Origin of the sequence: Variovorax boronicumulans (genome assembly GCF_030812215.1) — a bacterium.
GTDB lineage: Bacteria > Pseudomonadota > Gammaproteobacteria > Burkholderiales > Burkholderiaceae_C > Variovorax > Variovorax boronicumulans_C.
In genome coordinates this window covers 505,340-956,213 of record NZ_JAUSSG010000001.1, presented here as the reverse complement: position 1 = coordinate 956,213, position 450,874 = coordinate 505,340, and the positions used below count along the sequence as shown (strand labels likewise).

The following is a 450,874-nucleotide window of genomic DNA, read 5'->3' as shown; positions in this document are numbered from 1 at the left end:
TGGCCGGGGGAGCGGCCGGTGCCGCCGCTTTCTTGAGCTGACCCAGTTGCCATTTGCCGGCAAAGGCCTGCAGGTCGGACAACCGCTTGAGCAGGTCCTGCCCGCTCAAGGTGAGGCAATAGCCGTCGCTGCCGTGGCTCACGATGCCGGCTTCGCGCAACTCCTTGATGCGGGTGTTCAGGGTGTTGGGAGTGATGCCGCCCACGCTGTCCTGCAGCAGGCGGAAGGTCTGGGCGTGGCCGTCGCGCAGGGCCCAGAGCACACGCAGCGCATAGCGGGCTTCGAGCAGTGCGAGCAACTGGCTGACGGCTGCGTTTTCCTTGGTACTCATCGACATCATCTCCTCGAAGCTGGGCGGGCCGTGGGCCTGGGGCTGGCCGATGCCGCGCGCTCTTGTTTGTGATTGGTTATGGACCGTCCTGCTGGCCGGCGACTATAGCGCAAACGATGTGGATGCTACTAGTTTTATAGCTGTAAGGGCATGCTGCATGCGGGCTGTGAGACAAAGCCTCACAAATTCGTGTAGTTGGCCATGGCTTCGCCCAGACGGATCGCGCGGGCGGGCGACCAGTCGGGGTTGAACGCCAGCGGGGGCGCCGGGAACAGCATGACGACGGTGGAGCCCAGCAAGAAACGGCCCATCTCGTCGCCCTTCTTGATGTCGATCTGCTGGTCGTTGTAGCTCCACTCGCGCAGCTCGCCCACGCGCGGCGGATTGACCACGCCGTGCCACACGGTGGCCATGCTGCCGACGATGGTGGCGCCCACGAGCACCAGCACGAAGGGCCCGCGCGCCGATTCGAAGACGCACACCACGCGCTCGTTGCGCGCAAAGAGGCCCGGCACGCCGCGCGCGGTGGTCGGGTTGACCGAGAACAGGTCGCCGGGCACATGGATCATGCGCACGAGGCGGCCATCGCACGGCATGTGGATGCGGTGGTAGTCCTTGGGGCTCAGGTAGAGCGTGGCGAAGCTGCCATGCGCGAACTTCGCGGCCAGCGTCGCATCGCCGCCGACCAGCGCAGTGGTTGTGTAGTTGTGGCCCTTGGCCTGGAAGATCTGGTCGCCTTCGATCGCGCCGAACTGGCTGATGGCGCCGTCCACGGGGCACACCAGGTCGGCCTGCGCGAGCGGGCGCATGCCGGGCTTGAGTGCGCGCGTGAAGAACTGGTTAAAGCTTTTGTAGTGCTCGATATCGGACTCGAGCGCCTCGCCCATGTCGACGCCGTACTTGGCGACGAAGCGGCGAATGATCCATGTGGTGACGGCACCGCGTTCCTTCCCCGCGACCCAGCCGGCGAAATTGGTCAGGGCCTGCTTGGGAAACAGGTATTGGGGCAGAACTGCGGAGCGGTCGGACACGTTGGGGGAAGCCTCGAATGCGGATCGGAGGGGCATTCTATAAAGCGCCCTCCGCAAGAAGCGTAGGAAGCTTCCCTCGGTTGTGTGTGGGCGCCGGCCGGCGGCGAATTGCTTACTCCGCCTTGATGCCGGCAGCCTTGATCACCCCTGCCCATTTCTCCACCTCGGCCTTCTGGAACGCCGCAATCTGCGCCGTCGACAGATCGGCCGGCTCCATGCCGAAGCCCTTGAGCTTGTCCTGCATCTCGGGTGTCGCGAGGATCTTGCGGATCTCCGTGTGCAGCCGTTCGACGACCGGTGCCGGCGTGCCCGCGGGCACGAAGATCGCCTGCCACGACACGACTTCGAAATCCTTCAGCCCCTGGATGCCCGACTCGGCCACGGTCGGCACGTCGGGCATCGAGGCCAGGCGCTTGGCCGAGGTGACGGCAATGGCGCGCAGCTTGCCGCTCTGGATGTGCGGGCCCGCGACCACCGTGGTGTCGAACATCATGTCGACCTGCCCGCCGATCACGTCCTGGATTGCCGGGCCGCTGCCCTTGTAGGGAATGTGCGTGAACTTCACGCCCGACTTGAAGGCCAGCAACTCCAGCGCCAGGTGCTGCGAGGTGCCCGTGCCCGCCGAAGCCGACGAGAGCCCGCCCTGCTTGGCCTTGCTCGCGTCCAGCACGTCCTTGAGCGTCTTGTAGGGGCTCGCCTGGTTCACCACCAGCACCACCGGGTTGGTGCCGATCAGCGTCACCGGCGCGAACGACTTCTGCGGGTCGTAGCCGATCTTGGGGTACAGGCTCACGTTGATCGCGTGCGAGCTGATCGTGCCGCCCACCAGCGTGAAGCCGTCGGGCGCCGCGCGCGCACCGATCTCCGAGCCCACGCTGCCGCCGGCGCCGCCCTTGTTGTCGATGATCACGCTCGTGCCCAGCACGGTGCCGAGCTTCTGCCCGATCAGCCGGCCCAGCACGTCGGTGGTGCCGCCCGCGGGAAAGGGCACGAGGTAGGTGATGGCCTTGCCCGTGGGCCAGGTGTTGCTGCTCTGCGCGAACGCGGGCAGTGCCGCGGCAAGCGAAGAGGCGAGGGCGGTTTGAATCAGTGTGCGGCGTTGCATGTCGTTGATCTCCGATGGCCGGGTCATGGCTTGATGTTGAGCTTGGTGATCAGCTGCTTGAAATAGACGTTGTCCTTGGCCAGCGTCTCCTTGAACACGGCGCCGTCGGTGTAGACGTAGCCCAGGTTCTGCTTGTCCATCACCTCGTGCATCAGCGGCTCGGCGGCCGTCTTGGCGGTGATCTCGCGCAGCTTGGCCATCACTTCGGGCGGCGTGTTCTTCGGCGCGCCGATGCCGCGCCAGGTGCCGATCGACAGGTCGATGCCGCGCTCCTTGGCGGTCGGCACCTTCTCGAAGCCCTTCACGCGCTTGTCGGCCATCACCATCAGCACCTTGAGCTTGCCGCCCTGCACGTGCGTCGTCACTTCCGCCGGGCTCACGGCGACGGCTTCGATGTGACCGCCCAGCAGCGCCAGCACTGCGGGCGCGGCACCCTGGAACGGGATGTGGCCGAACTTCGTGCCGGTCTTGTCTTCGAGCGCGGCCGCCGCCAGGTGCCAGATCGAGCCGTTGCCCGAGTTGCCCACGCGGATGCTCTCGGGCGACTTCTTCGCGGCGGCGAGGAACTCCTCGATGGTGTTCCACGGCGCATCGGCCTTCACCGTGATCGCGGCCGGGTCGGCGTTGAGCTGCGCGATCGGCTGGAAGTCGTCGTAGTTGAATTTCGCGAGGCCCAGGTGCGGCAGCGTGAGCAGCTCGACCGTGAGCACCGCGAGCTTGTAGCCGTCGGGCTTGGCGTTGATCACCTCGGTCCAGCCGATGGCGCCGCCCGCGCCGGGGCGGTTGACGATCACGATGCTCTGCGAGATGTGCTTGCGGCTCGCTTCCGAGAAAGCGCGCGCGAGGCCATCGGTGCCGCCGCCCGGTTGGTAGGGCACCAGAAGTTCGATGGTGCGGTTCGGGAAGTCGCTGGCGGCCTGCGCGGAGGCCGTCGAGGCCAGTCCGAGCGAGAGCGCGGCGGTGGCCGAGAGGGCGGCGAGGCCGCGAACGAGGGTGCTTCTTTTCATGATGTCTCTTGTCTCCGTTGTTGATCCGATCCACGAACGACCCTGTGGCAAGGGCCGTTCCTCCAAAAGATGTCAGGGCATGTATTGCCCGCCATTCACTTCGATCACCTGGCCCGTCACATAGCCCGAGAGCTGTTCCGAGGCCAGGTAGAGAAACGCACCGACGCATTCCTCGGGCTCGCCGATGCGGCCCATCGGAATGCTCGCCCTGAAGTTCTCCAGCATCGCGGGCGTCGAGAAGCGGTCTTGAAACGGCGTCTGGATCACGCCTGGCGCAACCGCGTTCACGCGAATCCTGTCGCCCACCAGTTCCTTCGCGAGCCCGTGCGTCGCGGTGCTCACGAACCCCTTGGAGCCCGCATACAGGTACGCGGCCGGCCCGCCGCCGGTGCGTGCCGCGACCGAGGTCACGTTGATGATGTTGCCGCCGCCCTGCGTGCGCATCAGGGGAACCACCTCGCGGCAGAACGCGAGCACCGAGCGCGCGTTGATGTGCATCACCTCGTCGAACAGCGCATCGTCGAACTCGGCGATGGGCACGCGCTTGACCAGGCTGCCGGCGTTGTTCACCAGCACGTCGATGCGGCCGAGCTGCGCCGAGGTCTCCTTCACGCAGGCGCGGATCGCGGCGGTGTCGCGCACATCGGCCTTCACCGCGAACGCAGTGCCGCCGGCGGCGCGGATGGTTTCCACCACCTGGTTCGCGGCGTCGGCCGAGCTGTTGTAGTGCACGGCCAAGCGCATGCCGCGCGCGGCGAAGGCGATGGCCACCGCCGCGCCGATGCCGGTGCTGGCACCGGTCACGAGCGCGGTCTTGTCCTTGAGGTCTTCCATGAGGGGTTCCGTTGATGAGAGCGAAAGAAGGTCAGCGCGGCGATATGGACGCCACGCTGGGCGAGCGGTACTTCAGCACCCACTTGATCGTGAGCGGCGTGGCGAAACTGAAGGCAGGTGCACTGCAGCGGATGCTGGTCTTGAGCGCGCCGGTGGGCGTGTTGTAGTCCCTGTCGGCACTCACGTCGACCGGTGCGCAGTCCTGCAGGCCTTCGACCTCGAAGCCCTGCACGTCGCCGTTGGCGTAGCTGAACCTGTTGCCGCCGAGTGCCGTCACGCCATCGGAGTAGGAGCCGAATTCCAGCTCGACCTTGCCGATGTCGAGTGCGGCAGCGGGCGTGTAGGTGTCCACGCGGGTGATCTTTCCGGGCTCGAAGGTGTACGCGGTCGAAGAGGCGATGCGCGTGTCCTTGATCGGATCGTTGCCGCTGGTGGCCTTGTCCATCGCATCCTGGTCGTAGGTCACGGTGAGCACCTTGCCGGCTTCGGCGATCTTGAGGTTCTTCTGGTAAGTCGCGGGAATCAGCGGGTCCAGTGAGCCCGCGACCGTGAACCTCGGCTGCAGTTGCGGCCATTGCCTGTCGGCCACGCCGGAGAGCATGTTGTACGAGTGCGGGATGGCGAAGTAGGGGTTGGTGTAGTGATACGTCTTGGCGCCGTTCACCACCGGCAGGCTGACGATGCGCAGGCCGTCGCGGTAGGTGACGAGGCCGCGGTCGTAGGTGGCGGGCTGGCCGTCGAAGCCCGCGAACTTCGTGAGCGTGCTGCGCGGCAGCTTGTCGAGGTAGGCCAGGAAGGTCTGGGTCGAGACCGGCGGCTTTTGCGCGTAGCCAGCGGACTTCCAGAGGTTGTTGGTATAGATCAGCTGATGCGAGAGACTCAGGTTCTCGCCGAGGATGCGCTCCTTGCTGCGATAGTCATCGGTGTTGCGGCCCTTGTCCCACATGTTGAGCGATCCGGCTTCCGCGTCGTACCAGAATTCCACGTACTTGGCCGTGACGCGCGTGGCGAACGCGTAGGCGATGTCTTTCTCCTCGGCCGACAGCACATTCAGATGCTCGGCCGCCGAGAGCACTTCGACGAATGCGGTGTCCGCGTAGGCCGACAGGCTGCGGCCGTAGTCCACGCCGTTGCCCGCCGGATTGAGGCGCACCTTGATGACATCGACCGACTGGCGCAGCCAGCCCTTGAGCGAAGCCTCGTCCTCGGCGGACACCGTCATGCCGGTCTCGATCAGGCGCTGCATGATCTCTCCGATCAGCAGCACGCTGTAGCGGTCGAAGCGACCCCCGCCGTCGGTTTCGTCGGAGAAGCCGAAGGCCGAGAAGGTCTTGTAGTGCGTGATCATCTTCTGCAGCAGCGCCTCGCTGGCCTCGGGGCCTTCCCAGCCCATCAGGTAGCGCAGGCGAGCGATGCTGAAGGCTACGCCGTAGTAATTCGTGGGCAGGTTTTTCAACGAGTAGTCGGGATTGACGAAAGCGGTCCAGTCAAGCTTGGTCTTGAGCTTGACGAGCGTGTCGGCATCGATCGCCGGGCTCGCGCCGTCTAGCAAACCGGCTTTCTTGAGCTTCCACAAGGCCGACATGTAGTAGTAGATGCCCCAGCTGTCGTTGGTCGAGTTGATCGTCTCGACCGCGATCTCGCGGTAGCCGTCGAGGTAGCCCTGGTATTTCGGGTCGGACGGCGGGGTGTTGAGCAGGAGGTACGAAAACCCGATAGCGACCTTGCCCGGCAGGAACTTGTCCTTGCCGCCCTTCTTGAACACCTCCTGGCCCTGGATGATGGTGCCGAGCTTCTGCACGCGCACCTGCTCGAACAGCCGCTCGATCGTCGGCAGCAGGTTCTCCCGCACGATGTCGTCCATCGGCTTGTTCGACAGCTTCGGCTGCGCTGCAAGCACTTCGGGGTCTACCGGCGTCTCCGCTGGCGGCTGCGCCGGAGGGTTCACCGCCACGGGCGGAAAGAACGTGCCACTGCTGTCGCTCCCACCGCCGCACGCGGTGAGCAGGGCGGCGCCCGCGATCAGGCTCAATACCAGCTTGGGTTTCTGCATCCTCTGTCTCCTTCTGTTGTAGAAATAAGCTAGGCCCGGCCCCTCCGCCGTGCCATCCGGATCAGATTGCCGCCGTCACCACCTCCTCAGGTCACGGGCGCGGGGTTGAACAGCACGAGCGCGTTGTGCAGCTTCCAGTGCTCCGCCCAGGTCTTCTTCTTGCCGCTGGCCACATCGAGCATCAACCGGAACAGCTCCCAGCCCACGTCTTCGATGGAGGCGTCGCCGTCGGCGATGCGGCCCGCGTTCACGTCCATCAGGTCGTGCCAGCGGCGTGCGAGGTCGCTGCGCGTGGCGACCTTGATGACCGGCACTTCGGCCAACCCGTAGGGCGTGCCGCGGCCGGTGGTGAAGATGTGCAGGTTGATGCCCGCGGCCAGCTGCAGCGTGCCGCAGATGAAATCGCTGGCCGGCGTGGCGGCATAGATCAGGCCCTTCTGCCTGACTTTCTCGCCGGGCGAGAGCACGCCCGAGATCGGGGCCGAGCCCGACTTCACGATCGAGCCCATCGCCTTCTCGACGATGTTCGACAAGCCGCCCTTCTTGTTGCCCGGCGTGGTGTTGGCGCTGCGGTCGACACGGCCCTTCTGCAGGTAGGCGTCGTACCAGGCCATCTCGCGGATCATGGCCTCGGCCACTTCGGGCGACGACGCACGCGAGGTGAGCTGGTCGATGCCGTCGCGCACCTCGGTGGTCTCCGAGAACATCACGGTGGCGCCAGCGCGCACCAGGAGGTCGGTGGCAAAGCCCACGGCCGGGTTCGCGGTGACGCCCGAGAAAGCATCGCTGCCGCCGCACTGAACGCCCACCACCAGTTCGCTGGCGGGCACGGTCTCGCGCCGGCGCGCATTCAGCCGCGCGAGATGCACCTCGGCCTGGCGCATGACCGAGTCGATCATCGACATGAAGCCGACGTGCGCGTCGTCCTGCAGGCACACCACGTCGAGCGCCGCATCGGCGGCAGTGTTCTCGCCGCGCTGGTCGGCGATGGGAATGGTGCCGGGCGGCAGCAGGCGCTCGGGCTGCAGCTTCTCGCAGCCCAGGCTCACCACCATCACCTCGCCGCCGAAATTCGGATTGAGGCTGATGTTGCGCAGCGTGCGGATCGGCACGATGGCATCGGGCGCGTCGATGGCCACGCCGCAGCCGTAGCTGTGCTCCAGCGCCACCACGTCGTCGACGTTCGGAAATTTCGGCAGCAGTTCGGCCTTGATGCGCTGCACCGCGAACTCGGTGACGCCGGCCACGCACTGCACGGTTTGCGTGATGGCCAGGATGTTGCGGGAGCCCACCGAGCCGTCGGCGTTGCGGTAGCCCTCGAAGGTGTAGCCCTCCAGCGGCGGCAGCGCAGGGGGCTTGACCGTTGCGATGGGCAGGCCGTCGAGCTCGGGCGCCGTGGGCATGCGCATCACGCGTTCGTGCACCCAGCTGCCGCGCGGCAGCGCCTTCTGCGCATAGCCGATCACCACGTTGTAGCGAACGATGGCGTCGCCCTCGGCCAGGTCGGCCAGCGCCACCTTGTGGCCTTGCGGCACGTTGTCCACCAGCACGAGGCCGTCGGCGAACGTCGCACCCGCCTTCAGGCCACCGTCGTTCGCGACGATGGCAACGTTGTCGGCCGCGTGGATGCGGATGTAGAGCGGGGGGCGGGTGTTCGTCTCGGCCATCGCGGGGCCCTTTCTTTTCTTACTTCACCACCATGAAGAGGCCGGGGAGCCAGGTGGAGAACGCGGGGACAAAGGTGACCACGCCGAGGGCGAAGATCAGCGCGCCGTAGAACGGCCAGATGGTCTTCATCACCGTGCCCACCGAGACGCCGCCGATCGCGCAACCGACGAACTGCGTGGTGCCCACCGGCGGGGTGTTCAGGCCGAGCGCGCAATTGATCAGCATCACGACGCCGAACTGCACCGAGGTCATGCCGTAGTGCTGGGCGATCGGCAGGAAGATCGGCGTGCACAACAGGATCGTCGCGGCCATGTCCAGGAAGGTGCCCAGCACGAACAGGATGATGTTGATGAGCAGGAAGATCATCCACGGCGTGGTGGTCACCTGCGACAGCATCTGGCCCGTGAGTTCGGCCACGCCGTACAGGCTGATGAGATAGCCGAAGGTGCTGGAGATGCCGATCAGCAGCAGGATCACGCCGGTGGTCCGCACCGCCTTCGATGCCGCCTTGATGAAGTGCTCCCACTTCAGCGTGCGGTACACGAAGATCGTGAGGCCCAGTGCATAGAGCACCGCCACCGCAGCCGACTCGGTCGCGGTGAAGATGCCCGACAGAATGCCGCCGAGGATCAGCACCACGATGAAGAGGCCCGGCAGCGCGGCTGCGAACGAGCGCGCCACGATGGCCCAGCCCGGGAAGCTGCCGGCCGGGTAGCCGCGCTTCACCGCCACCAGGTAGGCGGCCGCAAGGTTGCTGATGGTGAGCACGGCCGCCGGCAGCAGCGCCGCCAGGATCAGCGCCGCGATCGACACCTTGCCGCCCGCTGCCAGCGAATAGATGATCAGGTTGTGGCTGGTGGGCATCAGTGCGCCGACGAGCGCCGCGTGGGTCGTCACGTTGACCGCGTAGTCGGCGTGATAGCCCTCCTTCTTCATCATCGGGATCATCACGGCGCCCATGGCCGAGACGTCCGCCACGGGCGAGCCCGAGACGCCGCCGAACAGCGTGCAGGCCACCACGTTCGACATGCCCAGGCCGCCGCGCACATGGCCCACGAGGTTGCGTGCGAAGTTGACGATGCGGTCCGCGATGCCGCCGTAGAGCATCAGCTCGCCGGCGAAGATGAAGAACGGAATCGCAAGGAACGAGAAGATGCCCATGCCCGAGGTCATCTGCTGGAAGCCCACCGCGAGCGGCAGGCCTTCATACAGCAGCGTGGCGAGCGCGGAAAGACCGATCGAGAAGGCGACCGGCACGCCCAGCAGCAGAAAGGCCGTGAACGAGAGACAGAGGATCAGAAGAGGTGTTGCCATGATTCGTTCAGCCCCAGGCGGGTTCGACTTCGCGGCCCTGGGCGAGCGCGATGATGTGTTCGATGGAGAACATCACGATGAGCACGCCGGCGATGGACGCGGGCACGTATTTCCAGCCTTCCGAAATCCACAGCGTGGGCAATCTGTAGTCCCACACCGACTCGGCGAGCGAGGCGCAATTCCAGGCCATGGCCAGGCCGAAGACGAGGATCAGCGCGTGAATCAGGTATTCCATCTTCAGGCGCAGCCAGTCGGGCGCGAGCACGAGGAACGACTCCAGGCCGATGTGGCCGGCATCGCGCACGCCCACGGCCACGCCGAACATCGTGACGTAGAGCACCAGCAGCAGGGCCAGGCTCTCGGCCCAGGTCGGGGTGTTGTTGAGCACGTAGCGGCCGAACACCTGCCAGCTCACCGCGCAGATCACCGCGACGAGACCGAGGATGCCCAACCACATGCAGGCACGGGCGAGGGTGCGGCAAAGTTTGGTGTACATGAAGGTTCTTCTTTCTTGTGAAGACAAGCGGCGTATCTGCTCCCGCGCCGCTTGCCCCCATCCCGACCTTCCCCCGGCAGGGAAAGGCGCTAATTCAACGGACTGACTTGCTTACTTCGTGTCCTGCACGCGTTTGACGAGATCTTTCAGCTTCGCGTCGGTGATGAACTTGTCGTACACCGGCTTCATCGCGGCCTGGAAGGGGGCCTTGTCGACTTCGATGATCTCGGCGCCGCCGGCCTTCACCGTGGCGAGCGACTTGATCTCGCGCTCTTCCCATTGCTTGCGCATGTAGGGCACCGACTCCTTGGCCGCCTGGCGGATCCAGCCCTGCTCTTCGGCCGACAGCTTGTCCCACACGCGCTTGGAGAACAGCAGCATCTCGGGCGCCATCGAGTGCTCGGTCTTGCTGTAGTACTTGGCCACTTCGAAGGCGCGGGCGCTTTCATAGGTGGGGTAGTTGTTTTCGGCGGCGTCGATCAGGCCGGTCTTCAGGCCCGTGTACACCTCGCCCATGGGCATCGGCGTGGCGTTGGCGCCCATGGCTTCGAGCATCGACACCCACAGGTCGGATTGCTGCACGCGGACCTTCAGGCCCTTCATGTCGGCGAAGGTGCGCACCGGCTTCTTGGCGGTGAACATCGAGCGCGCGCCGCTGTCGTAGTAGGCCAGGCCGATGAAGCCCTGCTTCTCGCAGGACTTGAGGATTTCCTCGCCGATCGGGCCGTCCAGCACCTTGTGCAGGTGGTCGACCGAGCGGAACAGGAACGGCATGGTCGGCACCTGCGTCTCGGCGCAGATGTTGTTCATCGGGGCGATGTTCACGCGCACCATCTGCAGCGCGCCGATCTTGGTCTGCTCGATGGTGTCCTTCTCGCTGCCCAGCGAGCTGTTGTTGAACACCTTGATGGAGTGCTTGCCACCCGACAACGCCTTCAGGCGTTCGCTCATGAACTTGACCGCGGTCACGGTCGGGTAGTCGTCGGGGTGGATGTCGGCCGAGCGGAACTCGGTGGCGCCGGCAGCCAGGCTGGACAGCGCGGCTGCGGCGCCCACGGCCAGTGCGATCAGGGTCTTGGTGAATTTCATTTGTCTCATCCTCTTGCTTGGTGGTTGTCGAAAAAGGGTCAGGCGCCGAAGGCCGGTTCGGGAACGCCCTGCACGCCGGGCCGCAGCGCGAACACGCCGCCGGCCAGCGGCTGGTCCGCGAGATCGATGCCGCCGGGGCGGATCGAGGTGACGAAGAGCGTGTCGAGCGACGCGCCGCCGAAGGCGCACATCGCGGGCTTCTTCACCGGCACTTCGAGCGAGCGGTCGAGCCGGCCATCGGGCGTGAAGCGGTGCACGAGGCCCGCGTCGTTGCCGCAGATCCAGTAGCAGCCATCGACGTCGATGGCCGCGCCGTCGGGGCGGCCGGGCAGGGGCTTCATGTCGACGAAGAGACGGCGGTTGCTGGGCGTGCCGATCTCGGTGTCGTAGTCGAAGGCCCAGATCGCCTGCACGCTCGGGTGCGAGTCCGAGAGGTACATCGTGCGGCCGTCGGGGCTGAAGGCCAGGCCGTTGGGCACGATGAAATCGTCAAGTTGTTGGGTAGCGCTTTCACTGCCCTTGCCGTAGCTGTAGAGGCGGCCGACGCGTGCGCCCGCGGTCATGTCCAGCAGCATCGTGCCGGCCCAGAAGCGGCCCTGGCGGTCGCAGCGGCCATCGTTGAAGCGCATGGCCGGCGCGGCGTGCACCACGGGTGCGAGCGACGTGGCGCGCAGCGTGCCATCGGCTTGCGGCAGCAGCGAGAAGAGCCCGCTTTCCATGCCGGCGATCCACGCACCGGCGACGTCGGCGCGTGGTGCGATGCAGGCAATCATTTCATCCGCCTGCCAATGCGCGTGGCCTTCGCGCGCATGCCAGCGGTTCAGCGTGCGCGCCGGGATGTCGACCCAGTAGAGCGCCTGCTCCGCGGCATGCCACACCGGGCTTTCGCCGGTGCCGTTGCGCGCATCGAGGACGAGCTCAGCTCGCATCGCCGAAAGGCCCTTGTGCGGTGAACGCGCCGCCCTGGTAGATGGCATTGGGGTCGGTCGGTGCAACGGGCGGCTGCGCCTCGACCTTGTCGCGGAACACCTCGGAGCTGTCCTGCGGCACGAAGCCCAGGTGCGCGGCGGCGCTGTTGTCCCACCACACGTCGCGGTTGGCCGACATGCCGTAGACGACGGTGTGCTTCACATCGGGCGTGAAGAGCGACTTTTCGATGAGCGTCGTCAGGTCGCGGTAGCTGAGCCAGGTGCTCATCATGCGGCGGTTGAGCGGCTCGGGGAACGAGGAGCCGATCCGGATGCTCACCGTCTCGATGCCCCAGCGGTCGAAGTAGAACTGCGCCATGTCCTCGCCGAAGGACTTCGACAGGCCGTAGTAGCCGTCGGGCCGGCGCGCCGCGTGCGCATCGATGTGCTCGGTCTGCTTGTAGAAGCCGATCACATGGTTGGAGCTCGCGAACACCACGCGCCGGATGCCATGGCGGCGCGCGGCTTCGTAGACGTTGAAGATGCCTTTGATGTTGGCTTCGAGAATCTCCTCGAACGGCCGCTCGACCGACACGCCGCCCAGGTGCACGATGGCGTCGCAGCCTTCGAGCAGCGCATGCACCGCGGCCTTGTCCGAGAGGTCGCAGGGCACGACCTCTTCGCTCGCATCGGCGGCCGGGGCCAGCGATGCGATGTCCGAGAGGCGCAGCACGTTCGCATAAGGCTTGAGCCGCTCGCGCAGCACCTTGCCGAGGCCGCCGGCCGCGCCGGTCAGCAGCAGCCGCGCGAGCTTGTGGTTGGAAGCTTGTTGGGACATCGACGTTTTTTCGGGTGTGATGAAGGGGTGAAGCGGTGGGGTGCTTTCGCCGGAGCCGCCGTTACGATGCCGGTGCAGCCAGGTCGGAATACGTCACGAAACGGCCGTCAGAGCAATTCCAGGTGATAAGTTATCTGTTGTCGTACAACTAATTGGAGATTATTATCGTGGCCATGGTCCAGACGACTGCGGGTAATCCCTTGGTAACCGATGCGGCGGCGGAAGTCGCCGGTGGCGCTTCCTTCGTGGGGCGGCCGCGCCAGCGTGCCCGCGGCCTGGCGCACGGGCTGGTGGAAGACCTGGGCGAGAAAATCCGCAGCCAGTCGCTGCGCCCGGGCGACAAGCTCCCGACCGAGTCGGCCATCATGCAGGCCTATGGCGTGAGCCGCACCGTGGTGCGCGAGGCGCTCTCCAAGCTGCAGGCTGGCGGACTGGTCGAAACGCTGCACGGCGTCGGCACTTTCGTTCTGCAGCCGCGGCCGGGTGGGGTGTTTCGTCTCGATCCGGGTGAGATCGCCGCTTCGGTCGACGTGCTGGCCGTGCTCGAGCTGCGCATCAGCCTCGAGACGGAATCCGCCGGGCTCGCCGCGAGCCGGCGTACCGAGGAGCAACTGGTCGCCATGCGCCAGGCGCTCGACGACTTCGAGCACAACGTGACGATCGCCGGCGACACCGTTGCGCCCGATTTCCGCTTTCACCTGCAGATCGCGCAGTCGACCGGCAACCCGTATTTCGCCGACATCATGCGGCACCTGGGCACCACGATCATCCCTCGCACGCGCATCAGCGCCATCCGCATCCAGGACGGCGGTGCGTACCTGAGCCGCGTGAACCGCGAGCACGAAGAGATCTATGCGGCCATCGCACGCCGCGATCCCGAGTCGGCCCGCGCCGCCATGCGCATCCACCTGACCAACAGCCGCGAGCGCCTGCGCATCGCGCAGGAGGCCGCGCAGCAGCAGAAGGCGAAAGCCGAAGGTGCCGGCGTGGCCGGCAAGGGCGGCGGCGCGGACGCCGCTTCGTCCGACAACTAGCTCCTTCGCTGAATTTTTTGGGTCCAAGTCTGGACAAGTTGTTTCTTAAGTTGTACGATGACTGATCTCTCGCTCTGATCACGGGCGAAGCCACGGCACACATCGAACAACTGGAGGCATCAGCATGACCATCAATCGACGCGGCGCACTGGGCGCCGCCCTTGCCACGACCCTGGCCGCCAGCCTGCCGGTGCGCGCCTTTGCGCAGGGCGGCGGCGGCAACTGGCCGTCCAAGCCGATCCGGCTCATCGTTCCGTACCCGCCGGGCGGCTCATCAGACATCATTGCGCGCTCGATCAGCCAGCCGCTGTCGGATGCGCTGGGCCAGCCCGTGGTGATCGAGAACCGCGCGGGCGCCAACGGCAACCTGGGCGCCGACATGCTGGCCAAGGCCCCGGCCGACGGCCATACCCTCATGCTGTGCGACCTCGGCGCGCTGGCCATCAGCCCGTCGCTGTACCCCAAGCTGCCTTTCGACCCGACCAAGGACCTGCGCAGCGTGGCCATGCTGGCTTACTCGCCGCACCTCTTGGTGGTGCATCCCTCGGTGCAGGCCAATACGCTGAAGGAACTGGTCGAACTGTCCAAGAAGAGCGATTTCAACTTCGCCGTTACCGCCAGCGGCAGCACCGCGCACCTGGCAGGCGTCGAGCTGCAGCGCAAGAGCGGCGCCAAGTGGGAATACGTGCCCTACAAGGGCGGCGTGCAGGCCGTGCTCGACACCGTCGCCGGCCAGACGCAGGTGCTGATGAACGGCATGCTCGCCACCTATCCGCATGTGCAGAGCGGCAAGCTCAAGCTGATCGCTGTGTCCAAGCCCACCCGCATGCCGTTGATCGGCAATGTGCCGACCATCTCGGAGCAGGGCGTGCCCGGCTACGAGTCGGGCACCTGGCAGGGCGTGGTCGCCGCGCGCGGCACGCCCGATGCGGTGATCGCCCGGTTCAACAAGGAACTGGTCCGCATCATCCGCACCCCCGACATCCGTGCCCGGCTGGCAGGCCAGGGCGCCGAGGTCGTGACCATGACCGCGCCCGAGCAGGACCAGTTCTTTGCCAAGGAGCGCGCGCGCTGGGCCCAGGTGATCAAGGAAGCCAACGTCAAGCTCGATTGACGACCGGCCATTCAAAACCCTCATTTTTCTTTCTCAAATCTTCACTGGACGTTTCCCGATGAACCCGCAAGAACTCAAGACCATCATGGGCTCCGGCCTGCTCTCGTTCCCGCTGACCGACTTCGACAGCAACGGCGACTTCAACAAGAAGGGCTACGTCGAGCGGCTCGAATGGCTGGCCCCCTACGGCGCGAGCGCGCTGTTCGCCGCAGGCGGCACGGGCGAGTTCTTCTCGCTGACCGGCGACGAGTACCCCGGCATCATCCAGACCGCCGTCGACACCTGCCGCGGCGTGGTGCCGATCATTGCTGGCGCCGGCGGCCCGACGCGCTTCGCCATCCAGTGCGCGCAAGCCGCCGAGAAGGCCGGCGCGCACGGCATCCTGCTGCTGCCGCACTACCTCACCGAAGCCGGCCAGGAAGGCCTGGCCGCGCACGTCGAGGCGGTGTGCAAGAGCGTGAAGTTCGGCGTGATCGTCTACAACCGTGCGTCGAGCCGCCTCAAGCCCGACACGCTGGCAGCGCTCGCCGAACGCAACCCGAACCTCGTCGGCTTCAAGGACGGCGTGGGCGACATCGAGGCGATGGTCGCGATCTACCAGAAGATGGGCGACCGCTTCGCCTATCTCGGCGGCCTGCCGACCGCCGAGGTCTATGCCGCCGCCTACAAGGCCATGGGCACGCCGGTGTACTCGTCGGCTGTCTTCAACTTCATCCCCAAGACGGCGATGGATTTCTATCACGCGGTCGCCAACGACGACTTCGCGACGCAGCACCGCCTGCTGAAGAACTTCTTCATGCCTTACCTCGAGCTGCGCAACCGCACGCCGGGCTACGCCGTGAGCATCGTCAAGGCCGGCGCCAAGATCGTCGGCCACGACGCGGGCCCGGTGCGCGCACCGCTCACGGACCTCAAGCCCGGCGAGATGGAAGAGCTGAAGGCGCTGATCGCCACGCTCGGCCCGCAGTAAGAAGCAAGCCTCTTTTTCGCAGTCGACAAGCATCAACACAACAACGGAGTCAACGACATGCTCATCAAGAAATTCTTTCTCATCGCCGCCTCGGTCGCCGTATTCACGGGCTGTGCGATGGCGCCCGCAGGCGGCGGCGCATCCGACCAGGCTTCGGTGGCCGCGGCCGCCGAGCGCCTGCGCATTGCCATGGTCGACCCGACCGCCGCCGCGCTCGGCGCGCTGGTGGCCGACGACCTGAGCTACGGCCACTCGGGTGGCAAGGTCGACACCAAGGCCAGCTTCATCAGCGACCTGCTCGACGGCAAATCGGACTTCGTGACCATCACGATCACCGAGCAGACCATCAAGGTGGTCGATGCCAACACGGCCATCGTGCGCCACACGCTCGCGGCCGACACCAACGACTCGGGCAAGCCCGGCAAGGTGGCGCTGAAGATCCTCGGTGTCTGGCAGAAGCAGGGCGGCAACTGGAAGCTGCTCGCGCGCCAGGCTGTTCGCGTCAACCCCTGATCGGGAGCACGCATGCAGAGACGAGAGCTTCTTGCAGCGGGCCTCGCGCTCGCCGCCACCGCCATGCTGCCCCTGCATGCCTCGGCCCAGGCCGATGCATGGCCCCAGCAAAAACCGGTGACCATCATCGTGCCGTTCCCCGCCGGCGGCTCCACCGACATGGTGGCGCGTGCGCTGGCGTTGCAACTGCAGACCAAACTCGGCGGCAGCTTCGTCGTCGACAACCGGCCCGGTGCCACGGGCACCATCGGCACCGGCTTCGTCAAGCGCGCACTGCCTGACGGCTACACGCTGCTGGTGTCGTCGCTCGGTGCGTTCGTCGTCACGCCGCACCTGCAGAAGAGCGTGCCCTACGACGCGACGAAAGACTTCGACTACATCAGCGTGCCCGTGCAGGCGCCCAACGTGCTCGTCGCCAACGTCGCGCGGCCCGAGCACACGGTGGCCGACGTGCTCGCGCTGCTGCGCAAGACGCCGGGCAAGGTCTCGTTCGCGAGCTCTGGCAACGGCTCGTCCGATCACCTGTCGGCCGAACTCTTCTGGCAGCAGACCAAGACCGAAGGCGTGCACGTTCCCTACAAGGGCGGCGCGCCCGCGGTGAACGACCTGCTGGGCAACCAGGTCGACTTCTCGTTCCAGAACGTCAATGCCGTGCTGCCGCACATCCGCGCGGGCAAGCTGCGCGCGATTGCCGTCACCGGCGACAAGCGCTCGCCCGTGCTGCCCGACGTGCCCACGCTGGCCGAGGCGGGCGTGAAGGGCGCCGAGGTCTATTCGTGGCAGGGCGTGGCCGCGCCGAAGGGCCTGCCGGCCGCATTGAAGAAGAAGCTGAGCGACGCGGTGATCGCAGCGATGCAGGACCCGGAAACGAAGAAGCGCATGCTCGACCAGGGCCTGGAAATCGTCGCCAGCACCCCCGAGGACTTCACCGCCTTCCAGTTGCGCGAGTGGACGCGATGGAAGACATTGATCGACACCCGCCACATCACCGCAGACTGAGGCACCGAGCCCGAAGATGACAAGTCCTGAATCCGTTTCCAACGTCGTGTCGGGCGCGCCCGTCGTCACCGGCATGCGCGTGGTCCCCGTCGCGGGCCACGACAGCATGCTGATGAACCTCAGCGGCGCCCATGGCCCGTTCTTCACGCGCAACCTCTTGATCCTGACCGACAGCGCCGGCCACACCGGCGTGGGCGAAGTGCCGGGCGGCGAGAAGATCCGCCAGACGCTCGAAGACGCGCGCGACCTGATCGTCGGCCAGCCCATCGGCCGCCACAACGCGGTGCTCAACAGCCTGCGCAGCGCCTTCGCCGGCCGCGACAGCGGCGGCCGCGGCCAGCAGACTTTCGACTTGCGCGTGACCATCCATGCGGTCACGGCCGTCGAGGCCGCGCTGCTCGACCTGCTGGGCCAGTTCCTCGAAGTGCCCGTTGCGGCCCTGCTCGGCGAAGGCCAGCAGCGTGATGCGGTGCAGATGCTCGGCTACCTCTTCTATGTGGGCGACCGCACGAAGACCGACCTGCCGTACGAGACCGACCCCGGTGCGGACAACGACTGGTTCCGCCTTCGCCACGAAGAGGCGATGACACCCGAATCCATCGTGCGCCTGGCCGAAGCCACGCATGCGCGCTACGGCTTCACCGACTTCAAGTTGAAGGGCGGTGTGCTGCGCGGCGAAGAAGAAGTCGAAGCCATTCGCGCGCTGCACGAGCGCTTTCCGAAGGCGCGCGTCACGCTCGATCCCAACGGCGGCTGGCTGCTGGCCGACGCGATCCGCCTGTGCCGCGACCTGCACGGCGTGATGGCCTATGCCGAAGACCCGTGCGGTGCCGAAGGCGTGTTCTCGGGCCGCGAGGTGATGGCCGAGTTCCGCCGCGCCACCGGCTTGCCGACGGCGACCAACATGGTCGCCACCGACTGGCGCGAGATGGTGCACAGCCTCTCGCTGCAGTCGGTCGACATTCCGCTGGCCGATCCGCATTTCTGGACCATGCAAGGCTCGGTGCGCGTGGCGCAGCTGTGCCAGGCCTGGGGCCTCACCTGGGGTTCGCACTCGAACAACCACTTCGACGTGTCGCTCGCGATGTTCACGCACGTGGCTGCTGCCGCACCCGGCAAGGTCACGGCCATCGACACGCACTGGATCTGGCAGGACGGCCAGCGCCTCACGAAGTCGCCGCTGCAGATCGAGGAGGGCTTCGTGAAGGTGCCGACGCGCGGCGGCCTGGGCATCGAGCTCGACATGGACGAAGTCGAGAAGGCGCACCAGCTGTACCTGAAGCACGGCCTGGGCGCGCGCAACGATGCGCAAGCCATGCAATACCTGATTCCCAACTGGACCTTCGACAACAAGCGGCCCTGCATGGTCCGCTGAGTGCCTGGCGCCTTTGCGCACCGGCGGCTTCGACACCCAAGGAGACTGCATGAACAACAACATCGATCGCCGCCGCCTGCTCCAGGCAGCCGCCGGCTCGGCGCTCGGCGCCGTGGCTGCTGCCGCGGGCGCCCAATCCTTCCCCTACAAGCCGCAGCAGCGCTACCCGGACCCGGCGGTGCTGGTCCTCGACCCCAGCTTCGCCAAGTACCGCCTCTACAGCAGCACGCTCGAGCAGGTCGGCACCGGCATGCGCTGGGCCGAAGGCCCGGTGTACCTGCCGCGCGAGGGCTACCTCGTGTGCAGCGACATCCCGAACAACCGGCTGATGCGCTATGAGGAAAAGACCGGCGAGTTCAAGGTCCACAAGTCGAACGTGAACCACTGCAACGGCAACACGCGCGACCGTCAGGGGCGCTTGATCAGTTGCGAGCATTCGGTGACGCGGCGGGTGGTGCGCACCGAGCATGACGGGCGCATGACCGTGCTGGCCGACCGCTTCCAGGGCAAGCGGCTGAATTCACCGAACGACGTGGTCGTGAAGTCGGACGACACCGTCTGGTTCACCGATCCGCTCTTCGGCATTTCGGGCACCTGGGAAGGCGACCGGGCCACGCCCGAGCAGCCCACGACCAACGTGTACCGCGTGACGCCCGATGGCCAGGTCACGGCCGTGATCACCGACCTCGTGAACCCGAACGGCCTGGCCTTCTCGCCGGACGAGAAGAAGCTCTACGTCATCGAGTGGAAGGGAACGCCCAACCGCAGCCTCTGGAGCTACGACGTGGCGGCCGATGGCAGCGTGTCGAACAAGGCCAAGCTGATCGACGGCGTGGGCGCGGCCGCGCTCGACGGCTTTCGCGTCGACCGCGACGGCAACCTCTGGATGGGCTGGGGCTGGAACGGCGCACTGGCCGCCGAGCCCACCGATGCCGGCAACGGCATGAAGGTCTATCAGCCGCTCGCGAAGTCCGAAGACCTCGATGGCGTCAAGATATTCAACTCGCAAGGCAAGCCCATCGGTTTCATCCGTCTGCCCGAACGTTGTGCGAACCTCACGTTCGGCGGCCCGAAGAACAATCGCCTCTACATGGCGGCCAGCCATTCGCTGTACGCCCTTTACGTGGAGTCCGAAGGCGCCACCTAGCCGCCGGACTCTTCAAACTCCATCACCGCAACAGGCAAACAAGGACATCGACGATGACTGAATTCAACAACCTCATCAATGGCGAATGGCTGGCTGGCAAGAGCTACAGCCCCAACGTCAACCCCAGCAACCTGGCCGATGTGCTGGGCCAGTACACCCAGGGCGACGCGGCGCATGTCGATGCCGCCGTGGCCGCTGCCACCGCCGCTTTCCCCGCTTGGGCCACGGGCAGCATCCAGGCACGCTCGGACGCGCTCGACAAGATCGGCACCGAGATCCTCGCGCGCAAGGAAGAGCTCGGTACGCTGCTCGCACGCGAGGAAGGCAAGACCAAGGCCGAAGGCATCGGCGAGGCCACGCGCGCGGGGCAGATCTTCAAGTTCTTCGCGGGCGAGTGCCTGCGCCTCTCGGGCGAGATCCTGCCTTCGGTGCGTCCGAACATCGGCGTGGAAATCACGCGCGAACCGGTTGGTGTGGTCGGCCTCATCACGCCGTGGAACTTCCCCATCGCCATTCCCGCCTGGAAGATCGCACCCGCGCTCGCCTTCGGCAACTGCGTGGTCCTGAAGCCCGCGGACCTCGTGCCGGGCAGCGCATGGGCGTTGAGTGAAATCATCAGCCGCTCGGGCATTCCGGCGGGTGTGTTCAACCTGGTGATGGGCCGCGGCAGCGTGATCGGCGAGGCGCTGGTCAAGCACCCCGGCATCCATGCGATCAGCTTCACCGGCTCGACGGGCGTGGGCCGCAACATCGCGATCCAGTGCGTGACGAGCAACAAGAAGGTCCAACTCGAAATGGGCGGCAAGAACCCGCAGGTGATCCTCGACGACGCCGACCTTGCGCAGGCCGTGGAGCTCAGCGTGCAGAGCGCGTTCTACTCGACCGGCCAGCGCTGCACCGCATCGAGCCGCCTGATCGTCACCGAAGGCATCTACCCGAAGTTCATCGAGGCGATGAAGACGCGCATGGCCAAGATCAAGGTTGGCGACGCGCTGGCGCAGGGCACCGACATGGGCCCGGTCTCGTCGAAGTCGCAACTGGACCAGGACATGGAGTACATCGCCATCGGCAAGGGCGAAGGCGCCACGCTGGCAGCCGGCGGCGAACTGCTGAAGCTGGAGACCGACGGCTACTACATGTCGCCCGCGCTGTTCAGCGAATCGGCGGCGACGATGCGCATCAACAAGGAAGAAATCTTCGGCCCGGTCGCGAGCGTGATCCGCGTGAAGAACTACGAGGAAGCGCTGGCCACCGCCAATGACACCGAGTTCGGCCTCTCCGCCGGCATTGCGACCACCTCGCTCAAGTACGCGGCGCACTTCAAGCGCCACAGCCAGGCCGGCATGGTGATGGTCAACCTGCCGACGGCGGGCGTCGACTACCACGTGCCCTTCGGCGGCCGCAAGGGTTCGAGCTACGGTCCGCGCGAGCAGGGCAAGTACGCGCAGGAGTTCTTCACCACGGTGAAGACGGCATACACGCTGGCTTGAGCCGCAAAACCGTTCGGGCTGAGCCTGTCGAAGCCTCGCTCGGCGCTTCGACAGGCTTCGCGTGAACGGCTACGGGGCGGCGCAACTGCTTCACGGCGGAAGCGAAGACGGCGGCGCACGGCGGCGGCGCCGCATCGCCCACTCGATCAGCTCGAAGATCCCTTCGCTGATCAGTGCCATCGCCGCGGCCGGCAGCGCGCCGGCCAGCAGCAGTTCGCGGTCGTTCAAAGCCAGGCCCGTCACGATGCGTTCGCCGAAGCCACCTGCGCCGATGAACGCCGCGATGGTCGCCGTGCCGATGGCAATGGCAGTCGCCGTGCGCACGCCCGCAAGCAGCGTGGGCAACGCCAGCGGCAAGAGCACGAGTTGCAGGCTCTGCGGCGGCGTCATGCCGAGCGCGGTGCCCGCGAGCCGCAGACCGTTGGGCACCTCGGCGAGACCCGTCACCGTGTTGCGCATGATCGGCAGCAGCGAGTAGAGCGTGAGCGCGATCAGTGCCGGCAGCGCACCGATCGCCCCCAGCATCGAGATCAGCACCGCCAGCAGCGCGAGCGACGGCACGGTCTGCATCAGGCTCGCGATGCCGAGCACCACGGCGCGCAGCCGCACATGCGAGAACACGAGGATCGCGATGGGCACGCCGATCAGGATCGCGATGCCCACCGACAGCGTCACCAGCAGCAGGTGCTGGCGCGCGAGCTTCCAGAGGTCGGGACCGAAGAGCTTGGCGGTGAAGCCGCGCCGGGTGTCCTGCACCGGCGCAGCCCCTGTCTTGCCGGTGCTGGCGATGAAGTCGCGCGCGATCACGTCGAAGGGCACGCTCTGCAATTCGGCGCGCGCATTCATCGCGATCATCGCGTGCTCGTCGACCTTGCCCTCCAGCGTCTGCAGCGCCGCCCAGGCCTTGGGCAGGCGGGTCGGCAGGTCGAGCTTGTAGAGCACCACCGCGTCGTAGCGCGGGAAGAACTTCCGGTCGTCTTCGAGCACGCGCAGGCCGAGATGGTCGATCTTCGCGTCGGTGGTGTAGATGTCGATCGCATCGATCTGCTTGGCGGCCACCGCTTCATACGCCAGGCCGTGGTCGAGACCGGTCGGCGTCTGCGTGAAGCCGTAGCGCGCGGCCAGACCCTTCCAGCCGTCGGCACGGCCGAGGAATTCGTTCGACAGGCCGAGCTTGAGTTCGGGGTGCTTTGCCAGATCGCTCAACGTGCGAAGCCCGAGCCGGTCCGCATCGGCCGCGCGCACGGCCAGCGCGTAGCCGTCGTTGAAGCCGAGCGGAATCGCCACGCCCAGCCCCATCGGGGCGAGCGCGGCGTTCATCGCCTCGCGTGTCTCCGCGGGCGAGCCCTTGAGGATTTCGAGTGCGATGGTGCCGGTGTACTCGGCATAGAGATCGATGGCGCCCGAGCGCAGCGCCTCGTAGACGATGGCCGTATTGCCCAGGCCTTGCCGCACGATGGGCGGCGACGCGGTGTGCGGCGCGGCCGTCTGCGCGAGCAGCTCGGCGAGGATGTACGACTCGGTGAAGCGCTTGGAGCCGACGCGCAGTGCGTCGTCCGCGGCCTGCGCGGGGGTGGCGGCAAGCCAGGCCATCGAGACCCACAGGAAGGCGCACCAGAGGCTGCGGAGCAAATGCATCCGGGCCAGTGTATAGACAACGCTTCGTTTGGCGCACCCGCCAATCTCCTACACGGCATGGTGCGCGGAGCCGATGCAAGCGGGCGGCGGCGAGGCCCATAGTCGATCGCCATGAAGTCCAAGCCCTCGAAGAAGAAATCCACTCCTTCCCTCAAGAACGGGTTGCCCGGCCCCGGAGTCCACGGCCTGCGCGAACTCCCCGGCCTGCAGGTCGATGGCTACAGCCTGCAGCTGCGCGACAAGGACGGCTTCGTCGGCGACCAGGCCAGCCAGACCGCCTTCAGGGAACTCCTCGAACGCTGGCGCAAGCGCCGCCGCAAGGAAGGCCGCGACCCGCTGGGCCTCTCGCATTCGCGCAACCTCAGCAAGAAGGAACTCGACCATGCGCTGCAGGCGAAGAAGGCGCCCGAAGCCGCCGACGTGATGCATGGCGCCATCGAGGAATTTGCCGAGGAACTGGCCTATGTGATCCAGCGTTTCACCCGCCAGCCCTCTTGGGAGAGGGTGCAGCGCATCGTGGTCGGCGGCGGCTTTCCCGAAAGCGACGTGGGCGAGCGCGCCATCCTGCAGGCGGGCGCCATCCTCGAGGAGATGGGCGTGCACGTGCAGCTGGGCCGCCTCTCGCACAACGTGGACGACGGCGGGCTGATCGGCTGGGTGCACCTCGCGCCGCCGGCCATGCTCAAGGGGCACGACGCCATTCTTGCGGTGGACATCGGCGGCACCAACATCCGCTGCGGCATCGTCAAGACACGCCACCGCAAGGCGCCTGACTTCTCGCTCGCGAAGGTGGTGCGGCGCGTGAAGTGGCGCCATGCCGACGACGGGCCGAACCGCGGCAGCATCGTCGAGCACATCGCGGAGATGCTGGAGGACATGGTGCTCTACAGCGAGCGCAAGAAGATCCGGCTCGCGCCTTTCATCGGCATCGGCTGCCCGGGGCTGATTCGCCAGGACGGTTCCATTTCGCGCGGCGCGCAGAACCTGCCGGGCGACTGGGAGAGCCATGCCTTCCACCTGCCGAGCGAAGTGTGGCGCCGCATGCCGATGATCGGCTCGGGCCCGACGCTGGTGCTGATGCACAACGATGCGGTGGTGCAGGGCCTGAGCGAGCTGCCCTTCATGCGCGAGGTGAAGCACTGGGGCGTGCTGACCATCGGCACCGGGCTCGGCAACGCGAGCTTCACGAACCTGGCCTGAGCCTTGCGCATTCACAGCACTGGTTGATCAGCTGACAAAGCAGCATGCCCAGGTGCATGCGCCACCGAACCATCGCATCACAGGTCTTCCGGCTGCATGCCCTCGATACGCACGTTGACGGAAGCGCTGGTAACGTTGCCCGCCGCATCGGCCGCACGCACTTCGATGTTCGCGGCACCGGCTCTCGCAGGCGTCCACGCGCAAGCGTACGGCGCTGCGCGCAGCGTGCACACTGTCTTGCCCTCGATGATGAACTTCACCTCCGAGACACCGACGTTATCGGATGCCGTAGCCGTGAGTCGCGTCGCGATGCCGGCCGAAGCCGGCGCGGCCAAGGCGACGGTCGGCGCCACGGCGTCCGCCGGCGGATTGACGATCACATTGGCGAAGGCGACGGCGGAGTTGCCGGCCATGTCGAGCGCGATCACTCGGATCGTCTGCGTGCCCGGCGCAGTCGGCGTCCACGTGCAGGTGTACGGCGGCGCCGTGAAGGTGCAGATCGGCAGGCTGTTGGCACCGACCACCTTGACGCCGAAGACGCCCACGTTGTCCACCGCCACCGGTGCGAGGGTCGTCGGCTGGCCCACCGTGGCCATGGCCGGTGCGGCCAGCGAAACGGTCGGCTTGTAGGCATCGGGAATGCCGAGCGGCAGGTCGATGGTGAGGGCCGCCTGGCCCTGCACCGCCTTCTGCTCGAACGCATCGAAGATGGTGAACCACGTCGCGCCCGGCGCACGGCCCGGCGCCTCTGCCTTCACGAGCAGGTTGGTCTTGCCGACCGTGAAACAGCTGAAGCCGCAGCGCCAGTCGAAGGTGAAGCGTCCGTTGGCATCGGCCACGCCTTGCGCGAGGGGCTCCAGCGGCTTCTGCGCACCCGGGTCGCGCCACACCGAAACCTGCGCGCCCGCGAGCGCGGCACCGGTCTCGCGGTCCGTCACGTGCACCTGCGTGGCGGTGGTCGGGGCCATGTACTTCGAGCTGCCGAGCTTGGGCCAGTCGCTCCAGTCGGTGTTGATGTTGGCCTTGGTGCCTTCGGTGAAGCGGATCATCTCCAGCGTGGCCACGCGGTTGGCGGCGGGGTCGAAGCGCTCTTCGAACACGGTCCCGAGCAGCGGGTCGAGGCGCCAGTGCTGGCGCTGCCACCAGTAGCGGTCGGTGAGCTTCGCGAGTTCGAGGTCGGCCTTGGGCGCGACCTCGGTGGTGTCGGTCACGGCGATGGCGTTGTAGTACTCGCCGGAGCCGGCGCCGAATACATGCTCCAGCTCGTGCAGCAGCGTCTTGAGCTGACGGCCGAGATAGTCCTTCTCGGTGGATTCGGGCGTGGCTGGCGTGATCGCGCGCGAGAGGTGCAGCGGGTCGTGGATCGCGGTCCAGTTGAGATTCCAGGTCACGCCCTTGGGCGGGAAGGTGGTGCTCGTGGTCAGGCCGCCGTGGCTGTAGCCGCGCTGCGACTTCGAGATGCACAGCACGACCTCCCGCTCGGCGACGCCGTTGAAGCCGCATTGCGGCGCCGACGTCGGCGAGACGATCTGCAGGTCCTTCGCCGGATCGAACGCGAAGCTGCGCACGGTCTCGCGCATGAACACGGTGTTGATGTCGGCCACGTACTGCGCGAGCCGGCGGCCCGCTTCGGGTGCGCCGATGTCGGCGGCCAGTTGTGGATCGACGAAGAGCTTCAGGCGGTGCACGCTCGGCGTTGCGTGGCCGACCTCGTCCATGGCGGCCCAGGTCCCGGAACTGAAAGAAAGCAGCAGCCATGCAAAAGCAAAAGGCATGGCTGCGCCCAGCCGGCGCGCGAGCGCCTGCGGCGAATAAACGGATCGCATCGATTTTTCCCCTGCAGAGGGGAGCCCAACAGTGATCAAAGGGAAACTGCTTCAGGCGACCCGATGGATCCGAACTGCAAGAAGCACCGTCTCCCCGCCCATGACCACCTTTGCCGGTCACGCTCCTGCATCGCATCGAGTTCGCCGAGGGCGATACGTCCTGAAGGGCGCCGATGCTTCTGAAGTGCGGGGACTGGTTGCGAATTTACGGAGGGAAGAGCAGACCGCTCATTCCCGAACACGAAACTGCGATAACCAGGAAGTGCTCAATTTTAATTTTCAGCCCCGTAGGATTGGGGCTTTCCCGGGTGTCGTCAGTGCCTGTTATTTGGGCACTAAATCACGGGGCGGATGACGGATTGCGCTGGGCTATCCCATCGTTGGGCAGCGTGCCGCCGGCCAGTGCCTTGTAGACCGTGACCAAGTTCACGGACAGGCGGCTCGTGCTCTGTGCGTGGTCGCGACGGGCCTGCAAGAGGGCACGGCGTGCGTCGAGCTCGACGCCGAAATCGGTGAGCCCGTTCGCATAGCGCGCATGCGCGAGCGTGAGCGCATCGCGGCTCTGGCGCTCGCGCTCGATGAGTTCGGCGTGCCGCTGGCGCTCGGCGCTGTAGGCGTTGAGGGCGGCGTCGATCTCATGCCAGGCCTTGAGCACCGTCTGCTGGAAGGCCACGGCCGCCTCCTGCTGCTGCAGCTCGCGCAGATCGACGGTGCTGCGGCGGCGGCCGTTGTCGAAGATCGGCAGGCTCAGGGATGGGCCGACATGCCACTGTCGGCTCCCCCAGTCACCGAAGCGATCGCTTCCGACCGACTCGTAGCCGAAGCCCGCGCCCAGCGTCACGCGCGGATAGAGATCGGCCACGGCCACGCCCACGCGTGCGGTGGCGGCGTGCAGCTGCGCTTCGGCGGCGGCGATGTCGGGGCGGCGCCGTGCGAGGTCTGCGGGGAGGCCGAGCGCGAGGTCGGGCAGCGGTGGCGCATCGCTCGCGCTGTCGGTGGCGGCATCGGCCAGTTCGGTGTTCAGCGCACCGGGCGGGGCGCCGATCAGCAGCGTGATGCGATTCATCGCATCGGCTTCCTGCTGCAGCAGCGAGGGGATGCGCGCGCGCAGTTCGGCCAGCAGGGTTCGCTGGCGCACCGGGTCGAGATCGGTGACGAGTCCGCCATCGGCGCGCGCCTGCACGAGTTCGAGCGATTCGGCGGCGGCGGCGATATCGGCGCGCGCGATGCGCAGCTCACGCTGCGTGCCGCGCAGCTCGAAGTAGTTGCGCGCGAGCTCGGCCTGAACGCTGAGTTCGGCCTGCTGCAGCATCGCGGCCGAGGCCGCCGCGTCGGCATCGGCCGCTTCCACTGCACGCCGCACGCGGCCCCAGAGGTCGATTTCCCACGAGGCATCGAAGCCGGCCTGGTAGAGGTTGTAGGGCTCGCTGAGCGTGCGGATCAGCTGCGCCTTGTTGGCGACGGAGGAGCCGAGCGCATCGATCATCCGCGTGGCCGCGCCGCTCTCGCTTTGGCGTTGCCGCGTGGCGCCCGCGCTGGCGTTGACCTGGGGGCCGCGCTGGGTCGCCGTGGTGGCGCGCTGCACGCGGCTCTGTGCGAAGCGCAGCGCTGCGGTCTGCAGGTCGGGGTTGGCGGCGAGCACCATCGCCTGCAGCCTGTCGAGCACCGGATCGTTGAAGGCCTTCCAGTCGCCGGGCGTGATGGATGCCTCGGGTGCGGCACGGCGTTCCGCGCCCAGCAATGCGGGCGAGCCGCCGTGCCAGGCCGACCAGTCGGCGGGCGCGCGCGGTGCCGAGGGGTTGTGGTCGGGGCCCACGGCGCAACCGCCGACGAAGAGCGCCAGCGCGGCAGCAGCCACTGCGTTGCATGTGAAATGGAGAGTGAGAGGCATGAAGTGCTCCCGTATCAGACAAGACGATTGCGAAAGAGCCACGCCGCCAGCGGCAGCGTGACGACCGCGATGATCGAAAGAGGAATCAGGTTGTGCCAGACCGTGGCGAGCCCCACGCCTTCGAGGTACACGCGCTGCACCAGGTCGATGGCAAAGCGCAGCGGATTGGCCATCGTGATCACCTGCAGCACATGCGGCATGTTGCGCACCGGCGTGGTCAGGCCCGACAGCAGCATCATCGGCATCAGCAGCACGAAGGTGTAGAGCATGGCCTGCTGCATGTTGGCCGACACGGCGGAGATGGAGAGCCCGATGCCCACGCTCGCCACAGTGAAGAAGACGAGACCGGTGTAGAGCGTGACCAGCGAGCCCGCCATCGGAATACCGAACCAGAAGACCGCCACCAGCAGGATCAGCGACGACTGCACAAGCCCGACCAGCACCGGCGGCAGCGCCTTGCCGATCATGATTTCGAGCGGTGACATCGGCGTCACCAGCAGCTGGTCGAAGGTGCCTTGCTCGCGCTCGCGCGCCACCGAGAGCGCGGTGAGCAGCAGCGTCTGCAGCATGCTGAGCGCGGCGATCAGGCCGGGCAGGAGGTTCCAGCGCGTCTCCAGGTTCGGGTTGAACCAGGCGCGCGATTCGATGACCAGCGGCACGGGCGGTGCGCCCGCACGCGTGCGCAGCTCGGCGTTATAGCGCTCGACCACCGCGCTCACATAGCCGGCGGCAGAACCCGCGGTGTTGGAGTTGCGTGCGTCGAGGATCAACTGGATCGCCGCAGGCTGCCCTGCGCTGAGCTGCCGCTCGAAGTCGGGCGCGATCTGGATCACCAGCAGCGCCTGCTCGGTGTCGATCACCTCCCGGATGTCGGCCTGCGTGCGCAGCGTGGCCACGCGGTGGAAGACGCCGGTGCTGTCCAGGTGCGCGATGAGCTCCGTCGCCGCGCCGGTGCGGCTCTGGTCGAGCAGCGCATAGGGCACGTTCGCCAGGTCGTAGGTGGCGCCGTAGCCAAAGATCAGGCTCTGCAGCAGCGCGGGCGCGAAGAGAATGGTGCGTGTGGCCGGGTCCTTCAGGATCGCGAGCAGCTCCTTCTTGCAAAGGTTGGCGATGCGCCGCAGGAAATCGATCATTTTTGTTTTCCTTCGCCGCTTTTCAATCGAGGCTCTTGCGCGTCACCGCGCGGGCCACTATCAGCAGGCCCACTGCGTACGCCAGCAGGATCAGGCAGTTGCGCCAGATGAGCGGCCAGACGTCGCCCGCGAGGAACAGTGTCTTGATCAGGTCCATGAAGTAGGTGGCTGGCAGCGCATGGCCGATGACGCGCACGGCCGTCGGCACGTTGCGCAGGTCGAACAGGAAGCCCGAGAGCATCATCGAAGGCATGAAGGTCGCGATCAGCGCGACCTGGCTCGCAAGGAACTGGTTGCGTGTGACCGACGAAATGACGAGGCCCAGGCTCACAGCCACGATCAGGTAGAGCATCGAGCTGAACACCACCACGAACAGCGAGCCGTACATCGGCACCGCAAACAGGAAGCGCGCGGCCAGCAGGCAGAGCGCGAGGCCCAGCATGCCGACGCCGAAGTACGGAATGATCTTGGCCAGCAGTATCTCGACCGGCCGCACCGGTGTGACGAACAGCGCCTCGAGCGTGCCGCGCTCCCATTCGCGCGCCATCACCAGCGCGGTGAGGAAGGCGCCGACCAGCGTCATGATGAGCACGATCAACCCCGGCACGAGGTACCAGGTGCTGGTGTTCGCGGCGTTGAACCACATGCGCTGCTCGACCGTGACGCTGCCCACGGGCGGTGCGTCCGCGCCCGAGGTGCTGCCCAGGCGATCCGCCTGCCGCACGGCCGCCTGGGCGAGGGCGCCGCTCACGTAGGCCTGGATGATGGTCGCGCGGCCCGCGTCGGCGCCGTGCACGATCAGTTGCACGCGCGCGTTGCCTGCGGCCAGCGCGCGCGAGAAGTCGCTCGGGATGCGCACGATGCCGTCGACCTTGCGCTCGCGCATCAGTTCTTCGGCGTCGTGCATCGAACCCAGCAGCACCGGCGCGATGGCGGGCGAGAGCTGCAGGCCGGCAATGGCTTCGTGCGCGGTCGGCGAGGCGTCTTCCATCACCACCGCCACCGGCGCATTCTTCACGTCCAGCGACATGCCGTAGCCGAAGATCAGGATCAGCACCATCGGCAGCAGGATGCCGATCACGAGGTTGCTGCGGTCGCGTAGCAACTGGCGGAATTCCTTGCGCGTGAGTGAGACGAGGCGTGACCAGAAGCCGTTCATCGGAACCCTCCCGCGCTACGCGCTGCGGTGCGAGCTTGCTTGGGGCGGCCTGGCGCGGCGCTCATGCCGCGGCTCCTTCGGGTTGCTTCGCGGTGGCTTCTTGCCCTTTGCGCCGTGCTTTCTCGACGATGCCGATGAAGGCTTGCTCCATGTCGATGCGCTTGCCGCTGTCTTGGCCGTCCAGCGCCTGCGTGCGCACTTCCTGCGGCGTGCCGATGGCAAGCACCTTTCCCGCGTCCTGGATCACGATGCGGTCGCAGTACTCGGCCTCTTCCATGAAGTGCGTGGTGATGACGATGGTGGTGCCGCCTTCGGCCAGCGCGGTGATGCGGCGCCAGAACTCGCGGCGCGCAAGCGGGTCGGCCCCGCTCGTGGGCTCGTCGAGAAACAGGATCTCGGGTTCGTGCAGCAGGCCGGTGGCCATGGCAAGCCGCTGCCGGTAGCCGCCGGGCAACTGGCCACTGGGTGTGTCGAGCTCGCGCTCGAGGTCGAACTGGCGCAGCACGATCTGCATGCGCGACTGCAACCGCTGCCCGCGCAGGCCGTAGGCGCCGCCGAAGAACGAGAGGTTCTCGCGCACCGTGAGGTTGCCGTAGAGCGCGAATTTCTGCGAAACGTAGCCGATGCGCTGGCGAGCCTGTGCGCGCGCATGGCGCAGGTCCACGCCAGCCACGCGCAGCTGGCCGCCGCTCGCGGGCAGGAGGCCGCAGAGCATGCGGAAGGTGGTGGTCTTGCCCGCACCGTTGGGGCCGAGCAGGCCGAAGATTTCGCCGCGCCGCACCGAGAAGCTGGTGCTCGCGACGGCGACGAAATCGCCGAAGCGGCGCACGAGGTCTTTCACTTCAATGACGACTTCGTCGGGGTCGCCTTTGGCGGAGGCGGGCGTCGCGACGGCGGTGTGGTTCGGTGCCGATGCCTGCTGCGTGCGCAGCAGCGTCATGAAGCCGTCTTCGAGCCGCGGCGGCACCGGCTCTGCGTGCGCACCGGCCAGCAGCGCGGCAAGCGCCGCATCGTCCGTATCCGGACGACGGATGAAGTGCACCTCGCCGCCTTGCGGCACGGCATCGACGATGTTCTGCCGGGCATCGAGCAGGCGAGCCTGCATCAGGCGCGGCGGTTCGCCGTCCGGCGGCGCGGAAACGAAGCACAGGCCCTTTGCGTGGTCGCGAATCTCGGCCGGGGCACCTTCCGCGAGCAGCTTGCCCTCGCGCAGAACGAACACATGGCTGCAGCGCTCGGCCTCGTCGAGGTACGCGGTGCTCACGATCACCGAGAGCTTTTCGTCCTCCACCAACTGCTGCACGATCTGCCAGAGCTCGCGCCGCGAGAGCGGATCGACGCCGACGGTCGGCTCGTCGAGCAGCAGCAGGTCGGGCGAGCGAACCAGCGTGCAGGCCAGACCCAGCTTCTGCTTCATGCCGCCCGAGAGCTTGCCCGCGGGGCGGTCGGTGAAGCGGCCGAGGTCGGTCATCTCCATCAGCCGGGCGTAGCGCTCGCGGCGCTTCTCGTTCGAGACACCATGCAGGTCGGCGTAGAGGTCGAGGTTCTCCTGCACGCTCAGGTCGTCGTAGAGGCCGAAGCGCTGCGGCATGTAGCTGATGCGGTCCTGCACTGCCTGCGGATCGGCCGACACGTCGATGCCGAGCACACGCAGTTCGCCTTCGTCGGCGCGCATCAGGCCCGCCATCAGGCGCAGCAGCGTGGTCTTGCCGGCGCCGTCCGGACCGACGAGTGCGGTGAGCGTCCCCGCGGGGATGTCGAGCGACACGCCATCGAGCGCATGCACCGGCTGCTTCGACGACTTGAGCGTGAAGCGCTTGTGCAGGGAGCGTCCGGCCACGGCCGGCTCGATGCCGGCCATCAGGACTTGCCGTTGGCGTCGGAGCGCTGCAGCCGCACGGTGGCCGGCATGCCCAGGCGCAGGCGGTCCTGCTTGTCGTCGACCATCACGCGGATCTCGTAGACGAGGCTGCTGCGCAGCTCCTCGGTCTGCACGGTCTTGGGCGTGAACTCCGCCACCGACGCGATGTAGCCGACCTTGCCGGCGATGGCTTCGCCGGGCTGGCTGTCGGTGCTCACGCGCGCGGCCTGGCCCGGCTTCACGCGGCCGAGGTCGGCTTCGGCCACATAGGCGCGCACCCACTTGGGATCGGTGATGGCAAGCGTGAAGGCCGGACGCTGCGGCGAGGCCATGTCGCCGGGTTCGAGCAGGCGGGCGCGCACGACGGCATCGATGGGCGCCTTCAGTTCGGCCTCGGTGAGCTGGTGGTTCATGAGCGCGAGGTCGGCACGCGCCGATTCGAGCTGGGCCTGCGCCTGCGCGATGTCTTCCTTGCGCGGACCGGTGACGACGAGTTGCTGCGCCTTGCGCGCGCTGTCGAGCTGCGCGAGCGCGACCTTGCGTTTCGCCTGTGCGCTGTCCAGGTCCTGCTGGCTCACCGCGCGGCCGGCGGTGGTCTGGCTGATGCCTTGAAGGCGCGCGAGCTGCTGCTGCGCAAGATCGGCATCGGCCTGCGCGGCGGCGACCTGCGCGCCGGCCTGCGCCACTTCTTCAGGTCGGCTGCCGGTCTTCAGGCGCAGCAGGGCCTGCTCCTGCACGCCGATGCGCGCCTGCGACTGCGCCACGCGCAACACCAGCGTGCGGGTGTCGAGCTTGCCGAGCAGTTGTCCGGCCCGGACGTGGTCGCCTTCGCGCACCGCGAGCTCGGCCACCCGGTCGTTGGCGTTGAAGGCGAGCGAGACCTGGCGCACATCGACATTGCCGTAGAGCACGAGCTGGTCGGACGGTGCGGCCGATCGGTTGAAGTACCACCAGCCGCCCGCCACGGCGAGCAACGCGACGACGGCAATGGCGATGAGTGGTTTCTTGTTCATGGGCGTGTTTCCTGCCGGTTTGCTGACTCGGATGCGGCCGGATGTTATCAAATTGAAATTTGAATTTGAAGTATTTTTTCAATTCGATTAACCTCGGCACATGGCCACCAGCTCTTCCAGCACTCCTTCGCGCACGCAGCGCACCGACGGCAACACCACGCGCCTGCACATCCTGGAGACGGCGGGCCAGTTGTTCGCCGAGCGCGGTTTCGCCGATGCCACGAGCAAGGAAATCTGCACCCGCGCCGGCACCAACATGGCCGCGATCAACTACCACTTCAACGGTCGCGACGGGCTCTACGAGGCGGTGCTGATCGAGGCGCACCGCCAGGTCGTGAGCATCGACGAATTGGCCAGCCTCGCCAGCGAGTCGAGCGATCCGCGGCTCAAGCTGCGAGCGTTTCTCACGCACCTGATCGAGATGGGCGGCCAGCCCAAGGCGCCCTGGGGTTTCCGCGTGGTGCTGCGCGAGGCGCTGTCTCCGTCACCGGCGCTGCCGATGATGATCAAGCGCGCGGTACTGCCCAAGGCCAAGCTGTTGCGCGGCCTGCTTGGCGCCATCGTGGGATTGCCCGACGACCATCCCGCGGTGCAGCGCGCACTGCTGTTCACCGTGTTGCCGTGCATCGTGATGATGGTTGCGCCCAAGGACCTGGGCAACAAGGTGCTGCCGGCGCTGAAGGACACCCAGGCCCTCGCGGACGACCTGATGCGCTACGTGCTCGCCGGGCTCGATGCCGTGGCGAAGGAAGCCAAGGCCGCCAAGGCCGCGGCGGCGCCGGCTACAGCTGGAAAGCGACGGTAAGCAGCAGTCCCTCGGCCACGTCGCGCACGAGGCCGGGGCGCCGTGCGCGATAAGGCTCGCCGGCCGAAGCGGTGGTGTCTATCCACTCGGCCAGCCAGTCGATCTCGTTCGCTCCGTAGAACACGACCGCGGCCTCGTGGTTCAGCAGCAGGCTGCGCAGGTCGAGGTTGATCGAGCCGCACATCGCCAGCTCGTGGTCGACCACCACCGCCTTGGCATGCGCCATGAAGGGCAGCATGCGAAAGCTCACGCCCGCGCGCGCCAGGTCGCGCATCGCGCGGGCACGCACGAAGTCGGCCAGGCGGTGGTTCGACTGCGCGGGCATTGCGATCGTCACCTGCACGCCGCGCCGGGCCGCCAGCCGCAGCGCATCGCGCAGGCCGTCGCCGGGCACGAAGTAGGGCGTGATCGCGAGGATGCGGTGCTCGGCGCGAAAGCACGCGTCGATCAGCAGCGCGTGCGCGGTGTCCTCGGTCTGGTCGGGGCCGCTCGGCAGGAACTGGGCCATCGCGGTGCCGGGGGCTTCGGGCAGGTTGTCGCAGGTGATGGCACGCGCCTTGCGCACGCGCACCGAGCGCCAGTCGTGATCGAACTGGCGCGCCGCGGCTGCCGCCACGTTGCCACGCAGATCGAAAGAGAGATCGCGCCAGGCCTCGGGGTACCTGTCGTTGCCGGTGAAGTATTCGCCCGCGAGGTTGCGGCCGCCCGACCAGAGCCAGCCGTCGTCGGCGATGGTGAACTTGCGGTGGTTGCGCAGGTTGCGCGGCCCGGTGCGGCGCAGGCTGAAGAAGGGGCGGAACACCGCCACCTCGCCGCCCGCCGCGCGCAGCAGGTCGAAGTGATGGCGCGGCAGCGAGAGCGCGCCGAAGCCATCGAGCAGCACCCGCACCTTGATGCCGTCGCGCGCCCGCTGCGCGAGCCGCGCGAGCACCGCATGGCCCAGCGCGTCGTCGCCGATGATGAAGGTGCACACGTCGATGCGCTCGCGCGCGCCGTCGATCACCTCGAACAGCGCGAGCCGCGCCTGCTCGCCGTCGGCATGCAGGCGCACCGCGCAGCGCCCCGGCGGTGCGAGGCCGAAGCTCTCGATCAGGTCGGCGGCCCAGTGTCCCGGCGGCACCGAGCGCGGTGGCCGCGGCGAGCCGGCCGGGCGCAGCTTGCGCTGGCCGAACAGCAGGTACATCGGCAGGATCAGGTAGGGCATGAGCACCAGTCCCATCACCCACGCAATGGCGGTGGTGGGCGCGCGCTGCTCGCGGCGCGCGCGCGTGGTCAGTACGTAGACGAGCAGCGCAAAAGTGACGACGAGGAAATGCTGCGAGGGAGAAGGCAGCCAGTCGAACCCTGTATTCGGCATGGGGCGATGATGCCCTAGAAGGTGCGAATGAAATCGGGCATGACGGATTCGTTCACACCTTCCAGACGCGCCCGCGCCCGATCAGCGCTGCAGGAAGGCGGGCACGCCGCGGCCCTCGGAGGCGAGGAACTTCATCATCGGATCGACAACCGCATGCACCGCGGGCCGGTCGCGCACCCGGTTGCGCCAGGCGATGAGGCGCGGCGTGGCATCGGTCATGCCGGCGCCCTTGCGGTCGGCAAAGATGCAGGCCATGTAGAAGGCGATGTCCGCGAAGGAGTAAGGGCCCGCGAGGTATTCGCGCCCGGCGAGCAGGCCTTCCATCTCGCCGTAGTAGCGCGCACAGGCGGCGCACGCGGCGACTGCCGGCGCGCTCTGCATGTCGTTCTGCAGGCCGAAGAGCTTGATGACGTTCGGAAAGAACACCTCGTCGGATTTCTGCTCCAGCTGCCTCGCCCGAGCCCGGTCGGCAATGCCTTCGGGCCACAGGGCAAGCGATGCGGGTGGGGGGTAGCGGTCTTCGAGGTATTCGAAGATCTGCGTCGAGTCGAACAGCTCGACCTCGCCATCCATCAGCACCGGCACCTGTTGCTTCACCGGATTGATGCGCAGCACGTCCGGATGCTTGGGTTCGTAGGCGTCGTCCTTGGTGAACGGCACCATCGTCAGTTCGAACGGAATGCCCTTTTCGAGCGCGGCGATCTGCACCTTCGCGCCGAACATGCTGAGGGGGCCTGAGAGGATCTTTGTCGTGGTCGTCGTCATGCTCCCGACTTCACCAGAAACCGGGCTTCAGGTCGAGCCCCAGACCTCTTGCGCCGTTTCGACGACCAGGCGCAGCTTGTTGCGTTGCGCTTCCACCGCGATGTTGTTGCCGTGCACCGTGCTGGAGAAGCCGCACTGCGGCGAGAGCGCAAGTTGCTCGAGCGGCGCGTACTTGGCGGCGTCCTCGATGCGGCGCTTGAGTTCGTCCTTGTCTTCCATCTCGCCGAACTTGGTCGTCACGAGGCCCAGCACCACCGTCTTGCCCTCGGGCAGGTAGCGCAGCGGCTTGAAGTCGCCCGAGCGGGCGTCGTCGTATTCCATGAAGTAGGCGTCCAGGTCCATCTCCTTGAGCAGCGCCTCGGCCACCGGCTCGTAGTTGCCGGCCGCGGCGTGCGTGCTCTTGAAATTGCCGCGGCACAGGTGCATTGCGAGCAGCATGCCCGGCGGCTTCTGCGCGACCACCTTGTTGATGAAGGCCGCATAGCGATGCGGCAGCTCGTTCGGGTCGTCGCCGCGCTTGCGGGCGGCTTCACGCATGTGCTCGTCGCACAGGTAGGCGAGGTTGGTGTCGTCCATCTGCACGTAGGTGCAGCCGGCCGCGGCCAGCGAGCGCAGCTCGTCGCCGTAGGCCTTGGCCACGTCGTCGTAGAACACCGGGTCGAGCTCGGGATACGCGTCCTTGCTGATGCCGGCGCGCCCGCCGCGAAAGTGCAGCATGGTCGGCGAGGGGATCGTCACCTTCGGCGTGCGGCCCGCGGAAACCTGGCTCTTCAGGTACTGAAAATCGGCAAGCTGGATGTCCTTGACGTGGCGCACCTTGTCGATCACGCGCATCGCGGGCGGTGCCAGCTCCTCGGTGCCATCGGGCTTGCGGATGGTGACCGGGATGTCGGTCTTCACGCCGCCGAGCTGGTCGAGAAAGTCGATGTGGAAGTACGTGCGGCGGAACTCGCCGTCGGTGATGCTTTTGAGGCCAATGTCTTCCTGGAAGCGGACGATTTCGGTGATGGCCTTGTCTTCGACCGTGCGCAGTTGCTCGGGCGTGATCTCGCCCTTGGCCTTCTGCTCACGCGCTTCGAGCAGGTACTTGGGGCGCAGGAAACTGCCGACGTGGTCGTAGCGTGCGGGCAGGGCGGCGTGCTGGGACATGGGGTGAACTCCGTCGTGGCTGATAACGAACGGAGCATCCTAGCGCCTTCGAAAGCGGCTTTTTTGTATACGCAGAGATCGGTATTTACCCTCGATTTAGGCATTTCCAGATGGCAATTTCATGATTTCTGTATACATTGAGTATTCATGAAAACGCCCACGACTGCCTTTCCGTTGAATGCCTGGTACGCCGCCGCCTACGACGTCGAAGTGCGCCACGCATTGCTGCCCCGCACGATCTGCAACCAGAAAGTGGTGCTGTTTCGCCGCACCGACGGCCAGGTGGCCGTGCTCGAAGACGCCTGCTGGCACCGCCTGATGCCGCTGTCGCTCGGCCGCCTCGAAGGCGACGAACTGGTCTGCGGCTACCACGGCCTTGTCTACAACAGCCAGGGCCGCTGCACCCACATGCCGAGCCAGGAAACGCTCAATCCCTCGGCGTGCGTGCGCAGCTTTCCGGTGGTCGAGAAGCACCGCTTCGTGTGGATCTGGCCCGGCGATCCGGCCAAGGCCGACCCGGCGCTGGTGCCCGACATGCACTGGAACGACGACCCCGCCTGGGCCGGCGACGGCAAGATGATCCGCGTCAACTGCGACTACCGGCTCGTGGTCGACAACCTCATGGACCTCACGCACGAGACCTTCGTGCACGGCTCGTCGATCGGCAACCGCGAAGTGGCCGAGGCGCCTTTCGTCGCCACGCACGGCGACCGCTCGGCCACCGTCACACGCTGGATGGAAGACATCGTCGCGCCGCCGTTCTGGGGCGGCCAGATCCGCCATGCGCGCGGCTACACGGGCAAGGTCGACCGCTGGCAGATCATCCGTTTCGAAGGCCCGTGCACGGTGAACATCGACGTCGGCGTGGCCGAGGCGGGCAGCGGCGCGGTGCCCAGCAACGGCAACCCCGGCGACCGCAGCAAGGGCGTCAACGGCTACGTGCTCAACACCATCACGCCCGAAACCGACAAGACCTGTCTCTACTTCTGGGCTTTCGCCCGCAACTACTGCATCGGCGAGCAGCGCCTCACGCACGAACTGCGCGAAGGCGTGGCCGGCATCTTCCGCGAGGACGAGCTCGTGCTCGAAGCGCAGCAGAAGGCGATGGACGACCACCCCGACCACCAGTTCTACAACCTCAACATCGACGCCGGCTCGATGTGGGCGCGCCGGCTGATCGATCGCATGATCGAGAAGGAAAAGCCCGCGCGCGCCGCGATCCCGATCCGTCCCGTGGAAGAGAAGCAGGCCGCATGAAGGCCGCAGTGGTTGCCCCCATCGAGCCCGGCGACACCGGCAGCTCGCAGGCCGTGAAGGCACAGTTGCGGCTGCGCGAAATGATCCTCGCGGGCGAACTGCCCGGCGGTGCGCGCATCGCCGAGGTGGCGATCTCCGAACAGCTCGGCGTGTCGCGCACCCCCGTGCGCAGTGCGCTGATGCGCCTCGAACAAGAGGGCCTGCTCGAAGCGCTGCCCAACGGCGGCTACGCGGTGCGCACGTTTTCCGAGCGCGACGTGGCCGATGCCATCGAGCTGCGCGGCACGCTCGAAGGGCTGGTCGCCCGGCTCGCGGCCGAGCGCGGCGCGGCGCCCGTGGTGCTGCGCGAAGCGCGCGCGTGCCTCGCGCGCATCGACGAGTTGCTGCGCGAGCCCGCGCTCGACGATGCGGCGTTCTCCCGCTACGTGACGCACAACGAGAAATTCCATGCACTGCTGTGCGAGATGGCCGGCAGCCCGGTCATCGCGCAGCAGCTCGAGCGCGTGGTCAACCTGCCGTTCGCCTCGCCCTCTGGCTTCGTCATCGTGCAGGCCAACTCGCCGGCCGCACGCGACATGCTCGTGATCGCGCAGGACCAGCACCTGCAGGTGCTCGACGCCATCGAGTCCGGCGAAGGCTCGCGCGCCGAGGCGCTGATGCGCGAGCACAGCCGCATTGCGCGGCGCAACCTGCGCGAGGCGCTGCACGGCACGCCGACCGCCGAGCAGCGCCCGCTGCCCGGCGTGCAGCTGATTCGCCGCCGCGGCTGATCGATTTCTTCTTTTCCCCTGTTGGTGTCCCCCGATGAAAAGCGATCTTCAATGGATGCAGGCGCAGGTCGTTGCGCTGCGCGATGTCACTCCCACGGTGCGCGAGTTCGAGCTGCGGCCCGAGTCGGGCTTTGCCGCGTCGTATGAGCCCGGCGCCCACCTGCAGGTGCAGGTGATGACGGCACAAGGCAAGCTGCAGACACGCTCCTACTCGCTGGTCGGCGAGGGCGACGGCCAGTGCTGGCGCATCGCGGTCAAGCGGCTGGACGACGGCCGTGGCGGCTCGCTCGCCATGTGGCAGCTCGCGCCCGGCGACCGCCTGCAGGTGAGCGCGCCCCAGAACCACTTTGCGCTCGACCTCTCCGCGCCCGGCTACTTGCTGGTAGCGGGCGGCATCGGCATCACGCCGCTGGTGCTGATGGCGCAGCGTCTGGGCGCCCATGCGAAGCGCAGCGGTGTGCCGGTGAAGATGCTCTACGGCGCGCGCCATGCCGGCGAGTTCGGCTACCTCTCGCACTTGCAGGAAGCCTTGGGCGACAACGTCGTTGCGCACGAAGGCTCCATGCCCATCGATTTCGAAGCCGCCATCGCCGAGCTGCCGTCCGGCGGCCAGCTCTACACCTGCGGCCCGGTGCCGATGCTCGAAGCCGTCAAGCGCGCCTGGGAGGCGGCCGGCCGCGCCCCGGCCGACCTGCGTTTCGAGACCTTCGGCAGCAGCGGCCGGCTCGCGACACAGGCCTTCACGGTGCGCATTCCCCGGCACGACCTGGCCATCACCGTGCCGGCCGACTGCACGTTGCTCGATGCACTCGACGCCGCCGGCGTGCAGACCCTCTGGGACTGCAAGCGCGGCGAATGCGGCCTCTGCGCCATGGACGTGCTCGCCGTCGAAGGCGAGGTCGACCACCGCGACGTCTTCCTGAGCGCCCATGAGAAAGCGGCCACCACCCGCATCTGCGCCTGCGTGTCACGCGCCGTAGGTACGCTCACGCTCGATTCCGCCTACCGCGCCGACAGTTGATTGACCCCAAGCCGTTCGGGCTCAGCCCGAACGGTGATGGAAAAGAGTGCTGCGCGATCATCGCGCAGTTCATTTGTTGATCGCGCAACAAAGGCCCGCGAGACGGGCCGGCTAGGTGATTGCCTGCTCTGCCGAATGTTGCAAAGTGTTGAAAATAGCCCCGGTTTCGCATTCCGTCCTCCAAGGAAAACCTCATGCAAAGACGCCACCTCATCCAGACCGCGGGCCTCTCGGCGATCGCGCTCTCCGCCGCACTCGCGGCGCCCTTCGCCAGCGCCCAGGACAACAACAAGTTCAAGATCGGCCTGATCCTCCCGATGACCGGCCAGTCGGCCTCCACCGGCCGCCAGATCGAAGCCGCCGCCCGCCTGTACATGGCGCAGAACGGCGACACCGTGGCCGGCAAGAAGATCGAGCTGATCGTCAAGGACGACACCGGCCTGCCCGACGTCACCAAGCGCCTCGCGCAGGAGCTGGTGGTGAACGACAAGGTCAATGTGCTGGCCGGCTTCGGCCTCACGCCGCTGGCGCTGGCCGTGGCGCCCATCGCCACCCAGTCGAAGACGCCTGAAGTGGTGATGGCCGCGGCCACCTCCAGCATCACCGAGGCCTCGCCCTACATCGTGCGGTCGAGCTTCACGCTGCCGCAGGTGTCGGTCGCCATGGGCGACTGGGCGCCCAAGAACGGCGTGAAGACGGTCGTCACGCTGGTGGCCGACTACGGCCCCGGCAACGATGCCGAGAAGTTCTTCAGCGAGCGCTTCCAGCTCAACGGCGGCAAGGTGATCGAAAAACTCCGCGTGCCGCTGCGCAACCCCGACTTCGCGCCGTTCCTGCAGAAGGTGCGCGACGCCAAGCCCGATGCGCTGTTCGTCTTCGTGCCCTCGGGCGCTGGCGCGGCGGTGATGAAGCAGTTTCTCGAACGCGGCATGGACAAGGCCGGCATCCGCATGATCGCCACCGGCGACGTGACCGATGACGACCAACTCAACGACATGGGCGACGGCGCGCTCGGCGTGGTCACCTCGCACCACTACTCGGCCGCGCACCCGTCTGCCGCGAACAAGAAGTTCGTCGAAGCCTTCCAGAAGGCCAACCCGAAGATGCGTCCCAACTTCATGGCCGTCGGCGGCTATGACGGCATGCGGGTGATCTACGAAGCGCTCAAGACCACCAAGGGCCAGGGCGGCGGCGAAGCGCTGCTGGCGGCCATGAAGGGCCAGGTCTTCGAGAGCCCGCGCGGCCAGGTGCTGATCGATGCACAGACGCGAGACATCGTGCAGGACGTGTACCTGCGCAAGGTCGAGAAGAAGGACGGGCAGCTCTACAACGTCGAGTTCGATGTGATCAAGGGTGTGAAGGATCCAGGCAAGGCAAAGTAAGACTTCCCGGGGGCATGAGGTGCGTTGTTGTTCAGGGCGCGATCCCGCCGACGGCGTACCTTGCTCCACGAATGTCCCCCGCCCTTCGGGCTCCTCCTTGATTTCGCTGCGCAAGGCACCCCATCGGCGTGCTCGTTGTTCAGAGCAGTTATTGATCGGCCGTACACCAGCCGCGTGCCCATGTGCGCAGGGCATCGGGTGCTCCCCGCAGCGAAATCAAGGAGGAGGCGAAGCCGGGGGACATTCGCGGAGGGGAGTACCCGGTGGCCTGTGCACTCGCCCTGAACACCAGCACCCCGAAAACAAATATGTTGACCATTCTTTTCGACGGCATCGCCTACGGCATGCTGCTCTTCGTCCTCGCCGTCGGCCTGGCCGTGACGCTCGGGTTGATGAACTTCATCAACCTCGCACACGGCGCCTTCGCCATGGCGGGCGGCTACCTCACCGTGTTCGCGATGCAGAAGCTCGGGCTGCCGTTCCTGGCCTGCCTGCCGCTTGCGTTCATCGTCGTGGCGCTGGCCGGCGCACTGCTGGAGCGCACGCTCTACCGGCCGATGTACGGCAAGCCGCATCTGGACCAGGTGCTTTTTTCCATCGGCCTTGCGTTCATGGCGGTGGCCGCCATCGACTACTTCGTCGGCTCGTCGCAGCAGAACGTGCAACTGCCCGAGTGGCTGCGCGGCCGCACCGAGATCGGTGACGGTGCGTTCCTGCTGGGCATGGGCCACTACCGCATCTTCATCATCGCGGTGTGCGCGGTGCTCACCGTGGTGCTGCAACTGATCCTCTCGAAGACGCGCTTCGGCAGCCGGCTGCGCGCCGCGGTCGATGATCCGCGCGTGGCCGCGGGCCTGGGCATCAACGTGAACGTCGTGTTCCTGCTGACCTTCGCCGTGGGCTCGGGGCTTGCGGGTCTGGGCGGTGCGCTGGGCGCGGAAATCCTCGGGCTCGATCCGACCTTTCCGCTCAAGTACATGATCTATTTCCTGATCGTGGTGTCCGTGGGCGGCACCTCGTCGATCACCGGGCCGCTCGCGGCCGCGCTGCTGCTCGGCATTGCCGACGTGGCGGGCAAGTACTTCATTCCGAAGATGGGCGCGTTCACCGTCTACCTGCTGATGATCATGATCCTGATGTGGCGGCCCCAAGGGCTGTTCACGCGCAAGGGAGGTCGTTGAGATGAGCGCGCCTTCTTCTTCCACCGCGACCTACGAATCGGCCCTGCTGCGCACCGCACGCTGGCGGCCCTGGGAGTTCGTGGTCTGGGCGGTGGCCTTCGCACTGCCGCTGGTGGTGCCCTCGCATTCGCTGCTGGTCAACGAGATCGCCATCGTCGCGCTGTTCGCGATGTCGCTCGACCTGATCCTCGGCTACACCGGCATCGTCTCGCTCGGCCATGCCGCCTTCTTCGGCTTCGGCGCGTACGCGGCGGCACTGTTCGCCAAGCTCGTGATGCCGGACCCGACCGTCGGGCTGGTGTTCGCGACCGTGCTCTCGGCGCTGCTGGGCCTCGTGGCCAGCGTGACGATCCTGCGCGGCAGCGACCTCACGCGGCTGATGGTCACGCTCGGCACCGCGCTGCTGCTGCTCGAACTCGCCAACAAGCTCGACTGGCTCACCGGCGGCGCCGACGGCCTGCAGGGCGTGGTGATGGGGCCGGTGCTCGGCCTCTTCGAATTCGACCTGTACGGCCGCACGGCCGCCTGGTATTCGCTCGCGGTGATGCTGGTGCTGTTCCTCGTGATGCGCCGGCTGGTGCATTCGCCGTTCGGCGCGACGTTGAAGGCGATTCGCGACAACCGGCTGCGCGCCATGGCCATCGGCATTCCGGTGGTGTCGCGGCTCGCGGTCATCTACACCGTGGCGGCCGGCATTGCCGGCGCGGCGGGTGCGCTGCTCGCGCAGACCACCGGCTTCGCGTCGCTCGACGTGCTGGCCTTCGACCGCTCGGCCGACGTGCTGCTGATGCTGGTGATCGGCGGCGTGGGCTGGCTCTATGGCGGCGTGGCGGGCGCCATCGTCTTCAAGCTGCTGCAGAACTGGCTCTCGGCGGTGACGCCGCAGTACTGGATGTTCTGGATCGGCCTCATCCTCGTGCTGCTGGTGCTCGTGGGACGCGACCGTCTGCTCAAGCCGTGGACGTGGTTCGGCATGGGCAAGAAGAAGGGCGGTGCGGCATGACCACCACCACCGAGACCGTGCTTTCGACGCAAGGGCTGGTGATGCGCTTCGGCGGCATCACGGCGACCAACAACGTCACGATGGAATTGAAGCGCGGCGCGCGCCATGCACTGATCGGCCCGAACGGCGCCGGCAAGACCACGCTGATCAACCTGCTGACCGGCGTGCTGACCCCCACCGAGGGCCGCATCACGCTGCTCGGCGAAGACATCACCACGCTCGCGCCGCACAAGCGCGTGGCGCGCGGGCTGGTGCGCACCTTCCAGATCAACCAGCTGTTCGATTCGATGACGCCGCTGGAAACGCTCGCGCTCGTGGTCTCGCAGCAGAAGGGCATCGCCGCGCAATGGTGGCGCCCGCTCGGCGGCACCAAGGGGATCGCGGAGCGGGCCGGGCAACTGCTGGAGCAGTTCCACCTGGCGGACGTCGCGAAGCAGCAGACGAAGTTCATGGCCTACGGCAAGCGCCGCCTGCTGGAGATCGCCATTGCGCTCGCCTGCGAGCCGCGCGTGCTGCTGCTCGATGAACCCGTGGCGGGCGTGCCTGCCGGCGAGCGCGAGGAGCTGCTGCAGACCGTGGCCGCGTTGCCGGCCGATGTGTCGGTGCTGCTGATCGAGCACGACATGGACCTGGTGTTCAGCTTTGCCGACCGCATGACGGTGCTGGTCAACGGCACGCTGCTGACCGAAGGCGACCCCGAGACCATCGCCAACGATCCGAAGGTGAAAGAGGTCTACCTGGGCCATGGAACGGAGAACGCCCATGTCTGAGCTGCTTCGCATCGAGAACCTGAGCGCAGGCTACGGCGAAGCCGTGGTGCTGCACGACGTGGCGTTCGCGCTCGGCGAAGGCCAGACGCTCGCGCTGCTCGGCCGCAACGGCACGGGCAAGACGACGCTGATCAACACGCTGGCCGGTGCCACGCGGCAGCATGGCGGCAGCATCGCGCTCGGTGGGCAGGCGCTGCACAAGCTGGCGCCGCACCAGCGTGCGGCAGCCGGCATCGGCTGGGTACCGCAGGAGCGCAACATCTTCAAGTCGCTCACCGTGCACGAGAACCTCACCGCGGTGGAGCGTCCGGGCAAGTGGAATCCACAGCGCGTGTACGAAATGTTCCCGCGCCTGGCCGAGCGCAAGACGAACCTCGGCACGCAGCTCTCGGGCGGCGAACAGCAGATGCTGGCCGTCGGCCGCGCGCTGGTGCTCAATCCGAAGCTGCTGCTGCTCGACGAGCCGCTCGAAGGCCTCGCGCCGATCATCGTGGAAGAACTGCTGCGCGCCATCCGCCGCATCACGCAGGACGAAGGGCTGGCCGCGATCATCGTGGAGCAGCACCCGCAGGCGATCCTCGCGATTTCCGACCACGCGGTGGTGCTCGACCACGGCACCATCGTGCATACCGACAGCGCGGCGGCATTGCGCAGCCAGCCGCAGGTGCTCGAACGGCTGCTGGGCGTGGCGCGGTAGCGGCCCGGCGAACAACAAAAGGAGACAGACAGATGGCGACCCCGAAGACAGTGTTTTGCGGGGGCGCCATGCTGGCGGTCGCCGCGTTGCTCGCCGCGTGCGGCACCCCCACCGGACCGAGGGCGCTCACGCTCGGCGGCGACCCGGCGACGTCTTGCGCAGCTCTCGCCGCGCCGATCGCGTCTGCTGCGATCGGCCTGCCGAGCGGTGCCGCCACCATCGACGCGGCGACCCTCGTCGCCGCGTCTCCGTTGGCGGTCGCGGAGCGTGGACCCAGTCCCGCGTCGCGCATCACGCCGGTGACGCCCGCGCACTGCAAGGTGCTCGGCCGCATCGCACCGCTCGATGCGAGCGCGCCGCCGATCCTGTTCCAGGTGAACCTGCCGCTCGCATGGAACGGGCGCAGCGTGCAGTACGGCGGCGGTGGCTTCAACGGCACGCTGATCACCGGTCTCGCGCTGGTGCCGGCCGCGCGCTTCGACTTGCCCACGCCGCTCGCGCAGGGTTACGTGACCTACGGCACGGACTCGGGCCACCAGAGCGTGCAGGGCCAGCCGCCGCAAGCTTTTGCGCTCAACGACGAGGCACTCGTGAACTTTGCGCATGCCTCGTACAAGAAGGTACGCGACGTGGCGGTGGCATTGATGCAGCGTGCCTATGGGCAGGGGCCGCAGAAGCTGTACTTCATGGGCAGCTCCGAAGGTGGGCGCGAGGCGCTCACGATGGCGCAGCGCTATCCGCAGGACTTCGACGGCATCTTCAGCCGCGTGCCGGTGATCAACTGGACGGGTCTGCAGCACGCGGGCACGCGCAACGGCATCGCGACTTTCGGCGAGGGGTGGCTGCGGCCCGCGCAGGTGCAACTGGTGCACAACGCGGTGCTCGCAGCGTGCGATGCCGTGGACGGCGTGGGCGACCGCATCGTGTCGAACCCGGTGGCCTGCCTGCAGCGCTTCGATCCGGCCAGCCTGCGCTGCGCGGCCGGCACGAGCGGCGACAGCTGCCTCAACGATGCGCAGGTGCAGGCGGTGCGCACGCTGCGCTCGCCGTGGCGTTCGCCCGTGCCGCTGGCCAACGGTGTCGCCGAATATCCGGGCTGGGGCATTGGCGGTGAAGGCACGCCGGCTTTCGCCTCGATGGGCGGCTGGAACGCGTGGTGGACCGGCACCGCAGCACCGACCGTGCCGCCGCAGCCGAGCAACGGCATCGCGTGGTTCTACGGTAGCGGCGCGCTGCAGTATTTCTATGCGCGCAATCCATCGCTCGACGTGCGCAACTACCGCGCCGAAGACTTCGCCGCCCGCATCGCCACCGTGTCGCAGCTGATGGACTCGACCAACCCGGACCTCGGCGCCTTCAGCGCGCGCGGCGGCAAGCTGCTGATGCTGGAGCACATGGCCGACTATGCGCAGAGCCCGTTCGCCGGCATCCGCTACTACGAGTCGGTGGTGGCGCGCATGGGCCGCGACAACGTGGACCGCTTCATGCGCCTGTACACCGCGCCGGGTGTGGACCACGTGGGCAGCGGCGCACCGGCCAATGTCGATATGCTCGGCGCGCTGGCCGACTGGGTCGAGCGGGGTCGTGCGCCGGTTGGGCTGCAACTCGTCGAGCAGGAAGTGCAACCGCCATTCAAGGTCGTGCGTGCGCGGCCACTGTGCGAGTGGCCGCTGTGGCCGCGCTACGTGAGCGGCGATCCATCGCAGGCGACCAGCTTCCAGTGCAGCAAATAGCGCGAGCCTAGATCGCGCAGCCGTCGGGGCCGCAGGCGGCAGGCGTTGCTGCGGCCGATTGCGGCGGGGCGACGAAGGTGGCGAGCTGTGCTTTCCACTCGTCCGCCCGGCCGAGCCAGGGGCCGATATCGACACGGCTCGCACGGCCGTCGGGCTGCATCAGCACGAAGGTCGGAAAGCCCTGGCCGCCCGTGCGTTGCAGCAACTGGCGGCTCGCGGCGATGTGCTGCGAGGTCGCTTCGCCGGACAGGCGCGCGAAGGTCGATGCGAAAGCCTCCGCATCGAAGCCGAGCTCGACGGCAACGGCACCGAGCACATCCGTATCGGCCACGCGCCGGCCTTCGACGTAGTGCGCACGCTGCAGGCGATGAATCATGTCGAGCCCGCCGCCGGGCCGCAGCGCCTCGGCGGCGAGGATCGCGGTGGTCGGTGGTTCCGAATCCATCACCGCGCCGTTGTCCCGCAGCAGCCCTTCGAAGTAGGCCTCGCCGAACGGCTGGCCCGTGAGTTCGGCGATGCGCCGGTCGTGCGGCATCACGTACTCGCGCCATTGAGGCGAGATCGCGCGGCGGTTCGCGCCGGTCATCATCCCTCCGCCGTGGAACTCGACCTTCAGGCCCGGCACGCTGCGTGCCGCATCGACCAGCGGCGCGGCGGCGTAGCACCAGCCGCACATCGGGTCGAAGATGTAGTGCAGCGTGGCGGTGTCCGGGGCGTCGTTCATTGCGGCCACTTCATCTCTCCCTTGATGACCTTGGCGCTCAGTTCGAGCGACGAGGCGTCTTCCAGCTTCGGGTAGCGCTTCTTCATCGCGGCGATGAGCGCGGCCGAGTCCTTGGCTTTCTTCGCTTCGGTCTCGAAGGCCTGCAGGTAGCCGCGCGTGAACTTCACCGAAGCGAGCGAGTAGGGGGCGCTGCCGTTGGTGTTCGGCAGGTAGTGGCCAGGGACCACGGTCGTGGGGCGCAGGGCTTCGATGCGGTCGAGCGTCTTGAGCCAGTCGCTGCGGGAAGCGGGCGTCTGCGTGTCGGCGATCCACACGTGGATGTTGGCCGACACCGGAATGCCGCCGGCCACCGCCTTGAGCGAAGGAATCCAGGCGAAGGTGCGCGCGGGCGTGGGGCCGTCGAGGCCGACGATCTGGATCTTCCGGCCTTCGAGCTCGAGGCTGTCGCCAACCAGCGGCTGGGGCACGATCACCGCCTTGGGCGCGTTCTCCTTCAGGATCGGGCTCCAGTACGCGAGCTTCCCGTCCTTGGAGGCCTGGATCGCGGCCACGGTCTGCGGCGTGGCGACGATCTTCGCGTCGGGAAACGCGGCCTGGATCACGTCGAGGCCGAAGTAGTAGTCGGGGTCGCTGTGGCTGATGTAGACGGTGGTGAGCTTCTTGCCGCTGGCCTTGATCTTCTGCACTAGCGCCTCGGCGTCGTTGCGCTGGAACTGGGCGTCGATCAGCACCGCGTCGGTCTGGCCGGTGACGAGCTCGGACGAGACCGGGAACATCGACTTGGCGCCCGGGTTGTAGACATCGAGCTTGAGCGGCTCGGCGGCGTTGGCCGCAAGCGGCGCGAGTGCGAGGGTGGCGGAAAGGGCGGCGGCGGAAATCAGGGCTCTGCGGAACATGGCGTCTTTCGGTCGGTTGGATGAGGGTGACAGCGGAACAGCCCGGATGTTAGGTTGCCGAAAACGAAACAAAAACCACCGCCGCAGCAATGGATCGTTTCTGTTATCGGACAGATCAGTCGCCTGCCGTGCGGTCCGCGGCGCACCGTTCGAGGTGCGCGACCAGCAACTGCGCCGAGGGCGACAGCGCCGCCTCGCCCCGGAAGCAGATCGCGAAACGCCGCCGCGCCCAGTCGTCGGTGAGCGGCATCAGGCGCAGGCCGAACGCATCGGCGAACGGCCGCGCGACTTCCGCCGGCACCACGCTGATGGCCAGGCCGGCGCGCACCACGCGCAGCGCCGCATCGAAGTTGGACACCAGCACCCGGTACACCAGCGGCTTGCCGGCCACGGCCGCCTCGCGCGCGAGCATCAGCTGCACGGCGCTCAGCGCGGGCATGCCGACGAATTCATGGTCGAGCACCTGCTCGAAGCGCACCGCGTCGTGGCGGGCCACGGGATGCGATGGGTGCGCGACGATTGCCAGGTGGTCCGAACGGTAGTCGCGCCGCTCCAGCCCGTCGAGGTCGGCCGCGTCCCAGCACAGGCCAATGGATGCGACACCTTCGCGGATGCCGCGCACGATCTCGGGGCTCACGCGCTCTTCCATGTCGACGCGGATGTTCCGGTGCGCGGGGTCCTGCAGGAAGCCGGCCACGTCCTCGGCCAGCGATTCGGCCATGACCGAGGCCGAAGCCAGGATGCGCACATGCCCGCGCGCGCCGCCCGCATACGCGGCCATGTCGCGCTCGATGCGATGGGCGCTGCCGAGCATGGCGCGGGCGTGTTCGAGCAGCGTTTCGCCGGCCGGCGTCGGCACCACGCCGCGGCGCTTGCGCAGCAGCAATGGGGTGCCGACGGTGTCTTCCAGCTGTGCGAGGCGCTTGCTGATCGCCGAGCCGACGATGCTGGCCTGCTCGCCGGCGCGCGCGATGCTGCGGGTCTCGCAGACGGCGACAAACAGGCGCAGGGTGATCAGGTCGAGGTCTCTCATGGTGTTTTCTGATATTCCGATCTGGAAGCAGATGGCTTCCAAAATATACCTTCTGGACTGAATCGGAACTTCTAACATCGACGCCGTACCCCCCACGACGGAGACAAAGACTTGATTCACGCCTTCCTGCCGCCCCGTGCGGTCGTTCGCGAAGTGGGCCTGCGCGACGGGCTCCAGAGCATCGCCCGCGTGCTGCCCACTGCCCGCAAGCTCGAATGGATCCGCGACGCGCACGCGGCCGGCCAGCGCGAGATCGAGGTCGGCTCCTTCGTGCCGGCGCACCTGCTGCCGCAACTGGCGGACACGGCTGAATTGCTGGCTTACGCGAAGACGCTGCCGGGCCTTTTCGCCTCGGTGCTCGTGCCCAACCTCAAGGGCGCGGAGCGTGCCATCGCGGGCGAGGCCGATCTGATGATGGTGCCGCTCTCGGCCAGCCATGCGCACAGCCTCGCCAACCTGCGCAAGACGCCCGATGAGGTGGTGGCCGAGGTCGGCCGCATGCGCGCGGCGCGCGATGCGGCTGGCTCGAAGACGCTGATCGACGGCGGCGTGGGCACCGCGTTCGGCTGCACGATCCAGGGCCATGTCGACCCCGACGAAGTGCTGCGCCTGATGCAGGCGCTGCTCGATGCCGGCGCCGACCGCGTGAGCCTTGCCGACACGGTGGGCTATGCCGATCCCGCGATGGTCCGCAGCCTGTTCGAGCGTGCCTTGCGCATCGCGGGCGACCGCCTCTGGTGCGGTCATTTCCACGACACGCGCGGGCTCGGGCTCGCGAATGCCTACGCGGCGCTGGAGGTCGGCATCACGCGCTTCGACGCGTGCCTCGCCGGCATCGGCGGCTGTCCGCATGCGCCGGGCGCGAGCGGCAACGTCGACACCGAAGATCTTGTCTTCATGCTGGAGAGCATGGGCGTCGCCACCGGCGTCGATTTGCCGAAGCTGCTCGACCTGAGGCAACGCGTGGCCGGCTGGCTCGCCGGCGAGACGCTGCAGGGCACGGTGTGGCGCGCGGGCTTTCCGAAGACTTTTGCGCCGGCGACCGCGGCCGAAGAGGTGGCCGCATGAGCGACGGCACCGTCGAGAAAAAATGCCTGCCGCTCGCTGGCATCCGCGTGGTCGAGTTCACGCACATGGTGATGGGCCCGACCTGCGGCATGGTGTTGGCGGACCTGGGCGCGGAGGTGATCAAGGTCGAGCCGATCGACGGCGACCGCACGCGGCACCTCCTGGGCGCGGGCGCGGGCTTCTTCCCGATGTTCAACCGCAACAAGAAAAGCATCGCGCTCGACCTGCGCAACCCGCAGGGGCTCGAGGCGGCGCTGCGCCTGTGTGCCACGGCCGACGTGGTGGCACAGAACTTCCGCCCCGGCACGATGGACAAGTACGGCCTGGGCTACGCCGCGCTGGGCAAGCTCAATCCGCGGCTGGTGTACGTGAACCACACGGGCTTCCTGCCGGGCCCTTACGAACACCGCACCGCACTCGACGAGGTCGTGCAGATGATGGGCGGGCTCGCCTACATGACAGGGCGCCCCGGCGATCCGCTGCGCGCGGGCACGAGCGTGAACGACATCATGGGCGGCATGTTCGGTGCCATCGGCGCGATCGCCGCGCTGATGCAGCGCGCCGAAACCGGCAAGGGGCAGGAGGTGCAGTCCGCGCTGTTCGAGAACAACGTGTTCCTGGTCGGCCAGCACATGCTGCAGTACGCGATCACGGGGCAAGCTGCAGCGCCGATGCCCGAGCGCATCTCGGCCTGGGCACTGTACGACGTGTTCACCGTGAAGGACGGCGAGCAGATCTTCCTGGCTGCGGTGAGCGATGCGCAGTGGACGGTGTTCTGCGACGCGCTCGGTTTCGACGACCTCAAGGCCGATGCGGCCCTGCGCACGAACAACGACCGCGTGCGCCTGCGGCCTACGCTGCTGGCCGACCTGCGCGTGCGGCTGGCCGACCGCTCGGCGGCCGAACTGTCGGCGATCTTCGAGGCGCGCGGCCTGCCGTTTGCGCCGATCACCCGGCCCGAGGACCTGTATGCCGATCCGCATCTGAAGGCCACTGGAGGTCTTGCGGACATTCGCCTGCCGGACGGCGAGCGCGCAGGGCAGATGGCACAGACCACGCTCTTCCCCATCACGCTCGATGGCGAACGCCTGGGCGTGCGGCTGCATCCGCCGACGCTCGGCGAGCACACGCGCGAGCTGCTGGCCGAGCTGGGCTATGCCGACGCGCAGGTGGATGCGATGCATGCCGACGCGGCCGTGAGCTGAGGCCGGCCGCGATCCTTCAAAACCATAAAGAGAGACAAGACCATGACCACGAATCTTCCCCCGATGAATCGCCGCGCGCTGCTGGGCCTGGGCGCCTCGGCCGCCGCGCTGGCCGCATTCCCGGCGCTCGCGCAGGGATCCGACAAACCGATCCGCTTCATCCTGCCGATCAGCGCCGGCTCGGGCGTGGACAACATCGTGCGCGCCGCCTCGGTGGCGCTCGGCAAGGCCTTCGGCCAGCCGGTGGTGATCGAGAACATGCCGGGCGCGGGCGGCATCACCGGCACCGCGGCCATCGTCAAGGCGGCGCCCGACGGGCTCACGCTGGGCATGGTGTCGAACAACCACGTCATCAACCCGAGCGTGTTCAAGAAGATGCCGTTCGACGCGATCGCCGACATCACGCCGATCAGCGTGGTGGGCGCGACGCCGCTGGTGCTGATGGTGAATCCGAAGCTGCCCGCGAAGAACGTGAAGGAGCTCGTCGCGCTCCTGCGCGCCAGGCCCGAGGGCTACAACTACGCCTCCTCGGGCAACGGCACCATCATTCACCTGGCCGGCGAGATGTTCATGGACGAGGCCGGCGTGAAGGCGCGGCACATTCCCTACAAGGGCACCGGCCCGATGGTGACCGACATGATGGCGGGGCAGGTCGAGATCGGCGTGGTCGCGCTGCCGGCCGTGCAGCAGCACATCAAGAGCGGCGCGCTGCGCGCCATCGGCGTGTGCGGCGCGGCGCGCTCGCCGGCCGCGCCGGACATTCCGACGATTGCGGAGCAGGGCCTGCCGAACTACTCCGTCGAAGGCTGGTTCGCGGTGATCGGCCCGCCGAAGATGCAGGCGGCCGACGTCAAGCGCGTGCACGACGCCGTGGTGGCCGCCTACACCAGCGCCGAGGTGCGCGAGGCGATGGACAAACAGGGCAACATCATCAAGCCCACCTCGTCCGAAGAGGCCGCGAACTACTTCCGCAGCGAGGCCGCGCGCTACGCTGCGCTCGTGAAGAAGGCGAACGTGATGTTGGAGTAGCTGCCCGGCGGATTCACGCCGGGCTCGTGAGCTTGAGCCCGAGGATGCCCGCCACGATGAGCCCCACGCAGACCAGCCGGGCCGCGTTGGCGGGCTCGTGGAACAGCACGATGCCCAGGATCACCGTGCCTACGGCACCGATGCCGGTCCACACCGCGTAGGCCGTGCCCACGGGCAACGAGCGCATCGCCCAACCCAGCAGCACCACGCTGAGCACCATCGAGATGGCGGTGCCGACCGAGGGCCAGAACTTCGAGAATCCTTCGGTGTACTTGAGGCCGATGGCCCATCCCACTTCAAGCAGACCCGCCACCAGCAATACGACCCACGCCATGCACGCTCCTTGGTGAAAACAACAAAAGGGTTTCAGTTCTCCGGCCGCACGGCACGGTAGAGGGCGCGCACGAAGTCGGACTGCGTGATCATGCCGGTGAGACGCTTTTCACCATCGATGATGGGGATATGGTGGTGACCACCTTCGGAGAAGAGCGGCACGAGATCGACCACCGGCCGCTCGGCGCTGGCCACGCGCACCTGGCGCGTCATGATCTGGCCGACCACTTCGGGCTTGTTCGACACCACGGTGCGCGTGGCGCGGATCAGATCGCGCAGCCGGCCCGCGATGCCTTCGTGGTGCTGCAGGTCGAGCTGGCGGAAGAAGTCGGCCTGCGTGACGATGCCCACCACGCGGCGCGTGCGGTCGGTCACCGGCAGCGCCTTGATGCGCTTCTCGTGCATCAGCGCCCAGGCCTCCTGCAGGGGCGTGCCGAACTCCACCGAGATCGGGTTGGGCGACATGATGTCGCCGCAGTCGAGCGTGCCCAGGCGCCGCTTGTACGACTCCAGTTCGGTCTGCTGGATCAGCGATTCGAGGTCGTCGCGGCTGATGTCCAGCACCTGGTTGTAGCGGGCCAGCACCGCGTCGATGTCGGCCTGGCTGAAGCGGGCGTCCGCGCGCGGCGGCTGCGCCACCTGCACATGCGGATAGCGCCGGCCGGTGAGTGAGTTGTAGGCCACGCCGGCCAGCACCAGCAACAGCGAGTTGGTGAAGAACGGAAAGAGCGCCGACGAAAAATGCGTGCTGTGCGTGAGCACCGCGAGCAGCGCCGCCGCACCGCCCGGCGGGTGCAGGCAGCGCGCGAAGAACATCACGCCGATGGCGCCGGCCACCGCGATCGCGGCAGCCAGGGCGGGGTCGGGAATGAAGCTCACGCTCGCGATGCCGACCACCGCAGACAGCGTGTTGCCGCCGATCACCGACCAGGGTTGCGCCAGCGGGCTCGCCGGCACCGCGAACACCAGCACCGCGCTCGCGCCCAGCGGTGCGATCAGCCAGACGTCGCTGGCCAACAGGCCGGCAAGTGGGCCGGCCAGCCAGCGGCACAGCACCGCGGTGACGAAGAGGCCGATGGCCGCGCCGCACACGGCGCGCAGGCGCTCGCGCATGTCGACGGTGGTGCGGCCCGGCAGCCAGGCGCGCGCATAGGTCAGGACTGCGGAGAGCCGCATCGCGCCGTTCCTTTCAGGTTTCGTTGGCGAGGCTGCGCCCGATCTCGGGCCAGCGGCCGTGCAGCCAGACCCAGGCGACCAGGCCGATGCCGAGCATCAGCGTGGAGGTGACCGCGAGCGCCAGCGTGGAGTGCATCACCAGCGGCGCAATGGCGCCGGCCACGACGCCGTTGGCAGTCGAGCCGATCACTGCCTGCAGCGACGAGGCCATGCCGCGGCGCTCGGGGTGCAGGTCGAGCACCAGCAGCGTGACCACCGGCACCATCAGCGCCCAGCCGAACGCGAACACCGCGAGCGGCCACAGCGCCCAGGCCACGTGCGCGTCGAAGAAGAAGTTGGCCGTCACGTTGACCACCGAGGTGACCAGCATGATGAGGAAGCCGTCGCGGATCTGCCGCTTCGGCGTCACCTTGCCGGCCATGCGGCCGCTGGCGCGCGCGCCGAGCATGATGCCGCCGATGGTCAGCAGGAAGAACCAGAAGAACTGCTGCGGCTGCAGCGAGAGGTGGTCGCCCAGGAACGCGGGCGCGGCCAACACATAGAGGAACATGCCGTTGAAGGGCACGCCGCTCGCGAGCGCCAGCAGCAAAAAGCGCGGGTCGGAGCACAGGTCCCAGTAGCCGCGCATCAGGTGCCGCACGTGGAAGGACTGGCGGTGCGAGGCGTGCAGCGTCTCGGGCAGCAGCTTGTAGTTGGCGACGAACAGCACCACGCCCACCGCCACCAGGAACCAGAACACCGCGTGCCAGCCCGCATGCACGAAGAGGAAGCCGCCGATGATCGGCGCGATGGCCGGCGCCACGCCGAAGTAGATCGTCACCTGGCTCATCACACGCTGCGCCTCGGCGGGCGGGAACATGTCGCGGATCACCGCGCGCGAGACCACGATGCCCGCACCGGTCGACAGGCCCTGCAAGCCGCGGAACAGCACGAGCTGCGTGATGGTTTGCGACAGCGCGCAGCCCAGCGACGCAATGGTGAAGACTGCAAGGCCCCACAGCACCACCGGCCGGCGGCCGAAGCTGTCCGACAGCGCGCCGTGGAACAGGTTCATGAACGCGAAGCCGAAGAGGTACGCCGAGAGCGTCTGCTGCATCTCGGCGGGCGTCGCGCCGATGGAGCGCGCGATGCCCGAGAAGGCCGGAATGTAGGTGTCGATGGAGAACGGCCCGAGCATGCCGAGCACCGCGAGCAGGACGGCCAGCGCCCAACGCGGGGCCTGCCAGAGTTTGTCGGCGTCGGGATTCATGTCGTGATGGGAGAAGAAGAATGGCGCGCGAGGTACGCACCGAAAGAGTGCGAGCGTAGCAGACGTGCCGAAGGGCCGCTGGCGCCGGCCGGCCACTAAACTGCGCGCCTGCATGCGTTGAAGAAGAAGGAGGGAAAGAATGATTTCGGAATTCCTGTCGATCACCCGCGGCGAACTCTGGCTGCGCAGCGGCGATGCCCCGCCGGTGCAGATCGAATCGCCGTTTGCGCGCGAACTGCTCCAGCGCGAGGCCGACAGCCGTCGCACCACCTCCTGGAAGCACGCGGAGCGCGAGGAGTCCACCGGCATGCTCTCGGGCGCATCGCTCTGGGGCCGCGGCGGGCCGGGCGGGGCGATGGCGCCGGCGCGCTTTCTGCACGTCTGCCGCGGCGGGCCGCGCACCATCTATTACGTGCTGACCGTGGGACGCAGCATCGGTCTCTTTCGCTATGAGCTCGACGACAAGCGCGAGATCCGGCTCTTCCACCGGCAACAAGCGCCGATTCTCGGCATGACCTGGGTGCCCGAGACCCGCCACCTGGTGCTGGCCGTCGGCTTGCCCGACGGCACCGCGCAGCTGGAGGTGTTCGACGAGGAGGGCAACGCCAAGGGTGCGATCACCGGCGGCGACAGCCTGGACGCGGCACCTGCCGTGATGCCGGGCTCGGCCTCGACGCTGGTCTACCAGTCGTGCGGCGTGGCGCGGCATCCGACCCACGGCGGCGTCGTCGCCATGGCGCATTCGACGGTGAACTGGCTCGACTACAAGAGCGCGCAGATGGACAGCCTGCTGGACGACCCCGAATGGGATTTCATCGCCCCGCGCATCGCGGCCGATGGGACGCTCTACGCCATCCGTCGTCCGGTGGAAAAGCCCGCCCACGAGCGCGCAGGCGGCGCGGTGAAAGACACGCTGATGATGCCGCTGCGCCTGGGCAAGGCGGTCTTCGGGTATCTCAACTTCTTCTCGATGATCTACGGCAAGGAGCCGCTGCGTTCCGCAGGCGGCCCCCGCACGCCCGAGCTCGACCAGGACCTGGGCCAACTGTGGCTGCACGGCCGGATGATCGAGTTGTCGAAGGTGCGCAACGACCCGCAGTACGCGGGCAATCTCGTGCCGGGCTCGTGGCAGTTGATCGCGCAGGAAGGCCGCCGCGCGAGTCCGCGCGTGGTCGCCTCGCACGTGGCGCATTTCGATCTCGCACCGGACGGCACGGTCCTCTACAGCAACGGCTACGACATCTTCTCGTGGTCGCGCGGCGAGCAGCGCAAGCTGAACCGGGAAGCGCTGGTGGAGGGGCTCGCGGCGCTCTGAGAGCGAACGACGCACCGGTCAAAGAAAAAGGCCCGGGACCGCATGTGCGGTTCCGGGCCTTTTTTCGGCGATGCCGGCGCCGTTGCCGGTGCCGGAAAAAGCGCGCGCTTTAGAGCGTATCGATGAAGCTGCGCAGCTTGTCCGAACGCGACGGGTGCTTGAGCTTGCGCAGCGCCTTGGCTTCGATCTGGCGGATGCGCTCACGGGTCACGTCGAACTGCTTGCCGACTTCTTCCAGCGTGTGGTCGGTCGACATCTCGATGCCGAAGCGCATGCGCAGCACCTTGGCTTCGCGTGGCGTGAGCGAGTCGAGGATGTCCTTGACCACGTCGCGAAGACCCGCCTGCATCGCGGCTTCGATAGGCGCCGTGTTGCTGCTGTCTTCGATGAAGTCGCCCAGGTGCGAATCGTCGTCGTCGCCGATGGGGGTTTCCATCGAGATCGGCTCCTTCGCGATCTTCATGATCTTGCGGATCTTGTCTTCCGGGATCTCCATCTTGGCCGCCAGGATGCCGGCGTCGGGCTCGAAGCCGAACTCCTGCAAGTGCTGGCGCGAGATGCGGTTCATCTTGTTGATCGTCTCGATCATGTGCACCGGGATACGGATGGTGCGCGCCTGGTCGGCGATCGAGCGGGTGATGGCCTGGCGGATCCACCACGTCGCGTACGTCGAGAATTTGTAGCCGCGGCGATATTCGAACTTGTCCACCGCCTTCATGAGGCCGATGTTGCCTTCCTGGATCAGGTCCAGGAACTGCAGGCCGCGGTTGGTGTACTTCTTGGCGATGGAGATCACGAGGCGCAGGTTGGCCTCGATCATTTCCTTCTTGGCATCGCGCGAAGACGATTCGCCTTCGTTCATGCGCTTGTTGATGTCCTTCAGCTGCGTGAGCGGCACCACCACGCGCGACTGGATGTCGGCCAGTCGTTGTTGCAGTTCCTGCACCGGCGGAATGTTGCGCGCGAGCACGGCGCTCCAGGGCTTGCCGGCGGCAGCCTGCTTCTCGACCCACTTCAGGTTCAGCAGGTTCGACGCGATGCGGTTGCCGTTCTTGTCGTAGCCGCTGAAGTCGCGGATGAACTCGTCCTGCGGGAAGCCGCACTTGTCCACGATGATGCGGCGCAGCTCGCGCTCTTTCTTGCGCACGTCGTCCACCTGCGTGCGCACCAGGTCGCACAGCTTCTCGATGGTCTTGGCGGTGAAGCGGATGGTCATCAGCTCTTCCGACAGGGCCTGCTGGGCCTTCTCGTACGCGGGCGTGCCGTAGCCTTCCTTGTCGTAGATCTTGTGGACCTTCTCGAACATGCCGGCGATGCGGTCGAAGCGCTCGAGGGCGTCGCGCTTGAGTTCTTCGAGCTTCTTGGTGAGGGCCTTGGAGCCGCCCTTGCCGTCGTCGTCGTCTTCCTCGTCGAATTCGTCGAAGTCTTCTTCAGCCACGTAGTCGTCGGCCTCATTGGGGTTCGAGAAGCCGTCCACGATGGTCGAGATGACGACCTTGCCTTCGCGGATTTCATTGGCCAGCCGCAGGATCTCGGCGATGGTGGCAGGGGAGGCCGAGATGGCTTCCATCATGGCCATCAGGCCGCCTTCGATGCGCTTGGCGATTTCGATTTCGCCTTCGCGGGTCAGCAGCTCGACCGTGCCCATTTCGCGCATGTACATGCGGACCGGGTCGGTGGTGCGGCCGAATTCGCTGTCCACCGTGGACAGAGCCGCTTCGGCTTCTTCCTCGGCTTCCTCCACCGTGGTAGCGGTAGGGGCGGTGTTGTTCAGCAGCAGGGTTTCGGCGTCGGGCGTTTGCTCGTACACCGCCACGCCCATGTCGTTGAGCATGGTGACCACGACTTCCATGGTCTCGGCGTCGACCAGCTTGTCGGGCAGGTGGTCGGAAATTTCGCCGTGCGTGAGGTAGCCGCGGGTCTTGCCCAGCGTGATCAGGGTCTTCAGGCGCGAGCGGCGCTTGGCCAGGTCTTCTTCGGAGAGCACGGTCTCGTCGAGGCCGAACTCCTTCATCAAGGCGCGTTCCTTCGCCTTGCTGATCTTCATGCGCAGCGGCTTGACCTTTTCTTCGGTGGTCGCGGCGACCGCCGGCTCGTCGCCGGCCAGGTCTTCCTCGATGTCCGACAGGTCGACGTCGCTCTCGGGCGCGTCATTGCCGGCCTTGGGCTTGCGGCCGCGCTTGGCGCCGGTGGCAGGTGCGGCGGCACCGGCGGCCTTGGGCGGGCGGCCGACTTTTTTGGCTGCGGGGGCGGCGACTTTCTTGGGATCGTCGAGGGAGGTCGATTTCGTGGGCACGGTTTTCACTTTCGTTGCGGGTGCCGATTTGGACGCGGCGGCACCCGTCTTAGATGCCGGCGTCGTGCCGGCTTTCAACGGTTTCTCTGCTACAGGCTTTTTGGCGACGCTCTTGGCAAGTGAAATAGCAGGCTTCTTTGAACTGGGCATACAACCTCGTTACGACAAGAATGGACAAGCGAAAATCACAGGCGCACTGCCATTCGGGCAGCGCCACCACAGCCCGCGCACAGGCACGGACATAAAACAATTGGGAAAGAGGAAATTAATTCCTCAGCAGACAAGATGTCGGGCGAACATTTGGTGTGCAGTCCTTGCGGTTATTGACCCTTTCCGCCGGAATTTACCGTTGGAGTGCGTTGCGCTAGGGGTCGGCCCGGAGGTGCTGCTGTCGCTCTTGTCTGATTTCGCCAGTTGCGAAGCCCTACATTATAGCGTATTGCACAAATTTCAAGCAGTTTCTGAGCCGCGCGGACTCAGGCGGTTGCGCAATTCCAGCCGCCGCGCCTCGAGCGCCTTGTAGCGCTCCAGCGCCTTCGGATCTTTCCCGACCGCGGCAATGGCCTCGCTCTGCTGTGCCTTCAGGCGATCGTCCAGCATGAAGTCGAGCACGCTGGACAGCTCCTTGGCAGCGTCGGCCAAGTGCTGTTCTTCCTCCCCCTCGGGCACCGGCGCAGCATCGGCGACATTCATGAGCCGCTCGGCCAGCCCCTCGAAATCCAGCCCTCGCATGCCTTCCCGCAGCGCCGCCCATGGCTGCACGCCGTGCTCGTGCAATTGGCTGTCGAGCCACGTGAAGAGCGCCCCGTGAGAGCCGGGCAGATCGCACAGCATGAGGTGCAACTCATGCGAGAGCGCATCCCACTGCGCCATGTTCGACAGCAGCAGCCGCACCGCCACGTCGGGCCGGCTCGGTGGCTTGCCGCGTCCGCGCAACGGCTCGATGGGCTCTTCGAACTTGCCGCCCCAGCGCTTGCCCTTGACGAACTTGCGCGGCTTGCTATCGGTTTCATAGCGTGGCGGCTCGTATTCCATGGGCGGCGGCATGTCCGGGTAGTCCCCGCCGTCGCCGCCGGATTCGCTGTAGCGCGGTGCAGGCGGGGCCGCCGCCTTGCGCGGACCGGGTGTGGAGGCCCACAGGTCCGAAAGCGCTGCTGCATCGAGCTGCACCAACGCGGCGATCTCGCTCAGCAGTTGGCGTTTGAGGGCGCCATCTGGCATGGCGCTCCAGAGCGGGCGCACGTTGCTGGTCATATGGGCGCGGCCTTCGGCGGTGGTCAGGTCGCAGCCTTCGCGGGCGGCTTCGAGCATGAAGCGCGAGAGCGGCGTGGCCTCGTTCACGAAGCGGGCGAAGGCCTCGGCGCCGTGTTCACGGATGAAGCTGTCGGGGTCGTGCTCTGCCGGCAGAAACAAGAACTTGATGCTGCGCACGTCGGTGGCATAGGGCAGGGCGCCGTCAAGCGCCTTGCGCGCCGCGCGGCGGCCGGCGGCGTCGCCGTCGAAGCTGAAGACCACCGATTCGGTGAACCGGAAGAGCTTCTGCACATGCTCGGTCGTACAGGCAGTGCCGAGCGTGGCCACCGCATTCGGAAAGCCCAGTTGCGCGAGGGCGACCACGTCCATGTAGCCCTCTGTGACCAATGCATAGCCGCGGTCGCGGAAGGCGGCGCGTGCCTCGTAGAGGCCGTAGAGCTCGCGGCCCTTGCTGAACACGGGCGTCTCGGGCGAATTCAGGTACTTGGGCTTTTCGTCGCCAAGCACGCGCCCGCCGAAACCGATGCACTCGCCCTTGACGTTGCGGATCGGGAACATCACCCGGTCGCGGAAGCGGTCGTAGCGCTTGGCCTCGCTGGCCTCGAGCTGGCCATCTTCGGTGTTGACGATCACCAGGCCGCTCTCGGCGAGCAGTGGATCGTCGTAATCGGGAAACACGCTGGCCAGCGCCCGCCAGCCCGCGGGCGCATAGCCGATGCCGAACTGCTTGGCCACTTCGCCTGAAACGCCCCGGCCTTTGAGGTATTCGATGGCGCCGGGCGCCTGCCGCAGCGACTTGCGGTACGCGTCGCCGGCTTTTTCGAGCACGTCGGTCAGCGTGGCCTGCTTCTGGCGCTGGCTGGCGGCGCGGGCGCGCTCGGCGGGGGAGGCATCGTCTTCGGGCACCTGCAAGCCGTACTGGCCGGCCAGATCGTGCACCGCCTCGACGAAGCCCATGCCCGCGTGCTCCATGAGAAAGCCGATGGCGTTGCCGTGCACCCCGCAGCCGAAGCAGTGATAGAACTGCTTGGTCGGGCTGACGGAAAAAGAGGGGGATTTCTCGCCGTGGAAGGGGCACAGCCCCATGAAATTGGCGCCAGCCTTCTTGAGCGGCACATAGCGGCCGACGATCTCGACCACATCGGCGCGCGCGATGAGTTCCTGGATGAATGAAGCGGGGATGGTCATGTAGGCGAAGAGCGGCAAATCATACGCAAGCGGCCGGCCTCCTGCGGTGCGGCGGCATACTGAATGCGATCCGGATTCCCCTCAACGCATGACGACGCCCAACCCATTGCAACACGCCGCGCCGCTGCTGCGGCACCCGCTCCGATTCATCTGGGATGCGCTGAAGGCCTTTCGCGCGAACCAGGGGCTGCTGCTCGCGGGGGCGGTGGCGTATTACGCGCTCCTGTCCATCGTGCCGCTCCTGATCGTGAGCGTGATTGCGATGTCGCACATCATCGAACAGGCCGAATTGCTGCGCACCATCGGCCGGTACCTCGAATGGCTGCTGCCGGGGCAATCGAAGGCGATCGTGGCGGAGCTGTCGAGCTTTCTCGACCATCGCGACGTGATGGGCCCGGTGCTGCTGGTGACGATGATCTTCTTCAGCTCGCTCGCCTTCAGCATCCTCGAAAGCGCGATGGCGGTGATCTTTCACCACCGCAAGGCCGACCACAAGCGCCACTTCCTGGTCTCGGTGGCCATGCCATATATCTACATCCTGTGCCTCTGCGTGGGGCTGCTGCTGGTCACGCTGGTATCGGGCGCGCTGCAGCTGGTGGGGCAGGAGAGCGTGGACCTGTTCGGGCGCGAATGGTCGCTCTCGGGCGTGTCGGGGCTGCTGCTGTACCTGCTCGGACTGGGGGGCGAGATCTTCATGCTGACCTCGCTGTATCTCGTGATGCCCGCCGGCCGGATGTCGCTGCGCCACGCGCTGCTGGGCGGCGTGACCGCCGCGCTGCTCTGGGAGGCGACGCGGCGGGTGCTGATCTGGTACTTCTCGACGCTCTCGCAAGTGAACGTGGTCTACGGCTCGCTGACCACCGCGATCGTCGTTCTGCTGAGTCTGGAGATCGCCGCCACGCTGGTGCTGCTGGGCGCCCAGGTGATCGCCCAGTACGAGCGGCTGGACCGCACTGGCAGCACCGCCGTGCCGCCCGCAGTGCCCGGTGTCAGCGTGGAGGGAGTCGAATCGCTCCGTCCAGACGAATCACCTCGCCGTTGAGCATGTCGTTCTCGATGATGTGCTTGGCGAGCTTGGCGTAGTCCTCGGGCGTGCCCAGGCGCGAAGGGAAGGGCACGCTGGCGGCCAGCGCGTCCTGCACTTCCTGCGGCATGCCGAACAGCATGGGCGTGCCGAAGATCCCGGGGGCGATGGTCATGTTGCGGATGCCGTTGCGTGCGAGGTCGCGGGCGATGGGCAGGGTCATGCCGACCACGCCGCCCTTCGAGGCGCTGTAGGCGGCCTGGCCGATCTGGCCGTCGTAGGCCGCGACCGAAGCGGTCGAGATCAGCACGCCGCGTTCGCCGGTGGCTTCGGGCTCGTTCTTGCTCATCGCGTCGGCCGCGAGGCGGATCATGTTGAAGCTGCCGATCAGGTTGACCGTGACGGTCTTGCTGAACACGGCGAGTGCGTGCGGGCCATTCTTGCCCACGGTCTTCTCGGCCGGGGCGATGCCGGCGCAGTTGACGAGGCCGACGAGCTTGCCGAGCTTCGTGGCGGCCGCAACGGCGGCTTGGCCGTCGGCTTCCTGACTCACGTCGCACTTGACGAACACGCCGCCGATGTCCTTGGCGACGGCTTCGCCCTTTTCAGCCTGCATGTCGGCGATCACCACCTTGCCGCCGTTCGCGGCCAGCATGCGCGCTGCGCCTTCGCCGAGGCCCGAAGCGCCTCCGGTCACGATAAAAACCTTGCCGTCGATCTGCATGAAGAGTCTCCTGAAATAAGACCGGCATTATCGAAGAGGCTCGCCGGGCCAAAAAAAAGGCCTCATCCGAAGATGAGGCCCTGAATTGGATCCGTGAGGACCCAAGGAGACAACTGGTGGTGGTCAGTGCTTAACGCTTGCGCGAAGCGGTGGCCGTCTTGGCGGCGGCGACGGCTTGCGTCGACACGGCATTGAAGTTGGCTTCGGCGACGTCGGAGGCTTGCTTGACAGCCTTCTGGACCGATTCGAATGCGTTGTTGGCGGCAGCCACGGCGCTCTTCAGGACGGCAACGGCGGTTTCCGAACCGGCGGGAGCATTCTTGGAAGCGCTGTCGACCAGGCCGACGAAGGCTTGCTGGGCTTCAGTGGCCTTGGCTTCGAAAGCCTTGGAGAACTCTGCGCCGGTGCCTTGGGCGATGTCGTACAGGTGACGGCTGTAGGCGGCGGTCTTTTCGGCCAGGGGTTGGAACAGGCTGGCTTGCAGCGTCAGCAGTTCTTGTGCGTCCTTGACGTTCAGGGCGGCTTGGGCGGTGCCGGCGGCTTCGGCCAGGGCAGCCTTCGACGCGGTCACGTTCAGTTCGACGAGCTTCTCGACGCCTTCGAAAGCCTTGGTGGTCAGGCCGAACAGGGTTTCGAGGTTTGCTTTTTGGGCGGCGAGGATTTGGTCAGCGGTCAGGGCCATTTGAGATCTCCAGAAGGGATGGTGGTCAATTCACGTTGCGCTGCGCCTCGTCGTCTTTGTTGCGGTGCAGCATGGCCTCAAGTATAGGCAGCTGAGTTTTGCGATCAAGGGGTTTTTGCTGCTGTGCAGCAATCTAGAGGTCACTTTCTAAAACGGGTCCGCATCGCAGAATGCCAGGCATGCGCGCCTTCTATTCCGGCCAGTTCGTGTTGCCCTTGCCACCGGGGCATCGCTTTCCCATGTCGCGCTACGCCCTGTTGCGCGACCGCCTCGAGGAGCACCTGCCCGCCATCGAGATGGACCAGGCTCCCCGCGCCAGCGACGGCGAACTGGCGCTGGCCCACACCCCGCAATGGATCGCCGCCATCAGCGACGGCAGCGTGAGCCCGCAGGCCATGCGCGAGATCGGTTTTCCCTGGAGCGAGGCAATGGTCGAGCGCTCGCGCCGCTCCACGGGGGCCACCATCGCCGCCTGCCGCGCCGCATTTGCCGGAGGCATCGCGGCGAACATGGCGGGCGGCACGCACCACGCCTATGCCGACAAGGGCGGCGGCTTCTGTGTCTTCAACGACGCCGCCGTGGCCGCCCGGCTGATGCAGGCGGAGCACGGCCGCAGCGGCCGCCTGCTCAAGGTGGCGGTGATCGATCTCGATGTGCACCAGGGCAACGGCACCGCCAGCATCTTCCGGAACGACCCGAGCGTCTTCACCCTGTCGGTTCACGGCCAGAAAAACTTCCCGTTCCGCAAGGAGGCCAGCGACCTGGACGTCGAACTGCCCGACGGCTGTGGCGACGCCGACTACCTCACCGCCCTGGAACATGCCCTGGACGAGCTCGACCGCCGCTTCTCCCCCGGCCTCGTGATCTATCTGGCAGGCGCCGATCCCTTCGAGCGCGACCGCCTGGGCCGCCTGAAACTCAGCTTCGACGGCCTGGAGGCGCGAGACCGCCGCGTCTTCGACTGGACCTGGCAGCGCCGCATCCCCGTGGCCTTCGCAATGGCCGGTGGCTATGCCAGCGACATCGCCGAGACCGTGCAGGTGCAGCTCGGCACCTTCCGGGTGGCTTTCGACTACTGGCGCCGCTGGCAGAATGCCGCGCGATGAGCTCCTCCGCCGCCAAACCCACGCCGAATTCCCGCAGCAGCTACCGCGCGTTCCGCAGCATCCCGACGCGCTGGGCCGACAACGACATGTACGGCCACGTCAACAACGTCGTCTACTACAGCTGGTTCGACACGGCGGTGAATGCCCTCCTCATTGAACGCGGCGCACTCGACATCCACCACGGCCAGACGATCGGCTTCGTGGTCGAAACGCAGTGCAACTACTTCGCGCCGATCGCGTTCCCGCAGACGGTGGAGGCGGGCATCCGCGTGGCACAGGCCGGGCGTTCGAGCGTGCGCTACGAGATCGCGCTTTTTGCAGAAGGCGCCGACACCGCCGCTGCGCAGGGCCACTTCGTTCATGTGTACGTCGATCGGACCACGCAACGGCCGATGCCGTTGCCCGAGGCCCTGCAACGCGTGGTCGATGCGCTGAAAGCCTGACCGCCGCACCATGAAGAACGGCGCCCGAGGGCGCCGTCGTCTTTTGTCATGCGGCCTTCTGACCGCAAAGGCTTCTTACATCGCCTTCTTCATGGCCTTGATGTCGGCCTTGCCCTTGTCTTCGTCCGCCTTGGCCTGCTTCACGCAAGCCGACTTGGCATCGCCGCTCTGGTCGTCGCACTTTTCCTTCGCGACTTCGTAGGTGGCCTTCACCTTTTCTTCAGCCACCTTGCGCGCATTGCTGTCGCTCGGCTTGTATTGCTGTTCCAGCTCGGCCTTGGCAACGTCTTCCTTGCCCTTGGCTTCCTTCTGGCAGACGTCCTTGGCGTTGTCCTTCAGCGTGTCGCACTGGGCCTTGGCGACCTTGTAGTCGGCCTCGATCTTTTCCTTGGCGACCTTGTGTTCGTCACCGGTCATCGCGCTGGCTTGCGTGGCAACGAAGCAGGTGGAGGCGAGGGCGAGCATGAGCAGATGTTTTTTCATTGGAGTTTTCCTTCGAGGTGATTGAATTCGGTGGTGCCGCGAGACAGTCCCGCGGACTTGCTGCTGATCAGGTCCTTATCAGGACTTTTCGAACCAGAGCGAATCGGCCGTGCGGCCATCGCGCGATTCCCAGTCCTTGACTTGTTTCTCGGCTTCGTCGCGGCTGATGCCGTGGCGTTCCTGGATGCGGCCGAGCAGCTGGTCGCGCTTGCCGGCGATGACGTCGAAGTCGTCGTCGGTCAGCTTGCCCCATTGCTCCTTGACCTTGCCCTTGAGCTGTTTCCAGTTGCCTTCGATGGTGTCCTTGTTCATTGCGAATCTCCTTGAGAGGTTGATTCGGCGGGCCGTGTTGCCGCCGTGAAATCAATGTCCCGTGAGCCATTCACCCTGCCGGTAGGACGTGCTGTGCAGCCCCCGTAGGCAGAGGCCGACGCGCACCGTGATAATCGAACGGACGCCGAAAAGTTTGAGACACCGCGACCGCGCACAGACGACGACCATGATCATCCACAGCCTGCTCGACACCGACCTCTACAAGTTCACGATGATGCAGGTGGTGCTGCACCACTTCCCGGGCGCCCGGGTCGAGTACCGCTTCAAGTGCCGCAACCCCGGGGTCGACCTGGCGCAGTTCGCGGGCCAGATCCGCGACGAGGTACGCAGCCTCTGCTCGCTGCAGTTCCGCGATGCCGAACTGGCCTACCTGCGGTCCATGCGCTTCATCAAGAGCGACTTCGTCGACTTCCTGGGCCTCTTCAGGCTCAACGAGAAGTACATCAACATCATTCCCCAGCCCTCGGGCGAGCTCGAGATCCGCATCCAGGGGCCGTGGCTGCACACCATCCTGTTCGAGATCCCGGTGCTGGCCATCGTCAACGAGGTGTACTTCCGCAACACGCAGAAGAAGCCCGACATCGAGGAAGGCCGCCGCCGCCTCGAGACCAAGATCGCCCAGCTGCAGGACGCGGGCCTCGCCGACCTCAAGATCGCCGACTACGGCACGCGCCGCCGCTTCTCCAAGGACTGGCACGAAGAGGTGCTGCGCACCCTGAACTCGCGCCTTGGTGCCGTCACGCCGCCGTCGATGCAGGCCAAGCCCGGTGTCCGACTGCCGCAGCTCGCCGGCACCAGCAACGTGCTGTACGCCATGAAGCTGGGCCTGATCCCGCTGGGCACCATGGCGCATGAATACCTGCAGGCCTGCCAGGCGCTCGGCCCGCGGCTGCGCGACAGCCAGATCTTCGGCTTCGAGAGCTGGGCGCGCGAATACCGCGGCGACCTGGGCATCGCGCTGTCCGACGTGTACGGCATGAGCGCGTTCCTGCGCGACTTCGACCTGTACTTCTGCAAGCTCTTCGACGGCGCCCGCCACGACAGCGGCGACCCGTTCCAGTGGGGCGAGCGCATGCTGGCGCACTACGTGGCGAACCGGGTCGATCCGCTCACCAAGACGCTGATCTTCAGCGATGGCCTCACGGTGCCGCGCACCATCGAGCTCTACCAGCAGTTCCGCGGCCGCTGCCAGCTGGCCTTCGGCATCGGCACCAACCTCACCAACGACCTGGGCTACGAGCCGCTGCAGATCGTCATCAAGATGATCAACTGCAACGGCCAGCCGGTGGCCAAGCTGTCGGACACGCCGTCCAAGAACATGTGCGAGGACGAAAAATACCTGGCCTACCTGCGCCAGGTGTTCGAGATCGAGCAGCCGGCCGCCTGACCCGGTGTGCTGTCCCGCAAATAGCTGCGCATGAAATCGCGCCGTTCACGCCAGGGCGGTGTTGCAAATCCTCGCGATACCTCCGGGTATCGCTGCGGTTTGCGCCTTGCCCTGGCGCCAACGGCGCAATTTCATTTTGCGCAGCTATTTGCAGGACAGCACACAGCGTCTGGTACGGTACGGCACCCATGAACAGAACCCTTCGCCTCACGGCAGCCGCGGCGCTGCCGATGCTCTTTCCGGCCCTCGCTTTCGCTGCCGATTTCGACGGTGCCTCGCTCTCGCCGCTCTGGGGCGTGCCGTTCGCCGGCATCCTGTTGTCGATCGCGCTGCTGCCGCTGCTGGCTCCGTCCTTCTGGCACCACCACTACGGCAAGATTTCCGCCGCCTGGGCGCTGACCTTCCTGCTGCCTTTTGCCGCCACCTACGGCGCGGGGCTGGCGGGCATGCAGCTGGTGCATGCGCTGGTGGCCGAGTACATCCCGTTCATCATCCTTCTGACGGCGCTCTTCACGGTGGCGGGCGGCATCCACATCCGCGGCAACCTGCGCGGGGCGCCGGGGCTCAACACGGCAATCCTTGCCATCGGCGCCGTGCTCGCGAGCTTCATGGGGACGACAGGCGCCTCGATGCTGCTGATCCGGCCGCTGATCCGCGCGAACGACGACCGCGTGCACAAGGTGCACGTGATCGTGTTCTTCATCTTCATCGTCTCGAACGCAGGCGGCGCGCTCACGCCATTGGGCGACCCGCCGTTGTTCCTTGGCTTTCTCAAGGGCGTGGGCTTCTTCTGGACTGCGCAGAACATCCTCTTCGAAACGCTCTTCATTCTGGGCGTGCTGCTGGCGCTGTTCTATGCCATCGACCGCCACTACTACCGCAAGGAAGGCGTGCTCCCGGTCGACCCGACACCGACGACCCCCGAGACGCAGCGCCTGGGCTTCGACGGCGCCGCCAACTTCTGGCTGCTGGGTGGCGTGGTCGCGCTGGTGCTGCTGAGCGGCTTCTGGAAATCGCCGGTGAGCTTCGATGTGTTCGGCACCGACGTCGGCCTGCCGGGGCTGGTGCGCGACGTGGGGTTGCTGCTGATCGCCATCGTCTCCTACAAGCTCACTGCGCCCAAGGTGCACGCCGACAACCAGTTCGAATGGGAGCCGATGGCCGAGGTGGCCAAGCTCTTCGCAGGCATTTTCCTCACCATCATCCCGGTGATCGCGATGCTCAAGGCCGGCACGCAGGGCCCGTTCGGCGCCATCGTCTCGGCCGTGACGCGTGCCGACGGCCAGCCCGACCCGGCGATGTACTTCTGGGCCACCGGCGTGCTGAGTTCATTCCTGGACAACGCGCCGACGTATCTCGTGTTCTTCAACACTGCGGGCGGTGACCCGGCGGCGCTCATGACCACCTACGCGAGCACCCTGGCGGCCATCTCGGCCGGCGCCGTCTTCATGGGCGCCAACACCTACATCGGCAACGCGCCCAACCTCATGGTCAAGGCCATCGCCGAGAGCCGCGGCGTGCGCATGCCGAGCTTCTTCGGCTACATGGCGTGGTCCGTGGCCATCCTGGTTCCGCTGTTCGTCCTCTCCACCTTCCTCTTCTTCCGTTGAGTGCAAACAACATCATGAGCAAGCCCAAGATCCTGGTCGCGCGCGCGATCTTTCCCGAAACCATCGAACGCCTGTCGCAGCATTTCGAGGTCGAGTCGAACCAGTCCGACGAAACCTGGAGCAAGGAACAACTTATTGCGAAGCTCAAGGGCAAGCAGGGCGCCTTCACCACCGGCAGCGAGCGCATCGACGCGGCCGTGCTCGACGCGAACCCCGATCTGAAGATCTGCGCCAACATGGCCGTGGGCTACAACAACTTCGACGTCGACGCGATGGCCGCGCACGGCGTGCTCGGCACCAACGCGCCCGACGTGCTGACCGAGACCACGGCCGACTTCGGCTTCGCACTGCTCATGGCAACTGCGCGCCGCATCACCGAGAGCGAGCATTTCCTGCGTGCCGGCAAGTGGGAGAAGTGGAGCTACGACATGTTCGCGGGCTCCGACATCCATGGCTCGACGCTCGGCATCATCGGCATGGGCCGCATCGGACAGGGCATTGCCAAGCGCGGTGCGCACGGCTTCGGCATGAAGGTGATCTATCACAACCGCTCGCGTCTCGATGCGGCGCTCGAAGCCGAATGCAAGGCCAGCTACGTCGGCAAGGAAGAGCTGCTGAAGACCGCCGACCACGTCGTGCTGGTCGTGCCTTACTCGCCCGCTTCGCACCACACCATCGGCGCTGCCGAAATCGCGCTGATGAAGCCGACCGCCACGCTGATCAACATCGCGCGCGGCGGCATCGTGGACGACGCGGCGCTGGCCGTGGCGCTGCGCGAGAAGCGCATCGCCGCAGCCGGCCTGGACGTGTTCGAGGGCGAACCCAAGGTCCACCCCGACCTGCTGACCGTGCCCAACGTGGTGCTCACGCCGCACATCGCGAGCGCGACCGTGCCCACGCGCCGCGCCATGGCCGACCTCGCGGCCGACAACCTCATCGCCTACTTCAGCGGCAAGGGGCCGCTCACGCCTGTCACGCCCGTTCCGGCGGCCACGAAGTAAACACGACACCTGCCTCCAATCCAGCGACCCACCTTGGAACTGACTGAGTTGATTCTTCCCGCGCTGGCTGCGCTCGCCGTCGTGCAGCTCGTGCTGGTGATCTGGCTGCTCGCGCGCCGGCAGCCCAAGCCGGACCATGGCGAGATGCTGGGCATGTTGGCCGCATTGGCCGCGGCCAACGAACGCACCGAACGCGAACTGCGCAACGACATCGGCGAAAGCTCGCGCGGCACGAGACAGGAAACCGCGCAGGCCTTCGCCACCTTCCAGCAGTCGCTGGTGCAGCAGGGCGCCGAGGCCACGCGCACGCAGAACGCGCAGCTCGACGCCTTCTCGCTGCAGCTCGCCTCGCTGCAGAAGTCGCTGGCCGATACGCTCAACAACCAGTTGCAGGGCCTGAGCGAATCGAACGCGCGGCGCCTGGCCGAAGTGCGCACGACGATGGAAACGCAGCTCGCGCAGCTGCAGCAGAGCAACACCGCCAAGCTCGACGAGATGCGCAAGACCGTCGACGAGAAGCTTCAGAGCACGCTGGAGGCGCGCCTGGGCGAGAGCTTCAAGCAGGTGGCCGACCGGCTCGAGCAGGTGCACAAGGGCCTGGGCGAAATGCAGACGCTGGCCGTGGGCGTCGGCAGCCTGCAGCGCGTGCTGACCAACGTGAAGACGCGCGGCGTGTTCGGCGAGGTGCAGCTCGAAGCGCTGCTCGAGCAGGTGCTCACCCCCGAGCAGTACGCCAAGCAGATCGAGACCAAGCCGCGCAGCGGTCAGCGGGTCGATTTCGCGATCCGCTTTCCGGGCCGCGGCGACGACGGTGCGCCGGTGTGGCTGCCCATCGACGCGAAGTTTCCGCGCGACGACTACGAGCGCCTGATCGATGCGCACGAGCGTGCCGATGCGCCCGCTGCCGAACTCGCGGCCAAGGCGCTCGAAGCGCGCATCCGCCTGGAGGCCCGCTCGATCGCCGAGAACTACCTCGCCGCGCCGCACACGACCGATTTCGCGATTCTTTTCCTGCCGGTCGAGAGCCTTTATGCCGAGGTACTGCGCCGCCCCGGCCTGATGGACGCCATCCAGCGCCAGCACCGCGTGACGCTGGCCGGCCCGACCACCTTGCTTGCGATGCTCAACAGCCTGCACATGGGCTTTCGCACGCTCGCGCTGGAGCAGCAGGCCTCCGAGGTGTGGAAGGTGCTGGGCGCGGTCAAGACCGAGTTCGAGCGCTATGGCGAGTGGGTCGCGCGCATCAAGGAGCAGGTGGCCAAGGCCTCCGACACGCTCGACAAGGCCGACACGCGCGCCAAGCAGATGCGCCTGGCGCTGCGCAAGGTCGAGGCGTTGCCCGAGGCGCAATCGCAGGTGCTGCTGCCCCCGACAGCCGACAGCGAGGGCGAAGACACCCCGTGAAAGGCTCCGAACTGCTGCGAGTCATCGGCGCCCAGGTCTGCCTGCACGCCACGATGGCCGGCATGCGACTGGCAACGCCGCTGCTGGCGCTGCAACAGGGCTACAGCGCGGCGGCGGTCGGCGTGCTGATCGCGCTGTTCGCGTTGACGCAGGTTTTCCTGGCGCTGCCAGCGGGGCGGTTCGCCGACCGGCACGGACTCAAGCGGCCGCTCTGGTGGTCTGTGATCGCGGCTTCGGGCGGCGCGGGGCTGGTGCTGGTGTTTCCGATCTTTCCGGTCATGTGCATCTCGGCGCTGCTGACCGGTGGCGCTACCGGTGCGACCGTCATCGCCTTGCAGCGGCACGTGGGCCGCTCGGCCACCAACGCGACGCAGCTCAAGCGCGTGTTCAGCTGGCTGGCCATCGCACCCGCGGCGGCCAATTTCGTCGGGCCGTTCCTGGCCGGCATGCTGATCGACCACGCCGGCCGTGCGGCGGCCGACATGCTGGCTTTTCGCGTCTGCTTCGCGGTGATGGCTTTTCTGCCGGTCCTTTGCTGGCTTCTTGCGCGCGGTGCGCATGAACCGCCGCGCACAGCGCCCATCGCCGGTGCTGCGCCAACACGGGCCTGGGACCTGTTGCGCGAGCCGATGTTCCGCCGGCTGCTCTTCGTGAATTGGCTGCAATCGTCCAGCTGGGACGTGCATGCCTTCGTGTTGCCCGTGCTCGGGCACGACCGCGGCATCAGCGCCTCGGTGATCGGCTCGATCCTCGGCGCGTTCGCCATCGCGGCGGCGGCGATCCGTGTGGTGCTGCCACTCATCGCCTCGCGCGCCTCGGAGCGCAGCGTGATCCTGAGTTCCACCATCGTCACCGCGGCGATGTTCGCGGTGTATCCGTTGCTCGATTCGGCCTGGAGCATGGGCATCTGCTCGGTGGTGCTCGGCTTTGCGCTCGGTGCAGTGCAGCCGATGGTGATGAGCATGCTGCACCAGATCACTCCGCACGCGCGGCACGGCGAGGCGCTGGGTCTGCGGCTCATGACCATCAACGCGTCGAGCGTGGCGATGCCAATGCTGTTCGGCTCGCTCGGGGCATTGATCGGCATTGCGGGCGTGTTCTGGGTCGTCGGCGGGGTGCTGGCGCTGGGGGCGCGGGCGACCTGGGGGTTGAAGCTTTAGGGGGCGCGAAGTCCACGTCGCAAACAAGATCAATTCTCATCTGAGTTGACTTTTTAATGACTCGAAGTCAGTATCGGCGCCTTCTTCAACGCGCCGAAGGCATCCATGGACTCCGTGAATCCCGCCCAGACCGATCCGCGCCGCCGCATCGCGCTCGTGGCGGCGGTGTATCTCGGTAGCTTCATCGCCACGCTCGACGTGAGCATCGTCAACGTGGCACTGCCCACGTTGCAGCGCGCGCTCGCCACCGATCTGGCCGGGCTGCAGTGGGTGATCGATATCTACGCGCTGTGCCTCTCGGCCTTCATCCTCTCGGCGGGGCCGGTGGGCGACCGCTATGGCCGCAAGCGCGCATGGCTGGCCGGCGTGGTCGTGTTCACGCTGGGTTCGGCGATGTGCGCGATGGCCGGCAGTCTTTCCACCCTGTTGGCAGGGCGGGCGGTGCAGGGCGTGGCCGGTGCGCTGATGATCCCCGGCGCGCTCTCGCTCCTGGCGCATGCTTTTCCCGAACCTGCCAGCCGGGCGCGGGTGATCGGCGGCTGGTCGTCGTTCACGGCGCTGTCGCTGATCCTCGGGCCGATGCTCGGCGGGCTGCTGGTGGACAGCGCGGGCTGGCAAAGCATCTTTCTCATCAACCTGCCCATCGGCGTGTTGACCGTGGGGCTCGGGCTTTGGGGAATTCGGGAGAGTTCGCACCCCGAGCATGCGGCGCTCGATCCGGTCGGGCAGGTGCTCAGCGTGCTGTGGCTCGGTGCGCTGACCTATGGGCTGATCGCGGCCGGCGAGTACGGCTGGGGCTCCGGCCGTGCCGCGACCGCACTTGTGGCGGCAGTCATCGGTCTTGCGCTGTTCCTGATGGTGGAGGCGCGCGTGGCGCGGCCGCTGCTGCCGCTCGCGCTGTTCCGTGATGCGCGCTTCGCGGCCACCAATTTCGCCTCGTTCGTGCTCGGCTTCTCGTCATATGCGAGCCTGTTCTTCTTCTCGCTTTTCTTGCAGCAGGTGCAGGGCTGGTCGCCCAGCGACGCCGGCTGGCGGCTGGTGCCGCAGTTCCTCGCGACCGGCCTCATCGCCTCGCAGTTCGGCCGGCTGGCGCGGCGCTTTGAGGTGCACACGCTGATGGTCGCGGGCTACGCGCTTCTCGGTAGCTCGATGCTGCTGACACTGTTCTCGGCCGATACGCCCTACGTGCTGCTGGCGCTCCTGTTCGTGTTCCTCGGTGCAGGCACTGGCTTGGCGGTGCCGTCCACAAGCATGGCGGTAATGGCATCCGTGCCCGCGCAACGCTCGGGCATGGCGTCGGCCACGATGAATGCGCTGCGCCAGGCCGGCATGCTGATCGGCATTGCGTTGCTCGGCACGCTGATGAGCACACGGGCAACCGCGTTGCTGGCCACTGCGCTCGAGCAGGCCGGGCTGCGCGATGCGCAACACACGGCCGTCGCGGCCGTCTCGCGGCATGACCTGGGCGCACTGGCCTCGCTCGATTCGGGCACGGCGCACACCCTGCTGACCGGCGCGCTCGCCGACGGTTTCCACGCTGCCATGGCCTGTGCGGGCGTGGCGGGCCTGCTCGCGGCGGGGCTGCTCGTGCGCGTCAGGCCGCGCGCTGCCGCATTGCCGGTTCGAGCCTGAGGCCTCGCAACGCCATGCCCGCCGCCCTCGTGCCTGTGCGCTTGAGCACGTGGATTCGATCGACACCCGATCAAGTGCTTCCCGTGGCCACTGCGCACACGATGCCCGCCGAGCAATACGAGAAAATCCCCGAATTGACAATCGAGAAGCACTCCGGTCCGCCGGTCGGCGTCTTCGCCGCCACCGACAGCGTGTTCGCCGGGCTCGGCGGGCAGTCGCCTGTGCGACGCAGCCTGCAACTCGACACCGTCATCGACGCCGCGCCCCCTCCGTTCACCGAGATTTGCCATGACACGAAGTGACCCGATCGCCGATTCCGTCCCTGCAGGCGAGGCCGAAGTCGCGCCGCGACGGCGTACCAAGGCGCCCGAGATCCGCGCCGTCGCGTTGATGGACGCCGCCGAGCGCCTCTTCATCGAGAAAGGTATCGCCGCCACCAGCATCGACGACATCGCGGCCGGCGCGCAGGTGGCCAAGGGCACGTTCTATCTGTACTTTCCGTCGAAGGAAGCCATGCTCGGCGCGCTGCAGCAGCGCTTTGTCGATACCTTCTGCGAACGCCTGCAGAACGCCATGGACCGCCACCGCCCCGGCAACCACCATGCGCGACTGAAGGCCTGGGTGGAGACCGGGCTCGAAACATACCTCGACAACGTCGCGCTGCACGACGTGGTGTTTCACGAATACAGGCCCGAGAACCGACGCATGCGCAATGACAACGCGGTCATCACGCAACTGGTCGGCTTGCTGAAGCAGGGGGATGCCGCGGGAGTGTGGGAGGTCGAGGACGCGACGCTCACCGCCGTGATCCTCTTCAATGCGCTGCACGGCGTGGCCGACGACGCGGTGGCCATGGGCCCGGCCGGCGACCCGTTGGCCGACCGCCGCCGCCGCGCCCGTGCGCTCACGCGGTTCTTCGAGCAGGCGCTGCACCCGGACGTCATCGACGACAGCGACGCCTGAGCGTCCGCGGTGATCAGAGCTTGTAGAAGCGCTTGATGTAATCCCACGCGTCTTCGGGCGCGTCGACGTACTCGAAGAGCTTCACGTCGCCCGGCGAGATCACGCCTTCGTCGACCAGGAAGTCGAAGTCGATCATCCGCTTCCAGTAGTCCGAGCCGAAGAGCACGATCGGCACCGGCTTGGACTTCTTCGTCTGCACCAGCGTGATGACTTCGAACAGCTCGTCCAGCGTGCCAAAGCCGCCCGGGAACGCCACCAGCGCCTTCGCACGCATCATGAAATGCATCTTGCGGATCGCGAAGTAGTGGAACTTGAAGCTCAGCGCCGGCGTGACGTAGGGGTTGGCTTCTTCTTCCATCGGTAGCGCGATCGCCAGGCCGACCGAGATGCCGCCGCCTTCGTGCGCACCGCGGTTGGCCGCCTGCATGATCCCGGGGCCGCCGCCGGTACAGACGAAGAGCTTGTCCTGCGGCTCCTTGCCGTTGCTGTACTGCGCGACCAGCTTGCCGAAGGTGCGCGCCTTCTCGTAATAGTGCGAGTTGCGCGCAAGGCGGCGCCAGCGCTCGGCGGCCACGGCGTCGCCGGCGGCATCGGCTTGGGCGATCAGCGCGGCGGCGTCTTCCTCGCTGCGAAAGCGGGCGCTGCCGAAAACCACCACGGTGTTCTCGATGCCGTGGGCGCGCTGCTCGAGGTCGGGCTTCATCAGCTCCAGCTGCATGCGGATGCCGCGGGTCTCGCGGCGCAGCAGGAACTCCGGGTCGGCGAAGGCGATGCGCGAGGGGTCGGGATCGAGCGGGAGACCTTTTTCGGAATGGGCCTGGAGCGTGGCCCAGGCATCGGCGAGGCGTTTGTCGTGAAGATCGTGCGTGTTGTTCATGAAGGACTCGGACAGAAGGACCTGAGGGATTGTGCAGCGTTGCAACCGCCATGCCCAAGAAACGAAAAAGGCCCCCGAAGGAGCCTTGAACACGGAACGAAAAAGAAGCTTTTTTCGTGAAACACCGCGGAACCGGCTTTGCCGGGCCGCAGGTGTTGCCCCCGGTAGGGGGTTGGCGAAGCGACACGAAGTGCGCGCAGCCTGGGGGCGAGCCTTAGACCCGCTTGCGGTATTCGCCGGTACGGGTGTCGATTTCGATCTTGTCGCCTTGCGACACGAAGAGGGGCACGCCGACTTCGAAGCCGGTGGCGATCTTGGCAGGCTTCATGACCTTGCCCGAGGTGTCGCCCTTGACGGCCGGCTCGGTCCAGGTGATTTCGCGCTCGACGCTGGTCGGCAGTTCGACCGAGATGGCCTTGCCGTCGTAGAACACCACTTCGACGGCCATGCCGTCTTCCAGGTAGTTCAGGGCGTCGCCCATGTTCTCGGCTTCGACTTCGTACTGGTTGTACTCGGCGTCCATGCAGACGTACATCGGGTCGGCGAAGTAGGAGTAGGTGCACTCCTTCTTGTCGAGCACGATCTGGTCGATCTTGTCGTCGGCCTTGAAGACCACTTCGGTGTTGAAGTTGGCGATCAGGCTCTTCATCTTCATGCGCACGGTGGCGGAGTTGCGGCCGCCGCGGCTGTATTCGGTCTTGAGGACGACCATCGGGTCCTTGCCGTGCATGATGACGTTGCCGGCGCGGATTTCTTGAGCGATTTTCATAACAGGTTCTCTGGATGTTGGCCGCTCGGTGCACGGGGCCTTCAGTGACGCTTGGCGACGTTCGAAACGTTAGTGCCGCTGTGTCTGGCCCCGCGGTACAGGTCCCGCGGCAGGTTTGGCGAAGAGCTTCTCGGGTCCTGATGGGCCCGGGCCGAAATCCGCAAAGCCCGCTATTTTAGCTTTTTTGGACGATCAGATGCCGCAGTTGGGTGACCAGATCGTCCTGTGCGTGCAGCCTGTCGCGCGCCGCCCGGGCCGTTTCGCGCCATGGGCCCTGCGTTTCCAGGGGCGGCAGGGGTCCGTCGTCGAAGCCGTTCCAGACGTGGTGAAAACGCCTCAGCGAGGGCGGGGCGCCGAGCCAGTCGAGCCAGGCATTCAGCTTGGCGTGGTGGGCGTCGTCGTCCTGCGGATAGATCTGCCAGACCAGCGGCGCGCCGGCCCAGAGCGCGCGCACGAGCGAATCCTCTCCCCGCACGAAATTCAGGTCGCAGGCCCAGAGCAGGTGGTCGAAATCCGGCTGCGTCAGATAGGGGAGGTATGAAATCGATAGCGCGCCATGCCCATGGAGTGGGGCGTTCTCTGCCGAAGCATTCGAAAAGTGCGCCTTCACGGCGTTGGCGGCGCGGCCCGCCGTCACCAGCAGCCGGGTGGGCTCGGAGCCTTCCGACAACTGGGCGAGCAGCGCCGCCAGCGCAGGCGGCTCGTAGCAGAACAGGGAAACAAGGCGCTCGTTTTCTTTCCAGGGAATCTGCTGCGCCGCCAGCCATGAGTCTCGATCGAAGCCTGCCTGCCGTTCCAGCAGGTCGGGCTCTCGGAGCAGTCCGCCGGTCGCGGACGTGAAGCCCGGATAGAAAAAGCGCTTGGTCAGCCCAGCCCCCGGCCCCTTGAACACGGGCGAGGGCAGGCCGTGCAGGCGTTCGACGTACGGCTCGGCTGACAGATATTCGAGGTTGACCCAGGCCCGGTGCGCGCCTTCAACCGTGGCCGCTGTGGCAAAGCGTGCAATGAGTTCCGGTGCCGGCTCGCAGCCGAAGGCCTCGATGAGCACGTCCGGCGCCGGCTCAGCCACGGCCGCCCCTACCGCAACAGGGTCGCTCCAGTCGATCACCTTCACGCCGTCGTATCCCGCGGGCGCCATCCAGTTCAGCGCCGTCCCATCGTCGATCCAGAGCCGTACCTGCTCGCCCAGCGCAGCCAGTTGCCTGGCCAGCCGCCAACAGACGCCCAGGTCGCCGTGGTTGTCGATGACCTTGCAGAAGATGTCCCATTGCATGTGCGTGCCCATGGTCGGGAGTGTGCCTGTCCCGGGAGGCCATTCGGGGCCTGGCTTGCTATGCTGACCGTCACAACAACCCCGGAGAGAGAAAGACCATGAGGATGCAGACCCGTTCGCAGTTTTCCCTTCGTTCCACCAAGACCGTGCTCGCTCTGTCGCTGGCCCTGTGCGGCATCGCCGGCATGACCGGTGCGTCGGCCCAGACGAGCACGCCGCCGGCCTCGCTCACGCCGCAGCAACAGCGCTTTCACGACATCTACAAAGAGCTGATCGAGATCAACACCACCCACTCGACGGGCGACAACACGCTGGCGGCGCGCGCCATGGAAAAGCGGCTGATCGAATCGGGCTTCGCGCCCGGCGACATCCAGATCTTCGAACCCTTCCCGAAGAAGGGCAACCTGGTGCTGCGTTTCAAGGGCAACGGCAGCAAGAAGCCGCTGCTTCTGCTGGCGCACATCGACGTGGTGGAGGCGCGGCGCGAAGACTGGAAGACTGATCCGTTCAAGCTGCAGGAAACCGGCGGCTACTTCACCGCACGCGGCTCCATCGACGACAAGGCCATGGCCTCTGCGCTGGTGTCGGTGCTGGGGCAGCTCAAGCAGGAGGGCTTCAAGCCCAGCCGCGACATCATCCTGGCGCTCACCGCCGACGAGGAGCGCGGCGATGCGCTGAGCAACGGCGCCTTCTGGCTCATCAGCAACAAGCCCGAGCTGCTGCAGGCCGAGTTCGGCATCAACGAAGGCGGCGGCGGCGAGCTGCGCGGCGGCAAGCCGAACCTGCACCGCATGCAGGTGGCCGAGAAGATGTACACCACCTACATGCTGGAGGCGCGCGACGTGGGCGGCCACAGCTCGGTGCCGACGAAGAACAACCCCATCTATGCGCTCTCCGCGGGGCTGGAGCGGCTGGGCAACTACGCCTTCCCGATCAAGCTCGCGGACGTCACCAAGACCTACTTCGCGCGCAGCGCACCGTTCGCCACCGGCCAGTTGGCCGACGACATGCGTGCCATCGGCACCGGCAACCCCGATGCCGGCGTGCTCGAGCGCATGACGGCCAATCCGGCCTACAACGCGCAGCTGCGCACCACCTGCGTGGCGACGATGGTGCAGGCCGGCCACGCCGAGAATGCGCTGCCGCAATCGGCCAAGGCCACGGTCAACTGCCGGATCCTCCCACACGATGACCCCGACGAGGTCGAACGCCTGCTGACCCAGGCCGTGGGCAACGACAAGATCGTGGTGCGCAACATGGGCAAGCCGCTGCGCAGCCCGGCCTCGCCGCTGAATGGCGACCTCGTGAAGACGGTGGAATCCCTCACGCAGCAGATGTGGCCCGGCGTGCCCGTGGTGCCCGCGATGAGCACCGGCGCCACCGACAGCCGGTTCCTGCGCAACGCCGGCATCCCGATGTACGGCGTGACCGGCATGTTCCTGGAGCCAGCCGATGCGCGCGCGCACGGGCTGGACGAGCGCATCGAGATCCAGCGCCTGTACGACGGGCGCGAGTTCCTGTATCGGCTGGTGTCGGAAGTCGCGAAGTAAGTAATCAGGCAGAGGGCAGGCGCCGCGCCTGCCCTCTGCGCCTTCTTGCCGTCAGGGCGTGAAGGTATCGCCCAGCACGATGCCTTCGCGCCGCGGGTCGGCACCGCCGGTGAGCACCGGCTTGCCGCCGACGGTCGTGCGGATGATGGTGCTGATGCCGCTGGACTGCGGCCCGAAGTTCACCGTATGGCCGAGCGCGCGCAGGCCGGTGATCAGCGGATCGTTGTTGCCCGAGTTCGAGGTGTCGATGGCCGGATGCTCGCCGCCCACGTTGGTGTTCGGGCTGTTGGTCGCGCCGAAGTCCACCAGCGAGGTCGCCTGCTGCGCATCGAGGCCCCAGTCGAGCGCGCCGACCACGGTCTTCACCACGTACTGGATGATGGTGCCGCCGCCCGGCGAGCCGGTGCCCATCACGAATTCGCCCATGGTGCCGTCGCCGTTCTTCCTGAACACCATCGTGGGCGCCATCGTGCTGCGCGGGCGCTTGCCCGGAGCGACGCGGTTGGCGACCTTGATGCTCGGGTCCACGGTGTCGTTCGGGTTGGCCGCGAAGTCGGTCAGCTGGTTGTTCAGCATGAAGCCCTGCGTCATGTGGAACGAGCCGAGCGTGCTCTCGACCGTGGTCGTCATCGTCACGACGTTGCCCTCCTTGTCGACCACCGTGAAGTGGGTGGTGCCGTGCTCCTCGGTCTTGTCGACGCCCAGCGGCACGCTGCCCAGATTGCCCGCCGTTGCCGTGCCCATGCTCTTGGACAGGCTGATCAGGCTGGCGCGCTGCTGCAGGTAGGGCTTGTTGAGCATCGTGTCAGGCGAGCCGCCGGGCAGCGGGATGAAGTCGGTGTCGGCCACGTACTTGTCGCGGTCGGCGTAGGCCAGGCGCTCGGCCTCGCTCACCAGGTGCACCCCCATCACTGTCGGCTTGCCGCCCTCGATGTCGATGGCGGTGGGCTTGTACAGGCCCATGTTGAAGGTCTCCAGGATGCCCAGCGCCTGCACTACCGCGATGCCGCCCGAGGACGGCGGCGACATGCTGCACACGTAGTAGTCGCGGTAAGTGCCGCAGACCGGGTCGCGGCGCTTGGCCACGTAGTTGGCCATGTCGGCCATGGTCGTCACGCCGGGCGTGATGGCCGAGCCGTCGTTGGCCGCGGTCGTGATGCCGACCTTGTCGACGATGGCCTGCGCGATCGGGCCTGTGTAGAAAGCGTTGGCGCCCTCGGTGGCGAGGGTGGTCAGCGTCTTCGCATAGGCCGGGTTCTTGAGCTTCGTGCCCAGCGCCTTGGGCGTGCCGTCGGCGTTGAAGAAGTAGGCCGTCGCCTCCGCGTCGCGCTTCAGGCTGGTTTCCGACGAGGCGATCGCGGCGGCCATGCGACCGCCGATCGAGAAGCCGTCCGACGCCAGCGTGATGCCGTAGCTGAACAGGTCCTTCCAGGGCAGCTTGCCGTGGTCCTTGTAGGCGACGTCGAGCATGCGCACCGCGCCCGGCGTGCCGATAGAGCGGCCGCTGGCGCGGGCGCTGGGCTTGGGCAACCCGCTGGCCGAATCGGTCTGCACGGCGTAGCGCAGGTAGTTCTCCGTGGCCGCGGCGGGTGCCATCTCGCGTCCGTCGTAGGCTTGCACCTTCTTCGTCTTCGCGTCGTAGTGCAGCATGAACGCACCGCCGCCCAAGCCGCTCGATTGCGGCTCGACCAGGCCGAGCACGGCCTGCACCGCCACTGCCGCGTCGACGGCGCTGCCGCCTGCCTTGAGCACGTCGCAGCCTGCGCGCGTGGCCAGCGGATGGTTGGCCACCACCATGTAGTTCTTCGCGTAGACCAGCTTGTGACCGAGCACGTAGCCAGATGCGGGTTCGGGCGCGGCGGGGTCGCCCGGATCGCCGGAACCCACCACGACCGGCGTGCCGCCGTCGCCGATCAGGCAGCCCTTGTCGGCTTCAGGCGGGACGGGCGGGTTGTTGGCCGCGTTGATGGCTGCAATGGCCGCGGCGATCGCCGCGTTGTTGTCCTGTCCGCCACCACCGCCGCCGCCGCAGCCGGCCACGGTCAATGCAAGCGCCAGGGGTGAGAGCACCCGCCAGGCGCGCGCCTGGGTCTTCTTCGTCATGGAGTTCTTCCCGAATGGTTTTGATGGAATGACACGGGCGCTCCTCGCGCCCGTCTTCATCATCAGCACAATTCGTTCCAGCCACCTCGGGGTTTGCGCGCAGGCCTGCGACGCGCGTTCCGCGTGAAGCCACAATAGCCGCCATGTCAGACGTGCATTCCGATCAATTGCTTAGCGAGGTCGCGGCGCTGCCGCAACTTCCGGGCGTGTACCGCTACTTCGACGCAGCCGGCGCGGTGCTCTACGTGGGCAAGGCGCGCAACCTCAAGAAGCGGGTCGCCAACTACTTCCAGAAGAGCCATGGCGGCACCCGCATCGGCCACATGATCTCGAAGATCGTGCGCATGGAGACCACCGTGGTGCGCTCCGAAGCCGAGGCGCTGCTGCTCGAGAACAACCTCATCAAGACGCTCAAGCCGCGCTACAACATCCTGTTTCGCGACGACAAGAGCTACCCCTACCTGAAGATCGCGTCGCACGCATTTCCGAGGCTCGCCTACTACCGCGGGGCGGTCGACAAGAAGCACCGCTACTTCGGTCCGTACCCGAGCGCCTGGGCAGTGAAAGAGTCGATCCAGCTGCTGCAGAAGGTGTTCAAGCTGCGCACCTGCGAGGACACGGTGTACGCCAACCGCACGCGGCCGTGCCTCCTCTACCAGATCAAGCGCTGCACCGGCCCCTGCGTTGGCTACATCACGCCCGAGGCTTATGCGCAGGACGTGGCCAGCGCCGAGGCCTTCCTGATGGGCGACACCCAGCTCGTGCTCTCCAAGCTGGAGCAGCGCATGACCACGCACGCCGAGAAGCTCGAGTTCGAGCAGGCGGCCGAGCTGCGCAACCAGATGTCGGCGATCTCGCGGGTGCTGCATCAGCAATCGATCGAGATCGCGTCGGACAAGGACGTGGACATCCTCGCGGTCAAGGTGCAAGGCGGCAAGGCCTGCGTCAACCTTGCGATGGTGCGCGGCGGACGGCACCTGGGCGACCGGCCCTACTTTCCGGTGCATGTGGAAGACGCCGCGCAGATCCACCACGGCGAGATGGACGATGTGGAAGAGGGCGCGGCGCCCGTGGCCGCCGACCCCATCGAGGTGCAGGTGCTCGAAGCCTTCATCGCCCAGCACTACATCGACGTGCCGGTGCCCGCCACGCTGGTGCTGAGCCATCTTGTGAGCCGCGAGCTGATCGAGGCGATCTCGCAGCAGGCCGGCGGGCGCGTGACGGCGGTGTTTCAGCCGCGCGAGCAGCGCCGCCACTGGCTCGAGATGGCAGAGACGAATGCCGGCCTGCAACTGGCCCGCCTGCTCGCCGAAGAGGGTTCGCAGCAGGCGCGCACCCGCGCGCTGGCCGATGCGCTCGAGCTCGCGCCGGACGACCTGGACAACTTCCGCGTCGAATGCTTCGACATCTCGCACACCGCGGGTGAAGCCACGCAGGCCTCGTGCGTGGTGTTCGAGCACCACACGATGCAGAACAAGGAATACCGCCGCTACAACATCGAAGGCATCACGCCGGGCGACGACTACGCCGCTATGCGCCAGGTGCTGCACCGCCGCTACGGCAAGCTGGCCGAGGCGATGGCGGCCGAGACCGAGGCGCTGCCGCCTGGCGACGCAGAGAGCGAAGGCGTCGAGGGCAGCGAGGCATCGCCCAAGACGCGCACCGCCCGCATGCCCGAGCTGGTGCTGGTCGATGGCGGAAAGGGCCAGGTGTCGATGGCACGCGAGGTGTTCAGCGAGCTGGGCCTGCCGCTGTCGTTGATCGTCGGCGTCGAGAAGGGCGAGGGCCGCAAGGTCGGCCTTGAAGAGCTCGTGTTCGCCGACGGCCGCGAGAAGGTCTATCTGGGCAAGGACTCCGCGGCGCTCATGCTGGTGGCGCAGATTCGCGACGAAGCGCACCGCTTCGCCATCACCGGCATGCGGGCCAAGCGCGCGAAGGTGCGGGTGGGCGGCAGCCAGCTGGAAGACATTCCGGGCATCGGGCCGAAGCGCCGGGCACGCCTGCTGCAGCGCTTCGGCGGCATCCGCGGCGTGGCCGCGGCAAGCGTGGAGGACATCGCCTCGGTGGAGGGCATCGCCACCGACCTTGCAGAGGAAATCTACAGAGCCCTGCACTGAGGCAGGCACGAAGAGACGGGCCAACCGCCAGGGCCACTCCGCCATGACACAATCGCCCGCATGTTCTGGACCCTACCGACCATCATGACCTGGACGCGCATCGTCGCGATCCCTTTGATCGTCGGCGTGTTCTACCTGCCGATGGCCGAGCCGATGCGCAACCTGATCGCCACGGTCATGTTCATCGTCTTCGCGGCCACCGACTGGCTCGACGGCTACCTGGCGCGCAAGCTCAACCAGACCTCTGCCTTCGGCGCCTTCCTCGATCCGGTGGCGGACAAGTTCCTTGTATGCGCCGCGCTGCTGGTGCTGGTGCACCTGCAGCGCGCCGACGTGTTCGTGGCGCTCATCATCATCGGCCGCGAGATCGCCATCTCGGCGCTGCGCGAATGGATGGCGCGCATCGGCGCCGGCAAGAGCGTGGCGGTCCACATGATCGGCAAAGTCAAGACGACCGTGCAGATGGTCGCGATTCCCTTCCTGCTCTATGACGGGCAACTTTTCAAGGTGATCGACACCGGCCTCTGGGGCCAGTGGCTGATCTGGATCTCGGCGGTGCTCACCGTCTGGTCGATGGTCTATTACCTGCAGAAGGCCATTCCGGAGATCCGGGCGCACTCCAAATGACGGCGGCGGCCACCGCACCCGGTCCGGGCGGCTCGGGGTGGCTGCGGGCCATGCCGGCGGTCTTCGTGCTGATCTGGAGCACCGGCTTCATCGTTGCGCGCTATGGCATGCCCTATGCGCCGCCTCTCAAGTTCCTCGCTGTGCGGTACGCGCTGTCGCTCCTGTGCTTCGGCATCTGGGTCGCGCTCGCGAAGGTCGCCTGGCCGAAGGAGCGTGCGCAGTGGGGGCACCTCGCAGTCACGGGCGTGCTGATGCAGGCGGGTTATCTGGGTGGCGTCTGGGCGGCTGTGCATGCGGGCATGGGCGCGGGGCTCGTGGCGCTGCTGGTCGGCATTCAGCCGGTGCTCACCGCCGTCTGGCTTTCGTTCAATGGCGGGCACATCTCGAAGCGGCAGTGGGCTGGCCTCGTTCTGGGCTTCGCGGGCCTTGTGCTCGTGGTCTCACGCAAGTTCGGGCAGGGCGCCGAAGTCAACGCGTTGACGATGGCGCTCGCGGTCTTTGCGCTTCTTTCGATCACGGCCGGCACGCTGTACCAGAAGCGCTTCGTTGCACCGTGCGATGTGCGAAGCGCGAGCGCGGTGCAGATGGCGGCGGCGCTGCTGGTGACTTTGCCCTTCGCCGCGATGGAAACGCAGGGCATCGGATGGAATGCGCACTCGATCGGCGCGATGGCCTGGTCGGTGCTGGCGCTGTCGCTGGGCGGCAGCTCGCTGCTCTACATGCTGATCCAGCGCGGCACGGCCACGGCTGTGACCAGCCTGCTGTACCTGGTGCCGCCATGCACGGCGGTGATGGCGTGGCTGCTGTTCGCGGAGCCGATCACGCTCGTGACGCTGCTGGGCATCGGGCTCACGGCGGTCGGTGTGAGCCTGGTGGTGCGCAGCGAGCGCTGAACCTCAGCGCGCGCCCGTCTTCGCCGGCTTCCACGGCTCCCCGCGGAACTGCTCCGCCAGGTGATCGAGCAGGAGGCGCACGCGGCGCGGCGTCTTCGGCCGCCAGGGCGCTACCCAGTGGATGTCGGCATCGGGCATCGTGTACTGCGGCAGCACCCGCACCAGTTCGCCGCTGGCCAGTTGCGGCGCGATGTCCCAGAGGCTGCGCAGCATGATGCCGTGGCCCGCCATGCACCAGTCGCGCACCATCTCTCCCGAATTGCTCGCGAGCGGCCCTTGCACGCGAACGCGCGCGGTGCTGCCGTCGCGTGCATGGCGCAGCGTCCACAGCGCGAACTGGCGCTGGTTGACCTCGCCGTTCTCGCGCGCGACCAGGCAGGCGTGCGAGGTCAGCGCGTCGACCGTGGCCGGCATGCCGTGCTGCGCGATGTACGAGGGCGCTGCTGCCAGCACGCGCTGGTTGCGCGCGATGCGGCGGGTGACCCAGTCGGCCGCGCGGTGCTGCTGCACGGCCCACAGCCAGAGCGCACCGTCGTAGCCTTCGGCGCCGAGGTTGGGCAGTTGCTCGGTCAGCAGCAATTCGATCTGCAGCGCGGGGTGCCGCGCCTGGAAGGCGGCCAGTGCCGGCCCTAGCCAGCGTCGTCCGAACCCGAAGGTGGCGGCGAGCCGGATCGTGCCGACGAGCTCGTTCTGCCGTTCGCCCAGCTCGCTTTCGAGTGCTGCAAAACCTTCGAGCAGCGCGCGGGCATGCAGGCACACCGCCTCGCCTTCTGCGGTGACGTTGAGCCGGCGCGTGGTGCGATCGAACAGACGTTGACCCAGCCGGCCCTCGAGCGCCCCGAGCCGCTTGGTGATGACAGAGGGCACGACGTCGAGCGTGGCGGCCGCGCCGGCGAGGCTGCCCTGGTCGCGAATGGCCAGCACCAGCTCGAGATCGCCGCGATCCAGCGAGGAAGAATTCATGCCAATCAGGAAAGTATGAATTGGCTGATTGTTGCTTGATGGTCGCTGGGGCGCAACGCACAATCGTTCCCGTGACTGCCTCCTTCCTCACATTCCCCACCTTCGATATCGAGCGCAACGGCGTGCGCATCCATGGCCGCATCGGTGGCAAGGGCGCCCCGCTGCTGTTGCTGCACGGCCATCCGCAAACGCATGCGATATGGCATCGCGTGGCACCGCAGCTGGCCGAGCGGTTCACTGTGATTGCGATGGACCTGCGCGGCTACGGCGATTCGGGCCGGCCGGCGGCCGATGCCGGGCACGCGGCTTACAGCAAGCGCGAGATGGCGCTCGATGCGCTCGCCGCCATGCGGCACCACGGTTTCGAACGCTTCGGCGTGCTGGCGCACGACCGCGGCGCGCGCGTGGCGCACCGGCTGGCGGCGGACCATCCGTCGGCGGTCGAGCGCATGCTGCTGCTCGACATCGCCCCCACGCTTGCGATGTACGAGAACACCTCGGAGGCCTTCGCGAAGGCTTACTGGCACTGGTTCTTCTTGATCCAGCCGCCGCCGTTGCCCGAGGCGCTGATCGCTTCCGACCCCGTGCGCTATGTGCGCAGCGTGATGGGCGGTCGGCACGCAGGCCTTGCGCCTTTCGCGCCCGAGGTGCTGGCCGAGTACGAGCGATGCGCCGGCATCCCCGGCACGGCCGAATCCATCTGCGAGGACTACCGCGCCTCCGCCACCATCGATCTCGTGCACGACCGCGCGGACCTCGCCGCAGGCCGCAAGCTCGCGCAGCCGCTGCGGGTGTTGTGGGGCGAGCATGGCGCGGTGGGCAAGTGCTTCGATGTGCTCGCGCTGTGGCGCGCGTGCGCCAATGACATCTCGGGCCGCGCACTGCCGTGCGGCCACTACGTTCCCGAAGAAGCCCCGGCCGAATTGCTTGCCGAGGCGCTCGCATTCTTTTCACCCATCCAACAAGCAGGAGCCAACCCATGAGCACCCACAGAATCGCAGTCATCGCCGGCGACGGCATCGGCAAGGAGACCATGCCCGAGGGCCTGCGCGTGGTCGATGCGGCGGCGCGCAAGTTCGGCATCGACCTGAAGTTCGACCACTTCGATTTCTCCAGCTGGGACTACTGCGAGAAGCACGGCAAGATGCTGCCCGACAACTGGAAGGACCAGATCGGCGGCCACGATGCGATCTTCTTCGGCGCGGTCGGCTGGCCCGAGAAAATTCCAGACCACGTGTCGCTCTGGGGCTCGCTGCTCCTGTTCCGCCGCGAGTTCGACCAGTACATCAACCTGCGCCCCGCGCGCCTCATGCCCGGCATCATCGCGCCCGTGGTGCGCCGCGACGGCACGCCGCGCCAGCCTGGCGAGATCGATATGTACATCGTGCGGGAGAACACCGAGGGCGAGTACTCCAGCATCGGCGGGCGCATGTACGAAGGCACGCCGCGCGAGATCGTGGTGCAGGAAACCGTGATGTCGCGCGTGGGCGTGGACCGCGTGCTCAAGTTCGCGTTCGAACTCGCGCAGTCGCGGCCGAAGAAGCACCTCACGAGTGCCACCAAGTCGAACGGCATCTCGATCACCATGCCCTACTGGGACGAGCGCGTGGCCGAGATGGCGAAGAACTACGCCGGCGTGAAGCTGGACAAGTTCCACATCGACATCCTCACCGCGCACTTCGTGCAGCGTCCCGACTTCTTCGACGTGGTGGTGGCGAGCAATCTCTTCGGCGACATCCTCTCGGACCTCGGGCCCGCCTGCACGGGCACCATCGGCATCGCGCCGAGCGCCAACCTCAACCCCGAGCGCACCACGCCGTCGCTGTTCGAACCGGTGCACGGTTCGGCGCCCGACATCGCGGGCAAGGGCATTGCGAATCCGATCGGTCAGATCTGGTGCGGCGCGATGATGCTGGAGTTCCTCGGCCACAAGGAAGCGCACGACGCGATCCTGTCGACCATCGAGAGGGTGCTCGCGCCCCAAAGCGGAGCACCGCGTACACCGGATATCGGCGGCACCGCCAGCACCAGCGACCTCGGAAAAGCGATCGCTGAAGCGCTTTGAAAAGTACTTCACGAAACGTGCGGGAAAGTGCGCGACGAAACGCCCCTAAAATCGCGCGCTCCGCTGTTTTGCATGGCCTCGTGTCTTATTGACACCCTGCAGGGCAGTGGTTGTAATCCTCGCTGGCAGTGCGCTGCCGAGGCGTCAGGCCTGCCAAGCTCTTGAGTCGCACCCGTCGCGGCCAGGTCGCAGCTGACGAAAGCCGACCAACTTTTTCTCTACAAGGGGCCCTTGTGAACAAGACCGAACTGATTGAGCACATCGCAAAGAACGCCGATATTTCCAAAGCAGCTGCCACCCGCGCGCTCGAATCCACCATCGGCGCCATTCGTACCACGCTCAAAAAGGGCGGCTCCGTTTCGCTCGTCGGTTTCGGCACTTTCGCAGTAGGCAAACGGGCCGCCCGCACCGGCCGGAATCCCCGCACCGGCGACGCGATTAAAATCAAGGCAGCCAAGATTCCGAAGTTCCGTCCGGGCAAGGCGCTGAAAGACGCGCTGAACTGAGACTAGACTCGGAGAGTATTCCGGTGGGGTGCTTAGCTCAGTTGGTAGAGCGGCGCCCTTACAAGGCGTAGGTCGGGGGTTCGAGCCCCTCAGCACCCACCACCACCCAGATGCAAAGGCGAACACCAGTTCGCCTTTTTTATTGCCGTCCGACATCCGTCGAAAAAGAGTGTTCAAGCATGTTTGATTTCTTCCGCAAGTACAACAAGATCGTCATGATTTTCTTGTTCTTGCTGATCATTCCCTCGTTCGTGCTCTTCGGTGTTGAGCGTTACCAGGGCTTCAGCAGTGACGAGAAGGTGGCCCGCATCGATGGCCACGACATCACGAAGCCCGAGTGGGATGCGCAGCATCGCAACGAGACGGACCGCATCCGACAGCAGTCGCCCAACGTCGATCCGACGGTGCTCGACTCGGACGCCTTGCGCTACGCCACGCTGGAGCGCATGGTGCGCGACCGCGTGCTGGCCGCAGCCGCCGCCAAGGCGAACATGACCGTCTCCGAAGATCGCCTCTCGCGCATCTTCGCGCAGGACCCGGGCCTCGCGTCCTTCCGCACCCCCGACGGCAAGTTCGACCGCGAGACCTTCCTCCGCGTGACCGGTCGCACCCCCGAGCAGTACGAAGCGCAGGTGCGCGCCGACATGTCCACGCAACAGGTGCTGCTCGGCGTGTCGGGCACGGCTCTCACGCCGCCCGCGCTGGTGGCCGCCACGGTCAATGCCTTCTACGACCGCCGCGAGATCCAGGTGGCGCGCTTCGCGCCCGAGAACTTCGCCTCGAAGGTAACCGTGAGCGATGCCGACATCGAGGCCTATTACAAGGACCACGCCTCGCAGTTCCAGGCTCCCGAGCAGGCCAACATCGAATACCTGGTGCTCGACCTCGATGCGGCCAAGAAGAACGTCGTCGTCAGCGAAGCCGATCTCAAGACCTACTACGAACAGAACACCGCGCGCTTCGGCACGAAGGAAGAGCGCCGCGCCAGCCACATCCTGATCACCGCGCCGGCCAGCATGTCCGCCGCCGACCGCGAAAAGGCGAAAGCCAAGGCCGAGCAGCTGCTCGCCGACGTGAAAAAGGCACCGAACACCTTCGCCGACGTGGCACGCAAGAACTCGCAGGACCCGGGCTCGGCCGAGAAGGGCGGCGACCTCGATTTCGTCACCAGGGGCGCGATGGTCAAGCCGTTCGAAGACGCGATGTTCGCGCTGAAGAAGGGCGAGATCAGCGGCATCGTCGAAACCGAGTTCGGCTATCACATCATTCATCTCGTCGACATCAAGCCGGCGGTGGTGCCGCCCTTCGAGCAGGTTCGCGCCACCATCGAAAGCGAAGTCCGCGCCGCACAGGCCGCGCAGGAATTCGCGAAGGCCGCCGAGGTGTTCACCGATGCGGTGTACCAGCAGCCCGACAGCCTCAAGCCCGCAGCGGAAAAGCTCAAGCTCACGATCCAGACCGCGACCAATGTCCCGCGCGTGCCCGCGCCGGACGCCAAGGGTCCGCTGGCCAGCCGCAACTTCCTGAGCGCGCTGTACGCCGGCGACTCGCTCGAGCGCAAGCAGAACACCGAGGCGATCGAAGTCGGCTCGAGCCAACTCGCCTCGGGTCGCGTGACGCAGTACACGCCTGCGCATCCGATCCCGCTGGCCGAGGTCAAGGACAAGATCCGCGCGCAGCTCGTCACCGAGCGTGCGGCCGTGCTGGCCAAGACCGAAGGCGAAGCCAAGCTCGCGGCCTGGACCGCCAAGGCGGACGGAGCGACTTTCGCTGCCCCGGTCACCGTCTCGCGCATCGATGTGCAGTCGCAACCCATGCCCGTGATCGACGCAGCGCTCCGTGCCGATGCAGCCAAGCTGCCTTCGCTGATGGGCGTGGACCTGGGCACGCAAGGCTACGCGGTGGTGCGTGTGACCAAGGTGGTTCCGCGCACGCCGCCGTCGCCCGAGCAGGCGCAGCAAGAGAGCGCGCAGGTCGGCCAGTCGGTGACAGCAGCCGAGGCCGATGCCTACTACAAGTTGTTGAAGGAACGCTTCAAGGCCGAGATCCTCGTGCCGAAGCCGGCGGACACGCTGCCTGTTGCATCCGCGCGCTGAAGCGAGGCTGCTGCGCAAAACGAACGCCCGGGTCGATGACCCGGGCTTTTTTTTGGTCGCACGTGGGACAAGCGCGGCCTGCGCTTCTTGCCAGAATCCGGCGCATGGGAACCCTCTACCTCGTGCGCCATGGGCAAGCCAGTTTCGGCGCTGCCGACTATGACAACCTGAGCGAACTCGGGCATCGGCAGTCCGTGCGCCTGGGGGCGTACTGGCGCGAGCGCGGCATGACATTCGATGCCGTCATCACCGGCACCTTGAAGCGGCATCGCCAGACATGGGAAGGCATTGCCAAAGGCCTGGGACTGGAACGCGATGACGTGCTGCCGTGGCCCGGTCTCAACGAATACGACAGCGAAGCTGTCATCGCCACGATCCACGAAGGCAAGCTCGAGAAGCCGGATTCGCCCGAGATGTACCGTCATCACTTCCGCCTGTTGCGCCAAGGCCTGGGCGCCTGGATGCAGGGCAAGGCAGCGCCGGTCGGAATGCCGAGCTATGTCGACTTTCTCGCGGGAGTGACAACTGCGCTTGATCATGTGCGCGACCGGCATCACGGCGCGAAGGTGCTGGTGGTGTCGAGCGGAGGGCCGATCAGCACCGCGGTCGGCCACGTGCTGGGCACGAGCGCTGAGACCACCATCGAACTCAACCTGCGCATCCGCAACACCTCGGTGACGGAGTTCGCGTTCACGCCGAAGCGCCACATGCTGGTGACCTACAACACGCTGCCGCATCTGGACGGGCCGACGTACGAGGACTGGATCACCTACTCGTGATCGGCACCGCGCCTCAGGCCTGCCAGACGCCGTAGCCGGCCTTGCGCAAAGCGATGCCGAGGTCGACCTCCATCAGGCGCGCATCGTCGTAGGGCATTGGGTTGTAGCGCTCGTAGAGTGCGGGCAGCAGGCGCACGCCGAACGCCTGCACGAAGCTGTTGGCCTGGATGCCGGCCTTGTGTTTGTCGAAGCGGATGTCGGGGTCCAGGCCAGTCATGCCCACGTAAACGAAGGGCTTGCCGAGCTGGTAGTCGGGGTTGGCGCGCCTGAAGCGGCTGCTGTTCCACACGCGATCGTCGAGTTCGACCACGTAGACGTGGTGCTTGGCGCGTGGCTTGCGGGGCATGAAGTTCGCGGCTTGGCCGCTCGGCGCGGCCTCGGCAGGGCCGCGCGGGGTATCAGCTCTTGCGCTTGATCAGGCCATAAAGGATCAGCAGCACGATCGCGCCCAGCACGGAAGCGATGAAGCCGGCGCCTTGGCCCGCGGTGTACCAGCCCATGGCCTGGCCGACGTAGGTGACGATCAGCGAACCCGCAATGCCGATCAGCGTGGTGACGATGAAGCCTGCGGAATCGTCGCCTGGCTTGACGGCGCGTGCCACCAGACCCACGACGAACCCGATCAGAATAGTCCAGACGATGCTCATGAAGAAATTCCTTTGGTGGTGAAGTGGAAGTGGCGAAAAGCCGCGCCCGTCTGCGCGGGCCGCATCGATGATAGCGGAGCCATGTGAGCGGTCTCACCCGCGATGCGCATCGATGCGCGCGAACGGGAATTTCTGCCGCAAGGTCGCCGGCGAGTGCGCTGCGACGTCCTACAAAGCGCGGGTACATGCCGGGCTATACCCGATGCATGCTTGAAAAATTACCCGAAGCCGTTGGCCGCGCATTACACGGCGTACGCGCCGGCCTAGACAACATCGTTTTCAACACGCTCGGCCTGCGCGAAGGCATGGCGTCGATTGTGGTGACCAGCGTGGCCTTCGCCGACCACGCGCCGATACCTCCGCGCTACACGGCCGATGGAGAAGGCGTCTCGCCGCCTTTGCAATGGACGGGGCTGCCTGCGGGCGTCGCATCGCTGGTGCTGATCGTGGAGGACGCCGACTCGCCCACGCCGAATCCGCTGGTGCATGCCATCGTGGTCGGACTGAGACCGGAAGACGACAGGTTGGTGGAGGCTGCCATTCCAGGTAACGACCAGGAAGGCGTTGGCTTGCACGTCGGGCGCAATTCGAGCCTGCAGGCTGACTGGCTTCCGCCGGACCCGCCGCCCGGCCACGGCGTGCATCGCTACGCTTTCCAGCTGTTCGCGCTCGACAGCGTTCCCGTGTTTTCCGAAGAGCCAGGGCGCGACGAGGTATTGGGCGAATTGCGCGATCACGCGGTTGCCAGCGGCTTGCTGATCGGCACCTGCGAGCGATCCGATGGTTCCATCAAGATAGAGGAAGCTTCCGGCGCCCCGGGCCCTCTGGCAGCGGGCTGAATGTGAATTTCAAACCACGTTGCGACCCTCTGGAGCCGAAACCTCGATTTTTGACGCTACAATTGCGGGCTCTGCGGTGGCTGTAGCTCAGCTGGTAGAGTCCCAGATTGTGATTCTGGTCGTCGTGGGTTCGAGTCCCATCAGCCACCCCAAAAAATATCTCCCTGTCGCTATTTCGCAATAGCATTCAAGGGATTCCAACGCCGGGTTTACCCGGCGTTGTCATTTCCGGCGCCCTGTTCGTTGCAGCAGTTGCCCGTCGACTTCTCTCCCTTGTTCTCCTCGATATACGGAACCAAAGCAGCTCGCTTTACGTTGCGCGCTGTTGCATTAACCTGTTGGACAGGCATTTTTTCTGATGCGGATGGGCTTGTGACAAATGCAAACTGAATTAAAATCCACCCGTTTTCAATTTTCAGGAGTCCAACAATGGCTTCGACACTCGCCGATATCAATTCCCAGATCAAGAAGCACGACGAGCAGATTGCTCAATTGCGGAAGCAGGCTGAAGACCTTCGTAACCAAGAACGTGCGGGCGTGATCGAGGAGTTGCGCAAGAAGATCGCGGAATTCGGTTTGACCGCTTCCGACCTGAAACTCGGCGGCCGCGGTGCAGCCGCCAAGCGCAGTGCAGGTGCCGCAGCGCCCAAGGCAGCCGCCAAATACCGCGGCCCGACCGGCGAAACCTGGTCCGGCGGCCGTGGCCGCAAGCCACGTTGGGTGACTGAAGCATTGGCTGCCGGCAAGTCGCTTTCTGATTACGAGATCAAGTAAGCGCTGCGAATCGCCGAACTTTTATCAATAAAAAAGCCCGCGCAAGCGGGCTTTTTTATTGGGCGACTGAAACGAGGTTTGCTCAGTTCACCATCACCAGTTTTCCTTTGACGCCGCGCGAACCCATGTGCGCGTATGCGGCCTTCAATTCGGCCATCGGCATCGTGCTGTCGATCACTGGCTTGATCTTTCCCTGGCCGTACCACTGCGCCAATTCGGCCATCATCTGTGCATTGGCCTTGGGTTCACGCTTGGCGAAATCGCCCCAGAACACGCCCACGAGCGATGCGCCTTTCAACAGCGTGAGATTCAATGGCAGCGACGGAATGGGACCCGACGCAAAACCCACCACCAAATACCGGCCGCGCCAGCCAATGGAGCGAAAAGCGGGCTCTGCAAAATCGCCGCCCACAGGGTCGTAAATGACATCTGGACCCTTGCCGTCGGTGGCGGCCTTGATGGCATCGCGAAAACCGTTTGGCAATGCGTGCGTCGTGTAGTTGATCGTCGCATCGGCACCAATGGACCGGCAGAGTTCGCATTTCTCGTCGGTGGAGGCGGCTGCAATCACCTTGGCGCCGGCGGCCTTTGCAATCTGGATGGCCGCAGTTCCCACGCCCCCCGCTGCGCCGAGCACCAGCACGGTTTCTCCGGCCTTGAGCTGTGCGCGATCCATGAGCGCGTGCCAGGAGGTGGCGTAGATCATGATGAACGCGGCCGCGTCGACATGGCCGAAGCCCTCGGGCAGCGGCATGCACAGCGCCGCGGGGGCCAGCGTGTGGGTGCCGAAACCACCGGTGCCCGACAGGCAGGCCACGTTCTGGCCCACCTTCAGGTGCGTCACGCCTTCGCCGACCGCCTGGATGACGCCCGCGTATTCCGAACCGGGAACGAAGGGCAGGGGCGGCTTCATCTGGTACTTGTTCTGCACGATCAGCAGGTCTGGGAAATTCAGGCTGGCGGCCTTGATCTCGATCAGCACCTGCCCTGGGCCCGGCGTGGGTGTCGGCAGTTCTTTCCAGGTGAGCGCGTCGACGCCAACGGGGTTTTCGCAAAGCCATGCGTGCATGCTCGGGTCTCCTTCGGATGGGTAATGTTGAGGCAAGGACTGCGGGCATGATAGGTGCCGCGGCAGGGCGTCCTTGTCCCTGCTGCGACGCACCCGACGCCTACAATCCGGTGCATCCAAAAGCACCATGAAGATACTTATTTCCAATGACGATGGCTTCCAGGCGCCTGGCATCGTCGCACTGCACGACGCGCTCAAGGACATCGCCGAAGTCGAGGTGGTCGCACCCGAGCACAACAACAGCGCCAAGTCGAACGCGCTGACGCTGGCTGCACCGCTCTACGTGCACAAGGCGCACAACGGGTTTCGCTATGTCACCGGCACGCCGGCCGACTGCGTGCACATCGCGCTCAAGGGCCTGCTCGACTACCGGCCCGACCTCGTGGTCTCCGGCATCAACAACGGCGCCAACATGGGCGACGACACCATCTATTCAGGCACCGTCGGCGCGGCCATGGAGGCGTACCTCTTCGGCATTCCAGCCATCGCGTTCTCGCAGATCGAAAAGGGCTGGGCGCACGTGGATGCGGCAGCGCAAGTCGCGCGTCGCCTGGTGCAGCAGATCGAGCGCGAAAAGATGATCGGCGGCCCCGCCTTCCTGCTCAATGTGAACGTGCCGAACCGGCCGTTCGACGAGCTGAAACCGGTCAAGGTCTGCCGCCTCGGCCGGCGTCACGCGGCGGAAAAAGTCATCACGCAGGACAGCCCGCGCGGCGAGACGATGTACTGGATCGCCGGCGCGGGCAGCGCCAAGGACAGCGGCGAAGGCACCGATTTCCACGCCACCGCCGCCGGCCACATCGCGCTCACGCCGCTGCAGATCGACCTGACCGACCACGCCAACCTGGGGCAATGGCGCGAGACGGTGGCCCGTCTCGGCAATTGACATGGCCACGCAACGGCCCAGTTTCCCGGTTCGCCTGACACCCACCGCTTCGGCAGCCACGCGTGGGCGCATGCCCGCCGTGCCGGCCAAGCCGATGGTGCCGTCCACGCCTTCGATGGCTTCCGACGCGGTGCGCGCGCGCATGGTGCAGAAGCTCGCGGCGCAGGGCATTTCCGATCCGCGCGTGCTGCGTGCGATGGGGGCTGTCGAGCGGCATCGCTTCGTCGACAGCGCGCTGGTCAACCAGGCGTACGAAGACACCAGCCTGCCGATCGGCCTGGGGCAAACGATCTCCAAGCCGAGCGTGGTGGCCCGAATGATCGAGCTCTTGCTCGCTGCGCCCGCATTGGCCGGCAAGCCCCAGGACCGCCTTGGCCGCGTGCTCGAGATCGGCACCGGCTGCGGCTACCAGGCCGCGGTGCTGAACCATGTGGCAACCGAGGTGTACAGCATCGAGCGCCTGCGCGGCCTCCATGAACGCGCCCGGGCCAATCTGAGGCACTTCCGGTTGGCCACGGTGCACCTGATGCTGGGAGACGGAATGATCGGCTATGCCAAGGGCGCGCCCTATGCCGGCATCATCGCGGCGGCCGGCGGCGAAGCCGTTCCGGAAGCCTGGATTTCACAACTCGCGGTCGGCGGGCGCATCGTCGCGCCGACCCATTCGGACAAGGGCGGACAGGCCCTCGTCGTCATCGACAAAACTGCCCGTGGACTGGAGCGTCTCATTCTTGAGGCGGTTCACTTTGTCCCCCTAAAATCGGGCATCGCTTGAAGGAATAACAAATGCAGGGTTTTGGCAATCGGAGTTTGTTCGCGGGCATCACGTTGGCCGTTGTGCTCGTGATCGCGGGCTGCTCCGCACCGCGCGGGCCGGCGCCCGTCGAGGACCGCGGCACGATGACGCGGGCGCCCGGTGCCACGCCAGGTGGTCCTCCCATCACGGTCGATGCCAACGGCAAGCCGCTCCAGGGCATCGAGAACTACGGCAAGCCGGGCTACTACGCCGTGCGACCCGGCGACACGATCCGCCGCATCGGCAGCGAAACCGGACAACGCTGGCAGGACATCGCCCGCTGGAACAATCTGGACAACCCCGACCTGATCGAAGTGGGCCAGGTGCTGCGCGTGATTCCGCCGTCGGGCACCGCCGTTGCAACCGCTCCTGCAGCCTCGGGTTCGGAAGGCGCCGTCACCAAGCCGGTGACGCCACCCCCAGTGATCGCCGCTGTTCCGGGGAGCAGCGCAAGCACGCCGGTGAAACCGGCGGCGCCTGTCACGGCTTCTCCGGCCAGCCCGGGCAGCGGAAGTTCGGGCGACGAAGACCTCGGCTGGATCTGGCCCGCCAGCGGTTCGCTCATCGCTGGCTTCGATGAAGCCAAGAACAAGGGCTACGACATCAGCGGCAAGGCGGGCGACCCCGTGCTGGCCGCGGCCGACGGTCGTGTGGTGTATGCGGGCGCGGGCCTTCGTGGCTACGGCAACCTGATCATCCTGAAGCACAACAACACCTACCTCACGGCGTACGCGCACAACCAGACGCTGCTCGTGAAGGAAGACCAGTCGGTTCAGAAGGGCCAGAAGATCGCCGAAATGGGCAGCAGCGACGCCGATCGCGTGAAGCTGCATTTCGAGATCCGCCGCCAGGGCAAGCCCGTCGACCCGTCACGCTACCTGCCCGGCCGGTGATGCCATGGCTGCCTCCCGCCCCCGTCGCACGCTGCCCGTGCGCGGGCTGGCGGGCAGAGGTGGCCGCTCCCCTGGCGACAAGGAAATCGCGCCCGACGAGGACCTTCCAGCTGACCCTGTAGCGCTCAACGCAGCGTTGCCCCGGGGCGCCATGACCGAGCTGATCGGCGGCGAAGGCGCAGACGCACTGACCATCTACCTGCGCCAGGTCCGGCGCACCGAGCTGTTTACCCCCGACGAGGAATTCCAGACGGCCTGCGCCGCTCGCTCTGGCGACTTCGCGGCTCGGCAATCGATGATCGAGCACAACCTTCGGCTCGTGGTCAACATTGCCAAGGGCTACCTGGGCCGCGGCGTGCCGCTGTCGGATCTCATCGAAGAGGGCAATCTCGGGTTGATGCATGCCATCACCAAGTTCGAGCCCGAGCGCGGCTTTCGTTTTTCCACGTATGCGACCTGGTGGATTCGCCAGTCGGTCGAGCGTGCCGTCATGACGCAGGCGCGCGCGATTCGCCTGCCGGTGCACGTGGTGCGCGAACTGCAGCAGGTGCTGCGCGCCCGCCGTGCGCTCGAAGGCGATGCGGAGTTTGTCGCTCGCCGCCCCGATGGCGTGCGCGTGGAAGACATCGCGGCGCTGCTCGGCCGCGACGTGCAGGAGGTGGCCGACCTGTTGGCCCTTTCCGAAGCACCGCGCTCGCTCGACGCCGGCGATGCGCGCGGGGAGGAGGGCTTCACGCTCGCCGACACCGTGGCATCCGACGACGAGCAGGGCAATCCGAGCGGCGTGACACAGGCGCACGAGGTGGAGCGCCTGCTCGACCAGTGGGTCCACGCGCTCGATGCACGCGAGCGCGAGGTGCTGGAGGGGCGCTATGGCCTGCATGACCGCGAACCCGAAACGCTCGAGGTGCTGAGCGTGCGCCTGGGCCTCACGCGCGAGCGCGTCAGGCAGATCCAGAACGAGGCGTTGGCCAAGATGCGCCGGCAGCTGGCACGCTCGGGCATCGGGCGGGACGCGCTGTTCTAGCAGGAGAAAAAGCGGAGGCGGCCGCGCTGAGACAATCGGGGGATGACGGAATCCATCGAAGAAAAGAAAGTCCCCACGAATCCCGGCGAAGAATGGCTGAAAGTCGAGTCGCTCGACCTCGACGCACAGGGCGTTTCCCACAAGGCTGACGGCATGGTCGTTTTCATCGAAGGCGCACTGCCTTTCGAGGAAGTTCAGTTCAACGTTCATCGCCGCAAGAACAACTGGGAACAGGGCACGGTCACCCACATCCGGCGCGAGTCGTCGCAGCGGGTGCGCCCGGGCTGCCCGCATTTCGGCCTGCACACCGGCGCCTGCGGCGGTTGCAAGATGCAGCACCTGGACGCCGCCGCGCAGGTGGCCGTGAAGCAGCGCGCGCTGGAAGACAACCTCTGGCACCTGGGCAAGGTGCGCCCCGAAAACGTGTTGCGTCCGCTCGAGGGCCCCGCATGGCACTACCGGTACCGTGCGCGCCTTTCGGTGCGCTATGTGGTCAAGAAGGGCACGGTGCTGATCGGCTTTCACGAGCGCAAGAGCCGCTACCTCGCCGACATGCAGGTGTGTCCGGTGCTGCCCAAGCAGGTCAGCGAGATGCTGATGCCCCTGCGTGCACTGATCGGCTCCATGGACGCGCGGGAGACCTGCCCCCAGATCGAACTGGCTTGCGGCGATGCGCCGGATTCCACCGCGCTGGGCACGATCGCCCTGGTGCTGCGGCACCTGGAGCCCCTGTCGCGCGCCGACATCGACCGGCTGAAGGCGTTTGCCGCCCAGAACGAAGGCGTCCAGTGGTGGTTGCAGGCCAAGGGGCCGGAGACCGTGAAGCTGCTGGAAGAGGGCGGTACGCCGCTGGCTTACCGTTTGCCCGAATTCGGCGTCACGATGCCGTTCAAGCCCACCGATTTCACGCAGGTCAATCCGCACATCAATCGTGCGCTGGTGGGCAAGGCGCTTCGCCTGCTCGATGTGCAGTCCGACGAGCGGGTCATCGACTGGTTCTGCGGCCTCGGCAATTTCACTTTGCCGCTGGCGAGCCGGGCGCGCGAGGTGCTGGGTATCGAGGGTAGCGACACGCTGGTGGCGCGTGCGACCGACAACCTCAGAAAGAACGAGCCTGCAACGAGTGCTCGGCGCGCGCTTTCGCCGACCACGTTCGTCGCGCGCAACCTGTTCGAGATGACGCCGGCCATGCTGGTGGCCGATGGCAGCGCCGACAAGTGGCTGGTCGATCCGCCCCGCGAAGGCGCGTTCGCGCTCGCCAAGGCGATGGCCGATCTGCATCAGCAGCCCGAGCTGCGCACCGATGGCTGGACGCCGCCAAAGCGCATTGTGTACGTGAGCTGCAACCCGTCGACGCTTGCGCGCGATGCCGGTTTGCTGGTGCATCAAGCGGGGTATCGATGCACCTTCGCGGGGGTGGTCAACATGTTTCCCCATACGGCGCACGTCGAGTCGATTGCCGTCTTCGACCTGGAATGAACAAAGGGCCCCTCGGGGCCCTTTGTTCTTGGGTGCGGTTTTCTTAATCGCTCAATCGCGCTCGCCGCCGAAGATGCCCAGCAGCGCCAGCAGGCTCTGGAACACGTTGAACAGGTCCAGGTACAGGGCCAGCGTGGCGGTGATGTAGTTGGTTTCGCCGCCGTCCATGATCTGCTTCAGGTCATAGAGCATGTAGGCCGAGAAGATGCCGATGGCGGCCACCGAGATGACCAGCATGCCCGTGGTCGAGCCGACGAACACGTTGATGATCGCGCCGAACATCAGCACGATCGCGCCGACGAACAGGAACTTGCCCATGCCCGACAGGTCGCGCTTGATGAAGGTGGCCAGCGAGGCCATCACGAAGAAGACGCCTGCCGTGCCGCCGAAAGCCGTCATGACGAGTTCGGAGCCGTTCTTGAAGCCGAGCACCATCGCGATCAGGCGCGAGAGCATCAGCCCCATGAAGAAGGTGAAGGCCAGCAGCACCGGCACGCCGGCGGCCGAGTTCTTGGTCTTCTCGATGGCGAACATGAAGCCGAATGCGCCGCCGAGGAAGACGATCAGGCCGAGCCCGCCGGTGAGCGAGCGCGTGATGCCGGTGCTCACGCCGAGCCAGGCGCCCAGCACTGTGGGCAGCATGCTCAGTGCCAACAGCCAGTAGGTGTTGCGCAGGACGCGTTGGCGCTCCGCCTGCGGCAACGTCTGGCCGTAGCCTGTGGAGGTGTCGAGGGTGGTGACGCGGTCGTTCATGGCCGAAGCTCCTGTGGTTGCTGCTACGCAGTTGGGCGCATTCTAGGTGTCTGCAAGAGGAGGGCGCCTGAAAGACCGTATCCAGGTTGTTCTTAAGCGTCCTGGCAGTTTCGAGGCAGGTGGCCGTTATGCTGTCGGGTTTTTACGCAACCTGAGCTCAACATGAAGACCAAATCATTCCTCGAACTCGCCGACGTCAAGGCCATCGCCGCAGCGGCCGAAGCCGAGGCCCTGAAGAACAACTGGGCCGTGACCATCGCCATCTCGGATGATGCCGGCAACCTGCTCTGGCTGCAGCGCCTGGACGGTGCCGCGGCGCTGTCGTCGCACATCGCACCCGCCAAGGCGCACACGGCTGCCATGGGCCGGCGCGAGAGCAAGGTCTATGAAGACATCATCAACGGCGGCCGTACGGCGTTCCTGACGGCGCCCGCGGTCCAGGGGCTGCTCGAAGGCGGCGTGCCGATCGTGAAGGACGGCCAGGTCATCGGCGCTGTTGGCGTGAGCGGCGTGAAGTCGAACGAAGATGCGCAAATTGCCAAGGCGGGCATTGCCGCGATCGGCCTCTGAGTTTCTCTCTCTCTGCACAAAGCAAAACGCCGACTTCGAGGTCGGCGTTTTCTTTGGAGCGTTCCGCGTGAAAAAAAGCTTGGCTAGTCGGCGAACCGTTGGCTAGCAAAAAACGACCCTTCGGAGATAAATCTCCTTGAGTCGCCCCACGATGAAACTTGCGCGAAGGGCGGGCTGAGCGACTTACTTGGTCAGGATCAGCTTGCCGAGTTTGGTGGCCTGGAGCCTGTAGAGCGAACCGTTGTGCATGATGCCGACGGTCTTGCTTCCCTTGAGAAGCTCTGTGCTTTCGACCATTGGTACCGGACGCGATGCCTGGATCGACGCATGGCCGCCACCCGATTGGTCGAGCGAAGGATGGTTCAGAACAGTGAAGGCGTTCGGTGTGGCTGGCATTTGGAGTTCCCGTATCGAAGCGATGAGTGAATGATAATGATTCTCAACAAGAAGTCAATCGCGAAGATTGATTTTTTTCACACGCTTCGAATTTGCTTCACTTCGCGTCGGGTTCAGTGATGAAGCCGATCTTGCGCACGCCGGCTTCCCGCGCTTCCGACATGGCCTTGGCCACACGTTCGTAGCGCACGGCCTTGTCACCTCGAATGTGCAATTCGGGCTGCGGCTCCTTGGCTGCTTCGGCGGCAAGGCGGTTGGGAAGTTCGCTGTCGTCGATCTTCTGCTCGTTCCAGTAGTAGCTGCCATCGGCCGTGACGCTGAACAAGATGTTCTGCGGCTTGGGCTGCTCGGGCTCGCTGCTGGCGCGAGGCAGGTCGATGTTGACCGCGTGCTTCATCACCGGCACGGTGATGATGAAGATGATCAGGAGCACCAGCATGACGTCGACCAGCGGCGTCATGTTGATCTCGTTCATCACCTCATCGGGTTCGTCTTGTGTTCCGAAAGCCATGGCACTCAGCCTTTCTTGAGCGGAACCACAATCGCGTCGCCGCTGCCGCTTTGCACGCGAGCGCCGGTCACAAAGTAGGCGTGCAGGTCGTGCGCAAAGCTGTTGAGCTTGGTCAGCACGAACTTGTTGCCGCGAACCAGTGCGTTGTAGCCAAGCACCGCGGGAATCGCCACCGCCAGGCCGAGCGCCGTCATGATCAGCGCCTCTCCGATGGGGCCCGCCACCTTGTCGATGGTGGCTTGGCCGGCCGAGCCGATGCTCATCAGTGCGTGATAGATGCCCCAGACCGTGCCGAAGAGGCCGATGAACGGCGCCGTGGAGCCCACCGATGCCAGGATGGCCAGGCCGGTTTGAAGGCGCGCAGTGAATGCATCGATGCCGTTGCGGAGGGCTCGCGTGATCCAGTCGCTCACATCGAGCGCATCGTGCAGATGGGCCTTGGTGTTGCGGTGGTGGGCTGCCGCCTCACGGCCTTCGAGCGCCAGTGCGCGGAAGGGGTTGCTGTCGTCCTTGCCGAGCTTGTTCAGGGCGGTGGCGAAGTCTTCGCTGTGCCAGAAGTCCTGCGAGTTCTTGGCCAGGCGCTTGTATTTGATGACGTCGAGCGCCTTGACGATGATGACGATCCACGACGCAAGCGACATGCCGATCAACAGCACCGCGACGGCCTTGGTGACGAAATCGCCTTGATTCCAGACGTTCATCAAGCCAAATTGGGAATCCATACGAAGTTGCTCCAGAGAAAAATTAGTTCAAGACGTAATTGACGGGGGCGTCATAGGACATGGCCTGAACCACGCCGTTAACCTTGCCGGGCACGAACCGGCATTTCATGATGTATGCGATGGCAGCCTCGTCCAGCCGCTCGAAGCCGCTGGATTTTTTGACCTCGGCGCTCTTGGGCAGCCCGTCGACACCGACAAGTACCTTGACGATCACCTTGCCCTGCTCTCCGAGCCGCTTGCTCATGGCGGGGTAGACGGCCTTGGGGTTCTGCAGGTAGTCGGCGTTGCTTGAGGGCAGTTGCACTGCGGGCGGAGCCGGAGGTGCCGGCGGCAGCGCGGGAGGAGCCGGCGGCGTGGGCGCAGCCGGCGGCGCTGGCGGAGGCGGCGGTTCCGTGGTGCCCACGGGCGCCTGCGGGGCTGGCGTGGGCTTGGATTCACGGATGGCTTGCGGCCGCGGTGGAGGCGGCGCCTTGGCCACCTTTGGTGGGGGCGGAGGAGGAGGGGGGGGATCCACCTTGGGTTTTGGTGGCTCGACGAACTGGCTCATGATTTCGACCGGAATCACCACTTCGGCAGCGCGTCGCAGCAACCCGCTTTGCAGCGCCCAGAGCGCAGCAGCGTGAAACAGGATGACACCGCTCGCAATGACGACATTGCGCGAGAGGCCAAAAACCGAGGGGGGAGGGGCAAAGCGGTCAGACACGATCAACCATTCGAATGCGGGCACGCCAAAACGTGCCCCGATTGCAGCAAAACCGCTACGACGTTACTTGCGAAGAATCCACCAGACCGAGCCTGCGACGAGGATCAGGCTGCCGCCGAGCGCTGAGACGAGTTCCATGCCTTGCTTTCCGTGATGGAGCTGGCAAGCTGGATCGCCCTCGGGCCCGATTCGCGATTCAACGCGGCGACCGGGTGCGAAGCGCTGCATTGCGCGACGATATCGCGCGCACAACCTTCACATTGGCCACATTGTGTGGCCACGCCGAGTTCGAATTGCACTTCGTCAAAAGTCATGCCGGCTCGCACATGGCGTGCGATTTCACGGTCGGAGACTCGGCGGCAGACGCAAACGATCATGGCTGTGAAAGCGGCAGTTGGCTGGCTGTTGGTTGGTCGATTATAAATAAGAATCCATCGCATTTGCAATAACTATGGTGTTACTGCGTTTGTCGATGACTCTTCGCCGGCCCGCTATACCTCCGACCAAAGCCGCAAAAGGTTGTGATAGTGGCCCGTCAGCGCCACCGTTTCCTCGCATTCGCCCAGCCGGGCGCGCAATTTCTGGATGTTCTGGTCGAGCTCGAACAGCATGCTGCGCTGTTGATCGTTGCGCACCATGCTCTGGAGCCAGAAGAACGAGCAAACCCGCGCCCCGTGCGTCACGGGGTGAACGCGATGCAGGCTGCTCGCCGGATAAAGAATGAGGTCGCCGGCCGGCAACTTCACCTCATGCGAGCCATAGGTATCGATCACCTCGAGCTCGCCGCCATCGTAGTCTTCCGGATCGCACAGGAACAGCGTGCAGGACAGGTCGGTGCGCAGCTGCTGGCCACCTCCGGGCAGCGCGCGCACCGCGCCGTCGATGTGAACGCCGTAGTGTTCGCCCCCTTCATAGCGATTGAAGAGCGGCGGAACAAAGCGTGAGGGCAGTGCGGCCGAGAAGAACAGCGAATGACGCGCCAGCGCAGCAAGCACCTTTGCACCGAGCTCGCGCCCGACAGCCGATGACTCCGGCAGTTGCCGGTTGCGCTTGACCTGCGCGCCTTGCGCGCCAACGGTCTCGCGGCCATCGATCCAGTTCGTCGCATCCAGTGCGGCGCGCATGTCGCGCACCTGGGCGGGACTCAAGACGTCGGGCACATGCAGCATCATTTTTCAGGCACTCCGCAAAGAGAAAAGCCCCGGCAGGCCGGGGCTCGAGTTTCGCACCGTGCCGGGGTGGACCCGGCAGGCAACAAGGATCAGAACGCGAAGTTCGCGGTGATCTTTGCCGAACGAGGCGTACCCGGCGTGTAGCGGTAGCCGCTCTTGTTGATGGCTGCCGCGTACTGCTTGTCGAACAAGTTGGAGACGTTCAACTGGATGTCGACGTTCTTGTTGATGCGGTAGGACGCCATGGCGTCGAACACCCAGTAGGCGTCGATATAGGCCGGCGTACCCACCGCGCCGTCGGTGCCGCGATGCAGCTTGCCGTTGTAGCGCGCACCGCCGCCGATGGTCAGGCCGAACGGGAACTGGTAGGTGGTCCAGGCCGTGAAGGCGTTCTTCGGGGTGTAGACCAGCACGTTGGTGCCGTCCGCGGTGACGTTGGGGCCGCTCTGGACCTTTGTGTCCATCGTTGTGAACCCGGCCGTCACGCCCCAGCGTTCGGTGATGCTGCCCGCAAGGCCCAGTTCGATGCCCTGAACGCGCTTCTTGCCGCTTTGGTAGTAGAGCGAGGTGTTGGTCGGGTCCTGCACCACTTCATTGGTCACGTCCGTGCGATAGATCGCGCCCGTCAGCGACAGCTTGTCGTTCATCACGTCCCACTTCGTGCCGATCTCGAAGGTCTTGGCCTTCTGTGGCAGGAAGTCGGTGCGCCCAGCGCTGTTGCCCGAACCGGCGGCCGACAGCGAGAAGTTCGCGCCGCCCGGAGGCTGGGCCGACGTGCCGTAGGCCGCGTAGATGCTGCCGTTCTTCACGGGCTTGTAGACCACGCCGATCTTGCCGGTGAACAGGTTGTCCGAGAGCTTCAGCGACGAGGGCACGAGCGTTCCGACCGGCAGGCCGGGGTTGGTCGTAGCGGTCGACAGCGTCGAGCTCTGGAACGACGTGTTGTAGTGATCGAAGCGCAGGCCGCCCGTGATCTGCCACTGCTCGTTGAGCTTGACGGTGTCGAAGGCATAGAGGCCGACCGTGTTGGTCACGCCCTTGCTGTCGGCGCCACTCTGGATGCGGCTGTAGCCGTTGACGTAGGGGTTCGGCGCGTAGAGGTTCGCGGCCGGCCAGGCGCCGTTCTGCACAGCCTTGCCGTTGAACAACGCACCGGGAGCGAAATAGCCCAGGTTCGACTGTTCTTCGCGGATCAGCTCGACGCCCGCGCTCAGCGAGTGGCTCACGCTGCCGGTGTCGAACTTGGCGGTCACGTTCGTCTGGTTGACGAAGATCGTGTTTTCCTGGTTCTTGTTGGTCGGCGAATTGCGCGTGACTGCCCATGTGGAGGGCAGGCCCGGGATCGGCGTGCTGAGGAACGCCGTGTTGGCAGAGGGCGGCGGGTTGCCGTTGGCTGCCAAGCCGCCGAGCATGAACGACGTGAGCATGTAATCCTGCTTCGTCTTGCCGTAGCGCGTGGTGTTGCGCAGCGTGACGTCGGGCGTGAAGTCGTGCTCGACGCGCGCGGTGAACATGTCGGCCGTCACCTTGTTGAAGTCGTAGGCCGTGCCGTAGAAGTTCTTCGGATCGACCGGTGCAGCGTAATTCAGGAAGCTGCGGCGACGTGCGCCGAGCGCCGTCGGATCGGGGTTCGAATAGCTGGGCAGGCCAATGGTCGGCACGCCGCCGTCGGGGACGTTGTTCTGGTCGACGTGCAGGTAGTCGAAGTAGAAGCGCGTGGGCGAGTTCAGGCCGAGCGCGATCGACGGTGCAATGGCAGTGTGCTTGTTCTTGACGAAGTCGCGGCCGGCAACGCCCGAGTCTTCCACCACCGCGTTCAGGCGGAACGCGGCACCGATGCCGTTGGCGCTGCTGAGCGACTTGTTCCAGTCGATGCTGCCGCGCTTGTAGTCGGCGCTGCCGAAGCCGATCGAGCCCGTGAAGTTGTCTTCGAGCTTCGGCTTCTTGGTCACGAGGTTGATGTAGCCGGTGGGCGAGGTGCGGCCGACGTCGGTACCCGACGGGCCCTTCACGACTTCGACCTGCTCGATGTTGAACACGTCGCGCGAGATCGAGCCGAGGTCGCGGATGCCGTCCACGAAGATGCTGCTGGAGCTGTCGAAGCCGCGCATGAAGACGGCGTCACCGGTGTTCGTGTTGCCGTTCTCCCCGAGGAAGAAGGTGCCCACGCCGGGCGTGTTGCGCAGCGCCTCGGTCAGTGTCGTCGCGCCTTGTTCGCGGATGACCTGTTCCTTGATCACCTGGATGGTTTGCGGCGTGTTCAGCAGCGGTGCCGTGAACTTGGGGTTGGCCGAGGTATCGGTCTTGTAGTCGACTGCGGAGGAGTCCTGCACCCGGACTTCGGGCAATGCACCGCCGGACTGGGCAAAGGCGGCGGGCGCCGCGATGGCCATCAGGGTGGCGGCGGCGGCGCCCGAGAGGTGAGGAACGGCGCGCGCGACGGCGTGTTTGCGGCTCTTGATGTAGGCCATGTAGTTTTCTCCGAAAAGGGCGGCGAGCTGAAGGACTCGACTGGCGATGTCGCACGCGCGCTTTCAGAAAGAGAAAACCGGGGACTGGCTGGGTGAGTCAATTTGCGAGGGAATGCAAACCGACGCGAATAATAGTGGTTCTCATTAACCTATGAGTGGCAAATGAAAAAATAAGCCATAAGTCCTCTTGTTTTGTTGCCAATGAGCAACTGGCAGCTGACAAGTGTCAGCAAGATTTTTTGAAGCTCAGTAGATATCGCGGCGGTATCGCCCGGTTGCCGACAGATCGCGCAAGAGCGTGTCGCCGGCAATCTGCTTCAAGGCCGCATCCACCCCCGATGCCATGCCCTGGAGGCTTCCGCAAACGTAAATGGCCGCGCCTTTTTCCAGCCAAGCGCGAAGCTGGTCGGCCGACTGCAGCAGCCGGTGCTGCACGTAGAGGCGTTCGGGCTGGTCGCGCGAGAACACCATGTCGAGCCGCTGCAGCACGCCCGTGGATTGCCACGCCTCGATTTCCTCGCGGCACAGGAAGTCGTGGGCCGCCTGCCGTTCACCGAACACCAGCCAGTTGTCGTTGCGGCCCGCCGCCGCACGGGCGCGCAGATGAGCGCGAAGGCCGGCCAGTCCGGTGCCGTTGCCGATGAGGATCAGTGGCCGCGTTTCATTGCCCTCGAGGCGGAAAGTGCGATGTGGCCGCAGCCGCAAGGGGACGGTGTCCCCGACAGTAAGCGTGGAGGTGAGCCGCCCGGACGCGGCGCCGAGCGTGCCATCTGGATGCTGCTCCTGGCGCACCAGCAGCTGCAGTTCGCCATCGGCAGGCAGCGACGCGATCGAATAGTCGCGAGGCCGCGCCGGGTCGCTTGCAACGGCGATCTGCGCGAGGTCGCCTGAAGCCCAGCGAGGCATCGCGCTCGACTGCGGCACCAGCCCCAGCTGGAAGACCGGCGCGCCGGCGCTGCCGGCATTGAGCAGTTCACGCGTCGCAATCCGCCATGGCGCGAACGCATCGACCGGATCTTCGTGATCGGGGGCAATGTCGCCCCAACGCGACTGCCAGGCGGCGAGTGCAGCCGGGTCGCTGTTGTCGACTTCGAGGCATTCGAAATCGCGCCTGGCACCGGCCGCGTGCAGCCACGCATCGAGTACGCGACCGAAGCCGCAGAAGTTCTTGTACTGGCGGTCTCCCAGCGCCAGCACGGCATAGCGCAGCGAAGACAAGGCAACAGGTGAATCCATCACCCGCTCCGCGAACACGCTGGCGCCATCGGGCGCATCGCCCTCGCCATACGTGCTGGCGACGAAGAGCGCGCGGTCGGCGGAGCCGAGCGTGGCGGCGTCCACGGCATTGAGTTCCATCACGCGCACCGAGGTCCCCGCCGCACGCAGCTGCCGTGCCGTCTGCCAGGCGATCGTCTCTGCCTGGCCGGTCTGGCTGGCGAACAGCACGAGGGTCGTGGGTGTTGCGCTGTCGGTCGATAGCGCTGCCGCCTCGCGGACTGCCGCGGTGCGTTGTCGTCGCTGCCGCGTGTAAACAGCGAGGCACAGCGCCGCATAGGCCGTCGCCGTAGCGGCCGCGCCCAGCGTGCGCAACATCGCCTCCGTCATGCGCCGTTCTGCGCGATCCAGGCGCGCGTGGATCGTGGGCCCACCTCGTCGTGACCGATGAACAGGGCAGCGATGTCGTTGTGCTCGGCGAAGGCGAGGCCTTCGTCCGGCCCCAGCACAGTCAGCACGGTGGCCAGCGCGTCGGCCTGCATGCATTGCGCGTGCAGCACCGTGACGCTCGCCAGCGGATGCGCGACCGGTTCACCGTTGCGCGGATCGATGGTGTGCGACCAGCGGCGTCCTTCGTGCTCGCGGCGATGCCAGCGGTCGCCCGATGTGGCGATGGCCATGTCGGCCAGCGCAATGCGCTGCGCGGCCGGGGATTCGCCATCGACCCGTACCTGCCACGGTTGCCCATCCGGGCGGCGGCCGATGCCGCGCAGTTCGCCACCGATCTCGAACAGCAGGTCGGTGAGGCCGATTGCACACAACGCCTCGACGCCGTGATCGACCGCGAAACCCTTGGCGATCCCCGAGAGATCGAGATTGACGTTCCCCGGCTGCAGCAGGGTGTCATTTGCTTTGTCGAATTCCAGCTTCCGCCAACCGGTGCGCGCGCGCAGTTCTGCGATGGCTTCGGGCGTGGGCAAGCCGTTCTCTTTCGCGTCGGGGCCGAATCCCCAGCAGGCGACCAGCGGACCGACAGTCGGATCGATCGCACCTTCGCTGACGCGCGCCCAGTGAAGGGCGCAGCGCATCACCTCGGCGAACTCCGCGGGCAGCGCATGCCGAGAGCCCGCAGGCGCCGCGTTGAAGCGACTGATGTCCGATGCCGGCTCCCAGTGGCTCATCTGCTTGATGACCCGCGCAAGCGCTGCATCGACTGTTTCGCGCACCTGTTCCAGCGGGAGCATTCGTGGGTTGTCAAAGCGCAGCGACCAAGTCGTGCCCATCGTCTGTCCGCCCAACTGCTGCAGGGTGGCGGGGTCGGCGCGGCGCGGGACGGCCGCGTTGGCATAGCCGCCTGCGCGCCAGGTGCTGAAGGAAAGTCCCAAGGGAGCGCTGGTATCAGGGATCAGGGCATCACTTCAAGGGTGGCCGCATAGTTCAGGCGGCGTTCCTTGGCTTGCGGCACGGTGGTCTTGTTGTCCTTGGTGCTGGCATCGAGCCAGTACATGCCGGCGGTGGGCCAGGTCACGCTGAACTGGCCCTTGTCGTCGGTCTTGAGCTTGATCTCTTCGAGCTTGTCGCGGTACTGCGTGTTGCCGGCGGTGACCGTCACGTCGAGGTTCTTCGCGGGCTGGCCATCGAGGTTCAGCGTGAAGCTGGCTTTCTCGCCCTTGACCAAATCGGTCGGGCTGCCGGCGACGATCAATTCCAGACCCTGGCCGATCGGCTTGAGCGCCGAGGGCTTGCCGACCGTCACGAAGGTCTCGATGCGGCCCGAGGACTGCGTGATGGCGACGTCCTGCGCGTCGGCCGGAATTTCCTTGCCGATGGTCTCGGCCGTGCCGCGTGCGCGCTTGTTCTGGCCCGTGGCCTTGTCCTTCCAACTCGCGAAGGCGCCCGCGTTGACCACGGCAATGCGGTAGGTGCCAGGCTGCGCCACGCTCACGTCGAACACGTTGCGCAGCTTGAGCTTGGCTTCGCTCTCGGGTTTGACGGTACTGCCATCGGGCGCGGTGATCTGCAGGCCGTCCAGGCGCAGCGGCGCGTGGTTCGCGACGAAGAGGTCGTTGGACACGGCGGCATCGACGGTCACGGTGTCCGCCTTCGAGAACACGGTGGACGAGGGCAGCAGCCAGGCGTTGTGCGCCATGGAGGCGGAAGCGATGGCCGACAGGGCGATGGCGAGGCCGGTGGCGCGCAGGATGGAGCGGGTCATGGGGAAGTCCTTGATGGATGAAGCTGGCAGTGAAGAGGGAGAGGCGCTGGTCAGGGCTTGAGTTCGAGCTTGACCTCGCCGAGCTCTTCCTTGCCCGTTGCGGTCGGCTGTGCCACCGCGGTGGGTGGCCACTGGAACGGAATGCTCACGACCTCGCGCCCACCGACTTCACGCGCCGCTTCGACCACCAGCTTGTAGGCGCCGGGCGCGAGCTTGGGCATCGGCGCCGTGCCTTCGGAGAAGCTCAACTGGTGCTTGCCGGCAGGCTTGGTCGCGCCAGTCACCCCATCGACCGGCACCGCGAGTTCGCGGCCGCCACGGCGCCACCACTGGCGCATGTCCTTGAGCCACTTCGTGCCTTCGCCTTCAGGGTTGTTCGTCTTGGTACGCACGTCGTACCAGACAGCGAGCGTGCCCGCGACCGTGTTGTCCGCGCGCTCGATCCAGGTCGCCACGTAGGGGCGGTGGTACTCGGAAACATTCAGCCTGGGAATCTCGATGTTGACTGCCAGGCTCGCCGCGAAAGCCGGGGTTGCGAGCAGCGCCGACATGGCGATTGGCGCGAGTGAGTAGCGAACGTGCACGTGAGGCCTCTTTTCCCGAATCGAAGATCAATGAATGAACAGCAGCGCGAGCAGCACCGGCACGACCAGACCCATGCCGACCATCGGCCAGGTGAATGGCCGGTTGCCCGCATGCATCTTGAGAATGAACAGCCCGGTGATCGAGAAGACCAGCGCGGCGCCCGCGAAGATGTCGATGAACCAACTCCAGGCCGCGCCGGTGTTGCGGCCCTTGTGCAGGTCGTTCAAGTAGGAGAGCCAGCCGCGGTCGGTGCGCTCGTATTCGATCTCGCCGTCGGCCAGGCTCAGGCGCAGCCAGGCGTCGCCGCCGGGGCGGGGGAGCGAGAGATAGATTTCGTCATCGGACCATTCGGCATCGCGGCCGGCGGTGTCGACATCCCAGTTCTTCTGGATCCAGCTTTGCAATTCTGAGGGCAGGGGTGCCTTGCCTTTTTGCGCCTTGGCGGCTGGAAGCTGTTGTTCGAGCCGGGCGCGCAATGCCTCGTCGACCGAGCCGTTCCGTTTCGTGATCGCCGGCTTGGCCTCGATCTGCCCCGCGTGGTTGAGGGTGAAACCCGTCACGCTGAACAGGATCATGCCGATGAGGCAGATCGCCGAACTCACCCAGTGCCATTCGTGCAGGGTCTTGAGCCAGTAGGCACGGCGGCGGTTGTCGGGGCGGGTTGCGGCAGTCATCGAAGGCGCGGATTCTATCCGTGCAAATGAGAATGACTGCTATTTGGCGAGCGTTAAGTTACGTAAAGCAATAAAAAAAGGGACCGAAGTCCCGTTGCGTGAGGTCGAAAGATTGCTCTTATTCGAGCTCGCCCATTTGCGATTGCAGGTAGTTCTGCAGGCCGACGCGGTCGATCAGGTCGATCTGGGTTTCGAGGAAGTCGATGTGCTCTTCCGTGTCGTCCAGGATCTCTTGCAGCAGATCGCGCGAGACATAGTCACGCACCGATTCGCAATGCTGGATGCCATCCTTGATGGTGGCTTGCGCACCGGTTTCGGCGCCAAGGTCGCAACGCAGAAGTTCGGGCACGTCTTCCCCGATGTTCAGCTTGCCGAGATCCTGCAGGTTGGGCAGGCCGTCGAGCATGAAGATGCGGTCCATCAGCTTGTCGGCGTGCTTCATTTCGCCGATCGATTCCTCGTATTCCTTCTTGGCCAGCTTGTCCAGGCCCCAGTGCTTGAGCATGCGGTAGTGCAGGAAATACTGGTTGATTGCGGTGAGCTCGTTCTTGAGCTGCGCTTGGAGATGTTCGATGACCTTGGGGTCGCCCTTCATGGTTTTTTCCTTGTTCTAAAAGCGCAATTGTCGGAGGGGCGGGTAAGTACTTGCAAGCAATCCCATGCTGCGCCGGTCTGCATGCGTGTGATGGTGATACACGTTCGTATTGAGGCCTGCCGAGATCCGCATCCGACCCCATCGCAAACATAGCAAGCCCCAATACTTTTAATAGTTGATATCTATCAAAAACAATATATTGGTAGTTATACTCATGGCTCGCACTTATTTTTGTCCACCCGCAGCATCCAAGGAATCACATGTCCCTGATCAACACCCAAGTCCTACCCTTCAAGACCCAGGCCTACCTCAACGGCAAGTTCATCGATGTGTCCGACGAGACGCTCAAGGGCAAGTGGTCCGTGCTGATCTTCATGCCGGCGGCCTTCACCTTCAACTGCCCGACCGAAGTCGAAGACGCCGCCGACAACTACCCTGAGTTCCAGAAGCTGGGTGCCGAGGTCTACATCGTGACCACCGACACGCACTTCTCGCACAAGGTCTGGCACGACACGTCGCCGGCCGTCGGCAAGGCCAAGTTCCCTCTGGTGGGCGACCCGACCCACACGCTGACCAACGCGTTCGGCGTGCACATCCCCGAAGAAGGCCTGGCGCTGCGCGGCACCTTCGTGATCAACCCCGAGGGCATCATCAAGACCGCCGAAGTGCACTCCAACGAGATCGCCCGCGACGTGAAGGAAACGCTGCGCAAGCTGAAGGCAGCGGTCTACACCGCCGCCCATCCGAACGAAGTCTGCCCGGCCAAGTGGAATGAAGGCGACAAGACCATCGCACCGTCGTTCGACCTCGTCGGCAAGATCTAAGCGCTCCCGTGCGAAAGCCCGGGCGCTCTCGAAGCCCCGGGCTTTTTTTGTTCCCAGTTGATAGTTTTCAGTTATCGAAAGTGAGTTCGTCATGCTCGACGCCAACACCAAAGCCCAATTGAAGAGTTACCTCGAACGTGCCACGCAGCCGATCGAAATCGTTGCCTCGCTCGACGACAGCAAGGCCTCGGGCGAGATGTTGTCGCTGCTGAAGGACGTCGCGGAGTCCTCGCCGCTGGTCAAGCTGACCGAAAGCCGCGACGACAATCACCGCAAGCCCTCGTTCTCGGTCAACCGCCCGAGCGAAAACCATGGCCCGCGTTTCGCCGGGCTGCCGATGGGCCATGAATTCACGTCGCTGATCCTTGCACTGCTGCAGATCGGCGGCTACCCGCCCAAGGTCGAGCAAGCCGTGCTCGACCAGATCAAGGCGCTCGATGGCGACTTCGAATTCGAGATCTACGTCTCGCTCACCTGCCACAACTGCCCCGATGTCGTGCAGGCGCTGAACCTGATGGCGATCCAGAACCCGCGCATCCGCACCACGATGATCGAGGGCGGCACCTTCCAGGACGAAGTGAAGGAACGCCAGATCATGGCGGTGCCCACGGTTTTCCTGAACGGCACCGAGTTCGGCCAGGGCCGCATGAGCCTGGAGGAAATCCTCGCCAAGATCGACACCAGCGGCGTCGAGCGCGAAGCCAAGAAGATCGCCGCCAAGGACCCGTTCGACGTGCTCATCGTTGGCGGCGGCCCCGCTGGCGCGGCAGCCGCTGTGTATGCGGCACGCAAGGGCATCCGCACCGGTGTGGCATCGGAGCGTTTCGGGGGCCAGGTGCTCGACACGCTGGGCATCGAGAACTTCATCTCGATCAAGGAAACCGAAGGCCCGAAGTTCGCTCATGCGCTCGAAGAGCACGTGCGCGACTACGACGTCGACATCATGAATCTGCAGCGCGCCAAAGCCCTGGTGCCTGGCAATGACCTGATCGAAGTGCAACTGGAAAGCGGCGCTTCGCTCAAGGCAAAGTCGCTCATCATCTCGACCGGTGCGCGCTGGCGCAACATCAACGTGCCCGGCGAGCACGAGTTCAAGAACAAGGGCGTGGCCTACTGCCCGCACTGCGACGGCCCGCTCTTCAAGGGCAAGCGCGTCGCGGTCATCGGCGGTGGCAACTCGGGCGTCGAAGCGGCGATCGACCTGGCCGGTATCGTGGGTCATGTCACGCTGATCGAGTTCGACACGGCCCTTCGCGCCGACGCCGTGCTGCAGCGCAAGCTCAAGAGCCTGAAGAACGTCGACGTGTTCACCAACGCGCAGACCACCGAGATCACCGGCGACCAGAAGGTCAACGGTCTGGTCTACAAGGACCGCGCGACGGGCGAGCTGAAGAAGGTCGAACTCGAAGGCGTGTTCATCCAGATCGGCCTCGTGCCCAACACCGATTGGCTCAAGGGCGTGGTCGAACTCACGAAGCATGGCGAGATCGTCGTCGATGCCCGCGGCCAGACCTCCGTGCCGGGCGTGTTCGCGGCGGGCGATGTGACGACCGTGCCGTTCAAGCAGATCATCATCGCGGCCGGCGACGGCGCGAAGGCGGCGCTTGGTGCGTTCGACCACCTGATTCGCACGTCGGCGCCCGCTGCGGCCTGACCCGTCGGGTCGAGCGGGCTTTTTGACGTCCGCATGCGTCCAAAGAATGGGCTGCCGGATCGGTAGCCCATTTTCTTTGGAAGCTCAGTAGGTCAACCTCAGTAGGTCAACCGCTCCGGCCGCAACTCCTGCAGGATCGTGGTCGCGATTTCTTCGATCGACTTGGTGGTGGTCGAGAGCCAGCGGATGCCGGCGCGCCGCATCATGGCCTCGGCCTCGCTCACCTCGTGACGGCAGTTTTCCAGGCTGGCATAGCGCGAATCGGGCCGGCGCTCGTTGCGGATCTCGCTCAGTCGCTCGGGCTGGATCGTCAGGCCGAATATCTTCTTGCGGTGCGGCATCAGCGCCGGCGGGAGCTGGCGGCGGTCGAAATCCTCGGGAATCAGCGGGTAGTTGGCCGCTTTCAGGCCATGCTGCATCGCCAGGTAGAGCGACGTGGGCGTCTTGCCGCTGCGGCTGACGCCGACCAGGATCACGTCGGCGCCCTGCAGGTCGCGGTTGCTCTGGCCGTCGTCGTGCGCCAGGCTGAAGTCGATGGCGGCGATGCGGGCGTTGTATTCCTTGCTCTTGCTCACGTCGCTGAAGCGGCCGATGCGGTGGTTGGACTTCACCGCCAGCTCGATTTCCAGCGGCCGCACGAAGGTGCCGAACATGTCCAGCAGCATGCCCTTGCAGCCGGTCTCGATCACTTCCAGCACGTCCATGTTGGCCAGCGTGGTGAAGACGATGGGCCGCACGCCCTCGAGTTCGGCCGTGTGGTTGATCTGCCGCACCGCCTGGTGCGCCTTGTCGACCGTGTCGGTGAAAGGCAGCCGCACGTGGCGCGGCTTCATCTCGAATTGGGCCAGCACGGCGTTGCCGAAAGTCTCGGCGGTGATGCCGGTGCCGTCGGAAATGAAGAAAACAGTGCGTGTATGCATGGTGTTGCGCTTGCGGCCTTGTCCTGCGGCGCGGGCGACCTTGCCACGCCTACAATCCGGTCCATTATCGGGAATCCGCTTTCCCAACCCCCATTCTTTCCATGCACGCCGCATCCGCACCCAAAGCAACGACAACGATCGTGCCGTGCCGCCTGCATGCAGCACCGGTTTCAACTTCTGGAGCTTTCCCATGTCTGCACTTTTCGACGCGACCGCCCTGGTCGTACCGTTTGAAAACCTGAGAATGACCGACGTCGAGGCGGTTGGCGGCAAGAACGCCAGCCTCGGCGAAATGATCTCGCAGCTGCCCCAAGGCGTGCGGGTGCCGACCGGTTTCGCGACCACGGCGCACGCTTTTCGCCAGTTCCTGGCCCACGACGGGCTGGCCGACAAGATCAGCAAGCGCCTCGCCGCGCTGGACACCGAGGACGTGCGCGCCCTGGCCGCGGCCGGCGCCGAGATCCGCGCCATGGTCGAGGCCCAGCCCTTTCCGGCCGACCTGCAGAAAGCCATCGGCGAGGCCTTTGCCACGCTGAGCGCCGGCAACCCGTCCGCCTCCTTCGCCGTTCGTTCTTCCGCCACCGCCGAAGACCTGCCCGACGCTTCGTTCGCCGGTCAGCAGGAAACCTTCCTGAACGTGGTCGGCATCGAGGACGTGCTGCACAAGATGAAGGAGGTGTTCGCCTCCCTCTACAACGACCGCGCCATCAGCTACCGCGTGCACAAGGGCTTCGAGCACGACGTGGTCGCGCTCTCGGCCGGCGTGCAGCGCATGGTGCGCTCCGACCTCGGCGCCGCCGGCGTGATGTTCACCATCGACACCGAATCGGGTTTTGAAGACGTGGTGTTCATCACTTCCAGCTACGGCCTCGGCGAAACCGTGGTGCAGGGCGCCGTGAACCCCGACGAGTTCTATGTGCACAAGCCGACACTGCGTGCCGGCAAGAAGGCCGTCATCCGCCGCAACCTCGGCTCCAAGCTGATCCAGATGGAGTTCGCGACGCCCGAAGAGAAAAAGGCGAGCGGCAAGCTGGTGAAGACCACCGACGTGAAAGCGGAGCAGCGCAACCGCTACTCGCTGAGCGATGCCGACGTCGAGCAATTGGCCAAGTACGCGCTGGTCATCGAAGAACACTACGGCCGCCCGATGGACATCGAGTGGGGCAAGGACGGCACCGATGGCCATCTCTACATCCTGCAGGCGCGTCCCGAGACGGTGAAGAGCCAGCAGCAGGGCAAGGCCGAGCAGCGCTACAAGCTGCTGGGCAAGGGCGCCGTGCTCGCCGAAGGCCGTGCCATCGGCCAGAAGATCGGCACCGGCCCTGTGCGCCTGGTGCACAACATCAGCGAAATGGACAAGGTGCAGGCCGGCGACGTGCTCGTCACCGACATGACCGACCCGAACTGGGAGCCGGTGATGAAGCGCGCCGCCGCCATCGTCACCAACCGCGGCGGACGCACCTGCCACGCGGCCATCATTGCGCGCGAACTAGGCATTCCGGCCGTGGTCGGCTGCGGCGACGCGACCGACCTCCTGAAGGACGGCACGCTGGTCACCGTGAGCTGCGCCGAGGGGGACACCGGTTTTATCTACGACGGCCTGCTCGAGACCGAAGTGACTGAAGTGCAGCGTGGCGTGATGCCCGAGATCGACATCCAGCTGATGATGAACGTGGGCAACCCGCAGCTCGCCTTCGACTTCGCGCAATTGCCGAACCACGGCGTGGGCCTCGCTCGCCTCGAGTTCATCATCAACAACAACATCGGCGTGCACCCGAAGGCGATCCTCGACTACCCGAACGTCGACAACGACCTGAAGAAGGCTGTGGAATCGGTGGCCCGGGGCCACGCCTCGCCGCGCGCGTTCTACGTCGACAAGGTGGCTGAAGGCATCGCGACCATCGCGGCGGCCTTCTGGCCCAAGAAGGTCATCGTGCGCCTCTCGGACTTCAAGTCGAACGAGTACCGCAAGCTGATCGGCGGCAGCCGCTACGAACCGGAAGAAGAGAACCCGATGCTGGGCTTCCGCGGTGCGGCGCGCTACCTGAGCGCCGATTTCGGCGAGGCCTTCGCGATGGAGTGCGAAGCGCTCAAGCGCGTGCGCAACGACATGGGCCTGGTCAACGTGCAGATCATGGTGCCTTTCGTGCGCACCCTGGGCCAGGCCGAGCGCGTGACCTCGCTCTTGGCCGAGCACGGCCTGAAGCGCGGCGAGAACGATCTCAAGCTGATCATGATGTGCGAGGTGCCGAGCAACGCGATCCTGCCTGAAGAGTTCCTGAAGTACTTCGACGGCTTCTCGATCGGCTCGAACGACCTGACCCAGCTCACGCTGGGCCTGGACCGCGATTCGGGGCTCGAGCTGCTGGCGGCCGATTTCGACGAGCGCGATCCGGCCATCAAGGCGCTCCTGAGCCGTGTCATCAAGGCCTGCAAGGACCAGGGCAAGTACGTCGGCATCTGCGGCCAGGGGCCCAGCGACCATCCGGACTTCGCGCTCTGGCTGGCGGAAGAGGGAATCGAGTCGATCTCTCTGAACCCTGACAGCGTGATCGACACCTGGCAGCAACTCGCCAAGCGCTGAGCCCCGTCCCTCGTGCCGGATTGCGGAAATCCCCATGGGGGGATTCCCGCGAGGTGTAAGTGTTTTTGAAACAAATTACGTATTTGATGCCAGACTTCTGAGACTCACGGGCGTATCCCGGAAGGGGAAGACCACCATGATTCTTGTGAAGACTCCAGCGGGCCATCAGGCCTTGAAGGACCGCTCGGTTCCCATGACGCCGCGCCAGCGCTCGGCGTTCATTCTTTTCGATGGCAAGCGCGCGGTCGACGAGGTGCTTGCCAACGGCATGGGTATCGTCCTGGAGGACATTGACCACATGGTCGCGCTGGGGCTTCTGGAGCAGGCGGAGGGTGGCGCTCCCGCCGAGGCGGCAAAGCCGGTCACCCCGGCCGCACCCGCGGCGGGCGGTGCCGGGCGCAGCAAGCAGCAGCGCTACAAGGACGCTTACCCCATCGCCATCCAGCTCACCGGCGGCCTGGGCCTGATGGGGTTTCGGCTCAACCTGCAGGTAGAGGGCGCGACGAGCTACGAAGACCTGCTGGCGCTGGCACCCAAGATCCGCGCGGCGGTCGGCCCGGAGAAGTCCGCAGCCTTGGACAAGGCCCTCAACGACTGAGGCACCTTGCCGGGTTGGCAAATACAGGGCTATAATCGCCGGCTTTGCCTTGCCACACTGCGCCCGACGCTGCAGGTGGCTTTTCCTCTTCTTCGGAAGAATCCACAAGGAGTGCCATGCGTCACTACGAAATCATTTTGCTGATCCACCCGGATCAGAGCGAGCAAGTTCCGGCCATGCTGGAGCGCTACAAGGGCCTGATCACGGCCGGCGGTGGCAAGGTCCATCGCGTTGAAGACTGGGGCCGCCGCCAGCTGGCTTACCAGATCAACAAGCTCAACAAGGCGCACTACCTGTGCGTCAACATCGAAGCCGAGCAAACCGTGATGGGCGAACTGGAACACGCGTTCAAGTTCAACGATGCCGTGCTGCGTCACCTCACCGTCCAGAAGAAGAAGGCCGAAACCGGTCCTTCGTCGATGATGAAGACGGTCGAGCGCGAAGAAGCCCGCAAGGCCCAGCAGGCCGAATACGCCGCCAACAACAACTGATGGCGTGACTGCTGCCGCTCTGGCAACCGGTGTCAATCAGCTGTTGCTGACCGCCTCGGTTGCCGAACTCGGAGCCTTGCGATACACGCCCGCCGGCCTGCCCGCCATCGACCTCAGACTCGAACACGAGTCCACGCTCGATGAAGCAGGTAAACCCCGGCAGGTGAAGACGGCCCTCAAGGCCGTTGCCTTCGGCGCCATCGCCGAACGGCTCGCAAGACAGTCGATGGGAAGTCTCTGGCGTTTTCAGGGTTTTCTCGCGACACCGGGCAACGGCAAGCATCCGGTCCTGCACATCCAGGATTTTCAGCAAGATTAATTTTCGACAAGAGGTCCCCAAATGGCCACGTTCAAGAAATTCAACAAAGACAAGCGCCCGAAGCGCAACACCCAGTCGCTGCTGTTCAAGCGCAAGCGCTTCTGCCGTTTCACCGTCGCTGGCGTCGAGGAAATCGACTACAAGGACATCGACACGCTGCGTGACTTCATCAGCGAAAACGGCAAGATCATCCCCGCACGCCTGACCGGCACGCGCGCGATCTACCAGCGCCAGCTCAACACCGCCATCAAGCGCGCCCGCTTCCTGGCCATGGTCCCGTACAGCGACCAACACCGCGTCTAAGGAGCCGACACCATGCAAGTCATTCTTCTGGACAAGGTCGTCAACCTCGGCACCCTCGGCGAAATCGTCAAGGTCAAGGACGGTTACGCACGCAACTTCCTGATCCCGTCGGGCCGCGCTCGCCGCGCCACCGCTGCCAACAAGGCCGAATTCGAAGCCAAGCGCGTCGAACTCGAAAAGGCTGCGGCCGCCAAGCTGGCCGAAATGCAAGCCCAAGGCGAAAAGCTCGGCGGCACGACCGTCAAGCTGACGCAAAAGGCTGGCGTCGACGGCCGTCTGTTCGGCTCGGTCACCAACAGCGACATCGCTGAAGAACTGGGCAAGCAAGGCTACAAGGTTGCCAAGTCGCAAGTGCGCCTGCCCAACGGCCCGATCAAGGTCGTTGGCGACAGCATCGTGAGCGTCGCGCTGCACACCGACGTGGTCGTCGAGATCACCGTCACGGTCTACGGCGAAACCGCCTGATGGTTTGCGGCGCCTCGTGCGCTGCCGCGAAAGCCGCCTTCGGGCGGCTTTTCTTTTTGCGAATGTTGCCCCCGGCTTTTCGCTGCGCGTAACGCCACTCCCCCGAGGGGGCTGCGCGGCTCGCCTTGGGGCGGCCCGGCGGCGCCCGCCTGGGTTTTCCAGCGCACTGCACTGGAAGATCACTGTTTATTCACAACCTTGTCCACAGGCGCAGCGCCGTGCGCGGCTTAGCATGCAGGGTTGCAAGGGAAGTCCATGTCCGCCGTTTTCTCCTATACCGACGGTAATTCGTCGGCCGACCGCCAGATCGCCCAACTGCGCATTCCGCCTCACTCCATCGAGGCCGAATCGAGCGTGCTCGGCGGCCTGCTGCTCGACAACGGCGCCTGGGACCGCATGGGCGACCTGCTGGTCGACGGCGACTTCTATCGCCACGAGCACAAGCTGATCTACGCGGCGATCGGAGGCTTGATCAATGCCAGCAAGCCGGCCGACGTCATCACGGTCTTCGAGCAGTTGCAGAGCCTGGGCAAGGCCGACGAGATCGGCGGGCTGGTCTACCTGAATTCGCTCGCGCAGTACGTGCCGAGCGCGAGCAACATCCGGCGCTATGCGGAGATCGTGCGCGAGCGCTCGATCCTGCGAAAGCTCGTCTCGGCCAGCGACGAGATCGCGACCAACGCCTTCAACCCGCAGGGCAAGCCGGTCGACAAGATCCTGGACGAAGCCGAGCAGAAGATCTTCAACATCGGCGAAGAAGGTTCGCGGATGAAGCAGGGCTTCCAGAGCATGGACGCCCTGGTGGTCGAACTGCTCGATCGCGTGACCGAGATGGCCGAGAACCCGAACGACATCACTGGCGTGCGCACCGGCTTTCACGACTTCGACAAGATGACCTCGGGCCTGCAACCGGGCGACATGATCGTGCTGGCCGCGCGCCCCTCGATGGGCAAGACCTCGCTGGCCATCAACATCGCCGAGCACGTGGCGCTCAACGAAGGCCTGCCGGTTGCCGTGTTCTCGATGGAAATGGGCGCCTCCCAGCTGGCGGTGCGTATCGTGGGCTCGATCGGTCGCATCGACCAGGGGCACCTGCGCACCGGCAAGCTCAGCGACGAGGAGTGGCCGCGCCTGACCGAAGCCATCGAGAAGCTGCGCACCGTGTCGCTGCACATCGACGAGACGCCGGGCCTGTCGACCAGCGAACTGCGCGCGAATGCACGCCGGCTCGCGCGACAGTACGGGCGCCTGGGGCTGATCGTGGTCGACTACCTGCAGCTCATGTCGACCAGTTCGAGCGGCGACGAGAACCGTGCAACCGCCGTGGGTGAAATCTCGCGGGGCCTGAAGATGCTCGCCAAGGAGCTCAAGTGCCCGGTGATCGCGCTCTCGCAGCTCAGCCGCGGCGTGGAAAGCCGGACCGACAAGCGCCCCATGATGAGCGACCTGCGCGAATCCGGTGCCATCGAGCAGGACGCGGACATCATCATGTTCATCTACCGCGACGACTACTACGACAAGAACAGCAAGGAGCCGGGCGTGGCGGAGGTGATCATCAGCAAGCACCGGAACGGGCCCACGGGCACCGTCAAGCTGGCCTTCCTGAAGCCGATCACCAAGTTCGAGAACCTGGAAGGCTACAGCCACAGCGACCAGTACTGACGCAGCGTCAGAGGGGTGGAGGCCCCTGGGCCTTCGATGACCATACCTGAGGTTCCGGCGGTGTCGTCTCCATCTGCCGGGCTTTCACCTGGCGCAGCAAATCGGCCAGCGTCTTGCCCGGCTCGTCGCGGAAACGGTCGGACAGCACCTCGACCGCGTCCATGCGGTCGACGCGAAAACCGCGAAAGTCGTTGCGCAGTTCGCACCAGGTCGAGAGCGTCCAGACCTTCCCCCAGTAGAAGCAGCCGAGCGGCCGCACCGTGCGCTCGCTGGCGTCTCCCGACACGTCGCGGTAGTTCAGGCGCAGCTTCTGGCGCGCCTGCACGGCCTCGCGCAAGGTCTGCAGCCGGGCGCCCATGACGTCGTTCAGGCCCAGCGCAGGCGCATAGAGCGCCAGCGCTTCCGCCGATACGCGTGCGGCCGGCGGCAGCACCGAGAGGATCTTGCCCAGCCCCGATTCGATGTCGCGCGCCAGCGCCGGATCGACCCAGCTCTGCGCGAGCCGCGCCGCGGCCACGAGCGCCGAGGCCTCGTCCTGGGTGAACATGAGCGGCGGCAGCTCGAAGCCCACGCCCAGCCGGTAGCCCACGCCGGCTTCGCCTTCGATCGGCACGCCCTGGTGCTGCAGATCGGCCACGTCGCGGTACACCGTGCGCTCCGACACCTCCAGGCGCTGCGCGAGAAATGCGGCCGTGGTGAGCCGGCGCCCGCGGATGAGCTGCACGAGCTGGAAGAGGCGGTCGGCGCGGCGCATCAGCGCGTTCCTGAGAGCTTCTTGGCGAAGCCTTCGACGAAGTAGCGCTTGCCGCGCTTCACGACCGTATGGCCCTCGGCCTCGAGCCTGGCCATCTGCGCCTCGATGCCCCCGGGGTACTTGGGATTGAGTTCGCCGCCGATCTTGAGTGTGCGCCAATAGGGCGTGCGGTCCTTCCCCTTTACCGACTCTTCGGTGGCGTGCGCGACCATGTGCGCAAAGATCGCCGTGGTCACGGTGCAGCCGATGGTGGCGCAGTGGCGCATCGCGATGTCCTCGCCAATGCCCATCACGGTTGCGAGCCGGCCTTCGGGCACACCGCGCATCGCCTCCTCGACCTCGCGCGGGGAGGGCGTGGCGATGGTGCCCTCGCCGTGGCGCTTTCGCATCGGCGCGGGGATCTCCTTGACGCTTGGCAGGTGAGGGTAGCTGGCGAGCCTGTCGCGCCAGCTCTTCTTCATGCTCATGCAACTCCGATGTGGATCGCCACCTTGTCCGGCCCCTCGTAGGCTTCGAAATCGCTGCGGTAGCGGCGCACGATTTCCGGGTGCGCCTCGAAATACTGCCAGATGCGCTGCCAGGTGGCGATCACCATTTGCGGCATCTCGCCCTGGCCATTGAAGACCATGTAGTCGCCCGCTTCGACGGCCACGCTGTCCGCGCGATTCGAGACGGCCACGCCGACGGTGATGTCGAACGGGCCGTGGGCATCGGATTCGTAGGCGGAGTAGATGCCGAAGATGCGCGTGTCGCTCGTGCGATGGGGCGTCGACTCGTAGGTCTGCTCGCCGAAGAAGCGGCCCCACAGCGCGCCGATGCGGGCGGTGGCGGGATCGTTTTCTTCGCGATTGGTCGTGCGAGCCGTGAGGCCGGCGACACGAAAGGCGTCGTGGTGTTGGCGGGTGGGTTCCATGGATTCTTCTCCTGCGTCTGCGATGTTCTGTTCGGGTGATGCTGCTCAAAGGGCGAGCATTTTCAGGTCGGCTTTCATGGCCTGGGCGATCAGCGCCATGTCGGCGTCGGTCACGTCGAATATGCCGAAGCGGAACTTGTAACCCCACTGCTTGGGCGTTTCGATGAAGGCGAGGCGTTCGATCAGCGGCGCGATGGGGCCTCGTGCGACGCCGCATAGCTCACGTCGCGGCGCCACGGAATGAAGCCGCCGCCCATGTCGAATTCGTACGGTTCGCCGGGCAGCACGATGCCGATCGACACGAAGCTCTGCAGCTTGTCCGTGCCGCCGAACACCGTGGCCGGCGAGTAGTAGGCCACGCGGTCGCCTGCGGCGACCCGCTTGAGCGGGCCCAGCTTGCCGTGGCCGACCTGCATGAAGCCGAGCGGCCTGTGGTCGCGCCCGCGCCGGGCGTGTTCGGCGCTGGCAACGATGATCCAGTTGCGCTGTGCCATGGTGCTTTCAGGCGAGAGCGTGAAGGCCGACTTCGTTGCCTTCGGTGTCGCGCAGATGGGCGATGAAGCCCATGCCCGGCGGCAGTGCCGACTTGGGCGCCACGACCTGTCCTCCAGCGGCCTCGATGCGCGAGAGAACGGCGTCGATGCTGGGCATGCAATCGAGGTAGATGCGGATGCTGTTGCCCACACGGGCGGCGGCGCTGGCCCCGGCCTGCAAGGCGCCGCCGACGCCCGGAGCGTCATACGGAAAAATGGCCAGCGCCTCGCCGCCGAGACTTTCGCGGCGCAGCTTGCGCGCCAGCACGGTTTCGTAGAAGGCCTGGGCGCGGTCCAGGTCGGCGACCGGGATCTCGAACCAGCTGATGGCGTTTGTCATGGAGGGCTCTCTTTCGTTGTGTGGGAAGGAGCCTCGATGGTGCGGACCGCCTCCTGACAACGTCTTGTCAGGAGCCTGTCATCACGCGGCGAAAAAAAGCCCGCGCTGCTCCTGGGAGCATGCGCGGGCTCGATGGCCGCGGGTCGGCTTTTCTTACAGCACGTCGCTCGCGAAGTCAGCCAGGCGCGAGCGCTCGCCGCGCGCCAGCGTGATGTGCCCGCCGTGCGGCCAGCCCTTGAACTTGTCGACCGCGAAGGTGAGGCCCGAGGAGCCTTCCGTGAGGTACGGCGTGTCGATCTGCGCGAGGTTGCCCATGCAGATGATCTTGGTGCCCGGACCCGCGCGCGTGATCAGCGTCTTCATCTGCTTGGGCGTCAAGTTCTGCGCCTCGTCGATGATCACGTACTTGTTCAGGAAGGTGCGCCCGCGCATGAAGTTCATGCTCTTGACCTTGATGCGGCTGCGGATCAACTCGTTGGTGGCTGCGCGGCCCCACTCGCCGGCGCCGCCGCCGTCGCCCTTGGCCAGGAACTCGAGGTTGTCGTCGAGCGCGCCCATCCAGGGGCCCATCTTTTCTTCCTCGGTGCCGGGCAGGAAGCCGATGTCCTCGCCCACGCTCACGGTCGCGCGGGTCATGATGATCTCGGTGTAGCGGCGGTCGTCCAGCACCTGCGTGAGGCCCGAGGCCAGCGCCATCAGGGTCTTGCCGGTGCCCGCGGTGCCGGTCAGCGTGACGAAGTCGATCTCCGGGTCCATCAGCAGGTTCATCGCGAAGTTCTGCTCTCGGTTGCGCGTGTTCACGCCCCACACCGCGTTCTTGCCCGAGCTGTAGTCCTTGAGCGTCTTGAGCACCGCGGTCTTGTCGCGGATTTCGGTGACGCGCGCGTACATGCTCGGCTCGCCGGGGGCCTCGAAGAAGACGAACTGGTTGATGTACAGGTTCGGCACCAGCGGGCCGCTGATCCGGTAGAAGGTGTTGCTGCCGCTCTGCCAGCTCTCGACGGTCTTGCTCTGGCGGGTCCAGAAGTCGGGCGGGAGGGCGAGCGAACCGGCGTAGAGCAGGTCGCCGTCTTCCAGCGTCTTGTCGTTCTGGTAGTCGTCGGCGGCCAGGCCCAGCGCGCGCGCCTTGACGCGCATGTTGATGTCCTTGGACACCAGCACCACCTCTTGCTTCGGCTTGCCGGGGCGGTCCTTGGCGTACTCGTCGCGCAGCGCGTGCACGACGCCCAGGATCTGGTTGTCGGCCTTGCCTTGGGGCAGGCTGATCGGCAGCGAGTAGTCGAGTGGCGCGGTCTGGAAGAACAAACGGCCGCCGGCCTCGCGATGGCCGGTGGTGTCGAGCTTCAGGCCCTTGTCGATGTCGGCGTCCTGCGCACCGGCCAGCGCATCGAGCGTGCGGCTGGTCTGGCGGCCGTTGCGGGCGACTTCGGTGGTACCTTTCTTGTGGCCGTCGAGCTCTTCCAGCACGATCATCGGCAGGAAGATGTCGTGCTCCTCGAAGCGGAACAGGCACATCGGGTCGTGCAGCAGCACATTCGTGTCGAGCACGAACAGCTTGGCCGGACCGGTGGATTTGCTGCGCTTGGGGCGTGCAGGGGCCTGGGGCGCGGCTGCCGTGGGAGCGGGTGCGTAGGTCGGGGCGGGTGCTGTGGGCACCCGGGTCTCGACCTGGATGGCAGCAGGTTGCTGCGGGGTGGGCGCCGGTGCGGGCGCTGTCCGGGATTTGGCTCGGCGCGATGGGCGCGCGGTTTCGCCGCCGCCTGCTGCCTCGGCACCCAGGTTGTCGAACAATTCCAGCGGCTGCGGCCCGTTCGAGGCCGTTTCGTCAGCGCGCTGGTCGCCGGAGCGGCGCGACCCCCTGTGCGAGGACCGGGCGGGCGCGTCGATCGCGTCCGGCGAAAGCAATGCGGCGCGTTTCGTGGGGGCGGGGGGCAATGGCATGTGTGGGGTCGCTCGCAGGAAAGTGGAAACCAAGAAACGAAAAAGCCGCCTGAAGACCAAGGCGGCTTTGTTCGGGGGATGCGGTCGTGGAGCTCAACGGCATGAGGCCATTATGCACACCGCAGATGACGCGCCAGAGGCTCTTTGCGGCTTTTACGTACTGCGTTGGGCATTCCCCACGCAATCCATCAAAGCGTTCTCTGGTCGCGCCTTGCAGCGTCAGGCGGCCTTCTTGAGCGCCTTGACGGCCTTGAGCACGTCGTCGACATGGCCCGGAACCTTGAGCCCGCGCCATTCGGCCTTCAGGATGCCGTCGGCGCCGATCAGGAAGGTGCTGCGTTCGATGCCCTTGACCTTCTTGCCATACATGATCTTGTTCTTGACCACGCCGAACATGTGGCACATTTTTTCTTCGGTGTCGGCAATGAGTTCGAAAGGCAGCTCGAGCTTGGCCTTGAATTCGTCGTGCGACTTCATGTTGTCACGGGAAACGCCGAAAACGGTGGCGCCGGCCTTCTCGAAATCCTTGTAGCGGTCACGGAATTGCATCGCTTCGGTCGTGCAACCCGGGGTGTTATCTTTCGGGTAAAAATACATGACCAGCACGTGGCCGAGATGCGAGGTATTCGAGACCTTGAGGCCGCCCGTGGCGTTGGCGTCGAATTCAGGAATGGGTTTGTTGACAACGATCGCCATGAAACTTGTTTTCTCCGTTAGATTCCATGGATCGAGTTCTTCGGGGCAGACTCGATGCACGGAGGATTGGTCGTTGCTAACTTTGGGGTAGCTGGCCTGTTCGCAACCCGCTATTTTACCCCGAAAATACCCCTCTCAGTCAGACGGCGGGCTCTCGACCAGCAGGGCAGCAATCACATGCCGGCCTTCGCCGGCAAGGATGTTGTAGGTCCGGCAGGCTGCCGGGGTGTCCATGGTCTCGACGCCGGTGCGCCGCGCCATCAGTGGCTGGAGCCAGGCGGGCTGCGGAAAGCGGATGCGGGTTCCGCTGCCGAAAATGATCAATTCGGCCCCCAGTTCGGCAAGCTGCGCGAAATGTTCCGGGCCGAGTTCGTCGAAACGGGTGCAATTCCATTCGAAACGTTCGCCGCGCGAGCCGACCACCACGCTGCCCTCGACCTTTTCGTTGTTGATCGCGACCCAGCCGGGGCCGTGTGCGGTGAGGGACTGGGCGTCGGATTTGTCGGGCTGGAGCTTCATCTGGTCACTGGGAACTGTGGTCAAATTATAGGTTTTCCCCAGTGACACGAGGCCTGCAGGGGCCTTTGATCCTCGAGTAAACCCGCCCGGGAGGGCCCTTTGAAGCAGCTCAAGAAATCGGCCAAGCTGGCCAACGTTCTCTACGACATCCGCGGTCCCATCATGGACGCGGCCAAGCAGATGGAGGACGACGGCCAGAAGATCATCAAGCTCAACATCGGCAATCTCGCCGTGTTCGGCTTCGATGCGCCCGAGGAGATCCAGCAGGACATGATCCGAAACCTGCCGAATTCGGCGGGCTATTCCGACAGCAAGGGCGTCTTCGCCGCGCGCAAGGCGGTGATGCACGAGACGCAGAAGCAGGGCATTGCCGGTGTCACGCTGGACGACATCTACCTGGGCAACGGCGCCAGCGAGCTCATCGCCATGTCCACGAACGCGCTGCTCGACGACGGCGACGAGCTGCTCCTGCCGGCCCCCGACTACCCCCTGTGGACCGCCTCCACCAGCCTCTCGGGCGGCACCCCGGTGCACTACCTCTGCGACGAGGCCAATGGCTGGATGCCCAACCTGGACGACATCCGCGCCAAGATCACGCCCCGCACCAAGGGCATCGTGGTAATCAACCCGAACAACCCGACCGGCGCGCTCTATTCCGACGATCTGCTCAAGAGCATCGTGGCCATCGCTCGCGAACACGGCCTCGTGATCTTTGCCGACGAGGTCTACGACAAGGTGCTGTACGACGGGGTGAAGCACACCGCCATCGCCAGCCTGTCGACCGACGTGCTCACGCTCACCTTCAACTCGCTCTCCAAGAGCTACCGTTCGTGCGGCTACCGTGCCGGCTGGGTCGTGGTCTCGGGCGACAAGCGCGCTGCGCAGGACTACATCGAGGGCCTGAACATGCTCTCGAACATGCGCCTGTGCGCCAACGTGCCGGGCCAATGGGCCATCCAGACGGCCCTGGGCGGCTACCAGAGCATCAATGACCTGGTCTGCGATGGCGGGCGCCTGCGCCGCCAGCGCGACCTGGCCTACGAGCTGATCACCGCCATTCCGGGCGTGACCTGCGTCAAGCCGAGCGCCGCGCTCTACATGTTCCCCAGGCTCGACCCGGAGGTCTATCCGATCGCGGACGACCGCCAGTTCTTCCTTGAGCTGCTGAAGGAGACCCGCGTGATGCTGGTGCAGGGCACCGGCTTCAACTGGGCCACGCCGGACCATTTCCGCATCGTGTTCCTGCCCCACGAAGACGACCTGCGCGAGGCCATCAACCGCATCGCGAAGTTCCTCGAGCAGTACCGCCTGCGCCGCAAGACTGCATCCTGAAATCTGCCGGCCACGGCGTGTGCCGTGGCCTTGCCGGCGACACCTGAAGCCTGCCCCTTCCAAATCATCAACGCCATGAGTGCGACTCTCCCAATGAAATCCATCCAAGTAGGCCTGCTCGGCGCCGGCACGGTCGGCAGCGGCACCTTCAAGGTGCTCCAGCGCAACCAGGAAGAAATCAAGCGCCGCGCCGGCCGCGGCATCGAGATCACCATGGTGGCCGACCTGGACACCGCCCGCGCCCGCGAAGTGGTCGGCGAGGGCGTCAAGGTGGTGGCCGATGCGCGCGAGATCATCGCCAACCCCGACATCGACATCGTCATCGAGCTGATCGGCGGCTACGGCGTCGCGAAACAGCTGGTGCTCGAAGCCATCGCGGCCGGCAAGCACGTGGTCACCGCCAACAAGGCGCTGCTGGCAGTGCACGGCACCGAGATCTTCGCGGCTGCGCATGCCAAGGGCGTGATGGTGGCCTTCGAGGCCGCGGTGGCCGGTGGCATCCCGATCATCAAGGCGCTGCGCGAAGGCCTCACGGCCAACAGCATCCAGTGGCTGGCCGGCATCATCAACGGCACCACGAACTTCATCCTCTCCGAGATGCGCGACAAGGGCCTGGACTTCGCCACCGTGCTGAAGGAAGCCCAGCGCCTCGGCTACGCCGAAGCCGATCCGACCTTCGACATCGAGGGCGTCGACGCCGGCCACAAGGTCACGCTGATGAGCGCCATCGCGTTCGGCATTCCGGTGCAGTTCGACAAGGCGCACATCGAGGGCATCACCAAGCTCGCTGCGCAGGACATCAAGTACGCCGAGCAGCTCGGCTACCGCATCAAGCTCCTGGGCATCACCAAGCGCACGGCCAAGGGCATCGAGCTGCGCGTGCATCCGTCGCTCGTGCCGTCCAAGCGCCTGCTGGCGAACGTCGAAGGCGCGATGAATGCGGTGGTCGTGCATGGCGACGCCGTCGGCACCACGCTCTACTACGGCAAGGGCGCCGGCAGCGAGCCGACCGCGAGCGCCGTGATCGCCGACCTGGTCGACATCACCCGCCTGCACACGGCCGACGCCGCGCACCGCGTACCGCACCTGGCCTTCCACCCCGACGCGATGAGCGACCTCAAGGTGCTGCCGATGGCCGAGGTCGTTACCAGCTACTACCTGCGCCTGCGCGTGGCCGACCAGGCCGGCGTGCTCGCCAAGGTGACCGGCCTCTTGGCCACCGCCGGCATCAGCATCGACGCCGTGCTGCAGCGCGAAGCCGACGAAGTGGGCGGCGAGGGCTCTACGCAAACGGACCTCATCATCCTCACGCACGACGCGCGCGAAGGCGCCGTCGACGATGTGCTGGCCGAGCTGCAGGCGCTGCCCACGGTGCTCGAACCCATCGTGCGCATCCGCAAGGAAGAGTTGAAGTGAACTACCTGAGCACCCGCGGCCACCCCGACCGCAAGCGCTTCTGCGAAATCCTTCTCGAAGGCCTCGCGCCCGATGGCGGCCTGTACCTGCCGGAAACCTACCCGCAGGTCGATGCCGCCACGCTCGCCAAGTGGCGCGAACTGCCGTACGCCGAGCTGGCCTTCGAGATCCTCTCGCTCTACATCGACGACATCCCCGCGGCTGACCTGAAGGCCATCTGCGCCAAGACCTACACCGCCGAGGTGTTCGGCACCGACGAGATCGTGCCGCTGCGCGAACTGGAAGACGGCGTGTACATCGAAGCCCTGTCCAACGGCCCCACGCTGGCCTTCAAGGACATGGCGATGCAGCTGCTGGGCAACCTGTTCGAGTACGAACTGGCCCGCCGCGGCGCCGAGCTCAACATCCTGGGCGCCACCAGCGGCGACACCGGCAGCGCGGCCGAGTACGCCATGCGCGGCAAGAAGGGCGTGCGCGTCTTCATGACCTCGCCGGACGGCCGCATGAGCCCGTTCCAGCAGGCGCAGATGTTCAGCCTGCAGGACGAGAACATCCACAACATCGCCATCACCGGCGTGTTCGACGACTGCCAGGACATCGTGAAGGCCGTGTCCAACGACCTGGGCTTCAAGCGCAAGTACCGCATCGGCACGGTCAATTCGATCAATTGGGCGCGCCTGCTCGCGCAGGTCGTCTACTACTTCGCCGGCTACTTCCAGGCCACGGCCAGCAACGACAAGCCGGTGAGCTTCACCGTGCCCTCGGGCAACTTCGGCAACGTCTGCGCGGGCCACGTGGCGCGCATGATGGGCCTGCCGATCCAGACGCTGGTGGTTGCCACCAACGAGAACGACGTGCTCGACGAGTTCTTCCGCACCGGCATCTACCGCGTGCGCGGCGCGGCCGACACGCACGAGACCTCCAGCCCGTCGATGGACATCAGCAAGGCCAGCAATTTCGAGCGCTTCGTGTTCGACCTGGTGGGCCGTGACGCGGCCAAGCTGCGCAAGCTGTTCGTGGAAGACCTGGGCCTCGAAGGCCGCTTCGACCTGAGCGCCGACCCGGCCTTCAAGCAGGCGGCCGAGCGCTTCGGCTTCAAGAGCAGCCGCAGCACGCATGCCGACCGCCTCGCCACCATCCGCGACACCGAGAAGCGCTTCGCCACGCTGGTCGACCCGCACACGGCCGACGGCCTGAAGGCCGCGCGCGAATTCCTCGCGCCGGGCGTGCCGATGGTGGTGCTCGAAACGGCGTTGCCGATCAAGTTCGCCGCCACGATCGTCGAAGCGCTGGGCCATGAGCCTGACCGCCCCGCCAAGTTCGAAGGCATCGAGGCGCTCCCCAAGCGCGTGGTCAAGCTGCCGGCCGACGCGGAAGCCGTGAAGGCCTACATCGCCCAGAACTGTGACTGACGTCGCGGGCCGTCCGACATGAAGGTCGTCGGATTCGCCGGCTACTCGGGCGCGGGCAAGACCACGCTGGTGGAAAAGCTGATCCCCGTGCTCAAGCGGCTCGGAAAGCGCGTCTCGGTGGTCAAGCATGCCCACCACAAGTTCGACATCGACCATCCGGGCAAGGACACATACCGCCACCGCGAGGCCGGGGCCTTCGAGGTGGTGGTCGCTTCCGACAAGCGACTGGCGGTGATGCGCGAATTCGAAACGCCGGTCGATCTCAGCGTCCACCAGCTGCTGGCCGAGCTCCACCCGGCCGTCGACTGGGTGCTGGTCGAAGGCTTCCGGCACAGCGACGTACTCAAGATCGAGGTCTGGCGCCTGCCTGAAGCAGGCGAGGCGCTGCGGCCCGTGCTCTATACCGACGATCCGTTCGTCACCGCCGTCGCCACCGATGCGCCCGGCAAGCTGCCGTCGCACACCGAGCGGCAGCTGTTCGACCTCAACGACGCCGAGGCCATCGCACAGTGGCTCATCGCCAATGGCGAGCGCTTCGAGTACAACCCGGAACACCATGGCTGACACACCCGTTCCGTTCTCCGCGTCCAACGCGCGGCCCCCGCTGATGCCGCTGGACGAAGCCATCGCGCAGTTGCTGGCCAAGGCCGCGCCGAAGCTCCCCGCCGAGAGCGTCGTCACCTTCGATGCCGATGGCCGCGTGCTCGCGCAGGACCTCGTCTCCGGGCTCACCGTGCCGCCGCGCGACAACAGCGCAATGGACGGCTACGCGGTTCGCGCGGCCGATTGCACCGTGCCGGGCGCCGTGCTCCAGGTAACGCAGCGCATTCCCGCGGGCACCGTCGGCACGCCGCTCGCGGCCGGCACCGCGGCGCGCATCTTCACCGGCGCGCAGATTCCCGAGGGCGCCGACGCCGTCGTGATGCAGGAAGACACGACCGCCGTGCCGGAGGAAGGCGGCCTGGGTTCAGTGCGCATCGCGATCGTTCCGGCAACCGGCCAGTGGGTCCGCCGCGCGGGCGAGGACGTGGCCTCCGGCGACGTCGTGCTGAAGAAGGGCGAACGCCTCACGCCCGCGGCGCTCGGTCTTGCCGCCAGCGTGGGCTTCCACAAAGTGCAGGTGACGCGCAAGCCGCGCGTGGCGATGCTTTCCACCGGCGACGAGCTGGTGATGCCCGGCGAGGTCGCACCCGACGCGATGAAGCCCGGCGCGATCTACAACTCCAACCGCTTCTTCATGCGCGCCTTGCTGCACCGCCTGGGCTGCGAGGTGAACGACCTGGGCATCGTGCCCGACAACCGCGAGACCACCATCGCGGCATTGCGCGATGCGGCCGAGGCGAGCGACCTGATCATCACCACCGGCGGCGTCTCCGTCGGCGAGGAAGACCACATCCGCGCCGCGCTGCAGACACTCGGCGAGCTGCAGCTGTGGTCGCTGTCGATGAAGCCCGGCAAGCCGTTCGCCTATGGCGCGATCCCGCGCAGCAACGGTCAGGGCGCATGCCACGTGACGGGGTTGCCCGGCAATCCGGTGTCGAGCTTCCTGGCCTTCCTGATGCTCGTGCGCCCCTTCCTGCTGACGCTGCAGGGCGCTGATCGCGTGACGCCCGAGGCCGTGCAGATGCGCGCCGATTTCGATTGGCCGCGCGCCGACAAGCGCCGCGAGTTCCTGCGCGCTCGGCGCAACGCCGCGGGCGGGCTCGACCTGTTCGCCAACCAGAGCTCCGGCGTGCTGACCTCGATGGTCTGGGGCGATGGCGTGGTCGACAACCCTTCGGGCCGGACGATCAAGTCGGGCGACACCGTGAACTTCATTCCCTTCGCCTCGCTGCTCGCCTGAGATTCCCATGAAGGTCCAGATCCGTTATTTCGCCTCGGTGCGCGAGGCGCTTTCCAGCAGCAACGAAACCGTCGACACCCGCGCCGAAACGCTCGCCGCACTGCGCGACGAACTCATTGCACGCGGCGGTGCGCACGCCACCGCTCTCGCGCGCGGCAAGGCGGTGCGCATGGCGCTCGACCAGGTCATGAGCGACGAAGCCGCAGCCCTGCACGAAGGCTGCGAGGTCGCGTTCTTCCCGCCGGTTACGGGCGGCTGAGCCGCGCGTCCAGCGCCACCAGGCGTTCGCGCAGGCCCTCGGAGGCGCGCGTCATCGGCGATCGCAACTCGTCGCGCATCGCGCCGCCGTGCGCCAGCAGCGCCTTCAACGGACCGGGGTTCGGTTCGGCGAAGAGCATCTCGATCAGCGGCTGCAGCGGTTGCCACTCGGCGCGCGCCTCGGCGAGGCGGTTGTCGGCCAGGAGGCGCAGCACCTGCACGAAGCGCTTCGTTTGCACATGCCCGCTCGCAGCGATGGCGCCCGCGCCGCCTTCGGCCACCGTCGAGAAGACCTGGTGGTCTTCGCCCGACAGCACCTGCAGCCGACCGTCGGCGATCAGGGCGCGTGTCTTGGCCATGTCGCCGCCGCAGTCCTTGATGCCCCTGATGCGCGGGTGCGCAGCCAGCGCGAGCAGCGTCTCGCGCGAGAGCGTGGCACCGGTGCGATAGGGAATGTCGTAGATCAGCACCGGCACCGCGCTCGCATCGGCAATCGCGCGGAACCATTCGAGGAGGCCTGCCTGCGAAGGGCGGATGTAGTGCGGCGCAGGCACCAGCAGGCCCGCGAGCGGCTGTTCCGAGAGCTTGCGCACCCAGGCCGTTGTCTTGCCCAGGTGGTAGCCCGAGAGCCCCATGACGACCGGCAGGCCACTGGCGGCCGCCAGCACGGTGTCGAGCGACGCCAGTTGCTCCGCCTCGTCGAGTGCGGCGGCTTCGCCGGTCGAGCCGCAGACCACGAAGCCGGCCACGCCGTCGGCGGCGAGGCGCCGGGTCAGCGTGGCGAGTGCCGCATGGTCGACCGCGCCGTCGCGGAACGGCGTGACGAGCGGAATCCAGAGACCCGAAAAATCAGGGGAGGTGGTTTGTTGTTGTGGCACGCAGGCTTCCTTTCAGGAATCAACCGATGGAAAGAACCACCGTCCGATGCGCGCACAACCATGCTGGGGTCAAAGCCTCTTGGCAGGTTCCGTCGCTCATCCGACGACGGAACCGCAGCTCCGGTCAGACGAGCTTTGGTTTTTTGGCTTTGCTGCCCTGGCGCGCGCAACGGCCCTCGGGGTGCGAGGGCACCGTGGAGAGCGTGGCGAGGCAAGGCATGGACGCAGTCTATCTCGATGACACAATCCGGACATGAGCGTTGCGCGTGTTTCGATCCAGACGGGTGATTTCGACTTAAGCCAGGAGCTCGCCGCGTTGCGTGCGGGCGACAAGCGCGTGGGCGCGGTCTGCAGCTTCATAGGCACGGTGAGAGACCGCAATGACGGCAGCACCGTGGCTTCGATGGAGTTGGAGCACTACCCCGGCATGACCGAGAAGGCCATCGAGGCCATGATCGACGAGGCGCACAAGCGCTTCGACATCCTCGGCGCGCGCGTGATCCACCGCGTCGGCCTCTTGCAGCCACTCGACCAGATCATGATGGTGGCCGTGATCTCGGCCCACCGCGGCCAGAGCTTCGAGGCCTGTGAGTTCCTGATGGACTACTTGAAGACCCAAGCGCCGTTCTGGAAAAAAGAACAGACGCCCGAAGGCGCCCGTTGGGTCGATGCGCGCGTCAGCGACGACGCGGCGTTGGCGCGCTGGGGCATCTCTGCCCCGAACGCCTAGGGCAAGCTCAAAGCGGCTTGAACCCGCTGGCCTGGATGATCCGCTCCCAGGTCTGCGTATACGTCCGCACACGGCCCGCGAACTGGCCTTGCGGCTCATAGCCGACCGTGAGGCCCATCGTCGTGAGCTTCTGCTTCACATCGGGCATGGCCAGCACCTTCTGCAGCGCATCGCCGTACTTGTCGATGATCGGCTGCGGCGTGCCCACCGGCGCGAAGATGCCGTAGTAGGGCAGGTCTTCCAGGTTCGAGAAGCCCAGTTCGGTGAAGGTCGGGACGTTCGGAATCACCGCCTGGCGCTTGGCGCCGATGGAGGCCACGATGCGCACCTTGCCTGCCTTGTGGTTTTCGATGAAGTCCGGCACCGAGGCGATGCCCGCGGTGATCTGGTTGCCCAGCATGTCGGCTGTCATCGGCGCGCTGCCGCGGTAGGGCGCGGGCTGCACGTCGATCTTGTACTTGTCCGAGATCATCTTCACGAGGAATTCGGGAATCGACGCGGGCGCGGGGATGCCGATGGTCTCCTTGCCGCCCTTGGCGGTGCGGACCCACTTCACGTACTCGTCGACGCTCTTGGCCGGCGTGCCGCCCGAGACGGCCAGCACGTTGGCGAAGGTGGCGAAGCCGGCCACGGGCACGAAGTCGGTGGCGGGGTTGAAACCCGGGTTCTTCACCACCTGCGGCAGGATCGAGATCGTGTGGTCGTGCGTGAGGAACAACGTGTGGCCGTCGGCGGGCGAGGACTTCAGCACCGTCGCGGCGATCTGGCCGCCCGCGCCGGCGCGGTTCTCGACCACCACCGGCACGCCCAGCACGTCCTTGAGTTTTTCGCCCAGCGTGCGTGCAATGGCGTCGGTGCCTGCACCGGCCGGAAAGCCCACGAGCAGGCGGATGGGCGTGCCGCTTTGCGCCTGCGCAAGGCCCGACAGGCTCACGGCGGCTAGAAAGAGGCCGGCGCTGATCGCCCGGCGGACCGGCTGAACGCGCTGCGTTGAAAAAACCATGATCGACTCCATTCGAGAGAGAGAAATGCCTACGGCAGGAAGGTGCGGGGCACCGTGCAATACCCGTGCCCACGGCACGAGCCCGATTTACAACCTTGAATCGTGCCCGAACGGCCCTATTTTGGATGCAGGAATACCACCATGCGACAAGACAAACTCACCACCAAATTTCAGGAAGCGCTGAGCGATGCCCAGACGCTGGCGCTCGGCAACGACAACGCCTACATCGAACCGGCCCACCTGCTGGTCGCGATGCTGCGCCAGGACGACGGCCCCCGCGCCCTGCTGGAGCGTGCCGGCGTCAACGTCCCGGGTCTCTTGCAGGCGGCCGAAGCCGCCATCAAGAAGCTGCCGCAGGTGCAGGGGCACGACATCGTGCAGGTCGGCCCCGACCTCGGCAAGCTGCTGCAGGCCACCGAGAAGGAAGCCATCAAGCGCAATGATCAGTTCATTGCCGGTGAGCTTTTCCTTTTGGCCGTGGCGGACAGCAAATCCGACATCGGCAAGATCGCGAAAGAAAATGGCTTGAGCCGCAAGTCGCTCGAATCGGCCATCGACGCTGTGCGCGGCGGGCAGGGCGTGAACAGCGCCGATGCCGAAGGCCAGCGCGAAGCCCTCAAGAAATACACCATGGACCTGACCGAGCGCGCGCGTCTCGGCAAGCTCGACCCGGTCATCGGCCGTGACGAGGAGATCCGCCGCGCGATCCAGGTGCTGCAGCGCCGCACCAAGAACAACCCTGTGCTCATCGGTGAACCCGGCGTCGGCAAGACCGCCATCGTCGAAGGCCTTGCGCAGCGCATCGTCGCGGGCGAGGTGCCCGATTCGCTCAAGGGCAAGCGCGTGCTGTCGCTCGACATGGCCTCGCTGCTGGCCGGCGCCAAGTTCCGCGGCGAATTCGAAGAGCGCCTGAAGACCGTGCTCAACGAGCTCGCGAAGGACGAAGGCCAGACCATCGTCTTCATCGACGAGCTGCACACCATGGTCGGCGCCGGCAAGGCCGAGGGCGCGATGGACGCGGGCAACATGCTCAAGCCTGCGCTCGCGCGCGGCGAGCTGCACTGCGTGGGCGCGACCACGCTGGACGAATACCGCAAATACATCGAGAAAGATGCTGCCCTGGAGCGCCGCTTCCAGAAGATCATCGTGGGCGAGCCGAGCGTCGAGGCCACCATCGCGATCCTGCGCGGCCTGCAGGAGAAGTACGAAGTGCACCACGGCGTGCAGATCACCGACCCGGCCATCGTGGCCGCGGCCGAGCTCTCCGACCGCTACATCACCGACCGTTTCCTGCCCGACAAGGCCATCGACCTGATCGACGAGGCCGCGGCCAAGATCAAGATCGAGATGGACTCCAAGCCCGAGGTGATGGACCGCCTCGACCGCCGCCTGATCCAGCTGCAGATCGAGCGCGAAGCCGTGCGCCGCGAGAAGGACGAAGCCTCGCAGAAGCGCTTTGGCCTCATCGAGGACGAGATCGCCAAGCTGCAGAAGGAAATTGCCGACTACGACGAGGTCTGGCAGGCCGAGAAGGCCCAGGCCCAGGGCAGCGCGCATGTGCGCGAGGACATCGACAAGATCAAGTTCCAGATCGAGGAATGGAAGCGCAAGGGCGACTTCAACAAAGTCGCCGAGCTGCAATACGGGCAGCTGCCCGCGCTCGAGAAGCGCCTGAAGGAGGCCGAAGCCAGCGAAGCGAGCAAGGGCAAGTCCAGCGCGCCCACGCTCCTGCGCACGCAAGTCGGCGCTGAAGAAATCGCCGAGGTCGTGGCGCGCGCCACCGGCATCCCGGTCGCCAAGCTGATGCAGGGCGAACGCGACAAGCTGCTCGTGATGGAAGACAAGCTGCATGAGCGTGTGGTCGGCCAGGACGAGGCCATCGGCGCGGTCGCGAACGCGATCCGCCGCTCGCGCTCGGGCTTGTCCGATCCGAACCGCCCCACGGGTTCGTTCCTCTTCCTCGGCCCCACGGGCGTGGGCAAGACCGAGCTGTGCAAGGCGCTCGCTGGCTTCCTGTTCGACAGCGAAGACCACCTGATCCGCATCGACATGAGCGAGTTCATGGAGAAGCATTCGGTCGCCCGCCTCATCGGCGCGCCACCGGGCTACGTGGGCTATGAAGAAGGCGGCTACCTCACCGAAGCCGTGCGCCGCAAGCCCTACAGCGTGGTGCTGCTCGACGAGGTCGAGAAAGCGCACCCCGACGTCTTCAACGTGCTGCTGCAGGTGCTCGACGATGGCCGCCTGACCGACGGCCAGGGCCGCACCGTGGACTTCAAGAACACCGTGATCGTGATGACGAGCAACATCGGCTCGCCGATCATCCAGGCCATGGTGGGCAAGCCTTCGGAAGAGATCAAGGAAGCGGTGTGGGACGAACTGAAGAACTACTTCCGTCCCGAGTTCCTGAATCGCATCGACGAGACGGTCGTGTTCCACGCGCTCGACGCGAAGAACATCGAATCGATCGCCGCGATCCAGTTGAAGGTGCTCAAGGCGCGTCTGGCGAAGATGGACCTGGGCCTGGAGGTGTCGCCCGCGGCGCTGGCCGAGATCGCCAAGGTCGGTTTCGACCCGGTGTTCGGTGCGCGGCCGTTGAAGCGTGCGATCCAGCAGCGCATCGAGAACCCGCTCTCCAAGCTGTTGCTGGACGGCAGCTTCGGGCCGAAGGACACGATCGAGGTCAACACCGACCCGATCCAGTCGCCGGGCCAGTTCTCGTTCAGCAAGGGCGGGGAACCAACGGCGGCGGCCTCGGCCTAAAGTCGGATGATGAACTTCATTCTTCGCGTCATTCTTCTGCTCCTCGGGCTGGTTTTCGCGGCCAGCCTGGCCGTCGCGGTCATGCTGCTGGCGGCCGTGTGGGGCGTGCGCTACGCCTGGGGGCGTCTCACGGGCAAGCCCGTGACGCCCTGGATGGCTTCGATGGGCGGGCGCTTCAACCCACGCTCGGGCTTCGACCGGTTTCGCAATGCGGCAAAGCCGGCCGAACCCACCGCCGCCGACGTGGTCAGCGCCCGTGCGCGCGGCGAGTCGGTGCGCAGCCCCATCACGCTGGGCCGCGCCGACGATGTGACCGACGTGCGGGCCCGCCCCGTTCGCGGCGAATAGGGCACACGTCCGATCAGGCGCTGTACAGCGCCTCGATCTCGCTGGCGTAGGTCTTGTAGATGCTGGAGCGCCGCACCTTCATGGTGGCGGTGACTTCACCGTCGTCATGGTCCAACTCTTTGGTGAGCAGATGAAAACGCCGGATCTGCGACACCTGGGCCAGTTTCTCGTTGCCTCGCGCAATCTCCGTCTCGATCAGGGCCCGCACCCGCGGCTCCTCCACCAGCGAGCGGAAATGGGTGAACGGAATGCGCTCGGCCTCCGCCCACTTGCCCACCGTTTCGTAATCGATCTGCAGCAGCGCACCGACGAACTTGCGGCCGTCCGCCACCACGATGCATTCCTTGATGAAGGGGCTGCCCTTCATGGTGTTCTCGATCTCGGACGGCGTGAGGTTCTTGCCGCCGGCAGTGATCATGATGTCCTTCAGGCGGTCGACGATGCGCAGCTGGCCGTCTTCCTCGCGCACCACATCGCCGGTGTACAGCCACCCCTCGCGGATCGATGAGGCCGTGGCCTCGGGGTTCTTGTAGTAGCCCTCGAACACCATCTCGCCGCGCACCAGCAATTCGCCCGCTTCGCCGACGCGGTGCTCGGTGCCCTGCGTGGGCGGGCCGACGGTGCCGATCTTCACCGCGTCGCTGCGGTGGCCGGCGATCATGCCGGTCGATTCCGTGAGGCCGTACACCTCCACCAGCGGCACGCCCAGCGTGCGAAAGAAACGCACCACGTCCGCCGGAATCGGCGCAGCACCGGTGAGCGCGATGCGCGCGCGGCGCAGGCCGATGAAGTTCTGCAGCGCGCGCAGCACCGTCCAGTAGGCCAGGGCGAAGCGGCCGCGCTCGGCCAGCGTCCAGGTGCTGCGCGGCTTCTCGGCGAGCGGCGCACAGGCCGCGATGGCCCGGTGGAACAGCGCGCGCTGCAGGCGCCCCGTCTCCTGCATCTTGATGCTGATGCCCGCATGCAGCTTCTCCCAGATGCGCGGCACGCCGAGGAACATCGTGGGCGCGACTTCGCGCAGGTCTTCCTGCACGGTGCGGATCGATTCGCCGAAGTTCACCTGCGAGCCCAGGTACACCGGCACGAAGGCCGTGAGCATCTGCTCGGCCACGTGGCACAGCGGCAGGTACGACAGGTGTGTGGTGTCGCCATCGAGCGCCAGACGCTCGACGATGCCGGGCACCACGCCGCGGATGTTGCGGTACGAAATCATCGCGCCCTTGGGCTTGCCGGTGGAGCCCGAGGTGTAGATCATCAAGCCGGTGTCGGCGAGTGTCTGGCGCTGCAGGGCGGCGTCGACCGGCGCGGTGCCCTCGCGCGCCTGCACCCGGGCGCCGGCCTCTTCGACTTCCGCGAACGTCGCGATGCGCTCGCGCACTTCGGGCGGGTAGCTCGCGAGGCCCTTGGTCTCGATCACCACGATCTTGCGCAGGCGCGGCAGCTGCGCAATGGCGTCGAGCACCTTGTCGGTCTGCTCCTGGTCTTCGCAGACGATCACCTCGATGTCCGCATGCCCGACCACATAGGCCACCTCGTTGCTCGGGCTGGTCGGGTAGACGCCTACGGTCACCGCGCCGATCAGCCCCGCGCCCATCTGCGAGAGCAGCCATTCGACGCGGTTCTCCGAAATCACCCCGAGGTGCCCGCCCGATGCCAGGCCCATCGCATGCAGGCCAAGTCCGAAATGCGTGGCGCGCCGCAGGTACCCGGCCCAGTCCAGCGGATGCCAGATGCCGAAGTCCTTCTGCCGGATCGCGATGCGCTGCGGCTGCATGCGCGCCTGCTCGCGCAGCATCTGCGGCAGCGTGAGGGAGGGAAGAGGCGCCTCGGTCATGACAGCCAGCGCTTGCGGCGCTTGTAGTGCTTGAGCGCGCGGAAGCTGCGCGACTCGCCGCTGCCGCCCACGCCCAGGTAGAACTCGCGCACATCGGGGTCGGCGGCCAGGCGCTCGGCGCTGCCGTCGATCACCACCTTGCCGCTTTCCATGATGTAGCCCGTGTGCGCGATGGCCAGCGCCACGCTCGCGTTCTGCTCCACCAGCAGCATCGAGGTGCCGCGCTCGGCGTTGATGCGCGCAATGATCGTGAAGATGTCTTCCACCAGCTTGGGCGAGAGGCCCAGCGAGGGTTCGTCCAGCAGGATCAGCTTGGGCTGCGCGACCAGTGCGCGGCCGATGGCCAGCATCTGCTGCTCGCCGCCCGACAGATAGCCCGCGAGGCCCTTGCGGCGCTCGTGCAGGCGGGGGAAATAGGCGTACACGTCGTCGAAGTTGCGCGGCGCTGCGGCGCCTTCGCGCCCCGTGAGCGCATAGGTCGCGGCCACGAGGTTTTCCTCGACGGTGAGGTCCTCGAAGACGCGGCGGCCTTCCATCACATGGCTGAGTCCGCGCCGCACGAGTTGTTGGGGCGCGAGCTGCGCAGTCGGCGCGCCGTCGAACACGATGCGGCCGGCCTCGACCTCGCCGTCTTCCAATGCCAGCAATCCCGATACCGCCTTCAACGTGGTCGACTTGCCCGCGCCGTTGCTCCCCAGCAGCGCCACGATCTGCCCGCGCGGCACGGCCAGCGACAGGCCGCGCAGCACCTGCACGACCTTGTTGTAGACCACCTCGATGTTGTTGACCTCCAGGACGAGGTCAGCCATCTGCGAAGCGGAAGCAGCCGCGGGCAGGTTCATGGCTCAGTTCAGCGAGATCCAGTCCGAGGCCGGCACCATCTTCTGCGCCTTCATGTCGGCCTTGTAGACGCGCCCGACCGGAATCGAGTTGCCCTTGATGGTGATCGGCGTGCCGATGATCCCGCCCGTGTCGAAGTCCTTGATGGTGTTGAGCGAGGCCTTCAGGTTCTTGCCGTCCAACGGCTTGCCCGCGTCGAGGGTGCGCTTGGCTGCTTCCGTGAACAGCATCGCCGTGAGAAAGCCCTGCGTGTAGGCCGTGCTCTGGTACTCGGGGCGCAGCGCCCGGATCTTGTCGAGCATCGGCGCCTTGGCCGAAGTGTCGTAGTAGTAGCGGTAGGGCATCACGCCCATGAAGCCGTCGGCGCCTTCGCCCATCTTCATGACGGTGGAGCTGTCCATGGTCCAGAAGGTGCCCATCCACTTGCTGGTCATGCCCATCTGCTTGCCCTGCTGCACGAACTCGGGAATGGGCGCGAGGATGTAGCCGTGGAAGATGGTGTAGTCGGGCGCGGCGCGGCGCAGCTTGATGACCTCGGTCGACACGTCCACGCTGCCGGCCGGCGTCATGAGCTTCACCGGCACCGTGAGGCCGAGCTTCTTTGCGGCGGCTTCGCTGGCTTCGATGGGGTCGCGGCCGAATTCGGAATCGGAGTACACGAAGGCCACCTTCGCGCCCGGCTTTTCCTTGGCGATGTGGCGCAGCAGGATGCCGATCTGCTCGGTGTAGTCGGGGCCGACCAGAAACTGGTTCGGGTACTTGGCCGAGTCGTTGAGCTCGGTCGCGAAGGAGGCGCCCGCCATCAGGATCTGGCCGCTGCGGTCCAGCTCGGGGTTGATGGTCTTGGAGAAGCCGGTCGAGTCGCCGTAGTAGAGGTTGACCTTGTTCTGGCTCGTGATCTTCTTAAAGGCCGCGACCGACACGTCGACCTTGTAGCCCGTGTCTTCCGGCACGTAGCGCAGCTTCCGGCCCTTGATGCCGCCCGCGTCGTTGACGATCTTCACGTAGTCGGCAATGCCGGCGTTGATGCCGACGCCCGCGAAGGCGAACACGCCGGTCATCGGTATCGAGCCGCCGATGACGATGTCCTCGGTGCCTTGCGCGTTCGCGAACGGTACGGCGGCGGCGAGACCCGCGGCGATCAGCAGCGCACGGCGGTATTGGGAAAGCTTCGGTGTCTTCTGTGTCTTCGGTGTATTGGGCATGCTTGTCTCCTGATGGAATGGGCTCAGTTGCGGAACGGCCATAGATGGAAAAAGCGGCGTATGCGCCGCCACACTTCTGCGAGCCCGTGCGGCTCGAACACCAGAAATCCGACGATCAGCAGCCCGAACACGACGGTGCGCACGGGCGAGAGGAACACCGTCATCTCGACACCGCCGGGCAGCAGGTCGACGATGAGCTTGAGCAGCTCGGGCACCATCGTCATGAACACCGCGCCGAAGATGCCGCCCAAAATCGTGCCCATGCCGCCGACGATGATGGCCGCGAGGAAGAAGATCGACATCAGCAGCGGAAAGCTCTCGGGCGTGACCACGCGGAAGAAGTAGGCCCACAGCCCGCCCGCCACGCCCGCGTAGAACGACGAGAGCCCGAACGAGAGCAGCTTGTAGCGCAGGAGCGGAATGCCCAGCACCTCGGCCGAGATGTCGCGGTCGCGGATCGCGATGAAGGCCCGACCCACGCGGGTGCGAAAGAGGTTGGCCGCGCCCAGCACCATGAGCAGCATGACCGGCACGATCACCCAGTAGAGGCGGAATGACGTATCGAGCGGCAGGCCGAAGAACTGCGCCGGCGGCAGCGAGATGCCGGTCGTGCCGCCCGTGAGCTTGAGGTTGGCGAACAGGAAGTGCGTGATGAACGAGGCTGCGATGGTCGCGATGGCCAGGTACAGGCCTTTCACGCGCAACGAGGGAATGCCCACGATCAGCCCGCCGAGCATGGCGACCACGCCGCCCGCAAGGATGTTCAGCAGGAAGGGCGTGCCGAGCCGTGTCTGCATGATCGCGACGGTGTAGGCGCCCAGGCCCATGAACGCCGCTTGCCCGAGGCTCACCAGGCCCGTGTAGCCGGTGAGGATGTTCAGGCCGGTGGCGCTCGCCACGTTGATGGCCACGAGGCACGCGAGGTACAGCCAGTAGTCGCTGGCCATGAACGGAAACAGCACCAGCAGCGCCGCGCCGATCGCGAGCCACACCTTCTGGGTGCGCGAATCGAACAGCGCCGCATCCGCGACATAGCTTTGCTTGAGCGTGCCGATGCGCATCAGAGTCTCTCGATCTCGTGCGTGCCGAAGAGCCCGTAGGGCCGCACTATCAGCACGAGCACCAGCACGATGAAGGTGGCGAGCAGCTTGTATTCGCCGCCGAGGTACGAGCCCGCCAGCGCTTCCACCAGCCCGATGAAGACGCCGCCGACCAGCGCGCCCAGCACGCTGTCGAGCCCGCCGACGATCACCACCACCAGCACCGACAGGCCGAACACCCCCATCGACGACGAGATGCCGCCGATGGCGCCGACGATGATGCCGGCCACGGCCGCGATCATGGCCGAGGCCACCCATGCGAGCGAGAACACGCGCGGCACGTTGATGCCCATCGAGTACGCCGCCGCCTGGTCCGAGGCGGTGGCCCGCAATGCCACGCCGCCGCGCCAGAAGCGGAACAGCAGCAGCACCATTCCGATCAGCACCACGGCGATGAGCGCGCCGTAGGCGATCTTGGGCGCGAGGAATGCATCGCCGACCATCACCGGCGCGTTCGGCAGGAACTCGGGCAGGCGGCGCTGGTCGGCGGTCCAGATGATCTCGACCAGCCCCACGAGGATCGATGCGAGCCCGACCGTCACCATGAACACCGAGATCGGCGGCTCGCCGAGCAGCGGGCGGATCATCGTGCGCTCGATCACCGCGCCCAGAAGCCCGGTGCCGATCACCGAGCCCAGCACCGCGAGCCAGATCGGCAGCGAGAAGCTCGCGGCGAACGCGAAGAACAGGTATGCGCCGACCATCAGCATCTCGCCGATGGCGATGTTGACCACGCGCGTGGCCTTGTAGACCAGCACGAAGGCGAGCGCGGCCAGCGCATAGAGCCCGCCGCCCGCGATGCCGGTGAGCGCGATCTCGAAGAGGTAGGCCCAATCCATCAGGCGACTCCTGCCGTGGCTTCGCCGCGCAGCCGCCGCCGCAGTTCGCCGACATCGCCCGCACCGAGGTACGCGCGAATCACCTCGGGGTCGGCCTGCACCTCGGCCGGCGTGCCCTGTGCGATGACCTGGCCGAAGTTGAGCACCACCACGTGGTCGGACAGGTCCATCACCATGCCCATATCGTGCTCCACCATCAGCACCGTGATGCCCCATTCGCGCCGCACGTCGAGGATGAAGCGCGCCATGTCTTCGGTCTCTTCGCGGTTCATGCCGGCCACGGGCTCATCGAGCATCAGCACCTTGGGTTGCATGGCCAGCGCACGGGCCATCTCCACGCGCTTCTGCAGGCCGTAGGGCAGGGCGGCGACCGAGGCGTGGCGGATGTGGTCGATCTCCAGGAAGTCGATGATCCGTTCCTCCACGTCGCGGCGCAGTTCGGCCTCTTCGCGGCGCGCACGGCCCAGGTAGAAGAGCGCGTCGAACACATTGGTCTTCAGGTGCACGTGGCGGCCGAGCTTGATGTTGTCGAGCACCGTCATGCCGCGGAACAGCGCGATGTTCTGGAAGCTGCGTGCGAGGCCGAGCGCCGCGCGCTTCGGCGCCGGGAGGCGGGTGATGTCCTTGCCCTCGAACAGCACGCGGCCCTCGGCCGGCTTGTAGAAGCCCGAGATGGTGTTGAAGAGCGATGTCTTGCCCGCGCCGTTGGGGCCGATCACCGCGGTGATCGAGCCGGGCGCCACGCCGAAGCCCACGTTTGTCAGCGCCTTCACGCCGCCGAATGCGAGCGTCAACGCGTCCACCTGCAGCACGGTGGAGGCAGGGGCGGAGGAGGCGTCCCGTGAAGGCTCGTCAGGCATGGCTAAGAGGAGGGCGCTAGGGTCAGGGTTTGTGTCCAGGGGCAGAAAAGCTACTGGCCCGTAAAATTCCTACTGGCGGGTAATGTCACAGTTCGCCGCATGGCGCGGCATCCGGACTTTCCCCGCCCGCAGAAACCCGATGCCTCCCATGCCTCGCCAAGCCTCCTCCGCACTTCGCCAGACCATCCCTTCCTCACCCTGGGAGCCCGCCGACAAGCGCGCGCAGCAGCGCGAGGTCAAGCGCAATGCCGTGCTGCAGACGGCGGCCCAGCTGTTCAACGAGCGCGGCTTTCACGCGACCTCGCTCGACGACATTGCCGAGCGGCTCAACGTGAGCAAGCCCACGCTCTACTACTACGTGGAGAACAAGGACCAGATCCTGCTGGAGTGCGTGAAGACCGCGCTCGACCTGATGCAGGCCGGCATCGGCGAGGTGCGCGCCGCGGGCGGCAGCGCCATCGACCAGCTCAAGGCCTGCATGCGCATCTATTCGAGCGTGGTGACGCAGGACTTCGGCATGTGCGTGATCCGCATCGGCGAAGACCCGCTGCCCGCGCCGCTCAAGAAGGAACTGCGCCGCCTGAAGGCAGGTATCGACGGGCAGTTCCGCCGGCTCATCGAAGACGGCGTGGCCGAAGGCTCGCTCGCGCCCTGCGACCCGAAGATGGCGGCCTTCATGCTGGCCGGTGCGCTCAGCTGGATCGGCCGCTGGTACCGCCCGGACGGCGACCTCACACCCGACCAGATCGCCGACCAGGGCATCGAGCTGCTGCTCAACGGCGTGCTGCACCGTCCGGCCGCGGTGCGCCGCAAGCCCGCCGCGGTGAAGCCCAAGTGACCGGCCACTGCGCCTGAACCGATTTTTTCAATCCAGGAGATCCACACCATGACCTCACGCGACATCTTCGTGGTCGGCACCGCCCGCACCGCCATCGGCACCTTCGGCGGCGCGCTGAAGGACGTGCCCAACACCCAGCTGGCCACCACCGCCGTCAAGGCCGCCATCGAACGCAGCGGCGTCGCGGCCGACGCCATCGGCCACGTGGTGATGGGCAACGTGATCCCCACCGACGTGAAGGACGCGTACCTGAGCCGCGTGGCCGCCATCGACGCGGGCTGCCCCATCGAGACCCCGGCCTTCAACGTCAACCGTCTCTGCGGCTCGGGCCTGCAGGCCATCGTGTCGGCGGCGCAGGCGATTGCGCTCGGCGACTGCGACATCGCCATCGGCGGCGGCTCCGAATCGATGAGCCGCGGGCCGTATTTCGACACCTCGGCCCGCTACGGCGCGCGCATGGGCGATGCGGTGCTGGTCGACTACATGCTGGGCATCCTGCACGACCCGTGGGAGAAGATCCACATGGGCATCACCGCCGAGAACGTGGCGGCGCGCTACGGCATCACGCGCGAGCAGATGGACGAACTGGCTGTGAGCAGCCAGCAGCGCGCAGCAGCCGCGATTGCGGCGGGGCGCTTCAAGGCGCAGATCGTTCCGGTCGAGGTGAAGACGCGCAAGGGCGTCGTGCTGTTCGACACCGACGAGCACGTGCGCGCCGACACCACGGTCGACACGCTTTCCAAGATGAAGCCTGCGTTCAAGAAGGACGGCCTCGTCACCGCCGGCAATGCCTCGGGCATCAACGACGGCGCCGCTGCCGTGGTGCTGGCCGAGGGCGGTCGCGTGAAGGCGCTGGGCCTGAAGCCGCTGGCGCGCCTCGTCGGCTACGCGCACGCCGGCGTCGAGCCCGCGTACATGGGCATCGGCCCGGTGCCGGCGACCCGCAAGGTGCTGGAGCGCACCGGCCTGAAGGTTGCGGACTTCGACGTGATCGAGTCGAACGAAGCCTTCGCGGCGCAGGCCTGCGCGGTCATCAAGGAGCTGGGTTTCGATCCGGCCAAGGTGAACCCGAACGGCTCGGGCATTTCGCTCGGCCATCCGGTGGGCGCGACCGGCGCGATCATCACCACGAAGGCGATTGCCGAGCTGCACCGCACGGGCGGGCGCTATGCGCTGGTCACGATGTGCATCGGCGGCGGGCAGGGCATTGCCGCCGTCTTCGAGCGCGTCTGAGCGCGTTCAGGGCACACTCGCGGGCATGCTGCGCCCACCCCTCCTGATCGATCCCGACGAAGTCGAGATCAGCGCCATCCGGGCGCAGGGCGCGGGCGGGCAGAACGTCAACAAGGTATCGAGCGCGGTGCACCTGCGCTACGACATCCACGCGAGCTCGCTGCCCGCCGATGTGAAGGAGCGGCTGCTCGCGTTGCGCGACAGCCGCATCACGCAGGAAGGCGTCTTCGTGCTCAAGGCGCAGCAGCACCGCACGCAGGAGATGAACCGCGCCGATGCGCTCGCGCGCCTGCAGGCGGTGATCGACACCGTGGCCACGCCGCCGCGCGTGCGGCGCGCCACCAAGCCCACCTATGGTTCGAAGCAGCGCCGGCTCGAAGGCAAGAGCCAGCGTTCGCAGATCAAGAACTTGCGCGGACCTGTGAGGGACTGACCGGCTTGTCGCCGCGCAGCCGCTTGATCTGCAGCGTCACGCCGACGAGGTACAGCACGCCGAGCACCGCGGTGATTGCCTTCAGCTCGGGGGCTTCGGCGTTGGACAACAACGGCGCGCCGAGCGGGAGCCGCGTCAGCGTTTCGGTGAAGGCCGGGATCCAGTGGAAGAGAAAACTCGCCGAATAGGCGATGGCCTCGATGTAGCGCGAGTTCTTGCCGAGGCTGCCCCGGCCGGCCAGCGCGCCCACCGCGAGCGCGACCAGCGTGATGATGCCCAGCGCATGCGGCTTGCCGAAGCCGCCATGCTGGAAGATGCCAAAGCCGGTCAGGCAGGTGAGCACGGTGGTCCAGACGAAGACCTGGCCCCATCCGGTGCGGAGGGTGATTTCCTTGTGGCGCAGCAGGGCGACGATCCCCGCGAAGACGGCGATCAGGCTGATCGCGGTGTGAACAATGCCGAGGGACGTGAGTCCCAGCCATCCGGTCGGTGCCATGCGGATCTCCTCGATATCGTGGTGCGGCATTCTGGCGCGAGGTCGTCCATTTGTGAAATTTGTCCCGCTTTACGCGTCTGAAACATCTCCCAAGCAAAATCGTGGTCATGAGAAGGTTCTTTTCGCTTGGCCTGCTGTCGGCGTTTCTGTTGATGCCGGCTGCTGCGCTGCTGACCGGATGCGGTCCGGGCTCTGCGGCGCCGGGCGCGAATGCGACCCTGGCCTCGGCCCCGGAGCTCAAGTGGGAGGAACTCATCCCCAAGAGCTGGGACCCGACCAAGCGCTACCGCAACATCAGCCTGGAGGCCCTGCGCGACAACGACCCGCGCGCGATCCAGATGCTGGACGAAATGCGCGCCGTCTGGGACAACGCGCCGGTCAACGTGGCGCTCGACGGCACCGCGGCCAAGCTCGCCGGCTTCGTGGTGCCGCTCGACAGCACCCAGGACGGCATCCGCGAATTCCTGCTGGTGCCGTACTTCGGCGCCTGCATCCACACCCCGCCCCCGCCCGCCAACCAGATCGTGCACGTGATCGCCGACCAGGCCTTCAAGGGCCTGCATGCAATGGACACGGTCAAGGTCAGCGGCATCCTGAAGGCCGCGCGCTACGCCTCGGCGGACATGGGCGTGAGCGGGTACGAGATCAAGTCGGCGGCAGTGGAGCGCTTCGTTCCGGCCCAGCCGAAATAAGCGCCCGCATTCACGTCATTCGCTGCGACAGGAAGTCGAGGAACGAAGTGATCCGCGCCGACAGCTGCGTGTTGCGGTAATACACCGCGTTCACCGGCTGGCGCACATCCACCGTTTCCTTCGCCAACACCTGCACCAGCGTGCCGCTCGCGCGGTCGGCGGCGGTCATGAAATCCGCGAGACACACGATGCCCGCACCGGCGAGTGCGAGCTGGCGCAGCGTTTCGCCGCTCGATGCGGCGAGCGTCGGCACGACGGGCCATTCGTCGCCATGCGCCCCGCGCAGCGGCCAGCGGTTGAGCGACTCGGGTTGCGTGAAACCCAGCAGCGCGTGATCGGCCAGTTCGGCGGCGGTGCGCGGCTTGCCGTGCGCCTCCAGGTACGCCGGGCTCGCCAGCACCCGCAGGCGGTGCGTGCCGAGCGGCCGCGCATGCAGCGTGGAATCGCGCAGCGGCCCGATGCGGATCGCGATGTCGGTGCGGCGCTCCAGCAGGTCGATGGGCAGGTCGTCGGTGTCCAGCTCCAGGCTGATCTGCGGGTAGAGCTTCCGGAATTCAGGCACCAGCGGCACGACGGCGTGCAGCATGAAGGGCGAGGCGGCGTTCACGCGAAGCCGGCCGGCCGGCTGTTCGCGGCGGGCGGCCATCTGTTCTTCGGCGTCGTCGATCGCATCGAGGATCGCGCGGGTGCGCTGCAGGAAGGCGGCGCCTTCCTCGGTGAGTTCGAGGCGCCGGGTGGTGCGGCGCATCAGCGTGGTGTCCAGCTTCTGCTCGAGCCGGCTCAGTGCGCGGCTGATGCCCGAGACCGTGTGGCCGAGCTGCTCGGCCGCGGCGGTGATCGAGCCGGTGTCCACCACCGTGCGAAACGCGACCAGTTCTTCGATGGTGGTTTTCATGGGGACCGTGTTCAGCCTGCGGTCTCGGCCTCTATCGGCACGTCGATGCGCGGCATCAGCGCGGCGAGCGCCTCGCCGTCGGTGCGGTAGCTGAAGAGCATCGGCCCCGGAGCGAGCAGGCCGGCTCGCTCCAGCACCTGCATCGCGGGCAGCTTGAGGCCGCTCAGGTGCAGGCGCACGCCCTTGGATTCCATCATCCGGCGGATCGAGCCGAACACTTCGGCGCCGGTGATGTCGATGCGGTTGATGGGCTGCGCGAAGAGGCACACATCGGTGAGGTCGGGGCGCTCGGCCAGCGCCACGGTGAGCGCGCGTTCGAGCGTGGAGGCCGAGGCGAAGTCGAGCTCCGCGTCCATGCGCAGCGCATAGAGCTGCGGCGCGAGCGGCGGCAGCTTCCAGAGGTTGCGGTCGCGCAGGCTCCCGTCGGGGTGCAGGCCCACTTCGATGATGCGCGGATGCAGGTGCCGGTACATGTAGTGCGCCATGCTCGCGAGCAGGCCGCCGAGCACGCCCCAGTAGATGCTCGGCGCGGTCGCGATGGTCAGCACGAAGGTGCCGAAGGCGATGCCCGCCTCGATGCGCGAGATGCGCCACAGCGCCGTGAAGCTCGCGGGCTTCACCAGCCCGAGGATGGCCGTGACCACCACCGCGGCCAGCACCGCCTGCGGCACGTGGTACAGCAGCGGCATGAGCCACAGCAGCGCACCGGCCACCACGACAACACTGAAGAGCGTCGCCCAGCCGGTCTGCGCACCCGCATAGAGCGTGATGGCCGAGCGCGAGAACGACGAGCTGGTCGGAAATGCGCCCGTGAAGCCCGAGGCCAGCTTGGCCAGGCCCTGGCCGATCAGGTCCTGGTTTTCGTTCCACAGCGTGCCGGCGCGCGCGTTGTCGACCTTGGCGCTGGAGGCGGTCTCCAGGAAGCTCACCAGCGTGATCATCAATGCGGGCAGCACCAGCGCGCTGAAGGTGCTCAATGGCAGCAGGCCGGGCCAGTAGAAAGAGGGCAGGCCCGAAGGCAGGCTGCCGACCACCGCACCGCCGCGCAGCGCGTAGTTGATGCCCCAGCTGATGGCGGCCGCACCGGCCACCAATGCCATCGTGGTCGGAAAACGCGGCAGCAGTCGCTTGCCCAGCCACAGCACCGAGATGCTGCCCAGGCCGAAGGCGATGGCCACGAGGTCGGGCAGTGGCCCGCCCTGCAGCACCTGGGGAATCGTGCGGCCGGTGAAGCCCAGCAGCGACGGCAACTGCGAGATCGCGATCAGTACCGCCGCGCCCTGCGTGAAGCCGATCAGCACCGGCGAATTGACCAGCCGCAGCAGCCAGCCGAAGCGCCCCGCACCCAGCACGATCTGGATCGTTCCCGACATCAGCGTGAGCCACACCGCCATCGCCACCCATTCGTCGCTGCCCGCCACCGCAAGCGGCGCGAGTGAGGCGCCGACCAGCAGGCTGGTGAGCGCCGTCGGCCCGACCGACAGCCGCTGCGACGAACTGAACATCACCGCGATCAGCGCGGGGAACAGCGCCGCGTAGACGCCCGTGACCAGCGGCATGCCGGCCAGCGCCGCATACGCCACGCCTTGCGGAATGACCATCAGCGCCACGGTGATGCCGGCCATCGCCTCGCTGCGCAGCAGCCCCGCGGAAGGGCGGGGCCATGCAAGACAGGGAACCCAGCGCGCGAGGCGCTGGCGCAGGGAGGTGGGTGAGGCAGCCGGGGTCATGAAGTCGTTTACGGGCGCACTGGGAGAGACGGCAAGCACATGCGCGGTGCGCCGCGCGGAGGCAATGCGGGGCCGCTGTCAGGTCAGATCAGCGATGTGGCGTTCTTGAGCACGTAGTCGCAGGCCTTTTCCTTCACCTTCGACGACAGGATCTTCATGTTGAGCGTCTTGCCGTCGCCGCCCTTCAACAAACCTTTCGCGCCGCTTTCGAAGTTTTTTTCCTGCTGCTTCTGGCCGGTGATCTTGGCCAGCAGCTTGTCTTTCACCGAGGCCGCATCGCCGCCGAGGTAGTTGTTCTTCACGCAGTACTGCAGCACGCCGGCGGCACTGCCGATGGTGCTGGAGCCGATCGATGGCATCTTGAAGCCGAGGTTGCCGAGCGCGGAGCTGGTGGTGGAGTTGCCGCCTTGCGCGCTGGCCGCCGCGCCGGCTTTTTCCTTCAGTTGGTCGAGCAGGTCGTTGGCCTGCGCCGAGGCGCCTGCGGCAAGCAGGGCCAGGGCAATGAGTCTGGAGCGAGCATGCATGGGGGTCTCCTTGGAAAGCGAAGGGGAGAAGCGCCCACCAGCATACCGGAGAGTCCCGGGTGTTTCCGGGGGCATCGCCCCGGGGCTCGTGCTAGTTCTTGCGGGGCGGGCGCTTCTCCAGCAGCGGTTCGCTGGTGCCCTGAACCCCGACCAGCCCCAGCACCGTCACGAGCGAGTTCTGCGCGCCCTTCCAGCCATCGGTCACGTCGATCCATTCCGACAGCGCGTGGAAGCCGCCCGTCTTGCCGCCGGCGCCGATGATGATGGCCGGGATGCCCAGCGACATCGGCACATTCGCGTCGGTGCTCGCGCCCGTCAGCAGGGTCTTGTGGCCGAAGGCGCTGTTCGCGCGCGTGGCCGCCTCGACGATCACCGTGTCGGACTGCGTGCGGCCGCCCGGCCGGTCGCCGATCAGCTTGCGGCTCGCGCTCAGCGTGGTCACGTTCCAGCGCTTGTTCTCTTCCTCGACCGCTTCGTCGATGGCCGCGAGGATCTTTTTCTCGGTCTCCAGCAGCGGTGCCATTTCGTCCGACCGGATGTCGATGGCCATGCGTGCGTCCGGCGCGATGGTGTTGACCGAGGTGCCGCCACCCACCGTGCCGACGGTGAAGGTGGTCTTGGGGAAGGTCGGCGTGCGGACTTCGGCGATCTTCGCGATCGCGCGGCCCATGCCGTGGATCGCACTGGGCACCTGGCCGAACGCACCGAAACTGTGGCCGCCCGGGCCCTTGAAGGTGACCTCGTAGCGGTGGCTGCCTGTGCCCAGCATCAGCACCGTGCCATCGGGTGCCGGTTCGAGGCCGACCATGCCGTCGATGTCCAGGTGGTCGCGAAAGATCGCCTTGATGCCGCGCAGGTTGCCCAGCTCTTCCTCGCCGACGTTGCCGACGATCAGGAGGTCGCCCACGGTCTGGATCTTGTTGTCGTTGAGTACCTTGAGCCACGACAGCAGGACGGCGAGGCCGCGTGTGTCGTCGGAGATGCCGGGGGCGTAGAGCTTGCCGTCGCGCTCCTTCACTTTCACGTCGGTGCCCGCGGGGAACACGGTGTCCAGGTGCGCGGAGATCAGCAGCTTCGGGCCGTTGCCCGTGCCCTTGCGCAGGCCGACCACGTTGCCTTCGGCGTCGATCTTCGCGTCGGTGAGGCCCAGCGCCTTCATGCGCGCAAGGAAGACTTCGGCACGTTTCTGCTCCTTGAAGGGCGGCGCTTCGATCTCGGTGAGCATCTTCAGGTCTTCGACCGAGCGCTCGTGATCGGCCTTCACCGCATCGAGCAGCTTCTGGATCGCGGGGGCTGCCATCAGCTGCGTGTAAGCCTTGTCGATCTCGGGCCGGACCTGCGTGGGCGTGGCCGCCACGGCGGCGTTCTGGGCCTGGGCGAGCCCGGCGGTGCAGGCGAGGGCGAGGACGATCGGGGCAAGGCGGAATGACGCGGAGCGAGGCATGGCGGTGGGTTGTCCTTGAAGGTGAAGAGGGCGCGGCCGACGCGGCGCCGTCAGCAATTCTTAGGGGCAAGTGAGGCGCTTGCTCTGGTTTAATCTTTGGCCTTGTCAGTTTTTCTTACGAGACCGCCATGCGCCGCCACATTCCGAGCACCCGAGCGCTCTTGATCTTCGATGCGGTGGCCCGCCATCACGGCGTAGGCAAGGCGGCCGAGGAGCTGTGCCTCACGCACAGCGCGGTGAGCCAGCAATTGCGGCTCCTCGAATCGCAAATCGGCGTGCGGCTGGTGCAGCGCACCGCGCGCGGCACCGAGCTCACCGATGCCGGGCGCCGCTACCACGGCCAGATCGCAGGCGACCTGATGCGGTTGCAGAACCACACGCTCGAAGCGATGGCGCAGCGCGTCGACGGCCTGCGCCTGATCGTCGGCGCGGTGCCTGTGCTGGCGGAGGGCTGGCTCACGCCGCTGCTGCCGCAGTTCATCGCACGGAACCCGGGCTGCAGCTTGCATCTGCAGGTGTTTCCGACCGATCTCTACATGGCCGACATGCCGTTCGACGTGGGCGTGCAGTACGACGACGCGGTGTGGCCCGGCGCCGATGCGCGGCCGCTGATGGGCGAGTTCTGTGTGGCCGTGTGCTCTTCGCGCGCGAAGGGCCGGGCCGCGATGGCGCGCGGCGACTTTCGCGCCGCGCCGCTGCTCCAACTGCGCACGCGCATGGGCGCGTGGGAGGAATGGTTCGCGCAGACGCCGCACGCGCAGCCGCCCGAGAACCTGGTGGCGGGGCATCGCTTCGATCTGTTCTCCTCGCTGGTGGCGGCGGTGCGGGCCGATCTCGGCGTGGGGCTGGTGCCGCTGTACTACGTCGAGCGCGAACTGCGTTCGGGCGAGCTGCAGCTCGCATGTGCGCACCGGGCGCCGTCGAGCCGCGGCTACAGCGTGTTCATGGCGCCGAACCGCACGGCCGATCCGCTGGCGGAGGCGTTCGTCGAATGGCTCTGCGAGGCAGGGCGCGCGTCGCAGCCTTGATCAGTCTGCGCGGCGGAAAAGCAGCACCGAGTTCGTGCCGCCGAAGGCGAAGGAATTGCTGATCGCCGCTTCGAGCGCCGGTGCGGCGGTGTCGTCCTGCGTCACCAGGGTCATGCTGCAGGCCGGATCGATCTCGCTGCAATTCGCATTGGGCGGCAGTTGCCGGCGATGCAGCGCGAGCACCGTGATCAGTGCCTCGATGGCGCCCGCCGCGCCGAGCATGTGGCCGTGCAGCGCCTTGGTGGAGCTCACGCGCAGGCTGTCGAAGTCGTCGCCCCATACCTCGGCCAGCGCATTGCGCTCGACCACGTCGCCGATGCGCGTGGCCGTGCCGTGCGCGTTGCAGTAGCCCACGTCGCGCGGTTGCAGGTCGGCCTGTCGCAGTGCCTGGCGCAATGCGCGCGCCTGGCCGGGGGCGTCGGGCTTGGTGAGATGGGTGGCATCGCTGCTCAAGCCCCAGCCGGCCAGCTTGGCGTAGCTGCGGGCGCCGCGGCGGCGTGCGCGCTCGGCGGATTCGAGCACCAGGAAGGCCGCGCCTTCGCCGAGCGCGAAGCCGCTGCGGTCGCTCGCGAACGGCCGCACCGCGCCGGCCGCTGCGCCGGGCTGGAAGGTGGCTAGCGTCTGCATCGCCTGCCAGGCCAGCACCACGCCCGGCACGATCAGCGCTTCGCTGCCGCCGGCAATGGCGATGTCGACCTCGCCGCGTTCGATCGCCTTGGCGGCTTCGGCGATGGCGACGGACGACGACGCGCAGGCGACGGAGTAGGTGAGCACCGGGCCGAGCACGCCGTTGCGCATCGCCACATGGGCCGCGGGCGCGTTGGGCATGAAGGCCGGAATGGTGAGCGGCGACACGCGGCCGTTGCCGCGATAAGCCGCTTCCAGCGCAGCCGCGCCGCCCATGCCGCAGCCGGCGTAGATGCCGACGCGCTCGAGATCGGCATCGGCCAGGGGCTGGTTCGCATCGCGCAGCGCAAGGTCGGCCGCGGCCACCGCGAGCTGGCTCACGCGGTCGACGCCGGCGAGCTGCAGCTTGGTGAACCAGCGCGTCTCGTCGAAGGCCACCGTGGCTGCGGCGGCCGGCTTTGGCAATTCGGGAAAGACGGGCCGGATGGCCGATCGGGCCTGCAGCAGCGCGTCGAACAGCGCGCCGGGCTCGTCGCCATGAGGCGCCATGACGCCCAGCCCGGTGACGGCAACCTCGTGGCGGTTCACGCTGGCTTCGCGGCCCGGACCTTGTCGACCAGCTGCGCGAGCTCGGCCAGCGTGTCGATGCTCGCGTCCTCGTCGGGCATGGTGATGCCGAAATGGTCTTCGATGGCAAAGAGGAATTCGGCCAGCGCCAGCGAATCGAGACCGCCGGTTTCACGCATCGAGGCGTTGGGGTCGAGCTTGGACGGTTCGATGCCGTACTTCTCGTGAATCAGGTCCTGCAATTCCTTCAGCGAACTCATCGTGCGATGCCTGTCGTCTTGTGCCGCCGTTGATCGATGGCAGCCCTTGCGGGGTGTGCCATGGGGTCGATCCCTTCCTCGCTCGGCCTGTGTTGGTCAGTGATGACCAATGATATCCGCTCCGACCGGAGGGGAATCCCCTGGCAAACGCCTGCCCGGCCGCCAGCGCAGCGACGGCAGTGCGAACGCCATGCCGAGCAGCGCGCCCGCCACCACGTCCAGCACCACATGCTGCTTGACCGCCAGCGTCGAATAGGCGATGGCGGCGAACCAGGTCCAGTTGACGATGCGCAGCACCACGGGCGTGCGCGCCTGCCGCAGCAAATGCTCGATCCACAGGGCCGTGAAGATCGCGACCGCCACGTGCATCGACGGGCAGGCATTGCCCGCCGCGTCCACGCCCTGCAGCATCGCGAAGCCGGGATAGCCCGACACATCCATGGCCAAAGGCGGTATCTGGGTCGGCCAGAAATAGAAGATGCCCAGGCCGGTGATGCACAGCCCCCCGATCCACAACCCGTAGACCACCAGTTCGCGAAAAGTCAGCTGCAGCCCGGGCGCAAGGCCCACGTAGACCCAGAGCGAGAGGTATGCGCCCAGCGTGTAGGGCTGGAACGGAATCAGGTGGTCCAGCGCCGTGAGCGGCATCACCGCGACCGGAAAGGACGGGTTGCGCAGCAGGTGGAAGTAGCCGATGAAGAACAGCCAGGTGAAGGCCGTGGTCCCGACCGCCTTCAGGAGGAAGTGGCGGCGAATGCGCAGGCCGATGTCGGCGGTCCAGGTCTGCGGTCGGGGAGGCAATGCCATGGGCGAATCGATGGGAGGTCCGTGGTTCTTCGGGCCCGCCGATCTTGCCAGAGCGTCGTGAAGCCCCAGCGCCCCGAAGGTCCGGGCAGCAAGGTTCAGGCCGCGATGGCCGAGCGCTTCTTGTGCTGGAACGAGGTCGGCGAGCGTCCCGTGGCTGCCTTGAACATCGCGCAGAACGCGCTGTCGGTGGCATAGCCGCTGGCGGCCGCGACCTGGCTCACCGCCATGCCGCGCGCAAGCAACGGCAACGCATGCGCCATCACCGCCTGCTGGCGCCATTGCTGCCAGCTCATGCCCAGCTGGTCCCGGAAAAGCCGCGCCACCGTGCGCTCGCTGGCGCCGATGGTGGCTGCGCGCTCGGCCAGCGTGGCGCGGTCGGCGGGGTTGCGCAGCAGCGCCTCGCACAGCTGGCGCAGGCGCTTGTCGGTGGGCAGCGGCACGTCGATGCGGATCTGCGTGGCGCGTTCGATCTCGTCCACCAGGAGCGGCGCGATCATGCGCTCGCGCTGCGGCGCCTGCGGGTCGGCGGGCGGCATGCCGTCGGGCGTGGTGTCCAGCGCGAGCATCAGGGCGCGCATCAGCGGGCTGATCTCGAGCACCTCGCATTTCTCCCACGAGGGTGCGAGCCACGCGTGCAGGTAGATGGTGCGCAGCTCGGCGTCCTCGATGAGCATGATGCTGTGCGGCATGTTGGCCGGCACCCAGAGCGCGCGCGAGGGCGGCACGATGTAGCTGCCGTCCTCGGTGCTCAGGCGGATCACGCCGCGCGTGGAGAAGGTGAGCTGCGGCCACGGATGCTGGTGCAGCTCGACGAAGGTGTCGGCGCTCAGGAAGTGTTCCTTGGCGCGCAGCGGGCGCACCGCGTCGGGTGCGAAGAGGTGCGGCGTGAGCGAGGCAACGCTGGTGACCGGGGCGGGAAAGGAGGAGGAAGCGGTGCGTGGCATGGTTTCGACAAATGTTGTCGCTGTATCGCCATTCTGCCGCGCCCCGCGCGCATAGCATCGGTGCCTGCCCCGGTTTTTTGTAGCAATCCATGTCTTCCCACGCGACCACCACCTCCCCAGCGAGCTCCCTGCGCTCCGACGCGAAGCTCATCGGCCTCGTCGGCCTGGCCCACGCGATCAGCCACTTCAGCCAGCTCATCCTGGCGCCCCTGTTCCCCTGGCTCAAGGACGCGTTCAACGTGAGCTACACCGAACTGGGCGCGGTGCTCACCGTCTTCTTCGTGGTCTCGTGCATCGTGCAGGCTGCCTCGGGCTTCATCGTCGACAAGCTGGGCCCGCGCCCGGTGCTGTTCGTGGGACTCGGCGCGCTCGGCCTCGCCGCCTTCGGCTATGCGATGGCGCAGAGCTACTGGATGCTGCTGGTGTGCGCCGTGGTCGGCGGCATCGGCAACGGCGTGTTCCACCCGGTCGACTACACGCTGTTCAACCGCAAGGTCGCGCCCACGCGCCTGGGCCATGCCTACAGCGTGCACGGCATCACCGGCAGCCTGGGCTGGGCGCTCGCGCCAGCCTTCGTGGTGCCGATCGCCATTGCGTTCTCGTGGCGCGTGGCGCTGGCCTCGGCGGGTGCGGTCGCGATCGTGGTGCTGCTGGTGCTGTGGGCGTACCGCAGCGTGCTCTCGCTCGACGTCGCGGCCGTGCACAAGGCGACGGGGCAGGGCGAGCCGGCGCCGATCGGTGGCGAGTTCGATTTCCTTCGCATCCCGGCCGTGTGGATGTGCTTCGGTTTCTTCTTCTTCTATGCCGCGGTGATCAGCGTGGTGCAGACCTTCGCGCCGGTGGCCGCGGGCCATCTGCATGCGGTGCCGGTGGCGCTGGTGGCGGTGTGTCTCACGGTCTACATGGTGGCGAGTGCGGCCGGCATGGTGGTGGGCGGCTTCCTTGCCTCCGACCCGTCGCGCTGCGAGCGCATCGTGGGCGCGGGTTTCGGCATCGCGGCGGCGCTTGCGCTGGTGCTGGCCTTTGCCCAGTTCCCGCCGATCCTCGTGCCGGTGCTGTTCGGCGCGATGGGCTTTGTCTCGGGCGTGGCCGGTCCGTCGCGCGACCTGCTGGTCAAGCGCTCGACGCCGCCCAACGCCACGGGCCGCGTCTACGGCGTGGTGTACGCGGGGCTCGACATCGGCCAGGCGCTCGCGCCGCTGGTGTTCGGCCGCCTGATGGACCACGGTCAGTACACGAGCGTGATCGTCGGCCTGGCGCTGGTGCAGGGCGTGCTGATCGCGAGTGCGTTCAACGTCACCCGGGTGCGCCGCACGGCGCTGGTGCCGGCTTCGGCCTGATCCTTTCTCGGCCCGCCCGTCGAGGCGGGCTCGGTGCGTGCGGCTTCTATCATCGGCCGCATGCAAGCCTTGTATGTCTATGTGATCGTCGGCGCCGTGCTGGCGGGGTTCGTGCAGGGCCTGTCGGGCTTTGCATTCGGGCTGGTCGCGATGTCGGTCTGGGCCTGGACGCTGGAGCCGCAACTGGCCGCGGTGCTCGCGCTGTTCGGTGCGCTGACGGGGCAGGTGATCGCTGCCGTCACCGTGCGGCGCGCTTTCGACAAGTCCTTGCTCTGGCCGTTCGTGCTCGGAGGCCTGGTCGGCGTGCCTTTCGGTGTCTGGCTGCTGCCGCATCTGGATCTCGTGGTCTTCAAGGTGTGCCTGGGCACGCTGCTGGTGCTGTGGTGCCCGGCGATGCTGATGTCGCAGCATCTGCCGAAGATCACGTTCGGCGGCCGCGCAGCGGACGGGATTGTTGGCGCCATCGGCGGCGCGATGGCGGGCATCGGGGGCTTCTCCGGCACGATCCCCACGCTCTGGTGCACGTTGCGAGGCTTTCAACGCGATACGCAGCGTGCGGTGATCCAGAACTTCAATCTCTCGATGCTGATGGTGGCGTTCGCGATTCATCTCGCAAGCGGCAGCATCGCGGCGTCGATGGTGCCGCTGCTGGGGCTCGTGGCGCTGGCGGTCGCCGTGCCGGTGCTGCTGGGCGCGCGGCTTTATATCGGCATCAGCGAGACGGCGTTTCGCAAGCTCGTGCTGAGCCTGCTCACCGCATCGGGTGTCGCGATGCTGGCATCGGCGGTGCCGGCGCTGCTGCGGCGCTGAGCTATCGCGGCAACGCCAGCGCGAACGGCAGGCTCGCAACGCCCAGCACCGTCGACAGCGTCACCAGCCCCGCCACATACGGCCCGTTGTAGCCCATGCGCGCCGCGAGCACATAGGCGCTCGACGCCGTCGGCACGGCAGAAAAAGCCATCAGCACCGAGGCCTGTATTCCGTCCAGCCCCAGCGTCCGAGCCAACCCCCACGCCACCAGCGGAAGAATCAGGTGCCGTATCGCCAGCACCGACACCGCCAGCACCTTGCCCCGCCCCAGCGTCGCGAACTGCATTCCCGCACCCGCGGCCAAGAGGCCCAGCGCGAGCGAGGCGGCGCCGATGCGGGTGAGCGTCGGCGTGAGCCAGTTCGGCACCGTGAGGCCCAGCACGTTCGCCAACAGCCCGGCCACCGTCGCCACGATCAGCGGGTTGCGCACCAGTTGCCGCACGAAGCCGGTTTGCGCATGCCGCGTCATCGGCCACACGGCCGCGATGTTGAACATCGGCACGCATACGCCGATCAGCACCGCGATGAGCAAGAGGCCTTCGGGACCGGCGAGCCGGTCGGCCAGTGCGAGGCAGATGAAGGAGTTGAAGCGGAACGCGACCTGCGCGCTCGCAGCGTGGTCGCGGCGGTCGATGTGCGGGCCGATCCCGGGGACGAAGGGCAGCGCATACGCCAGCGCAATGCCGCAGAGGCCGACGCCGACACCGGCGGTCAGCAGGCTCGAGGTGGCGCCGAAGTCGAGCGGGCTGCGCACGATCGAATGGAACAGCAGCACCGGAAAGAGGAAGTAATAAACCAGGCTCTCGACCTGGTCCCACACGCGGCGGTCGAGCGCGGTGTAGCGGCACAGGAGCCAGCCGATGGCGATGAGGGAGAAGTCGGGGAAAAGCAGCTGTGCGTAGTTCACCGTTTCGAGCATAAACCGCACGGACCATGGGTAATCCAGAGCACGAGGGGCCCCCGGTAACCGCTAGCATCCGGGCTTCGCTTTTTTCGACATCCGTCAGTCAAAGCAAGTCAAATCAAGGAGTTATTCGATGCAACGTCGTCAATGGAGCGCCCTGATGGGGGCAGTCGCCCTGGCCGCAGTCGCGGGCCAGAGCTTTGCACAGGGCTATCCCGCCAAGCCGGTCGAACTGAGCGTGCCGTTCGCGCCGGGCGGCACGACGGACATCGTGGCCCGCGTGATCTCCGATCCGCTGGGCAAGATCCTGGGCCAGCCGGTGGTGGTGATCAACCGCGCCGGTGGCGGCGGCATCGTCGGCGCGGCCGAAACCGCACGCGCCACGCCCGATGGCTACAAGCTCGGCGTGGCCACCGTATCGAGCACGGCCGCCAACCCGGCCATCAACCCGAAGACGCCGTACGACCCGATCAACGACTTCACGCCGATCACCAACATCGCGGCCACGCCGAACATCATTGCGGTGAACCCGAGCTTCCCGGCCAAGAACTACGCCGAGTTCGTCGCCGAACTGAAGAAGAACCCCGGCAAGTATTCGTACGCCTCGTCGGGCACGGGCGGCATCGGCCACCTGCTGATGGAGCTCTACAAGAGCCTGACCAACACCTTCGTCACGCACATTCCCTACCGCGGCGCGGGCCCCGCGTTGAACGACGTGGTGGCCGGCCAGGTGCCGATCATGTTCGACAACATCCCCTCGGCCATGCCCTTCATCACCAGCGGCCGGTTGATCCCGATCGTGGTGTCGGCGCCCCAGCGCCTGGCTGCGCTGCCCAACGTGCCGACCTTCAAGGAAGTGGGCCTGGAGCCGGTGAACCGCATGGCCTACTACGGCATCCTCGGCCCGAAGGGCCTGCCGAAGGATGTGGTGGACAAGGTCGCCGCCGGCGTGAAGAAGGCGGTGGAAGATCCGGCCGTGAAGAAGCGCATCGAGGACACCGGCTCGCTGATCGTGGCCAACACGCCCGAGCAGTTCGCAGCGCAGATCAAGGCCGAGTACGAGGTCTACAAGCAGGTCGTGAAGAAGCAGAACCTGAAGCTCGACTGATCCGCCTCTGCCCCACGAAAGCCGCCCGCAGCCCGGGCGGCTTTTTCTTTTTGTTATCTTGCTCCGCATGACCGAGGCCGCTGCCGCACCCACCCCTGAAATCGACGAGTTCATCGACGCCCTCTGGCTCGAGGACGGCCTCTCGAAGAACACGCTGGCCGCGTACCGCCGCGACCTTGCGCTGTTCTCGCAGTGGCTTGCCAAGCAGCGCGGCGGTGTCGCCCTCGACACTGCGGAGGAGTCCGACGTGCAGGCCTACATGGGCGTGCGTCTCTCGAACAAGGGCAAGGCGACCTCTGCCAACCGGCGGCTCACGGTCTTCAAGCGCTATTACCGATGGGCGCTGCGCGAGCGCCGCATCACGGCGGACCCGACGATACGGCTCGCGCCCGCACGTCAGATGCCGCGCGCGATCAAGACCCTGTCGGAAAAGCAGGTCGACGACCTGCTGGCCGCGCCGGATGTCGAGACACCGCTCGGCCTGCGCGATCGCGCGATGCTCGAAGTGATGTATGCCAGCGGCCTGCGCGTGAGCGAGCTGGTGGCGCTCAAGGTCATCGACATGAGCCTCAACGACGGCGTGCTGCGCGTGCTGGGCAAGGGCAGCAAGGAGCGCCTCGTTCCCTTCGGCGGCGAGGCGCGGCGCTGGATCGAGCGCTATCTCGAGGAGTCGCGCCCCGTCATCCTCGATGGCCAGCAGACGCCCGACCTCTTCGTGACCGCGCGGGGTGCGGGCATGACGCGCGTGATGTTCTGGATCATCGTCAAGAAGCAGGCGGCGGCCGCCGGCATCCATGTGCCGCTGTCGCCGCACACGCTGCGGCATGCCTTCGCCACGCACCTCCTGAACCACGGCGTGGACCTGCGCGCGGTGCAACTGCTGCTCGGCCATGCCGACATCTCGACCACCACCATCTACACGCACGTGGCGCGCGAGCGCCTGAAGCAACTGCACGCGGCGCATCATCCGCGCGGTTGAGCCTGCGGCCGTTCAGGCCTTGCGCCTGCGCGCCTCGATGGCCGGCACCAGCGTGTCGAAGAAGGCGCTGACCATGCGCATCTCGCGGCGCTCCGCGAGGCACAGCACATGCGCATACGTGAAGATCTCGGTGTCGCTGAAGCCCACCATGCGCAGGTCCGGGCTCGGCACGAACTCCACGCTCGACACCGCCGCGATGCCCAGGCCCTGCGCCACGGCTTCGCGGATCACCTCGCGGCTGCTGATCTCCATCACCACGTCGACCTCGACCTTCGCCTTGGCGAGCGCGAGTTCGAGCGCCTTGCGCGTGGTCGATCCTTCTTCCCGCATGATGAGCCGTTCGCCCTGCAGCTCCGCGAGCCGGATGTTGCGCCGCCGCGCGAAGCGGTGCGTGGCAGGCACGAACATCACGACCGGGTGCTGGCTGAACGGCACCGACAGGAACCGGTCGTCGCGCACCATCTGCGCGAGCACGCCGACATCGGCGCTGTAGTCGACGAGGCTGTCCAGCACATCCTGCGAATTGCCGGTGCTCACCGTCACCTTCACGCCGGGATAGCGCAGGCTGAAGTCGACCAGCATCTTGGTCACGTGGTACGGCCCCACGGCCGCCACGCGCAGGTGGCCGGTGCGCAGCGTGCCCGCATCGCCGAGCAGTGCGACCGCATCGCCTTCGAGGCTGAAGATCTGCTGCGCGAGCTGCATCAGCTGCTCGCCGATTTCGGTGAGCTGCACGCGCCGGCCGCGCCGGTGAAAGAGCTCGACCTGGTAGGCCTCCTCGAGAAACCGCACCTGCGTGGTGATGGTGGGCTGGCTCACGTGCAGGTGTTCGGCCGCCTTGGTGAAGCTGCCCTCGCGGGCCACGGCATAGAAGGAACGCAGCTGTGTGAGGCGCATGGGGAAGACCCTTTGAATCTATAGATTCAGTATATAGATCATCGAAAAAAATTGAATTTGTTCGATACGAGCCTCGGTGATTTACTCCGCTTCAAGACGGACCAGGCAGCGACAGACATACGCCGGACGTCCCGAAATCCTCTCGATGTCATGACCACGACACGAAGCACTGGAAGACTCGGAACGGGCGCTTTTGCCCTTCGAAACCACCAGGAGGAATTCATGCAACACAGACCACTGGAGACAACCATGATGAAGCGCAGAAAGTTGCTGTTCGGCACTGCCGCCGTCACAGCGTCCGCCTTCGTGCCGATGGCACGGGCACAGCAGGTTCTCACTGTCGGGCTGATTCCTTCCGAGGATTCGCGCGCCATGATCGCCAACAGCCAGGCCATGATGGACATGCTGTCCAAGGCCCTCGGATTCGCGGTCAAGCCCTTCGTGGCGGCCGACTACAACGGCGTGATCGAGGCGCTGCGTTCCAAGCGCCTCGACGTGGCGTACCTCGGCCCGTTCTCATATGTGCTGGGCGCGACCGTCGCCGACATCGAGGCCTTCGCGGTCGCCGAAACCAAGAAGGCCGGACGCACCTTCTATTACAGCCAGATCGTCACGCACAAGGACACCGGCATCAAGACGGTGAACGACCTGAAGGGCAAGACCTTCGCGTTCGTCGACCCGAGCTCGACCTCGGGCCACCTGTTCCCGAAGGCAGGGTTGATGAAGCTGGGCTTCAACACCGACAAGGACTTTGGTCGCGTGATCTTCTCGGGCTCGCACGATTCGAGCGCGATCGCGGTGCAGAACAAGAAAGTGGACGCAGCGGCCATCGCCGATCGCATCCTCGATGCAGCTGTTTCCAAGGGGCTCGTGAAGCGCGAAGACTTGGTCGAGGTCTGGAAGTCGGACCCGATTCCCGAGTCGCCCACCGTCTGGCGAAAGGATCTGCCCGCCGACCTCAAGACGCGTGTGCAGGCCGCTTTCCTGCAGGTGAAGAACATCCCCTGGTCCGACCAGGGCGAGCTCAACGGTTTCCACCCGACCAACGACGCGGCCTACAACATCATCCGCGACACGGCCAAGGTGCTGAACCTCGACCTGAGGAAGATGAAATGATCGAGATCCGCGGCCTGTGCAAGCGCTACGGCGACTTCACCGCGCTCCATCGCGTCGACCTCACGGTGGGCAAGGGCGAGTTCGTCGTTATCCTCGGTGCGTCGGGTGCGGGCAAGTCCACCTTGCTTCGCTGCATCAATCACCTGGCCGAGCCGAGCGAAGGCGAGATCCACGTCGATGGCGAGCGTTCGCGCGGCGACCGCGCCGGCCTTCGCAAGGTGCGCCGCGACGTGGCGATGATCTTCCAGCACTACAACGTGGTGCCGCGCCTGTCGGTGCTGAAGAACGTGTTGACGGGGCGGCTCGGCTCCATGCCTGCCATCGCCTCGTGGTTCCAGATCTTCCCCGCGAAGGACATCGCCATCGCCCGCGAATGCCTGCGCCGCGTGGAGCTCGACCACAAGTCGGATTTGCGCACCGACACGCTCTCGGGGGGCCAGAAGCAGCGCGTGGGCATCGCCCGTGCGCTGGCGCAGCAGCCCAAGGTGATCCTGGCCGACGAGCCCGTTGCGAGCCTCGACCCGAAGACCTCGCGCAAGGTGCTCAACTACCTGAAGCAGGCCAGCAGCGAAGCGGGCATCACCGTCATCTGCAACCTGCACCAGGTGGACTACGCGCGCGAATTCGCGCAGCGCGTGATCGGCGTCGCCGCCGGCCGCGTGGTGTTCGAAGGCCGGCCCGACGAGTTGACCGAGGAGGTGCTGCAGCGCATCTACCCGGGCGGCCTGGAAGACGGCCCGATCGAGCCGACCGCACCCGCCGCATCGCCCGCAGCCGCTCCCGTGGCCGCGGTGCGCCCCGCCCAGCAACTCGCCCTGGAGCAATCATGATCGCTATCGGACGCTACAACCTGCTGGTCGCCAAGAGCGGCGGCAATCCGGGCTGGTGGAAGTACGCCCTCGTCGGGCTGGCTGCGCTGGGCGTGATGTGGTGGGCCGCCATCGGCAGCCAGGTGAGCTTCAGCGAACTGGCGAAGGGCATGCCGTGGATCGCCGACTTCCTCGGCCGCATGCTGCCGCCGAACTGGGAGTTCATGCAGCGGCTGGTGAAGCCGGCCATCGAGACGGTGCAGATCGCGCTGTGGGGCACGCTGCTGTCGGTGATTCTTGCGGTGCCGCTGTGCTTCTTCGCGGCGCGCAACATCTCGCCGAACATTGCGGTGTTCCATGCGATGCGGCAGGTGCTGAACATCACGCGCGGCATCAACGAGATCATCCTCGCGCTGATCTTCGTGGCGGCCGTGGGGCTCGGTCCGTTCCCCGGCGTGCTGGCCCTGGCGCTGCATGGCGCGGGCATGCTCGGCAAGTTCTTCGCGGAGTCGATCGAGGAGATCGACCAAGGTCCGCTCGAGGCACTGCGCGCCACCGGCGCGGGACCCATACAGACCATCATCTTCGGCGTGATCCCGCAGGTCGTGACCGCGTGGATCGGCGTCATCGTCTACCGCTTCGAGACCAACCTGCGCCAGGCCACCGTGCTGGGCATGGTGGGGGCGGGCGGCATCGGCTTCGAGCTGGTGGGAAGCATGAAGCTCTTCCAGTACCAGGACACCGCGACCTGCATCCTGGTGATCGTCGCCATGGTGATGACGGCCGACTACCTCTCGACCAAGTTGCGCGCGTGGATTCAGCAAGGAGCGCATCAATGACGGGCGGCAGGCTGCCGGCCGGCCGCATCGGCGACCTCGCACTGAACCACGCGATCCCTGCGATTCCTGCGATCAACGCGGCACCCGCCGCCACCTGACGAGAAACCCATGAGCGCCAATTACCACAACCCCGTACAGAGCGTGTACGGGGCAGGGGCCCTGTCGTCCCTGCCGAAACTGCTCGACGGCCGCCGCGCCGCACTGGTGACCTTTCCGGAGGCCCGTGCCATCGGCCTGCTGGGCCGGCTGGAGTCGGTGCTGCAGGGCGCACTGGCCTGCACCATCGACCAGACGCGGCCCAACCCCGACGTCGCGGAACTGGCGAGCCTTTACGAGTGGTTCTGGCGCGAGCACGCGGATGTGGAGGTGCTCATCGCGGTCGGCGGCGGCAGCGCCATCGACACTGCGAAGGCGCTCATGGTCGCGAACGATGCGACGAGCTTTTCCGATCTCGTGGCGGGCCTTGCCGGTGAGCGGCCGTTCGTGCCCACGCGCAGCAAGATGCTGATCGCAGTGCCCACCACCGCCGGCACCGGCAGCGAGGTCACACCTTGGGCCACGGTGTGGGACCGCGAGCGGCAGAAGAAGTATTCGCTGCACCTGCCCGAGACCTGGCCGCGCTATGCGGTGGTCGATCCGGAGCTGATGCTGTCGTTGCCCGCGGCCGTCACGCTGCAGAGCGGGCTCGATGCGTTGTCGCATGCGCTCGAAGCCATCTGGAACGTCAATGCGAACCCGCTGTCCGACACCTTCGCGGTCTCGGCGGTGCGCGACACGCTGGAGGTGCTGCCGCAACTGATGGGCCAGCTCGACAACGTCGAACTGCGGGGCCGCATGGCGCTCGCGGCGTTGAAGGCCGGCATGGCGTTCTCCAACACCAAGACGGCGCTTGCGCACTCCATCTCCTACGAGATGACGCTGCGCTACGGCCTGCCGCACGGCATCGCCTGTTCGTTCCTGCTGCCGATGGTGCTGGAGCGCGCCATCGGCCGGCGCGCCGACCGCGATGCGGTGCTGCGCGAAGCCCTCGGCATGCCGCTCGCAGAGGCGCCGCGGCAGCTCGCGGCTTTCATCGAATCGCTGGGCGTGAAGACCCGCTTCGCCGACTACGGTGTGGGCGACGACGAAGCCCGCGAGATGCTGCTGCACGCGCAGGGCGGCGCACGCGGCAAGAACTTCATCGGTAACGATCTCGCGTCGAACCCGACCTGACGATGCTTGCCGGACCTCGTCCATGCCTTGGGGCTGAACGAACCGGCGGATGTTTCAAAATGGGCGCTCGCATTCGCCCAAAGAGAGACATCCATGAACATTCAAAAAATCTGCGCCGGCCTCGCGCTGGCCGCCACCGCGGGACTGGCCGCGGCACAGGGTTTTCCAAGCGCCAAGCCCATCCGCCTGATCGTCGGCTACCCGCCCGGCGGCGGCATCGACTTCGCGGCGCGCACGGTGCAGGTGCCGCTGCAGGAGGCGCTCAAGCAGCAGCTGGTGGTCGACTACAAGCCCGGCGCGAGCGGCATGATCGCGGCCACCGAACTCACGCGCCAACCTGCCGACGGCTACACGCTGCTGCTGGCCAACACCGGCCCGTTCGCGATCGCGCCGTACCTGCAGAGCAAGCCGCCGTACGACCCCATCAAGCAGTTCACCTACATCGGGCAGATCAGCCAGGGCAGCTACATCGCGGTAACGCGGCCCGACCATCCGGCGAAGAACCTCAAGGAGTTCGTCGCGTGGGCCAAGGGGCAGCCGGGCAAGGTCAACTTCGCCTCGGGCGGCAACGGCACCTCGACGCACCTGAACGGCGAGCTGATGAACCAGGTGACGGGGCTGGACATGACCCATGTGCCCTACAAGGGCAGCGCGCCCGCGGTGCAAGACCTGCTGGGCGGGCAGACGCAGATCCTCATCGACGCGGGCAGCGTGCTGCTGCCGCAGGTGAAGGGCGGCAAGCTCAAGGCGTTGGCGGTGACCGGACCGGTGCGCGATCCGCAATTGCCCGACGTGCCGACGGTGAAGGAACTGGGCCTGGCCGGCATGGAGTCGGTGGGCTTCCAGGGGCTGGTGGGGCCGGCCAACATGCCCAAGGACGTGGTCGACCGGCTCTCGAACGAGCTGGCCCGCGCGCTCGCGCAGCCCGGGATCAAGGCCAAGTTCGCGACCGCGGGCGCCGAGGTGCATTCGCTCGGGCCGGCCGAGTTCGCTGCTTTCGTCAAGGCCGACAATGAAAAGTGGTCCAGGCTCATCCGTGAGCGCAAGCTGCAACTCGACTGATTCCTTCCTCATGACAGACATGCATATCAAGTTCAAGCCGTCGCGGCTTCTTCTTCTCGCTGCGGCCGCACTTTGCGCTGCCGGCGTGCAGGCACAGGCGGTTCCCAAGACCGTCCGCCTCATCGTGGCGTACCCCGCCGGCGGCGTGAGCGACGTTGTCGCACGCGCCCTCGGCGACAGGCTGGCCGCGCAACTGGGCACCACGGTGATCGTCGACAACCGCGCCGGCGCGAGCGGCGCCATCGGCATGGACGCGGTGGCCAAGGCCGCACCCGACGGCGCGACGCTGGGCTTCTCGGCCATCAGCCCGCTGGTGCTGAGCCCGCACCTGGGCAAGCTGCCTTTCGATCCGCAGAAGGACATCGCGCCGGTCGCGAGCGTGATGTATTCGCCGGTGCTGCTGATCGCCACGCCGGCCAGCAAGGCGAAGGATTTCCGCGGGCTGATCGCCGACGCCAAGGCGCAGCCCGGGTCGGTGCGCTGGGCCACGTCGGGGCCGGCGTCGCTCGGGCACATCGTGCTGGAGCAGGTGAGGGCGGCAACGGGTGTGGACATCACGCACGTGCCTTACAAGGGCGGCGGCCAGCAGCTCAACGATGCACTGGGTGGGCAGTTCGAAATCCTGTCGACCAACGCGAGCCCGACGCTCACTTCGCACATCCAGTCGGGCAAGCTGCGGCCGCTGGCCGTGGGCGCGCCCGCGCGGCTCGACAGCCTGCCGCAGGTGCCCACGCTGGGCGAACTCGGCTACAGCGCGGCGAACATCAACTCGCTGTTCGGCGTGTTCGCGCCGGCCGCCACGCCGCCCGCGCTGCTTGCGAAATACAACGCCGAGATCAACAAGGCCCTGGCCAGCCCTGAGCTGCGCGCCAAGCTCACGGCCACGGACAACGTGCCGACCGGCGGCACGGCCGCGGCCTTCGCCAAGGAGATCGCTTCGGAGTTCGAGAGCAACGGGCGCATCGTGAAGGCCGCGAACATCAAGGCCGATTGATGATTGACCCTGCGGCTTGTGGTTCGAATTTCCCTACCTTATAGTAGGTAGATGCCCAGCACCATCGCCACACCTGCCGCCCTTGCCACCGGCAGCACCCGGGACCAGATCCTCGGCGTGGCGCGCGGCCTCATCGAGACCCGCTCGTACCTGGGCTTCAGCTTCCAGGACGTGGCCGACGCGGTCGGCATCCGCAAGGCGAGCCTGTATCACCACTTTCCGACCAAGGAAGCGCTGGGCATCGCGGTGATCCGGCAGGCCACGCAGTACTTCAAGGACTGGGATGCGGCCCGGGAGCGGGAGCCCCAGGACGCGCTCGACTCGTACTTCCGCATGTACCGCAACACGCTCAAGGCCGGCTCGGGCATGTGCCCCGCCGGATCGTTGGCGCCGGGGTGGGATTGCATCAACGAAGAGTTACGCCAGGCGGTGCAGGAACTGCGCCAAACGCAGGTGCTGTGGCTCACCGGCGTGCTGGGCGCGCTGGCACCGGCAGGGGCGCGGAAGAAGGGTGCTGCGTCGGTCGCTTCGCAGGCCAGCTATGTGTTCTCGGTGTGCCAGGGCGCGCTGCTCGCATCGCGCATGACGGGACGTGTCGAAGACTTCGATGAAGCCATCGCGCAACTCAGGAGTTCATTGCCCGGCTGATGGTCGGGCGGCATCGCAAGGCACGCATCGACGTGCCTATTTTTTGACCTGTCAGCCTACCGATTGGATGGTAGATTTTTTTCAAGGAGCATCTCATGAAAGCCGTCATTTCCGCCTATGCCCGCTCGCCGTTCCATTTCGCGAAGAAAGGCGCGCTTGCCGAGGTGCGCCCCGACACGCTGGCTGCTGGCGTGGTGAAGGGGCTGCTGCAGCGTACCGATCTCGACCCCGCGCTGCTCGAAGACATCATCCTGGGCTGCGCCTACCCCGAAGCCTCGCAGGGCAACAACGTGGCGCGCATCGTCGGCCTTTTGGCCGGGCTGCCGCACGAGGTGGGTGGCATGACGGTGAATCGCTTCTGCGGCTCGTCGATGCAGGCCGTGCACATCGCCGCGGCGCAGATCGAGGCGGGCATGGGCGAGGCCTTTTTGTGCGTCGGCGTGGAGTCGATGACGATGGTGCCGCAGGGCGGCTTCAACTTCTCGCCCAGCCCCGAGCTGCTGGCCAACACCGACGCCTACATCTCGATGGGCGAGACCGCCGAGAACGTCGCGCAGCGCTGGAACGTGAGCCGCGCCGACCAGGAAGCGTTTGCCGTCGAGTCGCACCGCAAGGCCGCCGCAGCGCGTGCCGACGGTCGGCTCGCAGGCGAAATCGTGCCGGTGCGCCTGGCCTCGGGCGACGTGGTCGATGCCGACGGCTGCATCCGTCCGACGACCTCGGCCGAAGCGCTGGCGAATCTCAAGCCCGCGTTCCGCCCCGATGGCGTGGTGACGGCCGGCACCTCGTCGCCGCTCACCGACGGCGCGGCCGTCGTGCTCGTCACCAGCGATGCCTTCGCCGCGAAGCACGGCCTGCAGATGCTCGCGCGCATCAAGTCGTTCGCGACCGTGGGCGTGGACCCGGCCATCATGGGTATCGGCCCGATTCCCGCGACACGCAAGGCGCTCGCACGCGCGGGGCTGACTGCGGCGGACCTCGACGTGATCGAGATCAACGAGGCCTTCTCGTCGCAGGCGCTCGCGTGCATCCGTGACCTCGGCCTCGATCCGGCAAAGATCAACCTCGACGGCGGCGGTCTTTCCATCGGCCATCCGCTGGGCGCGACCGGCGCGCGCATCACCGGCAAGGCGGCGTCGCTGCTGGTCCGCGAGAAGGGCCGCTATGCGCTGGCCACGCAGTGCATCGGCGGTGGGCAGGGCATCGCGACCATCCTCGAACGCATCTGAATGAAGGAAAGTTCGAGAATGCGCGAAGGCACACCCAGGAGACCTCATGGCCGCACCTGCTGACACCGGCGCCAGGCGCGCGCTCTACCTCGAAGACCTGTCGGTCGGCGACCGTTTCCAGAGCGGCGAGCACACGCTCGACGTGGCGCAGATCAAGGCCTTCGCGCTGCAGTTCGATCCGCAGCCCTTCCACACCGACGAAGAGGCCGCGAAGCGCACCTTCTTCGGCGGTCTCGCGGCGAGCGGCTGGCACACGGCGGCGATCACGATGAAGCTGCTGGTAGAGAGCGGCGTGCCGCTGGCCGACGGCATCATCGGCTCGGGTGGCGAGCTGCAGTGGCCCAAGCCGACGCGGCCCGGTGACGTGCTGCATGTGGTGAGCGAGGTGGTGGACATCACACCCTCGCGCTCCAAGCCCGGCCGCGCGATGGTGACGATGCGCTGCCAGACGCGCAACCAGCGCGGCGAGGTGCTCCAGTACTTCACGCCGAAGCTGGTGGTGCACAGCAGGCCCGCGGCGGCCTGAGGCCGAACTCAGACCACGCGCAGGCCGAGCTCTTCCACCAGCGATGCGGCCTGCCGGTGCGAGATGGTCGCGCCCTTGAACTGCGCGGCGTTGGCAAGGCGCAGGCCGCCCAGGTCGGCGTCGCGCAGGTCCGCGCCTTCGAAGCGCGCAAGCTTCAGGTGCGCATTGCGGAGGCTCCCGCCTTCGAACACGGCCTCGCGGAAATCGCAACCCGACAGGTCGGCTTCGGAGAAGTCCAGTTGCGCGAGCGTTTGCTTGCGGAACGACAGGCCGCGCAGGTGCGCGTCGACCAGCAGCGAGTCCTTGAAGACGATGCCCAGCGCGGAGACTTCGGCGAAGTGCGCGCCCGTGAGCTTCACGCCCGTGAAGAGCGCGGAGGCGAGCTTGGCGCGTGTCCACTGCGTGTTGTTGAGGTCGCAGTCCTGGAAGCGCGCGTTCGTGAGGTCGGCGAGGCCGAAGTCGGTCTGCCGCGCCCTGCATCCCACCCAGCGGGTTTCCGATAGAAGGGCGCGGTCGAACGATGCTTCGGCGAAGTTGCACAGCGTGAACTGCGCACCGCGCAGGTCGAGCCGGGAGAGGTCTGCGCCATCGAAGTCGCAGCGCTCGAAATGCAGGGGCGCGTCGCGGCCTTGCAGGCCGGCGAGCATGTCGGTGCGCGACCAGGTCTGGTCGGAAATCAGGTTGGTGGTGGTGTTCATGTGTCGGAGCCGGCGGCCAGTGCGCGCAGCTCTTCGGCGGTGAAGCCGGCGCGTTCGCGGGCTTCGAGATTGAAGGGAGGCCTGATCCGGGGCGCATCGTAGCGCGCGACGAGCGCCGGGTAGTTCGCTTCGGCATCGAGCCCCGCGCGTTCGCAGAGCCAGCGGTACCAGTGGTTGCCGATGGCGACGTGGCCGACCTCGTCGCGCAGGATGATGTCCAGGATCTCCACCGCGCGCAGCGCATCGGGCGTGTTGACGCGCTTCAACTTCGCCTGGATCAGCGGCGTGGCGTCGAGCCCACGCGCCTCGAGCGTGCGCGGCACCAGCGCCATGCGGGCGAGCACGTCGTCCTTCGTTTTCTCGCACATGTTCCAGAGGCCGTCGTGGCCGGGGAAATCGCCGTAGCTGTAGCCCATGCCCTGCAAATGCGCATGCAGCAGCGTGAAGTGCAGCGCCTCTTCGTCGGCCACGCGCAGCCAGTCGCGGTAGTAGGCCTCGGGCATGCCGTCGTAGCGCCAGACCGCATCGAGCGCGAGGTTGATCGCGTTGAACTCGATGTGGCAGATGGAATGGATCAGCGAGGCACGGCCTTCGGGCGTGAAGGGCGAGCGTTTCTGCACCGCGGTGGCGGACACGCGCTCGGGCCGTTCGGGACGGCCCGGCACCCCGAGGTCGTCGCCTTCGGTGCGGATCGGGTCCGTTGCTATGGAATCGGTAGCGGCCAGCGCCGCGGTGGCGCGTGTTGCAGCCACCTTTTGTTCGGGATCGGAGAGGCGCAGCGCGGCCAGCGCGCTCAATCGGGGGTGCATCCCTACAATTCTAGTTTTGCCCCCGGAGACTCCACGATGGCCCTTTACGAACTCGACGGCGTTGCGCCGCAACTTGGCACAGGCGCCTGGGTCGCCGACAGCGCGGAGGTGATCGGCAATGTGAAGCTGGGCGAGAACGCAAGCATCTGGTTCGGTGCCGTGCTGCGCGGCGACAACGAGACGATGACCATCGGCCGCAACAGCAACGTGCAGGACATGTCGATGCTGCATTCCGACCCCGGCAGCCCGCTCACCGTGGGCGAGAACGTCACCATCGGCCACCAGGTCATGCTGCACGGCTGCACGATCGGCGACAACTCGCTCATCGGCATCCAGGCAGTGGTCTTGAATAACGCGAAGATCGGCCGCAATTCGATCGTTGGCGCCGGCAGCGTGGTCACCGAGGGCAAGGAGTTTCCCGACAACTCCCTCATCTTCGGCTCGCCCGCCAAGGTGATGCGCACGATCAGTGACGAAGACGCTGCCCGCCTGCGCCATGGTTCCGACCACTACGTCGAAAACGCCGTTCGCTATGCGAAGGGCCTCAAGAAAATCGCCTGACCCCGCGCAGGCCCAACAGAAAGAATCCGTTTTGAGCGAGCTGCACAAATTCCTGTTCGATGGCCTGCCGGTGCGCGGCATGATCGTGCGCCTGACAGATGCGTGGCAGGAGATCCTTGCGCGGCGCGCCTCCAACACCGCCACCGGCGCCTATCCGCCGCCCGTGGCCGAGCTGCTCGGCGAGATGACCGCCGCGGCCACGCTGATGCAGGCCAATATCAAGTTCAACGGCGCGCTGATCCTGCAGATCTTCGGCGACGGCCCCGTCAAGGTTGCCGTGGCCGAGGCCAAGCCCGACCTGAGCCTGCGCGCCACCGCCAAGGTGATCGGCGACCTGCCGGCCGATGCGCGCCTGCCGGACATGGTCAACGTGAGCAACAAGGGCCGCTGCGCGATCACCCTCGACCCGAAGGACAAGCTCCCGGGCGCCACCCCCTACCAAGGCGTCGTGCCGCTCTTCGGCGACGATGGCGAAAAGCTCGGCAAGCTCAGCGACGTGCTGCAGCACTACATGCTGCAGAGCGAACAGCTCGACACCACGCTGGTGCTCGCGGCCGACGAGAAGGTGGCCGCGGGTCTTTTGATCCAGCGCCTGCCGGTGAAGGGCGAGGGCAACCTCGAAGGCACGTCGGACAAGGATCGCGATCAGGCCAACGAAGACCAGATCGGCCGCAACGAGGACTACAACCGCATCTCGATCCTCGCCTCGAGCCTGACGCGCGACGAGCTGCTCACGCTCGATGTCGAGACCATTCTTCGGCGCCTCTTCTGGGAAGAAAAGCTGCTGCGCTTCGAGCCGCAGGCCGGCTTGCTTGGCCCGCACTTCGCGTGCACCTGCGGCCGCGAGCGCGTGGCGCAGATGATCCGCGGGCTTGGCGTCGTAGAGGCTGAAGAGATCCTCGCCGAGCGCGGGGACATCGAGGTGGGCTGCGACTTCTGCGGCAAGCAGTACCGCTTCGATGCGATCGATGCGGCGCAGATCTTCAGGCCGCCTACGGACCAGATTCCGGGCAGTCCGATCGTTCAATAAGGCTTGCCGCGTCGGCCCCGCTCAGGCGGGCAGGCGCATCACCTTGACCATCGCAGCCAGCCGTTCATTCGCAAAGCCCGCGCTCAACGACCGCTCGAACAGCCCCATCAGGAAATCCGGAAAGCTCGCATCGAGCCTGGCTTCCCGCGCCTGCTTCACGAAGAGCCGGCCCGAGCCCGCGCAGGTGGCCATCGAGCTCTCGGGTTCGCCGTAGCGGTTGGCGTGGATGGCCTCGCCTTCGGCGCTGATCATTTCGCCGAGCACTGGCGAGATCGCGCCGATCATCTGCGAGAACGCATCCACGCCCAGCCCCTCGGATTCGCAGATGCGCACACCGTGAAAGAACCCGCTCATCGCGCCGAACATGCACGAGAGCGTGGCGAGGTCCCAGGCGGCCGCGTTGCCGATGGGCTCGCCCATGTACTGGATGTTTCCGGCAATGGCTTCGAGCACCGGACGGCACGCGGCGAGGGCGCGCGCTTCGCCGGAGATAAAGAGCGGCGTGTCGGGCCGGCCGATCTGGCCGGGCGTGGCGAGCAGGGCGCCGTCCAGGTAGGCCACGCCGCCGAGGGCCGCCCAATCTTCGCGCGCGTCCTGCGGGGTGCCGGTGCTCAGCTGCACCAGCACCTTGCCGCGCAGCGCGTCGGCCACGCCGGGCGCGGCGAGGATCGTGCGCCACGCCGTGTAGTCAGCCACGCAGACCAGCACCACGGGGCTGGCCTGCACCGCGGCGAGCGCGGTCGGCGCGAGCACCGTGCCCTGGTTCAGCAAAGGTTTTGCGCGCTCGGCAGTGCGGTTCCACACCGTCAGCGTGAACTTCGATTGCAGGGCGCGCGCGAGCGCGATGCCCATGGGGCCGAGGCCGATGAGGGAAACGTCGGTCATGTCGTGTGTTCCTTCGGGTGTGGGTTTCAGGCGGCGGCCGGCGTGAGGTTCTGCCCCAGCCCGCCATCGACGGTGAGTCGCGCGCCGGTCGTGAAGGTGGCCTCGAATGCAAAGAAGAGCACCGCGCGCGCCACTTCGGCGGCGGTGCCGTGCCGGCGCATCGGCGTGATCTGGTCGCCGATGCGGATGAATTCCGCGCGCTCGGCGGCCGTCGCATCGGCGATGCCGAGCGTGGGCGTGTCGATGAAGCCGGGGCTCACCACGTTCACGCGGATGCCGCGCGTCACCAGCTCCGCCGCGAAGCCCGAGGCGAAGGAGCGCAGGGCCGCCTTGGTGGCGCTGTAGACGCTCATGCCGTGCATGCCGCCTTCGTCCGCGATGGACGAGGTGAACACGATCGCGCTGCCCGGCTGCATCAGCGGCGCGAGGCGCTGCACGGTGAAGAACGGGCCCTTGGTGTTGATCGCGAAGGCGCGGTCGTAGCCGGCTTCGGTCACCTGCTCGAAGGGCTCCAGCGTGGCGATGCCCGCGTTGATGTGCAGCAGGTCGATGTGCCCGAAGCGCTCGCGCGCCACGGCGGCAAGGGCGTCGATGTCGGCGAGCGATGCGGTGTCGGACGCCAGCACCTCTGCACCCGGGCCGAGCGTGCGGCGCGCCGCCTCGAGGTTCTCGGGGTTGCGCCCGGTCACCAGCACCTGGGCGCCGCCATCGAGCAGCGCTTGCGCCGTGGCCAGGCCCATGCCGATGGTGCCGCCGGTGATGACAGCCTTCTTGCCCGCGTAGGGTTTGTTCATGATTCGCATGCCTTGAAACGAGTGGAGTTCATGGCTGCGAATGATCGGGATTGCCCTGCGAACGGTCGCGCACGTTCGGCCGTGCTGGAGCACAAACGGACGATGGCATGCGGCCGAGGCGCGGCAGATAATCTTCCGGATGAGCTACACCACCGACCTGGCACTGACGGCCGACAGCTTCGTGATGCCCGCTCCTTCCGGCCTGCGCGTGGACATGCGCCAGACGCCCGGCGGCGTGGTCGGCTACGAGGCCTTGCCCGACCACCGCATCAAGCTGCACGCGGGCGCGCCGGTGCCCGGCGCCTGCCGCCTGCACAAGTTTCTCTACACGCGCGGCGACCTCGACATCGTGCCGGCCGGCTCGACCGACATCTGGCACGAGGAAGCGCCCAGCACTTCGATCGTGGTGCGCATGGCGCCTTCGCTGCTGCACCGCACCGCCGACGAGATGGGCCTGCCGGCCGAACGGGCGCGGCTCGGCGAGCGCCACCAGTTCCGCGATGCGCAGATCGAGCACATCGCCCTCGCGCTGGATGCCGAGCGGCGCGCGGGTTTTCCGAACGGTACGCTGTACACCGACAGCCTGGGCATCGCGCTGGCCGTGCATCTGATCGCGGGGCAGAAGGTCGAGACAAAGCCAGTGCAGGGGCTGACGCGGCCGCAGCTGCGCCGTGTGACGGAATACATCGAGGCGAATCTCGATGGCGACCTGTCGCTTTCGGCGCTCGCCGCCATCGCGGGCCTGAGCGCCTCGCACCTGAAGACGCAGTTCAAGCGCTCCACCGGCCTGCCGGTGCACGAGTACGTAGTGCACCGCCGCGTGGACCGCGCACGCGGGCTGCTGCTGCGCAGTGCGATGCCGGCGAGCCTCGTGGCGCTGGAGAGCGGTTTCTCGCACCAGAGCCACATGGCGCGCTGCATGCGGCGGGTGCTGGGCGTGACGCCAGGCGAGGTGCGGCGCGCGGGCTAGTTCTTCCCCCGTAGCGATCAGCGGGCTTCGTCGTCGAAGCCACTGAACTCGATATCGGGCGCACTCGTGTTGTGCTTCGAAGGCAGGCTGCGACCAAAGCGCACCTGCGTGGCCTGCAAGGACTTCACCTCGGGCAGCGGCTTGGCCTGCGATGCGGCATTGGGCGATTCCTGCCAGCGCACTTCGCTCATGTCGGCGTTGTCGGCTGCAACGTACATCGAGCGCAGCACGGCGAAGGGCTGAGCATTCGCCGTGGGCTTCGACAGCGTCACGTCGAGCGCGGTGCGCTTGCGGCTGATCTCGTCCACACGCGCCACCGCGCTGCCGCCGTTCGAAAAGCGCAGATGGATCGCCAGCGGCTTCGTCGTCACGCGGATCGACGCGATGTTCACCACCGGCCGCCCGGCCTGCTCGACCGGGCCCAGCAGGAACGACGAGCCGTACACACCATCGCCGAAGCGCGCCTCGGGCAGGGGCTTCAGGCGCCAGTAGCCGTCGGAGGGGTACAGCACGATGGCTTCGAGCGCCTTGCCGTTCTCCTTCTTGAACACCTGCAGCAGGTGAAAGCCGCGGTCGCTGCGGTTGCCCACCTGCACCGGCACGCTCTGCGGCCGCCAGAAGGTCGGCAGCGTCATGCCGACGATGCGCCACTCGGCGTTGTCCAGCATCACCACGGTGCGCTTCTTGAAGCGATGCGCGGGGTCGGTGGGGTGCGCGCCGCCGTCGAAGTTGCAGCCCGAGAAGTCGGGTGCGGTGACGTCGTTGCCGATCTTGTCGAGGTAGTCGGGCTGCAGCGCCTCGATGCGCATGCGGCGGATGCCGTCGCCGCGCAGCACCATGGAGACGTTGTCTTCCTCGGCGCAGGCGGTGGGGGTGGTGCCGTTCTCGATGGTGGCGGCAACGGGGGCCGCGAGGGCCGGACCGGCCGAGAGCAGGGCGGCGATGAAGAGAGGCAGGAGGGAGGCGGTGCGCGGGGCGGGGTGCAGGGGCATCAGGTCTCCGTTGAAGAAGAACGGCGGCGTGCTTATTCGCGCCGCCCGATCAGGTCTGTGAAAAGCCGATGTTCGCATTCCGGGTCGGAGCACTTCTCGCAAGGCCATGTCCATGCGGCGGGTTTTGCGTCGGCCTTGCCGCGCGCGCGCGCACGGGTTTCGCGGTCTTCGCCGCTGGCGATCGAGTTGATGGCGTTCCACGCGTTGGCCAGGCGCTCGCCGCCGGTGCCGTGCACGACGGTGAACGAGAGCTTCGCGCCGGTCAGTGCTGCGCGCACGAGCGTGTCGGTCGGCTGGCGGGCATGGGGGCCGTCGCGCAGGTGGTCGCCAACCCAGGGAATGTCGAGCGCGGTGAGCAGCGTGATGGCGCAGCGCCGCTGCGTGGCAAGGGCGTCGGCGTAGAGCGAGCGGTCGTCGAAGAGTTGTTCGCTGTAGACCGCGGTCATGAGCGCGGTGGTGTCGGCGATCACCACGCCGGTTGCGGCGGCAGCGTCGATGCGGCGTGTCTGCTCGTGGGCGATGGCCTGCTGTTCGTCGGGTCGCGGCGTGCGGCCTTCGCGATCGCACCATTCGCGTAGGTACTCGCCCACGAGCGTGGCCGGAATGCCGCGCTCCTGCAGGCGCAGCGCGATGGCGCGCGCGAGTTCGGTCTTGCCGGTGCTCTCGGCACCGAGCACCGCGATGACGCAGCCGGTCGGCAGCATCGGCGTCATGCGCGCTCCATCGCCGGAAGGCGCTGCCGCCATGCCAGGTAGCCGGCCACGCTGAGCACGGCGAACACGGCGTACAGGCCGACGGTGAGCCACAGGCCCTTGTGGATGAACAGGCCCACGCTCACGACGTTCACGGCCAGCCAGACGAGCCAGTTCTCGATGAACTTGCGTCCCAGCAGGAACTGGCCGACGAGGCTCAGGCCCGTGGCGAAACCGTCCCACCAAGGCACGTCGGTGTCGGTGAAACGGCGAAGGAAGAGGGCGACCGCGGGCCATGCGATGGCGCAGGCGGCCAGGGTCAGCGTGATGCCGCGCGACGACAGCCGACTGACGTGCAGCGCACTGCCATCGCTGCGATGGCCGCGCAGCCACTGGAACCAGCCCCACAGCGCGACAAAGGCGAAGAACACCTGCAGCGACGCATCACCGTAGATGCGCGCGTTGGCGAAGACGACGACGTAGAGCAGCGAGCTGACGATGGCCAGCGGCCAGCCCCAGTGGATCTCGCGCATGTTGCAGCCGACCATGGCGAGCGCCAGGACGGAGGCCACGAGTTCGAGCCAGCTGACGGGGGAGCCCCAGAGCGCAAAGGCAGGGGCCGAGAGGAACTCGGGCATCAGCAGGCGAAGTGGTGAAGGGTCAGTGCGCGATTTGCACGAACACTTCGTTCGGCTTGACCATGCCGAGTTCCGCGCGAGCGCGTTCTTCGACCATCTCGAGCCCGTCCTTGAGGTCGTTGACCTCCGAGGAAAGGCGCTCGTTGGTGATGGTCGCCTTGGCGTTGGCTTCCTTCTGGTCGGTCAGCTTGGTCTGCAGTTGCTGCACGTCGCGCACGCTGCCGCGCCCGTTCCACAGCTGCCACTGGAGAACGACCAGCAGCAGCAGCAGGACGATGGGAGGAACGAAGCGCGCGCGCATGAGTGTCTGTCTATGCCACCCGCACACCGGGGCCGCCGCGCCGCCGTTCCGGATGGAGCGGCAAGGTGCGCGGCCTGGCGAGCCGGGTGGCTGGCATCACTTGAGGTTGTAGAACGCGCCGCGGCCGGGGTAGCTGGCGATGTCGCCGAGGTCTTCTTCGATGCGCAGCAGCTGGTTGTACTTGGCGATGCGGTCCGAACGCGAGAGCGAGCCGGTCTTGATCTGGCCGGCGTTGGTGCCCACGGCGATGTCGGCGATGGTGCTGTCCTCGGTTTCGCCCGAACGGTGCGAGATCACGGCCGTGTAGCCCGCGCGCTTGGCCATCTCGATGGCGGCGAAGGTTTCGGTCAGCGTGCCGATCTGGTTGATCTTGATCAGGATCGAGTTGGCGATGCCCTTGTCGATGCCCTCTTGCAGGATCTTGGTGTTGGTGACGAACAGGTCGTCGCCCACCAGCTGCACACGCTTGCCCAGGCGTTCGGTCAGGTGCTTCCAGCCGTCCCAGTCGCCTTCGTGCATGCCGTCTTCGATGCTGATGATCGGGTACTTGTCCACCCAGTTGGCGAGCATGTCGGTCCAGCTCTCGGCCGACAGCGACAGGTTTTCGCCCGACAGCACGTACTTGCCGTCCTTGTAGAACTCGCTCGCGGCGCAATCGAGGCCGAGGGCGATCTGCTCGCCAGCGGTGTAGCCGGCCTTGTCGATGGCTTCCAGGATGAGCTGGATGGCCGCTTCGTGGCTCTCGACGCTGGGGGCGAAGCCGCCTTCGTCGCCCACCGCCGTGCTAATGCCGCGGTCGCCCAGGATCTTCTTGAGCGCATGGAACACTTCGGCGCCGTAGCGCACGGCCTCGCGGAAGCTCTTGGCGCCCACGGGGATGATCATGAACTCCTGCAGGTCGAGGCTGTTGTTGGCGTGCGCGCCGCCGTTGATGACGTTCATCATCGGCACCGGCAGTTGCATGCCGCCCATGCCGCCGAAGTAGCGGTACAGCGGCAGGCCCGATTCTTCGGCCGCGGCGCGGGCCACGGCCATCGAGACAGCGAGGGTGGCGTTGGCGCCCAGGCGGGCCTTGTTGTCGGTGCCGTCCAGGTCGATCATCGTGCGATCGAGGAAGGCTTGTTCGCTGGCATCCAGGCCGAGCACGGCTTCGGAGATTTCGGTGTTGATGTTCTCCACCGCCTTCAGCACGCCCTTGCCGAGGTAGCGACCCTTGTCGCCGTCGCGCAGCTCGATGGCTTCGCGCGAACCGGTCGATGCGCCCGAGGGCACGGCCGCACGGCCCATGGTGCCCGACTCCAGCAGCACGTCGCACTCGACGGTGGGGTTGCCTCGGCTGTCGAGAATTTCGCGGCCGACGATGTCAACGATTGCACTCATCTTTTGTCTTTCTCAAATAAAACGGATCACACACCTTCGACAACGATCATGCGCATGATCGCGGCGCCCTGACGCGCTGTGCGCGCCTTGCCGTATTCGGGCGATTCATTGAATTTCTTGGCGGCTTCGACGCTCGGGAACTTGAGGATCACGATGCGCTGCGGCGCCCAGTCGCCCTCGAGCACCTCGACCTTGCCGCCGCGCACGCACACCTCGGCGCCGTGCGCCTTCATGGCTTCGGTGGACCACTTCTTGTAGTCCTCGTACTGCACCGGGTTGGTGACTTCGACGTTCGCGATGATGTAGGCGCTGGTCATTGCTGAAAGATGTCCTCGAGGAAAGCGTTTTTCTTGGTGACCCGGTCGAGCGCGAGCAGCGTCTCGAGCAGGGCCTTCATGTGCTTGAGCGGCACGGCGTTGGGGCCGTCGCTCAGGGCCTTGGCGGGATCGGGGTGCGTCTCCATGAAGAGGCCGGCCACGCCCACGGCCACGGCCGCACGCGAGAGCACGGGCACCATCTCGCGCTGGCCGCCCGAGGTCGTGCCCTGGCCGCCGGGGAGCTGTACCGAGTGGGTGGCGTCGAACACCACGGGCGCCTTCGTCTCGCGCATGATCGCGAGCGAGCGCATGTCCGAGACGAGGTTGTTGTAGCCGAAGCTCGCACCGCGCTCGCAGGCCATGAAGCTGTCTTCGTCGAGGCCGGCTTCCTTGGCTGCAGCGCGCGCCTTGTCGATCACGTTCTTCATGTCGTGCGGCGCGAGGAACTGGCCCTTCTTGATGTTGACCGGCTTGCCCGACTGTGCCGCCGCATGGATGAAGTCGGTCTGGCGGCACAGGAACGCGGGCGTCTGCAGCACGTCGACCACCTTGGCGGCTTCGGTGATGTCCTCGGTGGTGTGCACGTCGGTCAGCACGGGCAGGCCGAGTTCGCGCTTGACCTTGGCGAGGATTTCAAGGCCCTTGTCGCGGCCCGGGCCGCGAAAGCTGGTGCCCGACGAGCGGTTGGCCTTGTCGAAGCTGCTCTTGAAGATGAACGGGATGCCCAGCGCCGAGGTGATTTCCTTCAGCGTGCCGGCGGTGTCCATCTGCAACTGCTCGGATTCGACCACGCAGGGGCCTGCGATGAGGAAAAAGGGCTGGTTCAGCCCGATGTCGAATCCGCAAAGCTTCACGCCACGGCCTTCAGGTTCTTGGAACCGCCCGCACCCTGGGCCTTGTGGTCGAGCGCCGCCTTGATGAAGGCGTTGAAGAGCGGGTGGCCGCCCCACGGCGTCGACTTGAATTCAGGGTGGAATTGCACGCCCATGAACCAGGGATGCACGTCCTGCGGCAGCTCGACGATTTCGGTCAGGTGCTCGCGCTGCGTGAGCGCGGAGATCACGAGGCCGGCTGCGCGCAGCTCGTCCAGGTAGTTGACGTTGGCTTCGTAGCGGTGGCGATGGCGTTCGGTCACCACGTCGCCGTAGATGCTGTGGGCGAGCGTGCCGGGCGAGACGTCGGAGCTCTGCGCGCCCAGGCGCATGGTGCCGCCGAGGTCGGACTTCGCGTCGCGCGTCTTCACCGTGCCGTCCGCGTCCTTCCACTCGGTGATCAGCGCGATCACGGGGGTGGGCGTCTCGGGGTCGAACTCGGTGCTGTTGGCGTTCTTCAGGCCCGCCACGTGGCGCGCGTATTCGATGGTGGCCACCTGCATGCCCAGGCAGATGCCCAGGTATGGCACCTTGCCTTCGCGGGCGAAACGGGCGGCGGAAATCTTGCCTTCCACGCCGCGCTGGCCGAAGCCGCCGGGCACGAGGATGGCGTCGTACTTCGCGAGGCGCGACACGTCTTGCGCCGAGATGGTTTCGGAGTCGATGTAGTCGATCTTCACGCGCGCATGGTTCTTCATGCCGGCGTGGCGCAGCGCCTCGTTGAGCGACTTGTAGCTGTCCGACAGGTCGACGTACTTGCCGACCATCGCGATCGAGACTTCCTGCTGCGGATGCTCGACCTCGTAGACCAGGTCGTCCCAGCGTTGCAGCTTGGCCGGCGGGGTGTTGATGCGCAGCTTGTCGCAGATGAGGCCATCGAGGCCCTGCTCGTGCAGCATGCGGGGCACCTTGTAGATGGTGTCCACGTCCCACATGGAGATGACGCCCCATTCGGGCACGTTGGAGAACAGCGAGATCTTGGCGCGTTCGTCGTCGGGAATCGGGCGGTCGGCGCGGCAAAGAAGGGCGTCGGCCTGGATGCCGATGGCGCGCAGTTCCTTGGCGGTGTGCTGGGTGGGCTTGGTCTTGAGCTCGCCGGCGGCGGCGATCCAGGGCACGTAGGAGAGGTGCACGAAGGCCGAATTGTTCGGGCCCATGCGCAGGCTCATCTGGCGCACGGCTTCCAGGAAGGGCAGCGATTCGATGTCGCCCACGGTGCCGCCGATTTCGACGATGGCCACGTCCACCTCGTGCGCCGTGCCGATGCCGGCGCCGCGCTTGATGTATTCCTGGATTTCGTTGGTGATGTGCGGGATCACCTGCACCGTCTTGCCGAGGTAGTCGCCGCGGCGTTCCTTCTCGAGCACGGTCTTGTAGATCTGGCCGGTCGTGAAGTTGTTGGCCTTGCGCATTCGCGTGTTGATGAAGCGCTCGTAGTGGCCGAGGTCGAGGTCGGTCTCGGCGCCGTCATCGGTGACGAACACCTCGCCATGCTGGAAGGGCGACATCGTGCCGGGGTCGACATTGATGTACGGATCGAGCTTGATGAGGGTGACTTGGAGGCCGCGCGATTCGAGGATCGCGGCGAGCGAGGCGGAGGCGATTCCCTTGCCAAGGGAAGATACGACACCACCGGTGACGAAGACAAATTTGGTCATGCCAGTTCCGGATGCGTGAATCCGGGCAGTGGGAAATTGCGATTATAGGTGTGCCCTTTGCGACACCTTCCGCCAAAGGCTTGTTGCCATTTGTTCGATGACCTATGAGCAACAATACGGCCCATGCAAGATCTCGTCGGAAAACACATCGTCCTGGGACTCACGGGCGGCATCGCCTGCTACAAGTCGGCCGAGCTTTGCCGGCTGTTCGTGAAGGCCGGCGCCACCGTCCAGGTCGTGATGACCGAGGCGGCCGAGCAGTTCATCACGCCGGTGACGATGCAGGCGCTTTCCGGCCGCACGGTCTACACCTCGCAATGGGACACCCGCGAGCCCAACAACATGCCGCACATCAACCTGAGCCGAGAGGCCGATGCGATCGTGCTGGCGCCCTGCAGTGCCGACTTCATCGCCCGCCTGGTGCAGGGCCGCTCCGACGACCTGCTGAGCCTGATGTGCCTGGCCCGCCCGATGGACCGCATTCCGCTCCTGATCGCCCCGGCCATGAATCGCGAGATGTGGGCGCACCCCGCCACCCAGCGCAACCTGATGCAGGTGTCGGCCGACGGCGCGACCGTGCTGGGCGTGGGCAGCGGCTGGCAGGCCTGCGGCGAAACGGGCGACGGGCGCATGCTCGAACCTGCGCAGCTGCTGGAGGACATCACGGCCTTCTTCCAGCCCAAGTTGCTGGCGGGCCAGAAGGTGCTGGTTACCGCGGGCCCGACCTTCGAGGCGTTGGACCCGATTCGCGGCATCACCAACCACTCGTCGGGGAAGATGGGCTTTGCCATCGCCCGTGCCGCCCGCGAGGCGGGCGCCGAGGTCACGCTGGTGGCCGGCCCGGTGCATCTGCCGACGCCGCGCGGTGTGACCCGTGTCGACGTGCTCTCGGCGCAGGACATGCTGGAAGCCACCACCCGTGCAGCGCAGAGTGCTAGCATTTTTGTAGCTACCGCCGCCGTGGCCGACTGGCGCCCGGCCACGCACAGCGACCAGAAGATCAAGAAGGACGGCAGCGGCAAGACGCCGGTGCTCAATTTCGTCGAGAACGCCGACATCCTGCTCACGGTCGCCAAGAGCGAGCGGGCGCAGGCGAAGAAGCTGTTCTGCGTCGGCTTCGCGGCCGAGAGCGAAAACCTCGCCGAACATGCCAAGGCCAAGCGCGAGCGCAAGGGCATTCCGCTCCTGGTGGGCAACATCGGACCGCTGACCTTCGGCCAGGACGACAACGCACTGCTGCTCGTGGACGCCAAGGGCGTGCGCGAGTTGCCCCGCGCGCCCAAGCTCACGCTGGCACGTGAACTGATGACGGAGATTGCCGCACGACTTCCCGACTGGAGAGCCTGATGAACACCGAATCGAACACGCCGCCCAATGGCGACTTCGCCCGCTACGTCGAGCAGCTTTCGGCGCGGGCGGCACTGCCGAAGCGGCCGGCGCAGCCGGGGGAGCCCGGGCTCGATGTCGGCATGACGCCGTCGCCCGGCCAGCAGGGCCAAGGCCCGGTCTCTGCCGCGATGCAGCGCGCCGACCTTCCGAACGGCGAAGTGCCCAAACGGGAGCCGGGTTCGTTCGAACCGACGCTTCTCAAGGTGCTGGGCGTGGTGGGAGCACTGGTGTTCCTGATGCTGTGGTCCATGGGGGTGCCGTTTTTCGTGCTGGTCGCAGGGTTCGCCGCAGCCGCGTGGTTCGGCAAGAGTTTTTTCAAGGGTTTGAAACTGACGCCGGGCGTGGCGAAGTGGCAGCAGGTGCTCGAAGAGGCCGCCCGCAAGCAAAGAGAACAGCAACACAAGCAAGGCAGCAAGTAAGTGAAAGTCGACGTTCGTATCCTCGATCCACGCATGGTGGATCAATTGCCCGCATATGCCACCCCCGGAAGCGCCGGCCTCGACCTGCGGGCCTGCCTCGATGCCCCGATCACGCTGGAGCCCAACGGCTGGCAGCTGGTGGGCACCGGCATCGCAATCCACCTGGCCGACCCGGCGTTCGCGGCGCTGATCCTGCCGCGCTCGGGGCTGGGCCACAAGCACGGCATCGTGCTGGGCAACCTCGTCGGGTTGATCGACAGCGACTACCAGGGCGAACTCAAGATCAGCGCCTGGAACCGCAGCGACACGCCCTTTGTGCTGCAGCCGATGGAGCGACTCGCGCAGCTGGTGATCGTGCCGGTGGTGCAGGCGCAGTTTCGTGTCGTCACGGAATTTGCAGCTTCGCAAAGAGGCGAGGGCGGCTACGGCTCCACGGGCAAGCATTGAGCCTGCGAGGACGGGCAAAGCTTAAGAAAGCCTGAGTAACCGCCAGGTAAGCGAGGGGTAAAGAGCGGAACCGCGCGGCGGCACCGCGCTCGAAGGTTTCAGCATGTGTCTTGCGTCATCGCAGCGAAAGCTGTGGCGTTAGTCACAGGCAGGCGCACTTTCCACGCGCTGTTCTATTCGAGGAGCCTCTCAACATGAAGATCTCAATGCGCTTCGTATCCGTCACCGCTTCCGTGCTGGCCCTGGCCACGCTCACCGCATGCGTTGCGCCGGCGCCGATTTACCAGACCTCGCGCTACCCGTACCAGGCGCCGCCGCAGGCCATCCAGTACCACGAGGCCGCCTACGTCGAATACGGCCATGTGGCCAACATCGAGGTGCTGCGCAGCGAAACGGCCGGCACCGGCACCTCTGGTGGCGGCGCTGTCGCCGGCGGCGTCATCGGTGGCGTGGTCGGCAACCAGTTCGGGCGCGGAAGCGGCCGTGCTGCGGCCACCGCACTGGGCATCGTGGGCGGCGCGCTCCTGGGCAACACCATCGAGGCCCAGCAGAACGGGCCGCGTGTCTATGAAAGCTATCGCGTGTCGGTGCAGACCGACCGAGGCGGCTATCGGGCCTTCGACGTGCAAAGCCCGGGCGACCTGCGCATCGGCGACCGCGTGCGCATCGACAACGGCCACATCTCGCGCATGTAAGCGCGGCCCCAGCGGGCACAAAAAAACCGGGCACTGCCCGGTTTTTTGACGTCTGCAATCCTCAGAAGGTGTGAATGAATCCGGCGCGCCCGAGCAGCCCGCCCGGGCGCGGCGGGTTCGCTCACACCTTCTCAGTGCAGCATCTGGTTGCCCGGCGCCATCGGCGGCACCTTGAAGAAGGCCGTGCCTGCCGTGCCGCGACCGACTTCTTCTTCCGTGGCTTCGCGCACCGAGCGCACGGTGATATCGAGGCGGATCGCGATGCCGGCCAACGGATGGTTGCCGTCGAGCACGAGGTGATCAGGATAGATTTCGGCAACCGTGTAGAGCGCGTCCCGCGGGATGCCGTCGCTCACGCCCTTGGGCAGGGCGGAGCCGTCGAAGGTCATGCCTTCTTCCGTGCCCTCGGGAAACAACGAGCGCGGCTCGAGAAAGAGCAGCTGGTCGTTGAAGTCGCCGAAGCCCTGCTCGGGCTCGACCTGCAATTGCACACGGGCGCCAGGCTCATGGCCTTGCAGCGCCGCCTCGATGACGTCGAAAAGATCGTCGCCGCCCACCATGAATTCGACCGGCTCGTCGAGCACATCCAGCACGTCGCCGAGCGTGTCTTTCATCGTCCAGGTCAAACCGACCACGCATTGTTCAGAGATTTCCATTGCAGAATTCTCCCATGGAGATTACACAAACGCTGCCGTTGCTCGGCGGCCTGAGCGCCGCGCAGTTCATGCGGCGGTACTGGCAGAAAAAGCCGCTCTTGGTCCGCCAGGCCATTCCCGCCATGGTGCCACCGATCGATCGCAGTGCGCTGTTTGCGCTGGCCGAGCGCGAAGAGGTGGAGTCGCGCCTCATCCGCCACGGCAAGTCCGGCTGGTCGCTCAAGCATGGCCCGCTGCCGCGACGTGCCTTGCCGCCGCTGAAGCAACCCGCCTGGACCCTGCTGGTGCAAGGCGTCGACCTGCACCACGAGGGCGTGCACGAGCTGCTGCGGCGGTTCCGCTTCCTGCCCGATGCGCGGCTGGACGACCTGATGATCAGCTACGCGAGCGACACCGGCGGCGTCGGTGCGCATTTCGACAGCTACGACGTCTTCCTGCTGCAGGCCCAGGGCCGCCGCCGCTGGTCCATCGGCAAGCAGGGGGACCTCAGCCTGCAGCCGGGCGTGCCGCTCAAGATCCTCGAGAACTTCGAGCCGCAAGAGACCTTCGTGCTCGAGCCGGGCGACATGCTCTACCTGCCCCCGAAGTACGCCCATGAAGGCGTGGCGGTCGGCGACGACTGCATGACCTTTTCCATCGGCCTGCGCTCGTCCGCCCTGGGCGAACTCGGCGCGGATTTGTTGGCACGCATGGCACAGGCTTATTCGGAAGACCTCGAGGACGCAGGCCCCGCGGAACTGGCGCGCTACCGCGATCCGACGCAGCCCGCGGTCGATGCGCCGGCCGCGATGCCCGCTGCGCTGCAGGCCTTTGCGCGCAAGGCCGTCGAAGCTGCGCTGCGCGACCCGGACGCCATCGACCGCGCCCTCGGCGAATCGCTGACCGAGCCCAAGGCCAACATCTGGTTCGACGAAGGCGGCGATGTGCCCGACGCGATGCGGCAGCTGGCGCTCGACCGCCGCACGCGCATGCTCTACGACACGCGCCACATCTACATCAACGGCGAAAGCTTTCGTGCAGGCGGCGCCGATGCCGCGCTGATGCGCAAGCTGGCCGACCGGCGCGCGCTCGGCCCGCGCGAACTGGCGCGGGCCAGCGAAGGGGCACTGGCGCTGCTGGCCGAGTGGTGCGAGGCGGGCTGGGTTCATGCCGACTGACGACCCTTCGCCGCTGCTGCTGCCCGAAGGCCGCTTCGACGGCCGCGAGGCTTTCGGCGCGATCGTGCGCCATGCACTGTCGACCGCTGCGCGCGAGGGCTGGAAGGAGATCGTCTTCAGCGACCCCGACTTCGCCGACTGGCCCCTGGGCGAGCGCGCCAGCATCGAGGCGCTGCAGGCCTGGTCGGCCAGCGGCCGGCGTTTCGTGCTGCTGGCACAGCGCTTCGATGTGATCGAGCGCGGCCACGCGCGCTTCGTGCCGTGGCGCCGCATGTGGGACCACATCATCGAATGCCGGGCCACCGGCAAGGCGGCCGGTGCCGAAGTACCGAGCGCGATCTGGACGCCCACCTGGTTCGCGCACCGCATCGACCCCGAGCGCTGCCGCGGCGTCTGCGGCGCCGATCCGCGCGCCCGCCGCGAACTGCGCGAATCCATCGACGAGAGCTGGCGCGTGGGCCGCCCGGCATTTCCGGCGTCGACGCTCGGCTTGTAAGCCAATGCCGCGAATGCGGCCACGAGACACATTCAGGCGGAGATGCGGGTCTAGAATTTTTTCGTTCCAGACATTCTTTGCCAAAGGAGTTCTCATGAAGAAGTCGTCGTCCGTCCTGATTGCCTCGTTGATCGCCGCTGCCGCACTCGTTGCCTGCGGCAAGAAAGAGGACGCCGCCCCTGCGGTCGTGACGCCTCCGCCCGCTCCCGTGACCGAACCCGCAGCCCCGCCTGCTGCCGCACCGGCGCCTTCCGCCGATCCGGCCGCCACCGCGCCTTCGCCCGCCGCTTCGTCGGCACTGGACGCTGCGAATGCCGCGACAGAGGCCGCGAAGAAGAACGAAGCACCCAAGCAATAAGCCGGATCCTTCACACAGCAGAAAGCCGCCCGAGGGCGGCTTTTCTACTGGGGTCGCCGGCAGGTCAGCTGGCGGTCAGACATCGAGCCAGGGCGAGCCCTCGGCCGCGGTGGCGGTAAGCATTTCCGCCTCATGGCCACCCAGCGCCTCGGCCATCAGGCGCCGCACGATGTCGGGCCGGTTGTTCTGCTCGCTCAGATGTGCTGCGACGACATGGCGCAGGCCGTCGTGCCGTACCGTGCGCGCGATCTCCGCTGCCGCTGCATTCGACAGGTGCCCGTAGTTGCCGCCTACGCGCAGCTTGAGGAAAGGCGGGTAGGCCGAGTTGGCCAGGAGGTCGCTGTCGTGATTGAACTCGAGCAGCAGCGCATGCACGCCGGCCAGGCGATTCAGTACGTGGGCCGTGGCGTGCCCCAGGTCGGTCAATACGCCGAGCGTGCGTGCGCCGTCCGTGCAGCGAAGCTGCAATGGCTCACGCGCGTCGTGGGGCACGGTGAAAGGTTGCACGGAGATGTCGCCGACTGCGAACTCCGCGTCGTCGCGCGCCAGGTTCAGCCGGCCCTCGAAGTCGCGGCCGCCCGTGGCGAGCCAGGTGCCTTCGCTCATCCAGACGGGAATGCGGTTGCGCCGCGAGAGCGCGTGGGCGCAGCCGATGTGGTCGCCGTGCTCGTGGGTGATGAAGATGGCGTCGATGTCGCCGGCGGCAAGGCCCGCCTGGGCCAGCCGCTGGTCGAGTTGCCGGATGCCGAAGCCGCAGTCGACGAGGAGCCGGGAGGTGCGGCCGCCGCTGGTCGCCTCGACCAGCGCGGCATTGCCCGTGCTGCCGCTACCGAGGCTTCGGAAGCGGAGCATGCGGGTTACTTCAGGTCGTCGGCAATGACCTTGACGATGCGCTGCGCGTTGGCCGAGGTTTCGGGCGCGCCGGCTTCGTTCTGCACCGAGACGGTGGTCGATTCGCCCTGGCTCTTCACGAGAATGCGGAACTTGATCGGCTTTTCATCCTTGGACGAGCTGCTGAACAGCTTGCCGAAGAAGCCTTCTTCCTTCTTGTCGGGGTTCGGTGTCACGTAGCGCACGTAGTAGATGCCGGCGCTGCGGTCGCGGTCTTCCACGGTGAAGCCGGTGCGGTCGAGCGCCAGGCCGACGCGGCGCCATGCGCGGTCGAACCCTTCGCTGATCTGCACCACGGGCTGGTTGCCCACGCTGGCGATGGTCGCGGTCTTTGCCGGTGCCGAGGTGGCGGCCAGGATCTTCGACTGTTCTTGCGAGACGCCCAGCTTGACCATCAGGCGGCGCAGGAATTCGGTTTCGAGTTCAGGGTCGCTCGGACGCGGCTGCCACACGGTCTGGTCCTGGCGCGAGTTGTTGTAGACCTCCTGCATGCCGCGGTGGCTGATGAAGATCTCGGTGCCGTTGGTCGTGCGCTCGATGCGGGTGCGGAAGCGGTCGAGTTCGCCGGTCGAGTAGACCGAGTCGACCAGCTTGCCCAGCGTCCCGCGGATGATGTCCTGCGGCAGCTTGGCGCGGTTCTCGGCCCAGTCGGTTTCCATGATGCCCAGGTTGCGCTGCTCGGTGGTCAGCAGGAAGCCGCTTTCCTGCCAGAAGTCCTTCACCGGTTCCCAGAGCTGGTCGGGCGTGCGGTTGACGACGATCCAGCGCTGCGTGCCCGCGCGCTCCATGCGCACGTCGCCGATGTTGGCGACGGCGGTGGGCACGCCCGGCGCATTGGCGATGCCGGTCTGGTACGAATTGGCGGTGACTGCGCCGCCGGGCACCGCATAGCGGTTGTCGCGCGAGAGCTGCGACAGGTCGGGCGGGACTTCGAGCGTTGGGGCCTTGCCGGCGCTCTTGTAGTCGATCTTGTCGCTCTCGAGCACGGAGCAGGCGGCGAGGCTGGCAACGAGGGTGGCCAGCAGTGCATATCGCGAAAGTTGCGAAAGGTTCTTCAACGTCGTCTTCCTTGTTGGAATGGTTCGGTCAATCTATGGGCCGCAGTGCCCGCCATCTCTGAGCACAGTTCGGGCAAAAGGTTGCTTAACCTTGTTGCGGCCAGGGAAAAAGCGGATCGCAGGCTTGTATCGGGGAGGGGCTCAGTTCTTGAGCAGGCCGGTGGCGCGCAGGGCGCCCTCGACCGCCGGACGGCTGGCTTCGCCGAGTTCGGTGAGCGGCAGCCTGAGGGCGCCTCCGCAGAGACCGAGCCGGGCCATGGCCCACTTGAGCGGAATCGGATTGGGTTCGACGAACAGGTTGCGGTGCAGCGGCATGAGCTCGAACTGGATCTGCATGGCGCGCTTCACGTCGCCGGCGAGGGCCGCCACGCAGAGTTCATGCATCTTGCGCGGCGCGATGTTGGCCGTGACGCTGATGTTGCCCTGGCCGCCGCAGAGCATGAGCGCCACGGCGGTCGGGTCGTCGCCGGAATACACGGCGAAGTTCTTCGGCACATCGCGAATGAGCCACTGGGCGCGTTCGATGTTGCCGGTGGCTTCCTTGATGCCGATGATGCCGGGCACTTGTGCCAGGCGCAGCACGGTGTCGTGCGCCATATCGGCAACAGTGCGGCCGGGCACGTTGTACAGCACGATGGGCAGGTCGCCCACGGCCTCGGCGATGGCCTTGAAGTGCTGGTACTGACCCTCTTGCGTCGGCTTGTTGTAGTAGGGCACGACCTGCAGTTGCGAATCGGCGCCCACGCCCTTGGCGAACTTGGCCAGCTCGATGGCTTCCTTGGTCGAGTTGGCGCCGCAGCCGGCCATCACGGGCACGCGGCCCTTGGCTTGCTCGACCGAGACGCGGATGATTTCGCAGTGCTCTTCCACATCGACCGTCGGCGATTCGCCGGTGGTGCCGACCACGCCAAGGCAGTCGGTGCCTTCGTCGATGTGCCAATCGATGAGTCGCCGCAGGGCGGGGTAGTCGACACTGCCGTCGTCGTGCATCGGCGTGACGAGCGCGACGATGCTGCCTGTCAGTTGCTCCAAGGGGGAATCTCTTTGTCGGTGGACGAAAGCGCCGATTCTACTTACTCCGGGCACCGCCAAGGCAGCGGGCCCGGCCCCCTCAGTTTCCCTCAAGGAGGGCGCGCAGCGGAGGGCCCTCAAGAGGATCGGGGACACGGATGGCGGCAATACGCTGCACGAAGCGCGCCGGTTCGGGGAGAAACCCGTCCTCGTAGGCCACCACGCGCAGATCCGCGCAGGCTGCGAGCAGTTCGCCGGGCTGCAGCAGGAAGTCGGCTCGCGACGGCTTGCCGACCGTTTCGTTGCCGGCGGCGAAGGTCTCGTAGAGCAGCACGCCCCCGGGGGCCACGGCGGCCACGATGTCGGCCATGCGGGCGCGCCACAGGTAATTGGTGACGACCACCGCGCCGAAGGCCTGGCCGGCGAAAGGCCAGGGGCCGGATTCGATATCGGCCGTGATGGCCTGTCCGAAGGCGCCGGCTGCCGCAGTCGCTTCCGGTGATCGGTCGACGCCCGTCACTGCATGTCCACGCCCGGCGAACCACTGCATATGCCGGCCCGCGCCGCAGGCCACATCGAGCACCGTCGCATTGGCGGGCAGCAGGTGCGACCAGCGCACGATCCATCCCGAAGGCGCACCCGTGCCGTGCAACGGCGCTACATCTTTCATAGCAAATCGGCCCGCCTCAGAAGCACGACCACACCTGGTCGACCAGCGTCACGAGAAATTCCGGATGGGTATAGAGCATGAACACGCCCGCCAGCGCCGCCAGCACGGCTGCGAGCCAGCCGGCGTGTGCGAGGTGGTGGCGCATCTGCGGAGTCATGGCTCGATTGTCTGCCTGCAATCAACCCGGCACCGCCGCCGGCCGCACCGCGCGGGCGATGGCGTGCTCCTTTACGGGCAGGTTGATCAGCGCCGCGAACACGCCCAGCGCAATCGCGATGTACCAGACGATGTCGTAACTGCCGGTCGTGTCGTACAGGTAGCCGCCGAGCCACACGCCCAGGAACGAGCCGACCTGGTGGCTCAGGAACACGAAGCCGCTGAGCATCGACAGGTGCGCCACTCCGAAGATGCCCGCCACGATCGCATTCGTCGCGGGCACGGTGGAGAGCCAGAGGAAGCCCATCGCCGCCGAGAACACATACACGCTGACCGGCGAGATCGGCACGATCAGGAACAGCGCGATCGACACCGCCCGCGCGAAGTAGATCGCAGCGAGGATCTTGCGCTTGGCCAGCGTCTGCCCCAGCAGGCCGACCGTGTAAGTGCCGAACACATTGAAGAGCCCGATCAGCGCCAGCGCGTAGCCGGCGACGTCGGCCGACAGGCTCCGGTCGCGCAGGTAGGTCGGCATGTGGATGCCGATGAAGGCCAGCTGGAACCCGCAGACGAAATAGCCTGCCATCAGGAGGCCGAAGCTCGGGTAGCGAAAGGCCTCGCCCACCGCCTGCAGCACCGATTGGTCGCGGTGCCCGGCGAGCGCCGCTGTCTTCGGCTCGCGCAGGCCGAAGGCCAGCGGCACGATCACCAGCACCAGCACGGCGAGCACCGCCAGCGCGGTCTGCCAGCCAAGGCTGCCGATCAGGCGGCCCTCGATGGGCGCCATCAGGAACTGGCCGAACGAGCCGGCCGCCGCCGCAACGCCCATCGCCCAGGAACGCCGCTCGGCCGGAATCTGCCGCCCGATCACGCCGTAGATCACCGCGTAGGTGGTGCCCGCCTGCGCCGCGCCGATCAGCACGCCCGCACTCAAGCTGAACAGCAGCGGCGTCGGCGAATGCGCCATGCCGAACAGCCCCAGCGCATAGAACACCGAGCCGCCGATCAGCACGCGGAAGGCCCCGAAGCGGTCGGCCAGCATGCCCGCGAACACGCCGAAGATGCCCCACGAGAGGTTCTGGATCGCAAGGGCGAAGGAAAAGGTCTGCCGGCTCCAGTCCTGCGCCTGCGTGATCGGCTGCAGCCAGAGGCCGAAGCCGTGGCGGATGCCCATCGAGAGCGTGACGATCATGGCGCCGCAGAACAGCACCTGCTTGATCGAGAGGGTGGGCGTGGAGGCTTGCATGCCGTCGAATGTAGCCATTGCGTGCTGCGGCAGGCGGTCTGGCGGCCAAAGCCATTGATGATTTATCGGCGCCGTTTCAATGCGCATCCGGCATCAAAGCGCCTGCTGTATGGGTATCCAGTTGTTTGGCGGCGACTGACTACAATCCGCCCCCATGGCGACTCCTCCCAAGACAACTTCAGACTCCGCTTCCGGCTACTCGGAAGGCTCCATCCGCGTGCTCAAGGGCCTCGAGCCCGTCAAGCAGCGCCCGGGCATGTACACCCGGACCGACAACCCCCTGCACATCATCCAGGAAGTGCTGGACAACGCCGCCGACGAGGCGCTCGCGGGCTACGGCAAGAAGATCAAGGTCACGCTGCACGCCGACGGCTCGGTGAGCGTCGAGGACGATGGCCGCGGCATCCCGTTCGGCATGCACCCCGAAGAAAAAGCGCCCGTGATCGAACTGGTCTACACCCGGCTGCATGCGGGCGGCAAGTTCGACAAAGGCTCGGGCGGCGCCTACAGCTTCTCGGGCGGCTTGCACGGCGTGGGCGTGTCGGTGACCAATGCGCTGTCCAAGCGGCTCGAAGTCACTTCCCACCGCGAAGGCTCGGCGGCCAAGTTGGCCTTTGGCGCCGGCGACGTGATCGAGGCGCTCGAAATCCGCAAGCTCGAGGCCGGCGAGCGCAAGCAGGGCACCACGGTGCGCGCCTGGCCCGACGCCAAGTACTTCGAAACCGCCGCGCTCCCGATGAACGAGCTCACGCACCTCCTGCGCAGCAAGGCCGTGCTGATGCCCGGCGTGAGCGTCACGCTGACCGTCGAGAAGACCAAGGAAACGCAGCAGTGGCTCTACAAGGGCGGCCTGAGCGACTACCTGATGCAGACGCTCAACGGCGACCCGGTGATCCCGTTGTTCGAAGGCAGCGGCCATGCCGACAAGAACGCCGACAACTTCGCCGAAGGCGAGGGCGCCGACTGGTGCGTGGCCTTCACCGAAGACGGCCAGCCGGTGCGCGAGAGCTACGTCAACCTGATCCCCACCAGCGCCGGCGGCACGCACGAGAGCGGCCTGCGCGACGGCCTCTTCACCGCGGTGAAGGGCTTCATCGAGCTGCATTCGCTGTTGCCCAAGGGCGTGAAGCTCCTGCCTGAAGACGTGTTCGCGCGCGCTTCGTACGTGCTGAGCGCCAAGGTGCTTGATCCGCAGTTCCAGGGCCAGATCAAGGAGCGGCTGAATTCGCGCGACGCGGTGCGGCTGGTGTCCAGCTTCGTGCGTCCCGCGCTCGAACTCTGGCTCAACCAGCACGTCGACTACGGCAAGAAGCTCGCCGAACTCGCCATCAAGGCCGCGCAGACCCGCCAGCGCGCCGGCCAGAAGGTCGAGAAGCGCAAGGGCTCCGGCGTGGCCGTGCTGCCCGGCAAGCTGACCGACTGCGAGAGCAAGGACATCAGCCACAACGAGGTCTTCCTGGTCGAGGGCGACTCCGCCGGCGGCAGCGCCAAGATGGGCCGAGACAAGGAAAGCCAGGCCATCCTGCCGCTGCGCGGCAAGGTGCTCAACACCTGGGAAGTGGAGCGCGACCGGCTCTTCGCCAACACCGAAATCCACGACATCTCGGTGGCCGTGGGCGTCGATCCGCACGGCCCGAACGACTCGCCCGACATGAGCGGCCTGCGCTACGGAAAGATCTGCATCCTCTCCGATGCCGACGTGGACGGCTCGCACATCCAGGTGCTGCTGCTCACGCTGTTCTTCCGTCACTTTCCGAAACTCATCGAAACCGGACATGTGTATGTCGCGAAGCCGCCGCTCTTCCGGGTCGATGCGCCCGCGCGCGGCAAGAAGCCGGCGTCCAAGGTGTATGCGCTCGACGAGGGCGAACTGACCGCCACGCTCGACAAACTGCGCAAGGACGGCGTGCGCGAAGGCGCCTGGAGCATCAGCCGCTTCAAGGGCCTGGGCGAGATGAGCGCGGAACAATTGTGGGAAACCACGCTCAATCCCGATACCCGGCGCCTGATGCAGGTGCAGCTGGGACGCTTCGACTTCACCTCCACCCAGGGCGAGATCACCAAGCTCATGGGCAAGGGCGAAGCGGCCGCCCGGCGCGAACTGATGGAACTGCGCGCCGACGACGTCGATATCGATGTTTGACCCCCGTGACCCTTCCAGACTTCATGCGTGCGTTGCTGTTGGCCTTTTTGTTGTGCGTGCTGTGCTTGCCGCAGGGGCCGGCGCACGCCGCTGACATCTACGGCTACATCGACAGCAAGGGCGTCGCGCACTTCGCCGCCGAGAAGGTCGACGAGCGCTACCAGGTCTTCTTTCGCGGCGGCCAGAGCTTCGACACGGCGCAGGGCATCTCGCCGCTTTCGCGCAGCGCGCGCAAGTTCGACGGCAAGGTGCCGCCGGCGTCGCAGAGCCTGCTGGCGCTCTTCGAGGCCTCGCCCAGCTACAAGACCGCCAAGGCGGCGCTGCGCGATGCGTCGAACAAGCATTCGATCGACTACGAACTGCTGCAGGCGCTGATTGCCACCGAGTCGGGCTTCGACGCGCAGGCCGTTTCGCCCAAGGGCGCGATGGGCCTCATGCAGCTCATGCCCGCGACCGCGCAGCGCTACGGCGTCGCGGCGGACAAGCGCACCAGCATCGAGAAGAAGCTGTTCGACCCACGCATCAACATCGCCGCCGGCTCCCGCTACCTGCGCGACCTGATCGCGATGTTCCCGGGGCAGATCGAGCTGGCGCTCGCCGCCTACAACGCGGGCGAGGGTGCGGTGCAGCGCGCGGGCAACAAGATCCCGAACTACAAGGAAACGCAGAACTACGTGAAGACGGTGCTGCAGCTCTACGCGTACCTGAAGCCCGGCGCGACCGGGGGGCGTATCGGGAGCGGCGGCAAGTCGCCCGGGCGTATCCGCATGGAAATGGGCGGTGCCGCCGGCCGCGGGAACATGCCGCCCGACCGGCCCTGGCTGCCGGCTGCTTCGCCGGCCACCAAGCCTGCCGCGCCCCCGCTGGCGGAGCCGGTCGATGTGCCGACCTCTCCCTACATGCCCGAAGTGCCGGCCGCGTCCACGACCGGCGCATCTTCGGTGGCCATGACCGAATAAACAAACAAGCAACAGCAATCTTCCGGAAACGACAGACGATGGATTCCCAACCTCCGCTCGACCTCGGCGGCCCGACCGACGGCGACACCACCCTCACGCTGGCCGACTACGCACAGACCGCCTACCTCGAATACGCGCTCAGCGTGGTCAAGGGCCGCGCGCTGCCCGACGTGTCCGACGGCCAGAAGCCGGTGCAGCGGCGCATCCTGTATTCGATGTCGCGCATGGGCCTGGGCTTTGGCGGCACCAACGGCACCGTGGGCGCCAAGCCGGTCAAGAGCGCGCGCGTGGTCGGCGACGTGCTCGGCCGCTTCCACCCGCACAGCGACCAGGCCGCCTACGACGCGCTGGTGCGCATGGCGCAAGACTTTTCGCAGCGCTACCCGCTGGTCGACGGCCAGGGCAACTTCGGCAGCCGCGACGGCGACGGCGCCGCGGCCATGCGCTACACCGAGGCGCGCCTCGCGCGCATCACCAGCCTCCTGCTCGACGAGATCGACGAAGGCACGGTCGACTTCATTCCCAACTACGACGGCAGCACCGAGGAGCCGCGCCTCTTGCCCGCGCGGCTGCCCTTCACGCTGCTCAATGGCGCAAGCGGCATCGCGGTCGGCCTGGCCACCGAGATCCCGAGCCACAACCTGCGCGAAATTGCCGACGCCTGCGTCGCGCTGATCAAGTCCAACGGCAAGCTGAGCGAAGAAGAGCTCTTCGCCATCGTGCCGGGTCCCGACTATCCGGGCGGCGCGCAGATCATCAGCAGCGCCAGCGACATCGCCGACGCCTACCGCACCGGCCGCGGCTCGCTCAAGGTGCGCGCACGCTGGAAGATCGAAGACCTCGCACGCGGCCAGTGGCAGCTCGTGGTCAACGAACTGCCGCCCGGCGTGAGCACGCAGAAGGTGCTCGAAGAGATCGAGGAAATCACCAACCCGAAGGTCAAGGCCGGCAAGAAGGCTCTTTCGGCCGACCAGACGCAGCTGAAGGCCGCGATGCTGTCGGTGCTGGACGTGGTGCGCGACGAGTCGAGCAAGGACGCCGCCGTGCGCCTGGTGTTCGAGCCCAAGACCTCGCGCATCAGCCAGGAAGAGTTCATCACCACGCTGCTCGCGCAGACCTCGCTCGAAACCTCCTCGCCGATCAACCTCACGATGGTCGGCATCGATGGCAAGCCCACGCAGAAGTCGCTGCGCCAGATGCTCAACGAGTGGATCGCGTTCCGCGAAGTCACCGTCGAGAAGCGTTCGCGGCACCGGCTCAACAAGGTGCTGGAGCGCATCCACATCCTCGAAGGCCGGCAGCTGGTGCTGCTGAACATCGACGAGGTGATCGCGATCATCCGCGCGGCGGAAGATCCGAAGGCGGCGCTCATCGCCCGCTTCAACCTCTCCGAGGTGCAGGCGGAAGACATCCTCGAAATCCGGCTGCGCCAGCTTGCGCGGCTCGAAGCCATCAAGATCCAGCAACAGCTGGATGAGTTGCGCTCGGAGCAGAAAAAGCTCGAAGACATTCTCGGCAGCCCCGCCACGCTGCGCCGCTTGCTGGTGAAGGAAATCGAAGCCGACGCCAAGACCTTCGAAGACGCGCGCCGCACACTGATCCAGGCCGAAAAGCGCGCCGTGGCCGAAGTGAAGGTGGTGGACGAACCCGTGACCGTGATCGTGTCGCAGAAGGGTTGGGTCCGCGCACAGAAAGGCTGGGCGAGCGAGAAGGCCGCCGGCAACGGAGGCGCTGCGCCCGAGTACAGCTTCAAGTCGGGCGACACGCTCTACGGCGCCTTCGAATGCCGCAGCGTCGACACGCTGCTGGTCTTCGGCAGCGCCAAGGACAAGAGCGTGCGCGTCTACACCGTGCCCGTGGCCTCGCTGCCCGGCGCGCGCGGCGACGGCCAGCCCGTCACCACGCTCATCGAGCTCGATGCCGGCACGCACGTCACGCACTTCTTCGCGGGTCCGGTCGGCGCGAGCGTGCTGCTGGCCAACACCGGCGGCTACGGCTTCATCGCGACGGTCGAGAACATGATGTCGCGCCAGCGCGGCGGCAAGGCCTTCATCGACGTGGGCGAGGGAGAGCAACTCTGCCGCCCCTCTCTGGTGGGCGGCGCGAGCGGCGCCGAGCCGATGCCGGCCGCCACGCATGTGGCCTGCGCCTCGACCGGCGGCCGCATCCTGACCTTCGACATCGCCGAACTCAAGAGCCTGCCCAAGGGCGGCCGCGGCCTCACGCTGATCGACCTGGAACCCAAGGACACCCTCGCGGGTGCCGCGGCCTACACGCGCAGCGTGAAGATCGAGGGCATCGGCCGCGGCGGCAAGGAGCGCGACGAGACGCTGGAGATCCGCACTCTCAACAACGCGCGCGGCACCCGCGCCCGCAAGGGCAAGGCGGCCGACCTGGGCTTCAAGCCGGCCAGCATCGTGCGGGTGTTGTGATGGGCGGCATCGACATCAGCGTCATCGGCCTGTTCATCGCGGTGGTCACCGGCCTCGCCAGCTTCCTGGTGGGCCGGCATTTCCGGATGAAGCGCGCAGCCAGGCGGCGCGAGAAGGACCGGATCGCGGCGCAGGCCATCGAGACGCGGCAGGTGCGCCGGGCGCGCGAGCGGCGCGAAGGCGGCAGGTAGCAGGCTGTCGGCGCAGGCGAGGGGCTAACGCAGCCCCTGCCACCACCGCGTATTGGTCCGCGCCTGCCCCACCGTCACCACTTCGCCGATCACCGGCGTCGCCAGTTCGATCTTCTTGGCTTCCGTGAGGCTCGCGATGCGGTCCAGCGGGTCGTGCCAGGTGTGGAACGAGAGATCGAAGGTGCTGTTGTGCACCGAGAAGAACACCTTGCCGCGCAGGTCCTCGAAGGCTTGCACGCTCTGCTCGGGCGTCATGTGCACGCCGGGCCAGTAGGCGTCGTAGGCGCCGTTTTCCATCAGCGCCAGGTCGAAGCCGCCGAAGCGCTCGCCGATCTGCTTGAAGCCCTGGAAGTAGCCCGAGTCGCCGCTGTAGAAGATGCGCTGCTCGCCGCTCTGCACCACCCATGAAGCCCACAGCGTGCGGCCGCGATCCGAGAGCGTGCGGCCCGAGAAATGCTGGGCAGGCGTGGCGGTGAGCTTCACACCGTCGTGCTCGGCGTCCTGCCACCAGTCGAGTTCGCTCACGCGGTCGGCGGGCACGCCCATCACCACCAGCCGCGAGCGCACGCCCAGCGGCACGAAGTAACGCTTCACGCTCTTGGCGAGGTATTCGATGGTTGCCACGTCCAGGTGGTCGTAGTGGTCGTGCGAAAGGATCACGCCTTCGATGGGCGGCAGTTGCTCCAGCGCGATCGGCGGCTTGTGAAAGCGCTTCGGCCCGGCCCACTGCACGGGCGAGGCACGCTCGCTGAACACCGGGTCGATCAGCCAGTATTTGCCGCGCAGCTTGAGCAGGTGCGACGAGTGACCCAGCCGCACCACGTGATTGCTCTTGGCGTCGAGCGCGTCCAGGTCCTTGGCGTTGATTTCGCGCACGGGGATCGCATCGACCGGCACCGTGTCCACCTTGCTGCCGACGATGAAGCGCGACCAGATGCGCCATGCGCTGGCCGAGGGCTTCTCGTCGGGGTTGGCCATGTTCTGGAACACGCCGTCCCGGAACTGCGGCGAGTTGTCGTAGCGTGTCTCGCCACCGCCTGCGGCACTGCACCCCGCGACGAAGGCGCAGCCGGCCGCGGCGAGCGCCGTGCCCCGGCGCAGGAGTTGGGGCAGGTAGGACCCCTGCGAAGCCGATTCGTCAGCCATGGAAAGAACCTCTGGACGTATGTTTGTGATGAGGCGCGAGACTATCCCGGGCACATGTTTCAATGGTTTCAGCGACAGAAACATTCGGTGGGCAGGGGAATTTTCGAGGCCGGCGCGGCATGCCCGTCCAGGCCCTTCCGTATGCCATGCGCCCTATGGCACGCACCGCTTCGGCGCGGCACACTCGGGGCCTTCATGGGCCAGGAGAAGGTGATACAAAAATGAGCGACAACCGCTATCCCATCATCTATGTGCGTGGCTATGCCATGACCGAATCCGAGCGCGACGAGACCGCGGCCGATCCGTTCTGCGGCTTCAATCTCGGCTCCACGGTCTACCGCGCCACCGTCAAGAAAGACGCGCCCGCGCAGAAGTTCGTCTTCGAGTCGCCCGTGGTGCGCCTCCTGGCCGACTTCCAGTACCAGAGCGTCTACCAGAACGGCCTGGACATCCTGGACGACGACTGGAAGCCCTCGCCCGACGAGACCGGCAAGGACGTGGACGGCATCCCTTCCGCCTCGGTCATCATCTACCGCTACTACGACACGGGCTCCGAACTGCTGGGCGATGGCAAGTCGCGCAACATCAAGTTCTATGCGCAGGGCCTGAGCAAGCTGATCCTGCGGGTGCGCGACCTCGTGGGGCAGCGCGAAGGGGCTGCTGCGACCGCCGACTTCCGCTGCTATTTGGTGGCGCACTCGATGGGCGGGCTGGTGGTGCGCGCCTTCCTGCAGAACCCGGCGCTGGGCGACCCCGCCGCGCGGGCCTGTGTCGACAAGGTGTTCACCTATGCCACGCCGCACAACGGCATCGACATGGGCGGCGTCAACATCCCGGCCTGGCTCACGGCCAACGAGATGAACACCTTCAACCGCGAGAAGATGTCCGAGTTCCTTGCCACGCCGGCCGTCAACGGCCGCATGGACTACCTGCCGGTTTCGGCCTTCCCGGCCGAGCGCTTCTTCTGCATGGTCGGCTCCAACCGCGGCGACTACGAAACCGCCAAGGGGCTCTCGCGCATGTTCGCGGGCCACGGCAGCGACGGTCTGGTGCGCATCGAGAACGCCTCGCTCTGGTCCATCGATGCGAACAAGAAGACGCAGCCCGTGGCCACCGCATATGCCTTTCGTTCGCACTCGGGCTACTTCGGCATCGTCAACTCCGAGGAGGCCTATCAGAACCTCGTGCGCTTTCTCTTCGGCGACGTGCGGGTCGACCTCTGGTTCGACGTCGACGGCGTGACCCTGCCGCCCGACCTGCCCAAGGACGCCGACATCGATGCGCTCTACCAGGTCGAACTGCTGGCCGCGCCTCGCGGCAAGCGCTGGTACCTGAGCCGGCGCGTGGCCGAGGAAGACTCGCCCGCCTGCCGCACGCACAAGGAGCTGACCGATCCGAAGAAGCCCGAGCGCCGCTCGATCTATCTCTCGACCGTGTTCCTGGCCAACAAGGCCCGCGTCAAGCAAGACCGGCCGACGCTCGCCTACGCCATGACGCTGGGTGTGCGCGTGCCCGACTACCAGGTGAACAAGAAGTTCTGGCTCGACGGGCACTACGAGGGAAGTTCGCTCTTCCGCGACACGCTGGTCATCGAGATCGCGCCGCCCCAGGCCGACGACCCAGCGCAGAACTGGAATCTCAAGTACGGCTGGCAGACCGACACGGCGGGGCAGGCATCGCTGCCGATCAGTCCGAAGCAACTGGCTGGCGGCAAGCTCCAGTTCGTCGTGCCGCTCTCCAGCCTCGGTGCCGCAGCGGCGGCGCCCGGCATCAGCGGCAAGGTGCGGCTGGAGGTCAGCGCCTGGAGTTGAGCGGCCGAGAGGCGTGCACCGGCGCCTCAAGCCCCACAATCGCACCTCACATGCATTACCTCCTCTTCATCGGCGCGTTCATCTTCTTCGCCTTCATGGCGCCGCTCAAGCTCACGATCGCGGTCTGTGCGCTGGTGCTGTTCGTGACGGTGGTGGTGAAGATATCGACACAGGTGGTGGCAGGCGTGTCGCCCACGCTGGGCGAGTCGTTCAAGTCGGTGTTCTATGCCTCGCTCTTCGTGGCGCTGGCGCTGCTGGCCTACATGAGCTTCTTCGCCGGAACAGGCATTCACCACGTCGACGGCACGCCCGCGCTGCTGGCGATGGCGGGGCTCTTCGTGGCCTACACGCTGGGTTTCCAGATCGGCATCGGCACCTCGTTCGGTGCCAGCGCGGTGGTCGCGCTTATCTCCACGCTCTTGTCCGGCTCCATCCTGTGGTCGGTCAAGGGCCTTGCCTTCTAGCACCATGAAAACTGCGGTTCTCGTCATCGATGTGCAGCGCGGCCTTTGCGACGATCCGCCGCGCCCGCACGAGGCCCAGGACGTGATCCAGCGCATCAACGCGCTTACTGCGCGCGCCCGCGCAGCCGGCCTGCCGGTGGCCTTTATCCAGCACGAGAACGCGGTTGACCTGGAGTTCGATTCCGAGCGCTGGCAACTCGCCGACGCGCTGCAGATCGATGCCGCCGACACCCGCATCCGCAAGACCACGCCCGACTCCTTTTTGCGCACGCCGCTCGAGGCATGGCTCATGGGGCAGGGCGTGCGGCGCCTGGTGATCTGTGGCTACTCGTCGGAGTTCTGCGTCGACACCACCACCCGCCGGGCCGCCGCGCTGGGCTACGAAGTGGTGCTCGCGGCCGATGCGCACACCTCGCACGACAAGCCGCATGCCACCGGCGCCTTCATTCGCGCGCACCACAACGCGACGCTGTCGAACATCACGAGCTTCGGCGTGCGCATCAGCGCGGTCGCGAGCGCGGAGATCGTGCTCACTGGGGCTTGAAGCCCGTCTCCTTCGCCAGCCGTGCATAGACGGCGCGGCTCGATTCCGTGCGCCTTGCCAGCTCTTCGGGCGTGCTCGATGCCGGCGTCACGCCCAGGCTGCTCGTCCGTTCGGAGAACACGCCGCTCTTCACGACCTTGCCGATCGCGGCGTTGTACTGCCGCACGAACTCGGGCGGCGTGCCGGCCGGTGCGAAGACGGCGGTGAAGATGAGCTCCTCCAGTCCGTCGATGCCCAGTTCCTTGTAGGTCGGCACGTCCGGCAGGCGCGCAAGGCGCGATGGACCGTTGACCGCGACGATGCGGACCTTGCCCGCGTCCGCATACGGCAGCATGGCCCCGACGCCGCCGATGCCGGCGGGCAACTGGCCCGCAACGAGGTCCTGTATCAGCGGTGCATCGCCGCGGTACGGCACGGGCGTCATGCCGGTGTTCAGTGCGCGCGAGATGACGCCGACCGCGAACTCCGGGCCCGAGCCCGGCGCCGGCACCCCGACGCTCGCCTTGCCGGCGTTGGCCTTCGCCCATTCGGTGAAATCCTTCATGGCGGGATGGGCCACGCCGATGACCGACGGATTGAGCCCGAGCACATCGGGGTTCAGCGTCACGAGGCTGACGGGTACGAAGTCGCGCGCCACGTCGAACCCCGGGTTCAGCACCGTCACGGGAATGATCGATACCGTGTGGCTGTTCGAGAAGAAGAGCGTCGTGCCGTCGGGCTTGGCCGCGCGCAGCGCCTGTGCGGCGATCTGCCCGCCTGCGCCACTGCGGTTCTCCACGACCACCGGCCGGCCGAGCTCCTGCTGCATGCCTTGCGCAAGCTGGCGCGCGATGGCATCGCTGCTGCCGCCGGGCGGGAAGCCGACCAGGATGCGGATCGGCGGGCCATCGGCCAGCGAGGCGCACGAGGCGGCCGCGAACACCAGGCCGAAGGCGAGGGCGCGAAGCTTTGAAAACATCATGGCGTTCTTTCAGGCGGGTGAGGAAATCCGGGTGATCTGCTCGCGGGGCTCGGAGGTGCGTCCCATCACATCGACAAGCGCCTCGCAGACCTGCGCGATGTTCGATGCGTTGATGCCCGCGATGCAGACGCGGCCGGACGACACGACATACACCCCATGCCGGCTGCGGAGCTGGTCGATCTGCGCAGTGGACAGCCCGGAGTAGCTGAACATCCCGCGCTGCTGCAAGAGAAACGACAGATCGACGTCCGGCAGTTCTGCTGCAAGCAAGGCATGCAGCGAAGCGCGCACCCCCAGCATCCGTTGGCGCATGCCTTCCAGTTCGGCGCGCCACTGCGCATTCAGCGCATCGTCTTCGAGCACAGCCGCCACGAGCGCCGCACCGTGCGCGGGCGGGCACGAATAGCTGCGGCGAACAACCACCTTGAGCTGCCCCAATACCTTGGCCGTTTCGAGGTCGGATGCATGAATGCTCAACGCGCCCACTCGCTCGCCATACAGCGAGAAGTTCTTCGAATACGAGCTCGCGACAAGGCACGGCATCCCGCGCCGCACGCACTCGCGCACGGCCCACGCATCGTCGTCCGGGCCTTCGGCGAAACCTTGATAGGCCATGTCGAAGAACGGCAGCAACGCGCGCTGTGCTATCGCATCGAGAAGCCGCTCCCACTGTTCGCGCGAGGGATCGATGCCCGTCGGGTTGTGGCAGCAAGGGTGGAGCAGCATGACGGCTCCCGCGGGCAGGTCGCGCATGGCGGCCAGCGCGCCCTCGATGTCGAAGCGCCCGTCCGGCGTGCAGTACGGATAGTGCGAGACCTCGAACCCCGCAGCCTGAAAGATCGCCTGGTGGTTGACCCACGTGGGGGCGGGCATGCTGATTCGGGGCTGGGCATTCGTGCTCGCAAGGAACTCGGCGCCGACCCGCAGCGCCCCCGTTCCGCCCGCCGTTTGAATCGTGACCACGCGCTCCTGTAGGTCCGCCGTCGTATCGCCGAAAACAAGCTCGCGGACCGCATGGCGGTACGCCGGCAAACCTTCGGTGGGCAGGTAGATGCTGGGCACCGCGCCGTCGAGGCGCTCGCGTGCCGCGCGCACCGAGGCCAGCACCGGCACGCGGCCGTCCTCGTCGCAGTAGATGCCGATGCCCAGATTCACCTTGCGGGTGCGTGAGTCCGCGCGGTAGGCATCGAACAGGCCCAGGATCGGGTCTTCGACGTAGTCGGGAAGGTTCTTGAACATTGAAGGGAGCTCCTGTGGTGCGAGCGAGTTTTCCTCGCACCACCCGAACGCTCAACCTCTGTTGCGCCGGAAATTGGGACCGTTCGTCCGGAACGGTCGCGGCAAGCTACGGCATACGCCCGGTGGCGAGTGCATGAGCCCAGTCCGGCCGCCCGTTCTCCAGCGCCAGTGCCGCCATCGCCGTGTGGTCGTACGGAACGGCCACGAGCCTGGCGCTCCAGTCGCCGTCGCGCTGCTCGGCGATGGCGTAGCGCGCATGGGGCGAACCGGTCTCGACGGCGTGCGGATACGGATGGATGTCGTCGTAAGCCGGCAGGCCGACGCTGCCCGGGTTGACGATCAACTGCCCGCTCGACGCATGCACCACGCGTGGCACATGTGTGTGCCCGCAGGCGATGAGCGCTGCATCGACACTGCCGAGCCGCGCATCGATTTCCGCTTGCGTGGCCGCGCGGAAGTCGTTGGGTTCGACCGTTTCCAGAAAGTATTCGAGATCGCTCGCCGGTGTGCCGTGGCACAACATCACGTCCGCGCTGAGGCGGTGCGTGTGCGTCAGCGATGCGATCCACGCGAACTCCTTTGCACCGAGCCGCGCGTGCGCGAACGCATCCGACGCGCCGCGCTTGTCCGCCGGCGCGGTGAGCAGCTGGCGCTCGTGGTTGCCGGCGAGCTGTACCCAGTCCTGCGCCATCAGGAACTGCGCGGTCTCCAGCGGCATCAACGGGCCGGAGAGGCTGTCGCCCAGATTGACGATGGCGTCCACGCCCCGGCGTTCGATGTCCTCGAACACGGCTTCGAGGGCGGGGAGGTTACCGTGGATGTCGGAGACGATGGCGAGGCGCATTCGGAGAGACGTGCGTTGGGGAGAGGGCGATGTTAGTTCGCGCGGCGGAGTTCGGGGCGTGTGCGCAGGCCACCGGGTACTCCCCTCCGCGAATGTCCCCCGCCTTCGGCTCCTCCTTGATTTCGCTGCGGGGAGCACCCGATGCCCTGCGCACCTGGGCACGCTGCTGGTGTGTGGCCGATCAACCAGTGCTCTGAAGACGAGCGCGCCGATGGGGTGCCTTGCGCAGCGAAATCAAGGAGGAGGCCGCAGGCCGGGGGACATTCGCGGAGCAAGGTACCCCGTCGACGCGATCGCCGCCCTGAATAGACGACTCAGTCCGTCCCCGCCCGCCACACCCGAGCCAGCGCGGCCAGCTTCCCGCGAAATCCCAGCCGATCGTTCGACAGCGCATCGATGAAATCCGACAGCCGCTGCGATTTCACCATCGTGTAGATCGTGAGCCAGGTCGTGAAGGCGAACACCACGCCGAACCAGATTGCCTTGCGCCACAGCGGCGCATCGGCCTCGGCCAGCAGGTTCATGCCGAGAAAGCCCGTGGTGACGGTGCCGATCAGCCCGAACAGCGTGACCACCGTGAGCCGCACGACGGTGCTGGCTTGTCGGCGCAGGCTGTCGGCATCGAGGTAGGTGTTCATGTCGGCGATGCGCGACTTGACCTCGTCGTACAGCGGGTCGAGCCCGAGGTGCGTGGCGCACATGTGCGAGAGCGCGCGCACCTGCGCCTGTTCGGAGATTTCGTGGAACCAGTAGCGGTGCGTGAAGCGCAGGAACCGCTCGAAGCTCGCGCGGATCGCGCGCTTGAACTGCTTCACGCTCGGCGTGCTGCGGATGTCGAGCCGCTTGAGCGCCTCGACCAGCTGGTCCGAGAACATCAGGAGCGATGCCTTCTGGAAATGCGCGATGAGGAACAGCAGGAAGTGCTGGTGCCTGAACTGTGCGAGCACGCCGCGGTCGCGACAGCAGAAGAACTCGGAGTTCGCATCGCCCACCACGACGAGCGCGTGGCCGTTGCAGAGGTAGCGCGTGTTGGGTGCTGCTCCCGCGTCGACCCAGAAGCGGTCGTAGCAGTACCTGTGCTCGAAGTCCGCGAGGTGATGGTCGGCGTAGGGCAGGTGGGCATCGGTCGCGCCTGCGCCCGTCACCAGTGCGAGCCGTACGAAGTCGTCGCGCGTGAGGCGGCGTGGATCGTCCATCGACAGGTACGCCATCACCGGCATGCGGTAGTACTCGATCTGCCGATAGCGCAGCGCGCCGGGGTCTTCGGAATGGTCGCTCACCAGCGGCTGCATCAGGTAGGCCCAGTGCGACGAGATGCGTGGCGCGCGGTGCTGTGCCACGTGCGAGAGAAAGCTCTCGCGCTGCTGCGCGTCGGAACTCGCGAGCACACGGCCGTCGGCGCCCAGCCATTCGACGCTCGCCATGCAATGCAGTGCCGAACCATCGGGCTCCCAGCCCGAGGGGTAGGCGCGGCCGAAGCGGTAGAGGATGTCCTGCGCCTGCGCGAGGCTCAGGTGGTTCACTCCGACTTCGAGGTTGAGCAGCACCACGTCGATGTCGAAGAAGAAGTAGAGGTCGCAGTGCACCACGTCCAGCGTGATGGGTGCATCGCCCAGCTGCGACACCACGCGCACCGCTGCGATGTCGTGGCGGCGAAAGATGCGCATCGGCGAATCGCCGTCGCTACCCGAGGCCGAGTCGTCGCCCTTGTTGCGGGAGCGCCCTTCGCCGTAGAGGAAGCGCTGCACATACGGCAGGAAGCTCACGAACTCGTGGTAGTGCCGTTCGTGGAAGCGGCTGCTGTCGCCGGTGTATTCGTCGACCTCTTCGCGCCAGGGAGATGCATCGCCCATGTCGCGCAGCACCTGCCAGGGGCCGTGGTGCGTGTGCCTGGCATCGGGCGAAGGCATCAGTCGAAGGGGCCAGAGCAGTGCCTGCCTGAAATGCTGAACGACGGGAGCGCCCGGGGCTCCGGATGGGAGCGCATTCGCCTCTGTGGGCAAGGTGGCTGCAGGTGGGTTCAGCATCGCGCCAGTGTAGGCAGAAGCCAGTGTGCTGTCCCGCAAATAGCGGCGCATGAAATCGCGCCGTTCACGCCAGGGCGGCGTTGCAAATCCTCGCGATACCTGCGGGTATCGCTGCGGTTTGCGCCTTGCCCTGCCGCGAACGGCGCAATTTCATTTTGCGCCGCTATTTGCGGGACAGCACACCAGGTCAAAACGCCCACTTAGGGGAATCCCTAGGCAGGTCTGAAACCGGTTTCATATAAGCTGCAAGCATTCTTTTGGAGGCCTGCGCACGGCCCTGCCGTGCACGCCGAACCATGAACTACCAGTTTCAATTCGACGCCGTTTTCGCTGCCTGGCCGCTGCTGCTCAAGGGCACGTGGATCACGGTCCAGCTCTCGCTCATCGCCACGGTGCTGGGCCTCGTGGTCGCGATTTTTTGCGCATGGGGCAAGACCTCGGGGCCGGGTTGGCTGCGCTTCATCGTCAATGCCTATATCGAGGTGATCCGCAACACGCCGTTCCTCGTGCAACTGTTCTTTTTCTTCTTCGCGCTGCCGGCCATCGGCCTGCGCTGGTCGCCGCAGACGGCCGCGCTGGTGGCGATGGTGGTGAACCTGGGCGCGTACGCGACCGAGATCATCCGCGCGGGCATCGAGTCGATTCCCAAGGGGCAGATCGAGGCGGGCAGGGCGCTCAACCTCAAGCCGTGGGAAATCTTTCGCTTCGTCATCATCAAGCCCGCGCTGAAGGCCATCTACCCGGCGCTCACGAGCCAGTTCATCCTCTTGATGCTGAGTTCTGCGGTGGTGTCGGTGATCTCGGCGGACGACCTGACCTCGGTGGCTGCCAACCTGCAGTCGCAGACCTTCCGCAGCTTCGAGATCTACATCGTGGTGGCTGCCATCTACCTTGCGCTGGCGTTGGCCTTCTCGGCGATGTTCAAGCTGATCTACAAGCGCACGCTCAGCTATCCGGACCGCCGGTAAGAGTCGACGGACGGAAGAAATCATCATGCGTACCTTCGGCTTTCCCGAATTCCTTTTCATCCTCGAAGCGGCCCAGTGGACGCTGGCGCTGTCGGCCATCGCCTTCGTCGGCGGCGCGATCCTGGGTTTGATCATCGCGCTCATGCGCACCTCCGAGTCGGCGTGGGCGCGCAATGCGTCGATGGTCTTCATCCAGGTGTTCCAGGGCACGCCGCTGCTGCTGCAGCTCTTCCTGATCTTCTTCGGCGCACCGGTGCTGGGGCTGGACATCAATCCGTGGATCGCCGCGGGCGTGGCGCTCATCCTCAACAGCGCGGCCTTCCTCGGGGAGATCTGGCGCGGTTGCATCGAGGCCATTCCGCGCGGCCAGTGGGAAGCGGCCGAGGCGCTGAGCCTCAAGTACGGTGCACGCATGCGCGACGTGGTGCTGCCTCAGGCCTTCAAGATCGCGCTCGCGCCCACGGTGGGCTACCTGGTGCAGATCATCAAGGGCACGTCGCTCGCGGCCATCATCGGCTTCACCGAGATCACCCGCGCGGGGCAGATCATCAACAACGCCACCTTCCAGCCGCTCATCGTGTTCTCGGTGGTGGCGGCCATCTACTTCGTGATCTGCTGGCCGCTGTCCTTGCTCGCGGCACGCATGGAGCGCAAGCGCGCTCGCGCCCTCGCACGCTGATCGTTTTTCGTTTTCTCGTCGCTTCCTTTCTTAATTCAGGAGACACAACCCATGACCCGCACCTCTACCCGCCGCGCCGCACTGGCAGCCCTCGGCCTCGGCGCCGCCCTCACCGTGTTCGCGCCTTTCGCCGCCGCCCAAAGCGTGGCCGACATCAAGAAGAAGGGCGAGATCACCATCGGCATGCTGGTCGACTTTCCGCCCTACGGCACCACCGATGCGAAGAACCAGCCCGACGGCTACGACGCCGACGTGGCCAAGCTGCTGGCCAAGGACTGGGGCGTGAAGGCCAACATCGTGCCGGTGACCGGCCCGAACCGCATTCCGTTCCTCTTGACCAACAAGGTCGACCTGCTGGTCGCCTCGCTGGCCGTGACGCCCGAGCGTGCGAAGCAGGTGCAGTTCTCGCAGCCCTACGCGGCCGCGACCATCGTGCTGTACGGCGCGACCAAGACCCCCATCAAGGCCGCCACCGACCTGAAGGGCTTGCGCGTGGGCGTGGCCCGCGCCTCGACGCAAGACGTGGCCGTGACCAAGGCCGCACCCGAAGGCACCGAAATCCGCCGCTTCGACGACGACGCCTCGGCCATGCAGGCGCTGATCTCGGGCCAGGTCGACGCGATCGGCTGCTCGGTCACCGTCGCGGCGCAGATCGCCAAGCGCGTGCCCGCCGGCACCTACGAAAACAAGTTCACGCTGGTGCAGCAGTCCATGGGCATCGCGATGCGTCCGGGCCAGGAAGAGCTGACCAAGGCGGTGAACGAGTTCGTTGCGAAGAACACCGCCAACGGCGAGCTGAACAAGCTCTATCAAAAGTGGCTGCAGGCCGACCTGCCCAAGATGCAATAAGCCAAAGCGCTTGAAGGAATCCCTGGCATGACGACGGAATCGATCATCCGCATGGAAGCGGTCAACAAGTGGTACGGTGAATTCCAGGTGTTGACCGGCATCGACCTGTCGGTGCGCCAGGGCGAGCGCATCGTGATCTGCGGGCCCTCGGGCTCGGGCAAGTCGACGCTGATCCGCTGCATCAACCGTCTGGAGACGGTGCAGAAGGGCCGCATCGTGGTCGATGGCATCGACCTCACCGCGGGCGGCAAGAACGTGGACGCGGTGCGCGCCGAGGTCGGCATGGTGTTCCAGCAGTTCAACCTGTTCCCGCACCTCACCATCCTTCAGAACTGCACGCTCGCGCCGATGCGCTCGCGCGGCATGACGAAGGCGCAGGCCGAGGAGGTGGCGATGAAGTACCTCACGCGCGTGCGCATTCCCGAGCAGGCCAACAAGTACCCGAGCCAGCTCTCGGGCGGCCAGCAGCAGCGTGTGGCGATTGCGCGTGCGCTGTGCATGGCGCCCAAGATCATGCTGTTCGACGAGCCCACCTCGGCGCTCGACCCAGAGATGGTCAAGGAAGTGCTCGACACCATGATCGGCCTGGCCGAAGACGGCATGACCATGCTGTGCGTGACGCACGAGATGGGCTTTGCCCGCAGCGTGGCCGACCGCGTGATCTTCATGGCCGAAGGAAAGATCGTGGAGCAGGCGCCGCCCGAAGAATTCTTCGGCAACCCGAAGGACGAGCGCACGCGCCAGTTCCTCGGTCAAATTCTCAGTTCTCACCAAGCCCATTGATCGCCCACTGATGTCCTTCGAGGTTTTGATTTCTCTGTCGTCCTTCGGCGCAGCTGAGGTGGGGCGGCATGGGCAGCTCTGGTGCTCGCAGCTTGCGCGGGCGGCGGGTGCCGATTCGGTGGAAGTGCGCGGCGAGATGCTGCGCGATGCAGATGCGGAACTGCCGGCCTTGAACGGCCTCGCCTCTGTCTATTCGAGTCCCGAGGGCCTGTGGGCCGAAGGCGGCTGGCTGGACAGCGCGGCGCTCAAGCGCGGCATTGCCGCCGCCACGCGCGTGGGCGCGAAGCGGCTGAAGATGTCCATCGGCGATTTCCAGGCTTCGTCGCACGGCTCGCTCTGGGGCCTGAAGGTGGAGCTTGCCGAGACGCGCGTCGAACTGCTGATCGAAAACGACCAGACGGTGCGCGCCGGCACGTTGCCCGCACTGCAGGCCTTCTTCGACGCGGCCGACCGCGCAGGCGTCTCGCTCGGTATGACCTTCGACATGGGCAACTGGCACTGGCTGGGCGAATGCCCGCTGCATGCGGCACAGGCGCTCGGCCACCGCGTGCGCTACGTGCATTGCAAGGGCGCGCAGCGCCTGCCGCACAAATGGGTGGCGGTGCCGATGGGCGATTCCGTCGCACCATGGCGTGCGGTGCTGCGCGCCTTGCCGGCCGACGTGCCCCACGCCATCGAATACCCTCTGGTGGGCGACGACCTGCTGGCCGTCACCCGCTCGCAAATCGAATTCATCCGCGCCGCACGGGCGTAGAACCACACACATGACAGAACCGACTGCCTTCGACGTCGCACTCTTCGGCGAAGCGATGCTGCTGCTCGTGGCCGATCGGCCGGGGCCGCTGGAGAACGCACAGGCGTTCCACAAGCGCACCGCGGGCGCCGAGACGAACGTGGCCATCGGCCTTTCGCGCCTGGGCCTCAAGGTGGGCTGGGCGAGCCGCCTGGGCACCGACTCGATGGGGCGCGCGCTGCTCGCGACGATGAAGGGAGAGGGCATCGACTGCTCGCACGTCATCTGCGATCCGACGCAGCGCACCGGCTTCCAGTTCAAGGGCCGCGTCACCGACGGCAGCGATCCGCCGGTCGAATACCACCGCAAGGGCTCGGCCGCGAGCCAGATGGGGCCGGCCGATGTCGACGAAGCCTGGCTGCGCTCGGCGCGCCACCTGCATGCCACGGGCGTGTTCGCCGCGATTTCCGACACCAGCCTGCAGGCTGCGCTCAAGACCATGGACGTGATGCGCGCGGCCGGCCGCACCATCTCGTTCGACACCAACCTGCGCCCGACGCTGTGGTCTTCGACCGAGACGATGCGCCATTGGGTCAACGAACTCGCTTCGCGCGCCGACTGGGTGCTGCCCGGCATCGAAGAAGGGCTGCTGCTTACCGGCCACAGCGAGCCCGAGGCCGTGGCGCGTTTCTACCGCGAGCGCGGTGCGAAGCTGGTGGTCGTCAAGCTCGGCGCCGAGGGCGCCTACTACGACAGCGACGTGGCCGGCACCGGCCGCGTCGATGGCTTCCCGGTGAAGGAAGTGATCGACACTGTGGGCGCGGGCGACGGCTTCGCGGCCGGCGTGGTGAGCGCGCTGCTCGAAGGCAAGAGCGTGCCCGAGGCGGTGCGCCGCGGCGCCTGGATCGGCGCCCGCGCCGTGCAGGTGCTGGGCGACACCGAAGGCCTGCCGACGCGTGCGGAACTCGAAGAAGCGGGGCTCTGAAGATCATGACAAAGAAGAACGTGCTCGTCTTCCGGCCCCTGCCCGAAGACCAGCTCGCGCGCCTGCAGGCCGCGCACCACGTGACCGTTGCCGATCCGCGCAAGGAGCCCGAGGCCTTCGCCGCCGCGCTTGCTTCGGCGAACGGCCTGATCGGATCGAGCCACCCGGTCGATGCCGCGCTGCTCGATGCGGCGCCGAAGCTGGAGGTGATCTCGAGCGTGTCGGTCGGCGTGGACAACTACCCGATCGCCGAACTGCACAAGCGCGGCATCGTGCTGTGCCACACGCCCGACGTGCTCACCGAGACGGTGGCCGACACGGTGTTCGCGATCCTGATGGCCACGCAGCGCCGCGTCGTCGAACTCTCGAACCTCGTGCGCGAAGGCCGATGGACGAAGAACATCGGCGAAGACCTTTTCGGCACTGACGTGCACGGCAAGACACTGGGCATCCTCGGGTTCGGCCGCATAGGCCAGGCCGTGGCGCGGCGCGCGGCGCTGGGCTTTGGCATGCCGGTGCTCTACCACGCACGCCGCCCGGTCGACCTGGCCGCGCAGGCGCCCGAACTGCAAGGCCGCGCCACGCACACGCCGCTCGATGACTTGCTCGCGCGCGCCGACATCGTGCTCGCGATGCTGCCGCTGACCGACGCCACGCGCGGCATGATCGACGCCGCCTTCTTCGCACGCATGAAGCCGGGCGCATCGTTCATCAACGGCGGCCGCGGCGCCACGGTGAACGAAGACGCGCTGCTCCACGCGCTGGACCACGGCACGCTGCGCGCCGCCGGCCTCGATGTGTTCGCGAAAGAGCCGCTGCCGGCCGATTCGCCGCTGCGCACGCATCCGCGCGTGACGCCGCTGCCGCACATCGGCTCGGCCACGCACGAGACGCGCCACGCGATGGCCGAGCTGGCCACGACCAACCTGCTGCAGGTGCTGGCCGGCGAGAAGCCGACCGCGCCCTACGACACCGCCGCCGCGTGACATGAAGCCCACGGGCCGCGCCACCATCGCCGACGTCGCCGAGGCCGCGGGCGTTTCCAAAGCCACGGTCTCGCGCTTCCTCAACCACCGCGAACGGCTGTTGAGCCCCGACATCGCCGCGCGCGTCGAGGTCGCCATCGCCAAGCTGGCCTATTCGCCGAGCCCGATGGCGCAGGCGCTGAGCCACGGCCGCTCGCGGCTCATCGGCCTGATCGTGGCCGACATCACCAACCCGTACTCGGTGGCGGTGCTGCGCGGCGCCGAAAAAGCCTGCCAGGACGCCGGCTACCTCGTGATGCTGTTCAACCTCGGCAACGAGAGCGAACGCGAGCGCGAGGCCATCGATGCGCTCGCGGGCTACCAGGTCGACGGCTTCATCCTCAACACGCTGGGCCGCGGCAGCAACGTGGTCGATGCGGTCACGCTGCACGGCAAGCCCGCGGTGCTGGTCGACCGGCGCCACACGGGCATGCACACCGACTTCGTCTCGCTCGACAACCACGCGGCGATGCAGGCCACCTGCAACCACCTGGTCGAAGGCGGGTATCGCGAGCTGCTCTACGTCACCGAGCCGCAGAAGGGCGTGAGTTCGCGGCGCGAGCGTACGGCGGCTTTCGGTGCCTGCGTGGCCGCGCACGAGCCGCGCGTGGCGGGAGAGGTGTTCGAATCGGTCGAAGGCGAGAGCGATGCACTCGATGCGGCACTCACCGCCTTGCGCAAGCGCGCCAAGCGCGGCCGCCGCGCCGCAGTAGTCGCGGGCAATGCCGTGGTCACGCTGCGCGTGGCGCAGGCGATGGCGCGGCTGGGCCTGCACTTCGGCGACGACCTGGGCTTCGTCGGCTTTGACGATCCCGAATGGGCCTCGCTGATCGGCCCCGGCCTCAGCACCGTGGCGCAGCCCACCGATGCCATCGGCCGCACGGCCGCTACATGCCTGATCGAGCGGCTGCGTGGGCTGGATTCGGCACCGCGCCAGCTTCTTCTTCCGGGTGAGCTGATGGTGCGGGGCTCGTCGAAGGCGTCCTAGCATCCTGCACGGCTCGGTCGAAGGTGATCGGCCCGCGCATCCAGTCGGATGCACGCTCGGCGATCATGATCGTCGGCGCGTTGGTGTTGCCGCCGATCAGCGTCGGCATCACCGAGGCATCGACCACGCGCAGGTTCTCGATGCCGTGCACGCGCAGCCGCGCATCGACCACCGCCATCGCATCCACGCCCATCTTGCAGGTGCCCACCGGGTGGTAGATGGTGTCGGCGCGCGCGCGGATGTGCTGCGTGAGTTCTTCGTCGGTGTGCGCATCGGCCGTGTAGACCTCGCGGTGGCGGTATTTCTCGAGTGCCGGTGCGCGCAGGATCTCGCGCATCTTCTTCACGCCCTGCAGCAGCAGCGCCATATCTTCGGCATCGGAGAGGAATTGCGGGTCGATGCGCGGCGCCGACAGCGGGTTCGCGTCGTTCAGCCGCACGTCGCCGCGGCCCTTGGGGCGCAGCACGCACACATGGCACGAGAAGCCGAAGCCCGCGTGCAGCTTGCGCGCATGGTCGTCGGTGATCGCGATCACGAAGTGCAGTTGCAGGTCGGGCCGGCGCAGCTCGGGCGACGACTTGATGAAGGCGCCGCCTTCGGCAAACGGCGTTGCGATGAGGCCCTTGCCGCTCTTGCGCCATTCGAAGATCGCCTTCGTGAGCTTCAGGCCGGCCGCCACGCCGATGCCGAAGAGATCGGTCTCCTTCGAGGTGTAGGCGAGGATGAAGTCGGTGTGGTCCTGCAGGTTCTTGCCCACGCCCGGCAGCGCGTGCCGCACGGCGATGCCGTGGCGGCCCAGCTCGACGGGGTCGCCGATGCCCGAGAGCATCAGCAGTTGCGGCGAGTTGAAGGCGCCGCCGCACAACGCCACCTCGCGCAGTGCGCGGATCACCTCGGTGTTGCCGCCGCGTCGCACTTCCACGCCGGTGGCGCGTTGGCCGTCGAGCACCACGCGCAGGGCCTGGGTGCCGGTCAGCACCGTGAGGTTGGGGCGCTGCATCACCGGGTGCAGGTACGCCGCGGCGGCCGAGCAGCGCTCGCCGTTCTTCGCGCCGCCGTGGAACTGCGTGACCTGGTAGAGGCCCACGCCTTCCTGCTCGGCGCCGTTGAAATCGTCGTTGCGCGGAATGCCGCAGGCCATGGCCGCGCGCACGAAGTCTTCGGTGATCGGCCGCGGGCTCTGCTGCTCCGACACCTGCAGCGGCCCCGCGCCGCCGTGCAGCGCGCTCTCGCCGCGCTCGTTGCCTTCGGCGCGCTTGAAGTAGGGCAGCACCTCGTCGAACGACCAGCCCGCGCAGCCCGCGCGTTCCCAGTCGTCGTAGTCGTCGCGGTGGCCGCGCACGTAGAGCATGGCGTTGATCGCGCTCGATCCGCCCAGGCAGCGCCCGCGCGGCTGGTAGCCGCGGCGCCCGCCGAGGCCGGGCTGCGGCACCGTCTGGTAGGCGTAGTTGTTGATCTGCGGCCGGCCCGGCAGCATCGCCACCGTGGCCGCGGGCGCCCGCACCAGGATGCCGCGGCCGTCGCCGCCGGCTTCGATCAGGCAGACCGTCACGGCCGGGTCTTCGCTGAGGCGGGAGGCCAGCGTGGCACCGCCGGAGCCGCCGCCCACGATCACGTAGTCGAATTCCATGGCGCCTGTGTTCCTTTTGTTGTTGCGTCCGGTTGCCGGGCGAATCGACTGTAGGAACAACGCGCGGGCGGCCCCTTAGCGTTTTCCCGTTGGTCGAAGGTATGCAGTCGCCGGTGCCTCTGGGGTTTCCCCTCCTGCTTGCGACAGGCGATTGACAGGTCCTTGCACCAAACTGATGCAACCTGTCCACCGACAAGACAAGGAAACCAACAACATGCAAGAGACAACCATCCCCGCCATTTCGCGCCGCGGCCTGCTGCGCCTTTCCATCGGCGGCACCGCCATGGCCTCGCTGCCCGGCATCGGATGGGCCGCGACCGGCGCTGCGGCACCGGTCTTCGCCGACGGCCTGCCGCGCAGCCGGCCCGAGGCGCAGGGCATTTCGCCCGCTGCAATCCTCGCCTTCCTCGACGATGCGGAGCGCGGTGCGTTCGAGCTGCACGGCTTCATGCTGTGGCGCAACGGCCATGTGGTGGCCGAGGGCTGGTGGGACCCCTACAAGCCCGAGCGCCGGCACATGACGCACTCGCTCACCAAGAGCGTGACCGTGTGCGCAGTCGGCATGGCGATTGCCGAGGGCCGGTTCGGCCTGGACGACAAGGTCGTCTCCTTCTTCCCCGAACACCTGCCGCCTACCGTGAGCGCCAACCTCGCGGCGATGACGGTGCGCGACCTGCTGACGATGCGCACCGGCCACGAGTCGATGGTGTCGGGCTCGGTGTGGCGGCCGATCCGCACGAGCTGGATCGCGGAGTTCTTCAAGATCCCGGTGGTCCACACGCCCGGCAGCAAGTTCGTCTACACGAGCGCGGCGACCTACATGCTGTCGGCCATCGTCACCAAGACCACGGGGCAGTCGACGGCCGACTACCTCAAGCCCCGCTTCTTCGATCCGCTGGGCATCACCGGCTACGAATGGGACGTGGGCCCCGAGGGCATCTCGCCCGGTGCCAACGGCCTGAGCTGGAAGACGGTCGATTCGCTCAAGCTGGGCATCCTGCATGCGCAGAACGGGGTGTGGAACGGCAAGCAGATCCTCACGAAGGAATGGGTGGCCTCGGTGCACCAGCCGCACACCAAGGACCGCTACGGCTACCAGTGGTGGCTGGGCCAGCACGGGGCCTACAACGCCGACGGATTGTTCGGCCAGTATTCGGTGGTGTTCCCCGAGCAGAACGCGGTGCTCGCGCTCAACTCGGCGCTGCCGCCGAAGGCGGGCTTCAACGCGGGCATCCTCTACAAGCACTTTCCCGCGGCATTCGGCAGCGCGACGGCGGCCAGCGAGAAAGACCACGCCGTGCTGAAGAACCGCACGCGCACGTTGCAGCTGCTGCCGCCAGTGAAGCCGACGAGTTCACCCGTGGCCGCGAACGTCTCCGGCGTGCGCTTCGACTTTCCCGAGAACGCGGAGAAGGTGAAGTCGATGCGCCTCGACTTCACGGGCGACACCTGCATCTTCACGATGGAAGACGAGCGCGGCACGCACAAGGTGCAGGCCGGTTTGAAGAAGCCTTTCGAGGGCGACACCACCATCACCGGCAACAAGCTGCACCACGAGTACCAGCCCGACGTGATGCGCGTGGTGGCCAGCGGTGAGTGGCGCGACGCGCGCACTTTCGTCATGACCTGGACCTTCGTGGAGTCGGCGTTCCGCGACACGGTGGAGTGCCGTTTCTCGGGCCCCTACATGCGCTTCGATCGCAGCGTGAACGTCAATTCCAGCGCGACCGAACTGCCGACGCTCACGGGGACGCGCGCGAAGGCCTGAACGCCTGAACGCGCGCCCGATCACCAGCCGTGGAAGCGGCCCCAGGGCTGCAGCGCGCCGTCCTCGGCCAGCGCCTGGTACTCGGGAAACTGCGCACCGGTGGCGCATGCGTGGTTGGGCAGGATGCGTAGGCGCGTGCCGATCGGAAAGCGCGTGGCGATGTCCGTGTCCGGTGCGCCCTCGCGCGACAGGATGCCGTGCTCCTGGTTCGCGCCGCTGAGCACGTAGCCGTCGAGCACCGCGCCGTCGAGCCCGCATGCCTGGCCGTAGCCGTAGTCGCGCTTCTGCTTCTGCGTGCCGCGGTCGCGGCTCATGGCCATCCAGCCCGCATCGACGATGGCCCAGCCTTTCTCGACCTGGTGGCCGATGACGGTGGTGAGCACGCTCAGCGCGATCTCGTCCGTGCTGCAGACGCCGACGTTGCGCATCACGAGGTCGAAGAACACGTAGACGCCCGCGCGCACTTCGGTCACGCCGTCGAGGCGCTCGGCCATCAGCGCCGTGGGTGTGGAACCCACGCTGACGACGGCGCAGGGCAGGCCCGCATCGCGAAGCCGCTGTGCGGCGCGCACGCAACCGGCGCGCTCCTGTTCGGCCATGGCCTTGAGCGCTTCGGGCGTGTCCAGGTCGTAGCTGGAGCCGGCGTGCGTCATCACGCCGGCCAGGCGCATGCCGCCGTCGTGCAGCACGCGGGCAACGTCGAGCAGCACCTCGTCGTCCGGACGGATGCCGGAGCGGTGGCCGTCGGTGTCGACTTCGATCAGCACGTCGAAGGCCTCGCCGTTCGCGCGGCCGAACTCCGCAATGGCGCGCGCCGAGGCCACGCCGTCCGTGATGATCGACAGCGCGCAGCCGCGGCGGCGCAACTCGAGCGCATGCGGCAGCCGGTGCGCCGCCATGCCCACGGCGTAGAGGATGTCGGTGAAGCCCGCGGCGAAGAACTGCTCGGCCTCCTTCAATGTGGAAACGGTGATGCCTTGCGCGCCCGCGTCCTGCTGCGCACGCGCCACGTCGATGCACTTGCTGGTCTTCACATGCGGGCGGAAGCGCACGCCGAGCGCGTTCATGCGCGCCTGCATGCGCGCGATGTTGTGTTGCATGCGCGGCTGCTCGACGATGGCGGCGGGCGTGTCGATGGTGGCGAGGGTGAGGGCGTTCATGGGAGTCGTCCGTTCAGGAAATCGAAGCGAAGGATTGGAGCCAGGGCAGCGCGGGCGCAAGCGTCGGGGCCTGCTGCTCGGGCGGCGGCGCGCCGTTCGGCAAGGCGAGCCCCACGCGGTTGTGCCAGAAAGTGCGCAGGCCCACGGCCGAGGTGCCGAACATGTCGTAGCCCGAGCCGGCGACGAAGGCGGCTTCGCTCGCCGGCACGCCCAGGCGGTCGAGCGCCATGCGGTAGGGGCGCGGGTCGGGCTTGTAGAAGCCGGCTTCTTCCGAAGTGACGACCACGTCCCAGTCGATGCCGAGCAGGGCCGCCGCGCGATGGCCGAGCCGCTGCGAGCAGTTGGTGACCACCGCGAGCTTGCAATGCGGCTTGAGTGCCTGCAGCAGCTCGCGTGCGCCGTCCCAGGCGGGCAATTCGTCCCAGTGCGCTTCGAGGGCATCGGGTGCGGTGCCGGCCATGCCGGTGTTGCGGGCGGCGTCTTTCACCAGTTGCTCGTAGGGCACGTAGGCGCCGCAGCCGTAGGTGAGGCGCAGGTATTCGGCGCGCCACGCGCGGCCTTTTTCCTCGGAGCCGGCGGCGGCGTTCCACACGGTCCACGAGTCGAGCAGGGCGGTGAGCAGGTCGAAGAGCACGGCGCGCGGGTAGGCGCTGGCGGGAGCGAGGGTGGCGACGGGGGCTTGTTGCATGACCATGGACTGTACGTTTCCAGACCGTCGTTGTGCTTCAATGCACGGTCATCAATCGTTCAGCACAGCTTAATGATCCAGATCGAAGACATGCAACTCGCGGCCGCCCTGCTGCGCGAGCCTTCCCTGAGCGCGGCGGCGCGCTCACTCGACGTCACGCCGCCCGCGCTGTCGATGCGGCTGCGCAAGCTCGAAGCCACGCTCGGCCTCTCGCTGGCGACCCGTACCGCACGGCGGTTGAGCCTCACGGCCGAGGGCGAGCGCTTCGCGCGCGAGGCCGCGGCGCTGCTCGGGCAGATCGAGGGCCTGCGCGAATCGATGCAGCGCGACGACCGCCGCCTCACAGGCACGCTGCGCGTCGCCGCGCCTTTCGGCTACGGCCGGCAGTACGTGGCGCCGATGCTCGCGCGCTTCGCCCGGCTGCACCCGGGCCTGCGCATCCAGTTCGACCTGCGCGAGACGCCGTGGCCCGACCGGCACGATGCCGACGCGATCATCCACATCGGCACGGTGCGCGATTCGTCGTGGGTCGCGCGAACGCTGAGCGCCAACGAGCGCTGGCTGTGCGCGAGCCCCGAGTACCTGCGCGCGCGCGGCACGCCCCGCGTTCCGCGCGACGTGATGGTGGGGCACGATTGCATCGTCATCCGCGAGAACGACGAAGACGTCACGCTGTGGCATGTGCGCCGAGCCGCGAAGCCGAAGGCACAGCGCCGCGCCGGCGCGCGCGAAACGCTGCGCATCGCACCGGCCTTCGTGACCAACGACGGCAGCGTGGCCCGGCATTGGGCCGAGCAGGGCATGGGGTTGGTGCTGCGCTCCGAATGGGACGCGGCGGACGCGATTGCACGGGGCTCGCTGGTGCGGGTGCTGAAGGACTGGGAGTTCGACAGCGCGCCCGTCGTGTTGCTGGTGCCTACCCGCAAGGGGCGGACGGCGCGGGTGCAAGCGCTGATCGAATTTCTGGAGGCTAGCTTCGGCGGTTCGCCGTAGGTCACGGGACCCGGTCGCCGTCGCGCACCGATTCGACGGCGCCGTTATAGAACCGCACGATCCCGAGGAAGTTGCCCTGGCCGCGGTGGTAGGTCCAGTCTTCCATCGGGACGCACTGCTGGCTGATGATCTGCCGCGTGCCGCCGCCGCGCGCGCCCGGCGCGACGATCACTTCGACCTGGGGCCGGTTGACGCAGACGATGTCCTTCAGGACCGGCTCGCCGCATTTGTTGAGCACGGAGAACTTCGATTCGCCGACACCTGCGAGAAAGCCGCCGCAACTGAGCGATTGCGCGGACGCGCCGCCCGGTTGCAGGGCGGCGAACAGAAGCGCAGTCGAGGCGAGGGTGCGCAGGGCGATGTTCATGGCTTTGAAGGATTGAAAAAGCCCCGACCGGCGGGGCTTTTTCTGGCGGATCAGCCGACTTCGGCGATCAGCTCGATCTCGACGCAGGCGCCCATCGGCACTTGCGCCACGCCGAACGCGCTGCGCGCATGCGCACCCTTTTCGGGGCCGAAGACCTCGGCGAAGAATTCGCTCGCGCCGTTGGTCACGAGATGCTGTTCGGTGAAGGTGCCGACCGAGTTCACGAGGCTCATCACCTTGACGATGCGCTTGACCTTGTTGAGGTCGCCCACGGCCGCGTGCAGCGTGCCCAGCAGGTCGATGGCGATGGCGCGTGCGGCCTGCTTGCCTTCCTCGGTGGTGATGTTCACGCCGAGCTGGCCGGCCCAGACCTTGCCGTCCTTCTTGGCGATGTGGCCCGACAGGAACACGAGGTTGCCGGTCTGCACGAAAGGCACGTAGGCGGCGGCGGGGGCCGAGACCGGGGGCAGGGTGATGCCGAGGCTGGAAAGTTTGTCGTAAACGCTCATGGAGACTCCTTGTCTTGGGATATCGATTGTGTCTGGCTTTGCGGCGCGAGCTGGACCACTTCCCCCACCGGCTGCACGGTCACCCCGACACGCAGCGTGTGCCTTGCGCCGCCATGGAGTACGCCGCGCATCGGCGAGACGTCGGAGTAGTCGCGGCCGATGGCCAGCGTGACGTAGTCCTCGCCCGGCTGGCGGCCGTTGGTGGGATCGAAGTCGGCCCAGCCGCCGGCGCCGTCGCCGTCTTCGTTCTCGCCGGGCAGGTACACCGACACCCACGCGTGCGAGGCGTCGGCGCCGACCAGCCGCGGCTGGCCCGGCGGCGGCTGCGTGAGCAGGTAGCCGCTCACGTAGCGCGCGGGCAGGCCCAGCGTGCGAAAGCACGCGATCATGATGTGCGCGAAGTCCTGGCACACGCCCTTGCGCTGGGCCAGCGCCTCGACGGCGGGGGTGTTGATCTCGGTGCTGTCGGCGTCGTAGTCGAAGTCGCGGTACATGCGCTCGGTGAGGTCCATCGCCGCGTCGAAGGTGGGACGCCCGGGCACGAAGCTCGCGCGCGCATAGGCGGCGAAGTCGTCGTGGCGCGGCACGTAGGGCGAGGGAAAGACGAACTCGGAGGCCGCGTCGAAGGTGGCGTCCTTGCGGAAGCGGAAGCGCTCGCGCACCGCCTCCCAGGGCAGCTCGCGCGCGATGGCGCCCGAGAGCACCGGCACCGAGGTATCGACCACGCTCTCGGCCGTGACCACCAGCCGGTCGTGCGTGGCCTCGAGCGCGAAGAAGGCGCGCGTGTTGCCGTAGACATCGGGCAGCTCGCCGCGCTGCGCCGGCGGCGGATCGATCGTGAGCAGGTGGCTCACGAGCCGCTGCGAACCGGTGGCCAGCGGCTTCAGGTGGGCCAGGTGCTGCGCCGTCTCGACCGGCGGTGCGTACTCGTAGCGGGTTTCGTGGGTGACGTGCAGCAGCATGGTGTTGTCGGCAACCGCTTCTTACTTCGACGCGGCGCCGAAATGCGACGCGTAGATCTTCGCGTAGGTGCCGTCGGCCTTGATGTCCGCGAGGCCCTTGTCGATCTTGGCCAGGAGCTCGGCATTGCCCTTCTTCACCGCGATGCCGTATTGCTCCGACGGAAAGCCCGCATCGCTCACTGTCTTGAAGCCGCCCGCGGCGTTGTTCGCAAGGTAGTGCGCCACCACACCGTTGTCCGCCACCACGGCTTGCACACCGCCGGCTTCGAGTTCCTTCAGCGCGAGCGGGGTCGATTCGAAACGCTTGATGGCGGTGCTCGACTTGCCCAGCAGCTTGCCCACCACCTCGTCGCCGGTGGTGCCGTTCTGCACGCCGACCTTCAGCGTCTTGATGTCGTCGAACTTCGCGACCGGCGAATCGCTCTTCACCGCGATGAGCTGCCTGGCCTCGAAGTAGGGCTGCGAGAAGTCCATGGTCTGGCGGCGCTCGTCGGTGATGGTGATGGACGACACCAGCAGGTCGCGGTCGCCCTGGTCGAGCGAATTGAAGATGCCTTCCCACGGCGTATTGACGAACTTCACCTCGATGCCGGCCTTCTGCGCGACGGCCTTCACCACGTCGATGTCGAAGCCCACGACCTCGCCCTTTTCGTTCTGCGATTCGAAGGGTGCGTAAGCCGCGTCGGTGCCGACGACCAGCACGCGCGCCGCGGCGGGTGGTGGGGGCGCTGAAGCGGTGGCGGGCGCGGCGGCTTCCTGCTTGCCGCAGCCGGCGAGCGCGAGGCCGACGAGCAGTGCGGCGGCGGAGAGTGCGAGACGGCGGTTGATGGCGATGCCTGACATGGAAATGCCTCCTTCGAAATATCGTTGTCGAATCGATCAGGCTCCGACGGAGCGCAGCGATTCGGATGTGAGCGTGAAGTAGCGCGTGCCGATGGCGTCCGACACATGGTAGGCGGCCGTCTCGCAGTTGGCGAGCAACTGGATCAGCGCGGAATAGCTCGCGTCCGGCCCCGCGGCGCACAGGTGCTCGAGTGTCCAGGTGGCCGGATCGGGCAGTTCGTACGACAGCGCGGTGAGCTTGCCGGGCGCGCTGCCCGCGAGCCGGGCAATGCGTCCGCGCAGGGTCTGCGTGACCCAGGCCAGTGAGCGCGGGTTCTCCGCATCGAGCACCAGCAGGTCGACCAGCGTGGCAACGTCGCGCCGCTGCTGGTAGCGCGCGTGGAAGGTGATGGTGCTGTCGAACAGCGCCACCATCGCCTCGAAGCCGCTGACCTCGTGCACCGCGCCGTTGTCGAAGCCGACTTCGAGCGCGTTCGACAGGAAGCCCAGGCGCTCGATGTGGCGGCCGATGGACAGCAGGCGCCAGGCGTCGTCGCGCGTCATGCGGTCGGTCTGCGCGCCGGTCATGGCGGCCAGCGCGGTGCTGGCGGATTCCAGCGCGCGCAGCGCGGCGCTGGCGGCAAAGCTGCCTTCGCCGGCCTGCTCTGCGGCACGGCGGAGGAAGTCGGCCTCGGCGCGCACGATCTGGTTCCAGTTGTCCTGCGAGAGCCGCTCGCGCACCGCCGCCGCGGCCTGCCGGATGCAGCGCAGGCTATAGCCGACGCTGCCGCCGCTGGCGACATCGCCCAGTTCTGCCACCAGGGCACGCTCGAACACCCGGCGCGACTGCGGTGCGCTCGGCGCCTCGGCCGGCACCAGCGCATTGCGCACGGCCATGCGGTGCAGCCATTCGAGCAGCGGGCGCGACGACTGGTCTTCGCCGCCCAGCAGGTTGAGCGTGAGACGCGCGAGGCGCACCGCGTTCTCGGCGCGTTCGGTGTAGCGGCCGAGCCAGAACATGTTTTCCGCCGCACGGCTGGTGACCGGCGCGCGGTGCCGCGCGAGCGAGGCCGGCGTGGCGTGCGGCTGCAGCAGCGTGGTGCGATCGACCTCGCCGTGCGTCTGCACCCACACGTCGGCACTGCTGCCGCCGCGCTGCATCGAGGCGATCTGTGCGTCGGCGCCCGCGAGCCGGGCGAGGCCGCCGGGCAGCACGCGCCACGACCGCGCGCCGTCGCTCACGGCGAACACCCGCAGGAGCACCGCACGCGGTGCGATGTGGCCAGGACCGAGGTCGCTCGCCCAGGTGGGAATCTGCGACAGCGGCAGGTAGCTCTGCACCGTGTGGGCGTCGCCTTCGCGCACGATGCGGCCGGCCCACTCGTCGAGTTCGCGCCGCCCCAATTGGCTGCCAAGCACCGCATCGAAGCTCGTGCGGCCGTCGATGCCGGGGTAGGTGGGCTTGATGAAGCAGTCGCCCAATTGCGGCAGCACCGCCTCGAGCGCGGCGCGTTCGCCGCACCACCAGGTGGGCAATGCCGGCAGCTTGAGCTTCTCGCCGATCAGCCGGCGCGCGAGGCCCGGCAGGAAGCCGAGCAGCGCGGGCGATTCGAGGAACGCCGAGCCGGGCATGTTGGCCACCAGCACATTGCCGGCGCGGATCGCCTGCAGGAGGCCGGGCACGCCGAGCGTGGAATCGGGGCGCAGCTCCAGCGGGTCGAGGAACTGGTCGTCCAGCCGCTTGATGAGGCCGTGCACCGGGCGCAGGCCCTGCAGGGTCTTCAGGTAGAGGCGCTGGTCGCGCACCGTGAGGTCGCTGCCCTCGACCAGCGTCACGCCCAGGTAGCGCGCGAGGTACGCGTGCTCGAAGTAGGTCTCGTTGTACGGGCCGGGCGTGAGGAGGGCGATGTGGGGCGGCACGCCGGCCGGGCACATGCGCTGCAGGCCGTCCATCATGGCGCTGTAGGTGGCGGCCAGGCGCTGCACGTGCAGCGCCTCGAAGGCCTGCGGAAACTGCCGCGTGATGGCCAGCCGGTTCTCCAGCAGGTAGCCCAGGCCCGAGGGCGCCTGGGTGCGCTGCGACACCACCCACCAGTTGCCGTCGGGGCCGCGTGCGAGGTCGAAGGCCGCGATGTGCAGCCAGGTGTCGCCCGGCGGCTTCACGCCGTGCAGTGCGCGCAGGTAGCCCGGATGGCCGCGCACCAGCGCCGGGGGAATGAGCCCTTCGCTCAGCAACTGCTGGGGGCCGTAGACATCGGCCATCACCCGGTCGAGCACGCGCACGCGCTGCAGCACGCCGGCCTCGATCTGGCTCCAGCTCTCGGGCGAGACGATCAGCGGAAACAGGTCGAGCGACCAGGGCCGCTGCGGGCCGTTGGTGGCATCGGCGTAGACGTTGTAGGTGACGCCGTTGTCGCGGATCTGCCGCTCCAGGCTGACCGCGCGGCGTGGCAGGTCGTTGAAGCCGCCCGGGCCGAGTTGGTCGAAGAAGGCGTTCCAGGCGGGTGTGAGCGGTGGGGTTTCGCCGGGCACCGCCGGTTGCTGCGACTGCGATTGGCCCTGGGACTGCGATGCGGAAGACGAGGACTGCGATTGAGATTGCGTGGCCGCCGGGCGCTCCGTCGCCGCGTCGTACAGCAGCGGGGCACTTGCCGCCGGGGCCGTGCCCGGCGATGCGGGTCGCAGAGGCGCCGCCGGCGTGGCTCCGCCACGCAATTCATCGAAGTGGCCGGGCAGGGCGGCCGGCGCGAGCGTCGACGCCAGGGCCGCTGGAAACTCCAGGGCCTGGGCGTCGAACAGGGATTCGTTCAAGGGTTCCACAGGGGAGGATTGTCACACTGCCGTCACGGGGGAGCCGTTCGGGCAGTGTGCTAAATGGCCCCTTATCGCCGCAGATCGAGGGTGAACGGGAATTCGCGGCTGCCCGGCAGCTCGATGGTGGCCGGCGGCGTGCGCATCAGGCCGGGCGTGTGGCCCATGCGCGTGAAGCGCGAATGCCGACGGCTCTCGGCCTCGTAGGCGTTGACCGGGAAGCTGTCGTAGTTGCGTCCGCCCGGGTGGGCCACGAAGTACTGGCAGCCGCCCAGCGAGCGCTTCATCCAGGTGTCGACGAGGTCGAAGGTCAGCGGCGCATGGGCGCCGATGCTCGGGTGCAGGGCCGAAGGCGGATTCCAGGCCTTGTAGCGCACGCCCGCGACGAATTCGCCGGTGACGCCGGTGGGCTGCAGCGGCAGCACCTTGCCATTGACGGTGACGACGTGGCGGCTCTCGTTCAGGCCCGTCACGCGCACCTCGATGCGTTCGAGCGACGAATCGACATAGCGCACCGTGCCGCCCGCCGAGCCTTCCTCGCCCATCACGTGCCACGGTTCGAGCGCGTTGCGCAGCGACAGCTCCACGCCCATCGCCTGCATCTGGCCCACGAGCGGGAAGCGGAACTCGAAGTGCGGCGCGAACCAGTCGGGGTCGAACGCGAAGCCGGCCTGGCGCATCTCGCTGATGACGTCGTCGAAGTCCATCTTCACGAAGGTCGGCAGCAGGAAGCGGTCGTGCAGTTCGGTGCCCCAGCGGGTAACGGGCGCCTTGTAGGGCTCGTCCCAGAAGCGGGCGACCAGCGCGCGGATCAGCAACTGCTGCGCGATGCTCATGCGCGCATGCGGCGGCATCTCGAACGCGCGCAGCTCCAGCAGGCCCAGGCGGCCGGTGCTGGAATCGGGCGAGTAGAGCTTGTCGATGCAGAACTCGCTGCGGTGCGTGTTGCCCGACACGTCGATCAGGATGTTGCGCAGCGTCCGGTCGACCAGCCATGCGGGCATGTTCTGGCCGTAGATCTCGCGGTTCTTCGCGATTTCCTTCAGGGCAATTTCGAGCTCGTAGACCTGGTCGTTGCGTGCCTCGTCCACGCGCGGCGCCTGGCTCGTCGGTCCGATGAACATGCCCGAGAAGAGGTAGCTCAGCGACGGATGGTTGTGCCAGTAGAGCAGGAGGCTCGCGAGCAGCTCGGGCCGGCGCAGGAACGGGCTGTCCGCCGGCGTGGCGCCGCCCATCACGAAGTGGTTGCCGCCGCCGGTGCCGGTGTGGCGGCCGTCGGTCATGAACTTCTCGGCCGACAGGCGCGTCTCGAACGCGGCGTTGTAGAGGAACTCGGTGTGCGCGACCAGTTCCTTCCAGTTGTGGGCCGGATGGATGTTGACCTCGATCACGCCCGGGTCGGGCGTGACGGCCAGCATCTTCAGGCGCGGATCGCGCGGCGGCGGATAGCCTTCCATCACGATGCGCATGCCCAGTTGCTGCGCGGTGGCCTCGACGGCCGCGACGAGGTCCAGGTAATCCTCCAGGCGTGCGAGCGGCGGCATGAAGACGTAGAGCACGCCGGAAGCGCTGCCCTTCTTCTCGGCCGACGGACCGTTGGCGCGGCGTGGGTCGCGCACCTCGACGCACAGCGCGGTGCGCGTGACCCAGTGGGCCGATTCGCCGCGCAGGGGCTGGCGGGTGGCGGGCGTGGCCGTGACATCGTCGGCGGCACGCGCGGCCGCCGCGGCATCGGTGCTCGCTGCGTCGCCGGGGCTCTGCATGCGCAGCGATGCGGGCACCACCGGCGGCGTGCCGAAGGTGTAGGGCACATCGCCGAGGTTCGCACCGGCCCCACCGGCCGCGCCCGTGCTGTAGCGCGCACGGTAGTCGGCCGCGCTCGGCAACGCGCCGCGCGGCGCGGTCGGGTCGCGCTCGATCAGGTAGGGGTAGTCGCCCTTGCTTGCCCACGGCTGCGAGTCGAGCGGCAGGCGGTAGCCCATGGGCGAATCGCCCGGAATGAGATAGAGGCGGTCGTCGCGCAGGAACCAGGGGCCGGTCTTCCAGCCGGGGCCGGCGAGTGCGGGGGCATCGCTGTTCGCGTTGCCGGGCTCGATGGGCAGCATGTAGCCGATCACCGCATCCAGCTTCTGCGTGAACACGCGGCGCAGGCGCACGCGTTCGAGTTCGTCGTCCAGCTTCGATTCGAACGGGTCGACGTTCACCGGCAGGCGGCGTTCGCGCCAGAGGTAGTAGTAGATGTCCTCGTAGCCGGGCTGGATGTAGCGCTCGCTCAGGCCGAGGTTCCGCGCCAGCGTGGTGGTGAAGCGTTGGGCGTCATCGCTCGTGTAGTGCGTGGGGAAGCGCTCGTCGGCGAAGAGCGCCGGGTCGTGCCACAGCGTCTGGCCGTCGGCGCGCCAGAAGATCGACAGCGCCCAGCGCGGCAACTGCTCGCCCGGGTACCACTTGCCCTGGCCGAAATGCAGGAAGCCGCCGTTGCCGTATTCGGCGCGCAGCTTGTGGACGAGTTCGGTCGCGTAGCCGCGCTTCGTGGGACCGAGCGCGTCGGTGTTCCATTCGGGCGCGTCGCGGTCGCTGGTCGCCACGTAGGTGGGCTCGCCGCCCATCGTGAGGCGCACGTCGCCGGCCTTCAGGCGTGCATCGACGGCATCGCCGAGCGAGAGCACCTCTGCCCACTGTTCTTCGGTGTAGGGCTTGGTGACGCGCGGTGATTCGTAGATGCGCGTGACCTTCATCTCGTGGCCGAACTCGACCTCGGATTCGTCCACGCCGCCTTCGATGGGCGCGGCGCTCGACGGCGTCGGCGTGCAGGCGAGCGGGATGTGGCCTTCGCCGGCCATGAGGCCCGAGGTGGCATCGAGGCCGATCCATCCGGCGCCCGGCAGGAACACCTCGCACCACGCATGCAGGTCGGTGAAATCGACCGTGGTGCCGCTCGGGCCGTCGAGCGCCTTCACATCGGGCGTGAGCTGGATCAGGTAGCCCGAGACGAAACGCGCGGCCAAGCCCATGTGGCGCAGCAGTTGCACCAGCAGCCAGCCGGAGTCGCGGCACGAGCCGCTGCCGTTGGTGAGCGTTTCTTCCGGCGTCTGCACGCCGGGCTCCATGCGGATGAGGTAGTTGACGTCCTTCTGCACCTGCTGGTTGAGGCCGACCAGGAAGTCGATGGTGCGCTGTTCCTTCCGGTCGATCTTGTCGAGGTAGGCCTCCACCAGCGGCGTGACCGGATCGGCCACGAGGTAGGGCGCGAGTTCCTCGGCCTGCGAGGCGGTGTACTTGAAAGGAAAGTTCTCGGCCTGCGGCTCGAGGAAGAAGTCGAAGGGGTTGTAGACCGCCATCTCGACCACGAGGTCGACGGTGACCTTGAATTCGCGTGTCTTCTCGGGGAACACCAGCCGCGCCTGGTAGTTGGCGAACGGGTCCTGCATCCAGTTGACGAAGTGCTCGGCGGGCTCGACCGTGAGCGAGTACGAGATCACATTGCTGCGGCAGTGCGGCGCGGGCCGCAAGCGCACGACCTGCGGGCCCAACTGCACCAGGCGGTCGTATTTGTAGTGGGTGACGTGGTGGAGTGCGGCGTGAATGGACATGCGTTTTTGTGTGCAGTACTGCGAGATTGCATCGAAAAGATGTCTCTTGTGAGACGCATACTAGCCGAGATAACAAGCAATTAACGCGCCACCGAGCGCGGGTTCGGGGAGGGTTTGCATCATGTGTCATGAGGTTGTGTGCTGACGCCCGCGCGGGCGTCCGGCAGGGGCGGGTCGTGGGCGTTTGCCACGTTGGGAGGAACGCTGATCGGTGCCGCGTTGCAGTTGCATCAGCCGGCGTTGTGGCCGGCGAGTGTCTACGCGGCCTTGCTGTTGGGAGGCTTGGCGGGACTGTGGTGGCGGCGTGCTTTCGGGCGGCTGTTGCTGGTCGCGGTATTGACGTGCGGCGCAATGGCCGGCGCCGGTCTTGCGGGCTGGCGTGCCGTGGCCTATGCAGACGGCGCGCTCGAGGCAGCGCTCGAAGGGCGAGACCTGCGCGTGACCGGCGTGGTCTCGCAGATGCCGCAGCGCAACGAGACTGGAACGCGGTTTCATCTCGATGTCGAATCCGCCCGATGGGCCGATGCCCGCAACGACGCGCCGCCCACCGTGCCCTCGCGCATCGCGCTGGGCTGGTATGGCGAGAACACCGGGCTCTGGGGGCATGCCGTCGAAGGGCGGGCAACCTCGTCTTCTGTCGTCGGCGAGTTGCACGCCGGCGAGCGATGGCAGCTGACGGTGCGGCTCAGGGCGCCGCACGGCAATCTCAATCCGCACGGCTTCGACAGCGAACTCTGGCTGTGGGAGCAGGGCGTGCATGCCAATGGCTATGTGCGCACCGGCGCGCGCGATGCCGCGCCGGTGCATGTGGCAAACACATGGCGGCACCCTATCGAGCGCGCACGGGAGGCGGTGCGCGACGCCGTGTTCGAACGCGTGGCCGACCGCAGCCGGGCCGGTGTGATCGCCGCGCTGGTCACCGGCGACCAGCGCGCCATCGACCGTGTCGGCTGGGATGTGTTCAGGGCGACAGGCGTGGCGCACCTGATGTCGATCTCGGGCCTGCACATCACGATGTTCGCCTGGCTCGCGGCGCACGTCGTCGGCGCGCTGTGGCGGCGCGGCGGCCGGTTGATGCTGCGGCTTCCCGCGCCGCAGGCGGCACTGATCGGCGGCGTGCTGCTCGCCACGCTCTATGCGCTTTTCAGCGGTTGGGGCGTGCCCGCGCAGCGCACCGTGTGGATGCTTGCCACCGTCGCCTTGCTGCGCCTCACCGGCCGGCGCTGGCCGTGGCCGCATGTCTGGCTGCTGACCGCCGCGGTGGTGGTGGCGCTCGATCCCTGGGCGCTGATGCAGGCGGGCTTCTGGCTCAGCTTCGTCGCGGTGGGCGTGCTCTTCGCCACCGATTCGGCAACGGAAGCGGGCGAGAGAAGAAAACCGGCAACTGCGAACCGGCTGTTCCTGTTCTTTCGCGAGCAATGGGTGATCACGCTCGCGCTCACGCCGCTCGGCCTGCTGCTGTTCCAGCAGGTGTCGCTGGTCGGGCTGCTGGCCAATGCCATCGCAATCCCGTGGGTCACGCTCGTGGTCACGCCGCTGGCCATGGGGGGCGCGGTCGCGGCGCCGCTGTGGGATGTCGCGGCCTGGGCCGTGCAGGCGCTCGCCGTCCTGCTGCAATGGTTGGCGGGGTTGCCTTTCGCGACGCTCTCGATGGCGGCCCCGCCTTGGTGGATGGCCGCCTGCGGCGTGGCGGGCGGCGCGTTGCTCGCGATGCGCCTGCCCTGGTCGATGCGCGTGCTCGGTCTGCCGCTGCTCTTGCCCGTGCTGCTGTGGCAGATGCCGCGGCCCGCCGCCGGCGAATTCGAACTGCTCGCGGCCGATATCGGGCAGGGCAACGCGGTGCTGGTCCGCACCGCCACGCACAGCCTGCTCTACGACTCGGGACCGCGCTACAGCCTCGAGAGCGATGCCGGCCACCGCGTGCTCGTGCCGCTGCTGCGCGCCTTCGACGAACGGCTCGACATGCTGCTGCTGAGCCACCGCGACACCGACCACACCGGCGGCGCGTCCGCGGTGCTCGCGATGCAGCCGCGGGCCGCGTTGCTCAGTTCCATCGAAGCCACCCATCCGCTGCAGGCGCTGCGCCCGACACAGCGCTGCGCAGCAGGCCAGCGCTGGACCTGGGACGGGGTGAGCTTCGAGGTGCTGCATCCCTTCGACACCGACTACCGCAGCTTCACCAGGCCCAATGCCGTCTCGTGCGTGCTGCGCATCGGCAACGGCCGTGCGACGGTGCTGCTGGCCGGCGACATCGAGCGGCTGCAAGAGGCCGCGCTGGTCGCTCGAACGGCCCAGGCGCACCTGCGGGCCGACGTGCTGCTGGTGCCGCACCACGGCAGCAAGACGTCGTCGAGCGAGGCGCTGCTCGATGCGGTGCGCCCGCGCATCGCGCTGGTCCAGGCGGGTTATCGCAACCGCTTCGGACACCCTGCTGGGGAGGTGGTCGCGCGCTACACGGAGCGCGGCGCGCGGTTGGTGGAAAGCGCGCGCTGCGGCGCGGCGCACTGGGCCAGTGAGCGGCCCGCCGAACTGGCCTGCGAGCGCGAGCGCCGTGCCCGCTACTGGCACCACCGCGTGCCCTGAAACATGCCGGCGCGTCGGCCGGGCCGTATCGGAGAACCTTTCAAAACCGTGAATAAATTGTTAAACGAAAGGCCGCCGACTGGTTGCCACATCGCGCTTTGAGGCGTCTGATGCGTTGTATCGTCCTGATGAAACAACGGAGGGGCGTCATGCAAGGCAGAGACAAGCTTCAGCGCAGGTTCCTTGGCAGGCAGGCGTCATGACGTCCGCGGCCGTGCCTGCCATCACCAGTGCCGGAGCGGCTTCTTCCGCCTCCGCCGCCAAACTCCAGATGCACCGCGAGGGGGCCGTGCTGGTGCTGACCATCAGCAATCCCGCGGCGCGCAACACCGTCAATCCATCGATCTACCGCGCCGCCGCCAAGGCGATACGCGCCACTTCAGGCTTTCGCACCGTGCGCGCCATCGTGCTGACCGGGGAGGGCGAGCATTTCTGTGTCGGCGGCGATCTGCGGCGGCTCGTGCGGCAGCGCAAGCTCCCCCAGGCCGAGCAGATGGCGCACTCCGACGCCCTGAACGAATGGGTCATGGCGATGCAGGAAGCGCCCCAGCCGGTGATCGCCGCGGTGGAGGGCACGGCGGCGGGCAGCGGCTTTTCGCTGTGCCTGGCCTGCGACCTGATCGTCGCGGCCGAGGATGCGGAGTTCGTGATGTCGAACGTCAATTTCGGCCTGTCGATCGACGGCGGCGGCACCGATTCGCTGGCGCGCTCGCTGCCACCGCAGGCGGTGATCGAAATCCTGCTGGGCGGCTCGGTCCAGCACGCCCGGCGGCTGCATGACTGGGGCGTGGTGAACCGGGTCGTGCCGCGCGGCACCGCGTACGCCACCGCGCTCGCCTGGGCGCAGAAGCTCGCGCAAGGCCCGTTCGATGTGCAGGCGCGTATCAAGGAGCTGGTCCATTCGGCACGCGGGCGCAGCCGCCGCGAACAGCTCGACGCCGAGCGCGGCGTGCTCGTCGAGAGCCTCTACAGCGACGAAAGCGGCAAGCGGATCAAGGAATTCCTCGCGGCCCGCAAGAAGGGATAGCGCGGGGGCGGCAATTTACAAGCCTTTCGGCGGTGCATAAGGGGTTCTACTGGCCCTGAACTTGCTAAGCTATGGAACAAGGAGATTGGTCGTTCCATGCACAAATTCGATGAGATGTATGAGCAGTTGCCCTATGCGGGGGCTGCGATCCGACAGCACTACAAGCGCTACGACCAATGGCTCGCGAAGCAACCCGGTGAGGTGATGCGATCGCGGCGCGAAGAGGCGGAAATGATTTTCCGCCGGGTCGGCATCACCTTCGCGGTGTATGGCGCCAAGGACGAAGACGGCTCGGGCACCGAGCGGCTCATTCCGTTCGACCTGTTGCCCCGCATCATTCCCGCCCACGAGTGGGACAGCATGGAAAAGGGGCTGGTGCAGCGGGTCACCGCGCTCAACCGCTTCCTGCACGACGTCTATCACGACCAGGAAATCATCAAGGCCGGCATCATCCCGGCCGAGCAGATCCTGAACAACGCGCAGTTCCGCCCCGAGATGATGGGCGTCAACGTGCCGCACAACGTCTACTCGAACATCGCCGGCATCGACATCGTGCGAGCGCCCGATGCGCAGGGCAATGGCGAGTACTACGTGCTCGAAGACAACCTGCGGGTGCCCAGCGGCGTGAGCTACATGCTGGAAAACCGCAAGATGATGATGCGGCTCTTCCCGGAGCTGTTCAACCAGAACCGCATCGCGCCCGTCGCCCACTATCCCGACCTGCTGCTCGAAACCCTGCGTGCCAGCGCGCCGCCCGCCACGGCCGAGCCGACGGTGGTGGTGCTCACGCCCGGCATGTACAACAGCGCCTACTTCGAGCACGCCTTCCTCGCGCAGCAGATGGGCGTGGAGCTGGTCGAAGGGCAGGACCTGTTCGTCAAGGACGACTTCGTCTACATGCGCACCACGCGCGGCCCGAAGCGCGTCGACGTCATCTACCGCCGCGTCGACGACGACTTCCTCGATCCCGAGGTGTTCCGTCCCACGTCCACGCTCGGCACCGCCGGCCTGATGCGCGCCTACCGCGAAGGCAACGTCGTGATCTGCAATGCGGTGGGCACCGGCGTGGCCGACGACAAGTCGATCTACCCCTACGTGCCGAAGATGGTCGAGTTCTACCTCGGCGAAAAGCCGATCCTGAAGAACGTGCCGACCTACATGTGCCGGAACAAGGACGAGCTGCAGTACACGCTCGACAACATGAAGGACCTGGTCGTGAAGGAAGTGCACGGCGCGGGCGGCTACGGCATGCTCATCGGCCCGGCCGCCACGCAGGCCGAGATCGAGGACTTCAAGAAGGCCGTGATCGCCAAGCCCGACGGCTACATCGCCCAGCCCACGCTGAGCCTGTCGACCTCGCCGACCTTCGTCGATGCCGGCATTGCGCCGCGCCACATCGACCTGCGGCCCTTCGTGCTCTCGGGCAAGGAAGTGCAGATGGTGCCCGGCGGTCTCACGCGCGTGGCGCTGAAAGAAGGTTCGCTGGTGGTCAACTCGTCGCAGGGCGGTGGTACCAAGGACACCTGGATTCTCGAAGCCGACCGCGCGCCCAAGCCCAAGGCGCCCGCGCAGTCGCAAAGCCAATCGTCATCGGTCTGAGTGCAGGCACCAAGGAACTAGGAGAACACACGATGCTTTCGCGCACCGCAGACCACCTCTACTGGATGTCCCGCTACACCGAGCGCGCAGAAAACACCGCGCGCATGCTCGACGTCAACTACCAGACCTCGCTCCTGCCGCAGTCGGCCGAAGTGGCCAAGTACGGCTGGCAGGGCGTGCTCTCCATCAGCGAGCTCTTGCCCTGGTACAACCAGAAGTACGAGCAGATCACGCCCAACGAGGTGATGGAGTTCATGGTCAAGGACGAGAGCAATGCCTCGTCGATCGTCTCCTGCCTCAAGGCCGCCCGCGAGAACGCACGCGCCGTGCGCGGCGCGCTCACCACCGAGGCCTGGGAAACGCAGAACACGACCTGGCTCGAAGTGAACCGCATGCTGCGCCAGGGCGACTTCGAGCGCGACCCCGGCCAGTTCTTCGAATGGGTCAAGTTCCGCTCGCACCTCTCGCGCGGCGTGACGCTGGGCACCATGCTGCAGGACGAGGCCTTCTACTTCTCGCGCCTGGGCACCTTCCTCGAGCGCGCCGACAACACCGCGCGGCTGGTCGACGTGAAGTTCCACGCGCTCAACAGCGAATTCTTCGGTGCCGCCACCGAGGAAGACCAGGAGTACGACTTCTATCACTGGAGCGCGATCCTGCGCAGCGTCTCGGCCTTCGAGGTCTACCGCAAGGTGTACCGCGACGTGATCAAGCCCGAGCGCGTGGCCGAACTCCTCATTCTTCGCGCCGACATGCCGCGCTCGCTGCACGCGAGCCTAGTCGAGGTGGTCAACAACCTTGCGAAGGTGCAGAACGAACAGAGCGCCGAAACCCAGCGCCGCGCCGGCAAGCTCCTGGCCGACCTGCAGTACGCGCGGGTCGACGAGATCCTGGCGACCGGGCTGCATGCGTACCTCACGCAGTTCCTGGACCGGGTGAACGAACTCGGTGGGCGCATCAGCCAGGACTTCCTGGTCCCGGCGCACTGAGCGAGCCCCGGTGCCGTCAGCGTGAAAACGACTCGACGGCCACCGGGATCTTCGGCGCCTCCCAGCGGTAGCGATCGCCCAGCACATTGCGCTCGGGCATCTGTCCATTCCACTGGATCTTGAGCAGGTCCATCAGCGCCCACCCCGTCCAGTCCGCGCGAAAGGGCTGCTGCTGCGCGGCGGCGCCCGGCAGGGGCTCCCGGTTGCGCCAGAGGACCGTCGGAATGCGGTAGCCCGAAGCGGTCGAAGGGCTGTGGCCTGCGCGGTCACTGCCGTGGCCGACCTCCTGGCCGTGGTCCGACAGGTACATCCAGGCGCGGTCCTCGCCCGGCTTGCCGGCACTGCGCGTCTGCTGCAACAGCTCCGACACCACGAAGTCGTGATACAGCAGCGCCGCGTCGTACTCCTGGCGAAAGCGGCGCACCCAGGCGGAGCGGCCGTCCTTCACCAAACCGTTCTCGACCGCATCGACGTCGTCGTCGAACGGGTTGGCGTTCTCGGGAAAGCGCAGGCTGTAGTGCGGATGCGCGCCCATCAGGTGGACCACGATGAGCTTGCGGTCGGTGCTGGTGTCCGCAAAGGCTTCCTGCACGCAGTCGAGGATTTCGCCGTCCAGCGAGGCGCTGGCGCGGCCCGGCGTGCGGTTGACCATGTCCACCACATCGGCGAGGCGCGCATGCTGCTGCTCGATGGCGAGGTCGTCGTGGTTGCTGATCCACCAGACCTTGTAGCCGGCGGCGCGCGCCAGCGCCAGGAGGTGCGGCGGGTTCTCGCTCTCGGGCAGGCCGAAATGGAACATGTTGCGCAGCGCGGGCAGGGTGCTCGCGTCCACCGACCATGCGTTCCTGAGCACCGCCATCTGCTCACCGGCCTGCGCCTTGTGCGCCAGGAGGCGCGGCGTGGTCGGGCGGCCATAGCCGTACAGGGCCATGTTGTCGCGGTTGATGCTGTCGGTGATGACCAGCACCACCGTCGACGGGCCAGCCTGCAGTGCGACGGGGGCGATGGCCTTTGCCTGCGCCATCAGGCGGTCGCGCACCTTTTCCTGACCGGCCCAGGCGGCGCGCAGCGTGTGTACCGACTGCGACCAGCCGGCCCAGAAGATCACGGGATGCAGCCGGCGCCACGGCTTGCTCGCATAGGCCAGGCAGGCGATCAGCAAGAGAGCGAGCACCAGCGATCGAAGCCAGAACGGTGACCTGGCGCGCGTCGACGACGCCCCCGCATCGAGGACCGCGCCGCGCCGCGCGAACATGCCCACGAGCACGCCGGCCACCGCGAGCGCACCCGACCAGATGACCGCGGAGCGCCAATGCATCCACAGGTATTCCGTGCTCTCGCGCGCATTGGTGTTGGCTGCGGCGCCGAGCACCATCGCGCCGTCGGGTGCGGCCTGGTAGGTGTCGAGCAGGTAGGCGCGCACCGCGGCATCGAGCGCGAAGCCCATGGCCCAGAGCCAGACGAGCACCGTGCGCAGGTTTTGCATCCGCGCGCTGCGCAGCGGCCATGCGAGCCACAGCACCATCGGCGAGGCGAGCACCGCGAGCTGCGCGATGCGGCGGCCGTCGTGGCCCAGGGCGATGAGTGCGAGCAGCGCGGCGCCGACCCCGCAGCAGGCGAACAGGGCGCTCTTTCGGGAGGCTGCGGTCCGCGCAGCGGGTTCGGCGGAGGGAAGGGAAGTCAACGGGCAACGCGGCGAGTCGGGGGGCGTGCGCATTCTGCGTCGGCGCCGGCGCTGCACGGCCCAGTGTCCCGATGGGCGCGGGGGCTTTGACGGGGGAACGCTTCGCAGCTTCGGGATATCCCCGTGGAACTTATCGCGCCTCGCGGTCCCAGACGGGCTCGACCGGCATCGCCGGACATTTCGAAGACCCGTAGAAAGGAACCTCCCCTCCATGTTCAGATTCATCCGGCTGCCCGCACTCGTGCTCGCCTTCGTCCTCTCGTGGCTGGCCCTGCCTTCCGCGTGGGCCGCGCCCCAGAAACAGATGGTGAGCGCCGCGGTCGGCACCCTGAACATGCGCACCGGCCCCGGCCAGCGCTACGAGACGCACTGGACCGTGAGCAAGGGTTATCCGTTCCGCGTCATCGGCAGGAAAGGCAACTGGCTGCATGTCAGCGATTTCGAGAACGACAAGGCCTGGATCTACCGGCCGATGACCAGCAAGACGCCGCACCACGTGGTGAAGGCGAAGGCGGTCGTGCTGCGCAAGTCGCCGAACGCGCGCAGCCCGGTCGTGAAGCGGGCGGCCTACGGCGACGTGCTGCGAACCCTGGAGCGCCGCGGCGACTGGGTCAAGGTCATGCACGAAGGCGGCGGCACCGGCTGGGTGGCGCGGCGGCTGGTCTGGGGCTGGTAGGCCCCGGCAGCCATCGGATCAGGTCGCCGTGGCCTGGCGGACGGCGCGCTCCCAGCGCGCCATCGATTCCTCGGCCTGTGCGCGTCCCATGGTCGGCAGGAAGCGGCGCTCCACCTTCCACAGTTTCGAGAGCTGGCGCGCATCGGCATAGACGCCCGTCGACAGCCCCGCAAGGTACGCGGCGCCGAGTGCCGTGGTCTCGATGACCTCGGGCCGCACCACCGGAATGCCCAGCAGGTCGGCCTGGAACTGCATCAGCAGGTCGTTGACGCTCGCGCCGCCGTCCACGCGCAACTCGGCCACCGGCTTGCCGCCAGCGGCCACCGCATCGCGGCTCATGGCCTGCAGCAGCGCGGCGCTCTGATAGGCGATGCTCTCCAGCGCAGCGCGGGCGATGTGCGCGACGGTCGTGCCGCGCGTGAGGCCGGTGATCGTGCCGCGCGCATCCGCATCCCAGTAGGGCGCGCCCAAGCCAGTGAAGGCCGGCACCATCATCACGCCGCCCGCATCGGGCACGCTCTCGGCGAGCGACTGCACCTCGGCGCTGCCCTTGATGGCCTTGAGTCCGTCGCGCAGCCATTGCACGACGGCGCCGCCGACGAACACGCTGCCTTCCATCGCGTACTGCGGTGTCGTGTCGGCCTGTGCGGCGCTCGTCACGAGCAGGCCGTTGTGCGAAGGCTGGAACGCGCCGCCCGTGTGCATCAGCAGGAAGCAGCCGGTGCCGTAGGTGTTCTTGGCCATGCCGGCCTCGAAGCAGGCCTGGCCGAAGAGGGCGCTCTGCTGGTCGCCCGCCACGCCGCCGATGGGCAGCGTGTGGCCGAGCAGCGCGGCATCGGTGTCGGCGAAGTGCGAGCTCGACGGCTGCACCTTGGGCAGCAGCGCGGCGGGAATCTTCAGCGCGGCCAGCAGGTCGGCGTCCCATTCGTTCGTGTGCACGTTGAAGAGCATCGTGCGCGAGGCGTTGCTCACATCGGTCACATGCACCTTGCCGCCGGTGAGCTGCCACATGAGCCAGCTGTCGACGGTGCCGAAGGCCAGCTCGCCGCGCTCGGCCTCGGCGCGCGCGCCGGGCACGTTGTCCAGCAGCCAGCGCAGCTTGGTGCCGGAGAAGTACGCATCGATCACCAGGCCCGTCTTCTCGCGAATGGTGTCGGTCATGCCCTCGTCGCGCAGTTGCGCGCACAAGGGCTCGGCGCGGCGGTCCTGCCACACGATGGCGTGGTGCACCGGCTGGCCGGTCTTGCGGTTCCACAGCACGGTGGTCTCGCGCTGGTTGGTGATGCCGATGGCGTGGATGTCGGTGGGCTTCAGCTTCGCCTTCACGAGCACGTCGCGCGCGGTGGCGAGCTGGCTGCGCCAGATTTCCATCGGATCGTGCTCGACCCAGCCGGGCTGCGGGTAGATCTGCGTGAGCTCCTTCTGCGCGATGGCGACGATGTGGCCTTCGCGGTCGAACACGATGCTGCGGGAGCTGGAGGTGCCCTGGTCCAGGGCGAGAAGATAGGTGGTCGTCATTCGGACTTCGTTTCCTGTGGGGTTGCCTACCGCGCGATCTCGAGGCGAACCTGCGCCGCATGCAGCAGGTCGGCGAAGGGTGCGGGCGGCGCGGCATCGGTGAAGAGGCGATCGATCTGCGAGAGCGTGCCCAGCTGGATCATCGCCGGCCGGTTGAACTTGCTCGCATCGGCCGCAAGCCACACCTCGCGCGCCTGCGCAATGATGGTCTGCGCCACCTTCACCTCGCGCAGGTCGAAGTCGCGCAGCGACCCGTCGGCCTCGATGCTCGACACGCCGATGAGCGCGATGTCCACCTTGAACTGGCGGATGAAATCGATGGTCGCCTCGCCCACGATGGCGCGGTCGCGCGCACGCACCGAGCCGCCGGCCACGATCACCTCGCACGAGTTGTTGCCGCTCAGGATGGTCGCCACGTTCAGGTTGTTGGTGATCACGCGCAGGCCCGTGTGGCGCATCAGCGCCTTGGCGATGGCCTCGGTGGTGGTGCCGATGTTCAGGATCAGCGAGCAGTCGTTGGGCACCAGCTCGGCCACGCGTTGCGCGATGCGCGCCTTGCCTTCGGCGTTCAGGGTTTCGCGCTGCTGGTAGCCGATGTTCTCGGTGGTGGAACTGGGCACGCGCACGCCGCCGTGAAAACGCGTGAGCAACCCCTCGTCGGCCAGCCGCTGCACGTCGCGCCGCACGGTCTGCAGGGTCACGCCCAGCATGTCGGCCAGCTGTTCGACGGTGACGGAGCCGCGCGTGCGCACGGTGTCCAGGAGGTTGATCTGGCGCGGGTTGGAGTTCACAGGGGCGTCGTGGAAAGCGTAAAGACTGCGGGCAGCGTACAGGGCGCGTCACTTTAAAGCGAACCAAAACGAACCTGACTAAGGGAAAACTCGGAGGAAAATCGCGCCAAAAGGAATCCAAATGAAAAAACACGAAAATACAATGGCGCCCTCCAGTGACCAAAGTCACGATTCAACGGACCCATTTCCTGTGAGCGATTCCTCCTCCAATCTGCCGCTGCCCACCACCGATTGCGATGTGCTGATCGTCGGCGGCGGCATCAATGGCTGCGGCATCGCGCGCGACCTCGCCGGCCGCGGCTGGCGTGTCGTGCTGTGCGAGAAGGACGACCTCGCCTCGCACACGTCTTCCTCTTCCACCAAGCTGATCCACGGCGGCCTGCGCTACCTGGAGTACTACGAGTTCTCGCTGGTGCGCAAGGCGCTGCAGGAGCGCGAGGTGCTGCTCAAGAGCGCGCCGCACATCATGTGGCCGCTGCGCTTCGTGATGCCGCACGACCCCTCGATGCGGCCGGCCTGGATGATCCGCATCGGCCTGTTCATGTACGACCATCTTGCGAAGCGCGAGGTGCTGCCGGGTTCGCGCAGCGTCGACCTGCGCAGGCACGCGGCCGGCAAGCCGCTGAAGGACCAGTACAAGCGCGGCTTCGTCTATTCGGACGGCTGGGTCGACGACGCGCGCCTCGTGGTGCTGAACGCGCTCGATGCGCAAGCGCGCGGCGCCGAGGTGTTGACGCGCACCCGCTGCACCCATGCGCGGCGCGATGCCGATGGCTGGACCGCCACGCTGGAAGGCCCGCAAGGCACCCGCACCGTGCGGGCCCGCGCCGTCGTGAACGCAGCCGGACCCTGGGCCGAGTCGTTCCTGCGCGGCGTGGCTCAATCGGCCAAGGGCGAATCGCTCGCCACCAAGAGCCTGCGCCTCGTGAAGGGCAGCCACATCATCGTGCCGCGCCTGTTCGAGCACGACCACGCCTACATCTTCCAGAACCCCGACAAGCGGATCATCTTCGCCATTCCCTACCAGGACGAGTTCACGCTGATCGGCACCACCGACATCGAGCTGAACGGCGACGACCCCGGCGCCGCGCGCATCGCACAGGAAGAGATCGACTACCTCTGCACGCAGGCCAGCCGCTATTTCGAGAAGGCCATCGTGCCGGCCGACGTGGTGTGGACCTACTCGGGCGTGCGCCCGCTGCTGGACGACGCCTCGGGCGACCCCTCGGCCGTCACGCGCGACTACATGCTGGAGTCGAACACCACCGCCGCGCCGCTGCTGTCGGTGTGGGGCGGCAAGATCACCACCTTCCGCAAGCTCGCGGAAGACGCGGCCGACGAGGTCGGCAAGATGCTGGGCCAGTCGAGCGCGCAGCGTCCCGCCTGGACCGATGGCGCGTTCCTCGCCGGCGGCGACCTCTCGGCATGGATCGGCGCTGCGAAGCGGCCCGACGACGACTTCGAGCGTTTCGTCTCGGCCGTGCAGGCGAAGTACCCCTGGCTCTACGGCAAGCTCGCGCGCCGCCTCGCGCGCGCCTACGGCGCCCGGGTGTCGGAACTGCTCGGCGATGCGAAGTCGCTCGCCGACCTGGGCCCCGCGGTGGCGCCAGACCTGCACGAGCGCGAACTGCGCTTCCTGCAAACCCATGAGTGGGCCGTGAGCTCGGACGACGTGCTCTGGCGCCGCTCCAAGCTCGGCCTGCACTACACGCCGGCCGAGCGCGAACAGGTCGCGGCCTGGCTCGAGGCCAACGCGAAGAACAACGAAAAAGTGGAAGTGGAGGTGAGCTGATGCAGCTGACTCTGGAGCGCGTCACCAAGAAGGTCGGCGCGCAGACATGGCTCTATGAACAGAGCATCGCGCCCCAAAGCGGCGCGGTGACGGTGCTGCTGGGCGCCACGCAGGCCGGCAAGACCAGCCTGATGCGCCTGATGGCGGGGCTGGACACGCCCACCACGGGCAAGGTGCTGGTCGACGGCAAGGACGTGACCGGCATGCCGGTGCGCGAGCGCAACGTCGCGATGGTCTACCAGCAGTTCATCAACTACCCCTCGCTGAAGGTGCGCGACAACATCGCCTCGCCGCTCAAGCTGCGCGGCGAGAAGAACATCGATGCGCGTGTGAAGGCGCTGGCCGACAAGCTGCACATCGGCATGTTCCTGGACCGCCTGCCGGCCGAGCTTTCGGGCGGGCAGCAGCAGCGCGTGGCGCTGGCGCGCGCGCTCGCCAAGAACGCGCCGCTGATGCTGCTGGACGAGCCGCTGGTGAACCTGGACTACAAGCTGCGGGAGGGCCTGCGCGAAGAACTCACGCAGCTCTTCGCCACCGGTGACTCGACCGTGATCTACGCCACCACCGAACCCGGCGAGGCGCTGCTGCTCGGCGGCTACACCGCGGTGATGGACGCGGGCGAACTGCTGCAATACGGCCCGACCGCCGAGGTGTTCCATGCGCCGCAATCGCTGCGCGTGGCGCGTGCCTTCAGCGATCCGCCGATGAACCTCCTGGCCGGCACCGCAACCGCCGGCCGGGTGCAACTCGCCGGCGGCCCGGCGCTTGCGCTGGCCTTGCCCGAGAGCGTTTCGGGCGCGGTCACCGTCGGCCTGCGCGCGAGTGCGCTGAACGTGAACGCGGGCGAGGGCGACATCGCCTTGCCCGGCAAGGTCGAGCTGGCCGAGATTTCCGGCTCCGACACCTTCGTGCATGTGCACACCGCGGTGGGCGAACTGGTGGCGCAGCTCACCGGCGTGCACCGCTTCGAGCTGGGCGCTTCGATCACGCTGTACTTCAGCGCGTCGCAAGCCTATGTGTTCGATGCCGGCGAAAAGCTGGCGCTGGCGCCCGCATGGCGCAAAGGAAACTGAGATGGCACGCATCGATCTCGACCTGGCCCACGCCTATCGCCCCAACCCCACGCAGGACAGCGACTACGCGCTGCTGCCGTTGAAGATGAGCTTTCGCGACGGCGGTGCCTACGCCTTGCTCGGCCCCTCGGGCTGCGGCAAGACGACCATGCTCAACATCATCTCGGGCCTGCTCGTGCCCTCGCATGGCACGGTGACCTTCGACGGCCGCGACATGACGCGCGCCACGCCGCAGGAGCGCAACATCGCGCAGGTGTTCCAGTTCCCGGTGATCTACGACACCATGACCGTGGCCGAGAACCTCGCGTTTCCGCTGCGCAACCGCAAGGTGCCCGAAGACCAGATCAAGAAGCGCGTCGGCGAGATCGCCGAGATGCTCGACATGAGCGGCCAGCTCAACCAGCGCGCGGCGGGTCTTGCGGCCGACGCCAAGCAGAAGATCTCGCTGGGCCGCGGGCTCGTGCGCAGCGACGTGTCGGCCGTGCTCTTCGACGAGCCGCTCACCGTGATCGATCCGCACCTGAAGTGGCAGCTGCGCCGCAAGTTGAAGCAGATCCATCGCGAGCTCAAGCTCACGCTGATCTACGTGACGCACGACCAGGTCGAGGCGCTCACTTTCGCCGAGGAGGTGGTGGTCATGACGCGCGGCAAGGCCGTTCAGGTGGGCAGCGCCGAGGCGCTGTTCGAGCGGCCGGCCCACACCTTCGTCGGTCACTTCATCGGCTCGCCGGGCATGAACTTCCTTGCCGCCAAGAGCATCAACGGCGCCCTCGAAGTGGCAGGCACGCCGCTCGTGCCCACGCGCGAACTGCCACAAGGGGCGCTCAAGATCGGCATTCGCCCCGAGTACCTGCGTCTGTCGAACGCCGGCGCCGCCGGCGCCGTGCCGGCGGTGGTGAAACAGGTGCAGGACGTCGGCACGCATGTCATGCTGAGCGCCGAAGTCGACGGCATCGTCGTCAAGGTGCGGCTGCACTCCGACGAGCAACCGCCGGCCCCTGGGGACACGGTGTGGCTGCGGGTTCTGGACACGCATACCTGCTATTACAAAGACGAGGAACTGGTCGCATGAACGCAGCGCTGGGCCGCCCCAAGCAAGTTCGTACCGCAGTGCGAAGCACGGAGGTATTGGAATGAACGCAACCAACAAGCCGATCAATCAAAAAGCCTGGTGGCTCGTGCTGCCGGTGCTGATCTGCGTGGCCTTCTCGGCCATCGTGCCGCTGATGACGGTGGTCAACTACTCGGTGCAGGACATCATCTCGCCCGAGCGCCGCGTGTTCGTGGGCACCGAATGGTTCGCCGCGGTGATGCGCGACGACGAGCTGCACCAGGCGCTGTGGCGCCAGCTGGGCTTCTCGCTGTCGGTGCTGCTGGTGGAGATTCCGCTGGGCATCGGCCTCGCGCTCTCGATGCCGGCCAAGGGCTGGAAGTCGTCGGCGGTGCTGGTGGTGGTGGCGCTGTCGCTGCTGATTCCATGGAACGTGGTGGGCACCATCTGGCAGATCTACGGCCGCGCCGACATCGGCCTCCTGGGCCATGCGCTGCAGGTGATGGGTATCGACTACAACTACACGGGCAGCGCGACCGACGCTTGGCTCACCGTGCTGGTGATGGATGTGTGGCACTGGACGCCGCTCGTGGCGCTGCTCTGCTATGCGGGCCTGCGCTCCATTCCCGACGCCTACTACCAAGCCGCGCGCATCGACGGCGCAAGCAAGTTTGCGGTGTTCCGCTACATCCAGCTGCCCAAGATGCGCGGCGTGCTGATGATCGCGGTGCTGCTGCGCTTCATGGACAGCTTCATGATCTACACCGAGCCCTTCGTGCTGACGGGCGGCGGACCGGGCAACGCGACCACGTTCCTCAGCCAATACCTCACGCAGAAGGCGGTGGGGCAGTTCGACCTCGGACCGGCGGCTGCGTTCTCGCTGATCTATTTCCTGATCATTCTCCTGTTCTGCTTTGTGCTCTACAACTGGATGCAGCGGGTCGGTACGCAAGAAGTGGAGAAAGAACAATGAACGAAAAACGCTTCCACAAGCGCAGCATCTTCCTGGTGCTGTACATCCTGTTCGCGCTGTTGCCCATCTACTGGATGATCAACATGAGCTTCAAGACGAACGAGGAGATTCTTTCGAGCTTCTCGTTCTTCCCGCAGCAGCTCACCTGGGCGAACTACGCGCGCATCTTCACCGACGAGTCGTGGTACTCGGGCTACATCAACAGCCTGATCTACGTGGCGATCAACACGGTGATCTCGCTTGCCGTGGCGCTGCCGGCGGCCTATGCGTTCTCGCGCTACTCGTTCCTGGGCGACAAGCACGTGTTCTTCTGGCTGCTGACGAACCGCATGACGCCGCCCGCGGTGTTTTTGCTGCCGTTCTTCCAGCTCTACAGCACGGTCGGCCTGATGGACACGCACCTGGGCGTGGCGCTCGCGCACCTCTTGTTCAACGTGCCGCTGGCGGTGTGGATCCTGGAAGGCTTCATGAGCGGCATTCCGCGCGAGATCGACGAGACGGCGTATATCGACGGCTACTCGTTCCCGCGCTTCTTCGCGACGATCTTCCTGCCGCTCATCAAGGCGGGCGTGGGCGTGGCGGCGTTCTTCTGCTTCATGTTCAGCTGGGTCGAGCTGCTGCTGGCACGCACGCTCACGAGCGTGAATGCGAAGCCCATCGTCGCGACGATGACACGCACGGTGAGCGCCTCGGGCATGGACTGGGCAACGCTGGCAGCAGCGGGTGTCCTGACCATCGTTCCTGGCGCGATCGTGATCTGGTTCGTGCGTCACTACATCGCGAAGGGTTTCGCGATGGGCAGAGTATGACCACCCCCGACTCTCGCCCACTTCGTGTGGCTCGCATCCCCCCTCAAGGGGGCAACACCAGCGGCCCGGCAAAGCCGGTTCCGCGGTGTTTCCCGCCTGGGCTCTGCATGTATCCAGCTCCACTGGCGCAGGAAGCGCCAGCGGGTCTTTGAGAAGGAATCTGTGATGTTCGACTGGATGGTCTGGACCACCCCCGTGGCCGTGTTCTTCACCTGCATCGCGCTCATGCTGGTCGGCATGACGGTGTGGGAATTCAAGTCGCCCACCACGATGCGCCGTGGCTGGCTGCCGATTGCCACCACGCGCGGCGACCGGCTCTTCATCGGCCTGTTGTCGGCGGCCTATGTGAACCTGATCTTCATCGGCCTGGCCGGCAAGTTCCAGGAATGGCTGAGCCTGGAAGCCGAGCCCTCGATCTGGATCAGCTTCGTGCTGTCGATGCTGGTGCTCGCGCTGGTGATGCGCAAAGGCTGAGAGGCTGAGAGGCCCAACGATTTTGCAAACGCGTCCGGCTCTCCGCCTCCCCGGAGCCGCGATGGAAAAAACCGGGGAAGCACAACCGAGGAGACACATTCATGAAGATGCGCTACACGGCATTGGCAATGGCAGCGGCGATGTTCGCCGCGCACGGCGCATGGGCCGCAGAGCCCGAGGCCAAGAAATGGATCGACAGCGAGTTCCAGCCGTCGACCCTGAGCAAGGACCAGCAGGCAGCCGAGATGAAATGGTTCATCGACGCGGCCAAGAAGCTGCAGGCAAAGGGCGTCAAGGAGATCTCGGTGGTGTCGGAGACCATCACCACGCATGAATACGAATCGAAGACGCTCGCCAAGGCTTTCGAGGAAATCACCGGCATCAAGGTCAAGCACGACCTGATTCAGGAAGGCGACGTGGTCGAGAAGCTGCAGACCTCGATGCAGTCGGGCAAGTCGATCTACGACGGCTGGATCTCCGACTCCGACCTGATCGGCACGCACTACCGCTACGGCAAGATGATGAACCTGACCGACTACATGGCCGGCGCGGGCAAGGAGTGGACCAACCCCGGCCTGGACCTGAAGGACTTCATCGGCACCAAGTTCACCACCGCGCCCGACGGCAAGCTCTACCAGTTGCCCGACCAGCAGTTCGCCAACCTCTACTGGTTCCGCGCCGACCTGTTCGCGCGCAAGGACCTGAAGGACAAGTTCAAGGCCAAGTACGGCTACGAGCTGGGCGTGCCGCTCAACTGGAGCGCGTATGAGGACATCGCCGAGTTCTTCAGCGTCGACGTCAAGACCATCGACGGCAAGCCCATCTACGGCCACATGGACTACGGCAAGAAGGACCCGTCGCTCGGCTGGCGCTTCACCGATGCATGGCTCTCGATGGCCGGCACCGCCGACATCGGCAACCCCAACGGCATGCCGATCGACGAATGGGGCATCCGCGTGGCCGACGACAAGTGCACGCCGGTGGGCGCTGCCGTCTCGCGCGGCGGTGCGACCAACTCGCCGGCCGCCGTGTACGCGCTCACCAAGTACATCGACTGGATGAAGAAGTACGCGCCCAAGGAAGCCATGGGCATGACCTTCGGCGAATCCGGTCCGGTGCCGGCGCAGGGCCAGATCGCCCAGCAGATCTTCTGGTACACGGCCTTCACCGCCGACATGACCAAGAAGGGCCTGCCCGTGGTGAACGAGGACGGCACGCCCAAGTGGCGCATGGCGCCCGGCCCGAACGGCCCGTACTGGAAGCAGGGCATGCAGAACGGCTATCAGGACGTGGGTTCGTGGTCGTTCTTCAACGGCCATGACGCCAACAAGACCGCGGCCGCCTGGCTCTACGCCCAGTTCGTGACCTCCAAGAGCGTCTCGCTCAAGAAGACCATCGTGGGCCTGACCCCGATCCGCGAATCGGACATCCAGAGCAAGGCCATGACCGACATGGCGCCCAAGCTCGGCGGCCTGGTCGAGTTCTACCGCAGCCCGGCCCGCGTGGCATGGACGCCCACCGGCACCAACGTGCCCGACTACCCCAAGCTCGCGCAGCTCTGGTGGAAGAACGTGGCCGAGGCGGTGACGGGCGAGAAGACCCCCCAGAAGGCGATGGACAACCTGGCCGACGAGATGGACAACGTGATGGCACGCCTGGAGCGCGCCGGCATGGCCCATTGCGCGCCCAAGCTCAACCCCAAGGGCGACCCGAACAAGTGGCTGAGCGACCAGCATGCACCGTGGAAGAAGCTGGCCAACGAAAAGCCCAAGGGCGAGACCATCGACTACGACAAGCTCTTGACCGCCTGGAAGCAAGGCAAGGTGCGCTGAGCGCGCCTGCCTGGCCCGCCAGACTGCTGGCTTGCACAGTGAAAGGGGCGACACCGAAAGGTGCGCCCCTTTTTTTTGTGTCCAACTGCACCGCCTCTTACTTTTCGTTTGGCACACGGGGGAAACTACGCGCGCTTGTTTCTTTCTGGCTGTGTCACCCACCATGCTGACGCAACGATCAGCAGGCCACCGATCCAGCCCTGCAACGCCATTTTTTCGCCCAACCAGAGGACGGCGATCAGCGCACCCCACATCGGTTCGCTGCCCATGAGCAAAGCCACGCGCGAAGGACTGGTGCGCGATGCCGCGTAGTTCTGCACAAAAAAAGCAAACAACGTGCACAGCAACACCAGGAATGCCATTGCCGACCAGAACGACACGCTGCTCGGCAATGGTGGCCAGGCAGTGCCGTGTACAGCGAGCATCAAGACTGCTGAACCCAGCGTCATCACGCCCATCTGAACTGCCGTCACCGTGAGTGCAGGCAGACCGTGTCTTTGACCATAGAGGCGTGTCAAGCAGACCATGATGCCCCGCAGAAAGGCTGCAAGCACCATCAGGCCGTCACCCCAGGCGAGGCTGGCCGATCCGCCATGTTGAAACGCCAGCAGTCCTGCGCCCAACAACGACAGTCCAGCCGCCGCCAGAACTGCGCCAGAGGGCCTTGCCTTGAGCAGCCACCACTCGCACAACGGTGTAAAGGCCACGCAGAGGCTGATGAGAAATGCTGCGTTGGAGGCAGTGGTCAATGAAACCCCGAAAGTCTCACAGACGAAGATGGCCAAGAGGTTGATGCCCAGCATCGACGCGCCGGTCAGCGCTGCCGGCCACGACGCTACCGCCAGCCCTCGCAGTGCGGGCAGCAGAATCAGGAAAGTCAGGCCGAAGCGCAGCACCAGGAACTGCAATACGGGCACCTGCTCTGTCGCAAACTTGGCGGCGCTATAACTACCTCCCCATATCACGGCCACCAGAAGCAGCAGCCACTCGACTGGACCGAACAACGGCCAGAATCGCGCCCCCGTCTTGACCGATCCCTTCGAGTCCGTGGCGATGGACGAGGTATTCATGCAGCCACCTTGGTGAAAGCGATCACCAGGACGTCCCGATAGGCCTCTTTGCTGGTGTCGATCGGCGACACCGGTGAGACCGCGTGCATCGTGTGTGCGTCCTTGCCGATGACGATGTCCATAGGTTTTTGAAGCGTCCTCTGCCAAAGCACCTGGCTGTCGTTGTCGGTGATGGTCGTCTCGCCCCCTTCTACATTGCGTCGCGACACCATCATGCTCACGATGTAGTCCACACCGTCCCTGTGAAGTCCCTCCGGGGTGGGATTTCCTTTCTCATCCTGTCTGGCCAGGACTCGGTACGGATGCAGGCGGATGTTCCAGCGTTGTTGACCGCCCTCGCACTGGTCGTACAGGGTCGTGAGCCAGTCGAGCAGCCTATTCAACGTCCGATGCGCAACGAACGTAGGCTCCAGAGGATCGAACAGCCGAGCCACGTCGCCGTTGAGGCTGTTGATGTATTTGGGTTGCTGGTATGGGCCATGTGGCAACAGTCGACGGGTCGATCCAGGCTGCGAATCAAATGCTCCATAGCGACGGAACCTGTAGGTTCCTCCGTCGCCCATGTAGCGATCCGATGTCAGTCGAGGCCAATGCGATGCAAAATCTTTGATGTCCTCCTGTGTCAGGCCCAGCAAGTCGCTCAGGGCGTTACCGGGAAAGAACAGGAATCGCAGCTTGTTCAGGTTCCGCCCGAATCCTTCGATCAACGCGCTTTCCATCGTCGAGGCTTCGATGACTTCGCTCGTCATGCTGCCACCTCCTCTTCGCTGGGGGCGCGGGCGTTGCGCGCCGGTGGAGCAAATGCGTCCTGGATCAAGCTCTTCTCCCATGCATCGCGGTCAGTGAGATAGAGGGGCTCAGGCGCCTTGATCGAACACAGATCCATCGCACCTTGACGCAGGCTGTAGACAACGGTGCCCGTCACTTTCTCCGACGACATGCGGATGAATGCGTCGGCGCATTGCCGCAATGGCCCGAACCACCGCCCCTCGACGGCTTCGCGAGTCCACAGAAGCTCGACCGCCACCTTCTCCCGCAGCAGCTCCGCGTCGAGTACCGCGGTTTCAATCTGCCGGTAGGCGTCCATCAGAATGGTTGCCGCAGGCGCTTCGCGTACCTCGAGGACCTTCTGACCTCCTTCGAGGTGCTCCAGCCCGCTGTACCGGCCGATCGAATACGCGCCGACTGTTTTGTTGAGATAGGCGATCAGCGGGACAAGATCAATGGCTTGTTGATCGATGGCTACCGGAATGCCGGCGCGGAAGTCGATCTGGATCTCCCGGGTCTTGGGGGATGTTTCTGGGGCACGGGTCCACTCGAACAGGGATGGCGGCACCCAGAATCCTTCGGGGTTGTCGATCGATCCGGATTCAAATTCGCGGCACCACAGGTTCGCATCGCCACTGATGCCGCGAGCCTGAAATCGCGTGAGTCCCAGCTGCCTGAGGACTTCGATCTTCTCGTCGCGCGTGAGAATTGAGCGCTCGTAGGGTGTTCCATAACAACCTGAGTACCCCAACTGACCGATGGCGCCGTTGAGCCTTCGAAGGCTGTTCTGCGACTGGTTGGCGGTGTGCACGATCGCATCGCAGCCCAGTTCACGAGCAACTTGCACGGCAACCTTGGCCAGGATAGGGCGGGAGAGCGAGGAACTCACGGGGTACATCCCGAGGTACTTTGCTTGAGCACGAATGGCGGGTGCGACGGCTTCATGCGCGAACATTTCACGGGCATCCACGATCGTCAGATCGGCCCCGAAGAAGTCGGCGATTTCTTTGAGGTCCTGGATCTGGCAGCCTTCACCCACATCCACTGAAAGTGCGGTAATGCGTAGCTTGCGCTGCGAGAGCTCCTTGAGCACATAGCTGCTGTCAAGCCCCCCGCTGAAGAGCGTAAGTACGTGATCGACGTTGCCCTTCATGGCATCGAGATCTTCAAAGCTGCGAATCTTGCGTGTCGACATGCCATTCCCCCTTGATGTTGTTGGCGTGCGAATTGTTCGTTTCCCTCCCGGCATTGACTAGACTCGACCTCAGAACAGGAGCTTTGCGCCTTGAGAACAGATGATTTCCTGGAGGTGATGCGCGAGCTGGTCGCGTTCGTCCGCGTAGCGGAGGCGGGCAGTTTTTCCGCCGCGGCGCGGCGGCATGGGCAAACACCGTCGGCAGTCAGCCGGCAAGTCGCGCGCCTGGAAAGTGTCATGGGTGTATCGCTGTTGCAGCGCACGACTCGGCAGTTGCGCCTGACGGATGCGGGTATGGCCGTGCTGGAGCGCGGGCGCGAAATGGTGGCTTCGGCACAGGCCTCCATGAGGGTGGCCGAGGGCCATGTGGGCACACCCAAGGGGTTGATCCGCGTCAGCGCACCCAAGGCGTTTGCCCGCCATGTATTGCAGCAGCCTTTGCTGTCTTTCCTGCAACGCTATCCCGATGTGGATGTGCACCTGCTGGTGGTTGACCGGCCGGTGGACCCTCTGCGTGAAGGCGTCGACCTCGTGATCCGCCTGACTGACGATCCGCCGCAGGGCATGGTGGCGCGCGCCCTGATGCCAGTGCGTCAACTGGTGCTGGCCAGCCCGGCGTACCTCGCTTCGCACGAGGGCATCCAGAGTCCCGAGGACCTCATGACCCACAGTTGCCTGTCAATCGGTGAGCAGGAGCGCGACAGCCGCTGGCGCTTTGTGCGGGGCGACGACGAGGTCGAGCTCGCGGTAGCCGGCCGCTATACCCTGAACCACAGCGAGATGCGCCTGGCGGCGGTCGAGGCTGGCCTGGGCGTGGGCTGCGTGCAGGATTTCGTGGCACGGGATGCCCTGGCGGCCGGACGGGTGGTCCGTTTGCTGCCAGAGTGGGCTTTCGACACCAACTATCAGGGTATGGCGTACCTGTTGTTTTTGGCATCTCGCTATACCACTCCAAAGGTGCGCGCTCTGATCGATCACCTGGTAACTGAGTTGAGGCCGCCGTCAGCGGGCCCACTGTCCCCGCCAATTTGAACGGGCAGCGAGTATCGAAGGTGTCGCCGGGGCTGAGTCCGCTGTTGCGTTCCCTCTGTATACCCGGCGTATCGGCCTTGCGAACTGCCTCAATCGTGGGATCGGCGCGACGGCATGACCAATGGCAGATGCGTTTTGCTAATGCTTGGCTTACATTCGACGGCCCTCGAAACCGCCCACCCAGTGACCTCCAGCTCTGCCAGCTCCGCCAGCCCTGCCGCACGCCCCAAACGCGTCCTGGTGATCCACTACTCCCAATCCGGGCAGCTCGACAGCGTCGCCGAGCAGATCGTCGCGCCGCTGCGGGCCGACCCGGCCATCAAGGTGCACGAGGAAACCCTGCGTCCGCTGGCGCCGTTCCCGTTTCCCTGGCCCTTCATCAGTTTCTTCGACGCTTTTCCGGAATCGGCCCACATGAAGCCGCCGCCGCTGGCGCCGCTCTCGCTCACGGGCGACGAGGATTTCGACCTCGTCATCCTCCCGTACCAGGTGTGGTTCCTCGCGCCCTCGCAGCCGGTCACCGCGTTCCTCAAGCACTCGCTGGCCGCGCGCCTGCTCAAGGGCAAACCCGTGGTCACCGTCATTGCGTGCCGCAACATGTGGCTGCTGGCCCATGAAAAGCTCAAGGGCATGCTCGACGACGTGGGCGCGCGCCTCATCGACAACGTGGTGCTGACCGACCCCGGCCCGACGCTCGCCACCTTCTTCACCACGCCGGCGTGGCTCATCTGGGGTCGCAAGCGCGGCTTCTGGGGCATGCCCGATGCGGGACTCAGTGCTACGCAGATTCGTAGTACGGGCCGTTTCGGCCGTGCGCTGCGCGATGCGCTGCATGGCGACCTGGAGCGCGGCACTGGGCCGCTGCTGGCCGGGCTGGGCGCGGTCGAGGCCAATGCGCGCCTGCTCATCAGCGAGAAGGCCGGCACCCGCAGCTTCTTCCTCTGGGGCAAGCTCATCATGGCGGCCGGCGGGCCCGGCGCCTGGCCGCGCAAGCCGCTGCTGTTGCTCTATGTGGTGTTCCTGCTTGCGCTCATCGTCACGGTCGTGCCGGTGAGCCTGACACTGCAGGCACTTCTGCGACCTTTGTTCAAGGGGTGGCTGACTAAAATGACAGCCCAATTCGAGTGCCCGTCGGGCTCCGCCACGGACCGCTCCCACCTCTATGACGTCTGATGTCTTCCTGACCCGCACCGCCGCCTTCCTGCCCTTTTCCCCGGTCAGCAATGAAGACATCGAAGAAGTCCTCGGCCGTATCGCCGGCAAGGCGTCGCGCGCGCGGCGGCTGATTCTTCGCAGCAACGGCATCCAGTCGCGCCACTACGCCATCGACCGCGCCACTGGCCAACTGGCCATGACCAACGCGCAACTCACCGCCTCGGCCATCCGCGGACTGGGCGACGACATCGGCCCGGTCGACTGCCTGGCCACCGGCACCTCGCTCCCCGACCAGCTCATGCCCAACCACGCGGTGATGGTGCATGGCGAACTCGGCTGGCCGCGGCTCGAAGTGGTGGCCTGCGCGGGCATTTGCCTCGCGGGCACCGCGGCGCTGAAGCACGCCTGGCTGTCGGTGCGCTCGGGCGATGCGCGGCGCGCGGTGGCCACGGGCTCGGAGCTGGCGTCGGCCGTGATGCGCGGCTCCCGCTTCGAGGCCGAGCTCGAGCACAAGCTCGAAGCGCTCGAAGAAAGGCCCGAGCTGGCCTTCGAAAAAGACTTCCTGCGCTGGATGCTGTCAGACGGCGCCGGCGCGGTGCTGCTGGAGCGCGAGCCGCGCGGGCCGCTGTCGCTGCGCATCGACTGGATCGACCTGTCGTCGGCCGCGCACGAACTCCCGGTGTGCATGTATGCCGGCGCCGACAAGAACGCCGAAGGCGGCCTCGACGGCTGGGCCCGCACAGCGCCCGCCGACTGGCACCGCGACTCGACCTTCGCCGTCAAGCAGGACGTGCGCCTGCTCAACGACAACATCGTGCGCGCCACGCTGGCCGAACCGCTCGCCGCCGTCATCGAGAAGCGCGGGCTCAAGTCGCAGGACATCGACTGGTTCCTGCCGCACCTCTCGTCGAACTACTTCGTCGAGCCCGTGAGCCGCTGCCTCGACGCCATGGGCTTTTCGATTCCGCGCGAGCGCTGGTTCAGCAACCTCTCGCGCAAGGGCAATACCGGCTCGGCATCGCCTTACATCATGCTGGACGAGCTGTTTCGTTCCGGGCGCATCCAGCCCGGCCACAAACTCCTGATGTTCGTTCCGGAAAGCGGCCGCTTCTCCAGCGGCTTCATCCATATGGAGGCCGTATGAAACCCCCACGCTCATCGCTTCGCGTATCGCTGCCCTCCGAGGGGGCGCAGGCCTCCCTTGGGGCGGCCCGGCGGGAGGCCTGACATGGACCTCGACGCAGTTCCGCAGGAGGGCAACGCGACCCTCGACGGCCATTCCAAGCTGATGTACGCGCGCGATGCAGCGGGCCGTGTCGTCACCACCACCTCGCGGGGTTGGGAGGCGGAAGAGATCGTCACCAGCCATGCGGTCGACGTGCTGGTCGAGCAGGCGAAAGAGGCGAAGGAGCGGGCGAAGGCCGGGCTCGCATCGCCGCTCGAATACTGGATGTACGAGCGCCGCATGGACGTGGCGCTGCTCTCGCAGACCAGCGGCTTCTGGCAATGGCGCGTGCGGCGCCACCTGCAGCCCCGGCATTTCTCGGCGCTCTCGCAGGCGCAGCTTGCGCGCTATGCCGAGGCGCTGGGCCTCCCGATTCCCACCTTGCAAAGCCTGCCGTGAACTTTCAACACCAACAGGCGGCGCACTGCGAAAGCGGCGTCATCTCCAGCCTGATGCGCCACCACGGTGCGCCGATGACCGAGAGCATGGCGCTGGGCCTGTCGTCGGCGCTGTCGTTTGCGTACCTGCCGTTCATCAAGCTGTCGGGCCTGCCGCTCATCTCGTACCGCATGCCGCCCAAGGCCATCATCAAGGGCCTGTTGGCACCGATGGCCGCGCGCTTCAGCTTCGAGACCTTCCGCAGCCCCGAGGCCGGGCAGCAGCGGCTCGACGCGCTGCTGGCCGACGGCCGGCTCGTGGGCCTGCAGACCTCGGTCTACTGGCTGCCGTACTTTCCGCCGAACATGCGCTTTCACTTCAACGCGCACAACCTGCTGGTCTACGGCAAGGACGGCGACGACTACCTGATCAGCGACCCGGTGTTCGAGGAACCCGTGCGCTGCGCAAGCGCCGACCTCGCGCGCGCGCGCTTCGCCAAGGGCGTGCTCGCGCCCAAGGGCCTCATGTACTACCCGCAGGCCATCGATCGCAAGGCGGTCGATGCCGCCTCGGTGACCAAGGCCATCCGCAAGACGGTGCGCAACATGCTCGCCCCCATTCCCATCGTCGGCGTGCGCGGCATGCGCACGCTGGCCAACCGGATGCAGCGGCTGTCGGCCACCGATCCGCGCAGCGTGGATTTCATCGGCCACCTCGTGCGCATGCAGGAAGAAATCGGCACGGGCGGGGCGGGCTTCCGCTTCATCTACGCGGGCTTCCTGCAGGAGGCCGCGCAGCTGCTCGGCAAGCCGCAGCTCACGCAGATGTCGGAGCGGCTCATTGCCATCGGCGACGACTGGCGTGCCTTCGCGCTCAAGGCGGCGCGCATGGTGAAGGGGCGCGAGCCGGTCGATCCGGCCGCGCTCGCGGGCAAGCTGCGGGAGCAGGCGCAGCAGGAAGAGACGTTCTTTCGCGACCTCAAGGCCGCCGTCGCCTGACCAATGCTCGCGCTCAAGAATCTCGGACACCGCTACCCGCACGCCACGGCCCCCGCGCTGGCCGACGTCTCGCTCGCCGTGCCGCGGGGCTGCGTGCTGGGGCTGCTCGGGCCGAACGGCGCGGGCAAGACCACGCTGATCTCGCACCTGTCGGGCGCGCTCGCCGTGCAATCGGGGGAGATCCTGATCGATGGCCAGCCGCTGCAGCAGGTGCGCGCGAAAACGCCGACGCGCATCGCGGTCGCGCCGCAGGAGCAGGCGTTCTATTCGATGCTCACGGTGGCCGAGAACCTGGCTTGCTTTGCCGCGGCGAGCCGGCTGTCGGGTGTGCGCAAGCGCGAGCGCATCGACGCCTGCATGCATTTTTCGCAGCTCGAGTCGTTCGCCGGCGTGCGTGCCGATCGGCTGTCGGGTGGCCTCAAGCGCCGGCTGAACCTTGCGATCGCCTTGCTGCCCGAGCCCGAGCTCATGCTGTTCGACGAGCCCACCGTGGGCGTCGATCCGCAGTCGCGCGCGTTCATCCTCGATGCCATCAAGAGCCTTGCGCAGGCGGGTGCGGCGGTGATCTACGCCTCGCACTACATGGAGGAGATCGAGGCCATTGCCGACCGCGTCGCCATCCTGGACCACGGCCGCGTACTGCGTGAAGGGTCTCTCGACGATCTGCTGTCCAGGAGTGCGATGCTTCTCACGCTGGCCGCCGACGGGCTCGACATGGAGATGTTGTCGCGCTTCGGCGCGGTGGAGCAGGGGGCGGCGCAGTGGCGCATCCACCTGAACCCCGGCAGCGGCCCCGGCCCGGTGCTGGCGGCACTCGAAGCCTCGGGCATCGAGGTGCGCCATGCCGAGTTCGGCCGGCATGACCTCGAACAGCTCTTCATGGCATTGACCCATCGCTCACTGCGAGACTGACCGACCGAACCGCATGCTGCCCGCGCTCATCAGGAAGGAACTGCTCGCCCTCGTGCGCGACATGCACGGCCTCGCCGTGCTGTTCCTGATGCCGATGGTCTTCATCGTGCTGATGTCGCTCACGCTCAAGGACATCTACCGCCCGCCGCTCGCCGAGCTCACCTACGCGGTCGATGCGCGCGACACCGCGACGCCCGCCAAATGGCTGCTGCAGATCTGGCAGCGCAGCCACGGCGCGCCGCAGCCGCTTGGCGCGGACTGGCAGGAGCGCCTTCGCAACGGGTCGCTCAAGTACGTGATCGTGCTGGAGCCGGGCCTCTCGGAAGAGCTGGAATCGGCCGCGCTCTCGACCAGGGCGCACATCCGGCTGCTGACCGAGCCCGGCATCGACGCCAATCTCTTCAATGCGCTGCGCGCGGAACTCATCGGCGCATCGGGCGAGCTGAAGGCGCGCCTCGCGCTGGCCGTGCCCGGCACCGCCAGCCCGGCGCCCGATGCCTCCATCCAGGCCATGGTGCAGGCCGAGCGCTTCTCCACCGCCGGCCCGCGGCCCACTTCGGTGCAGCAGAACGTGCCGGCCTGGCTGGTCTTCGGCATGTTTTTCGTGGTGGCCTCGCTCTCCAGCCTGTTCGTGCAGGAGCGGGGCTCTGGCGCGCTCGGGCGGCTGCAGAGCCTGGGCGTGTCGCGCACGATGCTGCTGGCCTCCAAGGCCTTGCCGTACCTCGGTGTGAACGCGTTGCAGGCGCTGCTCATGCTCGCGGCCGGCATCTGGTTCATGCCGCTGATCGGCGGCGATGCGCTCTCGCTCGCGGGCATCCACTGGGGTGCCTTGCTGCTGTCGCTCGCGGCCGTGAGCCTTGCCGCGGTGAGCCTGTCGCTCGCGCTGGCATGCCTTGTGCGAACCCATGCGCAAGCGGCTACGCTCGGACCGATGGTCAATGTGCTGATGGCGGCGGCAGGCGGCATCATGGTGCCCAAGTTCGTCATGCCGGGCTTCATGCAGCGGCTGGTCGAGGTCTCGCCGATGAACTGGGGCCTCGAGGCGCTGCTGACCGTGCTGTTGCGCGGCGGCGGCGTGGCCGATGCATTGCCGCAGGTCGGCCGGCTGGTCGCGTTTGCGGCCGCCATGTTCCTTCTCGCAGTCTTTTTGTTTCGCAGGCGCACATCGTGAGTACCCCGTGAGTAGCGTGACCCCTGAATTCATAGCCAGCCTCAAGGCGATGGTGCTCGAAGCCGTCGAGAGAGACGCGCCCCCCGGCGGCCTCGGCGACGACGAGCCGCTGTTCGGCCCCGAGGCGCGGCTGGACCTCGACTCGCTCGATGCGCTGCAGGTGTCGATGACGATCCAGCAGCAGTTCGGCGTGCGCATGCCCGACAGCAAGGAAACACGCCGCGCGCTGACCTCCATCGCCCATCTGGCGGAACACCTCGCGCAGGCGGGAAAAGCATGAGCGCCGCGCCAAGGGTGCACCCATGAGCGACGGCGTCTACCTGGCCTCCACAGGCCTTGCCTGCGTGCTCGGCAACGACATGCCCGGTGCGCTCGATGCATTGCGGCGCGGCGGCGTGCCGCCGACGCCGGTGACCATCGCCAAGGGGAACGGCTGGCCGGTCTACAAGCTTCCGCCCCAGGAGGGCAACTGGCTCGAGCGCGTGCGGCGCACCATGCGCAACGTGGTCGCGCAGACCGGCGAGTGGGGCGACCGTACCGCGCCGCTCTTCGTCGCATCGTCCTCGCTCGACATCGGCTACATGGAGTACGCGAAGCCCGACCTTCGGCTCGGCGGCGACCTGCAGGACTTCGCCACCATCGTTTGCGAGGCGCTCGATTGGCGTGGCCCGGTCTTCACCATTTCCACGGCCTGCACTTCGGCGCTGAACGCGGTGCTGGCGGCCGCCGACCTGATCCGCAGCGGCGGCACCGACGAGGCGCTGGTGCTCGGTGCCGAGCTGGACAACCGGTTCACCGCGGCCGGCTTTCGCGCGATGCAGTTGCTCGCACCGGGCAACGCCCAGCCCTTCGGCGCGGAGCGAAGGGGTCTGGTGCTGGGCGAAGCCGTGGCGGCGTTGCGTCTGGGCTCGCGGCCGACGCGCTGGCGCATCACGGGCGGCGCGAACGTGGTCGACGGGCGCAACCCGTCGGGCACCGAGGCCAGCGCCGTGCGCGCCATGTGCCAGGCGGCGCTTGTGCAGAGCGGATTGCGTCCCGAGGACATCGACCTCATCAAGGTGCAGGCCGCGGGCAGCCCCGTCAACGACGCCATCGAGGTGGAGGCGCTCAAGCAGGTGTTCGACCGGCTGCCGCCGCTGGTGTCGCTCAAGTCGTCGCTCGGCCACACGCTCGGCGCGGCGGGTGCCGCCGAGCTGGCCCTCCTGGTCGGCTGCATCGAGGGCGGCGCCTGGCCTTCGACCGACTATCCGCTGGACGAAACGCTGGGCATCACGCTGAGCGCCGAGCCGCCCGCGAAGCTGCGCAACATCCTGCTCAACGTGGTCGGCTTCGGCGGCGGGCATGCCTCGCTGCTGCTGAGGGATTGCCACGCATGAGCGCCGCGCCGAGGGTGTACCGATGAATGCCTTGCCCAGGGACATAGCGATGAATGCGGGGATCGACACCGTCTGGCGCACCGTCGCCCATTTCGTTGTTCATCCGCCGCCGGCGGACTGGCGCGACGAACTGGCGCGCCGCCTCGGCCGCCGGCCGCGCCGCGTCGGTCTTTGGACCGAGCTGGCGATGTATGGCGCACGCCGCTGTCTCGACATGGCGGACGAAGCCGCGCTGCCGCAGGGCGCGCGCCTGCGCGTCGCCAGCAAACGCGGCGCCTGGGGCGCCACCTACACGGGGCTGGAGCAACTCGACGCCGGCTTGCCGATGCCATTCACCTTCATGCAGAGCCAGCCCGCGCTGATGCTCGCAGAGGTCGGCCGCTGCCTCGAATGGCAGGGGGACGCGAGCTTCATGCTGTGCCGCGATCCCGAGCGCCTGCTGCAACTGGCAAAGCTCGGCGCTCCCCGCGACGGCCTGCTGTTCGGCATCGTCGAGGAAGAGCGCAACGAGGAATTGCCGCGCACCGAATGGTGGCGGCTGGTGCCGACCTGAGCGCTCGTGCGCAGCAGGTCAGCGGTGGGATGTCACTCCCACCATGCTTCCATCTGTATGCCGAAGGTGGTGGCGTTCCTGCGGCCATTGGCGCCGAAGCTGGTGGCGTTGGCATCGCCTGCGGCCTTGTTCCAGCTCGCGCGCGTGGCGTAGATGCGGAACTCCGGCCGGGTCCAGAAGTCGGTGTTCGGCGAGAACGCCACCGCGATCGTGCCCTTGTTCAGCGTCTGGCGGGGCTGGTCGTCGGTGCTGCGGCGCGTGGTCGAGAGCTCGGCCAGCAGCTTGGTGTACTTGGCGATGCCGTAGGAGACACGCCCGCCCAATGAGAAGTCCTTGGTCTCCGGGCCGTTGTCCGGTCGCGTGGTCTGGTAGCCGATCAGGCCCTGGCCGCCGAAGCGCCCGAACTGGAAGTCCACCGAATCGAGAATGCGCCGCTGCTTGGCGCCCGCCTGCGGCGTGATCACCGTGCGCTCGACCAGCGGCGCGAACAGCAGCGTGTTCTCCAGCCCGAAGCCCGGCGGCAGCAACAGGCCCGTGGTCGTGGTGCTGTTGTCCAGGTTGTAGAACTTGCCGCTGAGCGAGGCGTGGCCGGTCGATGCCTGCACGATGAAGGTGTTGTTCAGGCCCGGCAACAGGTCCTTCTGGATGTGCATGAGCCCCAGCGCGCCGCCGTCGCGGCCCTTTGCGAAGTCGCCCGAGATCAATCCACCCGTCACCGTGAGCTTGCCGCCGGGGTTGGTGGGGATGTCGCGCCACTGCACATTGATGCGCTTGGCGTTGTTGGGGTTGCCGCTCTTGTTGTCCACCGAGTCGGCCGTGTGCAGGGCCACGTTCAGGCGCCCGTAGCCCCAGAGAGGAATGTCGTCGATGCCCGCGCCGTAGTTGTCGCCATCTTCCACCACCCACTTGTCCACGATGTGCACGTCCTGCACGCGGTGGTAGCGCTGGCCGGCCCAGAGGGTGGCGGCGTTGCCGAAGATGCCGGTCAGGGAGAAGTAGGCCTGCGCGGTGCCGCTCTTGCCGTTGTAGATGGTGGGCATGTAGAACACGCCCCACTTGATGCCCTCGCCCATGTCGAAGCGTTTGCCGATGCCGAATTCCAGGTAGTTGTCGCCCTCGTTGCCCAGGCGGTACTTCTGCAGGTCGCCGCCGAGCGAGTAGCCGCCTTTGAGGCGCCCCTTGCCGGCGCTGAAGAAGCCGCCGCGGCCGTAGCCCCAGAACTCCAGGCCGGTGGCGTCGTTGATCTTCTTGACGAACTCCTTGGTGGGGTCCTTGGCTTCGGCCTGCGGGGGCTCGTCGGTTTGCTGGGCCTGGGCGTGGGTATGGGCGCAGAGGCCGGCCAGCAGAAGGACGGCAGTAGCGAGTTGGGTCAATCGGGTGTTCACAGGGGATGTCTCCTTGGTTGGGATTGGTTGTGGGAGGCGGTCGTCGAAGGTGTCGGGCAAAAGCAGGCCCTCACCGGCCGTTGGCGGCAGTGACAGATGCAGGTGAAAAAGGGGAAAGGGGCTACCGCTTCATCGGGCGATGCGATCGGTGTTCGTCAAAGGTCCATGGATCGACTCCTTCTTCTGGCGTGCGGTGAACGGGAGGGGGGCGAAAAAAGGGCGTGCGTGTGCTCCGCGGAAGGCCGGGGCCTTTCGCGTGAATGGTTTCGGTGAGAGCGCGTCTACGCGGCTCGGCGGCGAAGCACGAGAGGCGCTATGAGCGGCGGTGCGCGCGTCGCATCGCGACGGGTGGGCGAACAGGTTGTCGGCATGCTGTATCTCCTCAGTTCTGGCTGCTTCTCATCGGCAGTGTCTTGGGGTATTTGTGTGCGCAGGGGGCGCGTTTCCCGAGGTGGCTTGTGCGTGACGGCCGCAGTGTAGAGGCGTGGTTTCGCGGTGCGGCGTGTGATTTCCCGCACGCAACACAGCGTTCTCAACGCAACAAACCGGCGGCCTGGCCGGCGGTGCGTCGGTGCCCCGTACCGGGGCTCAGCTTGCGGCGATGGAGTGCTGCAGATTGGTGCGCGCGCGGGCTTCGAGCAGCGCGTGCATCCGGGGCGTGGCGTAGATGGCGTCGCGATCCAGGAAGCGCTGCAAGATCGCGCGCCGGCGCGGCAGGCGCACTTCGTCGGGCACGAAGGCGTATTCGGCGTGGACCTGGCGCTCGTACTCGGCAAAGCGCGCCGGCTCGGCACCGAGGATGGAGAGATCGATGTCGATCAGGAGTTCGGCATCGCGGCCCTCGGGCACCGCGTCGTGGCGCGTGGCCATCACGAGCGCATGAATACGTTCGGCTGCTTCTTCGTTCGCACCCGCGGCCCGCAGGGCCTCGCGCGCCCAGTCGGCGCTGCGCGCTTCGTTGTCGTGCGCATGTACGTCGTAGATCGCGTCGTGGAACCAGAGTGCGATCGCCACTTCGCCCGGGTGTTCGGCCAGCGCCTTCTCGCGCTCGAACCAGGCAAGGCATTCGCCCAGGTGCTGCATCGTGTGGTAATGGCGCTGCGGCTCGCCGTAGCGGCGCTGCAGTTCGGCGCACAGGGCGAGGTCGGGTGCTTCGATGCCCAGCGCGCGCCACGCCTCGGTCCAGTTCGCAAGCAGCGCCTCGGGTTTCATCATGGGTGAGGCGCTATTGCTCCATGGCGGCCTTGACCTCCTGGCCGAGGTCGAGCACCGACATCGCGTAGTAGCTGCTCCAGTTGTAGCGCGTGATCACGTAGAAGTTGCGAGTGCCGGCCACGTAGGTCGGTGGTGCGTCGGCGCCGTTCTGCAGCTCGACGAGCGCGAGCAGGCCCTTGTGGCGGATGCCTTCGCCTTCGGGCACCGCACCGGCGGCCACGAAGCTGTCGGCACTGAAGGTGGGGAGGATGTCGGGTGCGAGCAGCAGAGCCTTCTTGAGCCGCGCCTCCTCGAAGTGCACCGGATAGGTGGCGGGCATCCCGGGCGTCCAGCCGAAGCCCTTGAAGTAGCTCGCGACCGAACCGATCACGTCGGCAGGGTTGTTGACCAGGTCGATGCGGCTGTCGCCGTCGAAATCGACCGCGTACTTGGCGATGCTGCTGGGCATGAACTGCGGCATGCCCATGGCACCGGCGTAGCTGCCGAGGGGAACGAGCGGGTCTTCGGCGGTGCGGCTCTCGGTGCTCAGGAAGCTTTCGAGCTCACCGCGGAAGAAGGCTTCGCGCTCGGCCGCGCGCGGATGGCCCTGCGGGAAATCGAAGGACAGCGTGGCCAGCGCATCGATCACCCGGAAGTTGCCCATGTTGCGTCCGTAGATGGTTTCCACGCCGATGATGCCGACGACGATTTCGGGCGGCACGCCGTACACCTGCTCGGCACGCGCCAGCGTGGCCGCGTTGTCGCGCCAGAAGCGCACGCCGGCCGCGATGCGCACCGGGTCGATGAAGCGGCTGCGGTAGGTCTGCCAGTTCTTGACCGTGCCTACCGGGCCCGGCAGCATCAGCCGCGGCACGTTGGGCAGGAAGCGCGCGCTGCCGATGGTGGCGCGCACCCATTCGCGGTCGAGGCCACGGCGTGCCGCCACGTCGTCGGCAAATTGCATTGCGTCGTCGCGCGTTGCGTACGGGGTGCTGCCGCGCACGGGGCTCGTGGCGCCATTGCGGCCGTTGGCGGATTTCTGGGCCGAAGCCCCCGTGGAACCTACGCAGCAAGCGACGAGAAGAACAATGGCGGCGGCGGCGCGAGAGGGCTTGGGGAGAAAAAATCGCATCGGCCGATTGTGCCGCCCGCTTGCGCAGGGCTGCCGGCGGGACACATGTGGTTTCAGCCGCGTGGATTTGCGGCAGGCCAGGCGAGGCGCCGGAACTCCGCGCGCAGGGCCGCGAGCGTTTCGGGCGCAGCCTCTGCATAGCGCTGGGCCTCGAGCTTGAGCAGCCAGTCGCGGACCGGTTGCGCGGCGGCGCCGAAGCGTGCATCGGCCTGGGCGGCCATCTGGCGCGGCGGGGCGGTCTCTGGCACCGTGAGCCCGGCTTTCGCGAGGCGCGCGCGGGCCTGGCCGAGGAGGCGCAGCCACGGGTCGTGCCGGCTGCGCTCCCACAGCGTCCAGCCTGCGCCGGCCAGGCTCGCGGCGATGACCAGGTAGAGCAGCACGTAGGCCAGGTCTTCCAGGCTCGGCGCGTCGAAGCCGAGGTTCTTCAGCAGGTTGAGCTGGCGGCTCTGGGTGTAGTTGAGCACCCACTGGTTCCAGCCGTTGTTCACCGCCTCCCAGGCGGCGCGCAGGTTCTGCACCAGCGTCGGGCTCATCGCGCCGATGGCGCCGGCAAAGAGGCCCGGCTGCGGCGCGAGCCGCTGCAACTGGCCGATGCGGCCAGGAGCGACCGAGGCCGTCGGGTCCACGCGCACCCAGCCCGCATCTTCTTGCCAGACCTCGGTCCAGGCATGCGCGTCGCGCTGGCGCACGATCCAGTAGTTGTCGATGCTGTTGAGCTCGCCACCCTGGTAGCCCGTCACGATGCGCGAGGGAATGCCCAGGTTGCGCATCAGCACCACGAAGGCCGAGGCGATGTGCTCGCAGAAGCCCTCCTTGCGATCAAACCAGAATTCGTCTGCCGTGTCGTTGCCGTAGACGCCGGGCTCCAGCGTGTAGGTGTAGCCGCCGGTGCGAAGCCGCTGCAGCGCGGCCTGGACGAGCGCGGGCGTGGCGGCGCCGGCCAGCGCGGGGTTGTTGCGCATTTCCGCCGCGAGCGCGGCGGTGCGCGGGTTCGTGCCGGGCGGCAGTGCCAGGTAGGCCTGCAACTGCCCGCCGGCGCGGCGCACCGGGCCGCTCTGGAATCGCGGATAGCTCTCGGCGCGATAGCGCAGCAGGTCGGTGACGGGGCGGTTCGAGATCCACTGCAGGTCGGGTGTGCCCACGGCTTCGAGGCCGGGGGCTTCGGGCGCCTTCTGCGCCGCATCGAGCGTCAGCAGCCAGGGGCGGTTGTTGGGCTCGAGCGTGACCTCGTAGCGCACCGGCTCGCCGGTCACGCGCAGGTTGGCGAGCCCTTGTCCGCCGCGCCCCCATGGCGGGAGCGCCGTCCACTCGCGACCGTCGAACTGGCCGAGCACCGGGCCGCGAAAGTAGAGCTGGCTTTGCGGCGGCGTGCGGTTGTCGTCGAACTTGATGCGCGCGGCAATGCTGTCGTCGAGCGCCAGCTCGGCGATGGCGCCGACGCGCATCGTGTTCGAGAGCCCCGAGCGCCCGGCCATCGCATCGCTCGGCGTGCCCCAGAGCGGCGCGAAGCGCGGGAACAAGAGAAACAGCGCAAGCATGATCGGCGCGCCGGCGAGGGCCATCCATCCGGCCGTGCGCGCGGCCTGCAGCAGCGACGGCTTGCCCACGGGCATGTGCGCGTTGACCAGTGCCGTGAGCAGGCCCAGCAGCGCGAGCAGCATCGTGAAAGCTGTCAGCAGCGACTGCGAATAGAAGAAGTTCGTGAGCATCGCGAAGAAGCCCAGGAAGAAGACGACGAAGGCGTCCCGGCGGGCGCGCAGCTCGAGGGTCTTGAGGGCCAGCAGGATCACGATGAGCGTGACGCCCGCGTCGCGGCCGAGAAGGGTGCGATGGGTGGCGTAGGTGCCTGCCAATGCCAGGGCGAGCAGGGCGATGCGCCACCAGCGGCTGGGGAGGGGGCGGGCCTCGATGGCGAGCGAGCCGCGCCAGAGCAGCACCAGCGCCGTGAGTGCGGAGCACCACCAGGGGAGGTTCTCGATCTGCGGGAGAACGATCAGCGCGATGACTGTCAGCAGGAAGAGAGTGTCCCGGGCGTCCCGTGGAAGGGCCGCGAGCTTGAGCATCAGCTTGTTCATGCGGTGCGCTTCAACCAACGACTCAACCGGTCGATCAACATAAGGCCAGTGCCTCCAAGCAGGCCCGCTTGTGCGCCTCTCCCTGCGAAGGCTTCATCACCCGGCCCGCGACACGGACGCCGTAGTCCACGCCGAGCCGATCCGCCATCAGCACCCATGCGCAGAGCCGCGACAGCCGGGCCTCGGTGTCGGCGAGGCCGGTGGCCTGCGCATCGAGCCACAGCTCCTCGCGCTGCGTGTGCTGCGTGTCGCGGCTGACGAGATCTTCCGAGCCCGCCGCCTGCGCACGCGCGGCCTTCTTCCAGACCACCAGCTTGAGCGGATCGCCGCGCCGGTACGCGCGCACGCCGTCGTACTCGCCAGCCCCATGCGCGCGCTGCGCAGCCGAGATGGCCGCCGGACCGGACAAGGGCTCGCCGGGCGGCAGCGGCGGCGGATGCGCCTCGGGCGCCGGATACACCAGCATCTGCGCCGCCGGGCGCCAGACCGTCCACACGCGGAACGTGCCGAGCGGAAAGCGCGTCTCGGCGGTCAGCGGTGGCACCGCATGCAGTCCACGCCGCTCGGGCAGGAAGGCGATCTCGACGGTGGAGGTGCCTTCGGCCGGCACATCGGTCCAGGCCCACTGTCCGCTGCCGCGCACCGCCATCCCGATGCCATAGCGCACGCTGCGCCGCTCGTTGTGCAGTACCACCCGGAAGACGGCGGCCGCTCCGGCGTAGTGCGCCTCGGGCGGCATCATGCGCATCGCGAGGCCGCGCAGCGTGGCATGGCACACATGCATGCCCACCGCGACACTGCCGGCCAGGAGAAAGGTCAGGAGGTAGCCGAGGTTGAGCTGGTAGTTGATCGACGCGACCAGCAGCACCAGCAACGTGGCCGCCAGCGTCCAGCCGGCCCGCGTGGGCACGATGTAGACGTTGCGCTGGGTGAGCTCCAGCGTGTCCGACGGCGGCCGCCGGGACAGGAACCAGCCGTCGATGCGCGAACGCAGGGCGCCGACAGGATTCACGGCAGCGGTACGGCAGCGATCATCGCGCGCACCTGCTCGACGGCGCCCCGGCCCGCATCGCCCACGGGGGTGAGCCGGTGCGCGATGGTCTGCGGCAGCACCGACTGCACGTCGTCCGGCGCGACGTAGCTGCGGTTGGCCAGCAGCGCCTGCGCCTTGGCGGCGCGCAGCACCGCAATGCCGGCACGTGGAGACAGCCCTTGCAGGAACCAGCGGCCCGATCGCGTGGCGGCGATCAGGTCCTGCACATAGTTGAGCAGTGGCTCGGAGGCATGCACCTGCTGCACGCGCTGCTGGATGGCGGTGAGTTCGCCGGCGGTCAGCATCGCGGGCAGGCTCGCGAGCATCTCCCGCCGGTCGGCGCCCGAGAGCAGCAGGCGCTCGGCGGCGCGGTCGGGGTAGCCGAGCGAGATGCGCATCAGGAAGCGGTCGAGCTGCGATTCGGGCAACGCGAAGGTGCCCAGCTGGTCCTGCGGGTTCTGCGTGGCGATCACGAAGAAGGGCGTCGGGAGCGGGCGGGTCTCGCCTTCGATGGTGACCTGTTTTTCTTCCATCGCCTCGAGCAGGGCGCTCTGGGTCTTGGGGCTCGCGCGGTTGATTTCGTCGGCCAGCAGCACCTGCGCAAAGATCGGGCCGGGATGGAACACGAAGGCCTGCTGGCCCCGGTCGTAGATCGCCACCCCCGAAAGATCGCCCGGCATCAGGTCCGCGGTGAACTGGACCCGCGAAAACTGTAAACCGAATGTGTGTGAAAGAGCGTGGGCGAGGGTGGTCTTGCCGACCCCCGGCACATCCTCGATCAAGAGGTGTCCTCCAGCGAGCAGGCAGGCCACGCAGTCACGCACCTGCGCCTCTTTGCCGACGATCACCGTGTTAAGCTGACTCAGCAAAGTGGCAAGCTTCGCAGCAACGTCCATATTTGTATCCATATGCAAACGATACCGTAAGACTTGGCGGCCCCATGCCGCGTGAGGTCTAGACGTGGCGACAGAGACACATGGGCAAGACAGGCTACTTCACACACCGCGACTTCTGGAAGCACGACATGGGTCGGGGTCATCCCGAGTGCCCCGAGCGACTGGATGCCATCGAAGACCGATTGCTTCTCACCGGCGTCGGCGATGCATTGGAGCACTGCGAAGTGCCGCTGGCCACGCTGGAGCAACTCACCCGGGCCCACAGCGTGGCGCACGTCGAACTGCTCGAAGAACTGCACCAGCGCCTGGTGGCCGACGAACCGGCCGGCGGCCCCGACCACGCCCAGCTCGACCCCGATACCTCCCTGAACCGCTTCACCCTGCTGGCCGCTCGCCGCGCCGCGGGCGCCGCCATTGCCGCGACTGACGCGGTGATCTCGGGCGACGTCGAGAACGCGTTCTGCTCGGTGCGCCCACCCGGCCACCACGCTTGCCGCGAACGCGCGATGGGCTTCTGCTTCTTCAACAACATCGCCATCGCGGCGCGGCATGCGCTTGAAGTGCATGGCTACGACCGCGTGGCCATCGTCGACTTCGACGTGCACCACGGCAACGGCACCGAGAACATCCTCTCGAACGATCCGCGCGTGCTGATGGTCGGCTTCTTCCAGCATCCGTTCTATCCGTACAGCGGCACCGAGCATCCGGCGTCGAACATGCTGAACCTGCCGATCCCGGCCTACACCCGCGGCATGGATGTGCGCGAGCTCATCGAAGCCGCCTGGATGCCGCGGCTCGAGGAGTTCCGCCCGCAGATGGTTTTCATCAGCGCGGGCTTCGACGCCCACCGCGAGGACGACCTGGGCCAGCTCGGCCTCACCGAGAACGACTTTGCCTGGATCACCAGCCGCATCCATGACATCGCCAGGCGCCATGCGCGTGGCCGCATCGTCTCGATGCTCGAGGGCGGCTACAACCTCGATGCGTTGGCGCGCAGCGTGGAAGCGCACATCCGCGTTCTCGCGGATCTGTAACGCAATCGGCGCGGACGGCGCCTTGTTCCTTCATCGATGAATTTCAACGACTTCACACAACGCCTGAAACAGGTCGATGCCGCTGGCATCGGCATCGAGTTGAGCGTGCTCATTGCCTGCGTCGCGCTGGCCTGGGCCATCTGCAAATGGTTCGGCCGCGACCAGCCCAAGGACTCCATCTGGTTCGGCGAAAGCACCTTCGACGGGCTCCTGTTCCCGCTGCTGTCTCTGGTGTTCACCGATCTCGCGCGGCGCGTGGTGATCGACTTTCAGCCGGTGCTGGTGTTGCGCATCGCGGTGTCGGTGTTTCTCTCGCTCGCAGTCATCCGGCTCTTCGCTCGGGTGCTCAGGGCGGTGTTTCCCACCTCCAACCTGGTGCGGCTGATCGAGCGCACGATCTCGTGGCTGGCCTGGATCGCGGCCGTGCTCTGGATCGTCGGGCTGCTGCCGCCCGTGCTGGCCGAACTGGACAACATCACGCTGGCCTTCGGCAAGACGCGCGTGAGCGTGCAGACGATCTTCCAGGGCGTGCTGTCGGCCGGGCTGGTGCTGGTGATCGCGCTGTGGATCGCCTCGACCATCGAGAAGCGCATCCTGCGCGAGGCCGTCACCGATCTCTCGATGCGCAAGGTGGCCTCGAATGCGGTGCGTGCCTTCCTGCTTCTGATCGGTTTGTTGTTTGCGCTGTCGGCGGTGGGGGTGGACCTCACGGCGCTGTCGGTGCTGGGTGGTGCGCTCGGCGTGGGTCTTGGCTTCGGGCTGCAGAAGCTGGCGGCCAACTATGTGAGCGGCTTCGTGATCCTGCTGGAGCGCTCGATCCGCATCGGCGACAACGTGAAGGTCGACACTTTCGAAGGCCGCATCACCGACATCAAGACGCGCTACACGCTCATCCGCGCCGGCAACGGACGCGAGGCCATCGTGCCGAACGAATCGTTGATCACCAGCCGGGTGGAAAACCTCTCGCTGGCCGACCGCAAGTTCAACATCACGACCAACATCGTGGTCGGCTATGAGAGCGACGTGGCGCAGGTGCAGACGATCCTGTGTGAAGCCGCCAAGGCGCAATCGCGCGTGATGACCGACCCCGCGCCGGTGGCCTACCTCGTGAACTTCGCGCCCGATGGGCTCGAGTTCAGCCTGCACTTCTGGGTGGCCGATCCGGACAAGGGCAAGGACAACCTGCGCTCGGCCATCAACATTGCGATTCTCGAAGGACTGCGCGGGGCGGGCATCGACATTCCCTATCCGCAGCGTGTGCTGCGCGTGGAATCTTTGCCGCCGGGCATCGCGCCGGCGCCCGGCGCTGTTTTATAATCGCTGAAAAGCACGATCGTTCTTTTTTTCGGATCCGCAGTGCCGACAGGAAGAATGGAGAGGCTGCAAAGGTCGCGTCCTAGAATGACCGGTTGCCCTCGAAGCCCCCTTTTTGCAATCCAATGGAGTCAAGTCAATGAAGGTTCTTGTGCCTGTCAAACGGGTCGTCGATTACAACGTGAAGGTGCGCGTCAAGAGCGACGGCACCGGGGTGGACATTGCCAACGTCAAGATGAGCATGAACCCCTTCGATGAGATCGCTGTCGAAGAAGCTGTGCGTCTGAAAGAGAAGGGCGTGGTCACCGAAGTGATCGCCGTCTCTTGCGGCGATGCGAAGTGCCAAGAAACCCTGCGCACCGCGATGGCCATCGGCGCCGACCGCGGCATCCTCGTTGAGACCACCGAAGAGCTGCAGCCCCTGGCGGTCGCCAAGCTGCTCAAAGCGTTGGTCGAAAAGGAACAGCCCCAGCTCATCATCCTGGGCAAGCAAGCCATCGACGATGACGCCAACCAGACGGGCCAGATGCTCGCCGCCCTGGCCGACCTGCCCCAGGCCACCTTCGCCTCCAAGGTCGACCTGGCCGCCGACAAGGTCACCGTTGCACGCGAAGTCGACGGCGGCATGGAAACGCTGACCCTCACGCTGCCGGCCGTCATCACGACCGACCTGCGCCTGAACGAGCCGCGCTACGTCACCTTGCCCAACATCATGAAGGCCAAGAAGAAGCAGCTCGATGTCTTCAAGCCCGAAGACCTGGGCGTCGATGTGAAGCCCCGCCTGAAGACCCTGAAGGTCAGCGAGCCGCCCAAGCGCGGCGCAGGCATCAAGGTGCCTGACGTGGCGACGCTGGTGGACAAACTGAAGAACGAAGCGAAGGTGATCTGAACATGACCGCACTTGTTATTGCCGAACACGACCACGCCAGCATCAAGCCGGCTACCTTGAACACCGTGACCGCAGCGCTGGCCTGTGGTGGTGACGTCCATGTGCTCGTGGCCGGTGCCAATGCCGCCGAAGCCGGCAAGGCCGCCGCGCAGATCGCCGGCGTGTCGAAGGTCATCGTGGCTGACAGCCCCAGCCTTGCTGAAAACCTGGCGGAGAACGTCGCGGCCCAGGTGCTGGCGATCGCATCCAACTACAGCCACATCCTGTTCCCCTCGACCGCCAACGGCAAGAACGTCGCACCGCGCGTGGCTGCCAAGCTGGACGTGGCCCAGATCAGCGACATCACCAAGGTCGACAGCCCCGACACCTTCGAGCGTCCGATCTACGCCGGCAACGCGATTGCCACCGTGCAGAGCAGCGATGCCACCAAGGTGATCACGGTGCGTACGACCGGCTTCGACGCCGCGGCAGTAACGGGCGGCACCGCCACCGTTGAAACCGCCGAAGGCGTCGCCGACAGCGGCAAGTCGAGCTTCGTCGGCCGTGAAGTCACGAAGAGCGAGCGCCCCGAACTGACGGCCGCCAAGATCATCGTCTCGGGTGGCCGAGCCCTCGGCAGCGCCGAGAAGTTCACTGAAGTGATGGCCCCGCTGGCCGACAAGCTCAACGCGGGCCTGGGCGCCAGCCGCGCAGCCGTCGATGCGGGCTACGCCCCGAACGACTGGCAAGTGGGCCAGACCGGCAAGATCGTCGCGCCGCAGCTGTACATCGCAGCGGGCATCTCGGGTGCGATCCAGCATCTGGCCGGCATGAAGGATTCCAAGGTGATCGTGGCGATCAACAAGGACGAAGAGGCGCCGATCTTCTCGGTGGCCGACTACGGCCTCGTGGCCGACCTGTTCGTGGCCGTGCCCGAACTGGTGAAGGCGCTCTGATCGCACTGCCGCATTGAGCCGAAGGGCATCGTTCGCGATGCCCTTTTCGTATCCGCTGTATCTGGAGACAAGAGACATGAGCTACACCGCCCCCCTCAAGGACATGCTGTTCGACATCGAGCACCTGGCCAACATCGGCGAGATCGCCAAGCTGCCGGGCTTCGAGGACGCAGGCCTCGAGACCGCGCAGGCCGTGCTCGAGGAATGCGCGCGCTTCAACCAGGACGTGGTCGCGCCGCTGAACATCGAAGGCGACCGCAATCCCTCGTCCTTCAGGGGCGGTGAAGTCACCACCACGCCGGGCTTCAAGGATGCCTTCGCGCAGTACGTCTCTGGCGGCTGGCAAGGCCTTCAGCATCCGGCGGACTTCGGCGGCCAGGGCCTCCCGAAGACCATCGGCGCGGCTTGCGGCGAGATGCTCAATTCGGCCAACATGAGCTTCGCGCTGTGCCCGCTCCTGAGCGACGGCGCCATCGAAGCGCTGCTCACCGCCGGCTCCGACGAGCTCAAGGCCGTGTACCTCGAAAAGCTCGTGAGCGGCCAGTGGACCGGCACGATGAACCTCACCGAGCCGCAGGCCGGCAGCGACCTCGCGATGGTGCGCAGCCGCGCCGAGCCGCAGCCCGACGGCACCTACAAGGTGTTCGGCACCAAGATCTTCATCACCTACGGTGAGCACGACATGGCCGAGAACATCGTGCATCTCGTGCTGGCCCGCGTGACCGGCGCGCCCGAAGGCGTGAAGGGCATCAGCCTGTTCGTGGTGCCCAAGTTCATCGTCGGCAAGGACGGCGCACTCGGCGAGCGCAACGACGTGCACTGCGTGAGCATCGAGCACAAGATGGGCATCAAGGCCTCGCCGACCGCCGTGTTGCAGTACGGCGACCACGGCGGCGCTGTGGGCTACCTCGTGGGCCAGGAGAACCGCGGCCTCGAGTACATGTTCATCATGATGAACTCGGCCCGCTATGCCGTCGGTATGCAGGGCATCGCGATCGCCGAACGCGCCTACCAGCACGCCGTGGCCTACGCCAAGGACCGCGTGCAGAGCCGCCCGGTCGACGGCTCCATCAACGCCAGCGCACCCATCATTCATCACCCGGACGTCAAGCGCATGCTGATGACGATGCGTGCCTACACCGAAGGCTGCCGCGCGATGGCTTCGGTGGCCGCCGCCGCCTACGACGCTGCGCACCATCACCCCGATGCGGATGCGCGCAAGCAGAACCAGGCCTTCTACGAATTCATGGTGCCGCTGGTCAAGGGCTACAGCACCGAGATGAGCCTCGAAGTGACCTCGCTCGGCGTGCAGGTGCATGGCGGCATGGGTTTCATCGAGGAGACCGGCGCCGCGCAGTACTACCGCGACGCGAAGATCCTCACGATCTACGAAGGCACCACCGCCATCCAGGCGAACGACCTCGTGGGCCGCAAGACGGCACGCGATGGCGGCCAGACTGCCAAGGCCATCGCCGCACAGATCGAGAAGACCGAGGCCGAGCTCGCCAAGAGCGAGAGCGCCGCCGCAGCCTCCGTGCTCAGGCGCCTGAAGGCCGCGCGCGAAGCCTTCATCGAAGTGGTCGACTTCGTCGCGGGCCAGACCAAGGCATCGCCCAACGCGGTGTTCTCGGGCAGCGTGCCTTACCTGATGCTCGCGGGCAACCTCGTGGCCGGCTGGCAGCTTGCGCGTTCGCTGATCATTGCGGAAGACCTCGCCTCGCGCAGCTTCGACACCGACTTCATGCTCGCCAAGATCGCCACCGCGCGCTTCTACGCCGAGCACATCCTCAACAAGGCGCCCGGCCTGCGCGACAGCATCGTGGACGGGGCCGAGAGTGTCACGGCCCTGGCGCTCGACGCGTTCTGAACCGCGTTCCGTGTCGCCCACCTGACCGGCGGCACGGGCCTTCCTCTCTTATAAAACCGAACCCATTCCCGGAGACAACATGTCCAAGCTGCCCCCCGTCCTCGCGAACCTGCCGCTGCCGATCATCGGCTCGCCGCTGTTCATCATCAGCAACCCCAAGCTCGTGATCGCGCAATGCAAGGCCGGCGTGGTCGGCTCGATGCCCGCGCTCAACGCACGGCCCGCAGCGCAGCTGGAAGAGTGGCTGATCGAGATCACCGAAGAGCTCGCTGCCTACAACAAGGCCAATCCCGACAAGCCCGCAGCACCGTTCGCCATCAACCAGATCGTGCACAAGAGCAACGACCGCCTGGAGCACGACATGGAGATGGTCGTGAAGTACAAGGTGCCGATCGTCATCACCTCGCTGGGCGCGCGCACCGACGTGAACGACGCGGTGCACAGCTACGGCGGCGTGACGCTGCACGACATCATCAACAACAAGTTCGCGCAGAAGGCGATCGAGAAGGGCGCCGACGGCATCATCGCCGTGGCGGCCGGCGCCGGCGGCCACGCGGGCGTGAAGAGCCCGTTCGCGCTGGTGCAGGAAATCCGCCAGTGGTTCGACGGCCCGATCGCGTTGTCGGGCTCCATTGCCACCGGCGGCGCGGTGCTCGCGGCGCAGGCCATGGGCGCCGACTTCGCCTACATCGGCACCGCCTTCATCGCGACCGAGGAAGCACGCGCGAGCGACGACTACAAGCAGGCCATCGTCGACGGCACCTCGGACGACATCGTCTACTCCAGCCTCTTCACCGGCGTGCACGGCAACTACCTCGCGCCCAGCATCGTCAAGGCCGGCATGGACCCGGCCAACCTGCCCGAGGGCGACGTGAAGACCATGAACTTCGGCGGCGGCGACGGCAGCAAGGCCAAGGCCTGGAAAGACATCTGGGGCTCGGGCCAGGGCATCGGCGCCGTGACCGAAGTGGCCAGCGCCGCCGCCTTCATCGAGAAGCTCAAGCGCGAATACCAGGAAGCACGGCAGCGGCTCGCGCTTTGAGCCTCGGCTGACCATGGCTTCCGCCATCGCGCCCCCGTCGCCGGGGCGCATGCCGTTGCTCGACGCTGCGAAGGGCGTCGCCTGCGCGGTGATCGTGGGGCATCACCTCTCGCGCTACGGACCGATGCCGGCGGGCGCCTATGGGCTCGCGCCCGATTTCTTCGGCTGGCTGGCGGACGACGGTCGGCTCGCGGTGCAGGTGTTCCTCGTGATCGCGGGATTCCTCGCGGCCGCGAGCCTTGCGCCGGATGGCCTCTTGCGCGTCGACCGGCCCATCGCACGCATCCTGCAGCGCTATGGACGGCTGGTGATGCCGTACCTGGCCGCGCTCACCGTCTGCGTGCTGGTGGCCGCGCTGGTGCGGCCGTGGCTCGATGAAGACGTGGTGCCGGCATCGCCGAGCATCGGGCAGTTGTTTGCGCATGGCCTGTTGCTGCAGGACCTGCTGGGCTACGAGTCGCTGTCCACCGGTGTCTGGTACGTGGCCATCGACTTCCAGTTGTTCGCGCTCGCATTGATGCTGGTCGGCCTTCCGGCCATGTTGAGCCCACCCGCAACGGGCGTCGTGAATCGATCGTCGCGATGGATGCCCGTGCTGCTCGTGCTCGCGCTGGCCGTGGCCTCGCTGGTGCTCTTCAACCGGAATGCCGACCTGGACGACACCGCGCTGTATTTCTTCGGCGCCTATGGGCTCGGCATGCTGGTGTTCTGGATCGGCCGCGCCACGCGTGCCAGCACCTGGCAGGGCGCCGTGGCGCTGCTGGTGCTGGTCGGCGCCGGGGCGCTCGCCATCGAATGGCGCAGCCGCATCGCGACGGCGCTGCTCACGGCGCTGCTGATCGCACTCGCGCAGCACAGGCATTGGCTGTCGCCCGCCAAGTGGCCGGCGGCAGCGGTGCCGTTGCAGCGCCTGGGGCGCATGTCGTACTCGCTGTTCCTGATTCACTTTCCGGTGCTTCTCGCGATGAATGCCCTCGTCGCCAATCTCGCGCCGCACGGGCCGTGGGTCGACCTGCTGGGCATGGCGGCGACCTTCGGACTTTCCGTGGCGGCGGCGGCATTGCTCTACCGATGGGTCGAGACGCGCCCGGCGTCGTGGCGCGGCGTGTTCGCGCTGTTCGCCGCGTTGCTGGTCAGCGGCGTCGTCGTTTCGTACTAGCGCACTAGGCTGAACCAGCGGGCGGGCCGTTGCCTGCACGAGGCGCCGCGCGCGCCGCCGCCGATCGGTACGACCCCGGCGCACCGCCGGTCCATGTCTTGAAGGCCCGCTGGAAGGCCGCGCTGTCCGCGAACCCCAGTTCCTCGGCCAACGCCGCGAGCGGCACGGTGCTGGTGTTGAGCCGCACGATGGCCACGTCGCGCCGCAGCTGGTCCTTCAGCGACTGGAACGACGTGCCTTCGGTCGCCAGGTGGCGCTGCAAGGTGCTGACCGACATGTGCAGGCTGCCCGCCGTGGTCGCGAGATCGGCCCACGCCGGCCGGTTCTGCTGCAGCACCGCGCGCACCTTCGCGCTCACGGCCTGCTCGGCCAGCCGGGGCAGGATCACGTTGGCCGGCGAGGCCGAGAGAAAGGCCTGCATCGCGTGCGCATCGCGATGCATCGGCGTGGCGAGCGCGCTGGCATCGAACCACACGGCCGATAGCGGCTGGCCGAACTGCAGCGGACCGGGGAATACCTTGGCGTAGCCGTCGGCATAGGGCGGCAGCTCGAAGCCGAAATCGAAACGCCGTGCCACCAGCCGGCCGCCATGCAGCCATGCGAAGAGCCGCCAATACACCCGCAGCATCAGCTCGTGCAGAAAGTTCTGGTGCGGCGCCTGCAGGTTGTTCAGCCGCAGGCCGAAGCCCGCGAGCGGGCCTTCGTGCAGCAGCACCAGCGAGAGGTCGTCCTGCAGCAGGCTGAAGGTGTGGGCCACGCGGCGCAACGCCACCTCGAAGGTGGGCGCGCCCAGCGTGGAGCGCAGCATCAGGGCGAAGCTGCCGCAGCGCAGGCGCCGCGTGAGAAAGCACAGGGCCTCGTCGTCCAGCCGCTTCATCAGCAGGGCGAACAGGGCGACGTACTGCTCGGCGGTCACGCGTGACGCCGTTTCTTCGAGCAGCGACGGCGCGATGCCGGCGTCTTCCAGCGCGATGTCGATGTCCAGAGGCGCATCGGCGCCACGGGCACGGATGCCCGACAGCATGCCGTGGACAAAAGCGATCGGAATGGTGACGGGTGGTTGCAGCATGAGACGCAGCGATCAGACACCAAGCATGCCACCGTGTCGATTGACGTTTTCTGCAATGCGATCGAAGCGAAGCGCAATCGCCGGGCGGGAGCCGGATTTCTACCATCCGAAACACCAAAGAGAGACGGAGACATCGCCATGTACATGACCCAGCCGCTGCACCGCAGCCTGCAACAGCACCCCGACAAACCGGCCGTGCAGTTTGCCGGCCGCACCCTCAGCTTTCGCGAATACGGAGAACGCGTCGCACGCCTGGCGGGCGCGCTGCAGAAGCTGGGCATGCAGACGGGCGACCGCGTGGCGATGCTGTCGCTCAATTCGGCCCGCTACCTCGAATACCAGATGGCCGTGCCCTGGGGCGGCGGGGTGCTCAACCCCTGCAACATCCGCTGGTCGGCCGCGGAAATCCTCTATTCGCTGGAAGACTCGGGCTCGACCATCCTCTTGGTCGACGAGACCTTCCGCCCCATGGTCGAGCAGATGCGGGAGCAGGCCACGAGCCTGCGCGAGGTGATCTACTGCGGCGACGGCGCGTTGCCCACGCGCATGCACGGCTACGAAGCGTTGCTCGATGCGGCCGAGCCCGTGCCCGACGCCGCCCGCCGCGACGAGGACCTGGCCGGCATCTTCTACACCGGCGGCACCACCGGTTTCCCCAAGGGCGTGATGCTCAGCCACACCAACATGGGCAGCTCGGGCCTTGCCCTGCACGCCGAGCACCTGGCGCCGCCCGGCGGCTGCTACCTGCATGCCGCGCCGATGTTCCACCTGGCCGACATGGGCCTGGCCACGCCGCACTGGCTCGAAGGCAACACGCATTCGATCATCCCGATGTTCAGCCCCGAGGGCGTGCTCAACGCCATCGAGAAAGACCGCGTCACCCACATCCTGCTGGTGCCCACCATGATCCAGATGCTGGTCGACCACCCTGCGATGCGGGAGCAGCGCGACCTGACGAGCCTGAAGTGCATCACCTATGGCGCCTCGCCGATCTCCGAGGCGGTGCTCAACCGCGCGATCGATGCTTTCCCGGGCGTGGACTTCGTGCAGGCCTACGGCATGACCGAGCTCTCGCCGCTGGCCACCATCAATCCCGCGCGCAACCACACGGCCGAAGGCCGCAAGCTGGGCAAGCTGCGCGCGGCCGGCCGCGCGAGCTACTGCACCGAGGTGCGCATCGTCGATGCCGACGGCACCGAGGTGCCGCGCGGCACCGTGGGCGAGATCGCGGTGCGCGGCCCCAACGTGATGCAGGGCTACTGGAACAAGCCCGAGCAAACGGCCGCCGCGGTGCGCGACGGCTGGATGCACACCGGCGACGGCGCCTACATGGACAGCGACGGCTACGTCTTCGTGGTCGACCGGCTCAAGGACATGATCATCAGCGGCGGCGAGAACATCTACTCGGCCGAGGTCGAGAACGCCATCACCCAGCATCCCGCGGTGGCCGCCTGCGCGGTCATCGGCATCCCGAGCGAGGAGTGGGGCGAGGCGGTGCACGCGGCACTGGTGCTCAAGCCGGGGCAGGGCATTCGCGACGACGAGCTCATTGCGCACTGCAAGACACTGATCGCGGGCTACAAGTGCCCGCGCAGCGTGGCCATCGTCGATGCGCTGCCGCTTTCGGGGGCGGGCAAGGTGCTCAAGACCAAGCTGCGCGAACCGTTCTGGCAGGGCCGCCAACGCAGCGTGGCCTGACATTCTTCTTCAACGCATTTTTCCAATCCGGACATCAAGGAGACCTTCATGAGTCAAGACGTCTATGTGGTCGGGGTCGGCATGATCCCCTTCACCAAGCCGGGCGCGAACCAGCCCTATCCGCAGATGGCCGCGCATGCCACGAATGCCGCGCTCAAGGATGCGGGCATCGGCTACGAGCTGATCCAGCAGGCCTACGTGGGCTACGTGTACGGCGACTCCACCGCCGGCCAGCGCGCGCTGTACGAGGTGGGCATGACCGGCATTCCGGTCGTCAACGTCAACAACAACTGCTCGACCGGCTCGACCGCGCTCTTCCTCGCGCGCCAGGCCGTCGCCAGCGGCGCTGCCGACTGCGTGCTCGCGCTCGGCTTCGAGCACATGAGCCCCGGCGCGCTGGGTGCGGTGTTCAACGACCGCCCGAGTCCCTTCGACAATTTCGAGACCATCACCGACGAGCTGGTCGGCAACGAGCAGGTGCCGCTCGCGCTGCGCTACTTCGGCGGTGCCGGGCTTGCGCACATGCAGCAATACGGCACGCAGATGTCCACCTTCGCCAAGATCCGCGCGAAGGCCAGCCGCCATGCGTCGAACAACCCGGTGGCGCTGTTCCGCACCGTCGTCACCGAGGACGAGGTGATGGCCGCGCCGGTCATGTGGCCTGGCGTGATGACGCGGCTCATGGCCTGCCCGCCTACCTGCGGCGCGGCCGCGGCCATCGTGTGTTCGCGGCGTTTTGCGGAACGCCACGGCCTGGACCGCAGCGTGCGCATCAAGGCGCAGGCCATGACCACCGACCGACCCGTGACTTTCGAGAGCCGCGACATGCGCGAGGTCGTCGGCTTCAGCATGGCGCAGGAAGCCGCGCAGAAGGTGTACGACGCGGCCGGCGTCGGTCCGCAGGACATCGACGTGGTCGAGTTGCACGACTGCTTTGCGCACAACGAGCTCATCAGCTACGAGGCGCTGGGCCTCTGCCCGGTCGGCGACGCGGAGAAGTTCGTGGTCGATGGCGACAACACCTATGGCGGCAAGGTGGTGACCAACCCTTCGGGCGGGCTGCTGTCCAAGGGGCATCCGCTCGGTGCGACCGGTCTTGCGCAGTGCACGGAGCTGGTCCAGCAGTTGCGCGACACGGCAGACAAACGACAGGTCGAAGGTGCGCGGATGGCGCTGCAGCACAACCTCGGCCTGGGCGGCGCCTGCGTGGTCACGCTGTACGAACGCGTCTGAGGAAAAGAGAAAACATGATCGACAAGAAATGGATCGGCCACGAGCTGCCGGCTTCGGTGCTGCCCATCGAGCGCACGCGGCTGCAGTTCTTCGCCAAGGCCATCGGCGAAACCGATCCGGTCTACACCGATGCCGCCGCCGCACGCGATGCGGGCTACCCAGACCTGCCCGCACCACCCACCTTCCTGTTCGCAGCCGAACTGGATTCGGGCGCTTCGGGCCGGATGCTCGACGACCTGCAGATCCCGCTCTCGAAGCTCCTGCACGGCGAGCAGAGCTTCAGCTACCACAAGGCCGCCTGCGTGGGCGACACGGTGACGGTGCGCTCCACCATCAGCGACATCTACGAAAAGAAGAACGGCGCGCTCGAATTCGTCGTGAAGACCTCGCGCGCCACCAACCAGCGCGACGAGCTCGTGGCCGAGCTGCGCACCGTGATCGTCTGCCGCCACTGAAGAAAGACGCGCGATGACCAATACCACCACCGCCACCTACGACAACATCCAGATCGGCGATGAGCTCCCGGCACTGCAGCTCCCGCCGGTCAACCGCACCACGCTCGCGCTCTTCGCGGGCGCCTCGGGCGACCACAACCCGATCCACATCGACACCGACTTCGCGCGCAAGGCCGGCATGCCGGACGTGTTCGCGCAAGGCATGCTGGGCATGGCCTGGCTCGGCCGGCTGCTCACGCAGTGGGCGCCGCAGTCGCAGCTGCGCCGCTTCGACGTGCGCTTCCAGGGCATCACCCACATCGGCCATGCGGTGCGCTGCACCGGCCGCGTGCTTGAGAAGCTCGAGCACAACGGCGAGCGCTGCGTGCGCGTCGAGGTGCTGAGCGCCAACCAGTACGGCCAGGCCCGCATCGCGGGCGAGGCGCTGGTGGCGCTGCGCTGACCGACGATTCATTCCAACGAAAGAAACAGGAACATGACACTCAAGCTCGAAGGCAAGGTCGCCCTCATCACCGGCTCGGGCCGTGGCATCGGCCGCGCGATCGCACTCAAGCTCGCCTCGGAAGGTGCGCGCATCGTCGTCAACGACCTCGATGCCGAACCCGCCGAAGAAACCGTAGAGGCCATCCGCGCGGCGGGCGGGCAGGCCGTGGCCTGTGTCGGCAGCGTCTCGGCGCCGGACTTTGCCGAGCGTTTCGTCGGCACCGCGGTGAGCGAATACAAGGGCCTCGACATCGTCGTGAACAACGCGGGCTACACCTGGGACAGCGTCCTCCAGAAGATGACCGACGAGCAGTGGTACGCGATGATCGACGTGCACCTCACCGCGCCGTTCCGCATCCTGCGCGCGGCGCAGCCGGTGATCCGCGCGCTCTCCAAGGCCGAGGGCGAAGCCGGCCGGCGCGTGGTGCGCAAGGTGGTCAACATCTCGTCGGTGGCCGGGCTCTTCGGCAACGCGGGGCAGACCAACTATTCGACCGCCAAGGCCGGCATCGTCGGCATGACGCAGACGCTCGCCAAGGAGTGGGGGCGCATGAACGTCACGGTCAACTGCGTGGCCTTCGGTTTCATCCAGACACGGCTCACCGCTAGCACCGCCGACGCGGCCACGGCCAACATCGAGGGCCGCGAGATCAAGGTCGGCGTGAACCCCGGGCTGCTCGCGATGATGGAGCAGTCGATTCCGCTCGGCCGCGGCGGCACGCCCGAGGAAGCGGCCGGCGCGGTGTACCTGCTGTGTGCGCCCGAGTCGGACTACGTGAGTGGCCAGACGCTGATGTGCACCGGCGGCTTGACGGGCATCTGACATGGACACCGTCGAAGGCATCGCCTGGGGCGTACGCGACGGCATCGGCCGCATCGTGCTGAAGCGGCCGGAAAGCGCGAATGCGCTGACATCGCCGAGCGCCCGGGCCCTGGTCCGCGCCATCGACGAGATGCTCGAACAGAAGCCGCGCGCCATCCTGTTGACCGGCGAAGGCAAGGTGTTCTGCGCGGGCGGCGATATCGACGAGTTCGTCGCGGCCGGCGAGCGCTTGCCCGAGCTGGTGAACGAAATCCTCGACGGGCTTCATCCCGCGCTGCTGCGCCTGGTGACAAGCCCGGCGCCGCTGGTCGTTGCCGTGAACGGCCCGGCGGGCGGCGCGGGCGTCGGGCTCGCGCTGTGCGGCGACTTCGTGCTGGCGGCGGAGTCGATGAAGCTGCGCACGGGCTATGCGGCCATCGGCCTTTCGCCGGACGCAGGCGCTTCGTACTTCCTGTCGCGCCGCGTGGGACCTGTGCGGGCGCAGCAATGGCTGATGCTCAGCGAGCCCATCGACAGCCAACGCTGCCTGGCGACGGGCGCCGTCGATGCGGTGTATCCGGATGCGCAACTCGCCGCGGCGGGCGAGGCGCTGGTGACGCGGCTGGCCGCTGGTGCGAGCGCGTCGTTCGCGGGCATCAAGGCCCTGTGCGGCGGCGCGCCGGGCCGGCCGATCGAAGAACACTTTGCGATGGAGCAGACGCTGCTGCACGAGCGCGCGGGCATTGCGGATGCGCGCGAAGGCGTGGCGGCGTTCGTGGCGAAGCGGGCGCCACGCTTCACGGGGCGCTGAGGTTCAACGGCGCCTGACAGGGCGTTTCAGGGCCAGGGCGTGGGCGGCGGAATCTCGCACACCGGCTCGACGTCGATGCTCTTGAAATCCGCCGGCGAGACGATCTCCAGGTACTCCATGTCGGGCGAGTAGTCGAACAGGAAGTGACGGATGCCCGGCCGCTGGTGCACCACGTCGCCGGCCTCGACCAGGGTTTCCTTGTCCTCGTACATGAAGCGGGCCCAGCCCTTGATCATGATGACGATCTGGAAGTCCGCCTCGTGGCGGTGCCAGCCGGTGCCCGTTTCCGGTGCCATGTTGGCCTTGACCAGATGCGCGATCACCTTGCCGTTGGTGGCCTCGGCAATGCCGAGATCGCGGTACAGGAAGAAATCGCGCAAACCGCCCGAGACGAACTCTGTGTCACCGGGCTTGACGTGGGAGAACTGGGTGGCGGTACGGTCCAGCATGGGGCGCTCCTTCGCAGGGTGGTTGTGCTGCGCTGCAGCACGCATAAAGCGTTCCTGAGCTGGGGGCCTTTGGGTTGTGGGCCAAGGCATCCGTGACATTCTTCGCGCTCTCTAACGGCTGGGGGCAATCCTTGACGCCTCCGGGGGCGCTTCCCATACTCAACTGCATGGTTCACCCAGCTGCTTCTTCCGAACCCGCGGCCCTTGGCGCCGCAACCCTCGACGCCGTCTTCGCCGCGCTGTCCGATTCGACGCGCCGCGCCGTGCTCGAAACCCTGGGCGAGCGCAGCCTCAGCGTGACCGAGCTCGCCGAGCCGCATGGCATGTCGTTGACCGGCTTCATGAAGCACCTGCGCGTGCTCGAAAACGCGGGCCTCATCTCGCGCACGAAAGAGGGCCGCATCGTGCGCTGCGAGCTCTCGCCCCGGCCCATGCAGGAGGCTGCCGCGTGGCTGTCGCGCTACGAGAAATTCTGGACCGGGCGCCTCGATGCACTGGCGCGCTTTCTCTATCACCAGGAGCAGACCGAATGGCACCACCTGCCGACCGAGACCCCCCCGACAAGGAGCGCCCCTCGCTCACCCTCCGCCGGCACTACCGCGTCGCGCCCGAAAAAGTCTGGCGCGCCTGGACCGACCCGCAAGCGCTGAAGCTCTGGTTCGGCCCCGGCGAAATCGTCGCGGTGCCGCTGGCCGAGATCGACCTGCGCGTCGGCGGACGCTTTCGCGTGACGATGCTGGCCGACGACGGCGAGACCCACGACGTGAGCGGCACCTACCTGGAGATCGTGCCGAACCGCAAGCTCGTCTTCAGCTGGGCCTGGCGAAGCACGCCAGAGCGTGAATCGCGCGTCACGGTGCAGATCGAGCCCGACGGCGACGGCTGCGAACTCGTGCTCATGCACCAGCAGTTCTTCGATGAAGCGGCGCGCGACGGCCACAGCCACGGCTGGAGCGGCGCCCTCGTCAAGCTCGAACAGTGGCTGGGCAGCGCCACGGCATGACCGCAGCGGTCGCCGACGCCATCGATGCGATCTACCGCACCGAGTCGCGCCGCATCTTCGCCACGCTGGTGCGGCTGCTCGGCGACTTCGACCTGGCCGAAGAGGCGCTGCACGATGCCTTCCGCAGCGCCCTCGAACAATGGCCGCGCGATGGCGTGCCCGCGAACCCGCGTGCCTGGCTGGTGTCGGCGGGGCGCTTCAAGTCCATCGACGGCATCCGCCGGCAGGCGCGCTTCACCGCATGGGACGACGTGGCCGAGCACACGGCAGCCCTTGCGGACCCGGCCCCGGCGTGGGACGACGACGCCGAAGACCTCGAAGACGACCGCCTGCGTCTCGTCTTCACCTGCTGCCACCCGGCGCTCGCGCCCGATGCGCAGGTGGCGCTCACCCTGCGCGAGGTCTGCGGCCTCGCCACCGAGGAAATCGCCCGGGCCTTTCTCGTGCCCGCGCCCACCATCGCCCAGCGCATCGTGCGCGCCAAGGCCCGCATCCGCGATGCGCGCATTCCGTACCAGGTGCCTTCGCTGGCCGAGTTGCCCGAGCGGCTCGATGCGGTGCTGCGCGTGGTGTACCTCGTGTTCAACGAGGGCTATGCGGCCTCGTCGGGCGAAAGCGTCACGCGCGCTGACCTGTCGGCCGAGGCGATCCGGCTGGGCCGGCTGCTCGTCGACCTGCTGCCCGACCCCGAGGCGCTGGGCCTGCTCGCGCTGATGCTGCTGCACGATTCGCGCCGCGCGGCCCGCACTTCGCCGGGCGGCGAGCTCGTGCTGCTCGATGCGCAGGACCGCAGCCTCTGGAACCGGACGCAGATCGGGGAGGGCGCTGCGCTGGTCGAGCGCGCGCTGCTGTCGCGCCGCTTCGGCCCCTACGCGCTGCAGGCCGCCATTGCCGCCGTGCATGCGGAAGCCGGCGAGGCTGCCGCCACGGATTGGCCGCAGATCGTCGGCCTCTACGACGTGCTGCTGCGCCTGGACCCTTCGCCCGTGGCCGAACTCAACCGCGCCGCCGCCATTGCCATGCGCGACGGGCCCGCGGCGGGGTTGGCGCTCATCGATGCGCTGCTCGCGCGCGGCGAGCTGGCCGACTACCACCTGGCCCACGGCGCGCGCGCCGAGCTGTGCCGCCGCCTGGGCCGCATCGACGAAGCGCGCACCGCCTACGAGCGCGCGCTGTCGCTGGCGCACCAGTTGCCCGAGCGGCAGTTCCTGGAGCGGCAACTCACCCTGCTGCTCCTCAAGTAGATTTTTTTGATGCATGCGTGCCGGGCATGTCGATTTCCGTCATCGCCAATCGACCAGTGGTGTCCACATTCCCTCTTCAAGGAGATACCGCCATGAAATACCTCTGCCTCGTTCACTACGACGAAGCGGTGATCGACACGATGCCGCCCGACGAACTCAAGGCGCTGGGCGACGAGTCCCACGCCTACGACCGCGAGCTCGAAAGGGCGGGCCACTACATCGCCTCGAACGCACTCGAATCGGTGAAGACCGCCAAGGTCGTGCAGGTGCGGGGCGGCAAGCGTTCCCACGTCGATGGCCCCTACGCCGAGGCCCGCGAGCAGCTCGGCGGTTTCATCCTCATCGAGGCGCGCGACCTGAATGCCGCGATCCAGCTGGCCGGGCGCATTCCCATGGCGCGCTACGGCGCCATCGAGGTCCGGCCCGTAGAAACCCTTCAAAGGAGAACAGCATGAGATACCTCTGCATCATCTACGGCACCGACGATCACACCGCGCACTTTTCCCCGCGCGAAATGGACATGTACGTGAACGAACACCTCGACTACGACCTGGCCTTGCAGGCCCGCGGCAAGCTTGTCGCCTCCGAGGCGCTGCAGCCCGCCGAGACGGCGACCACGGTGCGCATGCGCCGCAACAAGCTCTCCGTCACCGACGGCCCCTTCGCCGAGACCAGCGAATACCTCGGCGGCTTCTACCTGGTCGAGGCCGGGAGCGACGAAGAAGCGCTCGAGCTCGCTGCCGGCATTCCGTCCGCGCGCTTCAGCAGCGTCGAGGTGCGGCGGGTCAAGGGCGGCGGAGCGCGAACGCCATGAGCGGCGCGCGCCCCGCGTCGCCGCCCGCCCGCGCCACGGTGCGCGAATGGACGGGCCTGGCCGTCATCGCGCTGCCGTGCATGCTCTATTCGATGGACCTCACGGTGCTGAATCTCGCGATCCCGGCGATCAGCGAGGAGCTCAAGCCCACCGCTTCGCAGCTTCTCTGGATCGTCGACATCTACGGCTTCTTCGTGGCGGGTCTCCTGGTCACCATGGGCACGCTGGGCGACCGCATCGGTCGCAGGCGCTTGCTGCTGATCGGCGCTGCCGCGTTCGGCATCGCCTCGGTGCTGGCGGCGTTTTCCACCAGCGCGAACATGCTCATCGCCACGCGCGCGCTGCTCGGCGTGGCGGGCGCGACGCTCGCGCCGTCGACGCTCTCGCTGATCCGCAACATGTTCCTCGACCCGGCGCAGCGCACCGTGGCCATCGGCGTGTGGATCTCGAGCTATTCGGCCGGCGCCGTCATCGGCCCGGTGCTGGGCGGCGTGCTGCTGCAGTTCTTTCCGTGGGGTTCGGTGTTCCTCATCGGCGTGCCGGTGATGGTGCTGCTGCTGGTGCTCGGGCCGATCCTTTTGCCCGAGTACCGCGACCCCGATGCCGGGCGGCTCGACCTGGCCAGCGTGGCGCTGTCGCTCGGTGCGGTGCTGGCGGTCATCTATGGCATCAAGCAGATCGCCGAGCACGGGCCGGACCTCGTGCCGGCGCTCTCGATCGCGGTGGGCGCGGCACTCGGCTGGGTGTTCGCGCGGCGGCAGAAGCGGCTCGCCAATCCGATGATCGACCTGCAGCTCTTTCGCCTGCCGGCCTTCACCGTCTCGCTCGCGGCCTACATGCTGGCGTGCTTCGTGATGTTCGGGCTCTTTCTCTACAACGCCCAGTACCTGCAGCTGGTGCTGGGCCTCTCGCCGCTGCATGCGGGGCTCTGGAGCGTGCCGGGGGCGGGGGCTTTCATCGTGGGGTCGATGGTCGTGTCCGCGCTGGTGCGGCGCATGCGCCCGGCCTACGTGATGGGTGGCGGGCTGGCCGTGGCGGCGCTGGGGTTCGCGATGCTGGTCGTGCTGCCGGCAGAGGGTGGGCTCGCCTGGCTGGTGGCCAGCGCAGTCATCTCCTCGCTCGGCCTCGCACCGGTGTTCACGCTGGCGACCGACGTGGTCGTGGGCAGTGCGCCGCCCGAGCGGGCCGGCGTGGCCTCGGCGATTTCGGAAACCAGTTCCGAATTCGGCGGGGCGCTGGGCATCGCGATCCTCGGCAGCATCGGCGCGGCCATCTACCGCAGCACCATGGCCGACGCGGTGCCCGCGGGGCTGGCGGGCGCGGCCGAGGTCGAAGCGGCGCGCAGCACGCTGGGCGGTGCGGTCGCGCTGGCGGGGCAGCTTGCGGGCAGCGCGGGCGCCGAGCTGCTCGACGCGGGCCGCGCCGCGCTGCTGCACGGCCTGCGCCTGACGGCCGGCATCTGTGCCGCGGTGCTGCTGGTCGTGGCCGGGCTTGTCGCCTTCCGGCTGCGCGGCTCGGGTGAGGCCGGCGAGGGGGCAAAAGCCCCCGAAACACCGGGTGCCGCCGCATTGCCGGAGCGCTGACGAACACCCATACTGGGGTTTCCACGACGAGACCACCGGAGCCTCCCATGAGCAACGAACTGCGCAAGAAGCTGCACGACCTGGCGGAACTGGCCGAGAACACCACCGATCCGCAGACCAAGGCCATCGTCGAGGCCATCCGCCTGCAGACGGCCGTGCTGAACGAGCGGCTCTTCGCCATCGAGCTGCAGGTGGGCGCGCTCACCAAGCGCCTCGAGGGCGCGTCCGAAAGCACGGCCTCCTGAGGGGCCGCCGCTTTGTAGGGATAATCCCGGCCATGAGCGGCAACACTTTCGGAACACTTTTCGCGGTCACCAATTTCGGCGAATCGCACGGCCCGGCCATCGGCTGCGTCATCGACGGCTGCCCCCCGGGCATGGCATTGAGCGAGGCAGACATCCAGGGCGATCTGGACCGCCGCCGCCCCGGCACCAGCCGCCACGTCACCCAGCGCAACGAACCCGACGCGGTGCAGATTCTTTCCGGCGTGTACGAAGGCAAGACCACCGGCACCCCCATCGCCCTCCTGATCCAGAACACCGACCAGCGCAGCAAGGACTACGGGCAGATCGCCCAGCAGTTCCGCCCCGGCCACGCCGACTTTACCTACTGGAAGAAATACGGCATCCGCGATCCGCGCGGCGGCGGGCGCTCCTCGGCACGGCTCACGGCGCCCATGGTCGCGGCCGGTGCGGTCGCCAAGAAATGGCTGGCCGAAAAATACGGCATGGCGTTTCGCGGCTGCATGACGCAGATCGGCGACATCGCGATTCCCTTCGAGAGCTGGGACCATGTGCCCCACAACCCCTTCTTCGCCCCCATTGCCGACGTGAGCGAACTCGAGGCCTACATGGACCGCCTGCGCAAGGCCGGCGATTCGTGCGGCGCGCGCATCCGCGTCACCGCGACGAACGTGCCCATCGGCCTCGGCGAGCCGCTGTTCGACAAGCTCGATGCCGAAATCGCCTACGCGATGATGGGCATCAACGCGGTGAAGGCCGTGGAAATCGGCGCCGGCTGGGACAGCGTCACCCAGCGCGGCACCACGCACGGCGACTCGATCACGCCGACCGGCTTCGTCACCAACAACGCAGGCGGCATCCTGGGCGGCATCAGCTCGGGGCAGGACCTCGAGGTGAGCATCGCGATCAAGCCCACCAGCTCGATCATCAGCCCGCGCCAATCGATCGACATCCACAACAACCCCGTCGAGGTGGTCACCAAGGGCCGCCACGACCCGTGCGTGGGCATCCGCGCGACGCCCATCGCCGAGGCGATGCTCGCGCTGGTGGTGATGGAACATGTGCTGCGCAACCGCGCGCAGTGCGGCGACGTGCAGACCGACGCCCAGAAGACCGAAGCCTCGTCGCCCCAGGCGTCCTTCCTCTAGTGTCCGCCCCGCCACCAGTGGCCGCCCAGCGCGGCCACCTGCTGGCGTTCGCTGGTCTGTCGGCCAGCTATTTCGCGCACATCGGTTTCTTCAACCCCTACCTGCCGCTGTGGCTCAAGGACCTGGGGTTGCCGATCTTCACGATCAGCCTGCTGGCTTCGGTGCAGTCGGTCACACGCGTGTTCGCGCCCTATGCCTGGGGCGCGCTCAGCGACCACACCGGCCACCGCGTGATGCTGCTGCGCTTCAGCGCGGCGGTGGCGCTGGTCAGTTCCTTCGGGCTCTGGTGGCATGGCGGCGCATGGTGGCTCGCGCTGGTGCTGCTCGTGATGTTCACCCACACCAGTTCGATGATGTCGCTCACCGAAGCGGCCATGGCGCAGCTGGTGGCTGGCGACTGGGGTCGCTACGGGCGCATCCGGCTCTGCGGCTCGGCTGGCTTCCTTGTCACGGTGTTCTTCGCGGGCGAGTGGTTCGAGCGCTTCGGCATGAAGCACTTTCCGGCCTGGGCGGCCGGCACGCTGGCCATCGTGCTCGTCGCGACGATGAAGCTGCCCGACGTGCGCGAGCCCGTGGCGGCGCACGACGCCGTCAAGGAGCCCATCGGGCCGGTGCTGCGCAACCCGGTGGTGCGGTGGTTCTTCGCGTCGCTGTTCTTCCAGGTGATGTCGCACTTTTCCGTGTACGCGTTCTTCTCGCTGTATCTCGACTCCATCGGCTACGGCAAGAGCACCATCGGCCTCCTGTGGGCGCTGTCGGTGGTGGCCGAGATCGTCTGGTTCTTCCTGCAGGGCCGCCTCATCGGCCTCCTGCCGATGCCGCGCTGGATGCTGGTGTGCAGCATCGCGGCCGTGGCGCGGCTCGGGCTCACTGCGGGGCTGGGCGGCTTCATCGCCGCACTGGTCGTCGCGCAATGGCTGCATGCGCTGAGCTTCGCGGCGCACCACACCACCTGCATCGCGGTGGTGTCGCGGCGCTTTCCGGGGCGGTTGCGCGGGAGAGGGCAGGCGCTTTTCACGGTGATCGGCTATGGGTTCGGCGGCGTGCTGGGGGTGTTGCTCGGCGGCGCGGTGGCGCAGGAGTTCGGCTACCGCGCGATGTTCACCGCCGCGGCGGTGCTGGCTGTGGTGGGGAGCCTTTGCGCCTGGCGGGTGGTCAGGCTGGAGCAGGCGGAACGCGCGGCCGCAGCCTAGTCCCGCCGGCGCGCCGCTATTTCTACTTCTTGCCGCGCTTCGCCGGCTTCGTCACGATGGTCTTCGCATTGCGGCCTTTGCCCTCCTTGCCACCCCCACTCTCCTTCTCGAACACCGCAAAGTACTCCGAAGCCAGCTTGCGCAGCGACCGCCCGATGTTCGCGTAGTCGTATTCATTGAGGTTCGCCAGCGACACCCGCCCCGACGCATGCTTGCCGCCGAAGCCGCGCCCCGGCAGCAGCACGATGCTGGTTTCCTCGGCGATGCGGAACAGCGCCTCGTTCGGCTGCAGCTTCGTCACGATCCACTTGCCGAAGCGCTCGCCGTGCATCTGCGTGGCGATGTCCTGCAGGTCGAGCAGGTGGTAGTAGTTGACCGAGTTCGGGTCGTCCTGCATCGGCAGGCCCAGCTCGCGGTAGAGCGCTTCCTTCCTGCGCAGCACGATGCGCTTCATCGACTGCTTGTAGGCCTGGGGTTCGTCCATCAGGCAGAAGAGCGAGAACATCACCATCTGCGCCTGCACCGGTGTCGAAAGGCCGGCCGTGTGGTTCAGCGCCACGGTGCGGCTGTCGGCCACCAGGCGGTCGATGAACTTCAGCTTGCGCGGCTCGGTGGTGATGGAGCTGTAGCGCGCGTCGAGCTCCTTCTTCTTCGACTCGGGCAGGGCCGCGATCTTGCGGTCGATGATGTTGTCCTCGTGCGTGGCCACCACGCCCATGCGCCAGCCGGTCACGCCGAAATACTTGGAGAACGAATACACCAGGATGGTGTTCTGCGGGCAGGTCGCGAACAGCGAGAGAAAGTTGTCCGCGAAGGTGCCGTACACGTCGTCGGTGAGGATGATGAGGTCGGGCCGCTGCTTCACGATGTCGGCGATGTAGCCCAGCACCTCGTCGCTCATCTTCACCGACGGCGGGTTGCTCGGGTTGCAGACGAAGAAGGCCTTGACCTTCGGGTCGAGCAGCTTCTGCAGCTCCTTCTTGGTGTACTGCCAGTTGTTCTCCGAGGGCGCCTCGATCAGCGTCTCGATGAGCTGGTAGTCGTTCAGGTGCGGAATCTCGATGTAGGGCGTGAAGATCGGCATGCCCAGCGCGATGGTGTCGCCGGGCGAGAGCACATGGTTCTCGCGCAGGCTGTTGAAGAGGTAGGTCATGGCGGCCGTGCCGCCTTCCACCGCGTACATGTCGAAGGTGCCCACGAAGGGGTGCTTGCCGATCATCTCCTGGTGGATGTACTTGCCCACGATGATTTCGCTCAGGCGCAGCATGCGGTCGGGCACCGGGTAGTTGCAGCCGAGGATGGCCTCGCACATCTCGTAGATGAAGTCGCCCGCCGAGAGACCCAGCTGGTCGCGCACGTACGACACCGCCGCCTCGATGAAGCGCGTGCCCGGCTCGCCCGCGTGGGCTTTTGCAAAGATCTCGAAGCGCGCCTCGATGCCTTCGCGCTGCGGAAAGCCGCCCACGTGCTCCATGTAGATGTAGGAGCGCTCGGCCTCGGTCATCGCGAACTGGCCGAACTGGAAGAAGCCGTGCCGCGGCGTGGTGGCCAGGAAGTTCGGATTGCCGCGCCCCGCGTTGAGCATGAGGCGGTCGCTCTGCTTGGCGACCTGGATCAGTGCGTCCTTCAGTTCGAACGGGCTCAGGCCGGCCAGTTTCTTCACGTCGCTGAAATCCATTGGATGCTCCTTCTGGTTGTGGAAAAGAGAGAAAAGAGGGGCCGCTCAGACGAGCGCGACGATCAGCGGGCCGAGCAGCGTGAGGAACACATTGGCCAGCGCATAGGTGATGGCAAAGGGCACGGTGGGAATCGAGTTCTCCGCCTTGCCCAGCACCTCGCCGAACGCCGGGTTGGCGCTGCGCGAACCGCTCAGCGCGCCCGCGAAGACGGCCGTGTTGTCGTAGCGCAGCACGTACTTGCCGAACAGCATGGTCAAGAGCATCGGCACGATGGTCACGACCACGCCCACGCCGAAGATCGTGAGGCCCAGTTGCTTGATGGTCTCCACTGCCTGCAGACCCGACGACAGGCCCACCACCACCACGAAGCCGGCCAGGCCCAGGTCCTTGAGCAACTGCACCGCGGCGTTCGGCAGGGCGCCGAAGGTCTGGCGCTTCGCGCGATACCAGCCGAAGAGCAGGCCCGCGAGCAGCGCGCCGCCGCCCGCGCCGAGCGTGAGCGGGATGTTGCCGATCTTCACGCTCAGGAGGCCCACCAGGAGGCCGACCACCAGGCCCGCGCCCAGGTACACGAAGTCGGTCTTCGCGCTCGGCACGATCACGTCGCCGACGAGGGCGGCCACGCGCTTCACGTCCTGCTCGGCGCCGAAGATCGACACCAGGTCGCCGGCCTGCACCACGGTGCCGGGCTGCATCGGCAGTGCCTTGCCCATGCGGCTCAAGCCCGTCACGAAGATGCCGTGGCGCACGCCGCCGGCGGTGAGCTGGCGAATCTGGTCCACCGTCTTGCCGCCGAATTCCTTGTTGGTGAGCATGATCTCACGCTTCTCCAGCGTGAGCTCCATGCCGTCGACCGCGAAGACTTCCTTGCCGAGCAGCGGCGCGCTGGCCACCACCGCATCGCGCCGGCCGACCGCGAGCACGGTGTCGCCGCGCCGCAGCGCGAGCGTGGGGCTCACCTCGATGAACTTGCCGTCGCGCTTCACACGCTCGATGGTGATGGTGGTCGCGGGGTTCGCGTTCTCGATGTCGGCCACCGTGCGCTGCGGGTCGGTGGTGAGTTCGTAGATGCGGCCCACCAGCGAAGGCGCTGCTTCTTCCTGGTCGGCGCCGAGCACCTTCACGCCGGCCTGCTGCGCCGTCTCGGCCGCGATGGCGTCGTCGCGGATCGTGCGGCCCATGAATTTCGGCAGGATGTTGACGCAGACAATGATCGCGCCGAAGGAGCCGAACACGTAGGTCACCGCATAGCCGATGGCCACGTTGGCCTGCAGCCGCGCGGTCTCGGCCGCGGCGAGTCCGAGCTTGCCGATGGCATCGCCCGCCGTGCCGATGATGGCCGACTGCGTGAGTCCGCCCGCCGCCACGCCTGCGGCCAGGCCCTTGTCAAGCCCGCACAACTTGGCCATGACCACCACCGTCGCAAGGCCGGTGGCAGCCATCACTGCGGCCAGGATGATTTCTTTCACCGACTGCTTGCCCAGCGAACTGAAGAACTGCGGCCCACTCTCGAAGCCCACCGCGTAGATGAAGAGCGCGAACAGCACCGCCTTCACGCCGCCGTCGATCTGCACGCCCACCTGGCTCACGATCACCGCGACCAGCAGCGAGCCCGCCACGCCGCCGAGCTGGAACTTGCCGAACTTGATCTTGCCGATCCAGTAGCCGACCGCGAGCGACAGGAAGAGCGCCATCTCGGGCGACTTCTTGAAGAGGTCATGGAGCCATTCCATAGGTCAAGGTCCTTTCAGGTCATTTCGCTGCATGCACCAGTCCCGCGAGCGCCACGATCAGCGGACCCATCAGCGGCAGCACCACGTTCGAGATGGCATAGGTGATCGTGTAGCCCAGCAGTGGCGTCGCATTGCCCGCCGCGTTCTGCACCGCGCTGAGCGCCGGCGTGCTGCACTGCTGGCCCGCGATGGCGCCCAGCAGCACCGGCGCCTCGAGCTTGAGCAGGCGACGGCCGACGAAGAGCGAGATCGTGGCCGGCACCACCGCCACGGCCACGCCCACCAGCGGCAGCGCGACACCGAATTTCTTGACGAGCGCGATCGCCTGCGGCCCCGAGGCCAGGCCGACGCAGGCGATGAAGGTCGCGAGGCCCAGGTCTTTCATCAGCGCGAGCGCATCGGGCGGCACGCTCAGGCGGTGCGGGTTCTTCGACTGGTACCAGCCGAAGGCCAGGCCCGTGACCAGCGCGCCGCCGCCGGTGCCGAGCGAGAACGGAATGCCGCCCAGCTTCACGCTGAAGCCGCCAATGAACACGCCCAGCAGGATGCCCATCGCCGCGTAGCTGATGTTGCTGCGGGTCGATGCGACGACGCGGTCGCCGACCAGCGGCAGGGTGCGCGCCACATCGTCGGCCGGTCCGTAGAGCCTGAGCACGTCGCCGCGCTGCAGCTTCACCTCGTGCAGGAGCGGCATGACATGGCCGTCGCGCGAAAGGCCCACGATCTGCACGGCGGGCGGCAGTTGCGCATCGAGCGCGCGCAGGCCTCGGCCGAACCACTCGCGCCGGTTGACCACAACCTCGGTGGTCTCGACGACGGCATCGAAGGCGGTGGTGTCGGCGAACTCCCGGCCCAGCAGCTCGGCCACGTTCACCAGCATGCTGCGCCGCCCGATGGCCAGCACCTGGTCGTAGGCCTGCAGCCGCAGCGCGGGCTCGACGTTGAGCTGTTGCCCGCGTCGCACCACGCGTTCGATGCTGGCGTGGCCGCCGAGGATCGACATCAGCTCGCCCACCGTCCGCCCGCGGCCCACCGTCACGAGGAACACGCGGCCGACCATCTCGGGCGTGGCGCTGGCCGCGGCGGGGTTTTCGTCGCCGCCGCCCATCGTCTTCCAGAGCCTGTCGGCCTCGGCGCGCAGGTCGACGCGCAGCAGCAGCGGAAAAATCTGGCTCGTCGCGACCACGATGGCGATCAGGCCGAACACGTAGGTGATGGAGTAGGCGGTGACCACGTTGGCCTGCAACTGCTGGATGTCGGCAAGCGGCAGCGCGAGCTTGGAGATCGCGTCGGTCGCCGTGCCCACCACGGCCGATTCGGTGGCCGCGCCCGCCATCAGGCCCGCGGCGGTGCCCTGGTCGAGCGAGAGGACCGCGGTGGCGCCGAGCACCAGCGCGAGCACGGTGACCACCTCGACCAGGCACAACAGCCCCAGCCGCAAACCCTTGGCATCGAGGTTGGCAAAGAATTGCGGCCCGCCCGCATAGCCGAGCGCAAAGATGAACAGCATGAAGAACACGTTCTTCACGCTGTCGTCGAGCTTGATGCCCAACTGGCCCACCACGAGCGCGGCAATCAGGGTGCCGCAAATGCCGCCGAGCTGGATCGGGCCGAAACGGATTTGGCCGACCGCATAGCCAATGGCGAGCACGAGGAAAAGTGCGATTTCGGGCTGGCTCCTCAAGATACCGGTCAAGCCATCCATTACGGGTAGTTTCCCTTGGCGGTCAATGCTGGATTCATGAAAGCGAGAGCTTTGTACCTATGGATTTGGAACACCGGATCTCTTGTCGCCGGTCACGATAAATCAACATCGGAAATAATTGTAAAAACATGCGGCAATTACGAAAAACTGCGGCGGCAATTAAAACGATAGGCCTATTGTTTTAATTGCAGATAGCCGGTTCTCGCTATAGCGCGGCAATTCGACGAATTGAATGCTTTCGGGAGTGCGCACGAAACCGCCTCCGGGTTTCCGATAACTACAGGCACTTGATTTAGTCGGCTCGCTGAACCATAGTTGCCCCCGTTCAACAAGACACAGGCACATCGCCTGCCAAGGAGACACACCCATGTTCAGTTCGCGCAGCCGTCGTTCGGCCCTGGCCGTCGCCATCCTCTCCGTCGCCGCATCGTCGGCTTTCGCCGCCGGCGAGCCGGTCATCGGCCTGGTCACCAAGACCGAGACCAACCCCTTCTTCGTGAAGATGAAAGAGGGGGCGCAGGAAGAAGCCAAGAAGCTCGGCGCCAAGCTGCTTTCGGGCGCGGGCAAGGCCGACGGCGACAACGCGGGCCAGATCACCGCAATGGAAAACATGATCGCGGCCGGCGCCAAGACCATCCTCATCACGCCGAGCGACGCCAAGGCCATCGTGCCGGCGATCAAGAAGGCGCGCGACAAGGGGATCATGGTGATCGCGCTCGACAGCCCGGCCGATCCGCCGGATGCGACCGACGCGCTCTTCGCCACCAACAACTACACCGCGGGCGTTCTGATCGGCGAATACGCCAAGGCCGCGATGGCCGGCAAGACGCCCAAGATCGTCGCGCTCGACCTGCTGCCGGGCCACCCGGTCGGTGCGCAACGCCACAACGGCTTCATGAAGGGCTTCGGGCTGGCTGCGAACGATGCCAAGTCGAACGAGCTCTCCAAGGCGCCCGAGATCGTCTGCATGGCCGACAGCTTCGGCGACCAGGCCAAGGCGCAGACCGCGATGGAGAACTGCCTGCAGAAGGCACCCGACGTGAACCTGGTCTACACCATCAACGAGCCCGCCGCGGCCGGTGCCTACAACGCGCTCAAGCGCGCGGGCAAGGAGAAGGGCGTGATGATCGTCTCGGTGGACGGTGGCTGCCAGGGCATCAAGGACACCAACGCCGGCATCATCGCCGCGACCTCGCAGCAGTACCCGCTGAAGATGGCCGCGATGGGCGTGGCGGCGGGCGTCGAGTTCGCCAAGACCGGCAAGAAGGCGTCGGGCTACGTCGATACCGGCGTCACGCTGATCGCCGGCAAGAGCGTAGCGGGCGTCGAGAGCAAGGACACCAAGACCGGCGCCGAGCTGTGCTGGGGCAAGAAGTAAACAGAGGCAGCTCCAGGGAGGCATATCGATGGCGAAATCCGCAACGCACCACATCCCGTGGGGCGCCCTGGGGCCGTGGCTGGCCCTGCTCGGCGCATGCATCTTCTTTGCGACCCAGTCCGACCGGTTCCTGACCGGCGAGAACCTGTCGCTCATCCTGCAGCAGGTGATGGTGGTCGGCGTGATCGCCATCGGCCAGACGCTGATCATCCTCACCGCCGGCATCGACCTGTCGTGCGGCATGGTGATGGCGCTGGGCGGGATCATCATGACCAAGTTCGCCACCGAGCTGGGCATGCCGGTGCCGATCGCCATCCTCTGCGGCATCGGGGTGACGACGCTCTTCGGGCTCATCAACGGCCTCTTGGTCACGCGCATCAAGCTGCCGCCCTTCATCGTGACGCTGGGCACCCTGAACATCGCGTTCGCCATCACGCAGCTCTATTCGTCGTCGCAGACCATCACCGACCTGCCCGCCGGCCTCACCGGTCTGGGCACCACCTTCGCCATCGGCAGCGCCGAAGTGGCGTGGGGCTCGGTGCTGATGGTGGCGCTCTACGGCCTCGCGTGGTTCGTGCTGCGCGAGACCGGCGCGGGCCGCCACATCTATGCGGTCGGCAACAACGCCGAGGCCACGCGGCTGGTCGGCATCCCGACCCAGCGCGTGCTGCTGGGCGTGTACGTGGCGGCGGGCGTGCTCTACGGCATTGCCTCGCTGCTGTCGGTGGCGCGCACCGGCGTGGGCGATCCGAATGCAGGGCAAACCGAGAACCTGGACGCCATCACGGCCGTGGTGCTCGGCGGCACCAGCCTCTTCGGCGGACGCGGCATCGTGCTGGGCTCGCTGATCGGCGTGCTGATCGTGGGCGTGTTCCGCAACGGGCTCACGCTGATGGGCGTGTCGTCGATCTACCAGGTGCTGGTGACGGGCGTGCTCGTGATCCTGGCGGTGGCTGCCGACCAACTCTCGCGCAAGGGGGCACGCTGATGAACGCGGGAACCAACCCAAAGATCGTCATGCAGGCCAAGGGCCTCGTGAAGCGCTACGGCCAGGTCACCGCGCTCGACGGCGTCGATTTCGAACTGCGCGAAGGAGAAATCCTCGCGGTGATCGGCGACAACGGCGCGGGCAAGTCCTCGCTCATCAAGGCGCTCTCGGGCGCGACCATTCCCGACGAGGGCGAGATCCTGCTCGACGGCGCGCCGGTGCACTTTCGCAATCCGCTCGATGCGCGGCGCGCGGGCATCGAGACGGTCTATCAAGACCTGGCCGTGGCACCTGCCATGACCATCTACGAGAACCTGTTCCTCGGCCGCGAACTGCGCCGCCCCGGGTTCCTCGGCAACGTGCTGCGCATGCTCGACAAGAAGAAGATGCTGCAGGAAAGCGCCGCCCGCATGGCGGACCTGAAGGTCGGCATCCAGTCGATGACGCAGGCGGTCGAAACGCTTTCCGGCGGCCAGCGCCAGTGCGTGGCGGTGGCACGCAGCGCCGCCTTCGCGCGGCACGTGGTCATCATGGACGAACCCACCGCGGCACTCGGCGTGAAGGAGGGCAACATGGTGCTCGAACTCATCCGCCGCGTGCGCGACCGGGGCCTGCCGGTGGTGCTCATCAGCCACAACATGCCGCACGTGTTCGAGGTGGCCGACCGCATCCACGTCGCGCGGCTGGGCAAGCGCGCAGCCGTGCTGAACCCCAGGAAGATCAGCATGAGCGACACGGTGGCCGTGATGACCGGCGCCATGACTGCCGACCAGCTGCCCGCGGAGGCGCATGCCTGATGCAGAAGTTTCTGTGCGCTCGCCCGACCTGCTGCGCCCGCGCGGTTCCAATCAGGTCGGCATGCGCCAGTTCAACGAGCGCGTGGTGCTGCAGGCGCTGCGCGTGCACACGAGCCTGCCCAAGGCCGACCTTGCGCGGTTCACGGGACTGAGCGCACAGACCATCGGGCTCATCACCGCGCGGCTCGAGGAAGACCAGCTCATCGTCAAGCAGAGCCGGGTGCGCGGGCGCATCGGGCAGCCCTCGGTGCCGTTGGCGCTGAACCCCGACGGCGCCTTCGCCATCGGCATCAAGGTGGGGCGGCGCGGCGCGGAGTGGCTGTTGATCGACTTCACCGCGCAGGTGCGCGAGCGCCATGCGATGAGCTACGACTTTCCCGATGCGAATGCGCTGCTGCCGGCGATCGCCGAGCACATTCACCGGCTGCGCGACGGGTTGGGGGCGCTGGCCGTGCGCAACGTGGGCGCGGGGCTGGCCGCGCCGTTCCTCCTCGGCGGCTGGCATCGCACGCTGGGTCTTTCGAAAGCGCAGTCGGACGAATGGAACCAGATGGACCTGCTGGCCGAAGTGCGGGCGCGCACCGAGGTGCCGGTGAGCTTTGCGCGCGACACGGTCGCGGCCTGCGCGGCCGAACTGGTCGGCGGGCGCGGGCACGACCTGAAGAGCTTTCTCTACATCTTCGTGGACACCTTCGTGGGCGGCGGGCTGGTCATCAACTCGCATCTGCACACGGGCGCCCACAGCAACGCGGGGGCGCTGGCTTCGTTGCCGATGCAGTCGGTGCGGGCCGATGGCGCGCTGCCGCCGCAGGTGATGGCCGAGGCCTCGCTGTGGGAGCTGGAGCAGCGCCTGCAAGGCGAAGGGCTCGACCCCACGGCCGCCTACGACGACCGCGCATTGCAGCCCCCGTTCGCCGCCGCGACGCAGGCCTGGCTCGGCTCCGCATCGCTGGCGCTGGCGCACGCGATCGTGAGCGGCACCGCGGTGCTCGACCTCGCCGACGTGGTGATGGATGGTTCGATGTCGCGCGCGCTGCTTCAGGCCTTGATCGATCAGACCCGCGCCGCGCTGGCGCAGTGCAACTGGGAGGGCCTGTGGCCGCCGCAGTTGCATGGAGGCAGGGTAGGTGCGCAGGCATGTGCGCTAGGTGGCGCGATGCTGCCGCTGCACGCCAACTTCGCGCCGGACCACGATGTGTTTCTGAAGGCGGCCTGAGCGGGGCTGTCGTCCGGGCGCGCCGACCGGCTTCACTTCATCGGTCGATCACAACCTCGCCGCCGCGTGCAGGTTGCGCGGCAACCTCAGCGTGCTCGCGCTTGCACCCTCGGGGCAGGGGCTGTCGGAATAGACAGCATCGCCCTCGGGCATGACGCATTTCTGCACCTCGACGAAGGCGGGCGCGGCCTTGGCCTGCGGCTCTGCGGGGGCCTCGACGGCCGTGTCTACCCGCGGTGCGCGGTAAGGCGTCAGCGGGGCCTGCGGCGCTTGCTTTTCGGGCGAGCGTGCCGCCGTACCCTTGGCCTCGACATAGGCCTGCATGACCGCCGGCGGCGAGGGGGTCGCACGCGCCGCGTGTTCGCGCACCAGGTCTTTCAACGTCACATAAAAGAGAGACACCGCCACCAGCGCCACGGCCAGGCAGGGTGCCCAGTACCGTTGGGGCCCGAAGAGGGAAGAGCCGGATGGGTGCTCATCGGCTCCCGGGTTCAGCGTCGCGGCCATGCCCAGCCTCCGGATTGCAAGGCGCCCGCCAGCTTCGAGATGCCACCGGTGCCGCTCGCGGCCCGCCCGATCAGCGCGCCGCCGGCTGCGCCAGCGGCGATGCGCAGCAGGAACGAGCGGCTGCGGCCCGCCGCCAGCAACAGCAGCACGCCGGCGCCGAGCACGACCAGATGCTCGCCGGGATAGTCGGCGCGCGCGGCGTCTACTTGCTTGAACTTGTCGACTGTCTCTTCCAGGCTCATGGCTGAAGCTCCGAGTGGGTGTGCGGCCATTCTTGGTGGCATGCGCCGGGCATCGCTGTAGGCCTGCGCCATGTGCCGTGACGGAATCCGGCTCGAAAACGCCGCGGACAAGGCGCATCGGGGCCGCGCACGAGCCTCGGCCTGGGGCTCTTCATTGCGCGCGAGACTGCCTTGTCGCATGGTGGCTCGATCGATGTCTCTTCGACTGAGGCCGAGGGCACGACCTTCACGGTCCGCATCCCCCGCTGAACTTTCTCGCGGCTTTCTCGCCGAGGGATCAGGCAGACCCCGGCGTATCGTTCTTGGGCGTGTCCGGCTCTACATCGTCATGCTTCAGGGCGGGCTTCTGGCCAGGCTGAGGCGCATGGATGGCCCCGGGTGCGATCTCCTCGCCGTTGTGTTTCTTTTCCTGTTGCACTTTTTTGTCGTGCGCGACATTGCGTGGGTCAGTCATGAATGCAGGTTGGACGCCGGCAGCATGCTGAATGTGGGACGAAGCGCCTGTCGAAGGTCGGCGTTGGCGACAGATTATTTGTCCTTGTCACGTGAGGCCAGCAGGCTGCGGGCTTCCACGAGCAACGGCTTCACGGACTCGAAGGTCTTCGCGCCCGGGTTGATCACGCTCACCCAGTGCATCTTTCCGTAGATGGGGTGCGGCATCAGCCGGTCGAGCGCGGTGTAGTCGATGCCCGTCTGCTCCTCTTCGCCGAACAGCGCGCGGAAGGTTTCCTTGCCGACGCCGATGTTGAGGCGGAAGACGCCCGGGCGGTCCAGTTTCGAGGCGTTGTCGAACTCGTTGTCCTTCGTCACGATGGTCGCGAAGGGAAACTTGTTGTCCGCGCCATGAAAGAAGAAGGTGTTGTCGTCGGCCACTTCGAAATGGCCGCCGCCGAGCGAGTCGATGATGTGCTGGGTGATGTCGTCTTCGGTCATGGCAAATGGGTGTGGGTTCAGCGCTTCCAGCGGCGAAGGCCGAGTTCGTCCGCGAGCGCCTGGTAGGTCTTGATGCGGGCCTGCACGTAGTCGTCGAGTGCGGCGCCGGTGAGCGCGAAAGGATAAAGGCTGTGCCGTTCGCGCAGCGCCGCGTAGCCCGGCGCGGCCGTGGCTTCGGCGAATGCGGCGCTCCACGCGCGCGCGGCGGCGTCGGCCACGTTGGCGCTCAGGTACAGGCCGCGCACGGTCGGCCAGACGATGTCCACGCCTTGCTCGCGCGCGGTCGGCACGCCGGTGAGCGCGCCGCCCAGCCGCGTTTCCGACAGCACGGCCAGGAGGCGCACCGCCGCGCCGCCCGCGATGGCCTGCAGCGCCTCGGCCGCATCGCCGGGGAACACGTCGACGTGCTTGCCCTGCAAGGCACCCAGCGCATCGCCACCGCCTTCGAAGGAGACAAAACGCATCGCCTTGTGGTCGCGGCCCGCGGCGCGCACCAGCAGCGCGGCCTTCACCCAGTCCTGGCTGCCGACCGTGCCGCCCGCGCCGAAGGTCATGCGCGACGGGTCTTGCCGCAGGGCCGCGACCAGGTCCTGCAGGCGCCTGTGGGGCGAGTCGCGGTGCACGGCGATCACGCCGTAGTCGGTGCCGAGCGTGGCGATCCAGCGCACGGCCGACGGCGGATGCGGGCCGAAGCGGCCCTGCGCAAGATTGAGCAGCGAGCCGCTGGAAAACGCAACCAGCGTTCCCGCGCCGCCGAGCTGGCCGGTGGCGATGCGGTCGAAGGCGACCGCGCCGATGCCGCCCGGCAGGTAGCGCTGGCCAAGCGGCGGGCGCGAAGGGCGCACCGCCTGCAGCGCATCGCGCGCAAGGGCGCAGGTGAGTTCGAAGCCGCCGCCGGCCTTGGCGGGAATCACGCAATCGGCCGCGGCCAACGACGGGTCGCCGGCCTGCGCCGTGGCGATGCCGGGCAGGAGCAGCGCGGGCAACGCGCGAAGCGCAACGCGTCGGGTGAAGAGGGGAGACTGCATCGGATGTGCGCCGCTAGCTGGCGACCGGCCGGGGCCACCAGATGATCGCATGCAGCCCCGTGCCGACTTCGCGTGCTTCGAGCCGCAATTCGCCCCGGTGCCGCTGCGCGATCGAGCGCGCAATCGCCAGCCCGAGGCCGAAGCCGCCTTTGCCCGCGCGCGCGCCACGGCGAAAGCGCTGGCCCAGCGCGGCACGCTCTTCGTCGCCGAGGCCCGGGCCGTTGTCCTCGACGTTGAGGCTCCAGCCCGCGGCATCGCCGGCCGCGAAGAGGGTGATGGTTCCTTCGGCCGGCGTGTAGGCGATCGCGTTCGCCACGAGGTTGCTCAAGGCCTCGCGCAGCAGCCCCCGGTCCGCGATCGCAAAAAACTCGGGCGCGGGCGCGTGGATGCCCAGGTCGATGCGCTTGGCACGCGCGAGCGGCAGCAGGTCGACCGCCACTTCGCGCAGCAGCGCCGCGAGGTCGAACTCCGCCGGCTCGACCGCCACCGTGTCGCTGCGACCCAGCGCAAGCAGTTGCTGTGCGCTGCGCGTGGCGCGGCCGATCTCGGTGCCGAGCGCATCGAGCGCGGCGCGCACCTGCGCCGGGTCTTCCTCGCGCCGGGCGTAGTCGGCCTGCATCTGCAGCGTGGTGAGGTGCGTGCGCAGCTGGTGCGAGGCATCGTCCAGGAACTGGCGCTGCTGCGTCACGAGGTCCTGCGTGCGCGACATCTGCTGGTTGACCGCATCCACCAGCGGGCGCACCTCGGCGGGCAGGTCGGTCCCGGCAATGCGCGTCAGGTCGTCGGGCGTGCGCGCCTCGACCTCGCGCGCGAGCCGCGACAACGGCCGCAACGCTGCGGCGAGCGCGATGGCGGTGCCGCACAGCAGCAGCGCCAGCACCAGTCCGTCGCGCAATGCGGCGCTGCGCACGAAGCGCGCCGTGAACTCCTGCCGCGATCGCGTGCTCTCGCCGACCTGGATCAGCACGCTGCGCCCGGTGCTGCCCGCCGGCGCGCGGTCGAGGTCGCGCCGGTAGGCCGCGAGCCGCACGGCCTCGCCGAAGTAGGTCGCGTCGTAGAAGGCCGGCACGCCCATCTTCAGTTCGGCGGGCGGCGCGGGCAGGTCGGCGCTGCCGAGCTCGACCAGGCCATCGGAGGTCGCCACCCGAAAGAACACCTGGCCGCTCGCGGTGAGCTCGAAGAACTCGAACATCGTGTACGGCAGCTCGACCGAGAGGCCGCCCGAAGCGGTGGAGATGTTGGCGTCGATGGACTTGAGCGCGCCCAGCAGCGAGCGGTCGTACGCGGCGTTGGCGGCGGCGAGCGCGTCGTGCCGCGTCATCCAGAGTTCGAGGCCGGTCACCACCAGCAGGGCGGGGAACAGCAACAGCGCGAGCCGCTGCCAGAGGCTCGCGCGGCGCAGGAAGCTCGGCATTGCGCGCACCTAATCGGCTTCCAATACGTAGCCGAGACCGCGCAGCGTGACGATGCGCACGCCTGTGCCGTCCAGGCGCTTGCGCAGGCGATAGACGAACACCTCGACCGCTTCGGGGTGCACCTCTTCGTCGTCGGAAAACACCCGCTCCAGGATCTGCTGCTTGGACAACGGCTCGCCGCTGCGCTGCACCAGCACGCGCAGCACCGCGTGTTCGCGCGGCGAAAGCGCGAGCGCCTCGCCGTTCAGCACGAACTGCCGGCGCGCGCCGTCGTACACCAGCGGCCCGCACGCAAGGCGCGGATGTTCCACGCCGCGCGCCCGCCGCACCAGCGCATGCAGCCGTGCTTCCAACTCGGCCAGCGCGAAGGGCTTGGCGAGAAAGTCGTCCGCGCCCGCATTGAGCGAGGCAACGCGCTCGTTCAGCGAATCGCGCGCCGTGAGGATCAGCGCCGGCAGCCGCTGGTCGCGTTCGCGCAACCGCTGCAGCACCGTGTGGCCGTCCATGCCCGGCAGGCCCAGGTCGAGCACCAGCGCGTCGTGGTCGCGCTGCTGCAGCGCACGGTCGGCGAGCCGGCCGTCGTCCACCCATTCGACCTGGATGTCCGCATGCTCCAGCGCCTTGCAGAGCCAGGTGCCCAGGGTGTGTTCGTCTTCGGCCAGCAGGATGCGCATGGCGCGATGCTAGGGCCTTGGAGCCTCAGTCAGGCTTGATGCCTGCGCGCGCGATCACTTTTTGCCAGCGAACCTGTTCCGCCGCAATGAACTGCGCGAACTGCTCGGGCGTACCGCCGACGGCCTCGGCCGCATCGGCGGTGAGCCGCTGCATCGAGTCGGGCGACTTCACCGCCTTCATCGTCTCGGCCGAGAGCTTGGCGAGGTTCGCGGGCTCGATGTTGGCGGGCGCGAGCATGCCGTACCACTGCGTCATCTCGAAGCCCGGGAAGCCTTGCTCGGCAACGGTCGGCACGTCGGGCAGTTGCGCGAGGCGCTTGGCCGAGCCCGTCGCGATGCAGCGCACCTTGCCGGCCTTGATGAAAGGAATGATCGCCGCCGCGCCGATGGCCGAGGCGTCGAGCCGGCCCGAGAGCAGGTCGGTCACCATCGGGCCGGTGCCGCGATAGGGCACGTGCAGCATGAATACGTCGGCGGTCATCTTCAGGTACTCGAAGGCCAGGTGGCCCGCGCTGCCGTTGCCCGCGGAGCCGTAGCTCAGCTTGCCGGGCTTGGACTTGGCATAGGCGATGAACTCCTTCAGGTTCTTCGCCGGCACGTCGGGGTGCACCACGTAGAGGCTGGGCACCTTGGCCAGCAGGCTCACGGGCTTGAAGTCCTTGTTCGGGTCGTAGGGCAGCTTGGCAAAGATGTACGGGTTCACCGCCAGCGTGCCGATGTGGCCGAGGATCAGCGTGTGCTGGTCGGTGCTGCGCGCCACTTCGCTCATCGCGATGTTGCCGGCCGCGCCGGGCTTGTTGTCGACGAAGACGCTCTGGCCGAGCGTGCGTGAGAGCTCGGCGGCGGTGGAGCGCGCAACGATCTCGGAGCTGCCGCCCGGCGCGAAGGGCACGACGAAGCGCACCGACTTGCCGGGCCAGGCGGATTGAGCCCCGGCAAGGCCCGGCAACAGGCCGCCGAGGGCGAGGGCGCCGCCCGATTGCAGCCACTGGCGGCGGCTGGGGGACAGGGGAAAAGGCTTGGCGTGCATGAATGCGTCTCCGTGGTTTTTTCGGGAAGGCCGCATCGTGCCCGGCGGTGGCTGTCGGAATGCTGTCAATGCTGGATGAAAGAAAAAGTAAGGTGCAAACTCCGCGACCGCGCCCCAGAATCCGGTGCGAAACGGCGGCGACGATGTCGCGCAGCGATGGCACTTTCGAGGACTCGGACGGCAACTTTGTTCTTTGCGCCCTGCTTGACGAATTTTCGGTCGAGGCTCGCCGCGACCCGCGCGACGGTGGGGCTCGCCCTGCTTCTGCTGGCGTGCCTGGCCCTGCCGAGCCATGCACAAGTGGAGCCGCTGAAGCTCGATGCGGGACTGGGTTTCCTCGAGCGCAACCTCGAGGGACGCTCGCAGGCCTTCCACGACCCCTCCGGCCTGCTGACGCGCGAGCAGGTCGCATCGCCGCCTTACGACCGGCAATTCCAAACGCTCAAGGGCACCTTCAACGGCGGCTACGACCGCGGCGCCTGGTGGGTGCGCTTCCGTATCGAGGCTTCGCCCGGGCAGGTCGCACATCCGCTCGAGGGTGGCTGGTGGTTGCGGCTGAACGCGCCGTATGTCGACTACCTGGACGTGTGGTGGCCCGATGCCGAAAGCGGCGCGAGCGGTGGGTTCACCCACCGGGCGCTCGGCGGAATGCGGGCCGGTTCGAAACGCGAACTGCCCTGGTCGATTCCGGCGACGCGCCTGCCCGAGCTGCGCGATACCGAGCCGCGCTGGGTCTGGGTGCGCCTGGCGGGCGACCGCACGCTGAGCCTTGCCGGCGGTGTCTCGCCGCTGCGGGAGTTGGCCGAGGTGCAGCAGCGGCTCGACTACGCCGACGCGGCCGTCGTCGGCATGGCCCTGCTGATGGCGGTGGTCAGCCTGATGATGGGCGTTGCGCTGCCCGACCGGCGGTTCATCGCCTATGCCGGCTACCTCCTCACGCTCGCCATGGTGTTCGCGAGCTCGGAGGGCCTGCCGGCGTCGCTGTGGCTGCAGAACCATCCGCTGGCCGCCGTTCGCCTGCACAACTTCTCGGTCTGCCTGCACACGGCCGCCGCATTCGGATTCGCCAGGGTGCTGCTGGACATGGAGCGGCAGTTCCCGCGCATGAACCGCGTGTTCCAGGTGATGACGCTCGTCTGCTTCGCGGCCTGCGCGATCGCCCTGGCTGGCGGGTACCGGCACGTCGCACGGCCGCTGAACCTGCTGTGGCTGCTCTTCGCGGCCAGCATCGTGCCGATGTGCGCCGTTGCGCTGCGCCGGAACATCCATGTCTGGCCGGGGTTGGTCGGCTATGCCGTCTACCTCATGATGGGCGCGGTGCACTTCGCCAAGAACCTGCAGTGGCTGCCCTACACGCAGGCCACCCAGTACAGCTATGCGCTCGGCAGCATCCTCCACATCATGGCTTTCTTCTTTGCGCTGGGCTGGCGCGTGCGCCATCGCGAGCGGCGGGCGCTCGCGCTGTCGCTGAGGCATCGCGCGCGGCTGGCGCAGCGCGTGAACGAGAGCACCCGCGATCTGCGGCAGGAGATCGCGCAGCACCATCGCACCCACGACCAGCTGGCCCTGGCGCTGCGCGAGCAGCGCGGCCTGCTGGCCATGGTGTCGCACGAGTTCCGCACGCCGCTCGGAACGATCGGCGGCGCGGCGCAGATCCTCGCGGACGACCGGCTCGGCCTGGTTCGCGAAGAGGTCAAGAAGGAAGCCGAGAAGATCAGCCGCACCGTCCTTCGCATGCGCGATCTGGTGGACACCCTGCTGGCCGACGAATGGCTCGATGCGTCCAGCGAAAACCTGTGCCTGGTTCCGATCGAGCTCGCGGAGTTCCTGCGCGAGAAGATCGAAGAGCACAACGAAGGCGTTGGTGGCGGGCGCATTTCCTTGCGTCTCGATGCGCGCCAATTGCCGGTGCTGGCGGACGAGACGCTGATGCACATCGCCCTGGACAACCTCCTGACCAACGCCATCAAATATGCGCCGCCCCATTCGCCGGTTGTGGTCCGGGCCGGAATCCAGCGCGGCCGCGACGACGGCCTTGCGGAAGGCGATGGGGTGTCGGACGTGTGCATCCAGGTGTGCGACGACGGCCCGGGCTTCATGCCGCATGACCTGTCGCATGTCTTCGAGCGTTTCTATCGCGCGGCCGGCACCCGGCGCATTCCGGGCATCGGCCTGGGCCTGCACATGGTGCACCGCATCGCCACGGTTCACGGTGGAAGCGTGGCTGCCTCCAACGGGCCGAGGCAGGGCGCCATGCTGACCCTGATCCTGCCTTGTCTTGGAAGTGCCGAGGGGTTGGAAATCCGGGGCCCGAACAATGTGCCGGCGCTTGGCCAGGGAGCCTGCAGATGAACGCCCAGGCTCGTGTGCTGGTCATCGAGGACGACGACGACCTGCGCGACACGCTGCTGCGGTACCTGCGCGGTGTCGGCATGCTGGCCCGCGGACTGGAGAGCGCCGAGGGGCTCGATGCGGAACTGCTGCGACAGGATTTCGATGCCGTGGTGTGCGACGTCAACCTGCCGGGCGAAGACGGATTCAGCGTGCTGGTGCGGCTGCGATCGCGCAGCGCCATGCGCATCGTGATGCTGACCGCGCGCGGCATGGCGAACGATCGCCTGCACGGCCTTGGCCTCGGCGCCGACTATTACCTCGTCAAGCCGGTGAACCTGCGCGAACTCGAGATGGTGCTGCACAACCTGCTGCGGCGCAGCCATGAAACGCACGGGCAAGGGCAGGGCATGCGCGAGCCCGCTGCCCATGCGGCCGACGAACCCGCCGCGCAGGTGCCTTGGCGCTATCAAGGCGCCACGTGGTTGCTGCTGTCGCCGGCCGGTCAGCGCGTGCAGTTGTCCAACGCGGAAGCGCGACTGCTCCAGTGCCTGATCGAGCGGCCCCGCGAAGTGGTGGACCGGGCCACGCTGCTTGCGGCAATGGGGCGCCCGGGCCTCGAGGCCTACGAGCGCAACCTCGATGTCACGGTCTCGCGATTGCGTCGCAAGGCGGAGCAGGCCAGCGGCGAGAAGCTGCCGATCGTCGCGGTGCGCGGCGAGGGCTACAGCTTCCAGGGGAGCGTGCGCATCGAGCGTTGAGCGCCGCTGGTTGGATGACCGGCGGGCCTTCGCCCGCGCATCCGGCTCGCATGGCTGCAGCACAACCGCACCACCGGAACGCGTGGCACCACGCGCCTGCCAAGCCGCTTTTCCGTCGGCAAAACCACTGCTTTCCGTAGGTGACGGCGGGCTTCGTTTGCAAGAAAAAGTAAGGTGCAAATCAAAGGGGGGAGCTTGAGAATTTCGCTCGAAGCGGCAACAGAGTGATGCCGCACATGCCGCGCGCCGCGCGATTGCATGGCGGGAGGAGACCCCCATGAACAGCAGTACGACAGCCGTCGACCCATGGTCTTCGGCTGAATTGGCTTTTTGTTGCAGCGCGTTTTGCACGCTGCCTACGGAGGAGGAGAACCGTCCATGAATACCGCCTACAAGACTGTCTGGAACGCCGCGATCGGCGCATGGGTGGCCGTCTCGGAAACGACGCGCGCGCGCGGCAAGCGCAGCACCAGCCGGCGCGCGGGCCGCGCGGCAGGTCTCGTGGGGCTGACGAAGGTCGGCATGCTGGCGGTGCCCGCATTTTTCGCGACCAGCTTCTTGCCGGCGCAGGCCTTCTGCACGACTGCGGGCAGCGACGTGACCTGCAACGGCGCTGCCAACCCGCTGGCGCCGAGCTTTGCGAACGGCGCCAGCAATCTGAACGTGACAGTGAACCCCGGGGCGACCGTCGGCGTGCTGCTGGGTGTAGGCGGCAATGCAATGACGCTGACGGGTTCCGACGTCAAGCTCACGAACGGTGGCCGGATCGATCCGCAACTGCTCGGCACCGGCAACACGAGCCTGTCCTCGGGCGTTGTGATGGGCAACGCCAATTCCAGCACGGCCACCGTCATCAACAACGGGATGATCGGCGGGACCAGGCTCTTCTCCGTCGGTCTGACCGGCCTTGCGCTGGCGGTGCAGAACAGCGTCCTCACGTCGATCACGAACACGGGAACGATGACCACGGGACCCGTCGTCGGCTCGAACATGTCTGCGGCCGACGCGGCCGTGGTCGCCGCTTATGGCGGCGCCCAGGTCAACATGGTGAACACGGCCACCGGCACGATCACCGGCCGCATCGCGTTCGAGAGCGCGACCAGCGGCGGCCACACCTTCACCAATGCGGGCACGATCAACGGCAGCGTTTCGCTCGGCAGCGGCGAGCGCAGCGACACCTTCATTGCGGTTACCGGCTCGAGCATCACCGGCGGATCGGCACCGGCCAGCCTGGTGGCATTGCCGTCGGGCGGCAGCCTGAACTTCGCGGCCGGCGGAACGGTCGATGCGGGCATGGGCGGCACCGACACGCTGGTGCTGCGCAACATCGTCAGCGGTCCCGGTTCGGGCAATGCCGGCACGGGCACGATCAAGGCCGCGCAGTACCTGAACTTCGAGAACCTCCAGGTCGACAGCGGCACCTGGACCCTGAACGGCGCGGTGGTCAGCGGCAGTGCCCTGCTCAACGGCGGCGTCGCGATCTTCGACGACGCGGGCGCCTTCGGCACCGGCACGCTGACGGGCAGCGGCGGCGCGATGCAGGCTGCGGTGAACGGCCTCACGCTGGGCCAGAACGTGAACCTCACCAGTGGCCTGATCGTGCAGGGTGGCAACAGCTTCACGCTGGGCGGCACCGTCAGCGGCGGCGGTGGCCTCATCAAGAACGGCGCCGGCACGCTCACGCTGACCGGCATCAACAACTTCAGCGGCGGTTTCGCGCTCAACGACGGCGGCGTGACGCTGGGCAACGCGAGTGCGCTCGGCTCGGGCCTGTTCCTGGTCAGCGGCAATGTCGATCTCAACACCACCTTCACCGGCACGCTCAACAACTTGGTGCAGCTCAACGGCGCGCTGACGCTCGACGGGACGGGCACGCTGACCTTCGGCGCGCCCATCTCGGGGGGCGGCAGCCTGACGGTGAACGGCAGCAACCTTGCACTGGCCGCCAGCAACACCTACGGCGGCGGCACGACGATGGGCGGCGGCAGGCTGGACGTGGGCAGCAACACGGCGCTCGGTACCGGCGACCTCACCATCAACGGCGCCTCCGTGCTGACCGGCGCGGCCGGCGTGGTGCTCGCCAACAACGTGGTGCTCAACAACACGCTGAACTTCGGCGCGGGCGGCAGCGGCGGCGCGCTCACGCTCAACGGCGCGATCAGCGGCACGGGCGGCATCAGCCTGGCCGGCGCGCCGGGCCTCACGCTCAACGGCGCGAGCACCTTCACCGGTGGCTTCAACCTCGGCGCCGGCGCGCTTACCGTGGGCAACGACAAGGCGATGGGCCAAGCCGGCGTCACGGTCAGCGGCCCGAGCTCGATCGAGTCGAACAAGTCGGTGAGCCTGGCCAACGACTTCCGCCTCAACGCCAGGCTCACCGCCGGCGGCAGCAACGACCTTGCGCTCAACGGCAGCCTCACCGGCCTGGGCCTCCTCAGGAAAACCGGCACGGGCCGCCTCACACTGGGCGGCGCCAGCACCTTCTCGGGCGGCGTGGACCTGCAGGGCGGTGCGCTGCGTGTGGGAACCAACACCTCGCTGGGCCTGGGCGCGTTGACGGTGAACGGCAACGCCGCGCTCGACGCGAGCGCGGACGTGAACCTTGCCAACGAGGTGGTGCTCAACGCGGGCCTGGACATCGGCGGCGCGAACGACATCGCGCTCGGCGGATCGATCTCGGGCACCGGCCCCCTCTCGTACAGCGGCAGCGGCACGCTGACGCTGGCCAACGCCAACTTCTGGACCGGTGGAACCACGCTCAAGAGCGGCACGCTGAACGTCGGCGACAACTTCGCGCTGGGCCAAGGCGCACTCGCAGTGACCGGCAACGCGAACCTGCGCGCCAACGTGCCGGGTACCGTGCTGGGCAACGCCCTGACATTGGGGGCTGGCACGACGCTCAACGTGGACGGCTCGAATCCGCTGGCGCTGATCGGCACGATCGACGGCGGCGGCGCGCTCGCGCTCAGCGGCCCGGGTGCAGTGGTGCTGGCCGGCGCCAACACCTACAGCGGCGGCACGACCGTCTCGGGCACCACGCTCGGGGTCGTCAATCCGACCGGCAGCGCTACCGGCAGTGGTGCCGTGCAGGTGCAGGCGGGCGGCGCGCTCGTCGGCAACGGCAGCATCGCGGGCACGGTGAGCGTGGGCTCGGGCCTGCTGGAGCCGGGCCTCGGCGGCGCGGGCACGCTGACCGTCGGCGGCCTGAACCTCACTGCCGGCTCCGTGCTCGACTACGACCTCGGCCAGGCCGGCACCGCCGGCGGCTTGCTCAACGACCTGGTCAGGGTCAACGGCAACCTGCAGCTCGATGGCACGCTCAACGTGGCGCAGTCCAAGGGCGGGGTGTTCGGCGCGGGCGTCTACCGCCTGATCGACTACACCGGCACGCTCACCGACAACGGCCTGGACATCGGCAGCGCGCCGGTCGCGTCCAAGGACCTTCAGGTCCAGACCTCGGTGGCCCAGCAGGTCAACCTGGTCAATCGCGCGGGCCTCGCGCTGAACTTCTGGGACGGCGGCGACGCCGGCAACTACAACGACGGCAAGATCGCCGGCGGCTCGGGCACCTGGCGCGTGGGCGTGCCCGGCGACGGCTGGACCGGCGCCGACGGCAAGGTCAACGCGGCCTGGGCGCAGGACCAGTTCGCGGTGTTCGGCGGCACGGGCGGCACCGTCAAGGTCAGCAATGCGGGCGGCACGGTGCGTATCACCGGCGCGCAGTTCGCGGCCGATGGCTACGTGGTGCAGGGCGATGCGATCGAACTCGGCGCCTCGGGCACGGTGGTGCGCGTGGGCGATGGCTCGGGCACCGACACCACGCGCAGTGCGACCCTGAATGTCGCGCTCATCGGCACGGGCGGCCTCGTGAAGGACGACGTGGGCACGCTGGTGCTGGGCGGCACCAACACCTACACCGGCGGCACCACCGTGAAGGCCGGCGTGCTGCAGGGGAGCACGGCGAGCCTGCAAGGCAATATCGTCAACAACGCCGAGGTCGTCTTCGACCAGGGGCCACCCATCGTCGGCACCTATGCCGGTGCGATGAGCGGCACCGGCCGGTTGCGCAAGACCGGCGGCGGCATTCTGTTGATGGGCGGCCCGAACAGCTACACGGGCGGCACCTTCGTCGATGCCGGCCTGCTCGCCACCAATTTCACGGGAGCCCTGGGCAGCGGCCCGGTGAGCGTGGCGGCCCCCGGCAGGCTGCTGTTCGGCGTCACCGCCGATGCGGGCAGCGCGGCCATCGACAACCGGGGCAGCGTGACTTTCCAGGAAAAGGCAAGCGCCGGCACCGCGACCATCACCAACGCCGCGGGCGGCGTGCTGGCCTTCTCCGACAACGCCTCGGCCGACAAGGCCACGGTGATCAACCAGGCCGGCGCGCAGGTGCGCATCGACCAGACGGTCACCGGCGCGAGCTTCGGCTCGCTCAACGGTGCGGGCGAGGTGGTGCTCGGTGCCAAGGCACTCACGCTCGGCGGCAGCGGCGGCGACAACACCTTGTCGGGCGCCATCGGCGGCGCTGGCGGCTCGGTCGTCAAGGTGGGCGGCGGCACGCTCACGCTGTCGGGCGCCAGCACCTACACCGGCGGCACCACGGTGGCGGCCGGCACGCTGAGCGTGAACAACAAGAGCGGCAGCGCCACGGGCACCGGCGCCGTGCAGGTGCAGTCGGGCGCCACGCTCGCGGGCAGCGGCAGCATCGCGGGCGCGGTCACCATCGCCAAGGGCGGCATCCTCGCCGCGGGCAACAGCCCCGGCACGCTGACGCTCGGCGCGCTCGCGCTGGCCGGCGGCTCCACGCTGAACTACGAACTCGGCCAGGCCGGCGTGCCCGGCGGCGCGCTCAACGACCTGATCAACGTCACGGGCGACCTGCAGCTCGACGGCACGCTGAACATCGCGCAATCGGCGGGCGGCACCTTCGGGCCGGGGCTGTACCGCCTCATGAGCTATGGCGGCACGCTGACCGACTTCGGCCTGGACATCGGCACCGCCCCTGTAGGCACCAAGCTGGCCGACCTGCAGGTGCAGACCTCGGTGGCCCAGCAAGTCAACCTGGTCAACCGCGCGGGCCTCGCGCTGAACTTCTGGGACGGCGGCGACAGCACGAAATACAACGACGGCCAGGTGGCCGGCGGCAGCGGCACGTGGCGCGTGGGCAGTCCGGGCGATGGCTGGACCGACATGGACGGCAAGCTCAACGCCAACTGGGCGCAGAGCCAGTTCGCCGTTTTCAGCGGCAAGGGCGGCACCGTCACGGTCGATGGCGGCGGCGGTGCGGTGCGCATCGCCGGCGCGCAGTTCGCGGTCGACGGCTACACGGTGCAGGGCGACGGCATCACGCTGGACAACGCCAACTCGGTGGTGCGCGTGGGCGACGGCACGGCCGCGGGCGCGAACATGACCGCGACGATGAACGTCGCGCTCTCGGGCGCGGGCGGCATTTCGAAGGAAGACGCGGGCCGGTTGATCCTCGGCGGTGCCAACACCTACACCGGCGGCACCACCGTCAAGGGCGGCGTGCTGCAGGGCAGTGCCACCAGCCTGCAGGGCAACATCGTCAACAACGCCGAGGTCGCGTTCGATCAGGACAAGACCGCTGGAACCTATGCGGGCGCGATGAGCGGCACCGGCAAGCTGCGCAAGATCGGCGCCGGCACGCTGACGCTGGCCAGCGCCAACAGCTACAGCGGCGGCACGCTGGTCGATGCGGGCACGCTCGCCACCGACACGAGCGGTGCGCTCGGCAGCGGCGCGGTGAGCATCGCGTCTGGCGCGGCGCTGCAGTTCGGCGGCAAGGCCGATGCGGGCAAGCTCGCCATCGCCAACCAGGGCACGCTGCGGCTGCAGGACGGCGCGAATGCCGCCAGCGCCACGGTGACCAACGCGGCCGGCGCGCAGGTTCGCATCGACCTGGCCACCACCGGTGCCAGCATCGGCGCGCTCGGCGGCGCGGGCGACGTGGTGCTCGGTGCGAAGGCGCTCACCACCGGCGCCATCGGCAGCGACAGCACCCTCTCGGGCGCCATCACCGGCGCCGGCGGCTCGCTGGTCAAGGTGGGCGCGGGCACGCTCACGCTCTCGGGCACGGCCAGCTACAGCGGCGAGACGCGCGTGGCCGCGGGCACGCTCAAGGCCGGCGCGGCCAATGCCTTCAGCGCCGCCTCCAGCGCCGTGGTGGCCAGCGGCGCCACGCTCGACCTCGCGGGCTTCAGCCAGACCGTGGCGGGCCTGAGCAACAGCGGCACCGTGGCGTTGGCAGGCGCCGTGCCCGGCACCACGCTGACCGTCCACGGCAACTACGTCGGCAACAACGGTGTGCTGAAGCTGGGCACCGTGCTCAACGGCGGCGCGGGGCCATCGGACCGGCTGGTGATCGACGGCGGCACGGCCAGCGGCAAGACCCGCGTGCAGATCGCCAACCTCGGCGGCCTGGGCGCGCGCACCAGCGGCGCGGGCATCGAGGTGGTGAGCGCGCGCAACGGCGCGACCACCACCGCGCAGACCACCAAGGACGCCTTCGTGCTCGCGGGCGGTCATGTCGATGCCGGCGCCTTCGAGTACCGGCTGCATGCGGGCGACGCCAGCGGCGGCGGCGAGAACTGGTATTTGCGCACCGAGGCCGACCCGGGCACGCCGGGTACACCGGGCGGAGGGCCGGGCCTTCCGGCCTACCGCGCCGAGGCCTCTCTGTTCGCGGCGCTGCCCAACCAGCTGCGCCAGAGCAACCTGGGCATGCTCGCGAGCCGCAGCCAGCGCATCGGCGACGACGACGTGCGCGGCGGCGCGGGCAGCACCTCGGGCACCGACGGCAGCTACCGCCGCGCCTGGGGCCGGCTGATTTCCACCGACATGGACATCCGCCAGGGTGGCACCGTCTCGCCGCACAGCGAGGGCCGCGTGACCGGGCTGCAGGCCGGCACCGACCTGTGGGCCAACCCGGACTGGCGCGCCGGCATCTACGTGGGCCAGCTCGATGGCGACACCCGGGTGAGCGGCTTCGGCAGCGGCCTTCCGAACACCGCCACGGGCCGCAACGATCTGCGCAGCCAGTACCTGGGCCTGTACGGCACCTTCACCACCGAGGATGGCTTCTATGCCGATGCGGTGCTGCAGGCCGGCCGCCATCGCTACACGGTGCAGCCGCTGCTGGGCGGCGGCGTCGAGGGCAAGGGCAACAGCTTCCTGGCCTCGATCGAAGTGGGCAAGGCCTTCGCGATCGGCGCGGGCGGCTGGTCGGTGGAGCCGCAATTGCAGTTGATTCATCAGCGGTTGCGGCTGGACGACGTGTCCATTCCGGGCGCGCTCGTGCAACAGGACGCGGACAGCGGCTGGATCGGCCGTGCGGGCGTGCGCATCAAGGGCAGCTTTGCGACCGGCGCCGGCACGCTGCAGCCCTATGCGCGCCTGAACGTCTACCGCAGCGCCAAGGGGAACGACGTCGCGCGCTTCGTGAACCCGGCGGCGATCACGCCGGTGGGAGCACCGATCGGCGGCACCAGCACCGAGCTGGCTGCGGGCTTCACGCTGGCGGTGAGCCAGCGCACGAGCATCTACGGCGAACTCGGCAAGCAGTGGGCCTCGGGTGGCGATGCACGGGTAGGCAGCTCCATCAATGCGGCGGCGGGTGTGCGGGTGAAGTGGTGATGTGAAGCAAGGCCGCGGCACCACCGGCCGCGGCAGCATCGACGGGGCCGGCGTGCCGAGCCCGGTTCCGCTCAGATCAGATTGCGCATCGCCTGTGCCGTCTCGCGCAGCACCGGCAGCACGCGCGCCACCGCGTCCTCGGAGCTTTCGTGGCCCATCGGCATCGTGATGTTCAGTGCGCCCACCAGCGTGCCGTGCCGGTCGCGCAGCGGCACCGCGATGCCGCGCGAATTGAGGTCGAGCTGCTGCTCCGACAGTGCCCAGCCCTGCGCACGGATGCGCGCCAGCTCGAGCTTCATGCGCTCCATGCTAGCGATGGTGTGCGAGGTGAACACGGTGAGCTGCCGCGTCGCCAGCCACTCGTTCAGCTCGGCATCGCTGCGCAGCGCCAGCATCAGCATGCCCGAGGCCGTGACCTGCGCCGGCACGCGCGCGCCCAGCACGTAGCCGGTGCTCATGCTGCGGTTGGGGCCGTTGCGGGCGATGTAGACGACCTCGTCGCCGTCCATCACGCTGAGGTAGGCGATCTCGTTGGTGCCGGCCGCCACCCGCTGCAAGAAGGGCTGCACCACGCGCGGCAGGCGCGCCGACTCGAGGTACGAGCGGCCCAGGCGCAGCACGCGCGGCGTGAGCCAGAACAGCTTGCCGTCGCTCGCCACGTAGCCCATGTGCTGCAGCGTGAGCAGGTAGCGGCGCGCGGCGGTACGCGTCATGTTCGTGCGCTGGCCGGCCTGGCTGGCGGTGAGGCGGGGGTTGGCATCGTCGAAGGCCTCGATGATGCTCACGCCGCGCTCCAGGCCGGCGATCCAGTCGCGCTTGTCCAGGCCCGCGGGTGCGGGCGAGTCGTCCTTGCTGTCGTTGTTGTCCTTGCGCATGGTCGGGAGTGTGCCGCCGGTCGGTCGCCGGCAAGTTGCATTCGTGTGCGGTGAAAACCCTTGGTTCGAACGATTATCGAATTTCAAAGATCGATGATCGAACGTTTTGGCCTTCCTGGCGCTGTGGAAAAGGGCTGAAGGGACTATAAAGCTCGGCATCCGGCCTCCCAAAGAGCGATTGACGAACGGAAAGCATGCACATGAGCCATTCCATCAGCGGCAGCACCCAGGCTTACCTGATCCCGGGCGATCCGGTGCGCAATGTGCGGCTGCCGCGCATGTTCAACGCCGCCTTCGAGCGCTTCGGCATCGACGCGGTGCTGCTGCCGATGCAGGTGCCGGTGCGCGACTTTGCGGTGTTCTTCAAGTCGGCCTTTCTCGCGCGCAACCTGCGCGGCATGGTGATCGCGCCGCCGCACAAGCCGCTGGTGGTCGATCTGCTCGACGGCTGCGGGCTCTTCGGCCGCGTGGCGGGTTCGGTCAACGTGGTGCGCCGTACCGAAGGCGACCAGCTCGAGGGCGATCTGTTCGACGGCGAAGGCCTCATCGGCGCGCTCGACCACTGCAACATTCCCTTTCGCGGCAAGCGCGTGCTGATCCTCGGCGCGGGCGTGAGCGCCGCGGCCATCGGCGTGGCGCTGGCCGAGGGCGGCACGGTGAACGGCGCCGAGCACATCGCCTTCTTCGACACGGCGGCCGGCAAGGCGGCGGGCGTGGCCGCCAAGCTCGACGCCTTCTTCGATGCGACCGTGGTCGCGGTCGAGAGCAACGCGCCGGAGGGCTACGACCTCGTGATCAACGCGACGCCGCTCGGCCTGGTCGAAGGCGATGCGCTGCCGCTCGATGTGTCGCGCATGGAAAGCCACGCGGCGCTGTTCGACATCCTGCTGCGCAACCAGCCCACGCCGCTGGTGCGCGCGGCGCGTGCGCGCGGGCTCAATGCGCAGGCCGGCTTCGAGATGCTGATCCAGCAGATGCCGCATTACCTGCGCTACTTCGGCCACCTGGACGCGGCCGATGCGCTGCAGGCCGATGCGAACTTCCTGCGCGAAATCATCTATCCGCCGGCGATGCAGGCCGAGATCGCGAGTCCCTTGCGCTACCACTCGCCCAGCGTCGCCTGACCCCTTCACTCTTTTTCTCGACGAAACGGCTTTCATGATTTCCGGCAAGACAACGCTCATCGCCCATCTCGGCTATCCGACCGAGGCCTTCAAGGCGCCGATGATCTACAACCCCTGGTTCGACAAGCAGGGCATCGATGCGGTGGTGGTGCCGATGGGCGTGAAGCCCGAGGACTACGCGGCCACGTTGCCCCAGGTGTTCAGGTTCTCGAACATCCGCGGTGCGCTGGTCACGATGCCGCACAAGGTCACGACGATGGGGCTGGTCGATGAGGTGACGCCGACGGCGCGCGTTGCGGGCGCGTGCAACGCGATCCTCAAGCGCGCCGACGGCACGCTGCTGGGCGACCAGTTCGACGGCGCGGGCTTCGTGCGCGGCGTGGAGCGCAAGGGCAGGCTCTTCAAGGGCACGCGGGTGCTGGTGTCGGGCACGGGTGGCGTGGGTTCGGCCATTGCGGCGTCGATCGCCGCCGCGGGCGCCGCGGAGCTGATGCTGTTCGACATGAGCGATGCCTCCGCAGAGGCGCTGGCAGCGCGGCTGCGCGAGCACTACCCGCAGATGAAGGTCGCGACGGGCTCGAAAGATCCGGCCGGCTACGACGTGGTCGTCAACGCCACGCCGCTCGGCATGAAGGACGGCGACCCGTTGCCCTTCGACGTGGACCGCATCGACCCGACCACCTTCGTCGGCGAGGTCGTCATGAAGACCGAGTACACGCCGCTGTTGCAGGCCGCCAGGGCCAAGGGCTGCGCGGTGCAGGTCGGCACCGACATGCTGTTCGAGATGATCCCGGCGTACCTCGAATTCTTCGGCTTCGGCACCGCGTCTCCCGAGGAACTGCGCGCCGTGGCCCAACTGAAATATTGACGATGAACACCCAGGTCCCCGCATGAGCATTTTCGAAGGCTTTCTTTCCACATCCGAAACGCTGGGCGCCTTCAGCGACCGCGCCTTCGTCGACGCCATGCTGCGCTTCGAGGCCGCGCTCGCACGCGCGCAGGCGGCCGAAGGGCTGATTCCCGAGAGCGCCGCGCACTCCATCGTCGGCAGCTGCAAGGTCGAGCTGTTCGACGTGGCCAAGATCGTGCGCGAGAGCGGCCGCGCGGGCAGCGTGGCGATTCCGCTGGTCAAGGCGCTGCGCGAAGCCGTGGGCCTGTTCAATGCCGAGGCCGCGCCGTTCGTGCACTTCGGCAGCACCAGCCAGGACGTGATCGACAGCGCGATGGCGCTGGTCACGCGCGAGGCGGTGGCGCTCATCGAGACCGACCTTGCCAAGGCCGCCGATGCGTTGCTGCGCCTTGCCACGCAGCACGCCGAAACGCCGATGCTCGCGCGCACGCTGATGCAGCCGGCCTCGGTCACCAGCTTCGGCTTCAAGTGCGCGGGCTGGGCCGCGCCGCTGGTGCGCAGCCGCATGCGCCTGCGCGATGCGGCGAAGCACGCGCTGCAACTGCAACTGGGCGGGGCCGTCGGCACGCTCGCGCAGATGAAGGGGCAGGGCGCCGCGGTGCGCAAGCGCATGGCCAAGGAGCTGGGCCTGGGCGACCCCGGCGCGACCTGGCACACGCAGCGCGACGAATGGGTGGCGCTCGGCTGCGAGCTCGGTCTGATCGCGGGCAGCCTCGGCAAGATCGCCGTCGACATCGCGCTGCTCGGCCAGTACGAAGTCGCCGAAGTCGCCGAACCCAGCGAGCCCGGCCGCGGCGGCTCGTCGGCGATGCCGCACAAGCGCAACCCGGTGGCCTCGATGGTCGCCATCGCCGCCGCGCACCGTGCGCCGCAGCGCGTGGCCGCCTTGCTCGGCGCGATGCCGCAGCAGCACGAACGCGCCCTGGGCGCATGGCAGGCCGAGCTGGCCGAATGGCCGCAGCTCCTGATGTCGGCGCACGGCAGCGTGCGCGCGATGGCCGGCGCGCTGCCCGGCCTGCAGGTGGATGCCGCGCGCATGCGCGCCAACATCGACCGGCTGCGCGCCGAGCTGCCGCGCGATGCGGCCGACGAATGGTTCGACCCTGCGCTCGCCATCGGCGCGGGCCAGACCGCGCTGGCGGAAGTGAAAGCGCTGCAAGCCCAACTCAAAGACAAGGAACTCTCGCCATGACCGCCCCCACGTCCGCCTCCGAAGTCCCGAGCAATCCGTACGAAGACGGCCTCCTGAATCGCCGCCGCGTCCTCGGCGATGCCTGGGTCGACAAGTCGCTGGCCAATCGCAACGGCTTCAACGCCGAGTTCCAGGAACTCATCACGCGCCATGCGTGGAACGACATCTGGGGCCGCCCCGCGCTGGGCGACAAGACCCGCCGCTACATGGTGCTGTCGATGATGCTGGGCATCCATGCCTACGAGGAGTTCGCGATGCATGTGCGCGCCGCGCTCGACGGGCCGCCCGAGTCGCGCCTCACGCCCGACGACATCAAGGAAGTGATCATGATGGCCGCCATTTACTGCGGCGTACCGGTGGCCAACCATGCGTTCGGCATCGCCACGAACATCCTGCGCGAGAAGGGCTTGCTGCCTGCGGCCACGCCGTCGCCCGCGCAGTGAGCGCGCCGGTCGCCCGGAAGGGCCGCCTCGACGTCAGCTTCACCTTGATGCTGCCGCTGCTTCTGGCAGCGCAGCCCGTCGCCACCGACAGCTACCTGCCGGCGCTCCCGGCCATCGCCAGGGAGCTCGGATCGGCCAGCACCAGCCTCACGCTGTTCGTGCTGGCCTTCGGCTTTGCGCAGCTCTTGTGCGGCCCGCTCGCCGACCGTTTCGGCCGCCGGCCGGTGCTGCTCGCGGGGCTCGCGTGCTACGCCATCGCCGCGTTCGGCGGTGCGTTCGCAGGCAGCGTGGCGCTGCTCGCGGGCTGGCGCACGCTGCAGGGCTTTTCGATGGCCGCGATCCTCGTGTGCGCGCGCGCGGCGGTGCGCGATCTCTATCCCGCGCACGAAGGCCCGCATGTGATGGCGCGCGGCCTCACGGGGCTGGGCGTGGTGGGGCTGATCGCGCCGCTGCTCGGCGCCTGGCTCGTGCAGGGCGCGGGCTGGCGCTGGGTGATGGTGGCGATGGCGGTGTATGCCTCGCTGCTGTTTGCGATGTGCTGGCGCTCTTTCGGCGAAACGCGCAAGCCGCTCACCGGCGAATCCTCCGCACCGCGCGGCAGCACGCGCGCGGTGTTCGCAAGCCGCTCGTTCCGCGCCTGGGCCTCGGTGGCAGCCACCACCTACGGCGGGCTCTTCTGCTTCCTGCTGCTGTCGCCGATGGTCTACATCGGCTACCTCGGCTGGTCGCCCGCGTGGTACGGGTGGATCCCGGCCGGCGGCTCGCTGGTCTACATCTTCAGCACCACCATGTGCCGCAGCCTGCTGCGGCGCTACGGGCCGATGCGTACCGTGCGGCTGGGCGCGTCGCTCAGCATGACGGGCGCGGTCATCCAGGCGCTGGGCTGCTGGCTCATGCCGTTCAGTGCCGTGCCGCTGCTCGTGGGCCATGCGGTGTACTGCCTCGGCCACGGCATCCACCAGCCTTGCGGACAAGCGGGTGCGGTGGGCGACCTGCCGCACCTCGCGGGGCGGGCCGTGTCGTGGTCGGGTTTCGGCATGATGATGGTCGCGTTCTGCGTGGGGCAGGTCGCCGCGCTGTTTGTCGATAGCGATTACTCCCATGGCGCATGGCCCATGGTCGTGCCGATGCTGGTGGCCGGTGCCGTGCTGCTGGCCATTGCGTTCCTCTGGCTCCCGCGTCTTCAACCTCCCAAGCATCCGTAAAAAGGAAACCACACCATGACCCCCCGCCTGAATGTCGTTCGCGAAGGCGAAGGCCCCTTCGTCGTGCTCAGCCATGCGCTGGGCTGCAGCCTGCGCATGTGGGACGGCGTGGCCGCGCAGCTCGCGCGCGCCCACACGGTGATCCGCTACGACCATCGCAACCATGGCGGCTCCGAGGTGGTGCCGGGCGCATTGCGCGTCGAGACGCTGGCGCAGGACGTGGCCGAGCTCATCCAGCGCGAGACGGAGGGCGAGCCCGTGCACTTCGTCGGACTCTCGATGGGCGGCATGACCGCGCAGGCGCTCGCAGTACGCCACCCCGAGCTGCTGAAGACAGTGGTGATCGCCAATTCGTCCGCCCACTACCCCGACCAGGCGCCGTGGCGCGCACGGGCCGAGACGGTCGCTGCCAAGGGTGTCGGCGCCATCGCACCGGGTGCCGTCGCACGCTGGCTCACGCCGGCCTACGTGGCGACGCCCGAGGGCGCGGCCGCTGCGAAGGCGCTGCATGACGTGCTGGTCGCCACCGACGCGCAGGGCTACATCGAGAGCTGCAACGCGGTCGCCGCCATCGATTTCCGCGACAGCAACCGCCGCATCGCCGTGCCCACGCTGGTGATCGGCGGGCTGCAGGACGAGGCCACTCCGATGGCGATGTCCGAGGCGATGGCGGCTGCGATTCCGGGCGCGCGATTGGCGACCATCGACGCCGCCCACCTGAGCGCCGTGGAGCGGCCTACGGAATTCACGCAGCTGCTGATCGAATTTTGGCGCAGCCTCTGAGCGCTCGCCAGGGCGCTCCGGACCTAGGTATATCCCGTATTTCGTGCGATTAATGAACGTGTGCGTTCGTTAATCGCTCAACGAAGGTTCGAATTGATTGTGGCGCGGGGCCCGGGTTCCTAAAGTCCACCCCCATGCATCGCTCCATCGCCACGGTCTCGCTCAGCGGCACCCTTCGCCAGAAGCTCGAAGCCGTCGCGGCCGCCGGGTTCGACGGCATCGAGTTGTTCGAGGCCGACTTCATCAACTTCAAGGGCACGGCCAAAGAGCTGCGCGGCATCGTGGCCGACCTGGGCCTGTCGATCGACCTCTACCAGCCGTTCCGCGACTTCGAAGGCATGCCCGAGGCGCAGTTCCGGCGCAGCCTGGAGCGCGCCGAGCGCAAGTTCGACCTGATGGAAGCGATGGGCGCGCCGATGGTGCTGTGCTGCTCGAACACCTCGCCGCTGTGCGTTGACGATCCGGCGCTCGCCGCTGCGCAACTGCACGAACTGGCCGAGCGCGCCGCGCGCCGCAACCTGCGCGTGGGTTTCGAGGCGCTGGCCTGGGGCCGGCACACCTCGCTCTACGGGCAGGCCTGGAACATCGTGAAGCAGGCGGACCACGCGCACCTCGGGCTGATCCTGGACAGCTTCCACACGCTGTCGCTGAAGGACGACCCGGCGGGCATCGCCGACATTCCCGGCGAGAGGATCTTCTTCCTGCAGATGGCCGATGCGCCGCTGCTCGCGATGGATGTGCTGCAGTGGGCGCGGCACCACCGCTCGTTTCCGGGGCAGGGCGATTTCGACGTCGTCGGCTTCTTCACGCAGGTGCTGCGCGCGGGCTACACCGGGCCGCTGTCGCTGGAGATCTTCAACGACATCTTTCGCGAGACGCCGAACCGCCGTACCGCGGTCGATGCGATGCGTTCGCTGCTGTACCTGGAGAGCGAAGCGCGCCAGCGGCTGGCCGCGGTGCAGCCGCAGCAGCGCGTGGAGCTGTTCAATCCGCCGCCCGTGGCTGCACTCTCGGGCCTGTCTTTCATCGAGTTCGCGGCGGACGATGCCTCGGCGATCACGCTCGACACGCTGGTTCGGCAACTGGGCTTTCGCCGCATCGGCAAGCACCGCTCCAAGGCGGTGACGCTGTACCGGCAGGGCGAGATCAATTTCATCGTGAATGCGCAGCCCGACTCCTTTGCGCGCGGCCGCTTCGAGGCGCACGGCACCTCGGTGTGTGCGCTCGGCGTGCGCTGCGCCGATCCGCTCGCGGCGGTGGAGCGCGCGACCGCGATGCGTTCCAAGCGCCACGACAGCCCGGTCGGCCCGAACGAGCTGCGCGTGCCGGCGGTCGTTGCGCCGGGCGGCAACCTCATTCATTTCGTGGCGGAGTCGCTGGGCGCGAACGGCCTGTACGAAGCGGACTTCGTCCTCGAAGACGGCGTGCTCACCGCCGACAACGATGCGGGCCTGCAGCAGATCGACCACGTCGCCCTCGGCCTCGCGCTCGACCAGCTCGACACCTGGGTGCTCTTCACGCGCGCCGTGCTCGGCCTGGAACCGGGCGAGAGCCTGGAACTGGCCGACCCCTTCGGCCTGATCCGCAGCCGCGGCGTCGCCAATGCCGAGCGCAGCGTGCGCCTCGTGCTGAACGTGTCGCTGAGCCAGCGCACCCGCACCGCGCGCACGCTCAGCGTGACCGGCGGCGGAGCGGTGCACCACATCGCGCTGCGCTGCGACGACATCTTCGAGACGGCCGCAAAGCTGCGCGCCAACGGCACGCGCTTCGTGCCGATCTCGAACAACTACTACGACGACCTCGCCACACGCATCGACCTGGCGCCCGAGCTGCTTGAACGCATGCGCGCCGCGGGCGTGCTGTTCGATCGCTCGCCGGCCGGCGACTACCTGCACATCTACACCGAGAGCTTCGAGGGCGGGCTCTTCTTCGAGGTCGCGCAGCGCGTGGGCAGCTACGACGCCTACGGCGCCCTCAACGCCCCTGCGCGCATGGCTTCGCAAGCGCAGGACTGATTTTTTTCTCACGCATCCCCGCATCACACGGCATCACCACTGGAGACAAACCCATGGCCAACAACCCATCAGCCAAAGAGCCGCAAGGCAGGCACCAGTCGAAGAAGGCCGCCGCCAGCGGCTGGATCGGCTCGGCGCTGGAGTACTACGACTTCTTCATCTACGCCACCGCGGCGGCGCTGATCTTTCCGCAGATCTTCTTTCCGAAGGGCGACCCGACGATCGCGATCGTCGCGTCGCTCGCGACCTACGGCGTGGGCTATGTCGCGCGTCCCATCGGCGCCTTCGTACTCGGCCACTGGGGCGACACGCATGGGCGCAAGCAGGTGCTGGTGCTGTGCATGTTCCTCATGGGCTTCTCGACCGTCGCCGTGGGCCTGTTGCCGACCTATGACCAGGTCGGCCTGCTGGCACCGGTGCTGCTCGTGATCCTGCGCCTGGTGCAGGGCTTCGCGGTGGCGGGCGAGATTTCGGGCGCGAGCTCGATGATCCTGGAGCACGCACCCTTCGGGCGCCGCGGCTTCTTCGCGAGCTTCACGCTGCAGGGCGTGCAGGCCGGCCAGATCCTGGCGGCCGCGGTGTTCCTGCCGCTCGCGCACTACATGCCTGAAGAAGCGTTCAACTCGTGGGGCTGGCGCATTCCGTTCCTGCTGAGCTTCCTCGTGATCGTGGCCGGCTACATCATCCGCCGCGAGGTCGACGAGACGCCCGCCTTTGCCGAAGTCGACAAGAGGGGCGAAGTGGCCAAGTCGCCCATCGTGCAGGCCTTTACCGACAGCTGGGCCGACATGCTGCGCGTGGTGTGCATGGCGCTGATGAACGTGATTCCGGTGGTGGCGACTGTGTTCGGCGCGGCGTACGCGGTGCAGGCGGCCTACGGCATCGGCTTCCAGAAAGACGTGTACCTGTGGATTCCGGTGCTGGGCAACATCCTCGCGGTGCTGGTGATTCCGTTCGTGGGCAACCTGTCGGACCGCATCGGCCGCAAGCCCCCGATCATCATCGGCGCGCTGGCCTCGGGGCTGCTGTCGTTCGTGTACCTGTATGCCATCAGCATCAAGAACGTGCCGCTCGCGATCTGCATGTCGCTCTTGATGTGGGGCATCGTGTACCAGGGCTACAACGCGACCTTTCCGAGCTTCTATCCTGAGCTCTTCCGCACCCGCAACCGCGTGTCGGCCATGGCCATCTCGCAGAACATCGGCACCACTTTCACCGCGCTCCTGCCCGCACTGTTCGCCGCCGTGGCGCCTCCGGGCTCGACCAATGTGTGGCTCACCGTGGGCGCGATCACCTTCTCGGTGACCATCCTCGCGGCGCTCGCGGCCATGAGCGCGCGGGAGACCTACCGCATCCACATGCGCGACCTGGGCGACCCCAACGCCGTGCCGGTGGACAAGGCCGAATACGAGCGCCTGCGCGAGCAGACGCTGTCGGACGCGCGCCTGGCCAAGGTCGCGTCGGCCTGAAGACCTTTCCCGCACCAAGGGTTGTGGCGCCATGAAGAATGGCGCCCATGACCACCCCTACATCCCACCTCAAGATCGATTTCGTCTCCGATGTGTCTTGCCCCTGGTGCGCCGTTGGCCTGAGTTCGCTCGAGGCGGCGCTCAAGCGGGTGGCACCGGAGGTCACCGCGGAACTGCACTTCCAGCCCTTCGAGCTGAATCCGCAGATGCCGCCCGAAGGGCAGGACACCTTCGAGCACCTGAACCAGAAGTACGGTTCCTCGCGCGAGCAGCAGGCAGAGGCCCGCGAAATGATCCGCCAGCGCGGCGCGGCCGTGGGCTTCGAGTTCAGCGCCGAGGGCCGGCCCCGGGTCTACAACACCTTCAATGCGCACCGGCTCCTGCACTGGGCCGAACTCGAGAGCCCGGCCAGGCAGGCGGCGCTCAAGAAGCTGCTGCTCAAGGCCTACTTCACCGACAGCCAGAACCCCTCGGACCCCGAGGTGCTGGTGCGCGCGGCGACCGAAGCGGGGCTCGATGCGGCACGGGCCCGCGAGATTCTGGCGAGCGACGAATACGCCGCCGAGACCCGCGAGCGCGAGCGCATGTACACCGATGCCGGCATCCATTCGGTGCCCGCGATCATCATCAACGAGCAGCACCTGATCTCCGGCGGCCAGCCGGTCGAGGTGTTCGAGCGTGCGCTGCGCCAGATCGCGGGCGCTGCGCCACCGACCCTGTCCGTAGCCTGACTCCGGGGCGCACGGGCGCCTTCTTTGCGCGGCGTTACGAAAGTAAAGAGCGTCAACTCGGGACGGGGTGCAGTGGTTGAGAGGAGCATCCTCGTCACTGCCCCAAGGAGTCCCCATGAAGAAGAAAAACCTGTTCGCCGCGCTCGCGCTGATGGCCGCGGTGTCCCTGCCGGCCCTGGCCGACGAATACGGCAAGCACCCGTTCTACCTGCACGCACTGTCCGACCTGCGCACGGCCGCCTGGCAGGTGGACCACCGCCGTCCTGAAGACGGACAGGTCTCGCAGGACGAGCTGGTGGTGCACGACGAAATCCGCGCGGCCATCGGCGACCTGCAACGTGCCGCGTGGCTCGACGGCAAGCCCATCGAGTGGCGCGAGCCGACCGACGTCTGGCTGCCGCGCGAAGGCCGGCTGCATGCGGCCATCGACCTGCTGCGCAAGGTGCGGTCGGACGTGGCGCGCGAAGAAGACGATCCGCGCTCGCGGCCGTTCCAGCAGCGCGGCCTGGCGCACGTCGACGTGGCGCTCGATGCCGCGCAGCACGCCGTTGGCGACGTTCGCCGCCACGACATGCGCCGGGAGTGAGGCCGGTGGCCTTCGCCGACTTGTGGTCGTTCCGCCGGGCGTCGATGGCGCTCGGCGCCTGCGCCCTGGCGCTGCTGGCGGCCTGCGCAACCTCACCGGGCAGCGAGCGAGCGCTCGTCTCGGTCTCGCTGCCGTCCGCACCGGTCAACGAAGCCACGCGCCTGCGCTGGCTGGACCGGGTGAGCTGGGGCGCCAACGCCAGCAGCGATGCGCAGTTGGCCCAACGCGGCCTTGCACTGTGGATGCGCGATCAGCTGAACCCGCGTCCTGCACCGCTGCCGCCCGCCGCACAGGCGCAGATCGACGCGATGACGATCTCGCGCACGCCGCTCGACCAACTCGTCATTGGCCTCGACGCCCAGCGCAAGGCCGCCGATGCCTTGTCCGACGAAGAGCAGAAGAAGGCCGCGCGCCAGGCCTACCAGCAGGAGCTGACGCGCCTGGCTCGCGAGGCGCAGCAACGCTTCGTGCTGCGCGCGCTGTATTCGCCCAACCAGTTGCAGGAGCAGATGACCTGGTTCTGGATGAACCACTTCAACGTGAACCTGCGCAAGGACAACATCCGCGCGCTCGTCGGCGACTACGAAGAGAACGCCATCCGTCCGCACGCCCTCGGCAAGTTCCGCGACCTGCTCGGCGCCACGCTGCACCACCCCGCGATGCTGCGCTACCTGGACAACGCGCAGAACGCCGCCAACCGCATCAACGAGAACTACGCGCGCGAATTGATGGAGCTGCACACGCTGGGCGTGGGCGGCGGTTACTCGCAGGCCGATGTGCAGGAGTTGGCGCGCGTGCTCACCGGCGTGGGCGTGAGCGTGCAGCCTCTGGATGCGGTACCGAATGTGCGGCCCGCGGTGCGCGCGGACTATGTGCGCAAGGGGCTCTTCGAGTTCAACCCGAACCGGCACGACTACGGTGCCAAGACGCTGCTGGGCCAGCCGATACAGGCACGCGGTCTCGCCGAAGCCGACGAGGCACTGGACCGATTGGCACGCGCACCTGCCACCGCGCGCTTCATCTCGCGCAAGCTTGCGGTGTACTTCGTCGCCGACGAGCCGCCGCCTGCGTTGGTCGATCGCATGGCTGCCGCCTTCACGCGCAGCGATGGCGATATCGCCGTCACGCTGAAGGCCATGTTCGAATCGCCCGAATTTGCCGCCTCGCTCGGCCGCAAATTCCGCGACCCGGTGCACTACGTGATGGCCGGCGTGCGGCTGGCGTACGACGACCGCGTGGTGCTCAACGTGAACCCGATGCTCAACTGGATCAACCGCATGGGCGAGCCGCTGTATGGGCATGAGACGCCGGACGGCTATCCGCTCAACGAGGCGGCGTGGGCAAGTGCAGGGCAGATGAACACGCGCTTCGAGATCGCGCGGGCCATCGGTGCGAACGGGGCCGTGCTGTTCCGGGCGCCCGACGACAGGGCGCCGCCGGAGAAGCCCGCATATCCGCAACTGGCCGAATCGAACGTGGTGCGCGCGAAGCAGGGCAGCTTGAGCGAAGACACCCGCGAGGCGCTCGCGCAGGCGAAGAACCCGCAGGAATGGAACACCTTCCTGCTCGCATCGCCCGAGCTGATGCGCCGATGAGCAGATGGGCAGAAGGAAGGACAACACCATGCAACGCAGAGAACTCCTGAAGCTGATCGCCGCCGCACCGCTCGCGGGCGCCGCAGGCCGGTTGATCGCAGCACCCGCCGCCGAGGGCGCCAGGCTGCTCGTCGTGTTCCTGCGCGGCGCCTACGACTGCACCAGCCTGCTGGTGCCGACAGCCAGCGATTTTTATTACGCCTCGCGTCCCAACATCGCCATCGCGCGACCGGGGCAGCCGGGCGGTGCGCTGCCGCTCGATGGGAACTGGGGCCTGCACCCCGCGCTCGCGCAAAGCGTGATGCCGCTCTTCAAGCAGAAGCAGGCGTCGTTCATCGCCTTCGCGGGCACCGACGACCTCACGCGCAGCCATTTCGAAACGCAGGACTCCATCGAGCTCGGCCAGGCGCTCGACAAGCGCCGCGACTATCGCTCGGGCTTTCTCAACCGGCTCGCGGGCGTGCTCGGCGGCGGCCCGGTGACCGACGTATCGCCCATCGCCTTCACCGACCAGTTGCCCATTGCGCTGCGCGGCGATGCCAAGGCCGCGAACATGGAGCTCGCGGGCAATGCGCGTTCGGGCATCGACGCGCGGCAGAGCCAGATCATCGCGTCGATGTATCGCAACACGCCGCTCGCGCAGCGGGTGACCGAAGGCTTCCAGGTGCGCGACGAAGTCATGCGCGCGGTGCAGGCCGAGATGGACGCAGCCAGCCGCAATGCGATGAGCGCCAAGGGCTTCGAGCTTGTCGCGCGTCGTATGGCGGTGCTGATGCGCGACCGCTTCGACCTCGGCTTTGTCGACGTGGGCGGCTGGGACACGCACGTGGGGCAGGGCGCGGGCACCGGCTACCTCGCCAACCGCTTTGAAGAACTGGGCCGGGGCGTTGCCGGCTTCGCGGAGGAGATGGGCGACGACGCCTGGCGCCAGACCGTGGTGGTCGTCATCAGCGAGTTCGGCCGCACCTTTCGCGAGAACGGCAACCGCGGGACGGACCACGGGCATGGAACCGTGTACTGGGTGCTCGGCGGTGGGCTCTCGGCCGAGGCGGGCGGGCGCATCGTCGGCGAGCAGCAGGCGCTGACGCAGGCCACGCTGTTCCAGAACCGTGACTACCCGGTGCTCAATGAATACCGGGCGGTGTTCGGTGGGTTGTTCAAGCGGATGTATGGGCTGTCGCCTGCGCAGCTCGGGCGGGTGTTCGAGGGCGTGGCGCCGCGGGAGCTGCGGCTGGTCTAGCGGGGGAATCGATGTGCCGCTGCCACGAACGGGCAACGGCACCACCACGAGGGTGGGGCGACGGCAACGTCAAGATCACCGGCAACACTGTGAGAGCCGCGACGGCATCGCGATCAGCTCATCGCGCTATCCGGCGCCGCGTTACTTCATTGCTCTTCGGCCACGGCCTGCATGCCCCCGAAACGCGAAGAGGCTTCGCCCGCCTCGCGCGCATCGGCCTGCGACACACGCGACAGCCGATAGCCCCGGCCGTAGATCGCCGTCAGCACGACCCCGTGACAAGGCCGCAGCTCGAGCTTGCGCCTGACATTGGCCACGCAGACGTCGATGGCGCGCGAGCGCGGTGGCGTGGACTTCATGCCCCAGACGGTGCGCCAGAGCCACTCCCTGGACAGCACCTTGCCGATGCTCCGGAACAGCACGTGGGCCAGGTCGAACTCGCGCTGCTTGAGCACGATCTCGCGCTCGTCGAGCAGCACGATCGGTTGCCCCTCGAGAAAGACATAGCGGTCGACACCTCCTTCACCACCCGGCGAGAGACGATCGTGCGCGGCAAACAGCGACGGCACCGAGATGTCGGAGTTCGAATCGCCCAGCAACGCCTGCACGCGGCATTCGAGCTCCCAGTGGCTCGCTTCGCCGACGATGAAGTCGATCTCGCCGCCCTCCTGCATCCAGCGCCTCACATGCCGGCCGGCGTCATGCGCTCCTACACCTGGAATGACCATCACGACCGGAATGCCCGACACCGCGCGTAGCTGCACCAGCTGGCGATCCGCCCCCTCCGCGCTCTTCGAGGCCAGCAGGACCAGGTTCAGGTGCAGGCCCTGGTTGATCGCCTCCAGCAGCGCCGCGCCGCTGGAGAAGGCGACCGATGCATAGCCGAGCAGATCGAGGCCTTGGCGCAGCGTCGAACGCATTGCTTCATCGTCGCTCAGCAAGGCCACCACGGGCTTCAGCATGAGGCTCGCCTCCATGGGCGTGCTCACGCGCGATTCAACTGACGGTTCGGACACGGTCAAAGTGTCGGCTGGAGGAAAGGCATAGGCCATGCTCGTACATCTCTTCAAACAGGGGCTGAGGGAATGCCGCCTGTTGTCAGGCGACGGCAACACTGACCCACTTGGATGGCAAAGGCCCGGAGAACGGCTGCGAGCCAGGAGTGGGTCATCTGCAGAAGTGAATTCAGATCACTGGCGTGGACTTTAGAAGGCATTCGAGCGCAACGGGTTTCCCGAACGCGGTGATCGTATTAACCATTGTTGACATTGACAGCCGCTTGACAGCAAATCCTCAAATGCCACCGCGTTGCGAAAGCCGGGACAGCGGCATCATCGCGACCGCGCCACCTTCAGGAGAGACCCACGGGAATGCCATGGCGGCGAGCACCGCGTATTCGGCGACGCGCGCGGCCTCATGCGGCGTGGCGGGCGCACCGGCGATGGAGGGATGGCACATCAGCACATCGCCCGTGCGCGCCGCGGCCAGCCATGCCAGCAGGCGCCGGCGATAGCCGACATAACCACCCGTGAAGTCATAGACCCCCAGGAGCGCTGCGCTGATCGGGACCGCGCCTCCAGCTGCCTCGCGCGTCAGCCCCCTTCCACCCAGCGCATGGATCAGATGCGCCCTGGCCATGCCGGCGCCCGGCGCCGTGCGCGGCCTGGTGTTGCGCAGCCAGGGCGGCGACGCGGCGTAGCGTCTGGCCAGTTCTTCCATGAGCAGTTGCCGCACCACGGGCAGCTGATGCACATGCCGATGGCCGTCGACGAAGGCAGGCGCCCGGCCCATGTCGTCCTCGAAGCGCGAAAGCTGGCCGGCAATGGCACGCTGCAGGCGGCGCCTGGATGCAGTGCGCGTGAAGGTGCGCCACAGCAGGGGGCCGAGTCCGGGCTCTTCGTCGCCCGTGGCCAACGGTGGGGTCAGGTCGAGGTGCAGGCCCACATCCGCGCGTTCGCGCCCGATGCAACGCAGCGACAGCAGACCCGGTTTCCACGCAGCCCGGTGAACGAGACAACTCACGGCACCGAGGTTTCCGCGTTCGAGCAGATCGAGCACCGCCGCATTGATGCCGCGGCTCATTCCGAAGTCGTCGGCGCAGATGCACAGCTGTTGCGTTTTTTCCGTGCCCCGCGTCATGCCTCGTCTGTCCCGAGGCCGGTGCGCCGCGCCCGGCCCCCATGGACGAGGCAACCCCTGAGGTCTTCATGGATGCGCGCGACGACGATGCCGAAGGAGATCATCTGCACGCCCACGAGGAACATCAGGCTCGCGACGATGGCGGCACCACCGGACACCGCATTTCCCAGCAGCATGCGGTCGATCACCACGTACGAACCGACCTTCCAGCGCAGCTGCGTGCCTTCGAGGATCTCCCCCAACTGGGGCAACAGCTGCCACAGCCTCGAGGCCTCGTTGAAACAAGGCACCACGCAGGAGCTGCGCGCCCCACCCGAATGTCCCGACCTCATGGCTCCACCCTCATGTCCGCGAGGATGCCCAGGAATTCGTCGAGCAGGGGCGGGTTGCAGGCACCGTCGCGCAGCAGGGCCGACAAGGGATGCACCGTGTGCAGTTGCTCCAGCGGCAGGACCCTGACGCATTCTCTGAAGGGCGGCTTGATGATCCCGCGGGGCACGTAGGCGATCAGGTCGGTGTGCAAGACGATCGGCAGCGCCGCGCCGGTGTCTCCGTCCACTTCGACGGCCACGCGCGGAAAAGCCTGGCCCGCCTCGGCAAACACCGAGCGAAGCGGATCCACCACCGTCGCCCGGTCCGCCGGAAGAATCCAGGCGTATCCGGCAAGGTCTGCCATCTGCATCGGGGAGCATTGCGCCAGCGGGTGCCGGTCGCGGACCACGGGGACGAAGAAATCCCGCCCCACGGTCTTCTGCATCAGCCCCGTCGGCGCACCGGCATGGTCCGAGACCAGGGCAACGTCGATCTGCCCTTCGCCGAGGCGCTCGACCAGGGCATCCGCAGGCGCCTGAACGATCCGCGCCTGCATCGTGGGATGCAGCGGCAGCAACCGCGCCAGGACCGGCGCGACCAGCGCATCCAGCGTATCCATCGACGCACCGATGCGCAGCACGCCCGCGGACCCGGCACGCACGTCGTGCGCATGGCGCAGGAGGTCGTCGTGGTCCGCGCGCAGCCGGCGGGCCCGCTCGGCGAAGGCCGCGCCGAACGTGGTCAGCCGCATGCCCTGCGCGGCCCGCTCGAACAGGCGCGACCCCAGTTCGGCCTCCAGCCGCCGGATGGAGTTGGACAGTGCAGAAGAGGTCAATCCCACGTCGCCTGCGGCCTCGGCAATCTGGCCGGATCGGGCGACAGCAAGGAAAAGGACGAGATCGCGAATGGAAAGGGGCATGGTCGGGGCACAGCGCAGACAGACCACGCATGAAGAGCGCCCGGCCGCTTGGGAGTGCGGCGGGCGGAAGCACTTCAATGTAATTTGTCGCGTGCAGCCCGAGGTTGAATGAGCAACCCTGTTGCGTTAACTTTTCAAATCAAGCGATGCCGTCGACGCTGAGGTGCTCGACGAATTCGGTCAGCAGGGGAGAGCGATAGGCGCCTTCGCGCAGGTAGCACGAGGCCACGCTCTGCAGCACCAGCTCGCGGATCGGAAGAACGCACACCTGATATTCCGAGAGCGTGGGAACCATCGAGGTCGGCACGTAGGAGATCAGGTCGGTCTTGCGAATGATCGGCAACGCCCAGCCCATGCCGACCTCGGCCTCGATGGCGGCGGTCGGGAGCTCGATCCCCGCCTCCTTCAGCATCTGCTGGAACCTGAGCCGGATGCCGAAGCCCTGGGGAGGGCCGATCCACAGGCAGTCGTGCAGATCGCCCAGCCCCAGATTCTGCCGCGACAGCAGGGGATGCCCGAGGCGCACGATGGGCGAGTAGGAATGCCGTCCGATGATCACGCGCTCGAGCCCCTCCACGTCCATCTCGTAGCTGCCAACCACGACGACATCGACATGACCCTGAAGCAGCTTGTCCATCAGCATGTCGGGCGACCCGAAGGAAATCTGCACGCGCATGGCGGGCCGCTTGGGCTGCAGTGCTGCCAGGGCCGGCGAGACAATGTCGTCGATGGCACCGATCGTGACGCCGATGCGGAACAGCCCCGAGCGCCCCGTCCGGACATCACCGGCATAGCGCAGCGCATCGTCATGCTGCGTGCAGATGTTGCGTACCCGCTCGACGATCGAGCGGCCCACCGAGGTTAGTTGCATGCCCTGGCCCGAGCGGTCGAAAAGACGAAGATGCAGGTCCGACTCCAGGCGGCGTATCGACTTGGACAGGGCCGCGGGTGTGAGATCGAAGTTGCTCGCCACCTTTCCCAGCTGCCCATGTTCGACAACGGCCAGGAAGTACTCGAGATCACGAACGGAAAGGAACATGCAGAACCCATCAGAAGAAAATGCCCGCGCGGCGTAAAGCCAGGCATTCTCCCGGCGACCTGGCAGGCGTTTCTCCCTGCGCCAAATGTCGCTCCAGGCGAAAAGTCCTGTCAAGCGCGCCGGCTCGCGCGCTTGCCTCGATCGACCCCGACGCGGCCGCCAGGGCCGCTCAGTAGACGAGCCGAATCGTGCCGCCGCCCTGGTAGTCTCCACCAGAGACTTGCGGCCCGCGCGGCTTGACATCGGTGGGCCTCAACTCCATCACCACCTCCTGGGATTGCTCCGCGGCGACAGTGCCTTCATAGATGCCGCCGGGCAGCGCGGCAAGGTCCGCGTTGATTTCGGAGCCGCCCACGCTCTTCAAGCGGGCGCGCATCACGACCTGGTCGCCGCGCGGATTGCTCAGCAGCAGCGTGCCAGGCGGCAGCGCCGGGTCGGTGCCCTGCAGCCCCAGGCGATAGCGCGTGGCACTGCCGCACTTCACCGAGAAGACGTAGCGATACATCCTCACATCCTTGGAAAATCGGATGGTGTTGGAGGACACGATCGCACCGCCCGACGTCATGAGGCTCGGGTTTGCGATGCTGCACTGCGCATGACCAGCCGGCAGGTAGCACAGTGCGAGCAGCGGCCACAGGCGGCGCATCTACTTCGCCTCCGCGGCGTCGATGCGCTGCGTGTCGGTGCCGTTGGTCAGCACCAGCGTCAGCTTGTCGCCCGGCGCGGGTGCCTTGATGCCCGTGTAGGTCTTCTGCCGCTTCGCGAACAACGTGTCGTGCGGCCGGCGCACCTCCTGGTCGCCGATGCGGACCGAATCGACGATGACGTGGCGGCCGCCGCCGTTGTTCACGGTGAGCATGGCCTCCTGGCCGTTGCGGCGGAAGCTGGCCTCCACGTCCTTGAATGCAGGGATCTTCGCGGCGTAATCCGAGACGAAGACCGGGATCGTGACCACGATGCCTGCGAGCACCTGCGCGCCGACGCCTCCGGTGTCACCGCCGCCCTCCAGGCCCGGCATCCGCGTTTCCCGGAAAGCGGCACGGAAAGTCGCCTCGGTCTCTTTCTTCGGGCCGATGTAGCGGATCGAAAAGGTGGCGGATCCCTGCGCCGGGATCCGGGCCATGGCGGGCGAGATCACCAGTTCGGTGGTCGGGCTGGTGGTCAGCGAGCCCGCGTCGTCGCTGCTCCAGGCCAGTGGCCGGCCGGTGACGAAGACGACGTCGTTGGTGTCGTTGAAGAGGACCACCTGGGAAGACGAAGAGAACTTGCCGTTGGCATCGATGTCGAGCGACAGCTTGTCGATGCCCAGCGCGAAGGCCGGTCGAAGCATCGTTGCTGTCAGGAGCAGCCCAGCGAGCTGGAGGATGCGGCGTTTCGGAGATGAAAGAAGGCGATGAAACATGGTCAGTTCCTGGAAGGTTGGTTGCAGACGAATCGGGGCATTGCCAGGTTGCTGCTCTTGAGTTCGAGCGGCGCATCGAACTTCACGCTGCAGCGCGCAGCGTTCCCCGGCAGCAGCACCTGGGCTTGCGATGTGCCGGGTGGGAATTCCTCGATGAAGACCTCGCCGTCGTCCAGCACGATGCTGGGATCGGCGCCCGCGATCTGCACCAGCGAGCCTGCGGGAACGGAGACGCCCGACTCGAGCGCCAGCCGCATCCACCCGCGATTGACCTTGCGCACCTCGGGCTGCCACAGCGTGGCGGCCCAGCGGCGGTCCACCTGGCCGACGATGTCGGTGCCGACCCGGATGTCCTCGCCGAGTTCGCCGGCCGAGAGCTTGAAGTCCTTGTTGTCGCCGCGCGCGGCGAACACGGCGGCATAGCCGTTGCCGTTCATCACGGCCTGCGGTTGTCCTCCTCTTTCAAGCGTGACGCCACGGGCCTGCGGGGCATGGATCACGGCGAGGCTGTCATTGCCTCCCGCCTTGCCGCGCAGCAGCTGGCCTTCGGTCCAGACCAGGGCGCCGCTCTCGGTCAGCCCCAGGAAGCCGCCGTTTTTGTCGAGCTGGAAGTTGGCGCCATAGACGCCATGCCAGGGTGTGTACTGCAGGGTGCCGGAGAGCTGGGTGGTCCGGTCGCCGCCGCCGGCCGGCGCCTGCACCTGGGCGCCGAGCGAGTACGACAGGTCGGGCCCCTGCTGGCCCACGTAGGTCGTGGAGGCCGTCGTGTTTCCCGAACCGTCGTGCCGCAGGGCGCTGCGAATGCTGCCCTGGGTCAGCGGCACTGTCAGGGTCAGGCCCACCGAGTAGTTGTTCTTTCTACCGTACTGCGAAGTGGTGGTCCGGTTGGCGTAGAGCGAAGCCGTGCTCCTGCCGAAGTTCGGCAGGTCCCAGCTGATGCCCTGACTCGCCGAGCGTCCCGACGATTGCTCGGCGAACAAGCCGACCGTACCGAGCGAGTCCAGGCTCATGCGCAGGCGAGCCCAGGCCGACCGGCATGCGTCCGGGCGCCGCGCGAAAAGAAACTCCGATTCGCACGAACGGCTCGAAACCCCGAAGTTCGCCCCCAGGGACTGGCCATGGAAATCGGCTTCCAGATGGAAGGACATGGGCCTGTGGCCGCCGTCCCGCCGCCACACCTTGCCGACAGCGGCCGACACCGACATCCAGCTCGCAGGCACGTGATAAAGCGATACGCCGAGCCTGCCGCCGCCCTGTTCCAGCACGGCCAGTCCTTCCACCGTGGTCTTGGCATTCAGCCCTCGTTGGTAGACGGCGCCGACACCGGGACTCCAACGGTCCGACGAAGCACGCAACGCCCTCTCGCCCGTCCGGTCCAGCTGTCCTGCGAAAGCCTTCCAGGTCGCATCGCCCGCGCGCAGGAGGCTGTTCTGATAGGGCACGAACGCGCTCCACGAGCGCACCACGGCGCCCGAGGCATCCTGCAGCGTCATCGTGTAGTCGCCCGAGTTGTTCCTCGCCGTGCCCAGGCTGGAGACGGGGATCGAGAACCGCCCCGCGGAGACCTGGATCTCGCGCAGCAGCACGCCGCCGGAGCGGATCGACAGCTTTCCGGGCGTGTCCGCGAAACCTTCGAGAACGCGCTCCACGTTCAGAGGCGCCCCAGGCGCCGAATCGTCCGACTCGAGCATTACCCCGCGCAAGGACAGCCCTTGCTGCGCGGCCCGGATGGTGCGCGAGCCGATGGCCAGATCCGCCTGCAGCGCGTCGACGTGACGATGGAAGCTGAGGTCCGCAACGGACCCGCGAAAGCGGCCCGCATCGACCGAAAAACTGCCATTGGCCTCGAAGCGGCCCAGCTCGTTGTAGTGCGAGGCCTGCAGGCTCGCGCTCAGGTTCGCCGAACGACTCGCCGTGGACGCCCACAGCCCCAGACTGTGTTCCAGTACCGATGCCGTCGTACGCTTCGAGGGGACCGGCTTCGAGGGCGGCGGTGGGGCATCGTGCGCGTCGTCGCTTTCGCCCCCCTCTGCATAGTCCTCGGGGGTGGCGGAGGCCGAAAGCAGCAGGCGTCCGTCGTCGCGCTCGAAATCCAGGCGGGGCCGGGTGAAGGCGGTGCCTTCGCAGTCGATGGTTTCGCCGGACCGCTTGAGCATCACCAGGCGGTAGAAGTCCGCGGGGAGATACACCTGCGCCGAGTCAGCCTTCGTGCAGACTGGAAACACGCCGACCGGTCGCCGGTTGATGTAGATCGAGCGCTCCGTCACTGCGCCCCCCTGGAGCGCATCCTTCGAAACCAGTGGGGCCGCCCGGAGCCCTGCGCCCGGCAACCCGGCACATGCCGCGACGACGGCCACCGCCACGCGGTTTCGCACCGTCGGCGGCGAGCGCTTCATGCCCAGGTTTGCGTCGATGCCTCGCGGCACCGTACGCGAGGCCGACGCCCGGAACGAGCGACGGCCGTGACCGGCTGGAGATGAGCTTGTGAAGGCGGTTCTGGACATTTGAATTTCACCGTGCGCGCAGCAAAGCCACTCCCCGAGCTCATCTTTCGACGAACTCGAGGTGCTGCCTCGGTGATCTAGGGGTGAGGGTGGATTCGCGAGGAATCAGGAGGTCAGGCCGGCGGCCCGACTTGTTGCGAGCGATCTGTTCTTGCCAAACGAAAGCCGCCTGATTCGTCGACAGCCGTCATGCAAGGAAGGGATCAGTAGTCGACGACGATCTGCCCGGAGACAGCGTATCGACCGCCTTCCGGTGTACCCAGGGGCTCCTTTTCCTTTTCAAACCACATGACGGGGCGCCAGACCACGGTGGCCACGCCGTCGTTCTTGTTCTCGGTCAGGAAGGATTCGGCTTTGTAGGGAACCTCGCGATTGAAGGAATGAGGCGCATCGACGCCATTGACCTTGAGCTGTTCGAAGGTCATGTACATGGTGCCGTTCGCCGCCTTGTTCCCTTTGGAATCGACGAGAAACACCGCGCCCGGCGTCCGCGTGGCCGAAGGGGCCATGGTCGGATGGACGAGAAAACTGCGGATCGGCGTGGCCGGCGTGGAGCACGTGATCGTGGCGGTCTGGTCGAAATTCTTCGACGCAAAGAAAAGGCTGATCGGGGACTTGTTGACGGTATCGAAACCCGCCGCGAGCAAATAAGCCCCGGCGGTCTGCTCGGGGGACGTGCTGGTTGGCAGCTTGATGTCGGCGCTGCTGGTTTTCACCGTGCATTGCGGCGCATTCACGGACATCTTGACCGCGAAACTGGCATCCGACTGTGCTGCGTGCACGCCAAGCGGACAAAGAGCCATTGAAACGACAGCGCCGATCAAGGCGTGACGACGGACTTTCTGGGGGGAGGACTGCGAAAACATCGGCATCCTGAAAATGTTGTTACTTCGACATGTGAAGGACCGGAGGCGGCCGACTTTCAAGAAAACGATCATTGAAAGGGGCCGCCTCCTGAAAATGGACGATCAGTAATCGACCACGATCTGTCCGGAAACGCTGTATTTGCCGTTTTCCGGGGTTCCCAGGGGTGTGCCGTCGTTGTCCCACCAGATAAGGGGTCTCCAACTCACGGTCGCAACACCGTCAACCTTGTCTTGGGTCAAGAACGCATCGCTAGGCTTGTACGGCTTTTCGTCGATGTACGAATGCAGCGCACCCTTGCCATTGACTTCGAGCTGCTCGAAGACCACCGTCAAATCGCCGTTGGCGGCTTTATTGCCCTTCGAGTCGACGAAATAAGCACGGCCCTTCGACTTGACATCCGTTGCAATAGGCTTGACCAGAATGCTGTTGATGGGCGTAGCGGGGGTTGTGCACGATATGGTGGCGACCTGATCGTATTTTCCCGGCGCCGGAAAGTAGTCACTGGATTTGTTGGCGAGATCGAATCCAGCCGTCAGCAGATAAGCCTTCAGGCCCTGCTTGGGGGATGCTCCCTTTACCAGTTGAATATCTGCGGCACTGGTGGTTACGGTGCACTTTGGCGAACTCACGGAGAGCTTCACGCTGAAATCCGTAGTCGCCTGCGTTGCATGTGCTCTTGCGGAAAGCAACGATACCGCGGCAACGCCGGCGAAGACGGCGCAAAGACGCAATCTCCTTCGAGGCAATTGAAATAACATGAATATCCTGCTGAATTAATTATTCGGACAGATTGAAAGCGCATTCAATTTTCATGAACGACTTTCATGAAACGCGATGCTCAGTAGTTGACGATGATCGTGCCGGTCGCGCTGTACACGCCACCCTCCGGGGCCCGCATGACGGCGTTGTCGTCATCCCTGCGCAGCACCGGCCTCCAGGACACAGTGGCAGTCCCGTTCGCCACGTTCTCCGTCAGGAATGCGTTGTCGGGCTTGTAGGGCTTTTCGTCGTTGTAGAAGAAATATGTGTCCTTATTGTTCACCTGGAGTTGTTCAAAGCCCATGTACAGCTTGCCATCTGCCGCTTTGTTTCCCTTCGCATCGGTCAGATAGGTAAAACCGGTCGATTTGATCGCCGAGCCGGTCGGCTTGATCAGGATGCTGTTGATGGGGGTTGCCGCCGTGTCGCAGGTGATCGTGGCCAATTGCTGAACCTGGCTGGAGCCAAAATAATTGTTATCGGTGGGCGACTTTTCGGTGAATCCGGCGAACGCCATATATCCCTTCGTGGTCTGCACCGCGGACCCTGCCTTCGGCAGTTCGATGGCTGGGGAGCTCGTGCTCACCGTGCATTTGGGCGCATTCACCGGCAGCGTGACCGTGAAATCAGCGGTTGCCTGGGTTGCGTGTGCACCCAAAGGGAAAAGCGATGCAGCGGCAACGCCGCCGAGCACAGCGCGAAGATGGAATTTCTTTCGGAACACCTGAGAAAACATAAAAACCCTCGTCAAACGATTCTTGGATAAATAAAAAAACGTCCGCCAATAAGACGGAACTGCCTGTGCAATGCCTGCAACAAACGGTCTTGTGGAATCCTTGCTGCCATGAGACTGGAACGATGGTTCGAGGCATTGGAGCAATACCGAATGGCTGGCAAGCCCGGAAAATGTAAGATGAATTCATTGATTCGAATGAATTGAAACTCATCAAATCCCGGATGTGTGAAAAAGTTTGCGAATTGCATTGATGCCAATTGAAATTCATTTTATTTTTTGAATTTTTATTTTCAATTGGGTAAACAAAATGCATTGCGCGAGAATTGGAAAGAAAGTTTCTCGCCCAAAACTCGAGCGGGACGCCCGATAGTCGGCGTATCGCGAAGGCCCAAGAAGGCATGAACCCCCGGACCACATGGAGGCCGGCTTGCGCGGTGCGCAGGGCTCAGGAGTCGCCGGCCCCCACCACCTTCAGCGACTCGACGAACTTCTCGAGCACGGGCGACCAGTAGCCGTTCGTCCGGGACATCGCCGAAGCGCCCAAGGGCTGCCAGAGCTGCTTCAACGGCAATACCGTGACCAAGTCCTGAAACGACTCAGCCACCGGCTCCGCCATGTAGGTGATGAGATCGGTGTGCAGCGTCAATGGCGACGGCTTGTCCGCGATCATTCCCATGGTCGACTCGACGGCGACGCGGGGGAATTTCATGCCGGCCGCGGCAAAGATCGCCCGGAACTGCGCCAACAGCCGGGGGTTGCCCGAAGGGAGGATCCACGAGCAGGCCGACAGGTCCTCGATGCGCAATGCGTCCAGGGCACACAAGGGGTGTTGATTCCGCACCACCGGGACGAGGTGGCCCCGCCATATGCACACCTGCTCCAGTCTCGGCGGCGTCTCTTCGAGAGCGGGAAGGACCGCGACGTCGATCTGGCCCTGATCCAGTTGCTCCAGCAATTCCTCCGTGGAGCCGGTTGCAAGCTCCACCTGCGTCTCGGGCACCTGCGCATGGAGGTGGGCCAGGGCCGGCTCGATGAGCAACCTCAAGGTCGTCAAGGTCCCGCTGACGCGAAACACGCCGGACCGCCCGTGTTCCACGTCGCGGGCGTAACGAACGAGGTCGCGATGACTGGTGCAGATCCGATAGGCCCGCGTCAGGAGTTCCCTGCCGAAGGAGGTCAGTTGCACCCCCTGGCCCACCCGTTCGAAAAGAGGCAGCCCGACTTCAGCCTCGAGTCGCCGGACGGCCTTGGTCACGGCAGCATCGGACTCGCCTTCCGCCGCAGCAGCCTTGGCGAACTGCCCGAGTTCGGCCACGCGCAGGAAAAACTCCAGATCCCGGATGGAAAGAGGCATTGATCTTCGTGTCGAATGCGGAGGGTCGCTTCAGCGCGCGACGCCATCGCCAAGATCGGCATGGCGCATCGGCCCGGCGTCGAAAACGCAAAAGCCTTGCTCGCGTCCGTCGGCTTTCAGTTGCAGGCCAAGGACTTCCTCATAAAAGCGGGAGGCGCCGGCAAGGTCGCGGACAAAGATGCGTGCGGTGTGAAGCTGCATGGTCTTTCCTGGCAAGCGCATGGCGATGGATGGGCTGCATGCTAGGCGCGTACCGCGCCCGCAACAAGGGGAGACGGCACCACGCACGCAACAGCCGGGCCGCCGCTCAATGCGCGTGCGCACTGGGCGTGCCCTGCGCGGGCACGGTCACCGCCAGCGTTTCGCTCGCAAGGATCCTGTGATTCGGATCGGCCAGTTCGATGCGCATCGTGTGCGGGCCGGGCGCAAGGCCCATCACGATGATCGGGTCGCCGCTCGTGTGCGCCCAGGTGCCGGGCCGCTCGTCGACGGTCACATGCAGGTGGCCGACGCGCGGCGAAACCTCGACGGCCGCCTGGCCGAAGACCGGAATGATCCGCGCGTTCTCGGTGCGGTACTGGACGATGACGACGCCGCGCGCCAGGGGCGCAGCCAGCGCCGGATACACGACGAGCCTGGGCGCCGGCTCCTCCGATTGCAGGGGCACGACAGCCGCGGGGCGGCCGATGTCGGTGGCGGCCTGCGCCGAGGCCATGACGCAGAAGACTGCGCCGGCAGCGGAGAGGACAAGGTGTCTGAAAGGGAGTCGCAGCATGGATTGCCTTCATGAGGTTCGGTTTGCACAGGAGCCGGAATCTTCGGCGGTGCGTCGGCCCCCCGGCGCGCGGAACGTATGCCTCTGTGTCGGCGCTGCGAATTCCTACAGTACGTTTCTCATTCGGACAGGCCGTGAAATTTATTGTCGTGAAAGCGCGCCCGGATACACAGGCATACGGTGTGCGCGGCAAGCGGGGTGCATCGCCCCAAGAATCGTCTTCGTCATCCACTCCACATACCGAAAGACCTCCATGACGAAGACGAAGACGATGAAGATTCAGGCGATGGTTGCAATGCTGCTGGTCGCCGGCAGTACCCTGGTTCCGCATTTCGCATTCGCGCAGCAGCCCCCGGGCATCGGCCGCACCCAATCGCTGAAGCACGACCTGGCCGATCCCGGCCGCGAGGTGATCCAGGTGCGCGTCGATTTCGCGCAGGGCGCGGCCTTCGGCTTTCACTCGCACCCGGGCGAAGAGATCGCCTATGTGCTCGAAGGCACGGTGCAATACCAGTTCGAGGGCAAGCCGCCCGTCACGCTGAAGGTCGGCGACTCGCTGTTCATCCCGGCGGGTACGGTCCACTCGGCGAAGAACGTCGGCGGCGGCAATGCGGCGGAGCTCGCGACCTATCTGGTCGAGAAGGGGAAGCCGCTCGTCGTGAGCAAGTGAGCCCCGGCGTCGCCGTCTCCGGTGCAGGCCGGCCCCGGGCGCCGGCCGCCGAGTCGACAATCGCCGCATGCCTCATGCCGTCTCTCTCCTTCGCGCCGCACGCCTTGCGCGAAGCGCCAAGCCCTTCCTGGCGCGCGGCGGCTTCAAGCGCGAGCGCTGCGCCGGCTGCCGGTTGCTGCCCAGCCATTGCATGTGCGCATTGCGCCCGTCGGTGGCCACGCGCGCGGGCGTGTGCCTGCTCATGGCCGACATCGAGCCGCTCAAGCCGAGCAACACGGGTTGGCTGATCGCCGACGTCGTGGCCGACACCTTCGCCTTCGGCTGGGCGCGCACCGAGACCGATCCCGCGTTGCTGGCCTTGCTGGCCGATCCGCAGTGGCAACCCTATGTGGTGTTTCCGGGGCAGTACGCGGCGCCCGAGCGTGTGGTGCATGCCGTTCCGCCGTCGCCCGGGCCATTGCCCGGCGAGACCGCGAAACGCCCGCTCTTCATCCTGCTGGACGGAACCTGGGGCGAAGCGCGCAAGATGTTCGGCAGAAGCCCGTACCTCGACGCGCTGCCGGTGCTGAGCCTGGAGCCCGAGCAGATATCGCAATACAAGCTGCGCCGCTCCGGCCGCGACGACCACTTCTGCACCAGCGAGGTGGCCGCCCTGTGCATGAACCTGGCGGGCGAGCACGTCGCCGAGCAAACGCTGGAGGCCTACCTCGCGGTGTTCACGCACCACTACCTGCGCGCGAAGAACCAGCAACCCATCGCGTGGGATGGCGAGGCGCACCAGCGGCTGCGCGAGGCGATGCGCGAGAGGCCGGCCGGTGCTACGGCTCCTGCCGTCCCATGAAGAACTCCACCGCCCGCCCGACCACCCACGGCACGATGACGTGGTCGCCATCGAAGGGCTGAAGCGTCAGGTCGTGCCCGCTCTCCAGCAGCCGCCGTGCATGCGGATGGGCGCTGGTCTCGATGGGCAACTGGCTGTCGGCGCGGCCATGTGCAAGAAACACCCGCGGCTTTCCCGTCTGCGTGAACGCGTTCATGAAGCCCGCCGACAACCCGATCACATGGCTCGCCACATCGCCATTGGTCACGCCGAGCGAGAGGGCGTAGCTGCCGCCGTCGGAAAAACCGGCGAACGCGAGGCGCGTGGGGTCGATGCGAAAGTGCCCGGCCACCGTCGAGAGCGCGCCGTCTAGCCGCTCCAGATCGGGCCCGTGCCCGCCCACCACGATGTCCCACGTCGGGTACATCGATTGCGGCGCCAGCAGAAGAAACTTGCGCGCCCGCGCGTGCGCCACGAAATGCGGCAGCACCCGGTTGGCCTCGCCGCCCGCGCCGTGGAACATCACCAGCAGCGGCAGCGGCAGCGGTGCATCGATCGGCAATCCTTCGGGCACCACCAGCACGGCCTCGCGTCCTTCGGCGAACGCCAGGCCGTGGCGCCCCGGCGGCAGCGGGTCCGAAGCGGGCAGGGCGCCCGGCCGGAAGGCCAAGCGGCCGGTGAGCGCGCCATCGAGCAGGCTGGCATCGATCATTCGTCGTTCCTCATCCGCGCTCCGGCTTGCGAGGCGCAGGTGATCCCGCGGAACACGGCGCACTGCGCAAACGCCTGCGTGGAGAGCGGCAGCTCCTTGCGGCGGCAGTACTTGCTCGTGAGCTTGAGCAGTTCCTTGATGTCGCGCCCGCTCGCACCGGCGTAGTCCGCCACCAGCCTGTCGATCACCGCGCCCGGCAGCTCCACGCCCAGTTGCGCCGACAGCGTGGACCAGAGGCGCCGCGCATCGTCCGGGCCCGGCGGCTGGTAGTCGATGACCGCGATGCAGCGCGAGAGGATCGCCTCGTCGATATCGCCGTCGCGGTTGGTGGTCATGAAGAGCAGGCCGCTGAAGTACTCCAGCGTGCGCAGGAACTCGGCCACGATGGCGTTGTGCTGCAGGTCGTTGTCGCGCCGGCGGATGTACACGTCGGCCTCGTCGAGCAGCAGCACGCAGTCCCAGCGCGCGGCGCGTTGCAGGATCTTCGTGAGGCTGGCCTCGACCGAGTTGGCCGTGACGCCCAACTGGCCCGAATGCACGCGGTACAGCGGCTTGCCGACCACCTCGGCATAGACCTCGGCGGTGAGCGTCTTGCCCAGGCCCGGCGCGCCCTTGCACAGGATGGTGGTGCCGCCCGACTTGCCGGGCACGACGTCTTCCACGAGGAAGCTGCGGTCGGCCGTGAGGATGTCGATCAGGTCGCGATGCGCCTGCGGCAGCACCAGCCGCTCGCGCAGGTTGGGTTGGTACGTGTGCGCCTGCACATGCTGCGCATGGACCCAGACGTTGCGGTGCCAGTCCAGATGAAACAGGTGCAGATAGCAGTGCTGCGGAATGCGGTCGAACCCGCTGGCGACACCGCTCTCGCGCCAGTAGTGCGGATCGGCGGCAAGGTCGAAGCGGCGGCGCAGAAGTTCTTCGTCGTTCACACAACGCACCGTCGCACCTTCGGGCAGCCGGTGGCACGACATGCCGGCCCGCGGGCCTTCGCCGGCTGTCCACACGCAGCCGTCGACGGTGAACTGGGCGCCGAACTGCGGCTGCAGCCTGGTGAAGCACGCGACCTGCTTGTCGTACTCGCGCTTGAACTCCGCGCACTCCTTGTGAAAGCCATGGTCGGCAAAGAGGCCTGCCAGCGTGCGTCCGGGCAGGTCTTCCGCGTAGAAGCTCAGGCCCCAGGTCATGCCCGAGAAGCGCAACCGCGGCTCGGTGGGCGGCTCGCGGCCGGCCGCCTGCAGCGTGTTGGCCAGGAGGCCGACCAGCACGTAGGCCTCGCCGTCCGTCGGCTTCACGAGGCGCACCGTGTGCACCAGCCAGGGAAGCAGCGCGCCGTCCTTGCCGCGCTGGTAGAGCCAGCCGTCGATGAGGTCGCGGCGCAGCCATTCGATGAGCGCCGGCACCATCAGCTCCAGGCTCGGAATGGGCCGCGCGAGCGGTTCGCCGTTGAGGTTGTCCAGCGCGAGCAGCTGGAACACCAGGTCGCGCGCACCGGCGCCCATGCCCAGCTGGAACAGCAGGTTGAGCGATTCGCCGTCGAAATGCTGGCTGGACACGATGCGCACGCCGCTGCCGGCGCCGTACCCACTCAACTGCTGGCCAAGCGGCGACTGCGCGCCGACCTGACCCTGCAGTACAGCGGCCAGCATTTCCGGTATCTCGAGTTCCACGGTGTCTCCTCGTGTTGTCTTCGATGCTAGCCATGGGGGTGCCGCGAGCGCTTGACCCAGGTCAAGTCGGCGGGTCTTGCGGCTTCGCAGCTGTTGCGAGGTTTTCTCCGCCTTTTTGCCGGAGGCGCTTCGTGGCGGGTGTGCAACAACAACGATCGGGATGGCCCGCGGCACCTGCAAAAGCGTGTGTGCACCGACGCCGTGCGAATCGACAATGCGCCTTCAGGCCATCTCATCCGTCTCGCTCTGCGAAAGCCGCATCCCCATGTTCTTCTCGCGCAAACCGAAGCAGCCTCCTTCAAGGCAGGTGCAGCTCCACGAATACCTCGACCTGCTCGAGGGAGGCACGGAGGATCACGCCGCAAGCGACGCCGTCAAGCGCAATGCCGTGGAACTGGCGGGCAGCCTTCGCGAATCGCTGCGATTGACGGCGTGGACTGCACCCGAGCTCGCGCGGGTTTTCGTGCGTCGCGCCAAGGCGCACGATGCGCTGCTGGTGCATGTGCCGCTGGACCTGCCCGATTGCTTCTTCATCGCCATCGTCAGGCACGGCGCATCGACCGCGCAGGAGCATCTTCTTTTCGATATCGGCGCGGAGTACCAGTTGCCCATGCTGGAAAGCCCCGACTTCGGTGTGTCGGAGCCGGCGAACGAGGCCAACATCCGCCACTGGATTCCGAGGCTGCAAGACAATTCGGCCGCATTCGCGATCATCGAATTGCGCGGCGGAACGTACATGCAGCTGTATGCCGACGCGAAGGGCTTTCACCTGGAGCACCAACTGGTCGCCGCGGGCGCGCACTACCGCAGCGCCGAGCCCGTCGGTGTCGATGAGGCCATCGACACCGTGGTGTCCTATGCATGCGGCAAATACGAGTGGGCCTACAAGCGCTGGGAGCGGCTCGAACTGTAGGCGGAGTGGGCTGCCTCGCTTTCTCGTTCAATCATCGATGGCAGCGGCCCAAAACCATGGCCATTGATAACGAAGTTTCCGAGGTCCCGGTAATCAAGGACGAAGAGGCGCAACGCCAGACCCCACCGCCGCCATCGTCGCCCGCACCCCCGTGGTGATCGAGGTCTGGGGCATCGGCGCAAAGTACGGCGAGTGATTGAACGGCAGCGGCTTGCCTCCCGGCTGCTGCGATTCCGCCAGGTCCCATCACGCCGCTCAGGCTTGCGCCACCCAGCCCCTGAACGCCATGCCGGCGTAGAACAGGCGCACGTTCGAGAAGCCGGCTTCTCGAAGCAACTCCTCCTCTTGTTCCGGGCCGAGCAGCGGCAGGGTCGAGCCGATGGTGGATGCCGCCTTGCGCGCGTTCTCCGGTTCGACGCCCGAAGCGATGGCGAAAGCCGCATACCGCGACAGCCACAGCGCCCGCTCTTCCTCCGCCTGGGGAAAACTGAGATGCGCCGTGACAAAAGGCGCACCGGGTTTCAGGCGGCGATGGATTTCCTTCAGCGTCGATCTTCTCTCTGCGAGGGGCACGAAGTGCATCGTCAGGAGACAGGTCGCGGCATCGAACGGGCCGGTGGGCGCCGTGTCGGTATAGCCCAGATGCAACCGGGCGCGCGCGGCAAGCGGGCCGAGCGCCGCCGCTGCCAGATCGAGCATGGGTTGCGATGGATCGACGCCGACGAATTGCCATTTCGGATGCGCTTCTGCCAGCGCCTTCAATTCCATGCCGCCGCCGGCGCCGATGACCAGCACGTTGGCCGACTCGGGCGCGCGCTCTGCGACGAGCAAGGCAGCCATCGTCTGCAGGTCGTGCAGGCCGGGAACGATGCGAGCGGTCTTTTCGGCGTAGTCGCGGAGGGCGGATGCGTCGCTGAAAGGGGTGTTGGGTTGGGGCATGAGGACAGTCTATGGGGGCGGGCGAGAGGGCGCCTTGTGCACGGGTTGCCGCCGGGGCCGCAGGGGTGGCGTCCATGTGTCCGCATGGAAGCGGGTCAGACAGGAGGCTGCTGTCGCAGCCGCACACAATCAAGATGACTTCGCCGGACAGATGCGGTTCTCGTTCATTTGCTGCACCTGGCTATTTGTTTTTCTTTGTTAGCCATCGGGAACATTGTTTGAAGATGAACGAGTTCAGGCAATCGATCGAATCTTCTTATCAATGTGCAATTCATCACGCCTGAAATTTCCGAGGAAGAAAGCTGCCCTAGACTTTGCAGCCTTGCTCGCCGGGCTCCATGAATCAAAAGATCAAGATCACGCAAGCCGTCGGGCTGGCCCTCACTTTCCTTGGTGCACTCGCCGCTTTTCTTTTTTGGGCCGCCAACGGGCGAGCTCAAGAAAGAGCGCGTCACTCCGGGGCGTTGTGCAGCCTCTGCTGTATCGACAACACAGGGCAAGAAAAAGCCCGCACGGGGCGGGCACAGGTCAATCAGGAGGAAGCGATTCAGGCCAGCTTCACGGCACCGTGATCATCGCAATGATCCCCGTGTGGGTGATGAAGGTGACCGTCAACCAGGTAGTCGATGTGATCGCCATGCGGCACGGCTTCGTGGCCGCAGTCGGGACCATGAACATGTCCTGCCTCATGCCCCTCGCAGCGATGGTTCGGCGTGCATTGATCGGGATTCGCGACCGTTACTTCAAGGGTGTGTTCGTCAACGTGGCCGTTGTGCATGTGGTGCAAATGGCCGTCATGCAGATAGTCGACATGGTCACCATGCGTGATGGCCGTGTGGCCGCATGACGGTCCATGCTGGTGAGCGTGTTCTCCGGGGTGTTGTGAGCAGATGGTCATTTGGTTTTCCCTGTTTGGATTGAGTGCGTTCGCGGAATCGCGCGCAAAGGAATTAAAAACCCTGGAGCCGCTTCAGAGTCAAGCAGCGATTTCTACTATCAACAGGTTTCGCTGTCTGGCCGCCCGGCCAATGCGTGCGATAAGGAATGGAATACAGGGCGGCGGTGATCGCGGGTTTGTGAGTTGCGCACATGATTGTTAACAGTGCCCTTGCCAGCACCAAGGCCGCCACTGAGATCTTGGCCAATCGGCTTGGTTGCACAGCCAGTGAAGTGTTGTCGAGCCAAGGCTTGCAGCACCCGGCAGTTTTTGATGCAAAGGGAGCCGTCGCCGAAAAACTCAAGGCGGCAGGCGCGCGAAGGGCTGCGTCGGGCAAGGCGTTGACGTTTCCCTCCTGGTCGAGGCTTCACGCGGTGCTTGAAGCGATCCTGAAAGAACTTGATGAATTTCCGGACACGCCATCCTCTGATCATCAGCCCACCGCGCCAAGGCAAGCCAATTCATGAGCTCAGCGGTGGTGTACGGATTCCCGAGGTAAGGTCAGGGCGCTGGTTTCAATTGACCGACCGCGCCGACGTCAGCCTCGTCACTCACCTCCATACAGCGATCCCTTCTTCAAGGACAGTACCAATGCGTTTTCACGAATCTATCTTGCGAGCCCTGACAACACGTGCGACAAAGCTTGCCATTTGGGTCATACCTCTCGCGCTGCTGGGCTGTGCGGCGCCGTACCGCGAGCCAGCGACTGGTCCCAAGGCTTCCATCAGGTTTATCAACGACGGGAAGGACAAGATGTCCGCCCACTTTCACGAAGGTGCAGCGGAGTGCACAAACAGAACCAGCACGGGTTTGATTGAACCGAAATCGTCACGCTCGTTCGCAGTGCCGGCAGAAAAGGAAGTTGTGTTGACCACTGGCATGGACCCAGGAGATCGCATGCTCATCTCCATGGCGGTGGGCGGTGCTGTGGGAGCGGCCTTGGCACCCTCATTCAAAGGATGCACCCCGACCATTGAGTTCATCCCTGAAGCGGGAATGTCCTACGTGTTTCGCATGAACTCGGATGGGAATGACTGCACCCACCAGCTCTACGCGGTATCTCCTTCAGCTCAAGGACCCGATGAAGTGCGGCCGGTTCAGTTTGTTCCCCGCGAGTGGATTCGTGCGTTCGGAGAATCGGGACCTTGGTGCAAGAAGAAAAATGGCTAGCCTGTCGATTCACCCATGATCACCCCCGATCTCCTGCGCCGCATGTGCCACGCCCGCAGCCGCCTCCAGTTCGAACTGGAGCCACCGGCCAGCGTGGCGAAGCTGGCGCGCGAGGCGGGCTTGTCGACTTCGCACTTCATCACCCAGTTCAACGCGCTCTTCGGCGAAACGCCTTTGCAGTGCCGCACACGCGCCCGCCTGCAGCGCGCGAGCGAATGGCTGCTGGCCAGCGACGAGCCGGCCACGCAGATCGGCCTCGCACTGGGCTTCGACAACGTGGGGAGTTTTTCGCGCCTCTTCACCCGGCACTTCGGCATGCCGCCGCGCGTGTACCGGCGCACGGCGAAGCGCTTCGTCGCGCCGCTGGGCTGCGTCGCGCTCATGAACGAGGCCCATGCGAGCGACCTCAATTTCAGCGAAGTCGCGCCCGGTCGCGTGGTGCAGGATGGCGGCTCCGCACCTCCTCACCACTGACCCGACCACCATGCGCATCAACCTCACCAGCCTCTTCGTCGACGACCAGGACAAGGCCCTGGCCTTCTACACGCAGGTCCTGGGCTTCGTGAAAAGCCAGGAGATACCGATGGGCCGCTACAAGTGGCTCTCGGTGAAGTCACCCGAAGGCGGCGATACCGAACTCTCGCTCGAACCCAATGCCAACCCCGCGGCGCTCGCGTACCAGCAGGCGCTGATGAGCCAGGGCATCCCCGCGACAGCGTTCGAGTGCGACGACATCGATGCGGAGGCGAAGCGCCTGCGGGAGCAGGGCGTGCGCTTCACGATGGACCCGTCCGACGCGGGCGCGGTCAGGCTGGCGATCTTCGCGGACACCTGCGGCAACCTGATCCAGATCTACCAGCACCGCAAGTAGAGGGGAGTGCAGGCAGCGTCCGCGCCTGCTTACTGCGGCACCAGCCCCGCCGCCTTCACCAGGTCCGCGTGAATCCGTGTTTCCTCCGCGATGACTTGCCCCAGCGGCTTGGCATCGTCGGGCGAGGGCTCCATGCCTACCTCCAGCAACCTCGCTTTTGCATCGCCCCGCAGCAGCGCCTTCACCGACTTGTCGAGCCGCTCCAGGATCGGCCGCGGCGTCTTCGCCGGGGCCAGCAGGCCGATCCACGCCGACAGCACCACGCCGTCGACGCCGCCTTCGCGCAGCGTCGGAATCTCGGGCGCCGACACGGCGCGTTTGTCGCTCAGCACGCCGACCGGATGCAGCTTGCCGCCCCGGATGTGCGGCAGCGCTTCCGGGAGCGGGGCGAACACCATGTCCACGACGCCGCCGATGAGGTCGGTGATTGCCGGCGCGCCGCCCTTGTAGGGAATGTGCAGCAGCCGCGCGCCGGTGCGGCTCTCGAACATGAGGCCCGCCAGGTGCTGCGGGCTGCCGTCGCCCGAGGACGCGTAGGTCAGCTTGCCGGGGTTGGCCTTCGCCGCGGCCAGCACGTCGGCGACGGTGCCAAAGCGCGACTTGTCGCGCACCACCAGCACCATGGCCTGGTTGACCAGCTTGGTGACGGGCGCGAAGTCGGTTTCCGGGTTGTAGGGCAGCGTCTTGAAGATGCTCTTGTTGGTGGTGAGGAACGAGGCGGGCGAGACCATGAGCGTGTAGCCGTCGGGCGCCGCGCGCGAGACCAGCGGCGTGCCGATCTGGCCGGAAGCGCCGGCCTTGTTGTCCACCACGAAGGGCTGGCCGAGGTCGGCCGCGAGTTGCTGGCTCACCAGCCGCGCGACCATGTCCACGCTGCCGCCGGCCGGCAACGCGACGATGACCTTGACGGGGCGGCTGGGGTAGGCGTCCTGCGCCAGGGCGGGCGTGGACACGGAGAGGGTGGCGATGGCGGCAAGCGCTGCGAAAAGGGATCGGGTGATGGGCATGTGGCGGCTCGTTTCGTTGTGCGGGCATCCTGCAGGTTTCGTGCCGAGTCGGCTTCGAGCGCGCTGCGCCGCCGGATTCGGACCCGCCCGCATCCGGGGCGCCCGGCAAGTTCTTACAACTCCCTGGCCGTGGGAGCCATCTGCGGACGGTAAAGTCCCGTCACCCGGTTGCGGACGGTCCGCGACTTCTCCTTCGATCCCCCTCGTTTCCGTTCTCCGCACCTTCATGTCCAACCTCATCGTGCACGGCGGCACGCCGCTTCGCGGCCGCATCACCCCTTCCGCCAACAAGAACGCCGTGCTGCCGGTGCTCTGCGCCACCTTGCTCACCAACGAGCCGCTGCGGCTGCTCGGCGTGCCCGACATCACCGACGTGCGCAAGATCCTGGACATCTTCCGAACCCTCGGCAGCGATGTGCAGATGGACCACGCCACCGGCACGCTCGCGCTGCATCATCGCGAAACCGCGTTCGACGCCGCGCTGCACCGCCTCCCCGAAGAGATGCGCTCGTCGATCATGCTGGTGCCGCCGCTGCTTGCGCGCTTCGGCGTGGCGCGGCTGGAAGACAACGTCAAGGGCTGCACGCTGGGCGTGCGCGAGATCGATCCGCATGTGGAGGTGTTCCAGCGCTTCGGCGGCCAGGTGGAGCGCACCGAAGGCTCGCTGCTCGTGCGCAGCGCCGGGCGCCTCACGCCCACCGACCACTGGCTGGACTACGCCTCGGTCACCACCACCGAGAACTTCGTGCTGTGCGCCGCCGCCGCGGACGGTACCTCCACGCTCACCAACGCCGCCTCGGAGCCGCATGTGCAGGAGTTCTGCCGCTTCATGGCGATGATCGGCGTGCGCATCGAGGGCATCGGCACCTCGCGCGTGACGGTGCACGGTGGCGGCGCGCTCACCGGCGGCGAGTTCCGCTTCGACGAAGACTTCCACGAGATCACGACCTTTCTCGCGCTCGGCGCCATCACCGACGGCGACGTGATCGTGCGCAACAGCGCGCCGGCCAACTTTCCGCTGCTGGACCGCACCTTCGCGAAATTCGGCGTGCGCATCGAGCATGCGGACGGCTGGTCGCGCGCCATCCGCACCGGGCCGCTGAAGGTGCAGACGCCGTTCACGAGCAACGTGCTCACCAAGGTCGAGGCGGCGCCGTGGCCCTACTTCCCGGTGGACCTGCTGCCGATCTTCATTGCGCTGGGCGTGCGCGCACAGGGCAACGCGATGTTCTGGAACAAGGTGTACGACGGCGCGCTGGGCTGGACCGGCGAACTCTCCAAGTTCGGCGCACACGTGTTCTCGTCGGACCCGCACCGGCTCATCACCTTCGGCGGCAATCCGCTGACGCCGGCGGTGGTCGAGAGCCCCTACATCATCCGCGTGGCGATCGCGCTCTTCATGGTGGCGGCGAGCATCGAAGGGCGCTCGGAAATCCGCAACGCGACGCCGATCCGCCGCGCGCATCCGCGCTTCGTGGAGAACCTGCGCAGCCTGGGCGTGCAGGTGGAGTGGACGAGCGAGGAGTAAGGCGCGCGCTGCGCTTCGACAGGCTCTGCGCGAACCACAACCCGGTGCAGGCGCCCCGCGATGACCCTGTCGCCGCACCGCCCTCCGGCTTGCCAGGACAATGGCCGGCATTCGACTTCGAAGGAACCTCCGAATGACCACGCTGCAGCAACTCCTCGGCACCGAACTTCCCCTCATCCAGGCGCCGATGGCCGGCATCCAGGTCAGCGCCATGGCCATCGCGGTGAGCAACGCGGGCGGACTCGGCTCGCTGCCGTGCGCCATGCTGGGCCCCGAGGCCCTGCGCAGCGAGCTCGCCGCCATCCGCGCCGGCACCGACAAGCCCTTCAACGTCAACTTCTTCTGCCACACGCCGCCCGTGCCGAGCCCCGAGCACGAGGCCACGTGGCGCGCCGCGCTCGCGCCGTACTACGCGGAGTACGGCATCGATGCGGCGAGCATCCCGACCGGCCCCGGCCGCAACCCTTTCAGCGCCGAGGTGGCCGACCTGCTGGCCGAGTTCAAGCCGCCGGTGGTGAGCTTTCATTTCGGGTTGCCGTCCGCCGAGCTGCTGGCGCGGGTGCGTGGCTGGGGCGCGAAGGTGCTGGCCTCGGCCACGACAGTCGAGGAGGCGCTGTGGCTCGAAGCGCATGGGGCCGATGCGGTCATCGCGCAGGGGCTCGAGGCGGGCGGGCACCGTGGCCACTTTCTCTCGCATGACCTCACCAGGCAACTGGGCACCTTCGCACTGCTGCCGCAACTGGTGCGCGCGCTGAAGGTGCCGGTGATCGCGGCCGGCGGCATCGCCGATGCGAACGGCGTGGCCGCAGCCATGGCGCTGGGCGCCGCGGGCGTGCAGGTCGGCACCGCCTACATGCTGACGCCCGAGGCCACGACCAGCGCGATCCACCGCGTAGCGCTCAAGAGCGAAGCCGCCCGCCACACCGCGCTCACCAATCTCTTCACCGGCCGGCCGGCACGGGGCATCGTCAACCGCGTGATGCGCGAGCTGGGGCCCATCGGCGCAGCCGCACCCGAGTTTCCGCTCGCCACCTCGGGCATCGCACCGCTGCGCGCCAAGGCCGAGGCGCAGGGCAGCGGCGACTTTTCTCCACTGTGGTCGGGGCAGAACGCCACCGGCTGCCGCGAGGTGCCGGCGGCCGAAGTGACCCGCGCGCTGGCCCGAGGTTTTCAGGCATCCCGCTGATTCACTCCATTCATGACCCAACTTCATCTGCCCCTCAAATTTCTCGAACACAGCGCGGAGGCCAGCGTCCGCGAGCCGTGGCTGCTGGTGCTGATGCACGGCGTCGGCAGCAACGAGCAGGACCTGTTCGGCCTCGCGCGGCTGATGCCGCCGCAGTTCCATGTGCTGAGCCTGCGCGCGCCGTACGTGCTGTCGCCCGATGCCTATGCGTGGTTCGAGTTCGAGGTGCTGCCCGATGGCGGGCGCCGCATCGATGAAGAGCAGGAACGAGAGAGCCGCTTCCTCGTCGGCGAGATGATCGACTCGGCCGCGCAGCAGCTGGGCGTGCCGCCCGAGCGCATCGTGGTGGGCGGCTTCAGCCAGGGCGGGATCATGGCGCTGTCGTTGCTGCTCACGCAGCCCGCGAAGTTGCGCGCCGCGATGGTGTGGCACAGCCGGCTGCTTGCGCAGGTGGTGCCGCACATCGCGCCGCCCGAGGCCTTCGAGGGCAAGGCGCTGTGGGTGAGCCATGGCAGCGCCGACAACGTGATTCCACCGGCCGCCGCGGCGGCCACGCGCGAGCTGGCGCGCACGCTGCCGCTGGCGTTGTCGGGCTCTGACTTTCCGGGCGCGCACGAGATCCGGCCGGCCGAGCTGCAGGGCACGATCGCGTGGCTGCAGTCGCTGAGCGCACCGGCCAGCGCCGCCTGAGTTGTCGCCGCGAAGGCGGTTGCGTCACAAGGCGTTACGAGCTTGTGGCGTGACGCGGTGCCGATTGATGCAACATCGACCGGTCTCCTGCATCACACAGCCTTCAGCAAAAGGAAAGTGCCGCCATGACCGACAACGACTCCCCCGGCTCCAGGGACGACGCCCCCGACTTCAGGCCCCGCCGCGAAACGCCGATCGGCATGATCGTCGTCATCGGCCTCGTGGTGCTGGTGGCCGCATTCTTCGGCTGGCGCTGGTTCCAGCAACAGCAGAAGCCGCCCGAGCCCACGCCGGTGGCCACCGCGCCGAACGACGGACCCACGACGCCGCCCGCCGCCGCCGAACCCACGGGCCCTCAGAACCCCGTCGAAGCGCTCGCGCCGCCCGATGCCGCGTTGCCGGCGCTCGCGGAATCCGATTCGCGCGTGATGAAGGCGCTGGCCGAACTCCTCGGCGGCAAGAACGCTTCCGAATACCTGCGCTCCGACGGCATCGTGCGGCGCTTCGTCGCCACGGTCGACAACCTCGCGCGCGAACAGGCGCCCGCCAGCGCGTGGCCGGTGCAGCCCACGGGGCAGCGCTTCATCACCGACGGGCCGCAGGGCGGCACGCAGACCATCGCGGCGAACAACGCGGCGCGCTACAACGGCATCGTGCTGCTCGCCGAAACGGTCGATCCGGCCAAGGCGGCGACGGTGTACGCCAAGCTCTATCCGCTGTTCCAGAAGGCGTATGAAGAGCTCGGCTTTCCGGGGCGGTATTTCAACGACCGGCTCATCGCGGTGATCGACCACCTCTTGCAAGCGCCCGAGCCCAGCGGCCCGGTGCAGGTGCGGCTGGTCGAGGTGAAGGGCGACGTGCCTTCGACGCGGCCGTGGGTGCGCTACGAATACGTCGATCCGAAGCTGGAGGCGATGTCCTCGGGCCAGAAGATCATGGTGCGCATGGGCCCCGAGAACGAGCGCAAGGTGAAGGCCAGCCTGCGCGGTTTCCGCCAGCAGATCGCCACGGGCGAGCTGGCGAAGAAGAAGCAGCCCTGAACGCCGAGTGATCGATCGGGTTTGATCCGGCGCGCCGCGTAGGCGCGGACCGATTGCGCGGGGCACCGGGGCCGGGGACCATTTGTTCTCAAATTACGAGGACAAGCCTATGAACCCGATGAGCGTCGACCTCTACCAGAGTGCCACCGATCCGGAGAAATTCCTCGCGCTGCCCGCGGGCGTCGATCCCGCGGAGCTGATGGGCCCGATGACCTTCGACCGGGACTTCGCGCGCATCAAGCGATACCAGGAGGGCTTCGAATTCAATCCCACCGAGACCTACGCGGGCGTGAATGCCGCGAAGATCGCGGCGGACATCCTCACCGTGAAGTGGGCGATGTACCGCCGCGAAGGCTGATACGGACAGGGCGCCGCGGCGCCCGCGCGTTCAGGCCCGCGCCGCTTCGGTTTCTTCGTACTCGCCCACCGGCACGCAGCTGCAGAACAGGTTGCGGTCGCCGTACACGTTGTCCACGCGGCCGATCGGCGGCCAGTACTTGGCCAGCTTGAGTTCGGCCAACGGGAACGCGCCGAGTTCGCGCGAGTAGGGGTGCGCCCATTCGGTGCCCAGCAGGCTGGCCGCGGTGTGCGGTGCGTGCTTGAGCGGGTTGTCTTCCCTGGGCCACACGCCTTCTTCGATGCGGCGGATTTCGCCGCGGATCGCGATCATCGCGTCGATGAAGCGGTCGAGCTCGGCCAGCGGCTCGCTCTCGGTGGGCTCCACCATCAGCGTGCCGGGCACGGGGAAGCTCAGCGTGGGGGCGTGGAAGCCGTAGTCGATGAGGCGCTTGGCCACGTCTTCGGCGGTGACGCCGCTGGTGTCTTTCAGCGGGCGCAGGTCCAGGATGCACTCGTGCGCGACGTGGCCATTGGGGCTCGCGTACAGCGTGGGGTAGTGGTCCTTCAGGCGCGCGCTGATGTAGTTGGCGCTCAGGATGGCCGTTTCGGTCGCGGCCTGCAGGCCCTTGGCGCCCATCATGCGGCAGTACATCCAGCTGATCGGCAGCACGGCCGCGTTGCCCAGCGGCGCTGCGGAAACAGCTCCGACGCCGTTCGACGCCACACCGGCCGTCGCATGGCCCGGCAGGTACGGCACGAGGTCTTCGACCACGCACACCGGGCCCACGCCCGGGCCGCCGCCCCCGTGCGGGATACAGAAGGTCTTGTGCAGGTTCAGGTGGCTCACGTCGCCGCCGAACTCGCCGGGCGCGGCCACGCCGACCAGCGCGTTCATGTTGGCGCCGTCCACGTACACGCGGCCGCCGTGTTCGTGCACCAGTTCGCAGAGTTCCTTCACGCGCGTCTCGAACACGCCGTGCGTGCTGGGGTAGGTGATCATCACCGCGGCCAGCTTGTCGCTGTGCTTCTCGCAGGCGCGCTTCAGGTCGTCCATGTCGACGTTGCCTTGCGCATCGCAGGCCGTCACCACCACCTGCAGGCCCACCATCTGCGCGCTCGCGGGGTTGGTGCCGTGGGCCGACGACGGAATCAGGCAGATGTTGCGGTGGCCCTGACCCTTGGCTTCATGGAAGGACTTGATGGCCAGCAGGCCCGCGTACTCGCCCTGCGAGCCCGCGTTGGGCTGCAGGCTGATGCCCGCGTAGCCGGTCGCTTCGCACAGCCACGCGCGCAGTTGCGCGTCGAGCTGCGCATAGCCCAGCTGCTGCTCGGCGGGCGCGAAGGGGTGGATGTTCGCGAACTCGGGCCAGGTGATGGGGATCATCTCGCTGGTCGCGTTGAGCTTCATCGTGCAGCTGCCCAGCGGGATCATGCTGCGGTCGAGTGCGAGATCCTTGTCCGAGAGGCTGCGGATGTAGCGCAGCATCGCGGTCTCGCTCTTGTGCGTGTTGAACACCGGGTGCGTGAGGAAGGCGCTGGTGCGGCGCAGGTCTTCGGGAATCAGCGGCGTGGTGTTGGCGGCCAGGTCGTCGAAGCGCGGCATCGGCGTGCCGGCGGGCACGAACAGGGCCCACAGGGTTTCGATGTCGGCGCGCGTGGTGGTCTCGTCCAGCGAGATGCCCAGGTGCTGTTGCAGCCGCTGGCGCAGATTGACACCGCCAGCCTGCGCGCGCTCGATGATCGCGGCGGTGTCGTCGCCGGTGCGGATCGTGAGCGAGTCGAACGCGGTGGTGTTGACCGGCTCGCGACCCATCTGCGACAGGCCCTTCGAGAGGATGGCGGTGAGCGCCGCCACGCGCTGCGCGATGCGGGTGAGCCCGTCGGGCCCGTGGTACACGGCGTACATGCTGGCCACGACGGCCGGCAGCACCTGCGCGGTACAGATGTTGGAGGTGGCCTTCTCGCGGCGGATGTGCTGCTCGCGCGTCTGCAGCGCGAGGCGATACGCGGGCTGGCCGTGCGAATCGACGCTCACGCCGACCAAGCGGCCCGGCAGCGAGCGCTTGAACGAATCGCGGCAGGCCAGGTACGCGGCGTGCGGGCCGCCGTTGCACAGCGGCATGCCGAAGCGCTGGGTGGTGCCGCAGACGATGTCGGCGTCCCATTCGCCGGGAGGCGCGAGCAGCGTCAACGCGAGCAGGTCGGCCGCCACGCAGAACGCGGCATCGCATTGATGGGCGTGGCCCGCGAGCGGGCGCAGGTCGTGCACGTGGCCGGTGGTGGCGGGGTACTGCGCGAGCACGCCGAAGAATTCGCCGCTCACCATGAGGTGCGGCAGCGTCTCGGAAGCGGTGCTCACCTTGACTTCGATGCCCAGCGGCGCGGCGCGCGTCTTGATGACCTCGATGGTCTGCGGATGGCAGTCGCCGGAGACCAGGAACACGTTGCTCTTGCTCTTGACGCTGCGCTTGGCGAGCGTCATCGCCTCGGCCGCGGCCGTGGCTTCATCGAGCATCGACGCGTTGGCGATGGCCATGCCCGTGAGGTCGCACACCATCGTCTGGAAGTTGAGCAAGGCCTCCATGCGGCCCTGCGAAATCTCGGCCTGGTAGGGCGTGTAGGCGGTGTACCAGGCGGGGTTCTCCAGCACGTTGCGCAAGATGACGCCCGGCGTGTGCGTGCCGTAGTAGCCCTGGCCGATGAAGCTCTTGAACACCTTGTTCTTCGACGCCATCGCCTTCAGCTCGGCCAGCGCCTCGGCCTCGGTCACCGGGGCCGGCAGGCGCATCGGTTTCGCGCGGCGGATGGCCGCGGGCACGATGCCGTCGATGAGCTCCGCCCGCGTTTCCGAGCCGATCACCGGCAGCATGCGCGCCTCGTCCGCCGCATCGATGCCGATGTGGCGGGCGAGGAATTCTTCGGCGTTCTCTAGTTCTTGCAAAGAGGGAAGGGCGGGAATCGGCATGGCGTGATGGATCAGCGTAGAAAAGAAGAAGGACTCAGCGGTCGCCGCCGGGCCGCCCCAAGGCGGGCCGCGCCTTCCCCATGGGGGATGGCGAAGCACACGAAGTGGCAAGCCGAGGGGCAAGCATTTTCAGGATTCGGCGGCGAACTTGTCGTAGCTGGCAGCGTCGAGCAGGGCGTCGAGCTGTGCGGGCTCGCTCAGCTTGACCTTGAAGAACCAGCCCGAGGCCAGCGGATCGCTGTTGGCGAGCGAGGGGTCGGCGCGCAGCGCTTCGTTCACTTCGGTGATCTCGCCCGAGACGGGCATGAACACATCGGCCGCGGCCTTCACCGATTCGACGACACCGGCGACTTCGCCTTGCGCGAAGGTCTTGCCGACCTCGGGCAGGTCGACGAACACGACGTCGCCCAGCGCGTCCTGCGCGTGCACGGTGATGCCGACGGTGGCGGCGTCGCCTTCGGCCGAGACCCACTCGTGGTCCTTGGTGTACTTGATGCTCATGGGAAAACTCCTCGTGGAAAAAACTGAATCAGGGGATGCAGAGCCTGGCCGCGGTCAGCCGCGGTAATAGCGCGTCGGCACGAAAGGCATGGTCGAGACTTCCATCGGCACTGGCTTGCCGCGCACGATGGCCTGCACGCGCGTGCCGGGCTCGGAGAACGCGGTGGCCACGTAGCCCATCGCGACGCAGCGGTCGGCCGTGGGGCCGAGCAGGCCGCTGGTGACGATGCCGATGTCCTGGCCCTCGAAGGACTGCAGCACCGTGCCGTCGCGCACCGGAATGCGCTCCAGCGCGACGAGGCCGACGCGCTTGCGTTTGAGAGTGTCGTGGTCGGTGTGGCCGGCCGCGCCTGCCGTGGAGGCGGCGAGCTGGGCGAGGATCTTGGCCGCGCCTGGGAAGCCGCCTTCGCGCGCACCGCCCGCGCGGCGCACCTTCTGCATCGCCCAGTTGAGCGAAGCCTCGACGGGCGTGGTGGTGGTGTCGATGTCGTTGCCGTAGAGGCACAGGCCCGCTTCGAGCCGCAGCGAGTTGCGGGCTCCGAGGCCGATGGGCTTGACCTCGGGCTGGGCCAGCAGCAGGCGGGCGAGGGCGTCGGCGTCCTTGCCGGCCACGGAGATTTCGAAACCGTCTTCGCCGGTGTAGCCGCTGCGGGTGACGAAGGCGGGAATGCCGCCGATCTGCACCGCGCCGCCCGTCATGAACACGAAGCGCTCGATGCCGGGCGACAGGCGCGCCAGCGTGGCCGCGGCCTGCGGGCCCTGCAGCGCGAGCAGCGCGTGGTCGGGCAGGGGCTGCACCTCGCAGCGCGCGCCGATCTTCTGCTGGATGTGCGCGATGTCCGCCACCTTGCAGGCGCCGTTCACGATCACGAAGATCGAGCCGTGGCCCTCGTTGAAGAACATCAGGTCGTCCAGGATGCCGCCTTCGTCGTTCAGCAGCAGGCCGTAGCGCTGCTTGCCGGCGGGCAGGTCGATCACGTCGACAGGCATCAGGGTTTCGAAGGCGGCGGCTGCGTCGGGGCCGACGAGGCGCAGCTGGCCCATGTGGGAAATGTCGAAGAGGCCGGCCGCATCGCGCGTGTGCTTGTGCTCGGCCATCAAGCCGGAGGGGTACTGCACGGGCATCGAATAGCCGGCGAAGGGCACCATGCGGGCGCCAAGCTCCACGTGGAGGTCGTACAGCGGTGTCTTGAGAAGTTGGGCGTCAGAAGCGGGAGAAGTCACCGGGAGGCACTCCAAAGGGGCAGTCGAAATCCATGGCTGCAACGCCACGGGCCACCCCTGCTGTCCGCTTTACCTGAGAGATTCGCCCCACGATCGGGGTTTGCTCCTTCGGTGGGCCGGTGCGATGCAAGCATGCAACGGCCTCTCTCCAGCAAGGAAACGCCGGTGTGAACCGGCGCCTTGTCAGTCCTTTTGCCTGAGCGTTCGGGAATTCCCTGCGCCTTCGGCGGCCCCGTCGTGCGGGGCTCTCTCCTGACCCCGCCGAGTGTAGTGGATCGGGCCGGCCCGGGGCTCGTGGCCTCAGTGAACGATTTCGGCCGGCGGCAGCAGCCGGTCGATGCGCTCGCGCAGCGACTCGGCCCGCTCCGCACCGGCCGTCTTCTCGATTTCGCTGAGCATCAGCGCGGCGATGGTCAGCATCGCCTCGCGGTCGCGGGCTTCGCGCAGGGCATCGCGCATCTGCAAGGCGAACTTGGGATCGCGCCGTACGAACATGCGCTCGCACATATCGAACAGGAACATCCGCGTGGTGGCCAACGAGCGCTTGCCGTCGAAGTTGTCGGCCGTGGTCGTGAGCTGGATCGGGTTGGCCGTGGGCACCGGTTCGGGCGCGGCGGTCGCAGCAATGGCGGAAGGTTGAGCCGCCTGGGCTGACACAGGCGCTGCGGCCGGCCGCGCATCCTGCAGATATCCCTTGCTCACCAGTGCCTGGATCGCCTGCTCCGCCTCGATGCGGTTGGCGAACAGCGGGCTGAAGTCGGTCAGCGAGCGCCGGCCGTCGGCCATGAGCAGCAGGGCGCGTTCACGCTGGCTCAGCGTGCGCTGCCCTCCCTGGAGTTCGTCGCGTGCCTTGTCGGTCTTGGTGGGAAACATGGCGGCCACAGCTTTCGGAGATCGAAGGCTGCAGCATCGTTGCAAGCGGTGACATCTTCATGAACCTGTTTGCCTTACAGGGGAAATCACCGCCGCCGCCGGGGTGGACGCTCGAATGCTCAGGAGGTGCTTTCCTTGCGGATCAGCCACTTGTCGCCCACGCGCTGCAATTCCAGCGTCTTGCGGTCGGTGTTCTTGAGCTTGTCGGCGCTGTAGACCTGCTTGAAGCGGGCGCTGGCGGTCTGGCCGCTGACGCTGATGACGAGGTCGTCGACCGCCACGCTGATCTTCGACTTGTTCGTGATGCGGGTGCGGCGCTCGGCTTCCCACTGCTTCCTGTCCTGCTTCTTGGCCGGCGTGAAGTCGGGGGCGTAGGCAGCGAGGTAGCGATCCACGTCGCGGGCCGACCAGGCCGCGGCCCAGGCGCGCACGGCGGTTTCGACTTCGGCGATGCCCGCGTTGGGCGCTTGCGCGGGGGCAGCCGCTGGAGCCGCAGGCGCCGCCGCCGGTGCGGCGGGCGCGGGTGGCGTTGCCGCCGGGGTGGCGGGCGTGGCAGCCAGTGCGGCCGTGGACAGCAGCCCTGCGGCGAGCAGGCAGGTGGCGAGTCGGTTCATGGTGCGGTTCCCTCTGTTGTCGGTTGTTGGCGTGGCGCCGATTCTGGCAGCGAACCGTGGCAGAAGCAGCGGCGCCGCTACTTGAACCCCAGTGCTCGCGGCAGCCAGGTGCTCAGCGCCGGCACGAAGGTCAGGATCATCAGCACCGCGCCATGCGCCCACAGGAACGGCACCAGCTCCTTCACCAGCGCCGACATCGGCACCTTCGACACGTTGCAGGTCACGAACAAGAGGCCGCCCACCGGCGGCGTGATCATCCCGAGCGTGAGGTTGAAGATCACGATCATCGCGAAGTGCACCGGGTCCACGCCCAGCTTGATTGCCACCGGTGCGAGGATTGGCGCCAGCACCATCACGCCCGGCAGCGGCTCGATGAAAATGCCGAACAGCAAGAGGAACACGTTGACGATGATGAGGAACATCCATGGCGAGAGGTTCATGCTGATGAGCCATTCGGCCATCTGCTGCGGAATGCCCTCGATGGTCAGCACCCATGCGAACGAGGCCGAGAGGCCGATGATGATGAGCACCGAGGCCGAGAGCAGGGCCGAGCGCGAGAGGATGTCGGGCAGCATCTTCCATTCGAGCGTGCGGTAGATGAACTTGCCGCACACCAGCGCATAGAACACCGCCACCACCGAGGCTTCGGTCGGCGTGAACCAGCCGGCGCGCATGCCGCCGAGGATGACCACCGGCAGGAGGATCGCGGGAATCGCCTTCCAGGTGGTGATGAGGATCTCGCGCAGCGGCGGCGTCTGCCCGTCGCCCTTGTAGTTGCGCTTCTTCGAGACGTAGAAGTTCACGATGCACATCGCCACCGCGATCAGGATGCCCGGCAGGATGCCGGCTGCGAACAGCGTGCCGACGGACACGCTCTCGTCCTGCAGCGCGTAGATGATCATGATGATCGAGGGCGGAATGATCGGCCCCACGATCGCGGTGGAGGCCGTGAGCGCCGCCGCGTAGGAGCGGTCGTAGCCGGCCTTGTCCATCATCTTGATGAGCATCGACCCCGGCCCCGCCGCATCGGCGAGTGCCGAGCCCGAGATGCCCGAGAAGAAGGTGAGCGACACCACGTTGGTGTAGCCGAGACCCCCGCGCCGGTGGCCGACGAACTGGCCCGCGAAGCGCAGCAGCACCTCGGTGAGCGAGCCGCCGCTCATGAGCTCGGCCGCGAGGATGAAGAAGGGCACGGCCATCAGCGGAAAGCTGTCGATGCCGGTGAAGGTTTCCTTCAGCAGCACCATCAGCGGATAGTTCTCCGCAAGGATGAGCGTGGTGACGGTGGAAAGCCCGAGCGCAAAGGCCACGGGCACGCCGATGGCCAGGAAAATGCAGGCCGAGACGATGAGAACGATGCTGGCATCCATGGTCGTTCTCCTTACAGCGACGCCGAGGCGTTGGCGTCGAAGTGGGCGTCGGAGGCGAACTCGCGCCGCAGCACATAGCCCCGCACCACCAGCAGCCAGTGCACGATCAGGAGCACGCCGCCGAACAGCATCGCGCTGTAGATGTAGGCGAACGGGATCTGCGTGACGGCGGTGAGCTGGAACATCGTGCGCTGCATGTAGAGCCACCCGTACCAGACCATGAAGCCGAAGAACGCGAACAGCAGCGCGGCGACGAAGGCACGCACCGCGATGGCGCCCGCGCGCGGCAGCGCATCTTGCAGGTTCTCGACCGCGATGTGGCCGCCGTAGCGCAGCACCGGACCGGCGCCGAGGAAGGTGAGCCAGATCATCATGTGGCGCGACACCTCTTCGGCCCATTCGAGCGAATTGCTCGTGGTGTAGCGCATGACCACATTGGTGAAGATGATGACCGACATGGCGGCCAGCAAAAGAATCAGCGCCCAGCGGTTGGCGGCGAGGAAGTAGCGCTCGAAGACTTGCACGTTGTCGTTCTCTGTTCTTGTCCGGGGAAAAAAGCGAAGCGCCCGGCGCACTGAAGCGGGCCGGGCGCGGTCGTCAAGGGAAGCGGGCGCGCAGGCTTACTGGACGTCCGTGATCTTCTTGATGTTGTCGGCGCCGAACTCCTTGGCGTAGCCCGCATAGGCCGGCTTCAAGGCTTCGCGGAAGGCGGCGCCGTCCACGACCTTGGTGACCTTCATGCCGTCTTTCTCGAGCTGGGCGATGCCGTTGTTCTCGTCGTCGTTGACCTTCTTGCGCTGGGCCACGGCCGCCTTCTTGGCCGCATCGACGAAGACCTTCTTGTCGGCGTCCGACAGCTTGTTCCACACCTTCGGCGAGAGCAGCAGCAAGGCGGGCGAGTACACGTGTCCGGTGAGCGACAGGTGCTTTTGCACCTGCGAGAACTTGGACGCGAGGATCACCGGAATCGGGTTCTCCTGTCCGTCGACCGTGCCTTGCTGCAGCGCGCCGAAGAGCTCGGGGAAAGCCATCGGCGTCGGCAAGATGCCGAAGGTGCGGTAGCCGTCCATGTGCACCTTGTTCTCCATGGTGCGCATCTTCAGGCCGGCCGCGTCGCCGGGCTTGACGATGTCGCGCTTGCTGTTCGTCATGTGGCGAAAGCCGTTCTCCGTCCAGGCCAGCGCGATGATGCCCTTGCTCGGGAACTTGGTGAGGATGTCCTGGCCGATCGGGCCGTCCATCACCTTGCGTGCGTGGTCGTAGTCGCGAAAGAGGAAGGGGATGTCGACGATCTTGACCTCGGGCACGAAGTTGCCCACGGGGCCAGTCGAGGTGTTCACCAGGTCCTGCGTGCCCAGCTGGATCGCCTCGATCTGCTCGCGCTCGCCGCCCAGGGCCGAGTTGGCGAAGTGCTGGCACTTGAAGCGGCCTTGCGTGTTCTTCTCGACCTCGTCGCAGAACACCGTGGACCCCACGCCGTAGTGCGACTCCTTGGAGGTCGCATAGCCGATCTTCAGCACCGTCGGTTGTTGTGCGAGGGCGGACGAGCCCAGGGCGAGCGAAAGGCAGGCGGCGGCGATGTGGCCGAGTTTCATGGTGTCTCCGGGGGGAATGTGGTCAGGGTCAGGAATGCGTCAGGCGCATTCGACTATGCCGCAAGCGAGGGCTTGCGCATGTCGGGAGTTTCACGGACGCACACCCTGCAGGAAACAGAAAAGCCCTCCGAAGAGGGCCCCTGAAAAGCACCAAAGATAGGCGGGATGCCTTACATGCCCACGTAGTTCGGCCCACCGCCGCCTTCGGGCGTGACCCACACGATGTTCTGCGTCGGGTCCTTGATGTCGCAGGTCTTGCAGTGCACGCAGTTCTGCGCGTTGATCTGCAGGCGCTGCTTGCCGTCTTCGGTGCCCACGAACTCGTAGACGCCGGCCGGGCAATAGCGGCTCTCGGGGCCCGCGAACTTGGCCAGGTTGATGTTGACCGGCACCAATGCATCCTTGAGCGTCAGGTGGGCTGGTTGCTGCTCTTCATGGTTCGTGTTGCTGATGAACACGCTGGAGAGCCGGTCGAAGGTGAGCTTGCCGTCCGGCTTCGGATAGACGATGGGCTTGCATTCGGCCGCGGGCTTCAGGTACTGGTGGTCGGGCTTCGTGCGGCGCAGGGTCCAGGGGATGTTGCCCTTGAGCAGCCATTGCTCGATGCCATTCATGAGCGTTGCCACGCCCAGGCCCTTCTTGAACCAGGCCTTGAAGTTGCGCGCCTTCCTCAGCTCCGTGTAGAGCCAGCTCTTCTCGAAGGCGGCCGGGTAGGCGGTGAGTTCGTCGTGCTGGCGGCCGGCCTGCACGGCGTCGAAGGCGGCTTCGGCGCACAGCATGCCGGTCTTGATGGCCGCGTGGCTGCCCTTGATGCGGCTCACGTTCAGGTAGCCGGCCTCGCAGCCGACCAGCGCGCCGCCCGGGAACACGGTCTTGGGCAGCGACTGCAGGCCGCCCGCCGTGATGGCGCGCGCGCCGTAGCCGATGCGCTTGGCCGGCTTGATGCCCTTGGCCTCGTCGCCTTCGAGGTACCAGCGGATGTTGGGGTGCAGCTTCCAGCGCTGCATTTCCTCGAACGGGCTCAGGTACGGGTTGCTGTAGTCCAGGCCGGTGATGAAGCCCATCGTGACCTTGTTGTCCTCCATGTGATAGAGGAAGGCGCCGCCGTAGGTGTCGCTCTTCATCGGCCAGCCGGCCGTGTGCAGCACGAAGCCGGGCTGGTGGCGCTTGGGGTCGATTTCCCACACCTCCTTCACGCCCAGGCCGTAGGTCTGCGGATCGCGGCCTTCGTCGAGCTTGAACTTCGCGATCAGCTGGCGGCCCAGGTGGCCGCGCGCGCCTTCGGCGAACACCGTGTACTTGCCCAGCAGTTCCATGCCGAGCTGGAAGTTCTCGGTCGGCTCGCCGTCCTTGCCGACACCCATGTTGCCGGTGGCCACGCCGCGCACCGAGCCGTTCTCGTTGTAGAGCACCTCGGCGGCCGGGAAGCCGGGGAAGATTTCGACGCCGAGGTTTTCGGCCTGCTGCGCGAGCCATTTGGTGAAGGCGCCCAGGCTGATGATGTAGTTGCCGTGGTTCTGGAAGCACGCCGGCAGGAAGGCGTTGGGGGTGCGCAGGCCCGACTTCTCGCCGAGGAACACCATTGCGTCGTCGGTCACGGGCTGGTTCAGCGGAGCGCCCAGTTCCTTCCAGTCGGGCAGCAGCTCGTTGAGCGCGCGCGGGTCCATGATGGCGCCCGAGAGGATGTGCGCGCCGGGCTCGGAGCCCTTCTCGAGCACCACGACCGAGATTTCCTTTTCGTGCTGGGCGGCCAGCTGCTTCAGGCGGATCGCGGTCGAGAGGCCGGCCGGGCCGCCGCCGACCACGACCACGTCGTATTCCATGGCTTCGCGAGGGCCGAACTGGGCAAGGATTTCGTCGTGGGTCATGTGGGTCTGGTCGATAATGTTTTGAGGCTCGGACGCTACGAGGGCGCGAAACATTTTAGGGGGAGCGCAGCACGTCACCTCCGCGACTCACCAGGACCTGTTTTCCATGGCTTACAGCATCGATCTCTCGGGCCGCGTGGCCTTCGTCACCGGCGCCTCCAGCGGCCTCGGCGCCCAGTTCGCGAAAACGCTGGCGCGCGCCGGCGCCGCGGTGGTCTTGGCGAGCCGCCGCGTCGAACGACTCAAGGAGCTGCGTGCCCGCATCGAAGGCGAGGGCGGCGATGCCCACGTGGTCGAGCTCGACGTGACCGACCACGGCAGCATCAAGGCCGCCGTCGCGCGCGCCGAAACCGAGGTCGGCCCGATCGACATCCTGGTCAACAACTCCGGCGTGAACGTCCGCCAGCGGCTGCAGGACGTAACGCCCGACGACTACGACTTCATCTTCGACACCAACCTCAAGGGCGCCTTCTTCGTCGCGCAGGAAGTCGGCAAGCGCATGCTGGCGCGCGCCGACGGCTCGGCGCCCGGCACCTACATCGGCGGCCGCATCATCAACATCGCCTCGGTGTCCGCGCTCAAGGCGGTGGCGAACATCGGGGCCTACGGCATGAGCAAGGCCGCGCTGGTGCAGATGACCAAGGCCATGGCGCTCGAATGGGGCCGTTTCGGCATCAACGTGAACGCGCTGTGCCCGGGCTACATCGCCACCGAACTCAACGAAGCGCTGTGGGCCACCGAGGCCGGAGCCAAGCTGGTGAGCAGCCTGCCGCGCAAGCGCGTGGGCAAGGCCGAAGACCTCGACGGCCTGATCGTGCTGCTGGCCAGCGGCCAGAGCCATTTCGTGAACGGCGCCGTCATCGCGGCCGACGACGGGTTCGCGCTCTGACTCCGAGAGCGTGGATAGGCATCGCTGCGGGGTTGGCCGCGGGCGCGCTCTGGGGCCTGACCTTCGTGGCGCCACGCATGGTGGGTCACTTCGGCATGGTCGACATCACGGCCGCGCGCTTCGCGGTGTTCGGTGCGATCTCGGGGCTCGCTGTGTTCGCGCGGCCTGCGGCTGTGCGATGGCCGAACGGGCAGCAGGCGCTCGCGGCGCTCGGGCTCAGCGTGCTGGGCTTCAGCGGCTACTACCTGCTGCTGGCCTTCGGCATCGCGGCGGCCGGCACCGAGGTGCCCAGCCTCATCATCGGCACGATTCCCGTCTGGATGATGCTGCTCGGGCGGCCCGCGGGGCTGCGCATGCGCGCGCTGCTGCCGGGCCTCGTGCTCACGGGCGCAGGCATCGCGCTGATGATCTGGGGCGCGTGGTCGGCGCAGCATGGCGCGGGCGGCGACAGTGGCAACGGCGCGCGATTCGGCTGGGGCATCGCGCTCGCGCTGTGTTCCATGGCGAGCTGGACGGTCTACGGCCTCCTCAACGCGAAATGGCTGCAGCGCCACGCTGAACTCAACGCCACCGATTGGGCCAACTGGCTCGGCATCGCGACCGGCCTCGGGGCCTTGCTGCTGTGGCTGGTGGCGGGCAACGACGTGGCCACGCTGCAGTCGCAACCGGACGGCATGCTCTTCATCTGGATCGCGCTGGCGGGCGGCTTCGGTTCGTCGTGGCTCGCGACCATCCTCTGGAACATCGCCAGCCAGCGCCTCTCGGCGAGCCTGTGCGGCCAATTGATCGTGAGCGAGACGCTGTTCGCCTTGCTCTATTCCTTCGTCTGGGACGGCCGCTGGCCGCAGGCCACCGAATGGGTGGCGGCGCTGCTGTTCGTGCTGGGCATCCTCGCATCCATCAAGGCGCACCGATGAGAATCGAAATCCCCGAAAAGAAGAAGCTCGTGTACGAAATGTCGATCCCCATCCGATGGGGCGACATGGACGCCATGGGCCACCTGAACAACGGCACTTATTTCCGTTACCTCGAAACCGCGCGCATCGACTGGATGCGCTCCATCGGCTTCGAGCCCGAGCCCGGCGGCGAGGGGATGGTGATCGTCAACGCCTTCTGCAACTTCTACCGGCAGATCGAATACCCGGGCAACGTGCTGCTGAAGATGTACGTGAGCGACCCGGGCCGCACCACCTTCGAGAGCTGGGGCACGATGGCGCGCGAAGAAGCGCCCGAGGTGATCTGCGCAGCGGGCGGGGCAACGACGATCTGGGTGGATTTTCCGAAGCAGAAGGCGCTGGCGTTGCCGGAGTGGTTGCGCAAGCTGGTGAGCGAATAGAGAGCGTTCGAGCGCACGCTGATTGCGCCGCGCCGCCCACTGACTCCGCGATCTCGCGTCGCAGGACTTACACGTCTTCCCGTCCTAGCCATCGGCCAAGGAAGGCGCAGCCGTTTCAAACCCACTTCATTTGACTGTTGCCGAACGCAATCGGTGCTTCGATATGGCGTTGATCGGGAGGGTCTTCATGAAAGTCAAAAAAATACACAATTGTCTCAATTGATTCCTCGCGTCGAATTCAAGTTGTACGGGTATTTTTTTGATGATCGAATGTGTCACGGCAATTTTGCCGTTTGTGAGGGGGTGTCAAAATGGAAGTGCCAAATTCCAGTTTCAATACGAATTCGCCGTTACGGGAGTCGATTTCTTCGATTGTAATGAAAGGGTATGCGATTCTAAAAATTCCAGTCCATGTGCAAACAGCCATGTGGAAGGTGTTGGACAGCATCGACTCGGTTTCGCCTGATCTTCGGCGAGACTTCAGTTTTCCGGAGGTTACCGATGGATTTTTATCTGTCGGCGGTGAGTACGCCAAGTACACCAGCAGCATCGATTTGTGCGATCGCTTCTGCTTCTGGCATAAGAATCGCGAAATGCATCAAGGGAAAGAATTCGCAAACGACGAAATCTATAGGGCCATAAAGACCTGCGAGATGGAAATGCACGCCATGGCGCAGCAATTGATTTCGGAGTTGTGGGACTTTTTCAATAGCCCCGATCCGGTGAATATTCGAGACAGCTCGTATCTGCAGTTGTGCATGTACGCAAGTCAGTACCACGCGAATGATCGCGGCTATCTGCAGGACCGCCATGAAGATGGGCATTTGATCACGCTGATCAAACCGACGCGCGATGGCCTCGTCATTTTTCCTGGCGGCCCGGAAGACTGCGAAGTTCCAGTATTTCTGCGAGATGATGAATTGCTCGTTATTACAGGGTCGCTGCTGACGGCAATGTCGGATGGAAGAATTCCCCCAATGTATCACGCCGTTAAAAATCCATTTGTGCAGATGGAAAGAAAATCCGTTGTGTATTTTGCCATTCCGGATCTTTCGCAGACCTATACGACATTGCTCGCCAAAAATCCGATCAATGTCGGAGAATTGGCGGATGAAAGTCACCGGGCGTTCGGCAATACGGCCTTGATCTGATCGAGGGGGCGATGCTTTTCATCGCCTTCTCAAAGTAAAAATATTGGAAACAGGCGTGCCGACTATTTCTTTTCTCGAGGGGCTTTTGCTTGGTGCCGGCCTGTTGGTCGCACTGGGGCCCAAGGATACTTTTGTAATTAAAAACAGCCTGCAGGGATATAGCGCAATCACGCTGGTGGCCATCTGCGCACTTTCAGATGTGTTGCTGATTACCCTGGGGGTCGCCGGACTTGGCCTCCTGGTCGCGTCGACCCGATGGGCGATGGTTTCGGCCATGGTGTTCAGCATCGGCTATTTGTTGTATTTCAGCTTTCAGGCCTTGAGGTCCGCCTTTGCATCTTCCGCGAGCTTTGCGGTGGCCGGGACCCTTCCTGAAAAGACGAAGCCAGCGTTCGGGGTGGTCCGGATGGCGCTTTTCCATTCGCTGCTCACACCCTATGCATGGCTCGATACGGTGCTCGTGATCGGGTCCGTCAGTGCAACAAAGGAAGGAGAAGCCAAGATCGCGTTTGCCGCGGGCGCAATGCTTGCATCCTTCATCTGGTTCATTTTCCTGACGGCCGGCGCTCGTCTGGCTGCTCCTCTGTTCCGTGCGCGCCGTGCCTGGCAGGTGCTCGATCTCGTTGTCGCGGTATCGATGATGGCGCTGGCGGCGAAGCTCCTGTCGGACTATCCGTGGCAGATTCCGTAACGCTGCTCTGGCCCCAGCGTCATCGCGGTCGCGCCGGTGCATCGCACGGGCCGCGGCCCGTGCAACACGTGATTACTTCGGCGTGCCTCCAGGTTGGGGCAGCGCGTGCGGCTTTGCTTCCCGCGCGTCGGCCCGGCGCTGTCCTGCGGTTTCCGTCTTGCTGGCCGATGGCACGGCCGAGCCTTCGCCGCGTGCGGTGCTGCCGTCCTTGATGCGCACGGCGCCGGCCTCCTTCTTCTTTTTCTTGGCTTCCGCAGCCGCTTGCGGCTTGCTGTCGAAGTCGGCCTCGGCTTCCGCGCTGTGGTTGTGCGGCTGCGCGAACGCGGTGGAGAAGAAAGCGATGGTGCCCAGGGCGAGCAGGGTTCGTTTCACGAGAAGGTCCTTTCTGTTGTGATGGCAGGTGACGCGGTGGTTCGCTGTCGAGCAACGAACACATCGCGAACCAGACTCTAGAAAGGCCACTTGCCTGCGGGTTAACGCAGCGATTACGGTTGCGTCATGTGCGCGCAGCGGGGAGAGATCGGCGGGGCCGATCGTCTGTTTCAGGCCGGCCGCAGCACGATCCGCGCTTCGAACCCCTGCGCCGCTCCCACCGGCGGCGATGCCAGCTCCAGCTTCGCGTTGTGCTTCTCGACGATCGTGCCCACGATCGACAGCCCCAACCCGTAGCCCGCGCGGTCCGAGCCGTGCCGCACGTGGCGTTGTTGCAGCGTCTTCAACTGCGCCGCATTCACGCCGGGGCCGAAGTCCCTCACCACCAGCGTGCACGGTGCCGCCACTTCGATCACCACGCGCCCATCACCGCCGTAGCGCAATGCGTTCTCGACCAGGTTGCGCAGCGCGATCGCCAGCGCGTCGACATCGCCGAACGCCACCGGGGCCGCGCTGTCGGGCACCTTGAGCTTCAGGCGCTCGTTGTTCAGCGGGTCTTGCCAGAACTCCTGCGCCACCGTGCCCGCGAGCTGGACCAGATCGACCCTCGCACGCGTGAGCGACGCGCCCGATTCCGCGCGCGACAGCTGCAGCAGCTTCTCGGTGCGATGGCTCAGCATCTGCAGCGCCTGGAGCGCGCCCTGCACGTCGTCGCGCTTGAGGTCGTGGTCGAGCGCGGTCTGCAGCCGCAGGCGCGCGGCGGCCAGCGGCGTGCGCAGCTCGTGGGCCGCGTTGGCGGCGAGTGCGCGCTCCACGTCGAGCGACTGCGACAGGCGTTCCAGCAGGCTGTTGACGTGGTCGCCCACCGAGCGCAGCTCCTGCGGCAACCCCGGCAGCGTGATCGGCCGCAGGTCGGTGCCGCTGCGCTTCTCGATCTCGCCCGCGAGCTGCTGCAGCACGCGCAGCTCGGTGCGCGCCACGTTGCGCAGCACCAGCGCGAGCAGCGGCAGCACCGCGCCGAGCGGAATGATCAGGCCGAACAGCGTGCGGTTGAGTGCGCGGCGGCGTTCGTCGAGCGGGTCGGCCACCTGGAAGTAGAGGCCGAGCGTCGGATGCCTCACGGTGTAGATGCGCCAGGTCGGGTTGTTGGCGAAGCCGGGTGCGAGCGGCACATCGAAGGTGTCGGCGGGCGTCTCGGCCGAACGCAGCAGCACATGCTCGTGGATGTCGACCACCTGGTACATCACCGCGTCTTCGGCAAAGAGCTGCTTGGGCGCGACCAGCGGCATGGCGGGCGGTATCTCGCCCTTGTGCTGCAGCTTGTCGAGCTCCTGCACGGCCATGTCGAACATGCGGTGCGACACCTCGACCAGTTCGTTGTCGAAGTTGTGGTTGATCTCGCGGTCCACATACCAGACCACGGCCAGCACGCACAGCAGCCAGACGCCGCCGACCCACACGATGAGGGTGCGCGTGAGGCGCCCGGCCAGCGAGTCGCGACCGTTCAAGGGCAGGGCGGTGCTCATGGATGCACCCTTGGCGCTTTGCTCATTCCTCGTCGTCCGCCGAGAACGACAGCCGGTAGCCGAGGCCGCGCAGCGTCTGGATGTGGCTCTTGCCGAGCTTGCGGCGCAGGCGGCTGATGAAGACTTCGAGCGTGTTGCTGTCGGCCTCGTCGCCGAAGCCGTAGAGCGCATCGGCGAGGTTCTCGCGCGTGTGGATGCGCTCGGGGCGCGTGGCCATCACGCGCAGCAGGGCCCATTCCTTTTGCGTGAGCACGACGGGGTTGCCGTCCTTGCGCACGCGGTCGTGGGCGAGGTCGATTTCCAGCGTGCCCAGCTGCAGCACCGGCGAGGTGTTGGCACTGCGCCGCCGCTCGACCGCGCGCAGCCGCGCGAGCAGTTCGGCGGGGTCGTACGGCTTGATGAGGTAGTCGTCGGCGCCCGCGTCGAGGCCGCGGATGCGGTCGGTGACCTGGTCGCGGGCCGTGAGCACGATGACGATGGGGGGCTCGCGCAGCGCGCGCACCTGCGGCAGCAGCGAGAGGCCGTCGCCGTCGCCCAGGTGCAGGTCGAGCAGCACCGCCGCGTACTGCACCGAGAGCAGGGCGCCGCGCGCCTCGGCGAGGCTCGACGCCACGTCGACCACGAAAGCCTTGGCCAGCAGATAGCTGCACACGGCATCTGCCAAGGAAGTGTCATCTTCGACAAGCAATATGCGCACGCGGTGTGTCTCAAAAAACATGAAGTCTATCGCCGCAGGGCGGTCGGAGGGCCGCGTCAGGATTCGTTCAGGTCGCTTCAGACTGGGTTCATTTCGCGAACGTAGGCTCGCGCCAGTTTCTGACGAGGCCTGTTTTTTTCAATGACACGTACCGCGAATCTCCGTCTCGGAGCCCTGACCTTGCTTGCACTGGCCTTGTTGATGATCTGGGATGCCTCCCGCGGCGACCTGCTCCTGGCGCGCATGGCCGGCACGCCCATGGGCTTTCCGTGGCGCGAGAACCCCTTTCTGGTCCACGTGATGCACGAAGGCGCCCGAAACCTGAGCTGGCTGTTGGTGATCGGCCTGTTCGTGGCCATCCGCTGGCCGCTGGGCATTCTGCGCAAGCTGCCTACGCGCGACCGGGTGCAGTTGGCGGTGACCGTGCTGGCCTCGGTGCTGGCCGTCAGTGCCATCAAGCATTTCAGCGACACCAGCTGCCCCTGGGACCTGAGCGAGTTCGGCGGTGTCGCGCACTACGTGTCGCACTGGTCGTGGGGTGTCGGCGATGGTGGTCCCGGCGGGTGCTTCCCGGCCGGGCACGCCTCGGCCGCGTTTGCCTACGTCGGCGGTTATTTCGTGCTGCGCCGGGCGTCCGCCCGCGCGGCGTTCATCTGGCTGGGCGTGGCGGTGGTGGCCGGCCTGCTGCTGGGGTTCGCGCAGCAACTGCGCGGTGCCCATTACATGAGCCACACGCTCTGGACCGCCTGGGTTTGCTGGGTGGTCGGATTCGCCATCGACGTGGCGGTGGCGCGCCGGAACCAGCCCCTGCTCGAACCAGCGGCCCCCCTTCATGCAAGCTCTTGATTTCGCCCTGTTCGGCTGGCTCAACGCGGGCGCCTCCGCGCCGCTGTGGCTCATCGAATTCGCCCGCTTCGCCTCCGAGATGCTGCCGGCCCTGCTGGCCGTGTCGATCATCGCGAGCGCGATGTTCGACAAGCGCTGGCGCTATGCGCTTTTCACCGCGCTGGCGAGCGTGCTCGCAACGTGGGTCATCGTGAACGTGTTCCGCTCGGCACTGCCGTTTCCGAGGCCCGCGTTCTATGGCCTGGGTATCCAGTGGGAGCCGCAGGGCATGCGGCCGGGCTTTCCGAGCCTGCATGCGGCCGGCACCTTCGCCGCCGCCTTCTCGCTGTGGTGCCTGCCGCACCGCGCCCCCATGCTGGCGGCGCTCGCGGTGGCGGCGGTGGTGGCCTGGAGCCGCCTCTGCCTGGGGTTGCACTTTCCATCGGACATCGCGGCGGCCGTGCTCCTCGCGGCGCTGGTGTCGATCGTGGTGGAGCGCGGCGTGAGCCGTCCGCTGAGCCTCGCCCTTGCCAGAATGCCGGCCCGCCGCCGGCTTGCGCGCGCACGACGGACGAGTCTGAACGTGGACTGAACATCCAGTTCAGGCTCCTTTCAGGCAGCGTCCCTACAGTCGCTGCATGTCTTTTTCGCGTATCGAGCCTGCACCCGCGCACAGCGCACCTCTTTCCGAGGCTTCCGCGCAACAGCTTCCGTCGCCCGGTGCGCTGTGGCAACGCATCGACCAGTGGCTCGCGCGCCCGCGCTCCGCCGCATTGGCCATGCTCTGGCTCGGCCTGTACCTGGTGCTGACCACCAACTGGCCGCTCTGGAACGAGCTGGCCCGCATCGGCGGGGCGCCGAGCACCTACCTGCCGACGGTCATTGCCATGAGCCTGCTCACGCTGTGCGGCACCGTGGCGATGCTTTCGCTCACCGCCTGGTCGCGCTGGCTGAAGCCGCTGTGGTTCCTGGTGGTCGTGCTGGCCGCGGTGACGCAGCACTACATGCTGGAGTACCGCGTCGTCATGGACCCGACCATGATCGCCAACGCGCTGCAGACCGACCCGAACGAAGCGCGCGACCTGCTGAGCTGGCGCATGGCCTTCAACGTGCTGATCGTCGCCTTGCCCGCGGGGCTGCTGCTCTGGCGCTTGCGCATCGCGCCGATGGGCTTTCTCTCGAAGCTCTGGCGCAACGCGGCCCTGCTGGTGCTGGCCGTGGTGGTGGCGCTCGCTACCGGCGTGGCGATGAACCGGCAGCTCGCGCCGCTGATGCGCAACAACATCCATCTGCGCTACATGATGAACCCGATCGCGAGCCTCTACTCGACGGGCGCGGTGTTCATCAAGCCGCTGTTCAAGCGCAGCGGCAAGCTGATTCCGATCACCGCCGGGACCACGCTCGGCACAAGCTACGCCGCACAGGTGCGCCCGCCGATGTTCGTGGTGGTGGTGGGCGAAACGGCGCGCGCCGACCACTTCGCGCTGAACGGCTACGCACGCGACACCACGCCCGAGCTGGCCAAGCGCGGCGTGCTGAGCTACCGCGAGGTGCATTCGTGCGGCACCAACACGCTGGCCTCGGTGCCGTGCATGTTCTCGCCGCTGGGCAAGCAGGGCTATGAATCGCGCAAGGACGACTACGAGAACCTGGTCGACGTGCTGCAGGCCTCGGGCCTGGCCGTGCTCTGGCTCGACAACCAGGCCGGCTGCAAGGACGTGTGCACGCGGATTCCGAATGCATCGGCCTTCGACGGGCTCGATGCCGCCACGAAGAAGGCCCTGTGCGACGGCGACGAGTGCCTGGACGAGGTGATGCTCAAGAACCTGGATGCGCGCATCGCCGCGCTGCCGGCCGAGCGTCGCGCCAAGGGCGTGGTGCTGGTGATGCACCAGATGGGCAGCCACGGCCCGGCCTACTACAAGCGCTCGGCGCCCGATGTGAAGCGCTTCACGCCGGAGTGCAGGACCAACGCGCTGGCCGAGTGCGGGCACAACGAGCTGATGAACGTCTATGACAACTCCATCGTGCAGACCGACCGCTTTCTCGCCGACACCATCGACTGGCTCAAGGCGCAGTCGAAACAGTACGACCCGGCGATGCTCTACGTGAGCGACCACGGCGAATCGCTGGGCGAGTACGGTCTCTTCCTGCACGGCGTGCCGTACAGCTTTGCGCCCGAGGCGCAGAAGCACGTGCCGATGGTCACCTGGTTCGGCGAAGGCATGAGCGAGCGCCGCAAGCTCTCGCGCTCATGCATGGAGGCGGGGCTCGATGCACCGCTCACGCACGACAACCTCTATCACACGGTGCTGGGCCTGATGGATGTGAACACGCCCACCTACAAGCCCGCGCTGGACGCGCTGGCCTCCTGCCGCGCGAAGGCCTGAAGGCCGAGAGGAGCCTCTACTTCTTCTCGCGCGGCAGCCGCCCCATCAGGAAGAACTCGTTGTTCGGCTGCATGCCGCTGAAGCTCGCGAGCCGGTTGCTCAGGCCGAAGAAGGCGGTGATGGCCGCGATGTCCCAGATGTCTTCGTCGTCGAAGCCGTGGGCGTGCAGCGGCGGGAAGTCGCTGTCGTCGATCTCGTGCGAGCGGTCGCAGACCTTCATCGCAAAGTCGAGCATCGCGCGCTGGCGCGGCGTGATGTCGGCCTTGCGGTAGTTCACCGCCACCTGGTCGGCCACCAGCGGTTTCTTCTCGTAGATGCGCAAAAGTGCGCCGTGCGCCACCACGCAGTAGAGGCACTGGTTGGCCGCGCTGGTGGTGGTGACGATCATCTCGCGGTCGCCCTTGGTGAGCGAGCCTTCCTCTTTCAGCATCAGCGCATCGTGGTACGCGAAGAACGCGCGCCACTCGGCAGGGCGGCGCGCGAGGGCGAGAAACACGTTGGGCACGAAGCCGGCCTTTTCCTGCACGGCGAGGATCGCGGTGCGGATGTCTTCGGGCAGGTCCTTGAGTTCGGCGAGGGGGTAGCGGGCAGCCATCTTTTGTCTCCTGGTGTTCGATGCCAGGATCATAGGCAGGTGCCCGCCGCCTGCTGGTTGGGTTACTTGAGCGCCTTCCCCTGCGTGGCGCCCAGCGGCGTGTGCAACTGCGAGGCCACCCACTGGCCCGTGTTGTCGTCGCGGCCCTGCAGCAGGTAGCGCGTGTCGGGCTTGCCGTAGTTCTGCACCGCCATCGCCGAGAACTTGCCGATGTCGGTCTTGGGGTCGCGCAGCCGGTTCACGATCAGCACTTTCTTCGTGTCGGCGAAGTCGGCCATCATGTTCTGGTCGCCCTCGCTGTCGCCGGCGATGAAGCTCGGGCCGTAGCCGTACTTGCTCACCAGGAAGCGCTGGATGTTTTTCGTCTTGCCCGGGCCCTGCGTCTGGTCGTAGCCGCGGCGGAACTCGGGCTGGATCACGCCGTTGGCGTCGCGCTCCAGCTCCATCGCGAGCACGCGATCAGGCGGGTTGTTGTAGCCGAAGGCGGGGTTCGACGAGATCTCCTTGATCACGTCGACGAACGACGCCGAGCACACCCACACATCGAAGCCCGCGTTGCGGAATGCGGCATACAGCTCCTGCATCTCGGGCTGCAGGCGGAGGCCGTTCTTCCAGCTTACCGAGACCACGCCTGCCTGGCCCGGAAGGGCGGCCGGCGAGGTCCACTTGACCTTGGCGACTGGCTCCTTCAGCTGCCACGCCACCGTGTCGGCCGTGAGCTTGCGCACCTGTGCCTCGGTCATGCCGGCGAAGAGGTAAGTGACCCACGGGTAGGCGGTGTCGTGGTCGAAGGTGTCGCCGATGGCTTCGTAGAGATAGCGCACCTTGGTGGTGAACGCGATGTAGTGCGGGTTCAGCTTCACCGCTGCCAGCGGCTGGCTGCCCTTGAGGGCACTGCAGTTCTGGTAGAGCCAGGTGTAGCTGGCCACGATGTCGGGCACCACGAGGTCGATGTTGACCGGCCTGCCCGCCGCGCTGTTGTATGCGGGCAGGAAGTCTTTCTTCGGAATGTTCTTGCGCAGCGCCACCTCGAGCTGCGCCGGCGTGGCGCCGAAGGCGAGGTTCTCGAGCTGGTAGATGAGCGAGGCTTCCTCGATGTCGAGGAAGACGCTGGTGTTGTCCCAGTCGAAGACCACGTAGGGCGGCCTGGCGGCGTTGTAGCCCGGGCTGCCCTTGCCGAGGCTGGCGATCAGGCCTTCGATCTGCGCGCGGTTGAAGGCGTCCCAGTGGGCGGGGGAGAGCCCCTTGGCGGGCGAGAGGCTGGCGCAACCGGTGGCGACGAGGGCGGTGGCGAGCGGGGTGAGGAGGACGAGGCGGCGTTGCATGCATTCCCTGTGGCTGTGCGTTGTCGGTGGATGCGAAGCACCGGGCGAAGCAACGCCCGTGACGCTTCGGCATTGACCTACGCATCAGCCGTGCCAGCTCATGTGCCTTGCCGGCCGCCTGGCTCCCGACTCGCCGGCAAGGGCGCGGCGTTGATCGCCAGTTGCGCGGCAAACGCCCGCTGGTAGGCCGGCCGTGCCTCGCCGCGAGCGACATAGGCGGCCAGGCTGGGAAACTCATCCAGCAGGCCGGACGGTCTCGTCCGCAGCAACACCGACACCATCAGCAAGTCGCCCGCGCTGAAGTCCCCATCCAGCCAGTCGCTGGCGCCCAGGCGGGCGGCAAGCTGGACCAGCCGGGCGCGCACGCGGTCGTGCACGAGGGGCATGCGCTCGTCTTTCCAGGACTTGTCGCCTTCCACGAACTTGACGGTGACGAGTTCGAGGATGGGAGGCTCGATCGTGTTGAGCGCCGCGAACATCCATGTGATCGCGCGCGCCCTTGCATTGGCATCGGAGGGAAGCAGGCCGGGGCGGCGCCCGGCGATATGCAGCACGATGGCACCGGTCTCGAACAGCACGAGGTCGCCTTCCTCGTAGGTGGGAATCTGGCCGAAGGGATGCAGTGCCAGGTGCGCGGCCTCCTTCATCGCGGGCATGGACACCAGGCGAACCTCGTAGGGCAGGCCGGCTTCCTCCAGCGCCCAGCGCACGCGCGTGTCGCGCGCCAGGCCCTTGCCGCCATCCGGCGACCGCTCGAAGGCGGTGATGGTGATGGTCATCGTGAGTGGTGTCCTGTGGCCTTGCGGGCTGCTCAAACCCCTTCGATGACGCGCAGGTCCCGTTCGGCGCCGTCGCCCAGCGCGGCAAGCGCTGCCTGGTAGTCGGGGCTGTCGTGCACGGCTGTCGCTTGCTCGACGCTGTCGAACTCGATCAGCACGGTGCGTTCGGGCAAGCCGTACTCGTAGACCTTGGCGGGGAGGCCTCGTGCGAGAAAACGCCCGCCGCCGGCCGCGATCGCGGGGCCGGCCAGTTTCGCGTAGGCCGCGAGTTTGTCGGCGTCCTTGACGGCTCGGTATGCGCTGACCCAATAGGCTTTTGCCATGGCGATCTCTTTCTGTCTTGTTGCTGAATGAATGGATGGATGGACGAGTAATGCGCGTCGCTGAAACGATCCGCGGACCGGATCTTCGGCGCCCGCGTCTACCCTGTCCGGGAGAGGGGAAATATGTGGTGCCCTGACGCGGTCGAGCGCAGGCGCCCAGGCGCCCAGGTGCCGATGCGTCCGGCCTGCTGCGCGATGAACGGTGCCTTATCCCGGCAACCCCGGTCTGCGCACATCGTGCTGCTGCAGCACCGCAAGGTCGCTTTCGTCCTTGAGCGCCACGCCAGTCAGCCCCCTTTGCTGCGACTCGCGCATCAGCCACGCCAGCTTGAACGCAGCAGCTTCGTAGGGCAGGCCTTCCGGCCGCACGTTGGAGATGCAGTTGCGCGCCGCATCGTTCAGCCCTCGCTTGGGCGAATGGGTCAGGTAGATGCCCAGGCTGTCCGGCGAGCTCAGCCCCGGCCGCTCGCCGATCAGCATCACCGAGAGCATTGCGCCGAACAGTTCGCCCACCTCATCGGCCAGCGCCACGCGCGCCTGCGTGGCGATGACCACGGGCGAGAAGCGCGTGTCCGCCGGCAACTGCGAGCGCAGTGCGGCGAGCAGCGGTGCGGCATGGCGCGCGACCGCCAGCGACGAAAGCCCGTCGCCGATGACGACGCAGACATCGCAGCCGTAGCGCCCGATGGCGCGGAGGCGCCCGTCGTCTTCGTCGTCGAGCTGGCGGCCGAGATCGGGGCGCCGCAGGTAAGTGGTGCGGTCCGCCGCGCGGCTGCGGGCGCGGGCGACTTCCCAGTGTTGGGCGCTGAGCTTGGCTTCGAGCGCATCGACATCGAGCGCGGCATGGATCGCGTCGCGCGCCATCGCGTGCGCCCAGCCGAAGCGCAGCGTCTCGTCGGTGGGCATGCCGGCGCCGGCGCGGCCGAGTGCGAGACGCGCGGGCGTGGCCGAGCGCCATTGCGCCCAGGGGTTGGGTGTGACAGCGTCGTTCATGGCTTGAGCGCCTTGAGCCCGCTCATGTCGGCCAGCAGGCGGTTGGAAGAGGGCGGCGCGAGTTGCCCCGCCGCGTCGGTGATCTGCATGCGCTGCAGCCACGCCTCGAACTCGGGCGCGCGCTTCAGGCCCAGCGTCTGGCGCAGGAACAGCGCGTCGTGGAACGAGGTGCTCTGGTAGTTGAGCATCACGTCGTCCGCCCCCGGGATGCCCATGATGAAGTTGATGCCCGCGGTGCCCAGCAGCACGAGCAGGGTGTCCATGTCGTCCTGATCGGCCTCGGCATGGTTCGTGTAGCAGATGTCACAGCCGATGGGCAGGCCGAGCAGCTTGCCGCTGAAATGATCTTCCAGGCCCGCGCGGATGATCTGCTTGCCGTCGTACAGGTACTCGGGCCCGATGAAGCCGACCACCGTGTTGATGAGCAGCGGCTTGTAGCGCCGCGCAAGCGCATAGGCGCGCACCTCGCAGGTCTGCTGGTCGACGCCGAAGTTCGCGTTGGCCGAGAGCGCGCTGCCCTGGCCGGTCTCGAAGTACATGACGTTGTCGCCGACGGTGCCGCGCTTCAAGGCCAATGCGGCTGCATACGCCTCGTCGAGCAGTTCGGGCGTCACCCCGAACGACAGGTTTGCCTTCTCGGTGCCCGCGATCGACTGGAACACCAGGTCCACCGGTGCGCCGGCTTCCGCGAGCTTGAGCGTGTTGGTCACGTGCGTGAGCACGCAGCTCTGCGTGGGAATCTCGAAGCGCTGGATCACTTCGTCCAGCATGTGCAGCAGTTGGCCCAGCACCGGCATGCTGTCGGAGGCCGGGTTGAGACCGATCACCGCATCGCCTGCGCCATAGAGGAGGCCATCGAGCGTGGATGCGGCCACGCCGCGCAGGTCGTCGGTCGGGTGGTTGGGCTGCAGCCGCACCGACAGGTGGCCGGGCAGGCCGATGGTGTTGCGAAAGCGCGTGACCACGCTGCACTTCTTGGCGACCGACACCAGGTCCTGGTTGCGCATGAGCTTGGACACGGCCGCGACCATCTCGGGCGTGAGGCCCGGCGCGAGTGCGGTGAGCGTGGCGGTCGTGGCTTCGTCCGACAGCAGCCAGTTGCGGAAGTCGCCGACCGTGAGGTGCGACACCGGCGCGAAAGCCTCTACGTCGTGGCCGTCGATGATGAGCCGCGTGATGTTGTCGCTCTCGTAGGGAATGAGCGCCTCGGTCAGGAACTGCCTGAGCGGCGTCTCGGCCAGCACATGCCGCGCGGCCATGCGCTGCTGCGCCGTGGCGGCGCCGACGCCCGCGAGGTAGTCGCCGGAGCGCGCGGGGCTGGCAAAGGCCATGACCTGCTTCAGGTCGTCGAAGGTGAAGACCTGCTCTGCGATGGTGGTGCGATAGCGCATCGTCTTTCAGGCGTTGGTGGCCGTCGAGGACAGCATCTCGTCGGGCGCCGCCGCCTTGCGTTGCGCGGAGGTCAGGAGGAAGTAGCCGTAGGCCGCCGCCATCAGCACCAGGAACAGCACCGTCAGCATGAAGTTGAACCACACCATCGCACCCAGGCACACCACGCCCAGGCCGAGCGCGATCGCCGGGAACACGGGGTAGAAGGGCGCGCGGTAGGTGCGCAGCAGGTCGGGTTCGCTCTTGCGCAGCTTGAAGAGCGCGGCCATCGAGACGAGGTACATCACGATCGCGCCGAGCACCGCCATGGTCACGATGTTGGCGGTGAGCGTTTGCCCGCCGAACTGCACCCACTCGTCGCTGAAGATCGCGATCACGCCCACGACGCCGCCGGCCAGCAGTGCGCGGTGCGGCGTGTTGAAGCGCGGGCTCAGGCCTGCGAAGTAGGCGGGCAGATAACCGGCGCGCGCCAGCGCGAAGATTTGCCGCGAGTAGCCCATGATGATTCCGTGGAACGAGGCGATCAGTCCGAAGAGCCCGATCCACACCAGCATGTGCAGCCAGCCGCTGTTGTCGCCCACCACCGCCTTCATGGCTTGCGGCAGCGGATCATTGATGTTGGCGAGCTTGCGCCAGTCGCCCACGCCGCCCGCGAAGATCATCACGCCGAAGGCCAGCACCACGAGCGTGACGATGCCCGTGGTGTAGGCGATGGGAATGGTGCGGTGCGGGTCGCGCGCTTCTTCGGCCGCCATGGCCGCACCCTCGATGGCGAGGAAGAACCAGATCGCGAACGGAATCGACGCGAAGATGCCCGAGATCGCCGCGCCGTTGAGCACGCTGCCGCCGGCCCAGCCGTTGGCAACGAAGTTGGCCAGCGTCCAGCCCGGCGTGACCACGCCCATGAACACCAGCAGCTCGAAGATGGCGAGCACGGTCACGAAGAGCTCGAAGGCCGCCGCGATGCCGATGCCGATCCAGTTCAGCCCGATGAAGATCACGTACGCACCGAGCGCGAACCACTTCGGGTTGATGCCCGGGAACTGCACGTTGAGGTACGCGCCGATGGCCAGCGCGATGGCCGGCGGCGCGAAGACGAACTCGATGAGCGTGGCAAAGCCCGCCACGAACCCGCCGTTGGGACCGAACGCGCGCCGCGCATACGCGAAGGGTCCGCCCGCATGCGGAATGGCCGTGGAGAGTTCGGTGAAGCTGAAGATGAAGGTGGTGTACATCGTGGCCACCAGCAGCGTGGCGACCAGGAAGCCGAGCGTGCCGGCAGTGTTCCAGCCGTAGCTCCAACCAAAGTACTCACCGGAGATGACGAGGCCCACTGCGATGCCCCACAGCTGGATGGGCCCCAGGACCTTCTTCAGATGACCCGTGCCCTGGGCAGTCGATGCGGCCGGGGCGGCTTCGGTAGCTTGCATGGAGGCTTCCTCTCTTCGTGAATGTTGACAGTGCGCATTCAGCAAAGCAAGGGTCGTTCCACTACATACATCGCGCTACATCGACGGGAGATAGGCGCTCGCCATAATCGGAGCCTTTCAATCCCCGAGGTGTTTCGTGAAGTCTTATCTCTGTGCCGCGCTCGTGTCCGTCTTCGCCATTCCCGCCGCGTTCGCGCAATCCGCGCCCGTGACCACGCCCAGCGGCCTGGTCTACCAATCGCTCAAGGAAGGCACTGGCGCATCGCCCGCGGCCACCGACGTGGTCAAGGTGCACTACCGCGGCACCTTCCCCGACACCGGCAAGGAGTTCGACAGCTCCTACAAGCGCGGCGAACCGACCGAGTTCCCGCTCAACGGCGTGATTCCTTGCTGGACCGAAGGCGTGCAGAAGATGAAGCCGGGCGGCAAGGCCAAGCTGACCTGCCCGCCGTCGATTGCCTACGGTTCGCGCGGTGCGGGCGGCGTGATTCCGCCGAACGCCACGCTGAATTTCGAAGTCGAGCTGGTGTCGGTCACCAAGCGCTGAGTTCGACAACCCTGTCCTGTTCGTGAGACACCGCGGAACCGGCCTTGCCGGGCCGCTGGTGTCGTCCCCCGGCGAGGGGAAAGGCGAAGCGACACGACGTGCGCGAAGCCTTGGGGGCGCAACTAGATTTGCGCCATGCCGCCGTCGACGAAGAGTTCCGTGCCGTTCACGAAGCTGCTGTCGTCGGAAGCGAGGAACACCACCGCCTTGGCAATTTCGTCGGGCGTGCCGACCCGGCCCAGTGGAATGTTCTGTGCCTGCCCTTCGATGAAGCCCTTCACCTGTTCCGGGGTGAGGCCCAGCAGTTCATAGGCCGGGGTCGGCACCACGCCGGGACTGACCGCGTTGACGCGGATGCCGGCATCCTTCAGATCCACCGCCCAGCCGCGCGCGAAGCTGCGCACCGCCGCCTTGGTTGCGCTGTAGACGCTGAAGGCCGGGTTGCCCTTGATGCTGGTGATCGATGCGTTGAGCACGATCGATGCGCCCTTGGGCATCAGCGGCAGCGCCTTCTGCACGGTGAAGAGCAGGCCGCGCACGTTGGTGCCGAAGGTCTTGTCGAAGTGCTCTTCGGTGATCTGGCCCAGCGGCAGCAGGCTGCCGCCGCCGGCGTTGGCGAACAGCACGTCGAGCCGGCCTTTCTGTTCCTTGATGGTGGCGAAGAGCTTGTCGAGGTCGGCGAGCTTCGAGACATCGCCGAGCACGCCGGTCACGTTGCGACCGATGGTTTTCACGGCCGCGTCGAGTTCCGCTTGACGGCGGCCCGTGATGAACACATGGGCGCCTTCGGCCACGAAGCGTTGTGCGGTGGCCAGGCCGATGCCGCTGGTGCCACCGGTGACGAGGGCGATCTTGTCGTTGAGCTTGAATTGGGACATGGCTTCTTTCTTCCTTGGAAATTGCTGCGAGGCAGCGTTGACGATGGAACGCAGTTTGGGTGATACCCCCTCCCGGACCAAGACGCCATGCGGGACTTGTTTATTTCCGAATCACTAATAATCCGGCGATGGATCAGATCACCGCCATGCGCGTCTTTGCCCGGGTGGTCGAGGCCGGCACCTTCACCCGCGCGGCCTATTCGCTGCAGATGCCCAAGCCGAGCGTGACGAAAATGGTGCAGCAGCTCGAGACGCGCCTGCGCGTGAAGCTGCTGCAGCGCACGACGCGGCGCGTGACCGTCACGCCCGAGGGCGCGGCCTACTACGAGCGCACCGCGCGCGTGCTTGCCGAGCTGGAGGACATCGAATCGGACCTCACCAATGCGCAGGCCGATCCGCGCGGACGGCTGCGGGTGGATGTCGGCTCCTCGCTGGCCAACATGATCCTGATTCCCCAGTTGCCGGCGTTCCATGCGCGCTATCCGGAGATCGAGCTCGAGATCGGCGTGAGCGACCGGCCGGTGAACCTGATCGGCGATGCGGTCGATTGCGTGATCCGTGCCGGGGAGTTGAACGACCAGACGCTCGTGGCGCGCCGCATCGCGACCTTGCCCATCGTGACCTGTGCGACGCCGGGCTATCTGAAGCGCCATGGCGTCCCGAAGACGCCGGCCGATCTCGGAGACGGCACGCATCGCGTGGTCGGCTACTTCTCGTCGCTGAGCAACCGGCCATTTCCGCTGCGCTATGAGCGCGGCGAGGAGCGCATCGAGATCCACGGCCACACCGTGGTCGGTGTGAACGAGAGCACCGCGCACCTGAGCGCAGCGCTCACCGGCCTGGGCGTGGCGCAGACCTTCGGCGTGATGGCCGCGCCGTACCTGGCGAGCGGCGCGCTGGTCGAGATACTGCAGGGCTGGGCCCCCGAGCCGTATCCGCTGCACGTGGTGTACCCGACCAACCGGCACCTGAGCGCCAAGCTGCGCGTGTTCGTCGACTGGGCGGTGGAGCTCTTCGCGCCCCACAACGCGCACCCGGCGCGCTGAAGAAACTCAACCCGGCTGGTACTGGTACAGCCAGGTCTCCGTCAACGTCTGATCGCCGTTCTTCAGGTAGAGCCGCATGTCGATCGGCTCGTTGCCTTCGGGCGTGAAGTCGAACTGCGCGCGCCAATGGCCCGGCACGCCGTTCGGCACGGCCTCGGCAAACACGTACGAGAACTTGCCGCGCGGCGCCGTCAGCACCAGCTCGGGCTTCACGCCGAAGGGCACCGTGGTGAGCGGCTGGCCGATGAACTCGACCATGAACTTGCGCACGCCCTGCGGCCGCGGCTGGCCCGGCTGGCCGCCGCGCCCGATGCGCGTGGCCACGCAGCGCGCGAGCGGCGAGGGAAAGGGCTCCTGGTCGGTCCAGTGCAGCCGGTATTGCAGGCTGTAGCTTGCGCCCGCCTTGGCATCGGCCTTGGGCACCCAGAAGGCGACGATGTTGTCGTGGATCTCGTCGTCGGTCGGAATCTCGATGAGCTGCACCGAGCCTTCGCCCCAGTCGCCCAGCGGTTCGATCCAGAGGCTCGGGCGCTTTTCGTAGTTGACGCCGTCCTGGTAATGGTCGAACGCGCGGTCGCGCTGCAAGAGGCCGAAGCCGCGCGGCTTGGTGTCGGCGAATGCGGAGGCGCGCGTCTGCGTGGGATTGTTGAGCGGGCGCCAGATGCGCTCGCCCGCGCCGTTCCAGATGGCGAGGCCGTCGGAGTCGTGCACCTCGGGGCGCCAGTCGATGGCGGTGGGCTTGATGGTCTCGGAATACCAATACATCGAGGTGAGCGGAACGAGGCCCAGGCGCGCCACGTCGCGGCGCAGGAAGAGGCGCGAGTCGATGTCCATGATCACCGCCTTGCCGCGCTGCATGACGAACTTGAAGACGCCCGTCACGCTCGGCCCTTCGAGGAGGGCGTAGACCGTCATCGAGGTGGTGTTGTTCGCGGCCGGGGTCTCGAAATAGAAGCGGGTGAAGGTGGGGAATTCTTCCGGCTTGCCGGGCACCGCCACGTCGAGCGCGAGGCCGCGGGCCGACAGGCCGTACTGGTACAGCTCGCCGATGGCGCGGAAGTACGAGGCGCCGAGAAAGGCGACCCAGTCGTTCTTCTGCCAGTCGAGCTTGCCCTGGTCGCCCAGGCGGCTTTCCTGCAGGCGAAAGCCCGCGAAGCCCGCGCCGGGCGGCAGCGCGCGCGCGGGGCTGTCGGGCGGCATCGAGAAGTACTCGGGGCTGTAGAGCACCTCGCGTGCGAAGGCGTCGCCGTCGGAGTTCTCCAGCACGTGCATGCGCACCGGCGTCTGGAAGAAGCGGCCGAGGTGAAAGAAGGTGACGGGGAATGCGCCGGGGCCTTCGCGGAAGAGGGCGTTGGCGGGGTCGAACTTGATCTTGCCGTGCGCGTCGTAGTCGATCTTCTCGAGCACGTCGGGGGCGAGCGGCGCGGCGGCGGCGTACGGTTGCGTGGCGAGGCGCTTGGCCTGCGCGACGAGCCGGTCGAACGAGAAGGGCGAAGGCTGGCTCAGTTGCAGGCCGTTGGCGGCCAGCGCCTCTTCGGGCAGTCCAAGGGCGGCGAGTGCGGCGGCGGCACCACCTGCGGCAAGGAAGGATCGGCGATCAAGCATGTGTTTCTTGAGGGTTTCGAATCTTTGGGAGGAAGGGAAAACGAGGCGAAGCGCGGATGATTTTCCGCGATGGGAGCAGCCGACAGCTTGACGCACTGCGCAGGGCACACCGCGTCAGCCATTCCGCGCAATGCAGGCCGGACAAAGCCGTCGATTCGGAAAATTGTGCGTTTATGTATCGGCCGGCGCCAATGCGTCTGCGGCGCTCAGCGCATACACCGCGTAGAGGGGCACGCCGAAGACCATCCTGAACACCGGGCCGAGCACCGTGTAGGCGAGGCCCAGTCCTTCCATCACGCGGTAGGTGCCATCCAGGCGCAGGCGCGGGTGCGGTTCGGTCAGGTCGGCGGGGCGGCGAAGGCCCCAGAGAAATTCGGCGCCCGTCGGCCGCACCGACGGATGGTTGCGCGCGCGGCCGGTGGCGATCCAGCACATGGCATCGAAAGCGAGCACCGAGCCCGCGGGCGCCCGTTCGCCGAAGGCGGCGAGCACGGCCTGCACGGTCTCGGGCTTCAGGTACATGAGCACGCCTTCGGTGAAGAGGAAGACCGGCTGCGCGTTGCGCTTCTTCGGCAGGCCGAGCTGGTCCCACCAGTCGGGCGCGGTGAGGTCGAGTTCGCGCACGTCGTGGCGTGGATGGGTCTCGGGAATGAGCTCCCGGCGCAGCGCGAGCACCTCGGGCAGGTCGGCATCGGTCATGCGCGACTTGTCGTCGTCCAGCCACTGGAAGTAGTGGCTCAGGCCGCAGCCCATGTTCACGACGCGCGCACCGGGATGCTGTTTCAGAAACTCCTGCGCAAGGCTGCGAAAGCGCCGCGTGCGCGCAAGGATGCCGTAGATGGTCGCCCGGTCCTCGGGCAGGGCATGGCCGTCGTCGCGGATCTTCTCGAGGATGGCCGCGGCGTAGGCGTCCCGCACGGCCACCTGCGGAAAGATGGCGTCGCCGGACGCACGCGCGGCCAGGGGAATGCGCAAGGTGGAGGGAACGGCCGACAGGCGCCGCGCGAGCTTGCTGGGCGTCATGGATGCGGGAGCGAGGTCATGCGCAAAGTCTGGCGGCTCCCGCACGCCCGGGCAAGTCAGTCTTTCGTTCAGCCTGCCGGACCGGTATGCGGCCTCACTCCCACCATGCTTCCATCTGTATGCCGAATGTGGTGGCGTTCCTGCGGCCATTGGCGCCGAAGCTGGTGGCGTTGGCATCGCCTGCGGCCTTGTTCCAGCTCGCGCGCGTGGCGTAGATGCGGAACTCCGGCCGGGTCCAGAAGTCGGTGTTCGGCGAGAACGCCACCGCGATCGTGCCCTTGTTCAGCGTCTGGCGGGGCTGGTCGTCGGTGCTGCGGCGCGTGGTCGAGAGCTCGGCCAGCAGCTTGGTGTACTTGGCGATGCCGTAGGAGACACGCCCGCCCAGCGAGAAGTCCTTGGTCTCCGGGCCGTTGTCCGGGCGCGTGGTCTGGTAGCCGATCAGGCCCTGGCCGCCGAAGCGCCCGAACTGGAAGTCCACCGAATCGAGAATGCGCCGCTGCTTGGCGCCCGCCTGCGGCGTGATCACCGTGCGCTCGACCAGCGGCGCGAACAGCAGCGTGTTCTCCAGCCCGAAGCCCGGCGGCAGCAACAGGCCCGTCGTCGTGGTGCTGTTGTCCAGGTTGTAGAACTTGCCGCTGAGCGAGGCGTGGCCGCTCGATGCCTGCACGATGAAGGTGTTGTTCAGGCCCGGCAACAGGTCCTTCTGGATGTGCATGAGCCCCAGCGCGCCGCCGTCGCGGCCCTTGGCGAAGTCGCCCGAGATCAATCCACCCGTCACCGTGAGCTTGCCGCCCGGGTTGGTCGGGATGTCGCGCCACTGCACATTGATGCGCTTGGCGTTGTTCGGGTTGCCGTTCTTGTTGTCCACCGAGTCGGCGGTGTGCAGGGCCACGTTCAGGCGCCCATAGCCCCAGAGAGGAATGTCGTCGATGCCCGCGCCGTAGTTGTCGCCATCTTCCACCACCCACTTGTCCACGATGTGCACGTCCTGCACGCGGTGGTAGCGCTGGCCGGCCCAGAGGGTGGCGGCGTTGCCGAAGATGCCGGTCAGGGAGAAGTAGGCCTGCGCGGTGCCGCTCTTGCCGTTGTAGATGGTGGGCATGTAGAACACGCCCCACTTGATGCCCTCGCCCATGTCGAAGCGCTTGCCGATGCCGAATTCCAGGTAGTTGTCGCCCTCGTTGCCCAGGCGGTACTTCTGCAGGTCGCCGCCGAGTGAGTAGCCGCCTTTGAGGCGCCCCTTGCCGGCGCTGAAGAAGCCGCCGCGGCCGTAGCCCCAGAACTCCAGGCCGGTGGCGTCGTTGATCTTCTTGACGAACTCCTTGGTGGGGTCCTTGGCTTCGGCCTGCGGGGGCTCGTCGGTTTGCTGGGCTTGGGCGTGGAGGCAGAGGCTGGCCGACAGCATCAGGACGGCGGCAGACAGGCGGTTCGGTTTTGTTCTCATGAAAGTCTCCTCGGTTCTTGGTGGGTTGTGGAAGGGGAAGGCACGCTTTTCTTCAGGCAAAGGCATCCCCCCACCGGCCGTTTGGCCGGTGTCGATCGATGCAGATGCAGAAGGGGGAGGGAAGGCCGCTAGCTGCGCTTGGCTGCCAGCCGGTCCTGCATGTCCGGCTGCAGCATCCACTCGTGCGCCGGATCGTTCCTGAACACCCAGTAACGGCCGGGACCGGCCATCACGTTGAGGTAGTAGAGGTCGTAGCCGTGCGGCGCGACCACCGGGTGGTAGCCGCGCGGCACCATCACCGTGTCGTGGTTCTCCACGGCCATGGATTCGTCGAGGCTGCGGTCATCGGTGTAGACGCGCTGGAAGGCAAAGCCCTGCGGCGGGTTCAGCCGGTGGTAGTAGGTTTCCTCGAGCAGCGTTTCCTCGGGCAGCGCATCGCGGTCGTGCTTGTGCGGCGGGTAGCTGGAAGCATTGCCCGCGGGCGTGATCACCTCCACCACCAGCAAGTGCGCGGCGCGCGGATCGTCGTGCGGCAGGATGTCGCAGACATGGCGCGTGTTGCTGCCCTTGCCGCGCACCGAGCGCTTCATCGAAGCCGGGTCGATCACGAACGCTTCGCGCCTCTGGCTGCCCGCCGGCGCGGTGCACAGCGCCACCTCGGCATCGCGGATCGCATCGATGCCGACAGCGGCTCCGCCCGGCACATAGACCGCGGCGGGAGAGACGGGGTCGAACACGCTGTCGCGCGTGCCGAGTTGCGTGTAGCGCTGGCCGTCCACCTCGATGTCGACCGTGCCGGTCAGCACCACCAGGCAGAGCTCGCGGTCTCCGGTGGCCAGGAATTCGGTCTCGCCCTTTTTCAGGCGCAGCACCTTGAAGCCGACGTGCGTCCAGCCGGCGCGCTCGGGCGTCACGTCGACCACGGTACGACCTTCGGCCGCGGCCTTCACGAGGAGGGGGCTGAGTGCCATGTCAGTGCACCTCCGCCTGCGCGGTGCCGATCCTGTCGACGATGTCGCGCAAGGTTTCGTAGCCCTTCTTCGCGTACGCATAGCTGGGCGCGACGGCCGGGTCCTGCTCGGCCTCGACCACGAGCCAGCCTTCGTAGCCGGCTTCGTGCAGCACCGAGAGCACGGCCTCGAAATCGAGGTCGCCATCGCCCGGCACGGTGAAGGTGCCGTTGAGCACGCCGTCGAGGAACGACAGGCTCTCGTTGCGTGTCTGGCGGATCACGCCGGCGCGCACGTCCTTGCAATGCACATGCGCCACGCGGCCGACGTGCTTGCGCAGCAGCGCCGCCGGATCGCCCGCGCCGCCGTAGTAGGCATGTCCGGTGTCGAACAGCAGCGACACGCAGGCCGGGTCGGTCAGCGCCATCAGCTTGTCGACGTCCTGCGGCGATTCGACGTACGCACCCATGTGGTGGTGATAGGCCAGCGTGATGCCGTACTTCGCTTTCAGGTGCTCGCCGAATGCGTTCAGGCGCGCGGCATAGGCGGCCCATTGCGCCTCGCCCGCAAAGCGCGGGCGCTTGGACAGCGGCGTGTCCATGCGGCCCTGGATGGAGCCGGCGACCTCGCCGTAGACCACGACCTTGCAGCCGTTGAAGCGCAGCTTTTCCATGTGGGCGGTGCAGCGGTCGATTTCCGCATCGACCGTGTCTTCGGCCAGGTGGCCCGAGTACCAGCCCGAGACGCAGGCCAGCCCGTACTCGGCCAGCGTCGCCTTCAGCGCCGCGGGCTCGCTCGGAAACTTGTTGCCCAGCTCGAAGCCGGCGTAGCCGATCTCCGCGCCCTCGCGCAGCGCGGTGGACAGTGGCGTGGCGCCCCCGAGCGCGGGCAGGTCGTCGTTCATCCACGAGAGGGGGTTGATGCCGAGGCGGACGTTCCAGGTGTTCATGGCGTGGTTTTCTCCCGCAGTGGGTTTCACAGTTTCTGATCTCGTTTGGCAGCTTCGTAGCGCGCGCGGGCTTCGTTGACTTCGGCGCGCGCGGAGACTTCGGGAATCGCCACCTCCCACCAGCAGCCGCCATCGGCGGTGGTGCGTTCGGCGGTGGTGTCGATCACGATCACCTGCGTGCCGCTCGCGGCACGGGCCGCGCGAAGGGCATCGCGAAGGCCGGCGATGTTTTCCACATGCACCGCCTCTGCGCCCATGCTGCGGGCGTGCCCGGCGAAGTCGATGGCCGAGGCGTTGCCGCCTTCGGGGATGCAGTCGTCCAGCATGTTGTTGAACCGGGGCGAACCGCTCGCGCGCTGCAGGCGGTGGATGCAGCCGTAGCCCCGGTTGTCGAGCACCACCACGATCAGCTTGCGGCCCAGCAGCACCGAGGTGGCGATCTCCGAATTCATCATCATGTAGGAGCCGTCGCCCACCATGACGATCACTTCCTTCTCGGGCCGCGCGAGCTTCACGCCCAGCCCGCCGGCGATCTCGTAGCCCATGGTGGAGTAGCCATATTCCATGTGATAGCCGCCGGGCGCGCCCGCGCGCCAGAGCTTGTGCAGCTCGGCGGGCAGCGTGCCGGCGGCGCACACGACGATGTCGTTGGCGGGCGAATCGGCGGCCGAGTCGCGCACCGCGCCGATCACTTCGGCGTCGTAGGGCAGCTCGCCGGCCTGCGGCGGTGTCGTGGTCAGCTCGGTCACGCGCGCCACCCAGCCGGCCGCGAGGTCGCGGGCGCGCGCGGTCCATTGCGGCGCGGCCTGCCAGCCGGCCAGAACCTCCTGCAACTGTTCGAGGCCCGCGCGTGCATCGGCCACGAGCGAGGTGCAGCCGCGCTTGGTGGCGTCGAAGGCCTGCACGTTCAGGCTCAGCATCGGCACATGGCCCAGCAGGCTGTTCGAGCCGGTGGTGAAGTCCTGCAGCCGCGTGCCGACGGCGAACACCAGGTCGGCCTCGCGCGCCAGGGCGTTGGCCGCGGGCGAGCCGGTCACGCCGATGGCGCCGAGGTTGAGCGGATGGTCCCAGGGCATGCTGCCCTTGCCGGCCTGGCTCTCGGCCACGGGTATGCCGTGCGTTTCGGCGAAGGCGCGCAGTGCGTCCCAAGCCTGGCTGTAGAGCACGCCGCCTCCGACGACGAGCAGCGGCCGCTGTGCCGCGCGCAGCAGGTGGGTGGCGCGCGCCAGTTCGCCGCGATCGGGCGGCATGCGCCGAAAGCGGAGGGTTTCGGGGTGCAGGAAGTGCTCGGGGCAATCGAAGGCTTCGGTCTGCACGTCCTGCGGCAGCGCCAGGCACACGGGGCCGCAGCTGGCCGGATCGGTCATGGTCTGGATCGCGCGCGGCAGCGCCGAGAGGATCTGCTCCGGCCGCAGGATGCGGTCGAAATGGCGCGTGACCGGACGCAGGCAATCGTTGACGCTCAGGTCGCCGTGCGAAAAGTCTTCGAGCTGCTGCAGCACCGGGTCCGGCGCGCGCGAGGCGAAAACGTCGCCGGGCAGCAGCAGCACGGGCAGGCGATTGACGTGGGCCAGCGCGGCGGCGGTGACCAGGTTGGTCGCACCGGGGCCGATGGAGGTGGTGACCGCCATGATCCGCTGGCGGAACTGCGCCTTGGCATAGGCCACCGCGGCGTTGGCCATGCCCTGCTCGTTGTGCGCGCGCAGGGTCGGCAGCGCATGGCGTTCGGCGGCAAGGGCTTCGCCCAGCCCGGCCACGTTGCCGTGCCCGAAGATCGAGAACACGCCACCGACGTAGGGCGCAAGCGTGCCATCGGCCATCTCGACGCGCAGTGCGGCCAGGTGGCGCACCAGCGCCTGTGCCATCGTGATGCGAAGGGTGGCGTTCGTCATGCGTGTGATCCGTCCCAGGCTTCGACCAGTTCGGCAAAGTTGCCCGCCACTTCCTTCACCAGCGCGTCGTCGTCGATCTCCTGCCGCAGCCAGCGCAGGCCCGATGTGATCCACAGCGTGCGGCCGATCATGAAGCCCTTGACGATCGGATTGGTGGCCTCGGCAAAGCTGCGCGCCAGATGGGCGAGCGGCTGGTTGAGCCCGAGGATCACCACGCCGCGGCACTGCGGATCGCGCTCGGCGACCAGTTGCGCCAGCCGGTCCCAGGCGGCCGGCGCCATCGGCGAGAGCTTCCACCACTCGGGCCGGAAGCCCAGGTTGTAGAGGCGCTCGATGGAGCGCAGCACCACGGCGTCGCGGGCGTTGTCGGTGTCTTCGGCGGGCAGCTTGTCCGCGGGTGGAATCAGTTCGAGCAGCAACTCGTGGCCGCTCGCGCGGGTGGCCTCCCACAGCTCGCCCAGGCGCGACTCCTGCTCCAGGCGCAGGGGGGCCGGATCGTCGGGGTGGTAGTAGACGAGGCACTTCACCGTCTGCTCGATGGGCCACTGCGCCAGTTGCGAGCCGATGGACAGCGTGCCGTCGAAGCGCAGCGGGCGCGACAGCGGCAGTTCCACCGGCCGCCCCACCCACCAGCCGCGTCCCGTGGCGGCGGCGAGCGCATCGCTGCCGTAGCTGCCGTCGATCAGCACGCCGACGCGGCCTTGCAGCGCATGGCTTTGCTCGACGCGGGCCGTGGCGTCGACCAGCAACTGCTTGAGCCGCGGCAGGCGCGATTCGTCGGTGCCGGCTTCGCGCGCCAGCTCGGCAAACTGCGCGCGGTGGTCGAAGGCCAGCACGGCCGGCGAGGGCCACTGCGCGCGCGCGGCGGTGGTGCGGTGCAGGTGGGCGAGCCGCGTGTCGGCATCGACCTTCGGGTTGCGGCTGCCGCCGAACCAGTGGTCGAGCTCGGCCGGCGTCGGCATCGCGGCCGAGCAGGCGTGGCGCGAGACGACGATCGCGCCGCAGGCGTTGGCCAGCCGCGCGGCCTCTTCGAAGCTTTGGCCGCGCAAGAGGCCGGTGAGCAAACCGGCGGCGAATGCATCGCCCGCGCCGAGCACGTTGAGCACCTCGACCCGTTCGCCGCGCACGGTGGGCGCGTCTTCGATGCGCTCGGGCACGGCGCCGGGAATGAAGCAGCAGCCGGCCGCGCCGAGCTTGACCACCATGGCCGCGGCGGTCACGCCGCGCACCGCGCGCAGCGAGGCCATCAGGTCGCCGGGCACGCCGCCGGCGATGAGGAATTCTTCTTCCGTGCCGATCAGCAGGTCGAAGCGCGGCAGCATGGCCTGCAGCCGCTCGGTGACCGCCGCATCGGGCACGAAGCGGTTGGCGCCTTCGCCGCGCTTGGTGAGGCCCCACAGCACGGGGCGGTAGTCGATGTCGAGCACGCGCAGCACGCCATGCCGGGCCGCATGGTCGAGCGCGGCGACGGAGGCGGCCTGCACCGTCGGCGTGCTCAGGTGCGTGCCGGTGATCAGCAACGCGCGGCATTGCGCGATGAAGTCGCCGTCGATCCCTGCGGCGTCCAGCGCCATGTCGGCGCAGTTCTCGCGGTAGAAGAGCAGGGGAAAGGTGTCGCGGTCCTTGATGCCCAGCAGCACCAGCGCGGTGAGGCGCTGCGGATCGACCTGGATCTGCGACACATCGCAGCCCTCGCGCTGCAGTGCTTCGACCAGGAAGCGGCCCATCTGCTCGTCGCCCACGCGCGAGACCATGGCGGCGCGCAGGCCCAGGCGGGCCGCACCGAAGGCGATGTTGGCGGACGAGCCGCCCAGGTAGCGCGAGAAGCTGGTGGCGTCTTCGAGCCGGCTGCCGATCTGCTGTGCGTACAGGTCGACCGCGAGCCGGCCGAGGCACGCCAGGTCGTGGCGGCGTCCTTCGGGAATCTTCAGTGTCTGCATTCTTTTCCTATGAGCTGTTGCTTGTTCTGTCTTGTGCTGTTCAGTGCTTGCCGCTGCGGCGGGACTTGGCATAGGTGTCGAAGGCGACCGCGATGACGATGATCACGCCGATCACCACCTGCTGGTAATAGGCCGACACGTTCAACATCACCAGTCCGTTGAGCAGCACGCCAAGGAGGATCGATCCGATGATCGTGCCCCCCACGCCGCCCAGCCCGCCGAAGAGGCTGGTGCCGCCGATGACCACGGCCGCGATCACCCGCAACTCGTAGGAGATGCCGGCCACCGCCTCGGCGGAGCCCAGCCGTGCCGCCAGGAGGAAGCCGCTGAGGCCGGCCAGAAGGCCCACCACCACGTACACGCTGACCACGATGCGCTTGACGTCCAGGCCCGAGAGCCGGGCGGCTTCCGGGTTGCCGCCCACGGCGTAGATGGCGCGCCCGTAGCGCGAGTAGCGCAGCGTGATGTAGCCGGCCGCGGAGACCAGCGCGAACGCGATCACCGGCACCGGAATGCCCAGCACGTCGCCGCGTCCCCACCAGCGAAAGCCTTCGTCGAAGCCGCTGATGGGGCCGCCGTCGTTCAGGATCAGCGTGGCGCCGCGCCAGATCGTCATGCCGCCCAGCGTGACGATGAAGGGCGGCACGTTGAGCTTGGTGATGGTCTTGCCGTGCAGGTAGCCCGCCGCCGTGCCGACCAGGCAGGCGATGACGAGCGCCGCGAGCCAGCTCAGCGGGAAGGTGTCGCCCAGCATCACCACCACCGAGGCCGCGCACATGGCGGAAAACGCGAGCAGCGAGCCGACGGCCAGGTCGACGCCGCCCGTGAGGATCACGCAGGTCATGCCGACCGCGATGATTCCGTAGATCGACACCTCGGTGAGGATGTTGGAGATGTTGCGCATCGAGATGAAGCGCGGGTTCTGCGATGCGAAGAGCACGATCAGCAGCACGAGGAACAGCAGCACGCCGTACTTCTCGAGGAAGCCGACGAGGTCGTACCTGCGTTCTTTAGGGACGGGCGCCGTGGCGGCGGTGGATGTCATTTTTTCTCTCCTTGATCGGGTTCACTGCGGGGCTAGCTGGGCGCTCAGGCCGCCAGGGCCATTTCGGCCTCGGGCCGCCGGGCGCCCAGGGCCATGAGGTTCATCAGCTGCTCCTCGGTCGCCTCGCTGCCCGGCGTGGAGCCGGTGATGGCGCCGTTCATGAAGGTCACGATGCGGTCGCTGACCGCCATGACTTCGGGAAGCTCGGACGAGATGACGATCACCGCCACGCCTTGCGCGGCCATGTCGAACAGCACCTGGTGCACCTCGGCCTTGGCGCCGACGTCGATGCCGCGCGTGGGCTCGTCCACGATCAGCACCTTGGGGTTCAGCGCCATGCAGCGCGCCAGCAGCACCTTCTGCTGGTTGCCGCCCGACAGGGTGCCGATGGCCACCTTGTCGCTGGACATCTTGATCGAGAGCTTGCGGCGGTATTCCTCGATCATCCGGGTCTCGGCTGCCTCGTCGACGAACCACCGCATCTTGCTCAACCGGCCCAGGCTGGGCAGCGTCATGTTGTGGCGGATCGAGTGCGAGAGAAAGCAGCCCTGCTGCTTGCGGTCTTCGGGCACCAGCACGATGCCGGCGTCGATGCCGTCCCGGGGCGAGCGCAGCACCACCTGCTTGTTGAGCACGCGAACTGTGCCGCTGTCGCAGGGGTCGGCGCCGAAGATGACGCGTGCCATCTCGGTACGGCCCGCGCCGACCAATCCGGCGAAGCCGACGATCTCGCCCGCGTGCACGTGCACCGACATGTCCGACAGCGCCGTTGCGCTGGTGCCCGAGACGGCCTTCAGCCGGCTCACGCCCTCCACCTTGAGCACCACCTCGCCGACGACGCCGGACGGGTGCCGCTTCACGCCCACCACTTCGCGCCCGACCATGTGGCGCACCAGGTCGTTCACGGTGGCATCGGCCACTGCGCCTGTCGTCACGTAGCGGCCGTCGCGAAACACCGTGAAGCGGTCGCAGATGGCCTTGACTTCGTTGAGCTTGTGCGAGACATAGATGATGCCCAGGCCCCGCGATTTCAGGTCGCGGATGATGTCCAGCAACTGGTCGACTTCGCGACCGCTCAGCGCGGCCGTGGGTTCGTCCATGACGATCAGCCGCGCCTTGACGGTCATGGCCTTGGCGATCTCCACCATCTGCTGCTTGGCGACGCTCAAGGAGCGCACCTCGTCGCGCGGATCGAGGTCGATGCCCAGGTCGCGAATGACCTTGCCCGCGTCTTCATACAGCCGCGACCAGTGGATGAGCCCGTTGCGCAGCGGCTCGCGGCCGATGTACATGTTCTCGGCCACCGACAGCGCCGGCAGCAGGTTGAACTCCTGGTAGATCGTGACGATGCCGGTGCGCTGGCGCAGCATCGGCGTGTCGGCGGGCGAGAGCGCGCGGCCCTCGAATTCGATCGTGCCTTCGTCGGCCGGCTGCGCGCCCGCCAGGATCTTCAAAAGGGTCGACTTGCCCGCGCCGTTCTCGCCGAGCAGCGCATGCACTTCGCCCGCGACCACATCGAGCTGCACCCCGTCCAGCGCCTTGACGCCGGGAAAGGATTTGCGGATGCCCCTCGCCCTGAGCAGGTGGTCGGTGGTCACTTGAGCTCGCCGGCCCGCGCGGCGTCGGAGATGTTGCCCTTGGTGATGAGGATCGGCTCGATGCCGACCGACTTGATCTCGGTCTTGTTGCGGATGTTGCCCACCAGGAGCTGCAGGGCGGTGCGGATCTGCCTGCCCGGGCTTTGCTCGACGGTGACCGCCATCTCGCCGTCGCGCACCTTCTTCAGCGCATCGGGCGATGCGTCGTAGCCCAGCACCTTGATGCCTTCCTTGGCGAGGCCGGCCGACTGGATCGCTTCCACGGCGCCGAGCGCCATGTCGTCGTTGGCGGAAAGGATCACCTGCGGCGGCTTGCCGGCGAGCGAGGTGAGGATGTTCTGCGTGACCGTCAGGCCCTGGTCGCGCGCCCAGTTGGCGGTTTGTTCCGCCACGATCTTGTATTTGGGGCCCGCCTTGGTGAAGGCATCGTGCACGCCCTTGGCGCGGTCGATGCCCGAACTGCTGCCGGGCTGGCCGGTGAGAAAGACGATGTTGGCGCCATCGGGAAAGTTCTTCACCACCCACTCGGCCATCATGCGGCCGCCCGCCACGTTGTCGGCACCGACGTGGGGAATGGGGCTCTTCGCGCCGTCGACGCGGCGGTCCACCGTCACGACCGGGATCTTGTCGGCGAGCACTTCGTTGAGTGCCGGCGTCATCGCCCTGGCGTCTGTGGGCGCGATGATGATGCCGTCCACGCCCTGCGTGATGGCCACGGAGACATCGGAGCTCTGCTTGGGCGAACTCGCCTGGCCGTCCACCACGCTGAGCTTGATCTTGAGCTTCCTGGCCTCGTCCTGCAGCTCGCGGTTCATGAACACGAAGAACGGTTCGGCCATGTTGTGAAAGAGCGCGGCGACGCGCTCGTTGTCCGCCAGAGCGGGCGAAGCGTGCAGTGCGAGCGATGCGGTGGCCAGCGTGGCCGCGGCGTAGATGGCCTTGCGCAGATGTGTCCGTGATGTTCGGAATGTGCGGGTCATGCGATGTCTCCTTGTTTGTTGGAGGCGATCTTAGAAAAGCAGAATCCGAATTGCAAATGTTTTTCTATTAATTTTGTGAGTAGAAACCCTGTTCTATTTTGAGTGAGGCTTCCAGACAATGAAGCTCCGCATCACTCGTTCTCTCTACCTCCGTGACCATGAAACAAGTTGCCGTCTTCGGCGCCGGCCGCATCGGCCAGATCCACGCTTCCAACCTTGCCGCGCTGCCGGGCGCGCAACTGCGCTACATCAGCGATCCGGCATCGCAGAGCGCGGCATCTCTTGCGCAGGCGCTGGGTGCACAGGTGGCATCGATCGAGGAGGCGCTGGCCGATCCGGCCGTCGACGCCGTCGTCATCGCCTCGCCGACCACCACGCACAGCGACCTGATCGTTCGCGCGGCGCAGGCCGGCAAGCACATCTTTTGCGAGAAACCGGTGGATCTTTCGGTGGCGCGCGCCGAGGCCTGCGCGGCGGCGGTGCGGCAGGCCGGCGTGGCCTGCATGATCGGGTTCCAGCGCCGTTTCGACCCCACCTTCAATGCGCTCAAGTCGCGCCTGGACGATGGCGAGATCGGCGTGCCCGAGGTGCTGATCGTCACCAGCCGCGACCCCGGCGCCCCGCCTGTCGACTACCTCCGGCAGTCGGGCGGCATCTTTCGCGACATGCTGATCCACGACTTCGATGTGTTCCGCTGGATCCTTGCCGACGGCGGCCGCGACGAAGCCGTGTGGCTGAGCGCCACCGGCGCGTGCCTCACCGATCCGGCCATCGCCGGAGCAGGGGACATCGACACCGCCATCGTGAGCATCCGCACGCGCTCCGGCCGGCTCTGCCAGATCAACACTTCGCGGCGCGCGGCGTACGGCTACGACCAGCGCTTCGAGGTGCTGGGCTCGAAGGGCCTGTTGTCGGCCGGCAACCACCGGCCGACGGAAGTCGTCTGCATGGATGCCGCCGGTGTGAAGACCGACAACCCCGAGGCCTTCTTCCTGGAGCGCTATCGCGCCGCCTACCGGCTCGAACTGGCGCACTTCTTCGAACGGCTGCAAAGCGGCGGCGCGTTCCGCACCTCGGTGCACGACGGCGTGGCCGCGCAGAAGTTGGCCGATGCGGCCGCGCTGTCCTTCGAGCGCGGCGAACCCGTGACCTTCGACGCGTGACCGGGACACCTCGATGAGCAACACCACCTCCCGCACACCCCCGCTTCGCATCGGCATCGCCGGCCTCGGCCGGCTCGGGCGCCGCCACGCCGAGAACCTCGCCTTCCGCATCCGCAACGCGCGGCTGGTCTGGGCCTGCAGCCCCGTTCCTTCGGAGCTCGAAGAAGCCCGCACCGAACTGGGCATCGAGCAGACCACGAGCGACTTCGACCGCATGATCCATGCACCGGATGTCGATGCGATCGTGCTGGTCACACCCACCGCGCTGCATGCCGAGCAGACCATCGCGGCGCTCGAGGCGGGCAAGCACGTCTTTGTCGAGAAGCCGCTGGCGCTCGACGTCGCCGACTGCGAGCGCGTCGAAGCCGTGGCCGCGCGCCATCCGGACCGCGTGGCCATGGTCGGCTTCGTGCGCCGGTTCGATGCCAGCTACCGCCGCGCGCACGACGACATGCGCCAGGGCGCCATCGGCCGGCCCTTTCTCGTGCGCTCGCAGACCTGCGACATGAACGATCCCTCGGGCTTCTTCGTGCGGTACGCGGCGCAGTCCGGCGGCATCTTCATGGACTGCAGCGTGCATGACATCGACCTGGCGCGCTGGATGCTAGGCAACCCGCGCGCGGTGCGCGCCTTCGCCACCGGCACCATCGCCATGCATCCCGGCCTCGCCGAGCATGCGGACGTGGACAACGGCCTGGCCATGGTGGATTTCGAAGGCGGCGGGCGTGCGGTGTTCTACGCCTCGCGCACTTTTGCGCATGGCCATGAAACACAGACCGAGGTGATCGGCACCGGCGGCAAGCTCCTGATCGGCCACGGTGCCGAGCGCGACCGCGTGGTCACCAGCGACAGCCACGGCGTGCGGCACGCCTCGACGGCCGACTTCTTCGAGCGCTTCGGCGATGCCTTCGTGCACGAGATGAACGCCTTCGTCGCCGCCTGCCGCGGCGAAGCGGCGCTGGACCTCACGCTGTCGGATGCCACCGAGGCCACGCGCATCGGCCTGGCCATCACCAAGTCGCTGCGCAGCGGCCAGGTCGAGATGCTTTGAGCGCGGGAGACAGGCGAGCGGTGGATGCACTTGGTATCCTGACCTCATGACCACTGCAGCCCCTTCCGCAACTTCCGTCGAGCAGTTTCTCAAGGCCCTGGAAAGCGAATACAAGGACCTGAGCAAGCAGCTGAAGCTGATCGGAAAGTACATCGAGGCGCACCACGGCCGCCTCGGCCTCGAAGGCATCCAGGACGTGGCGGCCGCCTGCGGCGTGCAGCCTTCGGCCGTCGTGCGCTTTGCCAAGCACTTCGGCTTCTCGGGGTTCACCGAGATGCAGAAGCTGTTTCGCGAAGCCATCGCCCAGCAACTGGCGCCAGACCGCAACTACCAGGCGCGCATCCGTGACGTGATCCAGACGGGTGCACCGCTGATCAGCGTCGACATCGCGCAGGAGTTCCTCAAGGGCAGCATCGGCGGCATCCAAGAGCTCATCGACACCCTCGCGCAAAGCGACCTGGACAAGGCGGTCGAACTGCTGGCCGAGGCGGAATCGATCTGGCTTCTCGGCATGCGCCGTTCGTTCCCGGTTGCGGCCTATTTGGACTACGCGCTGCAGCACACCGACAAGCGCATCCAGCTGGTCGACGGACTGGGCGGCATGCAGGAAGGCCAGCTGCGGTCGCTGCGCCAGGGCGATGTGCTGCTGGCGGTTTCGTTTCCGCCTTATGCGCCGGAGACGCTGGACGTCTTGCGCAGCGCACAGGTGCGCGGGGCTCGCATCATCGCGATCACCGACAGCCGCTTGAGCCCGTTGTCGGAACTTGCCCAGGCTGCACTGTTCGTGCAGGAGAGCACCACCTTCGGGTTTCGCTCGCTCACCAGCACGATCGGCTTGGCGCAGAGCCTCTTCATCGCGCTGGCCTACCGCCTGGAATTGAACCGGGGACCGGATGGGGAGCGTACGGGGGAAGGGCACTGACGCTGGCCCGGTCGAGACGGCGTTGTTTTTACAGACGACGCGAGCTGCTTCAGAGCTTCTTCTTCATCGAGGCGAGATAGAAGCCTTTGACATAGTCGTCGATGCGCCCGTATTCCTCGTAACCCTGCTTGATGTAGAAGCCTCGCGCCTGCCATTCGAAGGTTTCGAGCGCGGCGCTGTGCGCGCCCAGGTTCCTGGCGCGCGCCTCGGCTTCGGCAAGCACGCGCGTGCCCAGTCCTTGTCCACGCGCGGCCTCCGCGATCCAGAGGACATCGATGCGCAGCCAATACAGGAAGACGTAGCCGCGCAATCCTCCGACCAGTTCTCCATTCGCGCCCTTGGCGTTGAGCCATACCGGCTGCGACTCGGGGTACTCGCCGACGAAGCCGTAGTTGAACTGACGCAGGTGCCGGCCGAGCACGCCGCTTCGGACCTCTTCCTGCGTGGCGGTCGTGATGACAGGGGAGGTGGGGCTGCGCATCGGCGGATTCTATGAAGCACGCCAGTGCCGAAAGTCATGGGTCGGCGAAAAGAAAATTTTTGACATGTTATGTCGGCACACCTATAGTGAATCCATCGAAGCACCGCTCGCTTCCAACGGTTTCAACCACAAGGAGAGGTATGCAATCACTGCTCGATCAACTCAGAGGCCTCGATGCGCTGGCCGGCGCCGCAATGGGTGGGCTGCCGGTGCAGCTGCAACCCATTCCGGGCAGCACGCCCGTGGTCCAGGTGAGCATCGAGGGGCGCGACGAGCTGCCTATCTTTATTACCAGTTCCGACATGCAGATCATCTGCATCTGCTATCTCTGGACCGAAGACGAAGTGAAGCCCGAGCGCCGCACCGAGCTGCTCGAATCGCTGCTCGACCTCAACCCGTCCGTGCCCCTGTCGTCTTTCGGCCGCGTCGATGGCCGCTACGTGCTCACCGGTGCACTGGGGCGCAATGCGAGCGTGGAAGACGTCGCACGCGAAGTGGCCGTGCTCAGCGACAACGCACTCGATGCGCTCGACGCCCTGTCCGAATTCCTGAATTAAGCGGAGATCCACATGACCGTCATCAAGAAGCTTGTCACCCTGCTGCGCGGCAGCGCGCGCGAAATCGGCGAGAGCGTGGTCGACAGCAATGCCACGCGCATCTACGAGCAGGAAATCATCGACGCCAAGCACAGCATCGAGAAGGCCAAGGGCGACCTCACCGGCGTGATGGCCAAGGAGATGCAATCGGCCCGCGAGATCGAGCGCCTGAAGAACGAGATCGCGCGCTACGAAGGCCTTGCGGTGGAAGCGCTCAACAAGACGCAGGAAGGCCTCGCGCTCGACGTGGCGGCCAAGGTCGGCACCATCGAGCAGGAGCTCGAAGAGCAGGCCAAGGCCCATGCCTCCTACGCGCTGCAGGTCTCCAAGCTCAAGGAGCTGATCAAGTCGGCCGAGGCGCGCATCCGCGAGCACGAGCGCGAGATCGGCATCGCCAAGACCACCGAGAGCGTCTATCGCGCCACGCAGTCGATCTCCGAGAACATCGGCAGCGGCGGCTCGCGACTGGCCAATGCGCGTGAATCGCTCGAACGCATCCGCGCCCGCCATGAAGACCTGGCCGACCGCATGACCGCCAGCCAGGCGCTCGAGAACGAACTGGGCCACCAGGCGCTCGAGAAGAAGCTGGCCGCCGCGGGCATCGGCAGCGACGCCGACCGCACCGGCAAGGTGATGGAACGCATCCGCGCCCGCCAGGCCAACCCGGGCGGACCGGCTTCCGAATGAACGTGCGGGTCAAGCCGGTTCGCTGGCAAGGCTCGGATGAGGCGATACGCGCCGTCCAGGTGGCGTTCGACGTGGAGGAGGCCGTGCTGGAGGCGGTGCGTACCGCGGCTTTCGAGCAGCATGTGTCCACCTCCGACCAGATTCGCCAGGTGCTGGGGCTGGCGACCACGTCGAAGCCGAAGCGGCCGCGCCTGACGGTCTCGCTCAGTGGGGCGGACTATGAATTCCTGGCAAGGCGCTACGGCCTTGCCGCCGACGACCGCCTGGCCATCAAGGAGAGGGCCACGCGCGACCTGATCGCATTTGCAAGCAGTGGAAAGAAGGGCGCCGGCACAGGGAAGCCGGGCCGCAAGTAGAACAACGAACAACAACCCGCACGCGGGAGGATCAATGGGCAATTTCATGGATGCGGTGGTGGGCTACCCCACCGCGATCTACACGGTGCTGTTGGGCGTCGTGGTGATCTATTGGGTGCTTGCGGTGCTCGGCATGGTCGACATCGAAGGCAGCGGGATCGATGTCGACGTGCAGACCCATGCCGACGGCGACACGAGCGACGTCGGCCAGCTCGCGAGCTATGTCGTGGCCTTCGGCCTCAACGGCGTGCCGTTCTCGGTGGCCGTGAGCCTGCTGGTGCTCGTGGCATGGACCGTCTCCTGCCTGGGCGGCGAGTGGCTGCTGCCGCTGGTGCCGACGATGCTGCTCAAGCTCGTGGCCGGTACGGTGCTGTTCGTTGCCAGCGCGGCCATCGCCATTCCCGTCACCGCGGTCGCGATCCGGCCGCTCCGGGGCCTGTTCGTGAGCCACACGGCCGTGAGCAACGCGGCGCTGGTCGGCCAGGCCTGCCGCGTCGTCACCGGCGTGGTGAACGAGAAGGACGGCCGTGCCGAAATTTCGCGCCGCGGCGCCAGCCTGAACATCCGCGTCTGGGCGCCCACGCCCAACACCCTCAAGCGCGGCTCGCACGCGCTGATCCTCGAATACGACGAGGTGGCAGGCCGCTACCTCATCGCGGCGCACGAAGACATCGTCTGATCACGCGCACCCCTTACTGTTCGTCCGCTCTCAAAGCAATTCTGGAGAAAAAATGGAGCCCATCATCTTTGCCGTGGTCATATTGGCCGTCGTCATCCTCGGCCTGTTCGCGATGTTCGCCAAGTTCTATCGCAAGATCGAACAGGGCCACGCACTCATCGTGAACACGCTGCGCGCCGAGCCCGAGGTGACCTTCACCGGGCGGATGGTCTACCCGATCATCCACAAGGCCGAGCTGATGGACATCTCGGTCAAGACCATCGAGATCGACCGTTCGGGCAACGAAGGCCTCATCTGCCGCGACAACATCCGCGCGGACATCAAGGTGAAGTTCTTTGTGCGCGTCAACAAGACCGCCGACGACGTGCTCAAGGTGGCGCAGGGCATCGGCTGCGCGCGGGCCTCCAACCACGAGACGCTCGAAGAGCTGTTCTCCGCCAAATTCTCCGAGGCGCTCAAGACCGTAGGCAAGTCGATGGACTTCGTCGACCTTTATCAGGCGCGCGACGGCTTCCGCGACCAGATCATCAGCCAGATCGGCAACGATCTCTCGGGCTACGTGCTCGAAGACGCCGCCATCGACTACCTCGAGCAGACGCCGCTGTCGGAGCTGGACGCCAACAACATCCTCGATGCGCAGGGCATCAAGAAGATCACCGAACTCACGGCGGTCGAGCATGTGCGCACCAACGAGCTGCGCCGCAACGAGGAAATGCAGATCAAGAAGAAGAACGTCGAGACGCAGGAAGCGCTGCTCGAACTCGAACGCCAGCAGGCCGACGCCACCGCGCGCCAGCAGCGCGAAATTGCCAGCGTGCGCGCTCGCGAGGAAGCCGAGACCTCCAAGATCCAGTCCGAAGAGCGCACCAAGTCCGAAACCGCGCGCCTGATGGCCGAGCAATCCGTCTCGGTGCAGCAGGAGAACGTGCAGCGCGAAAAGGAAGTGGCCGAGAACAACCGCAAGCGCGCGGTGGCCATCGAGGAAGAAAAGGTCACGCGTGCCCGCGACCTCGAGATCGTCGACCGCGAGAAGGAAGTGACGCTGCAGCGCATCGAGAAGGACAAGGCCGTCGAAGTGCAGAAGAAGGCGATTGCCGACGTGATCCGCGAGCGCATCGTGGTCGAGCGCACCGTCGCCGAGCAGGAAGAAGCGATCAAGGAACTGCGTGTGGTGGCCGAGGCCGAGCGCACCAAGAAGTCGGTCGTGATCATGGCCGAGGGCCAGGCCGACGAGAAGATGGTGATCGACGTGAAGGCCGCCGAAACCCAGGAAAAGCGCGCCCGTCACAAGGCGGCCGAAGAACTGACGCTGGCCGATGCCAAGCTCAAGGTGGCCGAGCGCGACGCCGAATCGAAGAAGCGCGAAGCCGAGGGCATGGAAGCCCTCTCCGCCGCGCCGGGCCTCGCCGCCGCCAAGGTCGAGATCGCCACCGCGCAGGCGCGCCTGGCCACTTTCGAGGCCGAAGCGTCGGGCAAGGAAAAGCTGGGTCTCGCCGACGTGCACGTGCGCCAGGCCGATGCCGATGCGATCCTCAAGGCCGGCCAGGCCGACGCGCAGGTCATCGAAGCCCGCTCGCAGGCCGAAGCCGCGGGCATGCGCGCCAAGTTCGACGCCGAAGCCTCCGGCAAGGAAAAGCTCGGCCTCGCCGACGTGAACGTGCGCACAGCCGATGCCGAGGCCACGCTCAAGTCCGGCCAGGCCGATGCGCAGGTGATCGAAGCCCGCTTCAACGCCGAGGCCAAGGGCCTGCACGAGAAGTTCGAGGCCATGAAGTCGATGAGCCCCGAAACCCGCGACCACGAAGAGTTCCGCATGCGCCTGGAGAAGTCGCACATCGAGACCCTCAAGGGCATCGATGCGCAGACTTCCATCGCCAAGGAACAGGCCGATGTGCTGGGCACCGCGCTCGCCAACGCCAAGATCGACATCGTGGGCGGTTCGGGCGACTACTTCGACAGCTTCGTGCGCTCGCTCTCGGTGGGCAAGGGCATCGACGGCGTCATTTCCAAGAGCCAGGCCGTGCAGGTCGCCTTCAAGGACCAGCTCTCGGGCGAACGTGACGTGGTGAAGGACCTGCGCGACATCGTCGGCGCACTGGGCCATTCCTCGGGCGAGATCCAGAACCTCAGCGTCGCCTCGCTGATGAGCCGCATTGCCACCGACGGCACCGAGACCCAGAAGTCGGCGCTGCAGAACCTGATCTCCACCTTCCGTCCATTGAACGGGAACGCGCAATGAACCCGAACCTGAAGTGCAGCTGCACCGGCCACGCGTCGATGCAGCCCGTGGCCCTGGCCGAAGCGCTGCTGGGCGTGCAATGCGGCGATTGCCAGGGCATGGTGATGGCCATGGACGACTGGCGCGCCTGGAAGGCCGCCGACCCCAAGCGCGTGCCGCATGCGGTCGACGACGAAGTCATCGAGGTGTTCGACATCGCGGCCGTGCGGCACTGCCCCGAGTGCGACCGGCTGATGCAGCGCCTGCGGGTGAGCGCCGGCCCCGATTTCCGCATCGACCGCTGCGTGGCCTGCCAGAACCTGTGGTTCGATGCGGGCGAGTGGCGCGCCATCGTGAGCCGCGGCCTCGCGGGCCGGCTCGACGAACTGCTGTCCGACGGATGGCAGCGGCGCCTGCAGACCGAGGAGGTGCGCGAAGCCCGCCTCGTCGCGCTGCGCCGCCGCTACGGCGACGACTGCATCGACGAGTTGGACCGCATCCGCGCCTGGCTCGACACCCAGCCTCACCGCGACGAACTGCTCGCACTGTTGCGCGCGGACTGACCGCGCCGATCCATGCAATCCACCGAAGAAACGGGGGCGCCGCCCGGCGCCCAGGTCTCGACCGATCAGGTCGACCAGACCGAAGCACTGGTGTCGGGCAGCGGCAGCTACGACCTGCTGAAGAAGCGGCTCGAAACCCAGGGCGAGGGCCTGCTCAGGAAGACGCAGGCGCTCAACGAGCAGCGACTGGCCGAGTTCGGCCGTTCCGACCAGGCCCTGATCCTGCGCACCCGCGCGCGCACCGAGAACAACGCCGTGGCGCGCGACATCGTGCGCATCGGCGACCTGCTCTTGTTCGGCTACAACGTCTTCATCGGTCTTCGCAAAGAGACGGCCGTGGGCGACGTGTTCGGCCTCTACCGGCTCGCGACGCCGGGCGAAGCCGCCACAGAGAACGACGAGCTGCAGCCCGTGCCGCTGGCGGGCACTTTCCTCGAAGACACGCGCTTCGTCTCCGACTTCCGCGAGCTCTACGCCTATTACAAGCAGGCCACGCTGCTGCAGCTGCGCGTGACGCAGGACAAGCTGCTCGCCTCGTTCCAGATCGGCCAGCAGCTGCACGACGTGCGCGTGTTCCGCTGGGCCATCGAGCGCGACGGCGGCATCCACTACATCGACAACCGCGGCGAGCGCGACATTGCCTTGCCTGCGAGCCACGATTTCGAGTGGACTGTTGCCACGCGCGAAGACCACGTGGGCGGCAAGCATCCGCATGTGAACGTGCTGGACACGGTGTTTGTCGAAACGCTGGGCGGCGACCTCACGATCAAGATCGAGAACAACACCGAGACGGGCCTGGGCATCTACAGCGAACCGGTGGAGGACAAGAGCCAGTCGCTCACCGATGCCGAGATCGCCTGGGCCAAGCTGGGCATGCTGATCCTCTTGCGTGTGAAGCCCTACCGCGAGCAGGTCACGCGCTACCTGGTGTTCAACATCCGCACGCAGCAGGTCGAGCGCATCGACGCCATCGGCGGCTCCTGCGTGCAGCTGCCTGAAGACCACGGCATCATTTTTCCGGGCGGCTATTACCTGCAGTCGGGCGAATACAAGCGCTTCGACCTGCCGGCCGAGGTGGTGGAGAACCTGCGCTTCAAGCGCATGCTGCGCTCGCCCAACGGCGAAGACGTGGCCTACGTTTTCTACGATCCGAAGCCGGGGCGTTACGCGCTCTTCAACTACAACCTGATCGACAAGAAGCTCGCCACGCCGATCATCGCCAACGGCTACGCGCGTTTTGCGGACGGCCGCATCCTGGTGTTCCACGACAACGACGGCGAGCCGACGCGCGTGCACCCGATGCAGCTGTGGCAGACGCCGTTCGCCAGCGAAGAGCATGTGAGCGCGCAGCCGCCCGCCACCGGCTTCTTCGGCAAGATCGGCAACGCCGAGCTGGTGCGCGGCGTGAGCGACCTCATGGGCATCGCCCGCGCGGTGCGCGAACAGGCGCCCACGCGCGCTGCCTACGAAGACCTGATCCGCCAATGCACCCGCGTGAGCGACGCCTACTTCTGGCTCGATGCGCCCGAAGCGGCTGGCCTCATGGCCGAGCTGCGCAGCATCGCCGATGTGGCGCGCAGCACGCTCGCCGAATTCGAGAAGGTCGACACCATCCGGCGCGAAACCTCGCGCGCGCTGGCGCGGGCCGAAGACGCGCAGCATGCGCTGCTGGTCGACATCGCCAGCACCATCTGGCGCGCGCCCGACGATTTCGTGAAGGCGCTCGGGCGCCTGCGCGAGCGGCGCGGCGCGCTGCAGATGCTCAAGGAGCTGCGTTATGCCGACCTGCCGCGCATCGCCGCCATGGACGCCGCGCTCGAAGTCGAGCAGCAGCGCATCGGCGAGCGCGCCATGCAGTTCCTGGCGGCCGACACGGCTTTCAACGGCCAGCGCCAGGCGCTCGACAAGCTCGCGCTCGATTTGCCCAACCTGGCTACGTCGCCCGCGCTCGGGCAAATGCTCACGACGCTCGACGAGCAAGCCGCGGGCCTCGATCTGCTGACCGAGCAGCTGGGGAGCCTTCCGGGCGGCGATGCGGTGATCCGCACTTCCATCCTCGACCGCATCTCGCTGATCTACGCCGACATCAACCGCATGCGCGCCGATGCGCGTGCGCGGCGCAAGTCGCTGGGCGCGACCGAGGCGCGCGCGGAGTTCGGTGCGCAGTTCAAGCTCTTCAGCCAGGCGGTGGAAAACGCGCTGGAGTTCGCCGACACGCCCGAGAAATGCGACGACGCGCTCACGCGTCTCCTGGCCCAGCTCGAGGAAATCGAAGGCCGCTTCGCCGAGCAGGAAGACTTTCTCGCCGACATCGCCGAGAAGCGCGAGACCGTGTACGAGGCGCTTTCCGCCCGCCGGCAGAGCCTGGTGGAAGCCCGACAGCGCCGCGCGCAGGGCGTGGTGGACGCGGCTGGCCGCATCCTCGACGGCATTCCGCGTCGCATCGTGCAGTTCGGCGACTTGACGCAGGTGCACAGCTACTTCGCGGCCGACCCGATGATCGGCAAGCTGCACACGCTGATCGCCGAGCTGCGCACGCTGGGCGCCGCGGTGCCGGCCGATGAACTCGACACGCGCCTGAAGACCGCGCGCGACCAGGCCCTGCGCTCCATCCGCGACAAGCGCGAGCTGGTGAGCGAGGGCGGCGATACGCTGCGCCTGGGCCGCCACGCCTTCACCGTGCACCGCCAGCCGGTCGACCTGACGCTGGTGGCCCGTGACGAAGGCATGGCCTACCAAGTGACGGGCACCGACTACCAGAGCCCGGTGGACGAACCCCGGCTGCTGCCGCTGCAACGCTACTGGAACCAGTCGCTGGTGTCGGAGACGCCGGAGCTCTCGCGCGCCGAGTACCTTGCCGGCCGCCTGCTGGAAGCGCTGCTCGACGGCAAGGCCGAGCGCACGTGGGCCGAGGTGCTGACGCTGCTGGCCGAAGACCCGTTGCATCCGCAACTGCTCGACATGGTTCGCCGCTTTGCCGCGGCGCGGTACCAGGAGGGCTACCAGAAGGGCATTCATGACGACGACGCCCTGCGCCTTCTCGGCGCGCTAGTCGCGATGCAGGACCAGGCCGGGCTTCTGGCCTGGGGGCCGACCGAGCGCGCGCTGGCATTGTTGTACTGGCAGCACGGTCACCTGATCGCGCACCGCGAATCGATGCTGCGCCGCGCACGGGCCGCGATGCAGATGCAGACCCTGTTCGGCCGGCGCGATGCGCTGGAACAGCTCGAAGCCGACACCGCCCGTGCCCTGAACCATTTCGCGCACGACGTGGTGCCCGACATGCTGCCGCTCGCGCAGGACGCGAACGAAGAAGAGCGCGAGGCTCACCGAGGCCGCATCTCCACGCTGTGCGACCAGGCCGCCGCGTACCTCGTGCGCGAGCTGGCCGGCGAGCGCGGCGGCGAAACCTGGGCCGTCTCGGGCGCGGGCGAAGACCTGGCGGCCGCGCTGCTGCGCGAACTGGAGCGCGGCGGCCGGCGCGACGCCTGGCAACACGATCTCGATGCCGCACCGCCGGCAGAGCGCTGGCGCCTCGCGCGCGACTGGGTGCGCGCCTATGCCGTGCACCAGGCGCCGCAATCGGTCGACTGGGTGGACGACGCAGCCAGCGTGCTGGCCATTCCGCTGCAGCGCACGCGGGTCAACGCGGCGCTCGACCGCACGGTGGAGGGTTTGCGCGGCGAGCATCCGCGCGTGGCGGAAGGCCGCATCACGCTGAACCTCAACGACTTCTGGCGTCGCTTCCTGTTCCACACCATGCACGCCGTGCCGGGCTACGAGGCGCTGCACAGCTTGCGCCACGAACTGCTCGAACGCGAGAAGGCGCGACTCAAGCTCGGCCAGTTCCAGGCCAAGCCGCTCTCGACCTTCGTTCGCAACCAGCTGATCGACGAGCTGTACCTGCCCATCATTGGTGACAACCTCGCCAAGCAGATCGGCTCGGCGGGCGAGGGCAGCCGCACCGACCGCATGGGTCTCTTGCTGCTGATCTCGCCGCCCGGCTACGGCAAGACGACGTTGATGGAATACGTGGCCGACCGGCTCGGCCTCATCTTCGTGCGCATCAACTGCCCGGCGCTCGGCCACGGCGTGACCGCCATCGACCCGGCCAACGCGCCCAACAGCGCGGCCCGGCAGGAGCTGGAAAAGCTCAACCTCGGCCTTGCGATGGGCAGCAACGTGATGCTGTACCTGGACGACATCCAGCACACGAGCCCCGAGTTCCTGCAGAAGTTCATCGCACTGGCCGACGGCACGCGCCGCATCGAGGGCGTGTGGAACGGCGAGCCGCGCAGCTACGACATGCGCGGCAAGCGCTTCGCGATCGTGATGGCCGGGAACCCGTACACCGAGTCGGGCGACGTGTTCAAGATTCCGGACATGCTGGCCAACCGCGCCGACATCTACAACCTGGGCGATGTGCTCTCGGGCCGCGAGGCGGCGTTCGCGCTCTCCTACATCGAGAACAGCCTGACCTCCAACCCCACGCTGATGCCGCTCGCCTCGCGCGACCCGAAGGATGTGCAGTTGCTGGTGAAGATGGCGCAGGGCCACGACGTGCCGAGCAGCGCGCTTTCGCACGCGTACAGCGCGGTCGAGCTGGAGGAAATCAAGGCGCTGCTGCAGCGGCTGTTCCGGGCGCGTGACCTGCTGCTGAGGGTGAACCTCGCGTACATCGAATCGGCCGCGCAGCAGGAGAGCTACCGCACCGCGCCGCCCTTCAAGCTGCAGGGCAGCTACCGCAACATGACCAAGCTCGCGGGCAAGATCACGCCGCTGATGCGCGACGACGAGCTCGATGCGCTGCTGCGTGATCACTACCGCGGCGAGGCCCAGACGCTGACCACCGGCGCGGAAGAAAACCTGCTGCGGCTCGCGCAACTGCTGGGCAGCCCGACGCCGGAAGAAAGCGCGCGCTGGACGGCCATCTGCGAGGAGTTCGTGCGGCAGCGCAAGCTCGGCGGCGCCGACGTGGACGGCAGCCAACGCATCGCCAGCAGCATGCTCGACGTGGCGCGTGCGGTCGATGCGCTCAAGCCCGAGCCCAAGCCAATGGCCGAGGGGCCGAGCGAAAGCCAGCGCCTGGCCGACGCGATGCTGCAGATCGCGGTGACCTACCGCGAGCTGATCCTGCCGCTGGTGACCGCCACCGAGCGCCGGCTGGAGCTCGACCGGTCGATCAAGCAGGACATGGAGCGCCTCGCGGCAGAGGTGCACGCGACTCGCGCGGCACCCAGGCGCACGCCTTCGCCCAAACCAGACAAGGATCACTGATGTCCGCACTGCCCGAACTGCTCGCCCAGCTCGATGCCACCATGGCCGACGCGCGCCTGAGCGACGACGAGCGCCGCGTGCTGGTCCACACCCTGCGCGAAGCTTCGCCGCCCGAGGACGGACTGCGCCAGCTGCGCAACCGCGCCTTCGACCTCGTGCGTGCGCGCACCGCCGACCCCGAGCAGCTGTCGCTGCTCAAATGGCTCGAAGGCGTGGTGCGCGCGATCGACACCGGCCGCTCGCCCGATTCCGTCACAGTGAGTTCGCAGGCCTTCTTCAGCCCCGGCACGGCCTGCCTGCAGGCGATCAACCAGCAGCTGAAGGCTGCCAAGCGCTCGATCGACCTGTGCGTCTTCACGCTGTCGGACGACCGCATCACCGCCGAGGTGCTGGCCGCGCAGCGGCGCGGCGTGGCGGTGCGCTTCATTACCGACAACGACAAGGAATTCGACCGCGGCAGCGATGTCGGCCAGCTGCGCGCGGCGGGTATTCCGGTCGCGGTGGACCGCACCGAGGCGCACATGCACCACAAGTTCGCCATCTTCGACGGCGCACGGCTCATCAACGGCAGCTACAACTGGACCCGCAGCGCCTGCGAATACAACGAGGAGAACGTGATCCTCAGCAACGACCCTTCGCTCGTTCGCCGCTTCGCGGACGAATTCGACACCTTGTGGAAAGAACTGCAGGCCGACTGATGGCGAGACGAATCGACTACGACTGGGAGCTGCCTCCCGAGATGCAGCAGCGGCTGGGCGGCACCACCTACGGCGCGCAGCGCATCATCCATGAGCAGGGCCACCTGATGGTGATCCTGCACGAACCACCGGCTGGCAACGGCGCCGAGCGCAAGCCCGCGGTGTTCCTGCGCAAGCCCGACGGGGTGTGGCTGCACAAGGGCAACAATCCCGGCGAACGGGCGCTTGCCAAGCTGCTGGAGAGCTATCGCGCGGCATTCAGCACCTTCGAGATACGGCACCAGTCGGCGGAGACGGCCGAGGAGTTGTTCCAGATCCTCGGTCCGCTGATTCCGCTCACGCGCGCCGCGATGAACATGCAGGCCACGCTGCAGGCGGCCCGCGAAGCCGCCAAGGACGACCTGATGCTCATCGACCTGCGCGACCTGGCGGTCGAGATCACGCGCGGCATGGAACTGCTGCTGGCCGACACCCGCATGTCGCTGGACTACCGCCTCGCGCATGCGGCCGAGGCACAGGCGCGCGCGGGTATCGAGGTGAGCCGCGCGCAGCACAAGCTCAACACCATCGCCGCGCTCACCTTTCCGCTGATGGCCATCGGCGCCGCCTTCGGCATGAACCTGCACAGCGGCGCGGAGAACCTGCCGGCCTGGGTGTACTGGGTGATCTTCGCGGGCGGCATCTGCCTGGGCGTGATGCTGCGCGGCTGGGTCAAGGCGCCCGTTGCGCCGCCGGTCGTTGCAAGGCCCGCGTCCACGTTGAAGAAGAAATAGGGCGAGCAGGGCGGTTCGGCCTTCGTGATTCGCGAGGTCTCGCTGCCGAATGGGCACTTCTCTTCATTGCGATCTGCTTCTAGAGTCGGCTGCGTTCGCACAACGAGAAAGCCCCCCATCCATGATCGACCACCTGGATCACCTGGTGCTCACGACCGCCAACGAAGAGGCCTGCGTGCGCTTCTACGTCGACGCGCTGGGCATGACGCTGGAGACCTTCGGCGCCGGCCGCAAGGCCTTTCGCTTCGGTAATCAGAAAATCAACCTGCATGTCAAAGGGCACGAGTTCGAGCCGAAGGCCGACGTGCCCACGCCCGGTTCGCTCGACCTGTGCTTCATCGCGAGCGTGCCGCTCGAAGCGGTCATCGAGCGCCTGGGCGAGAAGGGCGTGCCGATCATCGAAGGGCCCGTCATGCGTACCGGCGCGACCTCGCGCATCCGCTCGGTCTATGTGCGCGATCCCGACCTGAACCTCATCGAGATTTCGGAACTCGCGCCCTGAAATCCGCACGCGATGAAAGCGCGCCTCGGCTACGCCTTGACGCCGAGCACCGACAGGATGATCGCCGCCAGCGTCAGGGTCACCGGCAGGCGGTGCGTGGCGATGGCGTGGACCTGGGCGACCGACAGCTTGGTTTGCTGAAGGAGGTTCTTTTCGGAATGAAGGGCTGTGGACATATCAACTACTCCTGAGTGGCTGCGAACGGCTTGTTCGCATGGGTTCAAAGATAGACCTCCGAATGGGGGGCGGCGCGGGGCTTTTGTCGACACGGCGTTTCCGTTTTCGCAACGATCCGCGGGTCACGGCCTGGAACTTCCCGCTGCCTCCAGGATCAGGTTGGCGATCCGGTCGGGGTGTGAAATCAGCGAGAGGTGGCTGGATTCGACCTCGATCGTCTTCGCCTTCATCCGCTTGGCGAGAAAGCGCTCCAGCTCGGGCGAAGTCGTGCGGTCCTGGGTCGACACGGCGTACCACGACGGCTTGGTGCGCCATGCGGCCTGCGTGGTGCGTGAGGCGAACAGCGTGTCGGAGATGCGGCCCTGCACCGCGTACAGGACACGCGCCCGGGCCGGGTCGAGATCGCCGGCGAAGTCGCGCAGGAACGCCTCTTCGCCCAACTGCGCAAAGCCATTCGCCTTGACCAGGCCGGCGGTGGCAGGCGGCGTGGGAAATTTCGCGGCGAGCGCGCCGTAGTCCTCGCCGGCATCGGGGGCACGCGCGGCCACGTAGACCAGCGCCGACACCCTGGGGTCGACACCGGCTTCGCTGATCACCGTGCCGGCCCACGAGTGGCCGACCAGCACGGTCGGGCCGTCCTGCAATGCCAGGATGCGCCGGGTGGCCTCCACGTCGTCGGCCAGCGAGGTCAGCGGGTTCTGCACCGCGGTGGCCTTCAGGCCCGCCTGCTGCAGCCGCCCGATCACGTCGGACCAGCACGAGCCATCGGCGTAGGCGCCATGCACCAGCACCACGTTGCGCGCGCCCGGCGCCAGCGTCTGCGCGAGGCCCCGCGTGGAGAGGGTGGATGCGGCAACGCCTGCGACGATGGCGGCGGAGAAAGAGCGGCGGTTCATGGGGCTGGGTCCTTGTGCGGGGCGTGGTGAAGGGGAGTCGATGTCCCGTACTCTCGGCGCCGCGCATTCCGCGCGAATTGCGTCCGGCCGGGCTTCACTGCAGATGAAGCGGGCGCGGATTACAGACGAAACATGAAGGCCGGACCCGTGGGTACGGCTCACGGCCCGGCACCGGACTTAGCCCGCAATGAGCTTCTGAACCAACTCCGCGGTGGTCGCCGCCGCGTACTTGCGCATCAGCCGCGCCCGGTGCAATTCGACCGTGCGGTGGCTGATGCCCAGCGCCTTGCCGATCTCCTTGGAGGTCAGCCCCTGCATCACCTGCGCGGCCACTTCGCGCTCGCGCGGCGTGAGCTCGGCCTTCACGGCGCGGCGCGAGCCCAGGTCCTCGAAGGTCCAGATGCCGGCCTCGTGCGGTGCCGCGCGGTTCATCGCATGGCCGGTGACGTGGCACCAGAAGGTCTCGCCGGCGATGGCGCCATGCAGGCCGCCCAAGCGTTTCATCATGCGGTTGTCGGCGTAGTGGCCGCTGGCGTTCAGAAAGGGTTCCATGCGCTTGCCGATGCGCTCGAACTCGGCCACGCTGGGGTAGAGGATGCTGAACGAATGCCCCACCAGCGCGGAGGGCGTTGCGCCGAAGATCTCGCACACGCGCAGGTTGCACGCCACGATGGTGCGGTTGCTCGAGACCACCATGCCGACGGGTGCATGTTCAAAAGCCAGCCGGTAATCGATCTCGGGCATCGGGGGTCACCATTACGAAATACTACGTATGCGGGTACGTAGTATCGTTGACGGCTTCCCACCCAATCACCCACCCACTCTTCACCATTCCATCAAGGAGCCCGAGTGAACAAGATTTATCCCTCCGCAGACGCGGCACTCAAGGGGGTCGTGGCCGACGGGCAGATGCTCGCGGTCGGCGGCTTCGGCCTGTGCGGCATTCCCGAAGCGCTGATCGAGGCGCTCAAGGACTCCGGCGCGCAGAACCTCACCGTCATCTCGAACAACGCGGGCGTCGACGGCTTCGGCCTCGGCAAGCTGCTCGAGACGCGCCAGATCAAGAAGATGATCGCGTCGTACGTCGGCGAGAACAAGGAGTTCGAGCGCCAGTACCTGGCAGGCGAACTGGCCCTCGAATTCACGCCGCAGGGCACGCTGGCCGAAAAGCTGCGCGCGGGCGGCGCCGGCATTCCGGCCTTCTTCACCAAGACCGGCGTGGGCACGCAAGTGGCCGAAGGCAAGGAACTGCGCGAATTCGACGGCGAGACCTACGTCATGGAACGCTCGCTGGTACCCGACGTGGCCCTGGTCAAGGCCGACGTGGCCGACAAGTCGGGCAACCTGCGCTTTCGCCTGACGGCGCGCAACTTCAACCCCGCGGCCGCGATGGCCGGCAAGATCTGCATCGTCGAGGTCGAAAAGATCGTCGAAGTGGGCGAACTGGCCCCTGACGACATCCACCTGCCGGGCATCTACGTGCACCGGATCGTGCTCAACAGCACCCCCGAGAAGCGCATCGAGAAGCGCACCGTGAGCGCCTCGGCGCCTGTCGATGCGGCCGCCGCCAAGGTCGAGGCCCAGACCGCCATCGCCCAGGCCGCCGCCGGCAGCGAAGTGCCCGCCAAGGTCGTCAACAAGAAAGAAGGAGCCTGAGATGCCCTGGACCCAAGACCAGATGGCGGCCCGTGCCGCCCAAGAACTCGAAGACGGCTTCTACGTCAACCTGGGCATCGGCATCCCGACGCTGGTGGCCAACCACACCGGCACCAAGGAAGTGTGGCTGCAGAGCGAGAACGGCATGCTCGGCATCGGCCCGTTCCCCACCGAGGACAGCGTCGACGCCGACCTTATCAACGCCGGCAAGCAGACCGTGACCACCATTCCCGGCTCGGCCATCTTCGGCAGCCACGACAGCTTCGCGATGATCCGCGGCGGCAAGATCAACCTGTCGATCCTGGGCGCGATGCAGGTGAGCACCCAGGGCGATCTGGCCAACTGGATGATCCCCGGCAAGATGGTCAAGGGCATGGGCGGTGCCATGGACCTCGTGGCGGGCGTCAAGCGCGTGATCGTGCTCATGGAACACGTGGCCAAAAAGAAGGACGGCACCGAGGACTTCAAGATCCTCGAGAAGTGCACGCTGCCGCTGACCGGCGTGGGCGTGGTCGACCGCATCATCACCGACCTCGCGGTGATGGACGTGGTGCCCGAAGGCCTGAAGGTGATCGAGCTCGCGCCCGGCGTGAGCTTCGATGCGCTGCAGGCGAAGACCGGTGCGAAGCTGATCCAGTAAGGTCAGCCGCCGCACGACACGACAAGGGCCGCCATTGCGGCCTTTTGTCATTGAGGGATGAGAAACTGCGTGCATGGCCTACCTCGACATCGACAACCTCCGGACCATCTTCCTCGACGACGAGGCGCTGCGCGTACGGCGCCTGCAGCGCCAGCCGTGCGGGATGCTCCAGATCACGAGCGGCCGCATCGTCGCCTGCGATCCGCTGGTGCAGCCCGAGCGGGAGCCCTTCGTTCGCAGCGTGAGCGGTCGCGGTGCATTCGCTGCCGAAGTGCTGCAGCACGAAGGTCGCCACGCGCTGGCGGTGCTCTGGCTGCGCGAGCGCGGTGGCCTGCAGCCTGCCGATCTGCGCTGGGAACCGGCGCTGCTCGACGGGCAATCGCCGGACGACCTGGGCGACGACGAGTTCTACGGCTACCCCGTCGATGCCGGCGTCGGCTGCTTCATGGACGCCGAGTGCGCAGCGGCGATTGCCGAGCGCGAGGCGCGCGAATCGGTCAACCCCGGCTACGTCAGCTATTACGACGACGTGCTCGACACTGAACTGGGCGTCAAGGACATGGCGGATCACTATCCACTGGGCGAGGGCAGCGCGAACAACGTGCTGATCTTCAGTTCGGGTTGGGGCGACGGGAGCTACCCGAGTTTCTGGGCGCTCGATGCATCCGGCGAACCCGTGGCGCTGGTGACCGACTTCATGATGATGGAGGGCGGCGATGCGCGCAGCGAGGACGAGAAGCGCGACGACGCCTATGCGGCCAGTCTTTCCCCCGAGCGGCTGGCGGCGCTCGAAGCCTTGGGCGCCGCTGCGGTCAACGGCGATGCGGCCGCCATCCAGTCCTTGCTCGACGCCGGGCTTGCAGGTCCCAACGACATCATTCCGTCGCTCGGGGAGACTGCGCTCACGAGCGCGATCCGCATGGACCGGCTCGACGCCCTGCGCGTATTGCTGGGCGCCGCGCCGTGTCCTGCCATGCCCGAGCAACTGCGCATCGAGGGCGAGGCGGAAACCTACCTGGCGTATGCGCAATGGCTCAAGAAACCGCGCGTGCCGGGATTGATCGAGCTGCTTGAAAAGTCCGAGGCCGTCGCCGTCGAGCCCGCTGCCGACAAGAGCTTCTGGAAACGCCTCTTCTCGTGAACCGCTGAAGGCTACCCGCCCAGCGCGGCGCGCACCTTGTCGCCAAGGCCGCGCAGCCGCTCGACGGGTTCGTTCGAGAACACGAAGCGCAGGTACTGCGCACCATGCGTTTCACCCCAACCCTTCATCGCGGTCGCGCAGACGCGTGCCTTCAAGAGGCGCTCGGAGAGCGTCTGCCCATCGATGCCGAAATCGCTCGTGCGCAGGAGCAGCGACCAGCCGCCGGCCGGAATGCCGACGGGCAGGCCCTTGAGTTCATCCAGCACCGTGTCACGCCTGCGCTCGAGCTCCGCCACATAGGGCGCGAGCGTGCGCGCCGACTGTTCCAGCGCCGTCGCCACCGCGTCCTGCGCAATGCCCACCGGCACGACCACGTTGGCGAGCGATACGGCCACGAGGTCGGGCATGTAGCTCTCGGGCGCAACGGTCCAGCCCACGCGCCAGCCGATCATGCGCAGCTCCTTGGCCGACGAACCCACGGTGATGGTGCGTTCGGCCATGCCGGGAAGGCCCGCCGGGTGAATCACTCGGCGACCGTCGTAGAGCAGGCGCTCCATGGCCGTGTCGAGGATCAAGGTCAGGTCGTGCTGCACGCACAGCGCAGCGATGGCGCGCCAGTCGTCGTCATCGAAATAGCCGCCGGTCGGCATCGACGGCGACATCAGCAGCATCACGCGCACACGCGGCCCGATGGCAGCCTGCAGTGCCGCGCGATCGAGCTTCCATTCGCCGCCGGGCGTGAAGACGAAGGGCACGTACTTCGGCGTGCCGCCCGCCAGCCGGATGCGATTGAGCAGGCCCGCATAGGTCGGATCGGTCACCAGCACTTCGTCGCCCACTTCGACCGTCGCGAGCAGCGCGTTGAGGATGCCCGAGAGCCCGCCCGCGGAGACCACGCAGTTGCGCGCGCCGTAGCTCACGCCCGAGAGCGCCGACACATGCCGCGCTGCGACCTCGCGCAACCGCGACTGGCCAACGAAGGGCAAGTAGCTGTTGTCCGAATCTTCCGAAGCCGCACGCACGGTGCGCGCGACCGCTTCGGGGTCCGGCGGGATGTCGACGTCGAGGTTTTCGAGCCGGAGAAAGGGCGGTCCATCCGCATCGTCCGCGATGGCACCCATGCGGTCGACGCCAATGCCTGCGATGTGTTCGAGCCGTGCGGGGCGATGACGTGGCATGCGTGTCTCCTTGGGGGCTACAGGGCCTGTTTGCGCGGACGCGGCGGCCGTTGCGGCGCGCCTGCCGGGTCTTCCGGTTTTTCCGCATTCTGCGGCAGCAACAACGATTGCTGCGCCTCTGCCGCCTCGCGCAGGAAGTTCCATACGGCTTGCATGCGCACGAGGTGCTTGGTCTCCGCCGGCATCGACATCCAGAACGTGCGCGTGAAGTTCGCCTGGCCCCGCAGCACCGGCCTCAGCGCGCTGTCTTTCTCGGCGATGAAGGCCGGCAGCACCGCAATCCCGGCACCCGCCACCACCGCACTGTGCTGCGCCAGCACGCTGGTGCTGCGCAGCGCAAAAGCGTCGGGCCGGTGCAGTTCGTCCAGGTACTGCAGCTCCTTGCTGAACAGCAGATCGTCCACGTAGCTGATGAAGGTGTGTCCGCGCAGGTCCTCGCGCGTCTTGATCGGCTTGTGCGCCGCGAGGTACTGCTTGGAAGCGTAGAGCCGCAGCGTGTAGTCGGTGAGCTTGGTCACCACCACCGGCCCGCGTGCCGGCCGCTCCAGCGAGATCACGATGTCGGCCTCGCGCCGCGACAGGTGCACCAGCCGGGGCATCGCGAGCAAGTCGATGGTGAGCTTGGGGTGCTGTAGCGCGAAGCGTGCGAGCTGCGGCGCCAGCACCACCGTGCCGAAGCCTTCGGTCGCGCCGATGCGCACCAGCCCCGACAGGCCCTCCTGCGAGGCCGGTGCGGTGCTCTCCACGGCCTGGAAGGCGCTCTCCATCGCCTCGACCTGCGGCTGCAGCCGGCGGCCCGCCTCGGTGAGCCGATGGCCACCCGCTTCGCGCGAGAAGAGCGGGGCGCCGACCTCCTTTTCGAGCGACTGGATGCGCCGCGCGACGGTGGTGTGGTCCACCTCGAGCCGGCGCGCCGCGCTCATCAGCGTGCCGGAGCGGGCCAGTTCCAGAAAGTAGCGCAGGTTGTCCCAGTCCATGTGCGTGCCTGTCTCCGTGTGTGTTTCGTCTATTGGCTCTGCATTTTTGCAAAGACGTGGCGCATATTTGTCTATTGTCATGGCAAATCTGCAAAGCTAGGATGCGGGCTGCACCGGCCCTGACCGGCATCGCCTTTCCAGATTTCACAGAGATTCACAGGAGACAAAACCCATGGACGCCACCACCACGCCCTCGACCCAGATCGCCACCGTCAAGCTCTTGATCGGCGGCAAGCTCGTCGAGTCCAAGACCACCGAATGGCGCGACATCGTCAACCCGGCCACCCAGCAGGTGCTGGCCCGCGTGCCGTTCGCGACGCAGGCCGAGCTCGATGCCGCCGTGGCTTCCGCCAAGGAAGCCTTCAAGACCTGGCGCAAGACCCCCATCGGCACGCGTGCACGCATCTTCCTGAAGCTGCAGCAGCTCATCCGCGAGAACATGGGCGAGCTGGCCGCCATCCTCACCGCCGAACAGGGCAAGACGCTGCCGGACGCCGAAGGCGACGTGTTCCGCGGCCTCGAAGTGGTCGAGCACGCATCGAACATCGGCAACCTGCAGCTGGGCGAACTGGCCAACAACGTGGCCAACGGCGTCGACACCTACACGCTGCTGCAGCCGCTGGGCGTGTGCGCCGGCATTACGCCGTTCAACTTCCCCGCGATGATTCCGCTGTGGATGTTCCCGATGGCCATCGTCACCGGCAACACCTTCGTGCTGAAGCCCTCCGAACAAGACCCGATGGTCACCATGCGCCTGTGCGAACTCGCGCTCGAAGCCGGCATTCCGCCCGGCGTGCTGAACGTGATTCATGGCGGTGAGGCCATCGTCAACGGCATCTGCGATCACAAGGACATCAAGGCGATCAGCTTCGTCGGTTCGACCAAGGTCGGCACGCACGTCTACAACCGCGCCACGCTGGCCGGCAAGCGCGTGCAATGCATGATGGGCGCGAAGAACCACGCCATCGTGATGCCCGACGCGAACAAGGAGCAGACGCTCAACGCGCTGGCTGGTGCGAGCTTCGGCGCAGCCGGCCAGCGCTGCATGGCGGTGTCGGTGGCGGTGCTGGTGGGCGAGGCCCGCAACTGGGTGCCCGAGCTGATCGCCAAGGCGAAGACGCTGAAGATCGGCGCCGGCACCGAGAAGGGCGTGGACGTGGGCCCGCTCGTTTCGTGCGCCGCGTACGACCGCGTCAACAACCTCATCGAACGCGGCTTGGCCGACGGCGCCAAGCTCGAACTCGACGGCCGCAAGCCCACTGTGCCCGGCTACGAGAAGGGCAACTTCGTCGGCCCGACGATCTTCACCGGCGTGAAGCCCGGCATGACGATCTATGACCAGGAAATCTTCGGCCCGGTGCTGTGCGTGGCCGATGCCGAGACCATCGACGAAGCCATCGAGCTGATCAACAGCAACCCGAACGGCAACGGCACCGCGATCTTCACGCAGTCGGGCGCTGCGGCGCGCCGCTTCCAGGAAGACATCGACGTGGGTCAAGTCGGCATCAACGTGCCGATTCCTGTGCCGGTCCCGATGTTCTCGTTCACCGGTTCGCGCGCCTCGAAGCTCGGCGACCTGGGCCCGTACGGCAAGCAGGTCATCATGTTCTACACGCAGACCAAGACGGTGACGGCACGCTGGTTCGACGACAGCACCGTCTCGCACGGCGTCAACACGACCATCAGCCTCAAGTAAGAAGTCCGCCGGATGGACTTCGAACTTTCCGAAGAGCAACGGGCCTTTGCGCAGACCGCGCGCGACTTTGCGCAGGCCGAATTCGCGCCCCACGCGGCGCAGTGGGATGCCGAGGCCATCTTCCCGAAGGAGGCCATCGCCAAGGCCGGCGAGCTCGGCTTCTGCGGCCTCTACGCCCCCGAGCGCATCGGCGGCCTCGGGCTGCCGCGGCTCGATGCGGCGCTGGTGTTCGAGGAGATGGCCGCGGTCGATCCGTCGACCACGGCCTTCATCACGATCCACAACATGGCGACGTGGATGCTCGGCACCTGGGCGACCGACGCAGTGGCTGCGCAGTGGGGCGAGGACCTCACGAGCGGGCGCAAGCTGGCTTCGTACTGCCTCACCGAGCCGGGCGCCGGGTCGGATGCGGGCTCGCTGAAGACGCGCGCCGAACTGCAAGGCAACGAGTACGTCATCAACGGCGGCAAGGCCTTCATCTCGGGCGCGGGCGCGACCGACGTGCTGGTGCTGATGGCACGCACGGGCGGCGCGGGCGCGAGCGGCATCTCGGCCTTCGCAGTGCCGGCCGATGCGCCCGGCGTGAGCTACGGCAAGAAGGAACACAAGATGGGCTGGAACAGCCAGCCCACGCGCACCATCAACTTCGACAACGTGCGCATCCCCGCGCAGAACTTGCTGGGCAAGGAAGGCGAGGGCTTTCGCATCGCGATGAAGGGGCTCGATGGCGGGCGCATCAACATCGCGACCTGCTCGGTGGGCGCAGCGCAGGGCGCGCTCGATGCGGCGCGCCGCTACCTGCACGAGCGCCAGCAGTTCGGCAAGCCGATCGCGAGCTTCCAGGCGCTGCAGTTCAAGCTGGCCGACATGGCGACCGAGCTGGTCGCCGCACGGCAGATGGTGCGGCTTGCCGCATCGAAGCTCGACGCGGGCCATGCCGACGCCAGCACCTACTGCGCGATGGCCAAGCGCTTCGCGACCGATGCAGGCTTCAACGTCTGCAACGACGCGCTGCAGCTGCATGGCGGTTACGGCTACCTGAGCGAATTCCCGCTGGAGCGGCTGGTGCGCGACACCCGCGTGCACCAGATCCTGGAAGGCACCAACGAGATCATGCGAGTGATCGTTGCGCGAAAATTGCTGGAAGGGGACAGCGATATCCGCTGACGCCCCGCATCCGGAACCCCTCAAGACAATGACCGACTCCGTAGTTCTCTTCGACGAAATCAAGACCGCCGGCGGCAAGCGCTTCGGCGTTGCCACGCTCAACGCACCGGCCTCGCTCAACGCACTCTCCGTGGACATGGTGCGCCTGCTCACGCCCAAGCTGCGCGAATGGGCGAAAGACGACGGCATCGTCGGCGTGCTGATGCAGGCAGCCGGCGAGAAGGCCTTCTGCGCGGGCGGCGACCTGCGCCAGCTCTACCAGACGCTGCTCGAATGCGGCCCCGCTCGCAACACCTACGCCGAAGACTTCTTCCGCGAAGAGTACGAGCTCGACTACCTGATCCATACCTTTCCGAAGCCCTTCCTGTGCTGGGGCCACGGCATCGTGATGGGCGGCGGCGTGGGCCTCATGTCGGGCTGTTCGCACCGCGTGGTGACGGCGCAGAGCCGCATCGCAATGCCCGAGATCGCCATCGGCCTGTACCCCGACGTGGGCGGCAGCTGGTTCCTGCGCCGCACGCCCGGCCGCACCGGGTTGTTCCTGGCGCTGACGGCTGCGAACCTCAACGCCGCCGATGCCATCTTCTGCGGTCTCGCCGATGTGCTGGTGCCGCAGGAGCGCAAGAGCCAGGTGCTCGACGCCATCGCCTCCGCGGCATGGGCGGGGGAAAGCAAGGCGGACCGCGCCACGCTCTCGCGCATCCTTGCGAAAGCCGGCGAGGGCGCCGAGCTGCCGGCGTCGAAGGTGCGCGAGCACTACGACACCATCAATGCGCTGATGGCCGGCGACGACCTGCTCGACATCGCCAACCGACTGCGCAACCTGCAGAGCGACGATCCCTGGCTGCAATCTGCCTCCAAGACCTTCGTGAAGGGCGCGCCGAGTTCGGCTGCCCTGAGCTTCGAGCTCTGGCAGCGCGTGCACCGCATGTCGCTGGCCGAGGTGTTTCGGCTCGAGTACTGGGCGTCTCTCGGCTTTTGCGCACACAAGGATTTCGCCGAGGGCATCCGCGCAGTGCTGATCGACAAGGACCGCAATCCCCAGTGGTCGCCTGCCACCATCGAAGAGATCACGCCCGCCTTCATCGAAGACCATCTGCGCCCGCGCGGCGAAATGCCTGCCGAGCTCGCCTCGCTGGTCTGACGGCCATTCATAAAAGACAACGGAGACAACACATCATGAAGATCGCATTCATCGGCCTGGGCAACATGGGCGGCCCGATGGCCATGAACCTGCTCAAGGCCGGCCACACGCTCAGCGCCTTCGACCTCTCGGCCGACGCCTGCAAGAAGTTCGGCGCCGAGGGGCTTTCCATCGCCAAGTCGGCGGCGGAAACCGTGGCCGATGCCGAAGTTGTCATCAGCATGCTGCCGGCCAGCGCGCATGTCGAAGGCCTGTTCCTCGGCGGTGCGGGCAAGTCCGGCCTGCTGGAGAGCATCAAGCCCGGCACGTTGGTGATCGACAGCAGCACCATCGCCGCCGCCACCTCGCGCAAGGTGGCCGAGGCGGCGCAGGCCAAGGGCATCGCGATGATCGATGCACCCGTGTCGGGCGGCACCGGTGGCGCGATTGCCGGCACGCTGACCTTCATGGTCGGCGGCGAGACGAAAGACCTGGAGCGCGCGCGCCCGGTGCTCGAGAAGATGGGGGCCAACATCTTCCACGCCGGTGCGGCGGGCGCGGGGCAGACCGCGAAGATCTGCAACAACATGCTGCTCGGCATCCTGATGATCGGCACCTCCGAGGCGTTGGCGCTCGGCGTGGCGAACGGGCTCGATCCGAAGGTGCTCTCCGAAATCATGCGCCGCAGTTCGGGCGGCAACTGGGCGCTGGAGAAGTACAACCCGATGCCCGGCGTGATGGAAACGTCGCCTGCCTCGAAGAACTACGCCGGCGGCTTCGGCACCGACCTGATGCTCAAGGACCTGGGCCTCGCGCAGGAGAATGCGACGGCCGTTCGCGCCGCCACGCCGCTTGGTGGCCTTGCACGCAGCCTGTATGCGGCGCACAGCCTCGCGGGCCATGGCGCGCTGGATTTCTCCAGCGTGCTGAAGCTGGTGCAGAAGGCTTCCTGAAGGCTGCCTGTTTTCCGGCGGTCAGCCGAAATGGGCCTTCACGGCCCACAGCACGCCGAGCACCACTGCAACCAGCACGGCAAAGACCATCCAGGCGCGCATGAACGCCTGGGCTTCGGTCACGACTTCAGGGGCGGCCGCGGGAGCGGGGCCAGGGGCGGCGGGCGGTTGTGGGTTCATTCCCGACTGTACCCCGCGCTGCGCCGGCCGCGGCCGGTTTCACCGAAGCATCGCGCCGGGCCATTGCCAGCAGGATGCCGGCCGCGACGAGGTTCGCGCCGATGCTGGCCATGATCGGCAGCAGGTAGCTGCGGCTGATGTCGAAGGCAAAGCCTGCCGCGCTCGGCCCCACCAGGGTGCCCACGGCCACGCTGGTGTAGAGCACGCCGATGATCGCGCCGATGTTGCGCCCGCCGAAGCAGTCCATCACCAGCGCCGGCAGCAGCGCGACGAAACCGCCGTAGAACACGCCGTAGGCGAACGCGAACACGGCCAGCCCCCAGAACCCGCCGGACACCGCCCACACCACCAGCGAGAGCGCCATGCCCAACGACATCAGCGGCAGTGCGAGCTGGCGGCCGATGCGGTCGGCCAGCCCGCCGAGAAAGAATCGGCCCGCCGTGCTGCCCACGCCGATGGCACCCAGCAGCAGCACCGCGGAGGCCGACGGCACGCCATGGTCGAGTGCGTACGGCACGAGGTGGACGAAGGGCACGAACAGGCCGAACGAGCTGATGAGGCAAGCCGCGAAGAGGCCGGCGAAGCGCCGCGACGTGATGGCCTCCCGCACCGTCGCGCCTGCCGGCTGGGTCGATGGCGCCTGCGGCTGCGGCGAATCGCCGTCGGGCCCGAGTCCGCGGTCGCGCGGGTCGTTCTCGATCAGGAGCGCCATGCCTACGCCCACCACCACGGCGAACGCGCCGAGTGCCAGGTAGGCATGGCGCCATCCGATGCCTTCGATGAGGAACGACGCCAGTGGCGGCATCACCAACGTGCCCACGCCGATACCGCTGACCGCGAGCCCCGAGGCGAACCCGCGCCGCTTGACGAACCAGCGCTGCACCGCGCCGAGCACTGGCACGTACGACGCGCCGACGCCCAGGCCCACGCCGAGCCCGTACGCAAGGTAGATCTGCGTCAGGCTCTGCGCCTGGCCCGCGAGGGCGAGGCCCAGCCCGACCAGCACCATGCCTGCGACCGCGAGCCGCCGCGAACCCCATCGGTCCGCCAGCGGACCGCTGATGACGCCCAGCCCGAAGTAGAGAAAGCCCGCAAGCGAGAACACCAGCGACACCGAGCCGCGCGAGGCGCCGAAGTCGCGCTGCAGCGATTCGAGAAAGGCGCTGAAGGTGTAGGCGCTGCCGAAGCCCACGAGCGTCACGGCGAAGGCGCCTGCAACCACGAGCCAGCCGCGGAAGAGGCGTGTGCGCGGCGATGTGGATGAGGGGGTCAAGGGAGAGATCTCCATGTTTTTTCTTCAGTCCAGCGGATGGCGGTGGTGCCACGTGGTCACGCTCTGGAATGCGGCACCGGCGCTGACCAGCGTGGGCTCGTTCATGTGCGCGGCGACGAGTTGGAATGCGAGCGGCATGCCGGCGTCGGTGAACCCGCCGGGCAGCGTGATCGTGGGGTGGCCGGTCATGTCGAAGGGCGCGGTGTGGCGCAGCAGTGCGGACACCAGTGCCGGCGTTTCGCCCAGGGTTCGCATCGCCGCGACGGTGGGCGATGCGAAGGGGTGAACGGGGATCAGCAACAGGTCGATGCCGGCGAACAAGGCCGAGATGCGGCCGCGCAAGGCCATGCGGCGCAGGCGGATTTTCTGGAGCTCCGTTCCGCTCACCGACAGGCCGGCCTCGATGACCGAGGCGAGCACGGGGCCGTACGCGGTCTTGCGTGATGGGTATGTTGCTTCGTGGGCCACGGCCGCTTCTGCCGCGCAGAGCGGAAACCAGTCCGCCACCGCCTGCGTCACGTCGGGAAAGTGCAGGTCGACGAGGCGGGCGCCGAGTGCGCGCAAGGTCTCGGCGGCGTCTTTCAGCATGGCCTGCGTCGCGGCGTCCACACCGTTGCTGTTCCACGCCGCATCGATGCCGATGCGGAGGCCCCGCACGCCGCGATCCGCCGTCGCGAGGTAGTCGGGCACCGGGTCGAGCGCTGCGGTCGGATCGTTCTCGTCGCTGCCCGCGATCACACCGAGCAGCACACCGGCATCGACCGCGCTGCGCGCCATCGGCCCGATGTGGTCCAGCGAGGCCGCGAGTTCGAACACGCCATGCCGGCTCACACGGCCCCAGCTCGGCTTGATTCCTGTGAGGCCGTTGGCCGCGCAGGGAAAGCGGATCGATCCGCCCGTGTCGGAGCCCAGTGCGCCGTAGCAAAGGCCCGCCGCCGTCGCCACGCCCGAGCCGCTGGACGACATGCCGGGCCAATGGTCCGCATGCCAAGGATTGCACGGCGGCGTGATGGATGGGTGGTGGTCGGAGTACGCGCCCTCGGTGAGTTGCAGCTTGCCGAGCAGCACTGCGCCGGCTTCCTTCAGGCGGCGCACCACGGTCGCATCTTCGGCGGGAATGTGGTGTTTGTGGATCGCCATGCCGCCCGCGGTGGCGAAGCCCGCGGTGAAGCACAGGTCCTTCACTGCGATGGGCACGCCGTGCAGTGGGCCGCGGTACCGGCCCGCGGCGATCTCCGCCTGTGCCGTTTCGGCCTGCGCCATCGCGGCATCGGCCATCACCAGCGCGTAGCTGTGGAGCGTGTGGTCCAGCGTGGCGATGCGGTCGAGCTGGGCGCGGAGCACCTCGACCGGGGAGACCTGGCGCGTGCGGATGCGTGCCGCCAATTCCGTGAGTTCCAGGTAGTGGAGGGCATCGCTCGTGTGATCAGAATATCTAAGGTCAATGGAGTCGATTGGGTACAACAAGGTGGTTTCTCGTTTCAGCTTTGTTGTGCCAATATTCCTCTCTGTTGCGCTACCTCGCAAACCAGATTTTCTGAAGGTTTCAGATCAGATTAACTAAATGACAGAGCACCAACTCCCACCCCTCAACGCGCTGCGTGCCTTCGAGGCCACGGCCCGCCATCTCTCGGTCAAGAACGCGGCGGACGAGCTCTGCGTGACGCCCGGCGCGGTAAGCCAGCTCATCAAGACGCTGGAGGTGCACCTGGGCGTTCCGCTCTTTCGCCGCGTGAACCGCGGCATCTTCCTCACCGACGCCGGCCAGGCCTACCAGCCGCCGGTGCGCAACGCCTTCCGTCAGATCAGCGATGCCACGCGCCGTGTCGCAGTGCCGGAGGACACGGGCATCCTCACCGTCAGCGCCACGCCGTTCTTCGCTTCCGCATGGCTGGTGCCGCGGCTCAAGGGCTTCCAGGATGCGCATCCGGAGATCGACCTGCAGGTGGTGAGCAGCAGCGCGCTGGCCGACTTCTCGCGCGACGGCGTGGATGTCGCGATCCGTCACGGGCTGGGGCGCTACCCGGGCTTGAGCAGCCAGCGCGTGCTGACGGTGGAGATCGTTCCGGTCGCTGCGCCCGCGTTGGTCAAGCGCCTCGGCATGCCGGAAGCGCCGGCCGATCTCGTGCGCTGGCCGCGCCTGAACGATGCCGAGCGCAAGGCATGGGCGCTGTGGTTCGAGGCGCAGGGCATCGGGGGCGCGGGCCCGGCGCGTGGTGCGTCGTTCGACGATTCGGGCTTGCTGCTGAAGGCCGTCTTGACGGGGCAGGGCGCGGCCTTGTTGCCCGCCGCGGTGGTCGCCGACGATCTCGCGCAAGGCCGGCTCGTGCAGCTCTCGGAGGTGAGCTGGCTCGAAGACTTTGCCTACTACCTCGTGTACCCGGAGCACAGCCACGACCGTCCGAAGGTCGCGGCCTTTCGCGAATGGATCTCGGGCGAGGCGAGCAGGAAATCTGCTCGCCCGCGCAAGAAGGCGCCCGCTAGAGCAACTCGATCCCGGGCAGGCTCTTGAAGCAGCTCTCGCGCGTGATGCGCACGAAGTCGGCGAGCCAAGGCTGGTCGGAGGTCGACTGCGTGCACGCCATGTAGAGCCGCCCCGTCAGGCCCTTGCTGCCCACGCGGCGCGCGGTGACGTAGCCGCGGTCCAGGTAGTTCTGCACCGCCCACAACGGCAGGGTCGCCACGCCGCGCCCGCTTGCCACCAACTGCAGCATCGCCACCGTGAGCTCGGTGGTTCGCCGGTGCGCGGGCTCCACGCCGGCGGGTGCGAGCACCTGCCGCACGATGTCGAGCATCTCGTCGGGCACGGGGTAGGTGATGAGCGTCTGGTCGGCGAAGTGCCTGGCCGTGAGATGTGCCTTGGCGGTGAGCGCATGGTCGTTGGCGAGCAGTGCGACGATCTCGAAGCGGAAGAGCGCGTGGTAGTCGACCGTCTCATCGGGATCTTCCTCGGAGACGATGGCCACCTCGGCGCGGTTCTGCATGACCAGCGCAATCGGGTCAGGGTGGAAGCCCGAGACGATGTCCAGCTCGATCTCGGGCCAGCGCTGGCGGAAGGCGTCCATCGCGGGCATCAGCCAGTCGAAACAGGTGTGGCACTCGACCACGATGCGCAACTGCCCGCTGCGCCCGAGCGCGAGCCGCGCCACATCGCGCTCTGCTTCTTCGATCAGGGGCAATGCGGTGTCTGCCAACTGCAGCAGCCGAAGGCCCGTGGTGCTGAACTGCGGTGGCACCGACTTGCGCTCGAAGAGCTGCGCGCCGTAGCGCTCTTCGAGCAGCTTGATCTGGTGCGACAGCGCCGACTGCGTGAGGTTGAGGAGCTGCGCCGCGCGCACCAGGCTGCCGGTGTCGCGCAGCGCGATGAGCGTGCGCAGGTGGCGTATCTCGAGGATCGACTGCAACATGAATGAGATTCAAGTGAATGGGCAAAACGTTTCGTTTGAATCATAGACCCCAAACGCCGACCATTGCGGATTCCCAAGATTCAAGCGACCGAATACCTGCAATGACCACCCGTACCCACACCCTCGGCTTTCCGCGCATGGGCGCCAACCGTGAACTGAAGTTCGCACTCGAAAAGCACTGGCGGGGCGAGATCGACCGCACCGCGCTCGAGGCTGTCGGCGAGGAATTGCGTGGCCGTCACTGGCAGGCGCAGCGCGATGCGGGGCTCGATTTCGTGACCGTGGGCGACTTCGCCTACTACGACCACGTGGCCAACCACATCCAGCTGCTCGGCTGCGAGCCGGCGCGCTTCAACTTCTTCGGCGACGAGCCCGAACTGTCGCGCTACTTCAAGATGGCACGCGGCGTGGAGGATGAGGTGGGGCACGCGCACGACGGGAGCTGCAGCCACGGCAGCGAAGGCACCTTCGCACTGGAGATGACCAAGTGGTTCGACACCAACTACCACTATCTCGTGCCCGAGTTCAATGCGGCCACGCAGTTCAAGCTGGCCTCCACGCGGCTCTTCGACGAGGTGGCACAGGCGCAGCAGGCCGGGCATGCGGTCAAGGCCGTGCTGCTCGGGCCGCTGAGCTTCCTGTACCTGGGCAAGGAGAAAGCAGCGGGCTTCGACCGCTTCTCGCTGCTCGATTCGCTGCTGCCCGTGTACGAGCAGGTGCTCACGCGCCTGAAGCAGCAGGGCGTGGAGTGGGTGCAGGTCGACGAGCCCATCCTCGGCCTGGACCTGCCCGATGCCTGGCGCAATGCGTTCGAGCGCGTCTACTGGCAGCTCGCACGCAGCGCGCCCAAGCTGTTGCTGGCGACGTATTTCTCGCCGCTCTCCGACAACCTGCGCCTGGCCTGCCAGCTTCCGGTTGCCGGCCTGCATGTGGACGCGGTGCGTTCGCCGCAGGAATTGACCGGCGTGGCCGATTGGCTCCCGGCGCACAAGGTGCTGTCGGTGGGCATCGTCGATGGCCGCAACATCTGGCGGACCGACGCCGATGCCGCGCTCGCCACGCTGCGCCCGGTGGTCGACAAGAACCGCGGCGAGCTGTGGATCGCGCCGTCGTGCTCGCTGCTGCATGTGCCGTTCAGCCTCGCGGCCGAGACGAAGCTCGATGCCGAGCTCAAGTCGTGGCTTGCGTTCGCCGTTGAAAAGCTCGATGAGCTGCGCGTGCTGCGTGCAGTGCTCGATGGTGGTGAAGCGTCCGTGGTGAGCGAGCTCGAGACTGCCCGTGCTGCTGTCTCCGCTCGCCGCGCCAGCCCGCGCGTGCACCGTGCCGACGTGGCGCTGCGCCTTGCGCGCAGCGTGGCCGGCGACGACGCCCGCACTTCGGTCTTCCCGCAGCGTCAGTCGGTGCAACGCGCTCGCTTCGCATTGCCCGCGCTGCCGACCACCACCATCGGTTCGTTCCCGCAGACCGCCGACATCCGCGCCGCGCGCGCCGCCTTCAAGCGCGGCGAGCTCGATGCAGCCGGCTACCGCGAGAAGATGCGCGCCGAGATCGCACTGGCCGTGCGCAAGCAAGAAGAGCTGGGTATCGACGTGCTGGTGCACGGCGAGGCCGAGCGCAACGACATGGTCGAGTACTTCGGCGAACAGCTCGACGGCTTCGCCTTCACCGCCAACGGCTGGGTGCAGTCGTATGGCTCGCGCTGCGTGAAGCCGCCGGTGATCTTCGGCGACGTCGCGCGCCCGGCGGCGATGACGGTCGAATGGACCGCCTACGCGCAGAGCCTCACCAAGCTGCCGATGAAGGGCATGCTGACCGGCCCGGTCACGATCCTGCAGTGGTCCTTCGTGCGCGACGACCAGCCGCGCGCCACCACCTGCGAACAGATCGCCTGGGCGATCCGCGACGAGGTGGTGGACCTCGAAGGCGCGGGCATCGGCATCATCCAGATCGACGAACCCGCGATCCGCGAAGGCCTGCCGCTGCGCCGCGCGGGCTGGCCCGCGTACCTGAAGTCGGCCACGCGCGCCTTCCGCATCAGCGCCTCGGGCGTGCGCGACGAGACGCAGATCCACACGCACATGTGCTATTCGGAGTTCAACGACATCCTGCCGGAGATCGCGGCAATGGACGCCGACGTGATCACCATCGAGACCAGCCGCTCGGACATGGAACTGCTGCGCGGTTTCGGTGGCGAGAACAACTCGGGCGGCTTCCGCTATCCGAACGAGATCGGCCCGGGCGTGTACGACATCCACTCGCCGCGCGTGCCCTCGGTGGACGAGATCGTGCGGCTGATGCGCAAGGCCGCGGTCGTGGTGCCGCACGAGAACCTCTGGATCAACCCCGACTGCGGCTTGAAGACCCGTAGCTGGCGGGAAACCGAGGCGGCGCTGTCGAACATGGTCACTGCCGCGAAGCTGCTGCGCAAGGAACTGGCGGCGGCTTGAAGCAGGGCGGTCGTGACGCGCGCCAATAATGGCGCCATGACCGTCTCCTCTCTCGCCGCCAAACGTTTTACCTTCGTCCTTGCGTTGCTGCTCGCGCCAGCCGTGGCCTGGGCGCAGGACCGCGCCCAGGCCCTGATGCAGTTCGAAGGTGTGCAGGCACGCTACCAGGCCGCTTATGCGCCCGGCGCCGTGTCGCGCGATGCGCGGCAACTGCTGGATCCGCCGGACCAGGCCATCGCCGACAAAGCGCTCGCGGCGCTGGATACGGCCGCATCGCGATCATTCGACGTCAAGGCTTCCGTGGCTGCGATCCAGCAGGAGGTGGCCACTGCCGGAAAGGGTGGCGCCGCACCGAGCGCGCAGGTGCTGGAGGCGGTGGCGCGTCTCGCCAAGCTGCGCGCCGACTACGCCGCGATGGACGATGCAGCCAAGGTCGAGTTCTTCAACCGCGAGCGCGCGAAGCCGGCCGATCCGGCGCGAACCGAATTGCTCGAGCGCATGGCGGTGGCCGACACGCGCGAAGTCGATTTCTCCAGCCAGCTCTTGCTGAGTTCCGTCGTCAAGCAGCTGGCCCGCGGCAATGCCGGCCAGTTCACCTCGTTGCCTGATCGCACGCTCGACATGGCGGTCGACACGCTGTGGTCGCGCGGCATCACCTCGCCGCGTCCGCGCAACCTGTTGACGGTGGCTCGGGAGTTCGAGAAGCAGGTCACGCAGGCGCTGCTCGCGGCATTGCCCGATGCGGATGTGGCGGCCTTGCTCGCCTGGCGCAATGACCCGCAGGCGGCGGCCGAGCGAGAGGCGCTGGTGGGCGCCTATCGCGCCGAGGTCAAGGGGAGCGGCGCCGTGGCGATCCGGACGCTGGTGCGCGGCTGGCCCCGCTCTTGAGCACCGCGCGCGCGGCGCCGTATTTGTCGGGCGCCGCGGCGTAGGGCATGAAGCGGCTCTGGTTCTCGTCCACATCGAGCGGCCGGCCGACAAACGGAAAGGCGCGCTGCGGGCAGGCCTCGCGCTCGCACACCTTGCAGCCCGCGCCGATGGGTGTCGGCACCTCGGGGTCGCGCAGGTCCATGCCCTTGGAGTAGACGAGCCGCGTGGCGTGGCTGATGTCGCAGCCCAGGCCGATCGAGAAGGTCTTGTTGGGCGAACCGTAGCCGCGAAAGCCGTGCGACACGGTGCGCGCGATCCAGAGGTAGGCGCGGCCGTCGGGCATGCGCGCGAGTTGCGTCAGCACGCGGCCCGGTTGCGCGAACGCCTCGTACACGTTCCACAGTGGGCAGGTGCCGCCGGTCTTCGAGAAGTGGAAGTGCGTGGCCGACTGGCGCTTGGAGATGTTGCCGGCACGGTCGACGCGGATGAGGAAGAAGGGCACGCCGCGCGCCTCGGGCCGCTGCAGCGAGCTCAAGCGGTGGCAGATCGTCTCGAAGCCGACGCCGAAGCGGCGCGCGAGCTGGTCGATGTCGTAGCGCAGTTGCTCGGCTGCCTCCAGGAACACGCCGTAGGGCAGCAGCAGCGCGGCGGCGAAGTAGTTTGCGAGGCCGATGCGCGCGAGCGAACGCGCGGTGTCGCTCGACAGCGGCGCATCGGTAACCAGCGTGTCGATGACGTCGCCGACCTCGAAAAAGGCGAGTTGTGTCGCGAGCTGAAATGCGTGCTGGCCCGGCTCCAGGTGGCGCGAGAGCCTGAGCACACGCGTGGCCGGATCGAAGCGGCGTTGGGCGCCGCCTTCGTCGTCCTCGGCCGGAATCACCTGCACGCCGTGCGCTTCGAGCAGGCGGTGCGCAAGCCGGTCACCGGGGTTGCCTTCGCGCAGTCGCCACTCGGCGGAGAAAGCCTCGGCGGCGTTGTCGAGCGGGGCGATGTGGTTCTGGTGTGCGAAGAAGAAATCGCGCACCTCCTCGAAAGGCATCGGTCGCGCCTGCGGCATGCGTGCCAGATCGCCGCGGCCGTCGCCGAGTTCGCCGGCCAACGCTTCGAGGCGTTCCATCGCATCGCGGTGCCGCTGGTGCAGAGCGACCAGTGCACGGCCGACCGCAGGCATCTGCGTGGCGACCTCGCGCAACTCGGCGAGCGCGACGGCATCGCCGCCCGGGTTGTCGGCCAGCGCTTCGCGCAAGCTCGCCACGAGGCGTGCTTCCTCGTCTTCCGAGAAGGCCTGGATGTCGACGCCCAGCGTGGCGTGCAGGCGCAGCAGCACCGGCACGGTGAGGGGGCGCTGGTTCTGCTCGATCTGGTTGAGGTAGCTGGGCGACAGGCCCAGTTGCTGCGCGAGCGCGAGCTGGCTCAGGCCGCGCTCTTCGCGGAGGCTGCGCAGCCGCACGCCCATGAAGGTCTTCTTCATCGTTCGATCCGTTCTTCGAAGTCGATCTTGATTTGCAAGATTCGCAAATCTGGCGCATCGTTTTCGCAATCATTCGCCAATCAGGGACTTCATTATGGGCACGATATTGCGTAAATTGCGAATTCAGCGTCCCCTGCATGGCTGTGGCAAGTCGGCGTCGTCGATGCGCCTCGAAAGGGGGCGTGGCATCATGAAAAAAGCCCGATCCGCCGGGCTTCTTCTTCACACCGACTACAACATAGGAGACCACATGATTCCGTTCCGCTTTGCCTCTTTGGCCATGGCGCTCGCGGCCTCGCTGCTCGCCCAGGCCGCCGCTGCGCAGGCGTGGCCGACCAAGCCCATCCGCCTCGTCGTTCCGTTCTCGGCCGGCGGTGCCAATGACCTCATGGCGCGCGCCGCAGCCGAAGGGGCATCCAAGCAGCTTGGACAACCCGTCGTTGTCGACAACAAGCCCGGTGCGGGCGCCATCCTCGGTGCCGACGTGGTCGCCAAGAGCGCGCCCGATGGCTACACCTTTCTCGTGAGCGCTGCGGGCGTCGTGTCGAACAGCATGATCAAGAAGAACATGCCGTACAAGGACGACGCGCTGGTGCCGGTGGCCATGATCGCGCTCGCGCCCTCGGTGGTGGTGGTGCCGGCCAATGCACCCTACAAGGACCTGAAGGAGTTCGTGGCGGCATCGAAAAAATCGGCCAATGGCTTCCACTGGGCGACAGCCGGCACCGGCAGCACGCCGCATTTCGTCGAAGGCATCCTGCAGACGAAGTACGGCGGCAAGCTCGATGTGGTGCCCTACAAAAGCGGTTCCGAATCGATCACGGCAGTGCTCGGCAACCAGGTGGAGGCAACGTCGGAGGCCAGCATCGTGGTGCTGCCGTATATCAAGAGCGGCAAGTTGAAGGCGCTTGCGGGCACGTGGACGCAGCGCATCTCGGCGTATCCCGACTTGCCGACCGCGGCCGAGGAGGGCTTCCCCGAGATCCGCATCGCGCATTGGGCCGGCGTGCACGCGCCGCGCGGCACGCCCGATGCCATCCTCGACAAGATGGCCGCGGCCATCGACACCGCAATGAAGACGCCGGCCACGGCCGAACACTTGAAGGGCATGGGCATCGAGCCCATCGGCGGCACGCGCGCCTCGTTCACCAAGTTCGTCGACGAAGAGCGAACGCGTCTCGGCGGCGTGGTGAAGGCAACGGGCATGAAAGAAGACTAGACCGGCTGGGCGGTTGCTGGCACGCAACGTGCAACGACCTTTGCGGCGCGGCGCTTTGTTGGCATGCCATTGCTTGACGAATTAGAGGAAAAGTACGCAGACTAGCCGGGTTTTCAGCGATGGAGCGGGCAGTTGGCTTAGCCTCGTCACAAAGTTCCCGTCCATTGTTTCAGTTTCATGAACACTGCGATTCAATTGAGTAGGGTTTTCCCTCGGAATCGTGGTGCAAACTTCGGGGCACCCAAAGCCCAATCAAGAAGGAAATTGAAATGAAGACCTCGAACATCCTCGCCGCCGCCGCTCTCTCCCTGCTCGCCGCTGCTGGCGCCCATGCAGAAACCTATGAAGGCGTGCAACCCCTGACCTCCGGCTACAGCCGCGCCGACGTGGCGCCCCAGGCTGCCGCCGCCGCCCGCGCCGGCAACGAATACAGCGACGCTGCGTCGTCCACCGTCGCTCCGACGCTGACCGCTTCGACCACCGACCGCGCCACCGTTCGCGCCCAGGCTGTCGCCGCGGCACACGCACCGGGCCAGAACCTGCGCCCCGAAACCTTCGCTGGCAGCGTGATCCCCGCGCAAGCGAAGAGCCTGAGCTTCACGCGTCAAGCCGGCCTGTAATTCGTGGCGGCGCAAGCCGCTTCAGGTCACAAGCCAAAAAGAGAACCGGACCGTGCGAAAGCGCGGTCCGGTTTTTTTTATTGGGCGCTTATTTCTTCTTCGATCCATGCCGGTGGCAATCCGGCGCGTGGTCATCCACGATGCCGGTCGCCTGCATCCACGCGTAGACGATCACCGGCCCGACGAACTTGAAGCCGCGTTTCTTGAGCGCCTTCGAAATCTCTTCTGACAGCGGCGTCTGCGTTGGCACCTTGCCGGTCTTGTTGACGATGGGTTTGCCGCCCGCCATGCCCCAGATGAACTCCGAGAAATCCTCGCCCGCCGCCTGCATCGCGAGGTAAGCGCGCGCGTTGCCGATGGTGGCCTCGATCTTGGCCCGCGCACGCACGATGCCCGCGTCCTGCATCAGCCGCTCGACATCGTCGCCAGTGAATTTGGCTACCTTCTCGGGCACGAAGCCCTTGAAGGCCTTGCGGAACGCATCGCGCTTGCGCAGGATGGTGATCCACGCGAGACCGGCCTGGAAGCCGTCGAGCATCAGCTTTTCCCACAGCGCGCGGCTGTCGTATTCGGGCACGCCCCATTCGGCGTCGTGGTAGTCGGCCAGCAGCGGGTCGGTCTGGGCCCAGGCGCAGCGGGTTTTTGTGGCGGTGGTGCTGTTCATTGTTCGGTGTGTCGCTCGGCTATCGTCGGGAGATGTTTTCAGAATGGGGGAGTCACCCTGATGCAGCAATTTCGATTTTCATTGTCGGCCCTTTCGCTGGGCATGGTGCTCGGTCTCGGTGCACCGGCTTTCGCCGAAACGCTCCAGAAGCCGGCGCTCGACCAGTTGGCCGCAGCATGGAAAAGCAACGGCAAGGCGCCCGCCGATTTCAATGCTTTCATCACTCAGGCCGAGAAGGCCAATCCCGAATTGAAATCTGCCGTAGCCGCCTACCGCAAGAAGGCGACGCTGGCGGGCGACGATCTCACCAACACCGCGCGCCTGCTCGGCCTCTACAACCGCCTGCAGAACCAGGAGGCCGTGATCGCGAGCATCGGCACGATGGTGGCGATTCCCACGGTGCGCAACGTGCAGGTGCCGCCGCACGAGAGCCCGCAGATCATCGAGTTCGGCAAGCTGGTGGAGAAGATGGCGAAGGACTTCGGCCTCGCCTTTCGCAATGTCGACAACCGCATCTTCGAGGTCAGCCTCAAGGGCAGGGGCAGCGAGGAGTTCGGCATCCTCACGCACGCCGACGTGGTGCCCGCGGTGCTCTCCGAATGGGTGCTCGACGACGGCACGAAGCTCGATCCCTTCACGATGACCCGCGTGGGCGACTACCTCTATGGCCGCGGCACCATCGACGACAAGGGCTCCATCGCCGCCGTGCTCTACGCGATGAAGACGGTGAAGGACAGTGGCCTGCCCATGGACCGCAGCATCCGCCTGATGATCGAGACCACCGAGGAAACGGGCGGCGATGCGATGGTGTACTACCGCAGCAAGACGCAGCTGCCGGCCTACAACATCGTGCTCGACAGCAAGTACCCCGCGGTCGTCGCGGAGAAGGGATCGGGGGCGCTCAAGGTGTTCTTCCCCGCGGAGACAACGGACGCCGCATCGACCGCGATCACCGCGATGAGCGGTGCCGCATCGGCGAATGCGATCTCGCAGACCGCGACCGCCACGCTCAAGGGTGGCGACCTCGCCGCAGTGGCCGCGAAGCTCGAAGCGGCCAAGCCTGCTTTCCTGCAGAAATACGAACCGCAAGGCGGCAAGTTCGCGATCGACATCGCACGCGGCGCCGACGGCATCGACATCAAGGTCACCGGCACCTCGGCCCACGGCTCGCGGCCGGAAGAGGGCGTGAACCCGCTGCCGCGCCTTGCGCTCTTCCTGCAGGAATCGGGCGCGCCGCTCGCCGCCAACCACTACCTGAAGGCCGCCAAGTACATCGACGCACTCTACGGCACCGGCTACCTCGGCGAGAAAATGGGCCTGGGCTACAAGGACGATTTCATGGGACCGCTGACCTTCTCGCCCAACCTCATCCGGATGGGCACCGACGGCAGGCTCGAGACGACGACCAACGTGCGCATGCCGCGCGGCCGCACGCCCGACGAGCTGAAGTCGCAGGTGGCGGCCAAGGTCAATGCGTGGGCCGCAGCGAGCCAGGTGAAGCTCGACGTCAACTACGACCAGGGCAACTGGATGGCCCGCGACCCCAAGGGCGCATGGCTCTCGACGCTGCTCGACATCTACGGCAGCACCACCGGCCTCGAAGCCAAGCCCGTGCCCACCGCGGGCAGCACGACGGCCAAGCTCATGCCCAACGCGATCAACTTCGGCCCCGCGATGCCCGGCAAGAAATACACCGCGCACAACGCCAAGGAATACAAGGAAGTGCCAGACCTCGACGCCGACATGCAGATGTTCACCGAGATGCTGGTGCGCATCGGCAACCTGCAGCAGATGCAGTGATGGCGCGCGGTCTGCAAACCTAAAGCCGCACCTTGCGGCTCATTCGCTACGTTTCTTCGTAGCGCGATGCGGCATGCCGAAAGCATGGCTCGGGTTATCGTCGAAGGCTCCATTTTTCGTGAACAGGGAGTCACTTTCATGCAGCAATTTCGCGTCTCGTTGTCGGTCCTTACCATGGGCTTGATGGCAGCAGGCCTCACCGCACCGGCCTTTGCAGAAACGCTCAAGAAACCCGCGCTCGACCAGTTGGCAGCGGCCTGGCAAGGCGGCAAGACCGCCTCCAGTTTCAATGCCTTCCTCACCCAGGCCGAGAAGGCCAACCCCGCGCTGAAGTCCGCTGTGGCGGCCTACCGCAAGAAGGCGACGCTGGCGGGCGACGACCTCACCAACATCGGGCGTTTGCTCGGCCTCTACAACCGCCTGCACAACCAGAAGGCGGTGATCGCGAGCCTCGGTGCCATGGTCGCTCTGCCGACCGCGCGCAATGTGCAGATTCCGCCGCACGAGAACCCGGCGATCATCGATTTCGGCAAGCTGGTCGAGAAGATGTCGAAGAACTTCGGGCTCGCGTACCGCAACGTCGACAACCGCATCTTCGAAGTCAGCCTGAAGGGCAAGGGTACCGAAGAGTTCGGCATCCTCACCCATTCGGACGTGGTGCCCGCGGTGCTCTCCGAGTGGGTGCTCGACGACGGCACGAAGCTCGATCCCTTCACCATGCAGCGCGTGGGCGACCGCCTCTACGGCCGCGGCACCATCGACGACAAGGGCTCCATCGCGGCCGTGCTCTACGCGATGAAGACGGTGAAGGAAAGCGGCATCCCGATCCAGCGCACCATGCGCCTGATGATCGAGACCACCGAGGAAACCGGCGGCGATGCGATGGAGTACTACCGCGGCAAGACGAAGCTGCCCGAATACAACATCGTGCTCGACAGCGGCTACCCGGCCGTCGTGGCCGAGAAGGGCGCGGGCTCGCTGAGCGTGTTCTTCCCCGCCGAAAAAACCGATGGCACGCTCACCGCGATCACCGACATGGGCGCGGCCGCCGCGGTCAACGCGATTTCGCAGACCGCCACCGCCACGCTCAAGGGCGGCGATCTTGCCGCCGCACAGGCCAAGCTCGAAGCAGCGAAGGCCGCCTTCCTGCAGAAATACGAACCGCAGGGCAAGTTCGCGATCGCCGTCACGCGCAAGAGCGACAACGGCGACAGCATCGACATCAAGGTCACCGGCACCTCGGCCCACGGCTCGGAGCCCCAGAACGGGGTGAACCCGCTGCCGCGCCTGGGCCTGTTCCTGCAGGAGTCGGGCATTGCGCTGGCCGACAACCAGTTCCTGAAGGCGATCAAGTACATCGACGCGCTCTACGGCACCGGCTACCTCGGCGAGAAGATGGGCGTGGGCTACAAGGACGACTTCATGGGCCCGCTGACGTTCTCGCCCAACCTGATCCGCACCGGCGCCGACGGCCGGCTGGTCATGGCGGTGAACACGCGCATGCCGCGCGGCCGCACGCCCGAGGAGCTGAAGGCGCAGGTGGAAGCCAAGATCAACGAGTGGGCGGCGGCGAACAAGGCCAAGGTCGAGATCAAGTACGACCAGGGCAACTGGATGGCGCGCGATCCGTCGGGCCGGTGGCTCGCGACGCTGCTCGACATCTACGGCGACACCACCGGCCTCGAGGCCAAGCCCGTCTCCGCGGCCGGTGCCACCACGGCCAAGCAGATGCCCAACGCGATCAGCTTCGGCCCCGGCATGCCCGGCAAGAAGTACACGGGACACAACGCCAAGGAATACAAGGAAGTGCCCGACCTGGACGCCGACCTGCAGATGTTCACCGAGATGCTGGTGCGCATCGGCAACCTGCAGCAGATGCAGTAGCCCGCGGCGGCTTCGCCTCGCCGTGCCACTGCGAGGCGAAGCCCTTGAGTTCCAGCAGCTCGTCGAGGATGGGGCAGGCCGGCTGGTGATCGCCCCGGCACAGGTTCGCGAGGCGTTCGAGCACGCGCTTGGTTGCCTGGAGATCCTCGATGCGCGATGCCAGCGCCTCGGCCTGGCTCAGCGCCACGTGCTTGACCTCGGCACTCGTGCGGTGCTCGTTCCGCCAGAGGGCCAGCAGCGTGGCGATTTCATCCATGCCGAAACCCAATGCCAGCGCCCGGCGTGCGAAGCGCAGCACGCTGATGTGCTCCGACGTGTACCGGCGAGCGCTTGCATCGGCGTGGCCTGCGCCTTCGATCAGGCTGCGCGCCTCGCATTGACGCAGCAGCCGTTCCGAGACGCCGGCATGGGCAAGCGTCGCTTCGATGCCGAAGTGCCGGTCGGCTTCCGGGGTGTTGTCGCAAGGGTTCATGCGGCCTCCTGTTGAAGAGGCCCGAAGTCTTCGGCCTGGCACGGTGTCAAGGTCAAGCCTGCGGGCTCCTTTCCCTTGGGGACGGGAGGGCCATGCGGCCATATGCCGCGCCGGGCCGCCTGCCGGCCTAACGCAGCCCGTGCGCCTGCAGCGCGGCCTTGAGCCGCCGCACCTCGTGCTGCAGATCGAGGATCAGCGCGGCCGCATCGAGGCCCACGCC

Annotated in this window: 429 protein-coding genes, 2 tRNA genes, 5 pseudogenes and 2 riboswitches (1 of these 438 only partly in view); of the genes and pseudogenes, 231 read left to right on the top strand and 205 right to left on the bottom strand. The window is 66.7% G+C overall.

The window, feature by feature from the left end; genetic code table 11:
* Positions 1-28 precede the first annotated feature (28 nt).
* The 12 genes and pseudogenes from J2W23_RS04485 to J2W23_RS04430 form a co-directional block, all read right to left on the bottom strand.
* Positions 29-331: pseudogene (locus J2W23_RS04485) on the bottom strand (winged helix-turn-helix transcriptional regulator); the annotation flags it as partial.
* 179 nt (positions 332-510) lie between these two features.
* A complete protein-coding gene (asd, locus tag J2W23_RS04480; RefSeq protein ID WP_307648063.1) occupies positions 511-1,362 on the bottom strand; it encodes an archaetidylserine decarboxylase in 852 nt (283 codons plus the stop codon).
* Between the two features lie 112 nt (positions 1,363-1,474).
* Positions 1,475-2,467 carry a Bug family tripartite tricarboxylate transporter substrate binding protein gene (locus J2W23_RS04475; RefSeq protein ID WP_307647806.1) on the bottom strand — a complete coding sequence of 331 codons (993 nt, stop codon included), beginning with the start codon at positions 2,465-2,467 and terminating at the stop codon, positions 1,475-1,477.
* A gap of 23 nt (positions 2,468-2,490) precedes the next feature.
* On the bottom strand, positions 2,491-3,474 hold the full coding sequence (locus tag J2W23_RS04470) for a tripartite tricarboxylate transporter substrate binding protein (protein ID WP_307647805.1): 984 nt from the start codon (positions 3,472-3,474) through the stop codon (positions 2,491-2,493).
* Positions 3,475-3,546: 72 nt separating this feature from the next.
* Positions 3,547-4,308: an SDR family NAD(P)-dependent oxidoreductase gene (locus J2W23_RS04465; RefSeq protein ID WP_307647804.1), complete on the bottom strand. Its 762-nt coding sequence runs from the start codon at positions 4,306-4,308 to the stop codon at positions 3,547-3,549.
* 31 nt (positions 4,309-4,339) lie between these two features.
* Positions 4,340-6,361, bottom strand: a complete 2,022-nt coding sequence (locus J2W23_RS04460; RefSeq protein WP_307647803.1) for a hypothetical protein — start codon at positions 6,359-6,361, stop codon at positions 4,340-4,342.
* Between the two features lie 86 nt (positions 6,362-6,447).
* A complete protein-coding gene (garD, locus tag J2W23_RS04455; protein WP_307647802.1) occupies positions 6,448-8,028 on the bottom strand; it encodes a galactarate dehydratase in 1,581 nt (526 codons plus the stop codon).
* 19 nt (positions 8,029-8,047) lie between these two features.
* Complete coding sequence (locus tag J2W23_RS04450) at positions 8,048-9,343, bottom strand: TRAP transporter large permease (protein ID WP_176658556.1); 1,296 nt, start codon at positions 9,341-9,343, stop codon at positions 8,048-8,050.
* Between the two features lie 7 nt (positions 9,344-9,350).
* A complete protein-coding gene (locus tag J2W23_RS04445) occupies positions 9,351-9,839 on the bottom strand; it encodes a TRAP transporter small permease (protein WP_176658555.1) in 489 nt (162 codons plus the stop codon).
* Positions 9,840-9,950: 111 nt separating this feature from the next.
* Positions 9,951-10,928 (bottom strand): TRAP transporter substrate-binding protein, encoded by a 978-nt coding sequence (locus tag J2W23_RS04440; RefSeq protein ID WP_307647801.1) that lies wholly within the window; start codon positions 10,926-10,928, stop codon positions 9,951-9,953.
* A gap of 38 nt (positions 10,929-10,966) precedes the next feature.
* Entirely contained in the window at positions 10,967-11,857 is an 891-nt protein-coding gene (locus J2W23_RS04435; protein ID WP_307647800.1) for an SMP-30/gluconolactonase/LRE family protein, read from the bottom strand.
* Positions 11,847-12,674, bottom strand: a complete 828-nt coding sequence (locus tag J2W23_RS04430) for an NAD-dependent epimerase/dehydratase family protein (protein WP_307647799.1) — start codon at positions 12,672-12,674, stop codon at positions 11,847-11,849. The genes J2W23_RS04435 and J2W23_RS04430 overlap by 11 nt, the downstream gene beginning before the upstream one ends.
* 173 nt (positions 12,675-12,847) lie before the next feature.
* Here J2W23_RS04430 and J2W23_RS04425 point away from each other — a divergent pair, with 173 nt between their 5' ends.
* From J2W23_RS04425 to J2W23_RS04390, 8 genes are all read left to right on the top strand, one after another.
* Positions 12,848-13,708, top strand: a complete 861-nt coding sequence (locus J2W23_RS04425; protein WP_307648062.1) for a FadR/GntR family transcriptional regulator — start codon at positions 12,848-12,850, stop codon at positions 13,706-13,708.
* Positions 13,709-13,832: 124 nt separating this feature from the next.
* A complete protein-coding gene (locus J2W23_RS04420) occupies positions 13,833-14,822 on the top strand; it encodes a Bug family tripartite tricarboxylate transporter substrate binding protein (protein WP_307647798.1) in 990 nt (329 codons plus the stop codon).
* 58 nt (positions 14,823-14,880) lie between these two features.
* Positions 14,881-15,792, top strand: coding sequence for a 5-dehydro-4-deoxyglucarate dehydratase (gene kdgD, locus J2W23_RS04415; protein WP_176658550.1), 912 nt, complete (start codon positions 14,881-14,883; stop codon positions 15,790-15,792).
* Between the two features lie 57 nt (positions 15,793-15,849).
* Positions 15,850-16,305, top strand: a complete 456-nt coding sequence (locus J2W23_RS04410; RefSeq protein WP_307647797.1) for a nuclear transport factor 2 family protein — start codon at positions 15,850-15,852, stop codon at positions 16,303-16,305.
* A gap of 12 nt (positions 16,306-16,317) precedes the next feature.
* Positions 16,318-17,304 (top strand): Bug family tripartite tricarboxylate transporter substrate binding protein, encoded by a 987-nt coding sequence (locus J2W23_RS04405; protein ID WP_176658548.1) that lies wholly within the window; start codon positions 16,318-16,320, stop codon positions 17,302-17,304.
* 16 nt (positions 17,305-17,320) lie between these two features.
* Positions 17,321-18,679 carry a glucarate dehydratase gene (gene gudD, locus J2W23_RS04400; RefSeq protein ID WP_307647796.1) on the top strand — a complete coding sequence of 453 codons (1,359 nt, stop codon included), beginning with the start codon at positions 17,321-17,323 and terminating at the stop codon, positions 18,677-18,679.
* Positions 18,680-18,728: 49 nt separating this feature from the next.
* Positions 18,729-19,826: an SMP-30/gluconolactonase/LRE family protein gene (locus tag J2W23_RS04395; RefSeq protein WP_307647795.1), complete on the top strand. Its 1,098-nt coding sequence runs from the start codon at positions 18,729-18,731 to the stop codon at positions 19,824-19,826.
* Positions 19,827-19,879: 53 nt separating this feature from the next.
* Positions 19,880-21,316, top strand: a complete 1,437-nt coding sequence (locus J2W23_RS04390) for an aldehyde dehydrogenase family protein (protein ID WP_307647794.1) — start codon at positions 19,880-19,882, stop codon at positions 21,314-21,316.
* Between the two features lie 90 nt (positions 21,317-21,406).
* Here the strand turns inward: J2W23_RS04390 and J2W23_RS04385 are convergent, their stop codons facing one another.
* Positions 21,407-22,954, bottom strand: a complete 1,548-nt coding sequence (locus J2W23_RS04385; RefSeq protein WP_307647793.1) for an ABC transporter permease/substrate-binding protein — start codon at positions 22,952-22,954, stop codon at positions 21,407-21,409.
* 111 nt (positions 22,955-23,065) lie between these two features.
* On the opposite strand from J2W23_RS04385, the gene J2W23_RS04380 reads away from it, so the two are divergent.
* The gene (locus J2W23_RS04380; RefSeq protein WP_307647792.1) at positions 23,066-24,154 is read left to right on the top strand and encodes an ROK family protein; all 1,089 of its coding nucleotides are present in this window, start codon (positions 23,066-23,068) and stop codon (positions 24,152-24,154) included.
* A gap of 77 nt (positions 24,155-24,231) precedes the next feature.
* On the opposite strand, the gene J2W23_RS04375 is transcribed toward J2W23_RS04380, so the two are convergent.
* From J2W23_RS04375 to J2W23_RS04350, 6 genes are all read right to left on the bottom strand, one after another.
* Entirely contained in the window at positions 24,232-25,980 is a 1,749-nt protein-coding gene (locus J2W23_RS04375; RefSeq protein WP_307647791.1) for an Ig-like domain-containing protein, read from the bottom strand.
* Positions 25,981-26,320: 340 nt separating this feature from the next.
* Positions 26,321-27,871: an efflux transporter outer membrane subunit gene (locus tag J2W23_RS04370; protein WP_307647790.1), complete on the bottom strand. Its 1,551-nt coding sequence runs from the start codon at positions 27,869-27,871 to the stop codon at positions 26,321-26,323.
* A gap of 14 nt (positions 27,872-27,885) precedes the next feature.
* On the bottom strand, positions 27,886-29,004 hold the full coding sequence (locus J2W23_RS04365; protein ID WP_307647789.1) for an ABC transporter permease: 1,119 nt from the start codon (positions 29,002-29,004) through the stop codon (positions 27,886-27,888).
* Positions 29,005-29,026: 22 nt separating this feature from the next.
* Complete coding sequence (locus tag J2W23_RS04360) at positions 29,027-30,163, bottom strand: ABC transporter permease (RefSeq protein ID WP_307647788.1); 1,137 nt, start codon at positions 30,161-30,163, stop codon at positions 29,027-29,029.
* A gap of 61 nt (positions 30,164-30,224) precedes the next feature.
* Positions 30,225-32,024, bottom strand: a complete 1,800-nt coding sequence (locus J2W23_RS04355; RefSeq protein WP_307647787.1) for an ATP-binding cassette domain-containing protein — start codon at positions 32,022-32,024, stop codon at positions 30,225-30,227.
* Positions 32,024-33,037, bottom strand: coding sequence for an HlyD family efflux transporter periplasmic adaptor subunit (locus J2W23_RS04350; protein ID WP_307647786.1), 1,014 nt, complete (start codon positions 33,035-33,037; stop codon positions 32,024-32,026). Before J2W23_RS04350 ends, J2W23_RS04355 begins: the two co-directional genes overlap by 1 nt.
* A gap of 100 nt (positions 33,038-33,137) precedes the next feature.
* Here J2W23_RS04350 and J2W23_RS04345 point away from each other — a divergent pair, with 100 nt between their 5' ends.
* Positions 33,138-33,842, top strand: coding sequence for a TetR/AcrR family transcriptional regulator (locus tag J2W23_RS04345; RefSeq protein ID WP_307647785.1), 705 nt, complete (start codon positions 33,138-33,140; stop codon positions 33,840-33,842).
* On the opposite strand, the gene J2W23_RS04340 is transcribed toward J2W23_RS04345, so the two are convergent.
* The 3 genes from J2W23_RS04340 to J2W23_RS04330 all read right to left on the bottom strand — a co-directional run bounded on the left by J2W23_RS04340 (position 33,820) and on the right by J2W23_RS04330 (position 37,113).
* Positions 33,820-35,199, bottom strand: a complete 1,380-nt coding sequence (locus tag J2W23_RS04340; protein ID WP_307647784.1) for a phospholipase D-like domain-containing protein — start codon at positions 35,197-35,199, stop codon at positions 33,820-33,822. The two genes, J2W23_RS04345 and J2W23_RS04340, sit on opposite strands and share 23 nt — an antisense overlap.
* A gap of 81 nt (positions 35,200-35,280) precedes the next feature.
* Complete coding sequence (locus J2W23_RS04335) at positions 35,281-35,964, bottom strand: glutathione S-transferase family protein (protein ID WP_176658541.1); 684 nt, start codon at positions 35,962-35,964, stop codon at positions 35,281-35,283.
* A 27-nt stretch (positions 35,965-35,991) separates the two neighbouring features.
* A complete protein-coding gene (locus tag J2W23_RS04330) occupies positions 35,992-37,113 on the bottom strand; it encodes a 5-methyltetrahydropteroyltriglutamate--homocysteine S-methyltransferase (protein ID WP_307647783.1) in 1,122 nt (373 codons plus the stop codon).
* 147 nt (positions 37,114-37,260) lie between these two features.
* Between J2W23_RS04330 and J2W23_RS04325 the strand changes: the two genes are divergently transcribed.
* The 9 genes from J2W23_RS04325 (at position 37,261) to J2W23_RS04285 (ending at position 46,927) form a co-directional block, all read left to right on the top strand.
* Entirely contained in the window at positions 37,261-38,370 is a 1,110-nt protein-coding gene (locus J2W23_RS04325; protein WP_176658540.1) for an aromatic ring-hydroxylating dioxygenase subunit alpha, read from the top strand.
* Complete coding sequence (locus J2W23_RS04320; RefSeq protein ID WP_307647782.1) at positions 38,367-39,140, top strand: GntR family transcriptional regulator; 774 nt, start codon at positions 38,367-38,369, stop codon at positions 39,138-39,140. Before J2W23_RS04325 ends, J2W23_RS04320 begins: the two co-directional genes overlap by 4 nt.
* Positions 39,141-39,174: 34 nt before the next feature.
* Positions 39,175-40,161, top strand: coding sequence for a PDR/VanB family oxidoreductase (locus J2W23_RS04315; protein WP_176658538.1), 987 nt, complete (start codon positions 39,175-39,177; stop codon positions 40,159-40,161).
* A 194-nt stretch (positions 40,162-40,355) separates the two neighbouring features.
* Positions 40,356-41,543, top strand: coding sequence for an ABC transporter substrate-binding protein (locus tag J2W23_RS04310; protein WP_176658537.1), 1,188 nt, complete (start codon positions 40,356-40,358; stop codon positions 41,541-41,543).
* 308 nt (positions 41,544-41,851) lie between these two features.
* The gene (locus J2W23_RS04305) at positions 41,852-42,724 is read left to right on the top strand and encodes a branched-chain amino acid ABC transporter permease (RefSeq protein WP_307647781.1); all 873 of its coding nucleotides are present in this window, start codon (positions 41,852-41,854) and stop codon (positions 42,722-42,724) included.
* A 1-nt stretch (position 42,725) separates the two neighbouring features.
* Positions 42,726-43,727, top strand: a complete 1,002-nt coding sequence (locus J2W23_RS04300) for a branched-chain amino acid ABC transporter permease (protein ID WP_307647780.1) — start codon at positions 42,726-42,728, stop codon at positions 43,725-43,727.
* On the top strand, positions 43,724-44,497 hold the full coding sequence (locus J2W23_RS04295) for an ABC transporter ATP-binding protein (protein ID WP_176658534.1): 774 nt from the start codon (positions 43,724-43,726) through the stop codon (positions 44,495-44,497). Before J2W23_RS04300 ends, J2W23_RS04295 begins: the two co-directional genes overlap by 4 nt.
* Entirely contained in the window at positions 44,490-45,194 is a 705-nt protein-coding gene (locus J2W23_RS04290; protein ID WP_176658533.1) for an ABC transporter ATP-binding protein, read from the top strand. Before J2W23_RS04295 ends, J2W23_RS04290 begins: the two co-directional genes overlap by 8 nt.
* A 32-nt stretch (positions 45,195-45,226) precedes the next feature.
* Positions 45,227-46,927, top strand: coding sequence for a tannase/feruloyl esterase family alpha/beta hydrolase (locus tag J2W23_RS04285; RefSeq protein ID WP_307647779.1), 1,701 nt, complete (start codon positions 45,227-45,229; stop codon positions 46,925-46,927).
* A gap of 7 nt (positions 46,928-46,934) precedes the next feature.
* On the opposite strand, the gene J2W23_RS04280 is transcribed toward J2W23_RS04285, so the two are convergent.
* The 3 genes and pseudogenes from J2W23_RS04280 to J2W23_RS04270 form a co-directional block, all read right to left on the bottom strand.
* Positions 46,935-47,651, bottom strand: a complete 717-nt coding sequence (locus J2W23_RS04280) for a DsbA family protein (protein ID WP_307647778.1) — start codon at positions 47,649-47,651, stop codon at positions 46,935-46,937.
* A 2-nt stretch (positions 47,652-47,653) separates the two neighbouring features.
* Positions 47,654-48,547, bottom strand: a pseudogene (locus J2W23_RS04275) (MBL fold metallo-hydrolase); the annotation flags it as partial.
* A 115-nt stretch (positions 48,548-48,662) separates the two neighbouring features.
* Entirely contained in the window at positions 48,663-49,580 is a 918-nt protein-coding gene (locus J2W23_RS04270) for a LysR family transcriptional regulator (RefSeq protein WP_176658529.1), read from the bottom strand.
* Between the two features lie 111 nt (positions 49,581-49,691).
* On the opposite strand from J2W23_RS04270, the gene J2W23_RS04265 reads away from it, so the two are divergent.
* Genes J2W23_RS04265 through J2W23_RS04255 form a run of 3 tightly spaced genes read left to right on the top strand, consistent with a single transcriptional unit; the run spans position 49,692 to position 52,882 of the window.
* On the top strand, positions 49,692-50,648 hold the full coding sequence (locus J2W23_RS04265; protein ID WP_176658528.1) for a hydroxymethylglutaryl-CoA lyase: 957 nt from the start codon (positions 49,692-49,694) through the stop codon (positions 50,646-50,648).
* Positions 50,645-51,853 (top strand): CaiB/BaiF CoA transferase family protein, encoded by a 1,209-nt coding sequence (locus J2W23_RS04260; protein ID WP_307647777.1) that lies wholly within the window; start codon positions 50,645-50,647, stop codon positions 51,851-51,853. The genes J2W23_RS04265 and J2W23_RS04260 overlap by 4 nt, the downstream gene beginning before the upstream one ends.
* 42 nt (positions 51,854-51,895) lie before the next feature.
* Positions 51,896-52,882 (top strand): tripartite tricarboxylate transporter substrate binding protein, encoded by a 987-nt coding sequence (locus J2W23_RS04255; RefSeq protein ID WP_307647776.1) that lies wholly within the window; start codon positions 51,896-51,898, stop codon positions 52,880-52,882.
* Between the two features lie 13 nt (positions 52,883-52,895).
* Here the strand turns inward: J2W23_RS04255 and sugE are convergent, their stop codons facing one another.
* The 3 genes from sugE to J2W23_RS04240 are packed head-to-tail and all read right to left on the bottom strand — an operon-like array spanning position 52,896 to position 55,640.
* Positions 52,896-53,216 (bottom strand): quaternary ammonium compound efflux SMR transporter SugE, encoded by a 321-nt coding sequence (gene sugE / locus J2W23_RS04250; protein ID WP_176658525.1) that lies wholly within the window; start codon positions 53,214-53,216, stop codon positions 52,896-52,898.
* Between the two features lie 32 nt (positions 53,217-53,248).
* Positions 53,249-54,391: an HPP family protein gene (locus tag J2W23_RS04245; protein ID WP_307647775.1), complete on the bottom strand. Its 1,143-nt coding sequence runs from the start codon at positions 54,389-54,391 to the stop codon at positions 53,249-53,251.
* 13 nt (positions 54,392-54,404) lie between these two features.
* Positions 54,405-55,640 carry a multidrug effflux MFS transporter gene (locus J2W23_RS04240; RefSeq protein WP_176658523.1) on the bottom strand — a complete coding sequence of 412 codons (1,236 nt, stop codon included), beginning with the start codon at positions 55,638-55,640 and terminating at the stop codon, positions 54,405-54,407.
* Between the two features lie 139 nt (positions 55,641-55,779).
* On the opposite strand from J2W23_RS04240, the gene J2W23_RS04235 reads away from it, so the two are divergent.
* Positions 55,780-56,955, top strand: coding sequence for a hypothetical protein (locus J2W23_RS04235; protein ID WP_176658522.1), 1,176 nt, complete (start codon positions 55,780-55,782; stop codon positions 56,953-56,955).
* 109 nt (positions 56,956-57,064) lie between these two features.
* Here the strand turns inward: J2W23_RS04235 and rpoD are convergent, their stop codons facing one another.
* Both rpoD and dnaG read right to left on the bottom strand, forming a co-directional pair.
* Positions 57,065-59,401, bottom strand: coding sequence for an RNA polymerase sigma factor RpoD (gene rpoD, locus J2W23_RS04230; protein ID WP_176658521.1), 2,337 nt, complete (start codon positions 59,399-59,401; stop codon positions 57,065-57,067).
* 300 nt (positions 59,402-59,701) lie between these two features.
* Positions 59,702-61,693 (bottom strand): DNA primase, encoded by a 1,992-nt coding sequence (gene dnaG / locus J2W23_RS04225; RefSeq protein ID WP_307647774.1) that lies wholly within the window; start codon positions 61,691-61,693, stop codon positions 59,702-59,704.
* Positions 61,694-61,781: 88 nt separating this feature from the next.
* Here dnaG and J2W23_RS04220 point away from each other — a divergent pair, with 88 nt between their 5' ends.
* On the top strand, positions 61,782-62,735 hold the full coding sequence (locus tag J2W23_RS04220; RefSeq protein ID WP_307647773.1) for a YihY/virulence factor BrkB family protein: 954 nt from the start codon (positions 61,782-61,784) through the stop codon (positions 62,733-62,735).
* Here the strand turns inward: J2W23_RS04220 and J2W23_RS04215 are convergent.
* Entirely contained in the window at positions 62,683-63,441 is a 759-nt protein-coding gene (locus tag J2W23_RS04215) for a 3-hydroxyacyl-CoA dehydrogenase (RefSeq protein WP_176658509.1), read from the bottom strand. The genes J2W23_RS04220 and J2W23_RS04215 overlap by 53 nt on opposite strands.
* Before the next feature lie 130 nt (positions 63,442-63,571).
* The gene (locus J2W23_RS04210) at positions 63,572-64,123 is read right to left on the bottom strand and encodes a phasin family protein (RefSeq protein ID WP_176658508.1); all 552 of its coding nucleotides are present in this window, start codon (positions 64,121-64,123) and stop codon (positions 63,572-63,574) included.
* Between the two features lie 170 nt (positions 64,124-64,293).
* Here J2W23_RS04210 and J2W23_RS04205 point away from each other — a divergent pair, with 170 nt between their 5' ends.
* Positions 64,294-65,229, top strand: coding sequence for a histone deacetylase family protein (locus J2W23_RS04205; RefSeq protein WP_373423870.1), 936 nt, complete (start codon positions 64,294-64,296; stop codon positions 65,227-65,229).
* A complete protein-coding gene (locus J2W23_RS04200; protein ID WP_176658506.1) occupies positions 65,226-65,672 on the top strand; it encodes an acyl-CoA thioesterase in 447 nt (148 codons plus the stop codon). Before J2W23_RS04205 ends, J2W23_RS04200 begins: the two co-directional genes overlap by 4 nt.
* 75 nt (positions 65,673-65,747) lie before the next feature.
* On the opposite strand, the gene J2W23_RS04195 is transcribed toward J2W23_RS04200, so the two are convergent.
* Both J2W23_RS04195 and J2W23_RS04190 read right to left on the bottom strand, forming a co-directional pair.
* Positions 65,748-66,155 carry a hypothetical protein gene (locus tag J2W23_RS04195; protein WP_176658505.1) on the bottom strand — a complete coding sequence of 136 codons (408 nt, stop codon included), beginning with the start codon at positions 66,153-66,155 and terminating at the stop codon, positions 65,748-65,750.
* Between the two features lie 78 nt (positions 66,156-66,233).
* Positions 66,234-66,467: a CsbD family protein gene (locus tag J2W23_RS04190; protein ID WP_176658504.1), complete on the bottom strand. Its 234-nt coding sequence runs from the start codon at positions 66,465-66,467 to the stop codon at positions 66,234-66,236.
* Between the two features lie 187 nt (positions 66,468-66,654).
* Between J2W23_RS04190 and pncB the strand changes: the two genes are divergently transcribed.
* The 8 genes from pncB (at position 66,655) to J2W23_RS04150 (ending at position 75,645) form a co-directional block, all read left to right on the top strand.
* The gene (pncB, locus tag J2W23_RS04185; protein ID WP_307647771.1) at positions 66,655-67,875 is read left to right on the top strand and encodes a nicotinate phosphoribosyltransferase; all 1,221 of its coding nucleotides are present in this window, start codon (positions 66,655-66,657) and stop codon (positions 67,873-67,875) included.
* Between the two features lie 188 nt (positions 67,876-68,063).
* Entirely contained in the window at positions 68,064-69,485 is a 1,422-nt protein-coding gene (locus tag J2W23_RS04180) for a sodium:proton antiporter (protein WP_307647770.1), read from the top strand.
* Between the two features lie 14 nt (positions 69,486-69,499).
* Entirely contained in the window at positions 69,500-70,486 is a 987-nt protein-coding gene (locus tag J2W23_RS04175) for a 2-hydroxyacid dehydrogenase (protein ID WP_307647769.1), read from the top strand.
* A gap of 39 nt (positions 70,487-70,525) precedes the next feature.
* Positions 70,526-71,890, top strand: coding sequence for a DNA recombination protein RmuC (locus J2W23_RS04170; protein WP_176658996.1), 1,365 nt, complete (start codon positions 70,526-70,528; stop codon positions 71,888-71,890).
* A complete protein-coding gene (locus J2W23_RS04165; protein WP_176658500.1) occupies positions 71,887-73,050 on the top strand; it encodes an MFS transporter in 1,164 nt (387 codons plus the stop codon). Before J2W23_RS04170 ends, J2W23_RS04165 begins: the two co-directional genes overlap by 4 nt.
* Before the next feature lie 105 nt (positions 73,051-73,155).
* Positions 73,156-74,682 (top strand): DHA2 family efflux MFS transporter permease subunit, encoded by a 1,527-nt coding sequence (locus tag J2W23_RS04160; RefSeq protein WP_307647768.1) that lies wholly within the window; start codon positions 73,156-73,158, stop codon positions 74,680-74,682.
* Positions 74,683-74,696: 14 nt separating this feature from the next.
* Positions 74,697-74,984: a hypothetical protein gene (locus J2W23_RS04155; RefSeq protein ID WP_307647767.1), complete on the top strand. Its 288-nt coding sequence runs from the start codon at positions 74,697-74,699 to the stop codon at positions 74,982-74,984.
* Complete coding sequence (locus J2W23_RS04150; protein WP_307647766.1) at positions 74,971-75,645, top strand: TetR/AcrR family transcriptional regulator; 675 nt, start codon at positions 74,971-74,973, stop codon at positions 75,643-75,645. Before J2W23_RS04155 ends, J2W23_RS04150 begins: the two co-directional genes overlap by 14 nt.
* Before the next feature lie 13 nt (positions 75,646-75,658).
* On the opposite strand, the gene J2W23_RS04145 is transcribed toward J2W23_RS04150, so the two are convergent.
* The 3 genes from J2W23_RS04145 to earP form a co-directional block, all read right to left on the bottom strand.
* Positions 75,659-76,522 carry an LOG family protein gene (locus tag J2W23_RS04145; protein ID WP_176658496.1) on the bottom strand — a complete coding sequence of 288 codons (864 nt, stop codon included), beginning with the start codon at positions 76,520-76,522 and terminating at the stop codon, positions 75,659-75,661.
* 214 nt (positions 76,523-76,736) lie between these two features.
* The gene (gene efp / locus J2W23_RS04140) at positions 76,737-77,291 is read right to left on the bottom strand and encodes an elongation factor P (RefSeq protein ID WP_062479082.1); all 555 of its coding nucleotides are present in this window, start codon (positions 77,289-77,291) and stop codon (positions 76,737-76,739) included.
* Between the two features lie 175 nt (positions 77,292-77,466).
* Positions 77,467-78,576 carry an elongation factor P maturation arginine rhamnosyltransferase EarP gene (gene earP / locus J2W23_RS04135; protein WP_307647765.1) on the bottom strand — a complete coding sequence of 370 codons (1,110 nt, stop codon included), beginning with the start codon at positions 78,574-78,576 and terminating at the stop codon, positions 77,467-77,469.
* Positions 78,577-78,662: 86 nt separating this feature from the next.
* Between earP and J2W23_RS04130 the strand changes: the two genes are divergently transcribed.
* The gene (locus tag J2W23_RS04130; RefSeq protein ID WP_176658494.1) at positions 78,663-80,114 is read left to right on the top strand and encodes a M20/M25/M40 family metallo-hydrolase; all 1,452 of its coding nucleotides are present in this window, start codon (positions 78,663-78,665) and stop codon (positions 80,112-80,114) included.
* A gap of 51 nt (positions 80,115-80,165) precedes the next feature.
* On the opposite strand, the gene ggt is transcribed toward J2W23_RS04130, so the two are convergent.
* Positions 80,166-82,217: a gamma-glutamyltransferase gene (gene ggt, locus J2W23_RS04125; RefSeq protein WP_307647764.1), complete on the bottom strand. Its 2,052-nt coding sequence runs from the start codon at positions 82,215-82,217 to the stop codon at positions 80,166-80,168.
* Between the two features lie 143 nt (positions 82,218-82,360).
* Here ggt and uvrC point away from each other — a divergent pair, with 143 nt between their 5' ends.
* The 3 genes from uvrC to J2W23_RS04110 are packed head-to-tail and all read left to right on the top strand — an operon-like array spanning position 82,361 to position 85,854.
* Entirely contained in the window at positions 82,361-84,334 is a 1,974-nt protein-coding gene (gene uvrC, locus J2W23_RS04120) for an excinuclease ABC subunit UvrC (RefSeq protein ID WP_176658492.1), read from the top strand.
* A gap of 60 nt (positions 84,335-84,394) precedes the next feature.
* On the top strand, positions 84,395-84,961 hold the full coding sequence (gene pgsA / locus J2W23_RS04115) for a CDP-diacylglycerol--glycerol-3-phosphate 3-phosphatidyltransferase (protein ID WP_176658491.1): 567 nt from the start codon (positions 84,395-84,397) through the stop codon (positions 84,959-84,961).
* Positions 84,958-85,854: a DMT family transporter gene (locus J2W23_RS04110; protein ID WP_307647763.1), complete on the top strand. Its 897-nt coding sequence runs from the start codon at positions 84,958-84,960 to the stop codon at positions 85,852-85,854. Before pgsA ends, J2W23_RS04110 begins: the two co-directional genes overlap by 4 nt.
* Before the next feature lie 3 nt (positions 85,855-85,857).
* On the opposite strand, the gene J2W23_RS04105 is transcribed toward J2W23_RS04110, so the two are convergent.
* Positions 85,858-86,817 (bottom strand): LysR substrate-binding domain-containing protein, encoded by a 960-nt coding sequence (locus J2W23_RS04105; RefSeq protein WP_307647762.1) that lies wholly within the window; start codon positions 86,815-86,817, stop codon positions 85,858-85,860.
* Positions 86,818-86,888: 71 nt separating this feature from the next.
* Between J2W23_RS04105 and J2W23_RS04100 the strand changes: the two genes are divergently transcribed.
* The 6 genes from J2W23_RS04100 to J2W23_RS04075 all read left to right on the top strand — a co-directional run bounded on the left by J2W23_RS04100 (position 86,889) and on the right by J2W23_RS04075 (position 92,263).
* A complete protein-coding gene (locus tag J2W23_RS04100; protein WP_307647761.1) occupies positions 86,889-87,800 on the top strand; it encodes an alpha/beta fold hydrolase in 912 nt (303 codons plus the stop codon).
* Complete coding sequence (locus J2W23_RS04095) at positions 87,797-88,882, top strand: tartrate dehydrogenase (RefSeq protein WP_307647760.1); 1,086 nt, start codon at positions 87,797-87,799, stop codon at positions 88,880-88,882. Before J2W23_RS04100 ends, J2W23_RS04095 begins: the two co-directional genes overlap by 4 nt.
* 233 nt (positions 88,883-89,115) lie before the next feature.
* Positions 89,116-89,388, top strand: coding sequence for an HU family DNA-binding protein (locus J2W23_RS04090; protein WP_007830705.1), 273 nt, complete (start codon positions 89,116-89,118; stop codon positions 89,386-89,388).
* Positions 89,389-89,414: 26 nt separating this feature from the next.
* Positions 89,415-89,490 (top strand) — tRNA-Val (locus J2W23_RS04085).
* A gap of 77 nt (positions 89,491-89,567) precedes the next feature.
* Complete coding sequence (locus J2W23_RS04080) at positions 89,568-91,484, top strand: SurA N-terminal domain-containing protein (RefSeq protein WP_176658486.1); 1,917 nt, start codon at positions 89,568-89,570, stop codon at positions 91,482-91,484.
* Between the two features lie 104 nt (positions 91,485-91,588).
* Positions 91,589-92,263 carry a histidine phosphatase family protein gene (locus J2W23_RS04075; protein WP_307647759.1) on the top strand — a complete coding sequence of 225 codons (675 nt, stop codon included), beginning with the start codon at positions 91,589-91,591 and terminating at the stop codon, positions 92,261-92,263.
* 13 nt (positions 92,264-92,276) lie between these two features.
* Here the strand turns inward: J2W23_RS04075 and J2W23_RS04070 are convergent, their stop codons facing one another.
* Both J2W23_RS04070 and J2W23_RS04065 read right to left on the bottom strand, forming a co-directional pair.
* On the bottom strand, positions 92,277-92,609 hold the full coding sequence (locus tag J2W23_RS04070) for a hypothetical protein (RefSeq protein ID WP_176658484.1): 333 nt from the start codon (positions 92,607-92,609) through the stop codon (positions 92,277-92,279).
* A gap of 52 nt (positions 92,610-92,661) precedes the next feature.
* Complete coding sequence (locus J2W23_RS04065) at positions 92,662-92,910, bottom strand: GlsB/YeaQ/YmgE family stress response membrane protein (RefSeq protein WP_013540415.1); 249 nt, start codon at positions 92,908-92,910, stop codon at positions 92,662-92,664.
* 185 nt (positions 92,911-93,095) lie between these two features.
* On the opposite strand from J2W23_RS04065, the gene J2W23_RS04060 reads away from it, so the two are divergent.
* From J2W23_RS04060 to J2W23_RS04050, 3 genes are all read left to right on the top strand, one after another.
* A complete protein-coding gene (locus J2W23_RS04060) occupies positions 93,096-93,749 on the top strand; it encodes a YbhB/YbcL family Raf kinase inhibitor-like protein (protein ID WP_307647758.1) in 654 nt (217 codons plus the stop codon).
* Between the two features lie 76 nt (positions 93,750-93,825).
* Positions 93,826-93,901: transfer RNA gene (locus J2W23_RS04055), tRNA-His, on the top strand.
* 277 nt (positions 93,902-94,178) lie between these two features.
* Positions 94,179-94,523 carry an H-NS histone family protein gene (locus J2W23_RS04050; RefSeq protein WP_176658482.1) on the top strand — a complete coding sequence of 115 codons (345 nt, stop codon included), beginning with the start codon at positions 94,179-94,181 and terminating at the stop codon, positions 94,521-94,523.
* A gap of 82 nt (positions 94,524-94,605) precedes the next feature.
* Here the strand turns inward: J2W23_RS04050 and J2W23_RS04045 are convergent, their stop codons facing one another.
* Complete coding sequence (locus J2W23_RS04045; protein ID WP_093203395.1) at positions 94,606-95,592, bottom strand: NADPH:quinone oxidoreductase family protein; 987 nt, start codon at positions 95,590-95,592, stop codon at positions 94,606-94,608.
* A 127-nt stretch (positions 95,593-95,719) separates the two neighbouring features.
* On the opposite strand from J2W23_RS04045, the gene surE reads away from it, so the two are divergent.
* The 5 genes from surE to rlmD are packed head-to-tail and all read left to right on the top strand — an operon-like array spanning position 95,720 to position 100,673.
* A complete protein-coding gene (surE, locus tag J2W23_RS04040) occupies positions 95,720-96,478 on the top strand; it encodes a 5'/3'-nucleotidase SurE (RefSeq protein ID WP_176658481.1) in 759 nt (252 codons plus the stop codon).
* A gap of 1 nt (position 96,479) precedes the next feature.
* Positions 96,480-97,253, top strand: coding sequence for a protein-L-isoaspartate(D-aspartate) O-methyltransferase (locus J2W23_RS04035; protein ID WP_176658480.1), 774 nt, complete (start codon positions 96,480-96,482; stop codon positions 97,251-97,253).
* An 11-nt stretch (positions 97,254-97,264) separates the two neighbouring features.
* Positions 97,265-98,167: a peptidoglycan DD-metalloendopeptidase family protein gene (locus J2W23_RS04030; protein WP_176658479.1), complete on the top strand. Its 903-nt coding sequence runs from the start codon at positions 97,265-97,267 to the stop codon at positions 98,165-98,167.
* A gap of 4 nt (positions 98,168-98,171) precedes the next feature.
* Positions 98,172-99,194, top strand: a complete 1,023-nt coding sequence (locus J2W23_RS04025; protein WP_176658478.1) for a sigma-70 family RNA polymerase sigma factor — start codon at positions 98,172-98,174, stop codon at positions 99,192-99,194.
* 42 nt (positions 99,195-99,236) lie between these two features.
* On the top strand, positions 99,237-100,673 hold the full coding sequence (rlmD, locus tag J2W23_RS04020; protein ID WP_307647757.1) for a 23S rRNA (uracil(1939)-C(5))-methyltransferase RlmD: 1,437 nt from the start codon (positions 99,237-99,239) through the stop codon (positions 100,671-100,673).
* A 51-nt stretch (positions 100,674-100,724) separates the two neighbouring features.
* On the opposite strand, the gene J2W23_RS04015 is transcribed toward rlmD, so the two are convergent.
* Positions 100,725-101,426: a Bax inhibitor-1/YccA family protein gene (locus tag J2W23_RS04015; RefSeq protein WP_307647756.1), complete on the bottom strand. Its 702-nt coding sequence runs from the start codon at positions 101,424-101,426 to the stop codon at positions 100,725-100,727.
* A gap of 162 nt (positions 101,427-101,588) precedes the next feature.
* On the opposite strand from J2W23_RS04015, the gene J2W23_RS04010 reads away from it, so the two are divergent.
* Entirely contained in the window at positions 101,589-101,996 is a 408-nt protein-coding gene (locus tag J2W23_RS04010; RefSeq protein WP_013540499.1) for a GlcG/HbpS family heme-binding protein, read from the top strand.
* 183 nt (positions 101,997-102,179) lie between these two features.
* Here the strand turns inward: J2W23_RS04010 and hemP are convergent, their stop codons facing one another.
* The 13 genes from hemP to bfr form a co-directional block, all read right to left on the bottom strand.
* Positions 102,180-102,392, bottom strand: coding sequence for a hemin uptake protein HemP (gene hemP, locus J2W23_RS04005; RefSeq protein ID WP_013540500.1), 213 nt, complete (start codon positions 102,390-102,392; stop codon positions 102,180-102,182).
* Positions 102,393-102,489: 97 nt separating this feature from the next.
* On the bottom strand, positions 102,490-102,903 hold the full coding sequence (locus tag J2W23_RS04000; protein ID WP_013540501.1) for an ExbD/TolR family protein: 414 nt from the start codon (positions 102,901-102,903) through the stop codon (positions 102,490-102,492).
* A 5-nt stretch (positions 102,904-102,908) separates the two neighbouring features.
* Positions 102,909-103,625 carry a MotA/TolQ/ExbB proton channel family protein gene (locus tag J2W23_RS03995; RefSeq protein ID WP_176658475.1) on the bottom strand — a complete coding sequence of 239 codons (717 nt, stop codon included), beginning with the start codon at positions 103,623-103,625 and terminating at the stop codon, positions 102,909-102,911.
* 22 nt (positions 103,626-103,647) lie between these two features.
* Positions 103,648-104,331 carry an energy transducer TonB gene (locus tag J2W23_RS03990; RefSeq protein ID WP_444875747.1) on the bottom strand — a complete coding sequence of 228 codons (684 nt, stop codon included), beginning with the start codon at positions 104,329-104,331 and terminating at the stop codon, positions 103,648-103,650.
* A gap of 101 nt (positions 104,332-104,432) precedes the next feature.
* Positions 104,433-104,705, bottom strand: a complete 273-nt coding sequence (locus J2W23_RS03985) for a (2Fe-2S)-binding protein (RefSeq protein ID WP_176658473.1) — start codon at positions 104,703-104,705, stop codon at positions 104,433-104,435.
* 114 nt (positions 104,706-104,819) lie between these two features.
* Positions 104,820-105,500 carry a Fe2+-dependent dioxygenase gene (locus tag J2W23_RS03980; protein WP_307647755.1) on the bottom strand — a complete coding sequence of 227 codons (681 nt, stop codon included), beginning with the start codon at positions 105,498-105,500 and terminating at the stop codon, positions 104,820-104,822.
* An 89-nt stretch (positions 105,501-105,589) separates the two neighbouring features.
* Entirely contained in the window at positions 105,590-107,971 is a 2,382-nt protein-coding gene (locus J2W23_RS03975; RefSeq protein ID WP_176658471.1) for a catecholate siderophore receptor Fiu, read from the bottom strand.
* A 246-nt stretch (positions 107,972-108,217) separates the two neighbouring features.
* Positions 108,218-109,576 (bottom strand): sulfite reductase subunit alpha, encoded by a 1,359-nt coding sequence (locus J2W23_RS03970; RefSeq protein WP_307647754.1) that lies wholly within the window; start codon positions 109,574-109,576, stop codon positions 108,218-108,220.
* Entirely contained in the window at positions 109,573-110,571 is a 999-nt protein-coding gene (locus tag J2W23_RS03965) for an FAD:protein FMN transferase (protein WP_307647753.1), read from the bottom strand. The genes J2W23_RS03970 and J2W23_RS03965 overlap by 4 nt, the downstream gene beginning before the upstream one ends.
* A 20-nt stretch (positions 110,572-110,591) precedes the next feature.
* Positions 110,592-111,401 carry a DUF4198 domain-containing protein gene (locus tag J2W23_RS03960; RefSeq protein ID WP_176658468.1) on the bottom strand — a complete coding sequence of 270 codons (810 nt, stop codon included), beginning with the start codon at positions 111,399-111,401 and terminating at the stop codon, positions 110,592-110,594.
* A 50-nt stretch (positions 111,402-111,451) separates the two neighbouring features.
* Positions 111,452-111,952 carry a DUF2271 domain-containing protein gene (locus J2W23_RS03955; protein WP_307648061.1) on the bottom strand — a complete coding sequence of 167 codons (501 nt, stop codon included), beginning with the start codon at positions 111,950-111,952 and terminating at the stop codon, positions 111,452-111,454.
* Between the two features lie 60 nt (positions 111,953-112,012).
* Positions 112,013-112,660, bottom strand: a complete 648-nt coding sequence (locus J2W23_RS03950; protein ID WP_176658466.1) for a PepSY-associated TM helix domain-containing protein — start codon at positions 112,658-112,660, stop codon at positions 112,013-112,015.
* 118 nt (positions 112,661-112,778) lie between these two features.
* The gene (gene bfr / locus J2W23_RS03945; RefSeq protein ID WP_013540512.1) at positions 112,779-113,255 is read right to left on the bottom strand and encodes a bacterioferritin; all 477 of its coding nucleotides are present in this window, start codon (positions 113,253-113,255) and stop codon (positions 112,779-112,781) included.
* Between the two features lie 260 nt (positions 113,256-113,515).
* Here bfr and ahpC point away from each other — a divergent pair, with 260 nt between their 5' ends.
* On the top strand, positions 113,516-114,079 hold the full coding sequence (ahpC, locus tag J2W23_RS03940; protein WP_028258851.1) for an alkyl hydroperoxide reductase subunit C: 564 nt from the start codon (positions 113,516-113,518) through the stop codon (positions 114,077-114,079).
* A 91-nt stretch (positions 114,080-114,170) separates the two neighbouring features.
* Positions 114,171-115,733 carry an alkyl hydroperoxide reductase subunit F gene (ahpF, locus tag J2W23_RS03935; RefSeq protein WP_176658465.1) on the top strand — a complete coding sequence of 521 codons (1,563 nt, stop codon included), beginning with the start codon at positions 114,171-114,173 and terminating at the stop codon, positions 115,731-115,733.
* A gap of 98 nt (positions 115,734-115,831) precedes the next feature.
* Here the strand turns inward: ahpF and ppsR are convergent, their stop codons facing one another.
* Positions 115,832-116,653, bottom strand: a complete 822-nt coding sequence (ppsR, locus tag J2W23_RS03930) for a posphoenolpyruvate synthetase regulatory kinase/phosphorylase PpsR (RefSeq protein WP_042579541.1) — start codon at positions 116,651-116,653, stop codon at positions 115,832-115,834.
* A gap of 190 nt (positions 116,654-116,843) precedes the next feature.
* Between ppsR and ppsA the strand changes: the two genes are divergently transcribed.
* The 7 genes from ppsA to dnaB all read left to right on the top strand — a co-directional run bounded on the left by ppsA (position 116,844) and on the right by dnaB (position 123,075).
* Complete coding sequence (ppsA, locus tag J2W23_RS03925; protein WP_176658464.1) at positions 116,844-119,237, top strand: phosphoenolpyruvate synthase; 2,394 nt, start codon at positions 116,844-116,846, stop codon at positions 119,235-119,237.
* A gap of 136 nt (positions 119,238-119,373) precedes the next feature.
* Positions 119,374-119,835: a hypothetical protein gene (locus J2W23_RS03920; RefSeq protein WP_307647752.1), complete on the top strand. Its 462-nt coding sequence runs from the start codon at positions 119,374-119,376 to the stop codon at positions 119,833-119,835.
* Positions 119,836-119,951: 116 nt separating this feature from the next.
* Complete coding sequence (gene rpsF, locus J2W23_RS03915) at positions 119,952-120,326, top strand: 30S ribosomal protein S6 (protein WP_019655917.1); 375 nt, start codon at positions 119,952-119,954, stop codon at positions 120,324-120,326.
* A 4-nt stretch (positions 120,327-120,330) separates the two neighbouring features.
* Entirely contained in the window at positions 120,331-120,645 is a 315-nt protein-coding gene (priB, locus tag J2W23_RS03910; RefSeq protein WP_013540524.1) for a primosomal replication protein N, read from the top strand.
* A 21-nt stretch (positions 120,646-120,666) separates the two neighbouring features.
* The gene (rpsR, locus tag J2W23_RS03905; RefSeq protein WP_007830781.1) at positions 120,667-120,948 is read left to right on the top strand and encodes a 30S ribosomal protein S18; all 282 of its coding nucleotides are present in this window, start codon (positions 120,667-120,669) and stop codon (positions 120,946-120,948) included.
* A gap of 12 nt (positions 120,949-120,960) precedes the next feature.
* A complete protein-coding gene (gene rplI, locus J2W23_RS03900; RefSeq protein WP_307647751.1) occupies positions 120,961-121,413 on the top strand; it encodes a 50S ribosomal protein L9 in 453 nt (150 codons plus the stop codon).
* Between the two features lie 255 nt (positions 121,414-121,668).
* Positions 121,669-123,075, top strand: coding sequence for a replicative DNA helicase (gene dnaB / locus J2W23_RS03895; RefSeq protein ID WP_307647750.1), 1,407 nt, complete (start codon positions 121,669-121,671; stop codon positions 123,073-123,075).
* A 7-nt stretch (positions 123,076-123,082) separates the two neighbouring features.
* Here the strand turns inward: dnaB and J2W23_RS03890 are convergent, their stop codons facing one another.
* The 8 genes and pseudogenes from J2W23_RS03890 to J2W23_RS03855 form a co-directional block, all read right to left on the bottom strand.
* Complete coding sequence (locus J2W23_RS03890) at positions 123,083-123,829, bottom strand: helix-turn-helix transcriptional regulator (RefSeq protein WP_307647749.1); 747 nt, start codon at positions 123,827-123,829, stop codon at positions 123,083-123,085.
* On the bottom strand, positions 123,829-124,296 hold the full coding sequence (locus J2W23_RS03885; protein WP_307647748.1) for a 6-O-methylguanine DNA methyltransferase: 468 nt from the start codon (positions 124,294-124,296) through the stop codon (positions 123,829-123,831). Before J2W23_RS03885 ends, J2W23_RS03890 begins: the two co-directional genes overlap by 1 nt.
* Positions 124,293-124,742 carry a GyrI-like domain-containing protein gene (locus J2W23_RS03880; RefSeq protein ID WP_307647747.1) on the bottom strand — a complete coding sequence of 150 codons (450 nt, stop codon included), beginning with the start codon at positions 124,740-124,742 and terminating at the stop codon, positions 124,293-124,295. The genes J2W23_RS03885 and J2W23_RS03880 overlap by 4 nt, the downstream gene beginning before the upstream one ends.
* A 45-nt stretch (positions 124,743-124,787) precedes the next feature.
* Positions 124,788-125,236 (bottom strand): annotated as a pseudogene (locus J2W23_RS03875) (EVE domain-containing protein).
* 7 nt (positions 125,237-125,243) lie between these two features.
* On the bottom strand, positions 125,244-125,615 hold the full coding sequence (locus J2W23_RS03870; protein WP_307647745.1) for a VOC family protein: 372 nt from the start codon (positions 125,613-125,615) through the stop codon (positions 125,244-125,246).
* A 153-nt stretch (positions 125,616-125,768) separates the two neighbouring features.
* Positions 125,769-127,556, bottom strand: coding sequence for a PhoH family protein (locus tag J2W23_RS03865; RefSeq protein WP_307647744.1), 1,788 nt, complete (start codon positions 127,554-127,556; stop codon positions 125,769-125,771).
* Between the two features lie 219 nt (positions 127,557-127,775).
* The gene (locus J2W23_RS03860; protein ID WP_007830801.1) at positions 127,776-128,252 is read right to left on the bottom strand and encodes a peroxiredoxin; all 477 of its coding nucleotides are present in this window, start codon (positions 128,250-128,252) and stop codon (positions 127,776-127,778) included.
* Positions 128,253-128,387: 135 nt separating this feature from the next.
* The gene (locus tag J2W23_RS03855; protein ID WP_176658455.1) at positions 128,388-128,771 is read right to left on the bottom strand and encodes an Mth938-like domain-containing protein; all 384 of its coding nucleotides are present in this window, start codon (positions 128,769-128,771) and stop codon (positions 128,388-128,390) included.
* 99 nt (positions 128,772-128,870) lie between these two features.
* Between J2W23_RS03855 and J2W23_RS03850 the strand changes: the two genes are divergently transcribed.
* From J2W23_RS03850 to moaD, 6 genes are all read left to right on the top strand, one after another.
* Positions 128,871-130,103 (top strand): pyridoxal phosphate-dependent aminotransferase, encoded by a 1,233-nt coding sequence (locus J2W23_RS03850; protein ID WP_176658454.1) that lies wholly within the window; start codon positions 128,871-128,873, stop codon positions 130,101-130,103.
* A gap of 93 nt (positions 130,104-130,196) precedes the next feature.
* On the top strand, positions 130,197-131,519 hold the full coding sequence (locus tag J2W23_RS03845) for a homoserine dehydrogenase (protein WP_176658453.1): 1,323 nt from the start codon (positions 130,197-130,199) through the stop codon (positions 131,517-131,519).
* Complete coding sequence (gene thrC, locus J2W23_RS03840) at positions 131,516-132,931, top strand: threonine synthase (RefSeq protein WP_307647743.1); 1,416 nt, start codon at positions 131,516-131,518, stop codon at positions 132,929-132,931. The genes J2W23_RS03845 and thrC overlap by 4 nt, the downstream gene beginning before the upstream one ends.
* An 18-nt stretch (positions 132,932-132,949) precedes the next feature.
* A complete protein-coding gene (gene mobB, locus J2W23_RS03835) occupies positions 132,950-133,495 on the top strand; it encodes a molybdopterin-guanine dinucleotide biosynthesis protein B (protein WP_176658451.1) in 546 nt (181 codons plus the stop codon).
* Positions 133,488-134,774, top strand: a complete 1,287-nt coding sequence (locus tag J2W23_RS03830; protein WP_307647742.1) for a molybdopterin molybdotransferase MoeA — start codon at positions 133,488-133,490, stop codon at positions 134,772-134,774. The genes mobB and J2W23_RS03830 overlap by 8 nt, the downstream gene beginning before the upstream one ends.
* A gap of 7 nt (positions 134,775-134,781) precedes the next feature.
* Positions 134,782-135,033 (top strand): molybdopterin converting factor subunit 1, encoded by a 252-nt coding sequence (moaD, locus tag J2W23_RS03825; protein ID WP_307647741.1) that lies wholly within the window; start codon positions 134,782-134,784, stop codon positions 135,031-135,033.
* Here the strand turns inward: moaD and dapA (J2W23_RS03820) are convergent.
* On the bottom strand, positions 135,020-135,910 hold the full coding sequence (gene dapA / locus J2W23_RS03820; protein ID WP_307647740.1) for a 4-hydroxy-tetrahydrodipicolinate synthase: 891 nt from the start codon (positions 135,908-135,910) through the stop codon (positions 135,020-135,022). The genes moaD and dapA (J2W23_RS03820) overlap by 14 nt on opposite strands.
* 253 nt (positions 135,911-136,163) lie before the next feature.
* Between dapA (J2W23_RS03820) and J2W23_RS03815 the strand changes: the two genes are divergently transcribed.
* Positions 136,164-136,640, top strand: a complete 477-nt coding sequence (locus J2W23_RS03815) for a molybdenum cofactor biosynthesis protein MoaE (RefSeq protein WP_307603589.1) — start codon at positions 136,164-136,166, stop codon at positions 136,638-136,640.
* A 7-nt stretch (positions 136,641-136,647) separates the two neighbouring features.
* Here J2W23_RS03815 and J2W23_RS03810 read toward each other — a convergent pair whose 3' ends face one another.
* The gene (locus tag J2W23_RS03810) at positions 136,648-137,643 is read right to left on the bottom strand and encodes a Bug family tripartite tricarboxylate transporter substrate binding protein (RefSeq protein WP_307647739.1); all 996 of its coding nucleotides are present in this window, start codon (positions 137,641-137,643) and stop codon (positions 136,648-136,650) included.
* Between the two features lie 141 nt (positions 137,644-137,784).
* Between J2W23_RS03810 and clpB the strand changes: the two genes are divergently transcribed.
* Complete coding sequence (clpB, locus tag J2W23_RS03805) at positions 137,785-140,406, top strand: ATP-dependent chaperone ClpB (protein WP_307647738.1); 2,622 nt, start codon at positions 137,785-137,787, stop codon at positions 140,404-140,406.
* Positions 140,407-140,412: 6 nt separating this feature from the next.
* On the top strand, positions 140,413-140,754 hold the full coding sequence (locus tag J2W23_RS03800) for a hypothetical protein (RefSeq protein WP_307647736.1): 342 nt from the start codon (positions 140,413-140,415) through the stop codon (positions 140,752-140,754).
* Between the two features lie 13 nt (positions 140,755-140,767).
* On the opposite strand, the gene J2W23_RS03795 is transcribed toward J2W23_RS03800, so the two are convergent.
* From J2W23_RS03795 to J2W23_RS03770, 6 genes are read right to left on the bottom strand one after another with little or no spacing between them, the layout of a single operon-like run.
* Positions 140,768-142,588, bottom strand: a complete 1,821-nt coding sequence (locus tag J2W23_RS03795; protein WP_307647735.1) for an AMP-dependent synthetase/ligase — start codon at positions 142,586-142,588, stop codon at positions 140,768-140,770.
* Positions 142,585-143,397: an ABC transporter ATP-binding protein gene (locus tag J2W23_RS03790; RefSeq protein ID WP_307647734.1), complete on the bottom strand. Its 813-nt coding sequence runs from the start codon at positions 143,395-143,397 to the stop codon at positions 142,585-142,587. The genes J2W23_RS03795 and J2W23_RS03790 overlap by 4 nt, the downstream gene beginning before the upstream one ends.
* 36 nt (positions 143,398-143,433) lie before the next feature.
* On the bottom strand, positions 143,434-144,633 hold the full coding sequence (locus tag J2W23_RS03785; RefSeq protein ID WP_307647733.1) for an ABC transporter substrate-binding protein: 1,200 nt from the start codon (positions 144,631-144,633) through the stop codon (positions 143,434-143,436).
* Between the two features lie 23 nt (positions 144,634-144,656).
* A complete protein-coding gene (locus tag J2W23_RS03780; RefSeq protein WP_307647732.1) occupies positions 144,657-145,694 on the bottom strand; it encodes a branched-chain amino acid ABC transporter permease in 1,038 nt (345 codons plus the stop codon).
* Positions 145,694-146,572 (bottom strand): branched-chain amino acid ABC transporter permease, encoded by an 879-nt coding sequence (locus J2W23_RS03775; RefSeq protein ID WP_307647731.1) that lies wholly within the window; start codon positions 146,570-146,572, stop codon positions 145,694-145,696. The genes J2W23_RS03780 and J2W23_RS03775 overlap by 1 nt, the downstream gene beginning before the upstream one ends.
* On the bottom strand, positions 146,572-147,432 hold the full coding sequence (locus J2W23_RS03770) for an ABC transporter ATP-binding protein (RefSeq protein ID WP_307647730.1): 861 nt from the start codon (positions 147,430-147,432) through the stop codon (positions 146,572-146,574). The genes J2W23_RS03775 and J2W23_RS03770 overlap by 1 nt, the downstream gene beginning before the upstream one ends.
* Before the next feature lie 139 nt (positions 147,433-147,571).
* Between J2W23_RS03770 and J2W23_RS03765 the strand changes: the two genes are divergently transcribed.
* The 3 genes from J2W23_RS03765 to arfB are packed head-to-tail and all read left to right on the top strand — an operon-like array spanning position 147,572 to position 149,936.
* Entirely contained in the window at positions 147,572-148,270 is a 699-nt protein-coding gene (locus tag J2W23_RS03765) for a TetR/AcrR family transcriptional regulator (protein WP_307647729.1), read from the top strand.
* 48 nt (positions 148,271-148,318) lie between these two features.
* Positions 148,319-149,503, top strand: coding sequence for an acetyl-CoA C-acyltransferase family protein (locus J2W23_RS03760; protein WP_307647728.1), 1,185 nt, complete (start codon positions 148,319-148,321; stop codon positions 149,501-149,503).
* A gap of 25 nt (positions 149,504-149,528) precedes the next feature.
* Positions 149,529-149,936 (top strand): alternative ribosome rescue aminoacyl-tRNA hydrolase ArfB, encoded by a 408-nt coding sequence (gene arfB, locus J2W23_RS03755; RefSeq protein ID WP_307647727.1) that lies wholly within the window; start codon positions 149,529-149,531, stop codon positions 149,934-149,936.
* On the opposite strand, the gene J2W23_RS03750 is transcribed toward arfB, so the two are convergent.
* The gene (locus J2W23_RS03750; protein ID WP_307647726.1) at positions 149,905-150,432 is read right to left on the bottom strand and encodes a hypothetical protein; all 528 of its coding nucleotides are present in this window, start codon (positions 150,430-150,432) and stop codon (positions 149,905-149,907) included. The two genes, arfB and J2W23_RS03750, sit on opposite strands and share 32 nt — an antisense overlap.
* A gap of 107 nt (positions 150,433-150,539) precedes the next feature.
* Here J2W23_RS03750 and J2W23_RS03745 point away from each other — a divergent pair, with 107 nt between their 5' ends.
* The gene (locus J2W23_RS03745; RefSeq protein ID WP_307647725.1) at positions 150,540-151,124 is read left to right on the top strand and encodes a DUF3299 domain-containing protein; all 585 of its coding nucleotides are present in this window, start codon (positions 150,540-150,542) and stop codon (positions 151,122-151,124) included.
* A 10-nt stretch (positions 151,125-151,134) separates the two neighbouring features.
* On the opposite strand, the gene J2W23_RS03740 is transcribed toward J2W23_RS03745, so the two are convergent.
* The 4 genes from J2W23_RS03740 to J2W23_RS03725 all read right to left on the bottom strand — a co-directional run bounded on the left by J2W23_RS03740 (position 151,135) and on the right by J2W23_RS03725 (position 155,717).
* A complete protein-coding gene (locus J2W23_RS03740) occupies positions 151,135-152,019 on the bottom strand; it encodes a LysR family transcriptional regulator (protein ID WP_307647724.1) in 885 nt (294 codons plus the stop codon).
* Between the two features lie 11 nt (positions 152,020-152,030).
* Positions 152,031-153,749: a SulP family inorganic anion transporter gene (locus J2W23_RS03735; RefSeq protein WP_307647722.1), complete on the bottom strand. Its 1,719-nt coding sequence runs from the start codon at positions 153,747-153,749 to the stop codon at positions 152,031-152,033.
* An 83-nt stretch (positions 153,750-153,832) separates the two neighbouring features.
* The gene (locus J2W23_RS03730) at positions 153,833-154,273 is read right to left on the bottom strand and encodes a DUF2501 domain-containing protein (RefSeq protein ID WP_307647721.1); all 441 of its coding nucleotides are present in this window, start codon (positions 154,271-154,273) and stop codon (positions 153,833-153,835) included.
* Positions 154,274-154,364: 91 nt separating this feature from the next.
* The gene (locus J2W23_RS03725) at positions 154,365-155,717 is read right to left on the bottom strand and encodes a M20/M25/M40 family metallo-hydrolase (protein WP_307647720.1); all 1,353 of its coding nucleotides are present in this window, start codon (positions 155,715-155,717) and stop codon (positions 154,365-154,367) included.
* Between the two features lie 128 nt (positions 155,718-155,845).
* Here J2W23_RS03725 and J2W23_RS03720 point away from each other — a divergent pair, with 128 nt between their 5' ends.
* Positions 155,846-156,745 carry a LysR substrate-binding domain-containing protein gene (locus J2W23_RS03720; RefSeq protein ID WP_307647719.1) on the top strand — a complete coding sequence of 300 codons (900 nt, stop codon included), beginning with the start codon at positions 155,846-155,848 and terminating at the stop codon, positions 156,743-156,745.
* On the opposite strand, the gene J2W23_RS03715 is transcribed toward J2W23_RS03720, so the two are convergent.
* From J2W23_RS03715 to J2W23_RS03700, 4 genes are all read right to left on the bottom strand, one after another.
* On the bottom strand, positions 156,746-157,960 hold the full coding sequence (locus J2W23_RS03715) for a beta-ketoacyl-[acyl-carrier-protein] synthase family protein (protein WP_307647718.1): 1,215 nt from the start codon (positions 157,958-157,960) through the stop codon (positions 156,746-156,748).
* Positions 157,957-158,199 (bottom strand): acyl carrier protein, encoded by a 243-nt coding sequence (locus tag J2W23_RS03710; protein WP_013540572.1) that lies wholly within the window; start codon positions 158,197-158,199, stop codon positions 157,957-157,959. Before J2W23_RS03710 ends, J2W23_RS03715 begins: the two co-directional genes overlap by 4 nt.
* Before the next feature lie 96 nt (positions 158,200-158,295).
* A complete protein-coding gene (locus J2W23_RS03705; protein WP_176658426.1) occupies positions 158,296-159,006 on the bottom strand; it encodes a phosphatase PAP2 family protein in 711 nt (236 codons plus the stop codon).
* A gap of 95 nt (positions 159,007-159,101) precedes the next feature.
* Positions 159,102-159,950, bottom strand: a complete 849-nt coding sequence (locus tag J2W23_RS03700; RefSeq protein ID WP_307647717.1) for an AraC family transcriptional regulator — start codon at positions 159,948-159,950, stop codon at positions 159,102-159,104.
* A gap of 89 nt (positions 159,951-160,039) precedes the next feature.
* Between J2W23_RS03700 and J2W23_RS03695 the strand changes: the two genes are divergently transcribed.
* Together J2W23_RS03695 and J2W23_RS03690 are read left to right on the top strand one after the other, a co-directional pair.
* Complete coding sequence (locus tag J2W23_RS03695) at positions 160,040-161,290, top strand: MFS transporter (protein WP_307647716.1); 1,251 nt, start codon at positions 160,040-160,042, stop codon at positions 161,288-161,290.
* Between the two features lie 60 nt (positions 161,291-161,350).
* Positions 161,351-162,100 carry a sulfite exporter TauE/SafE family protein gene (locus J2W23_RS03690; protein ID WP_176658423.1) on the top strand — a complete coding sequence of 250 codons (750 nt, stop codon included), beginning with the start codon at positions 161,351-161,353 and terminating at the stop codon, positions 162,098-162,100.
* Position 162,101: 1 nt separating this feature from the next.
* Here the strand turns inward: J2W23_RS03690 and J2W23_RS03685 are convergent, their stop codons facing one another.
* Positions 162,102-163,019, bottom strand: coding sequence for an AEC family transporter (locus tag J2W23_RS03685; protein WP_307647715.1), 918 nt, complete (start codon positions 163,017-163,019; stop codon positions 162,102-162,104).
* 118 nt (positions 163,020-163,137) lie between these two features.
* Here J2W23_RS03685 and J2W23_RS03680 point away from each other — a divergent pair, with 118 nt between their 5' ends.
* A complete protein-coding gene (locus tag J2W23_RS03680; RefSeq protein WP_176658421.1) occupies positions 163,138-164,112 on the top strand; it encodes a tripartite tricarboxylate transporter substrate binding protein BugE in 975 nt (324 codons plus the stop codon).
* Between the two features lie 67 nt (positions 164,113-164,179).
* Positions 164,180-165,091: a site-specific tyrosine recombinase XerD gene (xerD, locus tag J2W23_RS03675; protein WP_307647714.1), complete on the top strand. Its 912-nt coding sequence runs from the start codon at positions 164,180-164,182 to the stop codon at positions 165,089-165,091.
* A gap of 12 nt (positions 165,092-165,103) precedes the next feature.
* On the opposite strand, the gene J2W23_RS03670 is transcribed toward xerD, so the two are convergent.
* Positions 165,104-165,988, bottom strand: coding sequence for a LysR substrate-binding domain-containing protein (locus J2W23_RS03670; protein ID WP_176658419.1), 885 nt, complete (start codon positions 165,986-165,988; stop codon positions 165,104-165,106).
* A 252-nt stretch (positions 165,989-166,240) separates the two neighbouring features.
* On the opposite strand from J2W23_RS03670, the gene phnD reads away from it, so the two are divergent.
* The 9 genes from phnD (at position 166,241) to J2W23_RS03625 (ending at position 174,423) form a co-directional block, all read left to right on the top strand.
* Positions 166,241-167,104: a phosphonate ABC transporter substrate-binding protein gene (gene phnD / locus J2W23_RS03665; protein ID WP_306878072.1), complete on the top strand. Its 864-nt coding sequence runs from the start codon at positions 166,241-166,243 to the stop codon at positions 167,102-167,104.
* The gene (gene phnC / locus J2W23_RS03660; RefSeq protein ID WP_307647713.1) at positions 167,101-167,934 is read left to right on the top strand and encodes a phosphonate ABC transporter ATP-binding protein; all 834 of its coding nucleotides are present in this window, start codon (positions 167,101-167,103) and stop codon (positions 167,932-167,934) included. Before phnD ends, phnC begins: the two co-directional genes overlap by 4 nt.
* Positions 167,931-168,752 (top strand): phosphonate ABC transporter, permease protein PhnE, encoded by an 822-nt coding sequence (phnE, locus tag J2W23_RS03655; protein WP_176658416.1) that lies wholly within the window; start codon positions 167,931-167,933, stop codon positions 168,750-168,752. The genes phnC and phnE overlap by 4 nt, the downstream gene beginning before the upstream one ends.
* A 108-nt stretch (positions 168,753-168,860) precedes the next feature.
* Positions 168,861-169,964, top strand: coding sequence for an iron-containing alcohol dehydrogenase PsrA (gene psrA, locus J2W23_RS03650; RefSeq protein WP_307647712.1), 1,104 nt, complete (start codon positions 168,861-168,863; stop codon positions 169,962-169,964).
* A 93-nt stretch (positions 169,965-170,057) separates the two neighbouring features.
* Entirely contained in the window at positions 170,058-171,026 is a 969-nt protein-coding gene (locus J2W23_RS03645) for a Bug family tripartite tricarboxylate transporter substrate binding protein (protein ID WP_176658414.1), read from the top strand.
* Positions 171,027-171,036: 10 nt separating this feature from the next.
* Entirely contained in the window at positions 171,037-172,020 is a 984-nt protein-coding gene (locus J2W23_RS03640) for a Bug family tripartite tricarboxylate transporter substrate binding protein (protein WP_307647711.1), read from the top strand.
* A gap of 51 nt (positions 172,021-172,071) precedes the next feature.
* Positions 172,072-172,668, top strand: coding sequence for a TetR/AcrR family transcriptional regulator (locus J2W23_RS03635; protein ID WP_176658412.1), 597 nt, complete (start codon positions 172,072-172,074; stop codon positions 172,666-172,668).
* 95 nt (positions 172,669-172,763) lie between these two features.
* Positions 172,764-173,897 carry a thiolase family protein gene (locus tag J2W23_RS03630; RefSeq protein WP_307647710.1) on the top strand — a complete coding sequence of 378 codons (1,134 nt, stop codon included), beginning with the start codon at positions 172,764-172,766 and terminating at the stop codon, positions 173,895-173,897.
* A gap of 46 nt (positions 173,898-173,943) precedes the next feature.
* Entirely contained in the window at positions 173,944-174,423 is a 480-nt protein-coding gene (locus J2W23_RS03625; RefSeq protein WP_307647709.1) for a MaoC family dehydratase, read from the top strand.
* An 8-nt stretch (positions 174,424-174,431) separates the two neighbouring features.
* Here the strand turns inward: J2W23_RS03625 and J2W23_RS03620 are convergent, their stop codons facing one another.
* Both J2W23_RS03620 and J2W23_RS03615 read right to left on the bottom strand, forming a co-directional pair.
* Positions 174,432-175,121 carry a pentapeptide repeat-containing protein gene (locus J2W23_RS03620; protein ID WP_307647708.1) on the bottom strand — a complete coding sequence of 230 codons (690 nt, stop codon included), beginning with the start codon at positions 175,119-175,121 and terminating at the stop codon, positions 174,432-174,434.
* Positions 175,118-175,930 (bottom strand): ferritin-like domain-containing protein, encoded by an 813-nt coding sequence (locus J2W23_RS03615; protein ID WP_307647707.1) that lies wholly within the window; start codon positions 175,928-175,930, stop codon positions 175,118-175,120. The genes J2W23_RS03620 and J2W23_RS03615 overlap by 4 nt, the downstream gene beginning before the upstream one ends.
* Before the next feature lie 36 nt (positions 175,931-175,966).
* Here J2W23_RS03615 and J2W23_RS03610 point away from each other — a divergent pair, with 36 nt between their 5' ends.
* Positions 175,967-176,491 (top strand): gamma carbonic anhydrase family protein, encoded by a 525-nt coding sequence (locus J2W23_RS03610; RefSeq protein ID WP_013540595.1) that lies wholly within the window; start codon positions 175,967-175,969, stop codon positions 176,489-176,491.
* Between the two features lie 31 nt (positions 176,492-176,522).
* A complete protein-coding gene (gene hslO / locus J2W23_RS03605; RefSeq protein ID WP_307647706.1) occupies positions 176,523-177,521 on the top strand; it encodes an Hsp33 family molecular chaperone HslO in 999 nt (332 codons plus the stop codon).
* Between the two features lie 21 nt (positions 177,522-177,542).
* Here hslO and J2W23_RS03600 read toward each other — a convergent pair whose 3' ends face one another.
* On the bottom strand, positions 177,543-178,406 hold the full coding sequence (locus J2W23_RS03600) for an NAD(P)-dependent oxidoreductase (RefSeq protein WP_307647705.1): 864 nt from the start codon (positions 178,404-178,406) through the stop codon (positions 177,543-177,545).
* 26 nt (positions 178,407-178,432) lie between these two features.
* Positions 178,433-179,200, bottom strand: coding sequence for an SDR family oxidoreductase (locus J2W23_RS03595; RefSeq protein WP_307647704.1), 768 nt, complete (start codon positions 179,198-179,200; stop codon positions 178,433-178,435).
* 139 nt (positions 179,201-179,339) lie between these two features.
* Here J2W23_RS03595 and J2W23_RS03590 point away from each other — a divergent pair, with 139 nt between their 5' ends.
* Positions 179,340-180,170 (top strand): AraC family transcriptional regulator, encoded by an 831-nt coding sequence (locus J2W23_RS03590; protein WP_307647703.1) that lies wholly within the window; start codon positions 179,340-179,342, stop codon positions 180,168-180,170.
* A gap of 17 nt (positions 180,171-180,187) precedes the next feature.
* Here the strand turns inward: J2W23_RS03590 and J2W23_RS03585 are convergent, their stop codons facing one another.
* From J2W23_RS03585 to J2W23_RS03550, 8 genes are all read right to left on the bottom strand, one after another.
* Positions 180,188-181,162, bottom strand: a complete 975-nt coding sequence (locus J2W23_RS03585) for a hypothetical protein (RefSeq protein ID WP_307647702.1) — start codon at positions 181,160-181,162, stop codon at positions 180,188-180,190.
* 32 nt (positions 181,163-181,194) lie between these two features.
* Positions 181,195-181,875 (bottom strand): AAA family ATPase, encoded by a 681-nt coding sequence (locus J2W23_RS03580; protein ID WP_176658400.1) that lies wholly within the window; start codon positions 181,873-181,875, stop codon positions 181,195-181,197.
* Positions 181,872-182,492, bottom strand: coding sequence for a nicotinamide riboside transporter PnuC (gene pnuC, locus J2W23_RS03575; RefSeq protein ID WP_176658399.1), 621 nt, complete (start codon positions 182,490-182,492; stop codon positions 181,872-181,874). Before pnuC ends, J2W23_RS03580 begins: the two co-directional genes overlap by 4 nt.
* A 22-nt stretch (positions 182,493-182,514) precedes the next feature.
* Positions 182,515-182,793, bottom strand: a complete 279-nt coding sequence (gene ftsB / locus J2W23_RS03570) for a cell division protein FtsB (protein WP_176658398.1) — start codon at positions 182,791-182,793, stop codon at positions 182,515-182,517.
* A 96-nt stretch (positions 182,794-182,889) separates the two neighbouring features.
* Positions 182,890-184,173: a phosphopyruvate hydratase gene (eno, locus tag J2W23_RS03565; protein ID WP_307647701.1), complete on the bottom strand. Its 1,284-nt coding sequence runs from the start codon at positions 184,171-184,173 to the stop codon at positions 182,890-182,892.
* Positions 184,174-184,199: 26 nt separating this feature from the next.
* Positions 184,200-184,490: a DUF1330 domain-containing protein gene (locus J2W23_RS03560; RefSeq protein WP_176658396.1), complete on the bottom strand. Its 291-nt coding sequence runs from the start codon at positions 184,488-184,490 to the stop codon at positions 184,200-184,202.
* A complete protein-coding gene (gene kdsA / locus J2W23_RS03555) occupies positions 184,487-185,344 on the bottom strand; it encodes a 3-deoxy-8-phosphooctulonate synthase (protein WP_176658395.1) in 858 nt (285 codons plus the stop codon). The genes J2W23_RS03560 and kdsA overlap by 4 nt, the downstream gene beginning before the upstream one ends.
* Positions 185,341-187,020, bottom strand: coding sequence for a CTP synthase (locus tag J2W23_RS03550; protein WP_176658394.1), 1,680 nt, complete (start codon positions 187,018-187,020; stop codon positions 185,341-185,343). Before J2W23_RS03550 ends, kdsA begins: the two co-directional genes overlap by 4 nt.
* Before the next feature lie 123 nt (positions 187,021-187,143).
* Between J2W23_RS03550 and coaBC the strand changes: the two genes are divergently transcribed.
* The 4 genes from coaBC to J2W23_RS03530 all read left to right on the top strand — a co-directional run bounded on the left by coaBC (position 187,144) and on the right by J2W23_RS03530 (position 189,970).
* Entirely contained in the window at positions 187,144-188,367 is a 1,224-nt protein-coding gene (coaBC, locus tag J2W23_RS03545) for a bifunctional phosphopantothenoylcysteine decarboxylase/phosphopantothenate--cysteine ligase CoaBC (RefSeq protein ID WP_307647700.1), read from the top strand.
* Positions 188,367-188,828: a hypothetical protein gene (locus J2W23_RS03540; protein ID WP_307647699.1), complete on the top strand. Its 462-nt coding sequence runs from the start codon at positions 188,367-188,369 to the stop codon at positions 188,826-188,828. Before coaBC ends, J2W23_RS03540 begins: the two co-directional genes overlap by 1 nt.
* On the top strand, positions 188,829-189,275 hold the full coding sequence (gene dut / locus J2W23_RS03535) for a dUTP diphosphatase (protein ID WP_055805315.1): 447 nt from the start codon (positions 188,829-188,831) through the stop codon (positions 189,273-189,275).
* 194 nt (positions 189,276-189,469) lie between these two features.
* Entirely contained in the window at positions 189,470-189,970 is a 501-nt protein-coding gene (locus J2W23_RS03530; RefSeq protein ID WP_176658391.1) for a glycine zipper 2TM domain-containing protein, read from the top strand.
* 131 nt (positions 189,971-190,101) lie between these two features.
* Here the strand turns inward: J2W23_RS03530 and J2W23_RS03525 are convergent, their stop codons facing one another.
* Positions 190,102-190,626, bottom strand: coding sequence for an FKBP-type peptidyl-prolyl cis-trans isomerase (locus J2W23_RS03525; RefSeq protein ID WP_176658390.1), 525 nt, complete (start codon positions 190,624-190,626; stop codon positions 190,102-190,104).
* 14 nt (positions 190,627-190,640) lie between these two features.
* On the opposite strand from J2W23_RS03525, the gene J2W23_RS03520 reads away from it, so the two are divergent.
* The 3 genes from J2W23_RS03520 to J2W23_RS03510 all read left to right on the top strand — a co-directional run bounded on the left by J2W23_RS03520 (position 190,641) and on the right by J2W23_RS03510 (position 192,637).
* Positions 190,641-191,783 (top strand): JmjC domain-containing protein, encoded by a 1,143-nt coding sequence (locus J2W23_RS03520; protein ID WP_307647698.1) that lies wholly within the window; start codon positions 190,641-190,643, stop codon positions 191,781-191,783.
* Positions 191,773-192,279 carry a hypothetical protein gene (locus J2W23_RS03515; protein WP_307647697.1) on the top strand — a complete coding sequence of 169 codons (507 nt, stop codon included), beginning with the start codon at positions 191,773-191,775 and terminating at the stop codon, positions 192,277-192,279. Before J2W23_RS03520 ends, J2W23_RS03515 begins: the two co-directional genes overlap by 11 nt.
* Before the next feature lie 94 nt (positions 192,280-192,373).
* Positions 192,374-192,637 carry a hypothetical protein gene (locus tag J2W23_RS03510; RefSeq protein WP_176658387.1) on the top strand — a complete coding sequence of 88 codons (264 nt, stop codon included), beginning with the start codon at positions 192,374-192,376 and terminating at the stop codon, positions 192,635-192,637.
* A 75-nt stretch (positions 192,638-192,712) separates the two neighbouring features.
* Here J2W23_RS03510 and J2W23_RS03505 read toward each other — a convergent pair whose 3' ends face one another.
* The 6 genes from J2W23_RS03505 to J2W23_RS03480 all read right to left on the bottom strand — a co-directional run bounded on the left by J2W23_RS03505 (position 192,713) and on the right by J2W23_RS03480 (position 197,669).
* The gene (locus J2W23_RS03505) at positions 192,713-193,489 is read right to left on the bottom strand and encodes an MBL fold metallo-hydrolase (RefSeq protein WP_176658386.1); all 777 of its coding nucleotides are present in this window, start codon (positions 193,487-193,489) and stop codon (positions 192,713-192,715) included.
* Between the two features lie 5 nt (positions 193,490-193,494).
* Positions 193,495-194,586 carry an outer membrane protein assembly factor BamC gene (gene bamC / locus J2W23_RS03500; RefSeq protein WP_307647696.1) on the bottom strand — a complete coding sequence of 364 codons (1,092 nt, stop codon included), beginning with the start codon at positions 194,584-194,586 and terminating at the stop codon, positions 193,495-193,497.
* A 141-nt stretch (positions 194,587-194,727) separates the two neighbouring features.
* The gene (gene dapA / locus J2W23_RS03495) at positions 194,728-195,654 is read right to left on the bottom strand and encodes a 4-hydroxy-tetrahydrodipicolinate synthase (RefSeq protein ID WP_373423890.1); all 927 of its coding nucleotides are present in this window, start codon (positions 195,652-195,654) and stop codon (positions 194,728-194,730) included.
* A 43-nt stretch (positions 195,655-195,697) separates the two neighbouring features.
* A complete protein-coding gene (locus J2W23_RS03490; protein WP_307647695.1) occupies positions 195,698-196,267 on the bottom strand; it encodes a class I SAM-dependent methyltransferase in 570 nt (189 codons plus the stop codon).
* Between the two features lie 16 nt (positions 196,268-196,283).
* Complete coding sequence (locus J2W23_RS03485; RefSeq protein WP_176658383.1) at positions 196,284-196,424, bottom strand: hypothetical protein; 141 nt, start codon at positions 196,422-196,424, stop codon at positions 196,284-196,286.
* 21 nt (positions 196,425-196,445) lie between these two features.
* Positions 196,446-197,669, bottom strand: a complete 1,224-nt coding sequence (locus J2W23_RS03480; protein ID WP_176658992.1) for an MFS transporter — start codon at positions 197,667-197,669, stop codon at positions 196,446-196,448.
* A gap of 154 nt (positions 197,670-197,823) precedes the next feature.
* Between J2W23_RS03480 and J2W23_RS03475 the strand changes: the two genes are divergently transcribed.
* From J2W23_RS03475 to J2W23_RS03460, 4 genes are read left to right on the top strand one after another with little or no spacing between them, the layout of a single operon-like run.
* Entirely contained in the window at positions 197,824-199,812 is a 1,989-nt protein-coding gene (locus J2W23_RS03475; RefSeq protein WP_307647694.1) for a DNA topoisomerase IV subunit B, read from the top strand.
* 23 nt (positions 199,813-199,835) lie between these two features.
* Entirely contained in the window at positions 199,836-200,771 is a 936-nt protein-coding gene (locus J2W23_RS03470) for a lytic transglycosylase domain-containing protein (RefSeq protein ID WP_307648060.1), read from the top strand.
* 38 nt (positions 200,772-200,809) lie between these two features.
* Positions 200,810-203,203: a DNA topoisomerase IV subunit A gene (parC, locus tag J2W23_RS03465; RefSeq protein WP_307647693.1), complete on the top strand. Its 2,394-nt coding sequence runs from the start codon at positions 200,810-200,812 to the stop codon at positions 203,201-203,203.
* Positions 203,203-203,394 (top strand): hypothetical protein, encoded by a 192-nt coding sequence (locus tag J2W23_RS03460; RefSeq protein ID WP_176658380.1) that lies wholly within the window; start codon positions 203,203-203,205, stop codon positions 203,392-203,394. Before parC ends, J2W23_RS03460 begins: the two co-directional genes overlap by 1 nt.
* A gap of 24 nt (positions 203,395-203,418) precedes the next feature.
* On the opposite strand, the gene J2W23_RS03455 is transcribed toward J2W23_RS03460, so the two are convergent.
* Positions 203,419-204,540 (bottom strand): MBL fold metallo-hydrolase, encoded by a 1,122-nt coding sequence (locus tag J2W23_RS03455; RefSeq protein ID WP_176658379.1) that lies wholly within the window; start codon positions 204,538-204,540, stop codon positions 203,419-203,421.
* Positions 204,541-204,761: 221 nt separating this feature from the next.
* Between J2W23_RS03455 and J2W23_RS03450 the strand changes: the two genes are divergently transcribed.
* The 3 genes from J2W23_RS03450 to J2W23_RS03440 are packed head-to-tail and all read left to right on the top strand — an operon-like array spanning position 204,762 to position 207,359.
* Positions 204,762-206,351, top strand: coding sequence for an esterase/lipase family protein (locus tag J2W23_RS03450; RefSeq protein ID WP_307647692.1), 1,590 nt, complete (start codon positions 204,762-204,764; stop codon positions 206,349-206,351).
* 50 nt (positions 206,352-206,401) lie between these two features.
* Positions 206,402-206,815: a hypothetical protein gene (locus J2W23_RS03445; protein WP_176658377.1), complete on the top strand. Its 414-nt coding sequence runs from the start codon at positions 206,402-206,404 to the stop codon at positions 206,813-206,815.
* A 4-nt stretch (positions 206,816-206,819) separates the two neighbouring features.
* On the top strand, positions 206,820-207,359 hold the full coding sequence (locus tag J2W23_RS03440) for a cysteine hydrolase family protein (RefSeq protein ID WP_307647691.1): 540 nt from the start codon (positions 206,820-206,822) through the stop codon (positions 207,357-207,359).
* Here the strand turns inward: J2W23_RS03440 and J2W23_RS03435 are convergent.
* The 4 genes from J2W23_RS03435 to J2W23_RS03420 form a co-directional block, all read right to left on the bottom strand.
* Positions 207,346-208,317, bottom strand: a complete 972-nt coding sequence (locus J2W23_RS03435; RefSeq protein ID WP_307647690.1) for a tripartite tricarboxylate transporter substrate-binding protein — start codon at positions 208,315-208,317, stop codon at positions 207,346-207,348. The genes J2W23_RS03440 and J2W23_RS03435 overlap by 14 nt on opposite strands.
* 12 nt (positions 208,318-208,329) lie before the next feature.
* Positions 208,330-209,559 (bottom strand): amino acid aminotransferase, encoded by a 1,230-nt coding sequence (locus J2W23_RS03430; protein WP_307647689.1) that lies wholly within the window; start codon positions 209,557-209,559, stop codon positions 208,330-208,332.
* Positions 209,560-209,665: 106 nt separating this feature from the next.
* Positions 209,666-210,403 (bottom strand): metallophosphoesterase family protein, encoded by a 738-nt coding sequence (locus tag J2W23_RS03425; protein ID WP_307647688.1) that lies wholly within the window; start codon positions 210,401-210,403, stop codon positions 209,666-209,668.
* A 314-nt stretch (positions 210,404-210,717) separates the two neighbouring features.
* The gene (locus J2W23_RS03420; protein ID WP_373423867.1) at positions 210,718-212,430 is read right to left on the bottom strand and encodes a hypothetical protein; all 1,713 of its coding nucleotides are present in this window, start codon (positions 212,428-212,430) and stop codon (positions 210,718-210,720) included.
* Positions 212,431-212,726: 296 nt separating this feature from the next.
* Here J2W23_RS03420 and J2W23_RS03415 point away from each other — a divergent pair, with 296 nt between their 5' ends.
* Genes J2W23_RS03415 through J2W23_RS03380 form a run of 8 tightly spaced genes read left to right on the top strand, consistent with a single transcriptional unit; the run spans position 212,727 to position 219,440 of the window.
* Positions 212,727-213,398, top strand: a complete 672-nt coding sequence (locus J2W23_RS03415; protein ID WP_307647686.1) for an amino acid ABC transporter permease — start codon at positions 212,727-212,729, stop codon at positions 213,396-213,398.
* A 25-nt stretch (positions 213,399-213,423) separates the two neighbouring features.
* Entirely contained in the window at positions 213,424-214,077 is a 654-nt protein-coding gene (locus tag J2W23_RS03410) for an amino acid ABC transporter permease (RefSeq protein WP_307647685.1), read from the top strand.
* 51 nt (positions 214,078-214,128) lie between these two features.
* Entirely contained in the window at positions 214,129-214,926 is a 798-nt protein-coding gene (locus J2W23_RS03405; RefSeq protein ID WP_307647684.1) for a transporter substrate-binding domain-containing protein, read from the top strand.
* 27 nt (positions 214,927-214,953) lie between these two features.
* Complete coding sequence (locus J2W23_RS03400) at positions 214,954-215,709, top strand: amino acid ABC transporter ATP-binding protein (RefSeq protein ID WP_013540639.1); 756 nt, start codon at positions 214,954-214,956, stop codon at positions 215,707-215,709.
* A gap of 10 nt (positions 215,710-215,719) precedes the next feature.
* Complete coding sequence (locus J2W23_RS03395; RefSeq protein ID WP_307647683.1) at positions 215,720-216,463, top strand: sugar phosphate isomerase/epimerase family protein; 744 nt, start codon at positions 215,720-215,722, stop codon at positions 216,461-216,463.
* Positions 216,464-216,473: 10 nt separating this feature from the next.
* Positions 216,474-217,427 (top strand): sugar kinase, encoded by a 954-nt coding sequence (locus tag J2W23_RS03390; protein WP_307647682.1) that lies wholly within the window; start codon positions 216,474-216,476, stop codon positions 217,425-217,427.
* Positions 217,428-217,432: 5 nt separating this feature from the next.
* Positions 217,433-218,413: a 2-hydroxyacid dehydrogenase gene (locus tag J2W23_RS03385; RefSeq protein ID WP_307647681.1), complete on the top strand. Its 981-nt coding sequence runs from the start codon at positions 217,433-217,435 to the stop codon at positions 218,411-218,413.
* A 1-nt stretch (position 218,414) separates the two neighbouring features.
* Positions 218,415-219,440, top strand: coding sequence for a LacI family DNA-binding transcriptional regulator (locus tag J2W23_RS03380; RefSeq protein ID WP_307647680.1), 1,026 nt, complete (start codon positions 218,415-218,417; stop codon positions 219,438-219,440).
* Here the strand turns inward: J2W23_RS03380 and J2W23_RS03375 are convergent.
* Complete coding sequence (locus J2W23_RS03375; protein ID WP_307647679.1) at positions 219,340-221,070, bottom strand: GMC family oxidoreductase; 1,731 nt, start codon at positions 221,068-221,070, stop codon at positions 219,340-219,342. The two genes, J2W23_RS03380 and J2W23_RS03375, sit on opposite strands and share 101 nt — an antisense overlap.
* 214 nt (positions 221,071-221,284) lie before the next feature.
* Here J2W23_RS03375 and J2W23_RS03370 point away from each other — a divergent pair, with 214 nt between their 5' ends.
* The gene (locus J2W23_RS03370; RefSeq protein ID WP_307647678.1) at positions 221,285-222,838 is read left to right on the top strand and encodes a serine hydrolase domain-containing protein; all 1,554 of its coding nucleotides are present in this window, start codon (positions 221,285-221,287) and stop codon (positions 222,836-222,838) included.
* A 20-nt stretch (positions 222,839-222,858) separates the two neighbouring features.
* Here J2W23_RS03370 and J2W23_RS03365 read toward each other — a convergent pair whose 3' ends face one another.
* Both J2W23_RS03365 and J2W23_RS03360 read right to left on the bottom strand, forming a co-directional pair.
* Positions 222,859-223,998 (bottom strand): DSD1 family PLP-dependent enzyme, encoded by a 1,140-nt coding sequence (locus tag J2W23_RS03365; protein ID WP_307647677.1) that lies wholly within the window; start codon positions 223,996-223,998, stop codon positions 222,859-222,861.
* A 13-nt stretch (positions 223,999-224,011) separates the two neighbouring features.
* On the bottom strand, positions 224,012-224,686 hold the full coding sequence (locus J2W23_RS03360) for an HAD family hydrolase (protein ID WP_307647676.1): 675 nt from the start codon (positions 224,684-224,686) through the stop codon (positions 224,012-224,014).
* Positions 224,687-224,758: 72 nt separating this feature from the next.
* Between J2W23_RS03360 and J2W23_RS03355 the strand changes: the two genes are divergently transcribed.
* Positions 224,759-225,679: a LysR family transcriptional regulator gene (locus J2W23_RS03355; protein WP_176658361.1), complete on the top strand. Its 921-nt coding sequence runs from the start codon at positions 224,759-224,761 to the stop codon at positions 225,677-225,679.
* Position 225,680: 1 nt separating this feature from the next.
* Here J2W23_RS03355 and J2W23_RS03350 read toward each other — a convergent pair whose 3' ends face one another.
* The 6 genes from J2W23_RS03350 to J2W23_RS03325 all read right to left on the bottom strand — a co-directional run bounded on the left by J2W23_RS03350 (position 225,681) and on the right by J2W23_RS03325 (position 234,740).
* Positions 225,681-226,046 carry a DUF2845 domain-containing protein gene (locus J2W23_RS03350; RefSeq protein WP_307647675.1) on the bottom strand — a complete coding sequence of 122 codons (366 nt, stop codon included), beginning with the start codon at positions 226,044-226,046 and terminating at the stop codon, positions 225,681-225,683.
* Between the two features lie 50 nt (positions 226,047-226,096).
* Positions 226,097-226,555, bottom strand: a complete 459-nt coding sequence (locus tag J2W23_RS03345; protein WP_042580499.1) for a RidA family protein — start codon at positions 226,553-226,555, stop codon at positions 226,097-226,099.
* Positions 226,552-227,517, bottom strand: a complete 966-nt coding sequence (locus J2W23_RS03340; protein ID WP_176658359.1) for a transglutaminase family protein — start codon at positions 227,515-227,517, stop codon at positions 226,552-226,554. Before J2W23_RS03340 ends, J2W23_RS03345 begins: the two co-directional genes overlap by 4 nt.
* Positions 227,518-227,538: 21 nt before the next feature.
* Entirely contained in the window at positions 227,539-228,360 is an 822-nt protein-coding gene (locus J2W23_RS03335; protein ID WP_176658358.1) for a basic amino acid ABC transporter substrate-binding protein, read from the bottom strand.
* A 36-nt stretch (positions 228,361-228,396) separates the two neighbouring features.
* The gene (locus J2W23_RS03330; protein ID WP_307647674.1) at positions 228,397-231,159 is read right to left on the bottom strand and encodes a circularly permuted type 2 ATP-grasp protein; all 2,763 of its coding nucleotides are present in this window, start codon (positions 231,157-231,159) and stop codon (positions 228,397-228,399) included.
* Positions 231,160-231,221: 62 nt separating this feature from the next.
* The gene (locus tag J2W23_RS03325; protein ID WP_307647673.1) at positions 231,222-234,740 is read right to left on the bottom strand and encodes a transglutaminase family protein; all 3,519 of its coding nucleotides are present in this window, start codon (positions 234,738-234,740) and stop codon (positions 231,222-231,224) included.
* Between the two features lie 141 nt (positions 234,741-234,881).
* On the opposite strand from J2W23_RS03325, the gene J2W23_RS03320 reads away from it, so the two are divergent.
* The 4 genes from J2W23_RS03320 to J2W23_RS03305 all read left to right on the top strand — a co-directional run bounded on the left by J2W23_RS03320 (position 234,882) and on the right by J2W23_RS03305 (position 240,938).
* Positions 234,882-237,323, top strand: a complete 2,442-nt coding sequence (locus J2W23_RS03320) for a DNA internalization-related competence protein ComEC/Rec2 (RefSeq protein ID WP_307648059.1) — start codon at positions 234,882-234,884, stop codon at positions 237,321-237,323.
* 199 nt (positions 237,324-237,522) lie between these two features.
* Positions 237,523-238,350, top strand: coding sequence for an oxepin-CoA hydrolase, alternative type (locus J2W23_RS03315; RefSeq protein WP_176658355.1), 828 nt, complete (start codon positions 237,523-237,525; stop codon positions 238,348-238,350).
* A 96-nt stretch (positions 238,351-238,446) separates the two neighbouring features.
* Positions 238,447-239,949: a circularly permuted type 2 ATP-grasp protein gene (locus J2W23_RS03310; RefSeq protein WP_176658354.1), complete on the top strand. Its 1,503-nt coding sequence runs from the start codon at positions 238,447-238,449 to the stop codon at positions 239,947-239,949.
* Between the two features lie 32 nt (positions 239,950-239,981).
* The gene (locus J2W23_RS03305) at positions 239,982-240,938 is read left to right on the top strand and encodes an alpha-E domain-containing protein (RefSeq protein ID WP_176658353.1); all 957 of its coding nucleotides are present in this window, start codon (positions 239,982-239,984) and stop codon (positions 240,936-240,938) included.
* A 16-nt stretch (positions 240,939-240,954) separates the two neighbouring features.
* Here the strand turns inward: J2W23_RS03305 and J2W23_RS03300 are convergent, their stop codons facing one another.
* On the bottom strand, positions 240,955-242,622 hold the full coding sequence (locus tag J2W23_RS03300; RefSeq protein ID WP_307647672.1) for a phosphoethanolamine transferase: 1,668 nt from the start codon (positions 242,620-242,622) through the stop codon (positions 240,955-240,957).
* A 211-nt stretch (positions 242,623-242,833) separates the two neighbouring features.
* Here J2W23_RS03300 and J2W23_RS03295 point away from each other — a divergent pair, with 211 nt between their 5' ends.
* Positions 242,834-243,298: an SH3 domain-containing protein gene (locus tag J2W23_RS03295; RefSeq protein WP_307647671.1), complete on the top strand. Its 465-nt coding sequence runs from the start codon at positions 242,834-242,836 to the stop codon at positions 243,296-243,298.
* An 18-nt stretch (positions 243,299-243,316) separates the two neighbouring features.
* On the opposite strand, the gene glpK is transcribed toward J2W23_RS03295, so the two are convergent.
* A complete protein-coding gene (gene glpK / locus J2W23_RS03290) occupies positions 243,317-244,816 on the bottom strand; it encodes a glycerol kinase GlpK (RefSeq protein ID WP_307647670.1) in 1,500 nt (499 codons plus the stop codon).
* Positions 244,817-244,842: 26 nt separating this feature from the next.
* Positions 244,843-245,607 (bottom strand): DeoR/GlpR family DNA-binding transcription regulator, encoded by a 765-nt coding sequence (locus tag J2W23_RS03285; protein ID WP_307647669.1) that lies wholly within the window; start codon positions 245,605-245,607, stop codon positions 244,843-244,845.
* A 121-nt stretch (positions 245,608-245,728) separates the two neighbouring features.
* Here J2W23_RS03285 and glpD point away from each other — a divergent pair, with 121 nt between their 5' ends.
* The 7 genes from glpD (at position 245,729) to J2W23_RS03250 (ending at position 253,611) form a co-directional block, all read left to right on the top strand.
* Complete coding sequence (gene glpD, locus J2W23_RS03280; protein ID WP_307647668.1) at positions 245,729-247,399, top strand: glycerol-3-phosphate dehydrogenase; 1,671 nt, start codon at positions 245,729-245,731, stop codon at positions 247,397-247,399.
* Positions 247,399-248,472: an ABC transporter ATP-binding protein gene (locus J2W23_RS03275; protein ID WP_307647667.1), complete on the top strand. Its 1,074-nt coding sequence runs from the start codon at positions 247,399-247,401 to the stop codon at positions 248,470-248,472. The genes glpD and J2W23_RS03275 overlap by 1 nt, the downstream gene beginning before the upstream one ends.
* A gap of 1 nt (position 248,473) precedes the next feature.
* Positions 248,474-249,544 carry an ABC transporter ATP-binding protein gene (locus J2W23_RS03270; protein ID WP_307647666.1) on the top strand — a complete coding sequence of 357 codons (1,071 nt, stop codon included), beginning with the start codon at positions 248,474-248,476 and terminating at the stop codon, positions 249,542-249,544.
* A gap of 61 nt (positions 249,545-249,605) precedes the next feature.
* Complete coding sequence (locus J2W23_RS03265; protein ID WP_176658346.1) at positions 249,606-250,496, top strand: carbohydrate ABC transporter permease; 891 nt, start codon at positions 249,606-249,608, stop codon at positions 250,494-250,496.
* Positions 250,493-251,305, top strand: coding sequence for a carbohydrate ABC transporter permease (locus J2W23_RS03260; protein ID WP_176658345.1), 813 nt, complete (start codon positions 250,493-250,495; stop codon positions 251,303-251,305). The genes J2W23_RS03265 and J2W23_RS03260 overlap by 4 nt, the downstream gene beginning before the upstream one ends.
* 165 nt (positions 251,306-251,470) lie before the next feature.
* On the top strand, positions 251,471-251,779 hold the full coding sequence (locus J2W23_RS03255) for a DUF2160 domain-containing protein (RefSeq protein ID WP_307647665.1): 309 nt from the start codon (positions 251,471-251,473) through the stop codon (positions 251,777-251,779).
* 101 nt (positions 251,780-251,880) lie between these two features.
* Positions 251,881-253,611: an ABC transporter substrate-binding protein gene (locus tag J2W23_RS03250; RefSeq protein ID WP_307647664.1), complete on the top strand. Its 1,731-nt coding sequence runs from the start codon at positions 251,881-251,883 to the stop codon at positions 253,609-253,611.
* A gap of 125 nt (positions 253,612-253,736) precedes the next feature.
* Here the strand turns inward: J2W23_RS03250 and J2W23_RS03245 are convergent, their stop codons facing one another.
* Genes J2W23_RS03245 through J2W23_RS03235 form a run of 3 tightly spaced genes read right to left on the bottom strand, consistent with a single transcriptional unit; the run spans position 253,737 to position 256,644 of the window.
* Complete coding sequence (locus J2W23_RS03245; protein WP_176658342.1) at positions 253,737-254,681, bottom strand: DMT family transporter; 945 nt, start codon at positions 254,679-254,681, stop codon at positions 253,737-253,739.
* Positions 254,678-255,430 carry a 2OG-Fe dioxygenase family protein gene (locus J2W23_RS03240; RefSeq protein WP_176658341.1) on the bottom strand — a complete coding sequence of 251 codons (753 nt, stop codon included), beginning with the start codon at positions 255,428-255,430 and terminating at the stop codon, positions 254,678-254,680. The genes J2W23_RS03245 and J2W23_RS03240 overlap by 4 nt, the downstream gene beginning before the upstream one ends.
* On the bottom strand, positions 255,427-256,644 hold the full coding sequence (locus J2W23_RS03235) for an argininosuccinate synthase-related protein (RefSeq protein WP_307647663.1): 1,218 nt from the start codon (positions 256,642-256,644) through the stop codon (positions 255,427-255,429). The genes J2W23_RS03240 and J2W23_RS03235 overlap by 4 nt, the downstream gene beginning before the upstream one ends.
* A gap of 90 nt (positions 256,645-256,734) precedes the next feature.
* Between J2W23_RS03235 and J2W23_RS03230 the strand changes: the two genes are divergently transcribed.
* The 10 genes from J2W23_RS03230 to J2W23_RS03185 all read left to right on the top strand — a co-directional run bounded on the left by J2W23_RS03230 (position 256,735) and on the right by J2W23_RS03185 (position 265,444).
* On the top strand, positions 256,735-257,676 hold the full coding sequence (locus J2W23_RS03230) for a LysR family transcriptional regulator (RefSeq protein ID WP_307647662.1): 942 nt from the start codon (positions 256,735-256,737) through the stop codon (positions 257,674-257,676).
* 141 nt (positions 257,677-257,817) lie between these two features.
* Positions 257,818-258,849: a dialkylrecorsinol condensing enzyme gene (locus J2W23_RS03225; protein ID WP_307647661.1), complete on the top strand. Its 1,032-nt coding sequence runs from the start codon at positions 257,818-257,820 to the stop codon at positions 258,847-258,849.
* Entirely contained in the window at positions 258,839-259,975 is a 1,137-nt protein-coding gene (locus J2W23_RS03220) for a beta-ketoacyl-ACP synthase III (RefSeq protein ID WP_307647660.1), read from the top strand. The genes J2W23_RS03225 and J2W23_RS03220 overlap by 11 nt, the downstream gene beginning before the upstream one ends.
* A gap of 84 nt (positions 259,976-260,059) precedes the next feature.
* A complete protein-coding gene (locus J2W23_RS03215) occupies positions 260,060-260,455 on the top strand; it encodes a hypothetical protein (RefSeq protein WP_307647659.1) in 396 nt (131 codons plus the stop codon).
* Positions 260,452-261,432 carry a BtrH N-terminal domain-containing protein gene (locus tag J2W23_RS03210; RefSeq protein WP_176658336.1) on the top strand — a complete coding sequence of 327 codons (981 nt, stop codon included), beginning with the start codon at positions 260,452-260,454 and terminating at the stop codon, positions 261,430-261,432. The genes J2W23_RS03215 and J2W23_RS03210 overlap by 4 nt, the downstream gene beginning before the upstream one ends.
* Positions 261,433-261,435: 3 nt before the next feature.
* The gene (locus J2W23_RS03205; protein ID WP_307647658.1) at positions 261,436-262,344 is read left to right on the top strand and encodes an ABC transporter ATP-binding protein; all 909 of its coding nucleotides are present in this window, start codon (positions 261,436-261,438) and stop codon (positions 262,342-262,344) included.
* Between the two features lie 13 nt (positions 262,345-262,357).
* The gene (locus J2W23_RS03200) at positions 262,358-263,515 is read left to right on the top strand and encodes an ABC transporter permease (protein WP_307647657.1); all 1,158 of its coding nucleotides are present in this window, start codon (positions 262,358-262,360) and stop codon (positions 263,513-263,515) included.
* A gap of 49 nt (positions 263,516-263,564) precedes the next feature.
* Positions 263,565-263,795, top strand: a complete 231-nt coding sequence (locus J2W23_RS03195) for an acyl carrier protein (RefSeq protein ID WP_176658987.1) — start codon at positions 263,565-263,567, stop codon at positions 263,793-263,795.
* A 22-nt stretch (positions 263,796-263,817) separates the two neighbouring features.
* Positions 263,818-264,891: a beta-ketoacyl synthase N-terminal-like domain-containing protein gene (locus tag J2W23_RS03190; RefSeq protein ID WP_176658333.1), complete on the top strand. Its 1,074-nt coding sequence runs from the start codon at positions 263,818-263,820 to the stop codon at positions 264,889-264,891.
* A gap of 49 nt (positions 264,892-264,940) precedes the next feature.
* On the top strand, positions 264,941-265,444 hold the full coding sequence (locus tag J2W23_RS03185; protein ID WP_307647656.1) for a hypothetical protein: 504 nt from the start codon (positions 264,941-264,943) through the stop codon (positions 265,442-265,444).
* A 32-nt stretch (positions 265,445-265,476) separates the two neighbouring features.
* Here J2W23_RS03185 and J2W23_RS03180 read toward each other — a convergent pair whose 3' ends face one another.
* From J2W23_RS03180 to J2W23_RS03155, 6 genes are all read right to left on the bottom strand, one after another.
* Complete coding sequence (locus J2W23_RS03180) at positions 265,477-266,829, bottom strand: carbohydrate porin (RefSeq protein ID WP_307647655.1); 1,353 nt, start codon at positions 266,827-266,829, stop codon at positions 265,477-265,479.
* Positions 266,830-267,417: 588 nt separating this feature from the next.
* Entirely contained in the window at positions 267,418-268,041 is a 624-nt protein-coding gene (locus J2W23_RS03175) for an HD domain-containing protein (RefSeq protein WP_307648058.1), read from the bottom strand.
* A gap of 13 nt (positions 268,042-268,054) precedes the next feature.
* Entirely contained in the window at positions 268,055-269,155 is a 1,101-nt protein-coding gene (gene mltB / locus J2W23_RS03170) for a lytic murein transglycosylase B (RefSeq protein WP_307647654.1), read from the bottom strand.
* Positions 269,156-269,208: 53 nt separating this feature from the next.
* The gene (locus tag J2W23_RS03165) at positions 269,209-271,230 is read right to left on the bottom strand and encodes a transglutaminase family protein (protein WP_307647653.1); all 2,022 of its coding nucleotides are present in this window, start codon (positions 271,228-271,230) and stop codon (positions 269,209-269,211) included.
* 34 nt (positions 271,231-271,264) lie between these two features.
* Positions 271,265-272,242, bottom strand: coding sequence for a DUF58 domain-containing protein (locus J2W23_RS03160; RefSeq protein ID WP_307647652.1), 978 nt, complete (start codon positions 272,240-272,242; stop codon positions 271,265-271,267).
* Positions 272,239-273,159 carry an AAA family ATPase gene (locus tag J2W23_RS03155; RefSeq protein ID WP_176658328.1) on the bottom strand — a complete coding sequence of 307 codons (921 nt, stop codon included), beginning with the start codon at positions 273,157-273,159 and terminating at the stop codon, positions 272,239-272,241. Before J2W23_RS03155 ends, J2W23_RS03160 begins: the two co-directional genes overlap by 4 nt.
* 80 nt (positions 273,160-273,239) lie before the next feature.
* Between J2W23_RS03155 and J2W23_RS03150 the strand changes: the two genes are divergently transcribed.
* The 7 genes from J2W23_RS03150 to J2W23_RS03120 all read left to right on the top strand — a co-directional run bounded on the left by J2W23_RS03150 (position 273,240) and on the right by J2W23_RS03120 (position 281,399).
* Complete coding sequence (locus J2W23_RS03150; RefSeq protein WP_176658327.1) at positions 273,240-274,193, top strand: histone deacetylase family protein; 954 nt, start codon at positions 273,240-273,242, stop codon at positions 274,191-274,193.
* Positions 274,194-274,229: 36 nt separating this feature from the next.
* Positions 274,230-275,510, top strand: a complete 1,281-nt coding sequence (locus tag J2W23_RS03145; RefSeq protein WP_307647651.1) for a mechanosensitive ion channel family protein — start codon at positions 274,230-274,232, stop codon at positions 275,508-275,510.
* A gap of 136 nt (positions 275,511-275,646) precedes the next feature.
* The gene (locus tag J2W23_RS03140) at positions 275,647-276,396 is read left to right on the top strand and encodes an electron transfer flavoprotein subunit beta/FixA family protein (RefSeq protein WP_307647650.1); all 750 of its coding nucleotides are present in this window, start codon (positions 275,647-275,649) and stop codon (positions 276,394-276,396) included.
* 2 nt (positions 276,397-276,398) lie between these two features.
* Entirely contained in the window at positions 276,399-277,331 is a 933-nt protein-coding gene (locus tag J2W23_RS03135; protein ID WP_307647649.1) for an electron transfer flavoprotein subunit alpha/FixB family protein, read from the top strand.
* 76 nt (positions 277,332-277,407) lie between these two features.
* Positions 277,408-279,198: an acyl-CoA dehydrogenase gene (locus J2W23_RS03130; RefSeq protein ID WP_307647648.1), complete on the top strand. Its 1,791-nt coding sequence runs from the start codon at positions 277,408-277,410 to the stop codon at positions 279,196-279,198.
* A 79-nt stretch (positions 279,199-279,277) separates the two neighbouring features.
* Complete coding sequence (locus J2W23_RS03125; protein WP_176658323.1) at positions 279,278-280,240, top strand: NAD(P)H-dependent flavin oxidoreductase; 963 nt, start codon at positions 279,278-279,280, stop codon at positions 280,238-280,240.
* Between the two features lie 49 nt (positions 280,241-280,289).
* Entirely contained in the window at positions 280,290-281,399 is a 1,110-nt protein-coding gene (locus J2W23_RS03120) for an acyltransferase family protein (RefSeq protein WP_307648057.1), read from the top strand.
* 4 nt (positions 281,400-281,403) lie between these two features.
* On the opposite strand, the gene J2W23_RS03115 is transcribed toward J2W23_RS03120, so the two are convergent.
* A complete protein-coding gene (locus J2W23_RS03115; RefSeq protein WP_307647647.1) occupies positions 281,404-282,468 on the bottom strand; it encodes an AraC family transcriptional regulator in 1,065 nt (354 codons plus the stop codon).
* Between the two features lie 138 nt (positions 282,469-282,606).
* Here J2W23_RS03115 and J2W23_RS03110 point away from each other — a divergent pair, with 138 nt between their 5' ends.
* Genes J2W23_RS03110 through J2W23_RS03085 form a run of 6 tightly spaced genes read left to right on the top strand, consistent with a single transcriptional unit; the run spans position 282,607 to position 287,950 of the window.
* Positions 282,607-284,166, top strand: coding sequence for a long-chain-fatty-acid--CoA ligase (locus J2W23_RS03110; RefSeq protein WP_307647646.1), 1,560 nt, complete (start codon positions 282,607-282,609; stop codon positions 284,164-284,166).
* A gap of 48 nt (positions 284,167-284,214) precedes the next feature.
* Positions 284,215-285,399 carry a lipid-transfer protein gene (locus J2W23_RS03105; RefSeq protein WP_307647645.1) on the top strand — a complete coding sequence of 395 codons (1,185 nt, stop codon included), beginning with the start codon at positions 284,215-284,217 and terminating at the stop codon, positions 285,397-285,399.
* A 14-nt stretch (positions 285,400-285,413) separates the two neighbouring features.
* Entirely contained in the window at positions 285,414-285,854 is a 441-nt protein-coding gene (locus tag J2W23_RS03100; protein WP_307647644.1) for a MaoC family dehydratase N-terminal domain-containing protein, read from the top strand.
* A 13-nt stretch (positions 285,855-285,867) separates the two neighbouring features.
* Positions 285,868-286,296: a MaoC family dehydratase gene (locus tag J2W23_RS03095; RefSeq protein WP_176658318.1), complete on the top strand. Its 429-nt coding sequence runs from the start codon at positions 285,868-285,870 to the stop codon at positions 286,294-286,296.
* A 33-nt stretch (positions 286,297-286,329) separates the two neighbouring features.
* The gene (locus J2W23_RS03090; RefSeq protein WP_307647643.1) at positions 286,330-287,160 is read left to right on the top strand and encodes an SDR family NAD(P)-dependent oxidoreductase; all 831 of its coding nucleotides are present in this window, start codon (positions 286,330-286,332) and stop codon (positions 287,158-287,160) included.
* A 1-nt stretch (position 287,161) separates the two neighbouring features.
* On the top strand, positions 287,162-287,950 hold the full coding sequence (locus tag J2W23_RS03085; RefSeq protein WP_307647642.1) for an enoyl-CoA hydratase/isomerase family protein: 789 nt from the start codon (positions 287,162-287,164) through the stop codon (positions 287,948-287,950).
* Positions 287,951-287,976: 26 nt separating this feature from the next.
* On the opposite strand, the gene J2W23_RS03080 is transcribed toward J2W23_RS03085, so the two are convergent.
* Positions 287,977-288,399: a cupin domain-containing protein gene (locus tag J2W23_RS03080; RefSeq protein ID WP_307647641.1), complete on the bottom strand. Its 423-nt coding sequence runs from the start codon at positions 288,397-288,399 to the stop codon at positions 287,977-287,979.
* Positions 288,400-288,566: 167 nt separating this feature from the next.
* Here J2W23_RS03080 and J2W23_RS03075 point away from each other — a divergent pair.
* The 9 genes and pseudogenes from J2W23_RS03075 to J2W23_RS03035 all read left to right on the top strand — a co-directional run.
* Positions 288,567-288,779: pseudogene (locus J2W23_RS03075) on the top strand (ArsR/SmtB family transcription factor); the annotation flags it as partial.
* A gap of 149 nt (positions 288,780-288,928) precedes the next feature.
* On the top strand, positions 288,929-289,402 hold the full coding sequence (locus tag J2W23_RS03070; RefSeq protein WP_307647640.1) for an SRPBCC family protein: 474 nt from the start codon (positions 288,929-288,931) through the stop codon (positions 289,400-289,402).
* On the top strand, positions 289,399-290,646 hold the full coding sequence (locus J2W23_RS03065; protein ID WP_307647639.1) for an RNA polymerase sigma factor: 1,248 nt from the start codon (positions 289,399-289,401) through the stop codon (positions 290,644-290,646). Before J2W23_RS03070 ends, J2W23_RS03065 begins: the two co-directional genes overlap by 4 nt.
* 92 nt (positions 290,647-290,738) lie before the next feature.
* Entirely contained in the window at positions 290,739-291,101 is a 363-nt protein-coding gene (locus tag J2W23_RS03060; protein WP_176658312.1) for a YciI family protein, read from the top strand.
* A complete protein-coding gene (locus J2W23_RS03055) occupies positions 291,098-291,460 on the top strand; it encodes a YciI family protein (protein ID WP_307647638.1) in 363 nt (120 codons plus the stop codon). Before J2W23_RS03060 ends, J2W23_RS03055 begins: the two co-directional genes overlap by 4 nt.
* Positions 291,457-293,043 (top strand): MFS transporter, encoded by a 1,587-nt coding sequence (locus J2W23_RS03050; RefSeq protein ID WP_307647637.1) that lies wholly within the window; start codon positions 291,457-291,459, stop codon positions 293,041-293,043. Before J2W23_RS03055 ends, J2W23_RS03050 begins: the two co-directional genes overlap by 4 nt.
* A gap of 47 nt (positions 293,044-293,090) precedes the next feature.
* The gene (locus J2W23_RS03045) at positions 293,091-293,288 is read left to right on the top strand and encodes a hypothetical protein (RefSeq protein WP_176658309.1); all 198 of its coding nucleotides are present in this window, start codon (positions 293,091-293,093) and stop codon (positions 293,286-293,288) included.
* Positions 293,289-293,320: 32 nt separating this feature from the next.
* On the top strand, positions 293,321-294,433 hold the full coding sequence (gene aroC / locus J2W23_RS03040; protein ID WP_307647636.1) for a chorismate synthase: 1,113 nt from the start codon (positions 293,321-293,323) through the stop codon (positions 294,431-294,433).
* Positions 294,433-295,626 (top strand): MFS transporter, encoded by a 1,194-nt coding sequence (locus J2W23_RS03035; RefSeq protein ID WP_307647635.1) that lies wholly within the window; start codon positions 294,433-294,435, stop codon positions 295,624-295,626. Before aroC ends, J2W23_RS03035 begins: the two co-directional genes overlap by 1 nt.
* A gap of 22 nt (positions 295,627-295,648) precedes the next feature.
* Here J2W23_RS03035 and J2W23_RS03030 read toward each other — a convergent pair whose 3' ends face one another.
* Genes J2W23_RS03030 through aspT (J2W23_RS03020) form a run of 3 tightly spaced genes read right to left on the bottom strand, consistent with a single transcriptional unit; the run spans position 295,649 to position 300,743 of the window.
* Entirely contained in the window at positions 295,649-297,304 is a 1,656-nt protein-coding gene (locus tag J2W23_RS03030) for a bifunctional aspartate transaminase/aspartate 4-decarboxylase (protein WP_307647634.1), read from the bottom strand.
* Between the two features lie 45 nt (positions 297,305-297,349).
* Positions 297,350-299,038, bottom strand: a complete 1,689-nt coding sequence (gene aspT, locus J2W23_RS03025; protein ID WP_307647633.1) for an aspartate-alanine antiporter — start codon at positions 299,036-299,038, stop codon at positions 297,350-297,352.
* Positions 299,039-299,057: 19 nt separating this feature from the next.
* Complete coding sequence (gene aspT / locus J2W23_RS03020) at positions 299,058-300,743, bottom strand: aspartate-alanine antiporter (RefSeq protein ID WP_176658301.1); 1,686 nt, start codon at positions 300,741-300,743, stop codon at positions 299,058-299,060.
* A 367-nt stretch (positions 300,744-301,110) separates the two neighbouring features.
* Here aspT (J2W23_RS03020) and J2W23_RS03015 point away from each other — a divergent pair, with 367 nt between their 5' ends.
* From J2W23_RS03015 to J2W23_RS03000, 4 genes are read left to right on the top strand one after another with little or no spacing between them, the layout of a single operon-like run.
* Positions 301,111-302,121 carry a sugar ABC transporter substrate-binding protein gene (locus tag J2W23_RS03015; protein ID WP_307647632.1) on the top strand — a complete coding sequence of 337 codons (1,011 nt, stop codon included), beginning with the start codon at positions 301,111-301,113 and terminating at the stop codon, positions 302,119-302,121.
* Positions 302,122-302,149: 28 nt separating this feature from the next.
* Positions 302,150-303,109 (top strand): ABC transporter permease, encoded by a 960-nt coding sequence (locus J2W23_RS03010; protein WP_176658299.1) that lies wholly within the window; start codon positions 302,150-302,152, stop codon positions 303,107-303,109.
* On the top strand, positions 303,109-303,906 hold the full coding sequence (locus tag J2W23_RS03005; RefSeq protein ID WP_307647631.1) for an ATP-binding cassette domain-containing protein: 798 nt from the start codon (positions 303,109-303,111) through the stop codon (positions 303,904-303,906). The genes J2W23_RS03010 and J2W23_RS03005 overlap by 1 nt, the downstream gene beginning before the upstream one ends.
* Positions 303,899-305,122, top strand: a complete 1,224-nt coding sequence (locus J2W23_RS03000; RefSeq protein ID WP_307647630.1) for an ROK family transcriptional regulator — start codon at positions 303,899-303,901, stop codon at positions 305,120-305,122. Before J2W23_RS03005 ends, J2W23_RS03000 begins: the two co-directional genes overlap by 8 nt.
* A gap of 48 nt (positions 305,123-305,170) precedes the next feature.
* Here J2W23_RS03000 and J2W23_RS02995 read toward each other — a convergent pair whose 3' ends face one another.
* Both J2W23_RS02995 and J2W23_RS02990 read right to left on the bottom strand, forming a co-directional pair.
* Positions 305,171-305,629: a hypothetical protein gene (locus J2W23_RS02995; RefSeq protein ID WP_307647629.1), complete on the bottom strand. Its 459-nt coding sequence runs from the start codon at positions 305,627-305,629 to the stop codon at positions 305,171-305,173.
* Positions 305,614-305,871, bottom strand: a complete 258-nt coding sequence (locus tag J2W23_RS02990; RefSeq protein WP_176658295.1) for a hypothetical protein — start codon at positions 305,869-305,871, stop codon at positions 305,614-305,616. The genes J2W23_RS02995 and J2W23_RS02990 overlap by 16 nt, the downstream gene beginning before the upstream one ends.
* 138 nt (positions 305,872-306,009) lie before the next feature.
* On the opposite strand from J2W23_RS02990, the pseudogene J2W23_RS31375 reads away from it, so the two are divergent.
* A pseudogene (locus J2W23_RS31375) lies at positions 306,010-306,120 on the top strand (ATP-binding protein); the annotation flags it as partial.
* Positions 306,121-306,148: 28 nt separating this feature from the next.
* Here J2W23_RS31375 and J2W23_RS02985 read toward each other — a convergent pair.
* The 6 genes from J2W23_RS02985 to J2W23_RS02960 all read right to left on the bottom strand — a co-directional run bounded on the left by J2W23_RS02985 (position 306,149) and on the right by J2W23_RS02960 (position 310,951).
* Positions 306,149-306,325 (bottom strand): hypothetical protein, encoded by a 177-nt coding sequence (locus J2W23_RS02985; protein WP_176658294.1) that lies wholly within the window; start codon positions 306,323-306,325, stop codon positions 306,149-306,151.
* A 74-nt stretch (positions 306,326-306,399) separates the two neighbouring features.
* Complete coding sequence (locus tag J2W23_RS02980) at positions 306,400-306,804, bottom strand: DUF6194 family protein (RefSeq protein WP_307647628.1); 405 nt, start codon at positions 306,802-306,804, stop codon at positions 306,400-306,402.
* Between the two features lie 17 nt (positions 306,805-306,821).
* Positions 306,822-307,832: a tripartite tricarboxylate transporter substrate-binding protein gene (locus J2W23_RS02975; RefSeq protein ID WP_307647627.1), complete on the bottom strand. Its 1,011-nt coding sequence runs from the start codon at positions 307,830-307,832 to the stop codon at positions 306,822-306,824.
* Positions 307,833-307,845: 13 nt separating this feature from the next.
* On the bottom strand, positions 307,846-309,246 hold the full coding sequence (locus J2W23_RS02970; protein WP_307647626.1) for a sensor histidine kinase: 1,401 nt from the start codon (positions 309,244-309,246) through the stop codon (positions 307,846-307,848).
* Between the two features lie 9 nt (positions 309,247-309,255).
* Positions 309,256-309,921: a response regulator gene (locus J2W23_RS02965; protein ID WP_307647625.1), complete on the bottom strand. Its 666-nt coding sequence runs from the start codon at positions 309,919-309,921 to the stop codon at positions 309,256-309,258.
* Between the two features lie 25 nt (positions 309,922-309,946).
* Positions 309,947-310,951, bottom strand: coding sequence for a Bug family tripartite tricarboxylate transporter substrate binding protein (locus J2W23_RS02960; protein ID WP_307647624.1), 1,005 nt, complete (start codon positions 310,949-310,951; stop codon positions 309,947-309,949).
* Between the two features lie 246 nt (positions 310,952-311,197).
* Between J2W23_RS02960 and J2W23_RS02955 the strand changes: the two genes are divergently transcribed.
* From J2W23_RS02955 to J2W23_RS02945, 3 genes are all read left to right on the top strand, one after another.
* Positions 311,198-313,303 carry a sensor histidine kinase gene (locus tag J2W23_RS02955; RefSeq protein ID WP_307647623.1) on the top strand — a complete coding sequence of 702 codons (2,106 nt, stop codon included), beginning with the start codon at positions 311,198-311,200 and terminating at the stop codon, positions 313,301-313,303.
* Positions 313,300-314,043, top strand: coding sequence for a response regulator transcription factor (locus J2W23_RS02950; RefSeq protein WP_176658287.1), 744 nt, complete (start codon positions 313,300-313,302; stop codon positions 314,041-314,043). Before J2W23_RS02955 ends, J2W23_RS02950 begins: the two co-directional genes overlap by 4 nt.
* Positions 314,044-314,421: 378 nt before the next feature.
* Complete coding sequence (locus tag J2W23_RS02945) at positions 314,422-321,696, top strand: autotransporter outer membrane beta-barrel domain-containing protein (RefSeq protein ID WP_307647622.1); 7,275 nt, start codon at positions 314,422-314,424, stop codon at positions 321,694-321,696.
* Positions 321,697-321,767: 71 nt separating this feature from the next.
* Here the strand turns inward: J2W23_RS02945 and J2W23_RS02940 are convergent, their stop codons facing one another.
* Positions 321,768-322,571 (bottom strand): IclR family transcriptional regulator domain-containing protein, encoded by an 804-nt coding sequence (locus J2W23_RS02940; protein WP_176658285.1) that lies wholly within the window; start codon positions 322,569-322,571, stop codon positions 321,768-321,770.
* A 200-nt stretch (positions 322,572-322,771) separates the two neighbouring features.
* Between J2W23_RS02940 and J2W23_RS02935 the strand changes: the two genes are divergently transcribed.
* From J2W23_RS02935 to J2W23_RS02880, 12 genes are all read left to right on the top strand, one after another.
* Complete coding sequence (locus J2W23_RS02935) at positions 322,772-323,695, top strand: shikimate dehydrogenase family protein (protein WP_176658284.1); 924 nt, start codon at positions 322,772-322,774, stop codon at positions 323,693-323,695.
* A 34-nt stretch (positions 323,696-323,729) separates the two neighbouring features.
* Positions 323,730-324,563, top strand: coding sequence for a shikimate dehydrogenase family protein (locus J2W23_RS02930; RefSeq protein ID WP_307647621.1), 834 nt, complete (start codon positions 323,730-323,732; stop codon positions 324,561-324,563).
* Between the two features lie 22 nt (positions 324,564-324,585).
* Complete coding sequence (pcaB, locus tag J2W23_RS02925; RefSeq protein WP_176658282.1) at positions 324,586-325,797, top strand: 3-carboxy-cis,cis-muconate cycloisomerase; 1,212 nt, start codon at positions 324,586-324,588, stop codon at positions 325,795-325,797.
* A complete protein-coding gene (locus J2W23_RS02920; protein ID WP_307647619.1) occupies positions 325,794-326,240 on the top strand; it encodes a carboxymuconolactone decarboxylase family protein in 447 nt (148 codons plus the stop codon). Before pcaB ends, J2W23_RS02920 begins: the two co-directional genes overlap by 4 nt.
* 47 nt (positions 326,241-326,287) lie before the next feature.
* Positions 326,288-327,445: an MFS transporter gene (locus J2W23_RS02915; RefSeq protein ID WP_307648056.1), complete on the top strand. Its 1,158-nt coding sequence runs from the start codon at positions 326,288-326,290 to the stop codon at positions 327,443-327,445.
* A 15-nt stretch (positions 327,446-327,460) separates the two neighbouring features.
* Positions 327,461-328,228 (top strand): alpha/beta fold hydrolase, encoded by a 768-nt coding sequence (locus J2W23_RS02910; RefSeq protein ID WP_176658280.1) that lies wholly within the window; start codon positions 327,461-327,463, stop codon positions 328,226-328,228.
* A gap of 134 nt (positions 328,229-328,362) precedes the next feature.
* Entirely contained in the window at positions 328,363-330,243 is a 1,881-nt protein-coding gene (locus J2W23_RS02905; protein WP_307647618.1) for a bifunctional sugar phosphate isomerase/epimerase/4-hydroxyphenylpyruvate dioxygenase family protein, read from the top strand.
* 53 nt (positions 330,244-330,296) lie between these two features.
* Positions 330,297-331,712, top strand: a complete 1,416-nt coding sequence (locus J2W23_RS02900) for an MFS transporter (protein ID WP_176658278.1) — start codon at positions 330,297-330,299, stop codon at positions 331,710-331,712.
* Positions 331,713-331,759: 47 nt separating this feature from the next.
* Positions 331,760-332,443 (top strand): DsbA family oxidoreductase, encoded by a 684-nt coding sequence (locus J2W23_RS02895; protein WP_307647617.1) that lies wholly within the window; start codon positions 331,760-331,762, stop codon positions 332,441-332,443.
* Between the two features lie 115 nt (positions 332,444-332,558).
* Positions 332,559-333,029, top strand: coding sequence for a hypothetical protein (locus J2W23_RS02890; protein WP_176658276.1), 471 nt, complete (start codon positions 332,559-332,561; stop codon positions 333,027-333,029).
* A 44-nt stretch (positions 333,030-333,073) separates the two neighbouring features.
* Positions 333,074-334,624, top strand: coding sequence for a DUF1800 domain-containing protein (locus J2W23_RS02885; RefSeq protein WP_307648055.1), 1,551 nt, complete (start codon positions 333,074-333,076; stop codon positions 334,622-334,624).
* 28 nt (positions 334,625-334,652) lie between these two features.
* Complete coding sequence (locus tag J2W23_RS02880; protein ID WP_307647616.1) at positions 334,653-335,864, top strand: DUF1501 domain-containing protein; 1,212 nt, start codon at positions 334,653-334,655, stop codon at positions 335,862-335,864.
* Between the two features lie 146 nt (positions 335,865-336,010).
* Here the strand turns inward: J2W23_RS02880 and J2W23_RS02875 are convergent, their stop codons facing one another.
* The 15 genes from J2W23_RS02875 to J2W23_RS02805 form a co-directional block, all read right to left on the bottom strand.
* Positions 336,011-336,853, bottom strand: coding sequence for a response regulator transcription factor (locus tag J2W23_RS02875; protein WP_307647615.1), 843 nt, complete (start codon positions 336,851-336,853; stop codon positions 336,011-336,013).
* A gap of 304 nt (positions 336,854-337,157) precedes the next feature.
* A complete protein-coding gene (locus J2W23_RS02870) occupies positions 337,158-338,003 on the bottom strand; it encodes a ChbG/HpnK family deacetylase (protein ID WP_307647614.1) in 846 nt (281 codons plus the stop codon).
* Positions 338,000-338,335, bottom strand: coding sequence for a hypothetical protein (locus J2W23_RS02865; RefSeq protein ID WP_307647613.1), 336 nt, complete (start codon positions 338,333-338,335; stop codon positions 338,000-338,002). Before J2W23_RS02865 ends, J2W23_RS02870 begins: the two co-directional genes overlap by 4 nt.
* Complete coding sequence (locus J2W23_RS02860; RefSeq protein ID WP_307647612.1) at positions 338,332-339,234, bottom strand: LysR family transcriptional regulator; 903 nt, start codon at positions 339,232-339,234, stop codon at positions 338,332-338,334. The genes J2W23_RS02865 and J2W23_RS02860 overlap by 4 nt, the downstream gene beginning before the upstream one ends.
* Positions 339,235-339,373: 139 nt before the next feature.
* Positions 339,374-340,273, bottom strand: a complete 900-nt coding sequence (locus J2W23_RS02855) for a LysR family transcriptional regulator (protein WP_307647611.1) — start codon at positions 340,271-340,273, stop codon at positions 339,374-339,376.
* Between the two features lie 169 nt (positions 340,274-340,442).
* Positions 340,443-340,919 carry a hypothetical protein gene (locus tag J2W23_RS02850; RefSeq protein ID WP_307647610.1) on the bottom strand — a complete coding sequence of 159 codons (477 nt, stop codon included), beginning with the start codon at positions 340,917-340,919 and terminating at the stop codon, positions 340,443-340,445.
* Positions 340,920-341,675 (bottom strand): hypothetical protein, encoded by a 756-nt coding sequence (locus J2W23_RS02845; protein ID WP_307647609.1) that lies wholly within the window; start codon positions 341,673-341,675, stop codon positions 340,920-340,922.
* Positions 341,676-341,677: 2 nt separating this feature from the next.
* Positions 341,678-344,071, bottom strand: a complete 2,394-nt coding sequence (locus J2W23_RS02840) for a fimbria/pilus outer membrane usher protein (RefSeq protein WP_307647608.1) — start codon at positions 344,069-344,071, stop codon at positions 341,678-341,680.
* Positions 344,072-344,382: 311 nt separating this feature from the next.
* Positions 344,383-345,045 carry a hypothetical protein gene (locus tag J2W23_RS02835; protein ID WP_176658266.1) on the bottom strand — a complete coding sequence of 221 codons (663 nt, stop codon included), beginning with the start codon at positions 345,043-345,045 and terminating at the stop codon, positions 344,383-344,385.
* Positions 345,046-345,147: 102 nt separating this feature from the next.
* The gene (locus tag J2W23_RS02830; RefSeq protein WP_307647607.1) at positions 345,148-345,687 is read right to left on the bottom strand and encodes a hypothetical protein; all 540 of its coding nucleotides are present in this window, start codon (positions 345,685-345,687) and stop codon (positions 345,148-345,150) included.
* A 197-nt stretch (positions 345,688-345,884) separates the two neighbouring features.
* Positions 345,885-346,541 (bottom strand): hypothetical protein, encoded by a 657-nt coding sequence (locus tag J2W23_RS02825; RefSeq protein ID WP_176658264.1) that lies wholly within the window; start codon positions 346,539-346,541, stop codon positions 345,885-345,887.
* 11 nt (positions 346,542-346,552) lie between these two features.
* Positions 346,553-346,789 (bottom strand): hypothetical protein, encoded by a 237-nt coding sequence (locus tag J2W23_RS02820; RefSeq protein WP_307647606.1) that lies wholly within the window; start codon positions 346,787-346,789, stop codon positions 346,553-346,555.
* A 197-nt stretch (positions 346,790-346,986) separates the two neighbouring features.
* Entirely contained in the window at positions 346,987-347,895 is a 909-nt protein-coding gene (locus J2W23_RS02815; protein ID WP_307647605.1) for a LysR family transcriptional regulator, read from the bottom strand.
* Positions 347,896-347,925: 30 nt separating this feature from the next.
* Entirely contained in the window at positions 347,926-348,096 is a 171-nt protein-coding gene (locus tag J2W23_RS02810; RefSeq protein ID WP_307647604.1) for a VOC family protein, read from the bottom strand.
* Between the two features lie 106 nt (positions 348,097-348,202).
* Complete coding sequence (locus J2W23_RS02805) at positions 348,203-348,670, bottom strand: DUF6130 family protein (RefSeq protein WP_307647603.1); 468 nt, start codon at positions 348,668-348,670, stop codon at positions 348,203-348,205.
* Positions 348,671-348,923: 253 nt separating this feature from the next.
* Between J2W23_RS02805 and J2W23_RS02800 the strand changes: the two genes are divergently transcribed.
* Both J2W23_RS02800 and J2W23_RS02795 read left to right on the top strand, forming a co-directional pair.
* A complete protein-coding gene (locus tag J2W23_RS02800; protein WP_307647602.1) occupies positions 348,924-349,340 on the top strand; it encodes a cupin domain-containing protein in 417 nt (138 codons plus the stop codon).
* Between the two features lie 67 nt (positions 349,341-349,407).
* Positions 349,408-350,181: a tRNA-uridine aminocarboxypropyltransferase gene (locus J2W23_RS02795; RefSeq protein WP_307647601.1), complete on the top strand. Its 774-nt coding sequence runs from the start codon at positions 349,408-349,410 to the stop codon at positions 350,179-350,181.
* Here the strand turns inward: J2W23_RS02795 and J2W23_RS02790 are convergent.
* Both J2W23_RS02790 and J2W23_RS02785 read right to left on the bottom strand, forming a co-directional pair.
* Positions 350,159-350,872, bottom strand: coding sequence for an alpha/beta hydrolase (locus J2W23_RS02790; protein ID WP_307647600.1), 714 nt, complete (start codon positions 350,870-350,872; stop codon positions 350,159-350,161). The two genes, J2W23_RS02795 and J2W23_RS02790, sit on opposite strands and share 23 nt — an antisense overlap.
* A complete protein-coding gene (locus J2W23_RS02785) occupies positions 350,869-352,539 on the bottom strand; it encodes an ATP-binding protein (protein WP_307647599.1) in 1,671 nt (556 codons plus the stop codon). Before J2W23_RS02785 ends, J2W23_RS02790 begins: the two co-directional genes overlap by 4 nt.
* A 265-nt stretch (positions 352,540-352,804) precedes the next feature.
* Between J2W23_RS02785 and J2W23_RS02780 the strand changes: the two genes are divergently transcribed.
* The gene (locus J2W23_RS02780; RefSeq protein ID WP_307647598.1) at positions 352,805-353,452 is read left to right on the top strand and encodes a hypothetical protein; all 648 of its coding nucleotides are present in this window, start codon (positions 352,805-352,807) and stop codon (positions 353,450-353,452) included.
* Between the two features lie 255 nt (positions 353,453-353,707).
* Here J2W23_RS02780 and J2W23_RS02775 read toward each other — a convergent pair whose 3' ends face one another.
* Positions 353,708-354,391, bottom strand: coding sequence for a class I SAM-dependent methyltransferase (locus J2W23_RS02775; RefSeq protein ID WP_307647597.1), 684 nt, complete (start codon positions 354,389-354,391; stop codon positions 353,708-353,710).
* 338 nt (positions 354,392-354,729) lie between these two features.
* Between J2W23_RS02775 and J2W23_RS02770 the strand changes: the two genes are divergently transcribed.
* The 6 genes from J2W23_RS02770 (at position 354,730) to J2W23_RS02745 (ending at position 357,369) form a co-directional block, all read left to right on the top strand.
* Entirely contained in the window at positions 354,730-354,963 is a 234-nt protein-coding gene (locus J2W23_RS02770; RefSeq protein ID WP_307647596.1) for a hypothetical protein, read from the top strand.
* Positions 354,960-355,238, top strand: a complete 279-nt coding sequence (locus J2W23_RS02765) for a hypothetical protein (RefSeq protein WP_307647595.1) — start codon at positions 354,960-354,962, stop codon at positions 355,236-355,238. Before J2W23_RS02770 ends, J2W23_RS02765 begins: the two co-directional genes overlap by 4 nt.
* 242 nt (positions 355,239-355,480) lie before the next feature.
* Positions 355,481-355,795: a hypothetical protein gene (locus J2W23_RS02760; RefSeq protein WP_307647594.1), complete on the top strand. Its 315-nt coding sequence runs from the start codon at positions 355,481-355,483 to the stop codon at positions 355,793-355,795.
* A gap of 124 nt (positions 355,796-355,919) precedes the next feature.
* Entirely contained in the window at positions 355,920-356,498 is a 579-nt protein-coding gene (locus tag J2W23_RS02755; RefSeq protein WP_307647593.1) for a hypothetical protein, read from the top strand.
* Positions 356,499-356,513: 15 nt separating this feature from the next.
* On the top strand, positions 356,514-356,972 hold the full coding sequence (locus J2W23_RS02750; protein ID WP_307647592.1) for a helix-turn-helix transcriptional regulator: 459 nt from the start codon (positions 356,514-356,516) through the stop codon (positions 356,970-356,972).
* 10 nt (positions 356,973-356,982) lie between these two features.
* Positions 356,983-357,369 (top strand): VOC family protein, encoded by a 387-nt coding sequence (locus J2W23_RS02745; protein ID WP_307647591.1) that lies wholly within the window; start codon positions 356,983-356,985, stop codon positions 357,367-357,369.
* 29 nt (positions 357,370-357,398) lie between these two features.
* Here J2W23_RS02745 and J2W23_RS02740 read toward each other — a convergent pair whose 3' ends face one another.
* The gene (locus J2W23_RS02740; protein WP_307647590.1) at positions 357,399-358,376 is read right to left on the bottom strand and encodes a Bug family tripartite tricarboxylate transporter substrate binding protein; all 978 of its coding nucleotides are present in this window, start codon (positions 358,374-358,376) and stop codon (positions 357,399-357,401) included.
* 226 nt (positions 358,377-358,602) lie between these two features.
* On the opposite strand from J2W23_RS02740, the gene J2W23_RS02735 reads away from it, so the two are divergent.
* From J2W23_RS02735 to J2W23_RS02715, 5 genes are all read left to right on the top strand, one after another.
* Entirely contained in the window at positions 358,603-359,904 is a 1,302-nt protein-coding gene (locus J2W23_RS02735; RefSeq protein WP_307647589.1) for a UDP-N-acetylglucosamine 1-carboxyvinyltransferase, read from the top strand.
* A 133-nt stretch (positions 359,905-360,037) separates the two neighbouring features.
* Complete coding sequence (locus J2W23_RS02730) at positions 360,038-361,090, top strand: NAD(P)H-dependent flavin oxidoreductase (protein WP_307647588.1); 1,053 nt, start codon at positions 360,038-360,040, stop codon at positions 361,088-361,090.
* 12 nt (positions 361,091-361,102) lie between these two features.
* A complete protein-coding gene (locus tag J2W23_RS02725; RefSeq protein WP_307647587.1) occupies positions 361,103-361,780 on the top strand; it encodes an alpha/beta hydrolase in 678 nt (225 codons plus the stop codon).
* A gap of 125 nt (positions 361,781-361,905) precedes the next feature.
* Positions 361,906-362,820, top strand: coding sequence for a DUF3014 domain-containing protein (locus tag J2W23_RS02720; protein ID WP_176658249.1), 915 nt, complete (start codon positions 361,906-361,908; stop codon positions 362,818-362,820).
* Between the two features lie 109 nt (positions 362,821-362,929).
* Positions 362,930-363,178, top strand: a complete 249-nt coding sequence (locus J2W23_RS02715; protein ID WP_307647586.1) for a hypothetical protein — start codon at positions 362,930-362,932, stop codon at positions 363,176-363,178.
* Positions 363,179-363,208: 30 nt separating this feature from the next.
* Here J2W23_RS02715 and gcvP read toward each other — a convergent pair whose 3' ends face one another.
* From gcvP to J2W23_RS02670, 9 genes are all read right to left on the bottom strand, one after another.
* Positions 363,209-366,124: an aminomethyl-transferring glycine dehydrogenase gene (gcvP, locus tag J2W23_RS02710; protein WP_307647585.1), complete on the bottom strand. Its 2,916-nt coding sequence runs from the start codon at positions 366,122-366,124 to the stop codon at positions 363,209-363,211.
* A 129-nt stretch (positions 366,125-366,253) separates the two neighbouring features.
* Positions 366,254-366,625 (bottom strand): glycine cleavage system protein GcvH, encoded by a 372-nt coding sequence (gcvH, locus tag J2W23_RS02705; protein WP_176658246.1) that lies wholly within the window; start codon positions 366,623-366,625, stop codon positions 366,254-366,256.
* Between the two features lie 54 nt (positions 366,626-366,679).
* Entirely contained in the window at positions 366,680-367,849 is a 1,170-nt protein-coding gene (gcvT, locus tag J2W23_RS02700; protein ID WP_444875745.1) for a glycine cleavage system aminomethyltransferase GcvT, read from the bottom strand.
* 50 nt (positions 367,850-367,899) lie between these two features.
* Positions 367,900-368,011, bottom strand: a riboswitch (glycine riboswitch).
* Between the two features lie 12 nt (positions 368,012-368,023).
* A riboswitch (glycine riboswitch) is annotated at positions 368,024-368,114 on the bottom strand.
* Between the two features lie 35 nt (positions 368,115-368,149).
* Positions 368,150-368,722, bottom strand: a complete 573-nt coding sequence (locus J2W23_RS02695; RefSeq protein WP_307647584.1) for a hypothetical protein — start codon at positions 368,720-368,722, stop codon at positions 368,150-368,152.
* Positions 368,723-368,841: 119 nt separating this feature from the next.
* Entirely contained in the window at positions 368,842-369,336 is a 495-nt protein-coding gene (locus J2W23_RS02690) for a L,D-transpeptidase Cds6 family protein (protein WP_307647583.1), read from the bottom strand.
* Between the two features lie 77 nt (positions 369,337-369,413).
* Positions 369,414-370,706, bottom strand: coding sequence for a TRAP transporter large permease (locus J2W23_RS02685; protein WP_307647582.1), 1,293 nt, complete (start codon positions 370,704-370,706; stop codon positions 369,414-369,416).
* An 11-nt stretch (positions 370,707-370,717) separates the two neighbouring features.
* Positions 370,718-371,230, bottom strand: coding sequence for a TRAP transporter small permease (locus tag J2W23_RS02680; protein ID WP_176658241.1), 513 nt, complete (start codon positions 371,228-371,230; stop codon positions 370,718-370,720).
* 96 nt (positions 371,231-371,326) lie between these two features.
* On the bottom strand, positions 371,327-372,301 hold the full coding sequence (locus J2W23_RS02675) for a TRAP transporter substrate-binding protein (protein WP_176658240.1): 975 nt from the start codon (positions 372,299-372,301) through the stop codon (positions 371,327-371,329).
* Between the two features lie 170 nt (positions 372,302-372,471).
* Positions 372,472-374,169, bottom strand: coding sequence for an electron transfer flavoprotein-ubiquinone oxidoreductase (locus tag J2W23_RS02670; RefSeq protein ID WP_307647581.1), 1,698 nt, complete (start codon positions 374,167-374,169; stop codon positions 372,472-372,474).
* 106 nt (positions 374,170-374,275) lie between these two features.
* On the opposite strand from J2W23_RS02670, the gene J2W23_RS02665 reads away from it, so the two are divergent.
* The 5 genes from J2W23_RS02665 to J2W23_RS02645 all read left to right on the top strand — a co-directional run bounded on the left by J2W23_RS02665 (position 374,276) and on the right by J2W23_RS02645 (position 378,236).
* Positions 374,276-375,058, top strand: a complete 783-nt coding sequence (locus J2W23_RS02665; protein WP_176658238.1) for an SDR family oxidoreductase — start codon at positions 374,276-374,278, stop codon at positions 375,056-375,058.
* 77 nt (positions 375,059-375,135) lie between these two features.
* A complete protein-coding gene (locus tag J2W23_RS02660) occupies positions 375,136-375,975 on the top strand; it encodes a DMT family transporter (protein ID WP_307648053.1) in 840 nt (279 codons plus the stop codon).
* The gene (locus tag J2W23_RS02655) at positions 375,972-376,394 is read left to right on the top strand and encodes an acyl-CoA thioesterase (protein WP_176658237.1); all 423 of its coding nucleotides are present in this window, start codon (positions 375,972-375,974) and stop codon (positions 376,392-376,394) included. The genes J2W23_RS02660 and J2W23_RS02655 overlap by 4 nt, the downstream gene beginning before the upstream one ends.
* 311 nt (positions 376,395-376,705) lie before the next feature.
* Positions 376,706-377,545 (top strand): 2OG-Fe(II) oxygenase family protein, encoded by an 840-nt coding sequence (locus J2W23_RS02650; RefSeq protein ID WP_307647580.1) that lies wholly within the window; start codon positions 376,706-376,708, stop codon positions 377,543-377,545.
* Positions 377,546-377,600: 55 nt separating this feature from the next.
* Complete coding sequence (locus tag J2W23_RS02645; protein WP_176658235.1) at positions 377,601-378,236, top strand: LysE/ArgO family amino acid transporter; 636 nt, start codon at positions 377,601-377,603, stop codon at positions 378,234-378,236.
* A gap of 72 nt (positions 378,237-378,308) precedes the next feature.
* Here J2W23_RS02645 and J2W23_RS02640 read toward each other — a convergent pair whose 3' ends face one another.
* The 3 genes from J2W23_RS02640 to J2W23_RS02630 form a co-directional block, all read right to left on the bottom strand.
* Positions 378,309-378,608, bottom strand: coding sequence for a hypothetical protein (locus J2W23_RS02640; RefSeq protein ID WP_176658234.1), 300 nt, complete (start codon positions 378,606-378,608; stop codon positions 378,309-378,311).
* Between the two features lie 170 nt (positions 378,609-378,778).
* Complete coding sequence (locus tag J2W23_RS02635; protein WP_307647579.1) at positions 378,779-380,134, bottom strand: sensor histidine kinase; 1,356 nt, start codon at positions 380,132-380,134, stop codon at positions 378,779-378,781.
* 22 nt (positions 380,135-380,156) lie between these two features.
* Positions 380,157-380,831, bottom strand: a complete 675-nt coding sequence (locus J2W23_RS02630; protein ID WP_176658232.1) for a winged helix-turn-helix domain-containing protein — start codon at positions 380,829-380,831, stop codon at positions 380,157-380,159.
* Positions 380,832-380,972: 141 nt separating this feature from the next.
* Between J2W23_RS02630 and J2W23_RS02625 the strand changes: the two genes are divergently transcribed.
* Genes J2W23_RS02625 through J2W23_RS02615 form a run of 3 tightly spaced genes read left to right on the top strand, consistent with a single transcriptional unit; the run spans position 380,973 to position 384,046 of the window.
* Complete coding sequence (locus tag J2W23_RS02625) at positions 380,973-381,677, top strand: phosphatase PAP2 family protein (RefSeq protein ID WP_373423865.1); 705 nt, start codon at positions 380,973-380,975, stop codon at positions 381,675-381,677.
* Positions 381,664-382,248: a phosphatase PAP2 family protein gene (locus J2W23_RS02620; protein WP_307647577.1), complete on the top strand. Its 585-nt coding sequence runs from the start codon at positions 381,664-381,666 to the stop codon at positions 382,246-382,248. Before J2W23_RS02625 ends, J2W23_RS02620 begins: the two co-directional genes overlap by 14 nt.
* Positions 382,249-382,294: 46 nt before the next feature.
* Positions 382,295-384,046 (top strand): phosphoethanolamine transferase, encoded by a 1,752-nt coding sequence (locus J2W23_RS02615; RefSeq protein ID WP_307647576.1) that lies wholly within the window; start codon positions 382,295-382,297, stop codon positions 384,044-384,046.
* A gap of 16 nt (positions 384,047-384,062) precedes the next feature.
* Here the strand turns inward: J2W23_RS02615 and J2W23_RS02610 are convergent, their stop codons facing one another.
* The 7 genes from J2W23_RS02610 to eat all read right to left on the bottom strand — a co-directional run bounded on the left by J2W23_RS02610 (position 384,063) and on the right by eat (position 390,880).
* A complete protein-coding gene (locus J2W23_RS02610) occupies positions 384,063-384,641 on the bottom strand; it encodes a peroxidase-related enzyme (RefSeq protein ID WP_307647575.1) in 579 nt (192 codons plus the stop codon).
* Positions 384,642-384,703: 62 nt separating this feature from the next.
* Entirely contained in the window at positions 384,704-385,966 is a 1,263-nt protein-coding gene (locus J2W23_RS02605) for an HAD family hydrolase (protein WP_307647574.1), read from the bottom strand.
* A 98-nt stretch (positions 385,967-386,064) separates the two neighbouring features.
* On the bottom strand, positions 386,065-386,745 hold the full coding sequence (locus J2W23_RS02600) for a glutathione S-transferase family protein (protein WP_307647573.1): 681 nt from the start codon (positions 386,743-386,745) through the stop codon (positions 386,065-386,067).
* A 32-nt stretch (positions 386,746-386,777) separates the two neighbouring features.
* Positions 386,778-387,068, bottom strand: coding sequence for a DUF1330 domain-containing protein (locus J2W23_RS02595; RefSeq protein WP_307647572.1), 291 nt, complete (start codon positions 387,066-387,068; stop codon positions 386,778-386,780).
* Positions 387,069-387,275: 207 nt separating this feature from the next.
* Positions 387,276-388,061 (bottom strand): ethanolamine ammonia-lyase subunit EutC, encoded by a 786-nt coding sequence (gene eutC / locus J2W23_RS02590; RefSeq protein ID WP_307647571.1) that lies wholly within the window; start codon positions 388,059-388,061, stop codon positions 387,276-387,278.
* Entirely contained in the window at positions 388,058-389,452 is a 1,395-nt protein-coding gene (locus J2W23_RS02585) for an ethanolamine ammonia-lyase subunit EutB (protein ID WP_307647570.1), read from the bottom strand. The genes eutC and J2W23_RS02585 overlap by 4 nt, the downstream gene beginning before the upstream one ends.
* Positions 389,453-389,458: 6 nt before the next feature.
* Entirely contained in the window at positions 389,459-390,880 is a 1,422-nt protein-coding gene (gene eat / locus J2W23_RS02580) for an ethanolamine permease (protein WP_176658224.1), read from the bottom strand.
* 136 nt (positions 390,881-391,016) lie between these two features.
* Between eat and J2W23_RS02575 the strand changes: the two genes are divergently transcribed.
* Positions 391,017-391,427, top strand: a complete 411-nt coding sequence (locus J2W23_RS02575) for an FKBP-type peptidyl-prolyl cis-trans isomerase (RefSeq protein WP_176658223.1) — start codon at positions 391,017-391,019, stop codon at positions 391,425-391,427.
* A 122-nt stretch (positions 391,428-391,549) separates the two neighbouring features.
* On the opposite strand, the gene J2W23_RS02570 is transcribed toward J2W23_RS02575, so the two are convergent.
* Positions 391,550-392,305: a glucose 1-dehydrogenase gene (locus tag J2W23_RS02570; protein ID WP_176658222.1), complete on the bottom strand. Its 756-nt coding sequence runs from the start codon at positions 392,303-392,305 to the stop codon at positions 391,550-391,552.
* 128 nt (positions 392,306-392,433) lie between these two features.
* Between J2W23_RS02570 and J2W23_RS02565 the strand changes: the two genes are divergently transcribed.
* Positions 392,434-393,351, top strand: a complete 918-nt coding sequence (locus J2W23_RS02565; RefSeq protein WP_176658221.1) for a LysR family transcriptional regulator — start codon at positions 392,434-392,436, stop codon at positions 393,349-393,351.
* A gap of 6 nt (positions 393,352-393,357) precedes the next feature.
* Here the strand turns inward: J2W23_RS02565 and J2W23_RS02560 are convergent, their stop codons facing one another.
* The 10 genes from J2W23_RS02560 to J2W23_RS02515 all read right to left on the bottom strand — a co-directional run bounded on the left by J2W23_RS02560 (position 393,358) and on the right by J2W23_RS02515 (position 406,777).
* Positions 393,358-394,956 carry a glucan biosynthesis protein gene (locus J2W23_RS02560; RefSeq protein ID WP_176658220.1) on the bottom strand — a complete coding sequence of 533 codons (1,599 nt, stop codon included), beginning with the start codon at positions 394,954-394,956 and terminating at the stop codon, positions 393,358-393,360.
* Between the two features lie 171 nt (positions 394,957-395,127).
* Complete coding sequence (locus tag J2W23_RS02555; RefSeq protein WP_307647569.1) at positions 395,128-395,979, bottom strand: class I SAM-dependent methyltransferase; 852 nt, start codon at positions 395,977-395,979, stop codon at positions 395,128-395,130.
* 94 nt (positions 395,980-396,073) lie between these two features.
* Positions 396,074-397,423, bottom strand: coding sequence for a carbohydrate porin (locus J2W23_RS02550; RefSeq protein ID WP_307647568.1), 1,350 nt, complete (start codon positions 397,421-397,423; stop codon positions 396,074-396,076).
* Between the two features lie 128 nt (positions 397,424-397,551).
* Entirely contained in the window at positions 397,552-398,394 is an 843-nt protein-coding gene (iolB, locus tag J2W23_RS02545) for a 5-deoxy-glucuronate isomerase (RefSeq protein WP_307647567.1), read from the bottom strand.
* 1 nt (position 398,395) lies between these two features.
* Positions 398,396-399,322 carry a myo-inosose-2 dehydratase gene (gene iolE / locus J2W23_RS02540; RefSeq protein ID WP_176658217.1) on the bottom strand — a complete coding sequence of 309 codons (927 nt, stop codon included), beginning with the start codon at positions 399,320-399,322 and terminating at the stop codon, positions 398,396-398,398.
* 26 nt (positions 399,323-399,348) lie between these two features.
* Complete coding sequence (gene iolD, locus J2W23_RS02535) at positions 399,349-401,214, bottom strand: 3D-(3,5/4)-trihydroxycyclohexane-1,2-dione acylhydrolase (decyclizing) (RefSeq protein WP_307647566.1); 1,866 nt, start codon at positions 401,212-401,214, stop codon at positions 399,349-399,351.
* Positions 401,211-403,154: a bifunctional 5-dehydro-2-deoxygluconokinase/5-dehydro-2-deoxyphosphogluconate aldolase gene (locus J2W23_RS02530; RefSeq protein ID WP_307647565.1), complete on the bottom strand. Its 1,944-nt coding sequence runs from the start codon at positions 403,152-403,154 to the stop codon at positions 401,211-401,213. The genes iolD and J2W23_RS02530 overlap by 4 nt, the downstream gene beginning before the upstream one ends.
* A 40-nt stretch (positions 403,155-403,194) precedes the next feature.
* Positions 403,195-404,199, bottom strand: coding sequence for an ABC transporter permease (locus J2W23_RS02525; protein ID WP_307647564.1), 1,005 nt, complete (start codon positions 404,197-404,199; stop codon positions 403,195-403,197).
* A 44-nt stretch (positions 404,200-404,243) separates the two neighbouring features.
* Entirely contained in the window at positions 404,244-405,797 is a 1,554-nt protein-coding gene (locus tag J2W23_RS02520) for a sugar ABC transporter ATP-binding protein (RefSeq protein WP_307647563.1), read from the bottom strand.
* Entirely contained in the window at positions 405,794-406,777 is a 984-nt protein-coding gene (locus J2W23_RS02515; RefSeq protein WP_176658212.1) for a sugar ABC transporter substrate-binding protein, read from the bottom strand. Before J2W23_RS02515 ends, J2W23_RS02520 begins: the two co-directional genes overlap by 4 nt.
* Positions 406,778-406,935: 158 nt before the next feature.
* On the opposite strand from J2W23_RS02515, the gene iolG reads away from it, so the two are divergent.
* From iolG to J2W23_RS02500, 3 genes are read left to right on the top strand one after another with little or no spacing between them, the layout of a single operon-like run.
* The gene (gene iolG, locus J2W23_RS02510) at positions 406,936-407,940 is read left to right on the top strand and encodes an inositol 2-dehydrogenase (RefSeq protein ID WP_307647562.1); all 1,005 of its coding nucleotides are present in this window, start codon (positions 406,936-406,938) and stop codon (positions 407,938-407,940) included.
* Positions 407,941-407,953: 13 nt separating this feature from the next.
* Complete coding sequence (locus J2W23_RS02505) at positions 407,954-408,991, top strand: Gfo/Idh/MocA family oxidoreductase (protein WP_176658210.1); 1,038 nt, start codon at positions 407,954-407,956, stop codon at positions 408,989-408,991.
* A 46-nt stretch (positions 408,992-409,037) separates the two neighbouring features.
* Complete coding sequence (locus J2W23_RS02500) at positions 409,038-409,913, top strand: MurR/RpiR family transcriptional regulator (RefSeq protein WP_176658209.1); 876 nt, start codon at positions 409,038-409,040, stop codon at positions 409,911-409,913.
* Positions 409,914-409,962: 49 nt separating this feature from the next.
* Here J2W23_RS02500 and J2W23_RS02495 read toward each other — a convergent pair whose 3' ends face one another.
* Positions 409,963-410,394, bottom strand: coding sequence for a GNAT family N-acetyltransferase (locus J2W23_RS02495; RefSeq protein WP_307647561.1), 432 nt, complete (start codon positions 410,392-410,394; stop codon positions 409,963-409,965).
* 140 nt (positions 410,395-410,534) lie between these two features.
* Between J2W23_RS02495 and J2W23_RS02490 the strand changes: the two genes are divergently transcribed.
* From J2W23_RS02490 to J2W23_RS02445, 10 genes are all read left to right on the top strand, one after another.
* Positions 410,535-410,951 carry a YjfI family protein gene (locus J2W23_RS02490; RefSeq protein ID WP_176658207.1) on the top strand — a complete coding sequence of 139 codons (417 nt, stop codon included), beginning with the start codon at positions 410,535-410,537 and terminating at the stop codon, positions 410,949-410,951.
* A gap of 12 nt (positions 410,952-410,963) precedes the next feature.
* The gene (locus tag J2W23_RS02485; protein ID WP_176658206.1) at positions 410,964-411,677 is read left to right on the top strand and encodes a PspA/IM30 family protein; all 714 of its coding nucleotides are present in this window, start codon (positions 410,964-410,966) and stop codon (positions 411,675-411,677) included.
* Positions 411,674-412,033: a hypothetical protein gene (locus J2W23_RS02480; protein WP_176658205.1), complete on the top strand. Its 360-nt coding sequence runs from the start codon at positions 411,674-411,676 to the stop codon at positions 412,031-412,033. The genes J2W23_RS02485 and J2W23_RS02480 overlap by 4 nt, the downstream gene beginning before the upstream one ends.
* Positions 412,034-412,067: 34 nt before the next feature.
* A complete protein-coding gene (locus J2W23_RS02475) occupies positions 412,068-412,712 on the top strand; it encodes a ubiquinone biosynthesis protein (protein WP_307647560.1) in 645 nt (214 codons plus the stop codon).
* A gap of 52 nt (positions 412,713-412,764) precedes the next feature.
* Positions 412,765-414,951: a hypothetical protein gene (locus J2W23_RS02470; protein WP_176658203.1), complete on the top strand. Its 2,187-nt coding sequence runs from the start codon at positions 412,765-412,767 to the stop codon at positions 414,949-414,951.
* Complete coding sequence (locus J2W23_RS02465) at positions 414,948-415,493, top strand: zf-TFIIB domain-containing protein (protein WP_176658202.1); 546 nt, start codon at positions 414,948-414,950, stop codon at positions 415,491-415,493. Before J2W23_RS02470 ends, J2W23_RS02465 begins: the two co-directional genes overlap by 4 nt.
* A gap of 12 nt (positions 415,494-415,505) precedes the next feature.
* Positions 415,506-420,770, top strand: coding sequence for a DNA repair ATPase (locus J2W23_RS02460; RefSeq protein WP_307647559.1), 5,265 nt, complete (start codon positions 415,506-415,508; stop codon positions 420,768-420,770).
* Entirely contained in the window at positions 420,770-421,468 is a 699-nt protein-coding gene (locus tag J2W23_RS02455) for a phospholipase D-like domain-containing protein (protein ID WP_307647558.1), read from the top strand. The genes J2W23_RS02460 and J2W23_RS02455 overlap by 1 nt, the downstream gene beginning before the upstream one ends.
* Positions 421,468-422,241 carry a hypothetical protein gene (locus tag J2W23_RS02450; protein WP_307647557.1) on the top strand — a complete coding sequence of 258 codons (774 nt, stop codon included), beginning with the start codon at positions 421,468-421,470 and terminating at the stop codon, positions 422,239-422,241. The genes J2W23_RS02455 and J2W23_RS02450 overlap by 1 nt, the downstream gene beginning before the upstream one ends.
* Positions 422,242-422,362: 121 nt before the next feature.
* Positions 422,363-422,743 carry a VOC family protein gene (locus tag J2W23_RS02445; RefSeq protein ID WP_176658198.1) on the top strand — a complete coding sequence of 127 codons (381 nt, stop codon included), beginning with the start codon at positions 422,363-422,365 and terminating at the stop codon, positions 422,741-422,743.
* 29 nt (positions 422,744-422,772) lie between these two features.
* Here the strand turns inward: J2W23_RS02445 and J2W23_RS02440 are convergent, their stop codons facing one another.
* From J2W23_RS02440 to J2W23_RS02430, 3 genes are all read right to left on the bottom strand, one after another.
* Positions 422,773-422,919, bottom strand: a complete 147-nt coding sequence (locus tag J2W23_RS02440; RefSeq protein ID WP_176658197.1) for a hypothetical protein — start codon at positions 422,917-422,919, stop codon at positions 422,773-422,775.
* A 123-nt stretch (positions 422,920-423,042) separates the two neighbouring features.
* Positions 423,043-423,816 (bottom strand): alpha/beta fold hydrolase, encoded by a 774-nt coding sequence (locus J2W23_RS02435; RefSeq protein ID WP_307647556.1) that lies wholly within the window; start codon positions 423,814-423,816, stop codon positions 423,043-423,045.
* Positions 423,817-423,993: 177 nt separating this feature from the next.
* The gene (locus tag J2W23_RS02430) at positions 423,994-424,560 is read right to left on the bottom strand and encodes a LuxR C-terminal-related transcriptional regulator (protein WP_013540815.1); all 567 of its coding nucleotides are present in this window, start codon (positions 424,558-424,560) and stop codon (positions 423,994-423,996) included.
* Between the two features lie 105 nt (positions 424,561-424,665).
* On the opposite strand from J2W23_RS02430, the gene J2W23_RS02425 reads away from it, so the two are divergent.
* The 3 genes from J2W23_RS02425 to J2W23_RS02415 all read left to right on the top strand — a co-directional run bounded on the left by J2W23_RS02425 (position 424,666) and on the right by J2W23_RS02415 (position 427,253).
* Positions 424,666-425,472: a CoA transferase subunit A gene (locus J2W23_RS02425; RefSeq protein WP_176658195.1), complete on the top strand. Its 807-nt coding sequence runs from the start codon at positions 424,666-424,668 to the stop codon at positions 425,470-425,472.
* A 1-nt stretch (position 425,473) separates the two neighbouring features.
* Entirely contained in the window at positions 425,474-426,112 is a 639-nt protein-coding gene (locus tag J2W23_RS02420; protein WP_176658194.1) for a 3-oxoacid CoA-transferase subunit B, read from the top strand.
* A 73-nt stretch (positions 426,113-426,185) separates the two neighbouring features.
* The gene (locus J2W23_RS02415) at positions 426,186-427,253 is read left to right on the top strand and encodes a DUF4241 domain-containing protein (RefSeq protein WP_307647555.1); all 1,068 of its coding nucleotides are present in this window, start codon (positions 426,186-426,188) and stop codon (positions 427,251-427,253) included.
* Positions 427,254-427,264: 11 nt separating this feature from the next.
* On the opposite strand, the gene J2W23_RS02410 is transcribed toward J2W23_RS02415, so the two are convergent.
* Together J2W23_RS02410 and J2W23_RS02405 are read right to left on the bottom strand one after the other, a co-directional pair.
* Positions 427,265-428,431 (bottom strand): pyridoxal phosphate-dependent aminotransferase, encoded by a 1,167-nt coding sequence (locus tag J2W23_RS02410; RefSeq protein ID WP_307647554.1) that lies wholly within the window; start codon positions 428,429-428,431, stop codon positions 427,265-427,267.
* A 17-nt stretch (positions 428,432-428,448) separates the two neighbouring features.
* Positions 428,449-429,408: a LysR family transcriptional regulator gene (locus tag J2W23_RS02405; protein ID WP_307647553.1), complete on the bottom strand. Its 960-nt coding sequence runs from the start codon at positions 429,406-429,408 to the stop codon at positions 428,449-428,451.
* Between the two features lie 172 nt (positions 429,409-429,580).
* Between J2W23_RS02405 and J2W23_RS02400 the strand changes: the two genes are divergently transcribed.
* The 4 genes from J2W23_RS02400 to mmsB are packed head-to-tail and all read left to right on the top strand — an operon-like array spanning position 429,581 to position 434,347.
* Positions 429,581-431,104 carry a CoA-acylating methylmalonate-semialdehyde dehydrogenase gene (locus tag J2W23_RS02400; RefSeq protein ID WP_307647552.1) on the top strand — a complete coding sequence of 508 codons (1,524 nt, stop codon included), beginning with the start codon at positions 429,581-429,583 and terminating at the stop codon, positions 431,102-431,104.
* Positions 431,105-431,116: 12 nt separating this feature from the next.
* Positions 431,117-432,271: an acyl-CoA dehydrogenase family protein gene (locus tag J2W23_RS02395; RefSeq protein WP_307647551.1), complete on the top strand. Its 1,155-nt coding sequence runs from the start codon at positions 431,117-431,119 to the stop codon at positions 432,269-432,271.
* 28 nt (positions 432,272-432,299) lie between these two features.
* Positions 432,300-433,415, top strand: coding sequence for an enoyl-CoA hydratase/isomerase family protein (locus J2W23_RS02390; protein ID WP_307647550.1), 1,116 nt, complete (start codon positions 432,300-432,302; stop codon positions 433,413-433,415).
* A gap of 35 nt (positions 433,416-433,450) precedes the next feature.
* On the top strand, positions 433,451-434,347 hold the full coding sequence (mmsB, locus tag J2W23_RS02385) for a 3-hydroxyisobutyrate dehydrogenase (protein WP_307647549.1): 897 nt from the start codon (positions 433,451-433,453) through the stop codon (positions 434,345-434,347).
* Between the two features lie 127 nt (positions 434,348-434,474).
* Here the strand turns inward: mmsB and J2W23_RS02380 are convergent, their stop codons facing one another.
* Together J2W23_RS02380 and J2W23_RS02375 are read right to left on the bottom strand one after the other, a co-directional pair.
* Positions 434,475-435,815, bottom strand: a complete 1,341-nt coding sequence (locus J2W23_RS02380) for an MFS transporter (protein ID WP_307647547.1) — start codon at positions 435,813-435,815, stop codon at positions 434,475-434,477.
* A gap of 9 nt (positions 435,816-435,824) precedes the next feature.
* The gene (locus J2W23_RS02375) at positions 435,825-437,186 is read right to left on the bottom strand and encodes an amidase (RefSeq protein WP_307647546.1); all 1,362 of its coding nucleotides are present in this window, start codon (positions 437,184-437,186) and stop codon (positions 435,825-435,827) included.
* 178 nt (positions 437,187-437,364) lie between these two features.
* Between J2W23_RS02375 and gcvA the strand changes: the two genes are divergently transcribed.
* Positions 437,365-438,312, top strand: coding sequence for a transcriptional regulator GcvA (gene gcvA / locus J2W23_RS02370; RefSeq protein ID WP_307647545.1), 948 nt, complete (start codon positions 437,365-437,367; stop codon positions 438,310-438,312).
* Here gcvA and J2W23_RS02365 read toward each other — a convergent pair.
* The gene (locus J2W23_RS02365; RefSeq protein WP_307647544.1) at positions 438,281-439,207 is read right to left on the bottom strand and encodes a LysR family transcriptional regulator; all 927 of its coding nucleotides are present in this window, start codon (positions 439,205-439,207) and stop codon (positions 438,281-438,283) included. The two genes, gcvA and J2W23_RS02365, sit on opposite strands and share 32 nt — an antisense overlap.
* Before the next feature lie 101 nt (positions 439,208-439,308).
* On the opposite strand from J2W23_RS02365, the gene metE reads away from it, so the two are divergent.
* A complete protein-coding gene (gene metE / locus J2W23_RS02360) occupies positions 439,309-441,654 on the top strand; it encodes a 5-methyltetrahydropteroyltriglutamate--homocysteine S-methyltransferase (RefSeq protein WP_307647543.1) in 2,346 nt (781 codons plus the stop codon).
* 36 nt (positions 441,655-441,690) lie between these two features.
* A complete protein-coding gene (locus J2W23_RS02355; protein WP_307647542.1) occupies positions 441,691-442,542 on the top strand; it encodes a hypothetical protein in 852 nt (283 codons plus the stop codon).
* Here the strand turns inward: J2W23_RS02355 and J2W23_RS02350 are convergent.
* Positions 442,484-443,995, bottom strand: coding sequence for a short-chain fatty acyl-CoA regulator family protein (locus tag J2W23_RS02350; RefSeq protein WP_307647541.1), 1,512 nt, complete (start codon positions 443,993-443,995; stop codon positions 442,484-442,486). The genes J2W23_RS02355 and J2W23_RS02350 overlap by 59 nt on opposite strands.
* 250 nt (positions 443,996-444,245) lie before the next feature.
* On the opposite strand from J2W23_RS02350, the gene J2W23_RS02345 reads away from it, so the two are divergent.
* Positions 444,246-445,214, top strand: a complete 969-nt coding sequence (locus tag J2W23_RS02345) for a tripartite tricarboxylate transporter substrate binding protein (RefSeq protein ID WP_373423864.1) — start codon at positions 444,246-444,248, stop codon at positions 445,212-445,214.
* A 269-nt stretch (positions 445,215-445,483) separates the two neighbouring features.
* Positions 445,484-445,834, top strand: coding sequence for an alpha/beta hydrolase (locus J2W23_RS02340; RefSeq protein WP_176658179.1), 351 nt, complete (start codon positions 445,484-445,486; stop codon positions 445,832-445,834).
* Between the two features lie 88 nt (positions 445,835-445,922).
* Here the strand turns inward: J2W23_RS02340 and J2W23_RS02335 are convergent, their stop codons facing one another.
* Positions 445,923-446,498 (bottom strand): DNA-3-methyladenine glycosylase I, encoded by a 576-nt coding sequence (locus J2W23_RS02335; protein WP_307647540.1) that lies wholly within the window; start codon positions 446,496-446,498, stop codon positions 445,923-445,925.
* A 60-nt stretch (positions 446,499-446,558) separates the two neighbouring features.
* On the opposite strand from J2W23_RS02335, the gene J2W23_RS02330 reads away from it, so the two are divergent.
* Together J2W23_RS02330 and J2W23_RS02325 are read left to right on the top strand one after the other, a co-directional pair.
* Entirely contained in the window at positions 446,559-448,298 is a 1,740-nt protein-coding gene (locus J2W23_RS02330; RefSeq protein WP_307647539.1) for a dipeptidase, read from the top strand.
* A 138-nt stretch (positions 448,299-448,436) separates the two neighbouring features.
* Positions 448,437-450,182: a dipeptidase gene (locus tag J2W23_RS02325; protein ID WP_307647538.1), complete on the top strand. Its 1,746-nt coding sequence runs from the start codon at positions 448,437-448,439 to the stop codon at positions 450,180-450,182.
* Here J2W23_RS02325 and J2W23_RS02320 read toward each other — a convergent pair.
* Both J2W23_RS02320 and J2W23_RS02315 read right to left on the bottom strand, forming a co-directional pair.
* Positions 450,136-450,654 (bottom strand): MerR family DNA-binding protein, encoded by a 519-nt coding sequence (locus tag J2W23_RS02320; RefSeq protein WP_307647537.1) that lies wholly within the window; start codon positions 450,652-450,654, stop codon positions 450,136-450,138. The two genes, J2W23_RS02325 and J2W23_RS02320, sit on opposite strands and share 47 nt — an antisense overlap.
* Positions 450,655-450,781: 127 nt before the next feature.
* Positions 450,782-450,874 carry the 3' end of a chaperone modulator CbpM gene (locus J2W23_RS02315; RefSeq protein WP_176658174.1) on the bottom strand. It continues 225 nt past the right edge of the window, so 93 of the gene's 318 nt are visible here — the last part of the coding sequence; its start codon lies off the right edge, out of view; the stop codon is at positions 450,782-450,784.

Coding starts and splice junctions, on each gene's coding strand:
- J2W23_RS04475 (WP_307647806.1), bottom strand. CDS start 2,467: ATGCAACGCCGCACACTGATTCAAACCGCCCTCGCCTCTTCGCTTGCC.
- J2W23_RS04470 (WP_307647805.1), bottom strand. CDS start 3,474: ATGAAAAGAAGCACCCTCGTTCGCGGCCTCGCCGCCCTCTCGGCCACC.
- J2W23_RS04465 (WP_307647804.1), bottom strand. CDS start 4,308: ATGGAAGACCTCAAGGACAAGACCGCGCTCGTGACCGGTGCCAGCACC.
- J2W23_RS04460 (WP_307647803.1), bottom strand. CDS start 6,361: ATGCAGAAACCCAAGCTGGTATTGAGCCTGATCGCGGGCGCCGCCCTG.
- garD (WP_307647802.1), bottom strand. CDS start 8,028: ATGGCCGAGACGAACACCCGCCCCCCGCTCTACATCCGCATCCACGCG.
- J2W23_RS04450 (WP_176658556.1), bottom strand. CDS start 9,343: ATGGCAACACCTCTTCTGATCCTCTGTCTCTCGTTCACGGCCTTTCTG.
- J2W23_RS04445 (WP_176658555.1), bottom strand. CDS start 9,839: ATGTACACCAAACTTTGCCGCACCCTCGCCCGTGCCTGCATGTGGTTG.
- J2W23_RS04440 (WP_307647801.1), bottom strand. CDS start 10,928: ATGAAATTCACCAAGACCCTGATCGCACTGGCCGTGGGCGCCGCAGCC.
- J2W23_RS04435 (WP_307647800.1), bottom strand. CDS start 11,857: ATGCGAGCTGAGCTCGTCCTCGATGCGCGCAACGGCACCGGCGAAAGC.
- J2W23_RS04430 (WP_307647799.1), bottom strand. CDS start 12,674: ATGTCCCAACAAGCTTCCAACCACAAGCTCGCGCGGCTGCTGCTGACC.
- J2W23_RS04425 (WP_307648062.1), top strand. CDS start 12,848: ATGGTCCAGACGACTGCGGGTAATCCCTTGGTAACCGATGCGGCGGCG.
- J2W23_RS04420 (WP_307647798.1), top strand. CDS start 13,833: ATGACCATCAATCGACGCGGCGCACTGGGCGCCGCCCTTGCCACGACC.
- kdgD (WP_176658550.1), top strand. CDS start 14,881: ATGAACCCGCAAGAACTCAAGACCATCATGGGCTCCGGCCTGCTCTCG.
- J2W23_RS04410 (WP_307647797.1), top strand. CDS start 15,850: ATGCTCATCAAGAAATTCTTTCTCATCGCCGCCTCGGTCGCCGTATTC.
- J2W23_RS04405 (WP_176658548.1), top strand. CDS start 16,318: ATGCAGAGACGAGAGCTTCTTGCAGCGGGCCTCGCGCTCGCCGCCACC.
- gudD (WP_307647796.1), top strand. CDS start 17,321: ATGACAAGTCCTGAATCCGTTTCCAACGTCGTGTCGGGCGCGCCCGTC.
- J2W23_RS04395 (WP_307647795.1), top strand. CDS start 18,729: ATGAACAACAACATCGATCGCCGCCGCCTGCTCCAGGCAGCCGCCGGC.
- J2W23_RS04390 (WP_307647794.1), top strand. CDS start 19,880: ATGACTGAATTCAACAACCTCATCAATGGCGAATGGCTGGCTGGCAAG.
- J2W23_RS04385 (WP_307647793.1), bottom strand. CDS start 22,954: ATGCATTTGCTCCGCAGCCTCTGGTGCGCCTTCCTGTGGGTCTCGATG.
- J2W23_RS04380 (WP_307647792.1), top strand. CDS start 23,066: ATGAAGTCCAAGCCCTCGAAGAAGAAATCCACTCCTTCCCTCAAGAAC.
- J2W23_RS04375 (WP_307647791.1), bottom strand. CDS start 25,980: ATGCGATCCGTTTATTCGCCGCAGGCGCTCGCGCGCCGGCTGGGCGCA.
- J2W23_RS04370 (WP_307647790.1), bottom strand. CDS start 27,871: ATGCCTCTCACTCTCCATTTCACATGCAACGCAGTGGCTGCTGCCGCG.
- J2W23_RS04365 (WP_307647789.1), bottom strand. CDS start 29,004: ATGATCGATTTCCTGCGGCGCATCGCCAACCTTTGCAAGAAGGAGCTG.
- J2W23_RS04360 (WP_307647788.1), bottom strand. CDS start 30,163: ATGAACGGCTTCTGGTCACGCCTCGTCTCACTCACGCGCAAGGAATTC.
- J2W23_RS04355 (WP_307647787.1), bottom strand. CDS start 32,024: ATGGCCGGCATCGAGCCGGCCGTGGCCGGACGCTCCCTGCACAAGCGC.
- J2W23_RS04350 (WP_307647786.1), bottom strand. CDS start 33,037: ATGAACAAGAAACCACTCATCGCCATTGCCGTCGTCGCGTTGCTCGCC.
- J2W23_RS04345 (WP_307647785.1), top strand. CDS start 33,138: ATGGCCACCAGCTCTTCCAGCACTCCTTCGCGCACGCAGCGCACCGAC.
- J2W23_RS04340 (WP_307647784.1), bottom strand. CDS start 35,199: ATGCCGAATACAGGGTTCGACTGGCTGCCTTCTCCCTCGCAGCATTTC.
- J2W23_RS04335 (WP_176658541.1), bottom strand. CDS start 35,964: ATGACGACGACCACGACAAAGATCCTCTCAGGCCCCCTCAGCATGTTC.
- J2W23_RS04330 (WP_307647783.1), bottom strand. CDS start 37,113: ATGTCCCAGCACGCCGCCCTGCCCGCACGCTACGACCACGTCGGCAGT.
- J2W23_RS04325 (WP_176658540.1), top strand. CDS start 37,261: ATGAAAACGCCCACGACTGCCTTTCCGTTGAATGCCTGGTACGCCGCC.
- J2W23_RS04320 (WP_307647782.1), top strand. CDS start 38,367: ATGAAGGCCGCAGTGGTTGCCCCCATCGAGCCCGGCGACACCGGCAGC.
- J2W23_RS04315 (WP_176658538.1), top strand. CDS start 39,175: ATGAAAAGCGATCTTCAATGGATGCAGGCGCAGGTCGTTGCGCTGCGC.
- J2W23_RS04310 (WP_176658537.1), top strand. CDS start 40,356: ATGCAAAGACGCCACCTCATCCAGACCGCGGGCCTCTCGGCGATCGCG.
- J2W23_RS04305 (WP_307647781.1), top strand. CDS start 41,852: ATGTTGACCATTCTTTTCGACGGCATCGCCTACGGCATGCTGCTCTTC.
- J2W23_RS04300 (WP_307647780.1), top strand. CDS start 42,726: ATGAGCGCGCCTTCTTCTTCCACCGCGACCTACGAATCGGCCCTGCTG.
- J2W23_RS04295 (WP_176658534.1), top strand. CDS start 43,724: ATGACCACCACCACCGAGACCGTGCTTTCGACGCAAGGGCTGGTGATG.
- J2W23_RS04290 (WP_176658533.1), top strand. CDS start 44,490: ATGTCTGAGCTGCTTCGCATCGAGAACCTGAGCGCAGGCTACGGCGAA.
- J2W23_RS04285 (WP_307647779.1), top strand. CDS start 45,227: ATGGCGACCCCGAAGACAGTGTTTTGCGGGGGCGCCATGCTGGCGGTC.
- J2W23_RS04280 (WP_307647778.1), bottom strand. CDS start 47,651: ATGAACGACGCCCCGGACACCGCCACGCTGCACTACATCTTCGACCCG.
- J2W23_RS04270 (WP_176658529.1), bottom strand. CDS start 49,580: ATGAGAGACCTCGACCTGATCACCCTGCGCCTGTTTGTCGCCGTCTGC.
- J2W23_RS04260 (WP_307647777.1), top strand. CDS start 50,645: ATGAGCGACGGCACCGTCGAGAAAAAATGCCTGCCGCTCGCTGGCATC.
- J2W23_RS04255 (WP_307647776.1), top strand. CDS start 51,896: ATGACCACGAATCTTCCCCCGATGAATCGCCGCGCGCTGCTGGGCCTG.
- sugE (WP_176658525.1), bottom strand. CDS start 53,216: ATGGCGTGGGTCGTATTGCTGGTGGCGGGTCTGCTTGAAGTGGGATGG.
- J2W23_RS04245 (WP_307647775.1), bottom strand. CDS start 54,391: ATGCGGCTCTCCGCAGTCCTGACCTATGCGCGCGCCTGGCTGCCGGGC.
- J2W23_RS04240 (WP_176658523.1), bottom strand. CDS start 55,640: ATGAATCCCGACGCCGACAAACTCTGGCAGGCCCCGCGTTGGGCGCTG.
- J2W23_RS04235 (WP_176658522.1), top strand. CDS start 55,780: ATGATTTCGGAATTCCTGTCGATCACCCGCGGCGAACTCTGGCTGCGC.
- rpoD (WP_176658521.1), bottom strand. CDS start 59,401: ATGCCCAGTTCAAAGAAGCCTGCTATTTCACTTGCCAAGAGCGTCGCC.
- dnaG (WP_307647774.1), bottom strand. CDS start 61,693: ATGACCATCCCCGCTTCATTCATCCAGGAACTCATCGCGCGCGCCGAT.
- J2W23_RS04220 (WP_307647773.1), top strand. CDS start 61,782: ATGACGACGCCCAACCCATTGCAACACGCCGCGCCGCTGCTGCGGCAC.
- J2W23_RS04215 (WP_176658509.1), bottom strand. CDS start 63,441: ATGCAGATCGACGGCAAGGTTTTTATCGTGACCGGAGGCGCTTCGGGC.
- J2W23_RS04210 (WP_176658508.1), bottom strand. CDS start 64,123: ATGGCCCTGACCGCTGACCAAATCCTCGCCGCCCAAAAAGCAAACCTC.
- J2W23_RS04205 (WP_373423870.1), top strand. CDS start 64,294: ATGCCAGGCATGCGCGCCTTCTATTCCGGCCAGTTCGTGTTGCCCTTG.
- J2W23_RS04200 (WP_176658506.1), top strand. CDS start 65,226: ATGAGCTCCTCCGCCGCCAAACCCACGCCGAATTCCCGCAGCAGCTAC.
- J2W23_RS04195 (WP_176658505.1), bottom strand. CDS start 66,155: ATGAAAAAACATCTGCTCATGCTCGCCCTCGCCTCCACCTGCTTCGTT.
- J2W23_RS04190 (WP_176658504.1), bottom strand. CDS start 66,467: ATGAACAAGGACACCATCGAAGGCAACTGGAAACAGCTCAAGGGCAAG.
- pncB (WP_307647771.1), top strand. CDS start 66,655: ATGATCATCCACAGCCTGCTCGACACCGACCTCTACAAGTTCACGATG.
- J2W23_RS04180 (WP_307647770.1), top strand. CDS start 68,064: ATGAACAGAACCCTTCGCCTCACGGCAGCCGCGGCGCTGCCGATGCTC.
- J2W23_RS04175 (WP_307647769.1), top strand. CDS start 69,500: ATGAGCAAGCCCAAGATCCTGGTCGCGCGCGCGATCTTTCCCGAAACC.
- J2W23_RS04160 (WP_307647768.1), top strand. CDS start 73,156: ATGGACTCCGTGAATCCCGCCCAGACCGATCCGCGCCGCCGCATCGCG.
- J2W23_RS04155 (WP_307647767.1), top strand. CDS start 74,697: ATGCCCGCCGCCCTCGTGCCTGTGCGCTTGAGCACGTGGATTCGATCG.
- J2W23_RS04150 (WP_307647766.1), top strand. CDS start 74,971: ATGACACGAAGTGACCCGATCGCCGATTCCGTCCCTGCAGGCGAGGCC.
- J2W23_RS04145 (WP_176658496.1), bottom strand. CDS start 76,522: ATGAACAACACGCACGATCTTCACGACAAACGCCTCGCCGATGCCTGG.
- efp (WP_062479082.1), bottom strand. CDS start 77,291: ATGAAAATCGCTCAAGAAATCCGCGCCGGCAACGTCATCATGCACGGC.
- earP (WP_307647765.1), bottom strand. CDS start 78,576: ATGGGCACGCACATGCAATGGGACATCTTCTGCAAGGTCATCGACAAC.
- J2W23_RS04130 (WP_176658494.1), top strand. CDS start 78,663: ATGAGGATGCAGACCCGTTCGCAGTTTTCCCTTCGTTCCACCAAGACC.
- ggt (WP_307647764.1), bottom strand. CDS start 82,217: ATGACGAAGAAGACCCAGGCGCGCGCCTGGCGGGTGCTCTCACCCCTG.
- uvrC (WP_176658492.1), top strand. CDS start 82,361: ATGTCAGACGTGCATTCCGATCAATTGCTTAGCGAGGTCGCGGCGCTG.
- pgsA (WP_176658491.1), top strand. CDS start 84,395: ATGTTCTGGACCCTACCGACCATCATGACCTGGACGCGCATCGTCGCG.
- J2W23_RS04110 (WP_307647763.1), top strand. CDS start 84,958: ATGACGGCGGCGGCCACCGCACCCGGTCCGGGCGGCTCGGGGTGGCTG.
- J2W23_RS04105 (WP_307647762.1), bottom strand. CDS start 86,817: ATGAATTCTTCCTCGCTGGATCGCGGCGATCTCGAGCTGGTGCTGGCC.
- J2W23_RS04095 (WP_307647760.1), top strand. CDS start 87,797: ATGAGCACCCACAGAATCGCAGTCATCGCCGGCGACGGCATCGGCAAG.
- J2W23_RS04080 (WP_176658486.1), top strand. CDS start 89,568: ATGTTTGATTTCTTCCGCAAGTACAACAAGATCGTCATGATTTTCTTG.
- J2W23_RS04075 (WP_307647759.1), top strand. CDS start 91,589: ATGGGAACCCTCTACCTCGTGCGCCATGGGCAAGCCAGTTTCGGCGCT.
- J2W23_RS04070 (WP_176658484.1), bottom strand. CDS start 92,609: ATGCCCCGCAAGCCACGCGCCAAGCACCACGTCTACGTGGTCGAACTC.
- J2W23_RS04065 (WP_013540415.1), bottom strand. CDS start 92,910: ATGAGCATCGTCTGGACTATTCTGATCGGGTTCGTCGTGGGTCTGGTG.
- J2W23_RS04060 (WP_307647758.1), top strand. CDS start 93,096: ATGCCGGGCTATACCCGATGCATGCTTGAAAAATTACCCGAAGCCGTT.
- J2W23_RS04050 (WP_176658482.1), top strand. CDS start 94,179: ATGGCTTCGACACTCGCCGATATCAATTCCCAGATCAAGAAGCACGAC.
- J2W23_RS04045 (WP_093203395.1), bottom strand. CDS start 95,592: ATGCACGCATGGCTTTGCGAAAACCCCGTTGGCGTCGACGCGCTCACC.
- surE (WP_176658481.1), top strand. CDS start 95,720: ATGAAGATACTTATTTCCAATGACGATGGCTTCCAGGCGCCTGGCATC.
- J2W23_RS04035 (WP_176658480.1), top strand. CDS start 96,480: ATGGCCACGCAACGGCCCAGTTTCCCGGTTCGCCTGACACCCACCGCT.
- J2W23_RS04030 (WP_176658479.1), top strand. CDS start 97,265: ATGCAGGGTTTTGGCAATCGGAGTTTGTTCGCGGGCATCACGTTGGCC.
- J2W23_RS04025 (WP_176658478.1), top strand. CDS start 98,172: ATGGCTGCCTCCCGCCCCCGTCGCACGCTGCCCGTGCGCGGGCTGGCG.
- rlmD (WP_307647757.1), top strand. CDS start 99,237: ATGACGGAATCCATCGAAGAAAAGAAAGTCCCCACGAATCCCGGCGAA.
- J2W23_RS04015 (WP_307647756.1), bottom strand. CDS start 101,426: ATGAACGACCGCGTCACCACCCTCGACACCTCCACAGGCTACGGCCAG.
- J2W23_RS04010 (WP_013540499.1), top strand. CDS start 101,589: ATGAAGACCAAATCATTCCTCGAACTCGCCGACGTCAAGGCCATCGCC.
- hemP (WP_013540500.1), bottom strand. CDS start 102,392: ATGCCAGCCACACCGAACGCCTTCACTGTTCTGAACCATCCTTCGCTC.
- J2W23_RS04000 (WP_013540501.1), bottom strand. CDS start 102,903: ATGGCTTTCGGAACACAAGACGAACCCGATGAGGTGATGAACGAGATC.
- J2W23_RS03995 (WP_176658475.1), bottom strand. CDS start 103,625: ATGGATTCCCAATTTGGCTTGATGAACGTCTGGAATCAAGGCGATTTC.
- J2W23_RS03985 (WP_176658473.1), bottom strand. CDS start 104,705: ATGATCGTTTGCGTCTGCCGCCGAGTCTCCGACCGTGAAATCGCACGC.
- J2W23_RS03980 (WP_307647755.1), bottom strand. CDS start 105,500: ATGATGCTGCATGTGCCCGACGTCTTGAGTCCCGCCCAGGTGCGCGAC.
- J2W23_RS03975 (WP_176658471.1), bottom strand. CDS start 107,971: ATGGCCTACATCAAGAGCCGCAAACACGCCGTCGCGCGCGCCGTTCCT.
- J2W23_RS03970 (WP_307647754.1), bottom strand. CDS start 109,576: ATGACGGAGGCGATGTTGCGCACGCTGGGCGCGGCCGCTACGGCGACG.
- J2W23_RS03960 (WP_176658468.1), bottom strand. CDS start 111,401: ATGACCCGCTCCATCCTGCGCGCCACCGGCCTCGCCATCGCCCTGTCG.
- J2W23_RS03955 (WP_307648061.1), bottom strand. CDS start 111,952: ATGTCGGCGCTGCTCGCAACCCCGGCTTTCGCGGCGAGCCTGGCAGTC.
- J2W23_RS03950 (WP_176658466.1), bottom strand. CDS start 112,660: ATGACTGCCGCAACCCGCCCCGACAACCGCCGCCGTGCCTACTGGCTC.
- bfr (WP_013540512.1), bottom strand. CDS start 113,255: ATGAAGGGCGACCCCAAGGTCATCGAACATCTCCAAGCGCAGCTCAAG.
- ahpC (WP_028258851.1), top strand. CDS start 113,516: ATGTCCCTGATCAACACCCAAGTCCTACCCTTCAAGACCCAGGCCTAC.
- ahpF (WP_176658465.1), top strand. CDS start 114,171: ATGCTCGACGCCAACACCAAAGCCCAATTGAAGAGTTACCTCGAACGT.
- ppsR (WP_042579541.1), bottom strand. CDS start 116,653: ATGCATACACGCACTGTTTTCTTCATTTCCGACGGCACCGGCATCACC.
- ppsA (WP_176658464.1), top strand. CDS start 116,844: ATGTCTGCACTTTTCGACGCGACCGCCCTGGTCGTACCGTTTGAAAAC.
- J2W23_RS03920 (WP_307647752.1), top strand. CDS start 119,374: ATGATTCTTGTGAAGACTCCAGCGGGCCATCAGGCCTTGAAGGACCGC.
- rpsF (WP_019655917.1), top strand. CDS start 119,952: ATGCGTCACTACGAAATCATTTTGCTGATCCACCCGGATCAGAGCGAG.
- rpsR (WP_007830781.1), top strand. CDS start 120,667: ATGGCCACGTTCAAGAAATTCAACAAAGACAAGCGCCCGAAGCGCAAC.
- rplI (WP_307647751.1), top strand. CDS start 120,961: ATGCAAGTCATTCTTCTGGACAAGGTCGTCAACCTCGGCACCCTCGGC.
- dnaB (WP_307647750.1), top strand. CDS start 121,669: ATGTCCGCCGTTTTCTCCTATACCGACGGTAATTCGTCGGCCGACCGC.
- J2W23_RS03890 (WP_307647749.1), bottom strand. CDS start 123,829: ATGCGCCGCGCCGACCGCCTCTTCCAGCTCGTGCAGCTCATCCGCGGG.
- J2W23_RS03885 (WP_307647748.1), bottom strand. CDS start 124,296: ATGAGCATGAAGAAGAGCTGGCGCGACAGGCTCGCCAGCTACCCTCAC.
- J2W23_RS03880 (WP_307647747.1), bottom strand. CDS start 124,742: ATGGAACCCACCCGCCAACACCACGACGCCTTTCGTGTCGCCGGCCTC.
- J2W23_RS03870 (WP_307647745.1), bottom strand. CDS start 125,615: ATGACAAACGCCATCAGCTGGTTCGAGATCCCGGTCGCCGACCTGGAC.
- J2W23_RS03865 (WP_307647744.1), bottom strand. CDS start 127,556: ATGCCATTGCCCCCCGCCCCCACGAAACGCGCCGCATTGCTTTCGCCG.
- J2W23_RS03860 (WP_007830801.1), bottom strand. CDS start 128,252: ATGGCGATCGTTGTCAACAAACCCATTCCTGAATTCGACGCCAACGCC.
- J2W23_RS03855 (WP_176658455.1), bottom strand. CDS start 128,771: ATGAAGCTCCAGCCCGACAAATCCGACGCCCAGTCCCTCACCGCACAC.
- J2W23_RS03845 (WP_176658453.1), top strand. CDS start 130,197: ATGAAATCCATCCAAGTAGGCCTGCTCGGCGCCGGCACGGTCGGCAGC.
- mobB (WP_176658451.1), top strand. CDS start 132,950: ATGAAGGTCGTCGGATTCGCCGGCTACTCGGGCGCGGGCAAGACCACG.
- J2W23_RS03830 (WP_307647742.1), top strand. CDS start 133,488: ATGGCTGACACACCCGTTCCGTTCTCCGCGTCCAACGCGCGGCCCCCG.
- moaD (WP_307647741.1), top strand. CDS start 134,782: ATGAAGGTCCAGATCCGTTATTTCGCCTCGGTGCGCGAGGCGCTTTCC.
- J2W23_RS03815 (WP_307603589.1), top strand. CDS start 136,164: ATGAGCGTTGCGCGTGTTTCGATCCAGACGGGTGATTTCGACTTAAGC.
- J2W23_RS03810 (WP_307647739.1), bottom strand. CDS start 137,643: ATGGTTTTTTCAACGCAGCGCGTTCAGCCGGTCCGCCGGGCGATCAGC.
- clpB (WP_307647738.1), top strand. CDS start 137,785: ATGCGACAAGACAAACTCACCACCAAATTTCAGGAAGCGCTGAGCGAT.
- J2W23_RS03800 (WP_307647736.1), top strand. CDS start 140,413: ATGATGAACTTCATTCTTCGCGTCATTCTTCTGCTCCTCGGGCTGGTT.
- J2W23_RS03795 (WP_307647735.1), bottom strand. CDS start 142,588: ATGACCGAGGCGCCTCTTCCCTCCCTCACGCTGCCGCAGATGCTGCGC.
- J2W23_RS03790 (WP_307647734.1), bottom strand. CDS start 143,397: ATGGCTGACCTCGTCCTGGAGGTCAACAACATCGAGGTGGTCTACAAC.
- J2W23_RS03785 (WP_307647733.1), bottom strand. CDS start 144,633: ATGCCCAATACACCGAAGACACAGAAGACACCGAAGCTTTCCCAATAC.
- J2W23_RS03780 (WP_307647732.1), bottom strand. CDS start 145,694: ATGCGCATCGGCACGCTCAAGCAAAGCTATGTCGCGGATGCGGCGCTG.
- J2W23_RS03775 (WP_307647731.1), bottom strand. CDS start 146,572: ATGGATTGGGCCTACCTCTTCGAGATCGCGCTCACCGGCATCGCGGGC.
- J2W23_RS03770 (WP_307647730.1), bottom strand. CDS start 147,432: ATGCCTGACGAGCCTTCACGGGACGCCTCCTCCGCCCCTGCCTCCACC.
- J2W23_RS03765 (WP_307647729.1), top strand. CDS start 147,572: ATGCCTCCCATGCCTCGCCAAGCCTCCTCCGCACTTCGCCAGACCATC.
- J2W23_RS03760 (WP_307647728.1), top strand. CDS start 148,319: ATGACCTCACGCGACATCTTCGTGGTCGGCACCGCCCGCACCGCCATC.
- arfB (WP_307647727.1), top strand. CDS start 149,529: ATGCTGCGCCCACCCCTCCTGATCGATCCCGACGAAGTCGAGATCAGC.
- J2W23_RS03750 (WP_307647726.1), bottom strand. CDS start 150,432: ATGGCACCGACCGGATGGCTGGGACTCACGTCCCTCGGCATTGTTCAC.
- J2W23_RS03745 (WP_307647725.1), top strand. CDS start 150,540: ATGAGAAGGTTCTTTTCGCTTGGCCTGCTGTCGGCGTTTCTGTTGATG.
- J2W23_RS03740 (WP_307647724.1), bottom strand. CDS start 152,019: ATGAAAACCACCATCGAAGAACTGGTCGCGTTTCGCACGGTGGTGGAC.
- J2W23_RS03735 (WP_307647722.1), bottom strand. CDS start 153,749: ATGACCCCGGCTGCCTCACCCACCTCCCTGCGCCAGCGCCTCGCGCGC.
- J2W23_RS03730 (WP_307647721.1), bottom strand. CDS start 154,273: ATGCATGCTCGCTCCAGACTCATTGCCCTGGCCCTGCTTGCCGCAGGC.
- J2W23_RS03725 (WP_307647720.1), bottom strand. CDS start 155,717: ATGCCTCGCTCCGCGTCATTCCGCCTTGCCCCGATCGTCCTCGCCCTC.
- J2W23_RS03720 (WP_307647719.1), top strand. CDS start 155,846: ATGCGCCGCCACATTCCGAGCACCCGAGCGCTCTTGATCTTCGATGCG.
- J2W23_RS03710 (WP_013540572.1), bottom strand. CDS start 158,199: ATGAGTTCGCTGAAGGAATTGCAGGACCTGATTCACGAGAAGTACGGC.
- J2W23_RS03705 (WP_176658426.1), bottom strand. CDS start 159,006: ATGGCATTGCCTCCCCGACCGCAGACCTGGACCGCCGACATCGGCCTG.
- J2W23_RS03700 (WP_307647717.1), bottom strand. CDS start 159,950: ATGCCACGCACCGCTTCCTCCTCCTTTCCCGCCCCGGTCACCAGCGTT.
- J2W23_RS03695 (WP_307647716.1), top strand. CDS start 160,040: ATGTCTTCCCACGCGACCACCACCTCCCCAGCGAGCTCCCTGCGCTCC.
- J2W23_RS03690 (WP_176658423.1), top strand. CDS start 161,351: ATGCAAGCCTTGTATGTCTATGTGATCGTCGGCGCCGTGCTGGCGGGG.
- J2W23_RS03685 (WP_307647715.1), bottom strand. CDS start 163,019: ATGCTCGAAACGGTGAACTACGCACAGCTGCTTTTCCCCGACTTCTCC.
- J2W23_RS03680 (WP_176658421.1), top strand. CDS start 163,138: ATGCAACGTCGTCAATGGAGCGCCCTGATGGGGGCAGTCGCCCTGGCC.
- xerD (WP_307647714.1), top strand. CDS start 164,180: ATGACCGAGGCCGCTGCCGCACCCACCCCTGAAATCGACGAGTTCATC.
- J2W23_RS03670 (WP_176658419.1), bottom strand. CDS start 165,988: ATGCGCCTCACACAGCTGCGTTCCTTCTATGCCGTGGCCCGCGAGGGC.
- phnD (WP_306878072.1), top strand. CDS start 166,241: ATGAAGCGCAGAAAGTTGCTGTTCGGCACTGCCGCCGTCACAGCGTCC.
- phnC (WP_307647713.1), top strand. CDS start 167,101: ATGATCGAGATCCGCGGCCTGTGCAAGCGCTACGGCGACTTCACCGCG.
- phnE (WP_176658416.1), top strand. CDS start 167,931: ATGATCGCTATCGGACGCTACAACCTGCTGGTCGCCAAGAGCGGCGGC.
- psrA (WP_307647712.1), top strand. CDS start 168,861: ATGAGCGCCAATTACCACAACCCCGTACAGAGCGTGTACGGGGCAGGG.
- J2W23_RS03645 (WP_176658414.1), top strand. CDS start 170,058: ATGAACATTCAAAAAATCTGCGCCGGCCTCGCGCTGGCCGCCACCGCG.
- J2W23_RS03640 (WP_307647711.1), top strand. CDS start 171,037: ATGACAGACATGCATATCAAGTTCAAGCCGTCGCGGCTTCTTCTTCTC.
- J2W23_RS03635 (WP_176658412.1), top strand. CDS start 172,072: ATGCCCAGCACCATCGCCACACCTGCCGCCCTTGCCACCGGCAGCACC.
- J2W23_RS03630 (WP_307647710.1), top strand. CDS start 172,764: ATGAAAGCCGTCATTTCCGCCTATGCCCGCTCGCCGTTCCATTTCGCG.
- J2W23_RS03625 (WP_307647709.1), top strand. CDS start 173,944: ATGGCCGCACCTGCTGACACCGGCGCCAGGCGCGCGCTCTACCTCGAA.
- J2W23_RS03620 (WP_307647708.1), bottom strand. CDS start 175,121: ATGAACACCACCACCAACCTGATTTCCGACCAGACCTGGTCGCGCACC.
- J2W23_RS03615 (WP_307647707.1), bottom strand. CDS start 175,930: ATGCACCCCCGATTGAGCGCGCTGGCCGCGCTGCGCCTCTCCGATCCC.
- J2W23_RS03610 (WP_013540595.1), top strand. CDS start 175,967: ATGGCCCTTTACGAACTCGACGGCGTTGCGCCGCAACTTGGCACAGGC.
- J2W23_RS03600 (WP_307647705.1), bottom strand. CDS start 178,406: ATGACCGACGTTTCCCTCATCGGCCTCGGCCCCATGGGCATCGCGCTC.
- J2W23_RS03595 (WP_307647704.1), bottom strand. CDS start 179,200: ATGAACAAACCCTACGCGGGCAAGAAGGCTGTCATCACCGGCGGCACC.
- J2W23_RS03590 (WP_307647703.1), top strand. CDS start 179,340: ATGAGCTACACCACCGACCTGGCACTGACGGCCGACAGCTTCGTGATG.
- J2W23_RS03585 (WP_307647702.1), bottom strand. CDS start 181,162: ATGCCCCTGCACCCCGCCCCGCGCACCGCCTCCCTCCTGCCTCTCTTC.
- J2W23_RS03580 (WP_176658400.1), bottom strand. CDS start 181,875: ATGACGCCGATGCTGCCGACCGGCTGCGTCATCGCGGTGCTCGGTGCC.
- pnuC (WP_176658399.1), bottom strand. CDS start 182,492: ATGCCCGAGTTCCTCTCGGCCCCTGCCTTTGCGCTCTGGGGCTCCCCC.
- ftsB (WP_176658398.1), bottom strand. CDS start 182,793: ATGCGCGCGCGCTTCGTTCCTCCCATCGTCCTGCTGCTGCTGCTGGTC.
- eno (WP_307647701.1), bottom strand. CDS start 184,173: ATGAGTGCAATCGTTGACATCGTCGGCCGCGAAATTCTCGACAGCCGA.
- J2W23_RS03560 (WP_176658396.1), bottom strand. CDS start 184,490: ATGACCAGCGCCTACATCATCGCGAACGTCGAAGTCACCAACCCGGTG.
- J2W23_RS03550 (WP_176658394.1), bottom strand. CDS start 187,020: ATGACCAAATTTGTCTTCGTCACCGGTGGTGTCGTATCTTCCCTTGGC.
- coaBC (WP_307647700.1), top strand. CDS start 187,144: ATGCAAGATCTCGTCGGAAAACACATCGTCCTGGGACTCACGGGCGGC.
- J2W23_RS03540 (WP_307647699.1), top strand. CDS start 188,367: ATGAACACCGAATCGAACACGCCGCCCAATGGCGACTTCGCCCGCTAC.
- J2W23_RS03530 (WP_176658391.1), top strand. CDS start 189,470: ATGAAGATCTCAATGCGCTTCGTATCCGTCACCGCTTCCGTGCTGGCC.
- J2W23_RS03525 (WP_176658390.1), bottom strand. CDS start 190,626: ATGGAAATCTCTGAACAATGCGTGGTCGGTTTGACCTGGACGATGAAA.
- J2W23_RS03520 (WP_307647698.1), top strand. CDS start 190,641: ATGGAGATTACACAAACGCTGCCGTTGCTCGGCGGCCTGAGCGCCGCG.
- J2W23_RS03515 (WP_307647697.1), top strand. CDS start 191,773: ATGCCGACTGACGACCCTTCGCCGCTGCTGCTGCCCGAAGGCCGCTTC.
- J2W23_RS03510 (WP_176658387.1), top strand. CDS start 192,374: ATGAAGAAGTCGTCGTCCGTCCTGATTGCCTCGTTGATCGCCGCTGCC.
- J2W23_RS03505 (WP_176658386.1), bottom strand. CDS start 193,489: ATGCTCCGCTTCCGAAGCCTCGGTAGCGGCAGCACGGGCAATGCCGCG.
- J2W23_RS03490 (WP_307647695.1), bottom strand. CDS start 196,267: ATGAAAGATGTAGCGCCGTTGCACGGCACGGGTGCGCCTTCGGGATGG.
- J2W23_RS03485 (WP_176658383.1), bottom strand. CDS start 196,424: ATGACTCCGCAGATGCGCCACCACCTCGCACACGCCGGCTGGCTCGCA.
- J2W23_RS03480 (WP_176658992.1), bottom strand. CDS start 197,669: ATGCAAGCCTCCACGCCCACCCTCTCGATCAAGCAGGTGCTGTTCTGC.
- J2W23_RS03475 (WP_307647694.1), top strand. CDS start 197,824: ATGGCGACTCCTCCCAAGACAACTTCAGACTCCGCTTCCGGCTACTCG.
- J2W23_RS03470 (WP_307648060.1), top strand. CDS start 199,836: ATGCGTGCGTTGCTGTTGGCCTTTTTGTTGTGCGTGCTGTGCTTGCCG.
- parC (WP_307647693.1), top strand. CDS start 200,810: ATGGATTCCCAACCTCCGCTCGACCTCGGCGGCCCGACCGACGGCGAC.
- J2W23_RS03460 (WP_176658380.1), top strand. CDS start 203,203: ATGGGCGGCATCGACATCAGCGTCATCGGCCTGTTCATCGCGGTGGTC.
- J2W23_RS03455 (WP_176658379.1), bottom strand. CDS start 204,540: ATGGCTGACGAATCGGCTTCGCAGGGGTCCTACCTGCCCCAACTCCTG.
- J2W23_RS03450 (WP_307647692.1), top strand. CDS start 204,762: ATGAGCGACAACCGCTATCCCATCATCTATGTGCGTGGCTATGCCATG.
- J2W23_RS03445 (WP_176658377.1), top strand. CDS start 206,402: ATGCATTACCTCCTCTTCATCGGCGCGTTCATCTTCTTCGCCTTCATG.
- J2W23_RS03440 (WP_307647691.1), top strand. CDS start 206,820: ATGAAAACTGCGGTTCTCGTCATCGATGTGCAGCGCGGCCTTTGCGAC.
- J2W23_RS03435 (WP_307647690.1), bottom strand. CDS start 208,317: ATGTTTTCAAAGCTTCGCGCCCTCGCCTTCGGCCTGGTGTTCGCGGCC.
- J2W23_RS03430 (WP_307647689.1), bottom strand. CDS start 209,559: ATGTTCAAGAACCTTCCCGACTACGTCGAAGACCCGATCCTGGGCCTG.
- J2W23_RS03425 (WP_307647688.1), bottom strand. CDS start 210,403: ATGCGCCTCGCCATCGTCTCCGACATCCACGGTAACCTCCCCGCCCTC.
- J2W23_RS03420 (WP_373423867.1), bottom strand. CDS start 212,430: ATGCTGAACCCACCTGCAGCCACCTTGCCCACAGAGGCGAATGCGCTC.
- J2W23_RS03415 (WP_307647686.1), top strand. CDS start 212,727: ATGAACTACCAGTTTCAATTCGACGCCGTTTTCGCTGCCTGGCCGCTG.
- J2W23_RS03410 (WP_307647685.1), top strand. CDS start 213,424: ATGCGTACCTTCGGCTTTCCCGAATTCCTTTTCATCCTCGAAGCGGCC.
- J2W23_RS03405 (WP_307647684.1), top strand. CDS start 214,129: ATGACCCGCACCTCTACCCGCCGCGCCGCACTGGCAGCCCTCGGCCTC.
- J2W23_RS03400 (WP_013540639.1), top strand. CDS start 214,954: ATGACGACGGAATCGATCATCCGCATGGAAGCGGTCAACAAGTGGTAC.
- J2W23_RS03395 (WP_307647683.1), top strand. CDS start 215,720: ATGTCCTTCGAGGTTTTGATTTCTCTGTCGTCCTTCGGCGCAGCTGAG.
- J2W23_RS03390 (WP_307647682.1), top strand. CDS start 216,474: ATGACAGAACCGACTGCCTTCGACGTCGCACTCTTCGGCGAAGCGATG.
- J2W23_RS03385 (WP_307647681.1), top strand. CDS start 217,433: ATGACAAAGAAGAACGTGCTCGTCTTCCGGCCCCTGCCCGAAGACCAG.
- J2W23_RS03380 (WP_307647680.1), top strand. CDS start 218,415: ATGAAGCCCACGGGCCGCGCCACCATCGCCGACGTCGCCGAGGCCGCG.
- J2W23_RS03375 (WP_307647679.1), bottom strand. CDS start 221,070: ATGGAATTCGACTACGTGATCGTGGGCGGCGGCTCCGGCGGTGCCACG.
- J2W23_RS03370 (WP_307647678.1), top strand. CDS start 221,285: ATGCAAGAGACAACCATCCCCGCCATTTCGCGCCGCGGCCTGCTGCGC.
- J2W23_RS03365 (WP_307647677.1), bottom strand. CDS start 223,998: ATGAACGCCCTCACCCTCGCCACCATCGACACGCCCGCCGCCATCGTC.
- J2W23_RS03360 (WP_307647676.1), bottom strand. CDS start 224,686: ATGCAACAAGCCCCCGTCGCCACCCTCGCTCCCGCCAGCGCCTACCCG.
- J2W23_RS03355 (WP_176658361.1), top strand. CDS start 224,759: ATGATCCAGATCGAAGACATGCAACTCGCGGCCGCCCTGCTGCGCGAG.
- J2W23_RS03350 (WP_307647675.1), bottom strand. CDS start 226,046: ATGAACATCGCCCTGCGCACCCTCGCCTCGACTGCGCTTCTGTTCGCC.
- J2W23_RS03345 (WP_042580499.1), bottom strand. CDS start 226,555: ATGAGCGTTTACGACAAACTTTCCAGCCTCGGCATCACCCTGCCCCCG.
- J2W23_RS03340 (WP_176658359.1), bottom strand. CDS start 227,517: ATGCTGCTGCACGTCACCCACGAAACCCGCTACGAGTACGCACCGCCG.
- J2W23_RS03335 (WP_176658358.1), bottom strand. CDS start 228,360: ATGTCAGGCATCGCCATCAACCGCCGTCTCGCACTCTCCGCCGCCGCA.
- J2W23_RS03325 (WP_307647673.1), bottom strand. CDS start 234,740: ATGTCCATTCACGCCGCACTCCACCACGTCACCCACTACAAATACGAC.
- J2W23_RS03315 (WP_176658355.1), top strand. CDS start 237,523: ATGACGTCCGCGGCCGTGCCTGCCATCACCAGTGCCGGAGCGGCTTCT.
- J2W23_RS03310 (WP_176658354.1), top strand. CDS start 238,447: ATGCACAAATTCGATGAGATGTATGAGCAGTTGCCCTATGCGGGGGCT.
- J2W23_RS03305 (WP_176658353.1), top strand. CDS start 239,982: ATGCTTTCGCGCACCGCAGACCACCTCTACTGGATGTCCCGCTACACC.
- J2W23_RS03295 (WP_307647671.1), top strand. CDS start 242,834: ATGTTCAGATTCATCCGGCTGCCCGCACTCGTGCTCGCCTTCGTCCTC.
- glpK (WP_307647670.1), bottom strand. CDS start 244,816: ATGACGACCACCTATCTTCTCGCCCTGGACCAGGGCACCTCCAGCTCC.
- glpD (WP_307647668.1), top strand. CDS start 245,729: ATGAAAAAACACGAAAATACAATGGCGCCCTCCAGTGACCAAAGTCAC.
- J2W23_RS03275 (WP_307647667.1), top strand. CDS start 247,399: ATGCAGCTGACTCTGGAGCGCGTCACCAAGAAGGTCGGCGCGCAGACA.
- J2W23_RS03270 (WP_307647666.1), top strand. CDS start 248,474: ATGGCACGCATCGATCTCGACCTGGCCCACGCCTATCGCCCCAACCCC.
- J2W23_RS03265 (WP_176658346.1), top strand. CDS start 249,606: ATGAACGCAACCAACAAGCCGATCAATCAAAAAGCCTGGTGGCTCGTG.
- J2W23_RS03260 (WP_176658345.1), top strand. CDS start 250,493: ATGAACGAAAAACGCTTCCACAAGCGCAGCATCTTCCTGGTGCTGTAC.
- J2W23_RS03255 (WP_307647665.1), top strand. CDS start 251,471: ATGTTCGACTGGATGGTCTGGACCACCCCCGTGGCCGTGTTCTTCACC.
- J2W23_RS03250 (WP_307647664.1), top strand. CDS start 251,881: ATGAAGATGCGCTACACGGCATTGGCAATGGCAGCGGCGATGTTCGCC.
- J2W23_RS03245 (WP_176658342.1), bottom strand. CDS start 254,681: ATGAATACCTCGTCCATCGCCACGGACTCGAAGGGATCGGTCAAGACG.
- J2W23_RS03240 (WP_176658341.1), bottom strand. CDS start 255,430: ATGACGAGCGAAGTCATCGAAGCCTCGACGATGGAAAGCGCGTTGATC.
- J2W23_RS03235 (WP_307647663.1), bottom strand. CDS start 256,644: ATGTCGACACGCAAGATTCGCAGCTTTGAAGATCTCGATGCCATGAAG.
- J2W23_RS03225 (WP_307647661.1), top strand. CDS start 257,818: ATGCTTGGCTTACATTCGACGGCCCTCGAAACCGCCCACCCAGTGACC.
- J2W23_RS03220 (WP_307647660.1), top strand. CDS start 258,839: ATGACGTCTGATGTCTTCCTGACCCGCACCGCCGCCTTCCTGCCCTTT.
- J2W23_RS03215 (WP_307647659.1), top strand. CDS start 260,060: ATGGACCTCGACGCAGTTCCGCAGGAGGGCAACGCGACCCTCGACGGC.
- J2W23_RS03205 (WP_307647658.1), top strand. CDS start 261,436: ATGCTCGCGCTCAAGAATCTCGGACACCGCTACCCGCACGCCACGGCC.
- J2W23_RS03200 (WP_307647657.1), top strand. CDS start 262,358: ATGCTGCCCGCGCTCATCAGGAAGGAACTGCTCGCCCTCGTGCGCGAC.
- J2W23_RS03195 (WP_176658987.1), top strand. CDS start 263,565: ATGGTGCTCGAAGCCGTCGAGAGAGACGCGCCCCCCGGCGGCCTCGGC.
- J2W23_RS03190 (WP_176658333.1), top strand. CDS start 263,818: ATGAGCGACGGCGTCTACCTGGCCTCCACAGGCCTTGCCTGCGTGCTC.
- J2W23_RS03185 (WP_307647656.1), top strand. CDS start 264,941: ATGAATGCGGGGATCGACACCGTCTGGCGCACCGTCGCCCATTTCGTT.
- J2W23_RS03175 (WP_307648058.1), bottom strand. CDS start 268,041: ATGAAACCCGAGGCGCTGCTTGCGAACTGGACCGAGGCGTGGCGCGCG.
- mltB (WP_307647654.1), bottom strand. CDS start 269,155: ATGCGATTTTTTCTCCCCAAGCCCTCTCGCGCCGCCGCCGCCATTGTT.
- J2W23_RS03165 (WP_307647653.1), bottom strand. CDS start 271,230: ATGAACAAGCTGATGCTCAAGCTCGCGGCCCTTCCACGGGACGCCCGG.
- J2W23_RS03155 (WP_176658328.1), bottom strand. CDS start 273,159: ATGGACGTTGCTGCGAAGCTTGCCACTTTGCTGAGTCAGCTTAACACG.
- J2W23_RS03150 (WP_176658327.1), top strand. CDS start 273,240: ATGGGCAAGACAGGCTACTTCACACACCGCGACTTCTGGAAGCACGAC.
- J2W23_RS03145 (WP_307647651.1), top strand. CDS start 274,230: ATGAATTTCAACGACTTCACACAACGCCTGAAACAGGTCGATGCCGCT.
- J2W23_RS03140 (WP_307647650.1), top strand. CDS start 275,647: ATGAAGGTTCTTGTGCCTGTCAAACGGGTCGTCGATTACAACGTGAAG.
- J2W23_RS03135 (WP_307647649.1), top strand. CDS start 276,399: ATGACCGCACTTGTTATTGCCGAACACGACCACGCCAGCATCAAGCCG.
- J2W23_RS03130 (WP_307647648.1), top strand. CDS start 277,408: ATGAGCTACACCGCCCCCCTCAAGGACATGCTGTTCGACATCGAGCAC.
- J2W23_RS03125 (WP_176658323.1), top strand. CDS start 279,278: ATGTCCAAGCTGCCCCCCGTCCTCGCGAACCTGCCGCTGCCGATCATC.
- J2W23_RS03120 (WP_307648057.1), top strand. CDS start 280,290: ATGCCGTTGCTCGACGCTGCGAAGGGCGTCGCCTGCGCGGTGATCGTG.
- J2W23_RS03115 (WP_307647647.1), bottom strand. CDS start 282,468: ATGCTGCAACCACCCGTCACCATTCCGATCGCTTTTGTCCACGGCATG.
- J2W23_RS03110 (WP_307647646.1), top strand. CDS start 282,607: ATGTACATGACCCAGCCGCTGCACCGCAGCCTGCAACAGCACCCCGAC.
- J2W23_RS03105 (WP_307647645.1), top strand. CDS start 284,215: ATGAGTCAAGACGTCTATGTGGTCGGGGTCGGCATGATCCCCTTCACC.
- J2W23_RS03100 (WP_307647644.1), top strand. CDS start 285,414: ATGATCGACAAGAAATGGATCGGCCACGAGCTGCCGGCTTCGGTGCTG.
- J2W23_RS03095 (WP_176658318.1), top strand. CDS start 285,868: ATGACCAATACCACCACCGCCACCTACGACAACATCCAGATCGGCGAT.
- J2W23_RS03090 (WP_307647643.1), top strand. CDS start 286,330: ATGACACTCAAGCTCGAAGGCAAGGTCGCCCTCATCACCGGCTCGGGC.
- J2W23_RS03085 (WP_307647642.1), top strand. CDS start 287,162: ATGGACACCGTCGAAGGCATCGCCTGGGGCGTACGCGACGGCATCGGC.
- J2W23_RS03080 (WP_307647641.1), bottom strand. CDS start 288,399: ATGCTGGACCGTACCGCCACCCAGTTCTCCCACGTCAAGCCCGGTGAC.
- J2W23_RS03070 (WP_307647640.1), top strand. CDS start 288,929: ATGGCACCACCTGCCGACCGAGACCCCCCCGACAAGGAGCGCCCCTCG.
- J2W23_RS03065 (WP_307647639.1), top strand. CDS start 289,399: ATGACCGCAGCGGTCGCCGACGCCATCGATGCGATCTACCGCACCGAG.
- J2W23_RS03060 (WP_176658312.1), top strand. CDS start 290,739: ATGAAATACCTCTGCCTCGTTCACTACGACGAAGCGGTGATCGACACG.
- J2W23_RS03055 (WP_307647638.1), top strand. CDS start 291,098: ATGAGATACCTCTGCATCATCTACGGCACCGACGATCACACCGCGCAC.
- J2W23_RS03050 (WP_307647637.1), top strand. CDS start 291,457: ATGAGCGGCGCGCGCCCCGCGTCGCCGCCCGCCCGCGCCACGGTGCGC.
- J2W23_RS03045 (WP_176658309.1), top strand. CDS start 293,091: ATGAGCAACGAACTGCGCAAGAAGCTGCACGACCTGGCGGAACTGGCC.
- aroC (WP_307647636.1), top strand. CDS start 293,321: ATGAGCGGCAACACTTTCGGAACACTTTTCGCGGTCACCAATTTCGGC.
- J2W23_RS03030 (WP_307647634.1), bottom strand. CDS start 297,304: ATGGATTTCAGCGACGTGAAGAAACTGGCCGGCCTGAGCCCGTTCGAA.
- aspT (WP_307647633.1), bottom strand. CDS start 299,038: ATGGAATGGCTCCATGACCTCTTCAAGAAGTCGCCCGAGATGGCGCTC.
- aspT (WP_176658301.1), bottom strand. CDS start 300,743: ATGGATGGCTTGACCGGTATCTTGAGGAGCCAGCCCGAAATCGCACTT.
- J2W23_RS03015 (WP_307647632.1), top strand. CDS start 301,111: ATGTTCAGTTCGCGCAGCCGTCGTTCGGCCCTGGCCGTCGCCATCCTC.
- J2W23_RS03010 (WP_176658299.1), top strand. CDS start 302,150: ATGGCGAAATCCGCAACGCACCACATCCCGTGGGGCGCCCTGGGGCCG.
- J2W23_RS03005 (WP_307647631.1), top strand. CDS start 303,109: ATGAACGCGGGAACCAACCCAAAGATCGTCATGCAGGCCAAGGGCCTC.
- J2W23_RS03000 (WP_307647630.1), top strand. CDS start 303,899: ATGCCTGATGCAGAAGTTTCTGTGCGCTCGCCCGACCTGCTGCGCCCG.
- J2W23_RS02995 (WP_307647629.1), bottom strand. CDS start 305,629: ATGGCCGCGACGCTGAACCCGGGAGCCGATGAGCACCCATCCGGCTCT.
- J2W23_RS02990 (WP_176658295.1), bottom strand. CDS start 305,871: ATGAGCCTGGAAGAGACAGTCGACAAGTTCAAGCAAGTAGACGCCGCG.
- J2W23_RS02985 (WP_176658294.1), bottom strand. CDS start 306,325: ATGACTGACCCACGCAATGTCGCGCACGACAAAAAAGTGCAACAGGAA.
- J2W23_RS02980 (WP_307647628.1), bottom strand. CDS start 306,804: ATGACCGAAGACGACATCACCCAGCACATCATCGACTCGCTCGGCGGC.
- J2W23_RS02975 (WP_307647627.1), bottom strand. CDS start 307,832: ATGCAGTCTCCCCTCTTCACCCGACGCGTTGCGCTTCGCGCGTTGCCC.
- J2W23_RS02970 (WP_307647626.1), bottom strand. CDS start 309,246: ATGCCGAGCTTCCTGCGCCGCGCGAGCCTCTGGCAGCGGCTCGCGCTG.
- J2W23_RS02965 (WP_307647625.1), bottom strand. CDS start 309,921: ATGCGCATCCTGCTGGCCGAAGACGAACACACCCTGGGCACCTGGCTC.
- J2W23_RS02960 (WP_307647624.1), bottom strand. CDS start 310,951: ATGCACGCCAAGCCTTTTCCCCTGTCCCCCAGCCGCCGCCAGTGGCTG.
- J2W23_RS02950 (WP_176658287.1), top strand. CDS start 313,300: ATGAACGCCCAGGCTCGTGTGCTGGTCATCGAGGACGACGACGACCTG.
- J2W23_RS02945 (WP_307647622.1), top strand. CDS start 314,422: ATGAATACCGCCTACAAGACTGTCTGGAACGCCGCGATCGGCGCATGG.
- J2W23_RS02940 (WP_176658285.1), bottom strand. CDS start 322,571: ATGCGCAAGGACAACAACGACAGCAAGGACGACTCGCCCGCACCCGCG.
- J2W23_RS02935 (WP_176658284.1), top strand. CDS start 322,772: ATGAGCCATTCCATCAGCGGCAGCACCCAGGCTTACCTGATCCCGGGC.
- J2W23_RS02930 (WP_307647621.1), top strand. CDS start 323,730: ATGATTTCCGGCAAGACAACGCTCATCGCCCATCTCGGCTATCCGACC.
- pcaB (WP_176658282.1), top strand. CDS start 324,586: ATGAGCATTTTCGAAGGCTTTCTTTCCACATCCGAAACGCTGGGCGCC.
- J2W23_RS02920 (WP_307647619.1), top strand. CDS start 325,794: ATGACCGCCCCCACGTCCGCCTCCGAAGTCCCGAGCAATCCGTACGAA.
- J2W23_RS02915 (WP_307648056.1), top strand. CDS start 326,288: ATGCTGCCGCTGCTTCTGGCAGCGCAGCCCGTCGCCACCGACAGCTAC.
- J2W23_RS02910 (WP_176658280.1), top strand. CDS start 327,461: ATGACCCCCCGCCTGAATGTCGTTCGCGAAGGCGAAGGCCCCTTCGTC.
- J2W23_RS02905 (WP_307647618.1), top strand. CDS start 328,363: ATGCATCGCTCCATCGCCACGGTCTCGCTCAGCGGCACCCTTCGCCAG.
- J2W23_RS02900 (WP_176658278.1), top strand. CDS start 330,297: ATGGCCAACAACCCATCAGCCAAAGAGCCGCAAGGCAGGCACCAGTCG.
- J2W23_RS02895 (WP_307647617.1), top strand. CDS start 331,760: ATGACCACCCCTACATCCCACCTCAAGATCGATTTCGTCTCCGATGTG.
- J2W23_RS02890 (WP_176658276.1), top strand. CDS start 332,559: ATGAAGAAGAAAAACCTGTTCGCCGCGCTCGCGCTGATGGCCGCGGTG.
- J2W23_RS02885 (WP_307648055.1), top strand. CDS start 333,074: ATGGCGCTCGGCGCCTGCGCCCTGGCGCTGCTGGCGGCCTGCGCAACC.
- J2W23_RS02880 (WP_307647616.1), top strand. CDS start 334,653: ATGCAACGCAGAGAACTCCTGAAGCTGATCGCCGCCGCACCGCTCGCG.
- J2W23_RS02870 (WP_307647614.1), bottom strand. CDS start 338,003: ATGACGCGGGGCACGGAAAAAACGCAACAGCTGTGCATCTGCGCCGAC.
- J2W23_RS02865 (WP_307647613.1), bottom strand. CDS start 338,335: ATGAGGTCGGGACATTCGGGTGGGGCGCGCAGCTCCTGCGTGGTGCCT.
- J2W23_RS02860 (WP_307647612.1), bottom strand. CDS start 339,234: ATGCCCCTTTCCATTCGCGATCTCGTCCTTTTCCTTGCTGTCGCCCGA.
- J2W23_RS02855 (WP_307647611.1), bottom strand. CDS start 340,273: ATGTTCCTTTCCGTTCGTGATCTCGAGTACTTCCTGGCCGTTGTCGAA.
- J2W23_RS02850 (WP_307647610.1), bottom strand. CDS start 340,919: ATGCGCCGCCTGTGGCCGCTGCTCGCACTGTGCTACCTGCCGGCTGGT.
- J2W23_RS02845 (WP_307647609.1), bottom strand. CDS start 341,675: ATGTTTCATCGCCTTCTTTCATCTCCGAAACGCCGCATCCTCCAGCTC.
- J2W23_RS02840 (WP_307647608.1), bottom strand. CDS start 344,071: ATGAAGCGCTCGCCGCCGACGGTGCGAAACCGCGTGGCGGTGGCCGTC.
- J2W23_RS02835 (WP_176658266.1), bottom strand. CDS start 345,045: ATGTTTTCGCAGTCCTCCCCCCAGAAAGTCCGTCGTCACGCCTTGATC.
- J2W23_RS02825 (WP_176658264.1), bottom strand. CDS start 346,541: ATGTTTTCTCAGGTGTTCCGAAAGAAATTCCATCTTCGCGCTGTGCTC.
- J2W23_RS02820 (WP_307647606.1), bottom strand. CDS start 346,789: ATGCAATTCGCAAACTTTTTCACACATCCGGGATTTGATGAGTTTCAA.
- J2W23_RS02815 (WP_307647605.1), bottom strand. CDS start 347,895: ATGCCTCTTTCCATCCGGGATCTGGAGTTTTTCCTGCGCGTGGCCGAA.
- J2W23_RS02810 (WP_307647604.1), bottom strand. CDS start 348,096: ATGCAGCTTCACACCGCACGCATCTTTGTCCGCGACCTTGCCGGCGCC.
- J2W23_RS02805 (WP_307647603.1), bottom strand. CDS start 348,670: ATGCTGCGACTCCCTTTCAGACACCTTGTCCTCTCCGCTGCCGGCGCA.
- J2W23_RS02800 (WP_307647602.1), top strand. CDS start 348,924: ATGACGAAGACGAAGACGATGAAGATTCAGGCGATGGTTGCAATGCTG.
- J2W23_RS02795 (WP_307647601.1), top strand. CDS start 349,408: ATGCCTCATGCCGTCTCTCTCCTTCGCGCCGCACGCCTTGCGCGAAGC.
- J2W23_RS02790 (WP_307647600.1), bottom strand. CDS start 350,872: ATGATCGATGCCAGCCTGCTCGATGGCGCGCTCACCGGCCGCTTGGCC.
- J2W23_RS02780 (WP_307647598.1), top strand. CDS start 352,805: ATGTTCTTCTCGCGCAAACCGAAGCAGCCTCCTTCAAGGCAGGTGCAG.
- J2W23_RS02775 (WP_307647597.1), bottom strand. CDS start 354,391: ATGCCCCAACCCAACACCCCTTTCAGCGACGCATCCGCCCTCCGCGAC.
- J2W23_RS02770 (WP_307647596.1), top strand. CDS start 354,730: ATGAATCAAAAGATCAAGATCACGCAAGCCGTCGGGCTGGCCCTCACT.
- J2W23_RS02760 (WP_307647594.1), top strand. CDS start 355,481: ATGATTGTTAACAGTGCCCTTGCCAGCACCAAGGCCGCCACTGAGATC.
- J2W23_RS02755 (WP_307647593.1), top strand. CDS start 355,920: ATGCGTTTTCACGAATCTATCTTGCGAGCCCTGACAACACGTGCGACA.
- J2W23_RS02750 (WP_307647592.1), top strand. CDS start 356,514: ATGATCACCCCCGATCTCCTGCGCCGCATGTGCCACGCCCGCAGCCGC.
- J2W23_RS02745 (WP_307647591.1), top strand. CDS start 356,983: ATGCGCATCAACCTCACCAGCCTCTTCGTCGACGACCAGGACAAGGCC.
- J2W23_RS02740 (WP_307647590.1), bottom strand. CDS start 358,376: ATGCCCATCACCCGATCCCTTTTCGCAGCGCTTGCCGCCATCGCCACC.
- J2W23_RS02735 (WP_307647589.1), top strand. CDS start 358,603: ATGTCCAACCTCATCGTGCACGGCGGCACGCCGCTTCGCGGCCGCATC.
- J2W23_RS02730 (WP_307647588.1), top strand. CDS start 360,038: ATGACCACGCTGCAGCAACTCCTCGGCACCGAACTTCCCCTCATCCAG.
- J2W23_RS02725 (WP_307647587.1), top strand. CDS start 361,103: ATGACCCAACTTCATCTGCCCCTCAAATTTCTCGAACACAGCGCGGAG.
- J2W23_RS02720 (WP_176658249.1), top strand. CDS start 361,906: ATGACCGACAACGACTCCCCCGGCTCCAGGGACGACGCCCCCGACTTC.
- J2W23_RS02715 (WP_307647586.1), top strand. CDS start 362,930: ATGAACCCGATGAGCGTCGACCTCTACCAGAGTGCCACCGATCCGGAG.
- gcvP (WP_307647585.1), bottom strand. CDS start 366,124: ATGCCGATTCCCGCCCTTCCCTCTTTGCAAGAACTAGAGAACGCCGAA.
- gcvH (WP_176658246.1), bottom strand. CDS start 366,625: ATGAGCATCAAGTACACCAAGGACCACGAGTGGGTCTCGGCCGAAGGC.
- J2W23_RS02695 (WP_307647584.1), bottom strand. CDS start 368,722: ATGTTTCCCACCAAGACCGACAAGGCACGCGACGAACTCCAGGGAGGG.
- J2W23_RS02690 (WP_307647583.1), bottom strand. CDS start 369,336: ATGAACCGACTCGCCACCTGCCTGCTCGCCGCAGGGCTGCTGTCCACG.
- J2W23_RS02685 (WP_307647582.1), bottom strand. CDS start 370,706: ATGGATGCCAGCATCGTTCTCATCGTCTCGGCCTGCATTTTCCTGGCC.
- J2W23_RS02675 (WP_176658240.1), bottom strand. CDS start 372,301: ATGAAACTCGGCCACATCGCCGCCGCCTGCCTTTCGCTCGCCCTGGGC.
- J2W23_RS02670 (WP_307647581.1), bottom strand. CDS start 374,169: ATGACCCACGACGAAATCCTTGCCCAGTTCGGCCCTCGCGAAGCCATG.
- J2W23_RS02665 (WP_176658238.1), top strand. CDS start 374,276: ATGGCTTACAGCATCGATCTCTCGGGCCGCGTGGCCTTCGTCACCGGC.
- J2W23_RS02660 (WP_307648053.1), top strand. CDS start 375,136: ATGGTGGGTCACTTCGGCATGGTCGACATCACGGCCGCGCGCTTCGCG.
- J2W23_RS02655 (WP_176658237.1), top strand. CDS start 375,972: ATGAGAATCGAAATCCCCGAAAAGAAGAAGCTCGTGTACGAAATGTCG.
- J2W23_RS02650 (WP_307647580.1), top strand. CDS start 376,706: ATGGAAGTGCCAAATTCCAGTTTCAATACGAATTCGCCGTTACGGGAG.
- J2W23_RS02635 (WP_307647579.1), bottom strand. CDS start 380,134: ATGAGCACCGCCCTGCCCTTGAACGGTCGCGACTCGCTGGCCGGGCGC.
- J2W23_RS02625 (WP_373423865.1), top strand. CDS start 380,973: ATGACACGTACCGCGAATCTCCGTCTCGGAGCCCTGACCTTGCTTGCA.
- J2W23_RS02620 (WP_307647577.1), top strand. CDS start 381,664: ATGCAAGCTCTTGATTTCGCCCTGTTCGGCTGGCTCAACGCGGGCGCC.
- J2W23_RS02615 (WP_307647576.1), top strand. CDS start 382,295: ATGTCTTTTTCGCGTATCGAGCCTGCACCCGCGCACAGCGCACCTCTT.
- J2W23_RS02610 (WP_307647575.1), bottom strand. CDS start 384,641: ATGGCTGCCCGCTACCCCCTCGCCGAACTCAAGGACCTGCCCGAAGAC.
- J2W23_RS02605 (WP_307647574.1), bottom strand. CDS start 385,966: ATGCAACGCCGCCTCGTCCTCCTCACCCCGCTCGCCACCGCCCTCGTC.
- J2W23_RS02600 (WP_307647573.1), bottom strand. CDS start 386,745: ATGACCATCACCATCACCGCCTTCGAGCGGTCGCCGGATGGCGGCAAG.
- J2W23_RS02595 (WP_307647572.1), bottom strand. CDS start 387,068: ATGGCAAAAGCCTATTGGGTCAGCGCATACCGAGCCGTCAAGGACGCC.
- eutC (WP_307647571.1), bottom strand. CDS start 388,061: ATGAACGACGCTGTCACACCCAACCCCTGGGCGCAATGGCGCTCGGCC.
- J2W23_RS02585 (WP_307647570.1), bottom strand. CDS start 389,452: ATGCGCTATCGCACCACCATCGCAGAGCAGGTCTTCACCTTCGACGAC.
- eat (WP_176658224.1), bottom strand. CDS start 390,880: ATGCAAGCTACCGAAGCCGCCCCGGCCGCATCGACTGCCCAGGGCACG.
- J2W23_RS02570 (WP_176658222.1), bottom strand. CDS start 392,305: ATGTCCCAATTCAAGCTCAACGACAAGATCGCCCTCGTCACCGGTGGC.
- J2W23_RS02565 (WP_176658221.1), top strand. CDS start 392,434: ATGGATCAGATCACCGCCATGCGCGTCTTTGCCCGGGTGGTCGAGGCC.
- J2W23_RS02560 (WP_176658220.1), bottom strand. CDS start 394,956: ATGCTTGATCGCCGATCCTTCCTTGCCGCAGGTGGTGCCGCCGCCGCA.
- J2W23_RS02555 (WP_307647569.1), bottom strand. CDS start 395,979: ATGACGCCCAGCAAGCTCGCGCGGCGCCTGTCGGCCGTTCCCTCCACC.
- J2W23_RS02550 (WP_307647568.1), bottom strand. CDS start 397,423: ATGAGAACAAAACCGAACCGCCTGTCTGCCGCCGTCCTGATGCTGTCG.
- iolB (WP_307647567.1), bottom strand. CDS start 398,394: ATGGCACTCAGCCCCCTCCTCGTGAAGGCCGCGGCCGAAGGTCGTACC.
- iolE (WP_176658217.1), bottom strand. CDS start 399,322: ATGAACACCTGGAACGTCCGCCTCGGCATCAACCCCCTCTCGTGGATG.
- iolD (WP_307647566.1), bottom strand. CDS start 401,214: ATGACGAACGCCACCCTTCGCATCACGATGGCACAGGCGCTGGTGCGC.
- J2W23_RS02530 (WP_307647565.1), bottom strand. CDS start 403,154: ATGCAGACACTGAAGATTCCCGAAGGACGCCGCCACGACCTGGCGTGC.
- J2W23_RS02525 (WP_307647564.1), bottom strand. CDS start 404,199: ATGACATCCACCGCCGCCACGGCGCCCGTCCCTAAAGAACGCAGGTAC.
- J2W23_RS02515 (WP_176658212.1), bottom strand. CDS start 406,777: ATGACCCGCACATTCCGAACATCACGGACACATCTGCGCAAGGCCATC.
- iolG (WP_307647562.1), top strand. CDS start 406,936: ATGAAACAAGTTGCCGTCTTCGGCGCCGGCCGCATCGGCCAGATCCAC.
- J2W23_RS02505 (WP_176658210.1), top strand. CDS start 407,954: ATGAGCAACACCACCTCCCGCACACCCCCGCTTCGCATCGGCATCGCC.
- J2W23_RS02500 (WP_176658209.1), top strand. CDS start 409,038: ATGACCACTGCAGCCCCTTCCGCAACTTCCGTCGAGCAGTTTCTCAAG.
- J2W23_RS02495 (WP_307647561.1), bottom strand. CDS start 410,394: ATGCGCAGCCCCACCTCCCCTGTCATCACGACCGCCACGCAGGAAGAG.
- J2W23_RS02490 (WP_176658207.1), top strand. CDS start 410,535: ATGCAATCACTGCTCGATCAACTCAGAGGCCTCGATGCGCTGGCCGGC.
- J2W23_RS02485 (WP_176658206.1), top strand. CDS start 410,964: ATGACCGTCATCAAGAAGCTTGTCACCCTGCTGCGCGGCAGCGCGCGC.
- J2W23_RS02480 (WP_176658205.1), top strand. CDS start 411,674: ATGAACGTGCGGGTCAAGCCGGTTCGCTGGCAAGGCTCGGATGAGGCG.
- J2W23_RS02475 (WP_307647560.1), top strand. CDS start 412,068: ATGGGCAATTTCATGGATGCGGTGGTGGGCTACCCCACCGCGATCTAC.
- J2W23_RS02470 (WP_176658203.1), top strand. CDS start 412,765: ATGGAGCCCATCATCTTTGCCGTGGTCATATTGGCCGTCGTCATCCTC.
- J2W23_RS02465 (WP_176658202.1), top strand. CDS start 414,948: ATGAACCCGAACCTGAAGTGCAGCTGCACCGGCCACGCGTCGATGCAG.
- J2W23_RS02460 (WP_307647559.1), top strand. CDS start 415,506: ATGCAATCCACCGAAGAAACGGGGGCGCCGCCCGGCGCCCAGGTCTCG.
- J2W23_RS02455 (WP_307647558.1), top strand. CDS start 420,770: ATGTCCGCACTGCCCGAACTGCTCGCCCAGCTCGATGCCACCATGGCC.
- J2W23_RS02450 (WP_307647557.1), top strand. CDS start 421,468: ATGGCGAGACGAATCGACTACGACTGGGAGCTGCCTCCCGAGATGCAG.
- J2W23_RS02445 (WP_176658198.1), top strand. CDS start 422,363: ATGATCGACCACCTGGATCACCTGGTGCTCACGACCGCCAACGAAGAG.
- J2W23_RS02440 (WP_176658197.1), bottom strand. CDS start 422,919: ATGTCCACAGCCCTTCATTCCGAAAAGAACCTCCTTCAGCAAACCAAG.
- J2W23_RS02435 (WP_307647556.1), bottom strand. CDS start 423,816: ATGAACCGCCGCTCTTTCTCCGCCGCCATCGTCGCAGGCGTTGCCGCA.
- J2W23_RS02430 (WP_013540815.1), bottom strand. CDS start 424,560: ATGCCCGAGATCGATTACCGGCTGGCTTTTGAACATGCACCCGTCGGC.
- J2W23_RS02420 (WP_176658194.1), top strand. CDS start 425,474: ATGCCCTGGACCCAAGACCAGATGGCGGCCCGTGCCGCCCAAGAACTC.
- J2W23_RS02415 (WP_307647555.1), top strand. CDS start 426,186: ATGGCCTACCTCGACATCGACAACCTCCGGACCATCTTCCTCGACGAC.
- J2W23_RS02410 (WP_307647554.1), bottom strand. CDS start 428,431: ATGCCACGTCATCGCCCCGCACGGCTCGAACACATCGCAGGCATTGGC.
- J2W23_RS02405 (WP_307647553.1), bottom strand. CDS start 429,408: ATGGACTGGGACAACCTGCGCTACTTTCTGGAACTGGCCCGCTCCGGC.
- J2W23_RS02400 (WP_307647552.1), top strand. CDS start 429,581: ATGGACGCCACCACCACGCCCTCGACCCAGATCGCCACCGTCAAGCTC.
- J2W23_RS02395 (WP_307647551.1), top strand. CDS start 431,117: ATGGACTTCGAACTTTCCGAAGAGCAACGGGCCTTTGCGCAGACCGCG.
- J2W23_RS02390 (WP_307647550.1), top strand. CDS start 432,300: ATGACCGACTCCGTAGTTCTCTTCGACGAAATCAAGACCGCCGGCGGC.
- mmsB (WP_307647549.1), top strand. CDS start 433,451: ATGAAGATCGCATTCATCGGCCTGGGCAACATGGGCGGCCCGATGGCC.
- J2W23_RS02380 (WP_307647547.1), bottom strand. CDS start 435,815: ATGGAGATCTCTCCCTTGACCCCCTCATCCACATCGCCGCGCACACGC.
- gcvA (WP_307647545.1), top strand. CDS start 437,365: ATGACAGAGCACCAACTCCCACCCCTCAACGCGCTGCGTGCCTTCGAG.
- J2W23_RS02365 (WP_307647544.1), bottom strand. CDS start 439,207: ATGTTGCAGTCGATCCTCGAGATACGCCACCTGCGCACGCTCATCGCG.
- metE (WP_307647543.1), top strand. CDS start 439,309: ATGACCACCCGTACCCACACCCTCGGCTTTCCGCGCATGGGCGCCAAC.
- J2W23_RS02355 (WP_307647542.1), top strand. CDS start 441,691: ATGACCGTCTCCTCTCTCGCCGCCAAACGTTTTACCTTCGTCCTTGCG.
- J2W23_RS02350 (WP_307647541.1), bottom strand. CDS start 443,995: ATGAAGAAGACCTTCATGGGCGTGCGGCTGCGCAGCCTCCGCGAAGAG.
- J2W23_RS02345 (WP_373423864.1), top strand. CDS start 444,246: ATGATTCCGTTCCGCTTTGCCTCTTTGGCCATGGCGCTCGCGGCCTCG.
- J2W23_RS02340 (WP_176658179.1), top strand. CDS start 445,484: ATGAAGACCTCGAACATCCTCGCCGCCGCCGCTCTCTCCCTGCTCGCC.
- J2W23_RS02335 (WP_307647540.1), bottom strand. CDS start 446,498: ATGAACAGCACCACCGCCACAAAAACCCGCTGCGCCTGGGCCCAGACC.
- J2W23_RS02330 (WP_307647539.1), top strand. CDS start 446,559: ATGCAGCAATTTCGATTTTCATTGTCGGCCCTTTCGCTGGGCATGGTG.
- J2W23_RS02325 (WP_307647538.1), top strand. CDS start 448,437: ATGCAGCAATTTCGCGTCTCGTTGTCGGTCCTTACCATGGGCTTGATG.
- J2W23_RS02320 (WP_307647537.1), bottom strand. CDS start 450,654: ATGAACCCTTGCGACAACACCCCGGAAGCCGACCGGCACTTCGGCATC.